The sequence below is a fragment of the Saccharothrix syringae genome (assembly GCF_009498035.1).
Classification (GTDB): Bacteria; Actinomycetota; Actinomycetes; order Mycobacteriales; family Pseudonocardiaceae; genus Actinosynnema; species Actinosynnema syringae.
Genome location: NZ_CP034550.1, coordinates 8,604,737 through 9,062,394 on the forward strand (window position 1 = coordinate 8,604,737; position 457,658 = coordinate 9,062,394).

Below are 457,658 nucleotides of genomic sequence, written 5' to 3' on the forward strand. Positions count from 1 at the left end.
TCGTGATCATCGCCGTGGTCGCGCTGCTCCTGGGCTGGGACCTCCCGCCCGCCACCGGCCTGCTGTGGACCGCCGCGCTGCTCCTGCTCGGCTCCCTGTCCTTCGGCGCCCTCGGCGTCCTGCTCGGCGGCGCCCTGCGCGCCGAGATCGTCCTCGCCCTGGCCAACATCGCCTGGTTCGCGCTCCTGCTCGTCGGCGGCGTCGCCCTCGGCGCCGACACCCTGCCGACCTGGCTGGGCGTGATCGTGGCCGCACTTCCCTCCGCCGCCCTCGCCGAGGGCCTCCACACCACCCTCGTCGACGGCGCCGCACCCGGCCTCGCCCAGGTGTTCGTGCTGCTCATCTGGGGTGCCGCCGCCGCGGCCCTGGCCACCAGGACCACCCGGCTCGGCTGACCCCGCCCGGCACACCCCCGCGAGCGGTACCTACCATCGCAGGCGTGCCCCCCTGGTTCACCACCTTCCTCAGCCGGTTCCAGCGCGCCTTCGCCGTCGCCGTGGTGATCGCCCAGGGCGGCATCGCGGTCACCGGCTCCATCGTCCGCGTCACCGGCTCCGGCCTCGGCTGCCCCACCTGGCCCCAGTGCTTCGAGGGCAGCCTCGTGCCCACCCCGCACCCCGAGGTCGCCTGGCTGCACCAGTGGGTCGAGTTCGGCAACCGCACCCTCACCGGCGTGGTCGGCGTCATCGCCGCCCTCTGCGTGCTCGCCGCCTGGTTCGACCGGCCCCGCCGCCGGCGCGTGCTCGTCCTCGGGCTCGTCCAGTTCGGCGGCGTCGTGCTCCAGGCCGTCATCGGCGGCATCACCGTGCTCACCGGCCTGCTCTGGTGGACCGTGTCCGTGCACTTCCTGGTCTCGATGCTGCTCGTCTGGTTCGCCGTCCTGCTCGTCGCCTCCCTCGGCGAGGGCGACGAACCCGCCCGGCCCCTCGTGCCCCGACCGCTGCTGGCCCTCCAGGTCGTGCAGGCGGTCACCCTCGGCCTGCTGCTGCTGGCCGGCACCTTCGTCACCGCCGCCGGACCGCACGCCGGCGACTCGGACACCCCGCGCCTCGACGCACCCGTGGACACCCTGTCCCAGCTGCACGCCGACCTGCTGTTCCTGTTCCTCGGCATGCTCGTCGCCCTGGGCTTCGCGCTCAAGGGCCACCCGGTCCCCCGCCGCCCCTACCGCGTCCTCGTCGGCGTCGTGCTCGCGCAGGGCACCCTCGGCCTGGTCCAGTACTGGACCGGCGTGCCCGAGGTGCTGGTCTCCCTGCACGTCCTGGGCGCCGGCGCCGTCGTGGTCGCCACCGCCGCCCTGTGGGTGTCCACCCGCGAACGGCCCCGCGCCGCTCACCTCGCCGAGGACGGCCTCCGGTCCCAGACCGCCGGCAGCTCCGTCGCCAGCCACGCGTAGAGGTCGTCCACCGCGCGCAACCGCACCGCCCGCTCCGGGTCGCCGCTCATCAGCCGCATCCCCGCCTCGGTCAGGTCCCGCACGCTCACCAGCGCGTCCAGCTTGGCCCGCACCAGGTCACCCCACCGCTTCTCGTTGATGCGGTACTGCGCCGCCTGCCTGCCGCGCCGGGTCCGCTTGGTCACCAGGCCCTGGTTGACCAGGAACTTCAGGTTCGTGCTGATCGAGCCGCTGCTCGCCTCCAGCTCCTGCGACAGCTCGGCGGCCGTGCGCTCGCTGGGCTGGCACACCAGCAGGTAGCCCAGGATGCGGCCCCCGATCAGCGGGAAGCCCTCCTTCTCGAAGTGCGCCGCGAACCGCTCGATCCACGCGGACAGCCGGGTTTCCCGTCCGACGCTCACCGCCACCCCCTGCGAGATCCGGTCGACCGAGATTCGGTCGACACTGAAACCATCGTAGGTCGGGCGCTGATCTTCCCGCAAAGGGACGCGCGGGAACGCCGGGCCCGAGGTGCCCGAACGTCGAACTCGGGGGTCCGGAAGGGCCGACACGACGGGTCTGGAGGTTCGACTCGCGGTGCCGGAGTGGAGGACACGCGGTGCCTGGGTGGAGGACACGCGGGTTACAGGCGGCGGAGGCCGGCCAGGACGCGTTCCATCAGGCCCAGGTCGGGCTGGTCGGTGGAGGCGGTGTCGTGGACGTCGATCAGGCCGCGCTCGGCCATGTCGCCCAGCAGGACCTTGGCCACGCCCAGCGGCAGGCGCAGCAGGGCCGCGACCTCCGCCACCGAGCGCGGGCGGCCCACCAGGTTGATGACCTCGTGGTACTCGGCCTTCATCGCACCCGGGTAGTCCCAGTCCACCGCGGACACCAGCGTCTCGATCTCCAGCTGGTAGGCCGAGGTGGTGCGGCCACCGGTCCACGAGTAGGCGCGGACGATCGAGGCCGCCTCCTCGCGCGGGTACCCGAAGTCGTCCTCGTCGTCGAACACCGGCCGGTGGGGCTTGGTGTCGGCGGGGTCGGCGGCGTCGGCGGCACGGGGTGCGGGCTCCGGTTCCTCCCGCCGGGCCGGTCTGCGCCGGCGGGAGTCCAGGCTGAACCCGTTCAGCAGCTCCGCGAAAGCCTGCTCCGACGATCCGCCCGGGTCTTGGTCGCGGCTCATAACCACCTCACGCCGACGGGCGGGCCATCATCCGCTTCGCGCCGTGGAGCTGGGCGCGCAGCTCGGGGGTGAGGAGCTGGCCGACCTGGTCGACCACCACGGTCATCTCGTAGGCGACCTGGCCGACGTCGGCGTCCGGCGCGGCGAGCACCGCCAGGCAGGAGCCGTCCCGGATCGACATCAGCAGCATGATGCCGTGCTCCATCTCGATCACCGACCGGAGCACGCCGCCGCCGTCGAAGCAGCGCGACGCCGACTCGGTCAGGCTCGCCACCCCGGCCGCGATCGCGGCCAGCTGGTCCGCGCGGTCGTCGGGCAGGCCGTTGGACGCGGTGAGCAGCAGGCCGTCCACCGAGATGACGACCGCGTGCGCCACCCCCGGCACGCGGTCCGCGAAGTTGCCGACCAACCAGCCGAACTGGTCGACCTGCCTGGTCCTCTGCGAGCTCATCCGTTGTTCTCCTGCCCAGCTCGGTTCTCCCCGGACTCCAGCTCAGCCTGCCGGACACCGGTCTGGTAGCTGGCGAGGAACCCGCGTGTCGCCTGCGGATCCCTCCGGACGGGTGCCACCGCGTCGGGTGCGCCCGGCCGTTCGGACACCAGGTTGGTGCGGGGCCGCCTCTTCGGCAGTCCCGACGGGTTCTCGGTCACGGGCGCCTCCCCGCGCTCGTGGTCTTCCGGCGCGCGGTGGCGCGCCGGCTCGGCGGGTCCGGGCGGCACCGGGGTGCCGCCGAACCAGGTCGACCCGTTGCGCCGGGGCGCGGGGGCCGGTGCCGCGGGTGCCGACCCGTTGGTGGTCGACGTCTCGGTGGTCCGGCCGCGGAACGGCGCCCAGCCGTCCTCCTCCAGCGGCACGGCGGGCGGCAGCGGCGGCACGGACGGCGGCATGAGCAGCGGCTGCGGGCCGGTCGAGGACACGCGCGGGGGCAGCGCCGGCTGCGGACCGGTCGACGACACCCGCGCGGGGGTCTTGGGATCGGTCGGGGGCACCCGCGGGGGCAGTGGTGGCTGGGGGTCGCGCGCCGGCAGCGGCGACTGGGGGTCGCGCGAGGGCAGCGGCGGTTGCGGGCCGGTCGACGGGCCCGGCGAGGTGGGGAGCTGCGAGGCCGGGAGCTGCGAGGCCGGGAGCTGCGTCCCGGCGGCGGGCGACAACCGCGTCCCGTTGGCGGCGGGCGCCCCGTTGACCGCACCGGACGGCTGCGGGCGCCGGTCACCGGCGGCGGACCGGGGCGCGGGCGCGCCGCCGACCGCCCGGACCAGGTCGGCGGGCAGCGCCACCACCGCGCGCAGCCCGTCGCCCTGCTCGCGCAGCACCACCTCGATGCCGTGGCGCCCGGCGAGCCGGCCCACCACGTACAGGCCGAGCTGGCGGGACACCGTCAGCTCGCCGGAGTCCTCCGCAGCGGCCAGCGCGATCCGGCGGTTGGCCTGCGCCAGGTCCTCGTCGGACATGCCGACGCCCTGGTCGAGCACGTCGACCAGCACGCCGCCGCCCGGCCGGGCCCGGCCGCCGACCAGGACCTGGGTGCGCGGCGGCGAGAACGCGGTCGCGTTGTCCAGCAGCTCGGCCACCAGCCGCACCAGGTCGCCGGCCGCGTAGCCGACCACCTCGACCGACGGCGTGGCCTGCACGACGACCCGCTGGTACTGCTCGATCTCGGACGCGGCGGCGCGCAGCACGTCGCCCAGCGGCACCGGGCGGGTGAAGCGGCGGGCCACGTCGCTGCCGGAGAGCACCATCAGGTTCTCGTTGTTGCGGCGCATCCGGGTGGCGAGGTTGTCCAGCTTGAACAGGTTCGCCAGCTGCTCGGGGTTCTCCTCCTGCCGCTCCAGCTCCTCCATCAGCCGGAGCTGCCGCTCGACCAGGCCCTGGCTGCGGCGGGACAGGTTGATGAACGCGTTGCGCATGGCGGCGCGCAGCTCGGCCTGCTCGGCCGCGGAGCTGACCGCCTGCCGGTGCACCGCGTCGAACGCGCGGGCGAGCTGGCCCAGCTCCTCCCGGGTGTCCACGGGCACGGGCTCGACGGTGACGTCGTGCGAGGCGTCCTCGCGCAGCTGCGCGACCAGCGCGGGCAGCCGGTGCTCGGCCACGTCCAGCGCGGAGGTGCGCAGCGCGCGCAGGGAGCGCAGCAGGTAGCTGCCGACCACGAACCCGATGCCGGCCGCCGCGACCAGCGAGGCGAGCAGGATCACCGAGGCCGCGCCCGCCAGGTCGCTGGTGCTGTCCTGCAGGCGGGCGGCGGCGGAGTCGAGCTGGGCCTCCAGGACCCGCAGCACGACGCCGAGCTGCTTGAGGGTGCCCTCGGAGCCGCTGTCCCACTGCTCGACGGGCACCCGGTCGGCGACCGAGCGCGGGTCGTCGCGCACCTGGAGCACCAGCCGGTTGCGGGTGTCCACGTCCGGGCCGGACACCGCGGTCCGGTACTCGCCCTGCTGCTGGGTCGTGGCGACCGCGGAGAAGTCGGCGAGCTTGTCCTGCATGCGGGTCAGCGACTGCGCCAGGAGGGTGCGCTCGACGTCGACCAGCGAGCCGCGGCTGATGCCCACGAGCACGGTGGCGTGCTGCCAGGACACCTGCTCGGCGGCCATGGCCAGGTGGTGCAGCGCGGTGGCGGTGCCGGACAGGGCGGAGTCGCCGAAGTCGCCGACCATGGCCTGGTCGAAGTCCATCAGGGCGCGCAGCACCACGGTGTAGCCGCCGACGGCGCCCTGGAGGTCGACGCTGCCGGTGATCACCCGGTCGCGCAGCTGGGGCAGGCCGTCGAGCTGCACCACGACGTCCCGGAAGCGCGCGGCGGCCACCTCGCCGAGCCTGGCGCGCTCGACCAGGTTCTTCAGGCCGGCCGCGGCGGTGTCGGTGGCGCGCGGGAGGTCGCGGAAGTCCGCGGCGTTCACGCCGGCGCCCTCCTCGCGCCGCGCGGCCATCGCCCGCTCGGCCTGCACGCCCTCGATCACGGGGTCGAGCCCGGCGCGCAGGGTCACCAGTCGTTGCATCGCAGCGTAATTGTCCGCGCTCTTCACGTAACCGCGGATCTGCACCAGGCCCGCGCCCACCGCGACGAGCACCGGCACGGCCAGCACGGCCGCGAGCTTGATCGGCAGGCGCCAATTCCGCCAGTCCGCGACAGCGGTCCACCACTGCCGGCGCGCGTTGTTGTCGCCAGTCACCAGACAAGCCCCGGAAAGTCCGTAGTTGTTTCAAAGTTGAACGACGCCGGCACCTTTATGACGGCGGGCGGCGGGTGTTGCTGCGCGGATAGTAGGTGGTGGACTGCCCCGGGACAATGACCTTGCGGTGGGTCCTCATCCGATCGGCGCAGCGTGACCACCGCTGGTCCATCGAGGGTGGCCCCGGTCACCGGATCGGCGGCCGATCCAATGACCGGAGCGGAGTCACCCGAGGACCCCGGATCGCCCGGTTGCCACGAAGGGCGTTGACTGGCGGCCCGGCGCGGTTACGCTGAGCGCTCGCCGCCCCGTTCCGCGCGATCGGCGCGCGCGGCGTGGCAGATCCCCGTGGAGGATTGATGACGAAGGCGATCCTGCCTCCGACGGATTCGAGACACGCCCGCGGCGGGCGCGGCTTCGCGACTTTCGACGACCCGCCCGCGCCGCTGTTGGTCGACGAGTCCGGCGAACCCGATTTCACCGCGCTGCGCGACAGCGCCGATTTCCGCGAGCTGCGCCGCCGGGCCGCGATCTTCGTCGTACCGGCGACGTGCGGGTTCCTGCTCTGGTACCTGGGGTACGTGGCGTTGTCGGCGTACCTGCCGGAGTTCATGGCCACGCGGGTCTACGGGGTGGTCAACATCGGCCTGCTGTTCGGCCTGCTCCAGTTCGCCACCACCGTCGGGCTGACCCTGGCCTACGCCCGCTACGCGCGGCGGCGGCTGGACCCGCAGGTCGCCGCGGTCCGCTCGCTGGTCGGCGAGGAGCGCGCCTGATGGGCGGGAACACCGCGATCAACCTCGGCGTGTTCGGCGTCTTCGTGCTGATCACGCTGTGGGTCGTGTACCGGGCGGGCAGCCGCAACAGCACGGCCTCGGACTACTACGCCGCGGGCAGCAGCTTCACCGGGGCGCAGAACGGCATCGCGCTGTCGGGCGACTTCCTGTCCGCCGCGTCGTTCCTGGGCATCTCGGGCAGCATCGCGGTCAACGGCTACGACGGCTTCCTGTACTCCATCGGCTGGGTGGTGTCCTGGCTGATGGGCCTGATGATCATCTCGGAGCGGCTGCGCAACACCGGCCGGTTCACCCTCGGCGACGTGCTCGCGTTCCGGATGCGGCAGCGCCCGGTGCGCGCGGCGGCGGCGAACGTGACGCTGGTGATCTCGCTGTTCTACATGATCGCGCAGATGGCGGGCGCGGGCGCGCTGATGGCGCTGCTGCTCGACGTGCACACCAAGGGCGGCCAGGCGGTCGTCATCGCGGTGGTGGGCGTCGTCATGGTGCTCTACGTGCTGCTGGGCGGCATGAAGGGCACCACCTGGGTGCAGATCATCAAGGCCGTGCTGCTGGTGCTGTGCGTGACCCTGATCACGGTGTTCCTGCTCGGCAAGTTCGGCTTCAGCCTGTCGTCGATCCTGGAGACCGCCTCGCGCAACACCCCGCTGGGGCCGGAGGTGCTGGAACCGGGCGCCCGGTACGGCGGCACGCCGATCGCGCGGCTGGACTTCCTGTCCCTGGCACTGGCGCTGGTGCTGGGCACGGCGTCGCTGCCGCACGTGCTGATGCGCTTCTACACGGTGCCCAACGCGCGCGAGGCGCGCCGCTCGGTGGTGTGGGCGACGTGGATGATGGCCACCTTCTACCTGTGCACGCTGGTGATCGGCTTCGGCGCGCTGGCCCTGGTCGGCTCGAAGGAGATCACCTCGGCGCCGGGCGGCGAGAACTCCGCCGCGCCGCTGCTGGCCTACGAGATCGGCGGCGCGGTGCTGCTGGGCGTGGTCAGCGCGGTGGCGTTCGCCACGATCCTGGCGGTGGTGGCGGGCCTGACGCTGACCGCGTCGGCGTCGTTCGCGCACGACGTGTACGCCAACGTGATCAAGCACGGCCAGGCCGACCCGCGCTCGGAGGTCCGGGTCGCCCGGCTGACCGCGGTCGTGGTCGGCCTGCTGGCGATCGCCGGCGGCATCGCGGCCAACGGGCAGAACGTGGCGTTCCTGGTGGCCCTGGCGTTCGCGCTCGCGGCGTCGGCGAACCTGTCCACGATCATCTACACGATGTTCTGGAAGCGCTTCAACACCACCGGCACGCTGTGGGCGATCTACGGCGGCCTGGGCTCGTGCATCCTGCTGCTGGCGTTCTCGCCGGCCGTGTCGGGGGCGAAGAGCTCGATCTTCCCGGACGTGGACTTCGCGTGGTTCCCGCTGAGCAACCCGGGCCTGGTGTCGATCCCGTTCTCGTTCCTGTGCGGGTACCTGGGCACGGTGCTCGGCAAGGAGGAGGCCGACCCGGTCAAGCAGGCCGAGCTGGAGGTCCGCTCGATGACGGGCATCGGCTCGGGCCTGCGGTGACGCGCTCGCGGTGACGCGCTCGCGGTGACGCGCTCGCGGTGACGCGCTCGCGGTGACGCCCGGACCTGCCGGGCGTCACCGGGCGTTCAGCGCTTGGCCAGGGCGGCGCGCACGGCCGAGGCGAACCGCGCCGGCGCGCCGGGGTCGGTCTGCCGGATGCCCAGCGACGGCTCGACCAGTTCCAGCTCCAGCAGCAGCGGCGCGCCGTCCGCGCCCGGCACCAGGTCCACCCGCGCGTAGAGCAGGTCGTGGCGGTGCACGCCGGTCAGCGCCGCGGCGGCGTCCACCGCGTCCTCGGCGACCCGCCGCTGCGCCGCCGAGGGCGCCGCGCCGGACAGCCGCTCCAGCAGGTAGAGCCCGGACTCGTCGTACTCGGCGTCGGGCGTGAGCATGGCGCCCTTGGTGAACGCGTGCGAGTACCGCCCGCCCAGGAACACCAGCGCCGTCTCGCCGGCCGCGTCCACGCCCGCCTGGTAGGGCTGCACGAGCGCGGGCCCGCCCAGGCCGGCCAGGTGCCGCGCGGCCGCGCCGTGGTCGCCCGCCGCGACGCGCAGCGCGCCCCGCGACCCGGCACCGACCGTCGGCTTGACCACGAACTCGCCGTCCGGCCAGTCGGTGAAGCCCGGTCGGGCCAGGGCCGTCGGCACCACCGGCACGCCCGCGCCGGCGAGGTCGAGCAGGTAGGACTTGTCGGCGTTCCAGCGCACCACGCCCGCCGGGTTGACCAGCGCGGGCTGCGCGTCGCACCAGGTCAGGAACTCCGGCAGCCGCTCGGTGTAGTCCCAGGTGGCCCTGAGCACGACCAGGTCCGCCTCGACCGGCGCGCCCCACACCGCCCAGGAGGCGTCCACGCCGACGTCGACCAGCGCGTCGAGCAGCGCGTCGTCGTCACCGTCACCGGTCGGGAGCGCGGCGCAGGAGGCGAAGGCGACCCTCACCGGCCGGCCATCTTGTGGCGGTGGGCGGCGCCGATCCTCACCGCGGCCGTCGTCTCGCGGTCCCACTCGTGCCGTTCGAGGTCCGGCACCGCCTCGACGACCGCCTCGGCGGTCGCCACGTCCGGCAGGAACACGTCGCCCATGGCGCCGTCGTCGCCGACCAGCACCAGGCGCGCACCGGCCCGACCGACGGGCTCCACGACCGCGCGGGACGGCTTGCCGTGGGCGGCCACGAACCCCGAAGCCGTCTTCACCGCACGGGCGATCTTCTTCTCCTGAGCTGCGCCGCTCTTCTCCTCAGCCACGCCGACCAGCGTAGAACCTGCCGGTAACTTCCGCGCACGTGATCGGACTCACCGCCCCGCCGCGGACACCGACCGTGCCGCCGCGGCGGGCGGGGTTCAGCCCACCGGCGCTTCCCCGACACGGCCGCGTGAACCGCCGCCCCGGGCCGTTGACCCGGCCGGCGGGTCCGGGGAGCGTTTTCCCCGGCACCTCGCCGCCGCCCTCCGGAAGGTCCTGAAATGTCCCGCGCCCGTTGTCTCACCGCCGCCGCGGCCACCGCCCTCGTCCTGGCCGCCGCGCCGGCGCCGGCCTCCGCCTCGCGCGCGGCCGGGCCGCCCGCGGCCGTCTCGCTGGGCGACAGCTTCATCTCCGGGGAGGCCGGGCGCTGGCGGGGCAACGGCAACACCGCCGCGGCGGGCAGCCGGTACGGCACCGACCTGGCCGCGGTCGACTGCAACGCCGACGAGACGTCGTGCCGGCAGGACCCGGGGAGGGTCTACGGCGCGTCGTACGACAACGGGTGCAACCGGTCGGTCGGCGCGGAGGTCGAGCACCTGGCGTCGGTCCGGGTGCGGGGCCGGGCGCACCGCATCGCCGAGGCCGACCGGATCAACGTGGCGTGCTCCGGCGCCACCGCCGAGGCCGTCCACTCGCGCTCCTTCAAGGGCGAACCGCGCCAGGTCGACCAGTTGGCCCGGCACGCGCGGAGCAGGGACGTGAAGCTCGTCGTCCTGTCCGTCGGCGGCAACGACCTGGGGTTCGGCTCGATCATCAAGCAGTGCGTGACCGCGTTCACCACCGGCTCCACGCACTGCCACGAGCAGTTGTCGCCCGGCTTCCCCGAGCGGGTGGCCCGGATGGGGACCGCGGTGCGCGAGGCCGTGCGGGCCGTCCGCACCACCATGTCGGACGCCGGGTACGACGACAGTGACTACCGCTTCGTCCTCCAGTCCTACCCCTCGCCGCTGCCCCGCGGCGCCGACAACCGGTACCCCGACACCGACTGGAGCCGGTGGTCGTCGGGCGGGTGCCCGTTCTTCGACGACGACTCCGACTGGGCGCGCGACGAGGTCGTGCCCGCCATCGCCGACGGCCTCCGGCGGGTGGCCGCCGACGAGGGCCTGGACTTCCTGGACCTGCGCGACGCGCTCGACGGCCACGAGGTGTGCGCCGAGGGGGTCGGCCAGGCGACGGCGGACAACGACCTGCGGCACCCGCTGCCCCGGTCGCGCGGCGAGTGGGTGCGCTGGATCGGCCTGCCCGGCGTGGGCCAGGGCCAGGCGCAGGAGTACCTGCACCCCAACGCCTACGGGCAGGAGGTGCTCGGGGGCTGCCTCAACGCCATCGCCGCGGGCGCGGGGCGCGAGCTGCGGTGCACCCCCGACCAGGGGTGACCGCCGGTACCAGGGGTACCGGCGGTCACGCCGTCACGCCGCCCACACCGACTCGTAGGCCCGCACCAGCCACCGGTCGGCACGCCGGTGGTCGGGCTCCGGGGGCAGGTCGGAGGAGCCGATCAGCTCGACCAGCCGGGCCTCCAGCCCCTCGGCCGCGTCCAGCGCCTCCTCCGCCGTGTGCCGGCCCTGGCGCAGGTCGCGGATCCAGGTCAGCCACGGCTCGGGCACCGGCAGCGTGATGCGGCCGGTCTCCAGCAGCTCGACGCCCTGCACGCCCAGGCGCACCATGTGGGCCGCGTACTTCACGTCGAAGCCGTACCGGGCGACCACCCCGGGGCGGTTGACGCGGGCGGCCACCGTGCCGTCCACCATGCGCCGCCGCTGGCTGTGCAGGTAGCCGCGGAAGCGCTCGCCCGCCCGGCGGGACACGACCATGTCCGCGTTGGCCCGCAGGTCGCGCCCCAGGTCGGTGATGGTCACCACCTCGTGCTCGGGCGCGAACAGCGGGATCAGCACGGTCGGGTTGCCCTGCAGCGCCAGCCGCAGCCACTTCCGCAGGGAGTACACCACCAGGTCGAGGTCGCCGGGGCCGGAGGGCGTGTTGACCACGCCGGTGCGCTCCTCGGCGGTGCGGCGGATGTACTGCTCGAACCGGCGCAGGCCGACCACGTACTCGGGCGGCTCGACGCACAGGCCCATCTCGTCGCGGTCGTCGGTGCCCTCGATGGCGGTGCCGTGCACCCCGGAACCCACCTGCGTGCGCAGGATCGTGGTGCGCCGCGCGATCTCGGCGAACTCCTCGCTGTCGTGCTTCACCCGCACCACCCCCTTCCGGGGGAAGAAGCTAAAGCGTCAACGGGCAAGGCCCAACCGGTTTTGCGCAACCCGGCCGGCGCGCCCGCCGACGGGTAGCTTCCCTGCTCGTGACTGCGAAGACGGAGACCGACCGACTGGTCGGCGAGTTCCTGGCCTGGCACTTCGACCGCTCCCCGGGCAGCGCGGCCATGCTCGGCTCGCTCGCCCACGACCACACGCTCGGCGACTTCACCGCCGAGGCGTTCGCCGACCGCGAGCGCGAGGCGGCCGGCTGGCTGGACCGGTTCACCGCCCTGTCGACCGACGACCTCCAGGAGTCGGTGGACCGCGACCTGGTGGTGGCCGTGCTGCGCGGCGAGCGGGCGAAGGCGTCGTGGCCCGCGTGGCGGCGCGACCCGTCGGTCTACACCGGCGCGGTGCTGTTCCCGCTGTTCAGCGCGTTCCTCAACCGCCTGCGGCCGGAGCCGGAGCTGGTGGACGGCGTGGTGAAGCGGCTGGCCGAGGTGCCGTCGGTGCTGGCCGCGTGCCGGGCGAACCTGGACCCGGGGCTGGCCTCGCCGAAGATCGTGCTGCGCGGTGCGGCGCAGGCCAAGACCGGGCGGGCGTTCCTGACCGGCACGCTGCCCGCGGAGGTGGCCGACCCGGCGCTGCGGGCCAGGGTGGCGGAGGCGGCGGAGCCGGCCGCGCGGGCGTTCGACGAGCTGGCCGCGTTCCTCGACGAGTTCGCGGGCCGGGCCGGCGGCGACTGGCGGATGGGCGAGCGGCTGTACTCGGAGCTGCTGCGCGAGCAGGAGGTGCTGGGCTACGGCGCGGCCGAGCTGCACGAGCGCGGCAAGGCCGCCTACGCGGAGCTGGAGGCCGAGATGCGGGAGCTGGCCGGCTCGGCCGACTGGCACTCGGTGATGGCGTCGCTCCAGGACGACTTCCCGCCCACGCCGGAGGCGATGCGGGCCGAGTACGAGGCGGAGACGCTGCGGGCGCGGGCGTTCCTGGTCGAGCACGGCCTGGTGACGCTGGCCGAGGGCGAGGACTGCCGGGTGGTGCCCTCCCCCGCGTTCCAGCGGCCGGTGCTGGCGGTGGCCTCCTACATGCAGCCGCCGCCGCTGACCGACCGGCGGACGGGCCACTTCTTCGTGCCGTTCCCGCCGGACGGGGCGAGCCCCGAGCAGGTCGAGCAGCGGCTGCGCACGAACTCCCGGGCGCAGCTGGCCACCATCGCGGTGCACGAGGCGTACCCCGGCCACCACTGGCACCTGTCGTGGCTGGCCGCGCAGGACCGGCCGGTGCGCAAGGTGTTCCGCACGCCGTACTTCGCCGAGGGCTGGGCGCTGTACGCGGAGAAGCTGCTGCGCGAGCACGGCTACTTCACCGAGCGGGCGCAGGAGCTGGCGCACGTGGAGGCGCGGCTGTTCCGCGCGGCGCGGATGGTCGTGGACACGGCGCTGCACTGCGGCGACATGACCGTCGAGGAGGCCGAGGAGTTCATGACCACCAAGGCGTCGCTGACGCCGGACACGGCCACCGGCGAGGTCAGCCGGTACTGCGCGTGGCCGACGCAGGCGCCGTCGTACCTGACCGGCGCGCTGGAGATCGAGCGCATCCGCGAGGAGCACACGGGGTCGCTGCGCGAGTTCCACGACACCATCGCCGGGTCGGGCGCGCTGCCGCTGGGCCTGGCGCGGCGGGTCGTCCTCGGCGGGTGAGCCCCTTCGGGCACCCCGGGTGCGGAACAGGACGCGGGCGCCCCGGGTTGGCGTAGTTGCCGGCAGCAGGACGCGGAACACGGAGGACGGCAGATGCCGAAGGCAGTGGTGGTGCGCACGACGGGTGGCCCCGAGGCCCTGGAGTTCGGCGACGTCGAGGTGGGGCCGCCCGGCGCCGGGCAGCTGCTGGTGGACGTGGCGGCGGCGGGGGTGAACTTCATCGACTGCTACCACCGGGAGGGCCGCTACCCGGTGCCGCTGCCGTTCACCGTGGGCCTGGAGGGCACGGGCCGGGTCGCCGCGGTCGGCCCGGACGTGGCGGGCTTCGCGGTGGGCGACCGGGTGGCGTGGGCGCAGGCGCCGGGCAGCTACGCCGAGCAGGTCGTGCTCGACGCGGCGAACGCGGTGCCGGTGCCCGACGGGGTGGACGACGACACGGCGGGCGCCCTGCTGCTCCAGGGCCTCACCGCGCACTACCTGGTCGCGTCCACCTACCCGGTCCGACCGGGTGACGCGGTGCTCGTGCACGCCGCCGCGGGCGGGGTCGGGCTGCTGCTGGTGCAGCTGGCCAAGGCCCGCGGCGCGCGGGTGATCGGCACGGTGTCCACCGAGGCCAAGGAGGCGCTGGCGCGCGAGGCGGGCGCCGACGAGGTGATCCGCTACGACCGGGTCGACTTCGCGCCCGAGGTGCGGCGGCTGACCGACGGCGCCGGGGTCGCGGCGGTCTACGACGGCGTGGGCCGGACCACGTTCGACGGCAGCCTGTCCGCCCTGCGGCCGCGCGGGGTGCTCGCGCTGTTCGGCGGTTCCAGCGGCGCGGTGCCGCCGGTCGACCCGCAGCGGCTCAACCAGGCCGGTTCGGTGTTCCTGACCCGGCCGTCGCTGGGCGCGCACGTGGCCACCCGCGAGGAGCTGGAGTGGCGGGCGGGCGAGCTGTTCGCGGCCGTCGCGGACGGGTCGCTGCGGGTGCGCGTCGGCGGGCGCTACCCGCTGGCCGAGGCGCGCCGGGCGCACGAGGACCTGGAGGGCCGCCGCACCACGGGCAAGCTGCTCCTGCTCCCCTGACCCCCGGAGAACCGGCTGAGGGCCCCGGCGCGCGTCGCCGGGGCCCTCGGCGGTCTCAGCTCCCCTGGACCTCGACGGCGTCCACCACGAAGACCAGCGTCTCGCCGGGCTGGATCTCGCCGCGGCCGTTGGGGTAGCCCAGGTCCGGCGGCACGACCAGCAGGCGCCGACCGCCCTGCTTGAGGCCGATCAGGCCCTGGTTCCAGCCCTGGATGACCTGGGCCTGGCCGACGTTGGCCACCTCGAAGGGCTGCCCGCCGTCCCACGAGGACTGCTGGGTGCGGCCGTCGCGGAAGGTGGCCAGCACGTAGTGGATCGAAGCGGTGGAGCCGGGCCTGATCTCCGGGCCGGTGCCCTCGACCAGGTCCTCGACCACCAGGCCGTCCTGCGGCGTGCAGCCGGTGGGCACGGTGATGCTCGGCTCCTGCCCCGGCGCGCCGCTCACCTGGTACTGGGACACCTCGCACGGCGGGCCGCTCGGCTCGGGCAGGGCGGACCCGCTGTCGGCGGACCCGCTGTCGTTCGTGGGCACGGCCTGCTCCTGCGCCGGGACGGTCGCGGAGGGGGTGTTGGTGAGGGTGGACGGGCGGTCACTGGCGGTGCACGCGGTGAGCGCCAGACCGGCGGACAGCAGGGATACGAGGGCCAGGGCCGTACGGCCGACAGTACGCATGGTTGCCGAGCCTAGGACGCGCCCTCTCGCGGCGCGCCGCAGGGCCCACCAGCAGGCCCAACGCCATCACGGGGCGTTGTCATTGATCTCCGATTGAATCCGCAAACGTGCCACGAATTACCGCTATCGCCGTTGCGTACCGGCGCGTACAGTTACTGCGCGCACTTGATCGGATACCGAGAGCATTCGCCCGATCGAGTGTCAGTTGAGGAGGTGACACCGTGTCCGCGGAGCCGAAGGGCGTCCGCAGCAACATGTTGCAGGAATTGTTCTGGACCCGCACGGGGCTGTTGCTGCTGACCCTCGTCGTGATCTCCGGGACCTGCCTGGTCATTTCCGGTTCACTGCCCGCGGGCGGGGTGCGCAACTTCCTCGCCGCCGCGGGCAACGGCACCATGATCTCGGCGGTGGTCGGGTTCTGGCAGACCCTGATCACCAGCTCGGCCGCGCGCCGGGCCCTGGTGGAACCGGTCGTCGAGGAGAGCCGCAGGGCGTTGCGCGACCTCACCGCGGAGTACCGGGCGCTCGACCGCGAGTTCTTCCCCAGCCACGTGTTCGAGCCCACCGCCCGACCCGACCCGGCGTTCAACCAGGTGATGATGCAGGACCTGGAGCGGACCCGGCTGTACGCGTTCCGCGGGTTCGCGGGCCGGTACGCGGCCTGCCGGCTGCTGCTGTCGCAGACCGAGTGCGAGCTGCGGGCCGTCCTGGCGGACCCGAGGGACGAGGACGCGATCAGCGGGCGGGCCCGCTACCTGCTGCGGCACGAGGGCGCCGACGGCGACTACGACACGATCGTGGCGCGGCTGCGCGACCAGGTGCACGTCGGCCTGGTCGGGCTGTTCCTGGCCCGCGGCCGCTGCTCGCGGGTGGACCTGACCATCGTGTCGGACCCGCCGCTGGACCGGTTGGAGCTGTTCGACGACAGCGTGTGGCTGACCCTCTACAGCAACACGAGCGCGGACGTGGTGCGCCTGTACCCGCGCACGCTGAGGTTCACGGAGGGCTCGTTCATCTACGGGATGGAGCGGGCCGAGTTCCTGCGCATCAGCAATTCCAAGGCGGGGCTCCACCTCGTCATCACGCCGGGCACCACCCGGGCCGATTTCCTCGCCCTGTTCGAGAAGATCACCGGGACCCCGCTCACCGAGGACGGGTTCCGGTCGCTCGAAGCGAAGTTCCACGCCTTCCGCAAAGAATTCTCCGCCTCCGCTCAGTTGGGGAGCTGATCAACCGTGCCCACCGAGTCCACCGGGTCCTCCGCGCTCGCGGAGCTGTCCTCGCTCATCTCCGTGGCCGACCCCCCTGTCGTCGACCACTGGGGCCACGTCGAACGGCGCTTCCGGGAGTGGGCGGCCCGGCCCGGGCTGCGGGAGGGGCTGCGCGAGTACCTGCGCTCCCTGTCCCCGCGGGAGCAGATGCGCCTGGTGGCCCGGTCGCGCGAGACCACGACCCACTTCGCGTGGTGCCTGCGCGACGAGCCGGCCGAGCCGTTCACGTTCTGGCTGCACGAGTACAAGCCGCAGCGCGACTGGCGGCTGGGTTATGCCGATTCCGTCCACAACCACCGCTACCACTTCTGCACGATCATCCTACAAGGCTTCTACCTGCACGAACGGTTCACCGCGGAGGTGGCCGAGGACGGCCGGGAGATCCTGTCGACCGAGCTGCTGCGCAGCGCCGAGGCGGTGGAGGGCTGCACGGGCACGATGCTGGCCCACCAGTTCCACCGCATCCCCAAGGCCGCCGACGACACCCTGACGTTCCTGGTCAAGTCCCGCGCGGTGCTCCCGTGGAGCCTCAGCTACGACCCCGACACCCGCACGAGCCACCGCCACGTGCCCGTGGAGGCGAGGCTGGAGGACCTGACGAACACCCTGTAACCGCCGCGAACGATCACGGCCCGCCCGTACCATGGCCCACCCGACGGGAGGGTCCAATGAGTACTGTCACGGCGAGCACAGGCCAGGCCGGCGCGGTGTCGGCGCAGGCGATCTCCGAGGTGGGGCGCGAGGTGTGGCGGCTGTGCCGCGACCTGGCGCCGAAGCTGCAGTTCCACGGCTGGCACCACGTCAGCTTCGTGCGCGACAAGGCGGTCCACTTCGCCCGGCGCAACGGCGCGGACGTGCCGCTGGTCGAGGTGGCCGCCCTGGTGCACGACGTCAACTACATGGTCAGGCGCAACTCGCTGCCCGTGGACGGGCGGGCGCTGCGGCTGGACATCCTGGCCCGCGCGGGCGTGCCGGAGCACGTCGCGCACCGGGTGGACCGGGTGGTAGAGGAGGCCGAGATGCGCACCCGGCACCGCGGCATCTCGCGGGAGGCGCAGGCCCTGTCCGACGCGGACACCCTGTTCAAGGCGCTGCCGGTGACGCCGGTGGTGCTGGCGCCGCGCTACCTGGAGGAGAACGGGATCACGCTGCGGGAGCTGGCGCACAAGATCGTCGGCGAGCAGCGGGCCAAGCACGACGAGGGCTACTACTTCTACGACCCGGAGGCGGCGGCCACCTACTCCAGGTGGGCGACGGCCAACCTGGAGCTGTGGTCGTGCATCGTGGAGTCGCTGGACGACCCGACCGTCACCGAGCTGCTGTCGGCGGTCTCCTGACGACGTCGTGTGCACGGAGCGTGACGGGCCGCCCGCAGCGTCACCCGCAGGTGTGCGCGGGCGGCGCCCGTCACGTCGTCAGAACGGCCAGCCGAGCACCGGCAGGCCGAGCACGGCGTCCACGGCGAGGCCGCAGAACACCAGCATCAGGTACAGGTTCGACATGTGGAAGAACTTCATGGTGTTGGTCGACCCGCCGCGCCGCACGACCCCGTGCAGCCGGTGCGCGAACACCGCGAACCACACGCCCGACGCGGCGGCCACGGCCAGGTAGACCCAGGAGGTCACCGGCGCCAGCAGCAGCGTGCACAGCACCGTGATCCAGGAGTAGATGACGATCTGCCTGGTCACCTGCTGCGCCGTGGCCACCACGGGCAGCATCGGCACGCCCGCCCGCGCGTAGTCCTCCTTGAACTTCATCGCGAGCGCCCAGGTGTGCGGCGGCGTCCAGAAGAAGATCACCCCGAACATCACCAGGGCCTGCCACTCCACCGTGCCGGTCACCGCGGACCAGCCGATGATCACCGGCATGCAGCCGGCGATGCCGCCCCAGATGATGTTCTGCGAGGTCCGGCGCTTGAGCACCAGGGTGTAGACGAAGATGTAGAACAGGATCGTGGCCACCGCGAACACGGCCGACATGAGGTTCGTGGTCAGCCACAGGAAGGCGAAGGCGACCACGCCGAGCACGATGCCGAAGATCAGCGCGTTGCGCGGCGGGATCGAGTCCTTCGCCAGCGGCCGGGCGCTGGTGCGCTTCATCACCGAGTCGATGTCGGCGTCGACGTAGCAGTTGAGCGCGTTGGCCGAGCCCGCGGCCAGGGTGCCGCCCGCCAGGGTGCAGGCGATCAGCCACAGCGGCGGCAGGCCGCGGGCGGCCAGCAGCATCGCCGGGATCGTGGTGATCAGCAGCAGCTCGATCACCCGGGGCTTGGTCAGCGCCACGTACGCCCCGACCACCTGTCGGGGCGACCGCGCCGGGGCCTCGGTGACGGCACTCATCGCAGGGCGCTCCTCGTCGGTCAAGGGGATTGAGCAGATCGTAACCGCGCGTTCCCCGGGGAGCCCGTTCGGGTACTCCCCGAACGCACGAAGCCCGCTGTGCGTACACCCACAGAGCGAGCTGTAGCACAAGCGTCCGTTCGCCGGACTAGGCTGGCCGGCGGACCTTGGTAACCGCGGATCGGACCCGACGGGAACGATTAAGTTCACCGCCAGCCGTCACCCGCCGCCTACGTGAGTTTGGAGCTGGAAGTCAGTGTCCGTCACCGATGACATTGCCCGGTTGACCGAAGCCCACCTGCCCGACGACTGGACCGATCTCGACAGGCGCGCCGTCGACACCGCCCGCGTGCTGGCCGCGGACGCCGTGCAGAAGGTGGGCAACGGCCACCCCGGCACCGCGATGAGCCTCGCGCCGCTGGCCTACACCCTGTTCCAGCGCGTGATGCGGCACGACCCGGCGGACGGCGACTGGCTCGGCCGCGACCGGTTCGTGCTCAGCGCGGGCCACTCCAGCCTGACGCTCTACATCCAGCTGTTCCTCAACGGCTACGGCCTGGAGCTGGACGACCTCAAGTCGCTGCGCACGTGGGGCTCGAGGACCCCGGGCCACCCCGAGCACCGCCACACCCCCGGCGTGGAGATCACCACCGGCCCGCTGGGCCAGGGCCTGGCCTCCGCGGTCGGCATGGCGATGGCCGCCCGCCGCGAGCGCGGCCTGCTCGACCCGGAGACCCCGGTCGGCGACAGCCCGTTCGACCACCACATCTTCGTCATCGCCTCCGACGGCGACATCGAGGAGGGCGTGACCAGCGAGGCGTCCTCGCTCGCGGGCACGCAGAAGCTCGGCAACCTCACGGTGATCTACGACGACAACAAGATCTCCATCGAGGACGACACCACCATCGCGCTGTCCGAGGACACCGCCAAGCGCTACGAGGCGTACGGCTGGCACGTGCAGGTCGTCGAGGGCGGCGAGAACGTCACCGGCATCATCGAGGCGCTCAACAACGCCAAGGACGAGGTCGACCGGCCGTCGTTCATCCTGCTGCGCACGGTCATCGGCTACCCGGCGCCGAACAAGCAGAACACCGGTGCCGCCCACGGCGCCGCGCTGGGCGCCGACGAGGTGGCCGAGGTCAAGCGGATCCTCGGCTTCGACCCGGAGCAGACCTTCGAGGTCGCGCCCGAGGTGCTGGAGCACACCCGCGCGGTGGTCAAGCGCGGCGAGCAGGCCCGCGCCGAGTGGCAGAAGTCGTTCGACGCGTGGGCGCACGCCAACCCGGAGCGCAAGGCGCTGCTGGACCGGCTGCTGGCCGACGAGCGGCCCGAGGGCTGGGTCGACGCGCTGCCGTCCTGGGACCCGGACCCCAAGGGCGTGGCCACCCGCAAGGCGTCCGGCGAGACGCTGAACGCGCTGCGCGACGTGCTGCCGGAGCTGTGGGGCGGCTCGGCCGACCTGGCCGAGTCGAACAACACCACGATGAAGGGCGTCGACTCCTTCGGCCCCGAGTCGATCTCCACCAAGATGTGGTCGGCCAACCCGTACGGCCGCACGCTGCACTTCGGCGTCCGCGAGCACGCCATGGGCTCGATCCTCAACGGCATCGCGCTGCACGGCCCGACCCGCCCGTACGGCGGCACGTTCCTGGTGTTCAGCGACTACATGCGCCCGGCGGTCCGGCTGGCCGCGCTGATGAAGTCGCCGGTCGTCTACGTGTGGACGCACGACTCCATCGGCCTCGGCGAGGACGGCCCGACGCACCAGCCGGTCGAGCACCTGGCCGCGCTGCGCGCGATCCCGGGCCTGGCCGTGGTGCGCCCCGGCGACGCCAACGAGACCGCCGCGGCCTGGAAGGCGGCCGTCGAGCGCCGCAACGGCCCCGTCGGCCTCGCGCTGACCCGGCAGAACCTGCCGGTGCTGGCCGGGACCAAGGAGAAGGCCCTGGAGGGCGTCGCCCGCGGCGGCTACGTGCTGGAGGGCGAGGGAGAGCCGGAGCTGGTCCTCATCGCCACCGGCTCCGAGCTCCAGATCGCGGTCGAGGCCCGGAAGGTCTTCGAGTCCGAGGGCGTTGCCACCCGTGTGGTGTCCATGCCGAGCGTGGAGTGGTTCGACGCGCAGGACGAGGCGTACCGCGAGAGCGTGCTGCCGTCGTCGGTGAAGGCGCGCGTGGTCGTCGAGGCGGGCATCGCCCAGCCGTGGCACCGGTTCGCCGGCGACGCGGGCGAGATCGTCTCCATCGAGCACTTCGGCGCCTCCGCGGACTACCAGACGCTGTTCCGCGAGTTCGGCTTCACGACCGAGAACGTCGTCGCGGCGGCGCGCCGGTCGCTGTCCCGCACCCGCTAAGAGACCTCTTCCAGGGGAGATGACGAGATGAGCAGCAACCCACTGGCCGACCTCAGCGCGGCGGGCGTGTCCATCTGGCTGGACGACCTGTCCCGCGAGCGCCTGAACACGGGCAACCTGGCCAACCTGATCGCCGAGCACAACGTGGTCGGCGTGACCACCAACCCGACGATCTTCGCGGCCGCCCTGGCCAAGGGCTCGGCCTACGACGAGCAGGTCCGCGAGCTGGCCGCCCGCGGCGCGGACGTCGACGCCACCGTGCGCGAGGTCACCACGACCGACGTGCGCAACGCGTGCGACCTGTTCCGCGACGTCTACGACGCCACCGACGGCGTGGACGGCCGGGTGTCCATCGAGGTCGACCCGCGCCTGGCCAACGACACCGAGCGCACCGCGGCCGAGGCGCTCGACCTGTGGAAGACCGTCGACCGGCCCAACCTGATGGTCAAGATCCCCGGCACGGTCGAGGGCCTGCCCGCGATCACCCGGACCCTGGCCGAGGGCGTCAGCGTCAACGTGACGCTGATCTTCTCCGTCGAGCGCTACCGCGACGTGATGGAAGCCTTCATCGCGGGCCTGGAGCAGGCCAAGGCCAACGGCCACGACCTGCGCACCATCCACTCCGTGGCCTCGTTCTTCGTGTCGCGTGTGGACACCGAGATCGACAAGCGGCTCGACGCGCTGGACGACCCGCGCGCCAAGGACCTGCGCGGCAAGGCGGCCATCGCCAACGCCGTGCTGGCCTACGCGGCCTACCAGGAGACCTTCCAGGGTGCCCGCTGGGAGGCGCTGGCCGCCGAGGGCGCCCGCGCGCAGCGTCCACTGTGGGCCTCCACCGGCGTCAAGGACCCGGCCTACTCGGACACGCGCTACGTCGACCGGCTCGTGGTGGGCAACACGGTCAACACGATGCCCGAGAAGACGCTGCACGCGGTCGCCGATCACGGCAAGATCGAAGGCGACACCGTGACCGGGCAGGCCGCCCAGGCGCAGGAGGTCTTCGACGGGCTCGTCGAGGTCGGCATCGACCTGGACGACGTGTTCATCGCGCTGGAGACCGAGGGCGTGGACAAGTTCGAGAAGTCGTGGGCCGAGCTGCTGGACACGGTGACCGGACAGTTGAACCAGGCCAAGGGCTGAGGACAGGACTGACATGAGCCAGGTGATCTCCGTGGAGATCGTCCGCACACCGAACCAGGAGCAGGTCGACACCGTCATCGGTGACCTGGTCCGGGACTCGGCGCCGAGCAAGCTCACCGCCGCCGACCCCACCCTGTGGGGTCCGGCGGCCGAGTCGGAGGCGTCGATCCGCCTGGCGTGGACGACGCTGCACGAGACGTCGCGCCCGCTGGTGGCCGAGATCACCGCGCTGCGCGAGGAGCTGCTCGCCGAGGGCGTGGACCGCGTGGTCCTCGCCGGGATGGGCGGCTCCTCGCTGGCACCCGAGGTGATCACCGGCACGGCGGGCGTGCCGCTGGTCGTGCTCGACACCACCGACCCGGGCCAGGTCGCCGACGCGCTGGCGGGCGACCTGGAGCGCACCGTGCTGGTGGTGTCGTCGAAGTCGGGCGGCACCGTCGAGACCGACAGCCACCGGCGGATCTTCGAGGAGGCGTTCACCGCCGCGGGCGTGGACGCCGCCTCGCGGATCGTCGTGGTGACCGACCCGGGCTCGCCGCTGGAGGCGGCGTCCCGGGAGGCGGGTTACCGAAGGGTGTTCCTGGCCGACCCGCACGTGGGCGGCCGCTACTCGGCGCTGACCGCGTTCGGCCTGGTCCCCGCGGGCCTGGCCGGCGCGGACGTCGGCGCGCTGCTGGACGAGGCGGCCGCGGCGGCCCCGCTGGTCGCCGCGGACTCGCCGGACAACCCGGCCGTGGTGCTGGCCGCCACCTTCGCCGTCGCGCACGCGCACGGCGCGGAGAAGGTGGTGTTCGCGGACACCGGCTCGGGCATCTCCGGGTTCGGCGACTGGGCGGAGCAGCTGATCGCCGAGTCCACCGGCAAGGACGGCACCGGCCTGCTGCCGGTGGTCGTGGAGGGCCCGGGCGCGCCCGGGTTCGTCGACGCCGGCTCGGACGCCACCACCGTGGCGATCGGGCCGGCCACCGGCTCGTCCACGCTGTCCGTGCAGGGCCCGCTCGGGGCGCAGTTCCTGGTGTGGGAGTACGCGACCGCGCTGGTGGGCCGCGTGCTGGAGATCAACCCGTTCGACCAGCCGGACGTGGAGGCGGCCAAGAAGGCGGCCCGGTCGCTGCTGGACTCCCCCGCCGCGTCGTCGGCGTCGCCCGCGTTCACCGACGGCCCGATCGAGGTCTACCCGAGCGAGGGCTGGCTGTCGCCGGACGTCAAGACCGTCGCCGAGGCGATCCGGGCGCTGGTGGCCGCGGCGCCCGCGCACGGCTACCTCTCCGTGCAGGCATACCTGGACCGGGTCGACGACTCCTCGTTCGCCCTGGTCCGGCCCGAGCTGGCGCGGCGCGCCCACCTGCAGACCACCTTCGGGTGGGGGCCGCGGTTCCTGCACTCCACCGGCCAGTACCACAAGGGCGGCCACCAGAACGGCGTGTTCCTGCAGCTCACCGGTGCCTCGGAGACGCAGCTGGACGTGCCCGGCCGCCCGTACGACCTCAGCACGCTGCAGCTGGCGCAGGCGCTGGGCGACGGCCAGGTGCTGGCCGAGCGCGGGCGCCCGGTGCTGCGGCTGCACCTGACCGACCGCGTCGCCGGGCTGGCGCAGCTCGTCGAGGCAATTCAGGAGGATGGTTCGTGACTGCGCCTGCCGCCAAGCGCAATCCACTGCGGGACCCCCGGGACAAGAGGCTCCCGCGCATCGCCGGCCCCTCCGGCCTGGTGATCTTCGGCGTGACGGGTGACCTGTCGCGCAAGAAGCTCATGCCCGCCATCTACGACCTGGCCAACCGCGGCCTGCTGCCGCCGGGCTTCGCGCTCGTCGGCTTCGCCCGCCGCGACTGGGCCGACCAGGACTTCATGCAGGTCGTGCACTCCGCGGTGAAGGAGCACGCCCGCACGCCGTTCCGGCAGGAGGTCTGGGACCAGCTCGCCGAGGGCATCCGGTTCGTCCAGGGCACCTTCGACGACGACCACGCGTTCGACACCCTGGCCACCACCCTGGCCGACCTGGACCGCGAGCGCGGCACGGGCGGCAACCACGCGTTCTACCTGTCGGTGCCGCCCAGCGCGTTCACCACGGTGGTCAACCAGCTCAAGCGCGCGGGCCTGGCCACGCCGCCGGCGGACAGCCCCGGCCAGTGGCGCCGCGTGGTGATCGAGAAGCCGTTCGGCCACGACCTGGCCAGCGCCAAGCAGCTGAACAAGACCGTCAACGACGTCTTCCCCGAGGAGTCGGTGTTCCGCATCGACCACTACCTCGGCAAGGAGACGGTGCAGAACATCCTGGCGCTGCGCTTCGCCAACCAGCTCTACGAGCCCATCTGGAACGCCAACTACGTCGACCACGTGCAGATCACCATGGCCGAGGACATCGGCCTCGGCGGTCGCGCGGGCTACTACGACGGCATCGGCGCGGCCCGGGACGTGATCCAGAACCACCTGCTCCAGCTCCTCGCGCTGACCGCGATGGAGGAGCCGGTGTCGTTCCGGCCGAGCGACCTGCGCGCGGAGAAGGTGAAGGTGCTCTCGGCGACCCGGGCCATCGACCCGTTCGACGAGACCACCGCCCGCGGCCAGTACACCGGCGGCTGGCAGGGCGGGCAGAAGGTGCCCGGCCTGCTGGAGGAGGGCGGGTTCGCCAAGGACTCGACCACCGAGACCTACGCGGCGATCACCTGCGAGGTGAACACCCGCCGCTGGGCGGGCGTGCCGTTCTACCTGCGCACCGGCAAGCGCCTGGGCCGCCGCGTCACCGAGGTGGCCGTGGTGTTCAAGCGGGCGCCGCACCTGCCGTTCGACGACACCGCGACCGAGGAGCTGGGGCAGAACGCCCTGGTCGTGCGGGTGCAGCCGGACGAGGGCGTGACCATGCGGTTCGGCTCGAAGGTGCCGGGCAACTCCATGGAGGTCCGGGACGTCACGATGGACTTCGGCTACGGCCACGCGTTCACCGAGTCCTCCCCCGAGGCGTACGAGCGCCTGCTGCTCGACGTGCTGCTGGGCGAGCCGTCGCTGTTCCCGAAGAACGACGAGGTCGAGCTGTCCTGGGAGATCCTCGACCCGGTGATCCGGCACTGGGCCGCCAAGGGCGAGCCGGAGAAGTACAAGGCGGGCACCTGGGGCCCGGCGTCGGCGGACGCGATGCTGGCCCGCACCGGCAGGAACTGGAGGCGTCCGTGATCATCGACCTGCCCTCGACGACCACGTCGCAGGTCAACAGCAAGCTGGTGCAGATCCGGGAGGAGGGTGGCGCGGTCACCCTCGGCCGGGTGCTGACGCTGGTCATCGTGACCGACGACGGCGCGAAGACCGAGGAGGCCGTGGAGGCGGCCAACGACGCCAGCCGCGAGCACCCCTGCCGGGTGATCGTGGTGGCCCGCGGCGCCCGCAAGGCCGCGCCGCGGCTGGACGCGCAGATCCGGGTCGGCGGCGACGCCGGCGCGTCCGAGGTGATCGTGCTGCGGCTGTACGGGGAGCTGGCCAACGAGGGCGCGTCCTGCGTGGTGCCGCTGCTGCTGCCGGACACCCCGGTGGTGGCGTGGTGGCCGAGCGACGCGCCGGCCGTGCCCGCCGACGACCCGATCGGCCAGCTCGCCCAGCGCCGCATCACCGACGCGGCGGCCGAGAAGAACCCGATCAAGGCGCTGGAGCAGCGGCGCACCGGGTACGCGCCGGGTGACACGGACCTGGCGTGGACGCGGTTGACGCTGTGGCGGGCGATGATCGCGTCGGCGTTCGACCTGCCGCCGTACGAGAAGGTCACCGAGGCCGAGGTGAGCGGGGAGAGCGACTCCCCGTCGACCGACCTGCTGGCGGCGTGGCTGGCCGCGTACCTGAAGGTGCCGGTGAAGCGGTCGAAGGCGGTGCGCGGCGAGGGCATCGTCGACGTGCGGCTGGTGCGCCGGTCCGGTGAGGTGGAGCTGTCGCGGCCGGACGGGAAGGTCGGCACGCTGACCCAGCCCGGTCAGCCGGAGCGGCGGGTGGCGCTGCAGCGGCGCCAGGTGCGGGACTGCCTGGCCGAGGAGCTGCGCAGGCTCGACCCGGACGAGGTGTACGAGACGGCGCTGAAGTCGCTGGGCAAGGTGGTGCGCGGGCGGACCGCGGCCAAGGCGCCCGCGGTGCCGCGCGGCAAGGGCAGGCCGGCGCCGGCGAAGGTGTCGCCGGACCACAAGCCGGTGGAGGCGGGTGCGGACGAGGCCGCGGTCCGGACGACCGCCGACGCGGAGACCGAGGTCTCGACGTCGCAGGACCGGAAGGTCGCGTCGGCCCGGGACGGCAAGGGCTCGGCGGCGCGGGACGGCAAGGCCCCGGCCAAGGCGCCCGCCAAGGCCGCCGACACCGCCGCGCCGACCGCGTCGGTCGCGGCCGCCGCGGGCAAGGGCCCGGCCAAGGCGGCGAAGACCCCGGCCAAGGCCGCCAAGTCCAAGTCCGGCACGGGCTCGGCTTCCGGTTCCGGCTCGGCTTCGGGTTCGGGTTCGGGGAAGGCGTCGGCCAAGTCCAAGGCGAAGGCGGGTTCGTGACCAAGCCCGAGGTGGTGGTGCACCGCGACGGCGACCTGCTGGCCGCCGCCGCGGCTGCCCGCCTGGTGACCGCCCTGGTGGACGCCCAGACCGCGCGCGGCACGGCGCACCTGGTGCTGACCGGCGGCCGGACCGGCATCGCGGTGCTGGAGCAGCTGCGCGCCACCCCGGCGCGGGACGCGGTGGACTGGTCGCGGGTCGAGCTGTACTGGGGTGACGAGCGGTTCCTGCCGTCCGGCCACCCCGAGCGCAACGAGACCCAGGCGCGCGAGGCGCTGCTGGACCACGTGCCCGTGCCCGCCGGGCGGGTGCACGTCGTGGAGCCGTCCGACGGGCGGTTCGGCGACGACCCGGACGCGGCCGCGGCGGCGTACGCCGAGGTGCTGGCGGGCCTGGGCGACGGCGCGGTGCCGTCGTTCGACGTGTGCCTGCTGGGTGTCGGGGAGGAGGGGCACGTCGCCTCGGTGTTCCCCGACTCCCCCGCGGTGCGCGAGCGCGAGCGCCCGGTCGTGGCGGTGCGGGACTGCCCCAAGCCGCCGCCGACCCGGGTGAGCCTGAGCCTGCCCGCGATCCGGGCGTCGCGCCAGGTGTGGCTGATGACCACCGGCGCGGCGAAGGCGGAGGCCGTGGCCGCCGCCCTGACCGGCACCGCCGAGGCCGACCTGCCCGCGGCCGGCGCCGTGGGCACCGAGCGCACCCTCTGGCTGCTCGACGCCGCCGCGGCGGCGAAGGTGCCCTCGGAGTAGTTCCCCACCGACCGGGTGGCCACCTCGGCCACCCGGTCGGTCCTTCTTCCCCGGTGTCCGGAGAACGGACGTTCGCGCTCGCAATTTGTTCGCCGCCCCCGCGTCCCTTTTCCGTGATCAGGCAGTCTCGGAGGGTGGGCGAGCGGGTCGGAGGCGAAGGGGCGGGTCATGCCAAGCGCGATGGCGACGCAGTACGGTGAGGACCGGCGGACAGCTGACTCGGGAGGTCCGACCCTGGCCGGCGACGCTGTGGAGAGGCTTCCCGGCGGTCGGGTCAACGGCGTTCCGACCGGTCGGGTGCCGCGGGCTGCCCGGGGATGGGTCGCGCGGTACCGGCAGTGGGCGTTCGACGTGGCCGCCGTGGCGATCGCGGCGCTCGACGTGTGGCTGCGGGTGGTGCCCGAGGCCGAGACGTACAACCACGTGCTGTCGGTCGTGGCCGTGGTGGCGGTGGCGCTGCGCCGGCGGTTCCCGTTCCTGGTGGTGCTGCTGACCGTGCCGGGGTTCCTGGCCGGGTGGGCGCAGCTGGCGGCGATGATCGCGCTGGGCACGCTGGCGCGGCGGAAGCTGCTGACGGCGCAGACGTACGTCGCGGCCGGGCTGGTGTGGTTCAGCCGGTTCTTCCTGTGGCCGGCGTCGGAGTTCACGGCGCTGACGTGGCAGACCCACGTGCACGACGCGATCTACGGTTGCCTGGTGGCCGGGATGCCCGTGGCGATCGGGTTGCTGGCGCACGCGCGGGAGGAGCTGTCGGCGCGGATCTCGGAGCTGGCGGTGAGCCGGGAGCGGGAGCGGTCGCTGCACGCGCGGGCCGTGCGGGCGGACGAGCGGGCGCGCCTGGCCCGCGAGATGCACGACGTGGTGTCGCACCAGGTGAGCCTGATCGCGATGCAGGCCGGTGCGCTGCGGGTGGCGGTGGAGGACCCGAAGGCCAAGCAGGTGGCGGGCACGATCCGGGCGCTGAGCACGAGGACCCTCGACGAGCTGCGGCAACTGGTGAGCGTGCTGCGCACCACCAACGGCGACGACTCACCCCAGCCGAGGGTGGAGGACCTGCCGCAGCTGATGGCGACGGCGGGGTTCCCGACAACCCTCGTGGTGCACGGCGAGGTGGCGAACCTGCCGGGCCCGGTGTCCGGTGCGGTGTACCGGACGGTGCAGGAGGCGCTGACGAACGTCAGGAAGCACGCGGACGGCGCCCCCACCCGGGTCCTGATCACGTATGACACGAACGTGTTGTACGCGGAGATCCGCAACGAAGCCCCGGCCCACCGGCAGGACAATGGGGGCCTGCCCGGTGGCGGGCACGGGCTGGTGGGGCTGCGCGAACGAGCCACCCTGCTGGACGGCGAGTTCGCGGCGGGGCCCACGGAGGACGGGGGGTACTTGGTGCGGGTGACGTTCCCGGTGACGAGGTCGCTGGACAACTGACCCCTACACGATGGGGTGATGGATGTACGGAAACACCGTTACCGTCCCTCGGTTGGAACATGAGGAAACCCGACCACACCCCTGGCACAGCACCCCGCCCCCTCCCTCAACGAACACCGGACGACGACCACCCCCAGCCGACACGACCCCCACCCCAGCCGACACGACCCCAGCAGCCGACACCCTCAACGACACTCCCCCTCCGCGACACCCACCTCCGCGACACCCACCTCCGCGACACCCACCTCCGCGACACCCACCTGGCGGCAGACCACCGGCCCCAGCACCCAGCCACCTGCTTGACGCAGCCGACGCAAGGACCGCAGCAGCGACTCCGGGTACGCGAGCGTGAACAGCAGCACCTCGCTGCCCGCGCTCACCGCGACCAGCGCCGCACCGCCCACGCCCCAGCAGCTCGCGCCTGGCAGTCCGGACGCCGGCGGGTCTCGGGGGACGCGGGTGGCGTGCCGGGCAGCGCGGGCACGTAGGCCAAGGCGGTCCTGGGTGCCGTGAGGGTGAGGTGGGTCGTGGCCGGGTCGCCTTGGCCCGCCTGGACCGGCTTGCTCAGGTCGGCGGGTAGGAGGGGAGATCGCGGGCCGGGTGGTGGGCGGCACGGCTGGCAGCGGCGCGGCGGTCAGGGTTGCGGCCAGGGCGAACCAGTGGACGGGTTTGGGGTGGGGTTGGGACCTCGGCCGCGGGGACAAGCGTTTGCGCGCCCAGTTTGTGCCGGAAGTGCTGGGGTTCTACCGGGGGGGTGCTGGGGATTCCGCGAGGGTGGCGCGCACCGGTGCGTTCAGGGGGCGCGGTGAGACGGCGGCGTGGGTGCCGGCGAGGTCGGTGGCGACGGTCTCGCGGTAGCGGGCTCGGGGGCCCGTTCGACGCCCCGCCCGTGTGACCCCCGATCCGGTGAACCGCGACCACACCGTGCCACCGTCGAGCTTTTCCGTCACCAGGAAGTGTTCGCCGTGGACCTGCACGTAGTCGTAACCCGGCACGGTGTGCGGACGGTCGAGCCGCGCCAGTAACCGGGCCGTGGGCGGGGCGCTCGCCGATCCGGGCGTCCTCGGCCAACGCGCTGGCCAGGGACTTGACCGCCACCACCCTACCCGGCGGTCGGTGGACCGCCTCCTGCACCAACGCAGCCGAGCCGGCCGCCGACGTCTTACCCGGGCAGTGCGGCGACACCCGGCGCGGTCACGCGCCGCCGCCGGGCACGGGGCGGGCGATGCGCTGGGTCGCCTCGGGGTCGACCGGAGGGTCGAGAGGCGGGTCGGCGGGGTGCGGGGTCAGGCAGCCGAGGGCGAACGCGGCGGCGGCCGCGCCGAGGATGAACAGGACCTCGGTGGCGGGCGAGGGTGCCATGACGCGCAGCGCGGACAGCGAGATGACGGCGACCAGGCCGGTGCCGACGCCGGCGGGCAGGAACCGGGTGGCGCGCCGCCACCGGCTGGCCGGCAGGCGTCGCCGGGCGAGGGCGACGAGCGCCGCCACCCACGCGAGCGCGGTCAGGCCGAGCACCGCCAGGCCGAACACCCCGTACACCGACCACACCGACCCGCGCACGTCAGCGGTCGTCGCCACGCCGGCGATGACGTCGCGGTTGACGTCCAGCACCTCCAGCGCGGTGGGCAACAACCCCGTGGCCTGGCCGCCCAGTTGGCCCAGGTCGAGGACGAAACCGCGGGTGACGCTCTGCCCGGCGGGCACGTCGAACGGCAGGGTGGTGTCGTAGGAGAAGAACGTGAGGGCGAGCGCGGTGCCGGAGACCCTGATCGCCTTGACGTGGTGGACGGTGTCCCCTCCGTTGTGGACGGTCACGTCGATCCTGGGCGCGGCGGCCGGGTCGAGGACGAGGGTGTCCCGGCCGACCGGTGTTCCGTCCACTGTGGCGTGGACGGTGACGTCGCCGCCGTCGGCGTGGGCCGGGGTGATCCCCGAGAGGATCCCGCACAGGAGCAGTGGGACGAGGCTGCTCATAATGCGTCTCACAGGGCACCTCATGGTGGGGAGCGGACTGGTCCGGGAGTTCGGTATGCGATCGGCAGGAACACTAGCTTTACTCGGCGCCCTGGTATACGGCGTCACGGCGCTCGTAGCGACACCGGTATCCGCGCAGCAGCAGCAGCAGCCGTCGGCGACGGCGGCGGTGAGCCCTGCCTCGGGTCCGGTGGGAACGTCGTTCACGGTGAGCTGGGCGAACCTGTACCTGGACCCGGATTGCCAGGACTACTCGGTGCGGCTGGTGTGGGACTCGGGTCAGGTGGTGGGCTCGGGTCGGCACTCGGGCCGGGGGCGTGGTTCGGGCACGGGGACCGTGCCGGCGGGGGCGTCGGCCGGTGCGCACCGGGTGACCGTCCGGCCTTCGTGCGCGGCGACGGGTGCGCCGTCGGCTTCCTTCTCGGTGACCGTGCCGCCGACCACGACGACGACGCCGGCGGTCACCACCACCACGACGACGACCGCTCCCCCGCCGACCACGACCACCACCCAGCCGTCGCGGACGACGACCACGACCACCACGACCACCACGACGACGACCAGTGCGACGACCACGACGGACAGCGCGCCGTCCGGGACCGGGACGACGACGCGGCCGTTCGACGGGGACGGCGCGCTCACCCTGGACCGGGACAACGTGCAGCCGGGTGACCCGCTGACCGCGACCGGCACGGGGTGCACGCCGGGGTCGGAGGTCCGGCTCAGCTCGCTGGGCGAGGACGTGGGCACGGCGCGGGCCGACGGGTCGGGGACCTTCAGCACGCGGGTCGAGTTCCGGACCGTCCAGCCGGGTCGCCACGTGATCCGCGCGGACTGCGGCGTGGTGCTGGTGGGCAGCGTCGACGTGGCGCTGACCAGCTCGACCGGCGGGACCACGTCGACGCTGGTGGTGCTGGTGTTCTTCGTGCTGGCGGGTGCCTTCCTGGTGCGCCGCCAGTTCGCCGGCCTGTTCGCCAGGGGCTGAACGAAAGATGGCCCCGCGGGATAACCCGCGGGGCCACCACCCGGCCTCGGAGGACCGGGTCACGCCATCCCCCGACTAGGGCTCTTCGCGCTGCTTGCGCAGCTTGTTGAGCGCCTCTTCGAGGATCGCCTCGCCGTCCGCGTCGGAGCGGCGCTCCTTCACGTACGCCAGGTGCGTCTTGTACGGCTCGTTGCGCGGCGGAGCAGGCGGTGCCTGCTCGTCGCGCCCCGCCGGGAGACCGCACCGGGGGCAGTCCCAGTTCTCCGGGATCTCCGCCTCGACCGCGAACGACGGCCTGGACTCGTGCCCGTTCGCGCACCAGTACGACACCCGACGTCGGGGCGCGGACTCGCCGCGTTCCGATTCGCCCATCGGGCCTGCGCCGACGCGGGTACCGCGAATCGCGTTACCACCAGCCATCGACCCTCACACCCCCACCACGTGGTTTCCCTGTATCCGTCAGGTCAGAGCTTGAGCAGCAGCCCGATCCCGACGATGGCGATGACCCAGACCGCGCCGACGAACAGCGTCAGCCGGTCGAGGTTCTTCTCCACCACGCTGGAACCGGACAGGCTCGACTGCATACCGCCGCCGAACAGCGAGGACAGACCGCCGCCGCGCCCCCGGTGCAGCAGCACCAGCAGGATGAGCAGCAAACTGGAGACGATCAACAGGATCTGCAGGAACAGGATCATTTCTTCCTCGCTGTCAGGCAGGTGACGCCACAGAGTACCCGGTCAACTGCCGACCGTGGACCACTGCCGCGGGAGTGCGTGTCAACCGATCAGGGTAGAGGGCCGCCGGCGGCGAGCGCGCACAGCTTGGCGAACTCGTCCGCGTCCAGGCTCGCTCCGCCGACGAGGGCACCGTCGACGTCCTTCTGGGCGACCAGCTCGGCGATGCTGCCCGACTTCACCGAACCGCCGTAAAGCACCCGAACGGCCGAGGCGACGTCCTCGCCGTGGAGCTCGGCGAGCTTGGCGCGCAGGGCGGCGCAGACCTCCTGCGCGTCCGCGGCCGAGGCCACCTTGCCGGTGCCGATGGCCCAGACGGGCTCGTAGGCGATGACGACGTCGCGGACCTGCTCGGCGGACAGGCCGGCCAGGCCCGCCACCAGCTGGTCGGTGCAGAACCGCACGTGGTCGCCGGCCTCGCGGACGTCGACCCGCTCGCCCAGGCAGAAGATCGGGGTGATGCCGTGCTTGAGCGCGGCCTTGACCTTCTTGTTGACCAGGGCGTCGTCCTCGTGGTGGTACTCGCGCCGCTCGGAGTGGCCCACGGTGACGTAGGAGCAGCCGAGCTTGGCGAGCATCGGGCCGGACACGTCACCGGTGTAGGCGCCGGAGTCGTGCGGCGAGAGGTCCTGCGCGCCGTACTTGAGCAGCAGCTTGTCGCCGTCGACGAGGGTCTGGATGGACCGGATGTCGACGAACGGCGGCAGCACCGCGACCTCGACCTTGGCGAAGTACTTCTCCGGGAGGGAGAAGGCGATCTTCTGCACCAGGGCGATGGCTTCCAGGTGGTTGAGGTTCATCTTCCAGTTGCCCGCGATGAGGGGCTGGCGCGCGGCCATCAGTCCTCCAGCACCTTCACGCCGGGGAGCTCCTTGCCCTCCAGGAACTCCAGGGAGGCCCCACCACCGGTGGAGATGTGCGAGAAGCCGTCCTCGGGCAGGCCCAGGGCGCGCACGGCCGCGGCGGAGTCGCCGCCGCCGACCACGGTGAACGCGTCGCTCTTGACCAGGGCCTCGGCCACGGCGCGGGTGCCGCCGGAGAACGCCTCGAACTCGAACACGCCCATGGGGCCGTTCCAGAACACGGTCCTGGCGTCGGCCAGCTTGCCGGCGAACAGCTCGCGGGTCTCGGGGCCGATGTCGAGGCCCTCCCGGTCGGCCGGGATGGCGTCGGTGCGCACGACCTCGTAGGACGCGTCGGCGGCGAAGCCGGTGGCCGCGAGCACGTCGACGGGGAGCACGAGCTCGACGCCGCGCTCCTCGGCCTCCTTGAGGAAGCCGGCGACCTGCTCCAGCTGGTCCTCCTGGAGCAGCGAGTTGCCGACCTCGTGGCCCTGGGCCTTGAGGAAGGTGTAGGCCATGCCGCCGCCGACGAGGAGCCGGTCGACCTTGCCGAGCAGGTTCTTGATGACGCCGAGCTTGTCGGAGACCTTGGCGCCGCCGAGGACCACGACGTAGGGGCGCTGGAGGTCTTCGGTGAGCTTGTGCAGCACCTCGACCTCGGCCAGCACGAGGCGGCCGGCGTAGTGGGGCAGCTTCGCGGCCACGTCGTAGACGGATGCCTGCTTGCGGTGCACCACGCCGAAGCCGTCGGAGACGAACGCGTCGGCCTTGGCGGCCAGCTCGTCGGCGAGGGCGGCGCGCTCGGCGTCGTCCTTGCTGGTCTCGCGCGGGTCGAAGCGGATGTTCTCCAGCAGGACCACGGAGCCGTCGCCGGCGGTCTCGGTGCCGATGGCCACGTCCTGGCCGAGCAGCTCGCCGAGGCGGGCCGCGACGGGCGCGAGGGAGAACTTCGGGTCGGGCTCGCCCTTGGGGCGGCCCAGGTGGGCGGCGACCAGGACGCGGGCGCCGGCGTCGACCAGCGCCTTGATGGTGGGCACCGACGCGCGCACGCGGCCGTCGTCGGTGATGCGGTCGCCGTCGAGGGGGACGTTCAGGTCGGCGCGCACCAGCACGCGCCGACCCGACACACCCTCGCTGAGCAGGTCGTCGAGAGTCTTCACAGCGAGTGTCCCGTACCGCTCAGAGCTTGCTGGCGACGAGGTTGACCAGGTCGGCGAGGCGGTTGGAGTAGCCCCACTCGTTGTCGTACCAGCCGACGACCTTGACCTGGTTGCCGATGACCTTGGTCAGCGGCGCGTCGTAGATGCAGGACGCCGGGTCGGTGACGATGTCGGCCGACACGATCGGGTCGGTGTTGTAGCGCAGGTAGCCCTTGAGCGGGCCCTCGGCGGCGGCCTGGTAGGCGGCGTTGACCTCGTCCAGGGTGACGTCGCGGCCGACGGTCACGGTCAGGTCGGTGGCCGAGCCGGTGGGCACGGGCACGCGCAGGGCGTAGCCGTCGAGCTTGCCGTTGAGCTCGGGCAGCACGAGGCCGATGGCCTTGGCGGCGCCGGTGCTGGTGGGCACGATGTTCAGCGCGGCGGCGCGGGCGCGGCGCAGGTCCTTGTGCGGCGCGTCCTGCAGGTTCTGGTCCTGCGTGTAGGCGTGGATGGTGGTCATCAGGCCGCGCTCGATGGTGAAGCTGTCGTGCAGCACCTTGGCCAGCGGGGCCAGGCAGTTCGTGGTGCACGAGGCGTTCGAGATGACGGTCTGCGAGCCGTCGTACTGGCCCTCGTTGGCGCCAAGCACGACGGTCAGGTCCTCGTTCTTGGCCGGGGCCGAGATGATGACCTTCTTCGCGCCGCCCTCGTCGACGTGCTTGCGCGCGACGGTGGCGTCGGTGAAGAACCCGGTCGACTCGACGACGACGTCGACGCCGAGGTCCTTCCACGGCAGCTTGCCCGGGTCGCGCTCGGCCAGGGCCTTGATGACCTTGCCGTCGACCGCGATGCCCTCGTCGGTCACGGTGACCTCGGCGTTGAGCCGGCCGAGGATGGAGTCGTACTTGAGCAGGTGGGCCATCGTCTTGACGTCACCGAGGTCGTTGAAGGCGACGATCTCGATGTCGTGCCCGCTGGCCTGAACGGCGCGCCAGAAGTTGCGGCCGATGCGGCCGAACCCGTTGACACCTACGCGAACCGTCACGGTGAGTCTCCTCGATCTCGACTGGCGAAAGGACACCAGAGGCGTTCAGTCGTGGGCTGGACCAGGCAGCCGTGGTCAGCCTAGCCTCCGCGCTGAGGCCCTGGTCACTCGCATCACCAGCATCTCTTTATCGAGCAAGAAAATCCAGCTCGACGGTCTTGTTACCGCGAAGTAACAGGAGCAACGCCCGATCTCCCTCACGGGGCGCCGCGCCCGCGCCCCGCCGACCGAGGTGCGGTGACCGCCGCACCCTGCGCCGCCCGACCGGGGTGACACACCGTGTCCGACCGGGCAGTACGAGGTGTTCGGCCGTATGACATGCGATGTTCGAACGGATGACAGGCGTGGTTCGAACGCTTCGTGGATCACGGAACGTCAACAAGCGGGCAACAGACACCCAATCGCTCTACAAGAGGACCTCACGATCGGCTTATGCTTCGCCGCTTCCATCCGAACTCCCGTGGTGGTGCGCAGTGGCGTTGGCAACCGGCGAGTCGACCCCCGCGGCGGCGGCGACTCCCGCGAGGCCGGGCGGTTCCACCGCCCGCGGCGACATCCAGGGCCTGCGGGCGCTCGCGGTGGCCCTGGTGGTCTGCTACCACCTGCGCCCCGACTGGCTGACCGGCGGCTTCGTCGGCGTCGACGTCTTCTTCGTCATCTCCGGCTTCCTGATCATCGGCACGCTCACCGGCGAGGCGCGGCGCACCGGCCGGGTCCGGCTGCTCGCCTTCTACGCGCGCCGCGTGCGCCGGCTGCTGCCCGCCGCCACCGTCGTGCTGGTCGCCACCACGGCCGCGGCGCTGGCGCTGTTCCCGCTGTCGCGGCAGTCCGACGTGCTGCGCGAGGTGGTCTTCTCCGCGCTCAACGCGCAGAACTGGCTGCTGGCCGTGCTGTCCAACGACTACGGGCACGCCGGGGTCGGCGCCTCACCGGTGCAGCACTTCTGGTCGCTGGCCGTGGAGGAGCAGTTCTACCTGGTCATCCCGCTGGTGCTGCTGGGCGCCTGCGCCCTGGCGGCGCGCCGCGGCGGCCGGCCCGCGCGGTACGCGGCGGCGGCCGTCGGCCTGATCACGGTCGCCTCGTTCGCGTTCTCGGTGTACTACACGCCGCTCGACCACGGCGCGGCCTACTTCATCACCCCCACCCGCATGTGGGAGCTGGGCATCGGCGGCCTCGCCGCGATGGCCGCGCACCGGCTGCGCCCGGGTCGGGTGCAACGCGCGGCACTGGGCTGGGGCGGCCTGGCCGCGGTGCTGGTCAGCGCGGTCGTGTTCACCACCGACCTGGTCTTCCCCGGCTGGGTCGCGGCCGTGCCCGTGCTCGGCACGGCCGGCATGCTGGTCGCCGGGCTGGAGCGCAACGCCCTGTCGCGGCTGCTGGGCGTGCGGCCGCTGACCTACGTCGGCGACATCTCCTACAGCCTCTACCTGTGGCACTGGCCGGTGGTCGTGCTGCTGCTGGAGGTCTCCGGGCGCACCGCGCTCAACCGCTACGAGGTGCTCGCCGCCGGCGCCGCGAGCCTGGTCCTGGCCGCCCTGTCCACGCGGTTCGTGGAGGCACCGTTCCGCCGCTCGCCCCGCCCCCGGTTCCGGGCCACCTACGCGCTCGGCGCGGGCCTGGTCGCACTGAGCGTGGCCGTGGCGTCGACCGGGTGGGCGGTGGCCGAGGCCGAGCTGGCCGGGCTGCGCGGCCAGTCCGCGCTCGACGCCGACCACCCCGGCGCGCTGGCCCTGGACCCGGTCGACCCGCGGCCCGTCCCGCCGGGCGTGCCGCTGGTGCCCGCGGTGTCGGTGGCCGCCGAGGACGTCCCGTTCCGCGGCCTGACCGGCGACTGCGGCATCCACGACTTCACCGCCCCGCCCGAGGCGTGCACCTACGGCCGCCCCGACGCGCCCCGGACCGTCGTCGTCGTGGGCGACTCGCACGCCGGGCAGTACAGCACCCCGCTGGGCGAGTTCGTCCGCCTCGACGGCGGCGGCCGGTGGCGGGTCAAGGTGATGATCCGCAACGGCTGCCCGTTCAACGCGGTGCCGCCGGCGGAGTCCGGCTGGCCCCTGGAGGACTGCGCCCGGCAGAACGCCGCGCAGCTGGAGGCGCTGCGCGCCATGAAACCGGACCTGGTGGTCACCTCGGCGATGTCGCCCGAGTCCTACCGCGACGACCTCAAGTGGGGCTGGGAGTCCACCGCCCGCATGGTCGAGGGCTACCGGACCATGCTGACCGCGCTGTCCGACGCCCACATCCCCGTCGCGGTGATCCGCGAGCTGCCCAGGCCCGCGCGGCCCGTCGTGGCCTGCCTGGAGCGCAACCCGCGGCAGCCGGGCGCCTGCGACACGCCCCGCGCCGAGGCGCTGCCCCCGACCTCGCCGCTGGTCGAGGCCGCCACCGGGATCGAGGGCGTGTCCGTGGTCGACCTCACCGACTGGATCTGCCGGGCCGACACGTGCCCGGCCGTGGTCGGCAACGTCGTCGTCTACCGCGACAACCACCTGACCGACACCTACGCCAAGTCCCTGGCCGGACCGCTGCTGACCGCCCTCGGCCTGCGCTGAGGCCCGGCGCGGCCCGGACGGGCCCGAAGGCCGCCCCGGTGCCCAGGACCCCGGCGGCCCGGGCCCCGGTGCTCAGACCTCGGCCTCCAGCATGTCCGCGGTCACCGCGGACTCCGTGTCGGGCATGCCCAGCTCGCGGGCCCGCTTGTCGGCCATCGCCAGCAGCCGCCGGATGCGGCCGGCCACCGCGTCCTTGGTCATCTGCGGCTCGGAGAGCTGCCCCAGCTCCTCCAGCGACGCCTGCCGGTGCGCCAGCCGCAGCGCGCCCGCCGCGGCCAGGTGGTCCGGCGCCTCGGGCCCCAGGATCTCCAGCGCCCGCTGCACGCGCGCCGCCGCCGCCACCGCGGCCCGCGCCGAGCGCCGCAGGTTCGCGTCGTCGAAGTTCGCCAGCCGGTTGGCCGTGGCCCGCACCTCGCGGCGCATCCGGCGCTCCTCCCAGGCCAGCACGCTGTCGTGCGCGCCCAGCCTGGTCAGCATCGCGCCGATCGCGTCGCCGTCCCGGATCACCACCCGCTCCGCGCCGCGCACCTCCCGCGACTTCGAGCCGATGCCCATCCGCCGCGCCGCGCCGACCAGCGCCAGCGCCGCCTCCGGCCCGGGGCAGGTCACCTCCATCGACGACGACCGGCCCGGCTCGGTCAGCGAGCCGTGCGCCAGGAACGCGCCGCGCCACGCCGCCTCCGCGTCGCACACCCCGCCGGACACCACGGGCGCGGGCAGGCCGCGCACCGGTCGGCCGCGCGGGTCCAGCAGCCCGGTCTGCCTGGCCAGGCCCTCGCCGTCCTTGACCACGCGCACCACGAACCGGGTGCCCTTGCGCAGGCCGCTGGAGGTGATGGTGAACACGTCGGACTGGTGCCCGTACAGCTCGTGGATCTCGCGGCGCAGCCGCCGGGCCGTCGAACCCAGGTCCAGCTCCGCCTCGACGACCACCCGGCCGCCCACGATGTGCAGGCCGCCCGCGAACCGCAGCAGGGACGCGACCTCCGCCCGGCGGCAGCAGGTCTTGGAGACGGCCAGCCTGCTCAGCTCGTCCTTCACCGCAGACGTCATCGCCACGGTGCCTCGCCTCCCCTGGTCGTGCGATCGTCGGACAGGGTTGTACTCGACGCCCCGCCGGCCCCTTCAGCGGGGCCGTCCAACGCCCGCCGGATGCTCGACGCCAGCGCGACCGGGTCGTGGCGGTCCGCCGTGCCCGCCGCGGCGACCGGCGCGAGGTGCGCCTCGGCCCCCAGAGCTGCGGCGGCGCGCCGCAGGCGGTCCGGCACCGGCACCGCGCCGGTGTCCGCGATCACCGCGTCCACGCGCAGCCGCGGCGCGTGCGCGCACAGCACGTCCAGGTGCAGCTCCGGGGAGAAGCCCTCGGTTTCGCCCGGTTGGGGGACGAGGTTGAGCACCACGACCTTGCGCGCGGAGGTCCGCGTCAGCGCGTCGTGCAGCTCGGGCACCAGCAGGTGCGGCAGCACGCTGGTGAACCACGAACCCGGCCCGAGGAGCACCACGTCCGCGTCCAGCACCGCCTGCACCGCCTCCGGGCAGCCGCGCGGCGGCTCGCCCGACCCGCGCGGCCCGTGCAGGCGGATGCGCTGCACGCGCCCCGGCGTGGTGGCCACCGCGACCTGGCCGCGGATGCGGCGCACCACGTCGGCGTCGTCGTCCAGGCCCGTCACGTCGGCCTCGATCTCCAGCGGCTCGGTGCACATGGGCAGCACGCGCCCGCGCACGCCCAGCAGCCGGCCCGCCTCGGCCAGCACCGCCACCGGGTCGCCCAGCTGCTCCAGCAGGCCCGCCAGCACCAGGTTGCCCACCGCGTGCCCGGCGAGCGCGCCCGTGCCGCCGAACCGGTGCTGGAACAGCTTCGCCCACAGCGCGCTCGACTCGTCCGCGCCGGCCAGCGCCACCATCGCCTTGCGCAGGTCGCCGGGCGGCAGCAGGCCCAGCTCGCGGCGCAGGCGGCCCGAGGAACCGCCGTCGTCGGCGACCGTCACCACGGCCGTCACGTCGTCGGTCACCCGGCGCAGCGCGGTCAGCGTGGTGTGCAGCCCGCGCCCGCCGCCCAGCGCGACAGCTCTGCGGCTCACTCGCGTCCCAGATCCCGGTGGACGACCTTGACCGCCATGCCGTCCTCGTTCGCCAGGCGCGCCGCCAGCTCCTCGGAGATGGCCACGCTGCGGTGCTTGCCGCCGGTGCAGCCCACCGCCAGCGTCAGGTACCGCTTGCCCTCGCGCCGGTAGCCGGCGCCGATGAGCCGCAGCAGCTCGTGGTAGCGGTCCAGGAACTCCTCCGCGCCCTCCTGGGTCAGCACGTAGTTCCGCACGTCGCCGTCCAGGCCGGTCTGCTCGCGCAGCTCCGGGATCCAGAACGGGTTCGGCAGGAACCGCACGTCCATCACCAGGTCGGAGTCCATCGGCAGACCGTACTTGTAGCCGAAGGACAGCACCGTGACGCGGGTCCGCGCGGCCGCCTCGCTGCCGAAGGTGTCCTCGATCTTGTTGCGCAGCTGGTGCACCGACAGGGCCGAGGTGTCCAGCACCAGGTCGGCCTCCTCGCGCAGCGGCGTGAGCAGGACCCGCTCGGCCTCGATGCCGTCGGCCAGCCGGCCGTCGCCCTGCAGCGGGTGGCCGCGGCGGACCGCCTCGAACCGCCGGATCAGCACGTCGTCGGTGGCCTCCAGGAACAGCACCTTCGGCTTGTAGCCGCGCGCGTCCAGGTCCTTGATCACCGCCGCCAGGTCGTCGGTGAACGCGCGGCTGCGCACGTCCATGACCACCGCCACCCTGGTGATGGCGCCCCTGGCCTGCGCGCCCAGCTCCACCATGGTGGCGATCAGCTCGGGCGGCAGGTTGTCCACCACGAACCACCCGAGGTCCTCCAGGCACTTCGCGGCGGTGCTGCGGCCCGCGCCGGACAGGCCGGTCACCACCGCGACTTCGATGCCGGACTTCCCGCCGGCCGGTGCGCTCACTTCGTTTCCCCTTCGGTACCCGCCGCGCTCAACGACGCGTGCACGGCCTCGGCGGTGCGGCGGCCCACGCCCGGCACCACGCTGATCTCCTCGATGCTCGCCTCACGCAGCTTCTTCAGTGAGCCGAAGTGCCTGAGCAGGGCTGCCTTGCGCGTCTGGCCCAGCCCCGGCACGTCGTCCAGCGCCGAGGTCGTCATGCGCTTGGACCGCTTCTGCCGGTGGTAGGCGACGGCGAACCGGTGGGCCTCGTCGCGCACGCGCTGCAGCAGGTACAGGGCCTCGCTGGTGCGGGGCAGGATCACCGGGTCCGCCTCGCCGGGCACCCACACCTCCTCCAGCCGCTTGGCCAGGCCGACCACCGCCACGTCGGTGATGCCCAGCTCGGCCAGCACGTCCGAGGCCGCCTGCGCCTGCGGCGCGCCACCGTCGACGACCAGCAGGTTCGGCGCGTAGGCGAACCTGCGCGGCCGGCCGGTCTCCGGGTCGATGCCGGGGTTCGGGCCGGCGTCGGCGGTCTCCTTCAGGTACGCCTGGAAGCGGCGGCGCACCACCTCGGCGATCGACGCCACGTCACCCTGCTCGGCGGCCTCGCGGACGGCGAAGCGGCGGTACTCGGACTTGCGCGCCAGGCCGTCCTCGAAGACCACCAGCGAGGCCACCACGTCGGTGCCCTGCACGTGGCTGATGTCGGTGCACTCGATGCGCAGCGGCGCGGAGTCCAGCCCCAGGGCCTCCTGCAGCTCCTGCAGCGCCGCGGAACGGGCCGTCAGGTCGCCGGCGCGGCGCAGCTTGTGCTGCTGGAACGCCTCCTTGGCGTTGCGCTCCACGGTCTCCATGAGGGCCCGCTTGTCGCCGCGCTGCGGCACCCGCAGCACCACCCGGCCGCCGCGCAGGTCCGACAGCCACCCCTCCACCGCGGGCGCGTCGTCGGGCAGCTCCGGCACCAGCACCTCGCGCGGCACCGGCGCCGCCTCCACCCCGCCGACCCGCGCCGACTCCGCCTGCTCGCCGTAGAACTGGGTGACGAACTGGTCGATCAGGCCGGGCACGCCGATCTCGTCCACCTTGTCCACCACCCAGCCGCGCTGGCCGCGCACCCGCCCGCCGCGCACGTGGAAGACCTGGACGGACACCTCCAGCTCGTCCTGGGCGAACGCCACCACGTCGGCGTCCGTGCCGTCGCCGAGGACCACGGCCTGCTTCTCCAGGGCCCGCTTGAGCGCGGCCTGGTCGTCGCGCAGGCGGGCGGCCCGCTCGAACTCCAGCGCCTCGGCCGCGGCGTTCATCTCGCGCTCCAGCCTGCGGACCAGCGAGTCGGTGCGGCCCGCCAGGAAGTCGCAGAAGTCGTCCACGATGCCGCGGTGCTCGTCGGCGGTGACGCGGCCCACGCACGGGGCCGAGCACTTGTCGATGTAGCCGAGCAGGCAGGGGCGGCCGATCTGGCCGTGGCGCTTGAACACGCCGGTCGAGCAGGTGCGGGCCGGGAAGACGCGCAGCAGCAGGTCCAGGGTCTCCCGGATGGCCCAGGCGTGGGCGTAGGGGCCGAAGTAGCGCACGCCCTTGCGGCGCGGGCCGCGGTAGACGTGCAGGCGGGGGAACTCCTCGTTCAGCGTCACGGCGAGGACCGGGTAGGACTTGTCGTCGCGGTAGCGGACGTTGAAGCGGGGGTCGAACTCCTTGATCCAGTTGTACTCCAGCTGCAGCGCCTCGACCTCGGTCGTGACGACCGTCCACTCCACGCTCGCGGCGGTGGTGACCATCTGCCGGGTGCGCGGGTGCAGGCCGGCGAGGTCGGCGAAGTAGGAGTTGAGGCGGGAGCGCAGGTTCTTGGCCTTGCCGACGTAGACCACCCGGCCACCGGCGTCGCGGAACTTGTACACGCCGGGGGCTTCGGGGATGGTGCCTGTCGCGGGGCGATAGGTCGACGGATCGGCCACGCGACAAGCCTACGTGCGGGCACCGACAAGCGATCGCGTGGTTCGGTTCACCCGGTTCGGTGGGCGCGCGCCCCGGACCCGCGACGGGTGGTCGCGGGGCCGGGTCGGCGGGGTCGGTGGCCCGGGGTTCGGGGTCCGGCGTCCGGGGTCCGGGTGCGGGGTTCGCGGTGCCGGAGTGGAGGACACGCGGTGCCGGAGTGGAGGACACGCGGGTCTTGGGCGTTGAACTCGCGGGTGCCGGACGTTCGACACGGGAGGCGTGAACGTTCGACTCGCGAGGGCTGGGCGCATGACACGCGGGTCCTGGGCGCATGACACGCGGGGGGTGGGTGCGTGGCAGGCGGGGGTGGGGTGGGTCAGGCCAGGACTACCTGGCCGTTCTCCACCTTGACCGGGACCTCGGTGAGGCCGGTGGTAGCCGGGCCCTTGGCCAGTGAGCCGTCGGCGGCCTTGAACTGGCTGCCGTGGGCCGGGCAGGTCATGGTGCCGTTCTCCGGCGGGGCGACCGTCACGCCCTGGTGGGGGCACGTGGCGTCGTACGCCTTGACCGCGTCGCCGGTGCGGACCAGCACGAGCGGCTTGCTGGTGGCGGGGTTGCCGGCCACCAGGCCGCCGCCGTCGGGCACGTCGGCCAGGGCCGCGATGGGGGGCGCACCGGCCGTGCCGGTCCCCGCGGTGCCACCGGAGGTGCCGGTGGTGCCACCGCCGGACGTGCTCGGCTCGCCGCCGCACGCCGCGAGACCGCCGGGGACCGCGAGCGCGACCAGCAGGCCGCACAGCGCCGAGCGACGGGACAGCCCTGTTTTCTCCGTTGAACTCAAAACCGGTCCTCCGCTACGTGGTGGTGGGTCGTTCGGGTACACACGCAATACGACGGCGCGTGAAGCCGGGTTCAACAACTCCCGCCCAATGGGACCTTCTTCAGGAAAGCAACACATCGCCCCCGGAAACCACGACCGGGACCTCTTCCAGGCCCCGCGGCGACGGGCCGGACAGCACCGCGCCGGAAGCCGGGTCGAAGGTGCTGCGGTGCGTCGGGCAGGTGATCGCGCCGGCGGCGGGAGGGTTCACCGTCGTGCCCTGGTGCGGGCAGGCCGGGTTGAACGCGCGGACGACCGCGTCCGAGGGCCTGACCAGCAGCAACTGGCCGTTGCCCGCCACGTCGACCAGCGCGCCGGAACCGACCGGGACGTCCCCCAGCCCGGCGATCCGGTCACCCGGGCGGGCGGAGCCGACACCCGGCCGGCGGGTGGGCGCGGCGGTGCCGCAGGCGGTCAGGGCGAGCAGGCCGCACAGCAGCGTTCTCCGGTCCACCGGTCCATCTTCGCCGATGGCGAGTGGATCAACGCGGCCGGCCGGATGGAGCAGCGCCGGGTGGCGAGTGCGGTGAGGTGAGTGCGGCGAGGTGGGCGCGGCGAGGCGAGGCAGCGCGGGCGCGGCAGGGCGAGCGGGGCAAGCCGGGGCGGAGCGGGGCAAGCCGGGGCGGAGCGGGGCAAGCCGGGGCGGAGCGGGGCAAGCCGGGGCGGAGCGGGGCAAGCCGGGGCAGGGCGAGGCAGGCGAGGTGGGGCGGCCAGGCGGGGCGAGGCGCGGCGAGGCGAAGCGCGGCGAGGCGAAGCGCGGCGAGGCGGGGGGCATGGCAGCCGGACCGGGCCGTCGGACCGCTCCGCAGTGGCGGTCCGACGGCCCGGTGGCCGGCGCCCCGGGCCGTCCGGTCGTCGGCAGACCCGGGGCGCGTGTCCGGTGACCCGGATCGGAGCGCCCCCCGCAGCGGCGCACCGCACCGGGCAGCCGGAGTTCCGGCGCGTCCCCTCCCCGGCGGTCACCCGGAAGGGTGATCCGGGGGACCACCCGGCCGGCATGTCGGGCCGGTGCCGGGACGGCGGGGAGGGGGCGACCCGGTAGGGGCTACCGGTCCTGCGCCACGGCGGTCCGGGCCAGGGCCAGCACCGCGGTGAACGGCGGGAACCAGTGCCGCGAGTGCGACGGCGGGTTCGCCCACCTCAGCGACCCGTAGCGGGTCATGGTCGGCGGCAGGGCGATGCGCTGCGGCGAGCGGACGAACTGGACCTCCGGCGGCGCCTTCAGGTGCGTCGGCAGCAGCGCCACCAGTTCGGCGAGGAAGATCCAGTGCTCCCGCGGCCCCGGGATCACCGTGACCGGGCCGGCCAGCATGCGGGCCTTGAGGTCGGCCAGCACCCGCGAACCGATGCGGGCGGGCATGGCCAGGGCGGTGGTGGCGGGCCCGAGCGGCAGGAAGACGCCCTGCTCGGTGATGGAGACCTTCCAGCCCAGCAGCCGGTAGCCCGCGATGGCCTCACCCAGTGCCCGCTGGTGCGCGCGGTCGCGGGGCCCTGACCTCGGGCCGTGGTCGGCGGTGGTAGCGGCGGTGATGCTCATCTGTCGTTCCTCCCCGGGTCGGGTGGAGCGGGCGGGTGCGGAGCCACGGGGTCGACCAGGCGCCGCCTCCTCGCAGGGTCGGTCCGCGCGGGGCCCGCCACCACACCGTCGTCGGTTGAGGTCCATGCACCGTACGTATGCCGCTCATCCACCACCCGGCGTCACCGGCCACCCTTCCGGGGACCTACTTCGCCATATGCATGAAATGCATGGACTCCTGATCACATCTCTATACACTGATGACCACGCTCAGTGACGGGGAGCGAACCATGGGACGGAAAGCCAGGAGAGCTGCCACCACCAGGCGCGCATGCCCGTCGTGCGGGGCGTTGATCGCCGCCGACAACCCCGATCAGCTCTGCCAGCGCTGCCGGCGCACCGCGGGCGCCGAGCTCCACGGCCCGCCCCGCGTCCCGGAGGACTTCTGGGACCACGAGGCGATGGCCGCCGCGTTCTCCGACCGGAACATGGGTGCGCTCCTCGCCGCCTACCGGCACCACCCCCAGCACGTCAGTCGCGTCACCCAGGACCGCATGGCGTCCTGGCTGGGGATCTCCCAAGCACAGCTTTCGCGGTACGAGACCGGTGAGAACCCGATCGACCGGATCGACCGCCTGCGCCACTTCGCGCGGGTGCTCGGCGTCCCCGGCGACCGGCTGTGGTTCGACCGCGTCGGAATCCCAAGCCAGGCGGGCCCCGACCGTGGTGCCCCGCCCGATGTGCTCGTCGCGGCGTGGGACGCGTCGAGCATAGCCAGATCGGTCGAGGAGACTGCGAGGAACGACTTGGCGATCAGCAGACGAGCGGCGCTCTCCGGAGCCGCCGCGGTGGCGATGGGTACCTCACTGGTGGAGCCCCTGCAACGGTGGCTCCACCCCTTGCAGCCCCTGTCCCGGTGGTCGTCCGCCGGGGCGATCAGCGAGGAGGAGCTGGCCGCGCTGCAGCACGTCGCCGACGGGCTGCGCGGGTGGGGCGGACGTGGCGGGTACGGGCTGGCGCGCAAGGCGGTGCTCGGGCAGTTGGAGGAACTGGCCGAGCGGCTGACGCGCGCACCCGCGGCCCCGACCACGGAGCGGGCCTTCTTCATCGGCGCGGAGCTGTCCAAGGTCGCGGCGAGCATGTCCTGGGACGCGGGCATGCACGACGCCGCGCAGCGGTACTACGTGCTGGGCGTGCGCATGGCCAAGGCCGGGCGCAACGACCCGTTCGCCGCGCTGTGCCTGGCGGCGATGGCGCGGCAGATGTTCGACTTGGGCCGCTCGGAGGACGGCCTGGAGCTGGTCCAGCTGGCGCAGTACGGCACCAGGCGCACCGCGACGCCCACCCTGCAGGCGTTGCTGCTGACCCGCGAGGCGTGGGCGTACGCGCAGATGGGCCGGGTGCGGGAGTTCCACCGGGCGGTCGGGCAGGCGCAGGACAGCTTCGCCCAGCGGCGGCCCGGCTCCGACCCGTGGTGGCTGGACAGCTTCGACGAGGCGGAGCTGGAGGGCGTGATCGGGGCCCGGATGCGGGACCTGGCCGCGCACGACCCGGCGCAGGCCGAGCAGGCCGAGCGGCACATCCGGCGGGCGCTGAGCCTGCGGGACCCGTCGCGGGTGCGCAACCGGGCGTTCGACGTCATCGGGCTGGCCCGCACGAAGATGGTCGCGGGCGAGCCGGAGGAGGCGTGCGCCCTGATCCAGCAGGTGCTGCCGAAGGCGGCGGGCCTGGCGTCCGGGCGGGTGGTGCGCAAGCTGCAGGACTTCGCCAAGGAGGCCGAGCGGCACCGGGACCTCGCGGTGGTGCGCGACACCCGTGAGGCGATCCGGGGACTGCGGACGGCCTGACGATGCGGGTGGGTGTGACAGGGCACAGCAAACTGGTGCCCGAGTGCGTCGACGCCGTGCGGGCGGCGATCCGCGAGGCGTTGGAGGCCGAGGCGGCGGGCGGGTCATCCCTGGTCGGGGTGACCTGCCTGGCGCCGGGCGCGGACCAGCTCTTCGCGCGGGTGGTGCTCGACCTCGGCGGGCGGGTGGAGGTCGTGCTGCCCGCCACGGACTACCGGGACCGGCTCAAACCGGAGAAGCGGGCCGCCTACGACGAGCTGCTGGCCAGGGCGCACGTGGTCAGCGTGCTGCCCAACGAGCTGTCCGGGCGGCACGCGTACGTGATGGCCAACGAGCGGATGCTCGCCTCGGTGGAGCTGCTGGTCGCGGTGTGGGACGGGCAGCCGCCCGACGGGCGCGGCGGCACCGCGGACGTGGTGGAGACGGCGCGGGCGTCGGGCGTGCCGGTGGTCGTCGTGTGGCCCGAGGGGGCGCGCAGGGGGTGACCGCGCGATAGCGGACACCGGCTGTCCGCGATGGCCGGCAGACTCGGCGTCGTGCTGGAGACCTCCGCCCGACTGCTCAAGCTGTTGTCGCTGCTCCAGGTCCGCCGCGACTGGACCGGGGCGGACCTGGCCGGGCGGCTCGGCGTGGACGTCCGCACCGTCCGCCGCGACGTGGACAAGCTGCGCACCCTCGGCTACCCGGTGAACGCCTCGCCCGGCGTGGCGGGCGGGTACCGGTTGGGCGCGGGCGCCGAGCTGCCGCCGCTGCTGCTCGACGACGACGAGGCGGTGGCCGTGGCGGTCGGGCTGCGCACCGCGGCCAACGGGACCGTGGCGGGCATCGAGGAGACCTCGGTGCGGGCGCTGGCGAAGCTGGAGCAGGTGCTGCCCTCGCGGCTGCGGCGGCGGGTCAACGCGCTCCAGGAGCACACGGTGTCCCTGGCGCCGACCGTGAGCCGGGTGGACTCGGGCACGCTCACCGCGATCGCCGGCGCGTGCCGGGACAACCAGCGGCTGCGGTTCCCCTACGCCGGGCGGGACGGCGCCACGCGCCGGCACGTGGAGCCGCTGGGCCTGGCCCACACCGGGCGGCGCTGGTACCTGGTGGCGTGGGACGTGGACCGGGGCGACTGGCGGACGTTCCGGGTGGACCGGATCGAGGCCGAGCCCACGCCGGGGGCCCGGTTCACGCCCCGCGAGCCACCCGCCGAGGACCTGGCGTCGTACGTGTCGCGGCAGCTGTCCGTGGCGCCCTACGCGCACGAGGCGCGGCTGGTGATGCACGCGCCGTACGAGGTGGTGGCGGCGCGGACCTCGCACACGTCGGTGCACCTGCGGCGGATCGACGACGAGCGCACGCTGCTGACCGTCGGCACGCCGTCGCTGGCGGGGCTGGGGCCGTGGATCGCGATGATCGGGGTGGACTTCGAGGTCGAGGGCCCGGAGGAGCTGAAGGAGCACTTCCGGGCCCTCGGCGAGCGGTTCCTGCGGGCGGCCGGGCCCTGAGCCCTCAGGACCGCGTGCGGGCCAGGCGGTAGGCGGCGGACCCGATCAGCTCCAGCGACACCTGGAGGCGTTCGGGGCTCACGTTCTGCGCGATGGTGTCCTCGGGGGTGTGGTAGAGCGGTTCCAGCTCGTGCGGGCCGCCCTCGCCGCGCCAGCTGAAGTTCGCCGCGGCGATGCCGCGCTCGTGGAACGGCACGTGGTCGCTGCTGCCGCGCGGCACCGGGCCGTGCACCCGTGCGCCGTAGCCGAGGCGGGCCGCGGCGGCGGCGACCTCGGCGGTGGTGGCGTTGGCGCCGCCGTCGACCGACAGCAGCCAGTAGGCGGTGGCCGGGCCGTGGCTGGTGGCGACCATGTCGTTCTGGAAGACGCCCGCGATGCGGCCGGCCTCGGCGTCGGTGAGCTGGCCGACGTAGTGGCGGGAACCGATCAGGCCCTGCTCCTCCGAACCCCACAGGGCGAACCGGAGCGCCCGGTGGGTCGGCAGGTAGCGCAGCACGCGGGCCAGCTCCAGGGCCAGGACGGTGCCGCTGCCGTCGTCGTTGGCGCCGGGCGAGCCGGGGACGGTGTCGTAGTGGGCGGTGATCATGACCACGCCGTGGTCGGGGCCGCCGCGGAAGGTCGCCGGGCGGTCGGCGATGACGTTGTACGAGGTCAGGCCGGTGTGGTGGGTGGTGTTGACGGTGACCGTGACCGGACCGGCGGCGCGCAGCCGCTCCACGTGCACCTGCGCGATGCCCAGCACGGGCACGGCGACGTTCGCGGTCAGGGCGGGCGAGAACGCGCCGGTCTTGCCCGCGGGCGGGGTGGACACCCGGCCGACCAGCACCGCCACCGCGCCCAGCCGGACCGCGTCGAGCACGGCGGTGGAGCCGGTGGGCACGTTCACCAGCAGCGCGACCTTGCCGGTCAGGTCGGCGGGCGGGGTCGCGCCGGTGTCGAGGTCGACCACCTCGCCCGACGCGGAGGCGCCGAGGGCGCCGAAGCGGGAGGCCGCGGCGTGCCAGGTGTCCCGGCCGACCAGCAGGGTGGACAGGTACTTGTCCGGTGCGGCGAACGGCTGGAGCGTCACCTGGTAGCGCAGGTCGCGCAGCACGCCGGCCAGGTAGTCGCGGGCCCGGTGCTCGGACTCCGTGCCGCCGATGCGCAGGCCGATGCGGTCGCTGAGCACGCGCAGGTGCTCCAGCGCCCTGCGCGCCCGCACCCGACCCACCACCGGGTAGTCGCCCAGGCCGAGGTCCGGCGCCCCCGACGCGCCGGGCCGCTGGGCCAGGGCCGCCGGGTTCAGGCCGAGCGTGACCACGCCCGCCGCCGCGGCGGCGCCGGTGAGGAGTGAACGTCTGCGCATGAGCGGCCCCCCGGGGTTCGTCGATCACCCGAACCTAGGCAGGCCCCCCGACCCGGACAAGCCGCCGATGGCGCACACCCGCTCCCCCGATGGAGCCACGCCGACCAGCGGACTCCCCTGCCCCCACCGGCCACACGCGGTGCCGGACCGGAGGACACGCGGTGCCGGAGTGGAGGACACGCGCGGCTTGAACGCATGACACGCGCGGCTTGAGCGCATGACACGCCGCAGTTAAGTGCTCGATCCCGGGCGTGTCATGCGTTCGGCACCGGCGTGTCATGCGGTCGGGACCCGCGTGTCATGCGGTTGGGGGTGGTGAGTTCTACATTCGGAGGGGTCAGGTGGTGGCGGTTCGGTGGAGGTCTCGCAGGGCGCGGACGGCGGTCACGGCGTGGTCGCGGTCCACCGCCTGGATGGCCATGATCGAGACGTACTCGTCGTCGGGGAGTTCCAGGCGGGCCCAGGAGGCGCCGTCGGGGAACGAGACGTGCAGGACCTCCTGCCAGGTGAAGCGGTGGGCGGTGACCACGTTGCGCACCTCGACGCCGGTGGCGTCGGCGCGCACGCGCGGCCGGGTGAGCAGCAGGACGCCCGCCGCCAGCAGGACGCCCAGGCAGATCATCGCCACCTGGTCGGACACGCGGAAGATCACGCCGGTGGGCGTGTTGCCCAGCAGCAGGCCCACCGCGGTGAACGCCACCACCAGGAACACCGCGCAGGCACCGGCCACCAGCCGGATCCTCTTCGGGCGGAACTCGACGGCGGGCGCGGTCACGGCGGCGCTCACGACCCCGCCCGCAGCCCGCGCAGCACCAGCGCCGTGTCCAGCGCCGCCACGCACGCCTCGAAGCCCTTGTCCTCCGCCGAGCCCGGGAACCCGGCGCGGTCGAGCGCCTGCTGCTCGTCGTTGGTGGTGAGCACGCCGTTGCCGACCGGGGTCGACGAGTCCAGCGCCACCCGGGTCAGGCCGGCGGTCACCGCGTCGCACACGTACTCGAAGTGCGGCGTCCCACCCCGGATCACCACGCCCAGCGCCACCACCGCGTCGTGCGTGCGGGCCAGCTCCTGGGCCACCACGGGCAGCTCGACCGCGCCCGCCACGCGCGCCACGGTCGGCGAGTCGACGCCCGCCTCCGCCGCCGCGTCCAGGGCCCGGGCCACCAGGTTGTCGGTGATCTTGGTGTGCCACCGCGTGGCCACCACGGCCAGCTTCAGGCCCGCCGCGTCCGGGACCCGGTCCTCGGGCCGCCCCTCGCCGCTCATTCCGCTCCTTCCGTGGTGGACACCACCGCGCCGCCCTGGGCCAGCGACTCGTACTGCTCCAGCTGGTGCAGCTCGTGGCCCATCCGGTCGCGCTTGGTGCGCAGGTACCGCAGGTTCTCCGGGTTGGGCGAGATGGGCAGCGGCACCCGGTCCAGGACCGTGAGGCCGTAGCCCTCCAGGCCGACCCGCTTGGCCGGGTTGTTGGTCAGCAGCCGCATCGACTTGACGCCCAGGGAGCACAGGATCTGCGCGCCGGTGCCGTAGTCGCGCGCGTCGGCGGGCAGGCCCAGGCCGAGGTTGGCGTCCACGGTGTCCGCGCCGCGGTCCTGCAGCTGGTACGCCTGCAGCTTGTGGATCAGGCCGATGCCGCGGCCCTCGTGCCCGCGCATGTAGAGCACGATGCCGCGGCCCTGCGCCGCGACCGCCTCCAGCGCCGCGTCGAGCTGCGGGCCGCAGTCGCACCGCAGCGAGCCGAACACGTCGCCGGTCAGGCACTCCGAGTGCACGCGCACCAGCACGTCCTCGCCGTCGCCGAGGTCGCCGTAGACCATCGCGATGTGCTCGATGCCGTCGAGCCTGCTGTCGAAGCCGACCGCGGTGAACGTGCCGTGCGCGGTCGGGATGCGGGCCTCCGCGACCCGCTCCACCTGCGTCTCCACCCGCCGCCGGTAGGCGATCAGGTCGGCGATGGTGATCAGCGCGAGGTCGTGGTCGGAGGCGAACACCTCCAGCTCGTCGCGCCGCGCCATGTCGCCCTCGTCCTTCTGCGACACGATCTCGCACAGCACGCCCGCCGGCGAGAGCCCGGCCAGCCGGGCCAGGTCGACCGCGGCCTCGGTGTGCCCGGCGCGGCGCAGCACGCCGCCGTCGCGGGCGCGCAGCGGCACCACGTGACCCGGTCGGGTGAAGTCCTTGGCGTTGGCGTCCGGGTCGGCCAGCAGCCGGATGGTGCGCGCCCGGTCCGCGGCGGAGATGCCGGTGGACACGCCCTCGCGGGCGTCGACGGTCACCGTGTACGCGGTGCCCCGCTGGTCCTGGTTCGTGTGGTACATCGGCGGCAGGTCGAGCCGGTCGCAGTCGGCCTCGGTCAGCGACACGCACACGTACCCGGACGTGTAGCGGACCATGAACGCCAGCAGCTCCGGCGTGGCCTTCTCCGCGGCGAAGATCAGGTCGCCCTCGTTCTCGCGGTCCTCGTCGTCCACCACGACGACGGGTCGGCCCGCGGCGACGTCCGCGATGGCCCGCTCGATGTCGGCGAAGTCCTTCACCGGGCCTCCTCGGAGTCGGGGCGCAGGTGGGGCAGGGCCAGCCGCTCGACGTACTTGGCCAGCACGTCCACCTCCAGGTTGACGTGGTCGCCCGGCGTGCGCCTGCCGAGCGTGGTCAGTTCGAGCGTGGTGGGGATGAGGCTGACGGTGAACGAGCCCTCGTCGACCGACACCACGGTCAGCGACACGCCGTCCACGGTGATCGAGCCCTTCTCCACCACGTACCGCGCCAGCTTCGGCGGCAGGCCGATGTGGACGACCTCCCAGTGCTCGGCCTTCTCGCGCGCCAGCACGGTGCCCGTGCCGTCCACGTGGCCCTGCACGATGTGGCCGCCCAGCCGCTGCCCCACGGCGGCGGCGCGCTCCAGGTTGACCTTGTCGCCCTCGGCGACCTTGGCCAGGCTGGAGCGGGTGAGGGTCTCGCGCATCACGTCCGCGGTGAAGGCGCCGCCCTCGACGTCCACCACGGTGAGGCAGACGCCGTTCACCGCGATGGAATCGCCGTGCTTGGCGTCGCTGGTCACCAGCGGGCCCGCGATGGTGACGCGGGCCGCGTCCGGCAGGTCCGCGACGGCGACGACCTCACCCAACTCCTCGACGATCCCGGTGAACACCGTTCCTCCTCTAGCGGTCCGGGACTGCGGAGACCCGCACGTCCGGTCCGCACATGCTGACCTGCTCCACGACCATCCCCACCGCACCGGCGACCGCCGACACCCCGGTGTCCCGCATGGCGGGAGCACCGGAGCCCGACAACCTCGGCACGAGGTACGCGAGCACCCGGTCGACGCGGCGCGCTGCGGTGAAGGCACCCGCCAGGGTAGGCCCGCCCTCCAGCAGCACGTCGACGACACCGCGCCGGGCCAGCTCGCCCAGCACCACGTCGGGGTCGTGCGTGCGCACGTGCACGGTCTCCGCCTCGTCGTCCAGGACCCGGGCGCCGGCCGGCAGGTCGCCGGTGCCGACGACGACCCGCAGCGGCTGCCGGGCCGGTGCCGGCCCGGGACCGGTGGGGCGCGCGGTCAGCCGGGGGTCGTCGACGCGGACCGTACCGGTGCCGACCACGACCGCGTCCACTTTGGCGCGCAGGTCGTGGGACTCGGCGCGGGACTCGGCGGAGCCGATCCAGCGGCCGGTGCCGTCCGCGGCGGCCACCCGGCCGTCGAGCGTGGCGGCGTACTTCCAGGTCACGTGCGGCCGGCCGGTGCGGGCGAAGTGCAGCCAGGCGCGCAGCGGGCCGCGCTCGACCTCCTCGGCGAGCAGCCCGGACCCGACCTCGACGCCCGCGGCGCGCAGCGCGTCGGCTCCCCCGGCGGCGCCCGGGTTGGGGTCGGCCACCGCGTGCACCACCCGCGCGACGCCCGCGGCCAGCAGGGCCCCGGTGCACGGCGGGGTGCGGCCGTGGTGGTTGCAGGGCTCCAGGGTGACCACGGCGGTGCCGCCGCGGGCGCGGTCCCCGGCCCGGGCGAGGGCGACGACCTCGGCGTGGGCCTGGCCGGGCGGCCGGGTGGCGCCCTCGCCGACCGGTTCGCCGCCGGCGTCCAGGATCACGCAGCCGACCGGCGGGTTGGGGCTCGTGGTGCCCCGCACCCGCTCGCTCACCGCGATGGCCCGCGCCATCGCCTCCGCCGGGGTCACCGGGCGCGGGCGGCCTGCTGGCGCAGCCGCTCCAGGGCCGCGCCGGGGTCGGCGGCGTCGTAGACCGCGGAACCGGCGACGAAGCAGTCGACGCCCGCCTCCGCGGCCCGGGCGATGGTGTCCTCGTTGATGCCGCCGTCGATCTCGACGACCAGCCTGAGGTGGCCGGTGTCGACCAGGCGGCGCGCGGTGCGGACCTTGTCCAGCACCTCGTCCATGAACTCCTGGCCGCCGAACCCGGGCTCGACCGACATGACCAGCAGGGTGTCGTAGTGCTTGAGCACGTCCACGTAGGGCTCCAGCGGCGTGCCCGGCTTGAGCGACAGGCCCGCCTTCGCGCCGGCCGCGCGCAGGTCCTTCGCCAGCGCCACCGGGTCGTGCGCGGCCTCCACGTGCACGGTCACGTTGTGCGCGCCCGCCTCGGCGTACCCGGTGGCCCAGCGGTCCGGGTCGTCGATCATCAGGTGGCAGTCCAGCGGGATGTCGGTGGCCTTGCGCAGCGACTTCACCACGGGCAGGCCGATGGTCAGGTTGGGCACGAAGTGCGCGTCCATCACGTCCACGTGCAGCCAGTCCGCGCCGGCCACGGCGGCGGCCTCGTCGGCCAGGCGCGCGAAGTCCGCGGACAGGATGCTCGGGGCCATCATCGGCTCGTTGACCACGGCTGGGGAGTCTAGGCTTCCGCGCTCGGGCCGCCCCCTCCGGGACTTGTGTTCCAGCCCACTACCCGATCGCGTGGTTTCCCGCTCCGACGTGCCTTTTTCGACTACTCACGCGGGTAGTTCCCTGCCGCTGCGGCGCGGTTTACGTTCTGGTGCGGGGATTGGGCGCACTGGGGAGTGTGGGGATGAATGCCGAATTCCGCCGTCGCGTCGCGCTGGTCACCGGCGCCTGTTCGCAACTCGGCGGCGAGGTGGTGGAGGCGCTGGCCCGGCGCGGCGCGCTGGTGGCGGCCGTGGACGGCGACGGGCCGCGGCTGGCCGACCTGGTCGAGCGGCTGCGCGGCGAGGGGCTGCGCGTGGCCGGGCGGCAGATCGACGTGACGTCGGGCGAGGCCGTCGACGCGCTGGTGGACCAGGTGGAGCGGGAGTTCGGGGCGGTCGACGCGCTGGTCGCGGTGGCGGGCGCGCTGCGGCCCGGGCCCGCGCTGTCGATCAGCGACGAGGACTGGGCGCACAGCTTCCGGGTCAACGTGGACGGGGTGTTCAACGCGTCGCGGGCGGTGGGGGCGCGCATGGTGGCCCGGGGGCGCGGGACGATCGTGATGGTGCCCGCGCACGCGGTGGCGGTGCCCCGGTCGGGGGTGGCGGCTTACGCGGCCTCCCGGGCGGCGGCGGTGGCGTTCACCGAGTGCCTGGCCGTGGAGGTGGCGGCCCGGGGGGTGCACTGCGCGGTGGTGGCGCCCGCGGACGTGCGGCGGGTGGCGGACGAGGTGTGCTTCCTGCTCGGTGACGGTGAGCCGGCGGGCGCCGTGGGGGCTTGAGGTTGTGGGGGCTGTCGGGGCTTGAGGCGTCCGGGCTGTGCAGGGGCCCCCGCCTGGGGGTGCCTGTTCTCGATCCTGCCGGCGGGGGACGACGTTCCGGGGCGGCGCGGGCGCGGTCTGCGGACAACCGCGGTCCCGGCCGCGGGTCAGACGGTCGAGGTCTCCTGCTGGTGCGTGAACCGGGCCAGTTCGACCCGCGAGCTGATGCCGAGCTTCTTGAAGATCCCCCGGAGGTGGTAGTTCACCGTGTGCGGGGACAGGTAGAGCTGCTTGGCCACCTGCCGGTTGGTCAGCCCGGCGCCGACCAAGCGCGCGATGTCGCGCTCCGGCCCGGACAGCCGCTGCCAGCCCGCGCCGTCGCCCGGCTGGGCGTGCCCGGTGCGCCTGCGCAGCCGCGCGGCCTCGCCGTCCGCGCCCATCCGCTCGAAGACCCGCAGCGCCAGCGCGGTGTGGGAGGCGGCGCGGTCGGCGTGCCCGGTCTCGGCCAGCAGCACCGCCAGGTCCTCGTTGGCGTTGGCCTTCGCCCACGGGTGCACGTGCCGCCCCGCCGCCGCCAGCAACCCGTCCACGTCGCGGTCCAGCAGCGCCCGCGCGTGGGCGGCGGCCACCGCCGCGGTCGGGAAGCCCGGGTTGTTCACGGCCAGCTCCTCGGCCGCGGCCACCACGTCGCCGGCCAGCTTGTCGTCGTCCACGGCCAGCGCGAGCCGGACCAGCCAGGCCGCCGCGCCCGGTTCCTCGATCAGCATGCGCCGGGTGGCACCGGGGTCGGCCAGGCGCTCGCGGACCTGCTCAGCCGCGCGGTCGTGACCGCCCTGAGCGTGCCCGAGCAGCAGCTCCACCCAGTCGTACTGGCCGGAGTGCAGCACCGCCTCCCCCGCGGCCAGGTCGGCCCGGTAGCGGCGCACGTGCTCGGCCGCCGCGGTGACCTCGCCCCGGTGCAGCGCCACCGTGGCCAGCACCGTGGAGGCGAGCGGCACCAGCAGCCGCAGGCCGCGGTCGCGGGCCGCGGCCAGGCCCTGCCGGGCCGCGACCTGGGCCTGCGCGAGCCTGCCCGCCTGGGTGAGCACGCGGGCGCGGGCGATCGTGCGGGCGGCGGGCGCGCCGGTGGTCACCGCGTCGTCCACGACGGCGCCGTCGCCGCGCACCAGGCGCTCGGCGTCGTCGAACTCGCCCAGCGCCGACAGCTTCAGCGCGAACGCCACCGACGACTGCGACTGCCACCACGCGGTGGGGCGGTCCAGCTCCCAGCGGGTGGACTCGCGGCCCCAGTACACGCCCTCGGCGAGGTTCCCGGCGCTCCACTCCAGGCACGAGTGCACGGTCGCGGCCATCACCACGTCCGCGTCGCTGACCTCGCGGTCGCGGACGGTCAGCATGGACAGGGCGTGCGCGCCGGCGCGGGCACCGGTGGCGAAGTACAGCGACAGCAGCCGGCCCGCCTCGGCCAGCCGGCGCAGCGGGCCCGGCACGCCCGCCGTGATCCGCACCTGCTCGGTCTCGGCCACCGCGTCGGCCGGGCGGCCGTCGGCCAGCAGGATGCCCGCCAGCACGACGCGCAGCTCCGCGGCGGCGGCCGGGTCCAGGCGGGTGGTCAGGCTGTCCCGGGCCAGCGCGATGGCCGCGCCCAGGCGGCCGTTCGCGGCCAGGGCGCGGACGTCGCGCACGGCCGCCGCGCCCCGGGTGCTCTCCTCGATCTCGGTGGGGTCCGGGGGCGGGGCGGGAGCCGGGGGTTGGGTGAGGGTCGGGAGCTGGGTGTTCGGGGAGCGGGTGGGGGTCGGGAGCTTGGCGGGGTCCAGGAGCCGGGCGGGGCGCGGGGGCTGGACCTGGTCCGCGGGCTGGACCTGGTCCGGGGGCGCCGCAAGCGGCGGGGGCACGCCGGGGGCCGAGGGCACGCCAGGGGCCAGGGGCACGCCGGGGGTCGAGGGCGCTGCGGGGCTCGGAGGCTGGGCGGGGTCGGGGGCCCGGGCCGGGTCGGGGGCCCCGGTGAGGTCCAGGGGTCGGGCGGGGTTCGCGGCCGGCGGCACCGCCGCGTCGTGGCGCAGGGCGCGCAGCACCGGCTCGGGGATCGACGCGACCACCGCACGCCACACCAGTTCCGAGCCGAACTCCAGCCGCTCGCCGGTGGACACCACCAGGCCCGAGGCGATCACCTCGTCCACGGTCAGCAGCAGCGCGGCGGTGGTCTCGCCCATCATCGCGGCCGCCTCGTGCAGCGGGAACGACCGGCCGATCACCGCGGCGACCCTCAGCAGCTGGGTGGCCTTGGCGGGCAGGGCCGCGACCCGGCCGCGCACCAGGTCGACCACCCGGGCCGGCAGCCGGGCGTCGCGCAGCCACGCCTCGTACCGCGCGTTCGGCCGGGCGTGGTGGGCCCGGGAGTCCTGCGGCAGGGGGTCGTGCACGCGGGGGTCGTGCCACTGGGAGGTGTGCAGCAGGGGGTCGTGCAGGAGGGCGTCGTGCAGGAGGGCGTCGTGCAGGAGGGGGTTGCGCAGGCGGGGGTCGCGCGGCCGGGTGTCGGGGCGCGGGGCGTCGGGCCGCGGCGCGTCGGGTGGCGGGGCGTCGCGCAGGCGGGCCACCCCGTCCCGCACGTCCAGCCGGTCCTCCTCGCGCAGGCCGGTGACCAGTTCGGCCACCAGGCGCGGGTCCCCGCCCGCCGCGGCGGCGAAGGCGGCCAGCTCCGGCGCCGGTTCGGCGCCGAGCACGTCCCGGACCACCCGCTCGACCGCGGCGGCGTCGACCGGGCCCAGGGGCAGCACCTCGCCGTGCTCGGGCAGGGCCCGGCGGACCGCGGCGCCCGCCTGGTGGCCGAACAGGGCCAGCAGGACGGTGACCGGGCGCTCGCGCACGTCGGCCAGCAGGGTGAGCAGGGCGGCGGGATCGGCGTGCGCGTGGTCGACGGCGAGCAGCGGGCGGGCGGGGGCGTCGAGTTCCAGGGTGCGGGCGACCTCGGCCGAGTTCGCCAGTTGCTCGCCGGGCACCAGGACGGCGAGGTAGCCGCGGTCGCGGGCCGCGTGGACCGCTTCTCCGAGCAGGAAGGTCTTGCCCGAGCACGGCGGGCCGTCGATGGCCAGCAGGCCACCCGGTGTGGACAGGAAGCGGAGAACCGAAGCCCATTCACGATCCCGGCCGTGCAATTTCGACACAATCAAGACTGCTACGCGTCTCGAGTGGCTGTCAATTCATCGATCAGGCGTGTTACCGCCATTTTCGGTGAATGCGGCGAACGGCCCAACGCGCTCCAGTTCGCGCAGCACGGCAGGGGGATCCGGAACGAGCAGCACACCGGCGGAACGCAACACGTCCAGGTGACCGTCGAACGCGGGGTGCGCCGCGTGCTCGGCCGACACCTGCGGCATGACCACCACCGGGGCGCGGCGGCCCAGGCCCTCGCACAGGATGGTGAGGGCCTGGTTGTCGCCGATGCCCAGGGCCAGCTTCGCGATCGAGTTCGCCGTGGCGGGGGCGAAGGCGTACGCGTCGGGCACCGGGTGCGGTTTCGGCTCGGTGGGCAGGCGCGAGGTCCAGCGCACCGGCAGGTCGGTGGTCGCGGCGAGGGCGGGCAGGTCCGGTTCGAGCCAGCGGGCGACGGTCGGGGTGAGCGTGACGGCCAGCCGCCAGCCGCGTTCCGCCAGGGGGCGCGCGAGCCCGGCGACCAGCCACCGCTCGACCCCGCCCGCGGCGGACGCGACCAGGGCCAGGACCGGTCGGCGGGCCGACGCACCGGCCCCGGGCAGGCCAGCCCCGGGCAGGCCGGTTCCGGGCACGGCCGCCCCAGGTACACCGGCTCCGGTCACGTCCGCCCCCGATCACACCGATCCAGACCACACCCGCCCGAAGCACACCTGCCCGAAGCACGCCCGCTCCGGGTCACCCCGGCCCGGAGCCGCGCCGCGCACGCCCCGGAGCACACCGCCCCGGGTCAGGCGGGCCGCCGCAGCAGGGCGCAGAACATCGCGTCCGTGCCGTGCCGGTGCGGCCACAGCTGCACCTGCGGCCCGTCGCCCAGCTCGGGCACGCCGGGGAAGAACTCGCGGGTGTCCAGCCGCTCCGCCCCGGTCCGCCGGGCCACGTCGGCGACCACGCCCACCGTCTCGGACAGGTGCGGCGAGCACACCACGTACGCCACCACCCCGCCGGGCCGCACCAGCTCCAGCGCGGCGGTCAGCAGCTCCCGCTGCAACCGCGCCAGCGGCGCCACGTCCGACGGCTGCCGCCGCCAGCGGGCCTCCGGTCGGCGCCGCAGCGCGCCCAGCCCGGTGCACGGCGCGTCGACCAGCACCCGGTCGAACGAGCCCGCGGGCAGGCCCGACTCGCGGCCGTCGGCGACGTGCACGGTGATCGGCAGGTCGCCGGCCGCCTTGCGGACCAGCTCCGCGCGGTGCGGCGCCTTCTCCACCGCGTCCAGCCCCGCGCCGGACAGCGCGGCGAGCGCGCCGAGCAGCACGGCCTTGCCGCCGGGACCCGCGCACAGGTCCAGCCAGCGCTCGTCCGACCCCTCCAGCGGCACCCGGGTCAGCGCCAGCGCGCACAGCTGGCTGCCCTCGTCCTGCACGGCCGCCAGCCGCTCCCGCACCGGCTCCAGGTCGCCGGGGTCGCCGCCCGCCTCCAGCCGCACCCCGTACGGCGAGTACGGGGCCGGCTCGCCGCCGGTCATGGCGGCCAGCTCGTCCGCGGTGACCTCGCCGGGCCGGGCGGCCAGGTGCACGGACGGGCGCGCGTCGTCGGCCACCAGCGCGTCCCGCAGCGGCTCGCCGCGGCTGCCCAGGGCCTCGGCGAACGCCTGCGCGATCCACCTCGGGTGGGCGTTGGCCATGGCCAGGTAGCCGATGGGGTCGGTGTCCTCGTCGGGCGCGACCTCCTCGACCCAGCCCTGCTCGTCCTGGCCGGTGACGCGGCGCAGCACGGCGTTGGCGAACCCGGCCGCGCCGGAGCCCAGCTCGGCGCGCACCAGGTCGACGGTCGAGGCGACCGCGGCGTGCGCCGGGACGCGGGTGCGCAGCAGCTGGTAGGCGCCGAGCCGCAGGGCGTCCAGCACCGATCCGTCCACTTCGGACAGCGGGCGGTCGGAGCACGCGGTCAGCACGGCGTCCAGCAGGCCCCGGGCGCGCAGGGTGCCGTAGGCCAGCTCGGTGGCCAGGGCCGCGTCGCGGCCGGTGATGCGCCGCTCCCGCAGCAGGCCGGGCAGCACGAGGTTGGCGTAGGCGTCGCGCTGGCGCACCGCGCGCAGCGTGTCCAGGGCGGCCAGGCGCGCCGGGTCCTCCTGCGGGGGGCGCGCGGGACCGGTGCGGCGGCGCGGCGGGTGGGGCCCGCGGGGTCGCGAGGGCTTTGACGACCGCTGGGTCATGAGATCCGCTCCCTCGCCTCGACGCGGACGCCGCGCGCCCAGTCCGTCGCCGGCATCCGCTTCTTGCCCTGCGCCTGCACCTCGCCCAGCTCGACCGGCTCGGTGGCCGTGCCGACGAGCACGCGCCTGCGCTCGACCCTGATCTCGCCGGGCGCCAGCTCGTGCTCGCCGTCGACCGGCCGCACCGGGCCGAGCTTGAGCCGCTCGCCGCGGAACTCGGCCCACGCGCCCGGGTCCGGGGTGACCGCGCGGGCGACCCGGTCCAGCGCGGCGGCGGGCATGCCGAAGTCCAGCCGCGCGTCGTCCACGGTCACCTTCGGCGCGTAGCTCACGCCCTCCTCGGGCTGCTCGACGGGCCGCAGCGTGCCGTCCGCGATGCCGTCCACAGTGGACAGCAGCAGCTTGGCGCCGGACTCGGCCAGGCGGGCCAGCAGGTCGCCGGCCGTGTCGCGCTCGCGCACCCGCTCGGTGACCACGCCGAACACCGGGCCCGCGTCCAGGGCCTTGACGATGCGGAACGTGGTCGCGCCGGTGATGTCGTCGCCGTGCCGCACGGCCGCCTGCACCGGCGCCGCGCCGCGCCACGCGGGCAGCACGGAGAAGTGCAGGTTCACCCACCCGTGGGTGGGGATGGCCAGGGCGGACTCGGGCAGCAGCGCGCCGTAGGCGACCACCGGGCACAGGTCGGGCCGCAGCTCGCGCAGCCTGGCCTGGAACGCCGGGTCACCCGCCTTGGGCGGGGTCAGCACCTCGACGCCGTGCTCCTCGGCCAGCGCCGCGACCGGCGACCGCTCGACCCGGCGACCGCGGCCGGCGGGCGCGTCGGGCCGGGTGACCACGGCCACCACCTCGTGCCGGTCGGACTCCAGCAGCGCCCGCAGCGACGGCAGGGCCGGCTCGGGCGTACCCGCGAACACCAAGCGCATGTCAGGCTCCCCCGGACGGCACGGCTGGACTCCGGTGGGACGGCGGACTGGCTCGGTCGAACACTCGCACTCCTCGCTCGGTGGCAGGGCGCAAGTCTAGGAGAGTCCGCCCGGGCCGGCTCGCGCCGAGCTAGTTGGCCCCGCCGAACAGCGGGTGCGGCGACTGCTTGACCACCGGCACGGCGCCGTCGAACCACGGCTGCTGCCGGATCTCGCGCATCGCCTGCTTGCGGGTCTGCTCGTCCAGGCGGTCCAGGAACAGCACGCCGTCCAGGTGGTCGGTCTCGTGCTGGATGCACCGCGCCAGCAGGTCGGTGCCCTCCACCTCGACCGGCTCGCCGTGCATGTTCCAGCCGCGCGCGACGACCTGGCGGTGCCGGCGGCAGTCCCAGGACAGGCCGGGGATCGACAGGCAGCCCTCCTGGCCCTCCTGGTACTCCTCGCCGACCACCTCGAAGGTGGGGTTGACCAGGTGCCCGGCGAACCCGTCGCAGTGGTAGGTGAACACCCGCAGGCCCACGCCCAGCTGCGGCGCGGCGAGCCCGGCGCCGCCGGCGTCGGTCATGGTGTCCCACAGGTCCTTGACCAGCTTGCGCAGTTCCGCGTCGAAGTCGGTCACCTCGACGGCGGGGCTGCGCAGCACCGGGTCGCCGAACAGCCGGATCGGTTGGACGGTCACGCGCACTCCTCGGGGCAGGGCCTGTGACCACCCAGTCTACGTAAGGGGGTTCAGTGCCCCGCGTCACCGCCGAGGAGCAGCACGGCCGCCGCGGCGGCGGCGAGGTGGCCGAGGAAGGCGGCGAGGTGGCCCAGGGAGCGGGCCGCCGCGGTGGTGAGCGCTCCGACCGCGGGTGCTTTGGCCGCTGGTGCTTTGGCTTCGGGCGCTTTGGCTTCGGGTGCTTTGGCCGTGGATGTTCTCACCGGGAATGCTTTTGACGCGGATGTTTCGACGTCAGGTGAATCCACGGCGGGCACCTCGGTCCGGGTGGTGGCGATGGCGATCATGTCGTGCTCCTTCCGTCGCACGTCAGAGGACTTCTTCGGAGCGGGCGCCCCCGCTTTCGCCGGGTGCGGCGGGCCTCGGGGGAAGTTCGGGTGCAACGCCCCGGCCGGTTCGGCTACCTACAGACATGATCGGTGCGTCGACGAACCGGCCGGGGGCGCCGCCGTTACCCGGCACCGATGCGGACCTGTGGCGGCGCGGGGACCGGGCCGCCTTCGCCGCGCTGTTCGACCGGCACGCCGAGGCGGTGTGGAACCACGCCTACCGGCTGACCGCCTCGTGGTCGCTGGCCGAGGACCTGACCTCGGCCACGTTCCTGGCCGCGTGGCGGCGGCGGGCCGAGGTGACGCTGGTCCGCGACAGCGCCCTGCCCTGGCTGTACGCGGTGGCGGGGAACCTGGCGCGCACCGAGTTCCGGCGGGCGGGTCGGTTCCGGCGGGCGTTGCAGCGGGCGTCCGACCCCGAGGTGGTGCCCGACCACGCCGAGAGCGTCATCGCGTCCGTGGACGACGACCGCGCGCTGCGGCGGGTCCTGGACGTGGTGGCCCGACTGCCCAGGGCCGAGCGGGAGGCGGTGGAGCTGTGCCTGCTGGGCGAGCTGTCCACCGCCGAGGCCGCGGAGGTGCTGGGGGTCGCCGAGGTGAGCGTGCGTTCGCGGATCTCCCGGGCCAGGGCCCGGCTGCGCGCCGCGGAGGAGGGACGATGACACTGGAACTGCCACCGCGCCGGCCGCTGCCGCCGCAGGTGCGCGACCGGATGCGGCGCCGGGTGCTCGGGGTGGGCGGACGCGCGCGCCACCGGTTGTCCGAGGTGGGCGAGCACCTGGTCCTGCCCCTGGCCGCCGCGGCCGTGGCGGGGGTGCTCGTCGCGGGCGGCCTGTTCGTCGCCCTCCGGTCGTCGCACGCGGGCGACAGCTCGTCCGTGGGGCCGCCGAGCGGGGCGCCCACCTTTCGGTCGGGCGGCAGACTCGCCGCCCGCACCGACAACCGGCCGGAGGACGCCGACCGGTGCGGGTTCGCGGTGGTGGACGTGTGGTCCACCTTCACGCTGAACGGCCGCCGGCTCGTCGTGGCCGGCGGTGACCGGTTCTGCGAGCTCACCTACACGCGGGTGAGCCACAACCGGCCCGGGGTGGAGGCGGTGGAGCTGGGGCAGGGGGTGCTCGCGCTGTGGCGGTCGCCCACGGGCGTGCTGGTGGGGCGGACGCCGGCCGGGGCGGTTCCCCCGGGAGCCGACGCGCCGACGGCCGACCCGCGCGCCGCGGAGCTGTTCGTGCTGGCCCCGGGACCGGCGCGGGTGGCGTTCGACTTCACCGCGAACGGGCAGGCGGTGCGGGTGGAGGCGGACCTGGACCGGCTGCCGGGGGCGGAGTGGTCCGACTCGGTCGAGCACCTGCCGCCGGGGGACGCCGTGGTGGCGCGGTGCCTGGACCGGGCGTTGCAGGACGGCGCGACCTGGGTCGGCGACCCGGGGCGGTGGCTGCCCGGCGCGGACGTCGGGCCGGCCGCCCACCGGGTGCTGCTGCTGCGCGGCGGCGAGGAGGTCGTGTACTGCCAGGTGGCGGACGACCAGGCCGTCGCGGTGCACCCGGCCAACCGGCCCGGGACCGTCCTGCTGCCGTTCTCGTTCAGGTACCGCGTTGACGGGACGGTCCTCGCCCAGCCCGACGGGGGGTACGTCGTGCTGGCGGGGACGGTCGACCAGGCGCGGGTGGGGGCGCTGGAGGTGGCCGACTCGCGGGGGGTGGGCGGTCAGGTGTCGGTGGTGGCGGGCACGTTCGCGGTGTGGATCGGTGGGCAGCCGGTGGTGGGGGGCGCGCCGGACTCGGGGTTCCGGGTGCGGGTGCGCGACCACCGGGGAGAGGTGGTCTACCAGGACCAGCTTGGGTGAGGGGGGCGTTGGCTGGGAGGGCGCTGACTAGGGGGTGCTGGTCGGGGTGCGCTGGGGGTGCGCTGCTGGCCGGGGCGCTGCTGACCGGGGGCGCTGCTGGCTGGGGGCGCTGCTGGCTGGGGGCGCGCTGACCGGGGGAAGCGCTGACTGGGGGAGGCGCTGACTGGGGGCGCGTTCTGACTGGGGGCGCGTTCTGACTGGGGGCGCGTTGGCTGGACCGGGTCCACCTGGATCGGGGGGTCTGGTGGGGCCGGTTCGAACCCGCCCCGCCCGCGAGGTGAGCATCGGCTCCCCTGCGGGCGGGGCGGGTGGTTGAGCGGGTCGTGGGTGGGCAGGTCGTGGATGGGGCGTGGGCGAGGTGGATGGCGGGCGGTGGTGCGGTGCCGGCGCGGTGCGGTGCCGGCCTGGTGTGGTGCCCGTCGGGTCAGCGGGACGGCCAGACGGCGCGGGCCGCGCCTCCTCCTCGCCTGCTGGTCTCGGCCGCGGCGCGCCAGCGGCCGTCGGGGAGGCGTTCGACCGCGGTCACGGCGCCGATGTCGGTGGTCTGGGTGAAGCGGTGGCCCAGGGCTTGCAGGGCCGCTGCCTCCGGGGTGGCCAGGAACGCGGGTTCGGCCTGGGTGCTCGCGGTGTTGCGCTGGGAGGCCCGCGGGGCGGCGATGGCCTGGACGAGGGGCACGTCGCGGTCCAGGCGCTGGGTGAGCACGTGCAGGACCGTGGTGATGATGCTCGCGCCGCCGGGGGAACCGAGGGCCAGGACCGGCTTGCCGTGGTCCAGGACGATGGTCGGCGTCATCGACGAGCGCGGGCGCTTGGCGGGACCGGGGAGGTTCGGGTCGGGGACGCCCGGGGTGACCGGGGTGAACGAGAAGTCCGTCAGCTCGTTGTTGAGCAGGAAGCCGCGGCCGGGGACGACGATGCCGCTGCCGCCCTCCTGCTCGATGGTCAGCGTGTAGGCGACGACGTTGCCCCAGCGGTCGGCGACGGTGATGTGGGTGGTGTCCGTGCCCTCGTACGGGGTGGCGGCGGGTTCGCCCGCGGTCGCGCACGGGGTCGGGTTGCGCGGGTCACCCGGGGCGACGGGGCTGGTCAGGGCCTTGTTCGGGTCGATGAGGCACGCGCGGCTGTCGGCGAAGCGCTGCGACAGCAGCTCGCGGGTCGGCACGTCGTTCTGCGCCGGGTCGCCCACCCAGCGGTTGCGGTCGGCGAAGGACAGGCGGCTCGCCTCCAGGAACCGGTGCAGGTACTGGGTGGGCGTCTCGCCGGCGAGGTCGGTGGTCTCCAGGACGTTGAGCGCCTCGCCGACCGTGGTGCCGCCGGACGAGGGCGGGGCCATGCCGTAGATGTCGAGGCCGCGGTAGCGGACGCGGGTGGGCTCGCGGCGCTCGGCGGTGTAGCCGCGCAGGTCGGCGGCGGTCATCTCGCCGGGGCGGACCACGCGGGTGGCGCCGGCGACGACCGGTGGCTGCCGGACGGCCTTGACCAGGTCCTGGGCGACGGCGCCGCGGTAGAACTCGTCGATGCCCTTCCGGCGCAGCTCGCGGTAGGTGTCGGCAAGGTCGGGGTTGCGGAACGTGCTGCCGATCGCGGGCGGGGTGCCGTCGGGCAGGTACAGCGCGCGGGTCGAGGTGAAGTCGGCGAACCGGGCGGCGTTCTCGGTGACCTGGCGGTTGAAGGTGGCGTCGACGGTGAAGCCGCGCCGGGCGAGGTCCTCGGCCGGCTTGACGACGCGGTCCAGGGAGAAGGTGCCCCACCGCCGCAGCGCCTGCTCCCAGGTCTTCGGCGTGCCCGGGACCCCGACCGACAACCCGCTGGTGACGGCCTCCGCGAACGGGATCGCCGCGCCGTTCTCCACGAACAGGTCCGCGTCGGCCGCGGCGGGCGCGGTCTCCCGACCGTCCACAGTGGAGATCTGATGGGTGCGGGCGTCGTAGTGGACGAAGAACCCGCCGCCGCCGATGCCCGCGGAGAACGGGTCGGTGACCCCCAGCGCGGCGGCGACGGCGACCGCGGCGTCCACCGCGTTCCCGCCTCGGCGCAGGATGTCGACGCCGATCTGCGAGGCGTCGGGGTCGACGCTGGCCACCACCCCGCCGCTGCCGACGGCTTCGGGCACGCGGGGCGCCTCGGCGGTGGCGTTCGCGGTGGCGTTCGCGGTGGCGGGCAGGAGTGGGACGAGGAGGAGGGATGCGAGGGCGCTGGCGACAGTCGACCGGAGCATCGTTCTCTTCTACTCCTAGCCGGGGGAAACCTGAACCTCCCGATCGGACGGTCACTACTGGGCGATCCGCGCGGTCGGGGCTGGCTGAATCGGTACCGAGGGGTGGGGGCGGTCGCGGCGGCGGGGTCGGGGCGGGGCTGGGGGCGAGGTGTCGGCCGGGTGCCGGCGGTGGTGCCTGTGGTTCGGGGGCTGGCCGGTTGGTGGCGGTTGGTGGGTGGCGGTTGGTGGTCGGAGCCGCCGGATTTCTGTTCGGGCGGGAACTTCGGTCTGACAGGACTGGTAGGGAGTTCGGGGGCTGGGCGCTGTGGTCGGGGCGTGTAGGGCCGGGCCGGGCGGGGTCGCGCCGGGCCGGGCCGAGTGGGGCCGGGCGGGCTGGGCTGGGCTGGCTGGGCTGGGCAGGCTGGGCTGGGCAGGCTGGGCAGGCTGGGCAGGCTGGGCTGGGCAGGCTGAGCAGGGCAGGCTGAGCAGGGCAGGCTGAGCAGGGCAGGCAGGCAGAGCAGGGCAGGGCGGAGTGTCAGAGGACTTCGAGCGGGTCGAGTTTTACCCTGACCGCCTCGGGTTCCTTGCGCGCGCTGCGGACCGACTGGACCTCGCTGAGGATCGCGGCCAGGGCGCGGCCTTCCGTCCTGGCCACGCGGACCAGGGCCCGTTCGCGGTCCTCGTCCAGGGGGACCGGGCCCAGGACCTCGCCGCTCGGGGGCAGGTGCAGGTCGTCCAGGACGGTGGCCAGCGCATCGCGCGAGCCGTCCACCGTGGCCATGCGCACGGCCGGGGGGAAGCCCAGTTCCTGCCTGGCCGCCAGCTCCTGCCTGGCGTGCCACACCGGGTCCCAGCGGACCAGGGCCTGGACCGGGGCCAGGGACGAGTCGGCGATCACGACCACCCGGCCCGCCTCCCGCACCAGGGCGGCGGCGGTCATCCAGCGGCGCAGGGCCTCTTCGGAGGCGCGCAGGTCGGCGCGGCCCAGCAGGGCCCAGCCGTCCAGGAGCAGGGCGGCGCCGTAGCCGCCGGCTGCGACCGGTTCGGCGCCGGGGGTGGCCACCACCAACGACCGGCCGCCGGGGACGGTGGACAGCACGTCGTCGCCGCCCGAGGTGCGGACCGGGACGCCGCTGAACGCCCGGCCCAGCTCCTCGGCCGTCCGGCGGGCGCCGATCACCTGGCCGCGCAGCCGGCGCGAGCCGCAGTTCGGGCAGCGGTACGCCGCCTCCGTGGCACCGCACCAGCGGCAGTACGCCGGTCGCGGCGCGCCGTCCTGGGTGCCGCCCGGCAGGGCCAGGGGCCCGGCGCAGCGGCGGCAGCGGGCCGGAGCCCGGCACTGGCCGCACGCCAGCGCGGGCACGTAACCCCGGCGCGGCACCTGGATCAGGACCGGGGTGTCGGCCGACAGCGCGGCGCGCGCCGCGTCGAACGCGATGGACGGCAGCCGCGCCGACCTCGCCGCCGGGTCCTTCACCTCCTGCCAGTCGTTGTCGCCGACGGCCGCCACGCGCGGCGCCACCGAGCGCAGCGTGTCGCGGGCCGCCACCACCTCGTGCGCCCACCCGCTGTCCACCAGCAGCTGGGCCTCGGCGGTCCGCGCGAAACCGCCGACGAGGAACGAGGCACCGGTCAGGTGCGAGCGCTGCACCAGCACGTCGCGCACGTTCGGGTACGGCATCCTGGGCTCGGCGTGCAGGTCGTCGCCGTCGTCCCACACCGCGACCAGGCCCAGGTCGTGCACCGGCGCGAACGACGCCCCGCGCGTGCCGAGCACCACCCGCACCGAGCCCCGCCGCACCGCCAGCCACCGCTTGTACCGCTCGGACGGCCCGAGGTCGGCCGACAGCGTCACCACGCCCGCCTCGCCCACGAGCGCCGCGCACGCCTCGTGCAGCCGGGCCAGGTCGCGGTGGTCCGGCACGACCACCAGCGCGCCCTTGCCGGTGCTCGCGACCGACGCCACCGCCTCGGCCAGCCGCGCCGGCCAGTCCTCGGCGGGCAGCGCCTGCCACACCGCCCGGGCGGCCCGGCCGGAGCGCAGTGCGTCGAGCAGCCGGGGGCCGAGCGGGTACCGCGCCCAGCCCTCGTCCGACGGTGCCACCGGGACCGGCGCCGGTTCCGGTGACGGCTTGGCCTCCACCCGCGCGTGCCGGGGCGGGATCGCCATGCGCAGCACGTCGATCAACGACCCCGCGTACCGGTCGGCCACCGCCCGCGCCAGCTCCGCCACCTCGGGCGACAGCACGGGCTCGGGCGAGACCACCCGGTCCAGGAACGTGAGCTTCCGGCCGTACTCCGACGACTCCGCCCGCTCCAGCAGGTAGCCGTCCACCAACTGCCCCGCGAACCGCACCCGGACCCGGCAGCCGGGCACCGCGTCCGCGTCCTGCTCGGTGGACACCTGGTAGTCGAACGGTCGGTCGAGGTGGGCCAGCGGCACGTCGACGCACACGCGGGCAACCGGCAGCGAGGCGGCGGGGACCCGCTCCCCGCGCCTGGTACCAGCCTTGCCCGCCACGGAGGGAGGTCTACCAGAGACGGCGGTGGACACTCGCGCCCCGGGTGGCTCCGACAGGTCCGTCACGACCGCGTTCGGGCAGTGGTGGTCGGGCGCGGTCGGAGCGGGCTGCCGGGGAAGGGCTGTTCGAGGGGTTGTTCGTGGTCATGGGTCAAGTATCGAACAGGTGTTCGATGGAGGCAAGGTATCTATCGGGTGATCAACTGTCGCGTCCGTTCCACGACCACCACGAATGGCGCGACCACTGCGGATGGCGCGGACGGCGCGAACGGCGCGGCAAGGCAGCCGGGGCGGACAGGGCGGCTGGGCGGGCGGGGTGGCCAGGCAGGCAAGGCAGCCGGGCAGGACGGCCGGGCAGGCAGGCAGGCAGGCGGGCCGGGCAGGCGGGGCGGGGCGGGCAGGGCAGGACGGCTGGGCAGGACGGCCGGGCAGGCAGGCGGTCGGGCGGGGCGGGCAGGCGGGGCGGCCGGGCAGGACGGCCGGGCAGGCGGGGCGGGGCGGGCAGGCGGGGCGGGGCGGGCAGGCGGGGCGGCAGGGCAGGACGGCCGGGCAGGACGGCCGGGCAGGACGGCGGGCGGGCAGGGCAGGCGGGGCGGCCGGGCGGGCCGGGCGGGCCGGGCGGGCCGGGACAGCCAAGGCGGCCGGTGTCGTGTTCACCACAGGGCTGTGGTCGTGCACCGACGACTCCGGTGACATCGAACTCCCCGCGCGCCCCGGCGAACTCGCGCCGGAACCAAATGGGCCCGATCAGCGTGAACCGGTGGGACGCGCCGGACGCTCACGCACCGGCGTTGCCCGGCGACAACCGCACCGGGTCGCCCACCGCGTGGCCGGACGCGGCTGGTGGAGCAGCGGCCGGGCGGGCCATGTGCCACCCCTCGCACCGGCATCCGCTGGTCCGCGGGCGGTTCGGGCCACTGGCGCGGCGAGGCCGGTGGCACTGGGCCCGGCTGGGCGAGCACTGGCGTGCGCAGCCGCCGGTCGAAGTCGAACGCCGGAATCGGATCGCCGCACGCGGTGCGTCGCCACCCGCCGATCTCCGGCGTGGGCACGCCCAGCTGGCGCTTCAGGAAGCGGGTCGTGGAGGGTGAGGTCGAGCACCTGCGAGTCGATGTACCCGCCGGCGGTCCAGGGCGAGACCGCGGTCGTCGGCACACCCGGTCCCGGGGCGGGCGGCGGGGCGTCGCCGGAACTGCCGGCACCCGCCTGGATCGGCATTGGCGCCGGCGACCTGTCCCGCGACGAGGACGCGGCCCGCGAACCGGCCGTGCCGGGCGGGCACCGGGCACGGCCGCACGCTACCCGAGGTGCTCGGCGGCACGACCGAGCAGACCGAGCACGACTGAACACGACCGGAGAAGAACGAGGCCCCGGCACACGGCCGGAGCCTCGCTGAAACCGAATATTCGATCAGGCGCCCGCGGCGGAGCGCAGGTCCACCGCGCGGTCCGTGTTCTCCCACGGCAGCTCGACGTCGGTGCGGCCGAAGTGGCCGTAGGCGGCGGTCGGCGCGTAGATCGGGCGCAGCAGGTCCAGGTCGCGGATGATGGCGGCCGGGCGCAGGTCGAACACCTCGGTGATGGCCTGCTGGATCTTCTGCGGGTCCACCGTCTCGGTGCCGAAGGTCTCCACGAACAGGCCCACCGGCGCGGCCTTGCCGATCGCGTAGGCCACCTGGACCTCGATCCGCGTGGCCAGGCCCGCGGCGACCGCGTTCTTCGCCACCCAGCGCATCGCGTACGCGGCCGACCGGTCCACCTTCGACGGGTCCTTGCCGGAGAACGCGCCACCGCCGTGCCGCGCCATGCCGCCGTAGGTGTCCACGATGATCTTGCGACCGGTCAGGCCGGCGTCGCCCATCGGGCCGCCGATGACGAACCGGCCGGTCGGGTTGACCAGCAGCCGGAAGTCGGAGGTGTCCAGGTTCAGCCCCTCGACCTCGGGGGTCACCACGTGCTCCCGGACGTCCACGCCCAGCAGCTTCTCCAGGTCGATGCCGTCGGCGTGCTGGCTGGACACCACCACGGTGTCCAGGCGCACCGGCTGGTCGCCCGCGTACTCGATGGTCACCTGGGTCTTGCCGTCCGGCCGCAGGTAGGGCACGGTGCCGTCCTTGCGCACCGCGGTCAGCCGCCGCGCCAGGCGGTGGGCCAGGGCGATCGGCAGCGGCATCAGCTCGGGGGTGTCGGTGCACGCGTAGCCGAACATCAGGCCCTGGTCGCCCGCGCCCTGCTTGTCGATGTCGTCGGCGGCGCCCTCGACCCGCTCCTCCAGGGCGCTGTCCACGCCCTGCGCGATGTCGGGGGACTGCGCGCCGATGGCCACGTTCACGCCGCACGAGTGGCCGTCGAAGCCCTTGGCCGACGAGTCGTAGCCGATCTCCAGGATCTTGTCCCGCACGATCGAGGGGATGTCGGCGTACGCCTCGGTGGTCACCTCGCCGGCGACGTGGACCTGGCCGGTGGTGACCAGCGTCTCCACCGCCACGCGCGAGCGCGGGTCCTTGGCCAGCAGCGCGTCCAGGATCGAGTCGCTGATCGCGTCGCAGATCTTGTCGGGGTGCCCCTCGGTCACCGACTCGCTGGTGAACAGCCTGCTGGTGTGCTGGCTCACGACACTCCCTACCTAGTCAAGACCTGCGAACGGGCCGAGTTTACCCAGCGTCGCCGCTGGTCCCCCGGCCTTTCAGCGAGGAGGAAATGGCGTCCCACACAGCGGACGCCAGTTGTGCCTTCGAGCCGTGCGGCACGGGGGTCTCGGTGCCGTCGGCGGAGAGCAGCCAGCCGGAGTTGTCCTCGACCTCGAACGCCTTGCCGTCGCCGACGGCGTTGACCACCAGCCAGTCGCAGCCCTTGCGCTTGAGCTTGGCGCGACCGTACTCCAGCACGTCGGCGCCCTCGTCACCGGTCTCGGCGGCGAAACCGACCACCACCTGGCCGGACCGCCGGGCGGTGACCAGCTCGGCGAGGATGTCGGCGTTGCGGGTGAGCGCGACGGGTTCGGGGTCCCGATCCGTCTTCTTGATCTTGTGCCCGGCGGTGGCCACCGGCCGGAAGTCCGCCACGGCCGCGGCCATCACCACCACGTCCGCCGACGCCGCCACCTCGTGCATGGCGACGCGCAGCTGCTCGGCCGACCCGACCCGCACCAGGTCCACCCCGGCGGGCGTGGCCAGGTCCGCGGTGTGCGCGGCGACGAGCGTCACGCGCGCGCCGCGCTGGGCGGCGACCCGGGCCAGGGCCCAGCCCTGCCTGCCGGACGAGCGGTTGCCCAGGTAGCGCACCGGGTCGAGCGGTTCGCGGGTGCCGCCCGCGGACACGGCGACGTGCAGGCCCTCCAGGTCGCGCGGCAGCGCGTCGGGCGCGGCGAGCAGCAGCCGGGCCAGGTCGACGATCTCGGCGGGCTCGGGCAGCCGGCCCTTGCCGGTGTCGCGGCCGGTCAGCCGCCCGCTGGCGGGCTCGGCCACCACGACGCCGCGCGAGCGCAGCAGCGCCACGTTGGCCCGGGTGGCCGGGTGCTCCCACATCTCGGTGTGCATCGCGGGCACGAGCAGGACCGGGCAGCGCGCGGTCAGCAGCGTGTTGGTGAGCAGGTCGTCGGCCAGGCCGTGGGCGGCCTTGGCGATCAGGTTGGCCGTGGCGGGCGCCACGACGACCAGGTCGGCGGTCTGCCCCAGCTTCACGTGCGGCACCGACGGGACGTCCTCGAACACCCCGGCCCGCACCGGCTGGCCGGACAGCGCCTCGAAGGTGGCCGCGCCGACGAACTTCAACGCCCCGTCGGTGGGCACGACGCGCACGGAGTGGCCGGACTCGGTGAGCCGGCGCAGCACCTCGCACGCCTTGTAGGCGGCGATGCCCCCACCCACCCCGAGGACGACCCGGGGGCGGTCGGGGGCCTCGGCGGCCTCGGTCACTCGCCCTCGGTGTGCTCGAGGAGACCCGCGTGGATCTCCCGGAGCGCGATCGACAGCGGCTTCTCGCGCGGGCCCGGCTCGACCAGCGGGCCGACGTACTCCAGCAGGCCCTCGCCGAGCTGGGCGTAGTAGTCGTTGATCTGGCGCGCCCGCTTGGCCGCGTAGATCACCAGCGCGTACTTCGAGCTGACCTGCTCCAGCAGGTCGTCGATCGGCGGGTTGGTGATGCCCTCCGGGGAACCCGACAGCGGGCCCAGCTCGGTGTGCGTGGTCACTCGTCAACGCTCCTGCGGTTGGTGTGCGTTCGGGGTCGTCCCGCGCCTGCCGCGCACGCGTCAGGGCGTGCCGGGCACAGGGCCGACCACCAAGTTTAGCAAGCTCGTGGCGGCGGACCCGACGTCGTGGTTCACCACGACGTCGTCGAACTCGGGTTCGGCCGCCAGCTCCTCGCGGGCGATCTCCAGCCGGCGGGCCACCACGGCGGGGTCCTCGGTGCCGCGGCCGGTCAGCCTGCCGACCAGGTCGTCCCACGAGGGCGGGGCCAGCATGACCAGCCGGGCCCCGGGCATCGCGGCCCGGACCTGGCGCGCGCCCTGCAGCTCGATCTCCAGCAGGGACGGCTTGCCGGACGCCAGCGCGCGCTCGACCGGCGCCCTGGGCGTGCCGTAGCAGTTGCCCGCGAACTCGGCGTGCTCCAGCAGCTCGCCGTCGTCGACCATGCGGCGGAACTCCGCCGCGTCGACGAAGTGGTAGTGCACCCCGTCGACCTCGCCCGGCCTCGGCCTGCGGGTGGTCACCGAGACGCTGAAGTGGATGTCCGGTCCCCTGCGGCGCAGCTCGGCGAGCACGCTGGACTTGCCGACGCCCGAGGGCCCGGACAGGACGGTGAGGCGGGGGCGGGCGCGCACGCCCTCCCCCGCCCCGGTGCCATCACTCACTCGCCGCTGAACTCGGTGAGCAGCGCCTTGCGCTGCCGCTCACCGAGGCCGCGCAGCCGACGGCTCGGCGCGATCTCCAGGCGCTCCATGATCTGCTGCGCGCGAACCTTGCCGACGCCCGGAAGGGCTTCGAGCAGCGCGGACACCTTCATCTTGCCAAGGACCTCGTCGCTCTCGGCGGCCTTCAGCACGTCCGTCAGGGTCGTGCCGCCACGCTTGAGGCGCTCCTTGAGCTCAGCCCGAGCGCGACGAGCGGCAGCAGCCTTCTCCAGCGCTGCGGCCCGCTGCTCCTCGGTAAGCTGGGGAAGGGCCACGATTTCCTCCGTGGTGTGGGAATTTCAATTCTGGATCGGTGCCGCGACCGTACCGAGCGCAATTGCCTGGGTACAACGTGGGTCCCAGTCAGGTGAATCTTTCAGCGCTGGTGTGGTGCGGCGGGTGGTAGTAGTACCAACACCCTCCAACAGGTCCATCACCGCCACCGGTAACGCCCTGCGCACGCCGTGTGTGGTATGCGCTCGATGGGGGATGGACCCGTCGGTGGACTGGACCGTACCAGGCACCGTTTGCGCAGGTGAGCGGACCACGCGAAGCGTGTCGTGATTTGATCGCGATCACATCTCCAGAGCGCGCCGCACGGCGTCCGCCGCGGACCGCAGGGATGCGGTCCCCGGACCGTGCCGCAGCACGTCCCGGGAGGACGTCGGGAGCACCCCGCGCAGGTCCGCGCCGAACAGCTCGCGCAGGTCCTCGACCGTCCCGCCCTGGGCCCCGAAACCGGGCGCCAGGACGGGTCCGTGCAGGTCAGACAGGTCGAGGTCGAGCCGGCCGACGGTCGCGCCGACGACCAGGCCGACGTCGCCGAGGGGGTCGGCGCCGGCGTTCGCGCGGGCCGCCTCGTCGACGATCGACTGCGCCACCGAGCGCCCGTCGGGACCCGTCGCGCGCTGCACCGAGGATCCCTCGGGATTCGAAGTCAACGCGAGTGCGAATATTCCGCGACCGCTCGCGGCGGCCGCTTCCAGGGCGGGCCGCAGCGAGCCGAACCCGAGGTACGGCGACACGGTGACCGCGTCGCCGGCCAGGGGCGAGCCCTCGGTGAGGTAGGCCGCGGCGTAGGCGGCCATGGTCGAGCCGATGTCGCCGCGCTTGGCGTCCACCAGGACCAGCGTGCCGGTGCCCCGGAGGTCGGAAATGACCCTTTCCAGGACCGCCACGCCTTTCGAACCGTGCGCCTCGAAGAACGCCGACTGCGGTTTCACCACCGCCACCCGGCCCCCGAACGCCTCGACGCAGGTGAGCGCGAAGCGCTCCAGCCCGGAGGCGTCCTGGGGCAGGCCCCAGGACGCCAGCAGGCCGGGGTGGGGGTCGATGCCGACGCACAGCGGCCCGTGCTCGGCCACGGCCGCGGCCAGGCGCTGCCCGAACCTCACCGCTCACCCCGCAGGGCCGCCTGGAGGGCCTGGAGGGGCCGCACGCCGATGTCGCCGCGGATGGCGGCCTCGATGCCGTGCACGGCCGCCGCCGCGCCCTGGATGGTGGTGACGCACGGGATGTCCTTGGCCACCGCCGCGGTGCGGATCTCGTAGCCGTCCACCCTCGGCCCGTTGTTGCCGTACGGGGTGTTGATGATCAGGTCCACGGTGCCGTCGAGGATCGCGTCGACCACGTTCTGCTCGCCCTCGAAGTGCTTGCGGACCACCGTGCACGGGATGCCGTTGCGGCGCAGCACCTCGGCCGTGCCGCTGGTGGCCAGCACCTCGAAGCCCAGGTCGGCGAGCCGCTTGACCGGGAAGATCATGGCCCGCTTGTCCCGGTTGGCCACCGACACGAACACCCGGCCCGAGGTGGGCAGGGAGCCGTAGGAGGCGGTCTGGGACTTGGCGAACGCGGTGCCGAACGACACGTCGATGCCCATGACCTCGCCGGTGGACTTCATCTCCGGCCCGAGCAGCGAGTCCACGCCCTTGCCCTCCGGCGTGCGGAACCGGTGGAACGGCAGCACGGCCTCCTTGACCGCCACGGGGGCGTGCGGGGGCAGCACGGCGCCGTCGCCGGTGGCGGGCAGCAGGCCCTCGGCGCGCAGCTGGGCGATCGTGGTGCCGAGCATGACCCGGGCGGCGGCCTTGGCCAGCGGCACCGCGGTCGCCTTGGACACGAACGGCACGGTCCGCGAGGCCCGCGGGTTGGCCTCCAGCACGTAGAGCACGTCGTCCTTGAGCGCGTACTGGACGTTGATCAGGCCGCGCACCCCGATGCCGCGGGCGATGGCCAGCGTGGAGCGGCGGACGTTCTCCACGTCGGTCTCGCCCAGGGTGATGGGCGGCAGCGCGCACGCCGAGTCGCCGGAGTGCACGCCGGCCTCCTCGATGTGCTCCATCACGCCGCCGACGAAGACCTCCTCGCCGTCGAACAGGGCGTCCACGTCGATCTCGATGGCGTCGTCGAGGAACCGGTCGACCAGCACCGGGTGCTCGGGGCTGACCTCGGTGGCGCGCTGGATGTAGCCGCCCAGCGACTCCTCGTCGTAGACGATCTCCATGCCGCGGCCGCCGAGCACGTACGACGGGCGCACCAGCACCGGGTAGCCGATCTCGTCGGCGATGGCCTTGGCCTGCGCGAACGAGGTGGCGGTGCCGTACTTCGGGGCGGGCAGGCCCGCGTCGGTGAGCACCTGGCCGAACGCGCCGCGGTCCTCGGCGAGGTGGATGGCGTGCGGCGGGGTGCCCACGACCGGCACGCCCGCGTCGGCCAGCCGCCGCGCCAGGCCCAGCGGGGTCTGGCCGCCGAGCTGCACGATCACCCCGGCCACGGTGCCCGAGCGCCGCTCGGAGTGCACGACCTCCAGCACGTCCTCGAAGGTCAGCGGCTCGAAGTAGAGCCGGTCGGAGGTGTCGTAGTCGGTGGAGACGGTCTCCGGGTTGCAGTTGACCATCACCGTCTCGTACCCGGCCTCGCGCAGCGCCATGGCCGCGTGCACGCACGAGTAGTCGAACTCGATGCCCTGGCCGATGCGGTTCGGGCCGGAGCCCAGGATCAGCACCTTCGGCTTGTCGCGCTGCTCGACGACCTCGGTCTCGGCGTCGGGGTCGAGCTCGTAGGCCGAGTAGTGGTACGGGGTCCGCGCGGCGAACTCGGCGGCGCAGGTGTCGACGGTCTTGTAGACCGGCCGCACGCCCAGCCGGTGCCGCAGGGCGCGCACGCCGTCCTCGCCGGCCAGCTCCGGGCGCAGCGCGGCGACCTGCCGGTCGGACAGGCCCGCCCGCTTGGCCTTGCGCAGCAGCCGCGCGTCGAGCACCGGGGCGTCCTCGATCTCCCGGCGCAGGTCGACCAGCCAGGCGACCTGCTCGACGAACCACGGGTCGATGCGCGACGCCTCGTGCACCTGCTCGACGGTCGCGCCGAGCCGCAGGGCGCGCTCCAGGGTGTAGAGGCGGCCGTCGTGGCCGGTGCGCAGCGCCTCCAGGGTGGCTTCCACGGTCTCGTCGGGGTCCGGCGCGGTCCAGAACCCGGCGGCCTTGGTCTCCATCGAGCGCAGCGCCTTGCCCAGCGCCTCGATGAAGCTGCGGCCGATCGACATGGCCTCGCCGACCGACTTCATGGTGGTGGTGAGGGTGCGGTCGGCGCCGGGGAACTTCTCGAAGGCGAACCGCGGCACCTTGACCACGACGTAGTCCAGGGTCGGCTCGAACGACGCCGGGGTCTCGCCGGTGATGTCGTTGCGGATCTCGTCGAGGGTGTAGCCGATGGCGAGCTTGGCGGCGATCTTGGCGATCGGGAAGCCGGTCGCCTTGGACGCCAGCGCCGAGGACCGCGACACGCGCGGGTTCATCTCGATGACGACCATGCGGCCGTCGCGCGGGTTGATGGCGAACTGGATGTTGCAGCCGCCGGTGTCCACGCCGACCTCGCGGATGACCGCGATGCCGACGTCGCGCATGTGCTGGTACTCGCGGTCGGTCAGGGTCATCGCCGGCGCGACGGTCACCGAGTCGCCGGTGTGCACGCCCATCGGGTCGATGTTCTCGATGGAGCAGACCACGACCACGTTGTCGTTGCGGTCGCGCATCAGCTCCAGCTCGTACTCCTTCCAGCCGAGCACGCTCTCCTCGATCAGCACCTCGGTGACCGGGGACTCGGCCAGGCCGGTGGCGGCCAGCCGCTCCAGCTCCTCGGGGGTGTGCGCCATGCCGGAGCCGAGGCCGCCCATGGTGAACGAGGGCCGGATGACCACCGGCAGGCCCAGCTCGGCGACGGTCTCGCGGACCTCGTCCATGGACCTGCACACCGCGCTGCGCGGCACGTCGGCGCCGATCTTGCGCACGATGTCCTTGAACATCTGGCGGTCCTCGCCGCGCTGGATGGCGTCGACGTCGGCGCCGATCAGCTCGACGTCGTACTTCTCCAGCACGCCCCGCTCGTGCAGGGCGATGGCGGTGTTCAGCGCGGTCTGGCCGCCCAGGGTGGCCAGCACGGCGTCGGGCCGCTCGGCCGCGATGACCTTCTCCACGAACTCCGGGGTGATCGGCTCGACGTAGGTGGCGTCGGCGAACTCCGGGTCGGTCATGATCGTCGCGGGGTTGGAGTTGACCAGCGACACCCGCAGGCCCTCGGCGCGCAGCACCCGGCACGCCTGGGTGCCGGAGTAGTCGAACTCGCACGCCTGACCGATGACGATCGGGCCCGAGCCGATGACCAGCACGTGCTTGAGATCAGTCCTCTTCGGCATCAGCGACCCTCGTCCATCATCGTCACGAACTCGTCGAACAGCGGTGCGGCGTCGTGCGGACCGGCCGCCGCTTCGGGGTGGTACTGCACGCTGAAGGCGGGCACGTCGAGCGCGCGCACGCCCTCGACCGTGCCGTCGTTGGGGCAGTAGTGGCTGAGCTGGACGCGGCCGAAGTCGGAGCGGAACTCCTCCCCCGGCTCGCCCTCCAGCGCGAACCCGTGGTTCTGCGCGGTGATGGCGACCCGGCCGGTGGCCACGTCGATGACCGGGATGTTGATGCCCCGGTGGCCGTAGCGCAGCTTGTAGGTGTCCCGGCCCAGGGCGCGGCCGAGGATCTGGTTGCCGAAGCAGATGCCGAACAGCGGGATGCGCCGGTCCAGCACGCCGCGGGTCAGCTCGACCGCGTGCGCCTGGGTGGCCGGGTCGCCCGGGCCGTTGGACAGGAACACGCCGTCGGGGTTGACCGCGGCCACCTCGTCGAGGGTCGAGGTCAGCGGCAGCACGTGCACCTCGATGCCGCGCGCGGCCATCATCCGCGGGGTGTTGGACTTGATGCCCAGGTCCAGGGCGGCCACGGTGAACCGCCGCCCGCCGACCGCCTCGACCACGTACGGCTCGGGCGTGGTCACGTCGCCGGCGAGGTCGGCGCCGGTCATCTGCGGCGCGGTGCGCACGCGCTCCAGCATCTCCTCGGTGGTGCCCAGCTCGTCGCCGGAGAACACGCCGGCGCGCATGGCGCCCCGCTCGCGCAGGTGGCGGGTCAGCATGCGGGTGTCGATGCCGGAGACGCCGACCACGCCCTGCCTGACCAGCTCCTCGTCCAGGCCGCGCCGGGAGCGCCAGTTGGACGGCACCCGCGCCGGGTCGCGCACCACGTAGCCGGCGACCCAGATGCGGCCCGACTCGTCGTCCTCGTCGTTCCAGCCGGTGTTGCCGATCTGCGGGGCGGTCTGCACCACGATCTGGCGGTGGTAGGACGGGTCGGTCAGGGTCTCCTGGTAGCCGGTCATGCCGGTGGAGAACACCACCTCGCCCAGGCTCGCGCCGATCGCGCCGTATGCCTCGCCGCGGAACACCCGGCCGTCTTCCAAAACCAGTGCCGCATCGGTCATCGGTCGCCTCCCAGGGCTCGCACCCACTGCTCGTACACGTCCTTGTCGTCGCCCCGGAACCCGGTGTCGAGCACCCGGTCCCCGAGCTGCCAGCGCACGACCAGCAGGCCGTCCGCGGTCATCACCTTGCCCGCGAGCCCCCGCGCGGTGCGGGCGCCCTCCACCCGCGCCGCCGGGATCCACAGCGGGCTCGCGCCGGTCCGCTCGACCAGCACGCCCTGCTCGGTGAGGCGCAGGGTGGCCTCGGCGCGGTGGCCCACGTCGCCGACCGCGACCCGGTCCTGCCAGTCGTCCCCGACGGTGGTGCCGACGTAGACGCCGGTGGTCTCCAGCACGGTGGCGCCCGGGTCGGCGGGCGGCTGCGGGAACTCGGGCAGGTCGGCCTGGCGCCGCTTGCGGTTCTGCCAGCCGCGCCACATGCCGTAGAGGCAGAGCGCGAACACGGCCAGCACGGCCAGGGTCAGCAGCACGCGGCTCATGCGCACACCTCGCTGACGCTCGGCGTGGCAAGACCCGAGAAGACCGTGTTGAACGATTCGCTCGCAAGCTCGCTCATGCCGGAATCCTTCCCCGCAGGGCGGTCACGCGCCCGCGCAGCACCGTGGCGACCACGGCGCCGGGCAGCTCCATGCCCTCGAACGGGGTGTTGGCCGCGATGCTGGCCAGCTCGGCGCCCCGCACGGTCCACCGGGCGCCCGGGTCGACCAGGACGAGGTTGGCGGGCTCGCCGACCTCGATCGGGCGACCCTGGTCGGGCAGGCCCGCGATCTCGGCGGGCCGCTCGCTGAGCACCCGCGCCACGCCGCGCCAGTCCAGCAGGCCGGTCTCGACCATGGTCTCCACCACGATCGACAGGGCGGTCTGCAGGCCCAGCATGCCGGGCCGGGCGGCGGACCACTCGCAGTCCTTGTCCTGGACGGCGTGCGGCGCGTGGTCGGTGGCCACGCAGTCGATGACGCCCGCGGCCAGCGCCTCGCGCAGCTTCCGCACGTCGTCGGCGGTGCGCAGCGGCGGGTTGACCTTGTTGACCGGGTCGTAGGTGGCCAGCCGCTCGTCGGTGAGCAGCAGGTGGTGCGGGGTGACCTCGGCGGACACCTCGGTGCCGCGCGCCTTGGCCCAGGCCAGCACGTCGGCGGTGCCCGCGGTGGAGACGTGGCAGACGTGCAGCCGGGCGCCGACCTGGCGGGCCAGCAGGCAGTCGCGCGCCACGACCGCCTCCTCCGCGGCCGCCGGCCAGCCCTGGAGGCCCAGCCGGGCCGCCTGCTCGCCCTCGTGGGCCTGCGCGCCGACGGTGAGCCGGGGCTCCTCGGCGTGCTGGGCGACCACCACGTCGAGCGCCTTGCTGTACTCCAGGGCCCGCCGCATGACCAGCGGGTCGTGCACGCAGTGCCCGTCGTCGGAGAACACCCGCACGCCGGCCTTGGCCATGGTGCCCAGCTCGGCGAGCTTCTCGCCCTTGAGCCCGACCGTGACCGCGCCCACCGGGTGCACGTCCACCAGGCCGACCTCGCGGCCGCGGCGGGCCACGTGCTCGACGATGACGGCGTTGTCCGCGACCGGGTCGGTGTTGGCCATGGCGAACACGGCCGTGTAGCCGCCCAGCGCGGCCGCGGCGGAGCCGGTGGCGATGGTCTCGGTGTCCTCGCGGCCGGGTTCGCGCAGGTGGGTGTGCAGGTCGACGAAGCCGGGCAGCAGGACCGCGCCGCCGCCCTCGACCACCTCGGCGCCCTCCTCGGCGACCTCGCCGATCGCGGCGACCACGCCGTCGCGGACCAGCACGTCGACCGGTTCGCCCTCGCCGTAGGGCCGTACTCCCCTGATGATCAAGGGGTTCACGAAGTCTCCTCCTCGTGGGCAAGCAGGTGGTACAGCACGGCCATGCGCACGTGCACGCCGTTGCGCACCTGGTCGGTGATGGCGGCGCGGGGCGAGTCGGCGACCGACGAGGCGATCTCCATCCCGCGCAGCATCGGGCCGGGGTGCAGCACGACGGCGTGGTCGGGGAGCAGCCGGAGCCGGTTCTCGTTCAGCCCGTAGGCGATGGAGTACTCGCGGGCCGACGGGAAGAACCCGCCGTGCATCCGCTCGGCCTGCACCCGCAGCAGCATGACCGCGTCCTGGCTCGGCAGCTCGGCGTCCAGCTCGTGCGAGACGTGCACCGGCCAGTTCTCCACGCCGGCGGGCAGCAGGGTCGGGGGTGCGATCAACGTCACCTCCGCGCCCAGCGCGGTGAGCAGGTGCACGTTCGAGCGGGCCACGCGGCTGTGCAGCACGTCGCCGACGATGGCCACGCGGCGGTCGCGCAGGTCGCCGAGGCGTTCCCGCAGGGTGGCGGCGTCGAGCAGGGCCTGGGTGGGGTGCTCGTGCGTGCCGTCGCCCGCGTTGACCACGGACGTGCCCGCCTCGTGCAGCCAGCCCGCCAGCCGGTGGGCCGCGCCGGAGGCCGGGTGCCGCACGATGACGCAGTCGGCGCCCGCGGCGGCCAGGGTCAGCGCGGTGTCGCGCAGCGACTCGCCCTTGCCGACGCTGGAGCCGGACGAGGAGACGTTCACCACGTCCGCGCTCATCCACTTGCCCGCGATCTCGAAGCTGACCCGCGTCCGGGTGGAGTTCTCGTAGAACACCGTGATGACCGTCCGGCCGCGCAGCGTGGGTAGTTTGCGCACCTCACGGCCTTCGAGGGCCTGCTTGAGCCGGGCCGCGGTGTCCAGGACCGCGGTGGCCAGGCCCGGGTCGATGCCCTCGGTGGACAGCAGGTGCCTCACCGCAGCACCACCCCGTCGCGGTCGTCGAACTCGGTCAGCAGCACGTGGACCTCCTCGGACCGCGCGGTGGGCACGTTCTTGCCCACGTAGTCCGCGCGGATCGGCAGCTCGCGGTGGCCCCGGTCGACCAGCACGGCCAGCTGCACCGCGCGCGGGCGGCCGTGGTCGCGCAGGGCGTCCAGCGCGGCGCGGATGGTGCGGCCGGAGAACAGCACGTCGTCCACCAGGACCACGAGCTTGTCGTCGACGCCGCCGTCGGGCAGCGAGGTGGCCTCCAGCGGCCTGGTGGGGCCCCGCCGCAGGTCATCGCGGTAGAGGGTGATGTCCAGGGTGCCGGTGCCGACCTCGACCCCGCTGAACTCGGCGATCCGGGACCCGAGCCGGTGGGCGAGCGGGACGCCCCGGGTCGGGATCCCCATCAGGACTACTTCCGGTGCGCTCGGTGCACCCAGAGAGGTCTTCTCGATGATCTGATGGGCCATTCGGGCGACGGTGCGCGCGACGTCGCCGGCCGACAGGAGCTCGCGCTCCCCGGCCGGGTCCGTCGCGCCACGTTGACGTGGCGCCACGGCTGGACCTCCTTCCCCGCCTCACCGGACGGGTCCTTAAAGGACGTCGGACACCCGGTTGGGACCGGGCTGACCAGCACGGTATCAGGCTTCGGCGGTCAATCTTCCGGGTGGTGTCCGTGGTCTCGCCCACCTGTCCCAACGAGATCAGCTTGACCTGGTGACCACGGAGAGCAATCATTACTCTGCGTATTGATCTAAGCCTCCCCGCGGCAGTCCCCTACCGGCTGACGGGGCGAATGAACGGAGAACCGCCACATGGGCGACTACGCCAAGGCGCTGGGGGCAAAGCTCCGCGCGATCCGCCAGCAGCAGGGCTTGTCTTTGCACGGCGTCGAGCAGAAGTCCGGCGGTCGCTGGAAGGCCGTGGTCGTGGGCTCTTACGAGCGCGGCGACCGAGCCGTCACCGTGCAGAAGCTGGCCGAACTGGCCGACTTCTACGGGGTGCCGGTGGCCGAACTGCTGCCGGAGGGTCGGGTGCCGTCGGGGGCGGAGCCCGCCACCAAGATCGTCATCAACCTGGAGCGGCTGCAACAGCTCCCGGCGGAGAAGGTGGGGCCGCTCGCGCGGTACGCGGCCACCATCCAGAGCCAGCGCGGCGACTACAACGGCAAGGTGCTGTCGATCCGGACCGAGGACCTGCGGTCCCTCGCCATCATCTACGACATGACGCCCGGTGAGTTGACCGAGCAGCTGATCGACTGGGGTGTGCTCCCCCCCGAGGCCCGTCCGGCCAAGGAGGACTGAGCACGTGAAAGGGGGGCCGCGTCCCGCTCGGGGGTGAGCGGGGGCACGGCCCCCTTCCGGTGTTGCCCGGGTGCGCCCTACAGGACGGCGCGGAGCTGGTCGGCGATGACCGCGATGCGGCCCAGCACGCCGTTGACGAACCGCGGCGAGTCGTCCGTGGACAGGCCCTTGGCCAGCTCGACCGCCTCGTCGATGGCGACCGCGTCCGGCACGTCGGCCGCCCACAGCAGCTCGTAGAGCCCGACCCGCAGCACCGCCCGGTCGACCGCGGGCATGCGCTGCAGCGTCCAGCCCTCGGCGTGCTCGGAGATCAGGTCGTCGATCCGCGCGCGGTGCGCGGTGACGCCCTCCACGAGGCCGACCGTGTAGTCGTTGACCGGGGGAACGTCCGTGGAGCCGACGCGCTCGGCGATCAGGGTCACCGGGTCGACGCCCCGGACGTCCGCCTCGTAGAGGACGTCCACGGCGCGCTTGCGGGCCTTGCTGCGTGCGCCCATCTCAGCCGTTCACGCGGCCGAGGTAGCGGCCGTCGCGGGTGTCGACCTTGATCTTCTCGCCGGTGGTGACGAACAGCGGGACCTGGATCTCCGCGCCGGTCTCCAGCGTGGCGGGCTTGGTGCCGCCGGTCGAGCGGTCGCCCTGCAGGCCCGGGTCGGTGTGCTGGATCACCAGCTCGACCGAGGTCGGCAGCTCGACGTAGAGCGCGGTCCCCTCGTGGAGGGCGACGATCGCCTCCTGGTTCTCCAGCATGTAGTTGGCCGCGTCGCCGACGGTCGCGGCGGGCACGGTGATCTGGTCGTAGGTCTCGCCGTCCATGAAGACGAAGTCGGCACCGTCCTTGTACAGGTACGTCATGCCGCGCTTGTCCACGGTCGCCGTGTCGACCTTGGTGCCCGCGTTGAAGGTCTTGTCCACGACCTTGCCGGTCAGGACGTGCTTCAGCGTGGTGCGCACGAAGGCGCCGCCCTTGCCCGGCTTGACGTGCTGGAACGCGGTGACGGTCCACAGCTGGCCGTCGAGGTTCAGCACCAGGCCGTTCTTCAGGTCGTTGGTCGTGGCCACGGTGGTGGACTCTCCTGTTACGTGAGTTGGCGGGCACCGGCGCTCGGCCGGCGCCGGACGACGTCAGACGACCACGAGCTCTTTCGTGGTCAGGGTGAGGAGCTCCGGGGCGCCTTCGCGCACCACGAGCGTGTCCTCGATGCGAACACCACCCTTCCCGGCCAGGTACACACCGGGCTCGACGGTGACCGCCATACCGGGCAGAAGTGTACCGTCACCGGCCTTCGACAGCGCCGGAGCCTCGTGGATCTGGAGGCCGACGCCGTGGCCGAGGCCGTGCAGGAACTGCTCGCCGTAGCCCGCCGCGTCGATCACGTCCCGCGCCGCCGCGTCCACCGCGGCGAGCCCGGTGCCCGGCGCCAGGGCCGCCCGGCCCGCCGCCTGCGCGGCCGCGACCAGCTCGTACAGGTCGCGCTGCCAGTCCGCGGCGCGGCCGACCACCACGGTGCGGGTCATGTCGGAGTGGTAGCCGTCGACCAGGGCGCCGAAGTCGAGCTTGACCAGGTCGCCGTCGCGGACCACCGCGTCGGTGGGCCGGTGGTGCGGCACCGCCGAGTGCGCGCCCGCCGCCACGATCGACTCGAACGACGGCCCGGCCGCGCCGTGGTCGAGCATCCGGTTCTCCAGCTCGCGCGCGATCTCCCTCTCGGTGCGGCCGGGCCGCAGGCCGCCGTGCTCCAGCAGGCCCGCCAGCGCCCGGTCGGCCGCCGCGCACGCCATCCGCAGCGCCTCGACCTCGGCGTCGTCCTTGACCACCCGCAGCCGCTCGACCAGGCCGGGCGCCCGGACCAGGGCGGCACCGCCCGCCGCGGCCTCCAGCGCGGACAGGCCGTCGACGGTCACGTCGTGGCTCTCGAAGCCGATCCGCCGCAGGCCGCCGGCCCGCTTGAGCAGCGCCGCGTCGCAGGGCCGGTCGACGACCCGCTCCAGGTCGGGCACCTGCCCGGCGGCCTGGGTGAGGTAGCGGCCGTCGGTGCAGAAGGCGGTGCCCTCGTCCGACTCGGCGTGCACCAGCAGCGCGGCGTTCGACCCGGTGAAGCCGGTCAGGTAGCGGACGTTGAGCAGGTTGGTGACCAGCAGCGCGTCCAGCTCCAGTGCCCGGAGCGAGGCGCGGAGTGCGGCGCGACGAGTGGCGTGGTGCATGTGGGCAGCCTAGAGCCACCCGCACCGGTGCACAGCGGCCCACGATCGGCTGAACTTCCGGCACCGCCGCGGGCACATAGGGTGGGCACATGCGCGCGTGGCTGGTCCGGGGTCTCTGGCTGGGGTTGCTCCACGGCGCGGTGCAGACCGGCACCGCGGCGGTGGGCGTGAACAGCCCCGAGGCGGGCACCGCCGTCCGGTACATCGCGTTGGCGCTGGTGGTGGTCGTCGGGCTGCTGTGGGGCGCGCTGGACGCGTGGCGGGGGCTGGCGGGCGCCGGGCTGGTGTGGTTCCTGGCCGGGCTGGTGGCGGGGCCGTCGGCCGGGGTGGTCGGGGTGCTGGGCCGGTCGCTGGTCGACCAGACCGGGCTGGAGGCCCTGGGGCCCGCGCTGACCGGCGGCGCGGCGTTCACCGCGTTGCTGGTCATGGTCAGCGCGGGGCTGGGCGTCGTGCTGGGCGGCCGGTTGCCCCAGCCGGGTGAACGGGGCTAGCGGCGCAGGTCGCCGGCCTTCTTGTAGGAGGCCCAGGTCCGCTGGGTGACGTCGGTGACGGTCGAGGAGTTCAGCTCGGCGACCGCGGCGTCGGGGACCAGCCACAGCCGGTCGTCGGCCAGCAGCAGGCCGACCTGCCCGTCCGGGGCCCGCACGGCCCGCACGCCCGCCGGGACGCGTTCCACGACCTCCAGCCGGTCCACCACGGGCGGGCGGCGGTCCAGCACGGCGGTGGCCAGGCGGGCGGCCACCGAGCGGCGCTCGACGCGCACCACCTCGCCGCCCAGCACCAGGTCGACGGTGTTCTCCGGGGACGGCACGGCGAAGCCGTCCAGGACGCGCGCCGCCTCCTCGGTGGCGCAGCCGGGCACCCCGGCGAGGTCCAGGCCGAAGTGGCCCAGGTCGGTCGGCGCGCCCGACTCGCCGGACACGGTCGCGCGGACCACGTCCACCGGCACCCGGCCGCACGGGTCCTCCGGGGACGCCGGCGCGTGCCCGGTGGGGGTGCGCAGCAGGCCGGGGCCCTCCCGCCACGGGCCGGGCAGGTGCACCCGCGGGTGGGGGTTGGCGGTGAAGTCGCGGTTCCAGAAGGTCAGGGTGGTGCCCTGGTCGGTGGAGTGCGCGACGACGAAGACCTGGAGCGCGTCGACGAACATCCAGTCGGCGCTGAAGGCGTCCACGATCGAGCGGGGCCGCGAGCGGGTGTCGGGTACCGACGTGAAGCCGCCCGGGCCCAGGGCCTGCACGCCGCTCGCGAACGCCGGGTCCTTCGACCTGAGCACGAACTGGCCCGCGCCGTTCCACCCGGCCGCCGCGCCGGTGGTGTCGGTGAACATCAGGTAGAACCAGCCGTCCAGCCACAGCGCCGACGCCTGGCCGGCGCCGTAGGCGTTGTCCCTGATCACCACGTTGGACGGGGCCAGGAGCGGGCCGCCGAGGCGGGTCCAGGTCAGGCCGTCCGGGCTGGTGGCCACGCCCAGGGCGCTGCCGTTGGCGTGGTTGTCGCGCTCGGCGGCGGTGTAGTACATGTAGTACGTCCCGTCGACCTTGATCACCGACGGGTCGCAGGTGTGCATGGCGTCGAAGCCCGCGCCGCTGCCGGAGAGCACGGCCACCGCCGGTGCGCCGCCGGGCGCGGCGAACGGGCCGTCCGGCGAGGCGGCCTCCGCGTAGAGCACGTCGTCGCCCGCGGGCTGGGCCGTGCCGAGCTGGCTGCACCACCACATGCGGACCTTGCCGCCCTCAGCCATCAGCGAGGGCGCGTAGTTGTACGCCGAGTCCCCGCCGCCCACCGCGACCACGCCGGCGCTCCGCCTGCCGCGGTCGGCGGCCAGCGCCACCGGTACCGGGACGGGCGGCTCCGCGGCCTCGACCACCGCGGACGTGCTGGGCGCGGTGCTGCTGCCGGGGGTTTCCGGTGCGGGGTCGGCGACGCTCGGCGCGCAGGCCGCGAGCGAAGCGGCGACCAGCGCGGAACCGAGGAGCCTCGCCGCTCTCCCGACGGGACTGGGCATGCGGGGCTGGTCTCCACTTCTGCGGGACGGGTCGGTGTGCACCGGAAGACGCGCGGCGCCCGGTTCCGGTTCAGTGTAAGGACCGGGTCGCTATTTCGAGTGTCACCCGATCGGAGCCACGAGTTCCACCTCGAAGCCGTCGGCGTTCTCCAGGTAGCCGGCGTAGTGCGCCGCGCCGCCCGCGTGGGGGTACTTGTCGGCGAACAGGGGTGACCAGCCGTGGTCGACGGCCTCCCGCACCAGCCGGTCCACGCCGGCCCGGTCCGCGACGTGGAAGGCCAGGTGGTTCAGGCCGGTGCCCCGCCGGTGGTGCGCGTCCAGCGCGGGCGAGTGCTCGACCACCAGGTAGGTCGGGCCCAGCTTCCAACTGACCCCCCGGGCCCACCGCTGGTGCTCGACCCAGCCCAGCTCGCCGAGCAGCCAACCGATGCTGCGCTCGGCGCGGGCCAGGTCGGGCACCCACAGCTCCACGTGGTGCAGCAGCCCCGCCGTCACAGCAGGACGCTGCCGCCGCTCTTCGCCTCGCCCGCCACCGCCGAGTAGGCCGCCGCCAGCAGGGCGGGGTCGGGGCCCTCCAGGCGGCCCGGCTTGGCCAGGCCGTCGAGCACCACGAACCGCAGCACGCCCGAGCGGTTCTTCTTGTCCGACCTCATGCCCTCCAGCAGCTGGGGCAGGGCGTCCGGGTCGTAGGTGGTGGGCAGGCCCAGGGAGGTCAGGATCGCGCGGTGGCGGTCGGCGGTGGCGTCGTCCAGGCGACCGGCCAGCCGGGCCAGCTCGGCGGCGAAGACCAGGCCGACGCTGACCGCCGCGCCGTGGCGCCAGCGGTAGCGCTCGCGGCGCTCGACGGCGTGCCCGAGGGTGTGGCCGTAGTTGAGGATCTCGCGCAGGTCGGACTCGCGCAGGTCGGCGGACACCACGTCGGCCTTGACCTGGACCTTGCGGCGGACCAGCTCCTCGATCACCGGGCCGGTCGGGTCGAGCGCGGCGGCCGGGTCGGCCTCGACCAGGTCGAGGATGACCGGGTCGGCGATGAAGCCGCCCTTGACCACCTCGGCCATGCCCGCGACCAGCTCGTTGCGCGGCAGCGTCTCCAGCGTGGCCAGGTCGACCAGCACGGCCTCGGGCTCGTAGAACGTGCCGACCAGGTTCTTGCCCGCGTCGGTGTTGATGCCGGTCTTCCCGCCGACCGCGGCGTCGACCATGGCCAGCAGCGTGGTCGGCACGTGGACCAGCCGCACGCCGCGCATCCAGGTGGAGGCGACGAACCCGGCCAGGTCGGTCACGGCGCCGCCGCCCAGGCCGATCACCACGTCCCGGCGGCCCAGCCCGACGTGGCCGAACACGTCCCAGCAGTACCCGGCGACCCGCAGGTCCTTGCCGTCCTCGGCGTCGGGCACCTCCACGCGGTGCGCGTCCACGCCCGCGGCCGCCAGCTCGTCGCGGACCGCCTCGGCGGTCGTGGCCAGCGTCGGGGTGTGGACGATCGCCGCCTTGGCCGTGCCGCGCACGAGTTCGACCAGGTCACCGAGCAGGCCGCGGCCCACCACCACGTCGTACGGTCGTTCCGCGGCCACGCGGATCCGCACCGGCTCGCCCATCACCACTCCCCTTCGTCGCTCACCATTCGACCACGTCCGGTCCCGGCGCGTCGCCGCTCCGGGCCCCGCACCGCGGCGCGGTGCGCGAGGGCCCGGGTGCCCGTCAGCCCCACCGGGCGAGCACGGCGTCGACCACCTGGTCCGGGGTGAGCGCGTCGGTGATCACCTCGATGGTGGCCACCTCCCGGTACAGCGGCAGGCGGGCGTCCAGCAGGGTCTTGAACGTGGCGCGCGGGTTCACACCGGCCAGCAGGGGGCGGGCCGTGGACAGGCCGGTGCGCCGCACCCCCTCCGCCATGCCGACGTTGAGGAAGACCACCGTGTGCCCGGCCAGGCGCCGCCGGGTGGTGGCGGACAGCACCGCACCGCCGCCCAGCGCCAGCACGCCGTCGTGCTCGGCCAGGCCGGTGGCGACGGCTTGCTCCTCCAGCGCCCGGAACGCCGGCTCGCCGTCGGTGGTGAAGATGTCCGAGATGGACTTGCCCGCGGCGGCCACGATGTCCTCGTCGACGTCGCGGAAGGGCAGGTCGGTGCGCTCGGCCAGCAGCCTGCCGACCGTCGTCTTGCCCGCGCCGGGCGGGCCGAGGACGACGAACCTCGGGCTCACCGCCCCTCCCAGCGTGCTTCGAGGGCCGCCAGGTAGCCGGCGACGTTGCGCCTGGTCTCGTCGATCGAGTCGCCGCCGAACTTCTCCAGCGCCGCCTCGGCCAGCACCAGCGCCACCACCGACTCCAGCACCACGCCCGCGCGCGGCACCGCGCACACGTCCGAGCGCTGGTGGATCGCCACGGCCGGCTCGCCGGTGCGGACGTCGATGGTGGACAGTGCGCGCGGGACGGTCGAGATCGGCTTCATGGCCACGCGCACGCGCAGCGGCTCGCCGTTGGTGATGCCGCCCTCCAGGCCGCCCGCCCGGTTGCTGCGCCGGGTGACGCCCTTGGGGCCCTCGCCGCGGTCGATCTCGTCGTGGGCCTGGCTGCCCCAGCGCTGCGCGGTGGTGAAGCCGTCGCCGATCTCCACGCCCTTCATCGCCTGCACGCCCATCAGCGCGCCGGCCAGCCGGGCGTCCAGCCTGCGGTCCCAGTGCACGTGCGAGCCGAGGCCCGGCGGCAGGTTGTAGGCGATGACCTCGATGACGCCGCCGACCGTGTCACCCGCCTCCTTGACCGCCTCGACCTCGGCGACCATGGCGTCGGTGCCGCGCCGGTCGAAGGCGCGGACCGGGCTGGCGTCGACCGCGGCCAGGTCGCCCGGACCGGGCACGGCGGCGTCGTCGGGGGTCCTGGCCTTGCCGATGGACACCACGTGGCTGATCACGTCGACGTCGAAGACCTGCTTGAGGAAGTGGCGGGCGACCGTGCCCAGCGCGGTGCGCGCGGCGGTCTCGCGGGCGCTGGCGCGCTCCAGCACGGGCCGGGCCTCGTCGAAGCCGAACTTCTGCATGCCGGGCAGGTCGGCGTGGCCGGGGCGCGGCCGGGTCAGCGCCTCGTTGCGGCCGGTGGGCTTGAGCTCGCCCGGGTCCACCGGGTCGGCCGACATCACCTTCTGCCACTTGGGCCACTCGGTGTTGCCGATCCGGACCGCGATCGGGCCGCCCTGGGTCAGCCCGTGGCGGACACCGCCCAGGATCTCCACCTCGTCGGCCTCGAAGCCCATGCGGGGGCTCCGCCCGAAGCCGAGGCGACGCCGCTCCAGTTGAGCGGTCAGGTCGGCGGTCGTGACCTCGACGCCCGAGACCATGCCCTCCAGCACGGCGACGAGAGCGGGTCCGTGTGACTCCCCAGCGGTGATCCAGCGCAGCACGCGGGCAATCCTTCCACAGCGGCCACCGGGGCTCGTGCGCAGCTCAGCGACCACGCCGCACCGTTCCGCCGAGTGGGACACCGACGGGTGAGCGGGGGGGGCGGGCGCGGTGCGCCGACCAGGGCGGGACGGGTGCCGGTCGACGTGGGCCCCTCGGCTCACCCGGCCGACGCCACCGCCAACCACGCGGCGGTCAGCAGGCCGGGGCCGTAGGGCACGCCACCCGCGCGCCGCCGGAGCGCCAGGGCCAGGGTGACCGCGCTCGCCACCGCCGCGCCCGCCGGCAGCGCGAGCCACGACACCGACGCCAGCACCGCGCCCACCGGTGCCGCGAGCTTCACGTCTCCCCCGCCCATCGCGGACGGCGCGACCAGCCGCACGACCAGGTGGCCCGCGAAGAACACCGCCCCGCCCGCCAACGCCCGCCGCGGCTCGGCACCGGCCCACCACAGCGCCGCGCCGACCAGCGGCCAGGCGGGCAGCGTCAGGACGTCGGGCAGGCGCCGGTGCCGCAGGTCCACCGCGGACAGCAGCACGCCCAGCCACGCCAGCAACAGCGCCAGGGGCAACCACTCGGGCGGCACCAGGAGCGCGCTCAACCACCACAGCACCGCCACGGGCGCGGCGCACCACAGCGGGCGGACCACCGCTCCCCTCGGCGCGAACCGGAGGAAACGGGCTCCCAGCACACCGGTGCAAAAACCGGACAACACGATGACCATGAACCCAGCGTCGGCCCGCCAGGCCCGGGGATCAACGAAGGGCGCGGGTGAACGGTCCATTCACCCGCTTTCCCCCGGGGACGTCAGCGCTGCCAGGCGAACAGCACGTCACCCGCCGAGACGGGCCCGCCGGCCTGGTCGACCAGCACCTCCGGCGCCGCGTCCAGCGCGATCACCGGGCAGATCGCCGCGAAACCGGCCCGCTCCACCTCCGCCGGGTCCCAGGTCACCACGGCCTGCCCGGCGCGCACCCGGTCGCCCTTGGCCACGTGCAGCGAGAAACCCTCGCCCTTGCGCTTGACCGTGTCGATCCCGAGGTGCACGAGCACCGCCGCACCGTCCTCCGTGGCCACGACGAACGCGTGCGGGTGCAGCGTCACCACGGTCCCGTCCACCGGGGACACCACCGTCGCCTCGCCGTCCCGGGCGGGCTCGACCGCCACGCCCGGGCCCACCATGGCCTCGGCGAAGACCGGGTCGGGCACCTCGGCCAGCGGCACCGCGCGGCCGCTGACCGGGCTCGCCACGCGCAACGTCACAGCAGGTCCTCGATGTCGCTCGCGATCGTGTCGGCCTCCGGGCCGACGACGACCTGCACCACGTTGCCCGCCCGCATCACGCCGTGCGCGCCGAGGCCCTTCAACGCCTTCTCGTCCACCAGCGAGCCGTCCTCCAGCTCGCAGCGCAGGCGAGTGATGCAGGGCTCGATCTCCACGATGTTGTCCGCACCGCCGAGCGCGGCGAGGATGCGCTCCGCCTTGTCGTCCGCCACTTGAAGTCCTCTCTCGACACCTGGGCCCGAGGGTGCCACCGCTCGGGCACGGTCCCGTAACGGCGGTTGACACCCGGTCGGCGCGCGGAGCATCCTCCCCGCACCAACTGGTCTAGACCGGAAAGTACCAATCCCGGTCGGTCGAGGCGAGCCCCGGGGAGGTGTCGTGGAGATAGTCGACGGGCCCAAGCCCAAGCACGCGCAGCTCCGCGACATCCTGCGGCGCATGGCCGAGCAGGAGCTGCCGCCCGGTTCGCCCATCCCCTCCGAGCGCGACCTGGCCCGGCAGTACGGGGTCTCCCGCATCACGGTGCGCGCCGCGGTCGGCCAGCTCGTCGCCGAGGGCCTGCTGACCAGGGCGAAGGGCCGCGGCACGTTCACCGCCCGGCGCCGCATGGACGTCCAGCTCTACCTGGAGTCCTTCACCGGCGACATGCGCCGCCGCGGCCTGGTCCCCGCGACCGAGGTGGTCGGCTGCACCACCGAGGTGCCCCCGCCCCCGGCCGCGACCGCGCTGGGCCTGGCGCCGCACGAACCCGCGTGCCGGCTGGTGCGCCTGCGCCGCGCCGACGGCGTGCCGCTGGCCGTCGAGCGCGGCTGGTACCACCCGCGGGTCGTCCCGGACCTCGACCGGCACGACCTGACCACCTCCCTCTACGCGCTGCTCGCCGAGGCGTACGGCGTGCAGCTCGACCACGCGAGCCAGACGGTGTGGGCCGAGGCGGCCGACGCCGGCACCGCGAAGCTGCTGGGCGTGCGCGCCGGCGCGCCGCTGCTCGTCTTCCGCCGGGTGGCCTCCGCGCAGGGCAGGCCCGTCGAGGACATGACGTCCTGGTACCGGGGCGATCTCTACCAGGTGACCATGCAGTTGGACCGGACCGACCCGGAATCCGGACCGCACCACTCCGCCAAAGGGAGGTAACCCATGAGCGCCAGCGCCCCACAGGCGACCGGCGGTCGGGACATCAAGGGCCTGGCCGGGCTCCAGCGGTTCGGCCGCAGCCTCATGCTGCCGATCGCCGCGCTGCCCGTCGCGGCCCTGCTGCTGAGGCTCGGTCAGAACGACCTGCTCGGCAAGGACGGCCTCGGCTGGAACGAGGTGGCCGGCGTCATCGGCGGCGCGGGCAACGCGCTGTTCGCCAACCTGCCGCTGCTGTTCGCGATCGGCGTGGCCATCGGCTTCGCCCGGCGCGGTGACGGCTCGACGGCGCTGGCCGCGGCGGTCGGCTTCGTGGTGACCACGGCCGTGTTCGAGGCCATGTCCCCGCTCGTGCTCCCGGCGCCCGAGGAGGGCGCCAAGCAGGAGATGATCAACTACTCGGTGCTGACCGGCATCGTGGTGGGCCTGATCACGGCGGTGCTGTGGCAGCGCTACCACCGCATCAAGCTGCCCGCCTACCTGGCGTTCTTCGGCGGCCGGCGGTTCGTGCCGATCCTGGTGGCGGGCGTGATGATCCCCGTCGCGGTGGTCATGGGCCTGATCTACCCGTGGTTCGACAAGGGCCTGACCGCGGTCAGCGAGGGCATCGCCGGGAACGCCGTGATCGGCGCGGGGATCTACGGCACCATCAACCGCCTGCTGGTCCCGCTGGGCCTGCACCACATCCCCAACACGTTCGTGTGGCAGGTGTTCGGCGAGTACGACGGCAAGACCGGCGACCTGAACCGGTTCTTCGCCGGCGACCCCGAGGCCGGCACGTTCATGACCGGCTTCTTCCCGATCTTCATGTTCGCCCTCCCGGCGGCGGCGCTGGCCATCGTGCACACCGCCCGCCCGGCGCAGCGCAAGATCATCGCCGGCATCATGGGCTCGGCGGCCCTGACCGCGTTCATCACCGGCGTCACCGAGCCGCTGGAGTTCGCGTTCATGTTCGTGGCCTGGCCGCTGTACGTGATCCACGCGGTCCTCACCGGCACCTCGCTGGCGATCAGCAACGCGCTGGGCATCCGCGACGGGTTCGGCTTCTCCGCAGGCGCGATCGACTACGTGCTCAACCTCGGCATCGCCGAGAAGCCGCTGATGATCATCGTGCTGGGCCTGGTCTACGCGGTGATCTACTACTTCCTGTTCCGCTTCGTCATCACCAAGTGGAACCTGCGGACCCCCGGCCGCGACGAGGACGAGGACCCCGAGTCCGACCCGAGCGTGGTCGAGGGCACCGAGCGGGAGAACCGGCGGCGCACCGGGCGCCAGGCCGAGGAGGAGAGGACGGAAAGTGCCTGAACGACGCGTCACCGTGGCGAGCAAGGTCGGCCTGCACGCACGGCCGGCCGCGGTGCTGGCCAAGGCGGCCGCCGGCCAGCCGGTCAAGGTCACCATCCGCAAGGACGACGGCCAGCCGGTCGAGGCGGCGAGCGTGCTGGGCCTGATGACGCTCGGCGCGATGCACGGCGACGAGGTCGTGCTGGCGGCGGACGGCGAGGGCGCGGACGCCGCGCTGGAGGCGATCGCGCGGATCATCGCCACCGACCTCGACGAGGGCTGACCAGCCGGTGACGGGGCCCCGCTCGGCCGCGAGCGGGGCCCTTCGTCGTGCATGATGGACCACGTGGGCAGCGCGCTGGACTCCGCGGTCGTCGTGATCACCGGGATCATGGCGGCCGGGAAGTCCACGGTCGCGCAACGCCTCGCCGAACGCCTGCCGCGGGCGGCGCACGTCCGCGGCGACGCGTTCCGCCGGATGATCGTCTCCGGGCGGGCGGACACGCGGCCCGACTCCGGTGCCGAGGCCGAGGCCCAGCTGCTGCTGCGGTACCGCCTGGCCGCCGCCACCGCCGACGGGTACGCCGGTGACGGCTGGACCGCCGTGGTGCAGGACGTCGTGCTCGGCGGGCACCTGCGGACCTTCGTCGACGCCGTGCGCACCCGCCCCCGGTACGTCGTCGTCCTGGCGCCGTCGCCGGAGGTGGTGGCGCGGCGCGAGGCCGCCCGCCCCAAGACCGGGTACGGCGCGTGGACCGTCGCGGACCTGGACCGCGGGCTGCGCGACGGCACCCCGCGCCTGGGCCTGTGGCTGGACACCTCCGACCAGACCCCGGACCAGACCGTCGACGCGATCCTGGCGGGGCTCGACCGGGCCCGGGTGGATTAAACAGGCAAGGGCAGCAGGTCGTCCGTCGCCCTGCGCAGCGCCTGACGCATCTCCTCGCGCGGCGCGGGCAACCCGGTGAACTGCTCCACCTGCCCGAACGCCTGGTGCAGCAGCATGTCCAACCCGGTCGCCAGGGACCGCCCCCGCCGCTCCACCGCCACCGCCACCGGCGTCGGCCACGGGTGGTAGATCACGTCGAGCACGCACGGCGCACCGGCCAGCGCGTCGGCGATCGGCCCGGTCGCGGCCGGCGGCACGGTGCTCACCAGCACGTCGCAGGACGCCGCCAGCCCGGCGAAGTCGGCCTCGTCCCAGGTCACCACGTCCAGCGCCAGCCCCAGCCGGGACGCGCAGCCTTCCGCCTCGGCGGCCCGCGACACCGAGCGCACCACCAGCGACACCGCGCGCACGCCCGCCGAGGCCAGGGCCACCAGCGCCGCGGTGGCCGTGCCGCCCGCCCCGAGCAGCACGGCGCGCGTGCCCGAGGTGAAGCCGCACGCCGCGCGGAGCGCGCCCAGCACGCCGTCCACGTCCGTGCAGTCGGCCCGCCAGCCCCCGTCGACGGGGACCAGCGTGTTCGCCGCGCCCACCAGGGTGGCCCGGGGCGTGGCCGAGGACGCGACGGCCAGCGCGGCGCGCTTGTTCGGCATGGTCACCGACAGGCCCGCCCACGAGGCGTCGAGCCCGGCGACCAGCCCGGGCACGGCCTCGGCCTCGCACTCGACGCGCGTGTAGGTCCAGCCGGCCAGGCCCAGCGCGGCGAACGCGGCGTTGTGCAGCACCGGCGACAGGGAGTGGGCCACCGGCGAGCCGATGACCGCGGCGCGGCGGGTCACCTCGGGGGGCGCCACGTCAGAAGACGCCCCGTCGCTGCGCGTCGGCCACGTCCGCGTCGTGCTCCTCGAACGTGACGTTGAAGCACGACGTGCCGTCCGTCTCGCACTTCACGAAGTACCGCCAGGGCCCGTCCTCGGGGTTGATCGCGGCCTCCACGGCCTTGCGGTCGGGCGACCCGATCGGCGTCGGCGGCAGGCCCTTGGTCTCGGCGTTGTAGGTGTTGTACGGGCCGGACCTCGCGCGGTCCTCGGGGCTGGTGGTGATGATCGGGCGGTCCAGCTTGTAGTTGACCGTGGAGTCGAGTTCGAGCAGCTGCCCGGCGGCGAGCCGGTTGTAGATCACCCGGGCGACCTTGCCGAAGTCCTTGATCACGCCCTCCTTCTCGACCAGGGACGCCACGACCAGCACCTCGTAGGGCCGGAAGCCGGTCTTGCCGGTGCTGCCCGGGATGCCGTAGCCCTGGAGCCGGTTCAGCGAGGTGCCGATCACGCTCTTGAGCAGGCCGATGGCGTCGGCGCCGGGGTCGAGGTGGTACAGGCCGGGCAGGATGAGCCCTTCGAGCCGGTTCTCCTTCGGGGCCGCGCGGACGGCGTCGAGCGCCCACTCCGGGATGCCCAGCGCGACCGGGTCGGCGTTCTCCGCCGCGTTGCGCAGCTCCTCGACGGTCACGCACTTCTTGGCGCCGTCCAGCTCCACGCACGAGGCCGCGGACAGCCGGGACACGATGCCCGGGGTGATCTTGCCGTCCGGCGCGGTGACGTCGTGCAGCACGTAGCCGCCGCGGACCTCCAGCGGCGTGATCCTCGACTTGTCGTCGACCATCCGCGCGACCGCGGCCTTGCCGGACATCTTGGTCTTCATCAGGTAGAAGCCCGGCTGGATGCCGGTGACCCGCTGGTCCTCGGCGCCCGCCTCGGTGAACGCCCGCGGGCTGGCCACGACGTCGTTGTCCTTGAGCGTGGTGGCGATGGCCGAGACCAGGTCGCCGTCCTTGACCTCGACCACCACGTCGGTCTCGCCGGCGCCGCTGTAGTCGTCGTAGGAGCCGATGCCGCTCAGCGTCCGGTACCCGTAGTAGGCGCCGGCGCCGCCGCCCGCGAGGACCAGCGCCACCACGACCCACAGGATCGTGCGCTTGCGCCTGCGCTTGGCCCGGCGGGCCGCCGCGGCGGCCTTGCCGCCGCCGCCACCGCCACCTCCGCGGCGAGGCCGCTCGTCCTGCACGTCGGGATCGCTGAACAACCCGAGGTCGTCGCTCACGATCGGTCCTCCGCTCCGGGGGCCCGCCCCTCGGCGGAACGGGCCACGTGTCGCGCGCGCGCGTCCAGCCAGGACTGCAGGATCTCGACCGCGGCAGCCTGGTCCACGACGGCGCGTTGCTTCCTGCCTCGCACCCCCCGCTCGGCCAGCACGCGGCTCGCCGTGACGGTGGTCAGCCGCTCGTCGGTGAGCCGCACCGGCACCGGGGCGACGCGCTCGGCCAACGCCGCAGCGTACGCGGTCGCCTTCTCGGCCGCCGGCCCGTGCCTGCCGGCCAGCGTGCGGGGCAGGCCGACCACGACCTCGACCACGTCGTGCTCGGCGACGAGGCCGGCCAGCTCGGCGAGGTCCCGGCCCGCCTTCTCGTCCCGCGCCAGGGTGGCGAGGGGGGTCGCGAGGAACGCCCCCGGGTCGCTCATGGCCACGCCCACGCGCACCGCGCCGACGTCGACGCCCAGCCTCCGGCCGAGGCCGGGGTCGTCGACGCCGGGGCGGTCGGCGCCGGTCAAGGGCGCTGCTCGACGGCGCGGTCCACCTCGGCCCGCAGGGCCGCGACGGCCTCGGCCACGCCGGCCGGGTTCGTGCCGCCGCCCTGGGCGAGGTCGGGCTTGCCGCCGCCGCGGCCGCCCACAGCCGGGGCGAAGGCGGGCACCAGCTTGCCGGCGGCCAGGCCCAGGTCGCGGGCGGCGGCCGTGGTGGCCACCACGAAGCTGACCTTGTCGCCGTCGGGGGCGAACAGGCCGACCACGCCGGGCCGGTTGCCCAGCCGGTTGCGCACCTCGCCGGCCAGCGTCCGCACGTCGGCGGCGGCCGTGCCGCCGGGCAGGGCCAGCGCGACCAACGACACCCCGCGCACGTCCAGGGCCTGCTCGGCGAGCGAGCCGGCGGAGGACAGCAGCTGGGCGGCGCGCACCTTCTCCAGCTCCTTCTCGGCCGCGCGCAGCCGCTCCACCAGGGCCTCGACCCGGGCGGGCACCTCGGCGTCGGGCACCTTGAGCAGGGCGGCGACGTTCTGCACCAGGGCCCGCTCCTGGGCCAGGTACTTGAACGCCTCGATGCCGACGTAGGCTTCCAGGCGCCGCACGCCCGAGCCCACGGACGACTCGCCGATCACCGTGATGGGGCCGATCTGGGACGAGTGCTCGACGTGCGTGCCACCGCACAGCTCGCGCGACCACGGCCCGCCGATCTCGACCACGCGCACGGTCTCGTCGTAGGTCTCGCCGAACAGGGCGACCGCGCCCATCTCCTGGGCGCCGCCCATGTCGGTGTAGACCACGCGCACCGGCAGGTCCCGGCGGACGGCGAGGTTGGAGACCTCCTCGATCTCGCTGCGGGTCTCCTCCGACAGGCCGCCGGTCCAGGCGAAGTCCAGGCGCAGGTAGCCGGGCTTGTTGTAGGAACCGCTCTGCAGGGCCGACGGGCCGAGCACCTGGCGCAGGGCGGCGTGCACGACGTGCGTGCCGGAGTGGCCCTGGCGGGCGCCGACGCGCCACTCCGGGTCCACCCGGGCCTCGACCTGCTCGCCCTCGGCGACCTCGCCGGAGACCACGCGCACCTGGTGCACCCACAGCTTGCGGGCGATCTTCTGGACGTCGACGACCTCCAGCTCGGCGTTGGCGGTGACGATGGTGCCCGCGTCGCTCTCCTGGCCGCCGGACTCGGCGTAGAGGGGGGTGCGGTCGAGCACGACCTCGACGATGTCGCCCTCGCGGGCCGAGCGCACCCGCTTGCCGCCGCTGACGATGCCGCGCAGGGTGGCCTCGCTGGCCAGCTCGGTGTAGCCGGTGAACTCGGTGGCGCCCAGCTCCAGCAGCTCCCGGTACACGCTCTGGTCGCCGTGGCCGGTCTTCTTGCCGGCGGCGTCGGCCTTGGCGCGGGCGCGCTGCTCGGCCATGAGCCTGCGGAAGCCGTCCTCGTCCACGGTCAGGCCCGCCTCGGCGGCCATCTCCAGGGTGAGGTCGATCGGGAAGCCGTAGGTGTCGTGCAGCTGGAACGCCTTGTCGCCGGGCAGGGTGGCGCGGCCCTCGGACTTCACGGTGTCGGCGGCGCTCTCGAAGATCCGCGAGCCGGCGTCGAGGGTGCGCAGGAAGGTGTCCTCCTCGGCCTTGAGCACCTGCTCGATCCGGGCGAAGCCGCTGACCAGCTCGGGGTAGGTCGGGCCCATGGTGTCGCGCACCAGGCCGGCGAAGGTCACCAGCACCGGCTCGGTGACGCCCAGCAGGCGCGAGGAGCGCACGATGCGGCGCAGCAGGCGGCGCAGCACGTAGCCGCGGGCCTCGTTGCCGGGGGTGACGCCGTCGCCGACCAGCAGCACGCCGGAGCGGGCGTGGTCGGCGATGACGCGGAACCGCACGTCGTCGACCTCGTCGGCGCCGTACTTGCGCCCCGACAGCTCCTCGGCCTTGGCGATCACGGCGCGCACCAGGTCGGTCTCGTAGACGTTGTCCACGCCCTGGAGCAGCATGGCCACCCGCTCGACGCCCATGCCGGTGTCGATGTTCTTCTGGGGCAGCTCGCCGACGATCGGGTAGTCCTTCTTGGCCCCGCCCTCGCCGCGCACGTTCTGCATGAAGACGAGGTTCCAGATCTCCAGGTACCGGTCCTCGTCGACGACCGGGCCGCCCTCGCGGCCGTACTCCGGGCCGCGGTCGTAGTAGATCTCCGAGCACGGGCCGCACGGGCCGGGCACGCCCATGGACCAGAAGTTGTCCACGACGTCGCGCCGCTGGATGCGCTCGGGCGGCAGGCCGGCGACCTTCTGCCACAGGTCGGCGGCCTCGTCGTCGTCGAGGTAGACGGTCACCCAGATGCGCTCGGGGTCGAACCCGTAGCCGCCCTGGTCCTGCGGCTTGGTGACCAGCTCCCAGGCCAGCCGGATGGCGTCTTCCTTGAAGTAGTCGCCGAAGCTGAAGTTGCCGGCCATCTGGAAGAACGTCAGGTGGCGGGTGGTCTTGCCGACCTCGTCGATGTCCGGGGTGCGCACGCACTTCTGCACGCTGGTGGCGCGCCGGAACGGCGGCGGGGCCTCGCCGAGGAAGTACGGCTTGAACGGCACCATGCCGGCGTTGACGAACAGCAGGTTCGGGTCGTCGAGCAGCAGGGAGGCGCTCGGGACCACGGCGTGGCCGGCGCGCTCGAAGTGCTCGCGGAAGCGCTTGATGATCTCGTGGGTCTGCACGGTCCGTCCTTCGGGAGGTGTGGGTTCGAGGGCGTGGCGAGGCGGACGACCTACCTCAGTCGTCCGCCCTGCGCGCTCGCCGACCCGGCGTGAAGCCCGTCTGCCGCTCCACGGTGTCCTGCAGCTCGCGTTCCCGCTCCGACATGCCGGCGCGGACCTCCGCGCCGAACGAACCGATGGCCCCGGCCAGCTCGCGCAGGCCCTGGCCCACGTTCTCGCCGATGCCGGCGGGCGTGGCGGCGTGCGCGGCCTGGCCCGCCTTGCGGGTGGCGAACACGCCCGCGGCGATGCCGAGCCCGAACCAGAACAACCGCCTCATCGCCTGCCCCTGCGTCGTGCGTGCTTCTTGGGCGCCTCGTTGGCCGCGCGGCGCGCCCGGATGGCCTTGCTCACGCCGTAGGACAGGGCGGCCGCCTTGACCAGCGGGCCGCCGAGGGTGGCGGTGAACAGCGAGGTCAGCGCGGAGACGTTGCCGGTGACCGCGCGGGCGTTGGCGGTGATCCCGTCCACCCGCTCCAGCTGCGCGTTCACGTGCGTGATCGTCGTGTTCGCGCCGGTGAAGAGGGGGTCGCTGTTCTGGTGCGCCTTGCGGATGGCGATGGTCGCCTCGTCCAGCGTGCGGCCCAGCTTGATCAACGGGATCGCCAGCAGCAGCACAAGCAGCACGAACGCGCCGGCGGCGACCAGCGCGGCGATCTGCCCTGGCGACACGGATCCTCCTGGTGACTCGCGAAGGCGTGAGGTGGTGGCCAAGGTTACCGCGCCCGCTCCGGGGCCTCCGAACGAGATCGCGCCCGAGCCGTGCCACCAGGTGGGACGGTCGGGCCAAGAGCCCCCATTTGGCGTCGCCTCCCGGGGCGGGTTTGGCGGCTAGCGTGGAATTCGCGAGTGATCGTCACCCGGAGCTTGACAACCACCACGCGGAGTAGATGAGGTAAGGCTGTCCTTAGTCGATCGTCGGAGGTGTCGTGTTCGCTGCCAACCCCTCCGGACGACCGATCCCGGTGGGCGGGCCGCACGAGGTGCTGGCCGCCGCGGGGCGCGCGTTGGGCGAGGTCCCGGAGCACGGGATCGGCGCGGACGCCGCGCTGGACCGGGTGACCGCGGTGCTGGCCGACTACGGCGTGGACCTGACCAGCCCGCTGGCCGCCGCCCACCTGCAACCCCCGCCGCTGGCCGTGGCCGTCGCGGCGGACGCGCTGGCGGGCGCGAGCAACGCCTCCCTGGACACCTACGACTCCGGTCCGGCCGCCATCGCGGTGGAGCGCTGGGTGGTGGCCGCGCTCGCCCGGATGGCCGGGCTCGGCCCGGACGCCGACGGCGTGTTCACCCCCGGCGGCACGCTGTCCAACCTCACCGCCCTGCTGCTGGCCCGGGACGCGGCGGCGGCGCGGCTGGGCGTCGACGCGCGGGCCGACGGGGTGGCCGCACTACCCGATCCGGTGGTCTTCTGCTCCGAGGCCGCGCACTTCTCGGTGCAGCGGGCCTGCGCGGCGCTGGGCCTGGGCGAGCGCGCGGTGCGGCCGGTGTCGGTGGACGCGCACCGGCGGATGCGGCCCGAGGCGCTGGCCGCGATGCTGCGCGCGATCACGGGCGCGGGCGGCACGCCGGTGGCCGTGGTCGCCACCGCGGGCACCACCGACTTCGGGTCCGTCGACCCCCTGCCGGAGCTGGCCGCGCTCGCCCGCGCCCACGGCGCGTGGCTGCACGTGGACGCCGCCTACGGGTTCGGCGCGGTGTTCTCGGCCCGGCTGCGCGGCCTGGTCGACGGCCTGGCGCTGGCCGACTCGGTGACCGCGGACCTGCACAAGATCGGCTGGCAGCCCGCGGCGGCGAGCGTGCTGCTGGTGCGCTCGGCGGCCTCGTTCGCCCCGCTGGAGCGGTCGGTGGCCTACCTCAACCCCGAGGACGACCGGGCCGCGGGCTACGACGGCACGCTCGGCCGCACGCTGCAGACCACGCGCAGGCCGGACGCGGTGAAGGTGGCCGCGACGCTGCTCGCGCTGGGCCGGGCCGGGCTGGGCGAGCTGGTGGACCGCTGCCACGCCCTGGCCCGCCGCGCCGCCGCGCTGATCGCCGCCGACCCGGCGTTCGAGCTGGTCGGCCCGGTGGTGCTGACCACCGTGGTGTTCCGCTACCGGACCGCCGACGAGGCGCGGTCGGACGAGGTCAACGCCCGGCTGCGGCGCCGGCTGCTGGGCCGCGGCGAGGCGCTGATCGGCCGCACCGAGGTGGACAAGGCCACCTGCCTGAAGTTCACCCTGCTCAACCCCGAGGCCCGGGAGGCGGACCTGGTGGCGCTGCTCGCCCTGGTCCGCGAGGCCGGATCGGCCGCCGAACGACTGGTGGAGGGAGCGGCATGAGACCACCTGACCCGCTGGAGGGCGACCCGCGGTCGACCGCCGAGCACGCCCACCTGGAGGCGCTGCTGCGCTGCTGGGTGCGGGAGCTGGGCGTCCCGGTCGCCGACCGGGTGCGGATCGAGCTGCTGGGCCTGCCGCTGGAGGCCGAGGTCCGCTACCGCTCGCCGACCGGGCGGCACCGGTTCGGCCCGGTGACCCTGGCCGGGAAGCCCGCGGACCCGGTGCTGGCCGTCGCGCTGGCGGGCGCGCAGCTGGGCGGCGACGCGGCCGACCTGGTGGAGCGCACCGCCGAGTCGGTGCGGCGGGTGGCCGGGTTCGTCGCGCACCGCCGGGAGTGGCCGGTGGGGCCCGCGGACCGGTTCCTCGACTCCGAGCAGCGGCTGCTGCTCGGGCACCTGCACCACCCGGCGCCCAAGAGCCGCGACGGGCTGTCCGAGGCCGACAACGCCCGCTACTCCCCCGAGCTGCGCGGCTCGTTCCCGCTGTTCTGGTTCGCCGCGGCCGAGGAGGTCGTCTCGCACGGCGCGGTGGCCGGCCCCGGGGTGCCGGGGCTGATGGCGGAACTGGCCGGGCGCGACCCCGGGCCGGGGCGGGTGCTGGTGCCCGCGCACCCCTGGCAGGCGCACGACCTGCTGCACCGGCCGCGCATCGCGTCGCTGGTCGCGCGCGGGCTGCTGGAGCCGCTGGGCGAGTTCGGGCCCGCGTGGTCGCCGACGTCCAGCCTGCGCACGGTGTACCGGACGGGTGTGCCGGTGATGCTCAAGCTGTCGCTGGGCCTGCGGATCACCAACTCGCGGCGCGAGTCGACCGCCACCGAGCTGCGGCGCGGGTCCGAGGTCCACCTGCTGCTGGAGTCCGGGTACGCGGCCGGCACGGAGAAGGCCCACCCGGAGTTCTCCGTCGTGCGCGACCCGTCCTGGATCGCGGTGGACGAGGGCGGCGACGTGACCGGCCTGGACGTGGCCGTGCGCGAGGTGCCCGAGGGCATCGGCGACTCCCGGTGCCTGGCCGGGCTGGTCGCGCCCCGCCCCGGCATCGGGCGGTCGCTGCTGGGCGAGTTCGTGCTGCGGCTCGACGCCGCCCGGTGGGTCGCCGACTACACCGACCGCGTCCTGGTGCCCATGCTGCGGCTCTACGCCGAGACCGGCATCGGGCTGGAGGCCCACCAGCAGAACACGCTGGTGCGGCTCGACCCGGCCGGGCGCGTGGTCGGCGGGCGCTACCGCGACAACCAGGGCTACTACCTGGCCTCGTCCCACCTGCCGCGGGTGCTGGAGCGGCTGGGCTCGGAGGAGTCGACGCTGGCCGTGGTCGACGACGCGATCGTCGACGACCGGCTGACCTACTACCTGCTGCGCAACCAGGCGCTGGCCGTCATCGGCTGCCTCGGCGTGGAGGGCCTGGCCGACGAGCGGGACCTGCTGGCGGTCATGGCCGACCGGCTGCGGGCCGCGCTGCCCGCGCTGGCCGAGGCGGGCCCGGACGGCGACCGGCTGGCGCGGCGCTGGCTGGAGGCCGACGCGCTGCCGTGCAAGGCGAACCTGCTGACCAGGCTCGGCGGCATCGACGAGGTGCTGGCCCCGCTGGACGCGCAGTCGGTGTACTTCGACGCGCCCAACCCGCTGCGGGAGGGCAGGTGACCCACCTCGACGACCGCCGGGCCGCCGACGACCTGTCCGGCGTGCCCGGGCCGCCGCTGCCGGTGCTGCCCGGCCCCTGGCACGCGCGCGCCGTCGACCCGGAACGCGACCTGTCCCTGGTGCACCGCTGGATGGGGGCGCCGCACGTGGCCGCGTTCTGGCGCCAGGCGTGGCCGCGCGAGCGGTGGGCCGAGGAGCTGCGGACCCAGCTGTCCGGGGTGCACTCGCTGCCGGTGCTGGTCAGCCTGGACGACGACCCGGTGGTGTACCTGGAGGTGTACCGGGCGGCGCGGGACGTGGTCGCGGGCGTCTACCCGGCCCGGCCGCACGACCTGGGCCTGCACGTCGCGGTCGGCGAACTCGCCATGACCGACCGCGGCCTGGTGCGGTCGCTGCTGCCGGTGCTGACCGACGCGCTGTTCGCGGCCGACCCGCGGTGCACGCGGGTGGTGCTGGAGCCGGACGTGCGCAACCGGCGGGCGGTCAGCTCGTTCACCGCGGGCGGGTTCGCGCCGGTCGGCGAGGTGCTGCTGCCGGACAAGGTGGCGCTGCTGATGGTGCGCGCGCGATGACGGTCCACGACGTGGTGGCGATCGGCTGCGGGCCGTTCAACCTGGGGCTGGCGGCCCTGGCGTCGACCGTGCCGGACGTGGACGCGGTGGTGCTGGAGGCGCGGTCGGAGCTGCGCTGGCACAGCGGGGTGATGTTCCCCGACGCGACGCTGCAGGTGTCGTTCCTGGCGGACCTGGTCTCGCTGGTGGAGCCCGCGCACCCGCTGTCGTTCCTGAGCTACCTGCGCGACGCCGACCGGCTGTACCCGTTCTACGTGCGGGAGAGGTTCCACCCGACGCGGCGGGAGTACGAGGACTACCTGCGGTGGGCGGCGTCGCGGCTGCCCGTGCGGTTCTCCTCCCCGGTGGCGGCGGTGGCGTGGGCGGGCGACCGGTTCGCGGTGTCCGGGCCCGGGTTCTCGCTGGCCGCGCGGCACCTGGTGCTCGGGGTCGGGACCGTGCCGCACGTGCCGGGGTCGCTGGCGGGCCTCGGCGACCGGCTGGTGCACAGCTCGGACTACCTGCACCGGGACGTTTCCCACGAACGAGTGACCGTGGTCGGGTCGGGGCAGTCCGGCGCCGAGATCGTGCTGGACCTGCTGCGGCGCAACCTGGCCGACGGGCGGCCGGCCGTGTCGTGGCTGACCCGCACGCCCGTGTTCGCGCCGCTGGACTACACCAAGCTGGTGCTGGAGATGACCACGCCGTCGTACGTGCGGCACTTCCACTCGCTGCCGCAGGACAAGCGGGACGAGCTGCGGGCCGAGCACTGGCGGCACTACCGGGCGATCTCCTCGGAGACGCTGGAGGAGCTGCACGACCTGCTGTACCGGCGGGAGTGGGAGCACGGCCTGGCGCCGGTGGAGCTGCGGCCGGGGGTGGCCGTGGTGTCGTCGGCGGTCTCGGGGTCGGAGGTCGTGCTGACGTGCCGGCACCGGGACACCGGGCGGACGTTCCGGCACGTCGCGGACGTGGTGGTGGCCGCGACCGGGTACCGGCAGGCGCCGACGCCGTTCCTGGAGCCCCTGGAGCCGTTCGTGCGGCGTGACGACCGGGGCCGGTACGTGGTCGCGCTGGACCACTCGATCGCCCTGGACCCCGCGGTCGGCGGGCGGGTGTTCGTGGCCAACGCCGACCTGCACAGCCACGGCGTCGCGGCGCCCGACCTGGGCATCGGGGCGGTGCGCAACGCGACCATCCTCAACGCGGTGACCGGCCGCGAGGTGTACCGGCTGCCCAAGCACACCGCCTACACCAGCTTCACCGCACCGGGAGAGCACCTTGACTGACCTGTGGCGCGAGTGCTCGGCGGCGTTGCTGGCCAAGGCGATCGGCGAGCTGTGCTTCGAGGGGCTGCTGACGCCCTCCGGCTCCTCCGACGGGTACGAGCTGCGGTTCGACGACGCGGTCTACGCGTTCTCGGCGCGGCGCACCGCGTTCGGCGGGTGGGAGGTGCGGCCCGGGTCGGTGCGGCGCGGCGCGCCCGGCATCCTCGGCGACGACGTGGTCGAGGAGTGCGACGACGTGCAGCGGTTCGTGGTGGACGCCTTCCGGTCGCTGGGGGTCGACCCCGCCACCACCGCCGGGTTCCTGGCCGAGGTGACCGCGACGCTGGCCGCGGACGTGGCCCTGGCGGCGACCGCGCGGCCGGCCGCCGAGCTGGTCGGGTTGCCGCGGGCCGAGCTGGACGGGCACCTGACCGGGCACCCGTGGCTGATCGCGAACAAGGGGCGGGTCGGGTTCTCCGCCGACGACCTGGCGCGGCACGCGCCCGAGGCCCGGACCCCGGTGCGGCTGCCGTGGCTGGCGGTGCACCGGGGGCTGGCGGGGTTCCGGGGCACGCCGGAGCTGTCGGAGCTGGCGGTGCGGGAGCACGAGCTGGACCCGGCGACGGTCGAGCGGTTCACCGAGGTGCTGCGGGAGGCGGGCGTCGAGCCGTCGGCGTACGCGTGGCTGCCCGTGCACCCGTGGCAGCTCGACCACGTGGTGCGGACGCTGTGGGCGCCGGAGCTGGCGCTGGGGCGGATCGTCGAGCTGGGCGAGGCACCGGACTGGTACCTGCCGACCCAGTCGGTGCGCAGCATGTCGAACGTCGACAGCCCGGAGCGGTACCAGGTCAAGCTGCCGCTGCGCATCCTCAACACCTCGGTGTACCGGGGCATCCCGCCGCACTGCACGGAACACGCGCCGGTGGTCACGCAGTGGCTGCGCGGGTTGTGGGGTTCGGACAAGCTCGTCGCCGAGTGGGGGACGCAGCTGCTGGGCGAGGTCGCCTCGGTGACCGTCGAGCACCCGCAGCTGGCGCGGGCGGGCGGGGTGCCGTACCAGTGGCTGGAGACGCTGGGGTGCATCTGGCGCGAGCCGGTGGTGCTCGGGGAGGGCGAGCGGTCCTGGTCGCTGGCCGCGCTGCTGCACGTGGACCGCTCCGGCAGGCCGCTGGTGCTGGAGTACGTGGGCGACACCGATCCGGCGGTGTGGTTCGCGGCGCTGCTGCGGGCGCTGTTTCGACCGTTGGTGCACTTTTTGTACACGTACGGGATCACGTTCAACCCGCACGGGGAGAACGTGGTGGTGGTGACGGACGCGCGGAACGTGCCGGTCCGGGTGGCGCTGCTGGACCTGGTCGACGACGTGAACGTGTCGGTGGAGCGGGTCCCGGCGCGCGGGCTGGACCCGGACTCCGATGCGCCGGTGCTGCCGCGCAAGCCTTGGGCGGTGCTGCGGCAGTACGTCGTGGACGCGCTGCTGGTGGGGGTCTTCCGGCCGCTGGCGTCGGTGTACCCGCTGGCGCCCGAGCGGTTCTGGGGGATGGTGCGCGGGGAGGTGGAGTCCTACCGGGCGCGGTTCCCCGCGGTGGCGGGGCGGATGGAGGAGGGGTCGCTGACCTGCGCCGAGTTCCTGCGGTACCCGCTGAACGGCTACCGGATCACGCTGGGGTACCGGGACCTGGCGGCGCGGCCGCCGGTGCCGAAGACGGGGACGGTGCCGAACCCGCTGCACGACGTGGCGCCGGTGCCGCCGCCCGACGGGTGGTGAGGGGTCAGATCGGCAGGTCTTCGACCCGGCCGTCGGGGAACAGGCGGAAGCGGCCCCGGCGGCAGATGGCGTGGAGGGCTTGGAACCCCTGCCTGGACACCCACCGCCCCTGCCCGGCTGATGCACGCCAGACCCACCGCGCGGACCTCGCATCACGGGCGACCCTGCCCAGGTTGCGGAAGACCTCCACCACGACATGCGGTTTGATCAACCGCGTGTCGTGGGCCTCCAGCGCCCCGACCGCGGCGGGGACCGTCGTCGGCGTGATCGCGGCGCTCCAGTCCGGCACCGAGTACAGCACCTCCGCATCGGCGGACGCCATGTCGAGGATCTTCCGGCACAGGGCGTCCTCTCCGAACACGGCTGCGGCCTGGATCACGATGGACAGGTTGTAGGCGCTGGACGACTGGCCGCGCACTTCCTGCTCCAGGAGGTCCAGCAGGTGCGGGAACACCGACTTGTCCCCGACGGAGTGCAAGGCTTGGCAGATCCAGGTCCACAGTTCCCGGGGGCCGAGCAAGCGGCTGTTGCCCAAGTCAGCGACCACCACCACCGGTGGGACGATCGCCCTGCGGATCGCGTCGACCAGGTCCGGGGCGAACCGGGCTTCGCCCCGGAGGGTGAGCGCGGTTGCCAGGGCGATCCGCGTCCGTTCGTCGACGTCGGCTCGTTCGTACAACCGCTCGAAGACCTCCCGCGGCACCACCTCGCGGTCCAGCGACCGCACGCACCACCACTTCGCGCTCCAGTGGACGTCTGCCCGGGTCAGCACATCGGGCGCCGATTCGGCGGAGACCGTCACCACGGGATTGCCCGTCAACAAGGTCATCGCCCCAGCGAGCCGTTCGACCTCGTCGCGGGGCACGGGCACCGCGGACCAGTCGCCGATCGCGGCGATGTCGGTGGCAGCGATGCCCCTCAACCCGACGCTCTCCGCTTCCTGGAAGATCTTCACCAGGGGTGCCACCGAGGTGATCCGGCCCGCGTCGGAAGCCGCTTTGAGCGCTGCCCCTACCACCTCCTCCCCGTGGCGCCCGATGCCTTCCGCGAGCAACCGGTCGACGTCCCGCCTGGCCCGTTCATCGGACGACCCGCAGTACGCGAGTACCACCGCGGCCCGCACCTCCTGCGGCACCCCGAGGTCGAAGAGCAGGTCTCGGGCCGCGGCGGTCGAATCCGAGGTGCCGATGCCGACCAACGCCGCCGCGGCGCGTTCCCGGTGGAACGGGGACGGTGCTTTGACCAGGGCGTTCCGCACCTCGGCGATGATCTCCGCGCGCAACGACGCGTCCTCGATCCGGGGCGTGCCCACCAGGCACTGGGCCGCCAGCACGAGATCGCCCCGGAGCACGTCGTCCTCGCGCCGCCTCCTCCCCCGCCACCCCAGGACCTCCCGCAGCAGCCCGGTGGCGTCCGGCAACAACCCCGCCTGGAGGACCAGCACCTCCTCCCACCACGGGTCGTGGCGGTGGCGGACCACGTGGTCGACGCAGTCACCACCCCGGGCCGCCGCCGACACCGCCGCGAAGTACTCCTGCACGGTCAGGTGCAGGAACCCGTACCAGCCGTGCGCCTGCTCCTTCAGCAGCCCGTACTGGGCGGCGATCTCCGCGAGGATCGCCTCGTTCTCCCCCGCCGGGATGCCGATCGTCGGCAGGTAGTCGGCGATGACGCCCAGCAGCTCCGCCTCGGGGAAGTACCGCTTGCCCATGAGGTGGAACCGCCACGCCACCTCCTGCAGCAGGTCGCGCTTGCGGTCGGTGGTGAACTTGCCGAACCGCCGGATGCCCCGGTGCGCGTCCCACTCGCGCAGCATCACCTCGGCGCACCGGTTGTACAGCTCCGCCCGCCGCTCCGGCAGCTCCAGCTCGCGCTCGAACACGATCGCGATCAGCGACAGCACCAGCGGGTTCGTGGCCAGGGCCTGCATGCGCAGGTTCTCCGACAACGCCTGCTTCAACTGCCTGCCCCGCACGGGCTGGTCCTTGAACCAGTTGTCGACGAACTGGCCGATGTGCTCCCAGGTGAAGTCGACGACCTCCAGCGTGGTGAACGAGCTGAGCGCCGGTCGCCACCCCGCGCGCCGGCACGTCACCGCGATCAGCAGGTTCGGGTGGCGGACCGCGATGCGGTCGACGTCGTCCACGATCCGGTCATACTCGGCCGCGGCGGCCTCGGCGGTGGCACCGCCCAGCACCTCGTCGAGGCCGTCGAGCAGCAGGGCGGCCCCGCCCCTGGTGAACGACTCGTCCAGGAACCGCGCGGCGCCGTCGAAGCGGTAGTCCTCGGCCAGCACGTGCTCGACGTAGCTCATCAGGTCGGCCACGCCGCTGTCGACGAACTTGCGCAGCTCCACGTACACCGGTGGCTCGGCGCCGTGCCGGGCCTCGCGCAGCGCCAGGTGCCGGAGCATGGTCGTCTTGCCCGAACCCGGGTCGCCGAGCACCACGATTCGCTGGTGCCGCCGCAGCGCCTCGTCCGGGTGCACGGTCGAGATCGGTTGTCGCTCGGGCGCCGGCCCGAGCAGGTGGTCCCCGGGGTCGTCCTCGGCGAGCCGCCGCACCTCGCGCTCACGGGCGAACCGCCCCGGCTGCTCCCGCACCGCGAGCTGGACGTAGACCTCCTCCAGGTCCAGCGGACGGCTCATGTCGAGGATCTTCACCGACTTGAGCTGCCTGGCCAGCGTCTTCCGGTACTCCCGGGCCAGTTCGGCGTCGGTCGTGGACTCGCGCCGGGCGGTGCGGACCCGGTCCCGCTCGCTCCGGCGGGCCTGCTCGATCTCGCGGGCGCGTTCGGCCTTCGCCGCCTGCTCCGCCTGCTCGCGCTCCCCTTCCCGGGTCAGCGCGAGCTTCTCCTTCTCCCACGCCAGCACATCGCGCTGGTGCTGGAGCTTCTCCTGTTCCAGCTGCTTGGTGGCCGCCTGTGTCCGCCGCCATTGGTAGAACCCCAGAACTGCGGATAACAGTGCGATGCCGGCGGGAACGGCGATGGGAAGAATTCCGGACACGCGCCACCTCCGGGAAGAACCGGAACGGCAGTTTAGTGAGCGCACCGGGCCGCCAGGTCGACCGCCTCGCCCGGTATCCCCGACCGGACGAGGCGGCCGGAGCCCTAGGCGCGCCCCAGGGTCAGGTAGGCGAACCCCAGGGCGCCGCGGTAGCCCTTGAGCCACCCGTCGCGGTGGTCGTCGACGACGCTCCGCACCTCGGCGGCCCGCGGGTGGTCCGGGTTGGCCAGCAGCCAGCGCTCGCGGGCGGCGCACCAGCGGGACTCGAAGCCGTCCCACTCGTCGAGGCTCGCGGTGGCCAGGTTGAGCAGGCGGTAGCCGAGGGTGTGGGCCAGGTCGACCAGTTCGGCCAGGGTGCCGAAGCCCTCCTCGCCGAAGATGGCGGACGCCACCTCGTTCGGCGGGCGCTCCCAGAAGCCGTCGCCGAGCAGGAGGGTGCCGCCGGGGCGGAGGCGGGCGTGCATGGCCTCCAGGGTGCCCTTGGTGCCGCCCCACGCGTGGGAGGCGCCGATGCTGATCGCCACGTCGGCGGGCTCGGTGGTCCAGGTGGTGGCGTCGGCCCGCTCCAGCGAGACGCGGTCGGTCAGGCCCCTGGCCTCGGCGTTCGCCCGGCCTCGGGTGATGGCGAGCTCGTCGTCGTCCACGCCGACGCCGGTGGTGCCGGGGGCGTGCTCGACCGCCCTGAGCAGCAGCTCGGCCCAGCCGCAGCCGTAGTCGACCACCCGCTGCCCCGGTGCCAGGTGCAGGCTGTTGATCAGGTCGAATGCCTTGGCGTCCGAGAGCGGGCTGTTGAAGTCGAGCAGGGCGTGGCCGTTGGCCGGTGGGGCGTTCACGCGGCCATGCTTACCGCACCGCCCCGCCGGGGGTAACCGATTTTGTCGCCCGCCCGCGGCTCACTCCTGGCCGCGGACCACCCGGCGCAGCCTGGGCAGGCGTTCCGCGACCACGCGCTCCGCGCCCCGGCCGGTCGGCTCGTAGTAGTCGCGGCCGACCAGCTCGTCCGGCGGGTACTGCTGGGTCAGCACGCCCTCGGGCACGTCGTGCGGGTAGCGGTAGCCCTGGGCGTTCCCGAGCTTGGCCGCGCCCGCGTAGTGGCCGTCGCGCAGGTGGGCGGGCACCGTGCCGATCGCGCCCCGGCGCACGTCCGCCATGGCCTCGTTGATGGCGGTGGTCACCGCGTTCGACTTCGGCGCGGTGGCCAGGTGGATGGTGGCCTGGGCGAGGTTCAGCGCGCACTCCGGCAGGCCGATCAGCTGCACCGCCTGCGCCGCCGCCACGCACACCTGCAACGCGGTCGGGTCGGCCATGCCCACGTCCTCGCTGGCGTGGATCACCAGCCGCCGGGCGATGAACCTCGGGTCCTCGCCCGCCTCGATCATCCGGGCCAGGTAGTGCAGCGCGGCGTCCACGTCCGAACCGCGGATGGACTTGATGAACGCGCTGGTCACGTCGTAGTGCTGGTCGCCCTGCCGGTCGTAGCGGACGGCCGCCTTGTCGACGGTGGCCTCCAGGGTCGCCAGGTCCAGCGCTCCCCCTTCACCGACCGCGTCCGCGGCGGCCTCCAGGGCGGTCAGCGCGCGGCGGGCGTCACCGCCGGCCAGCCGCACCAGGTGGTCCTCGGCGTCCGGCTCGACGGTGATCGCGCCGCCGAGGCCACGCTCGTCGGCGACGGCGCGGCGGACCAGGGCGCGCACCGCGTCGTCGGTCAGCGGGCGCAGTTGCAGCACCAGGGACCGGGACAGCAGCGGGGACACCACGGAGAAGAACGGGTTCTCCGTGGTCGCCGCGACCAGCAGCACGATCCGGTCCTCCACCGCGCCCAGCAGCGCGTCCTGCTGGGTCTTGGAGAACCGGTGCACCTCGTCGATGAACAGCACGGTCGACTCGCCGGAGCGGACCAGGCGGCGGCGCGCCTCGTCGATGACCGCGCGCACCTCCTTCACGCCCGCGGACAGCGCGGACAGGGCGGCGAAGCGGCGGCCGGTGGCCTGGGAGACGAGCGTGGCCAGGGTGGTCTTGCCGGTGCCGGGCGGGCCGTAGAGCATGACCGAGGCCGGTGACGAGCCCTCGACCAGCCTGCGCAGCGGCGCGCCCGGCCCGAGCAGGTGGTCCTGCCCGACGACCTCGTCGAGGGTGCGCGGGCGCATCCGCACGGCCAGCGGGGCGTTGGCGGCGATGCGCGCCTGCTTCTCCTCGTCGCTCGCGCCGAACAAGCCCTGGTCGAACAGCCCTTCGTCCACGTGTTCGACTGTAGTCGCCCCGTGCAGCGCCGCTGTCCGAGCGTGCAACGGGAGTTCCGGGGGCGGTGGGCCGGCGGGCAGGGTGGCCGCATGAGCGAGCTGAGCCCGGCGGAGATCGCCCGGTACGCGCACCAGGCAGGGTTCCGCGGGCAGGACCTGACGATCGCGGTGGCGGTCGCGCTGGCCGAGTCCGGCGGGAACCCCCGCGCGCACAACGACACCCCGCCCGACGACTCGTACGGGTTGTGGCAGGTCAACATGCTGGGGTCGCTGGGGCCCGCGCGGCGGCGCGAGTTCGGGCTGGAGTCCGACCGGGAGCTGTTCGACCCGCTGGAGAACGCCAAGGCGGCCAACCGGATCTCCGGCGACGGCCGGTCGTGGGCGCCGTGGACCACCTACACGAGCGGGAGGTACCGGCGGTACCTGGACGAGGCGCGGCGCGGGGTGGAGGCGATGAAGCGCGGCGGTTCCGGTGGTTCGGGCGGCGGCGGTCGTGGTGGTGCCGGTGGCCGGGGCGGTTCCGGTGGCGGGTTCTCGGTCGGCGTCGGGGTGCTGCGCGACTACGCGCGGCGGACGCGGAACAGCGCCGACGACCTCACCGCGCTCGGCCGCGGCCACGTGCGCGACGTGCGGGAGATCGCCGACGACAGCTTCGGGCGGATCGGCAGGCAGTCCGGTTTCGCCGAGGCGCTGGACAACTTCGGTGCCGCCCTGCGCAAGCAGGTGAAGGGGGTCGCGCACAACACCGAGGCGCTGGCCACGTCCGCGTCCCGGTCCGCGCGCGCCTACCAGGAGCAGGACGACGACAACGCCCGCGCCCTCGGCGGACGCGGCGTCAGCGGTGGGGGTGAGGGGTAGTGGACAGCCGTGCGGTGGCCCGGCACTTCGCCGAGGGCATGATCGGGCACCGGAACGCGTTGGCGGGCAAGGCCGAGGACGCGGTGAAGGCGCAGTACGCGCTGCACATGACCGCGACCGGGCTCGACGACCGGCACGAGGACCAGCGCAAGGCCGCCAAGACCGTGCTGGAGCACTGGCGGGGCGACAACGCCGAGGCGTTCGAGAAGCGCGCGAACCGGTTGGGCAGGCAGCTGCGCGTGACCTCCGACGCGGCGCGGGACGCCGAGAAGATCGTCGCCGGGGTGTCCGCCGCGCTCACCACCGGGCACGCGCGGGCCCGGCAGGCCGTCGACGAGTACCTGGACCGGGCGGTACGGCTGCTCGACGCGGGTCAGGCGGTCGGGACGCGGGCGGCGATGCTCAAGGCGGTCGGCGAGGCCGCGGACCTGGCGCCGCGGTACACCGAGGAGACCGCGGCGGCGCTGCGGCGGGTGCGGGACGAGATGGAGGAGGCGGCCCGCAGGCTGCGTTCTCTGGAGAAGGAGGTCGAGCACGACGGCGTGGTCGACGCCCGGCCCGAGCGGACGGCCCGGGGCGGGCGCACGCGTCCCTCCGGCGCCCGGGCCCGCGGTCGGGCGCGCACGATCGTCTCGGCCGCGCGGCGCGAGCTGGGCACCCGCGAGAACCCGCCGGGCAGCAACCGCAACCCGTACGGGCCGACGGCGGCGTGGTGCTCGTCGTTCGCCACGGCCATGTGGCGCAAGGCGGGCGTGGACATCCCGCTGCTGCCGTTCACCGGCGACGTGTTCCGGTGGGGGCAGCGGCACGGCAAGGCGTACACGTCGCTGAGCGCCGTGCGGCCGGGTGACGTGCTGCTGTTCGGGACCGGGCCGAGCAGCCCGGCGACCAGCAGGCACATCGGGATCGTGGAGAAGGTCTCCGGTGGCGTGGTGACGTTGATCGAGGGCAACTCCGGTGACTCGGTGCGGCGCAACACGCACCGGCTCAGCTCGGCCACGTTCTACGGAGGGGTGCACCCGTGATCACGGCACGCGCGCAGGACCCGGACAACGGGGTCTCGGTCGAGGCCGGGCCCGGCGGCGGGTTGCGGGACCTGGTGCTGGACCGGCGGTCGCTGCGGTTGGGGCAGGCCGGGCTGGCGAAGGCGGTGCTGGCGCTGGTCGACGCGGCGACGGCGCGGGCGAATGCGCGCGTCCGGCACGCCGTGGGTGACGTGAGCGCGCTGGGGTTGGGCGTGGAGGAGCGGATGGCCGAGTCGGTCGAGGACACGACTCCCGGGACGTGGCGGGTGTGATGGGGCTCGGTGAGCGGTTGGACGCGATCCGGCGCGGTGCGTCGGGGCGGGGTGTGGCGGTGGTGGTCGACCTGCACGGCAAGCTGGTGGACCTGTCGTTCTCGCGCGAGTCGCTGACCATGCGGCCCGAGGAGCTGGCCGGCGTGGTGCGCGACCTGGTGGACCGCGCCGCGGCGGACGCGGTGACCGAGGGCGTGGCGGCGGTCGGCGAACTCGTCCCCGCCGACCTGCTCACCCCCTCCCCCGCGCCTGACCGCTCCCGAACGTAGAACTCACCCCCTCCGAACGTTCGACACGACCGCCCGGAACGTTCGACTCGCGCACCTCGAACGCATGACACGCCCGACTCGAACGCATGACACGCCGAGTGAGAGCGCTCCCACCCGGCGTGTCATGCGTTCAGACACCGCGTGTCATGCGTTCGGGACGCGCGAGTCGAACGTTCGGGACCGTCGTGTCGAACGTTCCGGGGTGGTGAGTTCTACGTTCGTGCGTGTCTGGGTGGAGGACACGCGTGGGTTAGGTGGTTACTGAAGTGAGGAGGGTTGTGAGGTGGCGGGTTAGCCAGGGGGTGTCGGCCGGGGAGATGCGCAGCCAGTCGGCGTCGTCGGTGGACATGGCGTAGCGGCCAGCGGCGGTGTCGGTCCAGCTGAGGATGCGGGAGCGGCCGGTGGGGCCGGTGGCGGCCAGTTGGCCGGCGGCCTGGCGCGGGGAGTCGACCAGGGTGGTGATGGGCCTGGTGGCGCGGCCGGTGACGCCGGCGCGGGTCAGGACCCGCTCCATGGCGGCGTGGCCGGACTCGGCGTAGGCGTCCACGGCGGCGGAGAAGACCTGCCTGGGCAGGGTGACCGGCTCGCCGGGGCCGGGTGGCGCGTCGCCGATGACCCGGGCGATCGGGGCGACCAGGTCGGTGACGGGCTCCAGGGCCACCTCCCGGTCGTTGAGCACGGCCAGCACGCCGCGCGGGCCTCGGGTCCGCGCCAGCACCCGCCACGGGGTGGGGCGGAACACCAGGGCGTCGACGGACACCGCGCCGTGGGCCAGCAGGCCGAACAGGTCCTCCAGCTCGGTGGCGACCTCGTGGCCGTCGGCCAGGCCCGCCTCGGTGAGCGTGCGCAGCACCTGGCCGCCCAGCTCGTCCCGCTCGTCCTCGGTCTCCCCGTGCGAGGGGACCTCCAGCGGGTAGGGCAGGTCCCCGGTGCCCAGGTCCTCCCACAGCAGGTCGAACTCCAGGTGGGTCAGCACCACCCCGGTCGCCGAACGTCGCGCCATGCCGCCAGAAGGTAGTGCCCGGCCCGAACTCGTGCGGGCTGGTTGGCCCGGTTCGGTGGTTAGGCTGCCGGGCGTGGACGTCGCGGACGGGGTGCTGACGGTGCGGGCCTCCGGCGCCGCCGCCGCCAAAGCCGCGCTCAACGGGGGTGCGCCGGCGCCCGAGGACATCCAGCTGCTGCTGCGCTGCACCGTGCCCAAGGGCGTGCCGGGCACGGGCGCCGCGCTTCGGTTTCCCGATTGCTCGCTGCACGTGCTGCCGGTGGGCGTGGTGATGCTGACCGTGGCCGAGGCGCGGTTGACCATCGGGTTCGGCGAGCTGAAGCCGCTGATGTTCCAGCCGGTGCCGGTGGACGCGGCGCTGCGGTCGGTGTTCTCCGGCGCGGTGGCGCACGTGCTGGCCGCCGCGCACGTGCTGGACCCGCACGGGCTGTCGCACCACCTGCTGGGGTTGGCCGAGCTGGTGCTGCGCAGCGCGTTGCGGGCGGAGCTGGACCGGGTCGGCTCGCCGGCCGCGCGCAGGCGCGAGGCGCTGGAGTACATGCGCGAGCACCTGGCCGACCCGGGCCTGAGCGCGGACCGGGTCGCCGAGGCGCTGTTCATCTCCCGCCGCAGGCTCTACCAGCTGTTCGACGACGGGCAGGGCGTGTCCGAGCGGATCCGGGGGCTGCGCATCGACCGGGCCAGGGCGCTGCTGTCGGACCCGGCGAAGGCGGCCCGCGGGATCGGGGAGATCGCCCGGGACTGCGGTTTCGTCAGCGCCGCCCACTTCTCCCGGACGTTCCGCCAGGTGGTGGGCCTGACGCCGAGCGAGTTCCGCGCCCGCTGACGGGGGCGCGGCCGGTGGCGCGGTCGGGCGCGACGGGGTCGAACTCGACGCCGGAGACGAAGCGGCCCGCCACGCCGGCCACGTCCAGCCAGCCGCGGCCGGTGGGCGAGTGCAGGGTGAACACCGCAATCCGCGGGTGGCCGGGGTCGGTCACCACGACCTGGAGCTGGGCGCCGGGGCCGGTGACCGGGATGCGCTCCACGATCACCACCGGGTAGCCGGTCGCGGTCTCGCCCCTGGTGACCTCGCGGATCGCCGGGCCGTCGAGGTGGAAGCCGAGTTCGGCGGGGTCGGCGGGCCGGTCGACCGGCACCACGCCCGCGACCAGCAGCGCCGGGTCGGCGCCGGGGTGCTCGACCACGGCCAGCAGGCCCGCGCCGTGCCGGTGGGCCAGTTCCGCGGCCTGCGTCGCGGACACCTCCAGCCCGGGGTCGCGGACGCCCTTGAGCCTGCCCAGCACGGCCAGCAGCTCGGCGGCGGCGCGTTCGGGCGTGCCCAGTGCCACCGGGGTCACCCCCGGTACCGGAGCGAGTCTCACCCGAGGCCCGCCCGGAAGGCGGCCGCAGCACCCGCGGTGGCCGCCGGTCGAGGCGGTCCGAGCAGCACGGACGCCAGTTCGGCGGTGATCGCGGAGAACCCGGTCAGGGCGTCGGCGACGGCGGTCGACGGCTCCTCGGCGCGCAGCCGCTCGGCGACCCGGCGGGCCTCCGCGCGGTGGTCGCGCTCCAGCAGCCTGGCCTCGTCGAGCACCTCGTCCAGGTGGCGCCGCAGCTCGTCGTGCCGGGTCACGGCCGCGTCGTGGGCGGCGGCGTCGGCGGCGGTGAAGCGGGCCAGGGCACCGGTGTGGTCGACCTCGTCGGCGGCCTCGGCCAGGGCGCGGCGCAACCGCAGGGCGCGCCGGTCCAGCTCCTCGGCGCGCCGCTGGTTGCCCAGCAGCGTGGTGGCCCAGCCGTCGAGGACCTCGGCCGCCGCCCGCATCGCGCGCCGCACCGCCGTCAGCTCCGACACCACCGCCTCCAACCGGGTCCCGAACCCGTCCGCCGCCGCACCCGTCCACTCCCGCGGCGGCGGGCCGGGGTCGGCGAACCCCGCCGCGCACCGCTCGCTCGCCGCGGCCACCGCGCCCGCGTGCCCGGGGGTGGGGTCGAACCCGAGGCCCCGGTAGTCAGCCACGGCGCCACTCGTCGGCGTCGCGGTAGTCCCCGACCGCCGCGCGCAGGCCGTCCGCGACCTCGTCCAGGCCCGCGCCGCGCAGCGCCCGCGCCCACTCGCCCATGAGGCGGTCGACCGCCTCGGTGACGCCCTCGGGGCCGAGGTCGCCGACGGGGTCGTCGAGGGTCGAGGCCACCGCCCGCACCTCGTCGGCGGTCTCGTCCAGGCGCGCGGCGAAGGCGGTGAGCACGTCCGGGTCGACCTGGTAGCCGCCGCTCATTCCCCGAGCACCGGCGGGTACGCGGGCGGCAGGTCGTCGAGCAGGTCCAGCCCCTGGTCGTAGCGGTTGCGGTGCTCGCCGTCCTCCTCCCGGTTGGTCGGGGCCACCGGCGGGTACACGCCGAAGCCCTGGGGCCCGCCCGCGCCGGCGACCGGGCCGAACCCGCCGCGTGCCGCCGCGCCGCCGGGCACCGCGCCCAGCACGCCCGACGCGCCGCCGGGACCGGGCTGGCCCGAGCCCAGCGGACCGGAACCGAGCGGACCGGAACCGAGCGGACCGGAACCGAGCGGGCCGAAGCCGCCGGGACCGCCACCGGGGACGCCGTGCGCGCCGCCGCCGGTCGGGCCGAAACCGCCGAAACCGCCGGAGGGGCCGAACCCAGGGGTGCCGAAGCCGGGGTTGCCGGCCGCCGCCGCCGTGGTGGTGCCGTCCGGGAGACGCGTACCGGGCGGGGGCACGGGGTCGGGACCGGTCGGGGGCAGGCCCGGCGGGAGGTGGGGGTCGGCCGGGACGCGGGAGTCCGGCGGCGGGTACTGCGGCGGCACGACCTGCGGGGGCGTGGTCGGCCCGGCGTACACCGCCGCGGAGGGCTGCTGGGCGACCACGGGTGCCTCGTCGAACGTCGGCAGCTCCCGCTTCACCTCGCCGCTGGCGTGCTCGTACTCGTCCATGACCCGCACGGCCCGCTCCATGGCCGCCTTCTGCTCCTCCTTGGACGGCATGTGGTCGTCCAGGAGCTGCTTGAGCATGTACGCGCCCTGCGGGCCGTCGAGCGTGGTCACGTCGTAGCCCTCGCGGAACCACCGCTCGGCGTCGGGGTGCACCGGCTCGGGCATGGCCCTGGCCGCCTCCTCCACCGCCGAGGTGTAGGCGTCGAGCCCGGTGCCGACCTGGTAGGCGCGCTGCGAGGCGTCCGCGCCCCACTCGGTGAGCCGCGAGGCGGACTCCGCGGCGGCCACGGCCGAGGGCCCGCGCCAGGACAGCACGAGGGTCTGCACGATCCGGCGCACGTCCGCGGTCGCCTGGTCGACCTCCTCGGCCAGCTTCTTCCACTCGTAGGTGCGGGTGGCCATCCGCCCTGGCTCGGCCGACTTGACCATGTCCCACAGCTGCCGGTGGGTGTAGGCGCGCCAGTTGATCTTGCCGAAGTTCTCCGGCTTCCGGTTGGCCTCGCGCTGCCGCACCCGCCGCTCGTTGCGGCGGCGGGTCCGCGCCGAGTAGTCGTGGAAGTCGGACCAGAAGCCGCCCTTGCGCTCGCTCATGCCCGCCCCAACGCCTGTCCGACCTGCTGGTCCTGGGCCTGCTGGGCGTCGCGCACGCCCTGGAGCGACGCGCGCACCGCCTCCAGCTCGTCCAGGTACGACCGCAGCGCGTGGCGCACGCCGCCGCTCAGGTCGCCGCCGCGCAGCCCGAAGGCCCGCCGCATGTGCAGCGCGACCGGGCCCCGGCCGTCGCCCAGCGGCTGGTCCAGCTCGCGGTCGGCCCGCCCGAGCAGGTCGGTCAGCACGGCGTGCAGCCGGTCGAGGTCGGACACGGCCGCGGTGAACGCGGGCAGGTCCATCTCGATCAGGTCCCCGCCCTCGGCGACGACGCCGGCCGCGCCCGCCCCGGTCGGCCTCCCGACCTCCGGCGGCACGACGTACCCCGCGACCCGCTCGTGTTCGAGCTCTTCGCGCAACTGCTTGGCGTGCTCGACACCGCGCACCCTCACGACCATGGCGCCAATGGTGGGGCCCGGCGCCCGGCGCACCAAGGCGGGGTGCACAGCGGGAGCATCGGCGGTGCACGCTCGGACAAGCGTGTGCGAGGATTGCACCCCGTGCCGTCACCTGCCGTTCACGCGCGCGCCGTGCTGCTCGCCGGTCCCTCCGGTTCGGGGAAGTCCACCCTCGCCGCCCACCTGGGCTGGCCCGTCCTGCGGCTCGACGACTTCTACCGCGAGGGCGACGACCCGCTGCTGCCGCGCGACGAGTCGGGCCGCCCCGACTGGGACGCCGAGGGCTCCTGGAACACCGAGGACGCCCTGGCCGCCGTGGTCGAGCTGGCCACCACGGGCACCGTCGAGGCGCCGGTGTACTCGATCGGCGAGGACCGCCGGGTCGGCTGCCGCACGCTGACCGCGCCGGGCCCGTTCATCGCCGAGGGCCTGTTCGCCGACCGGCTGGTGGCCGGGTGCCGCGAGGCGGGCGTGCTGGCCGACGCGGTGGTGCTGGCGCCGGGCGCGGTGGTGACGTTCGCCCGCCGGTTCGCCCGGGACGTGGCCGAGGCCCGCAAGCCGGTGCCGCTGCTGCTGCGCCGGGGCCTGCGGCTGATGCGGGAGCACCCGGCGGTGGTGCGCCGGTGCGCGGACGCCGGCATGCGGCCGGTGGACCCGCACCGGGCCCGCGCGGAGCTGGCCACGATCGGGGCGGGGCACCCGGCGGCGGTGTAACCCCCTCGTGGCGGGGGTACGGCTGCGGCATGGCTGAGTTCGAGCGTGAGCAGAGGATTCCGGTCGACCCGCAGGCGGTGTTCGACGTCGCGCGGGACGTGAACTCGATGGAGGCGTGGCTGCCGGACGGCCTGCAGGTCGAGTCGAGCGGCCCGGAGCGGGTCACCGGCCGGGTCTCGATCGGCGACGAGATCGACGAGGCGGAGGGCTACCTGGCCGCCGTCCCCGAGCAGCGCCGGCTGGAGTGGGGCGACCTGGAGGGCGCCGGCTACTCGGGCTGGCTCCAGGTCGACGAGGACGGCCCGGGCTCCAGCCGCGTGGTGCTGCACCTCGACGTGCGCGGCGAGCACCCCGGCGCGGTGGGTGGCGAGGCCCACGAACTGACCGACGAGTACCTGGGCCAGGCGCTGGAGAGGCTGGCCGCGCTGGCCGCCGATCGCGTTACGTGACGGTTTTCACCTGATCAACCTGCATAAATGACGCAAAGTCATGTTTAGTGTGGACGGCGTCGTTCGCACGGGCACGTCGAGGCCCCGGATCGTCTTCGAGGGAGCTTCACGGTGTTCCGCGCGTTGCGCGGCCGCAACTACCGCCTGTGGGCGTTCGCCGACCTGATCTCGGTGACCGGCTCGTGGATGCAGTTGATCGGCCTCAACTGGGTGGTGCTCGAACGCACGGGTTCGGCCACCTCCGTCGGGCTCTCGGTGCTGCTCGGCGCCCTGCCCTCGGTCCTGCTCGGCCCGTGGGCGGGGTCGCTGGCCGACCGGCTCCCGGTGCGCCGGGTCATCCTGGTCTGCCAGGTGCTGCACGCCGTGCTGGCCGCCCTGCTGGCGCTGGTGGTGTGGCGGCACGCGCCGATGGCCCTGGTGTTCGCGCTGACCTGCGCCTCCGGCCTGGTGTCGGTGTTCGACGTGCCGGCGCTGGGCCGGTTCGGCGGCCAGGTGGTGGCCCGGGAGGACCTGGGCAACGCCGTGGCGCTGGGCTCGGTGCTCAGCTCCACCGGCCGCATCCTGGGCATGAGCGGCGCGGCCGTGCTGGCCGCCGCGCTCGGCTCGCCCGCGCTGTTCCTGGTCAACTCGGTCAGCTTCCTGGCCGTGGTCGCGGCCGTGCTGGCGGTGCGCCGGGACGAGCTGCACCCGCTGGGGCGCGGCCCGGCCGACCGGGCGGGCGTGGCCGCGGGCCTGCGGTACGTGCTGGGCAGCGGGCGGCTGCTCGTGCTGTTCGCGCTCGGCTTCGCGCTGTCCGGCCTGGGCCGCAACTACCAGGTCACGATGGCCGCGATGAGCCCCGACGCCACCGCGTACGGGCTGCTGTCGACGGTGTTCGCGGTGGGCACCGTGCTGGGCGGGCTCGCCGCAGCCGCGCGCCGCACCCTGACCGTGCGGCTGCTGCTGGTGGTCGCGTGCGGGACGAGCCTGCTCCAGGCGGTCGCCGGGATCGTGCCGGGCGCGCTCGGGTTCGCCCTGGTGCTGCTGCCGATCGCGGCGGGCGCGGTGGTCATCGACACCACGATGAGCACGCGGGTCCAGCTCGACACCGCCGAGGCAATGCGCGGGCGGCTGCTGGCGGTGAACTCCTCGGTCGGCGCGGCGGCGGGCGCCGTGGGCGCGCCCCTGCTGGGCTGGCTGTGCGAGCGCGTGGGCGCGCCGGAGACGCTGGTGCTCGCGGGCACGGTCACCCTGCTGGTGTCGCTCGCCGCGGCCTCGGTGCTGATCGCCCCGCCGGAGCGCCGCACCGCCCTGGCGCACCGGGTGCTGCGCCGGCTGCCCCGCCACCCCTCACCCCCGCCCGGCTACCCGGGGCACCCCGCGGGCCACCCGCCCGGCCCCGTTCGCCCTGGGAGGGCTCCCAGGAAGCGTGCACACGTCCGGGTGTAGCGGGATAAGCCCGAAAGGGTGGTCTGACAGGGCCACTCGGATGCACTGGGTAGCCGAAGATTCACAGACCGATGCGATCACGGCTACAGTCTGTCCGTTTCCTGGGAGCGTTCCCAGACCTCAATGAGGAGGTGGACGACGTGAAGGCCCGACGATGGGTCGCCCTGGCGGCGGCCGGCGTGGCTGGTGTGTTGGTCTCGGTGCTCGTGAACGTGGTCGGCGCGCCCACCGCGTCCGCGCACGGCGCCATGATGAAGCCGGGCAGTCGGACGTTCCTGTGCTGGCAGGACGGCCTGACCCCGACCGGGAACATCCAGCCGGTGAACCCCGCGTGCTCGGCCGCGGTGAGCGCCGGCGGGACCAACTCCCTCTACAACTGGTTCGGCGTGCTGCGCTCCGACGGCGGCGGCCGGACGCGCGGCTTCATCCCGGACGGCAAGCTGTGCAGCGGCGGCAACGCCACCTACTCCGGGTTCGACATCGCCCGGAACGACTACCCCGTGACCCACCTGACCGCGGGCGCCAACTTCCGCTGGTCGTACAACATGTGGGCCGCCCACCCCGGCACGTTCCACCTCTACGTCACCAAGGACAGCTGGAGCCCGACCCGCGCGCTGGCCTGGGACGACCTGGAGAGCACGCCGTTCCACAGCGTCACCAACCCGCCGTCGAGCGGTTCGGTGGGCACCGTGGACGGCCAGTACTACTGGAACGCCAACCTGCCGGCCGGCAAGTCGGGCCGCCACATCATCTACTCGGTGTGGACCCGCTCGGACAGCCAGGAGACCTTCTACAACTGCTCCGACGTCGTGTTCGACGGCGGCAACGGCGAGGTGACCGGCGTCGGTCGCGGCGGCAACACCACCACGACCACCACCTCCACCACGACCAGCACCTCCACCAGCACCACGACGTCCACGACGACGACCACCTCGACGTCGAACCAGCCCGGTGACCCGAACTGCATGGCGATCTACAAGATCACCAGCTCCTGGTCGGGCGGCTTCCAGGGCGAGGTCGAGGTCATGAACCACAGCACCAGCGCCTACAACGGCTGGACCGCGAGGTGGACCTACGCCAACGGCCAGACCGTCAACAGCGTCTGGAACGGCGTGCGGTCCGGCTCCGGGGCGGAAGTCGTGGTCAAGAACGTGGACTGGAACCGCACGGTGGCGCCCGAGAGCTCGGTGAAGTTCGGCTTCACCGCCAGCTACTCCGGCACCAACTCGCTGCCCACGGTGACCTGCACCAGCCCCTGATCCCGGGCTAGTCCAGGCGGAAGCCGAACGGGAGCTCCAGCCGGTGCCGGGCCAGCAGCTCGGCGTCGGCCAGGAGCTCCCGCGTGGGGCGGTCGGCCACGACCACGCCGCCGTCGACCAGCACGCTGCGGGGGCAGAGCTGCAAGGCGTACGGCAGGTCGTGGGTGACCATCAGCGTGGTGCGGTCCAACCGCAGCAGCACCTCGGCCAGCTCTCGGCGGGCCACCGGTTCCAGGTTCGCCGAGGGCTCGTCGAGCACCAGCACCTCGGGGTCGCAGGCCAGCACGCCGGCCAGTGCCACGCGGCGGCGCTGCCCGCCGGACAGGTGCAGCGGCGACCGGTCGGCGAACGCGGTCATGCCGACCGCGGCCAGGGCCTCGTCGACCCGTCGGTCCAGCTCCGCGCCGCGCAGCCCGAAGTTGGTCGGGCCGAACGCCACGTCCTGCCGGACCGTGGGCATGAACAGCTGGTCGTCCGGGTCCTGGAAGACCACGCCGACGCGGCGCCTGATCTCCCGCAGGTTCGCCGCGTCCACCGGCAGGCCGGCCACCTCGACCCGGCCCGAGCCGCCGCCGAGCACCCCGTTGAGGTGCAGCGCGAACGTCGTCTTGCCCGCGCCGTTGGGCCCCAGGACCGCGACCCGCTCGCCCCGCCGGACGGTCAGGTCGATCCCGAACAGGGCCTGGTGGCCGTCCGGGTAGGCGTAGGCCAGCCGCTCCACCACCAGCGCGGGCGCCGACCTCTCGGGCAGCGGCGCCCGCACCTCGTCGCCGGGCGCCCGGCCCGTCCACCCCCGCGACACCATCGCCAGGTGCACCCTCTCGCCTCGTTCGTAGGAGCGGATGAACAGGGCGCCGACACCGCGCGCGGTCGCGCCGAGCTGCCACAGGAACCGCGGGTCGTCGCCGCGGGAGACGCGCGCCACCCGCATCCGCCGCGCCTCGGCCGCGATGACCTCGACGTAGCGGAGCATCAGCGTGGCGATGGTGACCAGCACCGCGGGCACCCGCAGCCGGCGCAGGCCCAGCAGCACGTCGTGCGGCGCGGTGGTCGCGGCCAGGGTCAGCGAGGTCAGCAGGCCGAGCGTGCCCTTGGCCAGGATGTTCCACCCGGCCAGCGCGCCCTCCACCGACACCGGCACGCCCAGCACGTCGACCCGCTCCCCCGCGCCGGTGAACGGCAGGGCGAGGGCCAGCAGCACGAACGGCAGCTCGATGACCGAGCGGGCCGCGAACCAGCCCGGCGGTACGCGCGCCACCGCCCACACCGCGACCAGCGCGAGCAGGTAGAAGCCGAACGCCCAGAACGCCTCGCGCGGCGTGGCCACCACGCACAGCACGGCCACCACCGCGGCGACGATCTTCGCCTGCGGGGCCAGCCGGTGGACCGGCGAGTCGCCCGGCCGGTGCAGGATCACTTGGCGGAGGGGCGCTTGCGCAGCAGCCGGAACAGACCGGCCGCGGCGGCCAGCGTCAGCACCACGCCGATCACGCCCGCCACCCCGGTGAACCGGTCGTCGCCGCCCAGCGCGTAGTCGGCCAGCGGCCAGCCGGCCAGCGGGTGGTCCGCGGCGTGCTCGGCGATGCCGTGCTCGGTGGTGACGTGGTCCAGCCCGTCCGGGTCCGAGCTGGCGAAGTAGGAGGCCACGCCCGCCAGCACCAGGCTGACCAGCGCGAACCAGGCGAAGAAGCGCTTGTTCACGACCGCAGCTCCAGTTCCCGCGGCACGCCGCGCAGCAGGTGGACCAGGTCCGGCCGGGCGGCGGCCACCGCGGTCACGGTCACCGCCGTGATCAGGCCCTCGCCCACGCCGATCAGCACGTGCACGCCCAGCACCGCGGCGGCGACCGTGCCGAGGGCGACACCGCCCTGGCCGCCGATGGCGTACTCCAGCACGAAGCCCGCCGAGGCGAGCACGGTGTTGACCAGGGCCGAGGTGAAGGCGACCGCGGCCAGCGCGCCCTTGTTGCGGGTGGCGAACCGGCGCAGCGCCAGCGCGGTCAGGTAGCCGGCGGCCGTGCCGATCAGGGCCATGTTGGTGATGTTCGCGCCGAGCGCGGTGACCCCGCCGTCGGCGAAGAACAGCGACTGCACGACCAGCACCACCGACACGCACAGGGCGCCGACCCAGGGGCCGACCAGGATCGCGGCCAGCGCGCCGCCCAGCAGGTGGCCGCTGACGCCGGGGAGGACCGGGAAGTTGAGCATCTGGGTGGCGAACACGAAGGCTGCCACCAGGCCGGCCATCGGCGCGGTGCGGTCGTCGAGGTCGCCGCGGGCCTTGGCCAGCGCGAGGCCGACCCCGGCCACGGCGACCGCCACGAACAGCAACGAGGTCGGGGCGTTCAGCAGGCCGTCGCTCATGTGCATGGCTAGCGGTTGGGTCACGAGCCCACGCTAGTTGCCAGGGTTGAGCTGTGGCCAGCGGGCGGCAACAACGAAGGATGTGCGGGAGGTGTGCGAGAGGTGTGCGGGGAGGCGGACGAGGGGGTGACGGGAGGGTTTTGGGCTGTTTGTCGGGTTAACCGGGCCAGGCGGGGCCGGGCGAGGCGGTGCTGGGCTGGGCTGGGTCAGGCTGGGCGGGCTAGGCCAGGCGAGGCCGGCCTGAGCCGGGCGGGGCGGAGCCGGGCCGAGCGGGCGGAGGCGGAGCCGGGCCGAGCGGCGCTGGGCTGGGCGGGCGGCGCTGGCCTGGGCGGGCGGTGCTGGCCTGGGCGGCGCTGGGCTGGGTGGTACTGGCCTGGGCCGGGGTGAAAACGGGCCGGGGCGGTCAGCGCTTGACCGCGGCGAGCACCGTCTCCCGCATCGGCGTGGTGGGCCGCCCGATCAGCCGCGCCAACTCCCCGGTCACGTCGGCGAGCAACCCCTCGGCGATGTCGGTGTCCATCCGCGCCACCGTCCGCGCGACCACCTCGGGCACCCCGCCCCCGACGAGCGTGCGGGCGTACTGGACGGCCTCCATGTCGTGGTAGACGACCTCCGTGCCGGACACCTCGGTCACCAGCGCCGCCAACTCGGCCATGGTCCACGCCACGTCACCGGACAGCTCGTGCACCGCCCCCTCGTGCCCCTCGCCGGTCAGCACGACGGCCGCGGCCTCGGCGTAGTCGGCCCGGGCGGCCGAGGCGACGCGCCCGTCGTGGGCCGCGCCGGGGATCACGCCGGTGGTCAGCGACTCCCGGACCACCGCCTCGTAGTTCTCGTTGTACCAACCGTTGCGCAGGAACGCGAACGGCACGCCCGACGCGCGCACGTACTCCTCGGTGGCCCGGTGCTCGGGCGCGACCACGGCCGTGGACGTGTCGGCGTGCAGCACGCTGGTGTACGCCAGCAGCCGCACCCCGGCGGTCTTGGCGGCGTCCACGGCGGCCCAGTGCTGCGGCACGCGCCTGCCGACCTCGCTGCCCGAGATCAACAGCACCTGCCCCGCACCGTCGAACGCGGGGCCGAGGGTCCCCGGCCGGTCGTAGTCGGCCTCGCGGACCTCGACGCCCCGATCGGCCAGGTCCCGCGCCCGACCCGGGTCGCGGACCGCCGCGACGACCTCCGCCCCGCGCTCCAGCAGGGCGTTGACGACCAGCCGGCCGAGCTTGCCGGTGGCACCGGTGACGACGATCATGGGAGTCCCTAGGGCCGGGGAGACGGGCGCCGGACCACGGTAAGCCGGGCCCGCACCGGCGGCCACTCGGAGCAGCGGGCGCGACCCGTCACCCCTCCGGGCATTGCCACTATGCTCTGCCTGCGATGACTCTCACCGACCGGCTGCCGCCCTCCCCCGACCCCGACCTCCTCTTCGACGCGTTCGCCGAGTGGGCGGCCGACCGGGGGCTGTCGCTGTACCCGGCGCAGCAGGAGGCGCTGATCGAGATCGTCTCCGGCTCGAACGTCATCCTCAGCACGCCCACCGGCTCCGGCAAGTCGCTGGTCGCCACCGGCGCGCACTTCGCCGCCCTGGCCGAGGGCAAGCGCACCTTCTACACCGCGCCCATCAAGGCCCTGGTGTCGGAGAAGTTCTTCGCGCTCATCGACACCTTCGGCGCGGAGAACGTCGGCATGATGACCGGCGACGCGAGCGTCAACGAGACCGCGCCGATCATCTGCTGCACGGCCGAGATCCTGGCCAACATCGCGCTGCGCGACGGCGCGCGGGCCGACGTCGGCCAGGTCGTCATGGACGAGTTCCACTTCTACTCCGAGCCGGACCGGGGCTGGGCCTGGCAGGTGCCCCTGATCGAGCTGCCGCAGGCGCAGTTCCTGCTGATGTCGGCCACCCTGGGCGACGTCACCTTCTTCGAGAAGGACCTCACCCGCCGCACCGGCCGGGCCACCACCACGGTCCGCTCGGCCGAGCGCCCGGTGCCGCTGCACTTCCAGTACGTCACCACGCCGCTGCACGAGACGATCGAGGAGCTGCTGCACGGCCGCGAGGCCCCGATCTACGTGGTGCACTTCACCCAGGCGTCCGCCCTGGAGCGCGCCCAGTCGCTGATGTCGGTCAACGTGGCCACGCGCGCGGAGAAGGACGACATCGCGCGGATGATCGGCCGGTTCCGGTTCACCTCGGGGTTCGGCAAGACGCTGTCCCGGCTGGTGCGGCACGGCATCGGCGTGCACCACGCGGGCATGCTGCCGAAGTACCGGCGCCTGGTGGAGCAGCTCGCGCAGGCCGGCCTGCTGAAGGTGATCTGCGGCACCGACACCCTGGGCGTGGGCATCAACGTGCCCATCCGCACGGTGGTGTTCACCGCCCTGTCCAAGTACGACGGCCAGCGCACCCGCCACCTCAAGGCGCGGGAGTTCCACCAGATCGCGGGCCGGGCGGGCCGCGCCGGCTATGACACCGTGGGCACGGTGGTGGTGCAGGCGCCGGACCACGTGGTGGAGAACGAGAAGGCGCTGGCCAAGGCGGGCGACGACCCGAAGAAGCGGCGCAAGGTGGTGCGCAAGAAGGCGCCCGAGGGCTTCGTGTCCTGGAGCGACCAGACCTTCGAGCGGCTCAAGAACGCCGAGCCGGAACCGCTGACCTCCAGCTTCCAGGTCAGCCACGCCATGCTGCTCAACGTCATCGGCCGCCCCGGCAACGCGTTCGCCGCGATGCGGCACCTGCTGGAGGACAACCACGAGGACCGGCCCGCGCAGCGCAGGCACGTCCTGCGCGCCATCTCCATGTACCGGGGGCTGCTGGCCGCGGGCGTGGTGGAGCGGCAGGGCGACGACATCCGGCTCACCGTGGACCTCCAGGTGAACTTCGCGCTCAACCAGCCGCTGTCGCCGTTCGCGCTGGCCGCGATCGAGCTGCTGGACCGCGAGTCGCCGTCCTACCCGCTCGACGTGCTCTCGGTGGTCGAGTCCACCCTGGACGACCCGCGCCAGGTGCTGTCCGCGCAGGAGCACAAGGCGCGCGGCGAGGCCATCGGCGCGATGAAGTCCGAGGGCATCGAGTACGACGAGCGGATGGCGCTGCTGGAGGAGGTGACGTACCCGAAGCCGCTGGCCGAGCTGCTGGAGGCCGCGTTCACCACCTACCGGCGCGGGCACCCGTGGGTCGCCGACCACCACCTGTCGCCCAAGTCGGTGGTCCGCGACATGTTCGAGCGGTCGATGACCTTCGCCGAGTACGTCTCGTACTACCAGCTGGCCCGCTCCGAGGGCCTGGTGCTGCGGTACCTGGCCGACGCGTACAAGGCGCTGCGGCAGACCGTGCCCGAGGACGCCAAGACCGAGGAGCTGAGCGACCTCCAGGAGTGGCTGGGCGAGCTGGTCCGCCAGGTCGACTCCAGCCTGCTCGACGAGTGGGAGAAGCTGCGCAACCCCGGCGAGGAGGCCGAGGCGGCGCTGGCCGAGGCGCCGCCCGCGGTCACCCGCAACGTGCGCGCGTTCCGCGTGCTGGTGCGCAACGCGCTGTTCCGGCGCGTCGAGCTGGCCGCCCGGCGCAACTACCACGAGCTGGGGCAGCTCGACGGCGACGCGGGCTGGTCCGCCGAGGACTGGCGGGACGCGCTGGAGCCGTACTTCGAGGAGCACGGCGAGATCGGCACCGGCCCGAACGCGCGCGGCCCGGCCATGCTGGTGATCACCGAGGAGCCTGGTCGCTGGGTGGTGCGGCAGATCTTCGACGACCCCGCCGGCGACCACGACTGGGGCTTCACCGCCGAGGTCGACCTGGCCGAGTCCGACGAGACCGGCACGGCCGCGGTCCGGGTCACCGAGGTGGGCCGGCTCTAGTCCGGGGCCATCCGGTGGTACTCCGGCACCGGCCGGGGTACCAGCATGGTCGGGTCGGACGAGGATCGGAGGCGGTTGACCCTGTCGCGGGACGAGTTCGGCGTGCTGGGGTCCCTGGTGGTCCGCCGCGACGGCCGGGCCGTCCAGGTCACCGCCGCCAAGCACCGCATCGTCCTGGCCGCGCTGCTGCTGGGCGCGAACCGGTCGGTGCCCGCGGGCGAGCTGATCCGCCGGGTGTGGGGCGAGGCGCCGCCGGACCGGGCCGGGCGGACGCTGCCGGTGTACGTGATGCGCCTGCGGCGCGCGCTCGGCGAACCCGCGCTGATCCGCACCACCTCCAGCGGCTACCGGATCGACCTGCCGCCCGACGCGCTGGACCTGCACCGGTTCGACGCGCTGGCCGAGCGGGGCGCGGCGCTGGTCCGGGACGGCGACCTCGCGGCGGCGCTGCCGGTGTACGAGCGGGCGCTGGGGTGCTGGCGCGGCGCGCCGCTGGCCGACGTGCCCTCGCCGTCGTTGCAGGAGGTCGAGGCGCCGAACCTGGTCGAGCGGCGGTTGCGGGTGACCGCGGAGCTGGTGGACGTCAAGCTGCTGCTGGGCCGGTGCGACGAGGTGGTGGCCGACCTGCGCAGGCTGACCGCGCAGCACCCGCTGCGCGAGCGGTTCTGGTCGCAGCTGATGGTGGCGCTGTACCGGGCGGACCGGCAGGCCGACGCGCTGGACGCCTACCGGCAGGGCGCCACGGTGCTGGCGCGGGAGCTGGGCGTGGACCCGGGAGACTCGATGCGCGCGGTGCACCGGGCGATCCTCACCGGCGACCCGGCCCTGCACCGGCCGGCGGCGGCCGCGTGGGCGCCGGTGTCGCAGCTGCCCGCGCCGGTGGGCAACTTCGTGGGCCGCGCGGCCGAGCTGGTGCGGGTGACGGACCTGCTCACCCGGTCGGGGGCGACCGTGGTGGTGTGCGGGCCGCCGGGCGTGGGCAAGACGGCGCTGGCCGTGTCGGTGGCGCACGCGGTGCGCGACCGCTACCCCGACGGCCAGCTGTACGTGGACCTGCGCGGGCACTCCACGTCCCCGCCGCTGCCCACCTCGGCGGTGCTGGCGCGGTTCCTGCGGGCCATGGGCGTGCGGGCCGACCACATCCCGGTGGACGAGCGGGAGCTGGTGCGCGGCTACCGGGCCCGGCTGCGCGGGCGGCGGGTGCTGATCACGCTGGACAACGCGGCGTCGGCGGAGCAGGTGCTGCCGCTGCTGCCCACCGCGCCGGGCGCGCCCGGCGGCTCGGGGTGCTCCGTGCTGGTCACCAGCCGCATAGAGCCGCGCGGGACGCTGCGCGCGACGACCGTGCGGCTGGACGTGCTGCGCGCCGAGGAGGCGTGGAAGCTGCTGGCGCGCACGCTCGGGCCGGAGGTGGCGGTGGCGCAGTTCGACGCGCTGGCCGAGCTGGCGCGGCTGTGCGGGTACCTGCCGCTGGCGCTGCGGATCGCGCTGGGCAACCTGGTCGGGTCGCCGCACGTGGACGTCGCCTCCTACGTGGCGGAGCTGCGCGGCGGCGACCGGCTCGCGGCGCTGGCCGTGGACAACGACGACACCGCCGCGGTCCGGCGCGCCTTCGACCTGTCCTACGCGGCGCTCACGCCCGCCGCGGCGCGGCTGTTCCGGCTGGCGGCCGTGCTGCCGGGGCCGGACTTCGGCGCGGCGGGCGCGGCGGCGCTGCTGGAGGTGCCCGAGGGGGCGGCGCGGCGGCTGCTCGACGACCTGGCGTCGGCGCACCTGGTGCAGCGGGTCGGCGCGGACCGGTTCGCCCTGCACGACCTGCTCCAGGACTACGCCGCCGACCGGGCCGCGGCGGCGGGCGAGGACGTCGGCGCGGCGCGGCGGCGCCTGTTCGACTGGTACCTGCGCACCGCGGTCGAGGTCGGGGACGTGCTCTACCCCGAGCTGGGCACGTCCGGGCCGCCGCGGCTGTCGCCGGGGGCCGCGCGGGCGTGGCTGGCGGCCGAGCGGCCCAGCGTGCTGGCCGCGACCGAGCACTGCGCCGCGCACGGCCCGCGCGCGCTGTCGTGGCGGCTGATCAGCGCGGTGAGCGGGTACTTCGGCTCGCACGGCCACCACGTGGAGTTCCTGCACGCCATCGACGCGGCGCTGGGCGCGGCCCGCGCGGAGGGCGACCGGGACGCGGAGGCGTCCATGCTCATCTGGCTGGCCACCGAGCACCGCAACCTGGGCAACCCGCGGGTGGCGCTGCGGCACCTGGCGGCGGCCCGCCCGGCCGGCCTGCTGGCGTGGCTGCACTCGGGCCTGGCGGGCGTGGTCCACATGGAACTGGGCGACCTCGACGCCGCGGCCGCCTCGTTCGACCGGATGGCGACCCTGGTGGACGAGGACTGGGCGCCGCCGCACGTGCGGATCGGGGTGCTGGCCGGGCACGGCGCGGTGCTGCTGATGCGCGGCGACGCGGCGGGCGCGGCGGAGCTGCTGGCCGAGGGCCTGGCCCTGGCCCGCACCGCCGAGGGGACCAACGTGGAGGCGACGTGCGCGAGCGTGCTGGCGCGCTGCCGCACGCTGCTGGGCGACCACGCGGGCGCGGTCGACCTGCTGCGCCACGCCGAAGCCGCCTGGTACCGGACCGGGGTGCGGCACTCGCGGGCCGAGGCGACCGCGCACCTGGCCGTGGCGCTGTGCCTGGGCGGGGAGCACGCCGAGGCGCTGCGGACCGCCCAGCGGGCCCTGGCGCAGGTGCACGAGCTGGGCGGCTGCCCGCGGATCGAGGCGGAGGTGCACAACGCCCTGGGCCTGGTCCTGCGGCACCTGGGCGAACCGGCCCGCGCCGAGGCCGCGCACCTGCGGGCGCTGGAGCTGGCGACGGCCGCCGAGTACCTGTTCGGGGTGGTCCAGGCGCACGCGCACCTGGTGCGGGTGCTGGCCTCGGTCGGGCGGCGGGAGGAGGCCCTGCGGTCCGCGCGGGTGGTCGCGGAGCTGGCCGGGCGCGGCGGCTTCGGCTTCTTCGAGCAGGTGGCCGCGACCGCGCTGGCCGACCTGGCGTGACCGCGGGCGGCGGGAGAAGGCCCTGCGATCCGCGCGAGTGCCCGCGGAGCCGACCTGGCGTGACCGCGGGCGAGCGGGCCGGGTCGGGCACCGGTCCCCCGTGGACCCGTGTCGTCCACCACACCAATCAAGACCACTCCACCAGGTCGTTGACCTCCCACGCCACCGGCGCGAGCATCGGGTTCCGGAACACCGCTGGAGCGCAACTGGGGGACCGCATGACTTCCGATCCGCACGTCGGGCTGGCGCGGATCGCCGAAGGTCCACCCGGGACGTCCGCCGAGCTGGTCTCGGCGCTCACCGAGCTGGCCCGGCTGGCCAACCACTTCTCCGAGGTGGTGCGCGGCCTGCAGGAACCGACCCGGCGGCTCGTCGGCAGCGCGGCGGCGGCCTCGGTGTCGCTGGCCGCGCGGCGGGCCGAGGAGGCGTTCCTGGAGCTGGAGGTCACGCTGGGTGACGCGGCGGCCGCGCGGCGGTCGTTGCCCTTGGCCACCCCCAGGGGCGAGGATGGGCGACCAATGGTCTAATCGCCGACGCCGTCGACCGCACGCATTGGAAGCCGATGACCTCAGGACTCCCCTGTCCCCTCTGCGAGGGCCCGGAGCGCCGCGGGGCGCTGGAGCGGGCACTGCGGGTGCTCGCGGTGGACGACGAGGCGCCCGCCCTGGAGGACCTCGTCTACCTGCTGCGCTCCGACCCGCGCGTCGGCCACGTGGAGGCGGTGACGGACGCGACCAAGGCGTTGCGCACGCTGCACCGCGCCATGGACGCCGGGCAGCCGGTGGACGCGGTGTTCCTGGACATCCGGATGCCCGGCCTGGACGGGCTGGACCTGGCCCGGGTGCTGTCCCGGTTCGCCCAGCCTCCCCCGATCGTGTTCGTGACCGCGCACCAGGAGCCCGCGGTCGAGGCGTTCGAGCTCAAGGCGCTGGACTACCTGCTCAAGCCGGTCCGGGCGGAGCGGCTGGCCGAGTCGGTGCACCGGATCGTGCACGAGGTGCTGGACTCCAAGACCCCCGAACCCGCCGCCGCGGCGCCCGCCGAGAAGGCGCCGGACGTGGGCGACGAGGTCATCCCGGTGGAGCTGGGCGGCATCACCCGGTTCATCCGGCTGGCCGACATCCGCTACGTGGAGGCGCACGGCGACTACGCCCGCCTGCACACCGCCACCGGCAGCGGGCTGGTGCGCGCCGCGCTCAACGGGCTGGAGGAGCGCTGGCGGTCGGCCGGGTTCGTGCGCATCCACCGCAGCCACCTGGTCTCGCTCGGCCACATCGACGAGCTGCGCCTGGAGGACGGCCACCTCAGCGTCAACATCGGCGGCGCGGTGCTGCCGGTCAGCCGGCGGCACGCCCGGCACCTGCGCCAGCTGCTGGTGCGCCGCAACCGGCAACCGTCGTGACCGGGGCGCAGCCGCCGCGCCAGCGCGTGGTGGTCACCGGCCCCCAGCCGCCGCGCCAGCGCGTGGTGGTGACCAGCCCGCGCACCCGCGCGCCGCGCGCGCCCCGCCCGTACCCCGCCTCGCGGGAGATCGACGAGCAGAGCGAGCTGGGCGCGGTCTACATGCGGTCGCTGATCCGCACCCAGCGGCGGCTCGGGCTGCTGCTGTGCGCGGTGGTGTGCGGGAGCGTGGCGGCGCTGCCGCTGGTGTTCACCCTCGTGCCGTCGGTGGGCACCCAGCGGCTGCTGGGCCTGCCGCTGCCGTGGCTGCTGCTGGGCGTGCTGGTGTTCCCGGTGTTCGTGCTGGCGGGCTGGTTCTACGTGCGGCAGGCCGAGCGGGGCGAGCGCGAGTTCGCCGAGCTGGTGGAGAGGTCGTGAGCAGCACCTACGGCGTCATCGCGGTGCTGGCGGTGGCGATCGGCACGGTGCTGGTGGGCACCTACGGGCTGCGGATCTCCCGCACCACCTCGGACTTCTTCGTGGCCTCGCGGACGGTCTCGCCGTGGTGGAACGCCTCGGCCATCGGCGGCGAGTACCTGTCGGCCGCCTCGTTCGTGGGCATCGCGGGCCTGATCTTCGCGCACGGGCCGGACATGCTGTGGTTCCCGGTCGGCTACACCGCGGGCTACCTGGTGCTGCTCGCGCTGGTCGCCGCGCCCCTGCGGCGCAGCGGCGCGTACACGCTGCCGGACTTCGCCGAGGCCCGCTTCGCCTCGCCGACCGTGCGGGCGGTGGCCTCGGTGTTCGCGCTGGGCATCGGGTGGCTGTACCTGCTGCCGCAGCTCCAGGGCGCGGGCCTGACCCTGCACACGGTCACGGGCGCGCCGGACTGGGCGGGCGCGCTGGTGGTGGCGGTCGTGGTCACGCTGAACGTGGCCTCCGGCGGGATGCGCAGCGTCACGTTCGTGCAAGCCTTCCAGTACTGGCTCAAGCTGACCGCCATCGCGGTGCCGGTGGTGTTCCTGGTGGTGGCCTGGCACGCGCACGGCGCGCGGGACCTCGGCGGGCCGCGGCTGCCCGAGTTCACCCAGCGCACGACGGTGACCTTCGACAGCGCCACCTCGTTCCGGGTGCCGCTGGCCACGCCGTACGAGGGCGCGGGCGTGGTGGACGGGCGGCGGGTGGACGGCGCCGGCGAGCTGGCCGAGGGCGACCACACCGCGGCCGCCGGGTCGCGGCTGACCTTCCCGGCGGGCTCGGCCGTGCCGCACGTGAGCACGATCCCGGTCAACACCGACGAGACGTGGGCGCTGCCCATGCGCGGCGGCGAGCGGTTCCCGCTGTACGCGGTGTACTCGCTGATCATCGCCACGTTCCTGGGCACCATGGGCCTGCCGCACGTGATCGTCCGGTTCTACACCAACCCCAACGGGCGCGCGGCGCGGCGGACCACGCTGATCGTGCTGGCGCTGCTGGGCGTGTTCTACCTGGTGCCGCCGATCTACGGGGCGCTGGGCCGGCTCTACACGCCGGAGCTGCTGATGACCGGCGACACCGACGCGGTGGTGCTGGTGCTGCCCAGCCGGGTCGTCGACGGGCTCGGCGGGCAGCTGCTGGGCGCGCTGGTGGCGGGCGGCGCCTTCGCCGCGTTCCTGTCCACCTCGTCGGGGCTGATGGTGTCGCTGGCGGGCGTGCTGAGCCGGGACGTGCTGCGGTTGCGCGGGGTGCGCGGGTTCCGGTGGGCCACGGTGCCCGCCGTGCTGGTGCCGCTGGGCATGACGTGGCTGGTGGGCAAGGTGCCGGTGGCGGACATGGTGGGGCTGGCGTTCGCGGTGGCCGCGTCGTCGCTGTGCCCGCTGCTGGTGCTGGGCATCTGGAGCACCCGGATCAGCACGGTCGGCGCGGTCGCCGGGATGCTCGCGGGCGGGGTGCCCGCGCTGGTCGCGGGCATGGTGACGATCAGCGGCAGCGGCGGCGCGTGGTACGACGTGTTCCTGGCCAGGCCCGCCGCGTGGACCGTGCCGCTGGGGTTCGTCGTGATGTACGCGGTGTCGCTGCTGACGCCGCGCAGGGTGCCGCCGGGGGTGAACCACGTGATGGTGCGCTTGCACGCGCCGGAGAACCTGGGCCTGCGCAGCCAGGACCGCTTGTGACGCCGGTGTGGACGGTGGGCGCGGTGCTGCTGGTGGGTGCCGCCGTGGTGATCACGCTCTGGCGGACCTCCCGCGCCCGCAACGACTTCCTCACCAACGAGCAGCGGATCACCTTCGAGACGCTGCACACCGCGTGGTCGGCGGCGCCGCCGCTGCGCGCCGGGCTGGTGCCGGAGGCGGCGAAGAAGTCGGTCAGGCACCTGCGCACGCTGCTGGGCACGCCCGCGCTGGCACTGACCGACGAGACCGAGGTGGTGGCGTGGGAGGGCGCGGGCGCGCACCACGCGGCCGAGGCGATGGACCTGGCCGCGGAGGTGTTCGCCACCGGCCGCACCAGGGCGTTCGACATCACCTGCTCCACCCCGGACTGCCCGGTGCACACGGCGGTGCTCGCGCCGCTGACCGTGGAGGGGCGGGTGGTGGGCGTGCTGGCCGCGTACAGCCGGGAGGCGTCGGCGGGGCTGGTGCGGGCCACCAACGAGGTCGCGCGGTGGGCGTCGGGGCAGTTGGAGCTGGCCGAGCTGGACCGGTCGCGGACGCGGTTGGTGGAGGCGGAGGTGCGGGCGCTGCGGGCGCAGATCTCGCCGCACTTCATCTACAACTCGCTGTCGGCGATCGCCTCCTACGTGCGCACGGACCCCGAGCGGGCCCGCACGCTGCTGCTGGACTTCGCCGACTTCACCCGGTACTCGTTCCGCCGGGCCGGCGACTTCACCACGCTGTCGGAGGAGCTGAGGTCGATCGACCAGTACCTGGCGCTGGAGCGGGCGCGGTTCGGCGAGCGGTTGCAGGTGACGCTGCAGATCGCGCCGGAGGTGCTGCCGGTGACCGTGCCGTTCCTGTGCCTGCAGCCGCTGGTGGAGAACGCGGTGCGGCACGGCATGGAGGGCAAGGTCGGGCCGGGGCGCATCTCGATCCTGGCGGCGGACGCCGGGGAGGAGGCGCACATCACCATCGAGGACGACGGCATCGGCATGGACCCCGAGGCGCTGCGCCGCACGCTGGCGGGGCAGGTCGACGAGACGGCGGGCATCGGGCTGGGCAACATCGACGAGCGCCTGCGCCGCTGCTACGGCGACGACTACGGGCTGGTGGTGGAGACCGCGCCGGGGTTGGGCACGAAGATCAGCGTGCGGGTGCCGAAGTACTCGGCGGGCGTGCACGCCTGACCTCCGCGCGAGTCGAACCGCCGGCCCCGCCGTGTCGAACCTCCAGGACCCCCGAGTTCGACGTTCGGGGCACGCGGGTTCGACGTTCGGGACCCCGGGTTCGACGTTCGGGGCACGCGCACGGCACCGGTCATCCGTCCGACGTACCCGGGCCGTGCTCCCGGTCCCGCCGGGCGGGGACCGCCTCCACGAAGTGCGCGCCCGGGTTGATCCCGCCGGGCGGGCCGCCGAGCCGGGCCAGCGCGGTCAGCAGGGCCCGCACCCGCGGCTCGGTGAGGTACGGGGTCAGGCCCTCGACCACGAACAGCACGGCCTCGCGCAGGGCGCGGTCCAGCGGGTCCGCCGCCAGGTCGACGGGCACGTAGCGGGGACCTCCGGCGGGGGCGCGGCGGCGCTTGTCCGCCTGCGTCGCGGGGTGGTCGACCTCGAAGAACCGGACGCCGGGCCGGGCGAGCCGCCAGGCGCGGCTGTCGTAACCCGCGACGACGACTTGGCGGACACCGTCGTCAAGCGCGCGCCGCACCGCGTCGTCGTGGCCGAGGGGCCGGGCCGCGACGAGGGTGAAGGCGCTGTTGCGGCCCCAGCGGGCGAACGGGCGCGGCCGCGGGGCCCGGGCCACCAGCGCCCAGCGCGGGCGCGGCATCGCCTCGGCGAGCGGGTCGTCCAGGACACCGGGCCGGCGCGATGTTCTGCGCCGTGGCCGAAGGCGTCGACCGCCGCACTGGACCGGGGCGGCACAGCCGCGCGCCCCACCGCCGGGAGTCGGTGCGTTCCCGGGGCGGCGTCTGCCCCGGCTCAGGCGACGAGCAGGTCCGCGCCCAGTGCCGCCGACCCCGCGGCGGTCAGGCACGCGAGGGCCCACTGGCCCGGCCCGACCGGCGCGACCGGCGCGATCAGGCCCGCGCGCACCAGCGACCGGGCGGCGACCGGGTCGCAGAACGGCAGGTCGTCGACCCGCACGTCGGGTTCGGCGCTACCGGTCAGCTCGACCCGGTTGGCGGCGGTCGCGCGCAGCAGGGCGACCTCGCGTCTGGACAACTCCGGCATCTTCAGCCACCTCCACCAGGAACAACGGCCCCGCGGGCGCCTCCGGTCCACCCGTGGGACGCCCGCGCGGCGGCCGCCGTTCCCCTTTGCTCCGAGCGATCAACCCGCGGCCCTGGCGCCGCGCCGTTCCGCGGCGTCCAGGACCAGCCGCAGCCACTCCGCGTCGTCCAGCGCGCCGTCCACCGCGACGCGCCGCAGCCGCAGCCACAGGCCCGCCTCGGTCCACTCCTGGAACCGCCGGTGCACGGTCGGCACCGTGACGCCGAACGTGGCGGGCAGGTGCCGCCACGCGCAGCCGCTGGTGAGCACGAACACGATCGCGGTGAAGATCGCGCGGTCCGACACCCGGCCCCGGCCACCGCCCTGGCGGCGGACCTTGGCGGGCGGGATGAGCGGTTCCACCGCCGCCCACAGCGACGGCGGCACCAGGCGCACGGCCAGTTGCTCGATCACGTCGGCGTGCGGGGGGCGGGGTGGTGCTTCGGGCGCCCGGCGCACCCACGGCTCCTGCCTCTGGGCGTCGCCGCGCTGGCGGGCGCGCAGCAACGTGGCCAGGGCGGCGTCGTCGGCGCGTCGCGGCGCGACCGCGGGGTGCGCGTGCTGCTGCACCTGTCGGGCGATCTCCGCGCCCACCGTTCGGCCGAACGGCTGCACGGGACGTACTTGGTTGGTCATCGGGTCCTCCGCCCAGGACGTCGTGATACCCATCACGCTAGGAACACCCGGGCCTACTGGTAAGACGACGCGCGACGAACGGGAGCGGTGCAGCGTCACGCGGCCACCCGGACGCCGCTGAACGGCCCGCGACGCGCGACGAGCGGATGAGCGGTCACTCCCCGAGCCGGGCGGGCGGCGATACCCTCGGGGACGTGACCACGCCGCCCCGACTGCTCGCCACCAGCGACCTGCACGTCACCTACCAACAGAACCGGGACTTCGTCGACGCGATCCGGCCGCCCTCGCCCGACGACTGGCTGATCGTCGCGGGCGACGTGGCGGAGAAGTTCGACGACGTGGAGTGGGCGCTGGGCCTGCTGCGCCGCCGGTTCGCGCGGGTGGTCTGGTCGCCGGGCAACCACGAGCTGTGGACGACGAAGGACGACCCGGTGCAGGCCCGCGGCGAGGTGCGCTACAAGCAGCTCGTCGAGCTGTGCCGCAGCCTCGACGTGCTCACCCCCGAGGACGAGTTCGCGGTGTTCGAGGGGCAGGGCGGGCCGGTCGCGGTGGCGCCGCTGTTCACCCTCTACGACTACACGTTCCGGCCCGCGGGCACGACGGACAAGGCCACCGCGCTGGCCGCGGCCCAGGAGGCCGGCGTCGTGTGCACCGACGAGTACTTCCTGCACCCGGACCCGTACCCGAGCCGGGAGGCGTGGTCCGCCGCGCGGGTGGCGGAGAGCGAGCGGCGGCTGTCGGCCGTCGACCCGTCGCTGCGCACGGTGCTCATCAACCACTGGCCGCTCGTGCGGGATCCCACGTTCGTGTTGCGTTATCCCGAATTCGCGCTGTGGTGCGGCACGGAGCGCACCGCGGACTGGCACCTGCGGTTCCGGGCGGCCGTCGCGGTGTACGGCCACCTGCACATCCCGCGCACCATCCGCAAGGACGGCGTGCGGTTCGACGAGGTGTCGCTGGGCTACCCGCGGGAGTGGCAGCCGCGGGGCTGGACCGGCGCGCCGCTGCTGGACGTGCTGCGCGAGGGGGACGCCCGGTGATCACCGACCTGCTGCCGCCGCCGGTCTCGGCGGTCGACTCGTTCGGCGACCCCGACGGGGCGGTGCTGTTCCCCGAGGAGGAGGAGCACGTCGCCAAGGCGGTGGACAAGAGGCGCCGCGAGTTCACCACCGGGCGGCACTGCGCGCGCACCGCGCTGGCCGCGCTCGGCTTCCCGCCCGCGCCGCTGCTGCCCGGCCCCAAGCGCGAACCCCTGTGGCCCGCGGGCGTGGTCGGCAGCATCACGCACTGCCAGGGCTACCGGGCGGCGGCCGTGGGGCTGGTGGGGCAGGTGCGCACGATCGGGATCGACGCCGAGCCGAACGAGCCCACCCCGGACGGGGTGCTGGAGGCCATCGCCGTGCCCGGCGAGCTGGCCCGGATGCCCGCGCTGCGGGCGGCCGGCGACAAGGTCGCGTGGGACCGGCTGCTGTTCAGCGCGAAGGAGACGGTCTACAAGGCGTGGTACCCGCTGGCGCGCCGGTGGCTGGGGTTCGAGGACGCGGAGGTGACCCTCAACCCGGACGACGGCACGTTCAGCGCCCGCATCCTGGTGGAGCCGCCGGTCGTGGACGGGTTCACCCTCGACGGGTTCACCGGCCGGTGGCTGGCGCGGGAGGGGTTTGTGGTGACCGCCATCGCGGTACCCGCGCGCTGACCCACCGCTTGGAGGCACGGCATGGGCGACGAGGTCGCACGGCACGAGTTCACCCGCGAGGACCGCACCCGCTACCGCACGAAGGTGCGCCGCTGCCTCGACGTGTTCGCCCGCATGCTGCGCGAGTCGCGGTTCGAGCTGGACCGGCCCATGACCGGGCTGGAGATCGAGCTGAACCTGGTCGACGACGTCGGCGACCCGGCCATGCGCAACGCCGAGGCGCTGGAGGCCATCTGCGACCCGGACTTCGTCACCGAGCTCGGCCAGTGGAACGTGGAGATCAACGTCGCGCCGCGGCAGCTGACCTCCGGCGGGCTGGCCGAGTTCGAGAAGGTGGTGCGGGACTCCCTCAACGAGGCCGACCGCAAGGCCCGCGGCGCGGACGCGCACATGGTGATGGTCGGCATCCTGCCGACGCTCCAGGCCAGGCACATGGGCGCCGAGGCGCTGTCGGGCAACCCCCGGTACGCGCTGCTCAACGAGCAGGTGCTGGCCGCGCGCGGCGAGGACCTGCACATCGCCGTCGACGGCGTCGAGCGGTTGCAGATGACGGCCGACTCGATCGTGCCCGAGGCGGCGTGCACGTCCACCCAGTTCCACCTCCAGGTGTCGCCGGACGCGTTCGCGTCGTACTGGAACGCGGCGCAGGCGATCGCGGGCGTGCAGGTGGCCGTGGGCGCGAACTCGCCCTTTTTACTGGGCAAGGAGCTGTGGCGGGAGACGCGGATCGCGCTGTTCCAGCAGGCCACGGACACGCGCAGCGACGAGCTGAAGGAGCAGGGCGTCCGGCCGCGGGTGTGGTTCGGGGAGCGGTGGATCACGTCGATCTTCGACCTGTTCGAGGAGAACGTGCGCTACTTCCCGGCGCTGCTGCCGATCTGCGACCCCGAGGACCCGCTGCAGGTGCTGGAGCGCGGCGACACGCCGTCGCTGGCCGAGCTGCGCCTGCACAACGGCACCATCTACCGGTGGAACCGCCCGGTGTACGACGTGGTGCGGGACAAGCCGCACCTGCGGGTGGAGAACCGGACGCTGCCCGCCGGGCCGACCGTGGTGGACACGCTGGCGAACGCGGCGTTCTACTACGGGCTGGTGCGGACGCTGGCCGAGGAGGAGCGGCCGCTGTGGTCGCAGATGTCGTTCAGCGCGGCGGAGGAGAACTTCCTGGCCGGCGCGCGCAACGGCATCGACGCGCAGGTGTACTGGCCGGGCCTGGGCACGGTCCCGGCGGCGGAGCTGGTGCTGCGCAGGCTGCTGCCGATGGCGCACGAGGGCCTGGTCAAGCTGAAGGTGGACCCCCAGGACCGCGACCGCCTGCTGGGCATCGTGGAGCAGCGGTGCCTGACCGGCGTGAACGGCGCGACGTGGCAGGCGCGGGTGTTCCACCGGCACTACGACCACACGGCGCTGGACCGGCCCGAGGCGTTGCGCCGGATGCTGCGCACCTACCGGGACCTGATGCACTCCAACGAGCCGGTGCACACCTGGCCGGTGTCGTAGCGGGCCGCGTCCGGCGGTGGGGCGCTCAGAACCAGCCGCGTTCGTTGACGTTGAACATGAAGTCCCGCCACCGGGCGCGGATGAAGCTGAACCGCGGGCTCGTGCCCCACTCGGCGAGCAGCCTCGCCTCGACGTCGGCCTGGTGCCCGCGGGCGAACTCCAGCAGGGCCTGCGCCGCCGGGTAGTACGACCAGTGCCAGCGCTCCTCCATGTAGCCGGCCGACATGAAGGCCGAGGTGGTGGTGAAGGACTGGACGAACCCGTAGGTCGAGGCGTTGCGCTGGAGCCAGCCGTACTCGTCGGCGAACGCGCCCCCGGTCCGCCACCGGTCCGGGTTCATGTCGGCGTCGAACAGGTCGAAGTCGGTGCCCCAGTGGTGGCGGGAGATGCCGGGCGCGCTGGAGGCTTGGAGGATCTCCTGCTGGCGCTCGTCGTCGGTGAGGACGGTGAGCCAGCAGCGGCGGTGGGCGGGGTTGTCGGGGTCCCAGCGCACGTCGGCGCCGAGGGCGGGCGCGCAGCGGGTCCGCGCGCCGTCGCTGATCCGGTCGAACGGGCGGCCGCCGTGGGCGCGGTCGGCGAAGGTGAACTTGCGGTCCCAGATGGCGCGCTGCTGGGCGAAACCGCGGTGGTCGGAGTGGGCCAGGGAGCCGGCGGGCAGGGTGATGCCGGAGCCGGGTCGCCGGGCGGCCGCGCGGATCGCGGCGAGCATGCAGTCGCGCTGCTCGGTGGCCTCGCGGGTGACCGCGGTCGGCGGCGGGGTGAGGCCGACCACCCAGCTGATGACGTCCCGGTCGGCCATGCGGCCGATCACCGAAGTGCTGATGCGCGCCTTGGCCGCGTCGAGCGCGCCCTGGTCGGCGAAGGTGCGGCAGCTGCGGGGCAGGGTGGGCGGCGGCGCCTCCCGCTCCGTGGCGGCGGGCGTGGTGGCCGTCTGCTCCAGCACGCGCACGACCTCGCCCAGCAGGCGCCGCAACCAGCTCAGGAGGCCGTCGAGCCCTTCGGTTTCCGAGGTCTCCGGTGACGCGGTCCGCGGTGGTGCGGTGTCGCGTTGCACAGGCGTGCAGGTGGCGCCCATCCGAGTGACGGCTTCCTCGCCCATCGCGTCGTTGCGCGCCTGCGGGCCACCCAGTTCGGCCTCGACGTTGGCGTAGCGGCCGTGCGCGAAGCGGGCCGAGAGCGAGCCGTCGTCGCGGGCGTTGGGCGACTGGAGCACGACGTTGCGGCCCTGTGCGACCAGGCCGTCGAAGTCCGCCCTCTTGGTGACCAGGAAGAAGTCGTCCTTGTCCTGGCCGGGCGCGATGTGCGGGTTCCGGTCGGCCGGCACGTCGGTGGTGTCGGTGGCCCGGTTGTCGCGGGCCTCCGAGCCGAGTCGGCCACCGCAGGCGGGCGGGCCGCCGGGACCGGGGCAGTAGGCCAGGATGTCGATGCTGGGGCTCGGGTCGTTGTTGTGGAAGGCGGCGATGGGGGCGCCCTCCCGGCACATGCCTTCGCGCGCTTCCTCCTCCAGGGTGCCGGGGACGCCCATGCAGCGGCGGATCGCCGGCCACAGCTGCTGGTCGCGGAACGCGGTGATCTGGGCGATCGCGTCGGCCTTGACCGGGTCGCGGGCGCAGCGGCCCCTGTTCCAGCGGGGCCACAGGGCGTTCAGGGCGGTGTCGGAGAAGATGCGGTTCGGGTCGGCCTCGCACGTGCCGCCGCCGGTGGTCACGTGGATGTGGCGGGTGGTGTTGGTGAGGTGGACGAGGTTGACGTCGCAGCGGGGCACCAGCGACTGGGCGGCGCGCAGGCCGTTCACCTCGTTGCCGTGCAGGTGGACCATGCAGGTGGCCGGGTTGGGGCGCGGTGTGGAGGGCTCGGCGACCACCCCTTCCCGCACGGCCCGCTGCACCTGCCGCTCCTCGTGGCGCTCGCGCTCCTCGGTGTCGCAGTCGCAGGGTTCGGGCCCGCACCGCTGCACGGTGGCGAGGAGCCGGGTGGTGGCGGCGTTGCCGGCGGCGCGCTGGAGCGCCAGCAGGGGCGGCAGGCGGGTGGGGGCGCGGGGCGGTTCGGCCGTGGCCGTGCGGCGGCGCTGGTCGCCTCGTTGCTGCGGACGCGTCATGGCGATCACCCCGGGGTTGACGGTAGGCCGGGTGACGGGGTGGGAGCCACGTGCGTCGGGGCGGGGTGCGCTGCCCTTTCGGGCAGCCGGGCCGGAACGCCGTTGTGGCGGTTCGGGCTGTCGTACCCGGTGGGAGGCTGAAAGCAGGGGTCCCCTGGGCGACAACCCCTGCGGAGCGACGCGATCGGGCGGCTGATCGCACCGACCGGCTCAGCCCCGCTTGAGCTTCCGCCCGGCGGCCGCGACGACGGTCGTCGTCAGCACCACCACGACGTACACCACCACCTTGGACCACCCGGTGGGGTCCCGGGTCGGGGTCCCTCCCGTCCGGGCGGCGCACAGGCCGGCCTGGGGCTGTCCCGACCTCTCGCACCCCCGGACGCCGAGGGTGGACCAGGGCGAGGGGGCGCACCAGACGACGAGCGCCACCGGCACGGCACGCCCGGGTTTGCACCGGGTTTGCAACCGAAGCCGACCACCAGGTCTTGCAGGGATGCCCAGAAGCGCATCAACCCGCCGGCGGCGCGGTGGTACCGGCGAACGGACTCGTACTGGACGCGCCGCACCTCATTCTTCCTGCGCGGCGGCGGCGAGGCAGGAGGCCAGTTGCGCGTAAGGCTGGGAGGAGTGGCCTGCTCGCTCCACTTCAACCGCGCTTCCGACGACAGCGGCGAGGAGAGGCGGCGGTAGGCGAAGCCTTCCAGGCCGAGCGGGCCGGTCGACGGCCACGAGTGCCGCCCATCGGCCAGCAGGCCGACTTTGGAACGACGTGCGGTGGCGGAGTCGAGCACTACGGCCTGACCGAACTCGGTGCCGCGCATGTCGACTTCCCCGACGACCTCGGCGCCGGCGAGGTCCAGGGCTGCTCCGCGCCGTTCACGACCTGCCTGGGGATCGTGGGGCTTCCCCCGGGTGGAGGACTTGAGCGGAATGCCGGACACCTCGGACTCGAACTGGCGTCGTTGAGGAAGGAGCCCGCCCGCACCGTCCGCCCCTCGTCCCAGGCTTCCGCGGAGCGCGGGTTGTTGCGAGCCGGATCCGGGTCGCCGAGATCCGACTCGTCCCCTCGGGAGAACGCTTCAGAGCAGTCGGCGCTGCGCATCCGTCCAGTCGTCCGCGGAACTGCTTCGCGACTTTTCGCCGGGACTGTTCGACACACCGCCCCCGCGATGATCCACATCGTTCATCGTGGGCGGACACCGCAGCGTCACGACTCGAACTCGACGCGGAACGCCCTGGTCGGCGGCGTACCGGTCGGCGTACCGGTCGGCGGACCGCCTGAACGGCCGCCGACCGGTCGGCCGGTCAACTGGTCGGGAAGTCGTCCGGCGTGCGCATCCGCTCGCGGATCCACTGACCCGCGGGCTTGAGCACACCCGTCCCGGTGAAGGTGCTGCCCGCGCAGGTACCCTCCTTGAACACCGCGCCCGACCGGAAGTCGTCGGAGAAGTTCCAGTTCGTCCAGCCGATCTTGTTGGCCGCCAGGAAGTCCAGGTACTTCTGGCTGTACGCGAAGTCGTTGGCCCCGTCACCGGTGTAGGTCTGGGTGCCGAACTCCGTCACGAAGATCGGCAGCCGGGCCGCCGCGCGGGTCAGGGCGGCGAAGTACTCGTCCTGGTGCGACGCCGCGTAGAAGTGGAACGTGTACATGAAGTTCGTGGCGTTGATCGGGTTGTTGACGATGTCCTGCTCCGACCGCCCGTCCGAGATGCCCAGCGAGCCCCAGCCGTGGGTGCCGACGAACACCACGGCCTCCGGGTCCTGCGCCCGGATCACCGGGATCATCTGCTCGGCGTAGGACTTGATGCCCGCCCACGACACGTTGTTGGGCTCGTTGGCGATGTCGTAGATGACGTTGGTCTTGTCGCGGTGCCGGGCCGCGACCTCGGTGAAGAACGTCCGCGCCAGCGCGATGTTGGCGTTGGGGTCGCCCGGGTCGAGCTGGTGCCAGTCCACCAGGGCGTACAGGCCCCGCCGGGTGGCCTCCTCGATGTAGCCGTGCACCAGGTCGGTGAAGCGGCGCGGGTCGGTCTCGTAGCCGTCCTCCTGCACGTACATCGAGATCCGCAGGACGTCGGCGCCCCAGTCGCCGGCCAGGGCGTCGAGCGACGCGGGCTTGACGCACTGCGCGTACCACTGGATGCCGTGGGTGCTCATGCCGCGCAGCTGGATCGGCTTGCCGTACCGGTTGCACAGCTTGGTGCCGCACACGCGCAGCTGCCCGTTGACCTCCGCCGGGCGGGCGGTCGCCGGGGTGCCGACCGTGACGTCGAGGCGGTCGAGGTTGGGGCCGCCCGCGGTGGTGGTGGCGGTGGCGCGGACCCGGTTCACGCCCGCGACCAGCGGGGCGGTCACCGTGGCGGTCCGCCACGTGCTCCACGCGCCGGTGCCGGGGAACGGCACGCCGCCCGCCCGCACCACGCCGTTGACCGAGACGTCCACCGGGCGGTTCGCGGTGGTGCCGTTGGCGTAGCGGAAGCCCAGGGTCGCCTGGCCGGCCGCGGCCGCGGTGACGGTGAACTCGACGTAGCCGCCGGGGGCGTTGTCGTAGTTGACGAACCCGCTGCCGGTGTAGCCGGCGTGGTTGGACTCGGTCGCGCCGCCGGCGACCACCGCCGCCTCGGCCTGGTGCTCGACGGCGGCCTGGGCGACGGGCCCCGGGGCCGCGAGGCCGGCCTGGGCGACGGGTCCGGCCTGCGCGGCGGGTTGCCAGGGCGTGGACAGGGCGAGGGCCGCGACGACGGCGAGGGGCCATCGGGGACGGGGTGCCAAGGGGTGCCTCCCACGGGTCGGGGGGTGAACGCGAAGGCGGCGGCGAATCAGTTAGGAAAGTTTCCTATCTGTTGGCAGGATCACAGCACCCCCGGAGGTCCCCTGTCAACGGCTCGCCGGACGCCCGGTCTTCCCGGTCGCGGGAGGCCCCGATCAGTAGTTGTCGCCGCCGAAGAAGGTCTCCTCCAACCGGTCGGCCGTGCCCGCGAGCAGCGACAGCGGTTCGGTGAACTCGTGGATGTCCAGGTCCGCCAGCGGCAGCGAGTGGCGCAGCACCACGTGGTCGCCCATGATCGCCGCACCGCAGGCGATGGTGGAGTTGCCGATCTCGGTCAGGAACGCGTGCAGGTCGACGTCGGAGGCCAACCCGACGGGCGAGGCGATCTGGACCCACTCGTGCAACCGGTCGAGCACCTCGCGCACCAGGATGATGACCTGCGTCCGCTCGTCGTCCTCGTCGAACTGCTCGAAGTTGAACAGGATGCGGATCTCGTCCTCGTTCTCCGAGATCACGTCATAGGTGTCGTGCACGTAAGCGGCGAGGTCGCCCCAAGTGGCCATGCGATCACCCTACGGGCGCCACCGCACCCCACACGGCATCAGCCACCAGATCCACTGCGGGCCCCAGGTCGAACCCGTGCCGCAGGTGGCGCCGGGCGCACTCGTGCGCCGGTCCCATCACCACCGGGTCCAACGCCCACAGCGGCACCTCGCGCAGCTCGCCCGCCGCCATCCGGGCCGCGAACCAGCGCGCCACCGGCCGGAACGCCGCGAGCTTCACCGCCGGGTCGGCGGACTCCGGTGCCGCGTAGAGGAAGTGGGCGCGCCCGGGGTGGTCGGCCACCCACTCCAGGTACCGCGCCACCACCGCCCGCACCGCCTTCCGCGCGTCACCGACCTCCAGCGCGGGCACCAGCGCGGCCATGCAGTGCGCGAAGCTCTCCCGGTACAGCACCGCGAGCAGGCCCGCGCGGCTGCCGAAGTGGTGGTAGACGCTGCCGTTCGACACCCCGGAGCGGGCGGTCAGGGCGCCGATGGTGACCGCGTCCAGCCCGCCCTCGGCGACCAGCGCGAGCGCCGCGTCCAGCACGGCCTGCTGACTAGTCGATCTCACTTGGCTAGAGTACCGCTCTAGAGCGCCGCTCCAGAGGAGGTCACCGTGGCCCGATCCATCCCCGACCTGCTGCGCGAGCGGGTGCGCGCCACCCCGGACCGGGAGGCGCTGCGCCACCGCGACGGCGACGCGTGGAAGTCGATGACGTGGGCCGAGGTCGGGGAGGAGGTGCGCAGGCGGGCCCTGGGCTTCCGGCAGCTCGGCGTGCGCGACGAGGTGCCGGTGGCGATCATGGCGGCGACCAGCGCCGACTGGATCCTCACCGACCTGGCCGTGCTCGCGGCGGGCGGCGTGACCACCACGATCTACCCCAGCAGCACGCCGGAGGACGTCGCGCACATCCTCCACGACTCCGGCAGCGCGCTCGTGGTGGCCGACCCGGACCTGGCGCACAAGGTCGACGCGAAGGTCGTCACCCCGGACTGGGCGCCCGACCACCCGGAGGGCGACTACGACGCCATGGTCGACGAGCTGACCCCGGACCGGCTGGCCACGCTCATCTACACCTCCGGCACCACGGGCAGGCCCAAGGGCGTCGAGCTGACCCACGACAACTGGCTGCACACCGCCGAGGCCATCGACGAGCTGGGCATCCTCGGCCCGGAGGAGCTGCACTTCCTGTGGCTGCCGATGTCCCACGCGTTCGGCAAGGTGCTCCAGGTCGGCATGATCGCCACCGGCACGCCCACGGCGGTGGACGGCAACGCCGACCGGATCGCGGCCAACCTCGCCGAGCTGCGCCCGACCGTGGTGGCCGGCGCGCCCCGGATCTTCGAGAAGATCCACCAGCGGGTGGTCGCCTCCATGCGCGAGGCGGGCGGCGTGAAGGCGAAGCTGTTCGAGTGGGCGGTGGGCGTCGCCGAGCACCCCGGGTGGAAGCTGCGCAACGCCGTCGCCGACCGGCTGGTGTTCAGCAAGCTGCGGGCCCGCGTGGGCGGCCGGATCAAGTACTTCGTGTCCGGCTCCGCGCCGCTGTCCCGGCCGGTCGCCGAGTTCTTCGAGCACGCCGGCATCACCATCCTGGAGGGCTACGGCCTCACCGAGTCCAGCGCCGCGTCGTTCGTGAACCGGCCGGGCGCCAACCGGATCGGCACGGTCGGCCGGCCGCTCAAGGGCACCGGGGTCCGCATCGCCGACGACGGCGAGGTGCTGATCGGCGGGCGCGGGATCATGCGCGGCTACCGCAACCTGCCCGAGGAGACCGGGAAGACCCTGGTCGACGGGTGGCTGCACACCGGCGACATCGGCGAGCTGGACGAGGAGGGCCGGCTGCGGCTCACCGACCGCAAGAAGGAGCTGATCAAGACCTCCGGCGGCAAGTACGTGGCGCCGCAGGCGGTGGAGGGCCTGGTCAAGGCCAACAGCCCCTACATCGGCAACGTCCTGGTGCACGGCGACCAGCGCAACTACTGCGTCGCGCTGGTCACCATCGACCGCGACACCGCGCCCGCCGACCTGGACGCGGACGCCGAGGTCGGGCGGGCCGTGGAGGCCGCGAACGCCAAGCTCGCCCGGCACGAGACGGTCAAGAAGTTCGCCGTGCTGCCGGAGGACTTCACCGTCGAGGACGGCACCCTCACGGCGAGCCTGAAGATGCGGCGCAAGGAGATCGAGACCCGTTACAAGGACGTGCTGGACGGGCTCTACGCGGGCTGAGCGCCGGGCACGGGCGCGGTGCCGGGGGCCGGCACGTCGCCGGGGGCGGGCGCGGTGCCAGACGCCGGCCCGGTGCCGGACGCGGGAGCGGACGCGATGCCGGACGCGGTGCCGGCGCCGGGCAGGGGCCGGGGGTCGGGCGCGGGCCGGGCGCCGCGCGCCGGGTGCGAGCACGCGATCGCCCACACCCCGGCCACCAGCACGGCGACCACCTCGGTCAGCACCAGCACCCGCTCGACGTAGCCGAGCGGGAACACCCGCCACCACGACGTGCCCACCACGGCGTTGACCAGGATCGCGTACAGCAGCGGGCTGAACGACAGCGCGGACAGCACGCCGAGCCGGAACGTCCACCGCGCGTGCGCGCCCCACACCGCGTCGCGCACCCACGGGCGGGCCAGCAGCACCATCGCGATCGGCAGGCTGATGAACGCCACCAGGCTGCCGAAGCGGTGGATGCTGCCGCTGACGCTCGGCCCGATCGCCCAGTTGTTCTTCGGGAAGATCACCACCAGGGTCAGGCCCACCGACCACGCGACGAACGCCAGCGCGCCCACCGAGTGCCACCGGGTCATCCCCCGCCCGACCAGCACCGCGAGGATCGCCAGCGACCCGAGCACGAGCAGCACCACGCCCGTGTCGAACACCCAGCGGTACGGCCCGAGGGCGTACTCGCTGATGGTGCGGCGCAGGTGGTGGGCGGACCCGGTCAGCCGGACCAGGTCCAGCCCGCCGACGAGGACGACGGTCAGCACGACCGCGGCGGCACCCGCCAGGGCCAGGTAGCGGGCCGGGGATCGGGTCGGCGCGGGGTCAGCGGTCAGCACAACGGACGAAACGGACGGTGACCGCCCGGTGTTCCGGTGTTCAGGAAACCGACAGCTTCGACAGGTAGTCGGCACGCGCCCGCTCGATCCGCCCGGTCAGCTCCAGCAGCCCGGCGTCGGCGCCCGCGGCCAGCTCCGAGCGGGCCACCGCGGCGGACTCCTCGAAGTGCCTGCGCAGCAGCACCCGGGCCTCGGCGTCGAACTCCGCGCCGGCCAGCCGGTCGGCGGCGACCACCTCGTCCCGGGTGACCATGCCGGGCATGTCGTGGCCCTCGTGCTGGTTCAGGTAGGTCGCGCCGGCCCGCTCCAGCACGCCGTGCAGCTCGGTCAGCTCGCCGCGGTGCCCGACGCCCGCGCGGGTGGCCAGCTCGGCCAGCGCCGGGTCGGTCGCGCGGGCCCGCACCGCGTCCAGCAGCGGCAGGGCGGACTCGGCCTGCGGGATGGCCAGCTGCACGTACGCGGCGTCGGTCGGGTCGAGACCGCCGGCCGAGGTCGTGGTGGGTGGCGGCGCGGTGGTCGTCGGCGGCGGTGCCGGCTCGGCGCCACACGCGCTCAACGCTCCCACCAGGGACAACAGGACGAACAGGCGACGCACGGACCCTCCCGGGGACACGAGCGCGTGAACGGCTAGCCGGACCTGCGGACCACCAGGGTCGGGGCGAACACCACGGAGCTGACCGGGCGGTCCGGTCGCTCGACGCGCTCCACGAGCAACCGGGCCATCTCGGCCGCCATGTCCTCCACGGGCTGCCGCACCGTGGTCAGCGGCGGGTCGCACTCGACCGCGGGGCTGCTGTCGTCGAACCCGACCACCTTCACGTCCTCCGGCACCCGCAGGCCGTGGTTGCGCAGCACCGGCAGCGCGCCCGTGGCCATCAGGTCGGAGGCGACGAACAGGCCGTCGAACCCCTCCCCGGCCCTCCCCTCGGCGGCCACCAGCTCCCGGGCCGCCGCGGCGCCGCCCTCGCGGGAGAAGTCGCCCTCGACGACCAGCGGTTCGGGCAGGCCGTGCCGGGCCACCGCCTCGCGGAAGCCCCGCAGCCGGTCCTGGCCCGCGGGCGCGTCCAGCGGCCCGGTGATCGTGGCCACCCGGCGGCACCCGCGGGCCACCAGGTGGTCGACGGCCAGCCCCGCGCCGGCGGCCTGGTCGACGTCGACGTAGGTGATCGGCATCGGCCGGACCGGGCGCGCGGCCAGCACGACCGGCAGGTTCGACTCGATCAGCAGGCGCGGCAGCGGGTCCGCGCCGTGGGTGTGGATCAGGATGACGCCGTCCAGCCTGCGCTGCCGGACGTCGTCGACCACCTCGCGGTGGCCGCCGGGGTCGGTGGTGGTCAGCACCAGCTGCACGCCCAGCGGTCGGATCACCGGCAGCACGCCGGCGACCACCCGGCCGAAGTACGGGTCGTGCAGCGTGCGCCCCTCGTCCGGCAGGACGAGGCCGATCGCGCCCGCCCGCCGGGTGACGAGCGAACGCGCCGCGCGGTTGGGGGTGTACCCGGTCGTGGAGATCGCCTTCTCCACCACCTGGCGCAGCTCCCGGTCCACCGTGGCGACCCCGTTGACCACCCGGGACACCGTGGCCCGCGACACCCCCGCGACCCGCGCGACCTCCTCCAGCGTGACTGGTCTGCGGTCCACGTCAGCCTTTATACCGGGAGGTGCGATCCCACCGGGGCGGGATCGCACCTCACCGCTACTGGTAGACGCGGACGTAGTCGACCAGCATCCGCTGCGGGAAGGTGGTGCCGGCGTCCGGCGGACCGGGCCAGTCACCGCCCACCGCGTTGTTGAGCAGGATGAAGAAGGGCTTGTCGAACACCCACGGCCCGCGGGTCGCCTCCACCGTCGCCTTGTCGATGGTGAGGACCGTCACGCCGTCGATGCTGAACGTGATGCCCCGGCTGTTCCAGTCGGCCCGGAACAGGTGGAAGGCGTTCGCGTAGTCCTGGCCGATGTCGCGGACCTGGCCGATCCCGCCCCCGCCGAAGTACGCCGGGCCGTGGATCGTCTGGTACGCGGTGTTCGGCTCGCGCCCCAGGTGCTCCATGATGTCGATCTCACCGCTCGCGGGCCACGGCGTGCCCTTGAAGATGTCGGTGCCGAGCATCCAGAACGCGGGCCACAGGCCCTTGGTGCCCGACACCTTGATCGACGCCTCGAAGCGCCCGTAGGTCCACGACGCCTTCCCCTCGGTGATGATGCGCGCCGAGGTGTACTGGCAGGTGCCGCTGCCGCTGACCGGGTCCACCGGGCACGCCGAGCCCGGCGTCACCTCGCGCCTCGCCTCCAGCACCATGTTGCCGTTGCCGTCGGTGAAGGCGTTGCGGTTGTCGGTGTAGTACTGCAGCTCCGCGTTCTGCCCGGTGCCGACCTCCGGACGCCACTTGGCGGGGTCCGGCCGCGTGCCCGCGGGCGCGTTGAACTCGTCGCTCCACACCAGCCGCAGCGGGTTGCCGGGGTCCGGGGCCTGCGGCGGTGGCGGCGTGGGGCTGCCGCCGGTGCCGTAGACCTGGAACTCCCACAGCGAGTACCCGTACGGACCGCTGCGCTTGGTCAGGTTCACCCGGACGTAGCGACCCGTGCCGGTGACGTTCAGGGTCTGCTTGAAACCCGTGCCCGTCGTGGTGCTGTGGATGGTGGTCCACCCGGACGCGTTCGCCGAGGTCTGGATCTCGAACCCGGTGGCGAACGCCGGGTCCCACTGGAGCACGACCTTGCTGACCTGCGCGGTCGCCCCCAGGTCGACGTAGATCCAGCCCGGGTCGACCCAGCCCGTGGTGGCGCTGGTGGCCCACCTGGTGGCCGGGTTGTAGTCGGTCACCTTGGCCGGCGTGCAGCCGGGGCACGCGCCGTCGTCCTGGAACGACGAGGCGAACGCCGGCTTGTTGTACGACAGCAGCTGCTCGCCGCCGCCGGGCTGGCCGCTCGTGCCGGTCCGCACGGCGAACTCCCACAGCGACACGCCGTACTGCGTGGCGCGCGCCGTGGCGTAGAGCCGGACGTAGCGGCCGGTGCCCGTGAAGGTGATGTCCTGCGTGCCGCCCGTGCCGGTGGTCGTGGAGAACACCGTGGTCCAGGCGTTGCCGTCGGCGGAGACCTGGACCTGGTACGCCGTCGCGTAGGCGGCCTCCCAGGTCAGCGTCGCGCCGCACACCTCGCGGGTGGTGCCGAGGTCGACCCGCAGCCACTGCGGGTCGCCGAACGCGCTGGACCAGCGCGTGCCCGGGTTGCCGTCCACCGCCGAGGCGGCGGTGAACGGGCTCCCGGTCTCCACCGACGACGCGGTCACCGGTGCGTTGAGCGCCGCGTTGGCCGTGCCGCACTCGGCCGCCCCGGCCGTGACCGGGACGAGCAGCGGCAGGACCAGCGCTAGCGCGGCGACCAGGCGCTTCACGACGGCCGGCCGTCCGCGCCGCACTTGATGATCGGGTTGATGCAGTCGCGCACCCGGCGGGCCAGCTCGGCCTCCGGCCACGCGTTGAAGAAGTCGCCGTGCATGGTGTAGCCCGGGCCCGAGGCCAGCCGGAAGCCGGCCGGGTTGCCGCTGACCGGGTAGCGCAGCACCTGGCGGAGCTTCGGCACCGGCACCGGGTGGGTCGACGGGCAGGCGCCCCCGACCGGGTAGGACATGTGGGACTTGTGGTCCGCCGAGTCCAGGTCACGGCCGTTCCAGCACTGCGGGAAGTCCAGGTACGACTCCAGCATGGTGCCGGACGGGCAGGTGACGAAGTCCTTCGACGGCGCCACCTGGCCCGCGTGCAGGCACGACCACCGGGCGTTGGAGCTGGGGTCGTTCACGCCGGTGGCCTTGGCGTTGCCGGCGACGATGCGCAGGCCGAGCGGGAACGGCTGGATGCGGGCGGTGATGTCCTCGCGGACGCCCTCGCCGAGGTAGTAGAACGTGGTGCCGGTCGGCTCCACGGGCTGGTTGTTCACGTAGAGGGTCGGGACCCAGTACGAGGACAGGTCGACGCCCGGGTTGCAGTTGCTCGTGCCCGCGAGCAGGGACTGGACGGTGGTGCGGGCGTTGGTGGTCCGGTTGCCGAAGAAGCTGTGCATGTGGGAGGCACCGGGCAGGTTGGGCGCGACGATCGGGTCGTCCGGCAGGCGGTGGCTGTAGGGGCAGTCGGCGAGGAACTCGGCGACCCGCACGACGTTCGCCCCGACCTCCTGGGGGGCGGGCGCGGCGGAGCCGGGGACGGTGACGAGGGCCAGCCCGCAAACGGCTGCCACCCCCGAGGCGAGTGCCGTGACCATACGACGCCATCGGCGAATGGTGGGGATCACGACTCCCCTTTCGTAGACGTTACGAGTGGGTTTCGGAGAGCGCTCTCACAGCGGAACGTAAAACCGCACCCTGTATCAGTCAAGGAAAGAAGCCATTTCCGGTCCAACCGTAACAACTTCCGAGAGAGCGCTCTCTCACCTCCCCACCCCTCCGAACGCAGAACTCGGGGGTCCCGAACGTTCGACACACCAGCTCCGAACGTTCGACTCGCGCACCCTCACCGCATGACACGCAAGCCCCGAGCGCATGACACGCCGGTGGAAGCGCTCCCACCCCGCGCGTGTCATGCAGTCAGGACGCGCGTGTCATGCGCTCAGGACCGGCGTGTCATGCGCTCAGACCGCGCGTGTCATGCGCTCAAGCCGCGCGAGTCGAACGTTCGGGACCGGTGTGTCGAACGTTCAGGGCCCCCGAGTTCTGCGTTCGCGCGCGGTTAGAGGGTGGCGGCGGCGGGGAGGGTGGTGGCGGGGGCGGTGGGCCAGGCGAGGGGGTCGGGGCCCAGCTCGTGGAGTTCGGCCACCTGGAGGGCGCACCAGGGGGAGATGGGGCGGGCGCCGGCCAGGACGGCGGGGGCGAAGTCGGCCCAGGGGACCCACTCGAACGAGTCGACCTCGTCCGGGTTGGGGGTGGGAGCCGGGTCGTCGGGGACGATGCCGCGGAAGACGGGGCACATCTCGTTCTCGACGACGCCGTTCTCCATCACCGCCCGGTAGCGGAACGCGGGCAGCACCAGGTCGAGGGGGGTTTCGGCCAGGCCGAGCTCGTCGTGCAGGCGCCGGGTGACGGCGAGCCGCAGGGGCTCGCCCGGTGCCGGGTGGCCGCAGCACGAGTTGGTCCACACCCCGGGCCACGTCTTCTTGTGCAGCGCGCGCCTGGTCAGCAGCAGCCGCCCCGCCCGGTCGAACAGGTAGGACGAGAACGCCAGGTGCAGCGGGGTGGACGCGTGGTGCACGGAAGCCTTGTCGGCAACGCCGATCCCGGCACCGGACTCGTCCAGGAGCACGACTTGTTCCACGACGCCCACCCTGCCACACCGACGATCAACGCGCGCCGGCGAGCACCCCTGGATCGCGCACCAGCTTGCCGCTGGAGGTCCGGGGCAGCGCGGGCAGCACGCGCACCCGCTCGGGCAGCTTGAACTCGGCCAGCCGGTCCGCGCACCACCCGGCCAGCTCGGCGGGGGTCAGCCCGTCCGACGCGCCCGCGTACGCCCGCACCACCCCGTCGTGCACCACGACCGCCTCGGTGACCAGCGGGTGGGCCAGCAGCGCCGCCTCCACCTCGGTGAGGTCCACGTTGAAGCCGCGCACCACGACCAGCGAGTCCGCCCGCCCGAGCAGCCGCAGGTTGCCGCGCCCGTCGAACTCGCCGCGGTCGCCCGTGCGGAACCACCCGTCGGCGTAGCGCGAGGGCCCGTCCTCGGCCAGGTAGGGCGACTCGTCCAGGGCCACCTCGACCAGCCCGTCGCGCACCCGGATCTCCGTGTCGGGCATCGGCGGGCCGACCGACGGCCGGGACGCGCCGGTGACGTCCATGGTCAGCGCGCCGGTCTCGGTGGTGCCGAAGCACTCGCCGACGCCGAACCCGTAGGCGTCGGCGAACCGCTCGGCCACCTCGGGCCGCATCAGCTCGCCGCCGGAGAACGCCGCGCGCACCGACCGCATCGCCGACGGGTCGGCGGCCGCGGCGAGCCGCTCGAAGTGGAACGGCTGGCCGGTGATGAAGTCGACCTGGTGGCGCTCGACGGCCTTGAGCAGGTCCTCGGCGGCGTGCCGGGCGGGGAACACGATCTCCACGCCGGCGGCCAGCGAGTGCAGCAGCCCACCGACCAGGCCGAAGCTGTAGGCGGGGTTGTTGAGCAGCAGCAGCCGCTCGCCGAACCGCGTCATGCCGTCGGCCGCGCCGAACCGCGCGACCTCGCGGGTGATCGAACCCGTGCTGCGCCCGACGACCTTGGGCCGCCCGGTGGAGCCGGAGGTGAGCTGGACCAGCCGGTGCCCCGTGGCGGCGGGCACGCCGCCCGGCAGCCGCTCGGTCACCAGCTCGTAGCGCTCGCGGAAGGTGTCGCCGGCGCGGGTGGTGGCGCGGACGAGGTGCTGCGGGCGCGTCAGCTCCAGCAGCACCCCCACCTCGACCGGGGTCAGCCGGTGGTCGACCGGGATGACCCTGGCGCCGAGCGACCACAGCGCCAGGACCACCTCGAACTGGGTGAAGCTCGGGGGCACCTGGAGCATCACCGCGGTGCCCTCCCCCACCCCCGCGGCGGCGAACGAGCCGGCCTCGGCGGCGACGGCGGCGCGCAGGGCGCCCCGGGTCGTGGTGTGCTCGTGGGTGAACACCGGCACGTCGTCGCCGTGGCGGCGCAACAGGTCGGTGACGAACTCTCGCATGTGGGCTCAGGACTCCTTGCAGAACTCGCCGATGGGGATGCCCACGTGCCGCTGCTCGGTCGCGATGTAGCCGAGCAGTTCGTCGCCGCGCTGCAGCTCGGTGACGTTGCGGACCTTCCCGCCGGGGCCGAGCACGCGCACGTGCCAGTCGTCCTGCACGGTCAGGCTCACCTCGACGCCCTCGGGCGAGTGCGCGGTGATGGTCAGGATCGGGCGCGATTCGAGCTTGGCCCGGCCGACGGTGAGCTTGCGGGTGCGGCCCTCGGCGTTCACGGCGAGCACCGTGCTGCCCGAGCGCAGCTCGGACAGGTAGTTGGTGCGGTTGTCCGGGCCGAGCACGTAGGAGTGCAGGGCGCCGGCGTTGACCCGGAACGGCCGGGTCGGCATGTAGGGCAGCGGGTGGGTCTCGCTGCAGCAGAGGATGAAGCCGGAGGAGTACGAGCCGACGAGGATGCCCTCGTCCTCCTGGAAGTGGGAGCAGGTGTCCACGCAGACGCGGTCGCCGAGGCCGTTGTGGGCGATGCCGTCGACGGTGAGGGTGGTCAGCCGGAGCGGCGGGGTGGTGGCCTCCAGCAGCCTGGCCAGCTTGAACACGTCGGTGGCGTCGCGGGGCGCCATGAGCACGCCGTCCGAGCCGTGCTCCAGCACGTCGAGCACGATGGCCGCCTCCTCCAGGTCGGCGACGACCGTGACGAGCTTGCCGGGCGCGCCGTCGGCGGCGGCGATGACGATCTCCAGGGGGATCTTCGTCGGGTCCGTGAATTCCACGATCGTGTGACCGAGGCGGACGGCGGCGGCGCAGGCGAGCTTGAGCGTGCGGTCGTCGCGGACCTGCACGAACGCGGCGTCGGTGGGCAGCCGGTCGAGCCGGTCCTGGTCGTCGACGACCACGGCGACCAGGTGCGGGACGTCGGTCGGGGCGTCGGTGACGAGGACCTTGGTGATGGTCGGGGGGAGGGTGTCCAGCAGCGCCGGGTCGTCGGCCACGACGCCCGCGAGGCGGGCGTGCACGGCCGCGTCGACGACGGCCTCGCGTTGTGGTTCGGGGACGGTGCGCAGGTCGATCCAGGCGAACTTCAACGGTGCTCCAGGTGTGTCGGCGCCGGTCGGGTCCGCCCGGGTCGGCGGGGGTGGGTCCGGGCGGCGCGGGCGTGGGGAGGGTCGGGCGTGGAGGGGGTTGGGCGCGGGGTGCGGGGAGGCCGGGCGCGGGGAGTTCGGGGAGGGGTGGTGCGGGGGTTCGGGGAGGGGGTGGCGCCGGACCGGTCGGCGTGCGGGGGCGTCCGGGGGACGGCGCCGGGCCGGTTGGCGGGTTCGCGCTGTTCGGCGCGGGGGCGAGGGGTGTGCCGGCGGGGTGGCACGGCGGCGTGCCGGTGGGGGTTCGTGCGGGTCCGCGCAGGGCGTGCCGGTGGGTTCGCGGGGGTTCAGGACGAGGCCACGACGCCCGTCACGGCGCGGACCAGGTCCGTCCGGTGGTCCTCGTGGATGATCGAGGCCAGTTCCGCGACCAGGGGCATCGGCGAGGGCGAGGTGAACACGCGGCGGCCGACGGCCAGGCCCGCGCAGCCCAGCGCCATCGCGGTGCGGGCGTCGTCGACCACGTTGCCGCCGGTCGCGGGGCCGCCCGCGACCAGCACCGGGATCGGGCAGCTGGCCACCACCTCGGCCATCCGCTCGGTGGGCAGCGCGAGGTTGGTCTTGACGATGTCGGCGCCCAGGTCCACCGCGATGTTGACCACGTGCGCGAGCAGCACGGGGTCGTGCGGGTCGGCGATGCGCGGGCCGCGCGGGTAGACCATGGCGATGAGCGGCACGTTCCAGTCGTCGCACGCCTTGGCGACCGCGCCGAGGTCGGCGAGCTGCCGCCCCTCGGTGTCCGAGCCGATGTTGACGTGCACGCTGACCGCGTCCGCGCCCAGCTTCAACGCCTCCTCGACGTCGCCGACGAGCACCTTGGCGTTGGTGTCGGCCATGTGCGCGGTGCCCGCGCTCAAGTGGACGACCAGCGCGCAACCGCCCAGCGCGGCCGGGTCGATGGTGCGTGCGCGTCCCTTGTGGACGATGATCCCGTCGGCACCGCCGACGACGACGGAGTCCACCAGGTCGTCCCACCGGTCGCGCGGCACCACCGGACCGTCGGAGACGCTGTGGTCGAGCGGGACGAAGAGGTACCTGTCGTCGCGCGGACGGGAAAGCCGTCGCAACCGCAACGCTTTCCTCATGTCGCTCACACCTCCCGATTATTGCGGTGATGGCCATGCAGCAGGGTGGTGGGCCGGCGAGCGCGGCGGGAGGTGTGAACTGGCGATAACTCGTCAGTTATGCACCTGTTGGAGCAACGGCGTTGCGTCATCCTGAACACAGCGTCATCGTCCCGACCACTCGCGCGGTCGGTGTTTGCGGACCGCGATTGCCCTAGGCTGCCTCGGTGCACATGGAGCTCAGGCACCTCCACGTCGTGCTGACCGTCGCGGAAGCCGGAAGCATCAGTCGGGCCGCCTCGTCGCTGAAGATCGCGCAGGCGGGGTTGACCGCTCAGCTGCGCCGCATCGAAGGCGGGTTCGGCGGTCCGCTGTTCCTGCGCCGGACCGACGGCGTCGAGCTGACCGAGCTGGGTCGGCACGTCGTGCTGCGGTCGCGTGACCTGGTGGAACGCTTCGACGACCTGCTCGTCACGGCGCGCAAGCTGGCCGCGGAGCACGCGGGGACGGGCATCCGGCTGGGCGGGGTGGCCGGTTCCCTGACGCCGCTGCTGGTGGAGGTGGTGCGGTCGCTGTTGCCCACGCACCCGCAGACCACGCACATCGAGCGCAGCGCCGACGCGGTGCTGGAGCTGGTGCGCGCGAACAAGTTGGACCTGGCGCTGGTCACCGAGTTCCCGCAGAGCCCCCTGCGGGTTCCCGAAGAGGTCGACTACCGGACGCTGGTGACCGAGCCGATGCTCGTCGGGATCGCGACGGGGCACCGGTTGTCCGGGCGCGGCGAGGTGCGGCTGTCCGAACTGGCCGATGAGGAGTGGGCCGTCCTCGACGAGTGCTACGGCGGTGGGCGGTTGAACCTGCAACTCGCCTGCGAGGCGGCCGGTTTCACGCCGCGCTGCGCGCACTTCGGCGTGGACCCGGCGACGGCCGCCGAGCTGGTGCGGTCCGCGCACACCGTGGCGTGCTTCTTCCCCAGCGGGCAGGACCTGCCCGGTGTGGTGCTGAAACCCATCGTGGGCAACCCCGTTCACCGGCGCGTCATGCTGGTGTGGCAGCGGGACTGCGAGGCGGCGCAGCACGCGGACGACGTGCACGCGGCGCTGCAACGTGCTTATCAGGAGCGGATCTGGGGGCACGGGAGGTCGGCGAAGCTGGCCGCGACCGGGTTGACCGTGGCAGCGAGCTGATGGTGGGTGCGCGGGCTTGGGGGTTTCGCGTGAATAAACGGGCAACCTGCGGTGGTGGGGGCGGGTAGCGGGACGCGGTCCGGTTGGGTTTGTCAGGTGTTGCGGTTGGGCGTTGGGGTTGGGTGTTGTGGTTGGGCGTCGTGGTCGGGTGTTGCGCTCGGGCGTCGCGGTTGGGCGTTGCGTGAATCTCACGCCGTGAGTCCAGGCTGGACCGTCCACCCGCGCCACTCCCGGGTGTCTCGTTTCGGGTCGGGGCGCGCGACGGGAATCGCGTGCCGGCTTTCGGGTTTCGTTAGCCCGAATGCCTCAACACGCTTTCCACCTCGGTGCGGAACGCGTCAACCCCGTCCTCGCCGCGCGGTGCGCCGTGCGCTTGCAGCAAATGGAGCAGTGCGACGCCATTCGCCGACCGACGGGAAAGGGCGCGGAAGGCGAATGCGGCCTCGTAGGCGGCCACCGCCACGGCCAGTGCTGATGTCGCGGTGGCCAGGAAGGCCCACAACGCGCGCCGCTGCCCGTCCGCCACGGCGACCGCGCCCAGCGCGGCGGCCGCGGTGAAGAGGAGGACGGTGCCGGCCGTGGTCCAGCGGCGGGCGGTGGTGTAGCGGGTGCGGGCGCGTTCGAAGGCGGCGAGCCGGTCGCCCACGCGGTGGCGCAGGTAGGCGCGCAGGAACTGCTCGCGGTGGTCGTCGGAGCGGTGGTCGGCATCGGAGCGGTCGTCGGCGGAGCGGTCGTCGGCGGCGGAGCGATGTGGGACGGCGGAGGGCCGAATCCCAGCGGAAGGCCGACTGCCGCCGGAGACAGGCTTCTCCCCGGAGACGGACCGACTCCCGGCGACAGGCCGGTCCCCCGAGTCAGGCCGGCCCTCAGAGACAGGCTGGTCAGAGACAGGCTGGTCGGAGGCGGACTGGTCGGGGGCGGACTGGTCGGGGGCGGACTGGCCAGAGGAGTTTCGCTTGGAAGAACGGCGCTCGCCGGAGGTACGGCGGCCACCGGAGGAGCGCCGGCCTCCGTTCTCTTCAGTCTCTTCGGTCGTCATACCCGGCTCACCGGTTCGTGTCGGTAGCGCGCCACGGCCGCCGCGAGTTCGCGGGCGCGTTCCTCACGCCCGGCGTCACCCTCGGCGGGTGGCGCAGCGAGGTGGTCGAAGTACAGGGCACGCAACCGCTCGGCACGCAGACCGGCGTCGGGGTCCTCGCCGTTGCGGGCGACGACGGTCAGGACCGCCGCCACCGCCCCCGCCGCGGCCACCAGCACACCGGGCCACGCCACGTCCCGCAGCCACACCTGGAGGGCGGCGAACACGGTGGTGGCGAAACCCGCACCGATGGCGAGGACGACCCGGAGCCGGGCGCGTTCGCGGGCCCGGAGGGCGGCGACCTCGCACTCGTGCAGGGCGGGGGCGACCAGTTGGTTGGCCTCGTGGATCGCGTCGGCGAGCAGGGGGTAGTCGAGCACATAACCCGGGTCGACCACGGGATGCGGCTCGGGCGGGCGGAAGCGCAGTCGGGGCCACGCGGTGGGTGGCGGAGCGGTGACGTGCACCTCAGCGCCGGGGCGGGCAGCCAACACCCGACGCAGGACGGCGACCACCTTGTCCGGCCCCTCGTCCACGTGGACCACCGCCACCTGCCCGCTGCGCAGCAGGATGGCCAGATCGTCACCACCGGCGGCGGACACCCGGTCAGGGCCAATGTCAACATTCGACATTCCGCCGGTCACCTCCTCGGCGGGCGGCATGACAGCCGCCGCGTCGGCGGGGACTGCCCGGCTAGACCCAATGTCAACATTTGACATTCCGGAGATCGCCCTGCCGCTACTACTTGCCCCGTCGCCGCTGGCCCCAGCGCTGCCAGTCCCGTCGCCGCCAGCCTCAGCGCCGCTGGCCTCAGCGCCGCTGGCCTCAGCGCCGCTGGCCTCAGCGTTGCTGGCCTCAGCGTTGCTGGCCTCAGCGTTGCTGGCCTCAGCGTTGCTAGCCCCGCCATCGGGAAAGTCACCGTGTGCGATCTCGTCCGCCAACCCGCCCGTACCGGCGAGCACCAGCAACGGCCGGTCGCGGCTCAGGTGGTCGACCAGCGCCCCCCGCGCCACCCCACCCCCACCGACCAGCACCGCCAACGCCGGGCGCTTCCCCGCCACCACCGCGTCGACCACCCGGAACAGCGCCGGCACCTCCTCGCCCCACCCCGACCCCGGCACCAGCACCGCCGTGTCGTGGTTGGCGTTCAACCGCACCTCGTCACCTGCCGGCTCGGCCTCCTCGGCCGCCACCCGCCCGGACGGGGCCACGCCCACCAACCGCGGCCACCGCCCCTCCAGCGACTCGGCGGCCAGCCCGACCAGGTGACCCAACCCCGCGTCGGCACCCGTGGTCACCACGACGGCATCCACCTTGGCCGCCGCGACCAGCACCGCCCGCAGCACGGGCAACACGGTCGCGGCCACGTCGACGCCCAGTCCACCCGGCGGCCCGAGCAGCAGCAGCACCGGACGGCCCCGGGGCAACCCCAGGGCCCGCGCCCGGATGTCGGCGTCGGGGTGGGCCAACCGCCGCACCCGCGGACCAGCACCCGCTGTAGGCATGCCGGGCACCCTAGCGGTGCTTCACGCGAATCTCACCCGTCCGGGTGGGATTTTCGCGCGGGTAGAGTACTTCGCGTGTCGATTGACCCCGCTGATCTGGAGATCGCCCTGAAGGTGCTCGCCCAGGTGGATGAACTGGACACCGAGCACCCCGACGCGGTCGCCGTCCGCCGGGCCACCGCCGGGATCTGGAAGAGCCTCCGCAAGCGCCGCAAGGCCGCCCGCCGCGCGGCCGTGGTGGCCGCCGACCGCTCGGTCATCGAGGCCACCGCGACCGGCTCGCCGTCCCGCATCGACGACGAGACGCGCGGCGTCCTGCTGGCCGAGCCCGACCCCGGCACGAAGGCCGGCACGCTGCTGCGCGCCCGCAGCTGCTACACCTGCAAGCAGGCGTACACCGAGGTGGACGCGTTCTACCACCAGCTCTGCCCGTCCTGCGCGACGTTCAACCGCGCCAAGCGCGACCAGCGCGCGGACCTCACCGGCAAGCGCGCCCTGCTCACCGGCGGCCGGGCCAAGATCGGCATGTACATCGCGCTGCGGCTGCTGCGCGACGGCGCCCACACCACCATCACCACCCGGTTCCCGCGCGACGCGGTGCGCCGGTTCGCCTCCATGCCCGACAGCGCCGACTGGCTGCACCGGCTGCGCGTGGTCGGCATCGACCTGCGCGACCCGGGCCAGGTGGTGCGGCTGGCCGACTCGGTGGCCGCCGCCGGGCCGCTGGACATCCTGATCAACAACGCCGCGCAGACCGTGCGCCGCTCGACCGGTGCCTACGCGCCGCTGGTCGCGGCCGAGTCGACGCCGCTGCCCGAGGGGCCGCTGCCGGAGCTGGTCACGTTCGGCCACACCGTCGAGGCCCACCCCGCGGCGCTCACCGGCGGCCTCCCGGGCACCGGCGGCGTCCCCGCGGTGACGTCGTTGGCGCTGGTCGCCGGGTCGAAGGAGATCGACGCGGGCGGCCTCGTGCCCGACGACGCGCCGGTCAACAGCTGGGTGCAGCGGGTGGAGGAGGTGGACCCGGTGGAGCTGCTGGAGGTGCAGCTGTGCAACAGCACCGCGCCGTTCATCCTGGTCTCCCGCCTGCGCGCGGCCATGGCCGCCTCGCCCGCGCGGCGCAAGTACGTGGTGAACGTCTCGGCGATGGAGGGCCAGTTCAGCCGCGCCTACAAGGGGCCCGGCCACCCGCACACGAACATGGCCAAGGCCGCGCTGAACATGCTCACCCGCACCAGCGCCCGGGAGATGCTGGAGACCGACGGCATCCTGATGACCGCCGTCGACACCGGCTGGATCACCGACGAGCGGCCGCAGCCCACCAAGCTGCGCCTGGCCGCCGAGGGCTTCCACGCCCCGCTGGACCTGGTCGACGGGGCGGCCCGGGTGTACGACCCGATCGTGCGCGGCGAGCGGGGCGAGGACCTGCACGGGTGTTTCCTGAAGGACTACTCGCCCTCCCCCTGGTGACGCTCGTCGCCGTAACGCGCCCCGCCGGCCCGACGACCCCTCCACCACAGTCGCAAGGGCGGTGAGCCGTTCGGGTAGCGCGTCCGGCGAAGACCGCACCGTGTGCGACCGTGCCTCGGTATGGTGAAACCTTCGGTGGGCCGCCGCGAGGGCGACGGGGGTGGGGATGGACGGCGATCGTGCCGCGCCGGGCCGCCGTGCGGTGCGGTCGCGGTGGCGGTCGTGGTGACCGCGCCCCGCCCGCCGGTCAACCCGTTCCGGTTGCCCGGCTGGGAGCACACGCCCATGCGCCCGCTGCGCCCGTTCGACCGCGAGTGGCACCGCGACTACTACGTGCCCGTGGACGGCACGGACCGGGCGTTCCGCGAGTTCCAGCGGGAGATGGGCGACCTGACCGGCCTGCTGGAGGACGGCCGCCTGGTGCTGGTCACCGGCGAGTCGGGCTGCGGCAAGACGGCCCTGGTCAACCGGTGCGCGGACTGGGTGGTGGAGCAGCTCGCGGCGCAGGGGCTGCGCGGCGTCGTGCTGGACATGACCGGCTGCCTGCCCACCGACCGGGAGCTGTCCATCGACGAGCGCGTCACCGAGGTGTGCGACCAGCTCTTCGACCTGCTGGTGGACCACGAGGCGCTGCGCGACGAGGCGGAGGCGCAACTGGCCGCCGCGCGGGACGTGCCGCGCCGCCTGTTCCCCCGGTTGGGCCGGGCGCTGCGCGAGGACACCGCGCTGGTCCTGCTCCTGCCGAGCCCGAACGAACTGGTCGACGAGGTCATCCGCTACGCGCGCGTGCTGCGCAGCGCCAAGGTGCTCTACCTGGCGGAGTCCGCTTTCCTCGGCCCGGACGAGGTGTCGGACCTGGTGCGGCAACTGGAGACGTGGGTACCGCCGGTGACGCTCTGCGTCGGGCCGCTGGATCGCGGTGACGCGCAGCGATTCGCCGTTGACCGGCTCAAACGTCACGCGGAAGTGGGAACTTATCCACGGATGAGTGATGAGGCGATCGAATTGGTGGCGAACCTGTGCCAATCGGTCGCCATGTTGCAGAGATTCTTACACGGGACTTACGAGCAGAAACTTGAATCGGGGCTAAGCTACACCGAAGCGGACCTGGTCTCCGTCGAGGACATCAGGGCGTTCTTCAACACGAAGTCCCGGAACGGACTGGGGATTGGGCCATGAGCGGCAGCAGCGAACACCCGCCCCCGCGGAAGAACCCCTTCTCGCCGATGGCGGTCGCCAGGATCACCGACTTCGACGACACGCCCGAGGCGGTCGACGTGGCCATCACCACCGACGCGACCAGGCAGGCGCTCGCGCACCTCACCGCCTACCTCGACGACCGGCCCGCCGAGGGCTCCGGCGACCGCGCGGGCACCGTGGTGGCCGTGCTCGGCGACTACGGCACCGGCAAGACCCACCTGGCGGTGCGGCTGGTCCGGCACGCCCGGCAGGTGCTGGCCGACCCGACCCACGCGCTCTACCTCGACGCGACCGCGGACAGCTTCATCGAGCTCTACCGCAGGTTCATGCGCAAGCTCGGCCGCGAGGGCGTGCGCGCGCAGATCAGCGAGTACTACGCGGACACGGTCGCGGAGGCGTTGCAGTCCTCGGGCCTGACCAGCGACACGCTGGAGTGGCTGGGCAGCCGGAAGCTGGAGCCGCAGGAGGTCGTGGAGCGGCTGGGCCTGATGGAGAGCGCGCTGCTGCGCAAGGTCCAGGACACGCTGCGCGAGGTCACCAACAACAAGGACTTCGGCACCGCGCTCACCCTGCTGCTGCGCCCCGGGTTCGAGCACTCGGTGTGGTCCTGGCTGCTCGGCGGCTCGCCCGACCAGGTGCTGGTGGACCGCGGCATCACCAGCACGATCGACGACGAGGTGGCCGCGCTGGAGGCCATGGGCGTGTTCGCGCTGCTGTTCGGCGGCAGGCGGCGGCGGTTCGTGCTGGCGGTCGACGAGCTGGACAAGATCTTCTCGGCCGACAGCAGGCCGCACAAGCGCACCATGGCGGCGTTCCAGACGCTGCTGCAGGTGTTCGCCAAGGCCGGGGCCTGCCTGGTGCTGTGCGGGCTGCCGGACTTCACGTCCGTGCTGCCGCCCGCGGTGCGGCAGCGCATACCCCACACCGTGGTGATGTCCGGGTTGAGCCAGGCCGAGGTGCGGGAGTTCGTGGCGCTGGCGCAGGAACCGGTGTTCGGGCAGCGGCAGCTCGCGCCGTTCACCGTCGACACCGCCCGCTACCTGCGCGACCTCGCCCGCGGCAACGCGCGCAACGTGATCCGGCTGTGCCACCGGGTGTTCCGGGCGGCCGACGACGCCGAGCGGGCGGGCGGCGAGTTCGCGGTCACCGAGGACATGGTGCGCCAGGCGGCGCGCGAGCAGTTCGGGTCGCTGAGCTCCGACGACGTCGAGGGCGTGGTGCGGCGGCTGCTCGACGCCAACGGGCTCGACCACCTGCACCGGCACCTGCTGGGCGTGGGCGAGGACTCGCTGGCCGACTTCTGGGTGACCATCCCCGACCGCACCGGCGGGTGCGCCGTGCTGCTGACGCGGTCGCTGCTGGACAACGACGACCTGGCCGCGGTGATGCGGCGGATCACCGCGGTGCGCGAGGCCGACCCCGACGCCGAGCTGGTCCTGGTGGTCAACGGCGTGGTGGCGGACGGGGTGGCGATCCAGCTGCGCGAGCTGCTGGGCCGCGAGCCGCTGGTGTACGTGGAGCGGACCTTCGCCGAGGACTTCAAGGCGCTGATCGGCGCGACCGTCCGGCGGCTGGGCGGCGACGCGGACCCGATGTCGGCGCTGCGGCTGCGGATGGACCAGCTCGCGCGGCAGCAGTCCAGCATCTACGGGTTCATCGAGCAGCTGGCCGAGCACGTGGACGGCGCGCGCACCTCGGCGGACCGGCAGTTCGGCGCCATCCAGCGGCAGCTGGGGGTGCTGTCGGGCGGTGCGCCGGCCCGGGCGGCGGTGGAGCGGCTGCCCGGCGAGGTGGAGCGGCTGTTCCGGGACGCGGTGGACGCGCTGGAGGACCTGACGCAGGTCGACGCGATGTTCGAGGAGGCGTTCGACCACGCCCCGCCGCGCACGCAGGAGGCGGTGCACCGGCGGTTGCAGATGCCGGAGTTCACCCGGGCCGCGGCGCACGCGCTGGTGATGCAGCGGGCCGTGCTGTCGTTCCGGGCGGCGGTGGCGCAGTGGTACCGGGCGGCGGGTGACGCGGACGCGGAGGACCGGCTCCAGGCGCTGTGCGAGATCTACGACGACATCGTCGAGTACCTGCCGCTGTTCGCGCTGGAACCGCTGTTCGGCCTGCCGCCGTGGTCGGCGCGCGCGGGCAACCTGGTGGCCGAGGTCAACCAGCACAACCGGCGGGACCGGGTGCACACCGCGCTGCGCAACCTGAGCCCGCGCGTCCGCCGGGCCGTGGTGCGCTCGGCCGGCGCCTCACCGGACCGCAACGCCTGAGCGGCCCTGCGCCGAATGTGGAACTCGGGGGTCCCGGGGGTTCGACTCGCGGGGTCCGGGGGTTCGACTCGCGCCGGTCAGGGGGTGGGGTTGGTGCTCGGCACTGGTAGCGGGGTGATGGCCGGGTGGCGGGTCGCTGAGGGCGCGGGAGGCCGGGTGGGCGGGGCCGGCGCGGGAACCCGGCGGGGGCGGACGGGTGCCGGGTGGGGGGTGCGGCGGTCGTAGAGGGCGTTGGCGGTGGCGTGGAGGAGGTTGACCGCGACCACGGCGGTGGCGACCACGGCGATGGCGCCGGGGAAGTCCGGTTCCAGGAGCAGGGCCAGGATGATCGCGGTCAGGCCGTTCTGCTGGCCCAGGGCCAGGCGCACGCGGTCGCCCCGCCAGCGCTCGGGGACGGTCAGGGCCAGGGCCACCACGGCTTGGGCCAGGTAGGCGGCCACGCCCAGGGCGACGCCGGTCAGGGCCAGCGGGAGGGTGAACTCGAACGCCAGCACCAGGCCGACGGCGGCGGTCGCGGCGAACATGCCCGCCTCGGCCAGGCGGTCGACCCAGCGGCCGAGGTCGGGGCGGAAGAACAGGCCCAGGATCGCCAGCGCGAGCAGCAGGGAGTGCTGCACGGCCACGAAGCCGATCGCCAGCACCGCCACCACCATCCCGGCCCGCACCGGGTAGCGGATCGCGCGGCGGGCCCGCTCGGCCTCGGCCACCCGGCCGCGCACCAGCGCCCACAGCACGTACGCCACGCCGGCCAGCGCCAGGTTGAGCACGAGGTCGACGGCGAACCCGCCCAGGCCGTCGACCGCGCCGCCGCGCAGCGCGTACGCGGTGAGGTAGGCGGTCAGCAGCACGGTGATCGGGTCGTCGAACGAGGCCCACGCCGCCAGCAGCGCCTTCGCCGAGTCCGACATCCTCGACTTGGCCCGCACCGCCGCCACCGACAGCGGGTCGATCTGGGCCACCGCGACCGCGAACACCAGGTGCTCCGGTTGGCGGAACAGCAGGTACACCGCGCCGAAGATCAGGGCCACCTTCGCGAGCACACCGAGGGTGACCGCGACGAGCACCGTGCGCAACTGGTTGCGGAATTCACCGATCACGATACCGCTCGTGCTCGCGTACAGGCCGAACCCCAACAACGCGGTGATGAAAAACGCATAAATCGGGGATCTGTCGACTTCACGAAGTCCGAACTGCCACGCGGCCAACCAGCCCGCGCCAAGGGCCGCCAGGAGTGCGACCGACCGGAGCACGGGCTTCACACAATCAAGGTAGGCAGAAATCGGGAGGCCATCAAGGACCGAATGGAGTGAGGTCCGCGGCCAAAGCGGACATTCGATCATCCGCGTCGCGCACCCGCGCCTGGTCGATCGTCACACCGACGAGGTATTCCCCGGTACCGATCCGGTAGTAGTAGACCGCGCCCATCTCGACGTCCAGCACGAGCCGCGCCAGCAGGCCGCCCACCACGGGGGCCACCGCCCGGTTCAGCTTGGTCGCCAGCCCGCCCAGCTCGGCCGTGAACCCGTGGTAGAACCGCCGCCGCGCGTCCACGGTGACCTGCTTGAAGAACGGCGCCAGCGCCGGGTCGCCCAGGCAGTCGACCATGGTCAGCACCTCGCCGCCGGCCACGTGCGCCACCAGGTGCAGGTCCCGCGCCCGCACCGCCTCGACACACGCCGTCAGCGGCCCCTCCCCCGCGGTCACGTGCGGCTCGGTCGCGCGCACCGCGGGCAGCGCCTCCGCGTCGTCCGCGGTCTCCCAGCCGCCGGGGTTGAGCGAGCCGAGGCTCAGCTCGGCGCGCAGCCGGGTCGCCAGCCTGGCCACCGCCCGGTCCGCCTCCTCCACCGCCGGGTGCCCGAACAGCGGCCCCACGCCCGCGTGGTCGAGCACCAGGCCGACCACCTGCTGGGTCGGCACCACGGAGTCGCAGAACAGCGCGCCCTCCTCGGTGTGCAGCACGGTGCGGATCAGCCGCCCGGTGCGCACCTCCTGGAGCGCCCGGTCCAGCGCGGTGACCTGGAACGCCAGGTGCCTGCCCAGCCGCTTCAGCTCCTCGCGGCGGGTGCCGCCGGGCAGCGCGCCGGGCTCCGGCGCCGGGTCGCCCAGCACGTCGACGCCGAAGTCGAACACGCCGTTGCTGTAGTGGGCGAGGTAGTGCAGCGCTGGGCTTTTGAGGATCGCCTCCCGGCATGCCTGCCTGGTCGTGTCGAACTCGGGGCCGAGGTGCTCGGCCTCCTCCTCGTAGAGCTCCACGCTGCCTCCTACGGCGGGCTCAGGTGTGCGGTACGTCCAGGTCGCACTCCCGCCAGTCCTGGTCGGTGGGGTGCGCGGCCAGCCGCAGGTCGTGCGCCGCGACGGCGGTGTGCGGGTGGTCGGGTCCCAGGAACTCGACGCAGTCGGTGTGCGCCTCGGCGATCAGCTCGGCGGCCCGGTCCGGCTCGCCCGCCGCGGCCACCACCCGCGCCTCGTCCACGGCCGCCGCCAGCGTCCACGGGTGCGTGTCGCCGAGCCGGCCGCGCAGCGTCGCCACCGCGCTGCCCACGTGGTCGACCGCGCCGGTCGCGTCGCCCGCCGCGCGCAGCGCCAGGCCCAGCCCCAGCTCGCACAGCGCGATGAACGGGTGGTGGTCGTGCAGCCCCACGTGCTGCCGGAAGCCCTCCAGCGCGGAGCCGGCCAGCTCCACGGCCAGCTCCGGGTCGCCGCCCACGCGCCGGTGGTCGGCGGCGAAGCTCAGCATGCAGCCCAGCGTGTAGGGGTGGTTGGGCCCGATCAGCTCGCGGTAGTCGCGCAGGGCCTTGCCGGTGCGGTCCTTGGCGGCCCTGGTGCGCCCGGCCAGGCGCAGCGCGATGGCGTAGTTCCACTGCACGCCGACCTGCACCTGGTTCAGCTCCGGCCGCAGGGCCTGGAGCTGCTGGGAGGCGGTCAGCAGCGACTCCAGCGCCTCCGGGTACCGGCCCAGCTCCCGCTGGTAGAGCCCGATCTGGGCGAGCGTGGTCCAGGTGCGCGCGTCGCCGGTGCCGAACAGCCGCCTGCGCCGCAGGTAGTTGTCCTCCTCCAGGGCGAGCGCGCCCGCCGCGTCACCGGACAGGAACATCGACGACGCCAGGTTGTTCGCCGCCCGGCGGGTGTCGGGGTGGTCGTCGCCGAGCACCGCGCGCAGGCCCTCCCAGGTCGCCTGGTCCTCGGCCAGCGCCTCGGCGAACAGGCCGAGCCCGCGCAGGTCGCCCGCCCGGCCGCGGGCGGTGACCAGCGGCTGGGGGTGGGTCAGCTCCAGCGCGCGCCGCTGCTGGGCCAGCGCCAGGTCGTCCAGCCGCAGCGCCTCGACCGGGTTGCCGAGCACCCGGTGGACGTTGGCCAGCTGCGCGGCCAGCCGGTTGCGCAGCGGGTCGGCGGGGCCGAACCGCTCGGTCCACGAGTCCAGCAGGGCGCGGCCGGGGCCCAGCGCGGCCCGCCGCACGCCCGCGCCGCCGTCGGTGAACAGGAACCGCACCTGGTTGACCAGCCAGCGGCGCACCCGCGGGTCGTCGCTGCCCAGTGCGCCGGACGGGAAGACGTGCTTCTGCAGCTCGGTGAACCGGGCGCGCCGGGTGGGCGAGGTGTCCTCCACCTCGGTCGGCGCGTACGCGGCCAGCGCGGCGAGCACGTCGCCCTGGCGCGCCTCCCGCTCGGCGGGCGACAGCGCCTCGCGCACCGCGCGCTGCACCACCCGGTGCATCCGCAGCGTGTACTGGTCGCCCCAGTCGACCCGGAACAGGCCGTGCCGCGCGCCGTGCCAGAGCACGCGGTCGACCTCGCCCGCGTCCAGCTCCAGCGGCTCGGCGTCCACCCCGCCCGCCGCGACCAGCCGGTCGAGGAACGCGCGCGAGCGCACCAGGCCCAGGTCGGCGCCCTCCGGCGAGAGGAACGCGCACAGCTGCGCGACCAGCACGGCCAGCCGCCCGGTGGCGCTGCCGCGCAACGAGTCCACCGCGACCGCGACGACCCGCGCCACGCCGTCCGGCTCGGTCCGCTCCAGGTGCTCGAACAGGGTGCGGGTGGCCCAGGTCGCGGCGTCCGCGTCGCGCGAGCCCGCGCCCAGCTCCGCCCGCGCGGTCTCGGCCAGCCACGACGCCACCAGGTCCAGCGACAGCGGCAGCCGGCCCGTCGCGTCGGCGACGCGCCGCGCGTCCTCCGGGGTGAGGCCGGGCACCCGGTCGAGCACCAGCCGCGCGCTGTCCTCCGCGCTCATCGGCGCCAGTTCCAGCTCGCCGCCCCCGCCGCCGGCGGCGGAGGTGATCAGCACGTGCCCGGTGGCGCCCGCCGGCAGCAGGTCGGCCAGCAGGTCCAGGTCGTCGGCGTTGTCGTAGACCAGCAGGAACCGGGCGTAGGCGGGGTCGCCGGTGAGCCGGTCCAGGGCGGCCAGCGTGCCGTAGTCGGTGGAACCGGGCTGGCGCAGCCGGGCCGCCAGCTCGGCGAGCGCGCCCAGCACGGCCTGCCGGTCGTGCGCGGGCAGCCACCACACCACCGCGTAGTCCGCGGAGAACCGGTAGGCGTACTCCAGCGCCAGCTCGCTCTTGCCGACCCCGGACACGCCCTCGACGGTCACCGCGGCGCGCTCGTCGCCCGCGGCCAGGAACCGGTCGCGCAGGACCTCCAGGTCCTCGTCGCGGCCCACGAACGCGGGGTGCCGCGGCGGCAGGCCGAACACCTCGGGGTGCGAGCCGGGCACCCGCATGCCGGGCTCGTGCTCGGCGCCGGGCCGGTCGATCAGGCCGAAGTGGCCGAGCAGCCGGGCGCTGAGCGCCTCCGGGGTGTGCTCGTGCACGGACAGCGCGCCGTTGCCGGGCTCGTCCTCGGTCAGCGCCAGGCGCAGCACGGTCAGCGGCCGGTCCGGTAACCGCACCGGGCCCAGGTGGGGCGAGGACAGCACCACCACGCCCGGCGGGTCCTCGGCGGCCGTCCACGACCCCGCGTCGGCCAGCGACCGCACCGCGGCGCCCGCGCGCTCCAACTGGCCGCGCACCCAGTCGAACCACGGGCGGTCGCGCGGCGCGTAGGCGACCACGACCCGGTCCGGCTCGGCGGTCGAGGCCAGCCCGAACACCCGCCGGTAGCGGGCGCGCAGCACCGGGGGCACCGGCGGCACCGCGGTGACCGAGCCGCCGGTCACGGCCGCGGCGAGCCTGCCGTACTGGACCTCCAGGGCGCCGCCGCGCGGCCGGTCCGGGTCCGGTTCCTCCACCAGGATCGCCAACAGCGGGTCGAACGCGTCGTAGGGCCGGTAGGGCAGCTCGACCGCGCCGCCGTCGGGCACCCGCTTGGGCTGCCCGGCGAGCAGTTCGGCGAACGCGGCGTGGATGGCCGAGCGGATGCGCTGGGCGCGGGACTGCTCGTCGGCGTCGTCGAACAGGGTGGCCACCGGTACCAGGTCGATCCGGATCGGCGCGCGCTTGCGCAGCCGGGACGCCAGGTCCGCCGCGTCGGCGATGGCCCGCGGGCGGGGCCGGAAGCACACCACGGCCAGCTCGCACAGCGTCGCCACCAGCGTCAGGGACTCGTCGCCCGCGCCGGTCGGCGCGTCGATGAGCACCTGGTCGTAGTCCGACTCGGCCAGCCGGGCGCGCAGCTCGGCGATCGCGCCCGGGTCGCCGTGCGCGGTCTCCGGCTGCGGCCTGCCCGCCGGGTCGGTCGACATCGGCGAGACCACGTCGACGTACCCGCCCTCGCCTGCGGGCGGGGCGAACCGGTCCACCGCGGGCAGCGGGTCCTCGTCGCGCACCGGGTCCGGGCGGTAGGCCGCCAGCAGGCCGCGGGCCAGGGCGTCGGGCAGGCCGCGGCGGGTCACCAGGAACGGTTCCAGGTACTCGCGCACGCGCGGCACCTCCGAGCCCCAGTCGACCACCAGCACCCGCTGGCCCGCGGTGGCCAGCACCCAGGACAGGTTGGCCACCGCGCTGGTGCGCCCGGTACCGCCGGTCGCCGACAGGAAGGCGGTGACCGAGGTGTGGGGCGGTGCGGTGCGCGGGCTGCTCATGTGCTGCTCCAGGGCGGCAGGGGACTCGGGCATACCGGGAACGCGGGTCGCCCCGCCGGCGATCAGTCGCGGTTCACCCGATCGGCCGCGCTCGTCGCCGGTGCCCGGGAGCCGGGAGGCGGGTGGGGTCCGCCGCGGTGGCGGTGGGTTCCCGAACGCCGCGGGCCGGTCGGTGCCGCCCCGCGCGGCCGGCCGCGCTCACAGCGAGCTCTCGAACGCCGCGAACCGGTCGGGCAGCTCGGCGTTCTCCGCGAGGATCCGGTGCAGCGCGGCGCGCAGCGCGGTGTCCGGCAATTCGGCCAGTCGGGCCAGGTCGATGCCCGTGACGTCCAGGAGCTCGGACTCCAGGACGGGTTCCTCAGCCATCTCCGGCGTACCCCCTCACCGCAATGCTGCGGGTTTGTCCGCTGTCACCCGATTGTCGGTGGGCCGACGGGCGCGGTTCCCATCGTAGTGAAGTGCGGGAGCGGTGCGCGTGAATCCTCCGATCGGCGGCAGTAGTGGGCGGCGGCCTGTGTTTCATTGGCTGCAGGGACCGGACTCGGGGGCGGCCGGAATCGGGGGGTTGATGAAAGCGCTGCCGTTTCGCCAGTTCGTGTTGAAGGTGCACGGTCGGTGCAACCTGGCTTGCGACTACTGCTACGTCTACGAACTGGCCGACCAGCGCTGGCGGACGCGGCCGCGGGCGATGTCGCCGGAAGTCGTCGCGCACACCGCCGAACGGGTGGCCGAGCACGTGCGCGCGCACGGGTTGGCCGAGGTCGAAGTCGTGCTGCACGGCGGGGAACCGCTGCTCGCGGGCCGTGCCGCGATCGCCTCGCTGGTTTCGGTGTTCCGCGCCGCGGTGCCCGCCCGGGTGCGGTTCACCGCGCAGACGAACGGCACCTTGCTGGACCGGGAATTCGCGGAGTTGTTCGACTCGCTGGGTGTTCGGGTCGGGGTGAGCGTGGACGGCCCGCCGGAAGCGCACGACCGGCACCGGGTGCGGCCCGGCGGTGGCGGCAGTTGGGCGGCGGTGCGTTCGGCGTTGACGTTGCTGCGCGGGTTTCCAGGGGTGTACGGCGGCCTGCTGTGCGTGGTGGACGTGCGCAACGACCCGGTTCGCACCTACGAGTCGCTGCTGGAATTCTTCCCGCCCGCGGTGGATTTCCTGTTGCCGCACGGCAACTGGTCGGCACCGCCGCCGGGACGGGGGGCCGGCGCGCCCGGGACGCCTTACGCCGAGTGGCTGATCGCGGTGTTCGACCGCTGGTACGAGCGCCCGGTGACCGGGGTGCGGCTGTTCGAGGAGCTGCTGAACCTGCTGCTGGGCGGGCGTTCCGGGGTGGAGGGGATCGGGCTGAGCCCGTCCGCGCAGGTGGTGGTGGAGACCGACGGGTCGATCGAGGTCTCCGACATCCTGGCGTCCTCCTCGCCCGACGCGGCGGCGACCGGCCTGCACGTGGCGCGCGACCCGTTCGACGCGGCGGCGGAGCTGCCCCCGGTGCGCGCCGCGCGGGCGGGGGTGGCCGGGTTGTCCGGCGCGTGCCGGCGGTGCCCGGTGGTGCGGGTGTGCGGCGGCGGCCTGCGGGCGCACCGGTACCTGGCGGGCGCGGGGTTCGACCGGCCGTCGGTGTACTGCCCCGACCTGGCGCGGTTGATCGGCCACGTGCGGTCCCGGGTGGCCGCGGACCTCGCGGAGCTGGCGTGAGCGCCGCGCCGTTCCGGTTGACGGCGGCCGAGTTCACCGCGCTGGCCCGGGGCGGGGGCGGTCCGGCGGTGCGGGTGCTGCGGGCGGCTCGGCGCAGCCGGACCCTGCTGATGATCCGGTCGATCGCCGCCGCTCCGGCCGCTCGGCCGGCCTACGAGCTGCTGCGCGAGGTGCGGCGGGTGGCGCCGGCGGCGGTGGACCGGGTGCTGGACCACCCGTCGGTGGGTGCCTGGGCGACGCGGGCGGCGCTGGGGCGCGGTCGGCCCGAGGACCTGGCGTTCACGGCGGCCGCGGCGGCGGTGCGGGGTGGGGTGCCGGTGGAGCTGGAGTTCCCGCCGGCCGAGGTGTTCGCGCTGCCGTCGCTGGGGGTCGGGGTGGGGGTCGGGTTGGAGCCGTTGCCGGAGGTGGCGTTCGGTCCGGCGGTGTTCCAGGTGGACGTGTGGGCGGGTGGCGGCGTGCCGGCGGAGCTGCCGGTGGACACCGCGGTCGACCTGCCGCGGCTGCGGGAGCGGGTGGGGGCGGCCTGGGAGCTGCTGGCGCGGCACGACCCGGAGGTCGCGGCGGAGGTGGCCGAGGTGGTGCGGGTGCTGACGCCGATGCCGTCGTCGCCGGCGGGGACGAGCAGCGCGACGCTGGCCGACGCGTACGGGTGCGTGTTCCTCTCGCCCGCGCCGGACGCGGAGACCGTGGCGGTGACGTTGGCGCACGAGGCGCAGCACAGCAAGCTGGCCGCGTTGACGGACCTGTTCGCGCTGGTGGAGCCGGACCGCCGGGCGGTGTTCTACGCGCCGTGGCGGGAGGACCCGCGGCCGGCGGCCGGGTTGCTGCACGGGGTCTACGCGCACCTGGGCGTGGCGCGCTTCTGGCGGGGGCGGCCGGGTGGGGAGGTGGAGTACGCGCGGTGGCGGTCGGCCGCCCTGGAGGTCGCGGAGACGCTGCTGGGGAGCGGTGCGCTGACGGCGGTGGGGGTGCGGTTCGTGGGTGAGGTGGCGGGGGTGCTGCGGGAGTGGTGCGCCGAGCCGCTGCCGGCGGAGGCGTTGGCGGAGGCCGCGGCGGAGGCGGCCTCCCACCGGGCGCGGTGGGAGGCCGCGCACCGCGGGTGACCAGGGCGGGTGTCCGAAAGGCAGGCGGTCCGGGGTAAGTCGGCCCGGGGCAAGTCGGCCCGGGAGGTTCGATCGGGCGCGGTCGATCGGGCGCGGTCGATCGGGCGCGGTCGACCACGTCGGCTCCGGCCGGCGCCTGCGCCCCCTGGGGAACCGCTCACACCCGGGCGACGCGCCGACCCCGGTCCGCGGCACCGCCCCCGCCGCCAGCGATACTGCCCGCCATGCCCAACTCCGCCGGCCGCCTCCTGCACTCCCCCGCGGACCTGGTGGACCTGCTGGAGTGCGAGCACCGCACCCGCCTCACCCTGGCCCTGGCCCACGGCCTCCCCGGCGCCCCCGCACCGGACGAGCCCCGCCGCCCCTCCCCCGAGCACACCGGGGCCCACGAGCGGGCCGTGCTGGCCCGCCTGGCCGAGGGCCGCGAAGTCGTCACCGTCCCCGACACCCCGGACGCCGCCGAGCGCACCGCCGCCGCCCTGGCCGACCGCGTCCCCGTGATCCGGGGCGCCACCTTCCACGCCGACGGCTTCCACGGCCGCGCCGACTTCCTGGTCGCCGCCGACCTCGGCACCGGGCACGGCACCGGGCACGGCTACGAGCCGCACGGCGCGGAGCTCGCCCACCACGCCACCCCGGCCGCCGTGGTGCGGTTGACCGCGTTCGCGCTGGCCCTGGGGGCCGACGCGGGCCCGCACACCCACCTGCACCTGGCCGACGGCACCACCCGCACCTTCCGGGTCGCCGACTTCCTGCCGCTGGTCAGCGACCTGCGCAACCGGTTGCGCGCCCGCGCGTCCCAGCCGCCCGCCCTGCCCGAGCGGCTGTGGGACGACGAGCGCCCGGCCTGCGCGACCTGCCGCTTCGGCCGCCACTGCGCGTCCGGGCGCGAGCGGGACCGGGACCTGTCGCTGGTCGCGGGCATCCGCACCGACCAGCGCCGCAAGCTCCGCGCGGCGGGGCTGGCCACGATCGACGCGCTGGCCCGCGCCACCGCCGCCGACAAGCCGGTCACCATGTCGGCCACGACGTTCCAGGGCCTGCGCGCGCAGGCCGCGCTCCAGGTGGTCCAGGACCGTTCCCGCACGGCGGCGAACCCGACCGGCGAGGTGGCGTTCGAGCTGGTCGCGCCCGAGGCGCTGGCCGCGCTGCCGGTGCCCGACCCCGGCGATTTGTTCCTGGACGTGGCGGGCTACCCGCACGCGCTCGACGGCGAGGGGCTGGAGTTCCTGTTCGGCGCGGTGGACGCCGAGGGCGCGTTCACGCCGTCCTGGGCCCACACCCGGCCCGCGGAGAAGGCCGCGTTCGAGGGGTTCGTCGACCTCGTGGTCGGGCGGCTGGAGGCCAACCCGGGCGCGCACGTCTACCACTACACCCCGCACGAGGTGGAGGCGCTGAAGAGGCTGGCCGCGCTGCACGGCACCCGTGAGGACGCCGTCGACCACCTGCTGCGGTCCGGCGCGCTGGTGGACCTGCACGCGGTGGTGCGCAAGGCGCTGCGGGTGTCGCAGCGCTCGTACTCGATCCGGCACCTGGAACCGCTCTTCGCGCCCGGTCGCACCCCGACCGCGCTGCCCGGCGCCGAGGCGTACGAGGAGTACCTGGCGCTGCGCGAGGTGGACCCGGAGCGCGCCGGGGAGGTCCTGGCCGGCATCGCCGGCGGCGTGGCCGCCGACTGCGCCGCCACCCTGCGGCTGTACCGGTTCCTGCTCGACGTCCGCGCCGAGGCGGGCGTGCAGCCGCACGTGCCCGAGCCGTCGTTCACGCAGGAGATCGAGGACGAGCTGGCCGCGCAGCGCCGGGCCGAGCGGGCGGCGCGGCTGGCCGCCGTGGTCGACCCGCTGCTGGAGGGGCTGCCGGACAACCCCGCGGAGGCCACCGACGACGAGCGCGCGCGGGCGCTGCTGGCCGCCGCCGTCGGCTACCACCGGCGCGAGACCAACCCGGCGTGGTGGGACTTCTTCCGGCGGATGGCCGCGCCGCTGCCCGAGCTGGAGGCGGACAGCGCGTGCGCGGTGCCCGTGTCGGTGCGCGCCGACGACTGGGTGCTGCCGTCCGGGCGGGTGCGCCGGGCCAAGCGCGAGGTGCGCGTGTGGTGCGACCCGGAGCGACCGCACCCGTTCGCCCCGGGCGACCAGGTCCGGCTGCTCTACAAGGGCACGCCCAACCGCAGCCGGGACGCGGTGGTGCTCGCCGAGTCGGCCGAGGACGTCGTGCTCCAGGAGAGCACCGCGCCGGACGAGGTGGACGGCGAGCAGCCGATCGCGGTGCTGCCCGGCAGCCCGGTCCGGCCCACGCCCAAGGACGAGGCGGTCTACGACCTGGCGGCGGCCGTGGTGGACGTGCTGCCCGAGCTGCCGCCGCACCCCGGCGTGGACCTGGTGCGGCGCACGCCGCCGCGGTTGCGCACCGGGGCGCTGCCGCGCTCGGGCGACGTGATCGCCGACGTCATCGCGGCGGTGGACGCGCTGGAGGGCTCGACCCTGGCCGTGCAGGGGCCGCCGGGCGCGGGCAAGACCTACCTGGCCGGGCGGCTGATCGCGCACCTGATCCGCGGCGGTCGCAGCGTCGGCGTGACCTCGACCAGCCACAAGGCCGTGGAGAACGTGCTGTCGGCCGCGCTGGCGGCGGGGCGCGAGCTGGGCGTGCCGATCCCGACCGCGAAGCGGCCCAAGGGCACGCCCGCTCGCGAGTGCGCCTGGGAGCAGCCGCGGGACAACCCGGCGCTGGTGCGGTGGCGCAACGACCAGGGCGCGGGGCACCTGGTGGGCGGCACCGCGTGGACGTTCGCCAACACCGCGCTGCGCGAGCAGCCGTTCGACGTGCTGATCGTGGACGAGGCCGGGCAGTTCGCGCTGGCCGACGCGCTGGCCGTGTCGACGTGCGCGCGCAACCTCGTGCTGCTGGGCGACCCGCAGCAGTTGCCGCAGGTCGTGCAGGGCACGCACCCGGCGGGCGCGGAGGCGTCGGCGCTCGGGCACCTGATCGGCGACGCCGACGTGATCCCGCCGGAGCTGGGCTACTTCCTCGACCAGACGCGGCGGATGCACCCGGCGGTGTGCGAACCGGTGTCGAACCTGTCCTACGCCGGGCTGCTGCACGCCCACCCCAGCGCCGCCGCACGGGGTGTGGCCGGCGTGCCGCCCGGGGTGTACCTGCGGTCGGTGGAGCACTCCGGCAACACCACGTCGTCGGCCGAGGAGGCGGCGGCCGTGGTGGGGGTGGTGCGGTCGCTGATGGGTCGCATGTGGACGGACGGGCCGGGCGCGCGGGCGCTGGACGAGGACGACTTCCTGGTCGTGGCCCCGTACAACGTGCAGGTGCGGCTGGTGCGGCGGCTGCTGGAGAAGCAGGGGTACGAGGGGGTGCGGGTCGGCACGGTGGACCGGTTCCAGGGGCAGGAGGCGCCCGTGGTGATCACCACCATGACGTCGTCGGCGGCCGTCGACCTGCCGCGCGGCCTGGACTTCCTGCTGTCGCGCAACCGGTTGAACGTGGCGCTGTCGCGGGCGCAGGCCGTCGCGGTCGTGGTGTGCTCGCCGAGGCTGGTGGAGGCCGACGTGCGCGACGTCGACCAGCTCCGTTTGGTCTCCGGGATGATCGGCCTGATGGCTGGCGCCGCTTCGTGGGACATCCACGACATCTATGACCAAGACCTATGACACCTTGGGCCCAACTGCTCTTAACGTCGTAACACGCGAGAACCTTCCCACCCTGCACCGAAGGAGATCGTGTGGTCGAGAAGTTCGCGCGCCCGTTGGCGGGCGCGGTGTTGACGACGCTCGCCCTGGTGGCGGCGGTGCTGGTCAGCCCGGCTTCGGCGGCGGGCGCCCCGCCGTCGGCGATGGCCAGGACCGTCTACTACAGCGCCTCCGGCTACTCGGCGGAAGCCGACCAGGCCGCGCAGATCTGGAACTCCCGGGTGCCCAACCTGCGGCTCGTCCGCGGGGGCAGCGCCACGATCCGGATCTACGCGACCACCGGTGGCGGTTCCCGGGCCTATCCCTGCGGGCTCGGGTGCGCCACGATCTACATCGATTCACAGGACGTGGCGGCGGGTCACTCGTCGCTGCGGATCGTGGCGCACGAGGTCGGGCACGGCCTGGGCCTGCCCGACAACTACAACGGCGTCTGCTCGTACCTGATGTCGGGTGGCAGCGCGGGCACGTCCTGCCGCAACGCCTACCCGAACTCGCAGGAGGCCAACCGGGTGAACCAGCTGTTCGCGGGCGCCCTGACCGCCTCGGCGGTCGACTCCGGGGTGTACGCGAGGGGCTGACGCACAACGCGGTGCGGGCGGTCGCCCCCCTCGACCGCCCGCACCGCCGCGCCCTCCACCCCGGCACCGCGCGGGCGCGGTTCGGCGCACGGGTACGGTTCACGTGGTGGAAGTGACCGATCCGGTGCGCGAGGAGGAGTTCCAGGCCGTGGAACCCGGGAACCGCCGGCTGGACGGGTGCGTCCCGACCGCGAGCCCCGGCGAGGAGTCCAGGGGCGGCTTCCACGAGCCGGTGGCCGCCGGAATCGAGCGCTCCCCGGTCGAACCGGGCGCGTGCCGGTGAGGCCCGGCGCGGTGCCGGCGATCGGCCGCTCGACGCACGACCTGCCGGTCCCGGTGGGGCTGCTCCGGCAGGTCGAGGGCCACGCCTCGGCGGTGGACCGCCTCGTGACCGGGTTCGGGCCGGCCGGGGAGGAGTTCCGCGCCGACGGGGCGGTGGAGGCGTGAAGATTCACACCATCGGGTTCACGAAGAAGCCCGCCGAGAAGTTCTTCGGCCTGCTGCGCGCGTCCGGGGCGTCGACCCTGGTCGACGTCCGGCTCAACAACGTCTCGCAGCTGGCGGGGTTCGCCAAGCGGAACGACCTGGAGTACTTCCTCCGCGAGCTGTGCGGCATGGCGTACGTCCACCGGCCGGACCTGGCACCGACGCAGGCCATGCTCGACGAGTACCGGAAGCGGGGCTCCGGCTGGGCGGCGTACGAGGAGCGGTTCCTCGACCTCATGGGGCGGCGCGAGGTCGAGAGCACCGTGCCCCGGGAGCTGGTCGACAACGCGGTCCTGCTCTGCAGCGAGGACAAGCCGCACCACTGCCACCGCCGACTGGTCGCCGAGCACCTCGCGCGGCACTGGGGTGACGTCGAAGTCCGGCACCTCGTCTGAGCCTGCGGTGCGAGGTCGGCACCCTCGCCGTTCTGTCGGCGCTGGCCGGCGGAACGAAAGCAGGGGCCCCGGGCGAGGACCCCTGCCCAGCACGACCTCAGGACGTCTTCGGCAAGCCCGGCGGGTTGATCTCGGACTTCTCCACCGCCTCCCCCGCCAACCCCCACCGCTCCAGCACCTCGGCGTACTTGCCGTTCGCGATCAGGTGGTCGACGGCCTTCGCGACCGGCTCGACGAGCCCGCTCCCCTTCTTCGTGGTCACCGCGATCTTGCCCTGCAGCTCCCCGCCACCGGAGAAGGTGCCGATGACCTCGGTCTTCCCCGACGTGGCCACGTGGTACGCCGAGGTCGGGTTCGGGCCGAAGTACGCGTCGATCCGACCGGACTCCAGGGCCAGGTAGTAGTCGGACGCGTTCTTGTAGTACTTGATGTCCGTCGCCGGCCTGCCCGCCGCCTCGTTGGCCTTGCTCCAGTCGACCAGGATCTTCTCCTGGTTGGTGCCCGAGTCGACCGCGACGACCTTCCCGGCCACGTCCTCGGGCCCGTCCACCCGCCACGAGCCGCCCTTGAGGGCTTCGAACGCGAGCGTGTCCAGGCGGTAGGTGGCGAAGTCGTACTTCTCCTTGCGCTCCTCGGTCACGGTGATGTTCGAGATGCCCAGCGCGTACTGGCCGCTGTCGAGGCCGACGAACAGGTTCTCCCAGGACGACACCTCCAGCTGCGCCTCCAGGCCGAGCACGCCGGCGACGAGCACGGCGATGTCGGTCTCCACGCCGATGGGCGTCTTGTCGTCGGTGGCGTAGAAGCGCAGCGGCGGCGCGGTGCCGGCCGAGCCGCCTACGGTGATGCGGCCCTCGCGGCGGAACCGCTCGGGCACCAGGGCGGCGATGGCGTCGACCTTCTCCGCGGTGACGCGCTGCTGGTCGGGACCGAGGTTGATGACCTTGCCGCCGCTGACGACCTGGTCCTCCGCGTCGGCGCCCGCGCACGCCGTCAGCGCCAGGGCCGCGGCGGCGATGAGGGCGGGAATCCTGAAGTGGGACAAGGGTTTCTCCATCAGAGCACTTTGGACAGGAACGCGCGGGTGCGCGGGTGCCGCGGGTCGTCGAGCACGCGGGCCGGCGGGCCCTGCTCGACCACGGCGCCGCCGTCGAGGAAGACGACGGTGTCGGCGACCTCGCGGGCGAAGCCCACCTCGTGGGTGACCACGACCATCGTGGTGCCGGAGCGCGCCAGGTCCTTGATCACGTCCAGCACCTCCCCCACCAGCTCCGGGTCGAGCGCGGACGTGGGTTCGTCGAACAGCAGCACCTTGGGCTCCAGGGCCAGGGCGCGGGCGATGGCCACGCGCTGCTGCTGGCCCCCGGACAGGTGCCGCGGGTAGGCGTCCTCCTTGTCCGACAGGCCGACCCTGGCCAGCAGCCGGCGCGCCTGGTCACGGGCCCGCGCGACCGGGCGGCGCAGCGCGGACACCGGCGCCTCGACGACGTTCTCCAGCACGGTCAGGTGCGGGAACAGGTTGAAGTTCTGGAACACGAAGCCGATGTGCGTGCGCTGCCGCAGCACCTCGCGCTCCCGCAGCTCGTGGAGCCGGTCGCCGCGGCGGCGGTAGCCGATCAGCTCGCCGTCGACGGTGACCAGGCCCGCGTCGACCTTCTCCAGGTGGTTGATCGTGCGCAGCAGCGTCGACTTGCCCGACCCGGACGGCCCGAGGACCACGACCACCTCGCCCGCCCGGACCTCCAGGTCCACGCCGCGCAGCACCTCGTTGTCGCCGAAGCTCTTGCGGACACCGCGCAGGTGCACCATCACCTCGCCCACTTCCACCCCTCCCGGTGCCGGGTGGCGCCCTTGGCGTAGTGCTTCTCGATGTAGTGCTGCGCGATCGACAGCACGGTGGTCAGCGCGATGTACCAGACGGTGGCGACCATGAGCAGCGCGACGACCCGCGCGTTGCGCCCGTAGATCACCTGCACCTGGTAGAACAGCTCGCCGATGGCCACCACCGAGACCACCGAGGTGCCCTTGAACAGGCTGATCACCTCGTTGGTGGCGTTCGGCAGGATGGAGCGCATGGCCTGCGGCAGGACGATCCGGCGGAACTGGCGGCCCTTCGGGATGCCCAGCGCCGCCGCGGCCTCCAGCTGGCCGTGGTCGACCGAGATGATGCCGGAGCGCACGATCTCCGCCGCGTAGGCCGCCTGGTGCAGGGCCAGGCCGAGCACGGCCGCGCCCATGGGGCTGATCAGGTCCTTCGTGTCGAAGCCGAAGAAGGTCGGGCCGAACGGGACGCCGAAGCGCAGCTCCTGGTAGAGGTAGGAGATGTTGAACCAGAACAGCAGCTGCACGATCAGCGGGATGGACCGGAACGCCCAGGTGTAGGTCCAGCTCACGGCCACCAGGAACCGGCTTCGCGACAGCCGCATCAGGGCCAGCACGATGCCCAGCGCGAAGCCGATGGCGGTGCCGTAGACGGTCAGCTGCAGGGTGACCAGCACGGCCCTGAGCACGGACTCGGCGGTGAAGAACCGGGCGAACGTGGCCCAGTCCCAACCGGGGTTGGTGACCAGGCCGTGGACGAACTGGGCGACGAGCACCAGCACGACGACGATGCCGACCCACCGCCACGGGTGGCGGGCGGGCACGACCTTCAGCACGGGCGGCGGGTCGCCCGGCTCGTCGGGCGCGTGCAGGCGCGGTTGTGCGGACACGCTCATGGTGGGTCCTTCGAGGGGGACGGGACGAGCGGCGGGTGCGGGTGCGGTGGCGCGAAAAGTAGTCACTTCGCCGATTTCCGAACAAGGGCGACCACCTGCTGAAATCCGGGTCCGAGGTGTTGACGCGGGCGCTGTTCACCCGAATTGGGCAGTGCCGGCGGTGAACGCCCGGCGGTCGGTGCCCGTACCCGGGAGTGCGACCCCTGTGCCGCCGCACCCCGCCGTACCACCGGGAGCACCCATGCGCTTCGCCCGATTCGCCGCGATCGTCCTCGGCGCCCTGATCGCGGTCCTGGCGGGCGCGCCGACCGCGTCCGCGCACACGCCGTCGGTCGTGGGCGGCTGCGTCGACGGCCGCGCCGTGCTGACCGTGGAGCTGGAGCGGTACGACGGCAGGCGGGCCAACTCCGTGTCGGTGACCGACGGCGACAGGTCCATTGAGGACGAGAGGTTCCGCGGGGAGTTCCGGCGCGCCTACAGCGAGTCCGGGACCGTGCCGCACGCCTTCGTGGTCACCGTGCTCGCGTGGGACGACCCGCGTGGCGCGAGGGGTTGGTCGTTCAGCCGGGAGGTGACCGTCCACAAGTGCGCGACACCGCCGATACCGCCGGCGCCACCGGCCCCGCCACCGGCCGTGACCACGACGACCGTCGAAGTCCCGGTCGCCACGACTCCGACCGCGGTGGGAACGACCACCGCGACGACCCCGCCGTTGACCTTCCACCTGCCCAGCACGCAGCCGAAACCCGTGGTCCGGGCCGCCGGCCTGAGCGACCTGCCCCGCCCAGGGCCGCGGGTGACCGTCCCCTTGGTGCTGAGCGCGGTGGTGCTGGTGGGCGGGCTCGTCGTGCTGGTCGTCCTCAGGAGACGGCTCCGCCGTTAGATGCGGAAAGTAATCACCGATACTCCGGACGGGTTGTTATCTGTCCCCGTATAAGGTGACCGCGTTTCTCCTAGCCCTTCCCTCAGGAGTCCCCACATGAAGTTCGCCAGAGTTGGCGCCTTCGCCGGCACCCTCGCTGCCACGGCCGCCGCGTCCGTCCTCTTCGCGGCTCCTGCCTCCGCGCACACCCCGCACCTGGAGCCCTCCTGCAAGGACGGCCAGGCCACCCTCGACGTCAACCTGAAGGACTACCAGGTCAAGGAGGGCAAGACCAACCACGTCGTCGTCAAGGTCAACGGCGAGACGCGCACCGACCGGGATTTCGACAGGAACTTCTCCCAGAAGTACTCCGCGCCCGCCGACAAGGACAAGGTCACGTTCGTCGTCGACATCAAGGCGTGGGACGACGTGAACGGCGAGAAGCGCTACACCAGGACCGAGGTCCGCGAGGTGGACCCGTGCCCGGCCAAGCAGCAGCAGCCGCCGGCGCAGCAGCCCCCCGTCGAGCAGCCCCCCGTCGAGCAGCCGCCGGTCGACGAGTCCTCCAGCGCGGCGCCCGCCCCGACCACGACGGTGGCCCCGACCACCTCGTCCGCCGCGGTCGTGCCGATCGCCGCGGAGGAGACCCCGCTGGCCAACACCGGCGCCAGCATCGCGATCCCGCTGGTCATCGGCCTGGTCCTGCTGGGCGGCGGCGCGGCCCTGCTGATCGTGCAGCGCAAGCGGGCGGCCCGCAACTGACCTCGCGACACCGATAGCGGGAGACTGCCCCCGCAGCACGGCGAAGGCCCCGGTCACCCCACCCTCGCGGAGGTGACCGGGGCCTTCCCGTCGGCCTTCCCGTCGGCCCGAACCCCTACGGCAGCACCAGGACCTTGCGCCCCTGCCCCGCCCGGAACCTCTCCAGCGCCCCCGCGTAGTCGCCCAACGGCAACCGGTCGCTGATGAACACCTCCGGGTCGAGCACCCCCGTGGCGAACAGGTCCGCGGCCCGCTCGAACGAGTGCAGCACCGCCATCGACCCGGTGATCGTGATCTCCTGGTTGTAGATCCGGTACGGCTCGACGGTCACCCGCGCCGCGTAGTCGGCCACCCCGAACTGCAGGAACGTGCCTCCCTTGGCGACCCGGCCCAGCCCGTCCTGGATGGCCTTCTCGCTGCCGGTGGCGTCGATGACCACGTCCCACCCGCCGGGGCGGTCCAGCTCGTCCGGGGTGGCCGCGGTGGCCGTGACGCCCAGCAGCTCGGCCGTTGCCAGGCGGTCCGGGTTGAGGTCGACCACCTCGACCGACACCGCGCCGGTGAGCTTGCCCAGCTGGAGCATCATCAGCCCCATCGTGCCCGACCCGTAGATGAGCACCCGGGCACCCATGGCCGACCGCAGCACGTCGTAGCCGCGCACCGCGCACGACAGCGGCTCGATCAGGGCGGCGTCCTCGGTGCGCACGTGCTCGGGCAGCTTCACGCAGTTCGCCACCGGCGCCAGCGCGTACTCCGCCGCGCCGCCGCCGGTGGTCACGCCGATCGCCGCCCACCGCTCGCACAGGTTGCCGCGCCCCAGCCGGCACATGCGGCACTCGTGGCAGTACAGCGACGGGTCGACGGCCACCCGGTCGCCGACCTCCACCTCGGTCACCGCGCTGCCCACCTCGGCGACCACGCCGGCGAACTCGTGGCCCGGCACCACCGGCAGGGTCGGGGCGAACTCGCCCTGGAGGATGTGCAGGTCGGTGCCGCACAGGCCGCACGCGGCGACGTCCACGACGACCTCGCGCGGCCCCGGCGTCGGGTCGGGCACGTCGGCGACCTCGACCGCGCCCACCCCGGTGATGACGGCAGCTTTCACTTCACGGCTCCCAGAGAAAGGCCCTGGACCAGCTTGTCCTGGGCGGCGAACCCGGCGACGAGCACCGGCAGCGACACCACCGTGGCGGCGGCGCACACCTTGGCCAGGAACAACCCCTGGCTGGTGACGAACCCGGTGAGGTAGACCGGCGCGGTGCCGGCGACCACGCCGGTCAGCACGCGGGCGAACAGCAGCTCGTTCCAGCTGAAGATGAAGCAGATCAGCGAGGTCGCGGCGATGCCGGGCAGGGCGACCGGCGCGACCACGCGGCGCAGGATCGTGGGCAGCCCGGCCCCGTCGAGCGCGGCGGCCTCCAGGATCTCCCCCGGCACCTCGGCCAGGAACGACCGCATCAGCCACACCGCGATCGGCAGGTTCATCGACGTGTAGAGCACGACCAGGAACGAGATGTTGTCCAGCAGGCCCGCGTACTGCGCGACCAGGTAGATCGGCAGCAGGCCGGCCACCACCGGCAGCATCTTGGTGGACAGGAAGAAGAACAGCACGTCCGACCACTTCTCGACCTTCTTGACCGACAGCGCGTACGCCGCGGGCACCGCCAGCAGCAGCACGAGCACCGTCGACCCGACCGACGCGCTGAGCGAGTTCAGCAGCGGCGGCCACGGGCCGGAGCCGAAGAACTCGCGGTAGCCGTCGAGCGTCAGCGGCGCGGCGAGCGACGGCGGGTTGGTCGCCGCGTCCGGCTCGCTGTGCAGCGAGGTCAGCACCATCCACGCCACCGGCGCGAAGAACAGCAGCCCGGAGAACCAGGCGAGCACACCCCAGACCCGGCTCACGCGCGCACCCCCGTCCGGCCTTCCTCGCGCAGCAGCGACGACACCACGCGCAGGGCGAACGTGGCGATGACGATGGACCCGAGCACGACCACCACGCCCGCCGCGGACGCCCGGCCGTAGTCGTGGGCCTGGTAGAAGGTCTGGTAGACCGCGTAGGGCAGGTTGGCCGTGCCCAGGCCGCCCGAGGTGATGGTGAACACCGCGTCGAAGTTCTGCACCACGTAGATCGACCCGAGCAGGGCGCCCAGCTCCAGGTACTGCCGCAGGTGCGGCAGCGTCAGGTGGCGGAACACCTGCCACGGCGTGGCGCCGTCGACGCGCGCGGCCTCGACCGCGTCCTGCGGCCGGCTCTGCAGGCCGGCCAGCAGGATCAGCATCATGAACGGCGTCCACTGCCACACCAGCGACGCCTCGACCGCGGTCAGCGGCATCTCGCTGATCCACTCCGGCTGCGGGGCGCCCTCGCCGAACAACCAGGTCAGGGCGCCGTTGAACAGGCCGTACTCCGGGTTGTAGAGCGCGTGCTTCCACAGCAGGGCGGCGGCGACCGGCACCACCAGGAACGGCGCGATGAGCATGGTGCGCACCACCCCGCGGCCGGCGAACCGCCGGTCCAGCAGCAGGGCCAGCCCGAGGCCCAGCAGCAGGCTGACCAGCACCACGACCGCGGTGAGCACGACCGTGGTGCCCACGGCCGAGCGCAGGTCCGGGTCGGTGAACACGGCGACGTAGTTGTCGGCGCCCGCGAACCCGCGGTCGGCCGGGTCCAGCGAGTTCCAGCGCATCAGCGAGATCACCAGGGTGGCCGCGAACGGCAGCTGGGTGACCAGGATCGTGAAGACCAGGGCCGGCAGCAGCGGCGCGCGCCGGGCCCAGCGCGCCGCCGCCGTCACGACGCCCTCCCGATGGGGGTGGGGTTGCCCATCAGTTGCCCCGGTGCTTCGCGGCCACGGCCTCGGCGAGCCGCTGCCCCTCGGCCAGCGCCTCGTCCACGGTGGTCGACCCGGCGATGGCGGCGCTGATCCCCTGCGACACCCGCGTGCCCAGGTCGGTGAACTCGGGGATGCCGACGAACTGGATGCCGGCCGCGGGCCGCGCCTGCACGCCCGGGTCGTCGGGCTTGGCGCCCGCGATCGCCGCCTCGGCCTGCGCGGCGAACGACCCGCTCGCCGCCAGGTACTCCGGCCGCTGGTAGGTGGAGCGGCGCTTGCCGTCGGGGACCCTGGACCAGCCCAGGGACTTGCCGACCAGCTCCTCGTAGCCCTTGCCGGACGCCCAGGAGACGAACTTCCACGCGTTGTCGGCCTTCTTGCTCGCCTTCTGGATGCCGAACGCCCAGGTGTAGAGCCAGGCGGAGCTGTCGGTCCGCACGACCGGCGCCTGGGCGAAGCCGAGCTTGCCCCTGACCGGCGAGTCGGCGGCCTCCAGCAGGCCAGCCGCGACCGTGGCGTCGTACCACATGGCGACCTTGCCCTGGGTCATGTTGTTCAGGCACTCGGCGAACCCGGCCTGCGGCGCGCCCGCCTCGCCGTGCGCGCGGACCAGGTTGACGTAGAACTCGGTGGCCTGCTTGAACTCCGGCGCGTTGACCCGCGCCTGCCAGTCCTCGGTGAACCAGGTGCCGCCGAAGGTGTTGACCACGGTGGTCAGCGGCGCCATCAGCTGGCCCCAGCCGGGCTGGCCGCGCAGGCAGATGCCCTTCATGCCGGGCTGCGCGCCGTCCACCCGGGCGGCGATGTCGGCGACCTGCTGCCAGGTCGGCCTCTCGGGCACGGTGATGCCCTGGGCGTCCAGGACGTCCTTGCGGTACATCAGGAACGACGACTCGCCGTAGAACGGCTGGGCGTAGACCTTGCCGTCGGCGGCGGTGAGGGACCGGCGGATCGGTTCGAGGATGTCGCCCTGGTCGAACGCGGTGTCCTCGGCGACGTGGTCGTCGAGCGGGGTGAGCCAGCCGTTGCGGGCGTAGATCGGCGTCTCGTAGTTGCTGATCGTGGCCACGTCGTACTGGCCGGCCTGGCTGGAGAAGTCCTGGCTGATCTTGTCGCGGACGTCGTTCTCGGGCAGCACGGTGAAGTTGACGGTGATGCCGGTGTCCTTGGTGAAGTTGTCGGCGGCCAGCTTCTGCAGGTCCTGCATCTGCGGGTTGTTGACCATCAGGACGTTGATCGAGTTCTCGCCGGTCCCGCCGCCGCCTCCCGCGCCGGCGCACGCGGTCGTGGCCATGAGCACCGCGGCGAGCAGGCCGCCATACCGGAGTGACTTCATCGTCTGCCTTCCTTCGGGCGTGCGGAACCGGACCCTCGGGCACGCCGGGGTCTGGGGATCGGTTGGGGCTCAGGCCCGGACGACCTTCGGGCCGAGCAGCGAGTAGCGGTGCGCCTCCCCGGCGGGCAGCACCGAGTCGGTGATGACCGCTTCGAGGTCCGCGACGCCCGCGAACCGGTGGAAGCTGGACACGCCGAACTTGGTGTGCACGCCGACGAAGACCCGGCGCCGGGCCGAGGCCAGCGCCTGCGCCTTCACCGCGCCCACCGCCGGGTCGGGCGTGGTGAGGCCGTGCTCGCGCGAGATGCCGTTCGCCCCGATGTAGGCGAGGTCGATCACCATCTCGGCGAGCATCCGGGTGGCCCAGTGGTCCACGGTCGCCAGGGTCCGCCCGCGCACCCGGCCGCCGAGCAGCAGGACCGTGGTCGCGGGCGCCTCGGACAGCGCCGCCGCGGTGGGCAGCGACGCGGTGATCACGGTCAGCGGCCTGCCGGTGGGCAGGTTCTCGGCGACGAGCTGGGGGGTGTAGCCCTCGTCGATGAAGACCGTCTCCGCGTCACCGAGCCGTTCCGCGGCGGCCCGGGCGATCCGCCTCTTCTCCGGCACCATCGAGTGGGACCGGAACTTCAGGCCGGTCTCGTACCCGGCGCTCTCCACCGGGAACGCGCCGCCGTGGGTGCGGCGGACCAGGCCGTGCTCGTCGAGGACCCGCAGGTCGCGCCGGACGGTTTCCTGCGCCACCCGCAGCTCGACCGCGATCTCGGCCACGTCGACCCGGCCGTCGGCCCGGGCCCTGGCCAGGATGTGGCGCTTGCGCTCCTCGGCTCGCATGCCCGCCTCCCGCTGCCCGGTCGGACCACCTGCTGCCCGTTCGGGCCGCGCATAAGGTCTAACACCGGTGTGGGAGCGTGGCCAGCAGCCCGAAGGGATCAGTGGTGCCCGGTTTTCGCCCGGTTTTCGTGACCGGATGCCCGCGGCGTGCCCGGTCCGTGCCCGAACGGAGCCGTGGGGCTGCCCGTTCCCGCACCGCCGGGCCTGCGGGGTTTCCCGGATGGTCGTGGGCCGGGCGCGCCATCGGTCCGGAAACGGCGAAACCGCCTCGTCCCCACGGGTTCGCGGAGCACGAGGCGGTTGTCCGCGGCGGTCAGCGAGCGGTCTGGAGCGCCGGGTAGTCGGTGTAGCCCTTCTCGGTGCCGCCGAAGAAGGTCGACTGGTCCGGGGTGTTGAACGGGCCGCCGGCGGCGAGGCGGGCGGGCAGGTCCGGGTTGGCCAGGAACAAGGCGCCGAACGCCAGGGCGTCCGCCGTGCCGTCCTCCAGCAGCTGGAGTTCGGCCGCGCTCGTCGGACCCTCCGAGGTGTACGGGTTGAGGATCAGGGTGCCGGTGAAGCGCTTGCGCAGCTCCAGGGTCAGCGGGCGCTGGTCCTGCTCGGCGATGTGCAGGTAGGCCAGGCCGAGCGGGTTGATCGCGTCGACCAGCGCCGGGTACAGCTCCTGGTGGTCGTCCTCGGCGATGTCGTTGTACCGGTTGGCCGGGGAGATGCGCAGGCCGACGCGGTTGCCGCCGATCGCGTCGGCGGTCGCGCGGGCGACCTCGACGGCGAAGCGGATCCGGTTGGCCACCGGACCGCCCCACCCGTCGGTGCGCAGGTTGGTGTTGCCGGACAGGAACTGGTGGATCAGGTAGCCGTTGGCGCCGTGCAGCTCGATGCCGTCGAAGCCGGCGGCCACGGCGTTGCGGGCCGCGGCGGCGAAGTCGGCGATGGTGGCCTCGACCTCGGCCCCGGTCAGCTCGACCGGGATCTTGAACTCCTCCAGGCCGGCACCGGTGAACAGCTTGCCCGCCGGGCGCACCGCGGAGGGTGCCACCGGGTGCAGGTCGCCGGGCAGCACGTCCGGGTGCCCGATCCGGCCCGCGTGCATGAGCTGGGCGAAGATCCGACCGCCCGCTGCGTGCACCGCGTCGGTGACCGCCCGCCAGCCCTCGACCTGCTCGTCGGTGTGCAGGCCCGGGGTGTCCGGGTAGCCCTGTCCGACCGCGGAGGGCTGGATGCCCTCGGTGATGATCAGCCCGGCGCTCGCGCGCTGGGCGTAGTACTCCGCCACGGCCTGCGACGGCACGGTGCCGTAGGCCCGGCTGCGGGTCATCGGGGCCATCACGATCCGGTTGGCCAGCTTCGTGCCGGCCAGGTCGAGCGGTTCGAACGCGGTGCTCATCGCGGGTCCTCCCAGTTGGCGTGCTTACCTGCTCGAACAGCTAAGCGGAGTTGATGTATTCCGCACTCCGTGATGTGACACCGGTCACTTCTCGGTGGCGGAGTACCCTGGAGGCATGTCGGACGCCGACAAAAAGCCCACTTCAATACCTGTTCCGGAGACCGCGCACGGCGGTCGGACCAGCCACGCGATCTTCCGGGTGGCCCGGTTGCACCGCATGCTCGCCGGTCAGCTGCTCAGACAGGCAGGTCTGCACCCCGGCCAGGAGATGGTCATGATGCACCTGTGGGACTGCGGCCCGCAGCGGCAGGCCGACCTGTGCGGCGTGCTGGACACCGACTCGGCCACGATGACGCGGACGGTGCAGCGGCTGGAGCGCGCCGGGTTCGTGCGCCGCACCCCCGACCCCCACGACGGGCGGGCCACGATCGTGGAGCCCACGGTGGCGAGCCAGGCGTTGCGCCGCGAGGTCGAGCGCACGTGGCGGGAGTTGGAGGAGGCCACCGTCGAGGGGTTGGACGAGCGGGAGCGGGCCGAGGTGCTGCGGGTGCTCGGGGTGCTGGAGTGCAACCTGGTGAAGCGGACCGGCAGGTCGTCCGGCCCGGGGGCGGGTGCCCCCGGACCGGACGACTGAGCCGTGCCGCCTCACCGGGTGCGGCGGGACCTCGCGCGAGACCTCAGCGGGTGCGGCGGAGCCAGGCGGCGGTGTCCGGCGGCAGGTCCGTCCCGTCCAGGGGGCCGCTGGTCAGCAGCACCCCGTCGTGCGCGGGCAGCGCCACCGGCCCGTCCGACAGGTTGAGCACGCAGGCGAAGTCGTCGCCCCGGCCGAACGCGACCACCCCCGGCCCGAGGTCCAGCCACTCCATCGGCCCGTCGCCCAGGGACGGCTCGGCGCGCCGCAGCGCCAGCACGTTCCGGTAGTGCGCCAGCATCGACCCCGGGTCACCGCTCTGCGCCGCCACCGACAGCGACCGCCAGTGCTCGGGCCGCGGCAGCCACGACGGCCCGTCCTCGCCCCACGGGATCGGCACGCGGCAGCCGTCCCGGCCCCGGTCGGTGTGCCCGGACCGCTCCCAGACCGGGTCCTGCCGCAGCTCGTCGGGCAGGTCGTCGACCTCCTCCAACCCCAGCTCCTCGCCCTGGTAGAGGTAGACGCAGCCGGGCAGCGCGGTGGTGAGCATGATCGCCGCCCTGGCCCGCCTGCGGCCCAGTTCCAGGTCCGTCGGGGTGAGGTGCTGGCGGCGGCCGAAGTCGAACGAGGTGTCCGCCCGGCCCATCCGCGACACGTGGCGGGTCACGTCGTGGTTGGACAGCACCCACGTGGGCGGCGCGCCGACCGGCGCGTGCGCGGCCAGCGTCCCGTCGATCACCCGCCGCAGCTCGGCGGGGTCCCACGGGCAGCACAGGAAGTCGAAGTTGAACGCCGAGTGCAGCTCGTCCGGCCGCAGGTAGAGGGCGAACCGCGCCGGGTCGGGCAGCCACATCTCCCCCACGAACACCCGCTCGTCCGGGTACTCGTCGAGCACCCGCCGCCACGAGCGGTAGATCTCGTGCACGCCGTCCTGATCGGAGTACGGGGTGTCGGCGTCCGGCCTGGTGAAGTCCTTGACCAGGCCGTCGGCCACGTCGATGCGGAAGCCGTCGACGCCCCGGTCCAGCCAGAACCGCAGGATCGACTCGAACTCGGCCCGCACCCGCGGGTTGGTCCAGTTCAGGTCCGGCTGCTCGGGGCTGTAGAGGTGCAGGTACCAGCTCTTCCCGTCGGGCGTGCGGCTCCAGGCGGGGCCGCCGAAGCGGGACTTCCAGTCGTTGGGCGGGAAGTCGCCGTCGTGGAACCAGAACCGGTCGCGCCCCTGCCCGCGCAGCGCCTCCTGGAACCAGGGGTGCCGGTCGGAGCAGTGGTTGGGCACGATGTCGATGATCACCCGCAGGCCCGCGCCGTGGGCCTCGGCGATGAACTTCTCCGCCTCGACCAGCGTGCCGAACACCGGCTCGATGTCGCGGTAGTCGGCGACGTCGTAGCCGCCGTCGGCCATCGGGGAGGGGTACCACGGGCTGAGCCAGATCGCGTCCACCCCCAGCTCGGCGAGGTGGGGGAGCTTCTGGCGCAGACCGGCCAGGTCCCCGATCCCGTCGCCGTTGCCGTCGGCGAAGCTGCGCGGGTACACCTGGTAGATGGCCGCACCGCGCCACCAGTTCATGCGGATTCCTCCTCGGTAGGCCCCGGTCGCCCGGGGCGGTGGGTGGGACGGCGGCGGGTCACCCCTTCACCCCGCCCGCGGTCAGGCCCGCGAGCACGTGCCGCTGGAACACCAGGAACAGCGCCACCACCGGCAGGCTGGACAGCACCAGGCCGGCCAGCAGCAGGTTGACCGGGGTGTCGGGGGCGAAGCGCTGGAGCGCCACGCTGAGCGTCTGCCGCGCCGGGTCGGAGAACACCAGCAGCGGCCAGATGAAGTCCTTCCACGCGGCCACCACCGCGAAGATCGACACCACCGCCAGGATCGGCCTGGACAGCGGCAGCACGACCCGCCACAGCATGGTGAGCTGGTTGGCGCCGTCGATCCGGGCCGCCTCCAGCACCTCCACCGGGAGCTGGTCGAAGAACCGCTTGAGCAGGAACACCGTGAAGGCGTTCGCCGCGCCGAGCAGCCACAGCGACAGCGGGTTGTTGAGCAGGCCCAGGTCGGCGATGGTCATGTAGGTGGGCACCAGCAGCACCGCGGCGGGCACCATCAGGGTCACCAGCATCATGCCGAGGATGCCCCTGCCCAGCACGGGCCGCAGCCGCGACAGCGCGTAGGCCGCGGGCACGTCCACGGCGAGCTGCACCGCCCACGTGCCGACCGCGACCACGAGCGTGTTCCGGAAGTAGGTGCCCAGGTCCATCATGTCCCACGCCTCGGCGTAGGTGCCGGGCGTCCAGGTCTCGGGCAGCACGGTCGGCGGCACGCGCGCCAGCTCGACGGCGGGCTTCATCGCCGAGAGCACCACCCAGACCAGCGGCAGCACGAAGACCGCGGTGAGCACCACCGTGGTGACCACGAGCGCGACGACGTAGCCGGTGCGCGACCGGCCGGGTGCGACGAGCGTCCTCATGCCTCCGCCTTCCGGGTCACCCGCAGGTACAGGGCGGTGAACGCGCCGAGCACCAGCAACAGCAGCAGGCTCAGGGCGCTCGCGGTGCCGAAGTCGTTGTAGTAGAAGGCGTAGCGGTACAGCAGCAGGAGCACGGTGACGGTGGAGTCGTCCGGGCCGCCGCTGGTCATCACGTACGGCTCGGTGAACACCTGCATGGTCGCCACGACCTGGAGCAGCAGCAGGACCAGCAGCACGAACCGGGTCTGCGGCACGGTGACGTGCCACAGCCGGCGCAGCACGCCCGCGCCGTCCAGCTCGGCCGCCTCGTACAGCTCGCCGGGGATGCCCTGGAGGGCGGCCAGGTAGATCAGGGTGGCGGTGCCCAGGTTGGCCCAGGTCGCCACGACGACCAGCGACAGCATGGAGGTGTCCGCGCTGTCCAGCCAGGGCAGGCCCGCCAGCCCGAGCCCGCGCAACGCGGTGTTGAGCAGGCCCGGACCGGGGTCGTACATCCACTTCCAGACCAGCGCGGCCACCACCGGCGGCAGCATCACCGGCAGGTACACGACCAGCCGGAAGTAGGCCGTGAAGTGCCGCAGCTCGTTGAGCACCACGGCCAGCAGGAACGGCACCGCGAAGCCGAAGACCAGTGCCAGCGCGGTGAACAGCGCGGTGTTGCGCCACGCCGTGGCGAACAGGGGGTCGGCGAAGAGGCGTTCGAAGTTCTCCCAGCCGACCCAGGCGGGGGCGTTGACGAAGTCGACCTGCTGGAAGCCCAGCGCGACCCCGCGCGCGAGCGGGTACCAGGAGAACACCGCGAAGCACACCAGCGCGGCGGACAGGAACCCGTACGCGGTCAGGTTCTCCGCGACGCGGCGGCGCATCACTTGACCTGCGCCAGGACGGGGTTCACCTTGGCCTCGGCGTCCGCCAGCAGCTGGGCCACGTCCGCGTCGGGCTTGGTGAGCACGGCCTGCATGACGTTGTCGAGGACGGCGTAGACCTGCTGCGCGTTCGGGGGCTCGACCTTGCCGGTGGGCTTGGTGTCCACGTAGGACTTGAAGTTGCCGACGGGCATGGTCGCCAGGCTCTCCTTGAGCCTGGTCTGCCGGTCGGCGATGTCACCGGTCCAGATGTCGGCCGCCGGGGGCACGGGCAGGCCGATGGGCTGGCCGCGTTCCTTGTAGCGCTGGAGGTTCTTCTCGATGCGGTCGGGGTTGAGGTACTTCCACGAGATCCACTTCAGGCCGGCGCGGATCTTCTCCGGCGACGCCTTGGGGTTGACCATGTAGCCCTCGCCGCCGATGAGCGTGCCCTTGGCGTCGGGGATGGCGGTCAGGCCGTAGTCGGCGTAGTCGCCGTCGAACTGGTTGACCAGGGTGGGGATGTTGTCCGGCGCGGCGAGGTACATGCCGAGCTGGCCGGCGCCCATCATCTGCTGGACGTCCTCGATGACCAAGAGCTGCTTCTCCCCCATGGTCTTGTCGGTCCAGCGCATGGCCTTGAGGTGGTCCAGGACCTCGCGGCCCTTGTCGTTGTTGAAGTCGGCGACCCACTTGTCGCCGTCCCTGCGCGCGATCTGGCCGCCGACGGAGTACATCCAGGCGGTGAAGTGCCAGCCGCCCTGGTTGTCGCGGCTGTACTCGGCGAAGCCGACCTTGTTGTCGCCCAGGGCGGTGATCTTCCGGGCGGCCTCGCGGACCTCGTCCCAGGTCTTCGGCGGTTGGTCGGGGTCCAGGCCGGCCCGGGTGAACAGCTCGCGGTTGTAGACCAGGCCCATCGAGTAGTTGGCGGTCGGGACGCCGTAGACCTTGCCGTCGGCGCTGAACACGTCGCGCAGCTCCCGGCGGATCGCGTCGTAGTGCGGCACGTCCTTGACGTACTCGGTGATGTCGGCCGCCTGGCGCCGGGCGATGATGTTGGCCGGGTCGGTGAAGTAGGCGTAGTAGACGTCTTCGAGCTGGCCGCCCGCGAGCTTCGCGGAGAACGTCTGGGGGTCCATGAACCCCTCGCGCGGCTCGACGTCGATGTCGGGGTTGGCCGCCTCGAACTCCGCGACGTCCTCGTCGAAGATCTTGCGGTCGAACGCCTGCGTCTGCGGGGGCAGGCCGTTGACGACGATCGTCACCTTGCCGTTCGAGGCGGCGTCGTCACCGCCCTGCGAGCACGCGACCGCGGTGAGACCCATGCCGGTTGCCAGCAGCAACCCCGCCGCTCTGCGGAGTCTGAATGAGTTCATGGGGGCGGACCCTCCTCGGGTGTGGTGTGGCGCACACGGTAAATCCACCCAACACATCTCCGCAAGATGTCGACGACCTATTGCAACTTCCCAACACTCTCCCGCAAGCCCACCCCCACCCACTCCACCTCCACTTGCGAGAGCGCTCCCACCCCGCGCGTGTCATGCACTCAGCTCCCGCGTGTCATGCACTCAACCCGCGCGAGTCGAACCTCCAGACCCCTCGTGTCGAACCTCCAGGACCCCCGAGTTCAACATTCGCGCACGCTTGAACCCCGACCCGCAGGTGCCCGAACGTCGAACTCGGGGGTCGCGAAGGTTCGACACGAGGGTCGTGAACGTTCGACTCGCGCGGTCTGAGGGCATGACACGCGCGGGGTGAGGGCATGACTCGCGCGGGGTTGGGAGGGGTTAGCGGGGGGCGGGGGCGGTGGAGGAACGGACTACCAGTTCGGGTTCGAAGAGGAGTTCTTCGTCGGGGACGGCGGTGCCGGCGATCTGGTTGGCCAGGAGTTCGACGGCGGCTCGGCCCATCGCCTCGATCGGCTGGCGCACGGTGGTCAGGGGCGGCTCGGTGCAGGTCATGAAGGCGGAGTCGTCGTAGCCGACGACCGAGACGTCGTGCGGTACGCGCAGGCCCTGGCGGCGGACGGCGCGGACGGCGCCCAGGGCCAGGGGGTCGGAGGCGCACACGACCGCGGTCACGCCTCGGTTGAGCAGGCGCATTGCCGCTGCTTGGCCGCCTTCCAGGGAGAACATGGCGTGCTCCTCGAAGAGGTCGACGCCCGCGGTCGAGGCGCAGGTCTGGAGGGCGGCCAGCTTGCGGCGGGACGGCACGTGGTCGGTCGGGCCCAGGACGGCGCCGATCCGGGTGTGGCCCAGGGCCAGCAGGTGGCCGAACGCCTGCTCGACGGCCACCGCGTCGTCGCACGACACGCGCGGGAACCCCAGGTCCTCGATGGCCGCGTTCACCAGCACGGCGGGCAGCTTGCGGCGGGCCATCTGCCGGTAGTGCTCGTGCGAGGCGTCGGCCTGCGCGTACTGGCCGCCGGCGAACACCACGCCCGACACGTGCTGCTCGAACAGCAGCTCCAGGTAGTCGGCCTCGGTCACGCCGCCCGCGGTCCGGGTGCACAGCACCGGGGTGAACCCGCGCTGGGCCAGTGCGTTGCCCACCACGTCGGCGAAGGCGGGGAAGATCGGGTTCTGCAGCTCGGGCAGCACCAGGCCGACCAGCCGGGCGCGCTCGCCGCGCAGCTGCGTGGGCCGCTCGTACCCCAGCACGTCCAGGGCGGTCAGCACGGCCGACCTCGTGGCGTCGGACACGCCGGGCTTGCCGTTGAGCACGCGGCTGACCGTCGCCTCGCTCACGCCGACCTTCGCGGCCACCTCTGCCAACCGACGTTGCGTCATGTAGCAACTATAGGGCAGCATTTACGCTCGGCTTGCACTGGTTTGCAGCCGTTTGCGAGTTCCACCGCCGCCCGCAGCACGAGCGGGGCGGGCACCACGCGGTCGACCAGCCCGGTGCACAGCGCCCGGTCCGCGCTGATCCGCTCGCCGAACACCACGCGCGTCCCGGTCACCCGCCCCAGCCCGCCGGTGCGGGCCAGCACCCGGTGGTGGCACGACATCGCCAGCTCGGCCGCGTGCCCCACCGCGCTGCCGGCGATGGCGGCGACCACCGGCACCCGGAACCCGGCCACGTCGTCGCGCAGCGCCCGGAACGAACACGAAAGCGCTTCACACTGCTGGCTCGACATGCGCAGCAGGCCCCTGATGTCGGTCCCGCACGCCCAGCACCCCGCCAGCACGACGGCGCGGGCACCGCCCACCCGCCCCAGCGCCGCGCGCAACCCGACGTGGGCGGTGTCCAGCGGTTCGTCGACCCGGATGACCGCGACGCCGCCGGAGAGGTTCGTTGAGACGGCCATCAGGGCCAATCGTGGCCGGGTCACCCCCGGTTGTCATGTTCTGCCCCACCATCGGGTGACCTCGGGGTACAAATTCCCCGTGAAGCGGTGTCTGATGGCGGTGCTCGTGCTCGTGCTGACCGGTTGCGGCACGTCGGTGGCGGGCAAGGCGGTGCCGGGCCCGACGTCCCAGGCGGCCGCGCCGGACGCCGAGGTGCTGCGCTGGGTGAACAACTTCTGCGGCGTGGCCGACTACATGGTCGCCTCGGGCGGCGTGCAGTTCGACCAGGTGGAGACCGACCCCGCCAAGGCCAAGCAGTCGCTCAGCGAGATGCTGGGCCGCACGGTCGACATGCTCAACGTGGTCCTGCACGACCTCGACGAGCTGACCCCCGCCCCGGACCCGGCCGCCGACACCGCGGTCGAGGTCATCCAGGAGCCGCTGGCCCGCGCGCACGAGAAGTTCGCCAAGGCCAAGTCGACCGTGGACGGCGCGCCGGAGCTGACCCTCGACGTCTACTCCGCCGTCCTCCAGGACATGACCGAGGCCGTGTCGGTCATGAACGACGCCGTGGGCAAGATCAACGTCGTCTCGCTGCCCGACGAGTTCACCGCCGCGGCCCGGCAGGCCGAGAACTGCTCCTAGAGCCGAGCCCGCAGAGGCCGGGGAACGCGCCGAACCCGGGGGAACCCGGGGAACGCGCAGAACCCGGAGAGCGCGCCCAACGCCCGCGGACGTCCGCGGTTCCGCGCCCAACGCCCGCAGAGCCGCGCCCGAGCCCGAGCCCGTCGAGAACCACACCCACCCCCCGCGGAGACCGCACATGTGCGGTTATCACCCCGTTGACCGGCAAATCTGGGGGCGCGGCCCCCATGTGCGCCCGGTCGGCGCCGTGCCACCTTGGGTGACGTGTTCTCGTCCGCCGTAGACCAGACCCCCACCACCTGGTGGCTCAGCGGTGTCCGCGAGAACCACCGAGAGCTGGTCGTCCCCCGTGGACGGCCCTCATGGGCCGCGTTCGTGGAACGCGCCGCCACGACCGCGGCCCGTGCAGACTTCCCCGGCGGCGACTGGCAGGACGCCTTCGCGTTCGCGCTGCGCCCGCTGGTCGACGCGGCCGTGCGCCTGGACCCGCGGCTGGACGGCGACTTCGCCCGCGCGCTGGGCCGCCGGCTCGCCCGGGTCGCGGCCCGCACCCTGGTGCTGGAGCTGAACCTGCGGCGCGTCGCGGGCCGGCTGGCCGGGGACACCCCGCAGGCCCGGTTCGCCGACTTCGTCAACCGCCTGGACCTGCGCGCCCTGTTCGCCGAGTACCCGGTGCTCGCCCGGCTGCTCGGGCAGGCGTGCCTGCACGCGGTCGAGGCGCACGTCGAGCTGCTGGACCGGTTCGGGCAGGACCGGCGCGAGGTCGTGCGGACCCTGCTGGACGGCCGCGACCCCGGTCCGCTCGCGCGGGTGGAGACCGGCCTGGGCGACCCGCACGCGGGCGGCCGGTCGGTGGCCGTGCTGACCTTCGCCGACGGGCGCCGCGTCGTCTACAAGCCGCGGCCGGTGGCCCAGCACCTGGCCTTCGCCGACGTGCTGGCCTGGTTCGACGGCCACACCGGCCTGGGCCTGCGGCTGCCGCGCGCGGTGGACCGGCCCGCGCACGGCTGGCTGGAGTTCGTCGACCGCGCGCCGTGCGCGGACCTCGCCGGGGTCGGCCGGTTCTACCACCGGCTCGGCGCCCTGATCGCGCTGCTGTACGCGCTCGACGGCACCGACATGCACTACGAGAACCTGGTCGCGGCGGGCGAGCAGCCGGTGCTGGTGGACGTGGAGACGCTGTTCCACCCCGAGGTCGCCACCCCGGCGGACCCGGCGGCGCAGGCGCTGGCGCGGTCGGTGGACCGCACCGCCGTGCTGCCGCGCGTGCTGCTCGGCGAGCACGGCGCGCTGGACGTGAGCGGCGTCGGCGGCGACCACGGCGACCGCCCGCCCGTCGACGGCGTGGCGTGGCTGCACCCCGGCACGGACCGGATGCGGCTGGTGCGCCAACCCGCGCCCGTGCCGCCTGCCCACAACCGGCCGGTGGTCGACGGCGTGGCCGCCGAGCCCGCGGACCACCGGGGCGCGCTGCTGGCCGGGTTCCGGGTCGGCTACGACGTGCTCTGCGACCACCGCGGCGACCTGTTGGGCGAGCACGGCCTGCTGCGCCGGTTCGCCGACCTGCCCGCGCGGTTCCTGCCGCGGATGACCTCGCTGTACGCGACGCTGCTCGACGAGTCGACGCACCCCGACGCGCTGCGCGGTGCCGACGCCCGCGAGGGCGCGCTGGAGCTGCTGCGGGACGACTCGCGCGACTCGGCGGCGCTGCGGGCGCTGGTGCCGCACGAGGTCACCGACCTGTGGGCGGGCGACGTGCCGCTGTTCACCACCCGGCCGGGCAGCCGGGACGTGTGGACCTCCACCGGCGAGCGGCTGCCCGACCTGCTGCCGGTGTCCGGCCTGGACTCGGTGACCGCCAAGGTCGCCGCCCTGGACGAGGTCGACAAGCACGACCAGCAGTGGCTGGTCACCGCCGCGCTGGCCAGCCGGCCGCGCCCGGTGGAGCACCGCACCGGCCCGGCGCTGCCCGGGCCGCTGGAGGCGGGCGTGCCGGACCCGCAGCGGCTGCTGGTGGCCGCGTGCGGCGTGGCCGACGAGGTGCTGGCGCACGCGGCCACCGCGCCGGGCCGGGTCAACTGGGTCGGCCTCGAACTGGCCGACGACCGGTACTGGGCGGTGGCGCCGATGGGCGCGGGCCTGTCCAACGGCTACACCGGCGTCGCGCTGTTCCTGGCCCAGCTGGGCCGGCTCACCGGCGCCGACCGCTACCTGGCCTTCGCCCGCGACGCGCTCGCGCCGGTACCCGGGCTGCTGGCCGCATTCGCCGAGGACGAGGAGATGGCGGTCGCGGTGGGCAGCGGCGGCTTCCACGGCCTGGGCGGCATCTGCTACGCGCTGGCGCGGCTGGCGAACCTGCTGGAGGACGCGGAGATCACCGGCTGGCTGCGCGCCGCGCTGGAGGTCGCGGCGCGGGTCGAGGCGGTCGGCGAGGACTGCGCCGACCTGGTCGAGGGCCGGGCGGGCGGGCTGGCCGCGGCACTGGCGGTGCGCGCCGAGAGCGGCCTGCCCGCGGCCGCGGCGCTGGCCCGCGCCCACGCCGACCGGCTGCTCACCGCGACCCCCGGCGGCGACGGCTTCGCCCGCGGCCGGGCCGGGGTCGGCTGGGCGCTGCTGCGGTACGCGCGGGCGTCCGGCGACCAGCGGTACGGCGTGGCCGGGCGGGCGAACCTGCGCGCCGACCGGGCGCTGAAGCAGCGGCTGCTGGACGTGGCCGAGGCCGACCACAGCTGGTGCTCCGGCCTGTCCGGCGCGGTGCTCGCGCACGCCGCGCACCCCGGCCAGCCGGTGGACACCCACACCCTGCACCTCGACCGGTGCCTCAACGCCCTGGCCGTGCACGAGCCGCTGCGCGACCTCAGCCCGTGCCACGGCGAGCTGGGCGTGGTCGAGTCGCTGACCGTGCTGGCCGAACGCGGCCACACCCTGGCCGCGGCCATGCAGACCCGGCGTGCTGGACTTGTGCTCGGCGCGCTGGAACAGCACGGGGCGCGCTGCGGGACGCCCGGAGGCGTGCCGTCGGCAGGTCTGCTCACCGGGCTCTCCGGGATCGGGTACGGCCTGCTCCGCCTCGGCTTCCCGGAGCAGGTGCCCTCGGTGCTCCTGCTGGAACCCCGTGCAACCCACCCCACCCCCGAGGAGAACCACCGATGAGCAACGCCGACCACGCCGAGGTCACGACCTGGGACGAGGCCCGGGACGGCGACCACCCCGCCGGCGAGATGGCGCTGTCCCGCAGGACGAGGGCCGGTGCGCGGGCCCGGGCACTGGCCGGCATGACCATGGCCGTCGGCGCCTACGCGGTGGTCACCGCGAGCACCGGCAGCTGGACCGTGAGCGCGCCCGTGATCCAGGGCTAGCGGTCCACCGCGCGCCGGACTGCCCGCCCGCACTGGGGGTGCGGGCAGTTTGGCGTGCGTTGCTTCGTCTTGGTTAAGGTTCGGCCATGCTCACCCGCGTGCCGGTCGTGGTCGGCCGCGACGAAGAACTCCGCGTCCTCGAACGGGTGCTGGCCGACGCCGGTGCCCGGCGCGGTGGCGCGGTGTTCCTGGTCGGGGAGCCGGGCATCGGCAAGACCCGGTTGGCGCGCTTCGCCGCCGGCGTGGCGTTCGACCGCGGGATGCGGGTGCTGCGCGGGCGCGGCAGCACGGTCGGGCCGATCGTGCCGTTCCGCCCGCTGACCGAGGCGCTGATGTCGCTGCTGCGCGCGGGCGACGGCCCCGACCTGCGGGAACTGGGCCCCTACCAGCAGGCGCTGGGCCGGTTGGCGCCCGACTGGGGCGGTGGCGAGGAGCAGCGGCAGGTCCACTCCGTGGTGGTGCTCGCCGAGGCGGTGCTGCGGCTGCTGGCCGCGGTGGGCCGGGCGCAGCCGTGCCTGGTGGTGCTGGAGGACCTGCACGACGCGGACGCCGAGACGCTGGCCGTCGTCGACTACCTGGTGGACAACCTGGACCAGGTGCCCGCCGCGCTGCTGGTGACCACCCGCGCGGACTCCGGGCCGACGCTGGACGTGGTGCGCCTGGCCGCGCAGCGGGGCGCGGGCGTGCTGCTGGAGCTGGACCGGTTGGACGAGGCCGGGGTGCGCCGGATGGTGGCGCTGTGCCTGGAGGTCGCCGACCCGGAGGTGCCCGACGAGGTCGTGGCGCGGCTGTGGGCGGACAGCGCGGGCAACCCGTTCGTGGTCGAGGAGATCCTGCACGGCCTGGTCAACGGCGGGCAGCTGGTGCGGGGCCCCGACGGGTGGCGGGTGCTGGGCGAGCTGCGCATCGACGTGCCCACGGCGCTGGTGCGGGCCATCGCGCACCGCACCGACCGGCTCGGCCCGCAGGGCCGCGAGCTGCTGTCGGCGGCCGCGGTGCTGGGGCACCGGTTCCCGCTGTCGGTGCTGCGCCTGGTGACCGGCCTGGACGACCGGGGCCTGCTGTCCCACCTGCACGCGGGCGTGGCCGCGCAGCTGGTGACGCCGGACGAGCCGGTGCCCGACTGGTACGCGTTCCGGCACCCGCTGACCGCCGAGGCGCTGCTGGCGCAGCTCCCGCCGCCGTACCGGGCGGAGCTGGCGCGGCGGACCGCGGACGCGGTGCAGCGACTGCACCCCGGCCTGCCCGGCGAGTGGTGTGCCCTGGTGGCGTCGCTGCGGCTCGACGCCGGGGAGACCGCCGAGGCGGGCGCGCTGCTGGCCGAGGCCGGGCGGCGGGCGCTGGCCGACGGCGCGGTCGGGTCGGCGGTGCGGCTGCTGGACCACGCGCACCGGCTGCTGGTCAGCGGGGTGGACGTGGCGATCCGCGCCGACGTGCTGGACTCGCTGCTGCCCGCGCTGGCCGAGGCGGGCCGGTTCGAGCGGGCGTTCGCGCTGGTCGACGCGGTGGCCGAGCTGAGCGCCGCCGGGCTGGACCGGGTGCGGCGGGCCGAGCTGCACCGGAAGTTCGCGCAGGTGGCGTGGCACGCGGGCCGGTGGACCGACGGCATGGCGCACGTGGACGCGGCACGCGCCCTGCTCGGCCCGGACGCCGCCGACGAGCACACCGCGCCGCTGGACGCGGTGGCCGCGTCCCTGGTGCTCAACGTGGAGGTGCCGGACCGGATCGAGTCGGCGGAGTTCCTGGCGCGGCGCGCGGCCGACGCGGCCAAGCGGGTGCCGCTGCCCGAGGTGGGCTGCGAGACGTGGCAGCTGCTGGGCGTGCTGGCGCGGGAGCGCGACCTGGGCGAGGCGGCCGAGTGCTTCAGCCGGGCGCGGGAGCTGGCCGAGGAGCACGGGCTCGCCGTGCAGCGGGTGCACGCGCTGGTGCGGCAGGGCGGGCTGGACTGGCTGGCCGAGGGGTCGGCGGCCGGCCTGGCCGAGGCGCGCGAGGAGGCGCTGCGGATCGGCGCGATCGGCGTGGCGCAGAGCGTGGACTCGATCCTCGGGCTGGACGCGGTGCTGCGCGGGCAGTACGAGGAGGCGGCCGGGCGGCTGGCGCGGGTCGTCGCGGACACCCGGCGGATGCACGTCAAGTCGCTGGTGCTGTACGGGCTGATGGCGCAGGCGGTCTCGGCCGCGCACCGGGGGCGGCGGGCCGAGATGGACGCCGCGATCGAGGCGTTCGACGAGGTGGGCGGGGTCGGGTCGCAGGAGCGGCCGCTGTGCTACGGGCTGGCGCGGGCGTTCTGCGCGCTGCTGGAGGAGGACCGGCCGGCGGCGGAGCGGGACCTGGCGCGGGCGATGGCGCACGAGGCCGAGACGCCGACCGTGTACCACCTGGGCGGGCGGCACGGGCTGCGGTTGCTGCTGGACGCGGTGGCCGGGCGGCTGGACCTGGACGGGTACCGGGCGGTGACGCGGGCGGCGGCGGCCGGGATGCGCTGGAACCGGGTGTTCGCCCGGTTCGCGCTGGCCGTGCTGGCGGGTCGCGCCGGGCGGGAGGACGAGGCCGTGGCGGCGGTGCGGGAGGCCCGGGAGGCGGCGGCACCCTACCCGCTGGCCCGGCACCTCGGGCTGCGGCTGGTCGCCGAGGCGGCCGCGGCGGACGGGTGGGGCGAGCCGGTGGCGTGGTTGCGGCCGGCCGAGGAGTTCTTCCACCAGGCCGGCCACTCGGCGGTCGCCGGGGCCTGCCGGGCGCTGCTGCGGCAGGTGGGCGCGTCGGTGCCGCAGCGGCGGAGCGGGTCCGAGCAGGTGCCGCGGGAGCTGCGGGCGCTCGGGGTGACGGTGCGGGAGTTCGAGGTGTTCCGGCTGCTGGCCTCGCGGTTGGGGAACAAGGCGATCGCGACGCGGCTGCACATCTCGCCGCGGACGGTGGAGAAGCACGTGGCGAGCCTGATCACCAAGACGGGGCGGGCGGACCGGGAGGCGTTGAGCTGCTTCGCGGAGGATCTGGGGGGTGGGGAGCGGCCCTGAGGGGGTGGGCGGCGGGGTGATCGCGGGTCGGCGGCGTGCCCGCGGGCCGGTACCCGGCCGGTGCTACGGGGTCGGCGTGCCGATCCGGATGTCGGCGTTCCAGTCGGTGAACCGGTGCTCCACGCGCTGGAACACGGTCTCCTCCTGCGTCCTCAGCACCTGCTCCACCCGCACCGGCAGGTCGCCGGCCCCCACCCACACCGTCGCGATCGCGGTGAACCCGGACTCGTCGGCCGCCAGCAACTGGGCCCGGCGGGTGGTGTCGCGCGTCCGCTCCGCCTGCTGCCGCAGGTTCACCAGCATGGTGTAGCGGCGCGTCGGCGCGCCGTCCAGCTCCTCCTCGGCCTTCTCCACGACCAGCCCGCCCTCCAGCGACCGCACGACCGCGGCCGGGTCGACCTCGTCCGGCAGGCCGGCCACCGTGGTGTCCGCCCGCACCGGGGCCCGGTCGGCCAGGTCGTGCCTGGTCCAGGCACCGCCGGAGGTGCGCGACCAGCCCGCGTCGGCCAGCACGACCACGTCGGTGGTGGCGTCGCTCAACGCCACCAGCCGCCCCTCGCGGGCGCGCAGCAGGTCGCCGTTCAGCTCCACGCGCAGGCCGCCCATGGCGTTCTCCGAGTCGAACCGCACGGAGCGCTGCTCGTCGGCGCGCCCGGCGACGACGGAGACCAGGGCGGCGCTGTCGTCCAGGGCGGGGCCCAGCGTGGGCGCCGGCAGGCCCGTCCGCTGCGCGCACCCCGCCACCAGCGCGGCCAGCGCGAACACGACCAGGGCCCTGCGCATGTACTCCCCCCGGGTGTGGTGTGGCACCGCCATCCTCCCCCACCCGAGCCGGTAATCGGTGGCGAACCGGGAAAGTGGTCGGGTTACCGTCTGACCCATGCCCAGCGTCCTGTCGGTCAACATCGGTTCCCGCGTCCGGTTCGAGCAGGCCGAGGTCGGCCACACCGGCATCGGCAAGCGCCCGGTCACCACGCCGGTCGAGGTCCGCGCGCCCGGACCGCGGGGGGTCGGCGGCAGCGGCCTGGTCGGCGACCACATCTCCGACCTGCGCCACCACGGCGGCGACGACCAGGCCGTCTACGCCTACGCGCGGGAGGACCTGGACGACTGGGCGGTGGAGCTGGGCCGGGACGTGCCGCCCGGGCTGTTCGGGGAGAACCTGACCACGGCGGGGCTGGACGTCTCCGGCGCGCTGGTGGGTGAGCGCTGGCGGGTGGGCAGCGCGTTGCTGCAGGTGACGAGCCCGCGCGTGCCCTGCCGGACGTTCGCGGCGGTGATGGAGCGGGGCGGCTGGGTGAAGGCGTTCACCCGGCGCGCGGTGCCGGGGGCGTACCTGCGGGTGCTGGAGCCGGGGGTGATCACCGCGGGCGACCCGGTCGAGGTCGTCCACCGGCCCGACCACGACGTGACGATCGCCCGCGCGTTCCGCGCCCTGCTGACCGAGCCCGAGCTGCTGCCCGGCCTGCTGGCGGCGGGCGACGACCTGCCCGCGGACGCGCGGCGCCGGGTCGAGCGGCGGCTGGCCGCCCCCGCGTCCGACCCGGCGTAGTCGAGCGGGGCCGGTGGGACCGGTCCCACCGGTCCCACCGGGCCGACCGCGTCAGGCCAGCGCCGTCAGCTTCTCGAACTCCTCCGCCGACAGCTCGATCCGCGCCGCCGCCGTGTTCTCCTCCAGGTGCGCGAGCGAGGACGTGCCGGGGATCGGCAGCACGACCGGCGACCGGTGCAGCAGCCACGCCAGCGCGAGCTGGGCGGGCGTGGCACCGTGCTCCCCGGCGGCCGAGTCGAGCACGCCGCCGGGCCGGGCGAGGTCGCCGGTCGCCACCGGGAACCACGGGATGAACGCGATCCCGTGCTCGGTGGTGTGCTCCAGCACGGCCTCGTGGTGCCGGGTCGCCAGGTTGTAGAGGTTCTGCACGCTCGCGATGGGCGCGACGGCCTGCGCCGCCTTCAACTGCGCCACGTCCACCTCGGACAGGCCGATGTGCCGGATCTTGCCCTCGTCCTGGAGCTTCTTCAGCTCGCCGACCTGGTCCTCCAGCGGCACCTCCGGGTCGACCCGGTGCAGCTGGTAGAGGTCGATGCGCTCGACGCCGAGGCGCACCAGGCTGGTCTCCACGGCCTGCCGCAGGTAGGCGGGCTTGCCCAGCGGGACCCACTCGTCCGGGCCGGTCCGCACCAGGCCGCCCTTGGTGGCGATGACCAGGTCGTCCGCGTACGGGTGCAGCGCCTCCCGGATCAGGTGCTCGTTGACGTGCGGGCCGTAGGAGTCCGCGGTGTCGATGAAGTTGACGCCCAGCTCGACCGCGCGGCGCAGCACCGCGATGGCGTTGTCGCGGTCGGCCGGGTCGCCCCAGATGCCCGGGCCGGTCAACCGCATGGCACCGAAGCCGAGCCGGTTGACGGTCAGGTCGCCACCGAGCGTGATGGTCGAAGACACTTCAGGTGCTCCTCAGTACTTCGTCAGTAAGCGAACTTCTGTGCCAACTCCACGGAGTGCGCGTGTGTTCCCGGCCGCCCGCGGGCGTCCACTTGGCGGACACCGCGACCGCGCTTCGCCTTCCTAGGGTGGGACGCGACCCGGGCGCAGGACACCGAGGAGCCTTCAGTGAGGAAGCGTCTGACCGTCGCAGTCGCCGCAGCCACCGCGCTGCTGGGCCTGCCGGGTACCGCGAGCGCCGCCACGGCGACCGGCGGGACCTCGGTGGGCGTCCACAACGCCTACGCGCAGCAAGCCGCCCCCTACCTGGTCGACGTGCTGGACAAGCGGCCCGGCCTCGTCGAGCTGGACGTGTGGTCCAACTTCCTGTTCAGCCGCGACTTCCAGGTCGGGCACGAGCCGGGCAACGCCAACAACTGCGCCCGCGCCACGACCTACGACCAGTTGCGCACCGGCGCGCGCGACCAGAACCTGGCCACCTGCCTGCGCAACGTCCGGCTGTGGCACGACCGCAACCCCGACCACCCGCTGGTGGTGCTCAAGGTCGAGTTCAAGAACGGCTTCGACGACCGGGGCGGGTACGGGCCCGACGAGTTCGACCGGCTCGTGGCCGAGAACCTGGGCACCGCCAACGTCTTCGGCCCCGCGCAGCTCATCGGCGCGCACCCCGACCTCGACAGCGCGGCCCGCGCGGGCGCGTGGCCGGACCGGTCGGCGCTGACCGGCAAGTTCGCGATCCTGGCCGAGTCCGGCACCTTCGAGCGGGCCAACCCGTTCGACAACTACGACACCGACCTGGAGTACGCGGACCGGCTGATCGCCGCCCGCGCCGCGGGCACCCTGCCCACCGCGACGGCCTTCCCGGCGATCGTCGGCGCCTCGCAGGCCGACCCGCGGGTGGGCGACCGGGGCGGTGCGCGGGCGCCGTGGTTCGTGGCGTTCGACGGCAGCGCCGCGTCCTACGCGGCCTGGCCCGGCGACTCCTACCTGGGCGGCCACTACCTGGTGGTGATGACCGACGCGCACGCCGTGGCGCCCGCGATCGACGCGCGCACCCCGTCGACCGCCGACGCGCGGGCGCGGGTGCGGCTGCTGGCGGGCAAGGGCGCCACCGTCGTCTCCAGCGACTGGGTCGACCCGGCGGTCGTCGGCTACCGGGTGTGACGGGGACGCGGGCCCCGGCCGCGCCGGGGCCCGCACCGCCCTACTGCTTGGCGACCAGCGTGAGCACGTCGTACCTGGCCACCGACTCGCCGCGCTGGTTGACCACGTCCGCGTCCCACCGGACCTCGCCGTAGTCCTGGTCCTCGCGCGGCGTGATCTGCTTGGCCGTCAGCGTCACGGTCAGCTCGTCGCCCGGGAAGGTCGGCGTGAGGAACCGCAGGTTCTCCAGGCCGTAGTTGGCCAGCACCGGGCCCGGCTCGGGCGAGACGAACAGCCCGGCCGCGAAGGACACCACCAGGTAGCCGTGCGCGACCCGGCCGCCGAAGAACGGGTTCGCGGCCGCGGCCTCCTCGTCCATGTGCGCGTAGAACGTGTCTCCGGTGAACTCGGCGAAGTGCTCGACGTCGGCCAGGGTCACCTCGCGCGGCCCGACGGTCACCGAGTCGCCGATCCTCAGCTCCCGCAACGACTTGCGGAACGGGTGCACCTCGGACTCGGCGCGCGGCGCGCCCGCGACCCACCGGCCGGTCACCGCGCCCAGCACGCGGGGGCTCGCCTGCACGGCGGTGCGCTGCATGTGGTGCAGCACGCCGCGCACGCCGCCCAGCTCCTCGCCGCCGCCGGCGCGCCCGGGACCGCCGTGCACCAGCATCGGCAGCGGCGAGCCGTGGCCGGTGGACTCCTGGGCGTCGTCGCGGTCGAGCACCAGCAGGCGGCCGTGCCACGGTGCCACCCCGAGCACGACCTCGCGGGCGAAGTCCGGGTCGTGGGTCACCACGGAGCCGACCAGGCTGCCCGCGCCCCGCGCGGCCAGCTCGACGGCGTGGCCCGCGTCGCGGTAGGGCAGCAGCGTCGACACCGGGCCGAACGCCTCGACCTGGTGCGGCTGCGCGTGGTCGGGGTCGGCCTTGAGCAGCACCGGCGACATGAACGCGCCGCGCTCGGCGTCGGCGTCCACCACGTCCACCCGGTCCGGCGAGCCGTACACGACCTCACCGGCCTCCATCAGCGCCTTCAGCGACCGCCGGACCTCCTCCCGCTGCTCCAGCCCGGCCAGCGCGCCCATCCGCACGGTCTCGTTGGCGGGGTTGCCGACGACCACCTTCGCCAGCCGCGCGGCGGTGGCCCCGGCGACCTCGTCGAGCAGGGCCGCGGGCACCAGGGCGCGCCGGATCGCGGTGCACTTCTGGCCCGCCTTGGCGGTCATCTCGGTGGCGAGCTGCTTGACGAACAGGTCGAACTCGGGCGTGCCCGCGACCGCGTCCGGGCCGAGGACCGAGCAGTTCAGCGAGTCGGCCTCGGCGTTGAAGCGCACGCCGTTGCGGACCACGACCGGGTGCGTGCGCAGGAGCTGGGCCGTCGACGCCGACCCGGTGAAGCCGACCAGGTCCTGCTCGGTGAGGTGGTCGAGCAGGTCGCCCGCGCTGCCCGCGACGAACTGGAGCGACCCCTCGGGCAGCAGGCCGGACCCCAGCATCAGCTCGACCAGCCTCGCGGTCACGTAGGCGGTCTGGGAGGCGGGCTTGACCAGCGAGGGCACCCCGGCGATGAACGCGGGCGCGAACTTCTCCAGCGGCCCCCACACGGGGAAGTTGAAGGCGTTGATCTGCACGGCCACGCCCCGCAGCGGGGTGGCGATGTGCTGGCCGACGAACGTGCCGCCGCGCCCCAGCGGCTCGACCGCGCCGTCGACGTAGACGCGGTCGTTGGGCAGTTCGCGCTTGGCCTTGCTCGCATAGCTGAACAGCACGCCGATCCCGCCGTCGACGTCGATCAGCGAGTCGGTCCTGGTGGCGCCCGTGCGGGCGGACAGCGCGTACAGCTCGTCGCGGTGCTCCCTCAGGTGGGAGGCGAGCGCCTTGAGCAGGGCCCCGCGCTGGTGGAACGTCAGCTCGCGCAGGGCCGGGCCGCCGACGCGCCTGCCGTGGTCCAGCGCCGCCGCCATGTCGATGCCCTGCGACGAGATCCGGGCGACCTCCTCGCCGGTCACCGCGTCGTGCAGGGGTGCCCCCTCGGCGGTGGGTGCGTGCCAGCGACCGGACACGTAGCTGCGCAGCGTGGTCATCGGGTGTCGACCTCCTCGTCGGGCCGGTGGGTGTCCCGGCTTGACCGACAGTAAAGCCCCCTACTTTCATCGTGACTTGATTAAAGGCGATGCAGTAAGTTCTGCCCTGGCCGCCGCCAGAGGTGAAAGGGAGTGTCGATGAGGACACGAGTGGTGGTGAGTGCGGTCGCGCTCGCCTTCAGCGCGCTCGCGGTACCGGCCGCGCAGCAGGCCGTGGTGGCCGCCGCCCCGGCCGCCGGCGTGGGCACGATGGCCGTCACGTGGGCCGACGAGTTCAACGGCCCGGCGGGCTCGCGGGTCGACGGCTCGAAGTGGAACACCGAGACGGGCAACAACAACGGCAACAACCGTGAGCACCAGTGGTACACCGACTCCGCGAGCAACGCCTCGATGGACGGTGCCGGCAACCTGGTGATCACCGCCCGCAAGGAGAACCCCGGCAACTGGAACTGCTGGTACGGCCGCTGCCAGTACACCTCCGCCCGGATCAACACCGCGGGCAAGTTCACCACCACCTACGGCAAGGTGGAGGCGCGGATGAAGATGCCGCGCGGCAAGGGCATCTGGCCCGCGTTCTGGATGCTCGGCCAGGACATCAACTCCGGGAACCCGTGGCCCAACAGCGGCGAGATCGACATCATGGAGTTCCTGGGCCACGACCTGGACACCGTGTACGGCACCATCCACGGCCCCGGCTACTCGGGCGCGGGCGGCATCGGCATGCCCTACAACGGCCCGAACTTCGCCGACGGCTTCCACACCTTCGCGGTCGAGTGGTCGCCCAACAGCATCGCCTGGTCCGTGGACGGCAACGTCTACCAGCGCCGCACGCCCGCCGACCTGGGCGGCAACACCTGGGTGTTCAACAAGCCGTTCTTCGTCATCCTCAACCTCGCGGTCGGCGGCGAGTGGCCGGGCTACCCGGACGCGAGCACGACGTTCCCGCAGCAGTTCGTGATCGACTACGTCCGCGTGTCGACCGTCGACGGCGGCACGCCCACCGGCAACCGCATCACCGGCATCGGCGGCAAGTGCCTGGACGTGGCCGGCGCGAACCCCGCCAACGGCACCCCGGTCCAGCTCTACGACTGCAACGGCACCGCGGCCCAGCAGTGGACCCGCCAGGGCGACACCATCCGCGCGCTGGGCAAGTGCCTGGACGCGGCGTCCGGCGGCACGGCCGACGGCACGCTGGTCCAGCTGTGGGACTGCAACGGCACCGGCGCGCAGCGGTGGGCCGTCAGCGGGGCGAACGACATCGTGAACATCCAGGCGAACAAGTGCCTGGACGCGCAGAACAACAGCTCCGCCAACGGCACCCGGTTGCAGATCTGGACGTGCACCGGTGCCGCGAACCAGAAGTGGAACGTGGCGGCCTGATCGTCACGGCATGATCAGGGCATGTTGAACCTGATCAGAGCCGCAGCGGCCGAGGCCGAGCACGACCGCCGACTCTCCCCGGCGGTCGTGTCGGCCATGGTGGGGGCGGGTGCGACGCGGATGCTCGCGCCCGCCCCCCTCGGCGGCGGGGAGCTGGACCTGCCGTCCTGGGCGGCCGAGGTCGAGGACCTGGCCCGCGCCGACGGCTCGGCCGGGTGGACGGCGATGACCACCAGCGCGACCTCGGCCCTGGCCTGGTACCTGCCGCCGGAGACGGCCGAGGAGGTCTTCGGGCCGCCGCGGTCGGTGGTGGCGGGCACGGCCGCGCCGCTGGGCCGGGCGACCCCGGTCGACGGCGGCCACCGGGTGGACGGCCGCTGGGGCTGGGGCAGCGCGGTGCCGCTGTGCGACTGGGTGGTCGGCGGCGTGGTGACCGGCGCGGGCCCGCGGCTGGCCCTGTTCCCGGCCTCCGACGTGACCGTGCACGACACCTGGCACGCGGCCGGGCTGCGCGCGACCGCCTCGCACGACTGGGAGGTCCGGGACGCGTTCGTGCCGGGGCGCCGGCTGGTGTGGCCGCCCGCGGTGGAGGTGGACGCGCCCCTGCCGCGGTTCCCGTTCTTCACCTTCCTGGCCGTCGGCGTGGCCGCGGTCGCCCTCGGCATCGCCGCCCGCGCGGTGGAGGAGGCCGAGGCGCTGGCGGTGGCCAAGACCCCGCAGCACGCCCCGACCGTGCTGGCCGAGCAGGCGGGCGCGCAGCTGGACCTGGCCGAGGCGCAGGCCCGGCTGTCCGCGGCCCGGGCGTTCCTGCGCACCGAGCTGGCCGAGCGCTGGGCCGCCGCGGTGGCCGGCGCGGCGAGTTCACCGGAGGAGCGGGCACGGCTGCGGCTGGCGTGCTCGCACGCGGCGGTCGAGTCGACCGCGGTGACCCGGCTGGCGTTCGGCATCGGTGGCGGCACGGGCGTGTTCGAGGACTCGCCGCTGCAGCGGTGCCTGCGCGACGCCCACGTGGCCGCGCAGCACGCCATGGTGTCCAAGCGCCTGTTCGAGACCTACAGCAGGGTCCGGCTGGGCGTGCCGACCGACACCACCCGCCTGTAGCCGCGGAATGCCGGGCGCGGCGGGGCCGTTGCACCGCACGTGAAGCTCTCGGTGCTGGACCGCTCGCGCGTGCGGGCCGGGCACACCCACGCCGAGGCCCTGCGCGACACCGTGGCCTTCGCCCGGCAGGTCGAGCAGCTCGGCTACCACCGCTTCTGGGTCGCCGAGCACCACGGCGTGCCCGGCGTGGCCGGTGCCGCGCCCACCGTGCTGGCCGCCGCCGTGGCCGCCGCGACCACGCGCATCCGGGTCGGCACGGGCGGCGTGATGCTGCCCAACCACCAGCCGCTGGTGGTGGCCGAGCAGTTCGGCGTGCTGGAGTCGCTGTTCCCGGGGCGGGTCGACATGGGCCTGGGCCGGTCGGTGGGGTTCATCAAGGCCGTCCGCCGGGCGCTCGGGCACGACGAGTCCGACGCCGCCGAGTTCGGCGCGAAGCTGACCGAGCTGCTCGGCTACTTCACCGGGGACCGGCCGGTGCGCGGCTACCCCGCGCACGGGCTGCGCGTGGCGCCGTTCGTGCTGGCCACGGGGGCCGGCGCCGAGGTGGCCGCCGCCCACGGCCTGCCGCTGGTCATCGGCGGGTTCCGGGGCGAGGAGGCGATGCTGGAGGCCATCGCCGGCTACCGCGCCGGGTTCCGGCCCTCGGTCTGGGCGGCCGAGCCCCACGTGGTGGTGTCCGCGACCGTGGCCGTGGCGGGGACCGCGGACGAGGCGTGGCGCCTGCTGGTGCCGGAGGCGTGGGCGATGGCCCACGCCCGCACCAGGGGCGAGTTCCCGCCGCTGCGCGCGCCGGAGGACGTGCTGGCCACGCCCATGACCGACCGCGAGCGCGCGGCGTTCGAGCAGGCGCTCCGGGGCCACCTGTTCGGCACCCCGCACGAGGTGGGCGAGGCCCTCGACGCCCTGGTGGCGCGCACCGGCGCGGCCGAGGTCCTGGTCACCACCAGCACCCACGACCGGGACGCCCTGCTGACCTCGTACCGCCTGCTCGCCGACCTCTACCGGTGAGGGTTCAGTGGTCGCGCTGCTGCTCGGCCAGGAAGCGCTCCAGCTCGGCGCCGATCTCGTCCGCGCTGGGCAGCGGCTCGTCCGCCGAGACCAGCAGGTTGTCCGAAGCCTCGGTGAAGGCGTCGTACTGCTGCTCCAGGGCCCGGACCACCTGCTCCACCTCGGTCGACTCGGCCACCTGCCGGGCGATCTCGGCGTCGGTCCGCTGGGCCGCCTCGTTGAGCGCGGCGGCCTGCACGACCAGGCCCGTCGACTTGGTGATCGCCTGGAGCAGGCCCAGCGCGGCCGCCGGGTAGGTGCCCTGCGCCAGGTAGTGCGGGACGTAGGCGGCGAAGCCCATCGCGTCGTGCCCGGCCTGGCCCAGCCGCAGCTCGATCAGCGCGGCCAGGTTGCCCGGCACCTGCACCCGGTTGAACGGCGAGGTGCCGGTGACCAGCTCCGGCCGGGTGGCGTGCGAGATCACCGACAGCTTCCGGGTGTGCGGCACGCCCATCGGGATGCCGTGGAAGCTGACCGCCAGCCGCACGCCCCAGCGCTCGACCAGCGCCTGGACGGCCGCCGCCACGCCCTCCCACCTGCGGTCCGGCTCCGGGCCGGTCATCAGCAGGAACGGCGTGCCCACCGCGTCGTGCAGCAGGTGGACCACCAGCTCGGGCGCGGCGTAGTCCTCCCACCGGTCGGTGGCGTAGGTCATCGGCGGCCGCCGGGCCCGGTAGTCGATCAGGGCGTCGATGTCGAACCGGGCGACCACGCGGTGCTCGTGCGCCTCCAGCAGGTGGTTGACCAGCACCGAACCGGCCGCCCCCGCGTCCATGAAGCCGTCGAAGTGGTGCAGCAGCACCGCTCCGGTCAGGTCCGGGACGTCGGAGTCGACCTCGAACAGCTCATCCGGGTCCAGCGCCACCTCGTGCCTCCCCATGTGCTCAAGAACGAGTCCTCTGGCAGCTCAACGCCGGACCGCCTTGATCCATTCCCGGGTGCGGCCGGTTTCCGCGGACCTTGACCTCCAGTCGACTCCAGGTCCTAGCGTTCGGCCCATGGACATGGAGACCACCGCGTGGATGTCGCTCTACCACGTGACGAACGCCCAGGACGACCGCCGGCCGTTCTCCGCGGCGACGCTGCGCCGCATCTGGTCGTTCGCGCGACCGCACCGGGCGCGGCTGGCCCGCTACCTGGCGCTGAGCGTGGTGCTGGCGGTGCTCGCGGTGGTCACGCCGGTGCTCGCCGGGCGGGTCGTGGACGCCATCGTCGGCGGGTCGACCACCGGGCTGGTCCTCGGGCTGGCGGGCGTCATCGCGGGCATCGCGGTCGCCGAGGCGGGGCTGGGCCTGGTGGCGCGGTGGCTGTCGGCGGGCATCGGCGAGGACCTGATCCTGGACCTGCGCACCGCGGTGTTCGACCACGTGCAGCGGATGCCGGTCGCGTTCTTCACCCGCACCCGCACCGGGGCGCTGGTCAGCAGGCTCAACAACGACGTGATCGGGGCGCAGCGGGCGTTCAGCGACACGCTGGCCGGCGTGGCGGGCAACCTGGTCACACTGGTGCTGACGCTGGTGGTGATGATCGGCCTGTCGTGGCAGATCACGCTGCTGGCGCTGGTGCTGCTGCCGGTGTTCGTGGTGCCGGCGCGGCGGATGGGGTCCCGGCTGGCCCGGCTGGAGCGCGAGGCGGCCAACCACAACGCGACCATGGGCACCCAGATGACCGAGCGGTTCTCCGCGCCGGGCGCGACGCTGGTCAAGCTGTTCGGCAGGCCCTCGCGGGAGTCGGCGGAGTTCGCGGTGCGGGCCCGGCGGGTGCGCGACATCGGGGTGCGCACCGCGATGGTGCAGACGGTGTTCCTGACCGCGTTGACGCTGGTCTCGGCGCTGGCGCTGGCCCTGGTGTACGGGCTGGGCGGGTTCTACGCGCTGCGCGGGCAGCTCGACGCGGGCTCGGTGGTGGCGCTGGCGCTGCTGCTGACCAGGCTCTACGCCCCGCTCACGGCGCTGGCCAGCGCGCGGGTCGAGGTGATGAGCGCGCTGGTGAGCTTCGAGCGGGTCTTCGAGGTGCTGGACCTCAAGCCGCTGATCACCGAGAAGCCGGACGCGCGGCCGCTGCCCGACGGCCCGGTGTCGGTCGAGTTCGAGGGCGTCCGGTTCGCCTACCCGTCGGCGGACCGGGTCTCGCTGGCCTCGCTGGAGGAGGTCGCCGCGCTCGACACCCGCGGCGGGGTGGAGGTGCTGCACGACGTGTCGTTCCGGGCCGAACCGGGCCAGGTGGTCGCGCTGGTCGGGTCGTCGGGCGCGGGCAAGTCCACCATCGCCTCGCTGCTCCCCCGGCTCTACGACGTCGACGCGGGCGCGGTGCGCCTGTCCGGTGTGGACGTGCGGGACCTGACCGCCGACGCGATCCGCGACGCGCTGGGCATGGTGACCCAGGACGGTCACCTCTTCCACGAGTCGATCCGGGACAACCTGCTGCTGGCGCGGCCGTCGGCGACCGAGGACGAGCTGTGGGACGTGCTGCGGCGGGCGCGGCTGGTCGACCTGGTGGAGTCGCTGCCCGACGGGCTGGACACCGTGGTCGGCGAGCGCGGCTACCGGCTGTCCGGCGGCGAGCGGCAGCGGCTGACCATCGCCCGGCTGCTGCTGGCCAGGCCGCGCGTGGTGATCCTGGACGAGGCCACGGCGCACCTGGACTCCACGTCGGAGGCCGCGGTGCAGGCCGCGCTGGGCGAGGCGCTGGCCGGGCGGACGGCCGTGGTCATCGCGCACCGGCTGTCCACGATCCGGGCAGCCGACCTGATCCTGGTGGTGGAGGACGGCCGGGTGGTGGAGCGCGGCACGCACGCCGACCTGCTGGCCGCGGGCGGGCGGTACGAGGAGCTGTACCGGACCCAGTTCGCCGAGGAGGAGGCGGTCGCGGCGGCCTCGTGAATTCCGGTGATCCGCGGGCGAACACCGTTCACAATCGGGGCCATGCGAACCATCGGGTTGATCGGCGGCATGAGCTGGGAGTCCTCCGCGGAGTACTACCGGCTGCTCAACGAGGAGACGCGGCGTCGGCTGGGCGGGCACCACTGCGCGCCCAGCCTGCTGCTGACCGTCGACTTCGCCGAGGTCGAGCTGTTGCAGCGCACCGGGCAGTGGGAGCGGGCGGGCGAGCTGCTGGCCGGTGCGGCGCGCCGGCTGGAGGGCGCGGGCGCCGAACTGGTGCTGTTGTGCACCAACACCATGCACAAGGTGGCCGACGCGATCACCGGCGCGGTCGGGGTGCCGTTCGTGCACATCGTGGACGCCACCGCGCGGCGGCTCACCGGGTACCGGAAGGTGGGGCTGCTGGGCACCCGGTTCACCATGGAGCAGGACTTCTACCGCGACCGGATGCGCGCGCACGGCGTGGAACTCGTCGTGCCGGAGGAGCCGGACCGGACGCTGGTGCACGACGTGATCTACGACGAGCTGACCCGCAACCGGGTGGAGCCCGCCTCGCGCGCGGCGTACCGGGGGGTGATGGCGCGGCTGGTGGAGCGCGGCGCGGAGGCGATCATCCTGGGCTGCACGGAGATCACGCTGCTGGTGGACGCCTCGGACAGCACCGTGCCGCTGGTCGACTCGACCCGGCTGCACGTGGAGGCGGGCGTGGACCTGGCGCTGGCGGACGGGTCCACCGCGCCCCGGTGAGGCAGAGTGGACGGCATGGAACTGACGCCGCGCGCCCTGTTCTCCCTGGCGCGGACCACCGTGGAGACCGCCGTGTCCGTGCCCGGCCGGGTGCTGGACCTGCTGGGGGCGGCCGAGTCCGTGGTCCGGCGGGCCGACGCGCTGGTCGCGCGCACCGAGCGGGTGCTGGACGAGACCGAGGACCTGGTCGGGCGGGCGAAGGCGGTGACCGCCGTCGCCGAGGGCGTCACCGCCGACGCCGGCCGCACCGCCCGCGTGGCGCAGGGGCTGGTGGACGACTACGCGCCGCTGGCCCGGCAGGCCCAGCCGCTGGCGCGGCGGTTCGTCGAGGAGCTGTCGCCGCACGAGGTGGACGCCGCGGTCGAGCTGGTGGACCAGCTCCCCGTGCTGACCAAGCACGTGCTGGAGGACGTGCTGCCGATCCTGACCACCCTGGACAAGGTCGGGCCGGAGATCCACCAGCTGCTGGAGGTCACCAAGGACATGCGGCAGGCGATCCAGGGCATCCCCGGCTTCGCGTTCCTGCGCCGGCGCGGCGAGGACCGGGAGGACGACTAGAGCACGCGCCTGATCAGCCCGAGCGGCGCGTGCCGGATCACCGGCGCGAGCACCCGCCACGGCCACCTGGGCACGCAGGCGGTGGGCCGCTCGCGCTCGATCGCGCGCACCATCGCCCGCACGCCCGCGGTCGTGCCGACCAGCAGCGGCGCGTGCTGCTCGGGGTTCATCTCCGACCGGATGTAGCCGGGCAGGACCGCGCTGACCCGGATCGGCGTGCCCAGGGTGTCCGCCCGGATGCCCTCGGCCAGTGACGACACGGCCGCCTTGGTGGCCGCGTAGGTGGTCATGGACTTCGGCATGCCGCGCACGGCGCTGACCGACGAGATCAGCACCAGGTGGCCCCGCTCCCGGCGGTAGAAGACCTCCATCGCGGCCTCGCACTGCGCCAGCGCGGCCACGAAGTTCGTCTCGGCGGTGCGCCTGTTGGCGGCGAACCCGCCCGTGCCCACGGGGCGGCCCTTGCCGATGCCGGCGTTGACCACGACCCGGTCCAGGCCGCCGAACTCCTCGTCGAACGACCGGAACACCTCGAACACCGCGTCGTGGTCGGTCACGTCCAACTGCCGCGTCGAGACCCTGATGCCGGGGTGCGCGGCGGTCAGCTCGTCGCGCAGCGCGTCCAGCCGGTCGGTCCGCCGCGCGCACAGCGCCAGGTCGCGGCCCAGCGCGGCGAACTGGCGGGCCATCTCGGCGCCCAGGCCGGCGCTGGCACCCGTGATCAGGATCTTCTTCCGCACGGCGCACAGCCTAACAACGCGATTTTTTCGCGCGCGCACGAGTGTTTCCCGAACCGTTCTTGTCGGTCCGTGAGCACCGCGAACCGGCACGTCACAATGTTCGGCGCGCGTTTTAGCGGATTTCGCCGGTTTTTCCCGAAAGCCTTGCCCGCTTACCGGAACGCTCGTTAACTTCCGCCGGTCGGCATATTTCCGGCGAATTTCGAGGAAGGAACACCCCCGTGAGGTTGAAGACGACACTGGCCGCGGGCGTGACGGCCGGGCTCGTGGTGGCCGGGCTGCTGACGGCCGTCGGCACCGGCACCGCGGCCCCCGTGCAGGTGGACAAGACCCTGAGCTTCACCTGCCCGTTCCCGCTGATCGGCAACCAGGTGATGTCGACGCGCGTCCGCGCCACCATCGACACGCCCACGACGGTCGGCGGTGAGCTCAAGACCACCGGCTTCTCCGCCACGGTGACCGTGCCGCCGACCGCGACGCAGGGCCTGGCGCTGGTCGGCGCCGCCACGGTGGAGGGCTCCGCCGAGGCGGGCGTGCGGCTGGACAACGCGGGCACCGGGCTGGACATCGCCATCCCCGGCCTGACCGTGCCGAAGACGCCGGTGCCCGCCGAGGGCGCGTTCGACGTGGTGGCCGGCGGGCCCGTGCCCACCGCGGTGATCCCCAAGGCCGGCACGACCACCGTGACGGTCGGCAACTACACCACGACGCTGACCCCGAAGCGGGCCGACGGCAGCGACACCGGGCTGGGCACGTTCACGTCCAACTGCACGCTGAACCCCGGCCAGGACCCGGAGCTGATCCGGTTCGACGTGTCGGGCGGCCCGACCACGACGACGACCACCACCACGACAACGACCACCACGACGACCACCACCCGGCCGACGACCACGACGACCACCCCGCCGGGCGGCATCAAGTACGCCTACACGCTCAACGGCTCGTCGGCGATCAAGAAGCTGGGCGGCTCGGTGGTGCTCGGCCCCGGCGGCCTGAACGCCGACCTGGACCTGGCGACCGGCGCGTTCACCGGTGACCTGGTGCTGCCGCCGACCAGCGGCAAGTTCACCGTGCTCGGCTTCCTGCCGGTGGAGTCCAAGGTCGAGTTCGCGCCCGTGGGCAAGACCACCGGCACGCTCAGCGCGGGCAGCGTGCGGTCGAACTCGAAGGTGACCATCAAGCTGCCGTCGATCACCGTGTTCGGCATCCCGATCAGCAGCGACGCGGCCTGCGGCACCAGCACCCCGGCGAGCATCGACCTGGTCTCCGGGCCGGGCTTCGACCCGCTGACCGGCGGTCGGCTCTCCGGCACCTACACCATCCCGGCGCTCACCGGCTGCGGCCTGTTCAACGACCTGGTCAGCGGCCTGACCGCGGGGCCGGACAACGCGATCGAGCTCACCCTCACCCCGAAGACCGCCTGATCGGGCGATCCGGGACCGGAGACCGCCGCGGTTCGGCGCGGCGGTCTCCGCCTGTGCACGGGGTCAGCAGTTCGAGGTCGCGGGCCGGCCCGCGACCCGGTCGGCGGTGAATGCCTGCGCCGCCGCGTTGCCCGTGTGGACGGAGGTGATGTGGTCGGTGGGGTAGGTCCGCCAGTCCACCTGCACGCCGAGCCGGCAGTAGGTGTCCCGCAGCGCCTTGGCCTGGGCGAAGTCGACCAGGTCGTCGCCGGTGGCGTGGTACTGGTGCACGGGCACCCGGATGGCCTCGCCGCCGAGCCTGTTCTCCTGCACCCGGGCCAGCCACGGCGGCGTGAGCACGGGGCTGGACGTGGTGTAGTCGGCGAGCCGGTGGTCCCGGTAGTCCACCAGCAGCTCGAAGGTGCACGCCTCGCGCTGCATCCGGGCGAACTCGGCCTTGCCGGACTCGGTGAGGTAGTCCTCCAGGTCCAGCTCCGGGTAGGCGTTGTCCAGGCCGATCAGCGAGTAGGCGAGCAGGCCGAAGCCACGGCGGCCGTCCAGCGGCAGGGCGACCTGCACGAGGTCGGCGGGCACGCCGCCGCCGACCACCCCGACCAGGTTCAGCTCCGGCGCGTAGGACGGCTGGAGCTGGCCCGCCCACATCGCCGCGCCGCCGCCCTGCGAGTAGCCGCGGAACACCACCTTCGCGGTCGGCGACAGGCCGAGGCCGGGCAGCCGCTGGGCGGCCCGGACCGCGTCGATCACCGCGTGCCCCTCGGCGCGGCCGGTGACGTAGGTGGTCCTCGGGTCGGGCCGGTAGCCCTCGTAGTCGGTGACGGCCACCGCGTACCCGGCCTTGAGCAGGTCGTTCACCGCGGGCTGCTCGTAGAGGGCGCCGATGCGCAGCATCTCCGAGGGCGCGCACCGGAACGCCGGGCCGTGCGTGCCGACCGCGAACGCCACGACCGGCGCGGTGGCCGGGTCGGTCGTTCTGGGCACCAGGACGGTGCCGACCACCGCGTTGGGCCGGCCGAGCGCGTCGGTCGACCGGTACATCACCTGCCAGGCGTCGGCGGTGGCGCGCACCGCGCCCGCGACCGAGGCGCGGTACCGGATGACGTCGCCGGGCGCGCCGGCGGGCAGCGGGTCCGGCGGCACGTAGAACCGGTCGTCGGCCGCCTCGGTTCCGACCGCTCCCGTCCCTGTTGCCCCTGTTCCCGCCGTCCCCGTTCCCGGCGGCCCGGCGTGCGCCGGCGGGAAACCGGCGGGCGCGGCGGTCAGCACGGCCGCGGCCGTGACCGTGACCGTGACCGCCAAACATGAGAAGATCTTTCGCAAATGACACCTCCCGGTGAAATGTGGCACAGATAATGCACAGTGCATTAACACCGACCACACGTCCAGGCGGCGTGCCTGATTTGTCACCGGCACACAGGTTTCGAAGATCGGAGTTGTGACGGGGCGCAGGATTTTTATCACTCGAAAGAGTGAACGGCGTCAACGCCGCGGAAAGACTATTTGACACCCCGTCGCGGCTGATTTTAGTGTCGATCGGGCGAAGTCCCAAGGCGGTGCTTCGGCATGCGGAGGCGGCAGCATGACGATCTCACTGAACGGGTTGGCGCGACAGCGGGCGTTCCCCGGAGGCCCCAGCCCCCACGCGACGACGGGCGAGTACAGCTCGGCCCTGCAACTGTGGTCCACGATCCCCAACGAGCTGGCGGAGAAGATCGAGCCGCTGTCCGGGATCCTGGTGCGCGACGCGGTGCGCGAGATCCGCCGGGCGGTGCCCGCGTACGCGCAGCCGCTGGAGGGCAAGTTCCGCGAGGTGCTGGTCGGCGCGGTCGAGACGGCCATCGTGAAGTGCTTCGACCAGATCACCAAGCCCGACGCGACGCGGACCGACTGGAAGGACGTGCTGCGCCGCAGCGGGCGCATCGAGTACCTCGAAGGCCGGACCATGGACTCCCTCCAGACCGCGGTGCGGGTCGGCGCGCGGGTGGTGTGGCGGCACCTGAGCAGGCACGGGCGCGAGCTGGGCGTGCCCAACGACGCCCTGTTCACGGTGGCCGACGCGATCTTCGCGTGGGTGGACGAGCTGTGCCGGGCCGCGGTCGAGGGCTACGCAGAGGCGCAGGCCAACGCCAGCGGCGCGCTGGAGCGCAGGCGGCGGCAGCTGCTCAAGCTGGTGCTGGCCGACCAGCCGGCGTCGCCCCGGTCGATCGCGGACCTGGCCGCGACCACGGACTGGCCGCTGCCCGAGCTGGTCACCGTGGTGGCCCTGGAGTACCGGGAGGACCAGCACCAGCTCCCCTCGGTGACGCTGGGTCGCGACGTGCTGGTCGACCTGGAGAGCTCGACGCCGTGCCTGGTGGTGGCCGACCCGCGCGGGCGGGTGCAGCCCGAGCTGCGCGGTCGGCGGGCGGCGGTGGGGCCGACGGTGCCCCTGGCCGAGGCGCGGCAGTCGCTGGCCTGCGCCCGGCGCGCGCTGGGGTTCGTGCGGCGGGGCCTGCTGCCCGCGGCGCCCCTGACCTGGTGCGACGACCACCTGGCCACGCTGGCGCTGCTGTCCGACGAGTTCCTGGTGGGCCGGTTGAGCGAGCGGGCGCTGGCCGCGTTCGCCGGGCTGACGGTCAAGCAGCGGGAGCGGCTGGAGAGCACCCTGCTGGCGTGGCTGGAGACGCGCGGCGGGATCGGCGAGATCGCCTCCCGGCTCGACGTGCACCCGCAGACCGTGCGGTACCGCATGCACCAGCTGGAGGAGTTGCTGGGCGACCGGCTGTCCGACCCCCAGGAGCGCCTGACCCTGGAGATCGCCCTGCGCGCCCGCCGCCTCCTGGACCGGGACCGCGACAAGCGCCCCTGACCCCGCGCGTGTCCTCCACCCCGACACCGCGTGTCCTCCACCCCGACACCGCGTGTCCTCCACTCCGGCAGCGCGAGTCCTCCACTCCGACACCGCGTGTCCTCCGGTCCGACACCACGCCCCCCGTTCGAACCGCCCGGACGGGGGCCGCGCGGGTCAGCAGGTGGACCGGGCCGGGCGGCCGGCGAAGCGGGACTCCAGCCAGAGGAATGCCTCCGGGTAGGCGGCGACGGCACCGCCGACGTGGGTCGGGGCCAGGGAGGTGCTGAACTCCACCGTCGCGCCCCGGGCGCACCACTGCCGGACCATGGCGGCGCCCTGCCCGTAGGGGACGATGTCGTCCAGGGCGCTGTGGACGACCAGCACCGGGGCGCCGGGCGTGCGCACGCCGATCCGCTGCTCCTCCACGCGGGAGGCGTAGGGCTCCTCGGTCAGGTAGGCGGCCAGGGGGCGACCGTCGGCGGTCAGGTCGGTGGAGCGGCGGAACGCGTGGGCGACGACCGCCTCGGCCGTGCACTGCCGCCCGACCTCGGCCAGCAGCCGCCGACCGGCGTCGTTGAGCACGGCCGGGACGTCCAGCTCCGGGTAGGCCGCGTCCAGGCCCAGCAGCGCGTACCCCAGGAAGCCGGCCGCGTAGTGCCCGTCCAGGTTGCGGGCGACCACGCCCAGGTCGGCGGGCACGGCACCCGCGTAGGCGCCCTTGAGGTCCAGCTCCGGCGCGTACTCCCGGTACAGCTCGACGGCCGCCGCCGAGGCGCCGCCGCCCTGCGAGTAGCCGGCGATCGCGACCGGGCCGTCGTCGGGCAGGTCCGCCGCGGGCAGGCGCTGCGCGGCCCGCACCGCGTCGAGCACCGCGTACCCCTCGGCCGCCCGGTTCACGTAGGTGTGCACGCCGGGCGTGCCCAGGCCCTCGTAGTCGGTGACCACCACGCCGTAGCCGCGCGCCAGCAGCCCGGCGATGAACGGCCCCTCGTACTCGCCGCCCATCGCCAACTGCCGGGACGGCGCGCACTCGTCGGCCACGCCCTGCGTGCCGGGCGCGTAGCCGACGAGCGGGCGCGGTCCGGGACCGCGCCACGCCGCGCGGGGCGTGAGCACGGTGCCGCTGACGTCGACCGGCCGGCCGTGCGCGTCGGTGCTGCGGTAGAGGACCAGGTGGGCGGTGGCGGGGGCGCGCAGCAGCCTGAGCGGGTCGAGGAAGAAGTCCGAGGGCGCGGACCGCAGCACGTCACCGGGCGCGGGCTCGGCCCGTGACACCTGGGCACCGGCCTCCGCCGTGCCGGAGAACAGCAGGACCGCGACGAGCGCGGCGGCCCACCCCGGGTGAAATCGCATGGCCGCTCCTCGTCGATCCCGAGCCTTCGTTCCGGCGAATACCGCCGAACTCTGGCGCGGGCCGTTCGAGCAGGTCAAGCGGCCTGCGAATTCTTGTCACCGGCGCGCAAAAAGCGCGGCCGGAAATTGCGTCGGGAGTTCAGGTCAGGGGTTCAGCTCGTGGCCGGGCAACCCCGGGGTGGTGTTCCGCTCCTTCATCTCCGACTCGTACAGGTGCCGGATCCCGCCGGTCAGCCGGTCCCGCACCGCCCGCTCCCACTCCCGGAAGGTGCGGTAGTAGCCGTCGTCGTAGTCCTCGACGAGCTGGAACGTCCACCGGCCGTGGATCACGTTGCGCCCGACCAGCTCGGCCTCCAGGCCGTCGGCCAGCTCGTCGTGCCCGGCCTTGCGCAGCAGCTCCACCGCGCGCTGCGCCTCCGCGTCGGCCTTGCCGGTGAGCTGGTGGAAGGAGAACAGGTGCCCCCTGGCCCGTTCGGTGGTCTCCAGCGCCTCGGTCAACGCGCCCACCGCCTCGACGGTCGCGTCGTCCACACCGTCCGGTCGCCTGTTGTCAGCCCTCTGCATGACCTGGTGTTACCCGGGATCGGGCGGTCCTACCCCCGGTGCCGGTGAGCCGATCGCGCGAACCGGTTCACCCGGGTCGCCGCGCGCGCGTTGGGGCCTTCGGTCCTTTCGGGATCAGGACTTTGGTCCCTGATGCGGGGGCTTCGCCGTGCCGATGGAGAAGGGGCAGACGTTGGAGAGGTGTGGCTGATGCTTCTGGTGAGCTCGCGCAGTGCGGTGACCGTGACGCGGTACCTCGACGCGGTGCTGGAGCACCTGCGCGACGCGGGGGTGGTGGTGGCGAGGGTGGAGGTCGACCTGAGCCCCGGCGAGCCGTTCGAGGCCAGGCTGGTGACCGAGCGGGGTGCGGTGCTGAGGTGGCACGAGGAGCGCGGCTGGCACACGACCGCCGAGCAGTCGGCCGACCCCGTGGAGCCGGACCCCCGCTGAGGCGGACTCCCTGAGGCGGACCCCTGCTGAGCCGGGAGTTGCTGAGGCGGGAGTTGCTGAGGCGAGGGCTACTGGACCGGGGGTCCACCGGGCCGGGGTTTTCCCGAGCCGGGGTTTTCCCGGGCCGTGGTCTTCCCGGGCTGCCTCGGCAGGTGTGGTGCTGCTGTTGGCCGGCTACCTCGCGATCAACCTGCTCCGCACGGGATGGCAGCCGGCGCCGGGCAGTCCTCGCGGTGGCCCGCGCGGCCGATCGGGACCGCGGTGACGGGGTCGTGCACCAGCGCCCTCACCTGCCGCGCCTGGTCGCCTGCGCGACCAGCTCGGTCAGCACCGGCTTGGCCGAGGGGTGGAACGCGCCGGCGCGCACCACGCCCAGCGCCCGCTCCACCCGCACCGCGATCAGCCGCTCCACCCGCTCCCCGGCCCCGGTGGCGCGCACCGCCGCGCGCAGCCGCTCGGCCTGCCCGCGGTCCAGGTCCGGTGCGCCGAGCAGGGCGGTGATCACCTCCCGCTGCTCGGGCGTGGCCTGCTGCCGGGCGAGCGCCATGAGCACCGTGTGCTTGCCCTCGCGCAGGTCGTCCAGGGCGGGCTTGCCGGTGTCCCGCGGGTCGCCGAACACGCCCAGCAGGTCGTCGCGCAACTGGTACGCCTCGCCGACCGGCCGCCCGTACGCGCCGCACGCCCGCATCAGCGCGGCGTCCGCGCCGGCCAGGGCCGCGCCGATGCGCAGCGGCAGCTCGACGGTGTAGCGGGCGGTCTTGAGCCGGATCACCCGCCACGCGGCGCGCACCGGGTCGGCCGTGCCCCGCACCTTGCGCGCCAGGTCGAGGTACTGCCCGGCGATCAGCTCGATGCGCATGGTGTGCAGCAGGTCCCGCACCGCGACCATGCGCGCCGGGTCCACCTCCAGCTCGTCGAGCAGCTCGCCGGACCACCCGAAGCACAGGTCGCCGACGAGGATCGCGGTGTTCACGCCCAGCCGCTCGTCGCCGAACCGCTCGGCCAGCAGCCGGTGCACGGTCGGCCGCCCGCGGCGCAGCGCGGAGCGGTCCATGATGTCGTCGTGCACCAGCGCGGAGCTGTGGAACAGCTCCAGCGCCGCGCCGACGAGCACCGGGGCCGGGTCGGCGGGCGAGCCGCCCGCGGCGAGGAAGCCGGTGTGGCAGAACAGCGGCCGCAACCGCTTGCCGCCCGCCAGGAACTCGCGCAGCACCTCCACCAGCGGCGGCAGGCACGGGTCGGGCGCGGCGCGCGCCTTGTCCTCCAGGAAGCGGTCGAGCACCGCGTCCACCCCCGCGCGGACCCCGTCCAGGTCGGTCCGCACGGCTTCGATGACGGTCATGGTTCCTCCACGGGCGCGATCGTGCCGGGGATCGGCGGGAGCACGCGGTGGGGAACGGACGCTTCCCGGCTCCCTGAAGCTAACACCGCAGCGCGCGGTCGGCCGGGCGCGCGGCGCGCGACCCCGGTCGAGCCCGTCGCCGGAATCCGCCGCCGGCGCTTTCCGCCACCGCGACGCGCCCCACCACGTGGCCAGGAGGTGAGCCGGCACGCTGCGCAGCGTCACATCCCCCCAAAGCCCGGGACCAAGCGCACACGTCCGTGTGGCAGAGTCCGCCCCCTTAGCGTGAAACACGCCGACCCGCTTGAACCGTCCCAGGTCGTCCGGCACCTTCACCTCACCCGCTCCCGTCGGGAACCCCGCTGCCGCACCAGGAGCGCCCCCATGACCGACACCGTCCCCCGCACCCGAACGCCGCCCCACCCGGTCCCCGACCTGCCCGACCTGTCCCCCGACGAGCTGGACGGGCTGGCGCGCGCGGTGCGGGGCCGCCTGGTGGACGTGGTGACCCGCAACGGCGGGCACCTCGGGTCGAACCTGGGCGTGGTCGAGCTGACCCTGGCGCTGCACCGGGTGTTCCGGTCGCCGCGCGACCGCATCGTGTTCGACACCGGCCACCAGTCCTACGTCCACAAGATGCTCACCGGGCGCGCGGGCGCGTTCGACGACCTGCGCCGCGAGGGCGGCCTGTCGGGCTACCCCAGCCGGTCGGAGTCGCCGCACGACCTGGTGGAGAACTCGCACGCGTCCACCGCCCTGTCCTATGCGGACGGTCTGGCGCGCGCGGCGCGGCTGCGCGGCGAGCACGACCGGCACGTGGTGGCGGTGGTCGGCGACGGCGCGCTCACCGGCGGCATGGCCTGGGAGGCGCTGAACAACATCGGCGCCGGCGACCTCCCGGTCGTGGTGGTGCTCAACGACAACGGCCGCTCCTACTCGCCCACCGGGGGCGCCGTGGGCGCGCACCTGGCCGCGCTGCGGGCGGGGCGCGCGTCGAGCGCGTTCGCCGAGCTGGGGCTGCGCTACCTGGGCCCGGTCGACGGGCACGACGTGGCGCGGGTGGAGGAGGCGTTGCGCGCGGCCAAGGCGTTGCGGCGCCCGGTGGTGGTGCACTGCGCGACCCGCAAGGGCAAGGGGCACCCGCCCGCGGAGGACGACCCGATCGACCACATGCACGCGGTGGGCTCGCCCGCGTCGCCCCGCGGCCCGGGGTGGACGTCGGCGTTCGGGCGGCACCTGCCGACCCTGGCCGACCGGCACCCCGACCTGGTGTGCCTGACCGCGGCCATGCTCCACCCGACCGGGCTGACCGCGTTCGCCGAGGCGTTCCCGGACCGGGTGGTCGACACCGGCGTCGCCGAGCAGCACGCGGTGACGTGCGCGGCGGGCCTGGCCATGGGCGGGCTGCGGCCGCTGGTCGCGGTCTGCTCGACGTTCCTCACCCGGGCGGTGGACCAGGTGCTGATGGACGTGGCGCTGCACCGCCTGCCGGTGACGCTGGTGCTGGACCGCGCCGGGGTCACCGGCGAGGACGGCCCCTCGCACCACGGCGTGTGGGACCTGGCGCTGCTGCGCGTGGTGCCCGGCCTGCGGATAGCCGCGCCGCGGGACGGCACGCGGCTGCGGGCCCTGCTGGACGAGGCGGTGGCCGGCGACGGGCCGAGCGCGGTGCGGTTCCCCGAGGGCGCCCTCGGCGCGGACGTGCCCGAGGTCGAGCGGGTCGGCGGGGTGGACGTGCTGCACCGGTCGTGGCGGCGGGACGTGCTGCTGGTGACCGCGGGCGCGCTGGCCGCCGACGGGGTCGCCGCCGCCGTGCGGCTCAACGGGGAGGGCGTCGGTGTGACGGTGTGCGACCCGCGGTGGGTCTCGCCGGTCGACCCGGGGCTGGTGGAGCTGGCCGCCGGGCACCGGGTGGTGGCGTGCGTGGAGGACGGCGTGCGCGGTGGCGGGGTCGGCGAGGGCGTGGCCGCCGCGCTGCGCGCCGCCGGGCTGCGCCAGCGGGTGCTGGTGCTGGGCCTGCCCAACGAGTTCCTGCCGCACGGCGCGCGTGCCGACATCCTGCGGCTGCACGACCTGGACGCGGCCGGGATCGCCCGCTCGGTGACCCGCTGCCTGGCCGGGGGCTTCACATGACGGCGGCGAACACCGGGCCCGCCCACCCCCCGACCGGAACCACCCACCCGGCCGCCCACTCCCCGGCCGCCCACTCCCCGGCCGCCCACTCCCCGGCCGAGGGCGTGGCGTGACGGCGGTCGGGGGTGGGGCGTGACCGCCACCGAGACCTCCGTCCGGCTCCGCCCGTCCTACTGCCCCGTCCCCGAGGCGATCCACCCCCGCGCGGCCGAGCTCGAACGGGACGCGCTGGCCTGGGTCGACCGGCTCGGCCTGGCCGCGGACGAGGAGCAGTTCACGCTGCTGCGCCGCACCAGGAGCGCGGAGTTCTGCGCCCGGTTCGCCCCGCACGGCGACTACGAGGGCCTCCGGCTCGCGGCGCGCTGGGTGTACTGGGGTTTCCTCTTCGACGACCGGCGCTGCGACACCGGGCGGTTCGGCGACGACCCGCACCGGTTCCCGCGCATGGCCGGCGCCGTGCAGCGGGCCATGGACGCCCCGTGGTCCGACCCGGGGGACGACCGGTACGCGCGGGCCGTGCAGGACGTCGTGCGCGGCATGTACGGGCTGCGCACCCCCACGCAGGCGCGGCGCTTCACCGAGGCCCACCGCGCGTGGCTGTTCTCGGTGACCTGGCAGGTCGCCGTCCGCGCCCTGCGGCACCTGCCCGACCTCGACGAGTACACCTCCCTGCGCCTGCAGAGCGCGGGCGGCGGGCCGACGATCGCGCTGCTGGAGATCGCCAACGGCCCCGAGGTGCCCGGCGCGGAGATGGACTCGCCCGCGGTGCGGGCGCTGACCGAGATGGCGATCACGGTGGCGTCGTGGGACAACGACTTCCAGTCCTACCACCGGGAACGCGCCGAGGACCCCGCCTACCCGAACCTGATCACCGTGCTGGCCCGCGACCGCGGGCTGCACGCCGACGTGGCGGCGGAGGAGGCCACCCGGCTGCGGGACCGCGTGCTGACCCGCTTCCTGCGGCTGCGGGAGGCCGTCACCGCCCGGCCGGTCAGCGCGGCCCTGCGGCTCTACCTGGACGGCCTGGGCCACGCCGTCCGCGGCAACCTCGACTGGGGGTTCCGGGTGCCCCGCTACCGCGGCCTGGTGGTGCCGGGCTGGACCGACGAGCCCGCCGACGACGACCCGTCCCCGCTGCCGATGCCCTCCATCGCCTGGTGGTGGGACGACCTGTGAGCCCGAGGGGGCACCGCGCACCGCCCGACCGCCTCCCCGGTGACGCGCACCCCACCGCGGGGCGGGGGCCGGCCTGCCGGAGAATCCCCCTGACGAACGGGGGGGCGGGATGGGACGGGCACCGGTGGCGGTCGTGACGGGTGGCAACCGGGGCATCGGGCGGGAGGTGTGCCGCCAGTTGGCCGAACTCGGCCACGACGTCGTGCTGACCGCCCGCGACCCCGCGCGGGCCGAGGCGGTCGCCGGTGAGCTGGGCGTCGACCACCACCAGCTGGACGTCACCGACGACGGGTCGGTCGCCCGGCTGGCCGACCACCTGGCCGGGCGGTACGGGCGGGTCGACGCGCTGGTGAACAACGCGGCCGTGCACTACGACTCCTGGCAGCGCGCCTCGTCGGCCGACCTGCGGGTGGTGCGCGAGGCCGTGGAGACGAACTTCTACGGACCGTGGCGGACGGTGCTGGCCCTGCTGCCGCTGCTGCGGGCGGCGCGGCACGCGCGCGTGGTGAACGTGTCCAGCGAAGCCGGGTCGCTGGCGTCGATGGGCGGCGGCACGCCCGCCTACGGCACGTCGAAGGCGGCGCTGAACGCGTTGACGCTGATGCTGGCCGCGGAGCTGCCGGGGATGCTGGTCAACGCGGTGTGCCCGGGGTGGGTCGCCACCGACATGGGCGGGCCCGGCGGGCGGCCGGTGGAGCGGGGCGCGGCGAGCGTGGTGTGGGCGGTGACGCTGCCCGACGACGGCCCGACCGGGGGTTTCTTCCGCGACGGCAGGCGGATTCCCTGGTGACCCGTTCGGGTACTCGTGCCGCATGAAGCGGCGCATGGGTGTGGTGGTGGCGGGCCTGGTGCTGTTGGCGGTGGCGGCCCTGGTGTCGGTGTTCGTGGTGCTGCCCAGGTTCGGCACGGACACCATCGACCGCAGCCAACCGGCGTTGTTGCAGTCGTTGCGCGACCTGAGCCAGTACCACGCCGCGGCCGGCGACTTCCAGGTGGTGCTCGACATCGAGCACGACGTCCGCTTCGTGCCGTCCGCGCTGGCCGGCCAGCGGACCCTGTTCGTGGCCGCGGGCACGGTCAACGCCTACGTGGAGTTCGGCGGGCTGGCCGAGGACGCGCTGAAGGTGTCGCAGGAGGCCAAGACCGTGGAGCTGGCGCTGCCGGCGGCCGTGCTGGACAAGCCGAACCTGGTGCAGGAGCGGTGTTACGTGTTCGCCCAGGAGCGGGGGCTGGTCGACCGGCTCGCGTCCCTGGTCGAGACGCAGGACCAGCAGCCGTTCTACGTGGCCGCGGAGCAGAAGATCTCCGACGCGGCGCGCGAGTCCGGGCTGGTCGGGCGGGCCGAGGAGAACACCCGCAAGATGCTGACCGGCATGTTCGGCGCGCTGGGCTACCAGGTGATGTTCACCGGCGCGACCTCCGACTGACGGCGGCCGGGCGGCCGGAGGGCCGCTGAACGGCCGCCGGCCCCGGGCCGCAGGCGCGCGGGAACATCGCGGTGAACGCACACCACCGGAGGTTCGCGCATGCCCGCCAGTCGACGTCGCCTGGTCCTGTCCGCCCTCGCCGCCGTCCTGACCGCACCGACCGCCACCGCCGCACCGGCACCGGCACCGGCCGCGTTACCCGCACCGGTCGAGTTGCGCCCCCTGCCGGGGGACGCGACGACCTTCGCCACCGACGTGAACGAGACCGGCGTGGTGGTCGGCTTCTCGACCACCCGCGGGTCGCTGTCGCCGCGCCGCGCCGTGCGCTGGGACCGGTCCGGCGCGCCCACCGACCTCGGCACGCTCGGCGGCGCGGTCGGCACCGCGAACGCGGTCGACGAGCGGGGCACCGCCGTCGGCCACGCCCAGGACGCCGACGGCACGGTGCGCGCCGCCCTCTGGGACCCCACCGGGCGGGTGCGGGACCTCGGCGCGCTGCCGGGCGCCACCACCAGCCGGGCCGAGGAGATCGGCGGCGACGGCACGGTGGCGGGCGTCTCCGACACCGGGGGCCGCGGTCAGCGGGCGGTGCGCTGGGACCCGGACGGCCGGATCACCGAGCTGCCCACGCCGCCGGGCACGCTGGGCAGCTGGGTCAACGCGGTCAACGACGTCGGCGGCATCGTCGGCGGCGCGTACACCGAGGCGGGGATGGTCGCGCTGCGGTGGGACCGCGACGGCCGGGTCACGGTGCTGGCCGGCCTGGGCGGCGAGGCGCACAACGCGGTGGCCGTCGCGGACGACGGGACCGCCGTCGGGCAGTCGGCGTCCGTCCCGGTGCGCTGGGACCGGGAGGGACGGGTGAGCGCGCTCTCCGCCGAGGCGGGCATCGCCACGGCGGTCAACGCGCACGGGGTCGTGGTCGGCGGGGTCGGCGGGCGGGCCGTGCGCTGGGACCGGTACGGGCGGGCCACCGACCTGGGCGCGCTGCCGGGTGGCGGGGGCAGCCACGCGGTGCACGTCAACGACCGGGGCGTGGTGGTCGGCGCGGCGGCCGACCGGCCGGTGCGGTGGGACCGCGGGCGCGGCCCGGTCGAGCTGCCCGCGCCGGCGGGTGCGGTGGCCGGCAGCGCCGGCCGGGTGACGGCGTCCGGCCTGGTCATCGGGGACTTCACGCTCGTGGGCGGCGGGGCTCGCGCCGTGCTGTGGGGGTAGGGCCGCGAGGGGGCGGACCAGGGCCGGGGCGGGCGTAGACTCCAGTCCCGATGAGGCGCAAGCTCCGGCCACCGCTCCCCCAGCGCCACGGCCTCGACCCCGCCCGCCTGCGGCTGCCCGCCGAGGGCCCCTGGGCGACCATCCGCGACCACCTGGTCGACCGGCTGCCCCGGGTGGCACCGGAACGGATAGACGCCATGCTCGCCGAGGGCCGCGTCCACGGCCTCGACGGCCCGATCGCCCCGGACGCCGCGTTCGCGCCCGGCACCTCGGTGTGGTTCCACCGCGACCTGCCCGACGAGACCCCGGTCCCCTTCGGGATCACCACCGTGCACCGGGACGACGCCATCCTGGTGGTCGACAAACCGCACTTCCTGGCCACCATCCCGCGCGGCAGCCACGTGGTGGAGACCGCCCTGGTCCGGCTGCGGCGCGACCTGGGCCTGCCGCACCTGAGCCCGGCGCACCGGCTCGACCGCGTCACCGCCGGGCTGGTCATGTTCGTGGTCGACCCCGCCCTGCGCGGCCGCTACCAGCTGCTGTTCAAGGACCGCCTGGTGCGCAAGGAGTACGAGGCGATCGCGCCGCACCGCCCGGACCTGGTGCTGCCGCGCCGGGTGACCAGCCGGATCGTGAAGGTCAAGGGCGTGATCACCGCGCAGGAGGTGGAGGGCCCGCCCAACGCCGAGACGCACGTCGAGCTGGTCGAGCACCGCGGCGGGTGGGGCCGGTACCGCCTGCTGCCCGCCACGGGCCGCACGCACCAGCTCCGGCTGCACATGGCGTCGCTGGGCGTGCCCATCCGCAACGACGACTTCTACCCCGTGCTGCGGGACAAGCCGCTGGACGACTTCACCGACCCGCTGCAGCTGCTGGCGAAGGTGCTGGAGTTCACCGACCCGGTGACCGGCGAGCACCGGCGCTTCACCAGCGGGCTGCGGCTGGAGCTCTAGCCCAGGTACCCGAGCATCTGGGCGATCTGGGCCGTGCGCGAGTCGAAGATCCGGTTAGCCAGGTCCTTGGCCTGCGGGTTGAGGCCGCCCTCCCGCTCCAGCTTGGCGATCTCCACCGCGTTGTGCTGGTGGCCGATGAGCAGGTTCAGGAAAGCCTTCTCGAACTCGGCGGGCGCGGTGGCGGCCACCTCGGCGATGGCCTCCGGGCTGGTCGAGTGGTCACCGCCGTGGTGGGCGTGCAGCCCCGGGTCGTCCCCGGCCGACTCGGGCCGGCCCCAGTCGGCGAGCCACTGGGTCATCGAGTCCACTTCGGACAGCTGGGTCACCTCGATGGCGGCCGCCAGGGTCCGGACCTCCTCGCGGACCGGGTGGTCCTTCGCCAGGCGCACGATGTCCAGGCCGGTGCGGTGGTGCGGCACGGCCATCTGCAGGAACATCACGTCGGTCTCGTTGTGCTCGGCGCTCCGCGCCACCGTGGAGGCGGTGGGCGGCGGCGGTGCCTGCGCGGCCGGCGCGCCGGAGCCGCACCCGGCGACCAGCAGCAGGCCCGCCAGCAGGGTCGTGAGGCGTCGCAAGGTCGTCCTCCTCGAAAGCCGAAGGCCCGCCCGCACCGTGCAGGGCGGTGCGGGCGGGCGGTTTCACCGGGTCAGAGCCTCTGCCACAGGGACGCGGTGTTCGGCGGCTCCCAGCCCACGAGGGACGTGTGGGCCTGGATGCAGCGGTAGCTGACACCGCCGTAGGTCACCTGCGAGCCGACCGAGTACGCCGTGTTGGGCGCCCACGTGCCGCCCACCGGGGGCTGCGTGGTGGTCGTGGTCGGGTTGCTGGTGGTGGGCGGCGTGGTGGTGGTCGTGGTGGGCGGGGTGGTGCCGCCGCCACCGACCTGCAGGTCGACGCACGAGTAGAACGCGTTCGCCGTGTCGGCGACGTTCCAGATCGCCAGCAGCTTGATCCGGCCGGTCCGACCGCCCAGGCTGACGTTGTGCGTCACGGTGGCCGCGGGCTGGCGGCCGCCGTCGTTGAACTCGGCGATCTTGCTGCCGCCGATGAAGTACTGCCACGTGCTGGTGGCGTGGCGGGCGGTGAGCGTCCAGTTGAACGTCACGTTGTTGCCCACGCTCGTGGTCGGCCACGGCCGGCTGTCGTCGTTGAGCGGGGCGAACCCGGCGACGCCGGCGTGGCAGTTCTGCTGGCCCTTGGGGCCCTCGACGCTCTGCGGCTCGTAGACGATCGGGCCGCAGTTGGAGATGCGGCCCTGGGCGCACATCGCCTGCCGGCTGGGCGGCGAGGAGATGTAGCCGTGCGCGCTCGCGCTGCCGGCCGAGGCGATGACGATCAGCGGCGCGACGGCGGTGCCCGCGAGCACCGCGGCGAGCTTGCGTTTGACGCTCATGTGCATCCAGCTCCTTCGGAGGAGACGGCAGGGGTCTCCTGTGCAGGGTCCATGTCCGCGGCGGCCGGATCTGCGGTCCGTCATGAGGGGGTGACGTACCGCAACGTGGTCTAGACCATAATTCGAAACGTCATCCGGGTCAAGGCGGTGAACCGGGTGGCTCAACCCCACGTACCCCCCTTTGTGAACGGACACACCGGCAGGAGGTCCACCGCCCTGGCCGCGGCGGTCGTCGTGGCGGCGCTCGCCGCGCCCGCGCCCGCCGTCGCCCAGCCCGCCTCGGACGCGCTGGCCGAGTACGAGCGGCTGTCCCGCGAGGCCGAGCGGCTGCACGAGGAGCACCTGGAGGCGCAGGAGGAACTCGCGGCCAAGCGGGGCGAGCTGGACCGCGCCACCGCCGACCTGACCGAGGCGGCCAGGCTCGGCGAGACCGCCAGGGCCGACGAGGAGGCGTTCCGGGGGCGGGTCGACCTGCTCACCGAGGCCACGTTCCAGGGCGCCCGGCTCGACGGGCTGTCGGCGCTGCTGGTCAGCGGGTCGCAGCAGGACTTCCTGAACCGGATGAGCGCGCTGGGCGTGCTCGCGGCCGACAGCGAGGAGGCGCTGGGCCGCCTGTCCGCGGCCGTCGACTCGGCGGAGCTGGCGCGCACCGGCGCCCGGGACGCGCAGCAGCGCGCCGCCGCCGCCACCGGCGAGGCCGAGCGGCTGGTGGCCGAGCTGGCCGAGCGCGAGTCGGCGGCGCAGCGCCAGGTCTCGGACGCGCGGGCGCACTACCGCTCGCTCAGCGCGGCCGACAAGGCGACGCTCGCGGCGCCCGGCGACACGTCGGCCGTCGCCGTGCCCGCGGGCGCCGCCGGCGCCGCGCTCCGGTTCGCCCTGGACCAGCGCGGCGAGCCCTACGTGTTCGGCTCGAACGGGCCGGACTCCTGGGACTGCTCCAGCCTCACCCAGGCCGCCTACCGGGCGGCCGGCGTGAGCATCCCGCGCACCACCTACACCCAGGCGACGGTGGGCCGGGCCGTGTCACGGGCGGAGGTCCAGCCCGGTGACCTGATCATCTACTACGCCGGCCAGTCGCACGTGGCGATGGCCGTGGACGGGGTGCGCGCGGTGCACGCCTCGACCGAGGGCGTGCCGGTCAAGATCGCCGACATCGACTCGATCGGGCCCATCAGCACCATCCGCCGCGTGGTCGGGTGACCCGGCGGGGAGGGCGGCCTCCCCGCCGGGTTTCCCACGTCAGCAGTACAGGTTGTTGCCCGCGGGCACGCCGAGGACGCCCACGAACCGCTGGTAGGCGTCGACGCGGCTCTGGACCTGCGCCGGGTTGCGCCCGCCGCACTCCAGCGAACCGTTGATGCTGCGGATGGTCTCGCCGAAGCCGTAGCCGTTGACCATCGCGTTGTGCGGGGTCATGGTGCCCGGCCCGCTCTGGGTGTTCCAGTACCAGAGGGCGGTCTTCCAGGCGACCGAGGCGTCGTTCTGCACCAGCCACGGGTTGGTCAGCAGCGGCAGGCCGAGCGCGTCACCGGCCGCCTTGTAGTTGAAGTTCCAGCTGAGCTGGATGGGCCCGCGGCCGTAGTACGCGGCCTGGCCGGCGGGGCAGCCGTAGGGCTGGCTGGTGTCGCAGTAGTGCGGGTAGTTGGCCTGGTTCTGCTCGACGACGTGCACCAGCCCGCCGGTCTCGTGGTTGGCGTTGGCCAGGAACGCCGCGGCCTCCTGCTTGCGGACGGTGTCGCTGCCGGTCTTGGCGAAGCCCGGGTACGCGCCCAGGGCCGCGGTCAGGCCGGCGTAGGTGTAGAAGGGGTTCCGGTTGGGGAACATCTGGTTGAACTGCGCCTCGCTGACCACGAAACCGCTGTTGTTCGGCGGGGTGGTCGTGGTCGTCGTCGGGGTCGAGCCGCAGTTGTAGGGCTCCCAGTACCAGGTGCTGATGGTGGGGTCGTAGCCCGGGTTGTCGTGCTCGGCGATGTAGTACTGGCCGTTGGTGTAGCGGACGATGCTGCCCGCCGGGTACCACTGGCCCTGGACCCAGTTGGGGTGGTTGCAGGTCGGCGGCGGCTCGCTGCCACCGCCGCAGGTGCCCTGGTCGGCCCAGACCGCGGCCGAGCCGGGGGTCTCGTTCTGGGTCCACCACTGGGCGCGCCAGTTGTGGCCGTTGTGCGACGCGGTCATGCCGCCGGTGTAGACGGCGGACGGGCTCCAGGCGGCCGCGCAGGCCGCGGCGGAGGCGGAGTTGGCCACGAAGACGGTCAGTGCCGCCCCGACCACGAAGGCGACCGCGGCCGCCAGTACGCGGAATCTCGACACGTGATCACTCACTTCCGGTGCTCAGCGCCCTCTAACGGAACTGGGCGACAACTCAACCGGAAATGGTCTACACCAGTCAAGGTGTAAGGTGAGCGCTTTCCACGTTTGTCCGCTCTTCTGTCCACCTCCACGCGCCCCGACCGCGGTGCGGTCTAATGGTGACGTGCAGTGGACCCGTTACTGGCGGGCGGTCGACCGCCCGGTCGAGGCGATGCACGCGCACTTCACCTCGCACCGGTACCACCGGCACAGCCACGACGCGTACTCCTTCGGCGTGACCGAGGAGGGCGCGCAGTCGTTCCGCTGCCGGGGCGGGGCGCACACCAGCCCGGCGGGCAGCGTGGTCGCGTTCAACCCGGACGAGGCGCACGACGGCTACCCGGCCACCGAGCAGGGCTTCACCTACCGGATCATCCACATAGGACCGTCACTGGTCGCCGACCTGCTGCCGCGGCTGCCGCTGTTCCGCGACCCGGTGCGCCACGCGCCCGCGCTCGCCGACGCGCTGCGCGACCTGCACACCGCCCTGCGCGTGGGCACCGCGCTGGCCCGGGACGAGCAACTGGTGCGGACCGTGCACGCCATGGCGTCCCACGTGATGCCGCTGGACGTGCGCGTGGCGGACGGCGACCCGTCGGCCGCCTTCGAGCTGGTGGAGGCGCACTACCTGGAGGACGTGCCGGTCGAGGCGTTGACCGGGGCGACCGGCCTGAGCCGGTTCGCGCTGTACCGGGCGTTCCGGTCCCGGTACGGGCTCTCGCCCAGCGACCACCAGCGCCAGCTCCGGCTGCGCCGGGCGCGGGCGCTGCTGTCGTCGGGCGTGGCGCCCGCGGCGGTGGCGGCGGCGACGGGGTTCGCGGACCAGGCCCACCTGACCCGCTGGTTCCGCCGGTGTTACGGGATCACGCCGGCGGTGTACGCGCGGGCCGGGGGTTCTTGAGGGTCCCGGTGCGGACCACAGGACTACTGCGGCGGCGTGCGCACCGCCCTCACGTAGACCACCACCTCCGGCCGCACCACCAGCCGGTGACCGTCGGCGCACCCCGGCCGCAGGGTGCGGGCGACGGTGTCGACGAGCGCGGGATCACCGGTGGCCTCGGTGGCCACCACGTGGTGGTGGCGGTCGTCGACCGGCAGCCCGTCCGGCACCACCGCGCGGACCGCCAGCACCTCCCGGACCCGCGCCGCCACGTCCTCCGGCAGGTCCGCCACCACCCCGGCCAGGCCGCGCACCAACGCCTCCCGGCGCCGGGTCGTCCGGTGCGGCACCTCGGTCGCCGCCGCCCCGAGCAGCGCGGCGGCGACCAGGAGGGCGAGCGCGGGCCCGACCCGCGCCGGTCCGGCGGCGGGCACGGACACCGCCGCCCACCAGCCGTCCGGGGTGGTGGCCGAGCCGATCACCCCGCCGTCCGCGGCCAGCGACGCCACCGCCGCCCGATCGAGGTCGCCGACCACCACGACGACCCGGTGGTCGGCCTCGCGGCCGGGCGGTCGGCCGGGGCGGGCGGGCGGCTCACCGGGTCGGGCGGGCCGAACCACGACCGCGCGGGCCTCCCCGGGCAGCACCCGGTCCACCGCCCCGACCACCCCACCGGCATCGGCACCCCTGGCGGCGGTCAGCACGGCGGCGGCGACAGCCCGCGCGTCGTCGACGGGCACGGGTGGTACCAGCACCGCGCGCAGGGCCAGGAAGGCCCCCAGCGCGGTCGACACGACCAGTGCGCAGGCGATCGCGTTCCTGCGGTCGCTCACGTGGTTCCTCCCCGCGACGGCTACGGGTGTAGTCGGCCATCGAGAGCCCCGACCCGTGAGCCGTACGGGTGAATCGACGCGACGCATCCGGCGCTTGACGCGCCGTGGTCAGGCGGTGCGGAGCAATGGCTTGGGCCATTCGACGGTCGCCCGATCGTCGGTTGATCCCCACACTGTTGCCATGTCGCACATCGACCTGGGCAACGACCTCCCCGGCATCGCCGGGCTCACCGCCTACCGCCCGGAGACCGGGCGACCCATCAGCGAGCTGGTCGAGGTCCTGCTCCGCGGGCCCGGCGGGCTGCCGCGGGGTGAGCGCGAGCTGATCGCCGCCCACGTCTCGGAACTGAACAGCTGCACCTTCTGCGCGTCCTCGCACGCCGCGTTCGCCGCCGCCCAGCTGCCCGCCGACCACGTGCGGTCGCCCAAGCTGGACGCGCTGCTGGCGATCGCCGCCGCCGTCGTGGAGAGCGGTCGGGCGGTGACGCCCGAGCTGGTCGCCAAGGCCCGGGAGAACGGGGCGACCGAGGCGGAGGTCCACGACACCGTGCTGATCGCCGCGGTGTTCTGCATGCTGAACCGGTACGTCGACGGCCTGGGCACGTGGGCGCCCGACGACCCCGCCGCCTACGCCGCCATGGCCGACCGCATCGTCAACCACGGCTACACCGCGCCCCGCTGACCCCCGCCGCCGGTGCGGCCCCGTCGCCGGTGCGGCCCCGTCGGCGGGGCCGCACCGGCCCGTCACGCCGGCACCCGAAAAGTCCGCCGATAGGCGTCCGGCGACACGCCGAGTTCCGCGCGCAGCCGCCGGCGCAGGTTGGCCGGCGTGCCCAACCCCGCCCGCTCCGCCACCCGGTGCACCGGCAGGTCCGTGGTCTCCAGCAGGCGCTGCGCGAGCAGGACCCGCTGCGACCTCAGCCACCGCCCCGGCGTGCTGCCGGTCTCGGCGAGCCACGCCCGCTGGAAGGTGCGCTCGCTCAACCCGGCGTGCCCGGCCAGGTCGGTCACGCCGATGGGCGCGGCCAGCCGCGCCACCGCCCAGTCCGCGGTGGCCGCCAGCCCGGCCCGGCCGGTGCGCGCCGGCAGCGGCGGTTCGACGTACTGGCGCTGCCCGCCCTCGCGGGCCGGCGGCATCACCAGCCGGCGGGCCAGGGCCGCGGCGGTGTCCGCGCCGTGCGCCCGCCGCACCAGGTGCAGGCACAGGTCCAGCCCGCCCACCACGCCCGCCGAGGTGAACACCCCGTCACCGGTGTAGAGCACGTCCCGCAGCACGCGGGCCCGGGGCGCGGCGCGGACCAGGTCGTCGAGCAGCCGCCAGTGGGTGGTGGCCTCGCGGCCGTCGAGCAGGCCGGCCGCCGCCAGGGTGAACGCACCCGAGCACAGCGCCGCCACCTGCCCGGGCAGCGAGCGCAGCGCGCGCACCACCTCCGGCGGCACGGGCGCGGCCGGGTCGGCCCGCCCGGGCACCACCACCAGGTCGCACCCGCGCAGCCCGGACAGCCCGTGCGTCGCCGGGACGCGGCCCAGCGGCGAGACCGGCACCGACGCCCGGTTCGGCGCGCACACCCGCAGCTCGAACGGCCCCACCCCCGAGTCGGCGCGGTCCACGCCCCACACCTCGCCGACGACGGACACGTCGAACAACCGGGTCCCGGGCAACAGCAGCAGGCCGACCACGCGCATGGCGGGAAAGTACCGCGTCGCGCCGGTCCCGCCACTCCCCGCCGGCGCCTCCCGACCAGCAGGCTCAACGCCGTGAACAGCGCACTCATCCTGATCGACGTGCAACGCGGCTTCGACGACCCCTCGTGGGGCAGGCGCGACAACCCCGACGCGGAGGCCAACATCGCCCGCCTCCTCGCGCACTGGCGGGGCCCGCTGGTCCTCGTCCGGCACGACTCCGCCAAGCCCGACTCGCCCCTGCGCCCCGGGCAGGACGGCAACCGGTTCAAGCCCGAACTCGACGGCGCCCGACCGGACCTGGTGTTCGGCAAGCGGGTCAACTCCGCCTTCCACGGCGAGGTCGACCTGCACGCGTGGCTGGGCGGGCGCGGGATCACCGACCTCGTGCTCGCGGGCGTCCAGACGAACATGTGCGTGGAGACGACCGCGCGGGTGGGCGGCAACCTCGGCTACCGCGTGCGGGTCGTGCTCGACGCCACGTTCACCTTCGACCTGGAGGACCTGACCGCCGGGCAGCTGTCCCGGGCCACCGCCGCCAACCTGCGCGGCGGCGGGTTCGCCGAGATCGTCCGGACCGACGACGTGGTACACCCGGACAACTGACGCCCCCGGCGGAAGCGGAACCCCGAAGGACGGGCGGCCCGGCCGGACCCGCGCGCGCCACCGGCCGGCCGCTCCCCCGCACCACCGGCCGGCCGCACCCGCGCACCACCGAGCGGACCGGCCCCGACGCACCCGCCTGACCCGCCCCGACGGCCTCCCCGCACCCCACCGGCGGCGCCGCCGAACGAGCGGCGGAACCCAGCGGAACCGGTTCCGACGAGTTCGCACGCTGCGTGACCTCAAGTTAACCCCAGGTCAAAATCAGTCTTGTGAATGTGGGCGCGGTCACCCTAGAGTTCTGGGAGCGCTCCCAGGGAGCGCTCCCAGAAGCGTCGTCAACCGTCAGAGCAGACGGAGGAGACCCAGTCCATGAGATCGCTTCCCCCTCCCCGGTGGCGCCGTCGGGCCACCGCGGCCCTCGCACTAGTGGCGGTGAGCGGCGCGCTAGCGTCCGGTACGGCCCACGCCGCCGACTACGAGCGGCTGGTCAACGGAACGTTCACCGGCACCCTCGACCCGTGGTGGGCCGGTACCGGCGTCTCCAACCGGCTGGTCAACGGTGAGCTGTGCGCGACCGTGCCGGGCGGCACGGCCAACCCGTGGGACGCGCTGATCGGCCAGAACGGCGTGCCGTTCGAGGCCGGCCAGTCGTACACGATGAAGTTCGACGCCTACGCCGCGACCCCGCAGCCGATCACGGCGAACCTCGGCGAGGCGGTCAGCCCGTACCGCGGCATCGCCTCGCACACCGTGCAGCTGACGACCACCAAGCAGTCGTTCAGCTTCACGTTCACCTCCGCGCTGGACTTCCCCGACGCGGGCAACGGCCAGGCGTCGTTCCAGCTCGGCGGCCAGGCGGCGAGCAACACGGTCTGCGTGGACAACGTCTCCCTGGTCGGCGGCGTGGTGCCGCCCGGCGGCGAGCTGCCGCCGACCAAGAAGGTCCAGGTCGACCAGGTCGGGTACGTGCCGGGCCTGCCCAAGCAGGCCACCCTGGTCTCCAGCGCCACCACCGCGCAGACGTGGACCCTGAAGAACTCCGCCGGCACCACCGTGGCCACCGGGCAGACCACCCCGAAGGGCGTGGACGCCGCCTCCGGCGACCCGGTGCACCTGATCGACTTCTCGTCGTTCAACACGGTCGGCACCGGCTACACGCTGACCGTCGGGACCGACACGAGCTACCCGTTCGACATCGGCACCGACGCGTTCTCCAAGCTGCGGTACGACTCGCTGGCGTACTTCTACCACAACCGCAGCGGCATCGAGATCCAGGCGCAGTACGTGGGCGACGCCTACGCCCGCCCGGCCGGCCACCTCAACGTGGCGCCGAACCAGGGCGACAACAACGTGCCCTGCCTGGCCACCATCACCTGCGGCTACAACCTGGACGTGCGCGGCGGCTGGTACGACGCGGGCGACCACGGCAAGTACGTGGTCAACGGCGGCATCTCGGTGTGGCAGCTGATCAACGCCTACGAGCGCGCCAAGCTGATCGGCGACGCCTCCGTCCTCGGCGACGGCAAGCTGCGCATCCCCGAGAGCGCCAACGGCGTGCCGGACATCCTGGACGAGGCCCGCTGGGAGGTCGAGTTCCTGCTGAAGATGCAGGCGCCCAACGGGATGGTCCACCACAAGATCCACGACCAGAACTGGACCGGCCTGCCCCTGCTGCCGCACGAGGACCCGCAGCTCCGGCGCCTGTCCGACACCAGCACGGCGGCCACGCTGAACATGGCCGCGGTGGCCGCGCAGGCCGCCCGCGTGTGGAAGACGATCGACCCGGCGTTCTCGGCCAAGGCGCAGGCGGCGGCCGTGAAGGCGTACGCGGCGGCCAAGGCGAACCCGAACAAGATCGCCGACCCCAACGACGGCACCGGCGGCGGCTCCTACAGCGACTCGAAGCTGACCGACGAGTTCTACTGGGCCGCGGCGGAGCTGTTCACCACCACCGGCGAGTCCTCCTACCGGTCCGACCTGACCGCGTCCCCGCACTACAAGGGCGCGAGCCTGGACGACCGCGGCTTCGACTGGGGCTCCACCGGCCCGCTGGGCGACATCACGCTGGCCCTGGTGCCCAACGGCCTGCCGGCCGCGGACGTGGCGGCGATCAAGGCCGCGTTCGTCGCGGTCGCGGACAAGCACCTGACCCAGATGGCGTCCCAGGGCTACCCGGCGCCGTACAAGACGACGACCGGCGACTACGACTGGGGCTCGAACGGCCTGGTCGCCAACAACACCTCCGTGCTGGCGCTGGCGCACGACTTCACCGGCCAGGCCAAGTACCGCGAGGGCGTGTTCCAGGCGCTGCACTACTTCCTGGGCCGCAACCCGACGTCGTACTCCTACGTCACCGGCTACGGCGAGCAGCCGGTGAAGAACGTCCACCACCGGCACTGGGCCAACCAGCTCGACCCGGACCTGCCGACCGCGCCCCCCGGCGCGCTGTCCGGCGGCCCGAACAGCGCGCTGCAGGACCCGGTCGCCGCGCGCGTGCTCCAGGGCTGCAAGCCGCAGAAGTGCTTCGTCGACCACATCGAGGCGTACTCGGTCAACGAGGTCACGATCAACTGGAACTCGGCGTTCGCCTGGGTGGCGAACTGGGCGGCGGAGAAGGTCACCACGGCCCCGCCGGTCGACACCACCGCGCCGTCCCAGCCCGGCGCGCCCACGGCGTCCGACATCACCGCCACCGGCGCCAAGCTGACCTGGGCGGCGTCGACGGACGCGGAGAGCGGCATCGCCGGGTACGACGTGGTCTCGATCGAGAACACCACCCAGCGGGTGCTGGCCACGGTCACCACCCCGTCGGCCACGCTGACCGGCCTGACCCCGAACACCGCCTACCACCTGGCGGTGGTGGCGAAGAACGGCGCCGGGCTCAAGTCGCAGTCGGTCGCCACGACCGTGCGCACCAAGACGGCCGACCCGGTCGACTACTGCCGGGTGGTCGCGCGGGTGACGTCGTGGAACGGCGGCATGTCGGCGAACCTCACCATCACCAACACCAGCGGCCAGGCGTGGAACAACTGGAAGCTGGAGTTCACCCTGCCGGGCACCCACAAGATCAGCCAGGGCTGGTCGGCGACCTGGTCGCAGTCCGGCCAGGCGGTGACCGCGACGAACGCGCAGTGGAACGGCAACGTGCCCGCCGGCGGTTCGGTGCAGCTCGGTTTCAACTCCGCGGGGTCGGGCTCGGGCGAGCCGACCGACTACCGGGTGAACGGGCAGCCCTGCACCAGGGGCTGACCCGCTGAAGACCCGCGGTGGGCGCTGCTGCTCCGGCGCCCACCGCGGCCCTCCGCCACCGGCCGCCGGGCCATCCCACGAACCCCCGGCGGCCGGTGGCCCTTTTCCGCCCCGGAAAACCGCTCCCCCGGTCCCCCACCGCTCTGCTCCACTGATCATCGTGACGTCGATGTGGGTGGGCGAGCGGGTGCGGCTGCGCGGGGTCGAACCGGAGGACTGGGAGGCGTTCATGCGCTTCTCCGGGCACAGCGGGGACATGCGCGCGGTGGACCGCGTGTACCCGCCCCGGTCCGCTGCCGGGCACCGCGAGTGGGCCCTGGCGCGGGCCACCGCCGCGACCGGGGGCGACGAGTTCACCCTCGCCGTGGAGGCGGGCGGCGTCGTGGTCGGCAGGGTGAGCACGCACAACGCCGACCAGCGGGCCGGGCGCTTCGGGTACGGCATCGGCATCGGCCACGAGTACCAGCGGCGCGGGTACGCGGCCGAGGCCGTGGGGCTGCTGCTCGACTTCATGTTCGCCGAGCGCCGCTACCACAAGTGCGAGGCGGGCGTGTACGCGTTCAACGGGCCCTCCCTGGCCCTGCACCGCAAGCTCGGCTTCCGGGAGGAGGGCCGGTTGCGCGACCACGAGTTCTCCGCGGGCCGCCACCACGACATGGTCCTGTTCGGCGTCCTGGCCGACGAGTGGCTCAGCCCCCGGCGGTCCTGAGCAGCGCCAGCAGCTCCTCCGGCGCCTCACCCACCACGTCGTGCCCGATGGGCAGCCCCACCGCACGCCACGAGGGGTCGTCGCGCAGCCGCGCCCACGTCGTGGCCAGCGGGCTGTCCGGGAACCGCTCCGCGAACAGGTAGAACCGCTCGGTCACCTTGTCCACGGCACCGGTCAGCGAGGCCCGCTGCAGCATCGTCGCCAGCGGGTGGGGCGTGGCGCGCGGGTCGAAGAACGGCAGCGGCGGGAACGCGAACCCGTCACCCGAGGCGCCCTCCACGTACCACTCGCGCCACCTGCCGTGCGCGATGTCGTAGCCCGACTCGCCGTCGCGCGGCACGAACGCGTCCAGGTACACCAGCGCCTTCACCCGATCGGGCAGGCGGTCGGCCACCACCGTGATCACCATGCCGCCGTAGCTGTGCCCGACCAGCACCACGTCCGACAGGTCCCCGACCAGCGCCAGCACCTCGGCCACGTGGTCCTCCAGGTTCACCCGACCGGTGCTCGGGGTCGGCGCGTGCACCTCGTGCCCCTCGGCGCGCAGCCGGGAGGCGATCGGGTCGTAGTACCAGCCACCGTGGCAAGCCCCTGGGATCAGCACGTAAGTCGTCATGAATCCCACGTTAAGTACCCTTTAGGACTTACCATGTCCGCAATGTCGATGCCCGCGAGGATGCTGCGCCTGCTGTCGCTGATGCAGGCCAGGCGCGACTGGTCCGGCGCCGAGCTGGCGCAGCGGCTGGGCGTGACCGACCGGACCGTGCGGCGCGACGTCGAGCGGCTGCGCGAGCTGGGCTACCCGGTCACCGGCACCACGGGCACCGCGGGCGGCTACCGGCTGGCGTCCGGCCGCGACCTGCCGCCGCTGCTGCTCGACGACGACGAGGCGGTCGCGGTGGCCGTCGGCCTGCGCACGGCCGCGGGCGTCGCCGGCGTGGCGGAGTCGTCCACCCGGGCGCTGGCCAAGCTGCACCGGGTGCTGCCCGCCCGGCTGCGGCACCGGGTGGCCGCGGTCGGCGACGCGATCGCGGTCATGGCGGTGGACGGGCCGGCGGCGGACCCGGCGACCCTGGGCCTGCTCGCGGCGGCCTGCCGGGACCACGAGGTCGTCGCGTTCACCCACCGGGGCGCGGAGCGCCGGGTCGAGCCGCGCGCCCTGGTCACCGCGGGCCGCCGCTGGTACCTGCTGGCCCACGACCCGTCGCGGGGGGACTGGCGCACCTTCCGGGTGGACCGGCTGGGGTCCCCGCGCGCCACGGGCCGCCGCTTCACCCCGCGCCCGCTGCCCGGCGACCCGGCCGAGCACGTGGCCAGGTCGCTGACCACGGCCCCGTACCGCCACACCGCCACGGCCCGCGTCCGGGCGCCCGCCGACGTCGTGCGCGCCCGCCTGCCGTTCGCCCTGCCCGGCCGGGTGGAGCCGGTCGACGGGGACACCTGCCTGCTGCGGCTCGGCGCGGACACCGTCGGCCCGATCGCCGCCGACCTCGCGCACGTCGAGGCCGACTACACCCTGGAGGACGCCTCGCCGGGGCTGCTCGACGCGCTGGCGGGGGTGGCGGCCCGGCTCACCGGTGGGCGGCCTGCCCCACCGGCCGCACCAGGATCTCGTTGACGTCGACCGTCGACGGCTGGCCCACCGCGTACAGCACGGCCCGCGCCACGTCCTCCGGTGCCAGCTTCGGGTCGGCCGCCCGGGACGCCGGGATGGCCTCGGTGGCGGTCAGCCCCGGCTGCACGAGCGTGACCCGCACCCCGGTGCCCACGCACTCGGCGCGGATGGCCTGCGCCAGCCCGGTCACCGCCCACTTGGTGGCCGAGTACAGGCTCCCGGCCCGCACCCCGCGCCCGGCCGCCGACCCGGTCAGCACCAGGTGCCCGCCGCTGCGGACCAGCGCGGGCAGCGCCGCCCGCGCGGTGAACGCGGGCCCGCACACGTTGGTCAGCACCATGTCGGACCACTCGGCGGGCGGCGCGCCGCCGGTGCCCGCGAAGGAGGTGTCCACGCTGGTGCCCGCGTTGGCGAACACCGCGTCCAGCCGGCCCCACTCCCGCTCGACCCGCGCCACCAGCGCCTCGACCTGCTCGTACACCCGCACGTCGCACGGGGCGACCATGGCCCGGTCCGGCCCGCCCAGCGAGGCGGCGAGGTCGGTCAGCGCGGCCGCGTCGCGCGCCGCCAGCACCAGCCGGTAGCCCGCCTCGGCCGCCAGCCGCGCGGTGGCCGCCCCGATGCCGCGACCGGCGCCCGTCACGAGGAACACCCCTGCTTCCACGGGGGCAGGCTACTGCTGTTTGGATCAAGCCACTGCCTCGAAGGCAACACAACGGCCCGCGCCGGCGTCTTAAGTGCGTATCCACTGATTGGGGGCACATGGACATCAACCGCAGGTTCGCACTCGGCCTGGGCTCGGTCGCGGCGGCCTCGGCCGTGGTCGGCACGGCGGGCACGGCGCAGGCCCAGGAGACGGATGCGGAGTGGGACGCGTTGATCCCGACCACGGCGGACCTGGCCAGGCGCAAGATCGCCCGCAAGTACCAGCGGCAGGTCGCGTGGGCGGGCGGCACCTGGTCGGCGCACATCGGCGTGGCCGACCCCGACGGCGTGGTCGAGCCCGCCGTCGAGGCGGAGGCCGACCGGGTCGTCGAGGCGTACAGCGTGAACAAGGTCGCCGTCGCCGTGGCGGTGCTGGACAAGGTCGACCGGGGCCTGATCACCCTGGACCAGCGGGTCGAGGTGACCGACGCGATCGTCATCCGCGACACCGACGGCATCTTCGCCCTCGACGGCGCCTACCCCAGCTCGGTCACCGTCGGCCACGCCCTGGCGGCGCTGCTGACCGTGTCGGACAACACCGCCGTGCGGCTGTGCGGGCTGGTCGTGCCCGCGCTGGAGCTCAACGAGATCCTGCGGGGCAAGGGCTTCGTGCACACGCAGGTCGTCCCGGTGGCCAACCCGAACCGGTTCTTCCTGGGCACCACCACGCCGCGCGAGACGTCCACCCTGCTCACCCGGCTGGCCGCGGGCGAGCTGCTGTCCCCGGCGTCCACGCGGCACCTGCTGACCGTGCTGCGGTCGCTGACCTCGTTCACCGACGGCATCCGGCTCAACCTGTCGTCGCAGGAGCGCCTGAACGTGGCCACCAAGGCGGGCTGGTTCGAGGACGGCCGCAACGAGGCGGGCATCGTCTTCGACGCCAACGGCAAGCCGGTCGTCACCTACGCCCTGTTCGCCTCGGGCCGGTTCCGCGGCGACCAGGCCGTGAACGCGGACAACTACAGCGCCACCCACCCGGCGCTGCGGGCCCGCGCCGAGCTGGGCCGCACCCTGTACGACTCGGTGCTGCGCATCACCAACGACGCGGCCCACGCGTACCGGGCGCAGCCCTATCGCGCCTGGAAGGGCGGCAACTGAAAAATCGACGTATCCACGGCCGCCCGCCGCCCTCCTTCCTCACAAGGGGGAACGGCGGGGGCCCGGCCCGCCCCGCGCGCGTCGCGGGGCCGGCCGGTCGCCAGTCGGGGAGGGGTCGTCCCGCCAGGGGGTTGCGGGCAGCCGGTCGTGGCCGCCGTCCACGACCGGCCCCCACCCCGTGGCGTGCCGCTTCACCAGCTCGGCCACCACGCGGTCCGCGGGCAGCTCCCACACCGCCTCGTTGAACACCTCGACCTCCACGAACCCGGCGTAGCCCGCCGCGCGCACCAGCGAGGTCAGGCCCACCAGGTCGATGTGCCCGTCACCGGGCAGGCCGCGCCCCAGCAGCACGTCGGCGGGCAGCGGCGTGACCCAGTCGCACACCTGGTAGGACAGGATGTCCGCGCCGGCCGCCGCCACCGACGCCGCCAGCGCCGGGTCCCACCAGACGTGCAGGGCGTCCACCACGACGCCGACCGCGGCGTGCGGCGCGGCCAGCTCCAGGGCCTGCGCCAGCGTGGAGACGACCCCGCGGTCGGCGCAGAACACCGGGTGCATGGGCTCCAGCGCGAGCCGGACCCCGGCGTCGGCGGCGTGGGGCGCCAGCACCTCCAGCGCACCGGCCACCCGGTCCCGCGCGCCTGCGAGGTCGCGCCCCTGCACGCCGCCGGGCACCAGCACCAGGCACTGCGCGCCCAGCGCCGCGGCCTCGTCGATCGCCCGCCGGTTGTCGTCCAGGCGCTGGTCGGCACCCGTGAAGAAGCCGCCGCGGCACAGCGACGACACGGTCAGCCCGGCCTGCCGGACCAGCGCGGCGGTGCGCTCCACCCCGTGCTCGTGGACGGGTTCGCGCCACAGCCCGACGCCCTCCACGCCGTGCCGCGCGCACGCGTCGACCACCTCGGGCACGGACGCCCGCTTCACCGTGGCCTGGTTCACCGAGAGCTTCACGTCAGCACGCCCAGCAGGTTCGCCCAGCGCGCGGCCGCCAGGTCCGGGTCGGGCAGCAGGCCGGCCAGGTCGGCCAGCCGCAGCGCCTCGCCGAGGTGCACCACGTCCCGCGCGGACTGGAGGCCGCCGACCATGGCGAACGAGTCCTGGAACCCGGCCAGCCAGGACAGGAACACCACACCGGTCTTGTAGTGGTAGGTGGGCTGTTGGAACAGGTGGCGGGACAGCGCGACGGTCGGTTCCAGCACCTCGTGGTAGCGCGCGAGGTCACCGGCGTCCAGGGCGCCCAGGGCCTCCGCCGCCGCGGGCGCGATGACGTCGAAGATGCCCAGCAGGGCGTCGCTGTGGCCGACGTCGTCGCCCGCGATCAGCTCCGGGTAGTGGAAGTCGTCCCCGGTGTAGCAGCGCACGCCCTCGGGCAGGGCGCGGCGCAGCTCCACCTCGTGCCCCGCGTCCAGCAGGGACACCTTCACCCCGTCCACCCGGTCCGGGTAAGCCTTGACCAGGTCGAGGAAGTGGCCGGTGGCCTCGGGCACGTCGGTCGAGCCCCAGTAGCCGGCCAGCAGCGGGTCGAACGCCGGGCCGAGCCAGTGCAGGATGACGGGTCGGTCGACCTCCTCCAGCAGCGCGGCGTACACCCGCTGGTAGTCCTCGGGCCCGCGGGCCCGGGCGGCGAGCTTGCGGCTGCACATCAGGATCGGCTGCGCGCCCGCCTCGCCGACCACCTCCAACTGCTCGCGGTAGGCGGTCAGCGGGTCGTCGGTGCCGTGGTCGGTGCCGACCCCCGCCGCCAGCCTGCCCCCGGCCACCGCGGCGGTGCGCCGGACCAGCTCCGCGGCCGCGGCCCAGTCCAGCCCCATGCCGCGCTGGGCGGTGTCCATGGCCTCGGCGACGCCGAACCCCAGGTCCCACAGCCGCACCCGGTGGGCCAGCGTGGCGTCCCAGTCCAGCACGGCGGGCGCGCCGGGCCCGTTGCCCGCGAACGGGTCGGCGACCACGTGCGCCGCCGCGAACGCGACCCGCGACGCGAACTTCCCACCTTCCCCCGCGCTCCCCGCGCCCTTCTCCCCCTCCGCCCCCTTCTTCCCTCCCGCGCCCCTCTCCCCCACTCCGCTCTCCCCCACCCGGCTCTCCCCCACCCGGCTCTCCCCCACCCGGCTCTCCCCCGCTCCGCTCCTCCCCACCCCGCGCAGCTCGTGGTCGTGGAACGAGCCGTCGCGGCGGGGCAACCGCACCACCGTCACGCCGGCACCTCGATCCGCCGCCCCGTGCGCGAGGACTCCAGGCCCAGCGCGGCCAGCCGGACGCCCCGCGCACCGGAGCGGAAGTCGTGCCGGAAGGGCGCGTCGGCGACGACGTGCCGCAGGAACTCCTCCCACTGCACCAGGAACCCGTTGTCGAACACCTCGTTGTCGGGCACCTCCTGCCACAGCGCGCGGAAGTCGATCGACGAGGGCACGTCCGGGTCCCACACCGGCTTCGGGGTGATCTCCCGGGGTTGGACCACGCAGTTGCGCAACCCCGCCACGGCGCTGCCGCGGGTGCCGTCCACCTGGAACTCGACCAGCTCGTCGCGGTGCACCCGCACCGCCCAGGAGGAGTTGACCTGCGCCACCACGCCGCCGGCCAGCTCGAAGATCGCGTAGGCCGCGTCGTCGGCGGTGGCGTCGTACCGGGTGCCGCCCTCGTCCCAGCGCTCGGGCACGTGCGTGACGGCGCGGGCGGTGACCGCCTCCACCGGCCCGAACAGGCCCTCCAGCAGGTAGCTCCAGTGGCAGAACATGTCCACGACGATCCCGCCGCCGTCCTGCGCCCGGTAGTTCCAGCTCGGCCGCTGCGCGGGCTGCCAGTCGCCCTCGAAGACCCAGTAGCCGAACTCGCCGCGCACCGAGAGCACGCGGCCGAAGAACCCGCCGTCGACCAGCCGCCGCAGCTTGCGGATGCCGGGCAGGTACAGCTTGTCGGCCACCACGCCGTGCTTGACGCCGGCCGCGTCGGCCAGCCGGGCCAGCTCCTCGACCTCCCCGGGCGAGGCGGCGACCGGCTTCTCGCTGTAGACGTGCTTGCCCGCCGCGATCGCCCTGGACAGGGCCCCGACGTGCGCCGAGGTGACCTGCGCGTCGAAGTAGACCTCGACCCCGGGGTCACCCAGCGCGGCGTCCAGGTCGGTGGTCCAGCGCGCCAGGTCGTGCCGCCGGGCGATCTCCTCCAGCTTGTTCGCGTTGCGCCCCACCAGGATCGGCTCGGGCACCACCAGGTCGTCACCGACCCGCACCCCGCCGCGCTCCCGGATCGCCAACACCGACCGCACCAGGTGCTGCCGGTACCCCATGCGCCCGGTAACCCCGTTCAGCACGACCCCAACAGTCCGCACCGCCACCACACCACCCCACCTATCCGGAAAGCGCTTTCCACAAGCTACGTCCCCCACCCCCCACCGTCAACCAACCCACCCCACCCCCACGCGTGTCCTCCACTCAGACACCGCGTGTCCTCCACTCAGACACCGCGAGTCGAACCTCCAGAACCGTCGTGTCGAACCTCCAGAACTCCCGAATTCCACATTCGGCTCCCCACGACCACGTCCCAACCGGGCCCGAATGTGGAACTCGGGGGTCCCGAGGGTTCGACACGACGGGCCTGAGCGTTCGACTCGCGGTGTCCGAACGGAGGACACGCGGGGTCGGAGTGGAGGACACGCGGGGTTGGGGCGGGGGGTGGGGGGTGGGGATCGTTTAGGCTCGCCAGTTCGGGGACGGTGAGGAGGCGGCGGTGGCGTCGCGGCAGGTCACGCTGCAAGAGGTGGCGAAGAGCGCGGGTGTGTCGCTGGCCACCGCGTCGCGCGTGCTCAACGGCAGCACGCGCCAGGTGAGCGCCGAACTGCGCGAGCGCGTGCTGGGCACGGCGCGGGAGCTGGGCTACCTGCCCAACGCCTCCGCGCAGGCGCTGGCCCGCAACTCCAGCGTGCTGGTGGGGCTCGTGGTGCACGACATCGCCGACCCGTACTTCTCCAGCATCGCGGCGGGCGTGACCCGGGTCGCCGAGGCGGCCGGGCTGGTCGTGGTGCTCGGCACCACCAACCGCGACCCGCGCCGCGAGGTCGAGCTGGTCAACACCCTGCGCGCCCACCGCGCCCGCGCCCTGGTCATCGCCGGCAGCCGCACCACCGACCGCCGGGCCAGCGCCCGCCTGACCGAGGAGATCGGCGCGTTCACCGCCCAGGGCGGCCGGGTGGCGTGCGTCTCGCAGGCGAAGCTGGGCGCGGACACCGTGGTGCCCGCCAACCGGTCCGGGGCACGGGCGCTGGCCCGCCGCCTCACCGAGCTGGGCCACCGCCGGTTCGCCGTGCTCGCGGGCCCCGCCGACCTGCTCGCCGCCCGCGACCGCGTCGCCGGCTTCAAGGCCGGCCTGGCCGACGCGGGCGTGGACCTGCCCCCCGAGAACGTCATCACCTGCGGTTTCACCCGTGACGGCGGTCACGCCGCAGTGGCCGACCTGCTCGCCGCCCGCACCGGCGCGACCTGCGTGTTCGCCGTCAACGACGTGATGGCGATGGGTGCCATGGCGGCGCTGCGCGAGCACGGGCTCGGCGTCCCCGACGACGTCTCGGTGGCCGGTTTCGACGACATCCCCACCCTGCGCGACCTGGTCCCGGCCCTGAGCACGGTGCGCCTGCCGCTGGAGCAGATGGGTGAACGGGCCGCGCGCCTGGTCCTGGACGAGCCCGGTGACGAGCCGCGCACGGTCCGGGTGGCCGGCGAGGTGGTGCTGCGCGCCAGCACGTCCCCACCTGGCGCTACCGGGCTGCGGTAGGCGCCGGCTACTCTCTAAACTGGACACCCGTTCGACCACCCCTCACGAGGAGTGATCCCTTCCGTGCGCGACGCGCAGTCCCCGGGCTGCAGTACCGAGCCGGGTCCGATACCCGGCTGCCAGCCCCGCCCGCCCCGTGACGGGGGCCTCGCATGACCATCGTCCTCAGCCTGCTCGGCCTGGTCGCCGTGGTGGTGCTCACCGTCGGCACGTTCATCGCGGTCGCGGCCGAGTTCTCCCTGACCGCCCTGGAGCGCAGCACCGTCGAGTCGCACGTCGCCGCCGTCGGCGACGCCAAGGCCCGCGCGGTCGACAAGGCCCACCGGTCGCTGTCCTTCCAGCTCTCCGGCTCGCAGCTGGCGATCACCATCACCACGCTCATCACCGGTTTCATCGCCGAACCGGCCATCGCCGAGCTGATCTCGCCCGCGCTGTCGGCCCTCGGCGTGCCGGACTCCGCGGTCGACCCGATCTCGCTGGCCGTCGCCCTGGCGGTGGCCACGTCGCTGTCGATGGTGTTCGGCGAGCTGGTGCCGAAGAACCTGGCCATCGCCAAGCCGCTGGAGACCGCCCGCGCGGTCGCCGGCGTGCAGGCCGGGTTCTCCTCGGTGTTCCGCTGGCTGATCAACGGCCTGAACGGCTCGGCCAACTGGCTGGTGCGCCGGATGGGCGTGGAGCCCGCCGACGAGCTGGCCTCGGCCCGGTCGCCGCAGGAGCTGGGCGCCCTGATCCGGTCGAGCGCCGAGCACGGCACGATCGACGAGGGCACCGCGACCCTGCTGGACCGCTCCCTGCGCTTCGGCGACCGCACCGCGGACGAGCTGATGACCCCGCGCGTGCGGGTGGAGTCGCTGCGCTCGGACGCGACCGTGCTGGACCTGGTCGCCAAGGCGCGGGAGACGGGTTTCTCCCGGTTCCCGGTGCACCAGGGCGACCTGGACGAGGTGCGCGGGATCGTGCACGTCAAGCAGGCGTTCGGGGTGCCGCGCCACCAGCGGGCGACCACGCCGCTGTCGGCGCTGACCAGGCCGGTGCAGACGGTGCCCGCGACCCTGGAGGGCGACGCCCTGCTGGACCGGCTGCGCGCCTCCGGCCTGCAGACCGCGCTGGTCGTCGACGAGTACGGCGGCACGGCCGGCCTGGTGACGCTGGAGGACCTGGTCGAGGAGATCGTCGGCGACGTGCGCGACGAGCACGACCGCCGGGAGACCTCGCCGGTGCGCCCGCTGGGCCGCGACAGCTGGCTGGTGTCCGGCCTGCTGCGCGACGACGAGGTGGCCGAGGCGACCGGGTTCCGGATGCCCGAGGGCGACTACGAGACGGTCGCCGGCCTGGTCATGGCCCGGTTGGGCCGGATACCGGCGGCCGGTGACGAGATCCGGGTCGACGGCTGGCGGATCACCGTGGTGCAGATGGACCGGCACCGGGTGGCCGAGCTGCGGGTGGCCCGGGTGGAGCAGGAGGCCGCGCGATGAGCCCGCCGCGCGTGGTGGAGCCCGAGGTCGCGACGAGCCCGCCGCACGTGGCGGGGACGGGGGTCGCGCGATGAGCCTGCTGTTCGTGTTGCTGCTGGTGGCGGGCAACGCCTTCTTCGTCGGCGCGGAGTTCGCCATCATCACCGCGCGCCGCGACCGGCTGGAGGCGCTGGCCGAGCAGGGCAGCAGCCGGGCCCGGACGGTGATCCGGGCGGGCCGCGAGCTGCCGCTGCTGATCGCGGGCGCGCAGCTGGGCATCACGCTGTGCTCGCTGGGCCTGGGCGCGCTGGGCGAACCGGCCGTGGCGGCGATGCTGGAGGCGCCGTTCCACGGCGTCGGCGTGCCGGACGCGGTGCGGCACGGCGTGGCCTTCGCGCTGGCGCTGGTCGTCGTGGTGGCGCTGCACACGGTGCTGGGCGAGATGGTGCCGAAGAACCTGGCCATCGCCGGCCCGGAGCGCACCGCGCTGCTGCTGGTGCCCGCGCACCTGTGGTTCTGCCGGCTGGTGGCGCCGCTGCTGCGCGCGTTCACCGTGGTGGCGACGGCGGTGCTCAAGCGGGTCGGCGTGACGCCGCGCGAGGAGCTGGAGTCGGCCTACACGCGGGACGAGCTGGCGCTGCTGATCGCGCAGTCGCGGCAGGAGGGCCTGCTGGAGGACTCCGAGCACCGGCGGCTGGCGCAGACGCTGTCGTCGGCGGAGCGCACCGTGGCCGACGTGCTGGTGCCGCTGGACCGGGTCACCTCGGTGTCGGCGCGGCCGACCATGGGCGAGGTGGAGGCCGCCGTGTCGGCCACCGGCTTCTCCCGGTTCCCGGTGCGCGACGAGGACCGGCTGATCGGCTACCTGCACGTCAAGGACGTGCTGGACATCGCGGACGCGGACCCGTCGACGCAGGTGCCGCCCGGTCGGGTGCGCGGCCTGCCGGAGGTGCCGGTGGACGCGCGGCTGGACGAGGCGGTCGGCGTGCTGCGGCGCGCGCAGAGCCACCTGGCGCAGGCCGTGTCGGCCGACGGGGTGACGCAGGGCGTGGTCGCGCTGGAGGACCTGGTCGAGGAGTACGTGGGCACCGTGCGCGACGGCACCCACGTCCGCCGGGAGCCGTGACGAGAGGGGTGGCGCCGGTACCTGGGGGTCACCGGCGCCACCCCCGGTCACGACGCCGAGCGCACCTCGGGCACGTGGACCGGCACGCCTGCCTCCAGCACCGGGTGCTCCAGCGGCGGCACGCTGACCAGTTCCAGGTCGTGCTCCGCCGCCCGGTCGAGGGCCGCCACCACCCACGACTCGAAGTCGGCGTTCGCCGCCGCGGCGGCCCGGCGCCACCGGTCCACCGCCTCGCTGGCCGCGCTGACCCGCGGCAGCACCGCCCGGTAGGACCGGGAGTTCGGGTCCCGGCTCTCGCGCAGCGCCCGGCGCAGCGCGGTGCGCGACCAGCTCTCCCGCTCGGCGCGGTCCAGCCACCGGTCCTGCTCGGCGGGCGGCAGGGCCGCGACCTCCGCGTGGTGCTGGAACGGCAGGCCGGGCCGGCGCCGGGACGGCTCGAACTTCCGCGCGATCCACGCGTAGTTGCGCAGCGTCTGGTAGTCCAGGCCGACCGCCTCGACCGCCCGCCGGTACCGGTCGGTGTACTTGTCCTGCCCGAACACCAGCCAGTCGCCGAGGTACCACGCGGAGGAGCTGGCGATCCGCGAGATCCGCTTGCCGGCCTGCTCCCACGACTCGAAGGTGACGTCACGCGGGAACGCGAGCCCCACCGGCGTGGTGAGGATCCGGTTCTCCACGGGACCGACGGGCCGTCTGCGCTGCAGTGGTGCGTTCACATTGTTCACTGGTTCCCCCCATGTGTCCGCTTTCGGACTCCTGCCTACTCGGGGGCACTCACACACCAATCATCTTCCGCTCACACCTCCGACGTGTGCGTGCACCTGCCCGTGCAGGCGCCCGTGCACGGGCGGGCGTGAACCCGATCGGCCCCTCCGGCGGAGTACCGGTGACCGCCCGCCACCGGGAGAAAGCCGGAAAGGGAACCATGACACCAACCGACGCCGAGGTCATCGCGAGGTCCGGGCAGGAGCCGGGCGCGTTCGCGGTGCTCTTCGACCGGCACGCCGCGCACGTCCGGCGCTACCTGGCCCGCAGGCTGGGCGACCAGGTCGCGGACGACCTGGTCGCCGAGACGTTCCTCGTCGCGTTCGACAAGCGGGGCCGCTACGACCGGGACCGGCCGGACGCCCGGCCGTGGCTCTACGGCATCGCCACGAACCTGGTCGGGCAGCACCGCCGCGCGGAGGCGCGCCGCTTCCAGCACGCCGCCGCCACCCCGCCGGCCGCCGCCGAGCAGGACCACGCCGACCGGGTCGCCGCCGAGGTGACCGCGGGCGCGGTGCGGTCGGCGCTGGTCGGCGCGCTGGGCGGGCTGGCACCGGAGGACCGGGACGTGCTGCTGCTGGTCGCGTGGGAGCAGCTGAGCTACGAGGAGGTCGCGGCGGCGCTGGCCGTCCCGGTCGGCACGGTCCGCTCCCGGCTCCACCGGGCACGGCGCAAGGTCCGGCAGGCGCTGGGCGGGCAGAACCCCACCGAGGTCGAGGAGTTGCTGAGCAATGGATGATCTTCAACTGGTGCGCGGGCTGGGCGACGAGACGCCCCTGCCCGACGCGGCGGCGCTGGCGCCGGCGCGGGCGAAGTTCCTGGCCGGGGTCGCCGAGCGCACCGCGCCGCGACCGCGCCGGGCCCGGTTCGCCCTGGTCGGGGCGTCCGCGGTCGGCCTGGCCGCGGCCGCGGCGGCGGTGGTCGCCCTGGTGCCCGGGACGGAGCCTGCCGGCCCTGGTGGCGGTGGGGTGGCGGTGTCGAGCGCCGCGGAGGACCCGACCGGCGACCCGGTGCGGCTGCTCTCCCACGCCGCGCGCGTGGCCCGCGCCGAACCGGCCGTCGAACCGAGGGCGGACCAGTTCGTCTACACGCGCAGCCGGAACCGGCAGGGCGAGCGGGAGATCTGGCTCTCGGTCGACGGCACCCACGACGGGCTGCTGCGGCAGCAGGGCGACCAGATCCCGTTCCCGGGGTGCCGCGACGGGCGGCGGGCCGTCTACAAGGGGCCGGAGCCGCTGCCCGGGGTGACCGAGCCGTGCGAGCCGAGCCCCGCGTACCGGCCGGACCTGCCGACCGACGTGGACGGCATGCTGGCCTACCTGGGTGCGAACGCCAGTGGTGAGCCGGGCAGCGTCAACTCGCGCGGCAAGGACGTGTTCGCGCTGATCAGCGAGCAGCTGCTGATGCCGGCGTCCCGGGCGGCGCTGTTCGAGGCGGCGGCGCGGACACCCGGGCTGAGCGTGGTGGGGGACGCGCGGGACGCCTCCGGGCGGCCCGGGGTCGGCATCACCTGGCCGACCCCGCCGGGGTCCGATCCGCGGGCGGAGCCGGTGGTGGTCGTGTTCGACCGGACCAGCTACGAGCTGCTGGGCACGAACTCCAGCGCGATCCTGGAGCAGTTCGTGGTGGACGCGGCGGGGCAGGGGCTCTGATCGGCGGGGTGGGACCGGCGGGCCCGGTCCCACCCGACTACGGTTTGCCGGGTGAACCCGCACGAGGACGACGAAGAGGACGACTTCGACCCCGAGGACGAGGACGACTTCGACGAAGAGGACGACGAGGACGACGACCTGTTCGGCGTGACGTCGGACGCCCGCACGATCTGCCACCTGTGCGGCGGGGCCGGTTTCATCGCCAACCCGACCGCGGCGGTCATCGGCGGCGTGCCGCGCACGGTGGACAACGGCCGGGAGTGCCCGCACTGCAACGGCGCGCGCAAGTTCCCGGGCCTGGTGCCGCCGCTCTAGCGGTTCGGACGGGGCTCTGACGGCCGGGGACGCCGCCACGCGCGAAGCCGCCGGCCTGGACGCCGGGCCGCCCCGTCACACCCCCACCACACCCCCCGCCGCCAGGCGCCGCGCCTCCTCCCGCTCCGCCTCGGAGAACGCCCTCGGCGACAGCCCCACCAGGGCGACGACCAGCGCGCCGAGCTGGACCAGCGCGGCAGCCACCCACACCTCCCGCAGCCCGAACCCCGCCGCCACCAGCCCACCGGCCAGCGCGCCCAGCGGCGTCAGCCCCCACGCCAGCGCCCGGTGGCTGGTCAGCACCCGCCCCAGCAGCCCGGCCGGGGTGAAGCGCTGGCGGCTGGACTGCGAGCACACGTTCCACACCATCACCACCGCCGACTCCGCGAACGCCACCGCGGCGACCGCCCACGGCCACGGCGGCAGCACGGCCATCAGCGCCGCGCCCACCACCATGCCGACCTGCGCCCACCGCATCGCCCACGCGTACCCCAGCCGCGCGACCACCCGGCCCGTCACGAACGACGACGCGACCCACCCGGCCGCCATGGACGCCAGCAGCACGCCGTACCCGACCGGGCCCAGGTGCAGCACGTCCTGCGCGTACAGCACGAGCATCGCGTTCATCGCGCTGGCCGCGAACGACCCGAGCGCCACCGCCAGCGTGATCGACCGCAGCAGCCGCGTGCGCACCAGGTACCGCAGGCCCTCGCCGATGTCGCGCAGCGGGTGCCGGTCCGACGGCGGCACCGGCGCCGACCGCAGGCCCCTGACCAGCACGAGCGCCACCAGCGCGGCCACCACGGCCACCCACGCGGGCGCGCCGAGCCCGACGCCGACCAGCAGGCCCATCACCGGCGGCACGCCGAACTGCACGACACCCCGGTCGAGGACGATCATCCTGGTGTTCGCGGCGGGCAGCCGGTCCGGCGGCACCACCTCGGGCACCAGCGCGCCGGACGCGCCGTCGCCGAGCACCTGCGCCGAGGTCACCACGAACGCCACGGCCAGCAGCAGCGGCAGGCCCAGCCCGTCGACCAGGCCCGCGACCCCGACCACCAGCGCCGCGCACAGCTGCACCAGGTAGGCCGCGGCCAGCACCGCGCTGCGCCGCACCCGGTCGATCAGCACCCCCGCGAACAGCGAGAACAGCAGCCACGGCGCCTGGCCGACCACGTTGACCAGCGACACCTGCCGCGGGTCGTCGGTGATCGTGGTCGCCAACCACGGCAGCAGCGTCACCATCAAACCCTCGGCCACCGACCCGGACACCGCGACGGCCTGGAGCCGCACCCACCCCCTGGACATGACCGACACCCTGCCAAGCGCGACCGCCCGCCGGCGACCTTTTAGCGTGGGGTGAACCCCGGCCAGTACCCTGGTGACGTGGGGGAAGTCCTGTCCGAGGCCGAGTGGACCGCGCGCCGCGACGCGCACGCGGCCCGCGTGCGGCGGTGGACCGGCCCGCACCACGAGCGCCGCGCCGCCGGCCGCAAGCACCCGGTGCTCGACTTCCTGTTCTCCTACTACTCCCACCGCCCCTCGCGGCTGGAGCGCTGGCACCCGGGCCCCGGCGTGGTGCTCGAAGGCGACGCGGCACGTGCCTACCTGCGGTGGCCGCTCTACCGGGAGACCGGTGACGGGGTGACCCTGGACGTGGCGGCGTTCGCGCGGGAGCGGGCGAGCACGATCGGGTTCGCCCGGCGGCTGCTCACCGCCACCGCGTCCCGCGCGCCCCGGCTGGGCTGCTTCGGCCTGCACGAGTGGGCGATGGTCTACCGGCAGCGACCCGACGAGGTGCGGCACAACGCGTGGCCGCTGCGGCTGGGCAGCTCCGGCACGGACGCGGTGGTCGAGTCGCAGCGGGTGCAGTGCGGGCACTTCGACGCGTTCCGGTTCTTCACGCCCGAGGCGCGGCCGCGCAACACCCTCCAGCCGACCCGCGAGACCCAGGTGGAGCTGGAGCAGCCGGGCTGCCTGCACGCCAACATGGACCTGTTCAAGTGGTCCTACAAGCTGGACCCGGCGACCCCGTCCGAGCTGGTCGCGGACTGCTTCGAGCTGGCCGTGCGAATCCGCGAGCTGGACATGCGGGCCAGCCCGTACGACCTGTCCGCGCTGGGCTACCGGCCGGTGCGGGTCGAGACGGCCGAGGGCCGGGCCGAGTACGCGCGGGAGCAGGCCGCGTTCGCCGAGGCCGCCGCACCGCTGAGGGCCGGGCTGATCGGGCTGACCGAGGTGCTGTCGCGCGAACCCGTGGCCGGCGGGTGACCACCCGTCACTTCACCGGATCCCCAAGCGCCACCTGTTAGCGTGGCCGCGGTCGGGATTCGCGCTCGTGGTCGACGCTGAGAGGGAAGACGATGTCTCGACACCGCGCGCTGCGGACGAAGGTGCGGCGCGGTATCGCCAAGTGGCCGGTCGCCATCGTCGGCCTGGTGGCCCTGGTGGTCCTCGGGTGGCTCGGCTGGACCTGGATCGGCGGCGTCGCCGAGCGCCGCGCCGCGGCCGAGGCCGGCGCGTGCGACGAGGGCGAGGCCGCCCTGCGGGTGTCCGCGGCGCCCAGCGTGGCCGAGGCGGTCAAGCAGGTCGCCGAGGAGTGGAGCAGGCAGCGGCCCGTCGTCTACGACCACTGCATCCGCGTCGAGGTGCAGTCGATCGACTCCGAGGTCGTGCTGGCCGGCCTCACCCAGGGCTGGGACGAGGAGAAGCTGGGCGCCCGCCCGCACGCGTGGGTCACCGACTCGACGCTGTGGGCGAACCGGCTCGGCGCGCAGGACGCGAGCCTGCTGGGCGCGGCACCCGAGTCCATCGCCTCCAGCCCCGTGCTGCTCGCCCTGCACCAGGACGCGGCGCAGGCGCTCCAGGCCGGTGACGGGTTCCGCTGGACCGACCTGCCGGACCTGACCGGCGCGGCCGACGGCTGGGGCCGGTTCGGCAAGCCCGAGTGGGGGCCGTTCCGGGTGGCCATGCCGGACCCGGCGACCAACGCCGCCACCGCGATGGCCGTGCAGTCCGCGCTGGCCGGGGCGAGCCCGGAGGGCAAGGGCCCGGTGACCACCGCGATGCTGGCGCTGGACCCGGTGAAGACCACGCTGGGCAAGCTGACCGCGGGCAAGCCGGCGCAGGCGCCCGCGGGCACGTGGGAGGCGCTGAACCTGCTGGCGGACACCACCGGCGTGGGCGAGGCCGGGTTCAGCGCGGTGCCCGTGTTCGAGGTCGACCTGTACCGGCACAACACCGGCAAGGACGGCGGCGCGGCGCCGCTGAACCCCCTGTACGGGGTGGCGGCGGGCGGGCCGACGCCGGTCGCGGACTTCCCGTTCGTGCCGCTGGCCGGTGACTGGGTCGGCGAGGCGCAGGTGCGGGCCGCGCAGGCGTTCCGGCAGTTCCTCAAGGAGGACCCGCAGCAGGCCATCCTGGCCCGCGCCGGGCTGCGGGTGGGCTCCACCACCGAGCGGCCCAAGCCGTCGCCGGGCGTGCGGTGGGCGGCGATCACCGACGAGCTGGCGCCCGCCGACGCCAACACCACCCAGCAGATCTCGGCCGCGTGGGCGGCCGCGGGCGACGGCCAGGTGGTGACCGTGCTGGTGGACACGTCCAAGTCGATGGAGGAACCCGGCGGCGACGGGCGCAGCCGGGTGGAGTGGGTCCGGCGGGCGCTGGCCGGGCAGGTCGAGCGGTCGGTGTCGGGTTCGCTGGGGCTGTGGGAGTTCTCCCGGCAGCTCGACGGCGACAAGCCGTACCGGCAGCTCGTGCCGACCGGGCCGGTGGCCGGTCAGCGGCAGGCGCTGCTCGACGGCGTGGCCCGGCTGGAGCCGCGGAGCGCCACGCAGCTCTACACCAGCGTGCTGGCGCTCTACGAGCACGCGCTGGCCAACTACCAGGACGGCAAGCGCAACCGGATCGTGGTGCTGACCGACGGCGCGAACGACGGCGGGCTGACGTTCGGCGAGCTGACGTCGCGGCTGGCGGAGGTCAGGCAGCCGGGCAAGGACGTCCCGATCAGCGTCATCGCCATCGGCCCGGACCCCGAGCGCGAACCGCTGGCCGAGCTGACCCGCGCCACGGGCGGCACCCTGTCGTTCGTCGAGGACGGCCGCGGCATCGACCCCGCCCTGGCCCAACTCCTGTCCGCCTGACCCCTCCGAACGCGGAACTCACCGGCCCCGAACGTTCGACACGCGCGCCCCGGACGTTCGACACGCGCGAGTCGAACCTCCGCGACCGTCGTGTCGAACGTTCGCGACCCCCGAGTTCTACGTTCGCGGGTGTCCGAGTGGAGGGCACGCGGTGTCGGAGTGGAGGACACGCGCGGGGTCAGGGGGTGTAGACGGCGAGGGTGGCGCGGAGGGTGTCGATCACGCGGGCGCGCAGGTCGGCGGGGGCCACGACCTCGACGTCCGGGCCCAGGCGCGCCAGGTCGACCAGGGCGTGGTCGGGCGACTCGACGGGGATCTCGACGGTGGTCCAGGCGCCTTCGGGGGTGACGCCCTCCAGGGCGCGGGAGGCGACCAGGCCCAGCAGGACGCGGGCGCGGCCCAGGCCCTCGGGGGTCAGCCGCACGGTCACGCGCATCGGGTACATGTGCCGCTCGAAACGCGCCGACCAGCCCGCCCAGAAGTCGGCCAGGTCGAAGTCGGGCGGCCGCTCGAACCCCTCGTCCAGCACGGTCGCCTCCAGCACGCGCGAGACGCGGTACGTGCGCAGGTCGTCGGTGCGCGCCACCAGGTACCAGAGGCCCGCCTTGAGCACCAGGCCCAGCGGCTCGGCGGTCCGCGACACCTCGACGTCGCTCCACCGCCGGTACCGCACCCGCACCCGCCGCTGCCGCCACACCGCGTCCGCGACCACCGCCAGGTGCGGCACGTCCTCGGCGCCCCGGAACCAGCCGGGCGCGTCCAGGTGGAACCGCTCGCGCACCCGCCCGGCCCGCGACCGCAGCTCCGGCGGCAGCGCGGCCAGCACCTTCAGCTGGGTCGCCGCCACCACCGCGCCCAGCCCCAGCTCGGCGGCCGGGCCGGGCAGGCCGGCCAGGAACAGCGAGTCGGCCTCCTCCGCGCTCAGCCCGGTCAGCCGCGTCCGGTAGCCGTCCACCAGCCGGTAGCCGCCCGCCGGGCCGCGGTCGGCGTACACCGGCACGCCGGAGGCACCCAGCGCCTCCACGTCCCGGTAGACGGTGCGGACCGACACCTCCAGCTCGTCGGCGAGCTGCCGGGCCGTCATCCGCCCGCGCGACTGCAACAGCAGCAACAACGACAACAACCGGCTGGCGCGCACCGCCCCAGTTCTACCTGACAGGAACTGTCAGCCACAGGGGGCAGCCTGAACCGCATGACGACGCACGCGACCGCCGCGGTCGAGATGAAGAGCTGGACCGAGCACACCTGGGACGGCCGACCGCACGAAGAGGTCACCGGCCCGAAGCAGACGACCGGCACCATGACCACGACCTACACCGGGGACCTGGAGGGCACGGGCGAGCTGCGGTTCCTGATGGCCTACCCGGACGACGAGTCCTGCGACTCGGTCGGGCACGAGGTGGTCACCGGCGTGCTGGCCGGCCGCGAGGGCACGCTGGTCCTCCGGCACGTCGGCGACTACCGCGACGGGGTGGCCCGCGCCGAGGTCACCGTGGTCTCGGCGGGCGGGGGGTTGAGCGGGCTGCGCGGGACCGGCCGGATCACCTGGCGGCACGGCGAACCGGGGCGGTTCGAGCTCGACCACGCGTTCTGAGCCGGTGGGGGAGCGGGTCCGGCCGCTCCCCCACCGATCCGACAGCCGGGCTCAGCCGCCGTAGGCCGAGACGGGCGGGCAGGAGCAGACCAGGTTGCGGTCGCCCTTCGCGCCGTCGATGCGCCGCACCGGCGGCCACGCCTTCACCGCGGTCGCGCCCGCCGGGAACACCGCCACCTCGCGGCTGTACGGGTGCTCCCACTCCCCCGTCACGCAGGCGGCCGTGTGGGGCGCGTTGCGCAGCGGGTTGTCGTCCCTCGGCCACTCGCCCGAGCCGACCCGGTCGATCTCGTGCCGGATCGCGATCATGGCCTCGACGAACCGGTCGATCTCGGCCAGGTCCTCGCTCTCGGTCGGCTCCACCATCAGCGTGCCCGCCACCGGGAACGACATGGTCGGCGCGTGCAGCCCGTAGTCGGCCAACCGCTTGGCCACGTCGTCCACGGTCACGCCGGTCGCCTTGGTGATCGGCCGCAGGTCGAGGATGCACTCGTGGGCCACGAAGCCGCCCTCGCCGGTGTAGAGCACCGGGAAGTGCTCGTCCAGCCGCCGCGCCACGTAGTTCGCCGCGGCCACCGCGGTCAGCGTCGCCCGGCGCAGCCCGTCGCCGCCCATCATCCGCACGTAGGCCCACGAGATCGGCAGGATCGACGCCGAGCCCCACGGCGCGGCGCTGATCGGGCCCACCCCGGTGGCGGGGCCGGCGGCCGGCTGGAGCGGGTGGTTGGGCAGGAACGGCGCCAGGTGCGCGCGCACGCCGATCGGGCCGACGCCCGGGCCGCCGCCGCCGTGCGGGATGCAGAACGTCTTGTGCAGGTTCAGGTGGGACACGTCCGAGCCGAACTTGCCGTACTGCGCCAGGCCGATCAGGGCGTTGAGGTTCGCGCCGTCGACGTACACCTGGCCGCCCGCGTCGTGCACCAGCCCGCACACCTCGCGCACGGTGTCCTCGTACACGCCGTGCGTCGACGGGTAGGTGATCATGATCGCGGCCAGGTCGTCGCGGTGGGCCTGGACCGTCTCGCGCAGGTGGGCGAGGTCGACGTTGCCCTTGTCGTCGCACTTGACCACCACGACGCGCATGCCGGCCATCACGGCGGACGCGGCGTTGGTGCCGTGCGCGCTGGACGGGATCAGGCACACGTCGCGGTCGGCGTTGCCGTTGGCGCGGTGGTAGGCGCGGATGGCCAGCAGGCCCGCGAACTCGCCCTGGCTGCCCGCGTTGGGCTGCAGCGACACCGCGTCGTAGCCGGTGACCTCGGCCAGCCACCGCTCCAGGTCGGCGATCAGCTCCAGGTAGCCGGCGGCGTCCTCGACCGGCGCGAACGGGTGCAGCTCGGCGAACTCCGGCCAGGTGACCGGCTCCATCTCGGCCGTGGCGTTGAGCTTCATCGTGCACGAGCCCAGCGGGATCATGCTGCGGTCCAGCGCCACGTCCTTGTCCGACAGCGACCGCAGGTAGCGCAGCAGCGCGGTCTCCGAGCGGTGGGTGTGGAACACCGGGTGGGTCAGGTAGTCGGAGGTGCGGCGCAGGTCGGCGGGGATGCCGTCGGCGGTGTCGGCGTCCAGGCCGTCCACGTCGGCCACGGTGACGCCGAACGCCTGCCACACCAGCCGCAGGTGCTCGCGCGTGGTGGTCTCGTCGCAGGAGATGGAGACGACGTCGTCGTCCACCCGCCACAGGTTCACGCCCAGCTCGCGCGCCGCGGCCACGACCTCGGCGGCCCGGCCCTCGACGCGGGCGCGCACGGTGTCGAAGAACTCGCCGTGCACCACCTCGACCCCGGCCTCGCACAGGCCGGCGGCCAGCACGGTGGCCATGCGGTGGGCGCGCGTCGCGATGGCCCGCAGGCCCTCGGGACCGTGGTAGACGGCGTACATCGAGGCGATCACGGCCAGCAGGACCTGCGCGGTGCAGATGTTGCTGGTCGCCTTCTCGCGGCGGATGTGCTGCTCGCGCGTCTGGAGCGCCAGCCGGTAGGCGGGGTTGCCGTCGGCGTCCACGGACACGCCGACCAGGCGGCCGGGGAGCTGGCGCTCCAGGCCCTGGCGGACGGCCATGTAACCGGCGTGGGGCCCGCCGAAGCCCATCGGCACGCCGAAGCGCTGGGTGGTGCCGACCACGACGTCCGCGCCGATCTCGCCCGGCGGGCGCAGCAGCGCCAGCGCCAGCAGGTCGGCGGCGACGACGGCCTGCGCGCCGGCCCGGTGGATCTCCTCGATCAGGCCCGCGTGGTCGCGGACCACGCCGGACGCGCCGGGGTAGGACAGCAGCACGCCGAAGAAGTCGCCGCCCAGGCCGAGGCCCTCCAGGCCCTGCGACAGGTCGGCGGTGACGACCTCGATGCCCAGCGGCTCGGCGCGGGTCTCGATGACCGCGAGCGTCTGCGGCAGCGTGTCGGCGTCGACCACGAACTTGTTCGACTTGGCCCGGCCGGCGCGGCGCACGAGCGTCATCGCCTCGGCGGCGGCCGTGGACTCGTCCAGCATGGAGGCGTTGGCCACGGGCAGGCCGGTCAGGTCGCCGACCACGGTCTGGAAGTTCAGCAGGGCTTCGAGCCTGCCCTGGGAGATCTCCGGCTGGTAGGGCGTGTAGGCGGTGTACCAGGCCGGGTTCTCCAGCACGTTGCGGCGGATCACCGGCGGCGTGGTGGTGCCGTAGTAGCCGAGGCCGATCATCTGGGTCATCGGGCGGTTGCGGGCCGCCAGGGCGCGCAGCTCGGCCAGTGCCTCGGTCTCGGTGGCCGGCGCGGGCAGGTCCAGCACCAGGTCGCGCTCGCGGATCGAGTCGGGCACGGCGTGCTGGGCCAGCTCCTCCAGGGAGCCGACGCCGATCACGTCGAGGATGCGCGCCAGCTCCGCGGGCCGCGGGCCCACGTGCCGGTCGGCGAAGGGGGTGCCGTGCTCAAGAGCGGCGAGGGGGATGCGGTCCTGCGTCATAAAGGCGCCTCCTGGGCTACGGGCACACTTCTGCCGTTGCCCTCCCCCTCTGTCTCCTGCCCGAGGTCGGGCGCCTGAGAGCTTCACCCGGCTGACACCGGGTTTGCACCGTCGGCGGGGTCGGAAACCGACCCGCTTTCCAGAGGCGTCTCACCCGCGCGGTCCTTGCGCCTGAGAGGTTCCGGGGAGGATTTGCTCCTTCGGCGCCGAGACTGGCTCGGACTCTCCCGCGCGGGATAAAGCGACTACCCGCGAATCGTACCTGGTAGGACCACCGCCGGTCCCCCCTGCGCGACGTGGATCTCATTGTTCGGGGCGGTCGGCGTTTGAACGGGTTTCGCGGCGGGCACCAGAGGGGTACCGGGCTGTAGCGCGCCCTCGACGCCCCGTGCCCGGAGCGCTTCCCCCCGGGTGCCCCCTTCGCCTGGCCCCCGGCCCTCAGCCGATGGCGCGGGTGCGCCGGCGGCGGGACAGCTCGTCGTCCGGGTTGGGCACGATCTCGGCGCCGTCCGCGCGCTCGGCGGGGAACTCGTGGATGGTGCCGCTGATCTCCCGCATGGCGCCGCTGACCGCGATGCCGAACACCCCCTGGCCGCCCTGGAGCAGGTCGACGACCTCCTCGGGCGAGGTGCACTCGTAGACGGTGGTGCCGTCGCTGAACAGCGTGATGCGGGCCAGGTCCTGCACGCCGCGGCGGCGCAGGTGGTCGACCGCCACCCGGATGTTCTGGAGCGAGACGCCGGTGTCCAGCAGCCGCTTGACGACCTTGAGGACCAGGATGTCCTTGAACGAGTACAGCCGCTGGCTGCCGGAGCCGTGCGCACTCCTTATGGTCGGGCTGACCAGGCCGGTGCGCGCCCAGTAGTCCAGCTGGCGGTAGGTGATGCCCGCGATCTGGCACGCGGCCGGGCCGCGGTACCCGACGAGTTCGTCCGGCAGCGAGGAGTCCGGGAACAGCTCGCCCTGTTCGCCGGAGCCGGACCCGGCCCGGATGATGGGCGCTTCCTCGACCACGCCTGCCTCCCCTCGGTCCGGCCACGACGACCGGCGACCAACGTGAAGCCGCCGCGGTGCCCGAATCACACCGTGGCAATTCACCTGAGCTCGACGGTAAGACCGCCTAGGGGGCAGGTCAACGCGACGCGCTGGGCGTGTCTGACCTCAACGTGAGGTAGAGGTTGAGAGAGTCGACCGACGTACGCCATTCGGGTGACGTTTAGTGATCGTTTAGCCGACCAGTGCTGACGTTGTGTAATCCGGACGTGTGACACCGAGGGGGTGGCACGCGGGGTTGATCCACAACGCACCGCACACGCCTACGAGGGGCTGGGACCACCGGTCGCGCCTCTCGTAGGTGTTACCCGCCCGCGGCGGGTGGAGGTCGGCCGCGCGAGGTTTGGCGGTGGGGGCGGGGGTGCGCTCCCGGTGGGGTCATCCGGTCACGATCGGGTCTTCTCGGGCGGGGCTCCCGGGCGGTCGGGGTGTCGGCGCGGGCAGCCGGGGGGCAGTGCGGAGGCGCGGCGTCGGCACGGGGTGTCGAGGTGTCGAGGTGTCGAGGTGTCGAGGTGTCGCGGTGTCGCGGTGCCGACCGCTTCGGCTGTCGACGGCAGGTCGGCGCAGCCGCCGGGCCCGCCCCGGCCACCAGGCGAGACCAACTCATTTGCAGTTGTCCACAGGCGCCACCCGCGAGGTCCCGAAATGTCATCCCCCGCCGGCAGAATCAAAAACAGGGGTCCCCTGGGCGGGCGGGGTTCCGGCAAAGTCGTGCGTGCCGTTCAGGACCTGAATGTGGGTGGGCACGGCGCTCCGGAGTGATCATGTGAGTGTCTGGGTCGCATGATCCGGGCAGTGTCACGCCGGTGTCCGGTGTCGTCGACCGGTTGGTCTCGGTGCCGGACGGGCAGGTGGCCGGCACGTTCGGCCAGGCCGGCGGCGAGAGCGTGGTGGGCCCTCGCCCGAGAACCCGCCGCACGGCCTCGGCCAGCGTGCTTCAAGCCGGACGACCGGGCTCCAAGCCGAACCGGGGTTGCCCGAAGCGGATCAGCGGGCCCCAAACCCGACCAGCCTGACCAGCGCGTTCCGGGCCAGACCGGGGCGGTCCAAGCCGAACCGGCACCCTCCCGGTCGAGCCGGAGCGTTCCGAACTCGCCCCTCCCAGCCCCGAAGCCCCAGCCCCAGCGGCCTACGTGTCGGCGCCCCGGAAGTCCTCCGGCGAGACGGAGTCCAGGAACTCGCGGAACTTCTCCACCTCGTCCTCCTGCTCGTCCGGGATGATCAACCCGGCCTCGGCCAGCACGGACTCCTCCGCGTGGATCGGCACCCCGATCCGCAGCGCCAGCGCCACGGAGTCGCTGGGCCGCGCGGACACCCGCACGTCACCGTCGAACACGAGCTCGGCGAAGTACGTCCCCTCCTGCAGGTCCGTGATCCGCACCTGCTCCAGCTGCCGCCCGAGGGCACCGATGACGTCCTTGAGCAGGTCGTGCGTCAGCGGTCGGGCGGGCCGGACGCCCTGCTGCTCCAGCGCGATGGCGGTGGCCTCGACGGATCCGATCCAAATCGGCAGGTACCGCTCGCCCTCGGTTTCGCGCAGCAGCAGGATCGGCTGGTTGGCGGGCAGTTCCACCCGCACACCCACGACGCGCATCTCGCTCATCGGGTCTCGCCTCCCTCAGCGCGCTGAAATCCTGGCGTCCCCGCTTCCCAACGAGGATCCCCCACGTACCCATTCGACGCTACCCGCCAAGCGGGCCCTGTGCGCAACCGCCCACCGCTTCCTCATCACGATGCGGACACGTGTTCAGCGCGGCGGAACGCGGCCACCTGCGGCATCGCGCAAACTCACCTTTACCAGGAGTGTGTGCAGCGTTACGGAAAGTGCCAGCAGCTCGCGGGTCACGTCCGCCCTCTGCGCCGCGGCCTGCTCGACCAGGGCGACCTCCCGGTCGGCCGCGGCCCGGAACGGGCGCAGGTGCCGGGCCTGGAGGCCGTGCTCGGACATGGCCCGCACCGTCGTGGCGATCTGCACCGCCTCGTGGTCGTAGAACCCGCCCGCGACGGCCTGGACCAGGCCGTGCTGCTCCAGGTCGGCCAGCTCGGCCGCGTCGATGCCCGCCCGCGCCAGGAGTTCCTCGCGGGTGATCCGGTGGCCGGGGGTGAGGTCGACCGCGCGCACGCCCCGGTCGGCCGCGTCGAGCTGTTCCTTGATGACCTTCAGCGGCAGGTAGCGGTCGCGCTGGGCGGCCAGCACGTACCGCAGGCGCTCGACGTCCGCCGGGGTGAACTGCCGGTACCCCGAGGCCGTGCGCGCCGGGCGGACCAACCCCTCCGACTCCAGGAACCGGATCTTGGAGATGGTGACGTCGGGGAAGTCGGGTCGGAGCTGCGTCAGCACCGCCCCGATGCTCAACCCCCCGCGTGGCCGCCCGGCCGCCGTCACCGGAGCCCCACCGTCAGGCCCCCTGGCCCCCGGCGCCCGGACCGGTCAGGAACACCAGGCGGAACTTGCCGATCTGGACCTCGTCGCCGTTGGCGAGGACCGCCTGGTCGACGGGCTCGCGGTTGACGTAGGTGCCGTTGAGGCTGCCCACGTCGATCACCACGAACTCGCCGCCCTCGCGGCGGAACTCGGCGTGCCGGCGGGACACCGTCACGTCGTCGAGGAAGATGTCGCTGTCGGGGTGCCTGCCGGCGCTGGTCGTGTCGCGGTCCAGCAGGAACCTCGACCCCGCGTTGGGGCCGCGCTTGACCACGAGCAGGGCCGACCCGGCGGGCAGCGCGTCGACGCCGGCGACCGCCGGCTCCTGGGCGGGCGCCTCGGCGCCCTCGACCTCGGCGAGGAAGTCGGCCCGGAAAACGGAGGTCCGCTCCGGGGACTGCTCGGGCGGGACGCCTGGCCCGTCGTTCGTGCTCACCTGAGCTCTCCTCCTGCTGCTGGAACCGTCGAGTTCGTTAGAACCTACCGTGCCCGAACCCTTGTCTGAGGAGCGGCTCCCCCACCGACCGAAGAGCCGCCGGAAGATCGACGTCACCCCTGTGCCACCAGCTCCTGGTACGCGGCGGCGTCCAGCAGGTCGTCGACCGCGGTCGGGTCGTCCAGCCGGAGCTCCACCATCCAGCCCTCGCCGTACGGGTCGCTGTTGACCAGGTCGGGCTGCTGGTCCAGGGAGTCGTTGCGGGTGACGACCTCACCGGCGAGCGGCGCGTAGAGGTCGGACACGCTCTTGGTGGACTCCACCTCGCCCAGCGTCTGACCGGCGCCGACCTGCTCGCCGAGCTCCGGGAGCTGGACGAACACGACCTCGCCGAGCTGCTCCTGGGCGTAGTCGGTGATGCCCACGCGCACGGTGTCGTCGCCCGTGCGCAGCACCCACTCATGTTCCTCGGTGTACTTGAGCTCCTCGGGAATCACCGCGGTGCGCTCCTTCATGACGGTGGATCTTCGGTGCCGGATCTTCCCACGACGCGCTCAGACCGGCGCGACCCCCGGCCGCCGGCGCAGCGCGAGGGTGAGCTGGTAGACGTACAGGGCACCCGACCACAGGTACAAGGCCCCGCCCCACGCCATGAACGCGTAGGCGACCGGGCGGGCGACCTGGGCGGCCGTGGAGCCGCCCTGCGCCAGCAGCAGCACGGGGAACGCGTAGAGCAGGTTGAACGTGGCCGCCTTGCCCAGGTAGTTGACCTCGAACGGGCCGTAGCCGCGGACCCGGAGCACGGGCAGGCAGGCGCCGACCACCAGCTCGCGGCCGACCAGCACCGCGACCAGCCACCACGGGACGATGTCGCGCACCACGAACGCGACCAGCGTGGCCAGGATGTAGAGGCGGTCGGCGGCGGGGTCGAGCAGGGTGCCCAGCTTGCTGGTCTGGTCGAGCCAGCGGGCGATCTTGCCGTCCAGCCAGTCCGACAGGCCCGCGGCGGCCAGCAGGACCACCGCCCAGCCGTCGGCGTGCGGGCCGAGCAGGAGGTACAGGAACAGGGGCACGCCGAGCAGCCGGAGGACGCTGAGCGCGTTCGGGATCGTCAGCAGCCGGTCGGTGGGCTCGGCGTCGTCGTGCGGCACAGGCGGGGACTCTAGTGGCGGGGTGCCCCGCGGGCTCGCGCCGAGTGCCCGGGGCGCGCCCGCGGCCGCCTCCGGTGGAATCACACGAACCGGCGAAAACGCGCACACCGGCGCGCCCTCGGTCCGGCCGGGCCCCGGGAACGCCCCCGGCGCCCGCGGAGCGAGCACGTGCCCGGGCCGTGGGGCGCCCCCACGGGCCCCACCCCCTCGGGGCACCCCGTGGAGCGCCCCCACGAGCCCTCGGAGCGCCCCCCGGCGCCCCGCACCCCCCGAGTACCCCTCAGCTGGCCCTGGTGCGGCTCCAGCCGCGTCGCTGCAACTCGTCACCGCTGAGCGCCTGCGGACGACCCCGGTCGTCGACGCCGACCCAGCGGCCCCGGAAACCTTCGAGCACGTAGGCGTGGCCCTTGCTCCAGACCACGCTGCACGGAGTGGTGGGCAGCGTTCCCGCGCCACTGGAACCGGCGCGCGCCACCCTGCGCTTCGCCGGCTCGGACTCGACTTCCGCACTGGTGTTCATGTCAATCCCCTCCACCACGGGTGTCGCCCGCGGACCTCGCGGCGTTATCCCCACCACGGATTCTGCGCGACCGTGACCGGGCTCACCCCGCGACCGGCCGGGGCTTGCGACAACCGGGTCGGTCCGGTCGACAAGCTGCACGGCGCTTCCGCCCGGCGTGCAGCGCGGCTGAAGCGGGGACCACCGGGATCGAACCGTTCACCGTCCGTCATCCGCCGCACACCGAGATGCGCTCTACACTGGTACTGATCATGCTGCCGCCGGTGCGCTTGTGGTACCCCCACGGGCTCCGTACGGTGGTGGCGCAGCGGTTGAGCCAACAGCCGCACCGGGAACGGCCTGGTCAGCGGACGTGTCCGCCACGCTGCGACGTTGCGCTGCGCGCGCTTCCGCCAGTCCACCGGCCGATCCACCAGCGGTTCCAGCTGAAGAGGAGACCCTCGTGACGGTTCAGGATCCGGACGTCGTGGCGACGAGCGGACCCGAGTCCGCCGCGGCCAGCAGCCCGCGGGCCGGGCAGATCGGGCTCACCGTCCGCAAGGTGGGCGAAGGTGTCACCGTGGTCGCCGCGAGCGGCGAGATCGACATGTTGACCGCACCGCAGTTGCGGGCCGAGGTCCTGCGCCACCTCGACGGGGGCGACACCCTGGTGCTCGACCTGTCCGGGGTGAGCTTCCTGGGCTCGGCGGGCCTCGCCGTGCTCGTGGAGGCGTCGCAGCACGGCAAGCGCCGCGGCACCGCGTTCCGCGTGGTGGCCGTCGAGCGCGCCGTGACCCGCCCGCTGGCCGCGACCGGCCTGGGCGAGGTGTTCAGCGTGTTCGAGTCGGTCGACCTGGCGCTGGGCGCCGACGGGCCGCGTTAACCCGGGAAGGGGTCCTACCCGTGCGGCACCAGGTCGACGACCTGGTCCACGCCCGCCGCGACGAGAGCGCGGCGGGCGTAGCCGTTCACGGGGGCGCGCACGATGACCCGGTTGCCCGCCGCGGCGGCGGCCTCGGCGACCGGGCGCAGGCTCCTGATCAGGCCGTCGCTGCGCTCGCCGAGCGCGCGCAGGTCGACCACGATGGGCACGGCGCCGCCGCGGGCGGCGGTGAGGATGCGGCGGCGGACGGCGGGCGCGGCGTGCGCGGGCACGTCGCCCAGCACGACCACCTCCACCCAGCCGGAGCACTCGGTGACCAGCACCGGCTCGTGCGGCGAGGTGTTGTAGGTGCCGCGGGTGGTGTGCCGGGGGCCGAGCACGAGGGTGACGGTGGTGCCGGACGGCCGGCGGTCGACGAGCACCTCGTCGACGTTCTCCCGCATCAGCAGCAGGCCGCGGCCGCGGGTGGACAGCGAGGGCGGCGGCACGCGCCAGGTGCCGTGGTCGCTGACCACCACGCGCACGCTGCCGTCGGGCCTGGCGTCCGCGGCGATGTGCACCACACCGCCCTCACCAGGGCCGTAGGCGTGCTCCACGGCGTTGCTCGCGGCCTCGTTGACCGCGATGAGCATGTCGTAGCGGTCGTCCTCGGTGAGCCCGGCGCGGGCCAACCAGGTGTCCAGCCGGGCGCGGACCGCCGCGAGCTCCGCGGCGTGCGCCGGGAACTCGACACCCCAGTGGTGGTCCGCGAGTTGATCGGTCAAGTCGCCTCCCCGTTGCACCTGTCAGTCTTCCCTGCCCGCGTGTCCGCTACACGTGTGAGCGACGATCGGTTCGGGTACCGATAGCGTCAGCAGCACAACGAGACAGAACGGACGTCGAGGTGAGCGTGTCGCACACTGAGCCGCAGAGCGGTGAGTCGGAAAGCGCCCTGACCGGGGTCGAGCTGCGCATGGCGGCCGACCCCACGCAGTTGTCGATCGTCCGGGCGGTGGCCGCGGACATCGCCATGCGCCAGGACTTCGACCTGGACTCGATCGAGGACCTGAAGCTGGCCGTCGACGAGGCGTGCTCGACCCTCATCTCGCTGGCGACCCCGGGCGCGGTGCTGAGCGCCCGGTTCGTGGTGGTGGAAGGCTCGGTGCAGGTCTTCACGGAGGTCAGCTCGCAGCGCTCGGCGCCGCCGGACCGGGACAGCTTCGGCTGGCGGGTGCTCAGCGCGCTGGTCGACTCGGTCACGACCTGGGTCGCGCCCCGGGCCGAGGCGTTCGAGGTGCACATCGACCTGGTCAAGCGGTCACTGGGGACGGTGGATGCGTGACGGGGTCCGACGGGGGCACGGCGCGATCCGGCACGCAGGGGGACTACGACCACCTCGCACCGCTGTTCGTCCAGCTCGCCTCGCTTCCCGCCGACGACCCGGCGCGGGAGCGGCTGCGCGACGAGCTGGTGACCGAGCACCTGCCGGTGGCCAAGCACATCGCGCGGCGGTTCGGCCACCGCGGTGAGCCGTACGACGACCTGGTGCAGGTGGCGACGGTCGGCCTGATCAACGCGGTCGACCGGTTCGACCCGGAGCGGGGCAGCGACTTCCTGTCCTTCGCGGTGCCGACGATCATGGGCGAGGTCCGGAAGTACTTCCGCGACTCCAGCTGGTCGGTGCGCATGCCGCGCCGGCTCAAGGAGCTGCACCTGGCCATCAACGCGGGCTCGGCGCGGCTGTCGCAGGAGCTGGGGCGGGCGCCGACGCCGAGCGAGCTGGCCCAGCACCTGGGCCTGAGCCGCGAGGAGGTCCACGAGGGCCTGGCCGCGGGCAACGCCTACCACAGCGCGTCGCTGGACGACCTGCTGGTGGCCGACGACAGCTCCATCTCGCTGGGCAGCACGCTCGGCGAGGAGGACCCGGAGCTGGAGGCGATCGAGCAGCGGGAGGCGCTGCACCCGCTGCTGGAGAAGCTGCCGGAGCGGGAGCGCAAGATCGTGGTGATGCGGTTCTTCGGCAACATGACGCAGACGCAGATCGCCCAGAAGGTGGGCATCTCTCAGATGCACGTCTCCCGGCTGCTGGCCAAGACGCTGCGGCAGCTGCGGGAAGGACTGACCGAGTAGGCGCGGAACGAACGGAGAAGGGCCGCCCGGTGTCGCACCGGGCGGCCCTTCTCGTCGTCCAGGGCCCTGACGCGTCGTCCGAGGGGGTTCGTGGAGCTGACGGGACGCGTCGGGGGCGTGGTCCGGGCTGCGCTGACCGGCACGCGTTCTTCGGGGGTCCGACGGGCGGCCGGTCGGCCGCGTCGTCGGGGGGGTGTCGGCAGCCCTGGCCCGGGTGAGCGGGCCGGTGCGCGGTTCGCCGGTCCGGCCGTCGATCCGGCCGGGCGGCGGCGGCAGGGGGGCCGCCGCGACGGGAGCGGGCTTGGGTGGGAGTCGGCGGTGCGGAGGCTCAGGCGGCGGTGCGGCGACGCGACGCGGCGATGAGGCGACGGCGCTCGTCCTCGCCCATGCCGCCCCAGACGCCGTACGGCTCCTGGACGCTCAGGGCGTGGTCGCGGCACCTCATCAGGACCGGGCAGCGGGCGCACAGCTGCTTCGCCCGTTCCTCGCGGGCGGCGCGCGCGGCGCCCCGCTCGTTGTCCGGGTGGAAGAAGACCGCGCTGTCACGGCCCCGGCACAGCCCGTCCTTCTGCCAGTCCCAGACATCGGTCACGGGCTTGGGCAGGCGCGCGGTGCTGGTCATCGGGTGGACCCCCTTGCGATGTTGCAGGTGCTTGATCACGGCGTACCCGCTGTTGGCGGGCGGGCAAACGTGGTGTGCTCGATCGGATTACTTCGATCCGATCGCGGGAGCCACGGACTCCGACCAGAACCGGAAGAACGACTCCTGCTCCGGCCCGATCTGCTGGACGTAGACCTCGTCGAAACCGGCGTCGGCGTACTCGCCGACCATCTCCACGTACGGCCCGACCTCGGGCCCCACGGGCAGCGACGACCCCACCATCTCCTCGGTGACCAGCGTCGACGCCTGCTCGAAGTGCTCGGGCGTGGGCAGCACCTGGGCCAGCTCGCCGGGCAGCTGCTCGTTGGCCCACAGCCGGTGGGCGGTCTTCGCACCCGCCTCGGCCGAGGCGGCGTGGCAGACCTTGAACCCGGCCTGCGCCGGCTTGGACCCGCCGCCCGCCGAGCGGAACCCGTCGACCAGCGACTTGTCCGGCATGGTCGAGCAGAACCCGTCGCCGATGCGGCCGGCCAGCTCCGCCGCCTTCGGCCCGAACGCCGAGACGTACACCGGCACGGGCTCGGGCGGCAGCGTGTAGAGGCGGGCGTTCTCCACCCGGTAGTGCTCGCCGCGGTGGGTGACCTGCTTGCCGCTCCACAGGGCCCGCATCACCTCGACCGCCTCCTCCAGCATCTCCTGCCGTTCGGGTGCGGACGGCCAGGCGTCACCGAGGATGTGCTCGTTGAGGGCTTCGCCGGATCCCACGCCGAGGGTGAACCCGCCGCGGCACTGGACCGCGGCCGTGGCGGCGGCCTGGGCCACCACCGCCGGGTGGATGCGCACCGTGGGGCAGGTGACCGCGGTGGTGATGGGCAGTGACGTGACCTCCGACAGCGCCCCGATCACCGACCACACGAACGGGCTCTGCCCCTGCTCGGCGTTCCACGGGTGGTAGTGGTCGGAGATCCACAACCGCTCGAAGCCCGCCTCCTCCGCCCAGCGGGCCTGCCGGACGAGTTCACGCGGCCCGAACTCCTCGCACGACAGGAAGTAACCGATGCTGACCATGGGCCCCGGTTACCCCCGCGCACGGCCCTAAACCGCCGGGCCCGCCAACCACCACCACCCGGATGACGTGCGGTGGAGCGCGTTTCAGGCGGTGACCGGCAGCAGCGCCCGGCCGCCCAGGAACAGGGCGCCGACCACGACGGCGGCGAACAGCAGCACCCACACCAGGCCGGGCACGCGAGTGATCCGCGCGAGCTGGTCGGCGTCGGACCGCGGCGCCCGCCCGCGCGCCCGGCTGCGCTGCAGCTCACCCACCGGGCGCACGCCGCCCAGCAGCAGGAACCACGTCACGAACAGCGCGAACGCCGCCTGCCACTCGGCGGTGGCGTACCAGGACACGACGAACAGCACCGCGCCGGTCAGCAGGACCGACAGCACGCCGAAGGCGTTGCGGATCATCACCAGCATCCCGGCCAGCAGCACCGCGGTCGCCCACAGCAGCGGCCGGACCTGCCCGGCGGTCACCAGCGCCGCCGCGCCCAGGCCCAGCAGCGACGGGGTGACGTAGCCGGCGAAGTACATGAGCACCACGGCGACACCGGTGGGCCGGCCGCGCGAGACGGTCACGCCCGAGGTGTCGGGGTTGAGCTTGATGCCCTCCAGCCGGCGGCCGGTGAGCAGGGCGACCAGCGCGTGCCCGGCCTCGTGGGCGATGGTGATCACGTGCCTGCTGTAGCGCCACAGCCCCGGGCTGGCCACGAGCACCAGCGCGGCGACCGCGGGCGCCCACTTCGCGAGAGTCGACATCGCCGTCCAGCATGCCAGGCTTGACCTGGAGCGCGCTCCAGCACCGAAGCTTGATCACCATGAGGCAACACCGCATCGGTTCCCTGGAGGTCAGCGCGCTCTGCCTGGGCACGCTCCCGTTCGGCAAGTGGGTGGACGAGCAGACCTCGTTCGCGATCATGGACCGCTTCGTCGAGGCGGGCGGCACGTTCCTGGACACGGCGAACAACTACGTGTTCTGGGACGGCGGCACGGGGGACGAGAGCGAGCTCACCGTCGGCCGGTGGCTGGCCGCCCGCGGCAACCGCGACGACGTGGTGCTGGCCACCAAGGTGGGTGCCCGGCCGCGCACGCCGGGCACCGGCCTGGAGAACGCCGAGGGCCTGTCCGGGCCGGTGGTGCGGGCCGCGGCCGAGGCGAGCCTGAAGCGGCTGGGCACCGACCGGGTCGACCTGTACTACAGCCACGTCGAGGACCGGTCCGTGCCGCTGGAGGACACTCTGGGCGCGTTCGCCGACCTGGTCGGGCGGGGGGCGGTGCGGGAGGTCGGCGCGAGCAACCACGCCACGTGGCGGCTGGAGCGGGCGCGGGCGGTGGCCCGGGCCAACGGCTGGCCGCTCTACGCGGCGGTGCAGCAGCGGTACAGCTACCTCCAGCCGCGGCCGGGGGTGCGGCTGCCCGAGTCCGGTCACGTGCACATGACCCCGGAGCTGTTCGACTACGCGGCGGCGGAGGGCGACGTGGCGCTGGTGGCGTACTCGACGCTGCTGTCCGGGCGGTACCGCGACAAGCCGCTGGGCGACGAGTACAACCACCCCGGCACGGCGCGGCGGCTGCGGGTGCTGGGCGAGGTCGGGGTGGAGCTGGGCGCGACGGTCAACCAGGTCGTGCTCGCCTGGGTGCTGCGCCGGGGCGTCCTGCCGCTGGTGGGGGTGAGCAGCCTGGCCCAGTTGGAGGAGGTGCTGGCCGCGCTGGACCTGGAGCTGGACGACGACCAGCTGCGGCGCATGGACGAGGCGGTGTGACGAAGCGGGGCCCGGTCCACAGTGGACCGGGCCCCGCGTGGTGGAACGGCGTCAGCGCGTGTGACGGGCCTTGTGCTGCTCCGCGATCGCCGGGTCGATCGGCTGCGTCGGCCGCATGGCCGGGTCGACCGGGCGGTGGGTGACGGTCGGGTCCATCGACTCGATCCGCTCGTCCCCGATCCGCTCGCCGCCGGGGTGCGAACCCGTGCGGTGGGTGTCGACCCGCTGGGTCGGCATCGGCCGGGTCTCCGGCTCGTCCCGGACCGCGCGCGGGTCGCGGATGCTCTCGTCCCGCTCGAAGTGCCGCTCGTCGAGCGTCGCCTCGTCGGGCACGACGACCTTGCGCCGCGCCGGGAGCACCGCGATCAGCAGGCCGGCGGCGGCCAGGCCGAGGTGCAGCCAGTTGTCGTTGGTGTTCAGCGCCAGGGGGTTGCCCAGGCCCTGGACCGGGTTGTTCGCGAACACGCCCGCCAGTGCCAGGCCCCACAGCAGCACCGCGCCGTAGGACAGGAACACGATCCAGCCGTAGAGGCGGGACAGGCCAGAGCTGGTCGCCATCAGCAGGCCGAGCACGCCGAACGCCAGGTGGATCACGTTGTGCAGCGGGTTCACCGCGAACCCGAGCACCATGGCGTGCTGGTCGCCCGCGAAGTCGCCGAAGCCGGTGCGCAGGAAGCCCGCGACACCGAACACGAGGAAGACCAGGCCGAGCAGGCCCGCCAGCACCTGGGCGGGCTGGAGACCCGCGACCTTGACGCGGCCGACGGTCGAGTGGGTCATCACGCCCTCCAAACGAGGACCACGAGCCCGCCTTCCGGGCTCCGGACGTCCACCGACTACCCGTGGGTCGGAGCGGGCAAACGAGGCGTGGTGGGCGGGCAGGCGGGGCGGGGCGCGGCGGGGCCGGGTGGCGGGGCCGAGCGGCGGGCCGAGTGGCGGCAGGGCTGGGGCGGCGGGCCGGGTGGCGGCAGGACCGGCGGCAGGCCGGGGGCCGCAGGGCTGAGCGGCGGGCCGAGCGGCGGCAGGGCCGAGCGGCGGGCCGGGCGGTGGGGCCGGGTGATGTGGCCGGGTAGTGGAGCCGGGTGGCAGGGCCGAGTGGTGGGGCCGGCAGTGGGGCTCGGGGTGGAACCGAGTGCGGCAAGGCGGCGGAACGAGGCAGCGCGAAAGGGCGGGCCCGCGGGCCCGCCCCCGTCCCCGGCTCTCACCGACCGGGGCCGCCGACCGAAGCCGGCACCCCCGTCACCCACCGGGGTCCACGCCTACCCGACCCACCCCGTCGAGGCCGGGCGCACGCGGTGCGGAATTGAATTCTGATCACCGCGACGAATGGGAGCGATCGGATCGCCGAATATCAGCCGCGATCCCCGCCGGGCCGCCCCGCGCCCCAGTGGCGGAATGTGGTTTTTCAGCGCGCGGAACGACGCGTCGCCGACCCGTTCCAGTCCGACTGCGTGCTGTTCACTAAATCCCCCAGACAGGTTGCGACACCGGTACGGTGTTGCCTTCGGTGTTGCCGTGAACTATCGCCCAGGCAACGGCCGCCGTCAAAGGGGTTTCCGAATGCGCTAATTGCGGCCGCCGGCACCCGGCGCCGCCCACACCATCGAGTAGCGCCAGTACAGGTGCCGCCGGAACCGCGCGCCCGGCACCACCCGGTCCGCCACCTCCCTGATCTCCCGCAGCGACAGCGACCACCCCCGCACGGGCGCGGTCTGCGGCGGGTCGTCCCGGACCAGCCGGTGGGCGAGGTTCAGCGGCACCGACACCAGGCTCAGCGCCCGGTCCAGCGCGCCCTCCTCGCGCGCCAGGCCGAGCACCGCCAGCACGCCGCCCGGCGCGACCAGCGACCGCAGCCGGGTCAGCCCCTCCTCCAGCGGCAGGTGGTGGAGCACGGCGATGCACGACACGAAGTCGTACGGGCCGCCGAGGTCGTCGGTCAGCACGTCGGCGCGCCGGAAACCGGGCACCGCCGCCTCCACCTCCCGGTCCACCGCGGTCACCGCGAGGCCCATGGCGGCCAGCTCGCGCGCGAACGCGCCGTGACCGCACCCGACGTCCAGCGCCGTGCGCGCCCCCTCGGGCACCCGGGCCAGCAGGAACGGGTGGTGGTGGGCGTTGTGGTCGAAGTGCTTCACGCCCTGTCGACGCGCGGGCGCCCCACCGGGTTGGCCCGCCGGACTTGATCTCCAGTTAACTCGAACTCCTAGCGTGGCCGCATCCGACGACGAGGGGGATGCCCGCGTGCACGCCATCCGACAGCACGAGTTCGGCCCGGCCGAGAACCTGCGCCACGAGGAGGTGCCCGACCCGGAACCGGGGCCCGACCAGGTGCGGGTCAGCGTGTCCGCGGCGGGGGTGCACCTGCTGGACACGTCGATCCGCCGCGGCGAGGCGGGCGGACCGGTGCCGCTGCCGCGACTGCCCGCGACGCCCGGCCGCGAGGTCGCCGGGGTGGTGACCGCGCTCGGCCCGGGCGTCGACGGGCACTGGCTCGGCAAGCGCGTCGTCGCCCACCTCGGGCAGGCCGGCGGCGGTTACGCCGAACTGGCGGTGGTGGGCGTCGGCTCGCTGCACGAGCTGCCCGACCACGTGTCCGACGACGCGGCCGTGGCCATGATCGGCACCGGCCGGACCGCGGTGGGCGTGCTGCGCATCGCGGAGCCGGCGAAGGACGACGTGGTCCTGGTGACGGCCGCGGCGGGCGGCCTGGGCTCGCTGTTCGTGCAGGCGGTCAAGGCGGCCGGGGCGCGCGTGGTCGGCGCGGCGAGCACGGCCAAGCTCGACCTGGTCCGGGGACTGGGCGCGGACCAGGTGGTGGACTACACCCGGCCGGGGTGGGGCGAGGAGGTCGGCGAGGTGAGCCTCGTGCTCGACGGCGTCGGCGGCGACGCCGGGCGGGCCGCGCTGGAGCTGCTGGGCGTGGGCGGCCGGATCGTGCTGTTCGGGTGGTCCGCCGGCGCGCCGACCCGCATCGAGACCCCGGACCTGTACCGGCGCGGGCTGACCGCGTCGGTCGCGCTCGGGCCGCGGCTGCTGAAGGGGACGAGCCTGCGCGAGTTGGAGGAGCGGTCGCTCGCGCTGCTCGCCGAGCACCGGCTCACCCCGCTGACCACGACGTTCCCGCTGCGCGACGCGGCACGCGCGCACACCGCGCTGGAGACGCGCGCGACCACCGGCAAGGTCGTGCTCAACCCGTGAGGTGACCGCGCGCGAAGGCGGGGCGAGCCACGAGGCGCCCACGCACGTGACGGCGAGTCGAGCACCAAGGCATCGCGGCCCCGCGCGTGCGGGGACCACGACGCGACCGGCCCGGGTGGCCCCCGCACGTGCGCGGGGGCCACCCGTCCGCCGGACGGGCGCGGCGACCGGACCGACCCCCTTACAGGGGCACGGTGACGATCCGCTCGCCGTCGAAGTTCTGCACCTCGATCGCCGCCACCTCCTCCGGCGCGATCAGCGCGGAACCGTCGAGGTTCGTCCCGTCCTTCTCCCCCGCGGGCGAGACCAGCCAGCTGCCGGCCTCCTGCCTGCTCCCGTCCTTGGCCACGACCAGGAGCCGGCACTTCTCGTTCGCGGCGATGCCCGCCACCGAGGCGTTCACCCGCACCCAGCCCGCGGCCGGCCTGACCTGCACGGTCATCCGGGCACCGGTCACCGGGTCGGTGGCCGTGCCCAGCTTCGTGCCCGCGGGCGGCGCGGGTGCCGTGGTCGGCGTGACCTGCGCGAAGTCCTCCGGCGCGGTGGTGCGGCCCACCGCGAAACCGCCGCCGAGCACGACGGCGGCCACCGCCGCGGCGACCAGGCCGAGCCCGACCTGCCGACGGCGCAGCTGTCCACCCCGCTCCGCCCGCACCTGCCGCAGCGTGCGCTGGAGCAGCAGGTCACCGCCGTCCGGCGGCCCGTCGAGCAGCGCCTCGGGCGGCACCTCGCCCATCGCCTCCTCCATCGCCCGCAACTCGGCCAGCTCGGCGCTGCACGTCGGGCAGCCCGCCAAGTGGTCGTCCACGGCGCGCACCTCCTGCTCGTCGAGCGCGCCCAGGACGTAGGCACCGAGCAGCTGCGGATCGTGGTTCGCGGTCATCCGGCCACCCCCTTCAGCGCGACCTGCTGTCCGGCGAACGTCTCCCTGAGGGCACGCAACGCGTAATGCGATCTCGATTTCACCGTTCCCGGGGGTACCCCGAGCGCTTCCGCCGCCTCGGTCACGCTCCGGCCGCGGAAGTAGATCTCCATGAGCACGTCGCGGTGGTCGGACGACAACCGGTCCAGGGCTTCCAGCACGACCATGGAGTCCACCACGGCGTCGGCGTGGTCGCGCTCCACCGGCGGGGTCGCGGGCGTCTCCGCCACCTCCTGCGGTCGGGCCGCCTTGGCCCTGATCCGATCCGTGACGATGTTGCGCGTCACCGTGAGCAGCCAGCCGCGGACCGAGCCCTTGCCGTTGACCAGGGCGTCCGGGTGCCGCCAAGCGCGCACGAGGGTTTCCTGGACGACGTCCTCGGCCGCCGCCCGGTCGCCCGTCAGCCGCGTCGCGTAGGCGAGCAGCGCCCGACCGTGCTCCTCGTAGAGCGACCGGATCAGTGCCTCGTCGGCCGCGGCCTCCCGTTTCCGGGACCACAGAGCCGCCATCCACCCACTCCTCTCGTCAACTCCCGCCACGGACACGGATGTCGGCGGGATGCGGTTCAGCGGGCGGCGGAAAAAGTTCGCGCGGTGCGGCTACGGGCAGGTGCGGCCGGCGTTCAGGCAGGTCACGACCTCGTTCATCAGGGCGTCGGGCATGACGTCGACGAACATGGCGTGGTCGGTGCGCGGGTCGCGCAACTGCTCGGGGAAGCTGTCGATGGCGAACGGGTGCCCGCTCGGCACGTCGTAGGCGACCCGCAGCCGCAGCCGCGGCACCGGGAAGGTACCCAGCCGGCACACCCCGTTCGCGGCCGGGTGCTCCAGGTGCGCGCGGTGGCTCGGGCTGTCGGTGTTGCGGCCGTCCCAGCAGCTCGGGAAGTCGAAGGTGCGCACCACCAGGCTGCCCGCCGCGCACACCGGGTACAGGTCGGTCTGCCGGTCCTCGAACCCGGTGCAGCTCCACTTCGCCCGGCCGCCGCCGGTGGTGAGGGCGGCGGGGTCGCCGGTGATCGTGCGCAGGAAGCGGGGCAGCGGGACGACCTTGCTGACCGGGCTGCCGGTGAAGGTGATCGTGACCTCGGCGGGGACCAGGACCTCGCCGGTGTTGCCGTGCACTCCCCCGCCCTGGGCGTGCGCGTCGTGGCCGGTGCGGTCGGTCACGCGCAGGACCGGCCAGTAGTAGGCGGACAGGTCGCCGGCGGCGCAGGTGGTGCCGGCGGCGGCGAGGGACTGGTCGGTGGAGTAGGCGTCGGTGGTGAGGTTGCCGACGTACTCGTGGGTGTGGTGGGCGCCGAAGGGCCGACCGGGGTTGATGACCATGTTGTCGGCGTTGAGGTGGCGCTCCTCGTTGCGGCCGCAGTCGAGGGTGTAGGAGCCGGTGGAGGCGTCCTGGGTGACCGGCACGTCCTCGGCGGCGGCCGGGACCTCGTCGATCGCCACCGTGCGGCTGTCCGAGCAGCCTGCGGCGAGCAGGAGGACCAGGAGTGCGGGCAGCCACCTCACGGGCACAGCTTATGCGGCCGGGGCGGTGTAGGGGTCGACGGCGACCGGGTGAGACGGCGGGCCCGGGGCGGGGCGGGCACGGGGGCCCGCGAGGGAGGTTTTCCTTGTCCGGGTGGAATTTTCGCGGTGCCCGGGTGGAGGACACGCGGGGGTCAGGGGGCGGTGGCGGTGATCAGGGTGCGGTTGTCGGTGGTGACGACGCTGATGGTGGCGAGGTCGGTCGGGGGCACCACGGCGGCGCCGGTCAGGGTGGTGTCCTCGCGGCCCGGGGCGACCCAGCCGCCGGCCACGTAGCGGCGGCCCCGGGTGTCGGTCACCACGAGCTGGCAGCGGGAACCGGGCGGGATGCCGTCGACCACGGCGCGCAGGCGGACCCAGCCGTCGGCCGGGGTGACGGTGGTGGTCATGTGGATCCCGTCCGCCGAGGAGGCGACCAGGACCCTGGTCGCGGGCACGCTCTGCCTGCCGAGGTGGACGCCCCCGGCCAGGACCGCGGCGGCGAGCGTCGTGCCCACCACCGCGACCACGCCGCCGCGGCGCCGGTGATCCCTGGTCCGCTCGGTGCGGACCTGGCTCAGCGCGCGTTCGAGGATCGGATCGTGCATCTCGTCTCGTTCAGCCGGGGCTCGGGACGTGGGCTCCGAGCGGTGACGGGTTGGGGTGGGTGGCGTGCATCGGCGGTACCTCGTCTCGACGGCGGTCACCCACCTACACGGGTCCGTTCGGCATTCGGTTCAAAGGCGGCGGGGCGCGGGGCCGCGCCCTGGTGGCCCGCGCCCCGTGCCCCGGGGTCGGGTCAGGTCGGTTGGGCCGGACGCGAGTAGCGGGGCAGCCCTGGAAGCCGCGCCCGGGTCGACGCGGAGCCGGCCGGGGTCGACGCCGGACCTGCCGGTCCAGCGGGTGCCGGGTCGGACCGGGGGCCGCTCGCGCCTCGACCGCGAGGGCCGGCCCCTGGCTCGGTCCGGCGGCGGCTCGACCGGCGCGTTCGCCCGGCGGGGGTCCCGCCGTGGTGTCTACTGTGGACTTGAGGGGATGCCGTACACCGAGCGCAGCCACACGCAGGTCAGCGTGTCGACCAGCTCGCGGTCGCGGGCGGTGGGCCGGCGCGAGCGCGAGCGGTTCAGGAAGCTCTGCTCGTTCATCGACACCAGGGCGGCGGCCAGGGAGCGCGCGTCCGGACCGGGCGGCGCGGCGCCGGAGGCGCGTTCCAGCTCGATCTGGGCCGCCGTCTCGTCGACGAACCGCCGCGCCACGCCCGCCCAGAACTCGCGCATCAGCGGGTCGGTGTCACGGGCCCGGACGGCGGCGCGCAGCACCGCGCCGTGCTTGCGCCACAGCGCCAGGCTCGTGCTCAGCGCCCGGCGGACCGCGTCCTCGGGCGGCTCGCCGCCCCGGCGCAGCCAGGTGGACGCCGACTCGTACAGCGCGTCCAGGACCGCGCCGGACAGGGCGTGCAGCACGGCTTCGCGGGAGGCGAAGTGGAAGTAGAAGGTGGACCGCGAGATGCCCGCGCCCGCGGCCAGCTCGTCGACCGCGATGTCGTCCAGGGAGCGGGTTTGCAGCAGTCTTTCGGCGGTGTCCAGGATCGCCTGGGAGGTGAGGTCGCCCTTGCTGGGCCTGCGCCGCGACCCGACCGTGCCGGCACGTGGGGACATGGCGGACATCCTGGGTTCCGGGGGACGGCAGCCGCAAGGTTTCCGCGGACAACGCGGCCAAGTCGAGTTGATCGGGGCAATGGGTTCCGGTGATCGGGGCAGCGGGGTGAGGGGGACGGCGGCAGCGGGGTGAGGGGGACGGTGGCAGCGGGTGTGCTGGGCGGCGGGGCGTCCGGGTGTCGGCGCGCGGGGGCTGCCCGATCCGGGTACACAGGACGGGTGGACCCCCTCTGGGCATTGCGGCAGGTGGCGTTGCGGCTGGAGCGCGCGGGCGAGCCCACCTACCGGGTGCGGGCCTTCCGGCGGGCCGCCGACGTGGTGGAGGCGCTTCCCCTCGGCGAGCTGGAGCGCCGGGTCGAGGCCGGGACGCTGACCGACCTGCCCGGCATCGGCAAGTCCACCGCGGGCGTGATCACCGACGCCCTCGCCGGGCGGGAACCGTCCTACCTGGGCAAGTTCCGCGAACCCGACCCGGTCGGCGGGCGGGTGCTGCGCGCGGCGCTCAAGGGCGACTGCCACACCCACTCGGACTGGTCGGACGGCGGCAGCCCGATCCGCGAGATGGCCGAGGCGGCCCGGGACCTGGGCCACTCCTGGGTCGTGCTGACCGACCACTCCCCCCGGCTCACCGTGGCCAACGGCCTGTCCGCCGACCGGCTGCGCAGGCAGCTGGAGGTGGTCGCGGAGCTGAACGTCGAGCTGGCGCCCTTCACCGTGCTGACCGGCATCGAGGTGGACGTCCTGGACGACGGTGCGCTCGACCAGCGGGAGGACCTGTTGGCGCAGTTGGACGTCGTGGTGGCGAGCGTGCACTCGAAGCTGCGCATGCCCGCGCCCGAGATGACCGCCCGCATGGTCGCCGCCGTGTCCAACCCGCACGTGGACGTCCTCGGCCACTGCACGGGGCGGCTGGTCACCGGCAAGGGGCGGCCGGAGTCGACCTTCGACGCGGTCGAGGTGTTCGCCGCGTGCGTCGAGAACGACACCGCGGTGGAGGTCAACTCGCGGCCGGAGCGCCGGGACCCGCCGGGGCGGTTGCTGCGGTTGGCCGTCGACATGGGGTGCACCTTCGCGATCGACAGCGACGCCCACGCGCCCGGGCAGCTCGACTGGGTCGCCTACGGGTGCGAGCGCGCCGAGGAGTGCGGGGTCACGCCCGACCGGGTGATCAACACGCTGGACGCGGCCGCCTTGCTGTCCCGCGGGAACATCGGCGACTGATCCACCGGCCGGTTCACGCCGCCCCCCTGGCCTGGCCGCCTCGCCTCACCGCCTCGCCCCGCCACCGCCTCGCCTCGCCACCTCACCGCCCCGCCACAGCGCCGCACCGCCACCTCACCGCCCCGCCGCGCCGCACCCCGCCGCACCGCGCCACACCGCCCCGCCCCGCCCCGCCGCGCCGCGCCGCAGCACCCTTCCGACCCCCGCCTCACCGCCCCGCCGCACCGCGCCGCACCGCCGCGCCGCGCCGCGCCGCGCCGCAGCACCCTTCCGACCCCCGCCTCACCGCCCCGCCGCACCGCGCCGCACCGCCGCGCCGCGCCGCGCCGCGCCGCAGCACCCTTCCGACCCCCGCCTCACCGCCCCGCAGCAGCCGGCCGCCGGCTCCGCGAAGCCCGCACCAGGTGGCCGTACCAGGTGATCAGCGGCCCGGTCCGCCCCTCCACCAACCGCTGCCAAGTCCCCCGGCACAGCGCCAGGAACGGCGCCGGGTCCCAGCCACCCGCCAGCGCCGCCAGCGGCCGCTCCTGCACGTTCCCCAACCAGTACCGCCGGTCGAACCCGTACGACACCGGCACCACCGCCCCGTTGGCCTCCACCACCAGCGGCGTGAGCCAGCTCCCCAGCGGCCGCCCGGCGGGCACCGGCGCGGCCATGAACGCCTGCGGCTCGCGCATCAGCACCGTCCTGGGCACGGCGTCCAGCTGCACGGCCAGCCCGTGCTCCTCGGCGATCCGCCCCAGCTCCACCGCCGCGTACGCCAGCTCCACCGCGTCCGGCCGCTCACCCGCCATCAACCGGTTGGCCGCCCCCTCCGGTTCGAGCGGGTGGACCTGGAGCAGCAGCGCGCCGGACCGGGCGGCGGCCACCGCGACCTCGCCGAGCTGGGTGGCGTTGCCCTGGGTCAGGGTGGTGACGACGCCGACCGGGATGCCCGCCTCGGTGAGCCGACGGATGCCGGCCAGCGCCTTGTCGAAGCAGCCCGGCTGGTCGCGGATGCGGTCGTGGGTGGCGCGGTCGCCGTCCAGGGAGACCGCGGCCAGGTCGACCAGGCCGCGGACCACGCCGATCCGCCGCTGGGTGAGCGCCACACCGTTGGTGGTGACGGTCGTTCGCATCCCGGCTTCGCGCGCGGACCGCAGGAGTGCGGGCAGTTCCGGGTAGAGGAACGGTTCACCGCCCGAGACGTGCAGCACGTCGTAGCCGAGCTGGGCGGCCTCCCGGACCACCCCCGCCAGCACCGCGATCGGCACCGACTCGGCCACGTCGGGCCCGGAGCTGGAGTAGCAGTGCCGACAGCGCAGGTTGCACAGCCGGGTCGGGTGCACCTGGAGCACCGCCCGGCCGCCGGTCCGACCCATGCCACCCTCCCGTGCACTCGTCTATCCGTATGGAGCACCGTGGTTGGGCCGCGATACGTCATCGCGTCACGACAGTTCGGCGGATTCCCTCTAACGTGGGAACCTCCGCGCCGTTTGAAACGGCCTGTCAAACGTTGACGACTTCCTTTACGAGGCGAGGCAGCCCCGAGCGCTCACCCATTGGGGGAGGGATCATGCACCGCGAGTTCATGGTTCCCACCGACGCGGCCGACGAGGCGCGCCGTCGGCTGCTGCGCGACCTGCACGACGGGCTCGGGCCCTCGCTGGCGGCGGTCGCGCTGGGGCTGCGCGCGGCCAGGCACCTGGCGCAGCGGGACCCGGCGTCCGCCGGCCTGCTGCTGGCCCGCCTGGAGGAGGAGGTGCACGCCGCGGTCGACGAGGTGCGGCGGCTGGCCTCGGGCGCGTACCCGGCGGTGCTGGCGCGGCTGGGGCTGGTGGGCGCGGTGCGGGAGCACGTGGCGTCGCTGACCGGGCGGCACCCGGTGCGGGTGGCCGTGGAGTGCGACGGCCTGCCGGAGCTGCCGGTGGCGGTGCAGGTGGCGGCCTACCGGATCGTGTGCGAGGCGCTGACCAACGTGGTGCGGCACGCGGGCGCGCGGCACTGCGCGGTGCGGCTGGGCTTCGACGACCGGCTGCGCGTGGAGGTCGTCGACGACGGCGTGGGCGCGTGGTCCCCCGAGAACGACGGGGACGCCGAGCACGACGGGGGCGCCGGGGTCGGCCTGCGCTCGATGTGCGAGCGGGCGCGCGAGGTGGGCGGCACGTGGCGGGTCGAACCCGCCGCGGCGGGAGGGACGCGCGTGGCGGCCGACCTGCCCGTGCCCGGCGGGGTGTGAGGTGGTCCCCGCCGCGCTGCGGGCCCTGGTGGTGGACGACCACCCGCTGTTCCGCTACGGCCTGGCGGCGACGCTGGGCGACGCGGCGGACCTGGAGGTGGTCGGCGAGGCGTCCGGCGGCGCGATGGCGGTCTCGATGGCCGCCGCGCTGCGGCCGGACGTGGTGGTGATGGACCTGAACATGCCCGACCTGGGCGGGGTGGAGGCGACGCGGCGGATCGTGGCGCACGACCCGGAGGCCCGGGTGCTGGTGCTGACCATGTTCGACGACGACGAGTCGGTGTTCGCCGCGATGCGCGCGGGCGCCCTGGGCTACCTGCTCAAGGCGTCCCGGCCGCAGCAGATCGTGCGGGCGGTGCGGGCGGTCGGCGAGGGCGAGGCGATCTTCAGCCCGGCGATCGCGGTGCGGCTGCTGGCCTACTTCGGCAGCGGGCCGCCGGAGCCGGTGGCCGCGTTCCCGGAGCTGACCGGGCGCGAGCGCGAGGTGCTGCGGCTGATGGCCGCCGGCCGGGGCAACGCCACGATCGCCGGCGAGCTGGTGCTCAGCCCGAAGACCGTGCGCAACCACGTGTCGAACATCCTGCGCAAGCTCCACGTGGCCGACCGCGCCCAGGCGGTGTCCCGGGCCAAGCGGGCCGGCCTGGGCGACGGGTCGGGACACATCGGGACACCTGGTCCGTAGTGCCGGTCCGCGCCCGGCGGTGACGATGGGGGTGGCAGTCGGGGCGGACCCGGGGGCGGGCTTCGCGGCCCGTGCGGGCACGGAGGGCGGGAGCACGAGATGAACGGTGAGCGGATCGCGGTGGCCCTGCACGCGGCGGACTCGATCACCAGGGCCGGTGTCACCGCCGCCCTGCGGTCGCGCCCGGAGGTCCGGCTGGTGGACCCGGAGGAGCCGGCGGCGGTGGCGCTGGTGGTGCTGGAGCGGTTGGACGCCGAGGCCCAGCAGCTGCTGCGCAGGCTCCAGGCGCCGGGCGGCGCGGGCATCGTGCTGGTGACCGGCGACACCGCGGACCCGGAGCTGCTGAACGTGGTCAGCAGCGGCGTGTCGGCCGTGGTGCGCCGGGCCGAGGCGACGCCGGACGCGCTGGTGCGGCTGGTGCGGGCCACCGCGGCGGGCCAGGGCGCGCTGCCGCCGGAGCTGCTGGGCCGGCTGCTGGACCGGGTGTCGCGGTTGCAGCGCAACGTGCTGCACCCCAACGGCTGGTCCATGGCCGGCATGTCGGACCGGGAGACCGAGGTGCTGCGGCTGATCGCCGACGGCTTCGAGACCCGTGAGATCGCCGAGAAGCTGTGCTACTCGCAGCGCACGGTCAAGAGCATCCTGCACGACATCACCAACCGGTTCCAGCTGCGCAACCGGGCGCACGCGGTGGCCTTCGCCCTGCGGGAGGGCCTGATCTAGCCCGCTGGGGGCGCGCGGCGCGGTCAGGGCGCGTCGACGGCCCGACCGGAGAACGACACCGACGGGGTGCAGTTCACCGCGCTGTCGGGGTTCTGGCAGCTGACCTGGACCACGACCTTCTCGCCCTTGCGGAACCGCAGCGGCTCGACGTAGTGGCGGTCGAGGTCGCGGAAGTTGGCCAGGCCCACCTCCAGCAGCACGCCCCGGGTGCCGTCGGCGGCCTCGCGCAGCACCCGGACGGTGCCGGTGTCGCCGCGCGGGTTCTGCAGCACGATGTCGGTCACCAGCAGCGCCTTGTCGGCGGGCAGGTCGGCGGTGAAGTCGGCGAACTGGTCGCGGTTCGCGGTCACGTCGGCGTCGGCGGCGACCCGGAAGTCGGTCGGCTCGCCCTGCTCGGCGGCCGGGTCCGGGCGCCGCGAGGTGGGCGGCGAGCCGGGTGACGCGCTCGGGTCCAGGCCCACCTCGCGCATGGCCGCCTCGGAGTTGGTCTTGGCCTGCTCGGCGGCGCCCTGCGCCTGCTGGGCACCCGCCTGGGCCTGCTCGGCGACGGCCTTGACCTCACTCGCCTGCTCGGCGGCGGCGTCGCGGGCGGCGGACTTCACCGCGGGCCGCAGCACGGTGAACCACAGCGCCACCAGCGCCACCGCGAGCGCCAGCAGGGCGGCCAGCGCGGGCAGCAGCCACTTGGGCAGCAGCTGCCGCTGCACGAGGGTCCCGGTGGCGGTCAGCGACGGCCCGCTGCTGGGCACGACCTCCACCCGGAACGGCCGCGGCTGCGAGGGTCCGCGCAGGAAGGTGTCGCGGGGCTTGGCGACCAGCCGCACGAACGCGGCCGTGCCCGGTGTCAGCACCAGGTCGGTGCGGTCGAGCCGGAACTCCAGCTCGCCGTCCGGGTCGGCCGGGTGCAGGCGCACCGCGACCGGGGCGTTGCCGACGTTGTCGATCGCGACCTCGAACTTCCCCCTCGAACCGGCCTCGACCTTGGCGGGCACCAGCTCGGCGGACACCCCGGTGAACTCGCCGACCTCGACGCTGCCCTCCTCGACCACCGAGCCGTAGGGGTCCTCGCGGGAGGTGACGCGGATGCCGAACGGCACCGGCCCCGCGGCCACCTCGGCCGCGCGCGGCGGCGCGAACCGCACGACGACCGAGGCGGACCCCTGGGGCACCAGGTTCACGACCGCGGGCTCGGCGGTGGCCCAGCCCGCGGCGTCGCCGACGACGTCCACGGTGAACTCGTCGACCAGGTCACCGGTGTTGCGCACGACGACCGTGCAGGTGACGTCTTCGCCCGGCGCCACGGCCAGGCCGGTGGTGGACAGCGTCGCGGTTGCACCCATGGTGGTGGATCCTCCGGTGGTCGGCCCGGTCCGGGAACCGGCGCGGGGGTGGGGCGCGGTGCGTCCGCCGCTGCCCCATCGGGCGGGCGCCGGGTCAGTCCCGGCTGGCGAAGTCGGGTGGTTGCAGGGTCCTGGGCACGACCAGGAAGTCGCCGGAGCGCACCGGCCCGAACCGCGGGCCGAGCACCGCCGTCGCCTCCAGCCTGCGCTGGCCGATGAGGTCGTTGTGGAACACCAGGAACTGCGCGTCGAAGGTGCCGTCGGGGCGCACCGCGAACTCGCCGGGCGTCGGGGAGAGGCCCGCGGTCCAGGCGAGCCGGACGGTCGCGCCGGGCGGGAACCCGCGGCCGGTGGCGTGCGGCACGAACCCGGTGGGCCCGGTGCGCGGGTCGACCACCAGCTCCGGCTGCCGCACCAGCACGCGGGTGGTGGCGGTGTTGTCGGCCGGGTCGCTGTCCGGTCCGGTGCCCAGCACCGAGCCGCCCGCGGTGGTGTCGACCGCGGCGCGCGCGGGCAGGGCCACCCGCACCTCGGCCTCCTGACCGGGTTCGAGGGTGCCCAGCGGGCACGTGGTGCAGCCGGCGACCGGCAGGAGCGCCGGCGGCAGCGAGGTGACCACGCGGACGTCGGTCATCGGCCGGGGCGCGCCGTTGCGGACCCGGAAGGACAGCACCAGGTCGTCACCGCCGACGAACGCCTCCGCCGGCAGCACGGCCACGGCCATCGACAGCGAGCCGGGGTTCTCCGGCGGCCGGACCCGCTCGGCGACCTCGACGGCGGCCTCGGCGCGGTTGTCGCCGGGGTTGACGTCGTCGGGCAGGGCCGCCGCCACGACGTGCCGCCCGGCGCCGGCGCCGGTGAGGGTGAGCCGGACCTCGGCGGTGGCGCCGGGTGCCAGGCGGCCCAGCGCGCAGCCGGTCGGGGCGCACGTGCCCGCGGTGGTGGTCACCGCGTCCACGCGCAGCCCGGCGGGCACGGTCAGCGCCAGGTCCGCCGCGCGCGGCGGGGCCAGGCCCCGGTTGGTCACGGTGAACCGCGCGGTGGTGGTGCCGCCGAACGCGACCGCGCCGGGCACGACCGCGCCGGTGACCCGCAGGTCGGGCAGGGGCCGGAACGCGGGCCGCTCCGCGTCCTCGCCGTCGAAGGAGACGAGCGGGGTCGGGTCGCCGCCCCCGGCCGGGATCGCCAGCACGCGAGCCGGGCTCTCGCCGTCGTAGCGCTGGAACGCGATCAGCTCGCCGTCCGGGGACCACGCCGGGTACCCGGGGTCGTCCTCGGCCAGGCCCCGGGCGATGCGCGATCCCAGGTCGAGCACGCACAGCCAGGACGACGAGGAGTAGGCGAGGCGGTTGCCGTCGGGTGACCAGGCGGGCGCGTCGTCGTCCTGCCCGCAGCCCTCGTTGAAGCGGGCGGTCAGGTCGACCTCGCGGCGCACGGCGGTCCCGGCCAGCTCGGCCAGCCAGATCGTCCGGAGGTTCTGCTCGCGCGGTTCGAACGCGGTGATGCCGGTGCTCGCGGTGGCGGTCCGGCCCGCCGAGGTGGCCGTGCACGTCACGGGGGTCAGGCCGACCGGGAACAGCGCGCCGGGCGTGGCGTCGCAGGTCGGGGTGAGCGGTGCGCCGGCGGCGTCGGTCGCGGTGGCGGTGAAGGGCACCGGCACCGGGGCACCGTCCGGGCTGGGCACGGCGTCCGCGCCGACCACGACCGTCGGGCCGGCGGCCTCGGTGACGTCGACGTACTGGTCGTGCGGTTGGGCGGGGTACCTGCCGTCGAAGCGGAACCGCACCCGGCAGCGCGGTGGGTCCGGCGACCGCGAGGACGCCCCCTGGTCCAGCCGCACGGTCTCGGTGAAGGTGACGTCGGTGTCGCCGGGCACGGTCGCCGAGGCCGGGGTGAACGAGATCGAGACGTTCGCCGGGCACTCCGCGACCGGCTCCACGGTCACCGGCACCTCGGCGATGCCCGCCTCCACGGCGGCGGCGACCAGGCCGGGCGGCGCGCCCTCCTCCACCAGGGAGCCGCCGGTCGCGTCCGTGATGGCGGTGGCCTGGCCCCGGGAGTCCAGGTGCTCGCCCGTGCCGGTCTCGACCGGGACGCCGACCACGTGGATGTGCCGGTTCTCGTCGCCCTCGCCGTGCGTGGTGAGGTCCTTGATGACGGTGTCGCGCCGCCAGTAGGGGCCGCACCAGTCCGGTTCGCCGGTGGGTTGCGCCGCGGCCGGCCGGACCGGCGCCCGCAGGCCCGGGCGGGCCGGCGTGGTCGGCGTGGTCGGCGTGGTCGGCGGGTCGGTCCACGGCGGGTCGGGGTCGGGTGACGACGGGTCGGGGGTCGGGTCCGTCGGCGGGCACTCGTGGCTGCTCGCGTCGCCCGCCAGCACCACGATCCGGCTCGTGTCGGGCTGCTCGAACACCCGGTCCGCGCCGCGCGCGACCTCGTGCAGGGCGTTGAACCAGTCCTCGGGCAGGTCCGGGTAGCCGTGCGAGGGGTCCACCACGATCGCGGCCAGCGCCGTGCGCACCGCCGCCCGGTCGCCCAGGTGCTCGACGAGCCGGTAGCGGCGTTCCCCGTCCTCGTAGTCCTGGTAGGTGGCCAGGCCGAACCTCGCGTCGGGCTCCTCGGTCTGGATGCGCCCCATCACGCCGTCCAGGTCGCTGGCCAGCTCGCCGACCGCGTGCTCCATGGACCCGGTGGTGTCGACCAGGAACAGGATCTCCGGCCGGGTGGGCACGGTCGGCGTGCGCACGGTCGCCGAGGTGGTGAAACCGTCCGGTGTGGACCCGTGGACGGTGAACGGCCGGACGCGCGGCGTGGTCGGGTTCTCGCTGCGGCGGGCGAAGGCGATCGAGTCGCCGTCCGGGGACCACGCCGGCTGGCTGTCGTAGGCGCTGACGTGGGCCGGGCGCGGCACGCGGGTGAGCACCGCGCCGTCGGACACCCGCACCACCGAGATGCCGTTGTCGTCGGTGACCGCGATCATCGTGCCGTCCGGCGACCAGGTCGGTTCGCGCTCGCCCTCGCGGTCGCTGAGCGGGCGGGGGTCGGCGCCGTCGGCGTCGGCGATCATCACCCGGCCGGGGTCGTCGGTCGAGGCGTACCAGGCGGTGTAGGCGATCAGCGAGCCGTCCGGCGAGTAGGCCGGGTCGGACTCGTGCAGCGGCCCGGTGTCCGTGGTGGGTCGCGCGTCGCCGCCGACGGCGTCGGTGCTCCAGATGTCGCCGGGCCGGCCGCGGGACACGCCGACCCGGTAGGGCGTGAGCGGGTCCCGGGCCGCGGCCAGGACGGGCTGCGGCCGGCCCGCGGCGGCCGGGAGCAGGCCGGTGAGCAGGCCGGTGAGCAGCAGTGCGACCAGTGCCAGGTGCTTCATCGTCGGTCACCTCACCGCGAAGAACTCGATCTCGGCGAGGGCCACCTCGCTGCCCCGCAGCGACCGGTGGACCTCGACCACGTGCACCTCGACCGAGGTCGCGCCCTCGCTGCCCTCGATCTTCACGCGCTGCTCGTCCGGCGTGTCCGCCAGCTCGACGTCGAACGTCCGGCCGGTCGGGTAGACCAGGTGCAGCTTCTTCGGCCGGTGCGCGGCCTGGAAGTCGTCCGGGTCGCCGGCGCGCACGATCGCCTGCCGCAGGTCGACCTCCTGGCCGAAGTCCAGGACCAGCGCCGGGGGACGCGGCTCGACCGGCGCGAGCCAGAACGTGTTCTTCGCGTTGTCCGCCGCCAGCAGCGCCGGGTGGCCGGCGGACTCGGCGGTGGCGGTGACCGAGGTCGGGTGGACCGGGGTCAGGTCGGTGGCGAACACGCCCTTGACGTCGTGGACCCGGTCCAGGGCCCAGGTGTTGACGGCGGACCGGACGGCCGGCGCGAGCCCGTACAGGCCGACCGCGGCCAGCAGGGCGGTCAGGAAGGACCAGCGCAGCACCTTGCCCACGCCCCGGCGCGCGTTGCCGCGGCGGTGGCGGGTGCCGGCCTTGGCGGGTGCCCGCTCGGGCAGCAGGCGGCGCCACCACTTCTCCGGCACCACGGCGGCTTCGGCGAGGGCGGAGCCGCAGCGGGAGCAGAACTTGCGGGTGGGGGTGTTGGCCTCGCCGCACTGGCCGCAGATCAGGTCGCCGGGTTGGGGTTGGCGGCGCTCGGTCAGGCGGGGGCGGGGCGGGGAGGGGGACTTCTGGTCGCTCGGCTGCATGGCGCCCGGTTGTTGGGGGGCCGGTTGTTGCGGGGCCGGTTGTTGCGGGGCTGTTGATGGATAATCCGGTCCTGGCTGATCAATGGGTGGGAAACCGGGACCGGACTGACCCGCGGGCAGGAACCCCGGACCCGACTGACCCGACTGACCCGCGGGTGGAAACCCAGGACCGGACTGACCCGCGGGCGGGAAGCCGGGACCGGATTGCCCAGTTGATGGATAACCCGGCCCTGCCTGCCCCGCCGGAGGGAATCCCGGACCGGACTGCCCCACCGGGGGAAACCCCGGCCCCGCCTGCCCCACCGGAGGAAACCCGGGACCAGACTGCCCCACCGGAGGAAACCCCGGCCCTGCCTGCCCCACCGGCGGGAACCCGGGACCAGACTGACCGGTTGATGGATAACCAGGTCCCCCCTGACCCGCCGGCGAAAACCCCGGCCCCGCCCCACCGCTTGATGGATAACCCGCCCCCGGCTGCCCCGCCGAAGAAACCCCCGCCCCCGACTGCCCGCCCGACCTGCCCGCCCCCGGCGGCCCGCCCGGCTGCCGCGGCGGTCCCGACCTCCCGCCCCCGGGAGCCCCACCCCGCGGCATCCCGTTCCGCGGCTGGTCACCCGACCCCGGCTGCGGGTCCCACTCCAGGTAAGTCCCGCAGGCACCGCAGAACTCCGCACCCACCGCGCTCCGCTCACCGCACTGCGCGCACACGATCATGCCCCCACCACCTCCAGCTCCACCGCGACGTGCGCGGGCACCGCCGAGGCGATCGCCGCGTGCAGCCGGGTCCGGTCGACCTCCTGCGGCCGCGCCACGCGCACCCGGACGTGCACCCGCGCCGGGTTCTCCACCACCGGCAACCCCGGCCGGTCGGTCGACGTCACCCCGCCGCTGTCGCGCACCTCCACCTGCCCCCCGGTCAGCAGGGACACGTGCTCGGCCAGCCCGCGGCGCGTCCCCCGCCACCGGTGCAGCTCCACCGCTCGCGCCACCAGCACCCGCCGCTGGAGCACCGACCAGCCCTCGCCGACGTCGAGCGCCACCCAGTGCGCCAGCCAGTCCAGGAAGTCCTCGGGCGCCAGCCGCGGGTCCAGGTAGCCGGCGAACCCGTCCAGCACGGTGAACACCGGCTCCAGCACCTCGTCCAGCGCGGCCAGGAACCGCTGGGTGAACAGGTCCTCCAGGTACACGGCGGGCAGCCGGTCGGCCAGCGGGTGCGGGGTCATCTCGCCACCCGCACCTGGTGGCCGTAGGAGAACGCCAGCCCGTTGGCGGGCAGGTCCAGCCGGGCCACCGCGGCGCCGCGCTCGCCGGTCACCGGGTTCGCGCCGAACAGCCTGATGTCCTCGACCAGCTCCACCCCTGGCAGGCGCTGGAGCACCGCGAACACCTCGCCGGACTGCACCGGCCGGCCGAACGGCCACCCGTCGCCGTCCGGGCCGCCGCTGACCGGGTTGAAGTAGTCGTAGAGGGCCTGCACGGCGCGCGTGCGCAGCACGTCCTCGGGCGTGCCGGCCCGCGCGCGCAGCTGCGCCACCACGGTGACGCCCTGGTAGAACGGCGGCTCCACGGACACCCGGGCGCCGACGCACCGGCGTTGCTCCAGGAACCGCTCGATCCGCTCGCGCACGTCCGCGCCCGGTTGCAGCGCGGCGAAGTCCGACTCCTCGTCCGCGGCCACCGACGGCACCACCAGCACCCGCACCGCCGACCCGGCCTCCCCGGCGGGCACGCACCGCACCCGCGCGATCTCCGGCGCGGCCTCGCGGGTCAGCAGCTCGTAGTCCTCGGCGGTCACCGCCCGGTCGCGGGTGCGCAGCAGCAGCGGCCCGCGCAGCGCCGCGTCCGCCACCGACTCGCCCGCCACGCCGCCCGCCGCGGGCCGCCGGTTGGTCACCGAGCTGACGAACGGCACCGGGTCCCGCTGCACCCGCAGCAGCCCGCGCGCCACGTTGCCGCGCAGCCCGCCGCCGGTCCGGTACTCGGGCACGCGGACCGCGGCCGACTTGGCGGGCACCGCGCCGTAGTGGCGCACCCCGCCGCCGGGCTGCCGCACGGCCGGCCCGAACAGCACCTCGCCGCCGACGCGGTCGAGCACCACGTGCCGGTCCTGCGGCCCGGACTCGGCGAACGAGCGCACCTCGTGCCACCGCTCCCAGCCGTCCGGGCAGGCGACCTCCACGACCAGCGCGCCCTCGTCGACCACGACCGGGGTGCGGGCCAGCGGGAACCGCTGCCCCGGCACGCCCTCGGACACGCCCAGCACCTCGCCGCGCACCACGTCGGCGTGCGTGGCCGCGGTGGTGCCGCCGATGGTGGCGGCGGTGACCGCGAGCAGCTTCGGCGGCCGCTGGTAGGTGGGCCGGTCCGGGCCCGGTTCGACGGCGCGGCAGCGCAGCCAGCCCGCGCGCAGCCGGGCCACCACCGACGCGGTGTGCGAGTGCGGCACGTGCAGCACCACGTCACCGGGCTGGTTGAAGCCGCCGGTGCTGTCGCGGTCGACCTCGCACGGGCTCCACCCGGCGCCGTTCCACGCCTCCCAGGCCCACGGCGGGTCGCGCGGGTCCACGCCGCGGCCCTCGGCGTGCGCCTCGACGCGCAGCAGCACCGCGCACCCGGGCACGGCGTCGGACAGGCCGAACAGCACCGCGTCACCGGCGGCGGGCGGGTCGGCGAACACCTCGGGCGCCTTGCCGTCGCGCAATTCGTCGGTGCGGTCGGCGGGCGGCACGTCCGGGTCGGCCACCGCGGTCACCAGGTGCGCCAGCGAGCACGGCACGACGGTCAGCTCCCGGTCCACGGTGAACACCACCGGGTCCTCGACCTCGCTGCGCTCGGTGGCCACCTGCGCGCCGGCGGGCACCACCACGGGCACGTCGCGCGGCGCGGACAGCCAGAACGTCACCTCGCCGCGCGCCGCGGTCGGCGGGAACAGCTTCACCCCGATCAGGTCCAGGAACCGCAGGTAGTGCAGGTCCGGCACGCGGTTGAGCCGGTACAGCAGCTCGTCGACCATGTGCGCGAACGCCTCGATCAGCGTCACGCCGGGGTCGGAGACGTTGTGGTCGGTCCACTCGGGGCAGTGCTGCTGGACGCGGCGCTTGGCCTCGTCCACCAGGTCCTGGAAGCGGCGGTCGTCCAGGTTGGGCGTGGGCAGGGACATCAGGCGCCCTCCTCGTCGGCCTCGTGCGGCGGGATGACGTAGAAGGGGAACACCAGGTTGCGGGGGTCGTTGGTGCCGCGCAGCGCGTACCTGATGTCGATGAGCAGGGTCCCCCGGTCGACCTCGTCGAAGCCGACCGACACGTCGGTGAGGGTGATCCGCGGCTCCCAGCGCTCCAGCGACAGCCGCACCTCGTAGGCGATGCGGCCGGCGGTGGCGGCGTCGGCGGGCGCGAACACCAGGTCGTGGATGGCGCAGCCGAACTCGGGGCGCATGGGGCGCTCGCCGGGCGCGGTGGCCAGGATGAGCCGGATGCTCTCGACGACCTCGCGCCCACCGCCGACCAGCGCCACCGAGCCGGTCGCGTCGGTGTGCACGGGGAAGGCCAGGCCGCGGCCGATGAAGTCCACGTCAGCCCCCGATCAGCACGGTCGGGCAGCCGAGGAGTATCGGCGCGCCGCAGGTCGCCAGGTCGCCCGTGCGGGCCGCGGGCCGGCCGCCGATCAGCACCGTCGGGCAGCCGGGCGGCAGCACCGGCGACGGCGGGTGCGGCGGCAGGCCGGGGAACGAGCAGGTGTGCAGGCCGCCCACGGTCGCGGCGGGCAGGCCGCCGATGAGCACGGTCGGCACGCCCGGCGGCGCCAGCACGCCGGGGTGGCCGGTCGGGTCGCCGACCCTCGCCGCTGGTGGCACGCCGCACCCCCCTAGTTGATCCGGACCAGCGCGCCGCGCACCGTGACCGGTCCGCTCGCGGTCAGCTCGGCCTGCCCCTGGCCGGCGACGGACACCGTCGCGCCCTCGACCTTCACCCCGGCCTGGCCCGCGGCCTTGAGCTGGGCACCGGCCTCGATGGCCACGTCGGCCTGCGCCCTGGCGGTGATCCTCTGGCCCTTGAGCTCCAGGGGCCCGGTGCCGGAGTCGATGGTCACGCCGTCGCGGGCCTTGATCGTCACGGCCTTGCCGCTGGTCACCTCGACCACCTGGTTGCGCTGGTCGAGCTTGACCACGAACTTCCCGTCGCCGCTGGAGATCACGATGCCGTCGTCCTCCACGAACTCCACCTTGTGGTGCTTGCGGGAGACGAAGGCGCGGGCGGTGACCTCGCCGCTGTTGGCGTCCACCGGCTCCTTGGTGAGCCCCGGCGGCGCGTCCTTGCCGTTGTAGAGGCCGCCGAGCACGTAGGGCGCGTCGAAGTCGCCGTGCTCGAAGCCCACCAGCACCTCGTCGCCGACCTCGGGCAGCGCCAGCGCGCCGTAGCCGTTGCCCGCGCTCGCGTGCACGGTCCGCGCCCAGCCGCTGGTGAAGTCCTGCGCCAGCCACGGGAAGGTGACCTTGACCCGCCCGGTCCTGGCCGGGTCGCGCACGTCGCTGACCACGGCGGGCACCAGGCCCCGGTGGTCCGCGGGTCGCGCGCCGCCGTTGGCCAGCCCGTAGAGGGAGCGCTCCTGGCGGCCGGACGCGGTGAACTCGGTGGTGTAGCCGACGTCGGCGGCGAACAGGTGGCGGGTGCCGCTGAGCACGTACTTGCCGGAGAACTGCTCGCCGATGTTGGTCAGCGCCACGGCGGTGCCCGCGCGCAGCTCGGGGTTGCCGCGCGCCACGCCCGCCAGCTCCGTGCACGCGCCGCCGAGCTGCGTGGCCAGGCTCGTGGCGTGGGCGCTCGCCGCGGCCTGCGTGCGGTGCGGCCCGTGGGCCAGGTGGGGCGGGCTGCCGAACTCGCGGGCCAGGTGCACCGGGTCGACGCCGGCGACCTCGGTGCCGACCGCCTCCGCCGGTCTGGTCGCCAGGACGTGCTCCTTGTTCTCCACGTCCCAGCCGCGCACCTGGACCTCGGGCACCTGCTCGGCGGCGGTGACCGAGGCGCGCAGCGACAGCAGGGTGCGGTGCATCTCCAGCACGAGCGGGCTGGTCCGGGCGCGGGCGTTCGCGGCGGGCGCGGACGTCGGCTCCTCGGGCAGCCGGAACTCCAGCTTCCCCTCCACCACCGCGACCTGGGCGCCGACCAGCGCGGCCAGCCGGGCCAGGAACTCCCAGTCGCTCGTGCCCGCCTGGCTGAGCTGGGTGTGCGGGCGGCCGAAGCCCCGCACGTCGTCGACGCGGCCCAGCGGGATCGAGGCGCGCTGGGCGACCTTGCGGACCACGTCGGCGACGGTCATGTTCGGGTAGGCGGCGACCCGCGTGCCGCGGAACAGGCGGTGCGCCAGGTCGTAGCCCCGGACCTCGGTGAACGTGCCGCCCGCGTCGAACTCCACGCCGACCGCGGTGACCTCGCCACTGGTCAGCGGCCGCGGCCCGCCCGGGTCGGAGGTCTGGACCTTGAGGACGACCTTCGCGCCGACCTTGAGGTTCGCCTTGCCGAGCACCACGTGCCCCGGGTCGCGGAAGCGCAGCACGAACAGGTCCGGCAGGTTCCGGCTGTCGTCCACGAACGCGTGAACGAGCAGCCCCTTCACGTCGGCGGGCAGCGGACCGCCGTCCACCTCGACCACGAGGGAGTTGGCGAAGGTGTCACCGGGCATCGCGCACCTCCTCCAGCGCCGGCACCAGCAGCCGCCGGCCGGGCCGCAGCCGCATCGGGTCGTCGATGTCGTTGGCCTCGGCGATCTCCCGCCACAGCTCGGCGTTGCCGTAGGCGCGGTAGGCCAGGGACTGGAGGGAGTCGCCCGCCACCACGACGTGCGAGTCGCGGGCCGCGAGGGCGCCCGAGGTCGGGTTCTGCCCGCCGGGTTCGCCGGAGATCTCCTCCAGGTTGACCGTGCAGGTGGCCCGCACCGGGACGCCGGCGGGGGTGAACAGGGTGTACTTGGCGCTGACGCTCGACACGAACGCGGGAAATCCCGTCATGCCACCCCACTTGAAGACCACCCACGGCGGCGAGCCCTTGCCGTGCTGCCGGCTGTCCTCGGTGGGGACGCAGCAGGCGAACAGCTGCTCGACCTTCTTCACGACGCCGTCGTCCATGCGCTCGGTGGCGTCGAGGAAGACCTCCAGGGTGAGCTTGCACGGGTCGGAGCCCTTGAACTCCGGGGTGCCGCTCTTGGGCACGTTGGGCTGGCGGCTGCGCTCCCACTTGGCGTTCTTGGTCAGCGAGAGTTCCCGGGGGTTGAACTGGAAGGTGATGTCGTGCATGAAGTCGCCGGGCTTGGCCGCGCCACCCGCCTTGGGCGGGCGGTGGACGCTGAGCAGGGCCTTCTGCAGGTTGGTCGGCGCGGCGTAGCTGGTGGCGCGGGCGGTGCCCGCGGAGGTGAAGGTGATCGGGGAGGCCACGGCCGTCACCTCGCCGTGCCGAGGAAACCGTGGTGGGCCAGCTCCAGGGTCTCGGTGGCGACCTTCGGCGAGTCGGCCGAGAGCTGCGGGCCGCTCCACCGCACCGGGACCACGCCCGACAGCGCCCAGCTGGCGACGACGGTGCCGCCCAGGGTGCGCGCCTCGATGACCGCGGTGCGCCGGCTCACCCCGGCGGCCATGCCCGCGATCCAGTCCATGATCTTGGAGCTGTCCTTGGTGACCGGGCGGGAGAGCTTGACGTTGGAGTACTTGATGCGGGTGGGGAGCTGCCACACCATGCCGTTGTTGCCGCCCTCCTCGCGCTGTTCGAGGGTGAACTCCACGCCCAGCCCGTCGCAGCTGTTGAACGAGCCGAGGCTCTGGTCGTCGATGCGGACGACGAAGCACACGGCGACTGCTTCCTCTGCCTGGGTCACGCCTCTCACCTCCACCTGTCGGTCAGCGCACCGCGCCGTTCGCGGTCCAGCCAGAGTTCGGCTTTCAGTCGGCGGACCAGGGGGTCGTAGAGCTTGTTGAGCAGTGCTTCGGGGTCTGGGGGCGTGTTGGGGGCGCCTGTGCTGGTGCTGGTGCTGGTGCTGGTGCTCGCGGTGTCGGTGCTGGTGGCGGTGGTCATGTCGGTTGTGCCAGTCATGTCGCCCGGCGCGGCGGACACCTGCTCCGCAGGAGCACCCGCTAGGGCCTGCCCGACATCCCGTTGCACCACAGCCGCGACGGGTTGCGCCGGCTCGACGCGCGGAACGACGTTCGCGATGGGCATCCCCAGCCCGAACTCGATCCGCCGGGGTGACGGTTCCCCAGCCTGAACACTCCTCTGGGCGGCGACAGAACGAGCGGCGACGGGTTGGGCTGGAACTGGTCGGGCGGGATCAGGTTGGTAGGGAACAGGTTGGTAGGGAACAGGTTGATAGGGAAGCTGTTGGCCGGACACGGCTTGACCGGCCATCGGTTGGGCGGACACCGGTTGGGCGGACACCGCTTGAACAGTGATCGGGACACCCAAGCCACGTCGCGCGTTGCCAACAGATGGCGCAGTTCCAGTAACCGCAGCCCCAACAGTCACAGAACCAACGGCCGCAGACCCGACAGCCGAAGTCTCAGTCGCAGCCGAGACAAGCCCGGGACTTACAGTTCCAGCGGTCACAGGCCCAGCGATCGGCGCTGCCACTTCAGTCCCAATGAGCCGCTGCACTTGAGGCGCAACAGGCGCGACCTGACTCCCACCCAACGTAATGTCGAATGTTGACATTCCAAGGGCCGGAGCACCATCACCCGGAATGTCAACATTCGACAAAACCGTTGGCTCTGGCGCGCTTCCCACTTCCGCCTTCACCGCAGCAGCACCGAGAGGGACGACCGACCTGCTCTGCCGTACTACAGCAACGTCGTTTGCGGATGTGGAGTCGTTTGCAGATGGAGACGGGGATGGAGTGACAGAACCTTCCCACTTCCGCTGGACTGTCCCGGTATCACGCGGGCCAGGTCGCACTGAGGGACCACCCGCCGAGGAACCGACTGCCGAGGAACCAACCAACGGTGCGATCGGTTCTACCGCACCTGACTCCACCGCACCTGACTCCACCGCACCTGACTCCACCGCGCGCGACTCAGCAACATCCGATCCGGCGATACTCGACTCGACGACATCCGGCTCCACCGCAAACGCTTCCGCGACACCCAACTCCGCAGCATCCGCCTCCACGGCGCTCGATCCCACGGCGCTTGCCCCCACAGCAGGCCCCACCGGCTCGGGACTGTTCGCGACTTCAGCCAGTCGAGGCTCCCCAACCGAGAACTTCTGCACCAGGAGCTGTGGGTGAACCGATGGCCGCGCGCCCACCGGTGGCGACGAGCGGACCGGTGGCGACAGGTGAACCGGCGGCTGCGAGTGAACCGGCGGCTGGGCATGGGCCAGCGGCTGCGGAGAAGTGGGCCGCACTGGGGCTTGCGATCGCTGCACCGTCCCGATCTGCGGCTCGCGGAGCCGGTTAGGCAGCGCAGGCGGCAGTTCAGGACCGACGGGCGCCTCCACCGCAACCGGCATCTCCACCACATCTGCCACATCTGCCACATCTGCCGTCTCGCCTTCGGCGGCCGTCCCGACAACAGGTGTCTCGACCGCAGCCGGCTTGTCATCGGCAGGCGCCTCGCCCACCGTCGGGGCCGGAACATCGGCCTGGAGTGGGGTCGCGGCAGAAACAGAAGCAGAAGCGGTAGAAGCAGAAGCCGGAGTCGCAGCGGGAAGCACAGCGGGAAGCACAGCAGGAGCCGGAGCCTCGGCCGCCCCGCCCATCCGCAACAGCCGCGACAACACCCCTCGTCCCCCGCCCTTCGGGGGGCGCACCGAAGGAACCCCGACTAAAGGCGTCCCACCCGAAGCCACCCCGCCGGAAGCCACCTCATTCGAAAGCACCTCGCCCGAAGCCACCCCACCTGAGGGCACCTCGCCCGAAGCCAGGCCACCCGAAAACACCCCACCCGAAGCCACCCCACCCACAGGCGCCCCACCCACGATCCGCCCACCCGAAGCCGCCCCACCCCAAGGCACCTCACCAGCGCGCTGCACCACGCCCTCGACCACCCCGGACGGCTCGTCCACCCCCACCAGGTGCCCCAACACCCCCACCACCCCGGGCGACCGCCAAGAAGCCAACGACCCCGAGAACCGCTCCACCGGGTTCACCAACGGGTGATCACCCACCACCCGCTGCACAGGCGGCAACGACCGCCACTCAGCGCGCCGCACCGGCAGCACGTCCTCCACCCGGCCCCGTCGGAACGGCCACATCACCCCTCACCGCCCCTGGCTGATCCGCGTGTTGATGCGCGCGATCTCGGCCACGTACCGCCGCCGGTCCGCGTGCTCCAGGTCGAGGATCGAGTCCCACGACCAGTGGAAGTGGTAAGCCACGTACGCGACCTCCTCGTGCAGCCGGTCGGCCGCGTACGTCACGATTCCCCCGGGCGACCGCCCGCGACGTCCACGCTGAACCCGTGGCCGCACTCGGGGCAGGCCACCGGCGCCCGCGTGTGCCCCTCGCTGTTGACCCGCCGGTACACGTCCTGCAGGAAGGCCAGGTCCGCCGCGAACAGGTTCTCCACGACCCCGGCGTGCACGTCGGTCACCGTGCCGAGGCGCACGACCACCCGCGCCAGCAGCACGACGGTCAGGTAGGCCGGGTTCTCGCGCACCCGGTCGTCGCGCAGCGGCACCAGCTCGTCCCGCGCGGTGGCCAGGCGCATCACGCCCGCCCGGTGCACCACGCCCGCGTCGTCGACGTACCCGCGCGGCAGCTCGAAGGCGAACTCCGTGCGCATCGGCTCGACCACCGGAGCACCAACCGGGGCACCGACCGGGGCACCGACCCCCGGAGCACCGACCCCCGCCATCACCCTGCGCATCGCGTCACTCGACTTCCATCATCTCGTAGGTGACGACGAGCTTCTCGGTCAGCACGCTGGTGTCGCCCGCCTTCAGCGACCCGATCTCCAGCGACTTGGGCCACGCGTTGGTCAGCTTGTACCGCTTGATCGGCTGCCCCTCGTAGTCGTAGACGATGATCGCCCCGCCCTTGCGCGCGCTGCCCATCTTCCCGAAGTGCGCGTCCTTGACCCACTTCTCGAAGCTGTTGTCCGCGGTCAACCCTCGGGTCAGGGTGACCTCGCCCGCCTTGGGCCGACCGGGCAGCTTCTTGATGACGTACTTGCCGTCGGAGGTGTTCTGCTTGAGCTCGATGACGTCCTGCTCCATCTTCAAGCCGGACACCTCGGAGATCTGCTTGATGGCGACACCGTCCACCTCAAGGCCGAAGGAGTGGCCGACGGACGTGTCGAGATCGGGGAGGGCCATCGCTTACCGCCTCTACTCGTTGACCAGACTGGTGCCGCCGGAGATCTGCGCCAGGCGGAAGATGACGAACTCGGCGGGCTTGACCGGTGCGACGCCCACCTCGCAGACCACCTGGCCGAGGTCGATGGACTCGGCGGGGTTGGTCTCGCGGTCGCACTTGACGTAGAACGCCTCGTCCGGCGTGAGCCCGAACAGCGCGCCCTTGCGCCACTCCGTGACCAGGAAGGCGCTGATGGTGCGGCGGATGCGCGCCCACAGCGCGTCGTCGTTGGGCTCGAACACGACCCACTGGGTGCCGTTGAGGATGGACTCCTCCAGGTAGTTGAACAGCCGCCGCACGTTGAGGTAGCGCCACGCCGGGTCGGACGACAGCGTGCGCGCGCCCCACACCCGGATGCCGCGACCGGGGAACGACCGCACGCAGTTCACGCCGATCGGGTTCAGCAGCTCCTGCTCGGCCTTGGTCAGCTGCGTCTCCAGCGCCACCGCGCCGCGCAGGACCTCGTTGGCGGGCGCCTTGTGCACGCCGCGCGTGCCGTCGGTGCGCGCCCACACGCCGGCCACGTGCCCGCTGGGCGGGATGTGCACGTGCTCGTCGCTGGCCGGGTCGAAGACCTTGACCCACGGGTAGTACAGGGCGGCGTACTTCGAGTCGTAGCCCGCGTCGTTGAGGCGCCAGTCCTTGACCTGCTGCGGGTTCAGCCCCGGCGGCGGGTCGAGCACGGCGACCCGGTTGCCCATCAGCTCGCAGTGGGCGATCATCGCCAGCTGCACGGCCTTGACGGACTCCAGCGTGATCGCGCCGCGCCGGTAGCTCGACATCAGGTCGGGCACGGCCACCATGGTGACCTCCTCGACGGCCTCCAGCCCGCCGAACCCGGTGCGGTCGGCCACGTCGCCCACGTAGTCGTCGGCGGCGACCTCGCGCGGCACGGGCGGTGCGGCGGGCGAGTCCTTGAGCGTCACGCTGCCCTTGTCCGGCTTGGCGAGCCCGCTGGACGCGGCCTCCTCGATGGTGATCAGCTTCGACTTCTCCTGCACCACCGTGACCACGTTCTCCTTGGTGCGCTTGGTGGTCACGTGGTGCGTCTCGACGACCTTGCCGTTCTGCTTGACCAGCAGCGTGAACCGGTCGTCGGGCGCGTTCTCGCCCTGCGCGTCGGCCACCTCCACGGTGATCTCGCCCGCGTCGAGCTGCTTGGCGGCGACGCGGTAGCCGCCGAGCGCGGCCTGGGCGGTCGGCGCCTCGACGGGCTTGCCGTTGCCGCCGGCGCCGGCGCGCTCGCCGCCGATGCGGACGACGTAGCAGTTGGTGCCGCCGTTGAGGAAGTAGCCGTACACCGACTGGGCGAGGTAGCAGTCCTCGACGTAGTCGCCGAACACCTGCGTGTACTGGGCCCAGTTGGTGACCAGGGTCGGTGTGTTGAACGGTCCCCTGGCCGCGAAGCCGACGAAGGCGGCGACGGCGGTGCCCACGCCCTCGATGGGCCGCGCACCAGCCTCCACCTCCTCGACGTACACCCCCGGCGAGAGATAGGTGGGCATCCGTTGCCTCCCCGCGATTAGTGCCGACACGGCTGTGCTGCCGACGATGTTGCTGCGGTGGGGCGAGCTCCGGAACGACCGCGCGGCGGTGCCGGGGTACGCCGCCGGCTGCCCAAAGGTGCAGCGGCGCGTCCGGGGCGGACCTGGTAGGACGGGGTGGTGACCGCTCACCCGGACGTCGTCGGCGTCGGCGCGCTCAACCTCGACCACGTGGTGACCACCGACCTCGACGTCGGCCTGGAACCGGGCGTCGAGCACGCGGTGGACGCCGCCACCGCCCGCGCGGCCGTCGAGGCGGTCGCGCCGGCCGGGCCGCGCACCGCCCTGGGCGGGTCCGCGTTCAACGCCGTGCACGCGATCGCCCGCACCGGCTCCGGCCTGCGGCTGGGCTACGTCGGCGTGGCGGGTCGGGCGCCGGGCTTCGACGTGGTGCGGGAGTTCGAGCGGCTGGGCGTCGACCACCGCTTCGTGTTCGAGGAGGACGACCTGCTGTGCGGGACGTGCGTGTCCCTGGTGCGGGGCGGCGAGCGGACGCTGCTGACCCACGACGGGGCGAACGCGCGGCTCGCCGACCTGGTCGGGCGGCACTTCGACGAGCTGGCCGGGTACCTGGCCGGCGCCCGGGTGGTGCACGTGACGTCGTTGCTCGACGACCGCGCGCCCGGCCGGCTGCCGGCCCTGCTCACCGAGGTCAGGCGGCGGTCACCGGGCACCGTGCTCTCCTTCGACCCCGGTCACGCGTGGTGCGCCGCGCGGCCGCCTGGGGTCGACGGCATCGCGCGGCTGAGCGACTGCCTGCTGCTCAACGAGCGCGAGTTCCGCGCGCTGGGCGACCACCGGCCGGGCGAGCCGGAGCGGGACACCGCGGCACGGCTGTTGGCGCGGTTCGCCGACCCGCGCGCCGCGGTCGTGGTCAAGCGGCCGACGGGCACCGCGGTGTTCCGGCGCGACGGCGACGAGTTCCACCCCGGCGAGCTGCTGGCCGAGCGGGACATCGCGGACCCCACGGGCGCCGGTGACGCGTTCGCCGCCGGCCTGCTGGCGGTGCTGGCCCGCGACCGGTCCGCCGTCGGGCTCGGCGCGTCGCTCGGGATGGCGCTGGCCAGGCACAAGATGCGCCACGCCGGGTACGAGGGGTTCCCGGGGCTGTTCCAGGAGATCTACTCCTCCTCGTCCTCCTCGCGCTGCACCGCGGGCGGCACGTAGGTCTGCGCGACCTCTTCCTCCGGCGCCTCCTCCGGAGCCGGGGCGGGCATTTCGTCCCGCTGCACCGAGACCTCCCGGTGCCCCGCGGCCTCCCGCTGCACGGCGGCCCCGGGCGCCGGCCCGGCCATGACGCGGTCGGCGTTGGCGCTCGCCTCCCGCTCGAAGCGGTCGGACGGGTCGCTGACCTTGATGCCCCCGCCGGCGTCCGTGCCGTCCACCGGGCCGCTGCGCTGCTGCACCACGTGCGTCAGCTCGTGGGCGAGCACGTGCCGCCCCGCGTCGGAGGACGGGTCGTACGCGTCGCGCTGGAACACGATGTCCGACCCCACCGTGTAAGCGTGCGCGCTGACCGACCGGGCCGACTCGTGCGCCGCGCCGTCGGTGTGCACGCGCACGTCGCCGAAGTCCTGGTTGAACCGGGCCTCCATGTCCTCGCGCACGTCCGCGTCCAGCGGCGAGCCGCCGGAGTTCACCACGTCGTGCACCGGCGACTCCTCGGCCAGGGCGCTCGCGCCCGCGTTGCCGACGACCCGCTGGAGCCCCAGCATGCCCGCCGGTCCCAGCACGTCCCGCCTGCCCGCGGCGGCGGCTCGGCCGAGCAGGTCGCCCTCGTCGCGGTCGGGCCGGTCGCCCCTGGGCCGGAACCCGGCCTCGCCGTCGTGGTCGTGCTCGTGGCCGCGCATGTCGCTCCCTCCCGAACCCCTCGCCCCATCGTGAACCCGCGGCCACCGAATGGACCACGACCTCACGGGCAGCGCTCGCTGCCCGAACGGGCGGCTGACGACAGCCGGTGGTCCGCGGCGGCGGGTGGCTCACGGCAGGCCGGTGGTCTGTGGGAGGCCGGCGCGCGGCGGCGGTACAGCGCGCGGCGGCGGTACAGCGCGCGGCGGCCGACTCGGGCGCGTCGCCCTCACCGCCCCACCCCCTCACCGCCCCACCCCCTCCGCCGCCAACCCCAAGTACCGCCCGAACTCGCGCTCCCCGACCAACCGCCCCAGCTTGCGGTACTCGCGGGCCACCGCGCCGACCACCTCGGCCATGCCCACCGGCCGCCCCGACTCGGCGGCCAGGTACGCGGCCGTCACCGCGGCCGACCGGATGTGCCCGCCCGCCAGCTCGAACGACGCGGCCAGGAAGTCCAGGTCCACCTCACCGCGCGGCGCGGACGCCCCCAGGCACCGGTCCCACAGCCTCCGCCTCAACACCGGGTCGGGCAGCGGGAAGTCGACCACCACGTCCAGCCTGCGGGTGAACGCCTCGTCCAGGTTCGCCCGCAGGTTCGTGGCCAGCACCGCGATCCCGTCGAAGGTCTCCACCCGCTGCAGCAGGTAGGCGCTCTCGATGTTGGCGTACCGGTCGTGCGCGTCGCGCACCTCCGACCGCTTGCCGAAGATCGCGTCGGCCTCGTCGAACAGCAGCACGCCGTTCACGCCCGCCGCCTCGGTGAAGATCCGCTCCAGGTTCTTCTCGGTCTCACCCACGTACTTGTCCACCACGGTCGCCAGGTTCACCGTGTAGAGGTCCAACCCCAAAGACGCGGCGATGACCTCGGCGGACATCGTCTTGCCGGTGCCGGAGTCGCCCGCGAACAGGCCCGTGACCCCCCTTCCGCGCCCGCCGCCGGGCCGCATCCGCCACTCGTCGATCACCCGGTCGCGGTGCCGCGCGCGGGACGCCAGCTCCCGCAGCAGGCCCACCACCTGGTCGGGCAGCACCAGGTCGTCCCAGCCGACCGCGGGTTCGACCCGGCGGGCCAGCCGCTGCAACCCGGCCGCGTTCTGGCTGCGCGCGCCCGCCCGCAGGTGCTCGGTGGTCACCACGCCGCCGTCGACCAGGGCCGACACCGACGCGGCCCGCGCGGCGCGGGCGATCTGGCCGGGGCCGAGCACGAAGTGGGCGGTGGCGGCGGCCGGGTCGACGCCGGGCGCCAGCCGGCCGTCCAGGCGGGTCCGCCACACCCTGGCGCGCTCGGCGACCGGCAGCGGCCCGGCCTCGTGCGGCAGCGGCGGTTCGGTGCTCCACCGCGGGTCCCACACCCCCGGCCCGAACACCACCAGCGGCACCGCAGGGTGGGTGAGGTCGGTCAGCGGCGGCTCGTCCTCCACCGGCCCGAGCACCAGCCCCGCGCCGCGCAGCACGGCCTCGCGCAGCACCGCGCCGCCCCGGTCCGGTTCGGCGCGCAGCCGGTCGGCGTCGACGCCCAGCACCGCGAACCCGGCCCGCCGCAACGCGGCGGCGGCCGTCTCCCGCGCGCCGCCGCCCGGGCGTTCCCGCAGGTGGACGAGCCGTATCCCGGCCTGGAAGGCGCGCACGAGCGGGCCCACGTCGGCGGCGGGCACCTCGTCGACGACCCGGGCCACCCCGGTGAGCGCCGCGTCCGGCCGGTCGTCGCCGAGCAGGTGGTTGACCACCCGGTCGGGCACGCGCAGCGACCGCGACAGGAACGGGCGCTCCCGGTCCTCCACCACCAGCAGCCCGGCGGCGGGCAGCGGGGAGGACGGGTCCAGCCGCGCCCGGCCGGCCGCCGACGCCTCGGGCAGCCCGCACAGGCGCAGCGCCAGGCCCGCGGTGGCCCGGCGGCGCGTCACGTCGTCGTTGAGGTAGCCGTAGAACTGCTCGAACCGGCTGTCCACGTCCGGCGCCAGCGCCACCAGCAGCAGCTCCACGTCCAGCCCGGTCAACCCGGCGGTGTCGGCCAGCCTCCCCAGCCGCCCGGCCGCCGGCGACTCCTGGAACGGCACGAACGGCTCCCGGCGGGTGGCCAGCAGGGCGTCGATCGCCTCGTCGGACAGGTAGAGGCCGCGGAACGGGTCGTCGGGGTTGTGGTCGGTGCCCCGGCGGGCCGCGACCGCGTCCCGGATGCGCCGCTCCAGGGCCGCGAGCCGGGTGAACAGGTGGGGCAGGCCGCCGGTGTTCACGGGCGCCTGCGCACCGCGGCCGGCCGGTGCGCGACGTGGTCGCCGCCCACGGCCAGGTGCAGGCCCTCCCGGACCGGGGGACCGGCGGGCAGCACGCGCCCGGCGTCGACGGGCGCCGACACCACCACGTCCAGCGACGGCTTCAGCTCGCCGCCCAGCGCCGACCACACGTCGGCGAACGCGCGGTCCTCCGGCGGCGGCAGGGCCACGGTCATCGGCACGGGCAGCTTCAGCTCGTCCAGGGAGCCGGTGAGCAGCGCGGTCGGCAGCGACTCGTGCCGCAGGAAGCCGACCAGGAGCTCGGAGAGCAGCCGGTGCTCGTCCTCGGAGCGCTGCGTCCACGCCGTGACCAGGTAGGACAGCTTGATGTGCCGGGGCGGCAGGCGGCGGGCGGTGACCTGGCCGTTCTCGTACTCGTTGAGCAGGCCCCGCTGGCGGCGGCGCAGGTCCTCGCGGATGTCGTAGAGGTAGACGTTGACCGTGGGCGCGTTGCGGCGCGCGGCCCAGTCCTTCGTGGGGGCCTCGAACGCGACCTCCACGTCCGTGCCGCGCAACGCGTCGTCGCGCACCAGCCGCCGCAGCGCCTCGTCTACCTCGTGGATCACGCTCCCACGATGGCCGGGCGGGGGTGCCGCGGACCAGCGGCGGTGCGGCGAACCTCCGGGCAGCGCCGGCTGCCCGTGCGGGCAGTCCGCCGCTGCGCCGAACCGGTCAGGAATCGAGAAGCACGCGGCGGCGGGCGGTACCTAGTGTCCTTCCCACGCAACCGCGCCAAACGCTTTCCACCCCTGAGGAGCCTGTGATGAACGGGAAGAAGTGGGTCCGCCCGCTGCACCGCTGGACGTCCATCGCCTTCACGGTGACCGTGGTCGCCTGCTTCGCCTTCCTCGGCCAGGCGGAGTCCCTCCCCTGGCTGTTCTACCTGCCGCTGCCGCCGCTCGCCGTGCTCCTGTTCTCCGGCCTCTACCTGTTCTCGCTGCCCTACCTGGGGAAGCGGCGCGCGCGGGCGTCGTGAAGTTCAGTCGAACGTGACGCGCGCGTTGGGCACGCAGTGGGTCATCTTGAGCCCCCTCACGTCGCGCGGGCCGTTGTCACCGAGGTGTTCCAGGCGCTTGCGGTCCTCGTCGGTGAGGTCCTGGCTCGCCAGCGGCCGCAGTGGGGCGACGTCGGCGGGCCGGATGCCCAGCCCCTCGCCCACGCGCAGCCCGAGGTCGTCCTCGACGAGCAGGAAGTGCCAGACCATCCGCTCCTGGACGGGCCGGTCGCACTGGGCGAGCAGGGTGACGAAGTTGTGCACCAGGTCGTCGCGCTCCCACGGTTCGAGGAGCAGGTAGCGCTGCCCGGCCTGGGTGTAGTCGTTGGCGCGGGGGATGCGCTTGCGGGTGAGCCGGCCCTCGATGACCGGCCCCTGCTCGTCGTGGGTGGGGTACTGGGCCTCCCGCACCCCGTCGACGATCGACGGCTCGTAGTTGACGTGCGGGTTGTCGCCCGACGCGCCGTTGCGGTAGGCCATCTGGCCGTCGCGCTGGTTGGTGCGGACGTCGACGCCCTCCTTCGGCCGGTTGACCGGCAGCTGGAGGTAGTTGGGCCCGACCCGGTAGCGCTGGGTGTCGCTGTAGGAGAAGGTGCGGCCGACGAGCATCTTGTCGTCGGAGAAGTCCAGGCCGTCGACCAGCACGCCGGTGCCGAAGGCGATCTGCTCGTTGTCGGCGAAGAAGTCGCTGACGTTGCGGTCGAGCACCATGCGGCCGACCGGCTTGGCGGGGAACTCGTTCTCCGGCCACACTTTCGTGTCATCCAGCGGGTCGAAGTCCAACTCGGGGTGATCGTCGTCGCTCATGATCTGGACCAGCAGCTCCCACTCGGGGGAATCGCCGCGCTCGATGGAGTCGTAGAGGTCCTTGGTGGCGTGACCGAGTTCGGTGGCCTGGATCCGGGCCGCGTCGTCCTCGGTCATGCTGCGGACACCGGCCTTGGGCATCCAGTGGTACTTGACCAGGTGCGACTCGCCCTCGGCGTTGACCCACTTGTAGGTGTTCACGCCGAAGCCCTGCATGTGCCGGTAGTCGGCGGGGATGCCGCGCGGGCTGAACAGGTTGACCAGCATGTGCATGCACTCGGGCGTCTGCGACATGAAGTCGAAGATCCGGTTGGGTTCCTGCCGGAAGGTCACCGGGTCGGGCTTGAGGGCGTGGATGACGTCGGGGAACTTGACGGCGTCCCGGATGAAGAACACGGCCAGGTTGTTGCCGACCAGGTCCCAGTTGCCGTCCTCGGTGTAGAACTTCACCGCGAAGCCGCGCGGGTCGCGCGCGCACTCCGACGAGTCCCGCCCGCCGATGACGGTGGAGAAGCGGACGGCCACCTCGGTGCGCCCGCCCCTGTCCTGGAACAGCTTGGCGCGGGTGTAGCGGGCGATCGGCTCGTCCCCCCAGGCGCCGTACGCCTCGAAGTGACCGAACGCGACCGCCCCCCGGGCGTGAACCACCCGTTCGGGGATGCGCTCCCGGTCGAAGTGGCTGACCTTCTCCAGGAAGTGGTAGTTCTCCAGGGTGGCCGGCCCCCGCGCGCCGACGGTCCGCTGGTTCTGGTTGTCGTAGATGGGGTGGCCCTGCCGGTCGGTCAGGACCGGCCGGTCGTCACCGGGCTGGGGCCCCTTGCTCGCCACGTCGGTCATGACGGTCGCGTCGTCCTTCCGCGCGTCTTTCCCGGGACTGCTTCGTCCCCTCGGACTACCCCTGGACCGAACGGAGTAACTGACCGGGTCGGGTGGCAATTCTGCGGACCTCCGGCGGGCGACCGCCCGGAGACTGACCGGCGTGCGGAACGAGGCGGGCGCGGTGACCGGCGCCGTGGTCCAGGCGGGCTCGGTGGGGCAGGTGAACCTGGTCGCTTCGAGACCACCGGTCCGCCCGGCGCAGCTGCCACCGGACGTCTCGCACTTCACCGGTCGCACGCGGGAGATGGCGGAGCTGAACACCCTCCTGACCACCCGAACCGAGGCGGTCGTCATCTCGGCCATCGCGGGCACGGGCGGCGTTGGCAAGACGTCGCTCGCGGTCCACTGGGCCCACCGGGTCAGGGACCGCTTCCCCGACGGGCAGCTGTACGTGAACCTCCGGGGCTTCGACCCCGACCCGCCGGTCCCCCCGGCGCAAGCCCTGGACGGCTTCCTGCGCGCCCTCGGCATGTCCGGCGAGACGATCCCCCGGAGCGTCGACGCGATGGCCGCCACCTACCGGTCCCTGCTGGCGGACCGCCGTGTCCTGGTGGTGCTGGACAACGCGGCGACCGTCGACCAGGTCCGCCCCCTGCTGCCGAACACCGCCACCTGCGCGGTCGTGGTCACCAGCCGGAACCGCCTGGCGGGACTGGTGGCCCGCGACGGCGCCCACCGGATCAACCTGGACCAGCTCCCACCGGACGAGGCGGTGTCGCTCTTGCGGGGTGTCATCGGCCCAACAGCCGACACCGACGCGATCCACGAACTCGCCCGCCGGTGCGGCTACCTGCCCCTGGCACTGCGCATAGCCGCCGAGCACGTCGTCAACCACCCGCAGCGCCCGGTGTCCGACCTGGTGGCTGGTCTGGCGGACGAGCAGCGCCGACTGGACCTGCTCGCCGCCGAGGACGACGAGGCCACGGCAGTGCGAACCGTGTTCGAGTGGTCGTACCGCGCGCTCCCGCCCCCGACGGCACGGGTGTTCCGGCTGCTCGGCCTGCACCCGGGTCCCTCGTTCAGCGCTCCGGCGATCGCCGCCCTGGCCGGTCTGAGTGACGCCGAGGTGCGCCGCCACCTGGACAAGCTCACCGGCACGCACATGCTGACCGAACTGCCCGGCAACCGCTTCCAGCTCCACGACCTGCTGCGGGATTACAGTCGCGAACGCGCCGACCTGGATGAGGCGGAAGACGCTCGGATCGCCGCCGTGCCACTCGCGGCTACCTTTGGCTTCCACCGCCTGGCCGCGCAGTTCCCCTTTGTTACAACCGACACCCTCGTACTGAGGGCGCGGTGGCAGGAAATCGTGACCATCAGCGAGGTCGGCTTGCACAGCGCGCACACCGAGCAGGACTCCCCACTGATATTGACTGCACTAAGCCAACTCGCAGACGCCTACTTTTGGGCGGATCGCTTCAGCGAGTCCTTCAAAGTCGCAGGGCAGATGTTGACAGAGGCGCGAGATTTTGGTGAATGCCGAAGGGAGGCACAGGCACTGCACGCCGTAGCGATGGCTCAGGAAAAACTCGGACAAGCGACCGAAGCGGTTGCGCACTACCGTTCCGCCCTGTCGATATACCGGAAGATCGGGGACCTCCGAGGCGAAGGTGTCATGCTCTGCATGTTGGGAAATATCCACAGGCGTCAACAGCGCTTCAATGAAGCAAAAAAGCACATAGACCAGGCCATACACATCTTCAATCGCACCGGAAACACCTGGAGCAAGGCTCTCGCCCTTCGCAAAATAGCCCGGTTACACCTCGACCTGGACCGTCCCGGAAAGGCGATCCAGGCGTTCAGCCGAGCTGTTGCGCTCTCCCGCGCGGAAGGCGACCACTAGAAGACGGCCCGTACCCTCGAAACGCTCGGCGACACCCTGCACGCCACCGGTCGCCCCACCGAAGCCCGCCAGGCGTGGCGCGAAGCCCTGGCCCTCTACGAGGAACTGAACGCCCCGCAAGCCCCAGAACTCCGCGCCCGCCTCAACCCCGATCAGGTGTAACAAGGCTTGTCGAACGTGAACGCCTTGGCCGTCGGCCCGGTGAAGAAGTCCTTCACCAACCCCACCCCGGTGGCCGCCGACTCGTCCGGCTTGTAGATCAACGACTGCCGGAACGTCGACTCGTCCGGCGTCCCGTTGAACTTCCCCGCCCCGACAGGCAGCATCCCCTCGTAGTCCACCGCGTCCAACTGCCGCACCGCGTCGAGCACCCCGGCCCGCGTCAAGTCCTTGTTCGCCGCCGCCTTCTCCAGAGCCGCCTTCAACGGGTAGGCCCACACCCACCCCGACGTGTACCCGTCGTTCGGCGTGACCCCCGGCAGGGCCTCCCGCATCGCCTTGTGCCCCGGCGAATCGGTCCCCCACGACTTCCACGGCGCCGACTGGTAGTACAGCGCCTTGATCGCGGGCGCCGCCGGGCTGGCCAGCAGGCCCTGGTTCCACGTCGGCGAGGTGCCGATGAACTTCCCGGTGAAGCCGCGGGCCGCGGTCTGGCCGATGATCACCGCCGCGTCGGTCGGGCCGACCGTCAGGATCACCACGTCCGGCTTGGCCGACACGATCGCGTCGATCGCACCGCCCTGGTTGTCCTGCCCCGTCTGGGTGACCGCGTTGGAGAACGCCACGCCGCGCCCCTCCGCGGCGCGACGGGCCCCCGCCGCGGCGTCGTCACCGTAATCACCCGGCAGGTGGACGGCCATGACGCTCCTGGCCTTGAGGTCGTCCACCGCGTAGTCGACCGCGTTCATCGACTCCACGCAGTAGTTCGCGCCGGACTCCAGCACGACCTCCTCGAACCCCCACAGCGACGTCCACGACGCCGGCACGCTCACCATCCGCGTGTTCTCCAGGTCGGGCAGGATGGCCGCGGTGGTCGGGGAGCCCAGGGTCTGGGTCAGCGCCAGGACGTCGCCCTTCATCTCCTGGTAGACCTGGTTGTGGATCTGCGGGTTGTACTTGTTGTCGGCGATGTGGGTGGTCATGTCCACGTCGTAGCCGCCGATGCCGCCACCGTCGTTCACGCGCTTCCAGAACGCCTTCTGCGCGTCCACGATCGACGTGGCCAGGGCCTTGAACGGCCCCTCGGTCAGGTCGGAGATCGTGCCGAGGTAGATGCAGCCGCGGTCGGCGTGGCCGGTGTCCGGGCACGGCTCCTGGGTCACGCCGAAGTCGACCTTGATGCCGCCCCTGCCCTCCGCGGGCGCCGCGCCGTCACCACCGCGGCAGGCCGCGGCGGCGAGCGCCACCACCGCCAGGCCCGCGAGCACCGCTCTGTGCGTTGCCATCCCATCCACCCTTCACACGCGAGAGATCAGTACGAGAAAGGCCAGGTGCGCCAGTAGTTGCGGACGCGCACCCAAATCCCGAACAGGCCGCGCGGCTCGACGATCAGGAACACCACGATCAGCAGCCCGTAGAGCACCGCCTCGACCTGGAACACGGTCACCGCGCCGGTCGGCTCGGCGCTGATGAACGGCAGCACCCCGGGCAGCTCCCGGGTGATGCGCGGCAGCAGCGTGATGAACAGGGCGCCCATGACCGCCCCGGAGATCGTGCCCGCGCCCCCGATGAGCACCATGGCGATGTACTGCACCGACAGCAGCAGCCCGAACGAGCCGGGGTCGAAGAACCCGTTGACCACGAACAGCAGCGAGCCCGCCACCCCGGCGTAGAACGAGGACACCGCGAACGCCAGCGCCTTGTACCGGGTCGGGTCGACGCCGATGACCGCCGCGGCGAGGTCCCGGTCCCGCACCGCCGCGAACGCCCGCCCGACCCGCGACCGCACGAGGTTCCGCGCGAGCACGCCGAACAGCACCAGCAGCACGAGCATCAGCAGGTAGAGCTGCTGCGGCGCGGTGAACAGCGCCGACGCCCGGTCCAGCCGCACCCCGAACAGCTCGGGCACCGCCGCGGGCCGCCCGATGCCCGGCCCGCCGGTCAGCGACGTCCACTCGCGGAACACGTGCTCGCCCAGGAACACCAGCCCGAGCGTGACGATCGCCAGGTACAGCCCGCGCAGCCGCACCGCCAGCGGCGCCACCAGCAGCCCGGCCAGCCCGGCGACCAGGCCGGAGGCGAGCAGCCACACCGGCAGCGACGTCACGCCGAACCCGAGCACCCGGCCGTCCGGGTCGCCCGACAGCGCCGCGCCGGTGTAGGCGCCGATGGCCAGGAAGAACGCGTGCCCCAGCGACACCTGCCCCGCGTACCCGGTGACGATGTTGAGCCCGATCGCGCCGATGGCCGCGACGAACCCGGTGGCCAGCAGCACCAGCAGGTCGTCGGTGACCAGGAACGGCACCAGCGCCGCGAACAGCACCAGCGCGCCGGTCCCGACCCGCTTGGGCCGCGTGTTCAGGAAAGCGCTGTCCTGCGCGTAGGACGTGTAAAGCTCCGGACGACCCCTCACAGCCGCTCCACCTCCCTGGCGCCGAACAGGCCGTGCGGTCGCACCAGGAGCACGACCAGCATCAGCGCGTACGGCGCGACCAGCGCGAAGTTCGGTCCGAGCCACGGCGCGACGTCGCCCTGGTAGGTGCCCACCAGCGACTCCACGACGCCGACCGCGAGCCCGCCGACGACCGCGCCGCCCAGCGAGTCCAGGCCGCCGAGGATGACCGCGGGCAGCGCCTTGAGGGCCACCACCCACAGCTGCTGGTCCACGCCCGCGCCGGTGGCCACGAACACCCCGGCCAGCGCCGCCAGGCCGCCCGCGAGCGCCCACGACAGCGCGAACACCGACCCGACCCGGATGCCCTGGGCCAGCGCGACCTCCTGGTCGTGCGCGACCGCCCGCATGGCCAGGCCCGTGCGGGAGAACCGGAAGAACGCGAACAGCCCGACCACCACGACCACCGTCGTCGCGAGCATCACCAGGTACCGCTGCTGCACCTCCACGCCGAGCAGCGACACCGTGGCCAGGCCCCACGGGTCGCCCACCGGCAGCACGTCCAGCCCGATGAACGCGTTGGTCACCACCCGCACCACCACGTCCACGCCGATGGTGATGATCGCGACCACGAACGCGGGCCTGCCGATCATGGGCCGCAGCACGGTCCGCTCCACGCCCAGCGCCAGCGCCGCGATCACCACCGCCGCCACCGGCACGGCCAGGAAGAACCCGACGTCCGGGGCGAGGTGCGCGACCAGCACCGCGCCGGCCAGCATGAACGCGGGCTGCGCGAAGCTGATCACCCGCGTCGACTTGTGGATGATCACGAAGCCCAGCGCGAGCAGGGCGTAGACCGACCCGGTGCCCAGGCCCCGGACCAGCGACTGCAGGAACTCGCTCAAGACCGCCCCCCGGGGTACATGTCCTCCACCAGCGCGCCGTGGGCCTCGGCCAGCGCCGAGCGCTTGACCTTCTGCGTGGCGGTCAGCTCGCCGTCGGCGTGGTCGAGCTCCTTGGGCAGCAAGCGGAACTCCTTCACCTGCTCGACCCGGGCGAACCGCTCGTTGACCTCGCGCACCACCCCGCCCACCAGCTCGCGCACCTTGTCCTTGGCGGTCAGGTCGCGGTAGGTGGTGTAGGTGATGCCGCGCCGCGCGGCCCAGTGGCCGACGGTGTCGGGCTCGATGCCGATCAGCGCCACCAGGTACGGGCGCCGGTCGCCCAGCACCACGGCCTCCTTGACGTACGGGGAGGTCTTCAGCGCGTTCTCGATCTCCGACGGCGCCACGTTCTTGCCGCCCGCGGTGATGATGATGTCCTTCATCCGGTCGGTGATGCGCAGGTGCGTGCCGTCGACCCACTCGCCCACGTCGCCGGTGCGCAGCCACCCGTCGTCGGTGAGCACCCGGCGGGTGGCCTCCTCGTCCCGCCAGTAGCCGGCGAACACGCCCGCGTGGCGGGTCTGGACCTCGCCGTCGTCGGCGATCCGCAGCTCCACGTCGCCGCGGGGCTCGCCGACCGTGCCGAGCCGGACCCGGCCGGGCCGGTTGCCGGTGGCGATGCCGCTGCTCTCGGTCATCCCGTACACCTCGTGCACGGGCACGCCGATGCCCATGAAGAACCGCAGCACCTCCGGCGCGATCGGCGCGGCGCCGGACGCGGCGTAGCGGACGTGCCGCATCCCGACCCGGGTCTTGAGCGCCCGGTAGCAGAACACCCAGCCCAGGGCGTACCGCAGCCGGGTCGAGGGCGTGTGCCGGCCGCCGTTGCGCACCAGCTCCGCGCCGACCCGGTCGGCGACGCGCAGCCAGAACCGCGTGGTCAGGCGCTTGAGCGGGGACGCGTTGGAGGTGCCGACGGTGACGCCCGCCAGCACCTTCTCCCAGGTGCGCGGCACCCCGAACAGGATCGTCGGCTGCACCTCGCGCAGGTTGGCGGGCACGGTCTCGACGGACTCGGCGAAGTGCACCCGCACGCCCGCGGCCGCGTTGAGCCAGGTGGTGAAGACGCGCTCGGCGACGTGGCACAGCGGCAGGTAGGACAGGGTGACGTCGCGCGGCGACGCCCCGTCGGCGCCCTCGCCCGGCCGGATGGCGGAGGTGAGCGCGAACTCGACGTTGGCCGCGGTCAGCACGGCGCCCTTGGGCGGCCCGGTGGTGCCGGAGGTGTAGACCAGGGTCTGCGGGTCCTCCGGCTCGGCCGCGCGCATCCGCCGCTCGACCGCGTCCGGGTCGCCCTCGCGGTGCCGGGCACCCAGCTCCAGGAACTCGTCCCACGACATCAGCCGGGGGTCGGCGTAGCGGTTCCGGATGCCGCGCGGCTCCAGGTAGACGACGTGCTCCAGGTCGGGCAGCGCGTCCACCACGGCCAGCACCTTGTCGACCTGCTCCTGGTCCTCGGCGACGAGCACGCGGGCGCCCGAGTGGGACAGCAGGTAGGCGACCTCGCTCTCCGGGCTCGTCGGGTAGAGGCCGACGGTGATCGCCCGCACGGCCACCGCGCCGACGTCCGCGTACAGCCACTCGCGGCGGTTCTCGGCGTGGACGGCGACCCGGTCGCCGGGGTCGACGCCCAGGGCGAGCAGGGCGTGGCCGACCAGCCGCGCCCGCTCCCAGTAGTCCGACCAGGTGACCTCGCGCCAGATGCCGAGGTGCTTGGCGCGCAGGGCGACGGCGTCCGGGGTGGCCGACGCGCGGTCGCGCACGCGGGTGGCGAGGGTGGTGATCACGCGGCACCTCCCGCGGTGCCGCCGGTCGGGCTGGTCTTCCCGGCCGCTCCGGCCGCGGCGCGATCACCGGCAGCCCGATCACCGGCAGCCCGATCACCGGCCCGCTCCCCACCGGCCGCGTCCCCGCCGGCAGCCCTGCCTTCGCCGGCCGCGTCCCCGCCGGCGCCGTCCCCGCCGGCCGCACCGCCACCCGCCCGGTCGCCCGCGGCCCCGCCCCCGTCGTGCTCCTCCACGCGGTGGGCCTCGCCGAGGTAGGCGCGGACCACGTCCGGGTCCCGCTGCACCTCGGCGGGCGTGCCGGTGCGGATCGGCCGGCCGAAGTCCAGCACCAGCACCCGGTCGGCCAGGTCCATCACCAGCCCCATGTCGTGCTCGACCATGACGATCGCGACGCCCAGCTCCTCCCGGACGTCCAGCACGAACCGCGCCATGTCCTCGGTCTCCTCGGCGTTCATGCCCGCAACCGGCTCGTCCAGCAGCAGCACCCTCGGCTCCATGGCCAGCGCCCGCCCCAGCTCCACCCGCTTCTGCACGCCGTAGGGCAGCAGCCCCACCGGCATCCGCCGCCACGGCGCCAGCTCCAGCAGGTCCACCACCTCCTCCACGGCCGCCCGGTTGGCCAGCTCCTCGCGCCGCGCCCGGCCGACCCAGGCGAACGCCGACAGCGCGCCGTAGCGCATGTGGTTGTGGCGGCCGAGCATCAGGTTCTCCACCACGGTCAGGTGGGCGAACAGCTCGATGTTCTGGAAGGTGCGGGCGATGCCCATCGCGGCGATCCGGTGCGGCCGCACGCCCACCAAGTCGCGCCCCTCGAACCGCACCGAGCCCGTCTGCGGCCGGTAGACGCCGGAGAGCACGTTGAAGATCGACGTCTTGCCCGCGCCGTTGGGCCCGATGATCGCGAACAGCTCGCCCGCGTCGACGTGGAACGAGACCCCGTCCACGGCGGTGACGCCGCTGAAGGACAGCGTCACGTCCCGGAACTCCAGCACCGGGCGCGTCACGACAACCACCGCTTCCGCCTCTTGTAGTGCTTGACGTCGCGGAAGGAGCGCGTGGCGCCCTCGCCGCGCAGGCCCAGGTAGAACTCGCGCACGTCCTCGTCGGCCAGCAGCGCGGCGGCGGGCGAGTCCATCACGACCTTGCCGGTCTCCAGCACGTAGCCGTGGTCGGCGATGGACAGCGCCATGGTCGCGTTCTGCTCGACCAGCAGCACGGTCGTGCCGTCGGCGTTGATCCTCACCACCAGGTCCCGGATCTGCCGGACCACCAGCGGGGCCAGGCCCAGGCTCGGCTCGTCCAGCAGCAGGTAGCGGGGCTCGGACATGAGCGCCCGGCCGATCGACAACATCTGCTGCTCACCGCCGGACAGGTACCCGGCGCTCTGCGCGCGCCGCTCCCGCAGCCGCGGGAACAGCTCGTACATGCGCTCCAGGTTGCGCTTGACCGCGCGCGGCGCGGTGTGGCCGCCGACGCGCAGGTTCTCCTCGACGGTCAGCTCGCCCAGGATGCGCCTGCCCTCCAGCGCCTGCTTCACGCCCAGCGCGGCGATCCGGGCGGGCGGTGCGCGGTGGATCGGCTCGCCGTCCAGCGTCACCCGGCCGCGGGTGACCTTGCCGTCGTGCACGCCGAGCAGGCCGGACAGGGCGCGGAGCAGCGTGGTCTTGCCGGCTCCGTTCGCCCCGAGCAGGGCGACCACGCGCCCCTCGGGGATCTTCAGGCTGACGCCGCGGAGCACGAGCATCACGTCGTCGTAGACCACTTCGAGGTTGTTCGCCTCCAGCACCGGCGCCTCCGTGTGGTTGGGCGGGGGAGGCGGCCAGTATGGCCCCGATCACAGCATTACCTACCGCTGTTCGCAAACCGTGATGAACCCTCCCACGCGCTGTTCGGCTTTCACGATTCTGTTGCTCAGTCCTGTGTGGACCGGTGTAACGGCCCTGGCAGCCGGGTATGCCCTCCGACACCTGGAGCGAGAGGAGCGTTCGCCACTCATGGACGGCCGCGAGGTGGAACTGAGGGTGGCGGCGCGGCCAGCGCACCTGTCGACGGTCCGCGTGGTCGCGAAGGCGGTGGCCCGGTCCACGCCCGACCTCGCGATCGACCTGGTGATCGCCGTGGACGAGGCGTGCACGGCGCTCATCGCGCGCGCCCGGGCCGGTGCCCAGCTGCTGTGCCGGTTCGCCCGTGAAGGTGATTCGGTTCGGTTTCGCGCACAGGTCCGGTCATCGGCCGTCACCGTGCCCGGGCACGACTCGTTGTACTGGCGGGTCGTCAGTTCCGTGACCGACGCGGTGGCCACCTGGGTGGAGGGAGACGGCCACTTGCGGGTCGAACTGAGGTGCCGGGCATGAACGCTGTCGACTACCAGCCGTTGTTCCACGAGATGGCGGCGTCCGACGGGCTCCGGCACCAGGAGCTGCGCGACCGGCTGGTCACCGAGCACCTGCCGATGGCCAGGCACATCGCCGACCGGTTCGCCGAGCGCGGCGAGTCCGTGGAGGACCTGCGGCAGGTGGCCGCGGTCGGGCTGATCAACGCGGTGGACCGGTTCGACCCGTCGCGCGGGATCGACTTCCTGGCGTTCGCCGTGCCCACGATCACCGGCGAGGTGCGGCGGTACCTGCGGGACCAGGGCTGGGCGGTCCGCGTGCCGCGCAGGTTGAAGGAGCTGTGCACCGCGATCGACGGCGCCCGGGTCGAGCTGGCCCGGCGGTCGGGGCGCACGCCCAAGCCGAGCGAGGTCGCGCGGTACCTGGGCGTACCGCTGGACGAGGTGTACGAGGGCCTGCACGCGGCGTCCGCGCACCACCTGCTGTCGCTGGACGAGGAACTGGCCAACTCCGGCGGCCCGGCGGCCGACGACCCGGCGCTGGAGGTCGTGGAGCTGCAGCACGCCCTGGACCCGATGCTGCGCGGCCTGCCCAAGCGCGAGCGGCGGATCGTGGTGCTGCGGTTCTACCAGAACATGACGCAGAGCCAGATCGCCGACACGGTGGGGATCTCGCAGATGCACGTGTCGCGGTTGTTGAGCAGGTCGCTGGCGCGACTGCGCGACCTGCTCGACGATTGAGGTCTGCTTCTGCAGGTCTTCTTCGAGGGGAGTTGGTCGCGGTGGTGGCGAGCCTGTGCTGGCCGCAGCGGTCGGCCCTCGGGTTGGGTGCGGTGCTCGCGGTGTGGGGCGTGGTCGACCTCGTGGTCGGCCGGACGCCGCTGGGGGTGCTGCACCTGGTGACGGGCGCGCTCGTGGCGGCCTCCGCGGCGAGCATGCGCGCATCCCGGCCCATGGGGTCGCTGATGGCCGTGGTCTTCCTGGTGGTGTTCGCGTTCGGCGCCGGCGAGGGCGGCGGGGCGATGGACGCGGGCCTGATCGGCAACGGCGTGCACCTGCTGATCGGTTTCGCGTCGGTGGCGGTCGCCGTGAGCTGCGCGTGGTGCGAACAACGCTCCCGAACGGCCCGACGCCACCCCTGACCGGTGGGCCGGCCCGGCGCGGTTCCGCCCCGGCGGTTCACTCGACGCGGTTCTGCGCCGACGCGGTTCTGCGCCCCAGTGGTTCACCCGCACGGCACCTTCCCACGCCCTCGCTTCCCCCTTCCGGCACTCCCTCCCACCATCAGCTCTCCCAGTCGCCTGACCACCCGATTCAGCGGTTGCCGAACCCCACTTCCGGGTACTTGACGGTTGACCCGAACCGGGAGGACCCATGCACACGGCGAGTCTGCAGAACGTGGTCGGGATCGACGGGCCGTTCGTCTCCGTGTTCCTGGACGTGGGCGACCACGTCGAACTGCGCTGGCGCGCGATGCGGGACCAACTGCAGGCCCAGGCCGCCGACCCGTACCTGGTCGCGTTGGCGCACAACGCGATCACCGGCAGCGTGACCCCACGCGGCATGGCCAGCCGCAGCCTGGTGGTGGGCGGCGGACGCGTGCTGGTGGACCGGTTCGTGCCGGTCCCCCCGACCGGCTACACAGCGCGCTACGGCGTCCTGCCCTACGTCCTGCCACTGGTGGACCTGTCCGAACCCCTGCTACCGCACGTGGTCGTGCAGGTCAGCGAACACGGCGCGGACCTGCGCGGCGTGGACCCCAGCGGCCGCCCGGTGGCCGTGGCGACCGTCGGCGCCCGCCGCCCGGACCGCCGCCTGGACGCGAACGAACTCGCCGACGTAGCCCAGGAGGCGACCGCCCTGGTGGACCGCCTCGGCGCCCCTCTGCTGGTCCTGGCCGGCCCCCTGGCCGGCCGGCGCTCGCTGCGAGTGGCGCTGCCGAGCCGCTACCACCACCTGGTGGTCGAGGTCGAGGGCCCACCGGACCGCGCGGTGCTCCACCTGGCCGGCCGCGCCAACCAGGACGCCCGACGCGCCGTGGTCGAGCGCTTCCGCGACGAGTCCACCCGCCTGACCGGCCGCGCGGTCCACGGCCTGGACGCGGTGTCCCGGGCGCTGGAGCGGGGCGACGTCGACACCCTGCTGCTGACCGACACCCTGGTCGGCGACCGCATGGTGGGCGAGCACCGGGCCGACGAACTCCTGCCGCTGCAGGCGGTCGCCTGCGGGGCGGACATCACGCTGGTCGGCGGGGCGGTCCGGCTGCACGAGGACGTCGGGGCACTGCTCAAGTCCTGATCCAACCTGCCCCGGTGCCAAGGCTCCGGGGCTGCCGGACACCAGGCCCCAGCCAGCCCCAGCTTGCCCAACTCCACCCAGCTTCGGCCCCAGCCCCGCCCGGCCTCGGCTTACCCCGCAGGCTGATCACCATCCCCGGGCGGGGCAACCCCTTGCAGGCATCCCACCCGGCTCCCCACTCCCCCAGCCACCGCCCCGACCAAGCCGAAGCGCACCGAGCCGAAGCCGACCAAGCCCACCCAGCCCGAGCCCACCCAGCCCAAGCCTGCCGAGCCCGGTCCATCCCAAGTCCAGTGGTTCGCGCGGTTCCTCATACTCAACCGAGTCGCGAACCCCCCGTTTACGTACACATCCAGCCGATGATCACCCGATCGTGTCCACGGCCCGCCCCACTACCCCTTCTTCCGCTTCTTCTTCCGCCGCAACAGCGACCACACAGCCTTCTCCACTGTCTCACGATCAGCCGACTTCGGCCTGATCACCACGCCGCCCCGCCACAGCTCCACCACCCGCGGGTCGACGTAGGACTTCCGGGCCACCGCCGGCGTGTTCCCCAGGTGCTCCGACACCTCCCGCATCACCCCCGCCTCCACCCGCTTCGCCGCGGTCTTCGTCCCCGGCACCCCCTCCCGCGCGAACGCCGCCGCCGCGAGCACCGTCGCGTGCCACGTCCGCAGGTCCTTCACCGAGTACTCGCCCCCGACCAGCTCCTTGAACCGCTCGTTGATGTCGTCCGACGAGACCTCGCCCCCGCCCTCGTCGACCAGCAGCCGCTCGCCGCTCCCGGTCCGCCCCCGCAGCAGCGACCGCACCGCCCGCGCCAGCACCGGGTCCTCCACCTCGGTGGTGAACTCGATCCCGCCCTTGGCCGGGTAGCAGAAATCCACCCCGGACCGCCGCACCGCCACGTGCGAGCACAGCAGCGTCGCCACGCCGTGCGTCCCGTTGTCCGTCACGTACGTCTCGCCGCCGACCCGGAACACGCCCTTGTCCAGCACGCTGAGCGCCACCGCCAGCACCTTGCGCCGCGAGCGGCCGCCGGCCTCCAGCTCGCGCTGGACCTCCGCCCGGAACGCCGGCAGCGACGGCGCCAGGTCCAGCACCCGCTCGTGCTTCTCCTCGTCCCGGTCCTGCCGCCACCGCTCGTGGTAGAGGTACTGCCGCCGCCCGGCGGAGTCGGTGCCGACCGCCTGGATGTGCCCGTTGGGGTGTGGGCACACCCACACGTCGCGCCAGGCCGGCGGGATGACGAGCGCCTTGACCCGCTCGACCGACTCCGCGTCGAGGGGCGCGCCGTCGGCGTCGGTGTAGCTGAAACCGCGTCCCCGCGCCCGGCGGTGCCAGCCGGGGCCGTTCGGGTCGCTGCGCCGGAGTCTCACCCCGCGCAGGTTCCCGCGCAAAAGTCGGCCAAACACGATGATTGGATCATGCGCCGATCGGGTATGGGTGCGGGCATGAGGCAGCCGTGGACCGTCGGGGTCGAGCAGGAGTTCCTGCTCGTCGACCCCGAATCGCGCCGTCCCGTCCCGTTGGCCGAGTCGGTCCAGCAGCACGCCGGGGCGGTGCTCGACGTGCAGCGCGAGCTGACGCCGTTCCAGATCGAGGTGGCCACGCCGGTGTGCGAGTCCACCGACGAGCTGTTCGAGCAGGTCCTGCTCGGTCGCACGCACCTGGCCAAGGCCGCGCACGCGGCGGGGTGCCGGCTGATGGCGTCGTCGGTGCCGCCGATCGGCACGGCGGGTCCGCCGCCGGGCACGGACGACCGCCGCTACCGGCTGATGGAGTACTCCCACCGCAAGATGATCGGCGGCTCCGGGGTGTGCGGCATGCACGTCCACGTGGGCGTGCCGGACCGGGACACGGCGGTGCGGATCTCCAACGCGCTGCGGCCGTGGCTGCCGACGCTGCTGGCGCTGAGCGCGAACTCGCCGATCGAGCAGGCCGAGGACACCGGGTACGCGAGCTGGCGCTCGATCGTGTGGTCGCGCTGGCCGATCAGCGGTCCCCCGCCGCACCTGGCGTCGGCCGAGGAGTACGACCGGGTGGTGGCGGCGCTGGAGGCCACCGAGGTGCTGCTGGACAGCGGCATGGTCTACTGGGACGTCCGGCCGTCCGCGAACCACCCGACGGTGGAGGTGCGGGTGACCGACGTACCGCTGACCGCCCGCGAGGCCGTGGTCATCGCCGAGCTGATCAGGGCTTTCGCCCGCACCGCCGCCGAGTCGGACGACGCCGAGCCGGTGGACGAACTGCTGCTGCGCGCCGCCTACTGGCGTGCCTCGCGCGACGGCGTGGACGGGTTGGCCGTGGACCCGCGGAACGGTCACCTGGCGCCGGCGCGCGAACTGGCCCTGGAACTGGCGCGGTGGTGCGCCCCCGCGTTGCGCGACGCGGACGCGCTGGGCACCGTGGAGGGGCACCTGGAGTGGTTGCGCGGGCACGGCAGCGGCGCCGCCAGGCAGCGGCGGGCGTTCGGCGCCTCGCCCGATGCCCGTGAGCTGGTTGACCTGGTGGTGGCCGAGACGGTCGACGACGCCCGTTGAGGACTACCGTGGAGTACGCGCCGCACCCGGCGGCGGTGAACGAGAGGAGAACGGGCGTGCCAGAACCCGCGGCGACGCTCGCTTCCGTGCGGGTCGACCGACCGGCGGACGGCGTGGTGGTGCTGCACGTGTCCGGCGAGTTGGACACCAGCAGCGCGGACGAGCTGGCCAGGCCGCTGAAGGAGCACCTGGTCGAGAACGTGCGAGGGGTGGTCGTCGACCTCGGCGGAGTGCGGTTCCTGGGCTCGGCCGGCCTGGAGGCGCTGGTCGTGGGCAACCAGCGGGCGTCCTCGCTGGGCGTGTCGCTGCTGCTCGTGGCCACGAGCCGGGCGACCCTGCGCCCCATCCAGGCGACCGGGCTGGACTCGGTCTTCACCGTGGTCGAGTCGCTCGACGAGGCACTGGGTCGGTTCTAGCGGAACCGGCGGACGGTCCTGATGGCGCAGCGCACCGCCCCCACCGGGGGCAGTGCGCCCGCCGGGGCCACCACCCAGCGGGACTCCCTGGCCGGGACGCGGCCGGGGCCCCGCCAGTAGCGCACGTCCGGGGGCAGGACGTGCGGCGGTTCCGGGTCGGGCTCCGGCCGGACCAGGAACAGCCACCGCAGCCGCGGGCCGGGGATGGCGAGGATCGGGCCGAGCGGCCCGGCGGAGCGCAGCTGGTGGCTCACCTCCGCGCCCCAGCTGGCGGGCACCTCCACGGCCATCGCGCCCTCGTCCAGCACCAGGCAGTCACCGACGTGCCACTGTTCCATGCCCGTCGATGGTGACGACGCTCCGTGACGAGATCATGTCCGCGCGCCACGCCCGCATTAATTCTGGCCGATGTCCTCGAACCACAGCTCGGGCCTGGCCGCGATGAACTCCGCCATCATCCCCGCGCACCCCGGGTCGTCGAGCAGCGTGATGCGCACGCCGTGCTCGGCCAGCCAGTCGTGACCGCCGTGGAACGTCCGGGCCTCGCCGATCACCACGTGGGGTATCCCGAACTGGCGGACCAGGCCGCTGCAGTACCAGCAGGGTGACAGCGTGGTGACCATGACCGTGTCGCGGTAGCCCGGCCGGCGGCCGGCGTCGCGGAACGCGGCGGTCTCGGCGTGGGTGGAGGCGTCGCCGTCCTGGACCCGGCGGTTGTGCCCGCGCCCCAGCAGCCCGCCGTCGGCGGAGAACAGCGCCGCGCCGATCGGTATGCCGCCCTCGGCCAGGCCCGCGCGGGCTTCCGCCACCGCCACGGCCAGCATCTCGCGTGCGTCCACGCGGCCAACCTACTCCGGCCGCTCCCCCTCGCCCCTCGGCCAAACCCCCGTGCCCACCCGACCCGAACGTGGAACTCAGGGGGTCTGAACGTTCGACACGACGGTCCGGGACGTTCGACTCGCGCGAGTCGAACCTCCGGACCCCGCGTGTCGAACCTTCGGGACCCCCGAGTTCGACGTTCGGGTGTTGAGCGGTCGGCTCGCGGTGTCCGAGTGGAGGACACGCGGTGTCGGGGTGGAGGACACGCGGGGGTCAGGCGCCGTAGCAGAGGAAGCCGGCGGCGGCGGCGAAGGCGGCGTCGCCGGCTTCGCGGTGGGCTTCCTGGGCGCGGGCCAGGGCCACGGCCGGTGGGTCGCCGGCGCCCAGGTGGCGGTGCAGGTCGACCATGAGCGGGGTGGTCACCTCGGCGGGGACGGGGACCACCGGGGCGATCAGGGTGCGGGTGCCCAGGCCCAGGAGGGCGGCGGTGAAGCCCATCAGCTCGTCGCCGGGGCGCACCGCCGACAGGCCCGAGTCGCAGGCGGACAGCACCACCCGGGCGGGTGGGGTGCGGAGTTGTTCCAGGTCGTAGACGGTGAGCGGGCCGTCGGCCAGTTCCAGGGCGGAGAACAGCGGGTTGTCGGCGCGGAACGAGCCGTGCGCGGCGATGTGGGCCAGGGACGCGCCGTCCATGGCCGCGGCCACCGCGTCGACCGTGGCGTCGGCGCCCACCAGCACGGACGCCGCACCGGTCAGGGGGGTGATGGCGGTGATCTCGGCGGGGGCGGCGGGCAGCCTCGGGCCGGCCGCCAGGACCACCCGACCGGAAGCGGGAGGGGAAGGGGGTGGGGAAGAGGGAGGAGTGGGGAGGGCGGAAGGGGAAGGGGCCTGGCGGCCGGGAGAGGCGGGCGGTGGGGAGGTGGGGGTGGGCGGGGAAGCGGGGGCGGGTGCGGTGTGGGCGCGCAGCCAGACGGTGGCGGAGGGGGCGACCACGACGGACCGGCCCCGGAAGCCCGGCAGCGCCGACCACGGCAGGCCGCCGAGCAGGCCGGTGGGTGCCAGGACCAGGGGGCGGGAGTCGAGGCGGCGGCGCAGGGGGGCGAGCAGCCGGGCCTCCAGCAGGCCGGCGGCGTGGTCGGCGCCGGCGCGCACGGCCGTCCGGTCCAGGTGCTCGGGCAGGGTGACCAGGCGGTGCAGGGCGAAGCGCAGCAGCCGGACCTCGCGCAGCGCGCCGTCGAGCGGGCCGAGGTGGTGCAGGGAGGTGCGGCCGCCGGCGACGACCACGGCCAGCAGCGCGCCGTCGTAGTCGATGTACTCCACGAGCGCCGACGAGCCGAGGGCGGCGGCCAGGTCGCGCACGGCGGAGGGCTCGAACACCGCGCCGCCGCCGCTGGCCTGCCTGGTCAGGTCGCGCACCCGCTGCTCGCCGCGCACCCGCCGCTGCCGCAGGGCCGCCACGGGCTTGCCCGCCAGCAGCGCGGCCTCCAGGTCGGCGGTCACCGCGCGCAGCTCGGCCAGCGCGTCGGCCAGGCCGGAGTCCTCCGGCGGCCGGGCGGGCGTCATCCGCAGGGCGCCCGCCCGCCACGCCTCGGCCCACGACAGCACCCGCGCGGCGTGCCCGGACGCCACCGCCGACCGCAGGCCCTCCAGCGCCAGCGCCTTGCCCTGCGCGCCGCTGAGCGCCCGCAGCTCGACCGCGCCCAGCGACACCCGGTACTCGTCGAGCAGCCGCAGGCCCCGCCGCAGCGCGCTCTGCGCGCCCCGCGCGTTGCCCTCCAGGTCGCGCCGCAGCGCCTCGGCGTACCAGCCCTGCACGCGGTGCGCCGCGGGTCCGGCGCCGCGCCGGGCCGCGCCGGCCACGGCCAGCTCCGCCACCGCGCGCCGCCGGTCGCCGAGGTCGCGGGCCACCAGCGCCGCGTCGACCCGCGCCTCCAGGGCGGCCATCCGCCTGCCCAGGGCGTCCAGCCGGGACGCGACCCGGGTCAGCGCGGTCACCAGTGCCCGGTCGCGCCGCCCGCTCAGGTAGGCCGCGCGCAGCTCCAGGTGCCGCGCGCCCACCGCCCACACCTCGCGCTTCTCGCGCCGGAACCCGCGCCGCGCGGCCACCGCCAGCTCCGCGGCCCGGTCCAGGTCGTCCTCCATCAGGGCGATGCGGGCCCGGTAGAACACGGCCTCGGAGCGGGCCAGCACCAGGTCGTCGCCCAGTTCCTCCAGCGCCCGGTCGGCGGCCGCCCGCGCCTCCTCCAGCAGCGGCACCGACACCAGCAGCTCCAGCCGGTTGATCAGCAGCGCCGGGCGCGGCACCTCCAGCCGCCGGTACTCGCGCTCGGCCTCGGCGAACATGGTCAGCGCCCGCGGCACGTCGCCCGCCCGGGACGCGGAGATGCCCGCGTTCCACCGCACGTCGGCCACCGCCAGCTCCAGGCCCAGGTCGCGGTAGAGCGCGGCGGCCCGGTCGAAGTCCTCGTCGGCCGCGCGCAGGCCGCCGGTGTAGGCGCGCAGCAGGCCGCGGTTGTTGCGGGCACGTGCCTCGCCGAGCTTGTCGCCGGTGCGGCGGGCCGCGTCGATGGAGCGGTTGTACTCGCGCTGCGCCTCGTCGTAGCGGCACAGGTAGTGCAGCACCAGGCCGCGCTGCATGCGGGCGATGTCGGCGTCGCCGCCGTCCAGCTCCTCCAGAGCGGCGTTGACCGCGCGCAGCGCCTGCGCGTGCCGCCCGGTGTTGGACAGCACGAACGCCAGGCTGACCCGCGCCAGCGCCGCCAGCCGCGCCGAACCGGCCCGCTCGGCGATCCGCACGGCGGAGCGCAGGTGCCGCAGCGCGCCGTCGAAGTCGTGCAGCTCCCGCAGCGACAGCCCGATCGCGCGCTCGGCGGTCGACGCCTCCCGCGCGTCCCCCGCCGACCGGGCCGCGCGCAACGCGGACCGACCCATCTCGACGGCCGCGCGCGGATCCCGCTGCCGGGCCTCCAGCGCTGCGGCGGCGGTAACCACGGCCACGTGACCACCTTATTACCGGCGTGTCACCAGGGCCTTATTACCCAGGGTGCCGACGCGGTCCGCTGTGGTAGCTTGATCAAGCTCACACCACCCTACCCACCCACTCCTGTGAGGCCGTGGTGTCCCAACCAGTCGATCGTTCGGAGCTCTACCGCCAGGCCTTCGAGCAAGCGATCAGGGAGCACAAGGAGTTCCGCCTCCACCCGGAGCGCGGCCGCGAGTTCGTCTACGTGGCGCGCGAGATCCTGACGATCCCGCAGGACACCGACCGGGTGGCCCGCAAGCTCGCGCAGAACAACATCGGCAACGAGCGCGGCAAGGACTTCGCCGGCATGACCAGGTTGCTGCTGCCGCCGGCCAACGCCGAGGACGTGCCCCGGATCGTGCGGCTGCTGCGCGACCCGGCGCAGTGGCCCGGCGAGCGCACGCCGGTGGTGCAGCCGCACCACGTGGTGTTCGGGCACGGCGGCAACATGCACGGCCACCCCGGCCAGCCGCCGCGCGCGGCCGACCCGATCGCCGACCCGGCCGTGGAGCGGGAGGGGCTCGGCAAGGGCGTGACCGTCGGCATCCTCGACACGGGCATCTCGCGGACCGCCTCGGCCGACCACCCGCGGTGGCTGCGCGACGCGTTCCTGCCCCGGCCGGACGAGGTGGACGCCGCCTACGCCCACGACGACGTGTTCGCCCTGGAGGGCGGGCACGGCACGTTCGTGGCGGGCGTGGTGCGGCAGGCCGCGCCGGGCGCGCGGTTCGACCCGGAGCGGGCGCTCAGCCCGGTGGGCCTGGGCACCGAGGAGGAGTTCGCGCAGGCGCTGTCGTCGTTCGACGAGCCGCGCGTGCAGGTCGTCAACATCTCGCTGGGCTGCTTCACCCTGGACGACGTCGCGCCCGAGCCCGTCCGCCGGGCCGTCGAGCGGCTGCCCGAGGACGTGGTGGTGGTCGCCTCCGCGGGCAACCAGGGCACGGCCCGGCCGAGCTGGCCCGCCGCCCTGCCGCGGGTGACGGCGGTGGCCGCGCTCGCCCAGGAGCGCGACGGCACCCTGTCCCCCGCCTGCTACTCCAACCACGGCCACTGGGTGGACGCGTGCGCGGTCGGCAACCGGACCAGCACGTTCCTCAAGGGCCGGTGGGTGCTGCCCGGCCAGCCGGAGGAGGTCTACGACCGGTTCGCCTACTGGCTGGGCACCTCGTTCGCCGCGCCGCACGTGGCGGGCCGGATCGCCGCGACCATGACCGAGTCCGCGGTGACCGCGGCGCAGGCGCGCGACCAGCTGATCGCCGGGCAGCCGGAGTTCTTCCCCGGTTACGGTGTCTACGTGGAATAGGCGGTATCTGGCGCTCAGGTCGGTGCTCCCTAGTGTGTGGTAGCGACGAACGCGAAGTCCGAGACCCGGCCGGGGTCCGCGCCGGTGCACGCCCGGTCGGGGGTGCGGCACCCCCGGGACCCGAGGAGGGGACGTGACCCCTGCAGCCACGATCGGCGCGCTGGTGGGCGCGGCGGCGGACGGCGACCAGCGCGCGTGGGACGAGATCGTCGCCCGCTTCACGCCGCTGGTGGTGTCGGTGGTCAACCGGCACCGGCTGCGGCCCGCGGACGCCGCGGACGTCAACCAGACGGTGTGGCTGCGCCTGGTCGAGCAGATCGGCAGGCTGCGGGACGCGGACGCGCTGCCGGGGTGGATCGCCACGACCACCCGCAACGAGTGCCTGCGGATGCTGCGGATGCAGCAGCGCGTGCAGCCGTTCGACCCGCAGTCCGAGGAGGAGCCGGCGAGCCCCGTGGACGCGGAGGCCGAGCTGGACGAGGAGCTGGAGACCGCCCAGCGGCTCCAGGCCCTGCGCGACGGGTTCCGGTCGCTGCCCGAGCAGTGCCGCGAGCTGCTGGCCGCGCTGCTGGTGGACCCGCCGCCGAGCTACGCGTCGGTCGGCGAGCGGCTGGACATGCCGGTGGGCAGCATCGGGCCCACCAGGAGCAGGTGCCTGGACAAGCTGCGGCGAACTCCCGCGGTGTTCCGCCTGGTCAAACCGAGGCGGGTGGGCGGAGGAGGTGTGCTCGGTGTTGAGGGGCGATCAGGCGTGGGAAAGCGATGAGGAGCTGCTGCGGGACCTGAAGGCGGCGTTGGCGGAGGAGCGGGACGTGCCCGCGCACGTCCTGGAGGCGGCGCGCGCGGCCTACACGTGGCGCACCGTCGACGCCGAGCTGAGGGCCCTGACCAGCTACGACTCGATCCTGGACGCGGAGCTCGCGGTGCGCGCGCGCAGCACGTCGACCGCGCGGCAGCTCGTGTTCGACGCCGAGGGCGTCTCGGTGCAGGTCGAGGTGACCGCGGCGGGCGTGGCCGGGCAGGTGCTGCCGGCGCGGCCCGGGCGGGTCGAGCTGCTGACCGCGACCGGGCCGGTGGCGGAGGTGGAGCTGGACGAGCTGGGCATGTTCCTGCTCGGGCCGCCGCCCCCGGGACCGGTGCGGTTCCGCTGCGTCGTGGACGGCACCACCGTGGTCACGGACTGGGTTTGCGTGTAGCCCCGTCACGGGCGCCTGCCCGCCCGTGACGGGGCGCTTCCGGCTCGGCGGGGCCGGGCCCGGGCTGAAGTGCGTGCGCGCGGTTTCACCCGCTCCGGCGACGATTTCATCCGCTCTCGATAGAACTTCCACGAACGAGTGATAAGGGTTCGTACCCCGTTCGGCGGATGGAGTTCGCCAGTAGGGTGGTCGGGCCGACGGGGTTGACCGGCGGTCGAGCCATCACCCGGGAGGTGCACCGTGAGCGAGCGCACCGGCTGGTCCCCGGACGGGATCGACATCAGCCTCCCGAGTTCCGCGCGCATCTACGACTACCTCCTCGGCGGCGGCCACAACTTCGCCGCCGACCGCGCCACCGCCGAAGAGCTGGTCCGGGTCCTCCCGGTGCGCGAGATGGCCCGGCTCAACCGCTCCTACCTGCGCCGCGCCGTGCTCGCCCTGGTGGAGGCGGGCATCCGCCAGTTCCTCGACCTCGGCTCGGGCATCCCGACCGTCGGCAACGTGCACGAGGTGGCCCAGGAGGTCGAGCCCTCCTGCCGCGTGGTCTACGTCGACGTCGAACCGGTCGCCGTCACGCACGCCAGGGCCCTGCTGGTGGGCAACCCGCGCGCCACCGCCGTCCAGGCCGACCTGCGCGACCCGGCGGCCGTGCTCGGCCACCCGGAGACCCGGCGGCTGCTGGACCCCGACCGGCCGGTGGGGCTGCTGGCCGTGGGCGTCCTGCAGTTCATCCCCGACTCCGACGACCCGTGGGGCCTGCTGGCCCGCTACCGGGACGCGCTCCCGTCGGGCAGCTACCTGGCCCTGTCCCACTTCACGCCCGACCGGATGCCGCGGGCGATGGCGGCGGGCGCGGACATCTTCCGGCAGACCGCCGAACCCATCACCCCCCGCACCCGCGCCCAGGTGCTGCGGATGGTGGACGGCTTCGACGTCGTCCCGCCCGGCCTGGTGTTCACCCCGCAGTGGAGGCCCGAGTCGCCCGAGGACGTGCCTGCCGACCCGGGCCGCGCGAACCTCTACGCGGTCGTCGGCCGCAAACCCTGAGGCGCACCGCCGACATGACCCAGTCCGGTGACCCCGCCCGCGCCGAGGGCGACGCCCCCGCCGCACCGCGCCCCGACCCGGCCGAGGTCTGGACCAGGGCGCTGAGCGGCACCGCGTACGCGCCGATGGCGCGCGCCCGCATCCGCGAGCACCTGGAGCGGCACCTGGCCCACCTGGCCCGGCTGCTCGCCGGCGAGCCGTTCGACCCGGACCCCGGCGCCGCCGTCGGCGAGTGGCTGGTGGCGGCGCGGTTCACCGGGCCGCACAGCCTCCAGCGCACCGTCGAGGTGCTGGGCCGGCTGCTGGACGGCGACCCGGTCCGCGTCACCGCGCTGCTCGGCGCGGTCGCGGCCGGGTACGTGGACGCGGTGCGCGGGCAGGTCTTCGCCGAGCAGGAGGAGGTGCGGTCCTCGCTGCTGGCCGCGCTGGAGCGGACCCGGCACGACCTGCACGACAGCGAGGCGCGGTTCCGGCAGGTGTTCGCCAGCTCCGCGGTGGGCATCGCGATCTTCGACGCCGACGGCGCGGTGCTGGAGGCCAACCCGGCGCTGGTGGCGATGCTGCGGCCCGGCGGCGACCGCCGCGCGCCGTTCACCGACGAGGACCTGGCGGCGCTGCGCGCGGACCAGCGGCGCACGCTGCTGTCCGAAGAGGACGTCTTCCGCGCCGAGCGCCGGTTCACCGGGCCCGACGGCGATCCGATGTGGACGAACGTGTCCCTCTCCGTGGTGCGCGACACCGACGGGCGGCCCAAGTACCACGTCGCCGTCGTCGAGGACACCACCGAGCAGCGCGTGCTGCGCGAGTACCTGCGCCACCAGGCCCTGCACGACGTGCTGACCGGGCTGCCCAACCGGCAGAGCTTCCTGCCGGAGCTGGAGCGCGTGCTGGGCAGGCAGGGCGCGGCCACCCTGTGCTACCTCGACGTCGACGGCGTGGGCGCGGTCAACGACGGCCTGGGCTACGAGGCGGGCGACGGGCTGCTGAGGGCGGTGGCGCGGCGGCTGACCGCGGTGCTCGCCGGCCGGGGCGCGACCGTGGCGCGGCTGGGCGGCGACGAGTTCGTCGTCCTGCTGGAGGGCGAGCCCGCCATCCCGTCGCTGGCCGCGGGGATCCGGGCCGCGCTGGGCCGGCCGCTGGAGCTGGCGGGCCGCCGGGTCGCGGTGTCGGCGGGCATGGGTTTCGCGCGCACGGCGCGCGGCGCGGACGCGATGGCGCTGCTGCGCCGGGCGCACAGCACGCTGCGCCGCGCCGAGCGCTGCGGCAAGGGCCAGTGGGCCGTCTACGACGAGGCGCTGGACGCCCGCGAGCGGGACCGGCTGGCACTGGCCGCGGCGCTGGCGGACGCGCTCGCCGGCGGTGGCGTCAACATCGACTACCTGCCGGTGGAGCGGGACGGCGAGCGCGTCGCGGCGGCCGCCCGGCTGCGCTGGGAGGACGGCGACCGCGGCCCGGTGTCCCACGAGGACTGCTTGCGCCTGGCCGACGAGGCGGGCCTGGGCGGGCAGCTGTCCGAGTGGGTGCTGGACGAGGCGTGCGCCTTCGCCGCGCAGGAGGGGCTGCCGGTGCTGGTGTCGCTGTCGCCGGACCAGTCGCGCGACCCGGACCTGACCGCGCCGGTGGCCGACGCGCTGCGCACCTCCGGCCTGCCGCCGCAGCGGCTGTGGCTCGGGCTGGCCGCGGGCGGGCTGAGCGCGGACCCGGACGTGGTGGAGGACAACCTGACCACGCTGGCGGACATGGGCGTGCGCCGGCTGCTGCACGGCTTCACCTGCGCCCTGCCGGAGCTGTCCGTGGTGGAGCGGCACGTGCTGCACGGCGTGGCGCCGGTGGAGCCGCCGCGGGAGGCGCTGGCGCACCGGGCCCTGGCCGGCACCCTGCCGCTGGTGCGGGCGACCGGCGCGCTGGTGGTCAGCGACGGCCGGTGGCCGGGCGCGGACCTGGTCGTGCGATCGTGATGATCTCCCGGCTGGTGGCGGTGAACGGGCCGCGGTCCCAGGACCCGTGGCGCTCCAGCACCTCGAAGCCGGTCTCGGCGAGCAGCGCGTCGACCTGCTCGGCGGTGGTGAACCGCAGCGTCGCCCACTCGACCCTCGGCTCCGGCCAGTCCGGGCCGCGGTAGGTCTCGCTCAACCGCACCAGCCCGTCGACCACGCTCTCCACGCGGTGCTCCACGCGCACGGGCTCCCCGTGCTCGCCGACGACGTCCGTGCCGTGCTCGGGGGTCCAGCGCTCCCAGGCCCGCGCGCCGGGGTTGCGGGTCTCGAACGCGTACCGGCCGCCCGGCCGCAGGGCGCGGCGCACGGCGGTGAACTGCCCGCGCACCTCGTCGTCGGTGAGGAACACCTGGAACACGTGCCCGGCCATCACGACCAGGTCGAACTCGCCGTCGAAGGCGACCGCGCCCAGGTGGCCGGCCACCCACTCCACGTCGGCGTACCGGCGGGCCAGGGCCAGCATCGCCGGGTCGGGGTCGAGCCCCACGAGGCGGCCGGGGTGGCCGGCCGCGCGCGCCGCGGCGAGCAGCGCGCCGGTGCCGCAGCCGACGTCGAGCACCGCGTCGGCGGAGAGCACCAGGTCCAGGTAGAAGTCGTCGGACGGACCCCACTCGTTGATGGCGTCGTAGTGGGTCGCGTACGGGTCGCTCGCGTCGTCGGGCACCCGCCCGAGTGTGGCCGGGCACGCCGACGGGCCGCGACCGGTTTTCCGGCCGCGGCCCGCCAGGGGTCGTGCTAGGCGAACGTCGGCTGCCGCATCGCGTGCTGCACCAGCGTGATCAGCGTCTGCTTGGTCGACTGCCGGTTGCGCGCGTCGCAGGGCACGATCGGCACCGACGCGTCGATCGTCAGCGCCTCCCGGATGTCCTCGATGCGGTGGTGCAGCAGCCCGTCGAAGCAGTTCACGCCCACGATGTAGGGCAGCTCGCGGTCCTCGAAGAAGTCGATCGAGGCGAACGCGTCGGACAGCCTGCGGGTGTCGACCAGCACCACGGCGCCGATGGCACCGCGCACCAGGTCGTCCCACATGAACCAGAACCGGTGCTGGCCGGGCGTGCCGAACAGGTACAGGATCAGCTCCTGGTCCAGCGACACGCGCCCGAAGTCCATGGCCACCGTGGTGGTGACCTTGTTCGGGGTGCCCGACAGGTCGTCCACGCCGACGCTGGCCTCGGTCATCACCGCTTCGGTGGTCAGCGGCACGATCTCCGACACCGACCCCACGAACGTCGTCTTGCCGACGCCGAACCCGCCCGCCACGACGATCTTCGTCGACACGACGGCCGGGCTCACCGCGGGCGACCCCGGCCGCCCGGGAACGCCACCGCTCATGTTGCTCCGCTTTCCTTAGTAGGAGGTCAGCCGCGCATCGCGACGTGCAGCTGCGACCGGATCTCCGGGGTGAGCTGCACGCCGACCCGCTCGACCAGCCGCGTCATGGCGTAGCCGATCAGGCCGATGTCGCAGTTCGGCGCGGCCAGCACGGCCAGGCAGGACCCGTCGCTGATGGACATCAGGAACAGGTAGCCGCGCTCCATCTCGACCACGGTCTGCTTGACGTCGCCCGCCTCGAAGCAGCGCGCGGCGCCGAGGTTGAGGCTGACCAGGCCGGAGGCGACGGCCGCCAGCTGCTCGGCGCGGTCGATGGGCAACCGCGACGAGGACGCCAGCAGCAGGCCGTCCGCGGAGACCACGATCGCGTGCGCGACGCCCGCGACCCTGCTGACGAAGTCGTCGACCAGCCAACTGAAGTTGTCCAGTTCTTCGGCTGCGGTGGTCACTTCTGCTCCTTGTTGTCTGCGTTGCCGAACGACAAGCCCTCCCAGGGCAGTCCGCTGTCGTCACCGGACTCGCGGGCCATCTGCACGCCGCGCTGGTAGGTGGCGAAACGCTGCCGCAGGCGGTCCGCCGAGCGGCGCGGCGGCGCGGCCGTGGCGAGGCCCGAGGGCATCGTGCCGGTGGTCGACGGCGAGGCCGGTGCCCCGGCCGCCGGTGCCGACGCCCGGGGGGAGGGCGCGGTGAGCGAACCGGGCACCAGGCGCGCCTTGGGCACGCGCTTGGGCAGGCCCGCGGTCGTGGTGTCGTCCACCGGTGCCTTGAGCAGCTTGTTGGCGGCCGACCAGCCGTCGTCGCCCGAGCCCCAGCCGCCGTTGCCCGAGGACGGGATCGGCGACGGCGCGGGCTCCCGCTTGGGCAGGCCCGCCGCGGTGGAACCGCGCGGCGCGGGCGGCGTGGGCCGGGGCAGCGGTGCCGGTTCCCGGTCCTCGACGAGCTCGGCGCGGTCGGCGAACACGGTCTGCTCCGACGCGGTCGAGCCGGACGCGGCCGGGGCGCCGTCGGCGGGCGCGCCCGCGACCGGGTCCGCCATCAGCTCGACGCGGTCGGCGAACATCGTCTTCTCGGCGGCGGACTCCGGCGGGGCGGTGGCACCCAGGTCACCGCGCACCGGCGCCTCGGCGGCCTCGCCGCCCTGGAACCAGCGGGACAACACGTCCTCGTAGATCGGCAGGCGCTGGGTCGAGGCGTCGTCCTCCTCGACGACCGGCGCGGGCTTCACGGGGGCAGCCGCGGCGGCGGCGGGCGGGTAGGAGTAGTCGATCCGCTCACCGTCCGCGGGCGGCACCGTCTCGGCCACCGTGGCGGTGAACAGGTCGGTCGCCGGCGTCTGCTCGACCTCGAAGAACCCGTTGGGCTCGGCCTCGTGGGTGTGCACGACCGGCGGCACCGCGGCGGGCGGCGCGGGCGGGGCGTAGCCGTTGGGCGTGGCGTCCGGCGTCCACTTGGGCACGCCGGCCAGCACGCCGACCCCGCTGTCCTCCAGCTCCAGGTTGGCCGGGCGCGGCGGCAGCGCGGCCGGGGCGGGGCGCGCGGTCAGCGGCTCGGGACCGCGGTGCAGCAGGTCCACCGGCAGGACGACCTGCGCGGTGACGCCACCCTCTATGTCGTCGTTGTTGCTCAGGGTGACCCGGATGTTGTGGCGCTTGGCCAGCTGGCCGACCACGTAGAGGCCCATCTCGCGGGCCACCGACACGTCGACCTCGGGCGGGTCGGCGAGCTTGGTGTTGGCCTCGACGACGTCCTGCTCCTGCATGCCGACGCCGCGGTCGTGGATGCGGATGGACACCTCGCCGCGCCGGGTCTCTATGGCCCGCACGGTGACCTTGGTGGTGGGCTTGGAGAACGCGGTCGCGTTGTCCAGCAGCTCGGCGATGAGGTGCGCGAGGTCGTTGACCACGCGGCCCTGGATCTTCAGCTCCGGCGCGGGCGCGATCTGGATGCGCGCGTACTTCTCGACCTCCGACACCGCGGCGCCCAGCACCTCGGAGATCGGCACCGGCCGGGTGACGCGGCGGTTGACCGTGGTGCCGGAGAGCACCAGCAGGTTCTCGCTGTTGCGGCGCATCTGGGTGGCCAGGTGGTCCAGCTCGAACAGGCTGGCCAGCTGGTCGGGGTCCTGCTCGTCCTGCTCCAGCCGGTCGATGACGGTGATCTGCCGCTCGACCAGCGCCTGCGAGCGCCGGGACAGGTTGATGAACATGTCGTTGACGTTCGCGCGCAGCGCCACCTGCTCGACCGCGAGGCGGACGGCTTCGCGCTGCACGGCGTCGAACGCGCGCGCCACCTGGCCGACCTCTTCGGTGGTGTGGATCGGCACGGGCACCAGCGCCTCCTCCGCGGCCCGCTCGGGGTCGCGGTGCTGGCGGATGCGCTTGATGGCGTCGGGCAGCCGGTTGCGGGCCACGTCCAGGGCGGTGCGGCGCAGCACGCGCAGCGGCGTCAGCATGGAGCGGGCCACGAAGGCCATGAGGGCGAAGGCGATGACCAGCGCCACGGCCACCAGGGCCGCGTCGCGCCAGGCGGCGGCGCGGGCCTGCTCGGTCAGGTCGACCGCGGCGGCGTCGGCCTGGCGCTCGATGTTCTGCGCGACCGTGCGCAGCAGGGCGGCGGTCTCCTCGCCCAGCGTCAGCACCTGGTCGGGCTCGATGGTGATCCGGCTGCCCTCGGTCTGCTGCACCAGGGACAGCTGCACCAGCCGGTTGCGGCCGTCCACGGCGGGACCCGACACGGTGTCGGCCAGCAGCTGGCGGTTGTCCTGGCTCGCGGTGTTGGCGAAGTCGGTGAGCGCGGCGTCCAACCGGGACTGGGCCGCGCGCAGCGCGTTGGCCTGGCCGGGCGCGAACTCGCCGCGCTCCGCGGTGGACAGCAGGATCGCGTTCTGCTGCGACAGCTGCTCCTTCGCGCTGTAGAGCGCGAGGTTGGCACCCGAGAGCGGGGTGATCGTCTCGTTGCTCAGGCTGCTCGCGGTGGCGCGGTGGACCTGGGAGACCGCGGCGAGGATCTGGCCGTACGCGGTGTGGACGGAGACGTCGGGGTACCGGGTGTTGGTCACCGTGTTGCGCAGGGCGTTGAGGCCGTCCAGCGACTGCAGCGCGCGCTGGAACGAGCCGAGCACCGCGTCGTCGATGCCGGCGGTGGACGCGGCGACGTCCCGCAGCCTGCCGACCTCGACGTCGACCTTGCTCGACCGGGTGACCAGCTCGGCGGCGTTCTCCGCCCGCCCGCCCGCGACGAACCGCACGGCCGCGTCGCGTTCGAGCTGCAGCGCGTCGCCGACCGCGGCGGTCTGCGCGGAGAGCTGGAGCTCCCGCTGGACCTGGCCGAACAGCTCGACGTCGTCGAGCTGGGTGTTCAACCGCAGACCCGCGAGGGTCAACGTGCTCAGCGCGGGCACCAGGAGCACCACGGCGAGCTTGCTGCGCAGGCGCCAGTTCCGCAGGCGCCACCGGGACACGCCCCGGTCTGCGGCGGGCACGGCGCCTGTGCCGGGACCCGAGTCGGGTGGCCGCCCGTTCCCGGCGTCACCCGCGTCGAGTTGAATCCGCTCCGGAGCTTCCCCGGAGGCGTGGTCGTCGTGACCGCGCACCGTCAGCACACTCCCCAGCCCCCCAGCCAGTTAAACGACACTTCCCTGCAAACCCGGGCGATCTTGGTGGAAAAAACCCGGGAGTCATACCGCCGTTCGGACCAGATAGCCGGTACTTTGCCAATCAACCATTGTCGCGCGGACCGGGGCCGGGCCCGCTAAACGATCGCTAACCGGCGTTCACGGCTATTTCACGTCATCGACCCGGACGGGAAACACCCGCGGGGGGAGCCCGGTGCCGGGCTCCCCCCTGGTGGATCAGCCGCCCGACCCGCCGACCAGCATCGGCTTGACGTCGAACTCCTTCTCCAGCAGGCCGTAGGTTCGCATCAGCTCCGCGACCCGCTGCAACCGGGTGGCGTCCAGCGAGGTGGGGTACTCGCCGAAGTGCACCAGGCTCGCGGTTTCCTTGTCCACCTTGGCGTACTCGACCAGCAGCGGCTCCACCGTGGGGCGGTCGGCGGCGTCGCGCTGCCCCTTGGCCATCGCGCGCTGGAACGCCGCGATGGTCTTGGGGTTCTCCTGGGCGAACTTGCCGGTGGTGGCGTAGCCGCCGATCGGGATGCCGTCCGTGGGGCCGGACGCGGCGTCGAGGACGCTGACCTGGCCGCTGGTGCGCTGGGCCCGGCTGATGAACGGCTCGACCATGAACGCGGCGTCGACCGAGCCGTTCTGGACGGCGGCCTCCATGTCGCCGAAGGGGAGTTCCTTGAACTTCACCTTCTCGACGTCCACGTCGTTGGCTTCCAGCGTCGCCTTCGCGGTCAGCTCGGCGATGTTCTTGAACGTGTTGATCGCGATGGTCTTGCCCTCGAGGTCCTTGGGCGCCTTCACCGGCGAGTCGCCCTTGGCGAGGATCAGGAACATGTCGGGCTTGGTCTGGTAGCCGTCGTTGACGAGCTTCAGGCCGCCGACGCCCTTCGCGCCCTCTTTGGACTCGGCGAGGATGAACGACACCCAGTTGCCGAAGCTGATGTCGAGGTCACCGCTGATCAGACCGGGGATGGCCGCGGCGCCACCCTGGATGGGGACGACCTCGATCTCCAGGCCCTCCTGCTTGAAGTAATCCTTCTTGATCGCGATGTGGACCGACGCGACGTCGAGGATGGGCAGGAGGCCGAGCTTGATCTTGGCCTTCTCGACTCCACCCGATCCGGCGGCCGTGTCGGCGGGCTTCTCCTCGGATCCGCCGAGCAGGCCGCAGCCGGAGACCGAGGCGAGCAGCGCGACGGCGGACAGAACGCCGAAGATCCTTCTTGCCGAGAGGCCGACTCTTCGAGTCATGGGGTGCATCTCCTGTTGGAGTGGCGACTGTGCGGGGGCAGGATGCACGGGCGACGGAGGCGTTGTTGAGCCACTCAAAGTGACACGGGTGGCTCGACAAGACCCCAGTCGACCGACACTCGAAGGCTGATCCACTACCTTCGGTGAGCATCTTTGCACAGGCTGTCCAGAGGTTGGGGTACGTGGTGATCGATCTTGACTCCGAATGGGCCGTACAGAGCAACCGGCGTGCCGTGGGCATCGTCGGCGCGGGTCCGGCCGGGTTGACCCTGGGGAACCTGCTCCGCGAAGCCGGAATCCCCTGCGTGGTGCTGGAAAAGGGCACCCGCGAGTACATCGAGAACAGGCCCCGCGCGGGCGTGCTGGAGCACCGCGCGGTGCAGATGCTGGCCGACCACGGGTTGGCCGACCGGTTGCTCCGGGAGGCGGATCGGCACGGGGCCTGCGAGTTCCGGGTCAACGGCGTCGCGCACGAGGTGGACTACTCCACCCTGTACGACGGCCAGACGCACTACATCTACCCGCAGCAGGAGGTCGTGCGGGACCTCGTGCGGCACTACGCCGACGAGCGCGGCGGCGACATCCGCTGGGGCGTCACCGACGTCGAGCTGCACGGCATCGAGACCGCTGAACCCGCCCTGACCTGGAAGAACGCCGACGGGACGGCGGAGCGCCTCGAGTGCTCGTTCATCGCGGGCGCCGACGGGTTCCACGGCGTGACCCGGCGCAGCATCCCGGCGGGCGCGGTCCAGGAGTTCAGCCACCAGCACGGGATCGAGTGGCTGAGCATCCTGGCGGAGGCACCGCCATCCACCCACAAGGTGATTTACGCACTTCACCCGGATGGATTCGCGGGTCACATGCTCCGCAGTTCTACGGTTTCGCGCTACTACCTCCAGGTCCCGGTGGACGACACCGTCGACAACTGGCCCGACGAACGGGTGTGGGCCGAACTGCACAAGCGGTTGGCGCTCAAGGACTCCGACTGGAAGCTGACCGAGGGGCGCATCATCGAGAAGCGCATCCTGGACATGCGCAGCCACGTGGTTGAACCAATGAACCACGGCAGCCTCTACCTCCTCGGCGACGCGGCGCACATCATCACGCCCGTGGGCGCCAAGGGGATGAACCTCGCGCTGCACGACGCGGAGGTGCTGGCCGCGGCCCTGACCGCCTACCACCGAACGGGCGACGACAGCGGGCTCCGTTCGTACTCGCGGGTGTGCCTGCAGCGGGTGTGGCGTGCGCAGGAGTTCTCGCAGTGGATGGTGTTCATGATCCACCGTTCGCCGGAGCCGTTCCTGAGCCGGTTGGGGCAGGCGCGGCTGGAGCACCTCATCGCGTCCGGTTCGTCGGCCGGCTACTTCGCCCAGAACTACGTGGGGCCTTGAAAGAACACCACGCGATTAGCGGTCACACCGGTCGTTGAACCGTTGTGCCGCAAGGGGAGAAGGCCGTCGTCCCGTTCCCCGCCGAATCCGGGTGGCCGGTTCCGCGGGGAACGGGGCGAAGGCGGCGGGACAACCGGCGGGACCGGTGCCCGCCGAACGACCGGCCGTGAATTCGCAATTCCCCCGAGCCTTCCGCATTCGCGCCCGCGCGCAACACCGCCCCGGCGCAATTCCGACGCCGCTCCCGCGTCGAGCCACCGCGCGGAATTCAGGCACCACAAGGCATTCATCCGCCCCACTCCCCCGCGCGACCCCCCATTCGCCCGCAGGGAACCGAAAACGCCCCCGCCGCCACCGGGCACGCCCGCCCGCCCGCGGGAAACGATGTCGAATCGTTGCCAACGACGTTCGTCGAAACCCTTGGGGCACAACCCCTTCCCGCGGGGTTTCACCCGCACGGCGGACCCCGCGCACGAGAACGGGCGACCCCCGGCGCGGCCCCTGAGAGGCCCTGTGCGCCGCGGATCGCCCGTTACCCGAGTCCTACCTCACGCGAAGATCTTTCACGTCGTAGCGCGCTCCTCAGCCTCGACGCGCGAGACCTCCGCCCGCTCCGCCTCGGCCCACTTCGCCGCCTGCGCCTCGTTGGCCCGGCGCCGCGCCGCGACCTCGCCGGCGGCCTTGCCGACGTTGAGCAGCCGCGCCACCTCCGCCCGCAGCGCCACGAACTCGTCGGACTCGCGGGTGGTGATCTGGTCGCGCTGCGCGGGCAGGTCCACCTTCAGGTCGGCCACCACCGACGCCGGCGAGGTGGACAGCACCAGGACCCGGTCGCCCAGGTAGACGCTCTCGTCGATGTCGTGCGTCACCACCAGGACGGTGGTGTCGTGCTCGGTGCGGACCTTCAGCAGCAGGTCCTCCAGCTCGAACCGGGTCTGCGCGTCCACCGACGCGAACGGCTCGTCCATCAGCAGCAGCGCGGGCCGGTAGGCCAGGGCGCGCGCGATCGCCACGCGCTGCTGCATGCCGCCGGAGAGCTGCCACGGGTACTTGCGGTGCGCTTTGGACAGTCCCACCCACTCCAGGGCCTCCACCGCGCGCGCCCGGCGCTCGGCGCGGCCCAGGCTGCGGCGCAGGGGGAACTCGACGTTCTTGACCACCGTCAGCCACGGGAACAGCGAGCGGCTGTAGTCCTGGAACACCACCGCCAGGTCGTCGGGCACGCCCCGGACCTGGTTGCCGTGCAGGCTGATCTCGCCGCGGGAGGGGCGGATCAGGCCCGAGATGGTGCGCAGCAGCGTGGACTTGCCGCAGCCGGACGGGCCGACGACGCAGACCAGCTCGCCTGCGCCGACGGTGAACGAGAGGTCGGCGATGGCGGTGTGCGCGCCGTCCTTCGCCTGGTAGGTGTGGCCGAGGTCGGCCACTTCGAGCATCGCGGTCACGGTTTTTCCTCCACCGTCGCGGGGGTGCGCTCCTGCCTCGGCTGCCACGCGAGGGCCTTGCGCTCGAAGGCGAGGAGCACGGTGTTGAGGGCGTAGCCGAGGACTCCGAGCAGGAGGATCCCGGCCCACATGTCGGGGAAGTCGAACTCCCGCTGTGCCTGCAGGAGCTGCGACCCGATCCCGTTGTCGGTGCCGACCAGTTCGGAGACGACCATGAGCACCAGGGACAGCGACAGGGAAACCCGCAGCCCGGCGAAGATCTTCGGCGCCGCGGAGGGCAGGACCACGCCGAGGACCCACTGGTGCTTGGGGATGCGGAACACCGCCGAGGTCTCGAACTTCGTGGCGTCGACGGAGCGGGCGCCGTCGACGCTGTTGAGCAGGATGGGCCACAGCACGCCGAACACGATCGTGGCGAGCTGCATCTGGGTGCCGATGCTGAACAGCAGCAGGAAGACCGGCACCAGCGTCGGCGGCGGGACCGAGCGCATGAAGGTCAGCAGGGGACCGGCGAACTGCATGGCCGTCGCGGAACGGCCGAGGGCGAGCCCGAGGGAGACACCGATCACGGCGGCGATGCCCCACCCGGCGAGCAGCCGACCGATGCTCGGCAGCATGTGCTCGAACACCGCGTCGGTCAGGAACAGGTCCTCCGCGGGACCGGAGAACCACAGCTCCCACCCCGCGGCCACGATCACCGTGGGCCGCGGGAAGAACGTGTCGTCGGCGTACCAGGTGAGCAGTTCCCAGACCACGACCAGGCCCGCGAACACCGCCCACCGCTGGGCGAACCGGTTCACGACCGACCTCCCGTGACCGTGCTCCAGGCGACCCAGCGGCGCTGCGCGCGCTCCAGCCCCTCGTTGACGAGGTAGCCGATCACGCCCGCGACCACGGTCCCGGCGAGGACCAGGTCCATCCGGCCGGCGCCGCTGCGCGCCTCCATGATGAACTGCCCGAGGCCGCCCGAGCCGCCCGCGAGCAGTTCCACGCTGACCAGCACCACCAGGCTGGTGGTGGCGGCGAGGCGGATGCCCGTGAGCACGAACGGCAACGCGCTGGGCAGCGCCACGGAGAACAGCACGCGCAGCCGGCCGGAGCCGAACACCCGGGCCGTCTCGACGAGCAGGGGGTCCAGCTCGTCGAGCGCGTAGACGGTGTTGAACAGGATCGGCCAGATCGCCGCGTACACCGCGAGCGTGATCTTGGCCTCCGGTCCCACGCCCAGCAGCACGATCGCCAGCGGGATCAGCGCCACCGACGGGATGGGCCGCAGGAACTCCACCACCGCGCGGGTGGCGTGGCGCACCGCCGGCGCGCTGCCCAGCACCAGGCCGAGCGGGACCGCGATGCCCACCGACAGCGTCACCGCGATGAGCAGGGCGAGCACCGTGGCGACGACGTCGCGCAGGAATGCCTCGTCGCCCAACAACTTCACCAGCTCCACCGCTACGACGGACGGCGGCGGCAGGTAGTCCGAGGGAACCAGCCGGGACCGGCCGAACAGCTCCCAGATGACGAGGAACCCGGCCACGCCAAGCATTCCTCGGGTGAGCGCACGCACGCGCAACGCCTCTTCCCAGTTGATCAACCCCAGCCAACCCGGCTCAATCTAGAGAGCAAACAGCCCCACCACAATGAGTGGCGGGAAAACTCCACCATGTGATCTTGCAACACCGACGTGTCATACGCTCCGCCACAAGGCGGTTTCCAGCCCATCAGAGCAACCGATCCACCCACCCGACGCCCAGCACCCCCTCCCCGCACACACCGCGTGTCCTCCACCCCGACACCGCGAGTCGAACGTTCGGAGCGGGCGTGTCGAACCTCCAGCTCCCTCGAGTTCTACGTTCGCGCCCCCGGCGGGGGTTCACCCGGTCGGGGAACACAGGGGTTCGCGGCTCCCGGGGTGATCGCGCGGGCGGGCGGTGCACCGCGAAACGGCCGAGCCGCCGGCGCGTGGCGCGTCCGGCGGCTCGGCGGGTGGGGGCTCGCCCCCGTCGGGTCGGGTGGCTACAGGCCGACGGCCTTGTAGAGCGAGCCGACTTCCTGGCGGTTGAGCACGCGCATCGAGCCGGGCCGCTGGTTGCCCAGGCGCACCTCGCCCACCGCGGTGCGGACCAGGCTGGAGACCGGGTGGCCGACGTGCTCCAGCAGGCGGCGGACGATGTGCTTGCGGCCCTCGTGCAGGACGACCTCGACCAGGGCCTTGCCCGGCACGGCCGAGATCAGCCGGAACGAGTCGACCTTGACCGGGCCGTCGTCCAACTCGACGCCGGCGCGCAGGGTGCGGCCTAGGTCCTTCGGGATGGGGCCGGGCACCTCGGCCAGGTAGGTCTTGGGCACCTCGTAGGACGGGTGCATCAGGCGGTGCGCGAGGTCGCCGTCGTTGGTCAGCAGCAGCAGGCCCTCGGTGTCGGCGTCCAGCCGGCCGACGTGGAAGAGGCGCTCCTTGCGCTGGGAGAGGTAGTCGCCGACGCACGGCCGGTGCTGCTCGTCGTGCATGGTGGACAGCACGCCGCGCGGCTTGTTCAGCACGAGCGTGATCACGTCCTCCTTGACCTGCACGCGGACGCCGTCCACGTGCACGACCGCGGTCTCCGGGTCGATCCGGCGGCCCTGCTCGCGCACGACCTCGCCGTCGACCTGGACGCGGCCCAGCTCGATCAGCTCCTCGGCGACCCGCCGCGAGGCGACACCCGCTTTGGCGAGCACCTTCTGGAGTCGGACCCCTTCGGGTTTGGCCTGGTCAGACATCGTCGATCGCATCCACTTCGGGCAGCAGGGGAGCGATCGGCGGCAGGTCGGCGAGCGACGACAGCCCCAACCGCTCCAGGAACAGTTCGGTCGTGCGGTAGAGGATGCCACCCGTGTCGGAGTCGGTGCCCGTCTCGGCGATCAGGCCGCGCGCGACGAGCGTCCGGATGACGCCGTCGACGTTCACCCCGCGCACCGCCGCGACCCTGGCCCTGGTGACGGGCTGCCGGTAGGCGATGACCGCGAGGGTCTCCAACGCGGCCCGGGTCAGCTTGGCGCGCTGCCCGTCGAGCAGCAGCTTCTCCACGAATGGCGCGAAGCGGTCCCGCGTGTAGAACCGCCAGCCGTCACCGATTCTACGCAGGTCGATGCCGCTGTTCTGCTCGGTGTACCGGGTGGCCAGGCGGTGGAGGGCCCGGGTGACGCGCTTCACGGGCTGCTCGAAGACGCCGGCCAGCTGGTCCTCGGCGATGGGGGTGTCCACGACGAGGAGGACCGATTCGAGGGCGCCTTCGAACTCGGCGTCGTCGGAGAGGTCGGGGAGGCCGCCGGGGTCGACCTCGGGCTCCTGGGGTTCCTGGGGTTCCGGCAGGTCCTGGGGTTGCGGCAGGTCGAGGGCGAGGGTGGGCTCGGGCCGGCGGCCACGGGCTCGGCGGCCGGTGGAGGGGCCGGGCGCGGGCTCGGCTGCCACGGGCTCGGCGGGTGCAGGCCCAGCGGGTGCGGGCTCGGCGGGTGCGGGCTCGACTGGCGCGGACCCGCCGGACTCGGCCGGCGCGGACTCGGCCGGCGCGGACTCAGTGGCCGCGGACCGGCCGGGCTCGGGCTCGGCGGCGGGGTCGGTCCCCGCACCGGTGGGCTCGGGCCGGCCTGGCTCGGTCTGGGTCACCCGTACTCCTCGTCTGCGTCGCGGTCCTCGTCGCGGCCCCGCTCATCATCGCCCGCGGTGCGCCCCCGTCCCGCCTCCTCGCCCTCGGCGTCCCCCACCCAGGTGATGCGCAGCTCACCGAGCGGGTCCGGCTGCTCGAACGCCAGCGCCCTCTCCCGGTACAGCTCCAGCAGCGCCAGGAACCGGGCCACCACCTCCATGGTCTCCGTGCACTCGGCGACCAGCTCGGCGAACGTCGTCGTCCCCAGCTCGGCCAACCGCTCCCGCAGCAGGTCGGCGTGCTCGCGCACGGACACCCGGTGCTGGTGGACGTGCGCGGTGGACACCGTCGGCGGCGGCTTGGGCCGGAACGCGACGGCGGCGATCTCGGCGAACCGCCGGGCGTCCACGCCGAGCATCACCTCGGGCAGCAGCCCCTCGTACCGCTGCTCCAGCGCCACCGAGCGCGGGTAGCGGCGGTACGCGCCCTGCTCCAGCTCCGCGAACAGGGCCGCGACCTGCTTGTACGCCCGGTACTGGAGCAGCCGGGCGAACAGCAGGTCGCGGGCCTCCAGCAGGGCCAGGTCCTCCTCGTCCTCGACGTCGCCGGCGGGCAGCAGGCGGGCGGCCTTGAGGTCGAGCAGGGTCGCGGCGATGACCAGGAACTCGGTGGTCTCGTCCAGGTCCCACTGGTCGCCCATGGCGCGGATGTGGGCGATGAAGTCGTCGGTGACCTGGTGCAGGGCCACCTCGGTCACGTCCAGGGTGTGCTGGGAGATGAGCTGGAGCAGCAGGTCGAACGGGCCCTCGAAGTTGGTCAGCCGGACCTTGAACCGGCCGTCGTCCGGAGGGCTCGGGGCCGCGGGTTCGACAACCGCCGGCTCGACGACCGCAGGCTCGACGACCGCAGGCTCGACGACCGCAGGCTCGACGACCGCGGGTTCCACAGCCACGGGTTCGACGACCGCCGGTTCCGCAGCCGCCGGTTCGGCGGTCGATCCGATCCCCCCGGCCGCGCCCGCCGCGGTCCCGGGTGGTGGTGCCTCACCGCTCACCGCTCGCGCAACCTGCGCACCAGCAGCGAGTCCCCGCCGTGCCCCTCCAGGTCGTCCAGCACGATCGCGATGGCCTCGCGGACCACGCGTCCCCGGTCCACGGCCAGCCCGTGCTCGCCGCGCAGCGCCAGCCGGGCGTGCTCCAGCGCCAGCAGCTCCTCGTCGGACACGTACACGGTGATCTTGGTCGAGTGCTTCTGCCGCCCGGTGCCCCGCCGAGGGGCGGCCGGGGCCTCCCCCGGCGCGGCCGTCGGTTCGGGGGCGGAGCTGGTGAGGCGGAACAGTTCGGACGCGCCCGGCAGTGATGGGCGTCGGGTCACCGGGCGATCACCTCGCGCGCCAGCGCGCGGTACGCCTTCGCACCCGCCGAGCGCGGCGCCCAGCGGGTGATCGGCTCGCCGGCGACGGTGGTCTCCGGGAACCGGACGGTGCGGTTGATCACCGTGTCGAACACGACGTCGCCGAACGCCTCGACCACGCGCGCCATCACCTCGCGGGAGTGCAGCGTGCGCGGGTCGTACATGGTGGCGAGGATGCCGGTGATTTCCAGCTTGGGGTTCAACCGCTCCCTGACCTTCTCGATGGTGTCTATCAACAGGGCGACCCCGCGCAGGCTGAAGAACTCGCACTCCAGCGGGATGAGGACGCCGTCGGCCGCGGCCAGCGCGTTGACCGTGAGCAGGCCGAGCGAGGGCTGGCAGTCGACCAGCACGTAGTCGTACTCCTGGATCACCGGGCGCAGCGTGCGGACCAGCGTGTGCTCCCGGCCGACCTCGGAGACCAGCTGGATCTCCGCGGCGGACAGGTCGATGTTGCTGGGCAGCAGGTCCATGCCCTCGACCGGGGTGTTCATGATCACGTCGTGGATGCCGACGCCGCGCTCCATGATCACGTTGTAGATGGTCTGGTCGAGCTGGTGCGGGTGCACGCCCAGGCCCACCGACAGCGCGCCCTGCGGGTCGAAGTCGACCAGCAGCACCCGCCGGCCGAACTCGGTCAGCGCCGCGCCGAGGTTGATGGTGGACGTGGTCTTGCCGACCCCGCCCTTCTGGTTGCACACCGCCAGGATCTTGGCCGGGCCGTGGTGGGCGGGCACGGGCGGGTCGGGGACGAAGCGCAGCGGCCGACCGGTGGGTCCGATGTCGCCGACGGCCTGCTCGACGGCGTCCTCGTCCAGCGGCGCGGCGTGCGGGGCCAGGCTCAGCTCGACCGAGGCGCGGAGCACACCGGACTGCGGCGGCGGCGGGGGTGGTTCCCACGGCTCGCGCGCGTGCTCCGGTGTCGACATCGCCCTTCCGATCCTAGTCCTCTGCCTGGGCGCAGCCTAGGCACCGGGGAGCGGACCAGCAACGCGCCTCGCCGGAGCGGGACCGAAGAGTTAGCCCGGGGTGGGCCGGGTCACCTCGCCGCGCCTGCCCGGTCGGCGGCCCGCAGGACCACGTCGAGCAGCCCGGGGAACAGCGCGTCGAGGTCGTCGCGGCGCAGCGACACCCACCGCTGGTTGCCGCACGCCCTGGTCCGGGTGATGCCCGCCTCCCGCAGCACGCGCAGGTGCTGGGACAGGGTGGACTTGGCCACGTCGACCAGCAGGGCGCCGCACAGGCGCTCGCCGTCGGCCTCGATCTGCCGCACGACCGCCAGGCGGGTGGGGTCGCTCAGCGCGTGCAGCACCGCCGCCAGCTCGATGGCGGCGGGTTCGGGCTCGTCCAGGTTCTGCACCTCGGTCGGCACCTCCAGCTCGTCTTCCGGCTCGGTCGGGTCCCGGCCCGGTGCGGCGGGGCGGCCGGGACCGCGCGTTCACCCCGATGCGCGAGGATGGGCGGTCGCGTAGACCTCGCGCAAGGTGTTCACGGTTACCAGGGTGTAGACCTGGGTCGTGGTGACGGAGGCGTGCCCCAGCAGTTCCTGCACCACGCGCACGTCCGCGCCGCCCTCCAGCAGGTGGGTGGCGAACGAGTGGCGCAGGGTGTGCGGCGAGACGCCGGAGGCCAGCCCCGCCCGTTCGGCGGCGGTCTTGAGCACCTGCCAGGCGGTCTGCCGGGACAGCCGACCGCCGCGGGCGTTGAGGAACAGGGCGGGGTTGGCGCGCTTGGCCAGCGCCGGTCGGGCGCGCACCAGGTAGGCGTCGAGCGCGTCGAGCGCCGGGCGGCCGACCGGGACCACGCGCTGCTTGCCGCCCTTGCCGTCGAGCAGGACGGTGCGCTCGGCGGTGTCGAGGTCGTCCACGTCCAGGCCGACGACCTCGGAGATGCGCGCCCCGCTGGAGTAGAGCAGTTCGAGCAGGGCGCGGTCGCGCAGGTCGGCGGGGGTCTCGGTGCGGGCGGTGTCGAGCAGCCGGAGCACGTCGCCCACCGGCAGCGCCTTGGGCAGGCGCCTGGGCGGCTGCGGCGGGCGCACGTCGCGGGCCGGGTCGTGGGCGGTGACGCCCTCGCGGTGGGCGAAGCGGTGCAGGCCGCGCACGGCGACCAGGGTGCGGGCGGCGGAGGAGGCGGCCAGGCCCGCCTCGCGCAGGCCGGCCAGGAAGTCCGCGACCAGGGGCTCGGTGACGTGGTCGAGGTCCGTGACGCCCTTGGCCGCCAGGTGCTCGGCGTAGCGGCGCAGGTCGCGGGCGTAGGAGTCGAGGGTGTTGCGGGAGGTGCCGCGCTCCACGGCCAGGTGGTCCAGGTAGGCGGTGGTGGCGTCGCCCGCCGGGGTTCCGGCCAGTGCGCCCGCCGGGGTTCGCGCCGTCACGTGGGGCAGTGTGCCGCCCGGAGCGCGCCCGCGTCGAGCCCCGCGGTCGGCCGGGGGCTCCGGCGACCGGGCCCGCGCCACCGGACCTGCTGGTTCGCCCTCGACCGGCGGGCCGGGCTGTTAGCGTTGACGCGTGTCGGATCCCCACCAGGTGCGCATCGGCGACCAGCAGCGCCAGGACGCGATCAGCGCGCTGAACGAGCACTTCGCGGCCGGTCGCCTCGACATCGGCGAGTACGAGCAGCGCGTCGGCTACGCGTCCGCCGCGCAGACCGCGCGCGACCTGGCGGCGCTGTTCCACGACCTGCCGCACCCCCGGTACCAGCCGGTCACGCCGCCGCCCGCCGAGTACCCGCAGGCCACCGGCTACGCGCCGCCCGCCTACCAGACCGGCGGTTACCAGACCGGCGGCTACCCGACCGGCGGCTACGCGTACGGGCCGGCGACGCAGGGCTATGCCGACCCCCACCAGTACGCCCCCTACGGCGTGGACCCGCTGACCGGGCAGCCGCTGTCGGACAAGTCGCGCATCGCGGCGGGCGTGCTGCAACTGGTGCTGCCGTTCGGCATCGGCCGGTTCTACATCGGTGACACCGGCATCGGCATCGCCCAACTGCTGACCTGCGGCGGGTGCGGCATCTGGTCGTTGATCGACGGCATCGTCCTGCTGGTCAACGGCGGCACCGACAGCCAGGGACGCAAGCTGCGCGACTAGGTCCCGGCGACTACGTTCCGACGGCCAGGTTGCGCACCAGCGCCCACCCAACCGCCACGACCAGCACGGGCACGGCCACCCGCCGCGGCACGGGCGGGTTGGGCCTGCCGCGCCGGGCCGCCCGCGCCCACCGCAGCCACAGCCACGCCAGCAGCGGCAGCCCGGCGACCAGCATCACGGCGTTGAAGTGCCACGCCGCGGCGAGGTCGCCGTGCAGCAGGGCGTGCACCATCCGGGTGGACCCGCACGCCGGGCACTGGATGCCGGTCAGCGCGTAGAGCGGGCACGGCGGCAGCAGCGACCCGGGCCGGTTGGGGTCCACGAACAGCAGCACCCCGCACCCGGCCACCGCCGCCGCGGCCACCGCCAGCGGTCCCCGCACCGCCGTCAACGACCCGCGCACGTCCACGCCCGCCATTATCCAGGGGACCGCGGGCCCCTCCGCGCACGCGCGCCGGGTCCGCGACACCGACCACACCAAGGCACCGACCACACCAACCGGCGGCCCGCGAAGCCCCTCCCGGCGCCCATCCCCCGCCGGCACCAGTCCCGCCGAACGACCGCGCCCCTCCCCCGGTCACCAGGACCGGGGGAGGGGCGCGATCTTCGGATCAGCCCTCCGAGCGCCGGGCGAAGCGGGTCGGCCGGTCGCGGAACGGCGCGTCCGCCGGGCGGCCCTCCGCGCGCCCGGCGACCACGGCCTGCGCCGCCAGCAGCCCGGACACCGCGGGCCCGTTGACCACGTCCCCGGCCAGCGCCATGGCCACCGCCTCGTCCAGCGGGAACGTCCTGGCCTCCAGGTCGGCCTCCTCCTCGCCCTGCTCGTCGCGGTCGACCGCGGACAGGCCACGGGCCAGGAAGACGCGCACCACCTCGTCGGTGAAGCCCGGCGAGACGGCGACGTCCACCAGCGTCACCCACGAGTTCGCGGCCAGCCCGACCTCCTCGGCCAGCTCGCGCCGCGCCGCCTCCAGGGGCGACTCGCCCGCCGCGTCGAGCAGGCCGGCGGGCAGCTCCCACAGCCGCCGCCCGAGGGGGTGGCGGTACTGGTGGATCAGCGTCACGCGACCGTCGTCGTCGAGGGCGACCACGGCCACCGCGCCCAGGTGCTCGACCACCTCGCGCCTGGCCGTGCCGCCGCCGGGCATGGCGACCTCGTCCACGCGCAGCGCGACGACCTTGCCGACGTGCACGTCCCGCGAGGAGACGGTGGTGAACTCGTGCTTCCCGGTCACTGCGCGGCCCCCGCGGTCTCGGGCTCGGGCAGCGGCAGGCGGTCGGCCAGCCGGTAGTCCAGCGCCGCCTTGACGAACGCCGCGAACAGCGGGTGCGGGCGGGTCGGGCGGGACTTCAGCTCGGGGTGCGCCTGCGTGGCCACGAAGAACGGGTGCGCGTCGGCGGGCAGCTCGACGAACTCGACCAGCCGGCCGTCCGGCGAGGTGCCGGAGAACACCAGGCCGGCCGACGCCAGCCGGTCGCGGTAGGCGTTGTTGACCTCGTAGCGGTGCCGGTGCCGCTCGGACACCTCGGTCGCGCCGTAGGCCAGCGCCACCTGCGAGCCGGGGACGAGCTTCGCCGGGTACGCGCCGAGCCGCATCGTGCCGCCCATGTCGCGCTGGCCGGAGACCACGTCCTCCTGGTCGGCCATGGTGCTGATCACCGGCGAACCGGTGTCCTCGAACTCGGCGGAGTTCGCGTCGGCGATGCCCGCCAGGTTGCGCGCCGCCTCGATGACCAGGCACTGCAGGCCCAGGCACAGGCCCAGCAGCGGGATGCCGCGGGTGCGGGCGTGGGTGATCGCGCCGATCTTGCCCTCGATGCCGCGCACGCCGAAGCCGCCCGGGATGAGGATCGCGTCGAGGCCGCTCAGGGCGTGCGCCGCGCCGGACGGGGTCTGGCACTCGTCGGACGGCACCCAGACGATCTCGACCTTGGTGCGGTGGGCGAACCCGCCCGCGCGCAGCGCCTCGGTCACCGACAGGTAGGCGTCGGGCAGGTCGACGTACTTGCCGACCAGGCCGATGCGGACCTTCTCGTTCGGGTTGTGCACGCGGTCGAGCAGGTCGCCCCACACGGTCCAGTCGACGTCGCGGAACGGCAGGTCGAGGCGGCGCACCACGTAGGCGTCCAGGCCCTCGGCGTGCAGGACCTTGGGGATGTCGTAGATCGACGGCGCGTCGACGGCCGCGACCACGGCGTCGGTGTCGACGTCGCACATCAGGCCGATCTTGCGCTTGAGCGCGTCGGGGATCTCCCGGTCGGCCCGGCACACGATGGCGTCGGGCTGGATGCCGATGTTGCGCAGCGCGGCCACCGAGTGCTGGGTGGGCTTGGTCTTCAGCTCGCCGGACGGCGCCAGGTAGGGCACCAGGGAGACGTGCAGGAAGAAGACGTTGTCGCGGCCCACGTCGTGGCGCACCTGCCGGCACGCCTCCAGGAACGGCAGCGACTCGATGTCGCCCACCGTGCCGCCGACCTCGGTGATCACCACGTCCGGCGCGACGCCGTCGGCGCCCGGTTCGGCCATGGCGCGGATGCGGCGCTTGATCTCGTCGGTGATGTGCGGGATCACCTGGACGGTGTCGCCGAGGTACTCGCCGCGCCGCTCCTTGGCGATGACCTCGGAGTAGACCTGGCCGGTGGTGACGTTGGCCTCCCCGGACAGGTCGCGCGCCAGGAACCGCTCGTAGTGGCCGATGTCGAGGTCGGTCTCCGCGCCGTCGTCGGTGACGAACACCTCGCCGTGCTGGAACGGGTTCATCGTGCCCGGGTCGACGTTGAGGTAGGGGTCGAGCTTCTGCATGGTGACCCGGAGACCACGAGCGGTGAGCAGCTGACCGAGGCTGGAGGCGGTGAGGCCCTTGCCGAGGGAGGAGGCGACGCCCCCGGTGACGAAAACGTGCTTGGTCGTGCGTGCCTGCTGCACCAAGGAGGCTCCCCGTGGTCTGGATTTCCGCAGGGCCAACGGCCCTGTCCACGGGCCCTAACGCTAACACGCCGGTAGTCACCCAGCGCGCTGGTGGGTCCGCTACCCATCACTCCAATGGCCTACCACCCCACGACCCTCCGGCGTGTCATGCGCTCAACCCGCGCGAGTCGAACCTCCAGCCCCCGCGTGTCGAACCTCCAGCACCCGCGTGTCGAACCTCCAGCACCCCCGAGTTCTACGTTCACGCGACGCGGTGCGGGCGCGGGAAGCCGGTTCGACCGGCCTGAACGTTCAACTCGGGGGTTCGGAAGGTTCGACACGGGGGTCGTGGAGGTTCGACTCGCGGTGTCTGAGTGGACGACTCGCGGTGCCGGAGTGGAGGACACGCGCGGTGAAGTGCGTGGGTGGGGGCGGCCGACTGCCTCAGCCGACCGACTGCCTCAGCCGACCGCGCCGGGTGCGACGCCCGCCGCGTTCCCCGCCACCCCGTACCGCCCGGCCTGCCCGTCCAACTGCTCCCGCAGCGCCAGCACGGCCACCACCCGCCCGGCGGCCGTGTCGAGGTTGTCGACCGTCGACAGCACCGAGGTGGCCGCCGTGTCGGCCCGGACCACCCCCACGGCACCCGTCCCGTCCGCCGACCCCGTCCCGCCGGCCAGCACCGCCCCGCCCCCGGACCGGTCGAGCTGGGTGGCGAACCGCGCCACCACCGCCGCCCGGTCACCGGCCGAGTCGCCGTCCACCGCCCCACCGGTGAGCACCACCGCCAACTGCGCCGGCCGCACCGCCTGCCCCTGCTTGACGAACCCGGCACCGGCCAGCGCGCCGAGCGCCGCCGCCGCCTCGGCCTCACCCGCCTGCGGCTTCCCGCCCTCGCCGGTCAGCAGCACGGCACCCAGCAGAGCACCCGCCCGCGTCCCGGGGTCCGCCGCGGTGGGCAGCTGGGTCCCGGCGGGCTGCATCCGAGCCACCACGTTGAGCAGCTGGTCGGCCTTGTCGGGGTCGGCGAAAGCCTCGGTCAGCTGCACCTCGCCGGTCACCACCGCACCGGCCGACCGCAGCAGCTCGGCCAGCGCGTCCCGGTCGTCCGGGTCGGCGTCCGCGGTGGTCACCAGCACCACCGTCCGGTCGGTCAGCCGCCCCGCGACCGCCAGCGGCCCGACCGCGCCGGCGAACCGGTCCGCCCCGGCCAGCCGCGCGTCCAGCGCGTTGCGCTCCTCCTGCGACGCCGCCAGCTCGCGCCCCAGCGCGCTGTTGTCGTCGGTCAGCCCCGACAGCAGCCGGCCGCTGATGGCGGTGGACCCGAGCACCACGCCCACGGCCAGCGCCAGGAACACCGCGGCGACCGACACCACGTGGTAGCGCAGCGAGATCACCGGAACAACCCCCTCACCCACGCGACGGCGGCACCGACCGCGTCGACCGCCTGGTCCACGTACACCTGCCCGACCCCGGACACCACCAGCGCGGCCACCATCGCCACCACCGCGGCCAGCACCAGCAGCGCGATCCCGCCGGTCGACACGCGACCCCGGTGCAGCACGGCCACGGCCCGCCCGTCGACGAGCTTGTCGCCGAGCTTGAGCCGGGTCAGGAACGTCGACGGGTTGGACCCCGAGCGGCCCCGGTCCAGGAACTCCCGCAGGCCCGCCCGCACCCCCACGGTCACCACCAGGCTCGCGCCGTGCGCCTCGGCCAGCAGCAGGGCCAGGTCCTCGGCGTTGCCGGACGCGGGGAACGTCACCGCGCCGATGCCCAGGTCCTGGATGCGCTCCAGGCCGGGCGCGTGGCCGTCGGTCTGCGCGGGCACCACCACCTCGGACCCGGCGCGCAGCGCGGCGGTGCCGATGCCGTCGGGGTCGCCGACGATGATGTCCGGCCGGTACCCGGCGGCGTGGAGGGTGTCGGCGCCCGCGTCCACGCCGACCAGCACCGGCCGGTGCTCCTTGACGTACTTGCGCAGCCTGCGCAGCTCCTCGGCGTGCCGGGGCCCGCCGGCCACGACCAGCACCTGCCGGTCGCGCATCGGCACGTACAGGTCGGGCACGCCCACGTCGTCGAGCAGCAGGTCCCGCTCGCGGCGCAGGAACTCGATGGTGTTGGCGGAGAACGCCTCCAGCTGCGCGGCCATGCCCGCCCTGGCCTCGACCACCGCGTCGGCCACGGACTCGGCGGTCTGCTCGACGCCCCGCGCGACCTCCCGGCCCCCGACGAACACCCCGCCCTCGTGCAGGCGCAGCCGGGCACCCTCCTCGACCTCGCGCAGCACGCCGGTGCCGACGTCGTCGACCAGCCGGACACCGGCCTCGACCAGCACCTCCGGCCCGAGGTTGGGGAACCGGCCGGAGATCGACGGCGCGGCGTTGACCACGCCGACCACCCCGGCGGCCACCAGCGCCTCGGCGGTGCGCCGGTCGACGTCGACCAGGTCGAGCACGGCTATGTCGCCGGGGCCGAGCCGCCGCAGCAGGTCGTCCGCGCGCCGGTCGACCCGGGCGACGCCGGTGACACCAGGCAGTTCGGAGTTCGTGCGGCGGAGCAACCCGGGGAGCCTCATGACCCGATGGTGGCCCACCCCGGACGTGCCCCCGGGCCAACACGCCGGGCCCGGCGCACCTCCACAGTGGACGGCTACCCGGTGGGGTGATCCCGCTCGTCCCGGGGCGGGTCTTGGGGTATTCCCAGCTCCGACACCGGCACCGCGATGCCGAGCGGCGGCGTGTCGTCGTCACCGACCCGGTGGACCGAGGGCCCGGTGGGGCGCCCCACCCGCGCCGGCCACTCCGCGCCGACGACCGCGCCGGCCAGGACCAGCAGGACCGCGGCGCCGAGCACGTGGGTGCCCGACCCGACGAACCGCCCCTCCTCGCCCGGGTAACCGCCCCGGAACAGCGCCGACCACGTCTCCACCACCGCCCACGCCACGCCGGCGACCAGCCCCGCGCCCACCACCGCCGCGCCCCGACCGACGGCCGCCGACCTGGGCGCACGCAGCTGCAGCACCGCGCCGACCGCGACCAGCAGGGCCGCGAGGGCCAGCGCGTGGCCGTAGGTGGGCAGGTTCTCGCCGATCGGGCCCCGCCCCTCCGGCTCGCGGACGAGCCCCCACCCGGTGATGCCCAGCCGGACGCGGTCGGGCGCCTCACCCGGCCGGCCCGGGAGCTGCTGCTCCATCCCGTACAGGGTGGACAGCGAACCGAGGGCGATCAGCAGCGCGCCCGCGGCCAGGGCGGTCGTGGCGATCGCGCGGCGCGTCATGGGGCCTCCGGGCGTGGGCGGTCCCCGGGCGGCGCCGGGAAGCCGAGCGGTGGGGTCTCAGTGTCCTCGTCGCCGGAACCGCCGCCAAGGCCGTCGTCGGGGCCGTCGCCGAAACCGCCGTCGACGCGGTGCACCACCGCCCCGGTCGGCCTCGGCGCCCGCGGCGGCCGCTCCTGCACCAGCACCGCGCCCGCCACCGCGACCACGCACGCCGCGCCCAGCACGTAGGAGCCCGACCTCGGCTCGGTGACGATGGTGACCGAGCCGATGCCGTCCGGGTCGGCCCCGCCGAGGTAGGCGTAAATGATCTGGCCGACCACCCAGACCGCGCCGACCAGCAGCGCCGCACCGCCGAGGGCGACGAGCCGCCCCCACCACGCGCGCCCGGCGAACACCGCGCCGACCAGCAGCAGCAGGACCGCGACGGCCATCGGCACGCCGTAGTGCGCGTCGCGGCCGAGCAGCGCGTCCGGCTCGCCGGGCCGCCAGGAGTTCTGGGTCAGCTCCAGCTGCGACGTGCCACCGAAGTCGAACCGCTGGTGGTACAGCGGGAGGAACGTGCCGACCGCCGCCGACACCGCGCCCACCACGAGCGCCACCACACCGACCGCCCTGCCCACGCCCACGGCACTCCCCCTCGACCCCGGCCCCCGGCCGGCCACCGCTACTCCGCCGACCTCGACCCCTCCGGCGCACCGGGCCCCGGGTAGTCGCTCTCCGGCAGCCGGGCCACCTCGACCACCGGGATGCCGAGCGGCGGCGTGTCCTCGTCGTCCCCGCCCACCGGGTGCACGTCGTCACCACCCACCGCGTACACCACGGCACCGCCCACCGGCGCCGGCCGCCGGGCGTGGACCAGCACCACCCCGGCCACCGCGACCAGCACCGCCGCGCTGAGCAGCCACACCCCGCCGCCCGAGGTCTCGCGCAGGTACTCCCCCACCGCGCCCTCCGGCGCGCGCACCGCCGCCGACACCGCCGTCCACACCGCCCACACCGCGCCGAACAGCACGCCGGTGGCGCCCAGCGCGGTGTACCGGGCGACCAGGCTGTGCTCCTCGGGCAGCAGCACCAGGGCCGCGGCCACCACCAGCAGCGCCGCCGACACCACGATCGGCACCCCGTACTGCGCCGTGTGGTCGAACGCCAGCGCGCTCAGCGGACTGGGACCCGGCTCGACGCGGCTCTCCCACGCCGTGGTGACGATCCGCAGACCCCCGCCGTTCCCGCCGGGGTCGAACGCTCCGGTCAGCACGATCAGCGGCAGGAAGGTGCCGACCACGGCCGCGGCGGCGGCGAGCACCAGCAGCACCGCCCCCAGCAGCCGTCGGCTCACCTCTTCTTCGCCTTGCGCCGCACCACGGGCACGCTCTCCTTGTCCGCCTTCGCCGCCGCCAGCAGCTCCTCGGCGTGCGCGCGACCGGTGTCGGTGGAGTCCATGCCGGCCAGCATCCGGGCCAGCTCGACCACCCGCTGCGACTCGTCCAGCCGCCGCACGCCGCTGCGGGTCAGCACGCCGTCCGCGGTCTTGTCGACCACCAGGTGCCGGTCGGCGAACGCCGCCACCTGCGGCAGGTGCGTGACCACGATGACCTGGTGGCTGCGCGCCAACCGGGCCAGCCGCCTGCCGACCTCGACCGCCGCCCGCCCGCCGACACCCGCGTCGACCTCGTCGAACACCAGCGTGGGCACCGGGTCGGAGTGCGACAGCACCACCTCCAGCGCCAGCATCACCCGCGACAGCTCACCGCCGGACGCGCCCTTGTGCACGGGCAGCGCGGGCGCGCCGGGGTGCGCGATGAGCCGCAGCTCCACGTCGTCCACGCCGCTGGCGCCCGCGTGCAGCCGCTGCCCGCCGACCTCCAGCGCCTGCGCGTCGCCCGCCTCGGCCACCCGCGGCCGCACCACGACCTCGACGTTGGCGTGCGGCATGGCCAGGCCGGTCAGCTCCTCCGACACGGCCTTGCCCAGCTCCTCGGCGGCCTCCACGCGCGCCGCGGTCACCCGCTGCGCGTAGCCCGCCAGCTCGGCGGCCAGCTCGTCGCGCCGCGCGGCCAGCGCCGCCAGCGCCTCGTCGGAGGTGTCCAGGCCGGCCAGCCGCGCCGAGGCGTCCTGCGCCCACGCGATCACGCCGTCCACGTCCGCCGCGTACTTGCGGGTCAGCGACTTCAGCTCGGCCTGGCGGGCGAGCACCTGCTCCAGCCGCGTCGGATCGGCCTCCAGGTGCTCCAGGTAGGACACGATCTCCGCGCCCACGTCGGCCAGCAGCGTCTCCGCCTCGACCAGCCGGGGCTCCAGGTCGCGCAGCCGCGGGTCCTCCGACGCCGCCAGCCGCCGCCGCGCCTCGCCGATCAGGCCCAGCGCGCCGGGGTTGTCCGGGTCGCCGTCCGGGGAGCCCGACACCGCGTACTGGGCGCCCGATGCGGACTCGCGCAGCTGGTCGGCGTCGGCGAGCCGGCGCGCCTCGGCGACCAGCTCCTCGTCCTCGCCGGGCTTCGGGTCGACCGCGGTGATCTCGGCCAGGCCGTGCCGCAGCAGGTCGGCCTCGCGGGCCAGCTCGTGGGAGCGCCGGGTGCGCTCGGTCAGCTCGGTGGCCACGCGCAGCCACTCCTCGCGGACCTTCTGGTAGGCGCGCAGCGGCCCGGCGACCTCGTCACCGGCGAACCGGTCGAGCACCGCCCGCTGCTCGGTGGGCCGCAGCAGCCGCAGCTGGTCGTTCTGGCCGTGCACGGCCAGCAGCTGCTCGGCCAGCTCGCCCAGCACGCCGACCGGCACGGACCGCCCGCCCAGGTGGGCGCGGGACCGGCCGTCGGCGCCGACCGTGCGCACGGCGATCACGCTGCCGTCGTCGTCCGGCTCGCCGCCGACCTCCTCGGCGACCTTGGCCGCCGGGCTGCCCGCGGGGGCCTGGAACCGGCCCTCCACCACGGCCCTCTCCGCGCCGTTGCGCACGCGCGAGGCTTCGGCCCGGCCGCCACCGAGCAGGTGGAGGCCCGTGACGACCATCGTCTTGCCCGCGCCGGTCTCGCCCGTCACCACGGTGAAACCGGGGTCGAGCTCAAGGGTGGCCTCGTCGATCACACCGAGGCCCTGGATGCGCATCTCGGCCAGCACGACACAGAACACTACTGGGCGACACCGACGAACCGTGTGCTCGGGGGCCGGGTTGTCCCCTGTTGATCTACCTGGCAGACGGCCCGCGCCACCCCTGCACCGGCAACTCGAACTTCTCCACCAGCCGATCCGTGAACGGACCCTGCCGCAGCCTGACCAACCGCAGCGGGGTGCTGCCCTCCACCACCTCGACCCGCGCGCCCGGCGGCAGGTCGATGGTCCGGCGGCCGTCCGCGGTCAGCACCGCCGGGTAGCTCTCCGGGTCCACCTCCAGCGCCACCACCGACGCGGGCGAGACCACCAGGGGCCGCGCGAACAGGGCGTGCGCGTTGCTCGGCACCACCAGCAGCGCCTGCACGTCCGGCCACACCACCGGCCCGCCCGCGGAGAACGCGTAGGCCGTGGACCCGGTGGGCGTGGCCACCAGCACGCCGTCGCAGCCGAACGCCGACACCGGCCGCCCGTCCACCTCGACCACCACGTCCAGGATGCGCTCGCGGGTGCTCTTCTCCACGCCGGCCTCGTTGAGCGCCCACGTGCTGCCCAGCACCTCGGTGCCGGCGAACGCGGTGACGTCGAGCGTCATCCGCTCCTCGACCTCGTAGTCGCGGTCGAGCACGTGCCGGATCGCCTCGTACAGCGCGTCGGAGTCCGCCTCGGCCAGGAAACCGACCCGACCCAGGTTCACCCCCAGCACCGGCACCCCCGCCGCGCGGGCCAGCTCCGCCGCGCGCAGCAGCGTGCCGTCACCGCCCAGCACGAACACCAGCTCGGCGCCCTCGGCGGCCTTGTCGTCGGCCGGCACGACCTGCGTGAAGCACGACGGGTCCAGGTCGGGCGCCTCGTCCTCCAGCACCCGCAGGTGCACCCCACCCGCCGCGAACCGCGCCGCGACCTCCTGGGCGACCAGCACGTTGCTGCGCCGCCCGGTGTGGACGACCAGCAGGATCTCCCTCGTCACCGGGTTGCAGCTCACCGGGGTCCCCTCACCCTGGGGTCCTCTCACTGGGGTCCTCCCGCCACGGCCGCGCGCACGAGCCCGTCGGCCTCCTCGACCGGCAGCGGCTCGCCCCGGCGCAGCCAGGCGAAGAACTCGACGTTGCCCGACGGCCCGGGCAGCGGGCTGGCGGTCACCCCGTGCAGCCGCAGGCCCAGCGCGGCCGCGGACGCCACCACGTCCAGCACCGCCTCGGCGCGCAGCCCCGGGTCCCGCACCACACCGCCCGAGCCCAGGCGTTCCCTGCCCACCTCGAACTGCGGCTTCACCATCGGCACCAGGTCTCCCCCCTCGTCGAGGCAGGCGACCAACGCCGGCAGCACGAGCCTCAACGAGATGAACGACAGGTCGGCCACGACCAGTTCCACCGGGCCGCCGATGTCTTCGGGGGTCAGCGACCGGACGTTGGTCCGGTCCCGCACCACGACCCGGTCGTCGGTGCGCAACCGCCAGTCCAGCAGCCCCCGCCCCACGTCCGCGGCCACCACCTGCCGGGCACCCGCGCGCAGCAGCACGTCGGTGAACCCGCCGGTGGACGCGCCCGCGTCCAGGCACCGCCTGCCCTCGACCAGCACCCCCGGGAACGCCTCCAGCGCGCCGACGAGCTTGTGCGCGCCCCGCGAGGCGTAGTTGGGGTCGTCGTCGACCCGGACCACCACCGCGGTGTCCAGCTCGACCGCGGTCGCCGGCTTGGTGGCCACGGTGCCCCGGACGGTCACCCGGCCCTCGGCGACGAGCTGACTCGCGTGCTCCCGCGACCTGGCCAGCCCGCGGCGGACCAGTTCGGCGTCGAGCCGAGCCCTGCGCGGCACCGGTTCAGACCCTGTCGATGCTGGACAGCGCGGCGGTCAACGCCGTGTGCACGTCGTCGAACCGGGCCACGTGCTCGACCACGTCGAGCTGCTCCAGCCCGCCCAGACCGGCCAGCGCGTCCTCGATCCCGGCCACCGGGTCACGCGGCGGGCCGGGGAGGGGAACCTCGAAGCTCACGGCTTCAAGGTAGCCGATGCAGGATCGACAGGTCGGGCGCGACGTGGGTCGGCCGCCGGTCCTCCGGCAGCAGCCGCGCCTCCTCCTCGGTGGACACGCCCGTGAGCACCAGCAACGAGTCCATGCCCGCGCTCACCGCACCCGCGATGTCGGTGTCCAGCCGGTCGCCCACCACCAGCGGCCGCTGCGCGCCCACCGACTTCGCCGCCTGCTCCAGCAGCGGCGTCGCCGGCTTGCCCGCCACCAGGGGCTCCACGCCCGTGGCGGTGCGCAGGGCGGCGACCAGGGCGCCGTTGCCGGGCAGCAGGCCCCGCTCGGTGGGCAGGGTCGCGTCGACGTTGCAGGCCACCCACCGCGCGCCCGCCCGGATCGCCACGCACGCCTCGGCCAGCTCCCGCCAGCCCAGCTCCTGCGACAGGCCCTGCACCACGGCACCCGCGCCGTCGGCCGACCGCACCGGCTCGAACCCGCGCGACCGGACCTCCTCGGCCAGCGCGTCGGTGCCCAGCACCACCACGCGCGTGCCCGGCGGCACCAGGTCGAGCAGCATCGCCGCACCCGCCTGGGCGCTCGTGCTGACCTCCTCCAGGGCCGCGTGGAACCCCAGCTCGGTCAGGTGCCCGGCGACGTCCGACGGCGACCGGGAGGCGTTGTTGGTGACGAACCTGACGCCGACCCCGTGCTCCCGGGCGGCGGCCACCGCCTCCACCGCGCCGGGTACGGCCTCCCGGCCCCGGTAGACGGTGCCGTCGAGGTCCAGCAGCAGTGCGTCGTAGCGGTCCAGCAGCACGGGCGCCTCCGGGTCGGGTGGGTCCTGGTCGGGTGGGTCCTGGTCGGGTGGGTCCTGGTCGGGTGGGTCCTGGTCGGGTGGGTCCTGGTCGGGTGGGTCCTGGTCGGGTGGGTCCTGGTCGGGTGGGTCCTGGTCCCCTGCAAGTCTGAGGGCCCGGCACCTCGCGGCGCCGGGCCCCCGGGCGGTGACTTCGGTCGCTCAGTCCTGCGGGCTGAGCTCGAACGCGCGCTCGGCGGCGTCGGTCTCGTTGTCGTCGTCGGCCTGGGCCGCGTTGAGGAACCAGCGCACGGCCTCCTCGGTGCGCCCGGCCGCGGCCAGGTTGTCCGCGTAGGCGTAGAACAGGCGCGCGCTCCACGGGTCCCGGCGCTTCGCGTCCAGGTCGTCACCCTGGAGCGCCACCACGGCCGCGTCGAGCTGCCCCATGTCCCGCCGCGCGCCGGCCGCCACGATCCGCAGCTCCACCGCCTCGTCCGGGGACAGCTGGAGGCCCTGCGCCTCGCGCGCCAGCTCGATGGCCCGCTCCGGGCGCCCCAGCGCCCGCTCGCAGTCGGCCATGATCGCGACGTGCCCGGCACCGTGCGACATGCGACGGGCCGCCCGCAGCTCCGACAGCGCCTCGGACCACTCACCGGCGTGGTACGCGGTCAACCCGGCGGCCTCGCGCACCACCGCGACCCGCGCCGCCTTCGACCGGGCGTACCGGGCGTGCTCCAGGGCCAGCTCGGGCTCACCGTCGATCAGCATGCCCGCCGCGGCCAGATGGCGGCCGACGATCTCGGCCAGGCCCTTGGGCAGGCCACGCAGCTCCTGCTTCACCTCGGGGTCGAGGATGGAGATGTCGGCCTCCGGGGGCAGCTCGGGGGTGCGGGACCGGGTGAACACCCGCTCCTGGCCCTCCCCGGCCTCCCGGGACTCACCGGTGTCCCCGGCCTCTTCGGTGTCGCCGTCCCTGGTGTCGCCGGTCTCGGTGTCGCCGGCCTCGCCGGTCCCGGCGGTGCCGGGGGTCTCGGTCGCCTCGGGGCTCTCGGCCGCTTCCGGGGAGCCGTTCACCTCGGGGACTTCAGCCGCCTCAGACGCCCCAGACACCTCGGAAGGGGCCTCGGACACCTCGGACGCCTCGGTCACCTCCCGGGTCGGCTCCTCGTCCCGCTCCTGCGCCTCGGCGGGCTCGGCGGCGGACTCGTCAGCGTCGACGACCACCGCGGCGGGGACACCGTTGACCCGGCTGTTCACCCACTCCGCGACCTCAGCCGAGGTGTCCTCGACGACCGGCTGGTCATTCTGGTCATTGGTCTGCGCGATCCGCTCCTGGAAGCGGGCCGCCCGATCACGGCTGCGCTCGTCACGCCGGTCATCCCGGCGGTCGTCCCGGCGGTCATCGCGACGGTCGTCCCGGCGGTCATCGCGACGGTCGTCCCGGCGATCGTTGCGCCGGTCATCCCGCCGGTCGTAACGCGGCTTGTCGTCGTAACGCGGCCTGTCGTAGCGGGGACGGTCATCACGGGGACGCTCGTCACGCCGCTGGTAACCACCACGGTCGTCACGCGGCCGGAACTCACGGCGCTCACCGCCGCGGTCGTCCCGGCGCTGGTAACCGCCCCGGTTGTCATCACGCCGCTGGTAACCACCGCGCTCGCCGCCGCGGTCATCCCGACGCTGGTAACCACCACGGTCATCGCGCGGCCGGAACTCACGACGCTCGCCGCCGCGATCGTCGCGCCGCTGGTAACCACCGCGCTCGCCGCCACGGTCATCCCGACCCTGGTAGCCACCGCGGTTGTCGTCACGCCTCTGGTAGCCGCCGCGGTCGTCGCGAGACCTGTCATCGCGGCGCTGGTAACCGCCCCGGTCGTCCCGGCGCTGGTAGCCACCGCGGTCACCGGACCGGTCGTCCCGGCGCTGGTACCCGCCGCGCTCGCCACCGCGCTCGTCGCGCCGCTGGTAACCGCCCCGGTCATCGCGACGCTGGTAGCCACCGCGGTCCTCGCGGGGCCTGTCGTCACGGGGACGGTCGTCGCGGGGCCTGTCATCGCGCGGCCGGAACTCACGGCGCTCGCCGCCGCGGTCGTCCCGGCGCTGGTAACCGCCCCGGTTGTCGTCACGCCTCTGGTAACCACCGCGGTCGTCGTCGCGCCGCTGGTAGCCACCACGGTTGTCATCACGTCGCTGGTAGCCACCACGGTCATCCCGGCGGTCGTCCCGCCGGTCGTCGCGTCGGTCATCGCGACGCGGGCCGTCCTCCCGACGCTGGTAGCCGCCGGACCGCTCACCGCCACGTGGCTGGTAACCACCGGACCGCTCGCCACCACGTGCGTCACGGCCTCCGGCGGAATTGCGGCTCCCCTGGGCACGGCCACCGTCGTCGGATCGGCGCGGGCGGTCTCCCTGGCCACGCTGACGGTCGCCGGGTCGATCCCCGAACCTGGACACTGGCTCCTCCTACTGTGAACACGCCGAAAGGGCCTGCGGTAGGGCACAACCTAATGTGCCCCCACCACAAGCCCTTTCAGGGAAAGAATGTTCGGCGGCGTCCTACTCTCCCACACCCTCACGAGTGCAGTACCATCGGCGCTGGAAGGCTTAACTACCGGGTTCGGAATGGGACCGGGTGTTCCCCAACCGCAATGACCACCGAAACACTATGAAATTACCAACCCGTAGGCACCCGACCACACCCAACCATTCAGTCGAGTGGACCCGGTGGTCCGGTTCGGTTCTTTCAGAACCGCACAGTGGATGCGTAGCGTCTTCATGACAAGTCCTCGGCCTATTAGTACCGGTCAACTCCAGCCGTTACCGACCTTCCATCTCCGGCCTATCAACCCAATGGTCTCTTGGGGGCCTTAACCCACAAAGGGTGGGATACCTCATCTAGGAACGAGCTTCCCGCTTAGATGCTTTCAGCGGTTATCCCTTCCGAACGTAGCCAACCAGCAATGCCCTTGGCAGGACAACTGGCACACCAGAGGTCCGTCCGTCCCGGTCCTCTCGTACTAGGGACAGCCTTCCGCAAGTATCCTACGCGCGCGGCGGATAGGGACCGAACTGTCTCACGACGTTCTAAACCCAGCTCGCGTACCGCTTTAATGGGCGAACAGCCCAACCCTTGGGACCTACTCCAGCCCCAGGATGCGACGAGCCGACATCGAGGTGCCAAACCATGCCGTCGATATGGACTCTTGGGCAAGATCAGCCTGTTATCCCCGGGGTACCTTTTATCCGTTGAGCGACCACGCTTCCACAAGCCATGGCCGGATCACTAGTTCCGACTTTCGTCCCTGCTCGACCCGTCGGTCTCACAGTCAAGCCCCCTTGTGCACTTGCACTCGACACCTGATTGCCAACCAGGCTGAGGGAACCTTTGAGCGCCTCCGTTACCCTTTGGGAGGCAACCGCCCCAGTTAAACTACCCACCAGGCACTGTCCCTGATCCGGATCACGGACCGAGGTTAGACATCCAGTACGACCAGAGTGGTATTTCAACGACGACTCCACAACCACTGGCGTGGCCGCTTCACAGTCTCCCACCTATCCTACACAAGCCGAACCGAACACCAATACCAAGCTATAGTAAAGGTCCCGGGGTCTTTCCGTCCTGCCGCGCGTAACGAGCATCTTTACTCGTAGTGCAATTTCGCCGGGCCTGTGGTTGAGACAGTCGAGAAGTCGTTACGCCATTCGTGCAGGTCGGAACTTACCCGACAAGGAATTTCGCTACCTTAGGATGGTTATAGTTACCACCGCCGTTTACTGGCGCTTAAGTTCTCAGCTTCGCCCCGAAGAGCTAACCGGTCCCCTTAACGTTCCAGCACCGGGCAGGCGTCAGTCCGTATACATCGTCTTGCGACTTCGCACGGACCTGTGTTTTTAGTAAACAGTCGCTTCTCGCTGGTCTCTGCGGCCAACTGGTCCTAGCCCGCAAGGGGCTTCAAACCCTTTGGCCCCCCTTCTCCCGAAGTTACGGGGGCATTTTGCCGAGTTCCTTAACCACAGTTCGCCCGATCGCCTCGGTATTCTCTACCTGACCACCTGTGTCGGTTTGGGGTACGGGCCGCATGAACACTCACTAGAGGCTTTTCTCGGCAGCATGGGATCACCCTACTTCGCCTCAATCGGCTATGCATCACGTCTCAGGATACGTGAGCTGCGGATTTGCCTACAGCTCTCCCTACACGCTTACACCAGTACTACCACTCACTGGCGGAGCTACCCTCCTGCGTCACCCCATCGTTTGACTACTACAAGCTCGGGTCCCGCGCTCCACATGCCGGGAGGTCCGAAGACCCATCCGACAGCTTCGGGCGGTTAGCATCGCAAGCCTCGCCATGGGCGCGTTCACACGGGTACGGGAATATCAACCCGTTGTCCATCGACTACGCCTGTCGGCCTCGCCTTAGGTCCCGACTTACCCTGGGCGGATTAGCCTGGCCCAGGAACCCTTGGTCATCCGGCGGCAGAGTTTCTCACTCTGCTTTCGCTACTCATGCCTGCATTCTCACTCGTCCAGCCTCCACCACTAGGTTCCCCTGCAGCTTCAGCGGCTGAACGACGCTCCCCTACCCATCCCAGCAAAACTGGAATGACACGGCTTCGGCGGTGTGCTTAAGCCCCGCTACATTGTCGGCGCAGGACCACTTGACCAGTGAGCTATTACGCACTCTTTAAAGGGTGGCTGCTTCTAAGCCAACCTCCTGGTTGTCTGGGCGACCCCACATCCTTTCCCACTTAGCACACACTTAGGGGCCTTAGCCGGCGTTCTGGGCTGTTTCCCTCTCGACTACGAAGCTTATCCCCCGCAGTCTCACTGCCGCGCTCTCACGTACCGGCATTCGGAGTTTGGTTGATTTCGGTAAGCTTGTGGGCCCCCTAGACCATCCAGTGCTCTACCTCCGGCACGAAACACACGACGCTGCACCTAAATGCATTTCGGGGAGAACCAGCTATCACGGAGTTTGATTGGCCTTTCACCCCTAACCACAGCTCATCCCCCAGGTTTTCAACCCTGGTGGGTTCGGGCCTCCACGCGGTCTTACCCACGCTTCACCCTGGCCATGGCTAGATCACCCCGCTTCGGGTCTAGACCACGCGACTCAACCGCCCTATTCGGACTCGCTTTCGCTACGGCTACCCCACACGGGTTAACCTCGCCACGCAGCACTAACTCGCAGGCTCATTCTTCAAAAGGCACGCCGTCACCCCTAAAGGCTCCGACGGATTGTAGGCACACGGTTTCAGGTACTATTTCACTCCCCTCCCGGGGTACTTTTCACCTTTCCCTCACGGTACTAGTCCGCTATCGGTCACCAGGGAGTATTCAGGCTTAGCGGGTGGTCCCGCCAGATTCACAGCAAATTCCACGAGCTCGCTGCTACTTGGGAACACCACAAAGAGGAGACAGGTTTTCGCGTACGGGACTCTCACCCTCTACGGTCACGCTTTCCAGACGCATTCCGCTAACCACATCTCTTTATGACTCTTTGCCAGTCCGGCAGAACTGACCAGTGGGTCCCACGACCCCGCGAATGCAACCCCTGCCGGGTATCACACAGACGCGGTTTAGCCTCTTCCGCTTTCGCTCGCCACTACTCACGGAATCACGGTTGTTTTCTCTTCCTGCGGGTACTGAGATGTTTCACTTCCCCGCGTTCCCTCCACGCACCCTATGTGTTCAGGTACGGGTGACCCCACATGACTGAGGCCGGGTTTCCCCATTCGGAAATTCTTGGATCTCAGCTCGGTTGACAGCTCCCCAAGACTTATCGCAGTCTCCTACGTCCTTCATCGGCTCCTGGTGCCAAGGCATCCACCGTATGCCCTTAATAACTTGCCACAAAGATGCTCGCATCCACTGTGCAGTTCTCAAAGAACAACCAGACACCCTGCCACCACAGTCAACGCCTACCAGGTCAACCCCGGCGGTTCGAAGACGGACAAAGCCCTGTCGTTACTCGCTGAAAGAAACACAAAGCGTGTTCCCTCAGGACCCAACAGCGTACCGAACAGAAACCTTGAACCCTCGACGGACCCTTCCACGCTCGCAAGCGAACAGTACTAACTCCGTCAACAACCCGAGGTTCTGCATTAGCCAGCATCCACTAATATGAGCTCCACCCGACGATCATTCGCCGCCAGCGTGGCCTCCACTCCGGACAAGTCCGCAGTGCAGATGCTCCTTAGAAAGGAGGTGATCCAGCCGCACCTTCCGGTACGGCTACCTTGTTACGACTTCGTCCCAATCGCCAGTCCCACCTTCGACCGCTCCCCCCCTTACGGGTTGGGCCACGGGCTTCGGGTGTTACCGACTTTCGTGACGTGACGGGCGGTGTGTACAAGGCCCGGGAACGTATTCACCGCAGCGTTGCTGATCTGCGATTACTAGCGACTCCGACTTCACGGGGTCGAGTTGCAGACCCCGATCCGAACTGAGACCGGCTTTTTGGGATTCGCTCCACCTCACGGCTTAGCAGCCCTCTGTACCGGCCATTGTAGCATGTGTGAAGCCCTGGACATAAGGGGCATGATGACTTGACGTCATCCCCACCTTCCTCCGAGTTGACCCCGGCAGTCTCCCATGAGTCCCCGCCATAACGCGCTGGCAACATGGAACGAGGGTTGCGCTCGTTGCGGGACTTAACCCAACATCTCACGACACGAGCTGACGACAGCCATGCACCACCTGTACACCAGTCCGAAGAGGCCCACATCTCTGCAGGTTTCCGGTGCATGTCAAGCCCAGGTAAGGTTCTTCGCGTTGCATCGAATTAATCCACATGCTCCGCCGCTTGTGCGGGCCCCCGTCAATTCCTTTGAGTTTTAGCCTTGCGGCCGTACTCCCCAGGCGGGGTGCTTAATGCGTTAGCTGCGGCACGGAGGACGTGGAAGCCCCCCACACCTAGCACCCACCGTTTACGGCGTGGACTACCAGGGTATCTAATCCTGTTCGCTCCCCACGCTTTCGCTCCTCAGCGTCAGTATCGGCCCAGAGACCCGCCTTCGCCACCGGTGTTCCTCCTGATATCTGCGCATTTCACCGCTACACCAGGAATTCCAGTCTCCCCTGCCGAACTCAAGTCTGCCCGTATCGACCGCAGGCTCCACGTTAAGCGTGAAGTTTTCACGGCCGACGCAACAAACCGCCTACGAGCTCTTTACGCCCAATAATTCCGGACAACGCTCGCACCCTACGTATTACCGCGGCTGCTGGCACGTAGTTAGCCGGTGCTTCTTCTGCAGGTACCGTCACTCGCGCTTCGTCCCTGCTGAAAGAGGTTTACAACCCGAAGGCCGTCATCCCTCACGCGGCGTCGCTGCATCAGGCTTGCGCCCATTGTGCAATATTCCCCACTGCTGCCTCCCGTAGGAGTCTGGGCCGTGTCTCAGTCCCAGTGTGGCCGGTCACCCTCTCAGGCCGGCTACCCGTCGTCGCCTTGGTAGGCCATCACCCCACCAACAAGCTGATAGGCCGCGGGCCCATCCCGTACCGCCGGAACTTTCCACCCCCCACCATGCGGAAGGAGGTCATATCCGGTATTAGACCTAGTTTCCCAGGCTTATCCCAGAGTACGGGGCAGGTTGCCCACGTGTTACTCACCCGTTCGCCGCTCGTGTACCCCGAAGGGCCTTACCGCTCGACTTGCATGTGTTAAGCACGCCGCCAGCGTTCGTCCTGAGCCAGGATCAAACTCTCCAATAAGGAATGAGTTCGATCGCTCCGAACAACACTGACACAATGTCAGCTGTCCAGTAACAATCTCAAAGGAATCCTCTTGACGAGGATCATAAATTTACTGGCTATTCGGCACGCTGTTGAGTTCTCAAAGAACACGCGCTCATCTTCACGCGCCGCTCGCACGGCTCGATCAGAGGCTTGTGCATTCAGTAAGCTTGTGGTGAAACAAGACGCCCTGGTCGGATCGGCCCTCAGGGCCTCGACTGGGTCTTCCGTTTCTCGGTCACCCACTCTACCACACTGGGTGGGAGCTTGGTTCGTGACCCGCCGCGCTCCGTTCCGGCTTCCCGGCCCGTTCCGCGCTGGCAGAGAGAAAGTTACACGCCCCTGAAGTGCGGGTCAAATCGGGGGCGCAGCACCCCGCCACAGGCTGAAACCGCAGGTCAGCAGCCTGTGTCACGGTCTCCTCCACGCTATCCGACCCACTTCGGGCGCAACAATGTGACCGCCATCACATCACGAGACGGCGACGGCCGCCGGCCCACGCGGGACCGGCGGCCGTCACAGGGGCCTTCCGACGCAGGTCAGAGGCGCACCCGCACCCCCGCGGTGTTGCGCTTGCCGCGCCGCACGACCAGCCACTCGCCGTGCAGCAGGTCGTCCTTGGCCGGTACCCACTCCTCGTCGGTGACCTTGGCGTTGTTCACGTACGCCCCGCCCTCCTTGACGGTGCGCCGCGCCGCGCCCTTGCTGTCCGCCAGCCCGGAGCCGACCAGCAGGTCCACGATCGTGGGTCCGTCGGCCAGGGCGACCTCGCCGGTGGGCACCTCGGCCATGGCGGCGCCGAGCGTCGACGCGTCCAGCTCGCGCAGCTCGCCCCGGCCGAACAGGGCCTGGCTCGCCGCGATCACCTGGCGCGTCTCGTGCTCGCCGTGCACCAGGTCGGTGAACTCCTGGGCCAGCCTCTTCTGCGCGGCCCGCAGGTGCGGCTGTTCGGCGGTCTGCCGCTCCAGCTCGGCAACCTCCTCCCGGGAGAGGAAGGTGAACATGCGCAGGTACCGGACCACGTCGGCGTCGCCCACGTTGACGAAGTACTGGTACCAGGCGTACGGCGAGGTCATCGCCGGGTCGAGCCAGACGTTGCCGCCGCCGGTGGACTTGCCGAACTTGCGGCCCTCGGCGTCGGTGACCAGGGGCGCGGTCAGCGCGTGCACGGCGTGCCCGTCGACCTTCCGCACCAGGTCCACGCCGCCGATGATGTTGCCCCACTGGTCGGAGCCGCCCACCTGGAGCCTGGTGCCGTACTGGCGGTGCAGCCGCAGGTAGTCGTGGGACTGCAGGAGCAGGTAGCTGAACTCGGTGTAGGACATGCCGTCGCCGTCGAGGCGGCGCTTGACCGTCTCGCGGGCGAGCATGACGTTGACCGAGAAGTGCTTGCCGACGTCGCGCAGGAACTCCAGCACCGACAGCCCGCCGGTCCAGTCGAGGTTGTTGACCACGATCGCGCCGGTGGGGCCGTCGTCGAACTCGACGAACCGCTCCAGCTGGCCGCGGATGCGCCCGGCCCACTCGGCCACGGTGTCCACGGAGTTGAGCGCGCGCTCGGCGCTGTCGCGCGGGTCGCCGATCATGCCGGTGGCGCCGCCCGCCAGGACGATCGGCCGGTGCCCGGCGCGCTGGAAGCGGCGCAGCATGAGCAGCGGGACGAGGTTGCCGGCGTGCAGGCTGGGCGCGGTCGGGTCGAACCCGGCATAGAGGGTGAGCGGGCCCGAGTCGAGGTCCTTCCGCAGTGCGTCGAGGTCGGTGGACTGCGCGATCAGGCCGCGCCAGGACAGCTCGTCGAGGATGTGCTCGCTCACGCGCGCCATTCTCCCCCACCAGCGCAAAGCGGTTTGAGCCGGTGCCCGGGTCGGGTAGCCGGGAGCGGGCTCTAGTGAGAGGACCGCTGCGATGGTTCACCCGGATCGCGACCCACGTCCCGCTGATCGCCCGACCGAGGCGTTACCCCGCCCGGGGGTGCCTCGCGCGGAACCGGCGGGGGTCCCGTACCAGCAGGAGGAAGTCGTCGAGCGCCGCGGTGACGGCCGGCTGCGCGCGGTGCGCGTGTCGTGCGCGGTGATCGACGTGGTGTGCTGGCTGTTCGCCGTCGTGCTGGCGATCAACATCTTCCTGGTGATCGCGGGCGCGAACCAGTCCAACGGGTTCGCCCAGCTCATCGCCTCGTGGTCGGCGGGCGTGTCGCTCGGCCTGCGCGACCTGTTCACCCCGGCCAACGCCGGGTTGCGGACGCTGCTCAACGACGGCCTGGCCGCGTTGCTGTGGCTGCTGATCGGGGCGGTGCTGACGAACCTGATCACGCGCCTGGCCCTGCCGGCGGGCGAGCGGCGCGTCTGGTACCGGCGGACGGTGCGCTAGTCGGGTGGTGCCGCCGGTGCGCCGGTGGCACTACCCAACGTCACCGCCGCGTTCACTCACCTGCACCCGGGTATGCCCCGGCTGGTCAATTGTCCTCGTCGCGTTCCCCGGCCAAGTTTGCTTGCGTGGCGAGCGACTTGCAGCGGAAGAAGGCGTCCATCGTGTTCAGCGCGATGGACGTGAACGGCGACGGGTTCCTGGAGCGCGCGGACTTCGAGGCGCTGACCGACCGGTGGGTCGGCCTCCGCGGCGACGCCGGGTCGGAGCGGTTGCGCGAGATCATGATGGGCTGGTGGGAGGCGCTGCACGCCGCGTCCGACGAGGACCGGGACCAGAGGATCACCATGGACGAGGTGCTGGCCGCGGTCGACAACCTGGGGACGATGCTCGACCTGGTGGTGGCGACCGCCGAGTCGATGTTCGAGGCGGTGGACGAGGACGGCGACGGGCGGGTGTCCGCGGCGGAGTACTCGCGCATGATCCACGCGTGGACGGGCGACGACTCGCCCACCGACGCCGGGTTCGCCCGGCTGGACCTGGACGGCGACGGGTGGATCTCCAAGTCGGAGTTCGTCAGCCACTGGGTGGAGTTCTGGGCCGGGGACGACGAGGACGCCCCCGGCACCTACGTCTTCGGCGAGGTCTGACGGGACGCGCGCACCCGTGCCGGCGCCGGCACGGGTGCGCCGCTCCGGTCGGTCGCGCCCCGGCCGGGAGGCGGGGCCGCCAAGACCCGTCGCGCGGTGCTGCCCGGTGCGCCGCTCCGGTCGGTCACGCCCCGCCCGGGAGGGTCGAGCGGGTGCGGCGGGTTCCCCGGCGGTAGGTGCTGACCGCCGGCGAGTCCAGCCAGAAGCGCCACGGCACGTCCACCGCGACCGCCACGCCCACCCGCGGCCCGGTGCGGATGGCGGCGGGGTCGACCGGGGCGCCCGCCAGCAGCCGCACGGACGAGTCCGGCGAGGTCAGGTCCACGCCGTTGTGCCCGCGGTCCAGGCCGAGCACGCCGGTCAGCCGGGCCGGGCCCTTGGCCAGCTCGGCGTCGCTGCGGGCGGCCGGGCGGCGGGCCCGCGCCAGTTCCACGCCGGTGACCACCTCGCCCGCGCGCAGCAGCACGGCGCCGGGCACGCCGTCGGTGAGCGACACGACGTTGGCGCAGAAGTGCATCCCGTAGACGAAGTACACGTAGAGCCGCCCGGCCGGCCCGAACATGACGTCGTTGCGCGGCGTCCGGCCGCGGTAGCAGTGGGACGCCGGGTCGTCGCCGCCCCGGTACGCCTCCACCTCCACCACCCGCACGCCCACCACGCCGTCCGGCCCGTCGGCCTCGACCACGGCGCCGAGCAGGAGCCGCGCGGCGTCGACCGGGTCGACCGCGAGCTCCTGCTCGGTGAGCTGCCTAGGCGTTGCGGGCAACGGAGACCTTGTCCCTCAGCCGCTTGAGCTGCTCGGCGACCCGGTCGGGCGCGGTGCCGCCGTGGGCGTCGCGGGAGGCGATGGAGCCGGCCACGGTGAGCACGTCGCGCACCGCGGGCGTCAGCGCGGGCGAGATGGCCGCGAACTCGTCGTCGGTCAGGTCCTCCAGGCCCGCGCCGCGCGCCTCGGCCACCCGGACGCACTCGCCGGCCGCCTCGTGCGCGACGCGGAACGGCACGCCCCGCCGCACCAGCCACTCGGCGATGTCCGTGGCCAGGGTGAACCCGGCGGGCGCCAGCTCGGCCATGCGCGCGGTGTCGAAGCGCATGGTGGCGATCATGCCGGTCAGCGCGGGCAGCAGCAGCTCCAGCTGCTCGACCGAGTCGAACAGCGGCTCCTTGTCCTCCTGGAGGTCCCGGTTGTAGGCCAGCGGCTGGGCCTTGAGCGTGGCCAGGAGGCCGGTGAGGTTGCCGATCAGCCTGCCGGACTTGCCGCGGGTCAGCTCGGCCACGTCCGGGTTCTTCTTCTGCGGCATGATCGAGCTGCCGGTGGCCCACGCGTCGTCGAGCACGGCGAAGCGGAACTCCGCGGTCGTCCAGATGATCACCTCCTCGGCGATCCTGGACAGGTCCACGCCGATCATGGCCAGCACGAACGCGATCTCGGCGGCGAAGTCGCGGGACGCGGTGCCGTCGATGGAGTTCTCCACCGGCCCGGCGAAGCCCAGCTCCTCGGCCACCGCCGCGGGGTCCAGACCCAGCGACGACCCGGCCAGCGCGCCCGAGCCGTACGGGGACAGCGCGGCGCGCCGGTCCCAGTCGCCCAGCCGCTCGACGTCGCGCAGCAGCGCCTGGCCGTGGGCCAGCAGGTGGTGCGCGAGCAGCACGGGCTGGGCGGACTGGAGGTGCGTGCGGCCGGGCATGACCGCGGTCGGGTGCGCCGCGGCCTGGTCGGCCAGCGCCTCCACCACGTCCAGCACGCCCTCGGCGACCCGGCGGGCCGCGTCGCGCAGCCACATCCGGAACAGCGTGGCCACCTGGTCGTTGCGGGACCGCCCGGCGCGCAGCTTGCCGCCCAGCTCGGGGCCCGCCCGCTCGATCAGGCCGCGCTCCAGCGCGGTGTGCACGTCCTCGTCGGCCGGGGTCGGGGTGAACGCGCCCGAGGCCACGTCGGCGGCCAGGGCGTCCAGCGCCGCGTGCATGCGCCCCAGCTCGTCGGCGGTCAGCAGGCCGGCGCGGTGCAGCACGCGGGCGTGCGCCTTCGACCCCCTGATGTCATAGGGGGCGAGTCGCCAGTCGAAGTGCGTCGACGCGGACAGCCGCGCCATCGCCTCCGCCGGTCCGCCGGCGAACCGCCCACCCCACAAAGAACTCACGTGTCCAGGTTCCTCTTCGCTGCGATAGTGCGAGTGCCGCCCACGTCAGGTGGCGAGGGCGAAGTCGTACCACGACTCCTCGGCGCGCCGGTCCGCGACCACCGCGCGGCCGCCGCGCCGCACCAGCCGGACCTCGCCGGAGACGTGGTGCTGGGTGGTGGTGATGAAGGCGTCCAGGGCCTGCTTGAGCGGCGAGGACCACAGGCCCGCGCGGACCAGCTCGGCCCAGCGCCGGTCGACCTGCCGCTTGAAGGCCGCGAGATCACCCGCGAGGGTGACCTCCTCCAGCGCCCGGTGGGCGGTGACCAGCGCGTCCCCGCCCACCCGGCGGTCGAGTTCCCGCAGGGCCTGCCAGGCGGTGACGGTCTCCCGGTCGACGGCCACCGGCACGCCCCGGTCGAAGGTGACGACCAGTTCGTCGGCGTCCGGCGCGTCCTCGGCCGGCGGGGCGGCCGGCTGCTCGGCGGGCGCGAGGACGGTCAGGTCGGGGGCCAGGGCGGCCACGGCGGCCTCGAAGCGGGCCCGGTCGTCGCCGCCGCGGTCGTGGGCGACGGTGCGCGCGCCGCGGCGCCGGGCGGTGTCGACGAGGTGCCGGGCGACCAGTGGCGCGGCCAGCGCCGAGCGGTCCGCGCCGAGGGCGTTCGCCTGGAGCGCGGGCAGGCAGTAGCCGGCGGCGAACTCCTCGCGCGCGTCGACGGCGACCACCTCCACCGCGCCCGGGACCGGGCGCGCGCGACCGCCCAGGTCCAGCACGACCGCGACCACCTCGGCGCCGGTCTCGGCGGCGAACCGACCGGGGTCGACGGGCCCGCCGGTGCACGCGAGCACTACCGGCTCAGCCATGGTCCTGCCCCGCCTGGCCCTGCCCCGACGCCAGGGCCAGCACGCGCGCGGCCAGGTCCGCCCCGGTGAGCGGTTCCCGGGCCACCGCCAGGATGGTGTCGTCGCCGGCGATGGTGCCGACGATGTCCTGCAGCGCCGCCCGGTCCAGCGCGCTGGCCAGGAACTGGGCCGCGCCGGGCGGGGTGCGCAGGACGGCGAGGTTGCCGGAGTGGTCCACCGACACCAGCAGCTCGCCGAGCAGGCGCACCAGGCGCGTGGTGCCGCCCTGCACGCCGCGCACGGGGCTGCCGTCCTCGGGGATGACGTACACCGGCGCACCGCCGTCGGGACCGCGCAGCTTCACCGCGCCCAGCTCGTCGAGGTCGCGCGACAGCGTGGCCTGGGTGACCTCGATGCCCTCCACCGCGAGCGTCTTGGCCAGCTCGGACTGGCTGCGGATGGCGCGCTGGGAGATCAGCTCGACGATGCGGGCCTGCCGCGCGGTCCTGGTCACCTCGACCGCTCCAGCAACCAGACCAGCAGCGCCTTCTGGGCGTGCAGGCGGTTCTCCGCCTCGTCCCACACGGCGCTGTCCGGGCCGTCGAGCACCTCGTCGGTGATCTCCCAGCCGCGGTGCGCGGGCAGGCAGTGCAGCACCGTGGTCCGCACGCCGGTGGCCGCGACCAGCGCCGCGTTGACCTGGTAGGGCCGGAACGGGCCGACGCGGTCGCGGCCGTCGTTCTCCTGGCCCATCGAGGTCCAGGTGTCGGTGACCAGCACGTCCGCGCCGTCCACGGCCGCGCGCGGGTCGCGGACCAGCTCGACGGTCCCGCCGGTCTCGGCGGCGCGCTTGGCGGCGTCCTCCAGCACCCACGGCTGCGGTGCGAAGTGCTCGGGGGCGGCGATGCGGACGTTCATGCCCGCGGTGACGCCGCCGAGCAGGAGGGAGTGCGCCATGTTGTTCGCGCCGTCGCCCAGGTAGGTGACGGTGAGGCCGGCCAGCGCCCCGTGCCGCAGCCGGATGGTCTGCAGGTCGGCCAGCACCTGGCAGGGGTGGAACTCGTCGGTCAGCGCGTTGATCACCGGGACGCGGGACACCGAGGCCATCGCCTCGATGCGCTTCTGGGCGAACGTCCGCCACACCACCGCGTCGACGTAGCCGGACAGGATGCGGGAGGTGTCCTCGATGGTCTCCTCCCGGCCCAGCTGCATGGACCGGCCGTCGATGATCACCGGGTGGCCGCCGAGCTGGGTGATGCCGATCTCGAACGACAGCCGGGTGCGGGTGGAGTTCTTCTCGAAGATCACCGCCACCGACTTGGGCCCGGCCAGCGGCTTGGCGGTGAGCCGGTCGCCCTTGAAGGTGTCGGCCAGGTCCAGGACCTCGGCCTGCTCCTCGGGCGACAGGTCGTCGTCGCGCAGGAAGTGCCGCACCACGTCAGGACTCCAACCAGTCGGGGAGCCCGGCGACCACGCGCTGGGCGTCGGCCTCGTCGAGCACCAGGGGCGGGGCCAGCCGGATCACGTCGGGCTGGATGGGGTTGATCAAGAAACCGGCCTGCTGCGCGGCCGCCGCGGCCTTCGCCGAGACCGCCTCGCGCAGCGTGATGCCGAGCAGCAGGCCGGCGCCCCGCACACCGGAGATGAGCGGGTGGTCCAAGCGCTCGACGCCCGCGGCGATCTCCTTGCCGACCGCGGCGGTGTGCTCCAGCAGGCCGTCCGCGGCGATGGTGTCGAGCACGGCGAGCGCAGCGGCGCAGCACACCGGGTTGCCGCCGAAGGTGGTGCCGTGGTGGCCGGGCTCGAACAGGTCCTTGGCCGGGCCGAAGGCGATGCACGCGCCCAGCGGCAGGCCGCCGCCCAGGCCCTTGGCCAGGGTGATCACGTCCGGCGCGACGCCGACCTGGTGGAACGCGAACCAGGTGCCCAGCCGGCCGACGCCGGTCTGCACCTCGTCGAGCACCAGCAGGGCGCCGTGGTCGGCGGTGATCCGGCGCGCGGCCTCCAGGTAGCCCTCCGGGGGCACGACCACGCCGTTCTCGCCCTGGATGGGCTCCACGACGAACGCGGCGGTCTCGTCGTCGATCGCCGCTTCCAGCGCGGCCACGTCGCCGTACGGGACGTGCACGACGCCGGGCACCAGCGGCTCGAACGGGATCCGCTTGGCGGGCTGGCCGGTCAGCGCCAGCGCGCCCATGGTGCGGCCGTGGAAGCCGCCCTCGGTGGCGACGACCTTCGTGCGGCCGGTGCGGCGGCTGATCTTGAGCGCGGCCTCGTTGGCCTCGGCGCCGGAGTTGCAGAACAGCACCCGGCCGTCGCCGTCCACGCCGGCCAGGTCCAGCAGCCGCTCGGCCAGCGCGAGCGCCGGCTCGTTGATGTAGAGGTTGGAGGTGTGGGCGAGCTTGCCGATCTGCTCGGTCACCGCGGCCACCACGGCCGGGTGGGCGTGGCCCAGGGCGTTGACCGCTATCCCGGTGACCAGGTCGAGGTAGCGGTTTCCGTCGGCGTCCCAGACGTGCGCGCCCTCGCCGCGGACGAGCTTGAGGCCGGGCGTGCCGTAGTTGTTCATCATCGCGGCCTGCCACCGCTGCGCGTCGCTCATGCCCCTGCCCCAGTCCGGTCGGCGGGCTCGCCCGCGGTGACCATCGTTCCGACACCTTCGGAGGTGAAGACCTCCAGCAACACCGAGTGGGCCAGCCGCCCGTCGATCACGTGCGCCTCGGGGACGCCGCCGCGCACCGCGCGCAGGCATGCCTCCATCTTGGGCACCATGCCGCTGTCCAGCTCCGGCAGCAGCTTCTCCAGCTGCTCGGCGCCGATCCGGCGCAGCAGCGAGCCGCGGTCCGGCCAGTCCGCGTACAGGCCCTCCACGTCGGTGAGGACCACCAGCTTCTCCGCGCCCAGCGCCACGGCCACCGCGCCCGCCGCGGTGTCGGCGTTGACGTTGTGCACCACGCCGTCCACGTCGGGCGCGACGGTGGAGATCACCGGGATGCGGCCCGCGCGGACGATGTCGAGCACCGCGTCCGGGTTGACGCCCACGATGTCGCCGACCAGGCCGATGTCGACCGGTTCGCCGTCCACCACGGCCGGGCGGCGGGCGGCGGTGAGCAGGTTGGCGTCCTCGCCGGACAGGCCGACCGCGAGCGGGCCGTGCTCGTTGACCAGGCCGACCAGCTCGCGCTGCACCTGGCCGACCAGGACCATGCGCACCACGTCCATCGCCTCGGGCGTGGTGACGCGCAGGCCGCCGCGGAACTCGGTCTCGATGCCCAGCCGCTTGAGCATGGCCGCGATCTGCGGCCCGCCGCCGTGCACCACGACCGGGTGCAGGCCGGCGAGCTTGAGGAACACCACGTCCTGCGCGAACGCGCGCTTGAGCGCGTCGTCCACCATGGCGTTGCCGCCGTACTTGACGACCACGACCTTGTCCCGGAAGCGCTGCAGCCACGGCAGCGCCTCGATCAGGATCTCCGCTTTGGCACCGGGGGTCGTCATGAGCTGTACGCGCTGTTCTCTTCGACGTAGGCGTGCGACAGGTCGGTGGTGAGCACGGTGGCCGCGCCGTCGCCGAGGTTGAGGTCGACCACGATGTCCACGTCGCGGCCGGACAGGTCGGCCGCGGACCGGTCGGCGGCCTTGTGGCCGTCGGCGAACAGGGTGACGCCGTTGATGGCGATGCCGAGCCGGTGCTGGTCGACGGTCGCCGGCGCGCGGCCCACGGCCATGGCGATGCGGCCCCAGTTCGGGTCGGAGCCGAACAGCGCGGTCTTGACCAGGTTGTCCTCGGCGACGGTCTTGGCGACCACGACCGCCTCGGCCTCGCTGAGCGCGCCGTTGACGGTGATCGAGACCTCCTTGGTGACGCCCTCGGCGTCGCCCTGGAGCTGCTTGACCAGGTCCTGCGCCACCGCGTGGAGCACGGACTCGAACTCCTCGGGCGCCGGTGCGACGCCCGAGGCGCCGGAGGCCAGCACCAGCACGGTGTCGTTGGTGGACGTGCCGCCGTCGACGTCGAGCCGGTCGTAGGTGCGGGCGGTGACCCGGCGCAGGGCCGCGTCCAGCGCGTCGCCGTCGACCACCGCGTCGGTGGTGATGACGCTGAGCATGGTGGCCATGTTCGGCGAGAGCATGCCCGCGCCCTTGACGAACCCGCCGACCGACCAGCCGCCCGGGTGTTCCTGCCACACCTGCTTGGGCCGGGTGTCGGTGGTCATCACGGCGGTGGCGGCGTCCAGGCCCGCCCGGTCGGTGCCGGCCAGCTCCTGGGCGGCCTTGTCCACGCCGGCCAGGACGTTGTCCATGGGCAGGCGCTCGCCGATCAGGCCGGTGGAGCACACCGCCACCTCGATCGCGCCGACGCCCAGCACCTCGGCGACCCTCTCCGCGGTGGCGTGGGTGTCCTGGAAGCCCTCGGGGCCGGTGCAGGCGTTCGCGCCGCCGGAGTTGAGCACCACGGCGCGCAGCCTGCGCTCCTTGAGCACCTGCTGGGACCACAGCACGGGCGCGGCCTTGACCTGGTTGGTGGTGAACACGCCCGCGGCGGCCTGACCCGGGCCCTCGTTGACGACCAGCGCCAGGTCCGGCGCGCCGGAGTCCTTGATGCCGGCGGCGATCCCGGCGGCCTTGAAGCCCTTGGGGCCGGTTACGCCCTTGTTGCGGTTCACGGTGCGACTCCCACGGAGGACAGGCCGGTGGTCTCCGGCAGGCCGAGTGCCAGGTTCATGCACTGCACCGCGGCGCCCGCGGTGCCCTTCGCCAGGTTGTCGATCGCCGCGACCGCGACCAGCCGGTCCAGGTCGCGGTCGACGGTGACCTGGAGCTGGACGGCGTTCGAGCCGAGCACCGCGCCCGTGGTCGGCCAGTGGCCCACCGGCAGCAGGTGCACGAACGGCTCGTCGGCGTAGGCCCGCTCGTAGGCGGCGCGGACCTGCTCGTCGGAGGTGGTCCCGGAGGCGAGCGGGGCCGAGCAGGTGGCCAGGATGCCGCGCGGCAGCGGCGCCAGCACGGGCGTGAAGGAGACCTTGACGCCGCGACCGGCCACCGCGGTCAGGTTCTGGGTGATCTCCGGGGTGTGGCGGTGGGCGCCGCCGACGCCGTAGGCGCTCAGCGAGCCCATCACCTCGGAGCCGAGCAGGTGGGGCTTGAGGGACTTGCCCGCGCCGGAGGTGCCGGAGACGGCGACCACGGTGACCTCGGGCTCCACCAGGCCCATCGCCGGGGCCAGGGCCAGCGAGGAGACGGTCGGGTAGCAGCCGGGGACGGCGACGCGGCGGGCGCCGCGCAGCGCGTCGCGCCCGCCGGGCAGCTCGGGCAGGCCGTAGGGCCAGCTGCCCGCGTGGGTGCCGCCGTACCAGCGCTCCCACGCCTTGGCGTCGGTGAGCCGGTGGTCGGCGCCGCAGTCGATGACGAGGGTGTCCTCGCCGAGCCGCGCGGCGATCTCGGCGGAGTGGCCGTGCGGGAGGGCGAGGAAGACGACGTCGTGCCCCGCCAGCTCCTCGGCCGTGGTCTCGGTCAGCACCCGGTCGGCCAGGGGCAGCAGGTGGGGTTGGTGGGCGAGCAGGCTGGTGCCCGCGTTGCCGCCGGCGGTCAGCGCGCCGATCTCCACCTCGGGGTGGCCGAGCAGCAGTCGGAGGACTTCGCCCCCGGCGTAGCCACTGGCGCCGGCGACCGCGATCCGCAACGTCATACGGATAAGTATGCACGTCGGTGCATCATCACTCAAATAGTTATTCGCTATCGCCGTAGCTCACCACGCGACCCGCAGCGCCTCCAACCCGTAGACGACCTGCTGGGTGCGGAAGTGCAGCTCCTGGGGAAGGACGTGCAAACCGGGGAACCTGGCCAGCAGCGCGGGGAACGCCAGCCGCATCTCCATCCGCGCCAGGGGCGCGCCCAGGCAGTGGTGCACCCCGTGGCCGAACGCGACGTGGCCGACCGGCTCGCGCGACAGGTCCAGCTCGTCCGGGTCGGCCACCAGGTCGGGGTCGCGGTTGGCGGCGGGCAGCGAGCAGACCACGAGGTCGCCCGCGCGCATGACACGACCGCCCAGCTCGACGTCGGTCAGGCACACCCGAGGCACGCCGGTGTGCACCACGGTCAGCCAGCGCAGCAGCTCCTCGACCGCGGCGTCGGGCTCCTCGCACATGCGCTCGCGGCGCGCGGGGTCCTCCAGCAGGGCGAGCACGCCAAGGCCGAGCATGTTCGCCGTGGTCTCGTGGCCCGCGAGCAGCAGCAGGTCGCCCAGGCCGACCAGCTCGTCGTCGCGCAGGTCCGACGCGACCAGCACGCCCAGCAGGTCGTCGCCGGGCTCGACCCGGGCGCGGGCCACCAGCTCGGTCAGGTAGGCGCGCGACTCCAGGGCGATGGCGACCCGCTGCTCACCGGACAGCCCCACGTCGAAGAACGTGGCGGCCCGGCGCTGGAAGTCGTCCCGGTCCGCGTAGGGCACGCCCAGCAGCTCGCAGATCACCAGCGACGGGATCGGCAGCGCGAACCCGGCCACCACGTCCGCCGGCGGGCCGCCGCGCTCCAGCTCGTCGAGCCGGTCGGCCACGATCCGGTGAATCCTCGGCTGCAGCAGGCGCATCCGGCGGCCGGTGAACTCGCCGGCCACCAGCCTGCGCAGGCGCGTGTGCTCGGGCGGGTCGAACCCCAGCAGGTTGCCCGGCCGCACCAGGGCCAGCTCCTCCTCGGACAGCGCGGGCGCGCCGGGCACGAGGTGGGGCGCGGAGTTGCCGAACCGCCGCGGGTCGCCCAGCACCTCGCGCACGTCGGCGATCCGGGTGACCAGCCACACCCGGTCGCCCTGCGGCAGGTCCACCAGCCGGGCGCCGCCGTCCCGCACCTCGGCCAGCTCCGGCGCCGGGTCGAAGCCGATCCGGCGCATGTGCAGGGGCGGTGTCGGCATGGCGACCTCCCGATGGGGTGTCTGAAAAAACGTAGTAACCCGTGGGAGTGACGCGGCAGCCTTCACCGGGGTGAGGTGGTCGACACGCAGCGTGACGAGAGCACCGGTGGCGCGCCCCGGCGGCCCGGGGCGTTCCCGCCACCCCGGCGGGCCGCCGTCAGTAGAGTCGGCACCGGATCGGCAGCGCAGGTCCAAGCGCAGGACCGAGAACCGCGGGATCGACAGCGGAGGACCCGATGAAGAAGAACATCACCTGCCCGTGCGGCGAGCGCATCGTCGGCCAGGACGAGGACGACCTCGTGGCGAAGACGCAGCAGCACCTGAAGGAGAACCACCCCGGCCACGACTACTCGCGCGACGAGATCCTGTTCATGGCCTACTGAAGCGCCCGCCCGGGCGCCCCCGACCCGGTCGGGGGCGCCGGGTCCGCCTCAGCGGCCGAAGCGCTCCAGCGCGCGGATCTTGTTCGTCGCGTCCAGCGCGGCCACCTTGTACGCCTCGGACAGCGTCGGGTAGTTGAACACCGTGTCCACCAGGTAGTCCACCGTGCCGCCGCAGGCCATCACCGCCTGCCCGACGTGCACCAGGTCGGTCGCCCCGGTGCCGAACAGGTGCACGCCCAGCAGCTTGCGGTCCACCGTCGACACCAGCAGCTTGAGCATCCCGTAGGCGTCGCCCACGATCGAGCCGCGCGCCAGCTCCCGGTACCGCGCCAGCCCCACCTCGTAGGGCACCGCCGACGAGGTCAGCTCGGCCTCGGTGGCACCGCAGTAGGAGATCTCCGGGATGGTGTAGATGCCGATCGGCTGGAGCGCCGACAGCTCGCGCGCCGCCTCGCCGAACGCGTGGTACGCCGCGAGCCTGCCCTGGTCCATCGACGTGGCCGCCAGCGCCGGGAAGCCGATCACGTCGCCCACCGCGTAGATGTGCCCCACCGCGGTGCGGTAGTGCTCGTCCACCTGGAGCCGCCCGCGCGGGTCGGCCTCCAGGCCCGCGTTGGCCAGCTCCAGCGCCTCGGTGTTGCCCTGCCGGCCCGCCGAGTACATCACCGCGGCCGCCGGGATGCGCTTGCCGCTCGCCAGCGTGGTCACCGTGCCCTTGTCGGAGACGTCGACGTTGACCACCTTCTCGCCGAACCGGAAGGTCACCGCCAGGTCGCGCAGGTGGAACTTCAGCGACTCCACGATCTCCGGGTCGCAGAAGTCGAGCATCCGCTCCCGCTGCTCCACCACGGTCACCCTGGTGCCCAGCGCGGCGAACATCGAGGCGTACTCGATGCCGATCACCCCCGCGCCGACCACCACCAGCGACGACGGGATCTCGTCGAGCGAGAGCACCTCGTCGGAGTCGAGCACCCGCGCCTCGTCGAAGTCCACCTGGTCCGGCCGCGCGGGCCGGGTGCCGACCGCGATGACGATCTTCTCGGCGGTCACCGCGTGGTGCTCGCCCCGCTGCGCGCCGTCGACGGCGACGGTGTGCGGGTCGACGAACCGGGCCGTGCCGGTGAGCAGGTCCACCTGGTTGCGGTGCAGCTGCGCGCGCACGACCTCGACCTCGCGGCCGATCACGTGCCGGGTGCGGGCCAGCAGGTCGGAGATGGTGATGTCCTGCTTGACGCGGTAGCTGGCGCCGTACAGCTCGCGCTGGCTCATGCCCGTCAGGTACATGACGGCTTCCCGCAGCGTCTTCGACGGGATGGTGCCGGTGTTCAGGCACACGCCGCCGACCATGTCCGTCCGGTCCACGATCGCGACCCGCTTGCCGAGCTTCGCGCCCGCGATGGCCGCCTTCTGCCCGCCCGGGCCGGACCCGATCACGACCAGGTCGTAGTCGTACTCGCTCATGCCGGGAAGCCTCGCACAGCCGGCGGCACCGCGGGTGCCCACCGCGAGCGGCCGGCGCGGCGTCACCCGAACAACGACCTCGCCCCGCCCGCCGGCTTCCGGGCGGTCAGCAGGGGCTGGAAGAACCCCGTCTCCCCCGGCTCGTGCCAGGCGACGTCCACCAGCCCGACCCCGGCGGCGAACCCGGCGAGCCGGTCGCGGCCCAGCGCCCAGTAGGTCGTGCGGTCGACCCGCGTCTCCCACGCCCCGCCCCGCTCGGCGACCCGGAACAGCTCCAGGTCGTAGTGCTCGCCGTCGTCGTGCCAGTGCCACAGCTGGAACGTCACCACCCGGCCCGCCGGCGTGTCCGAGCCGTGCGGCGGGGTGCCCGGCGGCCGGGTCGCGCGGATCTCGTCGTACGGGCGCGTGCTCACCACCAGCAGCCCGCCGGGCACCAGCACGCGGTGCATCTCGGCCAGCGCGGCGCGCACGTCCGCGGCGGTGAGCAGGTGCGGCAGCGCGTTGTCGGCGCAGACGACGACCTCGACGGACGCCGCGGGCAGCGGCAGCGCGCGCATGTCGGCCGCCGCGACCGGCAGCCGCAGGTCGCGGGCCCGCGCCTCGCGCCGCGCGCGGGCGGCCGCGGTCGGGCTGAGGTCGGTGGCCACCACGCGGTGGCCCAGCGCGGCCAGGCCCACGGCCTGCGTGCCGATGCCGCACGCGCAGTCCAGCACCGACCGCGCGCCCGGCCCCAGGGCGCGCCCGACCAGCGCGTCCAGGGCGTCGGCCTGGCGGTGCGCCGAGGCGTGCCAGTCCGCGTAGAGCAGGTGGTAGTCGACCGCGAGCCGGTCGTAGAAGCCCCGCGCCGTCACCGCGTCAGCCCCGGGCGGCGCGACCCGAGTAGGTCAGCGGGAACACCGAGTCCTTGCACGCGGCGGGCACGTCGTGGGCGATCTGCACGACCATCCGCACGTCCACCGCGCCGGCGGGCGGGATCACCACCGGCTCGGCCATCGGCGCCACGGTCAGCACCCCGGTCGGGCAGTCCGGCACCCGGTTGTGCGCCTCGTCCAGCGGCTGCCCCGGCACGGCCTGGAGGGTGAGCACCACGATGTCCACGGCGTTGGGGTTGGACAGCCGCACCAGCCGCACGCCCTCGCTGCCCGGCGTCAGCTCCACCGGCGCGCCGGAGATGTCGCTGATCTCGAACGGCTGGAGGTCGGCCACGCCCGCCTCGGCGTTGCTCACGGAGTAGGCCATCGCCGGCAGCTCGGGCTCGGGCCAGGTCAGGTGCATCGCGGCGACGACGGCGGCACCGACAGCGAGGATCGTCGAGGCGACGGCGATCTCCATCCGCGGACCCAAGCTGCGCATGAGGCAACCTCACTAGGATTGCTCTTCCAGGCGGTGGGTTCGCCGCTAGCTCCCCGTCGGACCGGCGACCAGACTCGCCCGGCGGTTCATCGCTTCGCCCCTCGGCCCAGCGGGCCGCGAAGCCAATCTTGGAGAACGTTCAACCTCTGCGCAAGGACCAGGCCGGCCCGGAAAAACAGGTCCTTGGACCCCTTGACATCCCACTCTGCGTAGCCTGACCTGCGCGTTCCCCGCGCTCCGGTGACCGGGACATCACCCGGGCGGAGCAGTCCCGGACCCGCAGCGGTGCGGGTCCGGGTCACCCGGGTCAGCCTCTGAGCACGGCGCCGAAGCGCTCGGCCGCGGCGGCCACGGCCGCGTCGCGGGCCGCCGTCGCCTCCTCCACGGTCAGCGTGCGGTCCGGCGCGCGGAAGCGCAGCGAGTACGCCAGCGACCGCTTGCCCTCGCCCACCTGGTCACCGGTGTAGACGTCGAACAGCCGGATGTCCTCCAGCAGCTCGCCGCCACCGGCGCGCAGCACCCGCTCCACCCGCGCGGCGGGCACGTCCGCGCCCACCACCACGGCCACGTCCAGCAGCACCGGCGGGTACGCCGACACGACCGGCGCGGGCCGGTGGTCGGTCAGCGGCAGCGCGTCCAGGTCCAGCTCCAGCGCCGCGGTCCGCTTGGGCAGGCCCAGCGCCTCGACCACCTTCGGGTGCAGCTCGCCCGCGTGGCCCACCGGCCAGTCGCCGACCCGCAGCTCCGCGCACCGGCCGGGGTGCCACGGCGCCAGGTCGGACGCGACGGCGGTCAGCTCCACGCCGTACGCCCGGCCGACCAGCCGCGCGGCCTCCACCGCGTCGGCCCAGTCCGCGGGCCGGCCCTTGCCCCACCAGCCCGGCTGCTCGCGGTGGCCCGTCAGCACGGCCGCCACGTGCACCGGCTGCTGCGGCAGCGCCGCCTCCAGCGAGGCCAGCTCCTCGGCCGACGGCCGCGCGCCGATCCCCAGGTCGGGCACCGGCACCGGCTGGGCGCGCGGCAGCGTCACCTGCGCGACGGTGTAGACCGCGAGGTCCCGGTGGCCGCGGGCCAGGTTGCGCTGCACGGTCTCCAGCAGCCCCGGCACCAGCGTGGTGGCCAGCGCGTGCTTGTCCGCCTCCAGCGGGTTGAGCACGCTCACGGTGTTGCGCCGCACGTCGCCCTCGGGCAGGCCCAGCGCGTCGAACACCGCGGGCGCCACGAACGGGAACGGCTTGACCTCGACGAACCCGTGCTCGGCCAGCGCGCGCGAGACGGTGCGGCGGCGGCGCTGCCGCTCGGTCAGGCCGCGGCCGGCGGGCGCGGGCGGCAGGATCGACGGGATCGTGTCGTAGCCCTCCAGCCGCAGCACCTCCTCGACCAGGTCCGCGGGCTGGGTGAGGTCCGCGCGCCAGGTCGGCGGCACCGCGGTGACCAGGGTCGAGCCGTCGTCACCGGTGCCGACCTCCACCTGGCAGCCGATCTGGCCCAGCCGCCGGGCGGTCACGCCGCGCGCGTAGTTCACCCCGGCGACCCGGTCGGGCAGGTTGATCGGCATGGTGACCGGCCGCGGCTGCGCGGGCGTGCCCACGTCCGTGCGGCCGGGCCGGATGGTGCCGTCGGCGAACATGTCCAGCAGCCGGGCCGCGCGCTCCAGCGCCACCGGCGCCAGCGCCGGGTCGACGGTGCGCTCGAACCGCTTCGCCGCCTCGCTGGGCAGCTTGTGGCGGCGCACCGTGCGGGCGATGGACGCCGGGTCCCAGTTGGCCGCCTCCAGCAGGATGTCCGAGCTGGTGTCGCGGACCTCGGTGCTCGCGCCGCCCATGACGCCGGCCAGCGAGATCACGCCGCTGTCGTCGGCGATCACCACGTCGTCCGGGTCGAGCGCGCGGACCTGGTCGTCCAGCGTGGTCAGCTTCTCGCCGGCCGCCGCGCGCCGCACCACCAGGCCGCCGCGCACGGACGCGCCGTCGAAGGCGTGCAGCGGCTGGCCCAGCTCCAGCATCACGTAGTTGGTGACGTCCACCGGCAGCGAGATCGACCGGATGCCCGCCAGCATCAGGCGGCGGCGCATCCACCACGGGGTGGGCGCGGTCGGGTCGACCCCGGTCACCCGGCGGGCCACGAACCGCGAGCACGCGGTCGGGTCCTCGATGGCGACCGGCAGCTCCTCGACCTCGGTCTCCGGCACCTCGGCCAGGCCCGGGTCGCGGAAGGGCACGTCGAACGCGCAGGCCAGCTCGCGGGCCAGGCCGCGCACGGAGAACGCGTAGCCGCGGTCCGGCGTCGGGGCGACCTCGATCACCGTGTCGCCCAGGCCCAGCAGCTCGACCGCGTCGTCACCGGGCTGCGCGGTGCCGCTGGGCAGCACCATGATCCCGGCGTGGTCGTCGCTCAGGCCCACCTCGCGGGCCGAGCAGATCATGCCGTTGCTGACCCGGCCGTAGGTCTTGCGGGCGGCGATGGCGAAGCCGCCGGGCAGCACCGCGCCGGGCAGCGCCACCACGACGGTGTCGCCCTCGCGGAAGTTCCGCGCGCCGCAGACGATGCCGCTGACCTCGCCGGGGCCGACCTCCACCTGGCAGTAGCGGATCGGCTTCTTGAACTCGGTCAGCTCCTCGATCTCCACCACGCGGCCCGCGACCAGCGGACCGGTGACGCCGTTGAGCCGGTGGACGTCCTCGACCTCGATGCCGATCCGCACGAACGCCTCGGCCAGCTGCTCGGGCGTCGGGGTCTCGGCGAACTCCAGGTTCTCGACCAGCCAGGTAACCGGGATACGCACCGGTCATGCCTCCGTTCCGAAGGGCTGGGTGAAGCGGACATCGCCCTCGACCATGTCCCGCATGTCGGGCAGGCCGTTGCGGAACTGCAGGGTGCGCTCCAGGCCCATGCCGAACGCGAAACCGGAGTGGGTGTCCGGGTCGATGCCGCAGTTGCGCAGCACGTTCGGGTTGACCATGCCGCAGCCGCCCCACTCGACCCAGCCCGCGCCGCCCTTCTTCTCCGGGAACCACACGTCCACCTCGGCGGACGGCTCGGTGAAGGGGAAGAAGCTCGGGCGCAGGCGGGTGCGCGAGTCCTCGCCGAACATGGCGCGGGCGAACGCGTCGAGCGTGCCCTTCAGGTGCGCCATGGTCAGGCCCTTGTCCACGGCCAGGCCCTCGACCTGGTGGAAGACCGGGGTGTGGGTGGCGTCCAGCTCGTCGGTGCGGAAGGTCCGGCCGGGGCAGACGACGTAGACGGGCAGCTCGCGGTCGAGCAGCGAGCGCGCCTGCACCGGGCTGGTGTGCGTGCGCAGGACCAGGCCGGAGTCGGCGGGCGCCACGTAGAAGGTGTCCTGCATGGTCCGCGCCGGGTGGTCCTTGCCGAAGTTCAGCGCGTCGAAGTTGAACCACTCGGCCTCGACCTCGGGGCCCTCGGCGACCTCCCAGCCCATGGCGACGAACACGTCGGAGATGCGCTCGGCCAGCGTGGTCATGGGGTGGCGCGCACCGCGCGGGACGACGTCCCGCGGCAGCGTGACGTCGACCGCCTCCTCGCGCAGGACCCGCTCGTCGCGCTCGGCCTGCAGCCGCGCGCGGCGCTCCTCGAACGCCTGCCTGACCGCCTGCTGGGCCTGGTTGACCCGCTTGCCCGCCTCGGCCTTGGCGGCGGGCGGCAGCGCGCCGATCTCCCGGCGCGCCAGCAGCACCGGCGAGCGGTCGCCCAGGTGGCTCGGCTTGACGGCGGCCAGCTCGTCGAGGTCGGCCGCCTTGGCGAACGCCCCCCGAGCCTGCTCGACCGCCGCGTCCAGCGCTTCCGGGGAGAGCGCCGCGACCTGCTTCGGGTCGTACGGGTCGTTGGCTCCGGACATGGTTGGTGGACAGCTCCCGTCAGGGACAACAAGTGGACAGCGGGTCGATCCTAGGTGATCGGGCCACACCCCCCGCGACCGGCGCCGCACGCCGTGGCGCCCGGGGACCCGCGGGGCGGGTGACCCGGACGTTTCCCCGATGTGGTGAAACCCGCGCGGTGCGCCGGGGCAACGGGGGTCGTGGCGAGCGCCGGGCGGCCGGGTGTACCGGCTCGTGCCGTTGTCGGCGCCGCGGCGGTCGGGTGGGGGCGATCCGGTGGACCCGGGCGGGCGGAGCCCCCGGGGGCGCGGTGGCCCGGTGGAGCCCGAGGGCTCCCCCACCGGGGCGGCCCGGCCCCCGGTCACCGCCCCCGCCCCGCCGGCCCGCCGTTGCGCCCCGACCACGGATCGCGGCCGGGGCGCGCCGAAAATCGTCGGTGGGCCGTGGCACCCTGTCGGGCGTGCGGGGAACCGGCGGGCAGAACAGCCGAAAACCGGGTCACAAGCCGCCGAAACGTACCTAGAATCGTCGTCCCACGTGACCTGACCCGAGGTGGCTCCACTCCATGGCACACACCTTCGGTGTCGACCTGCGCGGGATCATCGACCTGCTCAGCCACCACCTCTACAGCAGCCCCCGCGTCTACACCCGGGAACTGCTGCAGAACGCGGTGGACGCCATCACCGCCCGCCGCGCGCTCCAGCCGGACGCGCCGGGCGAGGTGGTGATCGAGCCGATCGAGTCCGCCGGCGGCACCCTCCGCATCTCCGACACCGGTGTCGGCCTCACCGAGCACGAGGTGCACGACCTGCTGTCCACGCTCGGCCGCACCTCCAAGCGCGACGACCTGGGCTTCGCCCGCCAGGGCTTCCTGGGCCAGTTCGGCGTCGGCCTGCTGTCGGCGTTCCTGGTCGCCGAGCGCATCCGGCTGACCAGCCGGTCCGCCCGCGGCGGCCCCGCCGTGCGCTGGACCGCGGACGCGGCGGGCAACTACGACGTGGAGGTCGACGACTCGGCGCGCGCCGGGGTCGGCACCACCATCGAGCTGGTGCCGCACCGCGACTCCGAGCACTGGCTGGAGAAGGACGTCGTGCGGGCCCTGGTGGCCGAGTACGGCGAGCTGCTGCCGGTGACGGTCAGGGTCGACGACGAGGTGGTCACCCGCGGCGAGCTGCCGTGGGCCCGGGACGCGCTGGCCTACGGCGAGCGCGTGCTGGGCGTGGCGCCGTTCGACGCGATCCCGGTCGACGTGCCGGCCGTGGGCCTGCGCGGCGTGGCCTACGTGCTGCCCGGCGGCGTGCACCCCGGCGCGCGGCAGTCGCACCGCGTCTACCTCAAGCGGATGCTGGTCGGCGACGCCATCGAGGGCCTGCTGCCGGAGTGGGCGTACTTCATCCGCTGCGTGGTCGACTCGACCTCGCTGCGGCCCACGGCCAGCCGCGAGTCGCTCTACCAGGACGAGACGCTGCTGGCCGTGCGCGACGAGCTGGGTCGCCAGGTCCGCGACTGGCTGGTCCGGCTCGACGCCACCGACCCGGGGCGAACCCGGGCCCTGCTCGACGCGCACCACCTGGGCATCAAGTCCCTGGCCAGGGTGGACGACGAGATGCTGCGGCTGGTCGAGCGCTGGCTGCCGTTCGAGACCACCGACGGGCCGCAGTCGCTGCGCCAGTTCCGCCGCAGGCACGGCACCATCGGCTACGTGCCGGACGTGGACGAGTTCCGGCAGCTCGCGCCGGTCGCGCACGCGCAGGGCATGGGCCTGCTCGACGCGGGCTACGCCTACGACGTGGAGATCCTGGAGCGGCTGGTCGCGCTCGACGGCCCGACCGCCGCCCGCCGGGTGGCGCCGACCGAGGTGCTGGCCGCGCTCGGCGACCCGGAACCGGAGCTGGAGCGCGACCTGCGGGCGCGCCTGGACCAGGCGCGGGAGGTGCTGGAGCGGCACGACTGCGAGGCCGTGCTGCGCGACTTCGACCCCGGCTCGCTGCCCGCGCTGCTGGTCACCAACGTGGAGGCCGAGCGCAGGCGCGACGCCCAGCAGGCCGGCGAGCAGGCCGACCCGCTGTGGGCGGAGCTGCTGGGCAGCCTGGTCGAGTCCTCGTCCGACGCCGCGCAGCGGCTCGTGCTCAACTGCCGCAACCCGCTGGTGCGCCGGATGGCCCAGCTGACCGACCCGGCGCTGGTCGAGCTGACCACCGAGTCGCTGTACGTGCACGCCCTGCTCCAGTCGCGGCGACCGATGCGCCCGAAGGACACCGCGGCGCTGAACCGCTCGTTCCTGGAGCTGCTGGACCGAGCGGTCGGGGAGGACGCGTGAACCCGGAGAACGACGCCACGAAGGACGCCGCCGAGCGCCGGTTCGTCGAGGCGTATCATATGCCCGAGGGCATGCCCAGGCACGAGGCGCTGGAGCGCGCGGCGCGGGCCGCGGACGCCGTCGACCACCTGCCGCTGGGCGTGAGCTGCCGGATCGCGCTGATCCGCTCGGCCTACGACCTGGGCCGCTACGACCTGATGCTCGCGCCGTTCGCGTGGTGCGGCACGGCCGAGCAGCGCGACCCGACCGCGTTCGACGACTGGGAGCTGCACAGCTTCGACTGGGCGCACAAGTGGATCGTGTCCGGCCTGCTGGCCGACCCCCGGTTCACCCTGGCCCAGATCGGCTCGTTCGTCGACCAGCTCGCGTCGCGCTACCAGCGGCTCGGGTACTCGATGCAGCCGGTGCACGGCGCCCGCGCCGAGCTGGCCGCGCACGTCGGCGACGACGAGGCGTACCGGGAGCACTTCGCGCGCTACCTGGCCACCGACCGGGGGCCGATGAGCGACTGCGAGGCGTGCGTGGTGGAGGAGCAGGCCGGGCACCTGATCCGGCAGGGCCGCCACGCCGAGGCCGTCGCGCACGCCGAGCACCAGTTGGCGCGCGACACCGGCTGCGCGACCCAGCCGCAGGGCATCCTGACCACGCTGACGCCCGCGTTCGTGGCGCTGGGCGAGCTGGACCGGGCCCGGGACGCGCACGTGGTCGCGCACCGGCTGGTCCGCGACGACCTCGTCGGCGGCTACCTGGACGACCACCTGGTGTTCTGCGCGACCTCCGGCAACGTGGCGCGGGGCGTGGAGCTGCTGCGCGCCCACCTGCACCGGGTGCACCACTCGACCAGCCCGTCCCGGGCCATGGACTTCGCCGCGGGCGCGGCGCTGCTGCTGAGCCGGGTGGACGGCGCCGAGGAGTTCACCGTGCCGCGGGACGGGATCACCACCCCGGTGCGCGCGGCCGAGCTGCGCGCGCAGCTGGAGGAGCTGGCGCTGGGGATCGCGGAGCGGTTCGACCGGCGCAACGGCACCGACGCGGTGAGCAGACGGGTCCGGCAGACCCTGGCCACCCCGGACACCGCGCCGGTGCCGCTGGTCGTGCCGGTCGCCGCGCCCGCGCCGCCCGAGTCCGCCGAGGAGGAACCCCCGGTGGAGGTCGCCGACCCGGTGGAGCTGGCGCGGCGGATGTGCGACGCGTTCGACCGCGGCGAGTTCACCACCGGCATGCGGCTGCTGCGGTCGCTGCCGCCGGACCTCGACCCGCTGCTGCCCGAGTCGCTGGCCGCGCTGGTCGCGGCGCGCCGGGCCATCGTCGCCGGGCACTCGCGCCCCCAGGACGAGGTGCTGGCCGAGCTGGGCGCGGCGGTCGACCGGCTGGTCGCGTGCGGCGAGCACGACCTGGCCAACCGGTACCGGGCGCGGGGCGCCTCGCTCCTCGGCGAGGAGGAGGGCGTCGCGGCGGCCCGCGCGTGCCTGGCCGAGGCGGACGCCGCCGGCACCCCGTACACCAGGGTGCTGACCAGGCTGCTGCTGGCCGACCTGCTGGCCGAGGGCGACGACGGCGAGTCCGACGAGCCGCGCGTGCTGGCCGCCGAGGCGCTGGGGCTCGCGGAGGGGGGCGCGCCGGAGCTGGTGGCGCGGGCGCGGTGCGACCTGGCCCAGCACCTGGCCACCACCGGTCGGCTCGACGAGGCGCAGGACGAGGTGACCGACGTGCTGGTCGGCGACCCGTCCGCGTCCGTGCGGTTCGACGCGCTGCGGCTGCTGCTGAAGATCCAGACCGTGCGGGGCGACGAGGCGGCGGTGGCCACGGGCGCGGAGTTCGTCGGCTCGTTCAGCTCGCCGCGCGGGCCGTGGACGGCCGAGGCGCACCGGCAGCGGGTGGCCTCGATCGAGCGGCTGGGCCTGGAGGCCGAGCACCTGGCGGAGCTGCGCGACGCGGTGGCCGCGGGCCGCGAGGTAGGCGTGCCGGACGACGTGGCCAAGGCGTGCTACGCGCTGGCGGGCGGCTACCTGAAGGCCGGTCGGTTCGTGGAGGCCGCGGAGGTGCTGGAGGAAGCGGTCCGCGTGATCGGCACCGACGAGGTCGACCCGGACGCGGTCGTGCCCGTCCACTACCGGCTGGGCCAGGTGTGCGCGCGGCTGGACGAGACCGAGTCGGCGCGGCGCCACCTGGAGACCGCGCTGGGCCTGGTGCCGCCGGACGAGCCGTGGCGGCGGGCGATGGTGCTGGACGTGCTGGCGGGCGTCCTGCGGCGGCTGGACCGCCCGCGGGAGGCGGCCTCGGCCTACCAGGGCGCGGCGGCCGGGTGGCAGGAGGTCTCGGAGTTCGCCGAGGCGGCGGGTTCCCTGGTCGAGGCGGCGGCCGCGCTGCCCGACGAGGAGGCGGCCGGGTGCGCCGCCGTGCTCGCCTCGGCCGAGGCGCTGCTGCCGCGGGTCGAGGACGTCGAGCAGCGCACCCACCTGACCGCGCGGATCGCCGCGATCCGGGCGTTCCTGCACGGCCAGTCCGGCGACCTCACCGCGGCGGTCGAGCAGAACGGCGTCGCCGAGGAGTTGGCCGCCCAGCTCGGCGACGACACCTGGCGGACGTTCCTGGTCACGCGCGGCGCGCGCTTCCTCCTCCAGGCGGGCGACCCGGCCAACGCCGAGGCCGAGGCCCGCCGCGCGGGCACCCTGATCACCGACGACACCCCGCTCCAGCTCCTCGGCGACACCGCCAACGTCCTGGAAGAGGCCCTGCGCACCCAGTCCAAACCCACCACCGGCGACCCACTCCTGCGAGCCCTGCAGTCCCGCCTGGACTCCTGACCCGCACCCACGCCCGGGCCACGCGGCCCACCCACGTGCCCCGGGCGTGTCCTCCACTCAGACACCGCGAGTCGAACGTTCAGGACCCTCGTGTCGAACGTTCGGGACCCCTGAGTTCCACGTTCGGGCCCAGCGGGACGACCCGGGCGTTCAGGCGCGTTGGGCGCGGGCCGAGGCGTAGAGGCAGACGGCGGCCGCCGTGGCGAGGTTCAGGCTCTCGGCGCTGCCGTAGATCGGGACCTTGAGGGCGGCGTCGAGGCTGTCGACGACCTCGTCGGGCAGCCCGTGCGCCTCGCTGCCGAACACCCACGCCGTGGGCGCGGCCAGGTCACCGCGCAGGTCGGCGGTCACCAGGTCCTCCGGCGCGTACCCGTCGGCGGCGACCAGGCGCAGGCCCGCGCCCCGCAGGGCGGCGAACACCCCGTCCGCGTCCCGCGCCCGCGCGATCGGCAGGTGGAACACGCTGCCCGTGGACGCGCGCACGCACTTGCCGTTGTGGGGGTCGACCGCGTCGCCGGCGAAGACCACCGCGTCGGCACCGGCCGCGTCCGCGACGCGCACCACCGTGCCCGCGTTGCCGGGGTCCGCCACGCCGTGCAGCACCGCCACCAGCCGCGGCCCGCCCGCCAGCGCCACGTCCAGCGGCACGTCCACCGACGAGCACACCGCGACCACGCCCTGCGGCGTCACCGTCTCCGACAGCACGGCGGCGGCCTTGTCGGTCACCCCGCTCACCCGCACCCCGGCGGCCGCGGCCTCCCGCACCAGCTCGGGGTTGCGGGCCCCGGCCGTGGCCGTGACGAACAGCTCGTGCACCCGGCCGCGCCCGGCGGCGGCCCAGGCCAGCGCCTCGCGCACCGCCTGCGCGCCCTCGGCGAGGAAGCGCTCCGCGCGGTCGCGACCGGAACGCCTGGTCAACCGCCGAGCGGCAACGACCCGGGGAGTCCGTTCGGTGAACGGAGCATCCCCGGGTCGTGGTGCGCGTTCGTCCGCGCTCAGACCTTGTCCTCGACCGGCGCGTTGACGTCGCTGGGCAGGGCGGCCTTGGCGGCCTCCACCAGCGCGGTGAACGCACCCGCGTCGTTGACGGCCAGCTCAGCCAGGATCTTGCGGTCCACCTCGATGCCCGCGAGGCGCAGGCCCTGGATGAAGCGGTTGTAGGTCATGCCGTTGGCACGCACGCCCGCGTTGATGCGCTGGATCCACAGCTTGCGGAAGTCACCCTTGCGGGCGCGGCGGTCCCGGTAGGCGTAGTTGAGCGAGTGGAGCACCTGCTCCTTGGCCTTGCGGTACAGCCTCGAACGCTGGCCGCGGTAGCCGCTGGCGAGCTCAAGGGTGGTACGGCGCTTCTTCTGGGCGTTCACTGCCCTTTTGACGCGTGCCACGGGTCCATCCTGTCGATCTCGTGGGGCCGGTCAGGCCCCGGGTGTTCATGGGGACGCGGGTCTCAGATACCCAGCAGCTTCTTGATGCGCGACGCGTCGTTCTTGGCGACTTCGGTCGTGCCGGAGAGACGGCGGGTGAGCTTGCTGGACTTCTTCTCCAGCAGGTGGCGCTTGCCGGCCTTCTCGCGGACCAGCTTGCCGCTGCCGGTGACCTTCACGCGCTTGGAGGTCCCGCTGTGGCTCTTGTTCTTGGGCATTAGTCGTCCTTGGTCTCGTGCAGCCACCGGGGGTAAGGGCGGCCGTGCCTGCTCCCGGGCCCAGGGGCCCGGGAGGTCACCGGCCCGAGGGCCGGGAGATCACTGTTCGACGACGTCGTCCGCCTGGGTCTCCTGCTTGACCGGGCGGGTCTTCGTCGTCTTGTGCGGGGCCAGCACCATGATCATGTTGCGGCCGTCCTGCTTCGGGTTGGACTCGACGAACCCCAGCTCCGCGACGTCCTCCGCGAGCTTCTGCAGCAGTCGGTAACCCAACTCCGGCCGGGACTGCTCACGGCCGCGGAACATGATGGTCACCTTGACCTTGTTCCCGTGCGACAGGAAGCGGGCCACGTGGCCCTTCTTCGTCTGGTAGTCGTGCGGGTCGATCTTCGGGCGGAGCTTCTGCTCCTTGATGACCGTCAGCTGCTGGTTGCGACGCGACTCACGGGCCTTCTGCGCGCTCTCGTACTTGTACTTGCCGTAGTCCATGAGCTTGCAGACCGGCGGCCGAGCCTGCGCGGCGACCTCGACGAGGTCGAGATCCGATTCCTGGGCGAGTCGGAGCGCGTCCTCGATGCGAACGATCCCGACCTGCTCGCCGTTCGGCCCGACCAGTCGAACCTCGGGCACGCGGATGCGGTCGTTGATGCGCGGCTCGGTGCTCGCGGGAGCACCTCGGTTCGAGGGACTTGTCATTCACGTCCTTTGTGACTCGTTGTGCGCCAAAGACAAGAGGCCCCACACCTGCCCGGTGTGAGGCCCGCTTCCGACCGATCGCACAACGAAGGGCGCAGTCCACCCCTCGCAGGACCGGACCCGGCCACCTGCTCGAAGCGGCAGACTCGGGTGGGAGCGGGGCTCCACTTGCCGTCCCCACACGGGTGGGGACTGGTCGCTCGAAAAATCATAGCAGACGGTCTTGTCAACCCCCGAACCGGCGAGCCCACCGGCGGGGTTGCGAGAATGGTCCCGTGACCGACCTGCCTCCGAACAACGTCCGCGAGCTGTCCGATGTTCCCAGCGTCGAGGTGATCAGCAAGGCGGCGATCATGCTGCTGTCCTCGGCCGCCGAACGGCTCGGCCTGGCCGACGAGGACCCGGCGTCGAGCCCGCACCGGGACCTCGACGAAGCCCGCCGCCTGATCACCGCCCTGGCCGGCCTGGTCACCGCGTCCGTCGAGTACCTGGGGCCGCACGCGGCGCCGCTGCGCGAGGGGCTGCAGTCGGTGCAGCGGGCCTTCCGCGAGGCTTCCGCCTACCCCGACGAGCCGGGCCAGGGCCCGGGCGAGAAGTACACCGGCCCCGTCTACTGACCCGCCGACCCGCGAGTCGAACCCCCGGACCTCGCGAGTCGAACCTCCAGGACCCCCGAGTTCCACGTTCGCGCACCGCCTGCCGGTCGCGAACGTGGAACTCGGGGGTCCTGTGCGTTCGACACGGGGGTGCCGGAGGTTCGACACGGCGGTGCCGAGCGTTCGACTCACGGTGTCGGAGTGGAGGGCTCGCGGTGCCTGAGTGGAGGACACGCGGTGTTCCAGTGGAGGACACGCGGGGGGTGGGTGGGTACTGGGGGTGGGTGGCCGAAGGGGGTGGGGGTGGTGGCCGAAGGGGGGTGGGCGAGAAGGGTGGGACGGCGCGGGAGGGGGAAATAGGGTCTGGAGTCGTTCGCGCGAACCCCTGTCCTTCCGACCCTGCTGGAAGAGAGCGGATCCATGGTTGAGTTTCGCGCGTCCTGGGCTCGGTTAGCGGGTGCCGGCGCGGCTGCGGTGGTGGCCGCGGCGCTGGTGGCGGCACCCGCGCAGGCTGCCGAAGGCGTGGTTCGGGACGCCGGTGCGCCCGACGCGGTGGCCGGTAGTTACATCGTGGTGTTGAAAGACGCCGTAGGTGTGCAGTCTTTCACCGAGAAGATTGATGCTGAGGTCACGCACCGCTACAGCGCGGCGGTCAACGGGTTCGCCGCGCGGATGGACGCGGGAGCGGCCCGGAAGCTGGCCGCGGACCCGGCGGTCGCGTACGTGGCGCAGGACCGGCGGGTGCGCCTGCTCGCGGACCAGCCGAACCCGCCGTCGTGGGGCCTGGACCGCGTCGACCAGCGCGACCTGCCGCTGAACCGCAACTACAGCTACGGCACCACGGCGGGCAACGTGCACGCCTACATCATCGACACCGGCATCCGGACCACCCACGCCGACCTGGGCGGCCGGGCCACCTTCGACGCCAACACCACCGGTGACGGCAACAACACCGACTGCAACGGCCACGGCACGCACGTCGCCGGCACCGTCGGCGGGTCCGCGCACGGCGTGGCCAAGGGCGTCCGCCTGCACGCCGTCAAGGTCCTGACCTGCGGCGGCTCCGGCACGATCGCGGGTGTCGTGGCGGGCGTGGACTGGGTGACCGCCAACGCGCAGAAGCCCGCCGTGGCCAACATGAGCCTCGGCGGCGGCGCCAACGACACCCTGGACGCGGCCGTGCGCCGCTCGATCCTGTCGGGCGTGACCTACGCCGTCGCCTCCGGCAACTCCAACGCCGACGCGTGCTCGTTCTCCCCCGCCCGGGTGGCCGAGGCCATCACGGTCAACGCCACCGACCAGGCCGACAACCGGGCGTCGTTCTCCAACTGGGGCGGCTGCACGGACCTGTTCGCGCCGGGCGTCGGCATCACCTCGGCCTGGAACACGGGCGACACCGCCACCAACACCATCAGCGGCACGTCCATGGCCAGCCCGCACGCCGCCGGTGCCGCCGCGCTGGTGCTGGCGAACAACCCCGGCGCCACCCCGCAGGTGGTCCGGGACACCCTGGTGGGCGCCGCCACCCCGAACAAGGTGGTCAACCCGGGCGCCGGCTCGCCGAACCTGCTGCTGTTCACGGGCACCGCGCCGCAGCCCCAGCCGGGCCGCGACACGCTCGTCCGCGGCGAGACGCTGCAGATCGGCCAGACCAAGGTCTCCCAGGACGGCCGCTACACGCTGGTCATGCAGGGCGACGGCAACCTGGTCCTCTACGCGGCGGGCGGCCAGGCGCTGTGGCACACCAGCACCTACGGCACGGGCGCGACCTACGCGGTGCTCCAGTACGACGGCAACTTCGTGGTCTACACCGCGGCGGGCGTGGCGAGGTGGCACACCGGCACCCACGGCACCGCGGCCGACCGGCTGATCGTGCAGAACGACTCGAACCTGGTCCTCTACGGGCCGACCGGGCAGGTGTTCTGGCACCGGCTGCAGTGAGGCCGGACCCCCGGTCCGGCGGGCGCCCATCCGGTGCGCACCCGCGGGCGGACCGGTAACCGTTGAGATCACGTCCCGCGGCGCCGGGGCCCGCCAAGCGAGCCCCGGCGTCGTGCTTGACAGAACCCGCCCGCCGTTCAGCGCAAGCGCGGCGCGTGTCCGGTCGATTGCCTTCAGTATCGATTCAGTCCTAGCGTGGCTCGACGTTCGCGCGAACTCCTTCGTCATCCGACACCGCCATGGAGGAGTGCCAGCCATGCCACGCACCGCCCTGGGCACGGCGTTGACCGCCCTCGCCCTCGTCGCAGCCGCGACACCAGCACACGCGTCGGGGACCGCGCCGACGAGTCCGCCCGACGCCACCCAGATGAGCAGCACGATCCAGGACGCCACCCAGATGGGCGACCCCGGGGCGACCCAGATGGTCGTCGTGCCCGACGGGTCCCGCGGCTGACCACCGCCGGGAGCCGGTCAGGGTCGGACGCCGCCCGCCCGGAGCAGGCGGCCCGCCAGGGCTTCGACGACCTCGGGGTCCTGGCGCCGCCAGCCCTCGGTCGGGTCCTCCGGGAAGACCGCGAGGTCGCGCAGCGACAGCCCGTTCAACGCGCGCAGGGCCAGCAGGTCGACCCGCCCCTGGTCGCGCAGCCGCCGCAGCGCCCCCGCCCGCCGGGCGAACCGCAGGCGCAGCGGCAGCCAGGTGACGAGCAGGAACGCCACCGGCACGGCGATCAGCGCGACGGTGAGCCACAGCGCCGTGGTCTCCACCGCCTCGACCTGGGTGGTGCCCGCGTCGGACAGCGTGGTGCCCGCGTCGCGGCCCTTGTCCAGCGCGGCACCCAGCCGCCCGCCGACCAGCGGCACGTCGCGCGCGTTGCCGGCGGCGTCGCCGAAGGTGTCGCTCAGGCCCCGGCCCGCGGCCACCAGCCGGTCGCCGGGTGCGCGCAGCCCGCGGACCGCGTCGCCCGCCGCCAGGGCCACCACCACCCAGGCCCACACCCACGCGACGGCCACGAGGTCGGCCACCACCTGCCGCGCCAGCCTGGCCGGTTGGTCCGCGTACCACTTCATGCGCAAGGTCTACCAGCCCGCCCACCGGACGCCGCGGGGCGACCGTTCGGCGCACGGGGTGCGCCCGGGTCGAGACGTTGCCCGAGAGTGCTGTTGGCAATACCACAGGGTGGTCGTGGTACTGCCGGCCATTAATGTCGTGGTGTGGGGACGACGTTCGGTGACTTGCTGCGTGCGCACAGGTTGCGGGTGAAGCTGACCCAGGAGGAGCTGGCGGAGGGGTCCGGGGTCAGCGTCCGGGCGATCAGCGACATGGAACGCGGACGCGCGAAGGGGCCGCAACGACGCACGGTCGAGGCGTTGGCGGGCGTGCTGGCCCTGTCCCCGGCGGAAACCCGCGAGCTGCTGGACGCGGCCAAGGAGGGCCGGGTGCGGCGGCCGGTGGACGTGGCGCCCTCGGCGCTGCCGCCCGACGTGCCGGACCTGACCGGGCGCGAGCAGGAGCTGGCCGACCTCGTCTCCGTGGCCGAGCAGGCGCGCACCACGTCGCTGGTGGTGGTGCACGGCCCGCCGGGTGCGGGGAAGACGACGCTGGCGGTGCGGGCCGCCTACCGGCTCGCGCCGCGGTTCGCGGACGGCTGCTTCTTCTTCAACCTGCGCGGGATGGACGTGCGGCCGCTGCACCCGTCCGAGGTGGTGCACCGGATGCTGCTCGCGCTGGGCGTGGCCGACAAGCAGGTCCCGGCCAGCGAGGCCGAGCGCTCGGACCTGTACCGGGCGCTGATGCGGGAGCGGTCCACGCTGCTGGTGCTCGACAACGCCTCCGACGAGGCCCAGGTGCGCCCGCTGCTGGCGACCGGGCGCGGCTCGGTGGTGCTGGTGACGTCCCGGCAGGTGCTCGGCGGCCTGGAGGCGGGTCGGCGGCTCGGCCTGGACGTGCTGGACCCGGTGGCCGCGTTCGACCTGCTCGGCGCGATCGCGGGCCGGGCGCGCGTCGGCGCGGAACCGGTGGCCGCCGCCCGGGTGGCGAAGCTGTGCGGTCACCTGCCGCTGGCGCTGCGCATCGCGGGCAACCGGCTCGCCAGCCGTCCGAAGTGGACGATCGGGCACCTGGCCGGCCAGCTCGTGGACGAGCGCCGCAGGCTGTCCGCGCTGACGGCGGGCGACCTGCGGGTGCGCACCGCGTTCGAGATGTCCTACCGGCAGCTCAGCGACAAGGCCGCGGTGCTGTTCCGCAGGCTGTCGCTGGTGCCGGGGGCGGACTTCGGGCCGGACGTGGCCGCGGTGCTGGCCGACGTGGACCGGTTCGCCGCCGAGGACACGCTGGAGGAGCTGGTCGACATGAGCCTGCTCGACACCGCCGAGGTGCCCGGCCGGTACGCCTTCCACGACCTGATCCGGGTGTTCGCGGGCGAGCGGCTGGTCGACGAGGAGCCCGCGCCGGTGGTCGGGCAGGTCCGGGAGCGGGTGGTGGACTGGCTGCTGGACACGGCGGTCGGGGCGGCCGGGTTCTTCGGGCCGGACGCGCGGAGCACGCCGGTGGGCGCGGTGCGCAACCAGGAGGACGCCGACGCGTGGCTCACCGCGGAGACCGCGAACTGGTTGGGCGCGCTGCGGTGGGCGGGGTCCGCGGGGCGGCACGACCGGGTGCTGCGGGTGGCCACGGCCATGCACTGGTACTCCGACCAGCGGGGGCGCGGCGAGACGTGGGAGGAGGTGTTCACCGCCGGGGTGGCCGCGGCGCGTGCGCTGGGCAGCGTGCGGGACGAGGCCGTGCAGCTGAACTTCCTGACGTGGACGCTGGCCGTGCTGCTGCGGCGGTACGACGACGCGCTGGGGCTGCACGACGAGGCGTGGCGCGCGGCGGTGGCGGCGGGGGACCTGCGGGAGCAGGGGTGGGCGATGCACTACCGGACGGTGTCGGAGCTGCGGTCCGGGCGGTTGGAGGAGGCGCGGGTCGACGCGCGGCGGGCGCAGGAGCTGTTCCGGCGGGCGGGGTACGCGTTAGGCGAGCACATCTCGCTGTCGGCCCTGGGGTTGGTGCTGCACGAGTTGCGGCGGTACGAGGACGCGGTGCTCGTGCACCGGGAGCTGCTGGGGCGGGTGCGGTCGGGCGAGCTGGACCTGGCCCCGGTGATGGCGGCCGAGATGTCCGCGACGCTGCTGTTGCGGCAGGCGGACAGCCTGGTGCGGTTGGAGCGGTGGCCCGAGGTCCTGGCCACGGCCGACGACGCGCTGAACAGGCTGCGCGGCGCGGCCGCGCCACCCAGCCTGTGCGGCGCGCACCACCTGCGCGGGCTCGCGCTGCACCGGTTGGGAGATCCGGCGGCGGCGCGGCCCGAGCTGGTGCGGGCGGCGGAACTGGCCGAGTCCCACCACGACCGGCGGTTGCCCGCGGTGCTCGACGCGTTGGCGGACGTGCACGACGCGCTCGGCGACCCGGTCGCCGCGGGCGGTGTGCGCGACCGGGCTGCCGAGGCGCGGTCATCCGATCGGTGATGCGTTCCTCGCCATCGCCGGGGTCCTTCCATGCCGTGCTCACGGGGGGTGGCCACAGTCAACCCGGTTCGGGGTGGTGGCACCACGCAGAACAACCAGCAGAAGTACGCGGGAGTGGCCATTCGAGACGGTCGCGGGACGCTGGAGCCGGTTGACGGCCGGGCTGCTTGACGGCCGGACTGGTTGACGGCCGAGACGGTTGACGGCCGAGACGGTTGACGGCCGGGCCGGTGGAGCTGGTCGACGGCCGAGGCGGTGACGCAGGGCCTGGCTGCACGGGACCGAGGCCAACCACGCCAATGTCAACAATCGACATCCATGCCCCGCGAACCGCTTGACCTGCCGGGCAATGTCAACAATCAACATTCGCGTTCCGCAGGATCAACCCGGCGGGGCGCAATGTCAACAATCGACATTCGCGTCTTGCGAGACCGAACTGGGCAACGCGGCAATGTCAACAATCGACTTTCGCAAGATCGGCTTGTGGCGGGCGGACCTCGCGAGGGCGGACCTGAAAGGGACAAGGTCGGGTGGGGCGGACCTGGGCTAGGTCGGACAGAGCCGGGCCGAACGGGGCGGGGCTGGCTCGGGCAGGGCGGAGCCGGGCAGGGCAGGGCGAGGCGGGGCCAGGCGGGGCCGGGCGGGGCCGGGCCGGGCCGGGCTGGACAGAGCCGGGCTGGGCGGGGCCGGGCAGAGCCAAGCCGAGCCGGGCTGGGCAGGGCTGGGCGGGGCGGGGCGGGGCGGGGCGGGGCCGGGCTGGGCTGGGCTGGGCCGGGCTGGGCTGGGCCGGGCCGGGCGGATCGGAAACGGGCGGGGCGAAACCAAGCGGGGCGGGGCGAAACCAAGCGGGGCGGGCGAACCAAGCGGGGCGGGGCGAAACCAAGCGGGGCGGGCGTCGAGCAAGCGAAACTGCCGCCCGACGCGCCGCCCCGCTGACGCCTACACCTACCGCCTACCGCCTACCCCACCACCGCGAGCGCGTCGATCTCCACCAGCAACCCCTCGGGCAACCCCACGTACACCGTCGTCCGCGCCGGGAACGGCTGCTCGGTCACGAACTCCCCGTAAGCCTCGTTCATCTCGGCGAAGTGGCCCGTGTCGGTCAGGTAGACGCGCAGCATCACCACGTCCGCCAGCGACGCGCCACCGGCCTCCAGCACCGCCACCACGTTGCGCAGCGCCTGCCGGGTCTGCTCGGCCACGGTGGACCCGACGACCGCACCGGTCGCGGGGTCGAACGCGACCTGCCCCGCCACCTGCAGGATCCCACCCTTGCGAACGCCCTGCGAGAAGGCCGCCACCGGGGTGGGCGCCGCGTCGGTGCGGATCTCGGTCTTCGGGTTCTCCGTCTTGGACATGCGTTTCCTCTCTCAGTCGCGCGGCGACCAGCCGCACTCGACAGACGCCGCCCGCGCGGTCGCGAGCAGGTCGGGCAGGTGGCCCATCAGGCCCTCGAAGTCCAGCAGCACCTTGGGCACGGACATCGACACGGCGGCCACGACCTCGCCACGCGCACCGCGCACCGGGGCCGCGATGCAGTGGATGAAGTCCTCGTGCTCGGCGTTGTCCACCGCGTACCCGGCCGCCCGCACGCGCTCCAGCTCGGCCAGGTACGCCTCGGGCGCGGTGATGGTGTTGGCGGTCAGCGGCACGTAGTCGATGGCGCGGGCGACCTCGCGGCGGCGCGGTTCGGGCAGGTCCGCGAGCAGCACCTTGGCCACGGCGGTGCAGTGCAGCGGCGCGCGCCGCCCGATGCGGGAGTACATGCGCATCGGGTGGGTGCTGTCGTACTTGTCGATGTAGATGACCTCGCCGCCCTCATAGGACGCCAGGTGCACCGTGTACCCGGTGCGGTTGTTCAGCTCGCGCAGCGCGGCCTCGGCGCTGCGGCGCACGTCCCGCTCCTCCAGCGCCCGGTGCGCCAGGTCGAACAGCGCCGTGCCCAGCCGGTAGTGGTGCACGCCCTCGCGCTGCACGAACCGGTGCGCCTCCAGCGTGCGCAGCAGCCGCAGGACCGTGGACTTGTGGACCTCGATCACGCCGGACAGCTCGTCCAGCGTCTTCGGCCCGGTCGCCAGCTCACCCACCAGGGTCAGCGCCCGGTCCAGGCTCTGGCTCATCGACGTCTCCTCAGGTGTGCGGCGGCCCAGGTGGCCGGGTCCGCGTCCAGCAGCGGCGCGGTCACCTCGGGCGGCAGTGGTTCGCCGACATCCTCCCTGGTGAGCAGGGCGGCGGCCGCCTGGAGGTGCCCGGCGCGCAGCCGGCGCGCCGGCGCGCAGCCCGCCAGGTGCGCGGCCAGGTACCCGGCGGCGAACGCGTCACCGGCGCCGACCGGCTCGACCACCTCCACGCGCAGCCCCTCCTGGAACGTCGAAACACCGCCCTCCACCACGGTCGCGCCGCGCGCGCCCTGCTTGACCACCAGCGTCGTCGGGTTCGGCAGCAGCGCGCGCAGGCCGTCCGGGTCGCCGGTCCCCCACACGGCCTCGGCCTCGTCGGACCCGACCAGCACCACGTCGGCGGCGTCGGCCAGCTCGCGCAGCACCGCCGGGTCCCGGTCGCGCCACAGCGCGGGCCGCCAGTTGAGGTCGAACGAGACCGGCACCCGCCGCGGCCGCGCCAGCACCGCGCGCAGCAGGGCCAGGCAGCTGTCGGACAGCGCCGCGGTGATGCCGGTGACGTGCACCAGCGCCACGTCGTCGGTCACCAGCCCGGCCGACACCTCGGGGCCCATCGCCGAGGCCGCCGAGCCGCGCCGGTAGTAGCGCACGGGGCTGCCCGCCGCGTTGGCCTCCTTGACGTACAGGCCGGTCGGGCGGTCGGGGTCGACCCGCACGCCGCCCACGTCCACGCCGGCGCCGCCGACCGCGTCGAGCACCGCGCCGCCGAAGGCGTCGTCGCCGACCGCGCCGACCCACCGGCTGCGCACGCCGAGCCGGGCGAGGTGGACGGCCACGTTGGACTCGGCGCCGCCGATCGCCCGCAGCCACGTGCGCACCCCGCGCACCGGGCCGGGCGCGGCGGGCACCAGCACCGCCATGGTCTCGCCCAGGCACACCACGCACCCCGGTAGCTCGAACCGCATCCGCGCTCCTCCTGACGGTGACGTTCGCTGGGCGGCGCAGCTCCTCGGCGGGGGCTGCTCGATTGACGGGGCGGCGAGCGAATGTTACACACTTCGACATCACATCGCGCAATAGCCGTTGCGACATGTGCAACGTGAGGAGCGAGCACGTGGACCTCGACGCAGTGGCCGCCATCCGCCGCGAACGGGTGGACTGGCGGTTCAAGGGCCTGCCCGCCGACGTGTTCGGCGAGACGGTGGAGGAGGTGGCCGCCCGCCGCCTCGACCTGTTCGCCGACGGGTTCGTCGGGCCGCTGGTGGTGCTGGACGCCGCGGCCCTGGAGCACAACCTGGCCACCATGGCGCGGTGGTGCGCCGAGCGCGGCGTGCTGCTCGCACCGCACGGCAAGACGACCATGGCCCCCCAGCTGTTCGCGCGCCAGTTGGCGCACGGCGCGTGGGGCATCACCGCGGCCAACACCAGCCAGCTGCGCGTCTACCGGGCGTTCGGGGTGCCGCGGGTGCTGCTGGCCAACCAGCTCGTGGACCCGGCCGGGCTGCGGTGGCTGGCGGGCGAGCTGGCCGCCGATCCCTCGTTCGAGTTCACCTGCTGGGTGGACTCCACCGCGGGCGTCGCGCGGATGACCGAGGCCCTGGGCTCCCCCGCCCGGCCGGTGGACGTGCTGGTCGAGCTGGGCGCGCCCGGCGGCCGGACCGGTGCCCGCGACCTGGCCACCGCGGTGGAGGTGGCGCGGGCCGCGCACGCCAGCCCCGCGCTGCGGCTGGTCGGCGTCGGCGGCTACGAGGGCGCGCTCGCGCACGACGCGTCGGACGGGGCGCGGTCCACCGTGGACGGCTACCTGGACGGCCTGCGCGCGCTGGCCCTGGAGATCCACCGGCTGTTCGAGGTGGACGAGCCGATCGTGACCGCGGGCGGCAGCGCGTACTTCGACCAGGTGGCCGCGAAGATCACCGGTTCGTGGCCGTTCCCGGTGCGGCCGGTGCTGCGCAGCGGCGCGTACGTCACCCACGACGACGGCTTCTACCGGGCGATCTCGCCGCTGGGCCGCACGCCCGGCGCGGAGCCGTTCCGCAGCGCGCTGCGGGCCTGGGCGCAGGTCACCTCGCGCCCGCAGGACGACCTGGCGCTGCTGACCCTGGGCAAGCGCGACGCCTCGTTCGACGAGGGCCTGCCCGAGCCGCAGGTGGTGCGCGGCCGCGACGGCGCCGTGCGGCCGTTCGACGCCGAGGTCACCGCGCTGAACGACCAGCACGCGTTCGTGCGGCTGCCCGCGGGTTCCGACGTCGAGGTGGGCGACTGGGTGGGCCTGGGCCTGTCCCACCCGTGCACGGTGTTCGACAAGTGGCAGCTGCTCCCGGTGGTCGAGGGCACCACCGTGGTCGACCTGGTGCGCACCTACTTCTAGGGAGGGTGGCCGTGGACATCGTCTTCAGGGGTGCGCGGGTGGTGGACGGCACCGGCGCGCCCGCCTACCGGGCGGACGTGGGCGTGCTCGACGGGCGGATCGCGGAAATCGGCGACCGGCTCGACGGGCGGCGGGTGGTCGACGCCGACGGCCGCGTGCTCGCGCCGGGGTTCATCGACATGCACTCGCACTCCGACCTCCAGGTGCTGGCCAACCCCGAGCACCTGGCCAAGGTCACCCAGGGCGTGACCACGGAGGTGCTGGGCCAGGACGGGCTGTCCTACGCGCCCGTGGACGACGACGTGCTGGCCGCGCTGCGCGCCCAGCTCGCCGGGTGGAACGACGACCCGGCCGGGTTCGACTGGGACTGGCGCTCGGTCGGCGAGTACCTGGACCGGCTGGACCGGGGCATCGCGGTCAACGCCGCCTACCTCGTGCCCCAGGGCACGCTGCGGATGCTGTGCGTGGGCTACGAGGACCGGCCCGCCACGCCCGCCGAGCTGGACCGGATGCGCGAGGTGCTGGCGCGGTCGCTGCGCGAGGGCGCGCTGGGCATGTCCTCGGGCCTGACCTACACCCCCGGCATGTACGCCGACACCGCCGAGCTGACCGAGCTGTGCCGCGTGGTCGGCGAGCTGGGCGGGTTCTACAGCCCGCACCACCGCAGCTACGGCGCCGGCGCGCTGGAGGCGTACGCGGAGATGGTGCGCGTGTCGCGGGACTCCGGCTGCCCGCTGCACCTGGCCCACGCCACGATGAACTTCGAGGTCAACCGGGGCCGGGCGGGCGAGCTGCTGGCGCTGCTGGACGAGGCGATCGCGGCGGGCGCGGACATCACCCTGGACACCTACCCGTACCTGCCCGGCGCGACCTACCTGTCCGCGCTGCTGCCCAGCTGGGCCGGCGAGGGCGGGCCGGACGCCACGCTCGCCCGGCTGTCCGATGTGGACACCCGCGAGCGCATCCGGGTGGAGATCGAGGAAACCGGCTCCGACGGGTGCCACGGCGTGCCGGTGGACTGGTCGACCATCGAGGTCAACGGCGTGCGGCGGGCCGAGAACGCGCACCTGGTCGGGCTGTCCGTGGCCGAGGCCGCCCGCCGGGCCGGGCGCCCGCCCGCCGAGCTGTACTTCGACGTGTTGGTCTCCGAGCGGCTGGGTACCTCGTGCCTCATGCACGTGGGCCACGAGGACAACGTCCGGGCGATCATGCGCCACCCCGCGCACACCGGCGGCAGCGACGGGCTGCTGGTCGGCGACCGGCCCCACCCCCGCGCCTGGGGCACCTTCCCCCGCTACCTCGGCCGGTACGCGCGCGAGCTGGGCGTGCTGGGCCTGGAGGAGTGCGTGCACCACCTGACCGGGCGGGCCGCGCGCCGGCTGCGGCTGGCCGACCGCGGCCTGGTGCGCGAGGGGTACGCCGCCGACCTGGTGCTGTTCGACCCGGACACCGTCGCCGACACCGCGACCTTCGACGAGCCCCGGCAGGCCGCCGCGGGCATCACCCACGTCGTCGTCAACGGGGTGCCCGTGGTCGACGAGGGCGGGCGCACCGACGCCCTGCCCGGCAAGTCCCTGCGAAACCCCGGGAGCCGCGCATGATCGACTGGTTGCAGGAGTCCACGGGAGGTCTGCTGACGCTGTCCGCGCTCAGCATCGCCCTCCTGCTGGCGATGATCATCAGGTGGAAGGTCGAGCCCTTCATCGCCCTGATCATCGTCGGCCTGCTGGTGGCGCTGGCCGCGGGCGTCCCGGTGGAGACCCTGGTCGGGTCGGCGCAGAAGGCGTCGGAATCGCTGCTGGAGAAGGGTTTCGGCGGCATCCTCGGGCACGTCGCGGCCATCATCGGCCTCGGCACGCTGCTCGGCGCGGTGCTGGAGGCATCCGGCGGCGCGGAGGTGCTGACCCGGTCGCTGCTGCGGGCGTTCGGCGAGAAGCGCGCCCCGCTGGCGATGGGCCTGGCCGGCCTGATCTTCGGCGTGCCGGTGTTCTTCGACATCGGCATCTTCGTCCTCGCGCCGCTGGTGTACGTGGCCGCCAAGCGCAGCGGCCGGTCGATCGTGCTGTACGCGATGCCGCTGCTGGCCGGCCTGTCGGTGATGCACGCCTTCATGCCGCCGCACCCCGGACCGGTCGCCGCGGCGGGCCTGCTCGGCGTCGAGCTGGGCTGGATCATCCTCATGGCGCTGGCCGTGGCGATCCCGGCGTGGCTGGTCGGCGGCGTGCTGTTCTCGGCGTGGGCGGGCAAGCGCCTGCACGTGCCGGTGCCCGAGGAGATGCTGGCCGCCGCCGAGAAGCTGCGCGGCGACGAGCAGAAGGGCGAGCCGCCGCTGGGCCTCGTGCTCGGCATCATCGCGGTGCCGCTGGTGCTGATCCTGGCGGGCACGTTCGGCAGCATCCTGCTGGCCAAGGGCTCCGTGCCCTACGGCGTGTTCACCTTCCTCGGCACGCCCGCGGTGGCGCTGACCATCGCCGTGCTGCTGGCGTTCTGGCTGCTCGGCTTCCGCCGGGGCATGTCGCGCGAGCAGGTCACCGAGCTGTCCGCCGCGTCGCTGCGCCCGGTGGCGATGATCCTGCTGGTGGTCGGCGCGGGCGGGTTCTTCGGCGCGGTGCTCGCCGCGACCGGCGTGGGCAAGGTGCTCGCCACGTCGCTGTCCGACCTGGGGCTGCCGGTGATCGCGCTGTCCTACGTGATCAGCTGCGGGCTGCGGATCGCCCAGGGCTCGGCCACCGTGGCGATCGTGACCACGACCGGCATCGTGGCGCCCGTGGTGGCCGACCTGGGCTACTCGCAGCCGCAGCTCGCGCTGGTGGTCATGGCGATCGCGGCGGGCTCGATCATCGCCTCCCACGTCAACGACGGCGGGTTCTGGATCGTGTCCCGGTACTTCGGGCTGTCGGTGAAGGAGACGCTGCAGACGTGGACCGTGCTGGAGACGATCCTGTCGGTGGTGGGCTTCGCGATGGCGATGCTGCTGAGCCTGGTGGTGTGAGGGCGGTTTCAGGCCCGGCTCCCGTCGGTCCGGGCGGCGAACCACACGCCGTCGAGGCCCTGGCCCCCGGCGTCGCCGCACAGCCGGTCGCCGGCGAACAGGTACAGCGGTCGCCCGGCGACGGTGACCTGGAGCCGCCCGTCCGCGCGGGTGGTGGTGCCGACCAGCGACCGGTCCACGCCCTGGACGCCGAAGTCCGGCGAGCCCACCAGCAGCGGCGGCCAGCGGAGGGCGCAGGCGTCCTCGCAGGTCGACGTGGGCGGGTCGGTGGTGTCCCGCTCGGAGCGGTACAGGGTCATGCCGGTCCGGTCGGTCAGCACGGTGCCGAGCGCGCCGACCGAGGCGGTGGCCAGGGCGAGGTCCGCGGTGGGCGGGAGGGCCTTGCGGCCGTTCGGCGCGGCGGCGAACCACGTGCCGTCCGCGCCCTGGCCGCCCGCCCGGCCGGGGGCGGTGTCCGCGGCGAAGTGGTAGACCGGCCAGCCGGCCACGGTGACCTGCCTGGTGCCGTCCGGGCGGTCGAGCGTGCCGAGCAGGGCCTGGTCGACGCCCTGCGAGCGCACGTCCACCGAGTCGGCCAGGGCGGGCGGCCACCGGCGCGCGCAGTCGCCGTCGCAGGTGGAGGTGGGCGGGTCGTTGGTGTCGCGGTCGGAGCGGTAGAGGGTCAGGCCGTCGCCGTCGGCCAGGACGGTGCCCAGGTCCGGCACCACGGCGGTGGTCAGCTCCGGGGCACCCGGGACGATCTCCCCGCCGGCCGCGGCGGCGACCCGGTCGGGGCCGGCGGGCACGGCCGCCCCGGGTCGTCCCGGTTGGCCGCACGCGCCGAGCAGGGCGCCGAGCAGGGCGGTGGTCGCCAGGGCGACCGCACGGGTGCGCGTCATGGTGTGGACCTCCCGCGGGTTCGGGTGCGCCCACGACACGTGCGGGGGTGGGGAGGGGTTCAGAAGGATCTCCGGACCCGCGCGGGTCACCCGATCGGCCGGCCCTCGCGGGCGCCGGCGCGGAAACCGGCCAGGTAGGTGCGCAGGCCGCGCCGGCCGCTGCGCATCATCAGTTCGTGGTTGGCCTTCAGCAGGGGGCGGCTGATCAGGGCCAACGCGCGCAGCAGCGGCTTGCGCACCACCACTTCCTGCTCGTAGACCAGCCGCGTGCCCCGGCCCTCGGGCTCCAGGCGCCAGCTCGCCGTGCCGTCCAGGTCGCCGACCAGGTCGGCGCGCAGCAGGCCCGTGCGGGGGTCCTTGGTGTTGTGGTGGGTCTGGAACACCAGGTCGTAGGGCAGCACGGACCGGCACCGCAGCTCGGCCGCGTCCTCGGCCACCTGGCGGGCCTCGCGGACCTCGCGCCACCAGTGCGGGTAGGCGGCCAGGTCGGCCAGGACGTCGAAGGTCTGCTCCGGCGGGCTGTCGACCGACCAGACGCTGCGGAAGCGGTAGTGGTTCAGCGGCATGTCGACCATGCTCACGCATCCCGGGTGGTGGCGCCGGCCACCACCCGGGGAAACGCGTCAACGGACGGGCGCGACCGGACGACCGGGCTCGGACAACCGGGCCGGTCGGACGGGCTCAGCCGCAACGCTCGCCCACGCCGCACCCGGTCACGCGGCGCCCGACCGAGCCGCGCCCGACCAAGCCGCGTCAAGCCGAGCCACGTCCGACCAACTACAGCTCACCCGACCGCGGCCACCGAGGGGAGCGCCTCGCGCAGGAACGCGCCCGTGTGGCTCTCCTCGTTCGCGGCCACCTGCTCCGGCGTGCCCTCGGCCACCACGGTCCCGCCGCCCGAACCGCCCTCCGGCCCCATGTCCACCAGCCAGTCCGACGTCTTGATCACGTCGAGGTTGTGCTCGATCACGATCACCGTGTTGCCCTTGTCGACCAACCCGTTGATCACGCCGAGCAGCTTGCGGATGTCCTCGAAGTGCAGGCCGGTGGTCGGCTCGTCGAGGATGTAGACCGTCTTGCCGGTCGACCGCTTCTGCAGCTCCGAGGCGAGCTTCACGCGCTGCGCCTCACCACCGGACAGCGTGGTCGCCGGCTGGCCGAGCCGCACGTACCCGAGGCCGACGTCCACCAGCGTGCGCAGGTGCCGGTGGATGGCGTTGATCGGCTCGAAGAACTCCGCCGCCTCCTCGATGGGCATGTCGAGGACCTCGGCGATCGTCTTGCCCTTGTAGTGCACTTCCAGCGTCTCGCGGTTGTACCGGGCGCCCTTGCACACCTCGCACGGCACGTAGACGTCCGGCAGGAAGTTCATCTCGATGGTGATCGTGCCGTCGCCCGCGCACGCCTCGCAGCGCCCGCCCTTGACGTTGAACGAGAACCGGCCCGGCAGGTAGCCGCGCACCTTGGCCTCGGTGGTCGCCGCGAACAGCTTGCGGATGTGGTCGAACACACCGGTGTAGGTGGCCGGGTTGGAGCGCGGCGTGCGGCCGATCGGCGACTGGTCGACCTGCACCAGCTTGTCGACGTGCTCCAGGCCCTTGACCCGGGTGTGCCTGCCGGGCACCTGGCGCGCGCCGTTGAGCTTGTTCGCCAGCACGGTGGCCAGGATGTCGTTGACCAGCGTCGACTTGCCCGAGCCGGACACGCCGGTGACCGAGACCAGGCAGCCGAGCGGGAACGACACGTCGATGCCGCGCAGGTTGTGCTCGCGCGCGCCCACCACGGTCAGCTGCCGCTTCTTGTCCACCGGGCGCCGCCGGGCGGGCATCGGGATCTCCTTGCGCCCGGACAGGTAGGCGCCGGTGATCGACTTCTTGTTCTTGAGCAGCGCCTCGTAGGTGCCGCTGTGCACGACGTGGCCGCCGTGCTCGCCCGCGCCGGGGCCGATGTCGACCACCCAGTCGGAGGTGCGGATGGTGTCCTCGTCGTGCTCGACCACGATCAGCGTGTTGCCCAGGTCGCGCAGGCGCGTCAGGGTCTCGATCAGCCGGTGGTTGTCGCGCTGGTGCAGGCCGATCGACGGCTCGTCCAGCACGTACAGCACGCCCACCAGGCCGGAGCCGATCTGGGTGGCCAGCCGGATGCGCTGCGCCTCACCGCCGGACAGGGTGCCCGACGCGCGGTCCAGCGACAGGTAGTTCAGGCCCACGTCGAGCAGGAAGCGCAGGCGGGCCTGGATCTCCTTGAGCACCGCGCCCGCGATCATCGCCTCGCGCCTGCCCAGCTTCAGCCCGTCGAGGAAGTCCGAGCACTCGGCCACCGACATGGCGCAGACCTCGGCGATCGACTTGTCGCCCTTGGTCGCGTGGTGCAGCGTGACGGCCAGGATCTCCGGCTTCAGGCGCGTGCCCTGGCACACCGGGCACGGCACCTCCCGCATGTAGCCCTCGTACTTCTCGCGCATGTACTCGGACTCGGTCTGCTCCTGGCGGCGCTCCAGGAACGGGATGACGCCCTCGTAGTTGGCGTAGTACGAGCGCTCGCGGCCGTAGCGGTTCTTGTAGCGGACGTTCACCTGCTCGTCGACGCCGTGCAGGATCGCCTTCTGCACCTTGGCGGGCAGCTGCCGCCAGGGCGTGTCCATGCGGTAGCCGATGGCCAGGCCCAGCGACTCCAGCAGGCGGGTGAAGTACTCGGCGGTCTGCCCGGACGCCCACGGCGCGATCGCGCCCTCGGCCAGCGACAGCTCGTCGTCCGGCACGACCAGCTCCGGGTCGACCTCCTTGCGCACGCCGATGCCGGTGCACGAGGGGCACGCGCCGTAGGGCGAGTTGAAGGAGAACGACCGGGGCTCCAGGTCCTCGATCGCCAGCGGGTGGCCGTTCGGGCAGGCCAGGTTCTCGGAGAAGCCGCGCACCCGGCCCGGGTCGGTCTCCGGCACGTCGACGAACTCCAGCTCGACCAGGCCGTCGGCCAGGCGCAGCGCGGTCTCCACCGAGTCGGTGAGGCGCTGCTTCGCGCCGGCCTTGACGCTGAGCCGGTCGATGACGACCGCGATGTGGTGCTTCTCCTGCTTCTTGAGCTTGGGCACCTCGCCCAGCGCGTACACGGTGCCGTCGACCTTGGCGCGCGAGTAGCCCTGCGACTGGAGGCTGGAGAACAGGTCGAGGTACTCGCCCTTGCGGCCGCGGATGACCGGGGCCAGCACCTGGAACTTCGTGCCCGCCTCCATGGCGAGCACCTGGTCGACGATCTGCTGCGGGGTCTGCTTGCTGATCGCCTCGCCGCACTTGGGGCAGTGCGGCTTGCCCGCGCGCGCGTAGAGCAGGCGCAGGTAGTCGTAGACCTCGGTGATGGTGCCCACGGTCGAGCGCGGGTTGCGGCTGGTCGACTTCTGGTCGATGGAGACCGCGGGCGACAGGCCCTCGATGAAGTCGACGTCGGGCTTGTCCATCTGGCCGAGGAACTGCCGGGCGTAGGCCGACAGCGACTCGACGTAGCGGCGCTGGCCCTCGGCGAAGATCGTGTCGAAGGCGAGGCTGGACTTGCCCGAGCCGGACAGCCCGGTGAACACGATGAGGCTGTCCCTCGGCAGGTCGAGGTCCACCCCCCGCAGGTTGTGCTCGCGTGCCCCGCGAACGACGAGCCGGTCGGCCACAGCGATTCCCTTCGGTTCTTGACCATCCCCCGAACAGGCGTTCGAAAAAGCGTATCGGAACACCGTCGCGGGCCTGTCGGGGAGGGTGCGCACCATGCTAGGTGCGACCACCGACAAAAACCTGACGAGCGGGTACCCGCGATCGTGCGCCAACGGCCCTACCGAGCGGTACTCGACGCCCCTACGCTGGGGCGATAGGCCGTTCGGCCGCATATACGCGGGATGAGGTGCCCATGAGCTTCACTGATGCCGCACAGGCCCGATCCGCCCAGACGAGCGTACCCGCGCCGCGCGGGCACTCGCCCTCGGTCCGGGAAGCCCTCGCCGGGCTCGCCGGGGTGGAGCGGGCCACCGAGGCGTTGTACGAGGTGGTGGCCGGTATCGACCAGACCTCGATGCGGGGTCCGAGCCTGCTGCCCGGCTGGAGCCGGGGGCACGTGGTGACGCACCTCGCGCGCAACGCCGACGCCCTGGTCAACCTGCTGAGGTGGGCGAAGACCGGGGTCGAGCACCCCATGTACCTGAGCAAGGCCGACCGGGACGCCGACATCGAGGAGGGCGCGGGCAGGCTGCCGCAACTGCTGCGCGCCGACCTGGACGCGGCGTGCCAGCGGTTCACCGCGTACGCGCGCGAGCTGCCGCCCACCGCGTGGGAGGCGGAGGTGGACCACCCGCGGCTGGGCGTGCTGCCGGCGCACCGGGTGCCGTGGATGCGGCTGCGCGAGGTGTGGTGCCACCTGGTCGACCTCGACCGCGGCGTCGGGTTCGGCGACCTGCCGCCGGAGCTGGTGGAGGAGCTGGTGGACGACGCGGTCGCCCTGTACGCGGACCGGCCGGGCGTGCCCGCGGTCCGCGTGGAGGCGGTGCTGCCGGACGGGCGTCAGCGCGGCTGGGCGCTCACCGGGGCCGGCGAGGCGTCGCCGGTGGTGAGCGGCGCGGCCGCCGACGTGCTGGGGTGGCTGACCGGCCGCCACAGCGGGGCCCGGCTGGACGGTGCGGCGCCGACGCTGCCGAAGTGGCTCTGAGCGGTGAGCAGCAGGCCGACCACGGCGGTGCGGCGGTTCGCGGTGAGGGCGCGGTGGGCGGGCCGTTCGACGAACCTGGTCAGCAGCCAGCCCAGCAGCACGGCGGTGCCGGTGAACGCCGCCAGCTCGGCCAGCGGGCCGAAGGTCGAGACCGACGCCATGACCACGTAGCCGATCTCCTGGTGCACGAGGTAGACGCCGTAGGAGATGCCGGCCAGCCACCTGATGGGGCGCCGCAGCGCGCGCACCGGGGCGACGTCCCAGTCCGGGCCGCCCGCGGCGGCGCACACGCCGACCAGCAGCACGCCCAGCGCGGTGGTCGAGGCCAGGTCCGCGCTGTGCACGGCCTGGGCCAGCAGGGAGGAGGTGAGCAGGGCGAACAGGTGGCGGTCGCCGAGCCGTGAGCGGGACCACAGCCAGATGGCGATGCCAATGGCGAACAGCTGGGCGCGGTGCACGCCCAGGCCGTCGTAGAGGGTGCGGACCAGGCCGGGTTCGGCGGTCCAGGAGCGCAGCAGCAGGGGGCCGGCGACGAGGGTCCACAGCAGCGCCTTGACCGCCGGGCCGCGCACCCGGGAGGCCAGCAGGGCGCCCGCGGCGAAGCCCGTGACCTGCACCGGGAGCGTCCAGTAGGAGAAGTCGACCAGGCGGACCTCGGGGAACCAGTTCTGCAGCATCAGCGCGTTGAACAGCAGGTCGCGCGGCTCCAGGTGGCTCCAGCCGGGCGGGGCGGCGTACCGGAGCACGGCGTAGGTGCAGGTCGCGGCGACGACGTAGGCGGGGATCAGGCGGGCGAGGCGGTGGCGCAGGAAGCGCGCGGGTGCGCCCTTGGCCAGGGAGGCGCAGGCGAAGAAGGCGGAGATGACGACGAGCGCGCTCGCGCCGAACTCCAGGTCGAAGACGAACAGCGGTGCGCTCAGCTCGGGGTGGACCGAGGGGCCGGCGTGGGTCGCGTGCTGGAGGACCACGCAGAGCACGGCCAGGATGCGCAGGACGTCCCAGTTGATGCGACGTTGGGTAGGCACGAGGTGGAGAACCCTATTCGGTGGAGCGGCGGAGGGCGTTGCCACCCTAGGAGGTCGACCTGTGCGGAACCTGAAGGGTGCCCCGTCGGCTACCGTCGGCCACTGTGGACGTACTAGAGGACTACACCGGGCACGTGTCGCCGGGCGGCCCGGCGACCCGACGCACCCTCGACGCGCTGACCATCACGAAGGTCTCGGTGGGGCCGATGGACAACAACGCGTACCTGCTGGTGTGCCGCGCGACCAACGAGGGGCTGCTCGTCGACGCGGCCGCCGACCCCGGGCGCCTGTCCGACGTGATCGGGCACTCGGTCGACCGGCCCAGGCTCAAGACGGTGGTCACCACGCACCAGCACGCCGACCACTGGGGTGCGCTGGGGGCGGTGGCCGGGGCGAACGGGTCGAACACCGTCGCGCACGAGCTGGACGCGGGCGTGCTGCCGATCCCGCCGGACGTGCTGGTGGAGCACGGGGACGTGGTGCGGGTGGGCGAGGTGCCGCTGGAGGTGGTCCACCTGCGCGGCCACACGCCGGGTTCGATCGCCCTGCTGTACCGCGACCCGGGCGGGCACCCGCACCTGTTCACCGGTGACTCGCTGTTCCCGGGCGGGGTGGGGCGGACCACGTCGCCGGAGGACTTCACCTCGTTGATCGACGACGTGTCGTCGCGGGTGTTCGACGTGCTGCCGGACGACACGTGGTTCTACCCCGGTCACGGGGACGATTCCACCCTGGGGAGTGAAAGACCTCACCTGGACGAGTGGCGTTCGCGCGGTTGGTGATCGCGGTGTGAGGTCGGGCAGTCGACACGGATCGCCCGACCTCACGCAGTACCCGAACCAGGCGGGCAGCCGTGCGGACGAGAGGAGGTACCGCATGTCGGGAGGCGTCAGCGGGGGTGGGCGCCGGCCGCCCCTCCGGCCCGGTCGGCGAGGATCGCGCGAGCCGCGGCGGTGACGTCCCGGTTCGGGTGGTGTTCGGAGATGGCGGACAGCATGTCGTACCGGTCGGGGTGATCGGCGTCGGCCAGCGCTCGGACGAAGCCGATCTGGTCGTCGAGCGGGTGCCCGGTCAGCTCTTCGACCAGCAAGCCGTGTTCGTGCCTGGCGGCGAGGTTTTCCGCCAGCGCGAGGACCACCTCGTGCTTCCGCGCGGCGCTCGGCGCCAACTCGCCGTGGCGGACCAGCCACTCGGTGGCCACGGCCCCCGGCACTCCTCCGGTGGCGCGCAAGCGGCGGGCCTGTTCGACGCCCGGCTCCCCCGTGCGGCTCAGCCCCGACCAGGCCAGCAGGCGGACCGACGGCGACGGCCCGGCCGCGCAGCACTCCGCCAACTCGGCCGCCGCCCGAGCGGCCTCCCTGCTCCCGACCCAGCTCGTCAACGCCGACTCGACCAGCTCGGGGGCCGCGTGCCGCAATGCCCCGCACACCTGGTCCAGCGGCCGATCGGCCAGCTCCTCGACCGTCGGGGCGTCGAAGCCCTCCGCCGACAGCGTTTCCCGCACACCCCACAACCCCAGCGGGGTCAACCCCACGAGCCTCGGGTCGGGGTCCTCCTCACCGGTCAGCTCGGCGATCCCGTCCAGTTCCCACGACTCCGCGGCCACCGCTCCCCCCACCGCCCCCAGCGTCTCCAGCGCCGCGAGCACGCGGTCGAGGTCCCTGCGCCACATCAGCTCGCGGAAGTCCACCGGGAGCCCCCCGACGCCGAAGTCGAACAGCTCGGAGAGCAGGTCCCGGACGTCCTGGACCAGCAACTCCACCGGCAACGGGGTCCCGCCCGCGGTGTAGAGGCCCAGCATCAGTTCGGGCACCACCTCGGGCAGGGCCTCCCCGAGCGGTGAAGGGGCCTCGTAGTGGCTCGTGGGCGCGCACAGCACGTGTCCCACCCCCGGGAAGGCCGCGTACGCCCTCCGCCACAGGTCCAACGGCCGGTCGAGCAGTCCGACCGCGCTCTTGACCGGCACCAACCGGCCCTTGACCACGCGGAGCACGCGGACCGCCCTGGCCCACTCGATCAACAACGACACCTCCGGCAGGTCCGCGCTGCTCCGGGCCCGCTCCAGGAAGGGCTCGTCAACACCCAGCAGTCCGGCCAGCTCACGGGCGTCGGCGACGCGCAGGCGCTTGGTCGCCGTCAACGCGCGCCCCGCACCCACCCACGTCACCAGCACGCGCAGCCGGGTCACCAGGGCGGAACCACCCGCCATGGCGGCCAGGTCGTGGTCGGGGGGCAGGACCACCGGCGGCAGGTGACGCTCCACGCCCTCGCCGGAGCCGGGGTCGGGATCGGCGAGGTCGATGACACCGTCGAACGCATCGCGGCGCATGATCTCGGCCAGCACGTCCTGGTCGTAGTCGACCTCACCGGCCCGCGCCGCCGCCACGAAGCGACGAACACCCCCGCCGTCCCGCGGGTCGACGCCGTGCTCGATCATGCGCGTCGCCCAGAACTTCGCCGGTCCGTAGTTGCGCTCGTCGGCCATCCTCGCGAGGAAGACGGGGGCGACCCGGTCGATCGCGGCGTGCAGCGCGGCCGGGTCGCCCGGCCGGTCGACCGGCGCGGCGGCCAGGAAGTCGACCCAGCGGTGCAGCGTCGACAACACCCCGGGCCACTCGGGCCGGTTCATCGTCACCTTGCGCGGGAACCACTCGGCCAGCAACTCCCGGAGGTCCTCGGCCTCCCACCGGGCGGGATCGCCACCCCGCGAAACCCGCCACTCCAACGCCGCCTCCACCACGAAGGGGTCGGCGTCGCCCGCGGCGGCCCAGCTCTCGAACCCGGCCACCAGGTCGTCGGCGGCCGCTTCACGTGCGCGACGGTCATCGCTCGTGCTCATGCGACCACTATCGCGGACCGCCGGGGACCGGCTGGACGCCGACCCAAGGGCACACACCGTGACCGGCGCCCGGTGGGTCGTCCCCGGCTGCACCCTGTCGGCGGTCGGGGCGGACGTCCTGCTGCGCCGCCGGTGGGCGCCCTCAGCCGACGACCCGGCGCAGCCGCAGCGTCGCGGGCACGGCGGCGGCCGAGGTGAGGGTCAGCGCCGCCCACAGCACCGGGTTGCCGAGCGACAGCAGGGCGGTGAGCAGGGCCGGGCCGGTGACCGCCGGGACCGCCCAGGACAGCTGGAACAACGCACTCGCCCGCCCCTCGGCGCCCGGCGGCGCGGCTGCCGCCGCGGCGGCCGTGGACAGCGGCGCGAAGAGCGCTTCGGCGAACGCGAACGTGACGCTGACCGCGAGGACCACCGCGACCGCGGCGCCCACCGGCAGCGCCGCGACCGGGACCAGGGCGGCGAACGAGCAGGCGAACGCGGTCGCCGCGACGACCAGGCCGGTGCCGCGGGACCAGCGCGCGGCCAGGCGCGTCACGGGTTTCTGCACCAGGACCACGACCGCGGTGCCGATGCCCAACGCCGCCCCTGGCACCCAGTGCGGTCCCTCCAGGACGTCGAGCACGAGGATCGGCAGCATGGCGTACTTGCTCGCGCTGGCCAGCGTGAACAGCACGTGCACGGCGCAGAAGGCGGTGTAGGGGCGGTCGCGCAGCACGGTCGTCCAACCGCCGTGCCGCGCGGCCGGCCGGACGCGCGGCACCCGGACGCCGGCGACCAGCAGCGCGGCCACGCCGAAGCTGCCCGCGTTGAGGTGGGCCAGCAGGTGGTAGGTCGACGGGTCGCCGAGGTCGGGGACCAGCGCGGTGGCGCCGGCGCCGAGGCCCGCGCCGAGGAAGCGGGCGATCGCCTGCGTGCCCAGCAGGTCCTCGGTGCCCCGGCCGGTGGTCAGCGCGGCGGCGACGGGGGCGTTGGCCGTCCAGAAGAGGCGGTCGCCCGCGCTGATCGCGGTGGCCACCAGCGCCACCTGCCACGCGGAGGAGGTCGACGGGTAGCAGGCGAAGGCCACCAGGCGGACGAGGTTGCCCGCCACCAGGACGGCGACCGGGCCGAACCGGTCCACCGGGGAACCCGACAGCGGGCCGGCGGCCAGGCCGAGCAACGCGCCGGTGCTGAGCGCGCCCCCGGCCTCGACCAGGCCCATGCCCTGGCCGTGGACCAGGAACAGGAGCGTGAAGGGCATCCACAGGCCGCTGCCGAGGGCGTCGATCACCGTGGCCGCCATGAAGCGCCGTGCGTTCGCGGGGGTCGGCACCGTGGCCACGGTATGGCCCCGCCGCGTGCGGCGCCTGGTGAACTGCGACGACTTCGGCATGAGCCACGAGGTCGATGCCGCCGTTCGGTCGACCGCGGGATCACCCGCTCGTGCAGCCTGGTGGTGTCATGACCCGTGGCCGCTGCGCCGGCGGCCGGTTCGTGGCGGTCGCCCCGCCTCGGTCGCCGCGAGGTGGGCCCGCGCCGGTATGTTCCGTCGCGTGGAGCAGGTGGTGGAGATCTACACCGACGGCGCGTGCAGCGGGAACCCGGGCCCCGGCGGGTGGGGCGCCGTGCTGCGGTACGGGGCGCACGAGCGCGACCTGTTCGGCGGGGAGTCCTCGGCCACCACCAACAACCGGATGGAGCTGATGGCCCCCATCCGGGCCCTGGAAACGCTCAAGCGGCCCTCGGTCGTGCGGATCTACACCGACAGCACGTACGTGCGCAACGGCGTGCTGTCCTGGATGGCCAAGTGGAAGGCCAACGGGTGGCTGACCTCCGGGCGGCAGCCGGTCAAGAACGTCGACCTGTGGCGGCGGCTCGACGCCGCCGCGGCGCCGCACCGGGTCGAGTGGCACTGGGTGAAGGGCCACGCGGGGCACCCGGAGAACGAGCGCGCGGACCGGCTGGCGGTCCGCGGCGTCCGGGCGGCGGTGGAGTCGGACCTGCGGGCGGACGTCGTCCACGACGGGCGGTAGGCGGGTCGCCCGCCCGCAGGTCCGCGGTTCCCCCCTCCGTCCGCGCCGCTAGATCAGCGGGCAGACGTCGTACATGACGCGGAACAGGCGGGACGACTCCGGTGACTGCTCCGGCGGCAGGTCGAAGTACGCCTCGGCCGCCTCGGCGCACCGGGTGAGCAGGTCGTGCTCGCCGCTCAGGGCGGATTCGCGGGAACGGTGGTCGGCCAGGGCCTGGTCGACCTGCTCCTGCTGCTCCGCCACGCCGGTCAGGGCGAGTTCCCGCTGGGCGCGGGAGACGACGTGCTCGTCGCGCTCGCCCGCCGCGCTCGTGTAGAGCGCGGTGAGCAGGCCGGTGGTGGCGGCGAAGAGCGCGGCCAGGGCGGTCAGGGCGATCAGCGGGGCCCGGTTCGGGCGCGCGACTGGCAACAAAGGGTCCACAGAGGACGGTTCCGGGGACCGGACGGGTGCGGCTTCGGGCTGGTTGCCGCTCAACGGCTCCGGCTCGGCCGCGTTCCCCACCGGCTCCGGCAGCCCGGGGTGCGCTCCGTTCAACGACGGCCGGGTCACGTCAGGACTGGTCACGAGTGCCTCCCGCTCAGCAGTTGTCCGACGCGCGGTCCACGGCGGGCCCCAGCGCGGCGTCGTCGCCGTCACGCGCCGCGATGATCGAGTCCCGGGCCGGTTCGGCGCACCCGCGCAGCTCGGTGTTGCGCGCCTCCAGGTCGGAGATCCGGCCCAGCACCTCGTCGACCTGCCCGCGGGTGTCGGCCAGCCGCTCCTGCGCCCCGGTCAGCTCCCGGTCGGCCTCCTCCAGGTGCGCGACCTGCCGGTCCCGGTCGTCCACCACCTCGGCGTACCGGACTCCCATCAGCACCGACGCGCCGACCAGCAGCACGACGAGCACGCCCAGCACCACGACGGCGGCCCGCGGCCGGGTCGGTGCGGGTGCCTGGTAGGTCATGTGCCCTCCCTCTCGACGACACCGCGAAAGGTAGGGCGGCCACCGGACCCGCCGGCACCCCGCTCCGCCGCCGCACCACCCGTGACCTGCGGGAACGACCTCCCCGTTCCGGGCCGGACCGGGGACGGGGGGCTACAGCCAGCCGTTGTCCCGGGCGATCAGGAACGCCTCCGGGCGGGACGCCGCGCCGAGCTTGGCCACCGCCGCCGACAGGTGGTTGCGCACGGTCCCGGCGGACAGGTGCGCCCGGCGCGCGATCCCCGCCACCGGCGTGCCGTACTCGGCCAGCCGCAGCACCTCCAGCTCGCGCGGGGTCAGCGGGCACGGCGGCGTGGTCAGCGCGTCGGCCGCGAGCGCCGGGTCCACGTACCGCCCGCCGGCGTGCACGCGGCGGATCACGTCGGCCAGGGTGCCGCCCGGCGAGCCCTTCGGCAGGAACGCCCGGGCACCGGCCAGCAGGGCCCGCCGGAGGTGCGGCGGCTTGCCCCGGCCGGTCAGCACGACCACGGCGCACGCCGGCAGCGCGGCCGCCAGCTCGGCGGTCACCTCGAACCCGTCGAGCCGGGGCATCTGGAGGTCCACCACGGCCACGTCCGGCCGGTGCGCCAGCGCCTCGTCCACCGCCGCCCGGCCGTCCGCGGCGTGGGCCACCACCTCGATGTCGGGTTCGAGCCCGAGCAGCGCGGCGACCGCGACGCGGATCAGCTCCTCGTCGTCGGCCAGCAGCACGCGTATCACGTCCGCACGGTCGCCACCAGCGTGAACACCCCGTCCTCCTCCCCCGCGCGCAGCGTGCCGCCGACCCGCGCCAACCGCTCGGCCAGCCCGTCGAGCCCCGTGCCGCGACCGCGACCGCGACCGGCCGACGCGCCGTCGTTGGCCACGGTCAGCCGGACGCCCGACGGCTCCAGCGCGACCTCGATCGTGCACCACCGGGCCCGGCTGTGCCGCAGCACGTTCGTCCCCGCCTCCCGCAGCGCCCACGACAGCTCGTGCGCCACCGCGGGCAGCGACGGCGGGACCGCCACCGTGCACCGCACCCCGGACGAGGTCAACACCCGCGCGATCGCCGCCGCCTGCTCGCCCAACTCCACCGACCGGTAGCCGTCCACGGCCTCGCGCAGGTCGGCCAGCGCCGCCGCGGCCAGCTCCCGCACCCCGCCGGCCTCCGCACCGGCCCGCGCCGCGTCCGACGGTGCCAGCCGCTCGGCCAGCTCCGCCTTGAGCGCGATCACGGTCAGCCGGTGCCCGAGCACGTCGTGCAGGTCCCGCGCGAACCGCAGCCGCTCCTCGATCACGGCCAGCCGCGCCCGCGCCTCGCGCCCCTCCTGCGCCTGCACCATCAGGTCCCACAACCACACCGGCAGCACGTGCACCAGCGCCAGCCCGATGCCCACGCCACCGGCGACCAGCGCCGCCGCCAGGGGCGCCGACGACACCAGCGCCGCGACCACGACGACCCCCAGCGCGGGCACCCACCAGCGCCGCGCCAGCACGGGCGCCGTGCCGACCAGCGCCGCACCCAGCCACGCCCACGTCTCCCACCGCCCGGCCGCGACCGGCGCCACCAGCGGCGGGGACAGCGCGGTCGCCACCGCCAGCGCCACCAGCCGCGGCCCGCGCCGCACCGGCGACACCGCCGCGTGCAGCACCGCGGCGTGGGCCGCGGCGAACAGCAGCACGCCCAGGCCACCGAGCCACACCCACCGCGGCCGCGGCTCCAGCAGCAGCCCGATCCCCGGCCCCACCAGGCTCGTCGACCACGCCACGCCCAGCGACACCAGGGTGAGCACCCGGGCCCGCCGCACCGCGCTCACCATGCGAGCGACACCCCCACGAACGAGTCCACCACCACGCAGCCCAGGGCGTACCAGCGCGGCACGACCAGGTCGGCGCGGAAGTGCGCCAGGTCCCACGCCGCGTGCGCCAGCCAGCCCGCCGCCACCGCGCACCGGCCGACCCCGGGGTCCACCGCCAGCGCCACCGCGGCCACCCCGCCGAACAGCACCACCCCCGCGACCTGCGCGGCGAGCACCGCGGGCCGCCGCGCGAAGCCGCGGGCCAGCGCGAACACCAGGTAGGCCAGCGCGCACGCGGGCAGGCCCCACGTGCCGAAACCGGTCCAGTCGCCGTCGTCGTCCGCGACGATCGCGAACCCCAGCGCGGCGGACACCACCAGGGAGAGCAACGAAGAACGCGTCATGCCCCCACGCTGCGGCCCGCGGCGCGCAATCCCCACCCCCGCGGTGTCACGGGAAACCCGTGCGGAACGCACGGGTCGCCCATGACACCGTCAGAACGCCGACGCGAGCCGCCGCATCCCCTCCGCGATCTCGGCGGGCGTGGCGGTGGTGAAGGACAGGCGCAGGGTCGAGTGGTCCGGTGTGGTGGCGTAGAACGACGCGCCCGGCACGAACGCCACGTCCCGCGCCAGCGCCTCGCGCAGCAGCACCGCCGTGTCCACCTCGCCCGGCAGGGTCAGCCACACGAACATGCCGCCGTCCGGGTCGGTCCACGTCGTGCCCGCCGGGACGGTGTCCGGCAGGGCCGCGAGCATCGCGTCACGGCGCTCGCGGTAGGTCGCGCACAGGCGGGCGACGTGCGCGTCCAGGTCGTGCGCCGCCAGGTACACCGCGGCGGCGGCCTGGTCGACCGCGGAGGTGTGCAGGTCCGCCGCCTGCTTGACCACGACCAGCGTGCGCAGGATCGGCTCCGGCGCGCGCAGCCAGCCCAGGCGCAGGCCGGGGGCGCCGACCTTGGAGAAGCTGCCCAGGTGCAGCACCCGCTCGCCGAACGACGCCAGGGCGGGCACCGGCTCGCCCCGGTAGCGCAGCTCGCCGTACGGGTCGTCCTCGACGACCCACAGGCCGTGCCGCTCGGCGAGCGCCGCGATGGCCCGCCGGCGGGTCTCGTCGAGGGTGCGGCCGGTGGGGTTGGCGAAGGTGGGCACCAGGTACAGCAGTTCGGGGCGCTCGCGCTCGACCACCTCGGCGAGGGCGTCGGGGTCCATGCCGCGCTCGTCGCCGGCGACGGGCACGACCCGCGCGCCCGCGAGCCGGAAGCACTGGAGGGCCGCCAGGTAGGTGGGTTCCTCGACCGCGACCACCGCGCCGGGCTCCAGCAGGGCGGTGGCGATCAGGGTCAGCGCCTGCTGGGAGCCGGTGGTGACGAGCAGGTCGCCCGTCGCGGTGGGCAGGCCGCGGGCGGTGAGCCGGGCGGCGACCAGGGCGCGCAGGTCCGGGTCGCCCTCGGTGGGCGCGTACTGGAGGGAGCGCCGGGACACCGCCCGGCCGAACGCCTCGCGCAGGCCCTCGACGTCGAAGAGCTCGGGGGCGGGCAGGCCGCCGGCGAAGGAGATGACCTCGGGGCGGGCGGTCAGGGCGAGCAGGTCGCGGACCGGTGAGCTGGAGAACGTGCGCGGCACGGGGACTCCTCGGAGAAGACGTGGTCGAACGGGGGTGAACGCGGTGGTGCCACGCCGGGACGGCCGCTCCGAGGGGTCAGGGGCGCCACCACCACCTTACCTTGGGCGCGTGGACCTGGAATCGCACCGCGTGGAGCTGACCGGCTACTGCTACCGCATGCTGGGCGGGCCGTTCGAGGCCGAGGACGCCGTGCAGGAGACGTTCGTGCGGGCGTGGCGCGGCACCTACGACCCGGCGCGCGGGTCGCTGCGGGCGTGGTTGTACGCGATTGCCACGAACGTGTGCCTCGACCTGCTGCGCACCGCCCGGCGGCGGGCCGTGGCGATGGACCTGGCCTCGCCCGCGGCCCCGGGCACGCCGCTGGGCGAGCCGCTGCCCGCGTCGGCGTGGGTGCTGCCCGTGCCGGACGAGCGCGTGCTGCCCGCCGACCAGGTCGCCGCGGACCGGGAGGGCGTGCGGCTGGCGTTCGTGGCCGCGTTGCAGCACCTGCCGCCGCGGCAGCGGGCGGTGCTGATCCTGCGGGACGTGCTGTGCTGGCGGGCCGCGGAGGTCGCCCGATTGCTGGGGACCACGGTCGCGTCGGTGAACAGCGCGCTGCAACGGGCCCGCGCCACCATCGCCGACCGCAGGCCGGAGCCGCTGCGGCCGGTGGACCCCGGCCTGCTGGAGCGGTACGCGACGGCGTTCGAGCGGCACGACGTGCCGGCGCTCGTCGCGCTGCTGCACGAGGACGCCACGACGGCCATGCCGCCGTTCGCGTGGTGGCTGCGGGGGCGGGCGGACATCGCGGCCGTGCTGTCCTTCGGCGGCAGCGGCTGCGAGACCGCGCGGCTGGTGCCGGCGCGGGCCAGCGGCGTGCCCGCGTTCGGCCAGTACCGGCCGGACGGGGAGGGCGCGTACCGGCCGTTCGCGCTGGTGGTCGTGGAGTTCTCGGGCGGGTGCCAGCTGGGCGCGACCACGTTCCTGGGCGACGAGCTGTTCGGGTTGTTCGGCCTGCCGATGAGTTTGCCCGCCGCCGCCCGTAGCAGCGGGTGGGACCACGATCGATCGGGAGGGCTTCGGTGTACGACATCGTGAACGGCGTGCGCACCTGGCACGAGGTGCGCGGCGAGGGCGAGCCGGTGGTGCTGCTGCACGGCGGGTTCGCCGACTCGCGGGACTTCGGGCCGAACCTGGCCCGGCTGGCGGACCGGTTCCGCGTGCACACCGCGGACCGGCGGGGGCACGGCCGCACCCCGGACGTGCCGGGCCCGGTGGGGCTGGACGTGCTGGCGGGCGACCTGGCCGCGTTCCTGGAGCAGGTCGTCGGCGGGCCGGCGCACCTGGTCGGCTACAGCGCGGGCGGCGTGGTGGCGCTGGGCCTGGCCCAGCGGCGGCCGGACCTGGTGCGCAGGCTGGCGGTGCTCAACACCGCGTTCGCCAAGGAGGGCTGGATCTTCCTGCCGGAGGTCGGCGGCGAGCTGCCCGCCGAGCTGGCCGACCGGTACGCCGAGGTGTCGCCGGACGGGCGCGACCACCTGCCGGTGGTGGTGGAGAAGTACGCGCGGGCCGCGCACTCCGACGAGGCGGTGGACCTCGCCGCGATCACGGCGCCGACGCTGGTGCTGGGCAGCGACGACGACATCGTCCACCTGGAGCACACCCTCGCGCTGTACCGGGGCATCGCGGACGCGCAGCTGTGCGTGCTGCCCGGGTCCTCGCACCTGGTGCTGTTCGAGCGGCCGGAGCTGTGCGCGTCCCTGGTGGCCGAGTTCCTGACCACCACGCCGGAGCCGCTGATGCCCGTGCGGCGCGCCGGTTGACAGCGAATATGCCGTAGCGGCTATATTGCCGACATGGCATCTACCTTCGCCGTGCTCGCCGACCCGCAGCGGCGTCGCATCCTCGACGTGCTGCGGGCCGGCGAGCGGCCGGTCAACGACCTGGTCGACGGGCTCTCGGTGAGCCAGCCGACCGTGTCCAAGCACCTGAAGGTGCTGCGCGAGGCGGGCCTGGTCGAGGTCCGCCGGGACGCGCAGCGGCGCCTGTACCGGCTGCGCCCCGAGCCGCTGGCCGAGGTCGACGCCTGGCTGGCGCCCTACCGGCGCATGTGGGAGCGGAGCCTGGACGCGTTGGAACGCCGACTGGACGAGGTGGACTGAGATGGGCGCCGAACTGCGCCGGATCGACGGCAGGCCCGTGCTGCGCTTCGAGCGGGTGCTCGCCCACCCGCCCGCCAAGGTGTGGCGGGTGGTGACCGAACCGCCGGAGCTGGCGCACTGGTTCCCGGCGGCGGTCGAGATCGAGGGGCGGGAGATGCGGTTCTCCTTCCCCGACGAGGTCCTGACCGACGTCATCGACCCGACGTCCACCGGGGAGGTCCTGGAGCTGGACCCGCCCAGGGTGTTCGCGTTCCGGTGGAGCACCGACGTGCTGCGGTTCGAGCTGCTGCCCCACGAGCGCGGCTGCCTGCTGGTGTTCACGGCCGTGCTGGGCGCCGAGCGCGGTGCGGCGCGCGACGCCGTCGGGTGGGACACCTGCCTGGCCGCGCTGGAGGCCCGGTTGGACGACCGGCCGTTCAGCGGTGGTGGGGAGGTGTTGGGGGCGATCGAGCGGTACACGCGCGAGTTCGGGCTGGACACCGGGCGGTTCGAGGACGGGGTGGTGCGGTTCGTGCGCGACCTGGTCTGGCGCCCGCTCGACGAGGTGTGGGCGGTGTTGACCGGGGGCGAAGGCGGGCGCGAGGCCGGGATCGGGACTGCGGCCGGGGCCGGGGCCGGGACTGCGGCTGAAGCCAGGGCCGGGGCTGAAGGCGCTGCCGCGGGCGAGACCGGAACCGGCGTGCCCGTGCGCGCCACCAACCCGCACGTCCCCGCCGGCCCGCTGGTCGAGCGCACCCCGCCGCGCGTCCTGGTGTTCGACTCGCCGACCGGGCGCGTCCGCTGGGAGTTCCGCGCCGACCCCGAGCGGGGCACCTCGGTCGAGCTGACGCACGCGCTCACCGACCCGGCGTTCGCCCCTCAAGCCCTCGCCGCCTGGCACGCGCACCTGGAGCTGTTCTTCGCGGCCACCTTCGGGGAGGTCCGCTGCCCCTGGCCGGAGCGGCGCGTCGCCGAACTGGTCGAGCACTACGGCAGCTGAGCGTCCACCGCGGCGAGGTGGTCGCGGCCGTACGGCCCGTTCTCCAACCCCTCCACGAGCACCGGCGGCAGGTCGGCGTCGATCTCCGCCGACCACGACGCGGCGGCCAGGGCCACGGTCGCGACCGTGTCCACGTCCCCGGTGAACGCCACGCAGGCCCGCAGCACCGCGCTCTGCGAACCGCCCGCGGCCAGCGCGGTCAGCGCCGCCCGCACGCTCATCACGCCCTTGGCGCCGACCGGGCCCGACCACGGCCGGGCCCACACCGGTGAGCCCAACCGGTCCGCGATCCACGCCCCGACGCCGGCCACCGGTCCCAGCCCGAACCGGCAGTAGTGCACGGCGAGCGCCGCCGCGCGGGCCGCGGCCACGCCGTCCGGCGTGTCGTGGGTGACGCGCGCCTGCACGTCGGTGTGGTGCAGCACGTCCGCGGGCGTCGGCAGCAGGCCGAGCGGCGCGGCCCTCATGGCCGCGCCGCTCTTGTCGCTGTCCGGGCGGATGCGGGCCAGGAACTCCTCCCCCGAGCGCACCCCCTCCAGGAACGCCTGGAAACCCCGCGCGTACCCCTGCCGGGGATCGCGGTGGAACGCGGTCACGAACGCCTCGGCCACCGCCTCGCGCGTCCACGGCCGGCCCGACACCAGCAGTTCGGCGAGCGCCAGGGTCATCTGCGCGTCGTCGGTGTACCGGCCGGGCCCCAGGCGCGGGTGCACCGGGTTGCGCACGTACCCGGCGAGGGTGTTGTGCCTGGTCACGTAGGCCGGGTCGGCGTACTCGAAACCCGCGCCGTAGGCGTCGGCGACAGCCAGTTCGACGAGCATGGTGCCCACGTTATAACTGATTCGATATACCCCTTTTCACCCGGTCGAGTGGTACGAATTCCGTGACCAAAGACACCCTGTGCGCGAGAAATCGCGTGTCTTCGGAAACGAGGAACCTTGCGAATCACCAGGTTGATCCCTGCGCTCGCAGCCGCCCTGCTGTCCGTGCTCGCCATGGCCCCGAACGCCTCGGCGGCGCCGGCCGCCGAGGGCGGTGCCACGCCGTACATCATCGGCGGCGGCTACGCGAGCAACGCCCCGTGGGCGGCGCGGCTGTTCTCCAACGGCAGGCAGACGTGCAGCGCCACGATCATCGCGCCGACGTGGATCCTGACCGCGAAGCACTGCGTCAGCGGCGGCGGGCTGTCGTTCCGCATCGGCAGCCTCGACCAGACCTCCGGCGGCACGGTGGCCAACGGCGCGCAGACCTACACGCACTCGTCCGACCTCGCGCTGGTCCGGCTCGACCGCTCCGTCTCCGGGACCTACGCCCGGCTCGGCGCGGCCGGCTCGGTCACGGTCGGCCAGAGCGTGCAGGTCTACGGCTGGGGCGCCACGTCCCAGTGCGGCTCCGAGATCAACTGCCAGTCGCAGTACCTGAAGGTCGCCAACGTGACGGTCACCGGCGGGTGCACCGACGCCTACGGCGGCTCAGCGATCTGCGCCCAGCGCGGCAACGGCATCACCGCGGGCGGCGACTCGGGCGGCCCGATGATGGCGGGTGGCGCCCAGGTCGGCGTCGCCTCCACCAGCGACCGGCAGACCACCACCGCGTACACCAACGTGACGCGGTACCGCTCCTGGATCCAGTCGATCGCCGGCGTCTGACGCCCGGCGGTTCCCCGACCCGGCCCGCTCGCGCCCGCCCCGGACGCGCGAGCGGGCCGTCTCATCGTCCTTTGTGGACCGAGCGGTCGTAGCGCTCGCGGGCGGCGCGCACCTCGTCCGCGTGCTCCGCGATCCACCGGCCCAGCGGCAGCACCAGTTCCAGCATGGCGCGGCCGAGGTCGGTCGGCGCGTAGGTCACGCCCGCGGCGCGGCCGGGCCGCACCTCGCGGCTGACCAGGCCGTCGCGTTCGAGCTGCCGCAGCGTGCGGGTGAGGATGCGGCGGCTCAGGTCGTGGACCGCGCGGTCGAGCTCGTTGAAGCCGTGGGGGCGGTCGGCGAGCAGGACCAGCACCAGCAGGCTCCACTTGTCGCCCACCCTGCCCAGCACGTCGCCGACGAGGCAGGCGGCGCGGTCGTCCGCCGTGACCGGCACCGGGACCAGTGACATGGATGTGCCTTCTTTTGCGTCGTCGTGGCGCGTTGCAGGCTCCAGGTTATGGCGAACGCGGTGATCACGGGCGGCACCAACGGGATCGGGAGGGCGCTGGCGGAGCGGCTGGCGCGCGAGGGGCACGACGTGGTGGTGGTCGGCCGGTCGGCGACCGCCCCGGCGGGCGCGGGGCTCGTGCGGGGCGACCTGTCGACGGTGGCGGGCACGGTGGCGGTGGCCGAGGAGCTGGCCGGGCGGTTCGAGGTGGTCGACCACCTGGTGCTGGGCGCGGGGTGGTTCAACCGGCGGCGGGTGGTGACCGCGGAGGGGCTGGAGCGCACGTTCGCGCTGTACGTGGTGAGCCGGTTCCTGCTGGTGGAGCGGCTGTTGCCGCGGTTGGAGAAGTCGGGCGCGCCGGTGGTGGTGAGCGTGTGCGGGGTGGGGGGCCTGCACGGGGCCGGCATCCAGTGGGACGACCTGGCGCTCACCCGGCGCTACAGCGGGTTCCGCGCGGCCATGCAGGGCGCGCGGGCGGCGGACCTGCTCGGCGCGGGGTTCGCCGACCGGCACCCCGGCAGCCCGGTGCGGTACGTGCTGCACAACCCGATGCTGGTGGACTCGGGCCTGGGGCGGCAGGTCGGTGGGCTCGGCGGGAGGCTCACCGACCTGGGCGCGCGGCTGTTCGGGCGGTCGGTGGACGAGGCGGCCGGGCAGGTGCGCCGGTTCCTGGTCGAGCCGCCTGCCGCGCCGCTCACCGGGTCGAGGGCCGGGAAACCGCTCGACCTGGCGGGGCCCGACTTCGACCGGGACGCCGCCGCGCGGCTCTACCGGGTGCTGGACGGGCTCACCGGCGCCTGACCAGCAGGAGCGTCGTCCCGCCCGCCAGGACCAGCAGGGCGCCCAACGGGGGCAGCGCGGTCAGGGGGGTGCCGGTGTGGGCCAGGTCGGCGGGTTCGGGCTCGGGTCGGGGGGCCGGCCCGGGTTCGGGGGCCGGCCCGGTGGTGGGGATCTCCGAGGTGGGGATCTCCGAGGTGGGGCTCGGGGTCGACGGGGTGGGGGCCGTCGGGGTCGTGGTGGGCGCGGCGGTCGTGGTGGTGGTGGTGGTGGTCGTCGTGGTGCGGCACGAGGGCAGGTCGCCGGTGAACGGGTAGGCGTGGAACTCCTGGCCGCTGTTGGCCGGTCCACCGTGGACCAGTGAGCCGGTGGTGAAGAACCGGCCCGCGGTGCCGGGCAGGGTCACCACCGTGGTGCTGTCCGGGTTGCCGACCAGCACGCTGCCCTGGAACTGGCCGCTGCCGCCCAGGGTGACCGCCGCGGCGTCGGGGAAGTTCCACAGCAGCCGCTCGCGCAGCGCGTTGAACGGACCGCCGTCGGTCAGCTCGCCGCTGTAGGTGGCGATCGACCGGGCGTCGCCCACCAGGTTCACCAGCACGGTCGCGCCGTCCGGCACGCCCTGGAACGCGATGCCCTGCGCCCCGCCGCCCGAGGTGAGGTCGAAGTCCACGGTGAACACCTGCAACGCGGAGGTGCCGTCACCGGTGAACAGGGTCCGGTACCCCTGGTTGACCGCGGTGCCGGTGGCGGCGGCGCGGGCGTAGCACCGGGACGCCCCGGTCAGCTCGGCGGCCACCCCGGCGTAGGGCGCGAACGCCCGCGGGTCCGGCCGGTCGGTGCCGGTGACCTGGCCGGTCAGCGGTCCCGCGTGGTGCACCACGCCGCCGTCGGCGAGCAGGCGCTGTCCCGTCGCGACGGTCACCGCGCCCCCGGTGACCAGGAAGTCCGAGCCCCCGGGCGGTGGCACGCGCGAGCCGGCGCCGACCACGCCGACGTTGTAGACCGCCGAACCGGTCTCCTTGGCCTGGTCGAACGTCCCGCCGACCACCACCCTGCCCTCGGCCTCGGCCGCGCCGCCGCGCACCCGGAAGTCGCGGCCGACGAAGATGGTGACGGCCTCGTCACGACCGGCGAAGTCGCCGTTGCCGACCGGCGGGAACGGGTCGGGGCAGGCGGGGCCCAGGCACGGGCCGAGCCCGCCGGGCAGCGGGTCGGCCGTCCCGGTGCCGACGAACGCGGCGGCGGCGACCAGCGCGGCCGCGGCGGCGAGGCCGAGCGGGTGGGTGCGCGACATGCGCCGATGCTGTGGCCGTCGGTGGCCGCGCGCCCGCCGGGAGCGGCGGAACCGCCCGAGGGGGTGACCCGCGCCGCCGCTGCTCCACGCGGTGGGATTCCCGCTCCCACCACCGCCAGGGGCGATCTTGTCGGGATAATCGACCCCATGGGGGAGCACGAGGAGCACCGGGCCGCGACGCACAACTCGATGTCCGGCGAGGTCTCCGGGCACTCGGTGCAGGCCGGGTCCGTCCGCAACCTCTACATCGGCACCCCGCCCCGGCGCAGGGCGCTCCGCGCGGCCCTCTGGATCACGGTGCTCGCGCTCGCCGCGGCCGCCGCCGTGACGCTCGTCGTGCTGGACCCCTTCTCCACCACCCCGTCGGGCACGTCAACCGGCACGGCGGGCAGCTCCGGCGCGCCGACCACCGAGCCCACCCCGCCGGCCACCTCCACCCCCGCGGCCGACGCGGTCCGCTGGACGGGCACGGTCAACCTGACCTACCTCGACCTCGACGCCAAGCCCGCCGGGGTGTTGTCGAGCAACACCGGTGCCAGCGCGTGGGTCAACTACGACCACGTCCGGGAGGAGGCGACGCTGTACGGGTCGGGCGGCGGGTTCCTCACCACCGACCCCACCGTCGCCCGGTGGGACGGCCCGGGCGAACCGGGCCCGGACGAGTGCCGGGAGCTGATCGCCACCCAGGGCGTCGAAACCCTGCCCGTCACCGAGGAGAGCCGGTTCTGCGCCTCGACCGCGAAGGGCAGGGTCGCCTTCCTGGACGTGCTGGCGTTCGACCCCGACAGCGACGCCTACAAGGCCCGGGTGAAGATCTGGGACGCGGGGTCGCGCTGAGCCCCGCGCGACGGCCCGCCGTGCCATGCTGGCGCGGTGCGACCCGAGGAACTGGCCCACCTGCGCCGGGCGCGCGACCTGATGGACCGCGAGTACGCCAAGCCGCTGGACGTCCCCGCGATGGCGCGCGCCGCGCTCATGTCGCCCTCCCACTTCACCCGCCAGTTCAAGCTGGCCTACGGCGAAACCCCCTACAACCACCTGATGACCAGGCGGATCGAACGGGCCAAGGCCCTGCTGCGCCGCGGCGACCTCACCGTCACCGAGGTGTGCGTGGCGGTCGGCTGCACCTCGCTCGGCTCCTTCAGCACCCGCTTCACCGAACTGGTCGGCGAGACGCCCAGCGCCTACCGGGCCCGGTCGCACCGGGAGCTGGCCCCGGTGCCCGCCTGCTACGCCAAGACCGCCACCAGACCGAGCAGATTTCGAGAAGCCGCGGTGTGACCGACCGGCCTAGGTTCGCCGCATGAACCTCACCCTCTCCCACACCTTCGTGCTCGTCCGCGACCAGGACGAGGCGCTGGCCTTCTACCGCGACGTGCTCGGCCTGGAGGTCCGCACCGACGCGCGGCTGGAGGACTACCGCTGGGTCAGCGTCGGCCCGGTCGACCAGCCGGAGCTGGAGATCGTGCTGGAGAACCCCGGCACGGGCCGTCCCGGGGACGACGCGACCACCCTCGAGGAGCTGCTGGCCAAGGGCTCGCTCAGCGCGCTGATCTTCCGGGTCGACGACTGCGACGCCACCTTCGAGAAGCTGCGCGCCGCGGGCGCCGAGGTCATGCAGGAGCCCGTGGACCAGCCGTACGGGGTGCGGGACTGCGCGTTCCGCGACCCGTCGGGCAACCACCTGCGCTTCTCCGGGCCGCTGCCCGGCTGACGCGCCGGGCCGGGTCGTGACACGATCGAGGCGTGCCGACCAGCCCGCGTGACCGCGACGAGCAGGGCCGGGCCCGCAACGCGCGACCGCGCGACGGGCTCGGCCGCCCGCTGCCCCACGGCGCGCCGGGGGTGGAGCGCCAACCCGAGGGCGTGCCGCGCACCCCGGCGGAGGCGCTGGCCGAGGCCCAGCGGCTGCTCGACGTCGGGCGCCCGTTCCACGCCCACGAGGTGCTGGAGGACGCGTGGAAGGCCGCGCCCGGGCCGGAGCGCGAGCTGTGGCGAGGGCTGGCGCAGCTGGCCGTGGGCCTGACGCACGCCGCGCGCGGCAACCCGGCCGGGGCGTCGGCCCTGCTCGGCCGCGGGGCGCGCAACATCGCACCGTTCCGCGACGACCCGCCGCACGGGGTGGACGTGGCCGGGCTCGTCGCCTGGGCCGCCTCGGGGGTCGGCGTGCCGCGGTTGACCGGGGGGTAGGGCGGGCCGTCGTGACGCGGTCCCGGAGTGGCCGTTCGGGGTGACCACCCGGTCCGGCGAGGTGGCGCGGCTGCCACCCGGGCCGGGGCGGTGGCGCGGCGACCACCCGGGCCAGGGCGGTGGCGCGGCTGCCGCCCGGTCCGGCGAGGTGGCGCGGCGACCACCCGGGGCCGGGAATTGGGCCGAATGCCCGCTTCGGCGAGGTCGCGGCCGGGTAATTCCGGGGCAACGACTAATCCCGGGAGGCTCCAGTGCTTGCGATCATCGCCGCGGTCATCTTCGGGTTGGCCCTCCTGCTGGACCTGGCCAACGCCTCGCTCGGCGTGCTGGACGGCGGCACGCTGGTGGTGGCGGGCCTGCTCTGCCTAGCCCTGCACATGGCCGGCGTGGGTGCCGGCGCGCGGTCGTTCGGCTTCCGCCGCCGCCGCGTCTGACCCCACCGGGCACTCCCGCGACGGGGGCACTCCACCGGGTGCCCCCGTCGCGCCGCCTAACCCGCCTCGCGCGGCGGCACCGACAGCAGGCAGGCGACGCACGGCATGCCCTCGGGTTCGGGCAGCAGCTCCGCCGTGCCGACCTCGATCCGCTCGCCGCACAGCGCCACCAGGGCGGACAGCGTGCCGTCCGGCATCGGCACGAGGTGGCAGCTGCGCTCGCGCTCGCCCCCCGCGTCGTCGCGCCTGCGCACGAGCAGCACGGGGTCCCGCGCGCGCTGGGACGCGTTCACGGCGCCACCGGTCCGGCGGGTGGGGTCGTGCGGTCCGCGTTGATCACGTCCGGCTTGGTCACGCCGCACATCGTGGGCGGCGCGACCGGGCGCACCCCAGGGTCGATGCCGAATCGGAGCCGCGGTATGCGGAAAACGCATACCGCCCTCAGCGCACTCCCCGCGCGAGTTCGGCGACCTCCGGCGCGCCCTCCCACGGGCCCAGCCGGCCCAGCTCCTGGAGCACCTGCGCGGAGCGGGTGGCGCGGGCGGCGTCCAGGGCGTCGTAGGCCAGCGACACGGCCTGCTCGGCCTCGCCCGCCATGGCGTGCGCGTGGGCGAGCTTGGCCAGGTGCACGCCCTGCTCCCACAGGCACATCCGCCGCCACAGCCGCTGCTGCACCTCCTCGTAGACGCGGATGGCGCGGCCCGGTTCGCCCAGCTCCAGCCAGCAGGCCGCGCGCTCGACCTCGATGTGGTCGGCGGTGAAGCAGTAGCCGATCCGGTACTCGTCCCCGGTGGGCGCCTCGCCCCGCGCGTACTCGGCGGCGGCGCGGTCGAGGCGGTCCATGCACGCCTGGTCGCCCGCCAGGGCCAGGCCGCGGGCCTCCTGGCCCAGCGCGATGGCCCGCACCACGGGGCTCAGGTCCGGTTCGCGGGACGCGGCGCGGGCCAGGCCGAGCACGCGGTCCACGTCGCCGTCGGCCTCGGCCAGCCGGGACATCCGCACGTAGGCGTAGGCGACCACGTCCCGGTCGTCGGCGGCCTGCCCCTGCTCCAGGGCCCGCACCGTCCACCGCCGCGCGCCGCGCGGGTCGTCGCTCTCCTCGTGCAGCCAGCCGAAGAACTCCGCGTAGGTGGCGGCGATGCCCAGCAGCTCGCGGCGCTGCTCGCCGCGCGCCGAGCGGCGCAGCGCGTCGACGAACTCGTACATGGCGCGGACGGTCGGCATCAGCGGGCTGGACCCGCGCCGGTCGTGCGCCTCGTTGAGGACGCGGCGCAGCACCATCAGCCTGCTCATCGCGTCGGGGTTCACCGGACCGCCGGGGCCGCTGTCGAACACGGCCGCCCGGGTCAGCGCCATCAGGGCGTCGACGTCCACGCCGACCAGCCCGTCGACGCCGTCGGGGAAGCCGGGCACCGACCGCCGCAGGCGCCGCGCCTCCACCGGCACGGTCTCCTCGGCCAGGCCGAGCAGGTGGGCCGGGATGCCGAGCAGGCGTTGCAGCGGGCGCAGCACGCGCACGTCGTAGGCGATGTTGCTGCCCGACTCCAGCCGGGAGATGGCCGACTGGGAGAACCCGGCGAGCGCGCCCAGCTCGTCCTGGCGCAGGCCGTGCGCGCGGCGGGCCACCGCGACCACGGCACCCGGTGACTGGTTGCGGACCGCCTCGCGGACCTCGCGGCCTTCCCACAGCGACGGCGGCAGCGGCGGCAGCGGTCCGGTGGTGAACACCGAGGCGGGACGCCGGGCGGGCGGGTCGTTGCGGTCGTCTGGCATGTCAACCCCCTCCCCACGGCGGCTCCCGAATCCTGGCACCACCCCCGGAGCGGGAACACCGCCGTTGTGGGGTCTGGGGCCCCTCGGCCCGCGCGGTTCCCCGGCCGGCACCCCGGCGCGGCTATGCTCCCGGCCGTGATCAGGGTGCTGCGGGACTTCTCGACCGGTGTGGGCTTGTTCGGCCAGGGGTTCTCGCTGGTGTTCCGGTCCCCGAAGCTGCTGCTCGTCGGCGCGGTGCCGGCGCTGATCACCACGGCGCTGCTGGTCGGCGGCCTGGTGGGGCTCGCGGTGTGGATCGACGAGATCGCCCGCTGGATCACCCCGTTCGCCGACGACTGGTCACCGACCGCGCGGTCGGTGACCCGGTTCGCCGCCGGGTTCGGCGTCATCGGCGCGTTCGTCGCGGTCGGGCTGCTGCTGTTCACCGCCATCACGCTGATCATCGGCGGCCCGTTCTACGAGCACATCGCGGAGACCGTCGAGGACGAGCACCTGGGCGGCGTGCCCGAGGCGGAGCGCGTGTCGTGGCTGCGGTCGGCCGCGGTGGGCGCGCGGGACGCGGTGCTGCTGGTCGGGCTCGCCGTGCTGTGCGCGATCCCGCTGTTCGCGGCCGGGTTCATCCCGGTGGTCGGGCAGACCGTGGTCCCGGTGGTCGCGGTGTGCGTGAACGCCTCGCTGCTGGGCATCGAGCTGACCGCCATCCCGTTCACCCGCCGCGGCCTGGACCTGAAGGTGCGCAGGCGGGTGCTGCGCGGCAGGCGGGCGGTCACGCTCGGCTTCGCCGTGCCCGCCTACCTGCTGTGCCTGGTCCCGCTGGCCGCGCTGGTGGTGCTGCCGGCGGCGATGGCGGGCGGCACCGTGCTGGCCCACCGCCTGCTGCACGACCCTCAGTCGAACGGCACCCAGGCCCGCTGAGCCAGGTCGGCGAGCGCGCCGACCCGCACGCCCGCCGCGGACACCGTCCACAGCTCGTCGCCGACGACCAGCGCCCGCCGCGGGCCCGGGTCGTAGCCGGCGCCGTCGTGCCGGACCGTGCCCAGCTCGGTGAACCCGGTGGCGCCGAGCCGCAGCACCAGCGCACCGGAGGAACCGCCGGCCCGGTCTGGGGTCACGACCGGCACCACCACCAGGTCCTGCCAGAACAAGAAGGCGTGCGGGTCGAACTCGACCTCGGAGCCGGCCCCCGGCAGGTGGTAACCGGCGACCTTGGTGGGCGCGGCCGGGTTCGACACGTCGAACAGCGAGACCTGCGTGCCGGTGACCCGCCCCTGCCCGGTGGCCTCCTGGCCGACGCCGATGAGCCGCCCGTCGCCCGCCGGGTGCAGGTACGCCGAGTAGCCGGTGACCTTCAGCTCGCCGACGGCGCGCGGCGCGGTCGGGTCGGACAGGTCGAGGGTGTAGAGCGGGTCGGTCTGCCGGAACGTCACCACGTAGCCCACCGGGCCCGCGAACCGGACGCCGTGGATGCGCTCGCCCACGCCCAGGCCGTCGAGCCCGCCCACCCGCACCAGCCGGGTGCCGTCGCGCCGGAGCACGGTCACCACGCCCTGCGTGGCGGGCGCGTCCTCCGGGGCGCCGGCCGCGTCGGCGGTCGTGGTGGCCACCCGCAGGTGGCCGTCGTGCTCGGACAGCGCGTACTGGTTGAGCAGCGCCCCGGGCACCTCGCCGGACGCCACGTGCGCGGGCGGGCCGGGCCGGGAGACGTCGAACTGGTGGATCGCGGTGGTCGGCTGCCCGGCGCGGGGCGCGCGGGTCCGCGGCAGCAGCCGGTGGTCGTCGGCGACGTAGAGGGAGGTGCCGGTGCCGTAGACGGTGTCGCCGTCGGCCAGGATCGTGACCGCGTCGCCGGTGCCCAGCTCGCCCGGGAAGTCGAAGGTGAGCACCGACAGCATGGACGTGGCCGGGCGACCCACCGGGTGGCTGATCCGGTCGCAGGCCACCAGCGGGCCCTCGGTGCGGGCGCCGTCGGCGCCGGTCAGCTCGTAGCGCGGCAGCCACTCCCCGATCGGCGCGCGGGCCACCAGCTCCCGGTTCTCGGCCAGCGCCCGCGCCGGTCCCCCGTCCTCCTGCGGGTACGCCCAGGGCAGCCGGGGCGCGGAGTGCACGACCACGCGCACCACGTCGCCGACCTGCCGGGCGTCGACGAACCGGCCGGTGACGGTCAGCGTGCCGAGCACGCGGGGTTCGCCGGCGAGGTCGACCAGGGTGATCGACGAGCCCTGCCCGGACGGCGCGTCGGGGCGGGAGTCGGCCACGGCCCCGGAGCCCACCACGAGCGCCCGGTCGCCGTGCAGCAGCAGCTGGGAGGCTTGGCCCTCGGGCACGTCGAGGGTGGCGGTGAGCCGCCCGCCGGCCGCGTCGAGCACGCGCAGCCTGCCGTCGACCACCGTGACGACCCGCCGGCCGTCGGTCTTGACCAGGTCCGGCTCGTCCACGCCCGCCTCGTGCGCGTTGGTGCGCGAGTGCTCGGCCCCGTCCTCCTCGCGGGCGGGGGCGCCCGGCGGCACGGCGCCGGCGCGGCTGTCGGCCTGCACCCGCCCGTCGGCCTTGGCGGCGAAGCCCCAGCCGCCCAGGCCGTAGGGGCCGACGTACGGCCCGACCGCGCGGCGCAGGTCGGCCAGCGCCGCGTCGCACGTGTCGAACGCCACCAGGTCGACCGGCACCGCCGCCGGCGGCGGCAGGTCCGGCCCGGCCTGCTCCGCGGCGGGCCCGGCGGAGGCCGCGCTCACCCCCACCACCAGGGCGGCACCGCCGAGCAGCGCCGCCCGCGCACCCCACGACCTTCGCGTCATGCCGACAGGACGTGACGGGGTGGCGGAACGGTTGCGCGCCGGCGCCCGGGCCGCGCGGCCCGGGCGCGGCCGACGTGGTTGAGTAGGTCGCGACCGCCTCCGGCCGGGGGCGGCGCGAACACGCAGGGAGAACGACAATGGCACCGAGCAAGCCCGTGGTCGAGCCGTACGAGGGCCCGGCGCCCGCCGACCTGGTGATCGAGGACATCACCGTCGGCGACGGCCCCGAGGCGGCGCCCGGTCAGCTCGTGCACGTGCACTACGTCGGCGTGGCGCACTCGACCGGTGAGCAGTTCGACGCCTCCTGGGACCGCGGCGAGCAGTTCACCTTCCCGCTGGGGGCGGGTCGGGTCATCACCGGGTGGGACCGCGGCGTGCAGGGCATGAAGGTGGGCGGCCGGCGCAAGCTCGTCATCCCGGCCCACCTGGGCTACGGCGACCGCGGCGCGGGCGGCGTGATCAAGCCCGGCGAGACGCTGATCTTCGTGGTGGACCTGCTCGGGGTGAACTAGGTCACCGGCCCGGTTGCGCCGTCCGGAGCATTTGCGCCGGATGCGGAACCGGGCCGTTCACCGGTGCGTCATCCTGGCAGGAAACGACCTAGGGGGAAGTCGCCGTGCCCGAGGACATCGGCGCGTCCGAGCGGATGCTCGGCCAGTGGCAGCAGAGCATCGAGCAGAAGGCCCAGCGCTACCAGGCGATGGCCGGCCGCGTGCAGGGCATGTCCATCACGGAGTCCTCGCGCGACGGCTCGGTGCGGCTCACCATCGGGTCGAACGGCATCCTGACGAACCTGGAGATCGCCGAGTCCGCGCGGGACAAGCGGATGGCCGAGGTGTCGGCCGAGGTGATGCGGACGCTGCAACGCGCGCAGTCGCGCATCCCGGAGCTGTTGCAGCAGGTGATGGCCGAGACCATCGGCACCGGCGACGAGACGGCCAACGTGCTGCTCCAGGAGGCCAGGCGCAACTTCCCGGACCCGCCCGCCGACGACGCGCCGCCGCCCCCGGTCCACCGCGAGCTGCGGTTCGGCATCGAGGACGAGGAGGCGCCGCCGCCGCGCAGGCCCGGTCCCCCGTTCGCGGCGCCACCGGGCACGCCACCGTCCGCGCCGCGCCGGCCGAGGCACGCGCAGGACGACGACGACTTCGGCAGCGATTCCTACCTCTCGTGACCGGTTCCCAAGGGGGATGACATGGCGGGCTTCGAGATCGTCGCGGAGACGCTGGAGGCGCACGGCAAGCGGCTGGCCGACCTCGGCGGCCGCCTCCAGGGGGCGGTGGACGCGGCGCGGACGGTCAGCATGCCGACCGACGCGTACGGGATCATCTGCCAGCCGTTCCGGATGATGCTCGACCCGGTCGAGCAGTGGGGGATGGACGCGCTGCAGGGCGCGGTGGAGGCCATGGAGGCGGCCGAGAAGGCCGTCAAGAACACCGTGGACCAGTACCGCGAGATGGAGGACGCCGTCCGGGACAGCTTCAAGTCCGGCGACTGACGGGCGGTGCCGGTCCGGGCCTGCCCTGGTGTGGCCCCGGTGTGGCCCCGCTCCGGCCCTGCCCGCCCCGCCCCGCCCCGCCCCGCGCTTTGCCCGCCGCTTTGCCCCTGCGCCCGCTCCGCCCCGCCCCGCCCCGCGCTTTGCCCGCCGCTTTGCCCCTGCGCCCGCTCCGCCCCGCCCCGCCCCGCGCTTTGCCCGCCGCTTTGCCCCTGCGCCCGCTCCGCCCCCCCCGCGTCCTCTTCGGACGGCGGCCCGCCTCGCGGTCCGGCGCCCACCGGACGCGGCCACCCGGCGGATCCTCGCCCGACCGGCCCACGGGCGCGTGTCGCGGCCGTTAAGATCGGTGCGCCGCGTCAGGGGGGAGCCGAGAGGGTGTTCTTCGCATGAGCCAGCCAGCCACACCGCTGTCCGAAGAGGAGCAGACCCGGCTCGTCAAGCAGATCGGCCGCGCCATGCTCCCCGCCCTGCCGCAGGGCTGGCACCGGGTGCGCGCCGAGTACCGCGCGGCCGGGCGGCACATCGAGGTGGACCTGGCGTTCACCGGCCCGGACGGCCAGTGGCGGCCCGTGCGCCCGCCGATGGAGGTGGTGCAGCTGTTCGGCCGGCTGCGCGCCGGCATGCACCAGCCGGACCGGGGCACGTGGCTGAGCGCGGTCTACGAGATCGAGGCGCCGGCGGCGTTCTCGGTCGACTTCAACGCCGACGACGAGCCGCGCTGGCGCAACGCGCCGCCGGTGATCGGCTTCCAGGACGAGCTGCGCACCTTCCCCCGGCACGACGAGCGCATCCCGGACTGGCTGCGGCAGCGGGTCGGCCTGCCGCCGCTGCCCCGGCCGTCCGCGCCGGGCGAGCTGCGCACCGCGCACGTCTACGACGGCCGCGACGAGGCCGGGCGCCCGGTGGTGAACCGGCAGGCGATCGACCCGCAGCTCGGCGAGGCGCTGCTGACCTACCTGGAGGCCGCGCCCGTGGTGCTGGCCGCGCGGAACCTCGACGTGGACGAGTTCGTCGGCGGGCAGGACGTGCCGCTGAACTTCCGCACCGACGGCACCTGGATCTGGGCCGGCGCGGTGCCGCACTACCTGCGCAAGCACGGCCTCCCGCCGGAGCCGGCGCTGGTCGAGCACATCGTCTCGCGCGGGTTCCGGCTGGGCGAGGTGGACGAGGCGACCCGCGACCGCGCGGTCGCGCTGATCACCGGCGGCGCCTGACCAGCACCACCAGCGCGGCCAGGCCCGCCCACACGTAGGCGTTGCCGACGACCTGCTGCCACCAGCTCCAGCCCAGCTCCAGGTCCTTCTCGCGGGGGAACCACCACATGGGCCCGAGCAGGAACAGCAGCGCGAGCAGCCCGGCCCACGGTTTCGCGCGGTGCGCGAGGTAGACCAGGCCGGGCACCACCCACACCCAGTGGTGCGACCAGGACACCGGCGAGACCAGCAGCCCGCCCACGGCGACGGCGAGCAGCGCGGCGACCCGGTCGTCGCCGGCGCGCGCCACGGCCAGCCACACCAGCACCACCACGCCCAGGCTGAGCAGGCCCCACACCGCGGTCTCGGCGAACCCGGTCAGGCCGAGCCGGTGCACCACGCCGCGCAGCGACTGGTTGCCCGCGTAGGCGAGGCCGCCGACGCGGGCCGGGTCGAGCAGCGCCTCCAGCCAGTACTGCCGGGTGTCGGTGGGCGCGACCGCGAGGCCGACCAGGCCGAAGCCGGTGAACGAGGCGATCGCGGTGACCACGGGCCCGACCTGCCGCCGGGCCAGGAAGAACAGCACGAAGATCGCGGGCGTCAGCTTGACGGCGGCGGCGAAGCCGATGAGCAGGCCGCGCGGCCACCTCGTCCTCGGCAACAGGCAGTCGAGCGCGACCAGGCCCATGAGGACCAGGTTGATCTGGCCGAAGTCCAGGGTCTCCCGGACCGGTTCGAGCAGCAGCGACGCCGCGGCCGCGCCGAGCCCGACCAGCACGGCCCGCTGACCGGCGCCGTGGACCTCGCGGGCGGTGGCCAGGCACACCGCGGTGAGCAGCGCCAGCCCCAGGCCGGTCCACACCAGCACGGCCGCCGTCCACGGCACCACCGCCAGCGCGCTGAACAGGAACGCGGCCACGGGCGGGTAGGTGAACGGGAGCGCGGGGCCCTCCAGCGGCTTGGGGAAGCCCTCGGCGTACAGGCGCACGCCCTCCAGCCACGCCCGCCCGCCGACGCGGTAGACCCGCAGGTCGATCAGGCCGAAGTCGCGCGCGGCGCGGAACAGCACCACGACGAGCGCGGCGACCATCACCGCGATCCACACGCCCACGACCCGCTTGTCCGTGCGAACGGGTACCGCCACCTGAACACCCCCGATGTCCTCGTCCGCGGCATCGTAGCCGGCGGGGAGGTGAGTTCCAGGTCACCGTGGTCCACCTCGGTTTTTCACGTAGAGTTGCAAGTTGTGTGCGGAGCGTTCACGGACTCGTACATTCGAGTTATCTGTGCGCACACAAGCGCACGTGCGGGATACCCTGTGCGCATGAATCTCGCTCTGGAGTCGGCCTTGGCGAAGGCGGGTCTGCAGGTCACCCCCGACGACTTCCTCTCCCTCGTCGTCGACGCGGCCAGGCGGCTCGCACCCCCGCACCCCGACCCGGCGAGCTACTTCCCGCCCGACCAGCGCGACGCGCTGGCGGACGTCGGCCTCGACCTGAGCCCGCACCGCGTCGCCGACGACCAGGCGCGCGCGCGGACCGTGGTCGTGCACGCCGTGCTGCGGGACTCGGCGCTGACCGTGGCCGAGGCGGCCCGCCAGCTCGGCGTGGACACCAGCCGCGTCCGGCACCGGCTCGGCGTGGGCCGGCTGGTCGGCTGGAAGGACCGGGGCAGCTGGCGGCTGCCCGCGTGGCAGTTCGCGGGCGCGGGCGTGCTGCCCGGCCTGGAGGTCGTGCTGGCCGCCGTGCCCGAGGACCAGCCGCCGCTGGTGGTGGCGGGGTTCATGACCGGCG

425 protein-coding genes, 3 rRNA genes, 5 pseudogenes and 1 riboswitch (2 of these 434 running past the window's edge) are annotated in these 457,658 nt (G+C 73.8%); of the genes and pseudogenes, 167 read left to right on the plus strand and 266 right to left on the minus strand.

What is annotated here, in order from left to right; all coding sequences use genetic code 11:
• Together EKG83_RS35645 and EKG83_RS35650 are read left to right on the plus strand one after the other, a co-directional pair.
• On the plus strand, window positions 1-395 hold the 3' portion of the coding sequence (locus tag EKG83_RS35645) for an ABC transporter permease (protein ID WP_084716696.1). Its footprint begins 325 nt before the window's first position; only the last 395 of its 720 coding nucleotides appear in the window; the start codon falls outside the window, past its left edge; the stop codon is at window positions 393-395.
• A gap of 44 nt (window positions 396-439) precedes the next feature.
• Window positions 440-1,396, plus strand: coding sequence for a COX15/CtaA family protein (locus EKG83_RS35650; protein ID WP_063741379.1), 957 nt, complete (start codon window positions 440-442; stop codon window positions 1,394-1,396).
• Here the strand turns inward: EKG83_RS35650 and EKG83_RS35655 are convergent.
• The 4 genes from EKG83_RS35655 to EKG83_RS35670 form a co-directional block, all read right to left on the minus strand.
• A complete protein-coding gene (locus EKG83_RS35655) occupies window positions 1,333-1,797 on the minus strand; it encodes a GbsR/MarR family transcriptional regulator (protein WP_033432538.1) in 465 nt (154 codons plus the stop codon). The genes EKG83_RS35650 and EKG83_RS35655 overlap by 64 nt on opposite strands.
• 221 nt (window positions 1,798-2,018) lie before the next feature.
• Window positions 2,019-2,558 carry a DUF742 domain-containing protein gene (locus tag EKG83_RS35660; RefSeq protein ID WP_051766267.1) on the minus strand — a complete coding sequence of 180 codons (540 nt, stop codon included), beginning with the start codon at window positions 2,556-2,558 and terminating at the stop codon, window positions 2,019-2,021.
• A 7-nt stretch (window positions 2,559-2,565) separates the two neighbouring features.
• Window positions 2,566-3,009: a roadblock/LC7 domain-containing protein gene (locus tag EKG83_RS35665; RefSeq protein ID WP_033432484.1), complete on the minus strand. Its 444-nt coding sequence runs from the start codon at window positions 3,007-3,009 to the stop codon at window positions 2,566-2,568.
• Window positions 3,006-5,726, minus strand: coding sequence for a sensor histidine kinase (locus tag EKG83_RS35670; RefSeq protein WP_033432485.1), 2,721 nt, complete (start codon window positions 5,724-5,726; stop codon window positions 3,006-3,008). The genes EKG83_RS35665 and EKG83_RS35670 overlap by 4 nt, the downstream gene beginning before the upstream one ends.
• 359 nt (window positions 5,727-6,085) lie before the next feature.
• On the opposite strand from EKG83_RS35670, the gene EKG83_RS35675 reads away from it, so the two are divergent.
• Together EKG83_RS35675 and EKG83_RS35680 are read left to right on the plus strand one after the other, a co-directional pair.
• A complete protein-coding gene (locus tag EKG83_RS35675; protein WP_033432486.1) occupies window positions 6,086-6,502 on the plus strand; it encodes a DUF485 domain-containing protein in 417 nt (138 codons plus the stop codon).
• Window positions 6,502-8,076, plus strand: coding sequence for a solute symporter family protein (locus EKG83_RS35680; protein WP_033432487.1), 1,575 nt, complete (start codon window positions 6,502-6,504; stop codon window positions 8,074-8,076). Before EKG83_RS35675 ends, EKG83_RS35680 begins: the two co-directional genes overlap by 1 nt.
• An 86-nt stretch (window positions 8,077-8,162) precedes the next feature.
• Here EKG83_RS35680 and EKG83_RS35685 read toward each other — a convergent pair whose 3' ends face one another.
• Both EKG83_RS35685 and EKG83_RS35690 read right to left on the minus strand, forming a co-directional pair.
• Window positions 8,163-9,014, minus strand: a complete 852-nt coding sequence (locus EKG83_RS35685; protein WP_033432488.1) for an ATP-grasp domain-containing protein — start codon at window positions 9,012-9,014, stop codon at window positions 8,163-8,165.
• On the minus strand, window positions 9,011-9,319 hold the full coding sequence (locus EKG83_RS35690) for a hypothetical protein (RefSeq protein ID WP_033432489.1): 309 nt from the start codon (window positions 9,317-9,319) through the stop codon (window positions 9,011-9,013). Before EKG83_RS35690 ends, EKG83_RS35685 begins: the two co-directional genes overlap by 4 nt.
• Window positions 9,320-9,538: 219 nt before the next feature.
• Here EKG83_RS35690 and EKG83_RS35695 point away from each other — a divergent pair, with 219 nt between their 5' ends.
• The gene (locus tag EKG83_RS35695) at window positions 9,539-10,693 is read left to right on the plus strand and encodes a GDSL-type esterase/lipase family protein (RefSeq protein WP_051766268.1); all 1,155 of its coding nucleotides are present in this window, start codon (window positions 9,539-9,541) and stop codon (window positions 10,691-10,693) included.
• A gap of 33 nt (window positions 10,694-10,726) precedes the next feature.
• Here EKG83_RS35695 and EKG83_RS35700 read toward each other — a convergent pair whose 3' ends face one another.
• On the minus strand, window positions 10,727-11,512 hold the full coding sequence (locus EKG83_RS35700; RefSeq protein ID WP_033432541.1) for a nucleotidyltransferase domain-containing protein: 786 nt from the start codon (window positions 11,510-11,512) through the stop codon (window positions 10,727-10,729).
• A gap of 107 nt (window positions 11,513-11,619) precedes the next feature.
• On the opposite strand from EKG83_RS35700, the gene EKG83_RS35705 reads away from it, so the two are divergent.
• Complete coding sequence (locus EKG83_RS35705) at window positions 11,620-13,215, plus strand: DUF885 domain-containing protein (protein ID WP_228122339.1); 1,596 nt, start codon at window positions 11,620-11,622, stop codon at window positions 13,213-13,215.
• A gap of 93 nt (window positions 13,216-13,308) precedes the next feature.
• Window positions 13,309-14,280 (plus strand): quinone oxidoreductase family protein, encoded by a 972-nt coding sequence (locus tag EKG83_RS35710; RefSeq protein ID WP_033432491.1) that lies wholly within the window; start codon window positions 13,309-13,311, stop codon window positions 14,278-14,280.
• Between the two features lie 55 nt (window positions 14,281-14,335).
• On the opposite strand, the gene EKG83_RS35715 is transcribed toward EKG83_RS35710, so the two are convergent.
• Entirely contained in the window at window positions 14,336-14,953 is a 618-nt protein-coding gene (locus tag EKG83_RS35715; protein ID WP_033432492.1) for an FKBP-type peptidyl-prolyl cis-trans isomerase, read from the minus strand.
• A gap of 221 nt (window positions 14,954-15,174) precedes the next feature.
• On the opposite strand from EKG83_RS35715, the gene EKG83_RS35720 reads away from it, so the two are divergent.
• From EKG83_RS35720 to EKG83_RS35730, 3 genes are read left to right on the plus strand one after another with little or no spacing between them, the layout of a single operon-like run.
• Complete coding sequence (locus EKG83_RS35720; protein ID WP_033432493.1) at window positions 15,175-16,182, plus strand: hypothetical protein; 1,008 nt, start codon at window positions 15,175-15,177, stop codon at window positions 16,180-16,182.
• 6 nt (window positions 16,183-16,188) lie between these two features.
• Complete coding sequence (locus EKG83_RS35725; protein ID WP_033432494.1) at window positions 16,189-16,836, plus strand: hypothetical protein; 648 nt, start codon at window positions 16,189-16,191, stop codon at window positions 16,834-16,836.
• Window positions 16,837-16,892: 56 nt separating this feature from the next.
• Complete coding sequence (locus tag EKG83_RS35730) at window positions 16,893-17,561, plus strand: HD domain-containing protein (protein WP_153278665.1); 669 nt, start codon at window positions 16,893-16,895, stop codon at window positions 17,559-17,561.
• Window positions 17,562-17,639: 78 nt separating this feature from the next.
• Here the strand turns inward: EKG83_RS35730 and EKG83_RS35735 are convergent, their stop codons facing one another.
• Window positions 17,640-18,563: a heme o synthase gene (locus EKG83_RS35735; protein ID WP_033432496.1), complete on the minus strand. Its 924-nt coding sequence runs from the start codon at window positions 18,561-18,563 to the stop codon at window positions 17,640-17,642.
• Between the two features lie 256 nt (window positions 18,564-18,819).
• On the opposite strand from EKG83_RS35735, the gene tkt reads away from it, so the two are divergent.
• From tkt to EKG83_RS35770, 7 genes and pseudogenes are all read left to right on the plus strand, one after another.
• On the plus strand, window positions 18,820-20,913 hold the full coding sequence (gene tkt / locus EKG83_RS35740; RefSeq protein ID WP_033432497.1) for a transketolase: 2,094 nt from the start codon (window positions 18,820-18,822) through the stop codon (window positions 20,911-20,913).
• A 27-nt stretch (window positions 20,914-20,940) separates the two neighbouring features.
• Entirely contained in the window at window positions 20,941-22,053 is a 1,113-nt protein-coding gene (gene tal, locus EKG83_RS35745; protein WP_033432498.1) for a transaldolase, read from the plus strand.
• Between the two features lie 13 nt (window positions 22,054-22,066).
• Window positions 22,067-23,683 (plus strand): glucose-6-phosphate isomerase, encoded by a 1,617-nt coding sequence (locus tag EKG83_RS35750; RefSeq protein ID WP_033432499.1) that lies wholly within the window; start codon window positions 22,067-22,069, stop codon window positions 23,681-23,683.
• Window positions 23,680-25,224 (plus strand): glucose-6-phosphate dehydrogenase, encoded by a 1,545-nt coding sequence (gene zwf / locus EKG83_RS35755; protein ID WP_033432500.1) that lies wholly within the window; start codon window positions 23,680-23,682, stop codon window positions 25,222-25,224. The genes EKG83_RS35750 and zwf overlap by 4 nt, the downstream gene beginning before the upstream one ends.
• Window positions 25,221-26,195 (plus strand): annotated as a pseudogene (gene opcA, locus EKG83_RS35760) (glucose-6-phosphate dehydrogenase assembly protein OpcA); the annotation flags it as partial. The gene zwf and the pseudogene opcA, both read left to right, overlap by 4 nt.
• Before the next feature lie 365 nt (window positions 26,196-26,560).
• Window positions 26,561-27,310, plus strand: a complete 750-nt coding sequence (gene pgl, locus EKG83_RS35765; RefSeq protein WP_033432501.1) for a 6-phosphogluconolactonase — start codon at window positions 26,561-26,563, stop codon at window positions 27,308-27,310.
• Window positions 27,311-27,607: 297 nt separating this feature from the next.
• Window positions 27,608-28,741 carry a sensor histidine kinase gene (locus tag EKG83_RS35770; RefSeq protein WP_051766277.1) on the plus strand — a complete coding sequence of 378 codons (1,134 nt, stop codon included), beginning with the start codon at window positions 27,608-27,610 and terminating at the stop codon, window positions 28,739-28,741.
• A 185-nt stretch (window positions 28,742-28,926) separates the two neighbouring features.
• Here the strand turns inward: EKG83_RS35770 and EKG83_RS35775 are convergent, their stop codons facing one another.
• The 3 genes from EKG83_RS35775 to EKG83_RS35785 form a co-directional block, all read right to left on the minus strand.
• Window positions 28,927-29,145, minus strand: a complete 219-nt coding sequence (locus EKG83_RS35775) for a hypothetical protein (protein WP_033432503.1) — start codon at window positions 29,143-29,145, stop codon at window positions 28,927-28,929.
• A gap of 790 nt (window positions 29,146-29,935) precedes the next feature.
• Entirely contained in the window at window positions 29,936-30,718 is a 783-nt protein-coding gene (locus EKG83_RS35780; RefSeq protein WP_228122340.1) for a hypothetical protein, read from the minus strand.
• A 279-nt stretch (window positions 30,719-30,997) separates the two neighbouring features.
• The gene (locus EKG83_RS35785; RefSeq protein ID WP_033432505.1) at window positions 30,998-31,360 is read right to left on the minus strand and encodes a hypothetical protein; all 363 of its coding nucleotides are present in this window, start codon (window positions 31,358-31,360) and stop codon (window positions 30,998-31,000) included.
• A gap of 16 nt (window positions 31,361-31,376) precedes the next feature.
• On the opposite strand from EKG83_RS35785, the gene EKG83_RS35790 reads away from it, so the two are divergent.
• The gene (locus EKG83_RS35790; RefSeq protein WP_153278666.1) at window positions 31,377-31,703 is read left to right on the plus strand and encodes a hypothetical protein; all 327 of its coding nucleotides are present in this window, start codon (window positions 31,377-31,379) and stop codon (window positions 31,701-31,703) included.
• Window positions 31,704-31,778: 75 nt separating this feature from the next.
• Here EKG83_RS35790 and EKG83_RS35795 read toward each other — a convergent pair whose 3' ends face one another.
• The 5 genes from EKG83_RS35795 to gap all read right to left on the minus strand — a co-directional run bounded on the left by EKG83_RS35795 (window position 31,779) and on the right by gap (window position 35,463).
• A complete protein-coding gene (locus EKG83_RS35795) occupies window positions 31,779-32,123 on the minus strand; it encodes an RNA polymerase-binding protein RbpA (protein WP_033432506.1) in 345 nt (114 codons plus the stop codon).
• Window positions 32,124-32,167: 44 nt separating this feature from the next.
• Window positions 32,168-32,398: a preprotein translocase subunit SecG gene (gene secG, locus EKG83_RS35800; protein ID WP_033432507.1), complete on the minus strand. Its 231-nt coding sequence runs from the start codon at window positions 32,396-32,398 to the stop codon at window positions 32,168-32,170.
• 89 nt (window positions 32,399-32,487) lie between these two features.
• A complete protein-coding gene (gene tpiA, locus EKG83_RS35805; protein ID WP_033432508.1) occupies window positions 32,488-33,276 on the minus strand; it encodes a triose-phosphate isomerase in 789 nt (262 codons plus the stop codon).
• Window positions 33,276-34,439 (minus strand): phosphoglycerate kinase, encoded by a 1,164-nt coding sequence (locus tag EKG83_RS35810; RefSeq protein WP_033432509.1) that lies wholly within the window; start codon window positions 34,437-34,439, stop codon window positions 33,276-33,278. The genes tpiA and EKG83_RS35810 overlap by 1 nt, the downstream gene beginning before the upstream one ends.
• A 19-nt stretch (window positions 34,440-34,458) precedes the next feature.
• Window positions 34,459-35,463 (minus strand): type I glyceraldehyde-3-phosphate dehydrogenase, encoded by a 1,005-nt coding sequence (gene gap, locus EKG83_RS35815; RefSeq protein ID WP_033432510.1) that lies wholly within the window; start codon window positions 35,461-35,463, stop codon window positions 34,459-34,461.
• Window positions 35,464-35,936: 473 nt separating this feature from the next.
• On the opposite strand from gap, the gene EKG83_RS35820 reads away from it, so the two are divergent.
• Complete coding sequence (locus tag EKG83_RS35820; protein ID WP_051766270.1) at window positions 35,937-38,015, plus strand: acyltransferase family protein; 2,079 nt, start codon at window positions 35,937-35,939, stop codon at window positions 38,013-38,015.
• A 72-nt stretch (window positions 38,016-38,087) separates the two neighbouring features.
• Here the strand turns inward: EKG83_RS35820 and whiA are convergent, their stop codons facing one another.
• The 7 genes from whiA to EKG83_RS35855 all read right to left on the minus strand — a co-directional run bounded on the left by whiA (window position 38,088) and on the right by EKG83_RS35855 (window position 45,314).
• Window positions 38,088-39,074 (minus strand): DNA-binding protein WhiA, encoded by a 987-nt coding sequence (whiA, locus tag EKG83_RS35825; protein WP_033432511.1) that lies wholly within the window; start codon window positions 39,072-39,074, stop codon window positions 38,088-38,090.
• Window positions 39,065-40,096: a gluconeogenesis factor YvcK family protein gene (locus EKG83_RS35830; protein ID WP_033432512.1), complete on the minus strand. Its 1,032-nt coding sequence runs from the start codon at window positions 40,094-40,096 to the stop codon at window positions 39,065-39,067. The genes whiA and EKG83_RS35830 overlap by 10 nt, the downstream gene beginning before the upstream one ends.
• Complete coding sequence (gene rapZ / locus EKG83_RS35835) at window positions 40,093-40,950, minus strand: RNase adapter RapZ (RefSeq protein WP_051766279.1); 858 nt, start codon at window positions 40,948-40,950, stop codon at window positions 40,093-40,095. Before rapZ ends, EKG83_RS35830 begins: the two co-directional genes overlap by 4 nt.
• Before the next feature lie 26 nt (window positions 40,951-40,976).
• Window positions 40,977-42,917, minus strand: a complete 1,941-nt coding sequence (gene uvrC, locus EKG83_RS35840) for an excinuclease ABC subunit UvrC (protein WP_084716691.1) — start codon at window positions 42,915-42,917, stop codon at window positions 40,977-40,979.
• Between the two features lie 356 nt (window positions 42,918-43,273).
• Window positions 43,274-43,738 carry a Rieske (2Fe-2S) protein gene (locus tag EKG83_RS35845; protein WP_033432515.1) on the minus strand — a complete coding sequence of 155 codons (465 nt, stop codon included), beginning with the start codon at window positions 43,736-43,738 and terminating at the stop codon, window positions 43,274-43,276.
• A 100-nt stretch (window positions 43,739-43,838) separates the two neighbouring features.
• Window positions 43,839-44,231 (minus strand): Rieske (2Fe-2S) protein, encoded by a 393-nt coding sequence (locus tag EKG83_RS35850; protein ID WP_033432516.1) that lies wholly within the window; start codon window positions 44,229-44,231, stop codon window positions 43,839-43,841.
• 591 nt (window positions 44,232-44,822) lie between these two features.
• The gene (locus tag EKG83_RS35855; RefSeq protein WP_033432517.1) at window positions 44,823-45,314 is read right to left on the minus strand and encodes a hypothetical protein; all 492 of its coding nucleotides are present in this window, start codon (window positions 45,312-45,314) and stop codon (window positions 44,823-44,825) included.
• Window positions 45,315-45,583: 269 nt separating this feature from the next.
• Between EKG83_RS35855 and EKG83_RS35860 the strand changes: the two genes are divergently transcribed.
• From EKG83_RS35860 to EKG83_RS35870, 3 genes are read left to right on the plus strand one after another with little or no spacing between them, the layout of a single operon-like run.
• A complete protein-coding gene (locus tag EKG83_RS35860; RefSeq protein ID WP_033432518.1) occupies window positions 45,584-47,140 on the plus strand; it encodes a helix-turn-helix domain-containing protein in 1,557 nt (518 codons plus the stop codon).
• A gap of 2 nt (window positions 47,141-47,142) precedes the next feature.
• The gene (locus tag EKG83_RS35865) at window positions 47,143-47,625 is read left to right on the plus strand and encodes a hypothetical protein (RefSeq protein ID WP_033432519.1); all 483 of its coding nucleotides are present in this window, start codon (window positions 47,143-47,145) and stop codon (window positions 47,623-47,625) included.
• 51 nt (window positions 47,626-47,676) lie between these two features.
• A complete protein-coding gene (locus tag EKG83_RS35870) occupies window positions 47,677-48,630 on the plus strand; it encodes a helix-turn-helix transcriptional regulator (protein WP_170191878.1) in 954 nt (317 codons plus the stop codon).
• Between the two features lie 4 nt (window positions 48,631-48,634).
• On the opposite strand, the gene EKG83_RS35875 is transcribed toward EKG83_RS35870, so the two are convergent.
• From EKG83_RS35875 to rpe, 7 genes are all read right to left on the minus strand, one after another.
• Complete coding sequence (locus EKG83_RS35875; protein ID WP_033432521.1) at window positions 48,635-49,975, minus strand: M28 family peptidase; 1,341 nt, start codon at window positions 49,973-49,975, stop codon at window positions 48,635-48,637.
• Between the two features lie 337 nt (window positions 49,976-50,312).
• Window positions 50,313-50,762 (minus strand): PH domain-containing protein, encoded by a 450-nt coding sequence (locus EKG83_RS35880; protein WP_051766271.1) that lies wholly within the window; start codon window positions 50,760-50,762, stop codon window positions 50,313-50,315.
• Complete coding sequence (ribH, locus tag EKG83_RS35885) at window positions 50,759-51,238, minus strand: 6,7-dimethyl-8-ribityllumazine synthase (RefSeq protein WP_033432522.1); 480 nt, start codon at window positions 51,236-51,238, stop codon at window positions 50,759-50,761. The genes EKG83_RS35880 and ribH overlap by 4 nt, the downstream gene beginning before the upstream one ends.
• Window positions 51,235-52,509 (minus strand): bifunctional 3,4-dihydroxy-2-butanone-4-phosphate synthase/GTP cyclohydrolase II, encoded by a 1,275-nt coding sequence (locus EKG83_RS35890; protein ID WP_033432523.1) that lies wholly within the window; start codon window positions 52,507-52,509, stop codon window positions 51,235-51,237. Before EKG83_RS35890 ends, ribH begins: the two co-directional genes overlap by 4 nt.
• Entirely contained in the window at window positions 52,506-53,123 is a 618-nt protein-coding gene (locus tag EKG83_RS35895; RefSeq protein ID WP_033432524.1) for a riboflavin synthase, read from the minus strand. The genes EKG83_RS35890 and EKG83_RS35895 overlap by 4 nt, the downstream gene beginning before the upstream one ends.
• Before the next feature lie 10 nt (window positions 53,124-53,133).
• On the minus strand, window positions 53,134-54,129 hold the full coding sequence (gene ribD, locus EKG83_RS35900; protein WP_051766280.1) for a bifunctional diaminohydroxyphosphoribosylaminopyrimidine deaminase/5-amino-6-(5-phosphoribosylamino)uracil reductase RibD: 996 nt from the start codon (window positions 54,127-54,129) through the stop codon (window positions 53,134-53,136).
• Between the two features lie 14 nt (window positions 54,130-54,143).
• Window positions 54,144-54,794 (minus strand): ribulose-phosphate 3-epimerase, encoded by a 651-nt coding sequence (gene rpe / locus EKG83_RS35905; RefSeq protein WP_033432547.1) that lies wholly within the window; start codon window positions 54,792-54,794, stop codon window positions 54,144-54,146.
• 200 nt (window positions 54,795-54,994) lie between these two features.
• Here rpe and EKG83_RS35910 point away from each other — a divergent pair, with 200 nt between their 5' ends.
• Window positions 54,995-55,630, plus strand: a complete 636-nt coding sequence (locus EKG83_RS35910; protein ID WP_051766272.1) for an SDR family NAD(P)-dependent oxidoreductase — start codon at window positions 54,995-54,997, stop codon at window positions 55,628-55,630.
• A 146-nt stretch (window positions 55,631-55,776) separates the two neighbouring features.
• On the opposite strand, the gene EKG83_RS49290 is transcribed toward EKG83_RS35910, so the two are convergent.
• From EKG83_RS49290 to EKG83_RS35940, 6 genes are all read right to left on the minus strand, one after another.
• Window positions 55,777-58,773: a helix-turn-helix transcriptional regulator gene (locus tag EKG83_RS49290; protein WP_153278667.1), complete on the minus strand. Its 2,997-nt coding sequence runs from the start codon at window positions 58,771-58,773 to the stop codon at window positions 55,777-55,779.
• A gap of 36 nt (window positions 58,774-58,809) precedes the next feature.
• Window positions 58,810-59,394 carry a flavoprotein gene (locus EKG83_RS35920; RefSeq protein WP_228122342.1) on the minus strand — a complete coding sequence of 195 codons (585 nt, stop codon included), beginning with the start codon at window positions 59,392-59,394 and terminating at the stop codon, window positions 58,810-58,812.
• A gap of 155 nt (window positions 59,395-59,549) precedes the next feature.
• Window positions 59,550-60,974, minus strand: a complete 1,425-nt coding sequence (locus EKG83_RS35925) for an RsmB/NOP family class I SAM-dependent RNA methyltransferase (RefSeq protein ID WP_084716693.1) — start codon at window positions 60,972-60,974, stop codon at window positions 59,550-59,552.
• Window positions 60,971-61,900 carry a methionyl-tRNA formyltransferase gene (gene fmt / locus EKG83_RS35930; protein ID WP_033432527.1) on the minus strand — a complete coding sequence of 310 codons (930 nt, stop codon included), beginning with the start codon at window positions 61,898-61,900 and terminating at the stop codon, window positions 60,971-60,973. The genes EKG83_RS35925 and fmt overlap by 4 nt, the downstream gene beginning before the upstream one ends.
• A gap of 130 nt (window positions 61,901-62,030) precedes the next feature.
• Window positions 62,031-62,579, minus strand: coding sequence for a peptide deformylase (gene def / locus EKG83_RS35935; protein ID WP_033432528.1), 549 nt, complete (start codon window positions 62,577-62,579; stop codon window positions 62,031-62,033).
• Between the two features lie 50 nt (window positions 62,580-62,629).
• Entirely contained in the window at window positions 62,630-62,905 is a 276-nt protein-coding gene (locus tag EKG83_RS35940; RefSeq protein ID WP_153278668.1) for a hypothetical protein, read from the minus strand.
• A gap of 125 nt (window positions 62,906-63,030) precedes the next feature.
• On the opposite strand from EKG83_RS35940, the gene EKG83_RS35945 reads away from it, so the two are divergent.
• Window positions 63,031-63,609 (plus strand): RNA polymerase sigma factor, encoded by a 579-nt coding sequence (locus EKG83_RS35945; protein WP_051766273.1) that lies wholly within the window; start codon window positions 63,031-63,033, stop codon window positions 63,607-63,609.
• Complete coding sequence (locus EKG83_RS35950) at window positions 63,606-64,793, plus strand: hypothetical protein (protein ID WP_033432529.1); 1,188 nt, start codon at window positions 63,606-63,608, stop codon at window positions 64,791-64,793. Before EKG83_RS35945 ends, EKG83_RS35950 begins: the two co-directional genes overlap by 4 nt.
• A gap of 424 nt (window positions 64,794-65,217) precedes the next feature.
• Here EKG83_RS35950 and ggt read toward each other — a convergent pair whose 3' ends face one another.
• From ggt to pyrR, 14 genes are all read right to left on the minus strand, one after another.
• A complete protein-coding gene (ggt, locus tag EKG83_RS35955; protein WP_033432530.1) occupies window positions 65,218-67,011 on the minus strand; it encodes a gamma-glutamyltransferase in 1,794 nt (597 codons plus the stop codon).
• A gap of 514 nt (window positions 67,012-67,525) precedes the next feature.
• Window positions 67,526-69,511 carry a primosomal protein N' gene (locus EKG83_RS35960; RefSeq protein ID WP_153278669.1) on the minus strand — a complete coding sequence of 662 codons (1,986 nt, stop codon included), beginning with the start codon at window positions 69,509-69,511 and terminating at the stop codon, window positions 67,526-67,528.
• A gap of 1,410 nt (window positions 69,512-70,921) precedes the next feature.
• Window positions 70,922-72,124, minus strand: a complete 1,203-nt coding sequence (gene metK / locus EKG83_RS35965) for a methionine adenosyltransferase (protein WP_033427829.1) — start codon at window positions 72,122-72,124, stop codon at window positions 70,922-70,924.
• Window positions 72,125-72,164: 40 nt separating this feature from the next.
• Complete coding sequence (gene coaBC, locus EKG83_RS35970) at window positions 72,165-73,427, minus strand: bifunctional phosphopantothenoylcysteine decarboxylase/phosphopantothenate--cysteine ligase CoaBC (RefSeq protein ID WP_033427830.1); 1,263 nt, start codon at window positions 73,425-73,427, stop codon at window positions 72,165-72,167.
• A complete protein-coding gene (rpoZ, locus tag EKG83_RS35975) occupies window positions 73,424-73,702 on the minus strand; it encodes a DNA-directed RNA polymerase subunit omega (RefSeq protein WP_015103666.1) in 279 nt (92 codons plus the stop codon). The genes coaBC and rpoZ overlap by 4 nt, the downstream gene beginning before the upstream one ends.
• A gap of 60 nt (window positions 73,703-73,762) precedes the next feature.
• Window positions 73,763-74,365: a guanylate kinase gene (gmk, locus tag EKG83_RS35980; RefSeq protein ID WP_033427831.1), complete on the minus strand. Its 603-nt coding sequence runs from the start codon at window positions 74,363-74,365 to the stop codon at window positions 73,763-73,765.
• Window positions 74,362-74,679 (minus strand): integration host factor, actinobacterial type, encoded by a 318-nt coding sequence (gene mihF / locus EKG83_RS35985; protein WP_033427832.1) that lies wholly within the window; start codon window positions 74,677-74,679, stop codon window positions 74,362-74,364. The genes gmk and mihF overlap by 4 nt, the downstream gene beginning before the upstream one ends.
• Window positions 74,680-74,979: 300 nt before the next feature.
• On the minus strand, window positions 74,980-75,798 hold the full coding sequence (gene pyrF, locus EKG83_RS35990; protein ID WP_033427833.1) for an orotidine-5'-phosphate decarboxylase: 819 nt from the start codon (window positions 75,796-75,798) through the stop codon (window positions 74,980-74,982).
• Complete coding sequence (gene carB, locus EKG83_RS35995) at window positions 75,795-79,094, minus strand: carbamoyl-phosphate synthase large subunit (RefSeq protein WP_033427834.1); 3,300 nt, start codon at window positions 79,092-79,094, stop codon at window positions 75,795-75,797. Before carB ends, pyrF begins: the two co-directional genes overlap by 4 nt.
• Window positions 79,094-80,206 (minus strand): glutamine-hydrolyzing carbamoyl-phosphate synthase small subunit, encoded by a 1,113-nt coding sequence (gene carA / locus EKG83_RS36000; protein WP_033427835.1) that lies wholly within the window; start codon window positions 80,204-80,206, stop codon window positions 79,094-79,096. Before carA ends, carB begins: the two co-directional genes overlap by 1 nt.
• Window positions 80,203-80,685, minus strand: a complete 483-nt coding sequence (locus tag EKG83_RS36005; protein WP_033427836.1) for a PH-like domain-containing protein — start codon at window positions 80,683-80,685, stop codon at window positions 80,203-80,205. The genes carA and EKG83_RS36005 overlap by 4 nt, the downstream gene beginning before the upstream one ends.
• 73 nt (window positions 80,686-80,758) lie before the next feature.
• A complete protein-coding gene (locus EKG83_RS36010) occupies window positions 80,759-82,042 on the minus strand; it encodes a dihydroorotase (RefSeq protein WP_033427837.1) in 1,284 nt (427 codons plus the stop codon).
• Window positions 82,039-82,971: an aspartate carbamoyltransferase catalytic subunit gene (locus tag EKG83_RS36015; RefSeq protein ID WP_033427838.1), complete on the minus strand. Its 933-nt coding sequence runs from the start codon at window positions 82,969-82,971 to the stop codon at window positions 82,039-82,041. Before EKG83_RS36015 ends, EKG83_RS36010 begins: the two co-directional genes overlap by 4 nt.
• Complete coding sequence (gene pyrR, locus EKG83_RS36020) at window positions 82,968-83,540, minus strand: bifunctional pyr operon transcriptional regulator/uracil phosphoribosyltransferase PyrR (protein ID WP_033427839.1); 573 nt, start codon at window positions 83,538-83,540, stop codon at window positions 82,968-82,970. The genes EKG83_RS36015 and pyrR overlap by 4 nt, the downstream gene beginning before the upstream one ends.
• 258 nt (window positions 83,541-83,798) lie before the next feature.
• Here pyrR and bldD point away from each other — a divergent pair, with 258 nt between their 5' ends.
• Complete coding sequence (bldD, locus tag EKG83_RS36025) at window positions 83,799-84,287, plus strand: transcriptional regulator BldD (protein WP_015103676.1); 489 nt, start codon at window positions 83,799-83,801, stop codon at window positions 84,285-84,287.
• A 77-nt stretch (window positions 84,288-84,364) separates the two neighbouring features.
• Here the strand turns inward: bldD and nusB are convergent, their stop codons facing one another.
• The 3 genes from nusB to EKG83_RS36040 form a co-directional block, all read right to left on the minus strand.
• A complete protein-coding gene (gene nusB, locus EKG83_RS36030; RefSeq protein ID WP_033427840.1) occupies window positions 84,365-84,784 on the minus strand; it encodes a transcription antitermination factor NusB in 420 nt (139 codons plus the stop codon).
• Window position 84,785: 1 nt separating this feature from the next.
• The gene (efp, locus tag EKG83_RS36035; protein WP_033427841.1) at window positions 84,786-85,349 is read right to left on the minus strand and encodes an elongation factor P; all 564 of its coding nucleotides are present in this window, start codon (window positions 85,347-85,349) and stop codon (window positions 84,786-84,788) included.
• A 63-nt stretch (window positions 85,350-85,412) separates the two neighbouring features.
• The gene (locus EKG83_RS36040) at window positions 85,413-86,492 is read right to left on the minus strand and encodes a M24 family metallopeptidase (protein ID WP_033427842.1); all 1,080 of its coding nucleotides are present in this window, start codon (window positions 86,490-86,492) and stop codon (window positions 85,413-85,415) included.
• 89 nt (window positions 86,493-86,581) lie between these two features.
• On the opposite strand from EKG83_RS36040, the gene EKG83_RS36045 reads away from it, so the two are divergent.
• Window positions 86,582-86,983, plus strand: a complete 402-nt coding sequence (locus EKG83_RS36045; RefSeq protein ID WP_153278670.1) for a B-4DMT family transporter — start codon at window positions 86,582-86,584, stop codon at window positions 86,981-86,983.
• Here the strand turns inward: EKG83_RS36045 and EKG83_RS36050 are convergent.
• From EKG83_RS36050 to EKG83_RS36085, 8 genes are all read right to left on the minus strand, one after another.
• Window positions 86,980-88,497: a glycoside hydrolase family protein gene (locus EKG83_RS36050; protein ID WP_033427843.1), complete on the minus strand. Its 1,518-nt coding sequence runs from the start codon at window positions 88,495-88,497 to the stop codon at window positions 86,980-86,982. The genes EKG83_RS36045 and EKG83_RS36050 overlap by 4 nt on opposite strands.
• Before the next feature lie 102 nt (window positions 88,498-88,599).
• Window positions 88,600-88,992, minus strand: a complete 393-nt coding sequence (locus EKG83_RS36055) for a VOC family protein (RefSeq protein WP_033427844.1) — start codon at window positions 88,990-88,992, stop codon at window positions 88,600-88,602.
• The gene (gene aroB, locus EKG83_RS36060; RefSeq protein ID WP_033428037.1) at window positions 88,989-90,095 is read right to left on the minus strand and encodes a 3-dehydroquinate synthase; all 1,107 of its coding nucleotides are present in this window, start codon (window positions 90,093-90,095) and stop codon (window positions 88,989-88,991) included. The genes EKG83_RS36055 and aroB overlap by 4 nt, the downstream gene beginning before the upstream one ends.
• Before the next feature lie 103 nt (window positions 90,096-90,198).
• A complete protein-coding gene (locus EKG83_RS36065) occupies window positions 90,199-90,702 on the minus strand; it encodes a shikimate kinase (RefSeq protein ID WP_033427845.1) in 504 nt (167 codons plus the stop codon).
• A complete protein-coding gene (gene aroC / locus EKG83_RS36070) occupies window positions 90,699-91,898 on the minus strand; it encodes a chorismate synthase (protein ID WP_033427846.1) in 1,200 nt (399 codons plus the stop codon). Before aroC ends, EKG83_RS36065 begins: the two co-directional genes overlap by 4 nt.
• Window positions 91,899-92,056: 158 nt before the next feature.
• Window positions 92,057-92,620 (minus strand): prepilin peptidase, encoded by a 564-nt coding sequence (locus tag EKG83_RS36075; protein ID WP_084715962.1) that lies wholly within the window; start codon window positions 92,618-92,620, stop codon window positions 92,057-92,059.
• A gap of 83 nt (window positions 92,621-92,703) precedes the next feature.
• Entirely contained in the window at window positions 92,704-93,159 is a 456-nt protein-coding gene (locus tag EKG83_RS36080) for a PTS sugar transporter subunit IIA (protein ID WP_033427847.1), read from the minus strand.
• A complete protein-coding gene (locus EKG83_RS36085) occupies window positions 93,156-93,392 on the minus strand; it encodes a glucose PTS transporter subunit EIIB (RefSeq protein WP_033427848.1) in 237 nt (78 codons plus the stop codon). The genes EKG83_RS36080 and EKG83_RS36085 overlap by 4 nt, the downstream gene beginning before the upstream one ends.
• Window positions 93,393-93,618: 226 nt before the next feature.
• Between EKG83_RS36085 and EKG83_RS36090 the strand changes: the two genes are divergently transcribed.
• From EKG83_RS36090 to EKG83_RS36105, 4 genes are read left to right on the plus strand one after another with little or no spacing between them, the layout of a single operon-like run.
• Window positions 93,619-94,314 (plus strand): GntR family transcriptional regulator, encoded by a 696-nt coding sequence (locus EKG83_RS36090; RefSeq protein WP_084715998.1) that lies wholly within the window; start codon window positions 93,619-93,621, stop codon window positions 94,312-94,314.
• 3 nt (window positions 94,315-94,317) lie between these two features.
• On the plus strand, window positions 94,318-95,616 hold the full coding sequence (locus EKG83_RS36095) for a PTS transporter subunit EIIC (protein ID WP_033427850.1): 1,299 nt from the start codon (window positions 94,318-94,320) through the stop codon (window positions 95,614-95,616).
• Complete coding sequence (locus tag EKG83_RS36100; RefSeq protein WP_033427851.1) at window positions 95,609-95,878, plus strand: HPr family phosphocarrier protein; 270 nt, start codon at window positions 95,609-95,611, stop codon at window positions 95,876-95,878. Before EKG83_RS36095 ends, EKG83_RS36100 begins: the two co-directional genes overlap by 8 nt.
• 54 nt (window positions 95,879-95,932) lie before the next feature.
• Window positions 95,933-96,484, plus strand: a complete 552-nt coding sequence (locus EKG83_RS36105; protein WP_033427852.1) for an AAA family ATPase — start codon at window positions 95,933-95,935, stop codon at window positions 96,482-96,484.
• Here EKG83_RS36105 and EKG83_RS36110 read toward each other — a convergent pair.
• The 6 genes from EKG83_RS36110 to EKG83_RS36135 are packed head-to-tail and all read right to left on the minus strand — an operon-like array spanning window position 96,481 to window position 102,473.
• Complete coding sequence (locus tag EKG83_RS36110) at window positions 96,481-97,335, minus strand: shikimate dehydrogenase (RefSeq protein ID WP_084715964.1); 855 nt, start codon at window positions 97,333-97,335, stop codon at window positions 96,481-96,483. The two genes, EKG83_RS36105 and EKG83_RS36110, sit on opposite strands and share 4 nt — an antisense overlap.
• Window position 97,336: 1 nt before the next feature.
• A complete protein-coding gene (mltG, locus tag EKG83_RS36115; protein ID WP_033427853.1) occupies window positions 97,337-98,581 on the minus strand; it encodes an endolytic transglycosylase MltG in 1,245 nt (414 codons plus the stop codon).
• Window positions 98,578-99,090 carry a Holliday junction resolvase RuvX gene (ruvX, locus tag EKG83_RS36120; protein WP_033427854.1) on the minus strand — a complete coding sequence of 171 codons (513 nt, stop codon included), beginning with the start codon at window positions 99,088-99,090 and terminating at the stop codon, window positions 98,578-98,580. Before ruvX ends, mltG begins: the two co-directional genes overlap by 4 nt.
• Window positions 99,087-101,762: an alanine--tRNA ligase gene (gene alaS / locus EKG83_RS36125; RefSeq protein ID WP_033427855.1), complete on the minus strand. Its 2,676-nt coding sequence runs from the start codon at window positions 101,760-101,762 to the stop codon at window positions 99,087-99,089. The genes ruvX and alaS overlap by 4 nt, the downstream gene beginning before the upstream one ends.
• A gap of 55 nt (window positions 101,763-101,817) precedes the next feature.
• A complete protein-coding gene (locus tag EKG83_RS36130) occupies window positions 101,818-102,081 on the minus strand; it encodes a hypothetical protein (protein ID WP_033427856.1) in 264 nt (87 codons plus the stop codon).
• The gene (locus EKG83_RS36135; protein ID WP_033427857.1) at window positions 102,078-102,473 is read right to left on the minus strand and encodes a DUF948 domain-containing protein; all 396 of its coding nucleotides are present in this window, start codon (window positions 102,471-102,473) and stop codon (window positions 102,078-102,080) included. The genes EKG83_RS36130 and EKG83_RS36135 overlap by 4 nt, the downstream gene beginning before the upstream one ends.
• Before the next feature lie 257 nt (window positions 102,474-102,730).
• Between EKG83_RS36135 and EKG83_RS36140 the strand changes: the two genes are divergently transcribed.
• The 5 genes from EKG83_RS36140 to EKG83_RS36160 are packed head-to-tail and all read left to right on the plus strand — an operon-like array spanning window position 102,731 to window position 109,352.
• Window positions 102,731-104,125: a pyridoxal phosphate-dependent decarboxylase family protein gene (locus EKG83_RS36140; protein ID WP_228122344.1), complete on the plus strand. Its 1,395-nt coding sequence runs from the start codon at window positions 102,731-102,733 to the stop codon at window positions 104,123-104,125.
• Window positions 104,122-105,765, plus strand: coding sequence for an IucA/IucC family protein (locus tag EKG83_RS36145; protein WP_033427858.1), 1,644 nt, complete (start codon window positions 104,122-104,124; stop codon window positions 105,763-105,765). Before EKG83_RS36140 ends, EKG83_RS36145 begins: the two co-directional genes overlap by 4 nt.
• Window positions 105,762-106,337 carry a GNAT family N-acetyltransferase gene (locus EKG83_RS36150; RefSeq protein WP_033427859.1) on the plus strand — a complete coding sequence of 192 codons (576 nt, stop codon included), beginning with the start codon at window positions 105,762-105,764 and terminating at the stop codon, window positions 106,335-106,337. Before EKG83_RS36145 ends, EKG83_RS36150 begins: the two co-directional genes overlap by 4 nt.
• Window positions 106,334-107,605 (plus strand): lysine N(6)-hydroxylase/L-ornithine N(5)-oxygenase family protein, encoded by a 1,272-nt coding sequence (locus EKG83_RS36155; RefSeq protein WP_033427860.1) that lies wholly within the window; start codon window positions 106,334-106,336, stop codon window positions 107,603-107,605. The genes EKG83_RS36150 and EKG83_RS36155 overlap by 4 nt, the downstream gene beginning before the upstream one ends.
• Complete coding sequence (locus EKG83_RS36160; protein ID WP_084715967.1) at window positions 107,598-109,352, plus strand: IucA/IucC family protein; 1,755 nt, start codon at window positions 107,598-107,600, stop codon at window positions 109,350-109,352. The genes EKG83_RS36155 and EKG83_RS36160 overlap by 8 nt, the downstream gene beginning before the upstream one ends.
• 4 nt (window positions 109,353-109,356) lie before the next feature.
• Here EKG83_RS36160 and EKG83_RS36165 read toward each other — a convergent pair whose 3' ends face one another.
• The 3 genes from EKG83_RS36165 to EKG83_RS36175 all read right to left on the minus strand — a co-directional run bounded on the left by EKG83_RS36165 (window position 109,357) and on the right by EKG83_RS36175 (window position 114,572).
• Window positions 109,357-112,359, minus strand: a complete 3,003-nt coding sequence (locus tag EKG83_RS36165) for an NACHT domain-containing protein (protein WP_153278671.1) — start codon at window positions 112,357-112,359, stop codon at window positions 109,357-109,359.
• Between the two features lie 104 nt (window positions 112,360-112,463).
• The gene (locus EKG83_RS36170) at window positions 112,464-113,192 is read right to left on the minus strand and encodes an SAM-dependent methyltransferase (protein WP_051764458.1); all 729 of its coding nucleotides are present in this window, start codon (window positions 113,190-113,192) and stop codon (window positions 112,464-112,466) included.
• 60 nt (window positions 113,193-113,252) lie between these two features.
• Complete coding sequence (locus EKG83_RS36175) at window positions 113,253-114,572, minus strand: replication-associated recombination protein A (protein ID WP_456153899.1); 1,320 nt, start codon at window positions 114,570-114,572, stop codon at window positions 113,253-113,255.
• A 117-nt stretch (window positions 114,573-114,689) separates the two neighbouring features.
• Between EKG83_RS36175 and EKG83_RS36180 the strand changes: the two genes are divergently transcribed.
• The 4 genes from EKG83_RS36180 to EKG83_RS36195 are packed head-to-tail and all read left to right on the plus strand — an operon-like array spanning window position 114,690 to window position 117,023.
• On the plus strand, window positions 114,690-115,457 hold the full coding sequence (locus tag EKG83_RS36180) for a type VII secretion target (protein WP_033427863.1): 768 nt from the start codon (window positions 114,690-114,692) through the stop codon (window positions 115,455-115,457).
• Entirely contained in the window at window positions 115,457-116,482 is a 1,026-nt protein-coding gene (locus tag EKG83_RS36185) for a CHAP domain-containing protein (RefSeq protein ID WP_033427864.1), read from the plus strand. The genes EKG83_RS36180 and EKG83_RS36185 overlap by 1 nt, the downstream gene beginning before the upstream one ends.
• Complete coding sequence (locus tag EKG83_RS36190; protein WP_051764460.1) at window positions 116,479-116,754, plus strand: hypothetical protein; 276 nt, start codon at window positions 116,479-116,481, stop codon at window positions 116,752-116,754. Before EKG83_RS36185 ends, EKG83_RS36190 begins: the two co-directional genes overlap by 4 nt.
• Complete coding sequence (locus EKG83_RS36195; RefSeq protein WP_170191749.1) at window positions 116,754-117,023, plus strand: hypothetical protein; 270 nt, start codon at window positions 116,754-116,756, stop codon at window positions 117,021-117,023. The genes EKG83_RS36190 and EKG83_RS36195 overlap by 1 nt, the downstream gene beginning before the upstream one ends.
• Window positions 117,024-117,273: 250 nt before the next feature.
• On the opposite strand, the gene EKG83_RS36200 is transcribed toward EKG83_RS36195, so the two are convergent.
• Entirely contained in the window at window positions 117,274-118,026 is a 753-nt protein-coding gene (locus EKG83_RS36200) for an ESX secretion-associated protein EspG (protein WP_033427866.1), read from the minus strand.
• A 73-nt stretch (window positions 118,027-118,099) separates the two neighbouring features.
• On the opposite strand from EKG83_RS36200, the gene EKG83_RS36205 reads away from it, so the two are divergent.
• A complete protein-coding gene (locus tag EKG83_RS36205; protein WP_228122345.1) occupies window positions 118,100-118,852 on the plus strand; it encodes a helix-turn-helix transcriptional regulator in 753 nt (250 codons plus the stop codon).
• Here EKG83_RS36205 and EKG83_RS36210 read toward each other — a convergent pair.
• The 5 genes from EKG83_RS36210 to EKG83_RS36230 are packed head-to-tail and all read right to left on the minus strand — an operon-like array spanning window position 118,779 to window position 122,001.
• Window positions 118,779-119,366 carry a hypothetical protein gene (locus EKG83_RS36210; RefSeq protein ID WP_228122346.1) on the minus strand — a complete coding sequence of 196 codons (588 nt, stop codon included), beginning with the start codon at window positions 119,364-119,366 and terminating at the stop codon, window positions 118,779-118,781. The genes EKG83_RS36205 and EKG83_RS36210 overlap by 74 nt on opposite strands.
• Before the next feature lie 20 nt (window positions 119,367-119,386).
• Window positions 119,387-120,025: a hypothetical protein gene (locus tag EKG83_RS36215; protein WP_033427869.1), complete on the minus strand. Its 639-nt coding sequence runs from the start codon at window positions 120,023-120,025 to the stop codon at window positions 119,387-119,389.
• Window positions 120,018-120,284, minus strand: a complete 267-nt coding sequence (locus EKG83_RS36220) for a WXG100 family type VII secretion target (RefSeq protein WP_033427870.1) — start codon at window positions 120,282-120,284, stop codon at window positions 120,018-120,020. The genes EKG83_RS36215 and EKG83_RS36220 overlap by 8 nt, the downstream gene beginning before the upstream one ends.
• Window positions 120,281-121,546 (minus strand): PPE domain-containing protein, encoded by a 1,266-nt coding sequence (locus EKG83_RS49295; RefSeq protein WP_051764462.1) that lies wholly within the window; start codon window positions 121,544-121,546, stop codon window positions 120,281-120,283. Before EKG83_RS49295 ends, EKG83_RS36220 begins: the two co-directional genes overlap by 4 nt.
• Entirely contained in the window at window positions 121,543-122,001 is a 459-nt protein-coding gene (locus tag EKG83_RS36230; RefSeq protein ID WP_153278673.1) for a hypothetical protein, read from the minus strand. Before EKG83_RS36230 ends, EKG83_RS49295 begins: the two co-directional genes overlap by 4 nt.
• Before the next feature lie 102 nt (window positions 122,002-122,103).
• Here EKG83_RS36230 and EKG83_RS36235 point away from each other — a divergent pair, with 102 nt between their 5' ends.
• From EKG83_RS36235 to EKG83_RS36250, 4 genes are all read left to right on the plus strand, one after another.
• Window positions 122,104-122,715: a uridine kinase family protein gene (locus EKG83_RS36235; RefSeq protein WP_033427871.1), complete on the plus strand. Its 612-nt coding sequence runs from the start codon at window positions 122,104-122,106 to the stop codon at window positions 122,713-122,715.
• A 29-nt stretch (window positions 122,716-122,744) separates the two neighbouring features.
• The gene (locus tag EKG83_RS36240; protein WP_033427872.1) at window positions 122,745-123,164 is read left to right on the plus strand and encodes an SRPBCC family protein; all 420 of its coding nucleotides are present in this window, start codon (window positions 122,745-122,747) and stop codon (window positions 123,162-123,164) included.
• Window positions 123,165-123,275: 111 nt separating this feature from the next.
• Entirely contained in the window at window positions 123,276-124,592 is a 1,317-nt protein-coding gene (locus EKG83_RS36245) for an MFS transporter (protein WP_063741238.1), read from the plus strand.
• 140 nt (window positions 124,593-124,732) lie between these two features.
• A complete protein-coding gene (locus EKG83_RS36250; RefSeq protein ID WP_051764531.1) occupies window positions 124,733-125,851 on the plus strand; it encodes a lytic polysaccharide monooxygenase auxiliary activity family 9 protein in 1,119 nt (372 codons plus the stop codon).
• Window positions 125,852-125,858: 7 nt separating this feature from the next.
• Here the strand turns inward: EKG83_RS36250 and EKG83_RS48665 are convergent, their stop codons facing one another.
• From EKG83_RS48665 to EKG83_RS36265, 5 genes and pseudogenes are all read right to left on the minus strand, one after another.
• Window positions 125,859-126,656 carry an energy-coupling factor ABC transporter ATP-binding protein gene (locus tag EKG83_RS48665; protein ID WP_084715999.1) on the minus strand — a complete coding sequence of 266 codons (798 nt, stop codon included), beginning with the start codon at window positions 126,654-126,656 and terminating at the stop codon, window positions 125,859-125,861.
• Between the two features lie 36 nt (window positions 126,657-126,692).
• Window positions 126,693-127,268: pseudogene (locus EKG83_RS48670) on the minus strand (energy-coupling factor transporter transmembrane component T family protein); the annotation flags it as partial.
• The gene (locus EKG83_RS47245; protein ID WP_033427873.1) at window positions 127,265-127,552 is read right to left on the minus strand and encodes a PDGLE domain-containing protein; all 288 of its coding nucleotides are present in this window, start codon (window positions 127,550-127,552) and stop codon (window positions 127,265-127,267) included. The pseudogene EKG83_RS48670 and the gene EKG83_RS47245, both read right to left, overlap by 4 nt.
• The gene (locus tag EKG83_RS36260) at window positions 127,549-128,238 is read right to left on the minus strand and encodes an energy-coupling factor ABC transporter permease (protein WP_084715976.1); all 690 of its coding nucleotides are present in this window, start codon (window positions 128,236-128,238) and stop codon (window positions 127,549-127,551) included. Before EKG83_RS36260 ends, EKG83_RS47245 begins: the two co-directional genes overlap by 4 nt.
• A gap of 379 nt (window positions 128,239-128,617) precedes the next feature.
• Window positions 128,618-129,466: an SDR family oxidoreductase gene (locus tag EKG83_RS36265; RefSeq protein WP_033427875.1), complete on the minus strand. Its 849-nt coding sequence runs from the start codon at window positions 129,464-129,466 to the stop codon at window positions 128,618-128,620.
• Window positions 129,467-129,591: 125 nt separating this feature from the next.
• Here EKG83_RS36265 and EKG83_RS36270 point away from each other — a divergent pair, with 125 nt between their 5' ends.
• The 7 genes from EKG83_RS36270 (at window position 129,592) to EKG83_RS36300 (ending at window position 139,822) form a co-directional block, all read left to right on the plus strand.
• Window positions 129,592-132,072 carry a DEAD/DEAH box helicase gene (locus EKG83_RS36270; RefSeq protein ID WP_033427876.1) on the plus strand — a complete coding sequence of 827 codons (2,481 nt, stop codon included), beginning with the start codon at window positions 129,592-129,594 and terminating at the stop codon, window positions 132,070-132,072.
• A gap of 75 nt (window positions 132,073-132,147) precedes the next feature.
• Window positions 132,148-135,120 (plus strand): AfsR/SARP family transcriptional regulator, encoded by a 2,973-nt coding sequence (locus EKG83_RS36275; RefSeq protein ID WP_033427877.1) that lies wholly within the window; start codon window positions 132,148-132,150, stop codon window positions 135,118-135,120.
• Between the two features lie 218 nt (window positions 135,121-135,338).
• Window positions 135,339-135,647, plus strand: a complete 309-nt coding sequence (locus tag EKG83_RS36280) for a hypothetical protein (RefSeq protein ID WP_033427878.1) — start codon at window positions 135,339-135,341, stop codon at window positions 135,645-135,647.
• 35 nt (window positions 135,648-135,682) lie between these two features.
• On the plus strand, window positions 135,683-136,522 hold the full coding sequence (locus EKG83_RS36285; RefSeq protein ID WP_194282962.1) for a LytR/AlgR family response regulator transcription factor: 840 nt from the start codon (window positions 135,683-135,685) through the stop codon (window positions 136,520-136,522).
• Window positions 136,519-136,938 (plus strand): DUF485 domain-containing protein, encoded by a 420-nt coding sequence (locus EKG83_RS36290; RefSeq protein ID WP_228122347.1) that lies wholly within the window; start codon window positions 136,519-136,521, stop codon window positions 136,936-136,938. The genes EKG83_RS36285 and EKG83_RS36290 overlap by 4 nt, the downstream gene beginning before the upstream one ends.
• Window positions 136,935-138,653, plus strand: a complete 1,719-nt coding sequence (locus tag EKG83_RS36295; RefSeq protein WP_033427879.1) for a sodium/solute symporter — start codon at window positions 136,935-136,937, stop codon at window positions 138,651-138,653. The genes EKG83_RS36290 and EKG83_RS36295 overlap by 4 nt, the downstream gene beginning before the upstream one ends.
• Complete coding sequence (locus tag EKG83_RS36300; RefSeq protein WP_033427880.1) at window positions 138,650-139,822, plus strand: histidine kinase; 1,173 nt, start codon at window positions 138,650-138,652, stop codon at window positions 139,820-139,822. The genes EKG83_RS36295 and EKG83_RS36300 overlap by 4 nt, the downstream gene beginning before the upstream one ends.
• Window positions 139,823-139,952: 130 nt before the next feature.
• On the opposite strand, the gene EKG83_RS36305 is transcribed toward EKG83_RS36300, so the two are convergent.
• From EKG83_RS36305 to EKG83_RS48675, 3 genes and pseudogenes are all read right to left on the minus strand, one after another.
• Entirely contained in the window at window positions 139,953-140,684 is a 732-nt protein-coding gene (locus EKG83_RS36305; RefSeq protein ID WP_322746616.1) for a class I SAM-dependent methyltransferase, read from the minus strand.
• Window positions 140,618-140,869: a hypothetical protein gene (locus EKG83_RS36310; protein ID WP_033427881.1), complete on the minus strand. Its 252-nt coding sequence runs from the start codon at window positions 140,867-140,869 to the stop codon at window positions 140,618-140,620. Before EKG83_RS36310 ends, EKG83_RS36305 begins: the two co-directional genes overlap by 67 nt.
• A gap of 111 nt (window positions 140,870-140,980) precedes the next feature.
• A pseudogene (locus tag EKG83_RS48675) lies at window positions 140,981-141,322 on the minus strand (transposase); the annotation flags it as partial.
• A 416-nt stretch (window positions 141,323-141,738) separates the two neighbouring features.
• On the opposite strand from EKG83_RS48675, the gene EKG83_RS36320 reads away from it, so the two are divergent.
• Genes EKG83_RS36320 through EKG83_RS36330 form a run of 3 tightly spaced genes read left to right on the plus strand, consistent with a single transcriptional unit; the run spans window position 141,739 to window position 144,740 of the window.
• The gene (locus tag EKG83_RS36320; protein ID WP_033427882.1) at window positions 141,739-142,584 is read left to right on the plus strand and encodes a metallophosphoesterase family protein; all 846 of its coding nucleotides are present in this window, start codon (window positions 141,739-141,741) and stop codon (window positions 142,582-142,584) included.
• On the plus strand, window positions 142,581-143,240 hold the full coding sequence (locus EKG83_RS36325; RefSeq protein WP_033427883.1) for a 4'-phosphopantetheinyl transferase family protein: 660 nt from the start codon (window positions 142,581-142,583) through the stop codon (window positions 143,238-143,240). Before EKG83_RS36320 ends, EKG83_RS36325 begins: the two co-directional genes overlap by 4 nt.
• A gap of 21 nt (window positions 143,241-143,261) precedes the next feature.
• Entirely contained in the window at window positions 143,262-144,740 is a 1,479-nt protein-coding gene (locus tag EKG83_RS36330) for a glutamate--cysteine ligase family protein (RefSeq protein ID WP_033427884.1), read from the plus strand.
• 25 nt (window positions 144,741-144,765) lie between these two features.
• On the opposite strand, the gene EKG83_RS36335 is transcribed toward EKG83_RS36330, so the two are convergent.
• From EKG83_RS36335 to EKG83_RS36355, 5 genes are all read right to left on the minus strand, one after another.
• Window positions 144,766-146,838 carry a D-alanyl-D-alanine carboxypeptidase family protein gene (locus EKG83_RS36335; RefSeq protein ID WP_051764469.1) on the minus strand — a complete coding sequence of 691 codons (2,073 nt, stop codon included), beginning with the start codon at window positions 146,836-146,838 and terminating at the stop codon, window positions 144,766-144,768.
• Window positions 146,839-147,048: 210 nt separating this feature from the next.
• Complete coding sequence (locus tag EKG83_RS36340) at window positions 147,049-147,267, minus strand: hypothetical protein (protein WP_153278676.1); 219 nt, start codon at window positions 147,265-147,267, stop codon at window positions 147,049-147,051.
• Between the two features lie 876 nt (window positions 147,268-148,143).
• Window positions 148,144-149,610 (minus strand): cellulase family glycosylhydrolase, encoded by a 1,467-nt coding sequence (locus EKG83_RS36345; protein WP_033427886.1) that lies wholly within the window; start codon window positions 149,608-149,610, stop codon window positions 148,144-148,146.
• A gap of 153 nt (window positions 149,611-149,763) precedes the next feature.
• Window positions 149,764-150,171, minus strand: coding sequence for a type III secretion system chaperone family protein (locus EKG83_RS36350; protein ID WP_033427887.1), 408 nt, complete (start codon window positions 150,169-150,171; stop codon window positions 149,764-149,766).
• 4 nt (window positions 150,172-150,175) lie between these two features.
• Window positions 150,176-150,724: a TetR/AcrR family transcriptional regulator gene (locus EKG83_RS36355; protein WP_170191751.1), complete on the minus strand. Its 549-nt coding sequence runs from the start codon at window positions 150,722-150,724 to the stop codon at window positions 150,176-150,178.
• A gap of 45 nt (window positions 150,725-150,769) precedes the next feature.
• Between EKG83_RS36355 and EKG83_RS36360 the strand changes: the two genes are divergently transcribed.
• Window positions 150,770-152,380, plus strand: coding sequence for an AMP-dependent synthetase/ligase (locus EKG83_RS36360; RefSeq protein WP_033427889.1), 1,611 nt, complete (start codon window positions 150,770-150,772; stop codon window positions 152,378-152,380).
• On the opposite strand, the gene EKG83_RS36365 is transcribed toward EKG83_RS36360, so the two are convergent.
• The 9 genes from EKG83_RS36365 to EKG83_RS36405 form a co-directional block, all read right to left on the minus strand.
• Window positions 152,368-153,207, minus strand: a complete 840-nt coding sequence (locus EKG83_RS36365) for a DUF998 domain-containing protein (RefSeq protein WP_063741239.1) — start codon at window positions 153,205-153,207, stop codon at window positions 152,368-152,370. The genes EKG83_RS36360 and EKG83_RS36365 overlap by 13 nt on opposite strands.
• Before the next feature lie 40 nt (window positions 153,208-153,247).
• The gene (locus EKG83_RS36370) at window positions 153,248-153,802 is read right to left on the minus strand and encodes a DUF305 domain-containing protein (RefSeq protein ID WP_033427890.1); all 555 of its coding nucleotides are present in this window, start codon (window positions 153,800-153,802) and stop codon (window positions 153,248-153,250) included.
• Window positions 153,803-153,834: 32 nt separating this feature from the next.
• Window positions 153,835-154,848: a LacI family DNA-binding transcriptional regulator gene (locus EKG83_RS36375; protein WP_211268987.1), complete on the minus strand. Its 1,014-nt coding sequence runs from the start codon at window positions 154,846-154,848 to the stop codon at window positions 153,835-153,837.
• 55 nt (window positions 154,849-154,903) lie between these two features.
• Window positions 154,904-156,604, minus strand: a complete 1,701-nt coding sequence (locus EKG83_RS36380) for a discoidin domain-containing protein (RefSeq protein ID WP_153278677.1) — start codon at window positions 156,602-156,604, stop codon at window positions 154,904-154,906.
• Window positions 156,601-157,443, minus strand: coding sequence for a DUF1996 domain-containing protein (locus tag EKG83_RS36385; RefSeq protein ID WP_211268988.1), 843 nt, complete (start codon window positions 157,441-157,443; stop codon window positions 156,601-156,603). The genes EKG83_RS36380 and EKG83_RS36385 overlap by 4 nt, the downstream gene beginning before the upstream one ends.
• A gap of 488 nt (window positions 157,444-157,931) precedes the next feature.
• Window positions 157,932-158,513, minus strand: coding sequence for an isopentenyl-diphosphate Delta-isomerase (idi, locus tag EKG83_RS36390; RefSeq protein WP_033428056.1), 582 nt, complete (start codon window positions 158,511-158,513; stop codon window positions 157,932-157,934).
• Window positions 158,514-158,538: 25 nt separating this feature from the next.
• Window positions 158,539-159,888, minus strand: a complete 1,350-nt coding sequence (locus EKG83_RS36395; protein ID WP_033427893.1) for a class I adenylate-forming enzyme family protein — start codon at window positions 159,886-159,888, stop codon at window positions 158,539-158,541.
• Window positions 159,889-159,894: 6 nt separating this feature from the next.
• On the minus strand, window positions 159,895-160,968 hold the full coding sequence (locus EKG83_RS36400) for a 3-dehydroquinate synthase II family protein (protein WP_033427894.1): 1,074 nt from the start codon (window positions 160,966-160,968) through the stop codon (window positions 159,895-159,897).
• 341 nt (window positions 160,969-161,309) lie between these two features.
• Entirely contained in the window at window positions 161,310-162,107 is a 798-nt protein-coding gene (locus tag EKG83_RS36405; protein WP_033427895.1) for a 2-amino-3,7-dideoxy-D-threo-hept-6-ulosonate synthase, read from the minus strand.
• A 212-nt stretch (window positions 162,108-162,319) separates the two neighbouring features.
• Between EKG83_RS36405 and EKG83_RS36410 the strand changes: the two genes are divergently transcribed.
• The gene (locus EKG83_RS36410) at window positions 162,320-163,273 is read left to right on the plus strand and encodes a LysR family transcriptional regulator (protein WP_033427896.1); all 954 of its coding nucleotides are present in this window, start codon (window positions 162,320-162,322) and stop codon (window positions 163,271-163,273) included.
• Window positions 163,274-163,565: 292 nt separating this feature from the next.
• Here the strand turns inward: EKG83_RS36410 and EKG83_RS36415 are convergent, their stop codons facing one another.
• Together EKG83_RS36415 and EKG83_RS48680 are read right to left on the minus strand one after the other, a co-directional pair.
• Window positions 163,566-164,312, minus strand: a complete 747-nt coding sequence (locus tag EKG83_RS36415) for a hypothetical protein (RefSeq protein WP_033427897.1) — start codon at window positions 164,310-164,312, stop codon at window positions 163,566-163,568.
• Window positions 164,309-165,760 carry a hypothetical protein gene (locus EKG83_RS48680; protein ID WP_265590302.1) on the minus strand — a complete coding sequence of 484 codons (1,452 nt, stop codon included), beginning with the start codon at window positions 165,758-165,760 and terminating at the stop codon, window positions 164,309-164,311. Before EKG83_RS48680 ends, EKG83_RS36415 begins: the two co-directional genes overlap by 4 nt.
• A 171-nt stretch (window positions 165,761-165,931) precedes the next feature.
• Here EKG83_RS48680 and EKG83_RS36430 point away from each other — a divergent pair, with 171 nt between their 5' ends.
• The 3 genes from EKG83_RS36430 to EKG83_RS36440 all read left to right on the plus strand — a co-directional run bounded on the left by EKG83_RS36430 (window position 165,932) and on the right by EKG83_RS36440 (window position 170,793).
• Window positions 165,932-167,326 carry an SDR family oxidoreductase gene (locus EKG83_RS36430; RefSeq protein ID WP_033427898.1) on the plus strand — a complete coding sequence of 465 codons (1,395 nt, stop codon included), beginning with the start codon at window positions 165,932-165,934 and terminating at the stop codon, window positions 167,324-167,326.
• A 213-nt stretch (window positions 167,327-167,539) separates the two neighbouring features.
• A complete protein-coding gene (locus tag EKG83_RS36435) occupies window positions 167,540-168,505 on the plus strand; it encodes an ATP-binding protein (RefSeq protein WP_033427899.1) in 966 nt (321 codons plus the stop codon).
• Window positions 168,502-170,793, plus strand: coding sequence for a hypothetical protein (locus EKG83_RS36440; RefSeq protein ID WP_051764472.1), 2,292 nt, complete (start codon window positions 168,502-168,504; stop codon window positions 170,791-170,793). Before EKG83_RS36435 ends, EKG83_RS36440 begins: the two co-directional genes overlap by 4 nt.
• Before the next feature lie 77 nt (window positions 170,794-170,870).
• Here EKG83_RS36440 and EKG83_RS49300 read toward each other — a convergent pair whose 3' ends face one another.
• The 4 genes from EKG83_RS49300 to fxsA form a co-directional block, all read right to left on the minus strand.
• Entirely contained in the window at window positions 170,871-171,890 is a 1,020-nt protein-coding gene (locus tag EKG83_RS49300; protein ID WP_051764474.1) for a hypothetical protein, read from the minus strand.
• Window positions 171,891-172,083: 193 nt separating this feature from the next.
• Complete coding sequence (locus EKG83_RS36450) at window positions 172,084-173,046, minus strand: hypothetical protein (protein WP_033427900.1); 963 nt, start codon at window positions 173,044-173,046, stop codon at window positions 172,084-172,086.
• Between the two features lie 19 nt (window positions 173,047-173,065).
• Window positions 173,066-176,839: an FxSxx-COOH system tetratricopeptide repeat protein gene (gene fxsT / locus EKG83_RS36455; protein ID WP_153278679.1), complete on the minus strand. Its 3,774-nt coding sequence runs from the start codon at window positions 176,837-176,839 to the stop codon at window positions 173,066-173,068.
• A gap of 165 nt (window positions 176,840-177,004) precedes the next feature.
• Window positions 177,005-177,172 (minus strand): FxSxx-COOH cyclophane-containing RiPP peptide, encoded by a 168-nt coding sequence (fxsA, locus tag EKG83_RS36460; protein ID WP_063741241.1) that lies wholly within the window; start codon window positions 177,170-177,172, stop codon window positions 177,005-177,007.
• A 229-nt stretch (window positions 177,173-177,401) separates the two neighbouring features.
• Here fxsA and EKG83_RS36465 point away from each other — a divergent pair, with 229 nt between their 5' ends.
• The 7 genes from EKG83_RS36465 (at window position 177,402) to EKG83_RS36495 (ending at window position 184,759) form a co-directional block, all read left to right on the plus strand.
• The gene (locus EKG83_RS36465) at window positions 177,402-178,496 is read left to right on the plus strand and encodes an FxsB family cyclophane-forming radical SAM/SPASM peptide maturase (protein ID WP_248782337.1); all 1,095 of its coding nucleotides are present in this window, start codon (window positions 177,402-177,404) and stop codon (window positions 178,494-178,496) included.
• Window positions 178,493-179,599 (plus strand): HEXXH motif domain-containing protein, encoded by a 1,107-nt coding sequence (locus EKG83_RS36470; protein ID WP_033427902.1) that lies wholly within the window; start codon window positions 178,493-178,495, stop codon window positions 179,597-179,599. The genes EKG83_RS36465 and EKG83_RS36470 overlap by 4 nt, the downstream gene beginning before the upstream one ends.
• Before the next feature lie 224 nt (window positions 179,600-179,823).
• Entirely contained in the window at window positions 179,824-183,261 is a 3,438-nt protein-coding gene (locus EKG83_RS36475) for a TM0106 family RecB-like putative nuclease (RefSeq protein ID WP_153278680.1), read from the plus strand.
• 71 nt (window positions 183,262-183,332) lie between these two features.
• Window positions 183,333-183,878 carry a snapalysin family zinc-dependent metalloprotease gene (locus EKG83_RS36480; RefSeq protein ID WP_033427903.1) on the plus strand — a complete coding sequence of 182 codons (546 nt, stop codon included), beginning with the start codon at window positions 183,333-183,335 and terminating at the stop codon, window positions 183,876-183,878.
• Between the two features lie 106 nt (window positions 183,879-183,984).
• Window positions 183,985-184,161 (plus strand): hypothetical protein, encoded by a 177-nt coding sequence (locus tag EKG83_RS36485; protein ID WP_153278681.1) that lies wholly within the window; start codon window positions 183,985-183,987, stop codon window positions 184,159-184,161.
• Window positions 184,152-184,325 carry a hypothetical protein gene (locus EKG83_RS36490; RefSeq protein ID WP_153278682.1) on the plus strand — a complete coding sequence of 58 codons (174 nt, stop codon included), beginning with the start codon at window positions 184,152-184,154 and terminating at the stop codon, window positions 184,323-184,325. The genes EKG83_RS36485 and EKG83_RS36490 overlap by 10 nt, the downstream gene beginning before the upstream one ends.
• Complete coding sequence (locus EKG83_RS36495; protein ID WP_033427904.1) at window positions 184,322-184,759, plus strand: DUF488 domain-containing protein; 438 nt, start codon at window positions 184,322-184,324, stop codon at window positions 184,757-184,759. Before EKG83_RS36490 ends, EKG83_RS36495 begins: the two co-directional genes overlap by 4 nt.
• Window positions 184,760-184,856: 97 nt before the next feature.
• On the opposite strand, the gene EKG83_RS36500 is transcribed toward EKG83_RS36495, so the two are convergent.
• The 3 genes from EKG83_RS36500 to EKG83_RS36510 are packed head-to-tail and all read right to left on the minus strand — an operon-like array spanning window position 184,857 to window position 187,476.
• Window positions 184,857-185,816, minus strand: a complete 960-nt coding sequence (locus EKG83_RS36500; RefSeq protein ID WP_033427905.1) for an ABC transporter substrate-binding protein — start codon at window positions 185,814-185,816, stop codon at window positions 184,857-184,859.
• Entirely contained in the window at window positions 185,816-186,568 is a 753-nt protein-coding gene (locus EKG83_RS36505; RefSeq protein WP_153279003.1) for an amino acid ABC transporter ATP-binding protein, read from the minus strand. Before EKG83_RS36505 ends, EKG83_RS36500 begins: the two co-directional genes overlap by 1 nt.
• Entirely contained in the window at window positions 186,568-187,476 is a 909-nt protein-coding gene (locus tag EKG83_RS36510) for an amino acid ABC transporter permease (RefSeq protein WP_033427907.1), read from the minus strand. The genes EKG83_RS36505 and EKG83_RS36510 overlap by 1 nt, the downstream gene beginning before the upstream one ends.
• Before the next feature lie 241 nt (window positions 187,477-187,717).
• Here EKG83_RS36510 and EKG83_RS36515 point away from each other — a divergent pair, with 241 nt between their 5' ends.
• Both EKG83_RS36515 and EKG83_RS36520 read left to right on the plus strand, forming a co-directional pair.
• Entirely contained in the window at window positions 187,718-188,359 is a 642-nt protein-coding gene (locus EKG83_RS36515) for a hypothetical protein (RefSeq protein ID WP_033427908.1), read from the plus strand.
• A 96-nt stretch (window positions 188,360-188,455) separates the two neighbouring features.
• Entirely contained in the window at window positions 188,456-189,100 is a 645-nt protein-coding gene (locus tag EKG83_RS36520; protein ID WP_033427909.1) for an LPXTG cell wall anchor domain-containing protein, read from the plus strand.
• Between the two features lie 115 nt (window positions 189,101-189,215).
• Here EKG83_RS36520 and EKG83_RS36525 read toward each other — a convergent pair whose 3' ends face one another.
• The 6 genes from EKG83_RS36525 to EKG83_RS36550 form a co-directional block, all read right to left on the minus strand.
• Window positions 189,216-190,205 (minus strand): zinc-dependent alcohol dehydrogenase family protein, encoded by a 990-nt coding sequence (locus EKG83_RS36525; RefSeq protein ID WP_033427910.1) that lies wholly within the window; start codon window positions 190,203-190,205, stop codon window positions 189,216-189,218.
• Window positions 190,202-191,002, minus strand: coding sequence for a carbohydrate ABC transporter permease (locus EKG83_RS36530; RefSeq protein WP_033427911.1), 801 nt, complete (start codon window positions 191,000-191,002; stop codon window positions 190,202-190,204). The genes EKG83_RS36525 and EKG83_RS36530 overlap by 4 nt, the downstream gene beginning before the upstream one ends.
• Window positions 190,999-191,895 carry a carbohydrate ABC transporter permease gene (locus EKG83_RS36535; RefSeq protein WP_033427912.1) on the minus strand — a complete coding sequence of 299 codons (897 nt, stop codon included), beginning with the start codon at window positions 191,893-191,895 and terminating at the stop codon, window positions 190,999-191,001. Before EKG83_RS36535 ends, EKG83_RS36530 begins: the two co-directional genes overlap by 4 nt.
• A 31-nt stretch (window positions 191,896-191,926) precedes the next feature.
• Complete coding sequence (locus tag EKG83_RS36540) at window positions 191,927-193,270, minus strand: ABC transporter substrate-binding protein (RefSeq protein WP_033427913.1); 1,344 nt, start codon at window positions 193,268-193,270, stop codon at window positions 191,927-191,929.
• A 69-nt stretch (window positions 193,271-193,339) separates the two neighbouring features.
• A complete protein-coding gene (locus EKG83_RS36545; RefSeq protein WP_033427914.1) occupies window positions 193,340-194,101 on the minus strand; it encodes a DeoR/GlpR family DNA-binding transcription regulator in 762 nt (253 codons plus the stop codon).
• Window positions 194,102-194,414: 313 nt separating this feature from the next.
• Complete coding sequence (locus tag EKG83_RS36550) at window positions 194,415-195,485, minus strand: alkene reductase (RefSeq protein ID WP_033427915.1); 1,071 nt, start codon at window positions 195,483-195,485, stop codon at window positions 194,415-194,417.
• 115 nt (window positions 195,486-195,600) lie between these two features.
• Between EKG83_RS36550 and EKG83_RS36555 the strand changes: the two genes are divergently transcribed.
• Window positions 195,601-196,119, plus strand: coding sequence for a MarR family winged helix-turn-helix transcriptional regulator (locus EKG83_RS36555; protein ID WP_033427916.1), 519 nt, complete (start codon window positions 195,601-195,603; stop codon window positions 196,117-196,119).
• 43 nt (window positions 196,120-196,162) lie between these two features.
• Here the strand turns inward: EKG83_RS36555 and EKG83_RS36560 are convergent, their stop codons facing one another.
• From EKG83_RS36560 to EKG83_RS36585, 6 genes are all read right to left on the minus strand, one after another.
• Window positions 196,163-197,686, minus strand: a complete 1,524-nt coding sequence (locus tag EKG83_RS36560; protein ID WP_033427917.1) for a glycoside hydrolase family 13 protein — start codon at window positions 197,684-197,686, stop codon at window positions 196,163-196,165.
• A gap of 58 nt (window positions 197,687-197,744) precedes the next feature.
• Complete coding sequence (locus EKG83_RS36565) at window positions 197,745-198,584, minus strand: carbohydrate ABC transporter permease (RefSeq protein WP_033427918.1); 840 nt, start codon at window positions 198,582-198,584, stop codon at window positions 197,745-197,747.
• Window positions 198,581-199,450 carry a carbohydrate ABC transporter permease gene (locus EKG83_RS36570; RefSeq protein ID WP_033427919.1) on the minus strand — a complete coding sequence of 290 codons (870 nt, stop codon included), beginning with the start codon at window positions 199,448-199,450 and terminating at the stop codon, window positions 198,581-198,583. The genes EKG83_RS36565 and EKG83_RS36570 overlap by 4 nt, the downstream gene beginning before the upstream one ends.
• Complete coding sequence (locus tag EKG83_RS36575; RefSeq protein ID WP_033427920.1) at window positions 199,450-200,805, minus strand: ABC transporter substrate-binding protein; 1,356 nt, start codon at window positions 200,803-200,805, stop codon at window positions 199,450-199,452. The genes EKG83_RS36570 and EKG83_RS36575 overlap by 1 nt, the downstream gene beginning before the upstream one ends.
• 411 nt (window positions 200,806-201,216) lie before the next feature.
• Window positions 201,217-202,218, minus strand: coding sequence for a LacI family DNA-binding transcriptional regulator (locus EKG83_RS36580; protein ID WP_033427921.1), 1,002 nt, complete (start codon window positions 202,216-202,218; stop codon window positions 201,217-201,219).
• The gene (locus EKG83_RS36585; RefSeq protein WP_153278683.1) at window positions 202,215-202,739 is read right to left on the minus strand and encodes an enoyl-CoA hydratase/isomerase family protein; all 525 of its coding nucleotides are present in this window, start codon (window positions 202,737-202,739) and stop codon (window positions 202,215-202,217) included. Before EKG83_RS36585 ends, EKG83_RS36580 begins: the two co-directional genes overlap by 4 nt.
• Before the next feature lie 79 nt (window positions 202,740-202,818).
• On the opposite strand from EKG83_RS36585, the gene EKG83_RS36590 reads away from it, so the two are divergent.
• The 4 genes from EKG83_RS36590 to EKG83_RS36605 all read left to right on the plus strand — a co-directional run bounded on the left by EKG83_RS36590 (window position 202,819) and on the right by EKG83_RS36605 (window position 209,737).
• Complete coding sequence (locus EKG83_RS36590) at window positions 202,819-203,364, plus strand: hypothetical protein (RefSeq protein WP_153278684.1); 546 nt, start codon at window positions 202,819-202,821, stop codon at window positions 203,362-203,364.
• A gap of 264 nt (window positions 203,365-203,628) precedes the next feature.
• The gene (locus tag EKG83_RS36595) at window positions 203,629-206,517 is read left to right on the plus strand and encodes a type 2 lanthipeptide synthetase LanM family protein (RefSeq protein ID WP_051764477.1); all 2,889 of its coding nucleotides are present in this window, start codon (window positions 203,629-203,631) and stop codon (window positions 206,515-206,517) included.
• Window positions 206,514-206,723, plus strand: coding sequence for a hypothetical protein (locus tag EKG83_RS36600; protein WP_033427924.1), 210 nt, complete (start codon window positions 206,514-206,516; stop codon window positions 206,721-206,723). The genes EKG83_RS36595 and EKG83_RS36600 overlap by 4 nt, the downstream gene beginning before the upstream one ends.
• Before the next feature lie 86 nt (window positions 206,724-206,809).
• Window positions 206,810-209,737, plus strand: coding sequence for a helix-turn-helix transcriptional regulator (locus EKG83_RS36605; protein ID WP_084715982.1), 2,928 nt, complete (start codon window positions 206,810-206,812; stop codon window positions 209,735-209,737).
• A gap of 63 nt (window positions 209,738-209,800) precedes the next feature.
• Here the strand turns inward: EKG83_RS36605 and EKG83_RS36610 are convergent, their stop codons facing one another.
• Complete coding sequence (locus EKG83_RS36610; protein WP_153278685.1) at window positions 209,801-210,547, minus strand: hypothetical protein; 747 nt, start codon at window positions 210,545-210,547, stop codon at window positions 209,801-209,803.
• Window positions 210,548-210,617: 70 nt separating this feature from the next.
• Here EKG83_RS36610 and EKG83_RS36615 point away from each other — a divergent pair, with 70 nt between their 5' ends.
• Window positions 210,618-211,289 carry an MOSC domain-containing protein gene (locus tag EKG83_RS36615; protein ID WP_033427926.1) on the plus strand — a complete coding sequence of 224 codons (672 nt, stop codon included), beginning with the start codon at window positions 210,618-210,620 and terminating at the stop codon, window positions 211,287-211,289.
• 51 nt (window positions 211,290-211,340) lie between these two features.
• Here EKG83_RS36615 and EKG83_RS36620 read toward each other — a convergent pair whose 3' ends face one another.
• A complete protein-coding gene (locus EKG83_RS36620; protein WP_033427927.1) occupies window positions 211,341-212,180 on the minus strand; it encodes an aldo/keto reductase in 840 nt (279 codons plus the stop codon).
• A gap of 168 nt (window positions 212,181-212,348) precedes the next feature.
• Between EKG83_RS36620 and EKG83_RS36625 the strand changes: the two genes are divergently transcribed.
• The gene (locus EKG83_RS36625; RefSeq protein WP_033427928.1) at window positions 212,349-213,344 is read left to right on the plus strand and encodes a PI-PLC domain-containing protein; all 996 of its coding nucleotides are present in this window, start codon (window positions 212,349-212,351) and stop codon (window positions 213,342-213,344) included.
• A gap of 40 nt (window positions 213,345-213,384) precedes the next feature.
• On the opposite strand, the gene paaZ is transcribed toward EKG83_RS36625, so the two are convergent.
• Complete coding sequence (gene paaZ / locus EKG83_RS36630) at window positions 213,385-215,409, minus strand: phenylacetic acid degradation bifunctional protein PaaZ (protein ID WP_033427929.1); 2,025 nt, start codon at window positions 215,407-215,409, stop codon at window positions 213,385-213,387.
• A 138-nt stretch (window positions 215,410-215,547) separates the two neighbouring features.
• Between paaZ and EKG83_RS36635 the strand changes: the two genes are divergently transcribed.
• From EKG83_RS36635 to EKG83_RS36645, 3 genes are read left to right on the plus strand one after another with little or no spacing between them, the layout of a single operon-like run.
• Window positions 215,548-216,789 (plus strand): glycoside hydrolase family 16 protein, encoded by a 1,242-nt coding sequence (locus EKG83_RS36635; protein WP_033428065.1) that lies wholly within the window; start codon window positions 215,548-215,550, stop codon window positions 216,787-216,789.
• Window positions 216,790-216,810: 21 nt separating this feature from the next.
• Window positions 216,811-217,890 carry an acyl-CoA dehydrogenase family protein gene (locus EKG83_RS49305; protein WP_051764480.1) on the plus strand — a complete coding sequence of 360 codons (1,080 nt, stop codon included), beginning with the start codon at window positions 216,811-216,813 and terminating at the stop codon, window positions 217,888-217,890.
• Between the two features lie 39 nt (window positions 217,891-217,929).
• Complete coding sequence (locus tag EKG83_RS36645) at window positions 217,930-218,898, plus strand: MsnO8 family LLM class oxidoreductase (protein WP_033427930.1); 969 nt, start codon at window positions 217,930-217,932, stop codon at window positions 218,896-218,898.
• 4 nt (window positions 218,899-218,902) lie between these two features.
• Here the strand turns inward: EKG83_RS36645 and EKG83_RS36650 are convergent, their stop codons facing one another.
• Window positions 218,903-219,802 (minus strand): proteasome assembly chaperone family protein, encoded by a 900-nt coding sequence (locus EKG83_RS36650; protein ID WP_033428067.1) that lies wholly within the window; start codon window positions 219,800-219,802, stop codon window positions 218,903-218,905.
• A 157-nt stretch (window positions 219,803-219,959) separates the two neighbouring features.
• On the opposite strand from EKG83_RS36650, the gene EKG83_RS36655 reads away from it, so the two are divergent.
• The 3 genes from EKG83_RS36655 to EKG83_RS36665 are packed head-to-tail and all read left to right on the plus strand — an operon-like array spanning window position 219,960 to window position 223,124.
• Window positions 219,960-221,819 carry an ABC transporter ATP-binding protein gene (locus tag EKG83_RS36655; protein ID WP_228122973.1) on the plus strand — a complete coding sequence of 620 codons (1,860 nt, stop codon included), beginning with the start codon at window positions 219,960-219,962 and terminating at the stop codon, window positions 221,817-221,819.
• Between the two features lie 42 nt (window positions 221,820-221,861).
• Window positions 221,862-222,566, plus strand: coding sequence for an aspartate/glutamate racemase family protein (locus tag EKG83_RS36660; protein WP_033427932.1), 705 nt, complete (start codon window positions 221,862-221,864; stop codon window positions 222,564-222,566).
• Window positions 222,567-222,581: 15 nt separating this feature from the next.
• Window positions 222,582-223,124 (plus strand): hypothetical protein, encoded by a 543-nt coding sequence (locus tag EKG83_RS36665; RefSeq protein ID WP_033427933.1) that lies wholly within the window; start codon window positions 222,582-222,584, stop codon window positions 223,122-223,124.
• Here the strand turns inward: EKG83_RS36665 and EKG83_RS36670 are convergent.
• The gene (locus EKG83_RS36670) at window positions 223,121-223,864 is read right to left on the minus strand and encodes an SDR family oxidoreductase (protein ID WP_084715983.1); all 744 of its coding nucleotides are present in this window, start codon (window positions 223,862-223,864) and stop codon (window positions 223,121-223,123) included. The genes EKG83_RS36665 and EKG83_RS36670 overlap by 4 nt on opposite strands.
• Window positions 223,865-224,085: 221 nt before the next feature.
• On the opposite strand from EKG83_RS36670, the gene EKG83_RS47250 reads away from it, so the two are divergent.
• Window positions 224,086-225,288 (plus strand): DUF6801 domain-containing protein, encoded by a 1,203-nt coding sequence (locus tag EKG83_RS47250; RefSeq protein ID WP_033427934.1) that lies wholly within the window; start codon window positions 224,086-224,088, stop codon window positions 225,286-225,288.
• 63 nt (window positions 225,289-225,351) lie between these two features.
• On the opposite strand, the gene EKG83_RS36690 is transcribed toward EKG83_RS47250, so the two are convergent.
• Window positions 225,352-226,650 (minus strand): lipase family protein, encoded by a 1,299-nt coding sequence (locus EKG83_RS36690; RefSeq protein WP_084715984.1) that lies wholly within the window; start codon window positions 226,648-226,650, stop codon window positions 225,352-225,354.
• A gap of 214 nt (window positions 226,651-226,864) precedes the next feature.
• Between EKG83_RS36690 and EKG83_RS36695 the strand changes: the two genes are divergently transcribed.
• On the plus strand, window positions 226,865-228,133 hold the full coding sequence (locus tag EKG83_RS36695) for a PucR family transcriptional regulator (RefSeq protein ID WP_084715985.1): 1,269 nt from the start codon (window positions 226,865-226,867) through the stop codon (window positions 228,131-228,133).
• Window positions 228,134-228,289: 156 nt separating this feature from the next.
• Here the strand turns inward: EKG83_RS36695 and EKG83_RS36700 are convergent, their stop codons facing one another.
• On the minus strand, window positions 228,290-229,468 hold the full coding sequence (locus EKG83_RS36700; protein WP_033427935.1) for a lipase family protein: 1,179 nt from the start codon (window positions 229,466-229,468) through the stop codon (window positions 228,290-228,292).
• Window positions 229,469-229,612: 144 nt separating this feature from the next.
• Window positions 229,613-230,032 carry a hypothetical protein gene (locus EKG83_RS36705; protein WP_033427936.1) on the minus strand — a complete coding sequence of 140 codons (420 nt, stop codon included), beginning with the start codon at window positions 230,030-230,032 and terminating at the stop codon, window positions 229,613-229,615.
• A 189-nt stretch (window positions 230,033-230,221) separates the two neighbouring features.
• Here EKG83_RS36705 and EKG83_RS36710 point away from each other — a divergent pair, with 189 nt between their 5' ends.
• Window positions 230,222-230,461, plus strand: a complete 240-nt coding sequence (locus EKG83_RS36710) for a hypothetical protein (protein ID WP_153278689.1) — start codon at window positions 230,222-230,224, stop codon at window positions 230,459-230,461.
• Window positions 230,462-230,747: 286 nt separating this feature from the next.
• On the opposite strand, the gene EKG83_RS36715 is transcribed toward EKG83_RS36710, so the two are convergent.
• Window positions 230,748-231,803, minus strand: a complete 1,056-nt coding sequence (locus EKG83_RS36715) for a polyprenyl synthetase family protein (protein ID WP_033427938.1) — start codon at window positions 231,801-231,803, stop codon at window positions 230,748-230,750.
• Between the two features lie 384 nt (window positions 231,804-232,187).
• On the opposite strand from EKG83_RS36715, the gene EKG83_RS36720 reads away from it, so the two are divergent.
• The 6 genes from EKG83_RS36720 (at window position 232,188) to EKG83_RS36745 (ending at window position 238,707) form a co-directional block, all read left to right on the plus strand.
• Window positions 232,188-233,936 (plus strand): 1-deoxy-D-xylulose-5-phosphate synthase, encoded by a 1,749-nt coding sequence (locus tag EKG83_RS36720; protein ID WP_033427939.1) that lies wholly within the window; start codon window positions 232,188-232,190, stop codon window positions 233,934-233,936.
• Window positions 233,937-234,068: 132 nt separating this feature from the next.
• Window positions 234,069-235,112, plus strand: a complete 1,044-nt coding sequence (locus EKG83_RS36725) for a terpene synthase family protein (protein ID WP_033427940.1) — start codon at window positions 234,069-234,071, stop codon at window positions 235,110-235,112.
• Between the two features lie 133 nt (window positions 235,113-235,245).
• Window positions 235,246-235,902 carry an SDR family NAD(P)-dependent oxidoreductase gene (locus EKG83_RS36730; RefSeq protein ID WP_248782338.1) on the plus strand — a complete coding sequence of 219 codons (657 nt, stop codon included), beginning with the start codon at window positions 235,246-235,248 and terminating at the stop codon, window positions 235,900-235,902.
• Window positions 235,903-235,924: 22 nt separating this feature from the next.
• Window positions 235,925-236,539, plus strand: coding sequence for a DUF4230 domain-containing protein (locus EKG83_RS36735; RefSeq protein ID WP_033427942.1), 615 nt, complete (start codon window positions 235,925-235,927; stop codon window positions 236,537-236,539).
• 99 nt (window positions 236,540-236,638) lie between these two features.
• Window positions 236,639-237,754, plus strand: coding sequence for a hypothetical protein (locus tag EKG83_RS36740; protein WP_033427943.1), 1,116 nt, complete (start codon window positions 236,639-236,641; stop codon window positions 237,752-237,754).
• Between the two features lie 50 nt (window positions 237,755-237,804).
• Window positions 237,805-238,707: a pseudouridine synthase gene (locus EKG83_RS36745; protein WP_033427944.1), complete on the plus strand. Its 903-nt coding sequence runs from the start codon at window positions 237,805-237,807 to the stop codon at window positions 238,705-238,707.
• Here the strand turns inward: EKG83_RS36745 and EKG83_RS36750 are convergent.
• Entirely contained in the window at window positions 238,704-239,282 is a 579-nt protein-coding gene (locus EKG83_RS36750) for a DUF305 domain-containing protein (RefSeq protein ID WP_228122350.1), read from the minus strand. The genes EKG83_RS36745 and EKG83_RS36750 overlap by 4 nt on opposite strands.
• A gap of 71 nt (window positions 239,283-239,353) precedes the next feature.
• Complete coding sequence (locus EKG83_RS36755) at window positions 239,354-240,100, minus strand: lytic polysaccharide monooxygenase (protein WP_033428072.1); 747 nt, start codon at window positions 240,098-240,100, stop codon at window positions 239,354-239,356.
• 183 nt (window positions 240,101-240,283) lie between these two features.
• On the opposite strand from EKG83_RS36755, the gene EKG83_RS36760 reads away from it, so the two are divergent.
• On the plus strand, window positions 240,284-241,300 hold the full coding sequence (locus tag EKG83_RS36760; RefSeq protein ID WP_033427945.1) for a C40 family peptidase: 1,017 nt from the start codon (window positions 240,284-240,286) through the stop codon (window positions 241,298-241,300).
• A gap of 39 nt (window positions 241,301-241,339) precedes the next feature.
• On the opposite strand, the gene EKG83_RS36765 is transcribed toward EKG83_RS36760, so the two are convergent.
• Entirely contained in the window at window positions 241,340-242,410 is a 1,071-nt protein-coding gene (locus tag EKG83_RS36765) for a glycoside hydrolase family 19 protein (RefSeq protein WP_033427946.1), read from the minus strand.
• Window positions 242,411-242,573: 163 nt separating this feature from the next.
• On the opposite strand from EKG83_RS36765, the gene EKG83_RS36770 reads away from it, so the two are divergent.
• Window positions 242,574-243,350 carry an AraC family transcriptional regulator gene (locus tag EKG83_RS36770; RefSeq protein ID WP_228122351.1) on the plus strand — a complete coding sequence of 259 codons (777 nt, stop codon included), beginning with the start codon at window positions 242,574-242,576 and terminating at the stop codon, window positions 243,348-243,350.
• A 23-nt stretch (window positions 243,351-243,373) separates the two neighbouring features.
• Here the strand turns inward: EKG83_RS36770 and EKG83_RS36775 are convergent, their stop codons facing one another.
• Window positions 243,374-244,162, minus strand: coding sequence for a hypothetical protein (locus tag EKG83_RS36775; protein WP_033427948.1), 789 nt, complete (start codon window positions 244,160-244,162; stop codon window positions 243,374-243,376).
• Between the two features lie 181 nt (window positions 244,163-244,343).
• Here EKG83_RS36775 and EKG83_RS36780 point away from each other — a divergent pair, with 181 nt between their 5' ends.
• Entirely contained in the window at window positions 244,344-244,844 is a 501-nt protein-coding gene (locus EKG83_RS36780; protein WP_033427949.1) for a carboxymuconolactone decarboxylase family protein, read from the plus strand.
• A 62-nt stretch (window positions 244,845-244,906) separates the two neighbouring features.
• Here EKG83_RS36780 and EKG83_RS36785 read toward each other — a convergent pair whose 3' ends face one another.
• A complete protein-coding gene (locus EKG83_RS36785; RefSeq protein WP_033427950.1) occupies window positions 244,907-245,848 on the minus strand; it encodes a GlxA family transcriptional regulator in 942 nt (313 codons plus the stop codon).
• A gap of 72 nt (window positions 245,849-245,920) precedes the next feature.
• Here EKG83_RS36785 and EKG83_RS36790 point away from each other — a divergent pair, with 72 nt between their 5' ends.
• From EKG83_RS36790 to EKG83_RS36800, 3 genes are all read left to right on the plus strand, one after another.
• Complete coding sequence (locus EKG83_RS36790) at window positions 245,921-246,451, plus strand: cysteine hydrolase family protein (protein ID WP_033427951.1); 531 nt, start codon at window positions 245,921-245,923, stop codon at window positions 246,449-246,451.
• A gap of 432 nt (window positions 246,452-246,883) precedes the next feature.
• On the plus strand, window positions 246,884-249,700 hold the full coding sequence (locus EKG83_RS36795; RefSeq protein WP_228122352.1) for a glycoside hydrolase family 9 protein: 2,817 nt from the start codon (window positions 246,884-246,886) through the stop codon (window positions 249,698-249,700).
• Between the two features lie 169 nt (window positions 249,701-249,869).
• Window positions 249,870-250,409, plus strand: coding sequence for a GNAT family N-acetyltransferase (locus EKG83_RS36800; RefSeq protein ID WP_228122974.1), 540 nt, complete (start codon window positions 249,870-249,872; stop codon window positions 250,407-250,409).
• Here the strand turns inward: EKG83_RS36800 and EKG83_RS36805 are convergent.
• Window positions 250,390-251,025, minus strand: coding sequence for an alpha/beta fold hydrolase (locus tag EKG83_RS36805; protein WP_033427954.1), 636 nt, complete (start codon window positions 251,023-251,025; stop codon window positions 250,390-250,392). The two genes, EKG83_RS36800 and EKG83_RS36805, sit on opposite strands and share 20 nt — an antisense overlap.
• 33 nt (window positions 251,026-251,058) lie before the next feature.
• Between EKG83_RS36805 and EKG83_RS36810 the strand changes: the two genes are divergently transcribed.
• A complete protein-coding gene (locus tag EKG83_RS36810; protein WP_063741242.1) occupies window positions 251,059-252,027 on the plus strand; it encodes a helix-turn-helix transcriptional regulator in 969 nt (322 codons plus the stop codon).
• Here EKG83_RS36810 and EKG83_RS36815 read toward each other — a convergent pair.
• The gene (locus EKG83_RS36815; RefSeq protein WP_033427956.1) at window positions 251,981-252,688 is read right to left on the minus strand and encodes an SDR family oxidoreductase; all 708 of its coding nucleotides are present in this window, start codon (window positions 252,686-252,688) and stop codon (window positions 251,981-251,983) included. The two genes, EKG83_RS36810 and EKG83_RS36815, sit on opposite strands and share 47 nt — an antisense overlap.
• Window positions 252,689-252,786: 98 nt before the next feature.
• Between EKG83_RS36815 and EKG83_RS36820 the strand changes: the two genes are divergently transcribed.
• Window positions 252,787-253,827, plus strand: coding sequence for a serine hydrolase (locus tag EKG83_RS36820; RefSeq protein WP_153278690.1), 1,041 nt, complete (start codon window positions 252,787-252,789; stop codon window positions 253,825-253,827).
• A 39-nt stretch (window positions 253,828-253,866) separates the two neighbouring features.
• Here the strand turns inward: EKG83_RS36820 and EKG83_RS36825 are convergent, their stop codons facing one another.
• The 3 genes from EKG83_RS36825 to EKG83_RS36835 all read right to left on the minus strand — a co-directional run bounded on the left by EKG83_RS36825 (window position 253,867) and on the right by EKG83_RS36835 (window position 257,110).
• Window positions 253,867-254,778 (minus strand): sugar phosphate isomerase/epimerase family protein, encoded by a 912-nt coding sequence (locus EKG83_RS36825; RefSeq protein WP_063741243.1) that lies wholly within the window; start codon window positions 254,776-254,778, stop codon window positions 253,867-253,869.
• Window positions 254,775-255,776 carry a DUF993 family protein gene (locus EKG83_RS36830; protein WP_407690802.1) on the minus strand — a complete coding sequence of 334 codons (1,002 nt, stop codon included), beginning with the start codon at window positions 255,774-255,776 and terminating at the stop codon, window positions 254,775-254,777. The genes EKG83_RS36825 and EKG83_RS36830 overlap by 4 nt, the downstream gene beginning before the upstream one ends.
• Window positions 255,777-256,018: 242 nt before the next feature.
• Window positions 256,019-257,110, minus strand: coding sequence for a Gfo/Idh/MocA family protein (locus EKG83_RS36835; protein WP_051764499.1), 1,092 nt, complete (start codon window positions 257,108-257,110; stop codon window positions 256,019-256,021).
• 440 nt (window positions 257,111-257,550) lie between these two features.
• Here EKG83_RS36835 and EKG83_RS36840 point away from each other — a divergent pair, with 440 nt between their 5' ends.
• From EKG83_RS36840 to EKG83_RS36850, 3 genes are all read left to right on the plus strand, one after another.
• Window positions 257,551-258,591 carry a LacI family DNA-binding transcriptional regulator gene (locus EKG83_RS36840; protein ID WP_033427957.1) on the plus strand — a complete coding sequence of 347 codons (1,041 nt, stop codon included), beginning with the start codon at window positions 257,551-257,553 and terminating at the stop codon, window positions 258,589-258,591.
• 152 nt (window positions 258,592-258,743) lie between these two features.
• Window positions 258,744-260,066, plus strand: a complete 1,323-nt coding sequence (locus EKG83_RS36845) for a hemolysin family protein (RefSeq protein ID WP_033427958.1) — start codon at window positions 258,744-258,746, stop codon at window positions 260,064-260,066.
• A 70-nt stretch (window positions 260,067-260,136) separates the two neighbouring features.
• Complete coding sequence (locus tag EKG83_RS36850; RefSeq protein WP_033427959.1) at window positions 260,137-261,171, plus strand: hemolysin family protein; 1,035 nt, start codon at window positions 260,137-260,139, stop codon at window positions 261,169-261,171.
• 47 nt (window positions 261,172-261,218) lie between these two features.
• On the opposite strand, the gene EKG83_RS36855 is transcribed toward EKG83_RS36850, so the two are convergent.
• The gene (locus EKG83_RS36855) at window positions 261,219-261,848 is read right to left on the minus strand and encodes an LmbU family transcriptional regulator (RefSeq protein WP_063741244.1); all 630 of its coding nucleotides are present in this window, start codon (window positions 261,846-261,848) and stop codon (window positions 261,219-261,221) included.
• Between the two features lie 248 nt (window positions 261,849-262,096).
• Between EKG83_RS36855 and EKG83_RS36860 the strand changes: the two genes are divergently transcribed.
• The 3 genes from EKG83_RS36860 to EKG83_RS36870 are packed head-to-tail and all read left to right on the plus strand — an operon-like array spanning window position 262,097 to window position 263,903.
• Window positions 262,097-262,675 carry an RNA polymerase sigma factor gene (locus EKG83_RS36860; RefSeq protein WP_033427960.1) on the plus strand — a complete coding sequence of 193 codons (579 nt, stop codon included), beginning with the start codon at window positions 262,097-262,099 and terminating at the stop codon, window positions 262,673-262,675.
• Window positions 262,668-263,588, plus strand: a complete 921-nt coding sequence (locus tag EKG83_RS36865; protein WP_033427961.1) for a CU044_5270 family protein — start codon at window positions 262,668-262,670, stop codon at window positions 263,586-263,588. The genes EKG83_RS36860 and EKG83_RS36865 overlap by 8 nt, the downstream gene beginning before the upstream one ends.
• Window positions 263,589-263,639: 51 nt before the next feature.
• Window positions 263,640-263,903, plus strand: coding sequence for a hypothetical protein (locus tag EKG83_RS36870; RefSeq protein ID WP_033427962.1), 264 nt, complete (start codon window positions 263,640-263,642; stop codon window positions 263,901-263,903).
• Between the two features lie 75 nt (window positions 263,904-263,978).
• On the opposite strand, the gene EKG83_RS36875 is transcribed toward EKG83_RS36870, so the two are convergent.
• A complete protein-coding gene (locus tag EKG83_RS36875) occupies window positions 263,979-265,211 on the minus strand; it encodes an MFS transporter (protein ID WP_033428078.1) in 1,233 nt (410 codons plus the stop codon).
• Window positions 265,212-265,289: 78 nt separating this feature from the next.
• Between EKG83_RS36875 and EKG83_RS36880 the strand changes: the two genes are divergently transcribed.
• Together EKG83_RS36880 and EKG83_RS36885 are read left to right on the plus strand one after the other, a co-directional pair.
• Complete coding sequence (locus EKG83_RS36880; RefSeq protein ID WP_051764503.1) at window positions 265,290-266,174, plus strand: hypothetical protein; 885 nt, start codon at window positions 265,290-265,292, stop codon at window positions 266,172-266,174.
• Between the two features lie 92 nt (window positions 266,175-266,266).
• Window positions 266,267-268,045, plus strand: a complete 1,779-nt coding sequence (locus EKG83_RS36885; protein WP_033427963.1) for a substrate-binding domain-containing protein — start codon at window positions 266,267-266,269, stop codon at window positions 268,043-268,045.
• 178 nt (window positions 268,046-268,223) lie between these two features.
• Here the strand turns inward: EKG83_RS36885 and EKG83_RS36890 are convergent, their stop codons facing one another.
• On the minus strand, window positions 268,224-269,183 hold the full coding sequence (locus EKG83_RS36890) for a helix-turn-helix transcriptional regulator (RefSeq protein ID WP_033427964.1): 960 nt from the start codon (window positions 269,181-269,183) through the stop codon (window positions 268,224-268,226).
• A 54-nt stretch (window positions 269,184-269,237) separates the two neighbouring features.
• On the opposite strand from EKG83_RS36890, the gene EKG83_RS36895 reads away from it, so the two are divergent.
• Entirely contained in the window at window positions 269,238-269,639 is a 402-nt protein-coding gene (locus tag EKG83_RS36895; protein WP_051764505.1) for a DUF3224 domain-containing protein, read from the plus strand.
• Between the two features lie 51 nt (window positions 269,640-269,690).
• Here EKG83_RS36895 and gcvP read toward each other — a convergent pair whose 3' ends face one another.
• The 8 genes from gcvP to EKG83_RS36935 form a co-directional block, all read right to left on the minus strand.
• The gene (gene gcvP, locus EKG83_RS36900) at window positions 269,691-272,579 is read right to left on the minus strand and encodes an aminomethyl-transferring glycine dehydrogenase (RefSeq protein ID WP_033427965.1); all 2,889 of its coding nucleotides are present in this window, start codon (window positions 272,577-272,579) and stop codon (window positions 269,691-269,693) included.
• A 149-nt stretch (window positions 272,580-272,728) separates the two neighbouring features.
• A riboswitch (glycine riboswitch) is annotated at window positions 272,729-272,819 on the minus strand.
• 198 nt (window positions 272,820-273,017) lie between these two features.
• Window positions 273,018-273,593, minus strand: a complete 576-nt coding sequence (locus tag EKG83_RS36905) for a MerR family transcriptional regulator (RefSeq protein WP_033427966.1) — start codon at window positions 273,591-273,593, stop codon at window positions 273,018-273,020.
• A 1,168-nt stretch (window positions 273,594-274,761) separates the two neighbouring features.
• On the minus strand, window positions 274,762-275,235 hold the full coding sequence (locus EKG83_RS36910; RefSeq protein ID WP_033427967.1) for a bifunctional nuclease family protein: 474 nt from the start codon (window positions 275,233-275,235) through the stop codon (window positions 274,762-274,764).
• A gap of 144 nt (window positions 275,236-275,379) precedes the next feature.
• The gene (ftsR, locus tag EKG83_RS36915; RefSeq protein ID WP_033427968.1) at window positions 275,380-276,018 is read right to left on the minus strand and encodes a transcriptional regulator FtsR; all 639 of its coding nucleotides are present in this window, start codon (window positions 276,016-276,018) and stop codon (window positions 275,380-275,382) included.
• A 13-nt stretch (window positions 276,019-276,031) separates the two neighbouring features.
• Complete coding sequence (gene garA / locus EKG83_RS36920; protein ID WP_033427969.1) at window positions 276,032-276,493, minus strand: glycogen accumulation regulator GarA; 462 nt, start codon at window positions 276,491-276,493, stop codon at window positions 276,032-276,034.
• Between the two features lie 113 nt (window positions 276,494-276,606).
• Window positions 276,607-277,008, minus strand: a complete 402-nt coding sequence (gene gcvH, locus EKG83_RS36925; RefSeq protein ID WP_033427970.1) for a glycine cleavage system protein GcvH — start codon at window positions 277,006-277,008, stop codon at window positions 276,607-276,609.
• Window positions 277,009-277,047: 39 nt separating this feature from the next.
• Window positions 277,048-277,644, minus strand: coding sequence for a CDP-alcohol phosphatidyltransferase family protein (locus tag EKG83_RS36930; protein ID WP_033427971.1), 597 nt, complete (start codon window positions 277,642-277,644; stop codon window positions 277,048-277,050).
• 280 nt (window positions 277,645-277,924) lie between these two features.
• The gene (locus tag EKG83_RS36935) at window positions 277,925-278,164 is read right to left on the minus strand and encodes a hypothetical protein (RefSeq protein WP_033428081.1); all 240 of its coding nucleotides are present in this window, start codon (window positions 278,162-278,164) and stop codon (window positions 277,925-277,927) included.
• Between the two features lie 442 nt (window positions 278,165-278,606).
• Between EKG83_RS36935 and EKG83_RS36940 the strand changes: the two genes are divergently transcribed.
• A complete protein-coding gene (locus tag EKG83_RS36940; RefSeq protein WP_033427972.1) occupies window positions 278,607-279,026 on the plus strand; it encodes an STAS domain-containing protein in 420 nt (139 codons plus the stop codon).
• 14 nt (window positions 279,027-279,040) lie between these two features.
• Here the strand turns inward: EKG83_RS36940 and EKG83_RS36945 are convergent, their stop codons facing one another.
• Window positions 279,041-279,790 (minus strand): ATP-binding protein, encoded by a 750-nt coding sequence (locus tag EKG83_RS36945; protein WP_051764507.1) that lies wholly within the window; start codon window positions 279,788-279,790, stop codon window positions 279,041-279,043.
• Between the two features lie 125 nt (window positions 279,791-279,915).
• On the opposite strand from EKG83_RS36945, the gene EKG83_RS36950 reads away from it, so the two are divergent.
• Together EKG83_RS36950 and EKG83_RS36955 are read left to right on the plus strand one after the other, a co-directional pair.
• A complete protein-coding gene (locus tag EKG83_RS36950; protein WP_033428083.1) occupies window positions 279,916-280,347 on the plus strand; it encodes an ATP-binding protein in 432 nt (143 codons plus the stop codon).
• A complete protein-coding gene (locus EKG83_RS36955; protein ID WP_033427973.1) occupies window positions 280,344-281,135 on the plus strand; it encodes a SigB/SigF/SigG family RNA polymerase sigma factor in 792 nt (263 codons plus the stop codon). The genes EKG83_RS36950 and EKG83_RS36955 overlap by 4 nt, the downstream gene beginning before the upstream one ends.
• Window positions 281,136-281,463: 328 nt before the next feature.
• Here EKG83_RS36955 and EKG83_RS36960 read toward each other — a convergent pair whose 3' ends face one another.
• The 3 genes from EKG83_RS36960 to EKG83_RS36970 form a co-directional block, all read right to left on the minus strand.
• Window positions 281,464-281,757 (minus strand): WhiB family transcriptional regulator, encoded by a 294-nt coding sequence (locus EKG83_RS36960; protein ID WP_033428084.1) that lies wholly within the window; start codon window positions 281,755-281,757, stop codon window positions 281,464-281,466.
• Window positions 281,758-281,844: 87 nt separating this feature from the next.
• A complete protein-coding gene (locus EKG83_RS36965) occupies window positions 281,845-282,804 on the minus strand; it encodes a TIGR03557 family F420-dependent LLM class oxidoreductase (RefSeq protein WP_033427974.1) in 960 nt (319 codons plus the stop codon).
• A gap of 84 nt (window positions 282,805-282,888) precedes the next feature.
• Complete coding sequence (locus tag EKG83_RS36970; protein WP_051764511.1) at window positions 282,889-283,551, minus strand: M50 family metallopeptidase; 663 nt, start codon at window positions 283,549-283,551, stop codon at window positions 282,889-282,891.
• A 59-nt stretch (window positions 283,552-283,610) separates the two neighbouring features.
• Here EKG83_RS36970 and EKG83_RS36975 point away from each other — a divergent pair, with 59 nt between their 5' ends.
• Window positions 283,611-284,555 (plus strand): aldo/keto reductase, encoded by a 945-nt coding sequence (locus tag EKG83_RS36975; RefSeq protein ID WP_033427976.1) that lies wholly within the window; start codon window positions 283,611-283,613, stop codon window positions 284,553-284,555.
• Window positions 284,556-284,606: 51 nt separating this feature from the next.
• Here EKG83_RS36975 and EKG83_RS36980 read toward each other — a convergent pair whose 3' ends face one another.
• The gene (locus EKG83_RS36980) at window positions 284,607-285,335 is read right to left on the minus strand and encodes a DUF4383 domain-containing protein (RefSeq protein WP_033428085.1); all 729 of its coding nucleotides are present in this window, start codon (window positions 285,333-285,335) and stop codon (window positions 284,607-284,609) included.
• 785 nt (window positions 285,336-286,120) lie between these two features.
• Window positions 286,121-286,690 (minus strand): class I SAM-dependent methyltransferase, encoded by a 570-nt coding sequence (locus EKG83_RS36985; RefSeq protein WP_033427977.1) that lies wholly within the window; start codon window positions 286,688-286,690, stop codon window positions 286,121-286,123.
• A 106-nt stretch (window positions 286,691-286,796) separates the two neighbouring features.
• Between EKG83_RS36985 and EKG83_RS36990 the strand changes: the two genes are divergently transcribed.
• Window positions 286,797-287,753, plus strand: coding sequence for a zinc-binding dehydrogenase (locus EKG83_RS36990; protein WP_033427978.1), 957 nt, complete (start codon window positions 286,797-286,799; stop codon window positions 287,751-287,753).
• Window positions 287,754-287,934: 181 nt separating this feature from the next.
• Here EKG83_RS36990 and EKG83_RS36995 read toward each other — a convergent pair whose 3' ends face one another.
• The 5 genes from EKG83_RS36995 to EKG83_RS37015 form a co-directional block, all read right to left on the minus strand.
• Window positions 287,935-288,636: an anti-sigma factor family protein gene (locus tag EKG83_RS36995; RefSeq protein ID WP_033427979.1), complete on the minus strand. Its 702-nt coding sequence runs from the start codon at window positions 288,634-288,636 to the stop codon at window positions 287,935-287,937.
• The gene (locus EKG83_RS37000; RefSeq protein ID WP_033427980.1) at window positions 288,633-289,184 is read right to left on the minus strand and encodes a sigma-70 family RNA polymerase sigma factor; all 552 of its coding nucleotides are present in this window, start codon (window positions 289,182-289,184) and stop codon (window positions 288,633-288,635) included. Before EKG83_RS37000 ends, EKG83_RS36995 begins: the two co-directional genes overlap by 4 nt.
• A gap of 90 nt (window positions 289,185-289,274) precedes the next feature.
• The gene (locus EKG83_RS37005) at window positions 289,275-290,183 is read right to left on the minus strand and encodes a DUF1996 domain-containing protein (protein ID WP_033427981.1); all 909 of its coding nucleotides are present in this window, start codon (window positions 290,181-290,183) and stop codon (window positions 289,275-289,277) included.
• A gap of 152 nt (window positions 290,184-290,335) precedes the next feature.
• Window positions 290,336-290,788, minus strand: coding sequence for a hypothetical protein (locus tag EKG83_RS37010; RefSeq protein WP_051764513.1), 453 nt, complete (start codon window positions 290,786-290,788; stop codon window positions 290,336-290,338).
• Window positions 290,789-291,196: 408 nt separating this feature from the next.
• Window positions 291,197-291,838 (minus strand): TetR/AcrR family transcriptional regulator, encoded by a 642-nt coding sequence (locus EKG83_RS37015; protein ID WP_033427982.1) that lies wholly within the window; start codon window positions 291,836-291,838, stop codon window positions 291,197-291,199.
• A gap of 219 nt (window positions 291,839-292,057) precedes the next feature.
• On the opposite strand from EKG83_RS37015, the gene EKG83_RS37020 reads away from it, so the two are divergent.
• The gene (locus EKG83_RS37020; RefSeq protein ID WP_033427983.1) at window positions 292,058-293,059 is read left to right on the plus strand and encodes a PHP domain-containing protein; all 1,002 of its coding nucleotides are present in this window, start codon (window positions 292,058-292,060) and stop codon (window positions 293,057-293,059) included.
• Window positions 293,060-293,415: 356 nt separating this feature from the next.
• Here EKG83_RS37020 and EKG83_RS37025 read toward each other — a convergent pair whose 3' ends face one another.
• Entirely contained in the window at window positions 293,416-294,420 is a 1,005-nt protein-coding gene (locus tag EKG83_RS37025) for a radical SAM protein (protein ID WP_033427984.1), read from the minus strand.
• A 194-nt stretch (window positions 294,421-294,614) separates the two neighbouring features.
• Between EKG83_RS37025 and EKG83_RS37030 the strand changes: the two genes are divergently transcribed.
• From EKG83_RS37030 to EKG83_RS37040, 3 genes are all read left to right on the plus strand, one after another.
• A complete protein-coding gene (locus tag EKG83_RS37030) occupies window positions 294,615-295,277 on the plus strand; it encodes a sensor histidine kinase (protein ID WP_033427985.1) in 663 nt (220 codons plus the stop codon).
• A 1-nt stretch (window position 295,278) separates the two neighbouring features.
• Window positions 295,279-295,959, plus strand: a complete 681-nt coding sequence (locus EKG83_RS37035) for a response regulator (protein ID WP_033427986.1) — start codon at window positions 295,279-295,281, stop codon at window positions 295,957-295,959.
• Window positions 295,960-296,058: 99 nt separating this feature from the next.
• Window positions 296,059-296,682, plus strand: coding sequence for a helix-turn-helix transcriptional regulator (locus EKG83_RS37040; protein ID WP_033427987.1), 624 nt, complete (start codon window positions 296,059-296,061; stop codon window positions 296,680-296,682).
• A 23-nt stretch (window positions 296,683-296,705) separates the two neighbouring features.
• On the opposite strand, the gene EKG83_RS37045 is transcribed toward EKG83_RS37040, so the two are convergent.
• The 15 genes from EKG83_RS37045 to EKG83_RS37115 form a co-directional block, all read right to left on the minus strand.
• The gene (locus tag EKG83_RS37045; protein ID WP_033427988.1) at window positions 296,706-298,022 is read right to left on the minus strand and encodes a COG1470 family protein; all 1,317 of its coding nucleotides are present in this window, start codon (window positions 298,020-298,022) and stop codon (window positions 296,706-296,708) included.
• 94 nt (window positions 298,023-298,116) lie between these two features.
• Entirely contained in the window at window positions 298,117-301,386 is a 3,270-nt protein-coding gene (locus tag EKG83_RS37050; RefSeq protein ID WP_037330342.1) for a DUF11 domain-containing protein, read from the minus strand.
• A gap of 6 nt (window positions 301,387-301,392) precedes the next feature.
• On the minus strand, window positions 301,393-302,202 hold the full coding sequence (locus EKG83_RS37055) for an NADase-type glycan-binding domain-containing protein (RefSeq protein WP_051764515.1): 810 nt from the start codon (window positions 302,200-302,202) through the stop codon (window positions 301,393-301,395).
• 710 nt (window positions 302,203-302,912) lie between these two features.
• Complete coding sequence (locus EKG83_RS37060) at window positions 302,913-303,425, minus strand: phage tail protein (protein WP_033427989.1); 513 nt, start codon at window positions 303,423-303,425, stop codon at window positions 302,913-302,915.
• Window positions 303,422-305,362 carry a putative baseplate assembly protein gene (locus EKG83_RS37065; protein ID WP_033427990.1) on the minus strand — a complete coding sequence of 647 codons (1,941 nt, stop codon included), beginning with the start codon at window positions 305,360-305,362 and terminating at the stop codon, window positions 303,422-303,424. The genes EKG83_RS37060 and EKG83_RS37065 overlap by 4 nt, the downstream gene beginning before the upstream one ends.
• Window positions 305,362-305,772 carry a GPW/gp25 family protein gene (locus EKG83_RS37070; protein ID WP_033427991.1) on the minus strand — a complete coding sequence of 137 codons (411 nt, stop codon included), beginning with the start codon at window positions 305,770-305,772 and terminating at the stop codon, window positions 305,362-305,364. Before EKG83_RS37070 ends, EKG83_RS37065 begins: the two co-directional genes overlap by 1 nt.
• Before the next feature lies 1 nt (window position 305,773).
• A complete protein-coding gene (locus EKG83_RS37075; RefSeq protein WP_033427992.1) occupies window positions 305,774-306,055 on the minus strand; it encodes a PAAR domain-containing protein in 282 nt (93 codons plus the stop codon).
• Between the two features lie 11 nt (window positions 306,056-306,066).
• The gene (locus tag EKG83_RS37080) at window positions 306,067-307,881 is read right to left on the minus strand and encodes a VgrG-related protein (RefSeq protein ID WP_033427993.1); all 1,815 of its coding nucleotides are present in this window, start codon (window positions 307,879-307,881) and stop codon (window positions 306,067-306,069) included.
• The gene (locus tag EKG83_RS37085) at window positions 307,871-308,629 is read right to left on the minus strand and encodes a CIS tube protein (RefSeq protein ID WP_033428089.1); all 759 of its coding nucleotides are present in this window, start codon (window positions 308,627-308,629) and stop codon (window positions 307,871-307,873) included. The genes EKG83_RS37080 and EKG83_RS37085 overlap by 11 nt, the downstream gene beginning before the upstream one ends.
• A gap of 5 nt (window positions 308,630-308,634) precedes the next feature.
• A complete protein-coding gene (locus tag EKG83_RS37090) occupies window positions 308,635-309,066 on the minus strand; it encodes a phage tail protein (protein ID WP_033427994.1) in 432 nt (143 codons plus the stop codon).
• A 5-nt stretch (window positions 309,067-309,071) separates the two neighbouring features.
• The gene (locus tag EKG83_RS37095; protein ID WP_153278691.1) at window positions 309,072-309,407 is read right to left on the minus strand and encodes a hypothetical protein; all 336 of its coding nucleotides are present in this window, start codon (window positions 309,405-309,407) and stop codon (window positions 309,072-309,074) included.
• 2,034 nt (window positions 309,408-311,441) lie between these two features.
• Window positions 311,442-311,600, minus strand: a complete 159-nt coding sequence (locus tag EKG83_RS37100; RefSeq protein WP_153278692.1) for a DUF6760 family protein — start codon at window positions 311,598-311,600, stop codon at window positions 311,442-311,444.
• Window positions 311,597-312,049 (minus strand): hypothetical protein, encoded by a 453-nt coding sequence (locus tag EKG83_RS37105; RefSeq protein ID WP_033427996.1) that lies wholly within the window; start codon window positions 312,047-312,049, stop codon window positions 311,597-311,599. Before EKG83_RS37105 ends, EKG83_RS37100 begins: the two co-directional genes overlap by 4 nt.
• Before the next feature lie 4 nt (window positions 312,050-312,053).
• Window positions 312,054-312,497, minus strand: coding sequence for a phage tail protein (locus tag EKG83_RS37110; protein WP_033427997.1), 444 nt, complete (start codon window positions 312,495-312,497; stop codon window positions 312,054-312,056).
• Window positions 312,498-312,509: 12 nt separating this feature from the next.
• Complete coding sequence (locus EKG83_RS37115; RefSeq protein WP_033427998.1) at window positions 312,510-314,042, minus strand: phage tail sheath family protein; 1,533 nt, start codon at window positions 314,040-314,042, stop codon at window positions 312,510-312,512.
• Window positions 314,043-314,201: 159 nt separating this feature from the next.
• Here EKG83_RS37115 and EKG83_RS37120 point away from each other — a divergent pair, with 159 nt between their 5' ends.
• On the plus strand, window positions 314,202-315,248 hold the full coding sequence (locus EKG83_RS37120) for a carbohydrate kinase family protein (protein ID WP_170191754.1): 1,047 nt from the start codon (window positions 314,202-314,204) through the stop codon (window positions 315,246-315,248).
• On the opposite strand, the gene EKG83_RS37125 is transcribed toward EKG83_RS37120, so the two are convergent.
• From EKG83_RS37125 to EKG83_RS37135, 3 genes are all read right to left on the minus strand, one after another.
• The gene (locus tag EKG83_RS37125; protein ID WP_033427999.1) at window positions 315,203-315,931 is read right to left on the minus strand and encodes an eCIS core domain-containing protein; all 729 of its coding nucleotides are present in this window, start codon (window positions 315,929-315,931) and stop codon (window positions 315,203-315,205) included. The genes EKG83_RS37120 and EKG83_RS37125 overlap by 46 nt on opposite strands.
• A gap of 243 nt (window positions 315,932-316,174) precedes the next feature.
• Complete coding sequence (locus tag EKG83_RS37130) at window positions 316,175-318,166, minus strand: ATP-binding protein (RefSeq protein ID WP_033428000.1); 1,992 nt, start codon at window positions 318,164-318,166, stop codon at window positions 316,175-316,177.
• Complete coding sequence (locus EKG83_RS37135) at window positions 318,163-318,771, minus strand: DUF4255 domain-containing protein (protein ID WP_033428001.1); 609 nt, start codon at window positions 318,769-318,771, stop codon at window positions 318,163-318,165. Before EKG83_RS37135 ends, EKG83_RS37130 begins: the two co-directional genes overlap by 4 nt.
• A gap of 197 nt (window positions 318,772-318,968) precedes the next feature.
• Between EKG83_RS37135 and EKG83_RS37140 the strand changes: the two genes are divergently transcribed.
• On the plus strand, window positions 318,969-319,181 hold the full coding sequence (locus tag EKG83_RS37140) for a hypothetical protein (protein ID WP_033428002.1): 213 nt from the start codon (window positions 318,969-318,971) through the stop codon (window positions 319,179-319,181).
• Between the two features lie 3 nt (window positions 319,182-319,184).
• On the opposite strand, the gene EKG83_RS37145 is transcribed toward EKG83_RS37140, so the two are convergent.
• Entirely contained in the window at window positions 319,185-320,843 is a 1,659-nt protein-coding gene (locus EKG83_RS37145) for a catalase (protein WP_033428003.1), read from the minus strand.
• A gap of 142 nt (window positions 320,844-320,985) precedes the next feature.
• On the opposite strand from EKG83_RS37145, the gene EKG83_RS37150 reads away from it, so the two are divergent.
• Entirely contained in the window at window positions 320,986-322,728 is a 1,743-nt protein-coding gene (locus EKG83_RS37150) for an ATP-binding protein (protein WP_051764518.1), read from the plus strand.
• A 15-nt stretch (window positions 322,729-322,743) separates the two neighbouring features.
• A pseudogene (locus EKG83_RS49890) lies at window positions 322,744-322,890 on the plus strand (hypothetical protein); the annotation flags it as partial.
• On the opposite strand, the gene EKG83_RS37160 reads toward EKG83_RS49890, so the two are convergent.
• From EKG83_RS37160 to EKG83_RS37185, 6 genes are read right to left on the minus strand one after another with little or no spacing between them, the layout of a single operon-like run.
• Complete coding sequence (locus EKG83_RS37160; protein ID WP_033428004.1) at window positions 322,881-324,173, minus strand: ABC transporter substrate-binding protein; 1,293 nt, start codon at window positions 324,171-324,173, stop codon at window positions 322,881-322,883. The pseudogene EKG83_RS49890 and the gene EKG83_RS37160 sit on opposite strands and share 10 nt — an antisense overlap.
• A 26-nt stretch (window positions 324,174-324,199) precedes the next feature.
• A complete protein-coding gene (locus EKG83_RS37165; protein WP_033428005.1) occupies window positions 324,200-325,300 on the minus strand; it encodes a branched-chain amino acid ABC transporter permease in 1,101 nt (366 codons plus the stop codon).
• Entirely contained in the window at window positions 325,297-326,184 is an 888-nt protein-coding gene (locus EKG83_RS37170; RefSeq protein ID WP_033428006.1) for a branched-chain amino acid ABC transporter permease, read from the minus strand. Before EKG83_RS37170 ends, EKG83_RS37165 begins: the two co-directional genes overlap by 4 nt.
• Window positions 326,181-328,010: an AMP-dependent synthetase/ligase gene (locus EKG83_RS37175; protein ID WP_051764519.1), complete on the minus strand. Its 1,830-nt coding sequence runs from the start codon at window positions 328,008-328,010 to the stop codon at window positions 326,181-326,183. Before EKG83_RS37175 ends, EKG83_RS37170 begins: the two co-directional genes overlap by 4 nt.
• A complete protein-coding gene (locus EKG83_RS37180) occupies window positions 328,007-329,014 on the minus strand; it encodes an ABC transporter ATP-binding protein (RefSeq protein WP_322746617.1) in 1,008 nt (335 codons plus the stop codon). Before EKG83_RS37180 ends, EKG83_RS37175 begins: the two co-directional genes overlap by 4 nt.
• The gene (locus tag EKG83_RS37185) at window positions 329,011-329,796 is read right to left on the minus strand and encodes an ABC transporter ATP-binding protein (protein ID WP_033428007.1); all 786 of its coding nucleotides are present in this window, start codon (window positions 329,794-329,796) and stop codon (window positions 329,011-329,013) included. Before EKG83_RS37185 ends, EKG83_RS37180 begins: the two co-directional genes overlap by 4 nt.
• A 208-nt stretch (window positions 329,797-330,004) precedes the next feature.
• Here EKG83_RS37185 and EKG83_RS37190 point away from each other — a divergent pair, with 208 nt between their 5' ends.
• The 4 genes from EKG83_RS37190 to EKG83_RS37205 all read left to right on the plus strand — a co-directional run bounded on the left by EKG83_RS37190 (window position 330,005) and on the right by EKG83_RS37205 (window position 332,640).
• The gene (locus EKG83_RS37190) at window positions 330,005-330,364 is read left to right on the plus strand and encodes an ATP-binding protein (protein WP_033428008.1); all 360 of its coding nucleotides are present in this window, start codon (window positions 330,005-330,007) and stop codon (window positions 330,362-330,364) included.
• Window positions 330,361-331,083 carry a SigB/SigF/SigG family RNA polymerase sigma factor gene (locus EKG83_RS37195; RefSeq protein WP_033428094.1) on the plus strand — a complete coding sequence of 241 codons (723 nt, stop codon included), beginning with the start codon at window positions 330,361-330,363 and terminating at the stop codon, window positions 331,081-331,083. The genes EKG83_RS37190 and EKG83_RS37195 overlap by 4 nt, the downstream gene beginning before the upstream one ends.
• A 41-nt stretch (window positions 331,084-331,124) precedes the next feature.
• Window positions 331,125-331,484, plus strand: a complete 360-nt coding sequence (locus EKG83_RS37200; protein ID WP_153278693.1) for a hypothetical protein — start codon at window positions 331,125-331,127, stop codon at window positions 331,482-331,484.
• Between the two features lie 232 nt (window positions 331,485-331,716).
• A complete protein-coding gene (locus EKG83_RS37205; protein ID WP_033428010.1) occupies window positions 331,717-332,640 on the plus strand; it encodes a hypothetical protein in 924 nt (307 codons plus the stop codon).
• 392 nt (window positions 332,641-333,032) lie between these two features.
• Here EKG83_RS37205 and EKG83_RS37210 read toward each other — a convergent pair whose 3' ends face one another.
• Window positions 333,033-334,019, minus strand: a complete 987-nt coding sequence (locus tag EKG83_RS37210; protein ID WP_033428095.1) for a DNA topoisomerase IB — start codon at window positions 334,017-334,019, stop codon at window positions 333,033-333,035.
• Window positions 334,020-334,094: 75 nt separating this feature from the next.
• Between EKG83_RS37210 and EKG83_RS37215 the strand changes: the two genes are divergently transcribed.
• Together EKG83_RS37215 and EKG83_RS37220 are read left to right on the plus strand one after the other, a co-directional pair.
• A complete protein-coding gene (locus EKG83_RS37215) occupies window positions 334,095-335,183 on the plus strand; it encodes a carboxylate-amine ligase (RefSeq protein ID WP_033428011.1) in 1,089 nt (362 codons plus the stop codon).
• A gap of 56 nt (window positions 335,184-335,239) precedes the next feature.
• Window positions 335,240-335,599: an STAS domain-containing protein gene (locus tag EKG83_RS37220; RefSeq protein ID WP_170191755.1), complete on the plus strand. Its 360-nt coding sequence runs from the start codon at window positions 335,240-335,242 to the stop codon at window positions 335,597-335,599.
• Here the strand turns inward: EKG83_RS37220 and EKG83_RS37225 are convergent.
• The 3 genes from EKG83_RS37225 to EKG83_RS37235 all read right to left on the minus strand — a co-directional run bounded on the left by EKG83_RS37225 (window position 335,596) and on the right by EKG83_RS37235 (window position 339,415).
• Window positions 335,596-335,937, minus strand: coding sequence for a hypothetical protein (locus tag EKG83_RS37225; protein ID WP_033428012.1), 342 nt, complete (start codon window positions 335,935-335,937; stop codon window positions 335,596-335,598). The two genes, EKG83_RS37220 and EKG83_RS37225, sit on opposite strands and share 4 nt — an antisense overlap.
• A gap of 57 nt (window positions 335,938-335,994) precedes the next feature.
• Entirely contained in the window at window positions 335,995-336,423 is a 429-nt protein-coding gene (locus EKG83_RS37230; RefSeq protein ID WP_033428097.1) for a nucleoside deaminase, read from the minus strand.
• Between the two features lie 268 nt (window positions 336,424-336,691).
• Window positions 336,692-339,415: a CHAT domain-containing protein gene (locus EKG83_RS37235; protein WP_051764522.1), complete on the minus strand. Its 2,724-nt coding sequence runs from the start codon at window positions 339,413-339,415 to the stop codon at window positions 336,692-336,694.
• 119 nt (window positions 339,416-339,534) lie between these two features.
• On the opposite strand from EKG83_RS37235, the gene EKG83_RS37240 reads away from it, so the two are divergent.
• The 5 genes from EKG83_RS37240 (at window position 339,535) to EKG83_RS37260 (ending at window position 344,944) form a co-directional block, all read left to right on the plus strand.
• A complete protein-coding gene (locus EKG83_RS37240; RefSeq protein ID WP_033428099.1) occupies window positions 339,535-340,743 on the plus strand; it encodes a S8 family peptidase in 1,209 nt (402 codons plus the stop codon).
• Between the two features lie 133 nt (window positions 340,744-340,876).
• Window positions 340,877-341,509 (plus strand): RNA polymerase sigma factor, encoded by a 633-nt coding sequence (locus EKG83_RS37245; protein ID WP_033428013.1) that lies wholly within the window; start codon window positions 340,877-340,879, stop codon window positions 341,507-341,509.
• Window positions 341,475-341,939, plus strand: a complete 465-nt coding sequence (locus EKG83_RS37250; RefSeq protein ID WP_033428100.1) for a hypothetical protein — start codon at window positions 341,475-341,477, stop codon at window positions 341,937-341,939. The genes EKG83_RS37245 and EKG83_RS37250 overlap by 35 nt, the downstream gene beginning before the upstream one ends.
• Before the next feature lie 240 nt (window positions 341,940-342,179).
• The gene (locus tag EKG83_RS37255) at window positions 342,180-342,986 is read left to right on the plus strand and encodes an SAM-dependent methyltransferase (protein WP_033428014.1); all 807 of its coding nucleotides are present in this window, start codon (window positions 342,180-342,182) and stop codon (window positions 342,984-342,986) included.
• Window positions 342,987-343,000: 14 nt separating this feature from the next.
• On the plus strand, window positions 343,001-344,944 hold the full coding sequence (locus EKG83_RS37260; RefSeq protein ID WP_033428015.1) for a diguanylate cyclase domain-containing protein: 1,944 nt from the start codon (window positions 343,001-343,003) through the stop codon (window positions 344,942-344,944).
• On the opposite strand, the gene EKG83_RS37265 is transcribed toward EKG83_RS37260, so the two are convergent.
• The 5 genes from EKG83_RS37265 to EKG83_RS37285 all read right to left on the minus strand — a co-directional run bounded on the left by EKG83_RS37265 (window position 344,898) and on the right by EKG83_RS37285 (window position 351,191).
• Window positions 344,898-345,647, minus strand: coding sequence for a class I SAM-dependent methyltransferase (locus EKG83_RS37265; RefSeq protein WP_033428016.1), 750 nt, complete (start codon window positions 345,645-345,647; stop codon window positions 344,898-344,900). The two genes, EKG83_RS37260 and EKG83_RS37265, sit on opposite strands and share 47 nt — an antisense overlap.
• A gap of 71 nt (window positions 345,648-345,718) precedes the next feature.
• Window positions 345,719-346,315, minus strand: coding sequence for a GTP-binding protein (locus EKG83_RS37270; RefSeq protein ID WP_033428017.1), 597 nt, complete (start codon window positions 346,313-346,315; stop codon window positions 345,719-345,721).
• A 26-nt stretch (window positions 346,316-346,341) separates the two neighbouring features.
• Complete coding sequence (locus EKG83_RS37275) at window positions 346,342-346,764, minus strand: roadblock/LC7 domain-containing protein (RefSeq protein ID WP_033428018.1); 423 nt, start codon at window positions 346,762-346,764, stop codon at window positions 346,342-346,344.
• Entirely contained in the window at window positions 346,761-349,796 is a 3,036-nt protein-coding gene (locus EKG83_RS37280) for a sensor histidine kinase (protein WP_228122354.1), read from the minus strand. The genes EKG83_RS37275 and EKG83_RS37280 overlap by 4 nt, the downstream gene beginning before the upstream one ends.
• A gap of 369 nt (window positions 349,797-350,165) precedes the next feature.
• Window positions 350,166-351,191: an ABC transporter substrate-binding protein gene (locus EKG83_RS37285; RefSeq protein ID WP_033428019.1), complete on the minus strand. Its 1,026-nt coding sequence runs from the start codon at window positions 351,189-351,191 to the stop codon at window positions 350,166-350,168.
• A gap of 143 nt (window positions 351,192-351,334) precedes the next feature.
• Between EKG83_RS37285 and EKG83_RS37290 the strand changes: the two genes are divergently transcribed.
• Window positions 351,335-352,582, plus strand: coding sequence for a 4-hydroxybenzoate 3-monooxygenase (locus tag EKG83_RS37290; RefSeq protein WP_228122355.1), 1,248 nt, complete (start codon window positions 351,335-351,337; stop codon window positions 352,580-352,582).
• A gap of 563 nt (window positions 352,583-353,145) precedes the next feature.
• On the opposite strand, the gene EKG83_RS37295 is transcribed toward EKG83_RS37290, so the two are convergent.
• From EKG83_RS37295 to xerD, 10 genes are all read right to left on the minus strand, one after another.
• Window positions 353,146-354,027 carry an ABC transporter ATP-binding protein gene (locus tag EKG83_RS37295; protein WP_153278694.1) on the minus strand — a complete coding sequence of 294 codons (882 nt, stop codon included), beginning with the start codon at window positions 354,025-354,027 and terminating at the stop codon, window positions 353,146-353,148.
• The gene (locus EKG83_RS37300; RefSeq protein ID WP_033428021.1) at window positions 354,024-354,827 is read right to left on the minus strand and encodes an ABC transporter permease; all 804 of its coding nucleotides are present in this window, start codon (window positions 354,825-354,827) and stop codon (window positions 354,024-354,026) included. The genes EKG83_RS37295 and EKG83_RS37300 overlap by 4 nt, the downstream gene beginning before the upstream one ends.
• Window positions 354,824-355,591 carry an ABC transporter permease gene (locus EKG83_RS37305; protein ID WP_033428103.1) on the minus strand — a complete coding sequence of 256 codons (768 nt, stop codon included), beginning with the start codon at window positions 355,589-355,591 and terminating at the stop codon, window positions 354,824-354,826. Before EKG83_RS37305 ends, EKG83_RS37300 begins: the two co-directional genes overlap by 4 nt.
• A 449-nt stretch (window positions 355,592-356,040) precedes the next feature.
• On the minus strand, window positions 356,041-356,784 hold the full coding sequence (locus tag EKG83_RS37310) for a pseudouridine synthase (RefSeq protein WP_033428022.1): 744 nt from the start codon (window positions 356,782-356,784) through the stop codon (window positions 356,041-356,043).
• A complete protein-coding gene (scpB, locus tag EKG83_RS37315) occupies window positions 356,777-357,670 on the minus strand; it encodes an SMC-Scp complex subunit ScpB (RefSeq protein WP_228122356.1) in 894 nt (297 codons plus the stop codon). Before scpB ends, EKG83_RS37310 begins: the two co-directional genes overlap by 8 nt.
• The gene (locus EKG83_RS37320) at window positions 357,667-358,470 is read right to left on the minus strand and encodes a segregation and condensation protein A (protein WP_228122976.1); all 804 of its coding nucleotides are present in this window, start codon (window positions 358,468-358,470) and stop codon (window positions 357,667-357,669) included. Before EKG83_RS37320 ends, scpB begins: the two co-directional genes overlap by 4 nt.
• Before the next feature lie 230 nt (window positions 358,471-358,700).
• Complete coding sequence (locus EKG83_RS37325; RefSeq protein ID WP_033428023.1) at window positions 358,701-359,024, minus strand: hypothetical protein; 324 nt, start codon at window positions 359,022-359,024, stop codon at window positions 358,701-358,703.
• Complete coding sequence (locus EKG83_RS37330; RefSeq protein ID WP_211268989.1) at window positions 359,021-359,992, minus strand: ParA family protein; 972 nt, start codon at window positions 359,990-359,992, stop codon at window positions 359,021-359,023. The genes EKG83_RS37325 and EKG83_RS37330 overlap by 4 nt, the downstream gene beginning before the upstream one ends.
• Before the next feature lie 110 nt (window positions 359,993-360,102).
• Window positions 360,103-360,435 (minus strand): ArsR/SmtB family transcription factor, encoded by a 333-nt coding sequence (locus tag EKG83_RS37335; protein WP_228122357.1) that lies wholly within the window; start codon window positions 360,433-360,435, stop codon window positions 360,103-360,105.
• 66 nt (window positions 360,436-360,501) lie between these two features.
• The gene (xerD, locus tag EKG83_RS37340) at window positions 360,502-361,434 is read right to left on the minus strand and encodes a site-specific tyrosine recombinase XerD (protein ID WP_407690740.1); all 933 of its coding nucleotides are present in this window, start codon (window positions 361,432-361,434) and stop codon (window positions 360,502-360,504) included.
• 133 nt (window positions 361,435-361,567) lie between these two features.
• On the opposite strand from xerD, the gene EKG83_RS37345 reads away from it, so the two are divergent.
• On the plus strand, window positions 361,568-362,149 hold the full coding sequence (locus EKG83_RS37345) for a DUF1707 domain-containing protein (protein WP_033428024.1): 582 nt from the start codon (window positions 361,568-361,570) through the stop codon (window positions 362,147-362,149).
• Window positions 362,150-362,159: 10 nt separating this feature from the next.
• On the opposite strand, the gene EKG83_RS37350 is transcribed toward EKG83_RS37345, so the two are convergent.
• The 14 genes from EKG83_RS37350 to EKG83_RS47260 all read right to left on the minus strand — a co-directional run bounded on the left by EKG83_RS37350 (window position 362,160) and on the right by EKG83_RS47260 (window position 375,043).
• On the minus strand, window positions 362,160-362,567 hold the full coding sequence (locus tag EKG83_RS37350; protein ID WP_051764526.1) for a DUF2752 domain-containing protein: 408 nt from the start codon (window positions 362,565-362,567) through the stop codon (window positions 362,160-362,162).
• 193 nt (window positions 362,568-362,760) lie between these two features.
• Window positions 362,761-363,384, minus strand: a complete 624-nt coding sequence (locus tag EKG83_RS37355) for an NUDIX domain-containing protein (RefSeq protein ID WP_033428025.1) — start codon at window positions 363,382-363,384, stop codon at window positions 362,761-362,763.
• Window positions 363,381-365,075, minus strand: a complete 1,695-nt coding sequence (locus tag EKG83_RS37360) for a CTP synthase (protein WP_051764547.1) — start codon at window positions 365,073-365,075, stop codon at window positions 363,381-363,383. The genes EKG83_RS37355 and EKG83_RS37360 overlap by 4 nt, the downstream gene beginning before the upstream one ends.
• 443 nt (window positions 365,076-365,518) lie before the next feature.
• Entirely contained in the window at window positions 365,519-366,454 is a 936-nt protein-coding gene (locus EKG83_RS37365; RefSeq protein ID WP_033428027.1) for a copper transporter, read from the minus strand.
• A complete protein-coding gene (steA, locus tag EKG83_RS37370; RefSeq protein WP_033428028.1) occupies window positions 366,451-367,635 on the minus strand; it encodes a putative cytokinetic ring protein SteA in 1,185 nt (394 codons plus the stop codon). Before steA ends, EKG83_RS37365 begins: the two co-directional genes overlap by 4 nt.
• A 74-nt stretch (window positions 367,636-367,709) precedes the next feature.
• Window positions 367,710-368,336: a hypothetical protein gene (locus tag EKG83_RS37375; RefSeq protein ID WP_033428029.1), complete on the minus strand. Its 627-nt coding sequence runs from the start codon at window positions 368,334-368,336 to the stop codon at window positions 367,710-367,712.
• Entirely contained in the window at window positions 368,333-368,956 is a 624-nt protein-coding gene (locus EKG83_RS37380; protein WP_153278695.1) for a hypothetical protein, read from the minus strand. The genes EKG83_RS37375 and EKG83_RS37380 overlap by 4 nt, the downstream gene beginning before the upstream one ends.
• Window positions 368,957-369,000: 44 nt before the next feature.
• Entirely contained in the window at window positions 369,001-369,672 is a 672-nt protein-coding gene (locus EKG83_RS37385) for a hypothetical protein (protein ID WP_033428031.1), read from the minus strand.
• Window positions 369,669-371,450, minus strand: a complete 1,782-nt coding sequence (gene recN / locus EKG83_RS37390; protein ID WP_033428032.1) for a DNA repair protein RecN — start codon at window positions 371,448-371,450, stop codon at window positions 369,669-369,671. Before recN ends, EKG83_RS37385 begins: the two co-directional genes overlap by 4 nt.
• 67 nt (window positions 371,451-371,517) lie before the next feature.
• On the minus strand, window positions 371,518-372,411 hold the full coding sequence (locus EKG83_RS37395; protein WP_033428110.1) for an NAD kinase: 894 nt from the start codon (window positions 372,409-372,411) through the stop codon (window positions 371,518-371,520).
• A gap of 41 nt (window positions 372,412-372,452) precedes the next feature.
• The gene (locus EKG83_RS37400; RefSeq protein ID WP_033428033.1) at window positions 372,453-373,259 is read right to left on the minus strand and encodes a TlyA family RNA methyltransferase; all 807 of its coding nucleotides are present in this window, start codon (window positions 373,257-373,259) and stop codon (window positions 372,453-372,455) included.
• A 4-nt stretch (window positions 373,260-373,263) separates the two neighbouring features.
• Entirely contained in the window at window positions 373,264-373,437 is a 174-nt protein-coding gene (locus tag EKG83_RS47255; RefSeq protein WP_194282963.1) for a hypothetical protein, read from the minus strand.
• 4 nt (window positions 373,438-373,441) lie between these two features.
• Complete coding sequence (locus EKG83_RS37405; protein WP_033428034.1) at window positions 373,442-374,227, minus strand: HAD-IIA family hydrolase; 786 nt, start codon at window positions 374,225-374,227, stop codon at window positions 373,442-373,444.
• Between the two features lie 198 nt (window positions 374,228-374,425).
• The gene (locus EKG83_RS47260) at window positions 374,426-375,043 is read right to left on the minus strand and encodes a tetratricopeptide repeat protein (protein WP_228122359.1); all 618 of its coding nucleotides are present in this window, start codon (window positions 375,041-375,043) and stop codon (window positions 374,426-374,428) included.
• Between EKG83_RS47260 and EKG83_RS47265 the strand changes: the two genes are divergently transcribed.
• Window positions 374,987-376,675: a hypothetical protein gene (locus EKG83_RS47265; RefSeq protein ID WP_194282964.1), complete on the plus strand. Its 1,689-nt coding sequence runs from the start codon at window positions 374,987-374,989 to the stop codon at window positions 376,673-376,675. The genes EKG83_RS47260 and EKG83_RS47265 overlap by 57 nt on opposite strands.
• 71 nt (window positions 376,676-376,746) lie before the next feature.
• Here the strand turns inward: EKG83_RS47265 and rrf are convergent.
• The 4 genes from rrf to tyrS form a co-directional block, all read right to left on the minus strand.
• Window positions 376,747-376,863 (minus strand): 5S ribosomal RNA (rrf, locus tag EKG83_RS37415).
• A gap of 114 nt (window positions 376,864-376,977) precedes the next feature.
• Window positions 376,978-380,057, minus strand: a 23S ribosomal RNA gene (locus tag EKG83_RS37420).
• A gap of 347 nt (window positions 380,058-380,404) precedes the next feature.
• Window positions 380,405-381,920: ribosomal RNA gene (locus tag EKG83_RS37425) — 16S ribosomal RNA — on the minus strand.
• Together the 16S, 23S and 5S rRNA genes form the textbook arrangement of a ribosomal RNA operon.
• Window positions 381,921-382,480: 560 nt before the next feature.
• Window positions 382,481-383,755 (minus strand): tyrosine--tRNA ligase, encoded by a 1,275-nt coding sequence (gene tyrS / locus EKG83_RS37430; RefSeq protein ID WP_033435726.1) that lies wholly within the window; start codon window positions 383,753-383,755, stop codon window positions 382,481-382,483.
• A 157-nt stretch (window positions 383,756-383,912) separates the two neighbouring features.
• Between tyrS and EKG83_RS37435 the strand changes: the two genes are divergently transcribed.
• A complete protein-coding gene (locus EKG83_RS37435; protein ID WP_033435704.1) occupies window positions 383,913-384,311 on the plus strand; it encodes a hypothetical protein in 399 nt (132 codons plus the stop codon).
• Window positions 384,312-384,436: 125 nt separating this feature from the next.
• Complete coding sequence (locus tag EKG83_RS37440; protein WP_153278696.1) at window positions 384,437-384,958, plus strand: EF-hand domain-containing protein; 522 nt, start codon at window positions 384,437-384,439, stop codon at window positions 384,956-384,958.
• Window positions 384,959-385,082: 124 nt separating this feature from the next.
• Here EKG83_RS37440 and EKG83_RS37445 read toward each other — a convergent pair whose 3' ends face one another.
• The 10 genes from EKG83_RS37445 to EKG83_RS37490 are packed head-to-tail and all read right to left on the minus strand — an operon-like array spanning window position 385,083 to window position 394,831.
• Window positions 385,083-385,724 carry a DNA-3-methyladenine glycosylase gene (locus EKG83_RS37445; RefSeq protein WP_033435706.1) on the minus strand — a complete coding sequence of 214 codons (642 nt, stop codon included), beginning with the start codon at window positions 385,722-385,724 and terminating at the stop codon, window positions 385,083-385,085.
• Window positions 385,708-387,099, minus strand: coding sequence for an argininosuccinate lyase (argH, locus tag EKG83_RS37450; protein ID WP_033435707.1), 1,392 nt, complete (start codon window positions 387,097-387,099; stop codon window positions 385,708-385,710). Before argH ends, EKG83_RS37445 begins: the two co-directional genes overlap by 17 nt.
• 45 nt (window positions 387,100-387,144) lie before the next feature.
• Window positions 387,145-387,942, minus strand: coding sequence for an argininosuccinate synthase domain-containing protein (locus EKG83_RS37455; protein WP_033435727.1), 798 nt, complete (start codon window positions 387,940-387,942; stop codon window positions 387,145-387,147).
• Complete coding sequence (locus EKG83_RS37460; RefSeq protein ID WP_033435708.1) at window positions 387,935-388,435, minus strand: arginine repressor; 501 nt, start codon at window positions 388,433-388,435, stop codon at window positions 387,935-387,937. Before EKG83_RS37460 ends, EKG83_RS37455 begins: the two co-directional genes overlap by 8 nt.
• Complete coding sequence (argF, locus tag EKG83_RS37465; RefSeq protein ID WP_033435709.1) at window positions 388,432-389,358, minus strand: ornithine carbamoyltransferase; 927 nt, start codon at window positions 389,356-389,358, stop codon at window positions 388,432-388,434. Before argF ends, EKG83_RS37460 begins: the two co-directional genes overlap by 4 nt.
• Window position 389,359: 1 nt before the next feature.
• Entirely contained in the window at window positions 389,360-390,523 is a 1,164-nt protein-coding gene (locus tag EKG83_RS37470) for an acetylornithine transaminase (protein ID WP_033435710.1), read from the minus strand.
• Window positions 390,520-391,419, minus strand: a complete 900-nt coding sequence (gene argB, locus EKG83_RS37475) for an acetylglutamate kinase (RefSeq protein WP_033435711.1) — start codon at window positions 391,417-391,419, stop codon at window positions 390,520-390,522. The genes EKG83_RS37470 and argB overlap by 4 nt, the downstream gene beginning before the upstream one ends.
• Entirely contained in the window at window positions 391,416-392,588 is a 1,173-nt protein-coding gene (gene argJ / locus EKG83_RS37480) for a bifunctional glutamate N-acetyltransferase/amino-acid acetyltransferase ArgJ (RefSeq protein ID WP_033435712.1), read from the minus strand. The genes argB and argJ overlap by 4 nt, the downstream gene beginning before the upstream one ends.
• Window positions 392,585-393,610: an N-acetyl-gamma-glutamyl-phosphate reductase gene (gene argC, locus EKG83_RS37485; RefSeq protein ID WP_033435713.1), complete on the minus strand. Its 1,026-nt coding sequence runs from the start codon at window positions 393,608-393,610 to the stop codon at window positions 392,585-392,587. Before argC ends, argJ begins: the two co-directional genes overlap by 4 nt.
• Window positions 393,611-393,670: 60 nt before the next feature.
• A complete protein-coding gene (locus EKG83_RS37490) occupies window positions 393,671-394,831 on the minus strand; it encodes a cytochrome P450 (protein WP_033435714.1) in 1,161 nt (386 codons plus the stop codon).
• 236 nt (window positions 394,832-395,067) lie between these two features.
• Between EKG83_RS37490 and EKG83_RS37495 the strand changes: the two genes are divergently transcribed.
• Window positions 395,068-395,214 carry a DUF1059 domain-containing protein gene (locus EKG83_RS37495; RefSeq protein WP_063741572.1) on the plus strand — a complete coding sequence of 49 codons (147 nt, stop codon included), beginning with the start codon at window positions 395,068-395,070 and terminating at the stop codon, window positions 395,212-395,214.
• A gap of 48 nt (window positions 395,215-395,262) precedes the next feature.
• On the opposite strand, the gene sthA is transcribed toward EKG83_RS37495, so the two are convergent.
• The 5 genes from sthA to pheS form a co-directional block, all read right to left on the minus strand.
• Window positions 395,263-396,675 (minus strand): Si-specific NAD(P)(+) transhydrogenase, encoded by a 1,413-nt coding sequence (gene sthA / locus EKG83_RS37500; protein WP_033435728.1) that lies wholly within the window; start codon window positions 396,673-396,675, stop codon window positions 395,263-395,265.
• 62 nt (window positions 396,676-396,737) lie between these two features.
• Window positions 396,738-397,526, minus strand: a complete 789-nt coding sequence (locus tag EKG83_RS37505) for a class I SAM-dependent methyltransferase (RefSeq protein WP_033435715.1) — start codon at window positions 397,524-397,526, stop codon at window positions 396,738-396,740.
• 4 nt (window positions 397,527-397,530) lie between these two features.
• Window positions 397,531-398,028 carry a hypothetical protein gene (locus EKG83_RS37510; protein ID WP_033435716.1) on the minus strand — a complete coding sequence of 166 codons (498 nt, stop codon included), beginning with the start codon at window positions 398,026-398,028 and terminating at the stop codon, window positions 397,531-397,533.
• Window positions 398,029-398,335: 307 nt separating this feature from the next.
• Complete coding sequence (gene pheT, locus EKG83_RS37515) at window positions 398,336-400,813, minus strand: phenylalanine--tRNA ligase subunit beta (protein ID WP_033435717.1); 2,478 nt, start codon at window positions 400,811-400,813, stop codon at window positions 398,336-398,338.
• A gap of 3 nt (window positions 400,814-400,816) precedes the next feature.
• On the minus strand, window positions 400,817-401,884 hold the full coding sequence (gene pheS / locus EKG83_RS37520; protein WP_033435718.1) for a phenylalanine--tRNA ligase subunit alpha: 1,068 nt from the start codon (window positions 401,882-401,884) through the stop codon (window positions 400,817-400,819).
• A 545-nt stretch (window positions 401,885-402,429) separates the two neighbouring features.
• On the opposite strand from pheS, the gene EKG83_RS37525 reads away from it, so the two are divergent.
• Complete coding sequence (locus EKG83_RS37525) at window positions 402,430-404,184, plus strand: HSP90 family protein (RefSeq protein WP_033435719.1); 1,755 nt, start codon at window positions 402,430-402,432, stop codon at window positions 404,182-404,184.
• Between the two features lie 71 nt (window positions 404,185-404,255).
• Window positions 404,256-406,991 carry a tetratricopeptide repeat protein gene (locus EKG83_RS37530; protein ID WP_228122360.1) on the plus strand — a complete coding sequence of 912 codons (2,736 nt, stop codon included), beginning with the start codon at window positions 404,256-404,258 and terminating at the stop codon, window positions 406,989-406,991.
• 150 nt (window positions 406,992-407,141) lie between these two features.
• On the opposite strand, the gene EKG83_RS37535 is transcribed toward EKG83_RS37530, so the two are convergent.
• From EKG83_RS37535 to infC, 4 genes are all read right to left on the minus strand, one after another.
• The gene (locus tag EKG83_RS37535; RefSeq protein WP_033435721.1) at window positions 407,142-407,990 is read right to left on the minus strand and encodes a TrmH family RNA methyltransferase; all 849 of its coding nucleotides are present in this window, start codon (window positions 407,988-407,990) and stop codon (window positions 407,142-407,144) included.
• Window positions 407,987-408,376: a 50S ribosomal protein L20 gene (gene rplT / locus EKG83_RS37540; RefSeq protein WP_033435722.1), complete on the minus strand. Its 390-nt coding sequence runs from the start codon at window positions 408,374-408,376 to the stop codon at window positions 407,987-407,989. The genes EKG83_RS37535 and rplT overlap by 4 nt, the downstream gene beginning before the upstream one ends.
• A 62-nt stretch (window positions 408,377-408,438) precedes the next feature.
• Window positions 408,439-408,633, minus strand: a complete 195-nt coding sequence (gene rpmI / locus EKG83_RS37545; RefSeq protein WP_033435723.1) for a 50S ribosomal protein L35 — start codon at window positions 408,631-408,633, stop codon at window positions 408,439-408,441.
• Between the two features lie 99 nt (window positions 408,634-408,732).
• Window positions 408,733-409,329 (minus strand): translation initiation factor IF-3, encoded by a 597-nt coding sequence (infC, locus tag EKG83_RS37550; RefSeq protein ID WP_084717175.1) that lies wholly within the window; start codon window positions 409,327-409,329, stop codon window positions 408,733-408,735.
• A gap of 275 nt (window positions 409,330-409,604) precedes the next feature.
• Here infC and EKG83_RS37555 point away from each other — a divergent pair, with 275 nt between their 5' ends.
• From EKG83_RS37555 to EKG83_RS37565, 3 genes are all read left to right on the plus strand, one after another.
• The gene (locus EKG83_RS37555; protein WP_033435725.1) at window positions 409,605-409,946 is read left to right on the plus strand and encodes a DUF1844 domain-containing protein; all 342 of its coding nucleotides are present in this window, start codon (window positions 409,605-409,607) and stop codon (window positions 409,944-409,946) included.
• 573 nt (window positions 409,947-410,519) lie between these two features.
• Window positions 410,520-411,866: a S8 family serine peptidase gene (locus EKG83_RS37560; protein ID WP_051767100.1), complete on the plus strand. Its 1,347-nt coding sequence runs from the start codon at window positions 410,520-410,522 to the stop codon at window positions 411,864-411,866.
• A 256-nt stretch (window positions 411,867-412,122) separates the two neighbouring features.
• Window positions 412,123-412,320 (plus strand): hypothetical protein, encoded by a 198-nt coding sequence (locus tag EKG83_RS37565; protein ID WP_033436024.1) that lies wholly within the window; start codon window positions 412,123-412,125, stop codon window positions 412,318-412,320.
• 17 nt (window positions 412,321-412,337) lie between these two features.
• Here the strand turns inward: EKG83_RS37565 and EKG83_RS37570 are convergent, their stop codons facing one another.
• Window positions 412,338-412,934 (minus strand): hypothetical protein, encoded by a 597-nt coding sequence (locus tag EKG83_RS37570; RefSeq protein ID WP_033436023.1) that lies wholly within the window; start codon window positions 412,932-412,934, stop codon window positions 412,338-412,340.
• A gap of 144 nt (window positions 412,935-413,078) precedes the next feature.
• On the opposite strand from EKG83_RS37570, the gene EKG83_RS37575 reads away from it, so the two are divergent.
• Window positions 413,079-415,373 carry an ATP-binding protein gene (locus EKG83_RS37575; RefSeq protein WP_033436022.1) on the plus strand — a complete coding sequence of 765 codons (2,295 nt, stop codon included), beginning with the start codon at window positions 413,079-413,081 and terminating at the stop codon, window positions 415,371-415,373.
• A gap of 959 nt (window positions 415,374-416,332) precedes the next feature.
• Here EKG83_RS37575 and EKG83_RS37580 read toward each other — a convergent pair.
• The 3 genes from EKG83_RS37580 to EKG83_RS37590 are packed head-to-tail and all read right to left on the minus strand — an operon-like array spanning window position 416,333 to window position 418,458.
• Entirely contained in the window at window positions 416,333-416,731 is a 399-nt protein-coding gene (locus EKG83_RS37580) for a RidA family protein (protein ID WP_033435276.1), read from the minus strand.
• Between the two features lie 12 nt (window positions 416,732-416,743).
• Window positions 416,744-417,493, minus strand: coding sequence for an IclR family transcriptional regulator (locus EKG83_RS37585; RefSeq protein WP_033435277.1), 750 nt, complete (start codon window positions 417,491-417,493; stop codon window positions 416,744-416,746).
• Window positions 417,490-418,458: a sugar kinase gene (locus tag EKG83_RS37590; protein WP_153278698.1), complete on the minus strand. Its 969-nt coding sequence runs from the start codon at window positions 418,456-418,458 to the stop codon at window positions 417,490-417,492. Before EKG83_RS37590 ends, EKG83_RS37585 begins: the two co-directional genes overlap by 4 nt.
• Window positions 418,459-418,583: 125 nt before the next feature.
• Here EKG83_RS37590 and EKG83_RS37595 point away from each other — a divergent pair, with 125 nt between their 5' ends.
• Genes EKG83_RS37595 through EKG83_RS37605 form a run of 3 tightly spaced genes read left to right on the plus strand, consistent with a single transcriptional unit; the run spans window position 418,584 to window position 422,856 of the window.
• Window positions 418,584-419,864 carry an amino acid deaminase gene (locus EKG83_RS37595; protein ID WP_033435278.1) on the plus strand — a complete coding sequence of 427 codons (1,281 nt, stop codon included), beginning with the start codon at window positions 418,584-418,586 and terminating at the stop codon, window positions 419,862-419,864.
• 11 nt (window positions 419,865-419,875) lie between these two features.
• Complete coding sequence (locus EKG83_RS37600) at window positions 419,876-421,465, plus strand: N-acyl-D-amino-acid deacylase family protein (protein ID WP_033435308.1); 1,590 nt, start codon at window positions 419,876-419,878, stop codon at window positions 421,463-421,465.
• On the plus strand, window positions 421,462-422,856 hold the full coding sequence (locus EKG83_RS37605) for a GntP family permease (RefSeq protein ID WP_033435279.1): 1,395 nt from the start codon (window positions 421,462-421,464) through the stop codon (window positions 422,854-422,856). The genes EKG83_RS37600 and EKG83_RS37605 overlap by 4 nt, the downstream gene beginning before the upstream one ends.
• Window positions 422,857-422,864: 8 nt before the next feature.
• On the opposite strand, the gene EKG83_RS37610 is transcribed toward EKG83_RS37605, so the two are convergent.
• The 3 genes from EKG83_RS37610 to uvrA all read right to left on the minus strand — a co-directional run bounded on the left by EKG83_RS37610 (window position 422,865) and on the right by uvrA (window position 427,392).
• A complete protein-coding gene (locus EKG83_RS37610; RefSeq protein WP_153278699.1) occupies window positions 422,865-423,734 on the minus strand; it encodes a hypothetical protein in 870 nt (289 codons plus the stop codon).
• Window positions 423,735-423,820: 86 nt separating this feature from the next.
• Window positions 423,821-424,309, minus strand: a complete 489-nt coding sequence (locus EKG83_RS37615) for an SRPBCC family protein (protein WP_211269293.1) — start codon at window positions 424,307-424,309, stop codon at window positions 423,821-423,823.
• Between the two features lie 209 nt (window positions 424,310-424,518).
• Window positions 424,519-427,392 (minus strand): excinuclease ABC subunit UvrA, encoded by a 2,874-nt coding sequence (gene uvrA, locus EKG83_RS37620; RefSeq protein WP_033435280.1) that lies wholly within the window; start codon window positions 427,390-427,392, stop codon window positions 424,519-424,521.
• A gap of 233 nt (window positions 427,393-427,625) precedes the next feature.
• Here uvrA and EKG83_RS37625 point away from each other — a divergent pair.
• Window positions 427,626-428,303, plus strand: a pseudogene (locus EKG83_RS37625) (maleylpyruvate isomerase N-terminal domain-containing protein); the annotation flags it as partial.
• Here the strand turns inward: EKG83_RS37625 and EKG83_RS48695 are convergent.
• Window positions 428,273-429,442, minus strand: coding sequence for an acyltransferase family protein (locus tag EKG83_RS48695; RefSeq protein WP_033435281.1), 1,170 nt, complete (start codon window positions 429,440-429,442; stop codon window positions 428,273-428,275). The pseudogene EKG83_RS37625 and the gene EKG83_RS48695 sit on opposite strands and share 31 nt — an antisense overlap.
• Window positions 429,443-429,546: 104 nt before the next feature.
• On the opposite strand from EKG83_RS48695, the gene EKG83_RS37635 reads away from it, so the two are divergent.
• Window positions 429,547-430,224 carry an MBL fold metallo-hydrolase gene (locus tag EKG83_RS37635; RefSeq protein ID WP_033435282.1) on the plus strand — a complete coding sequence of 226 codons (678 nt, stop codon included), beginning with the start codon at window positions 429,547-429,549 and terminating at the stop codon, window positions 430,222-430,224.
• 107 nt (window positions 430,225-430,331) lie between these two features.
• Here EKG83_RS37635 and EKG83_RS37640 read toward each other — a convergent pair whose 3' ends face one another.
• Together EKG83_RS37640 and EKG83_RS37645 are read right to left on the minus strand one after the other, a co-directional pair.
• Complete coding sequence (locus tag EKG83_RS37640) at window positions 430,332-432,281, minus strand: hypothetical protein (RefSeq protein WP_153278700.1); 1,950 nt, start codon at window positions 432,279-432,281, stop codon at window positions 430,332-430,334.
• A gap of 142 nt (window positions 432,282-432,423) precedes the next feature.
• Entirely contained in the window at window positions 432,424-433,593 is a 1,170-nt protein-coding gene (locus tag EKG83_RS37645) for an MFS transporter (RefSeq protein WP_228122361.1), read from the minus strand.
• 220 nt (window positions 433,594-433,813) lie between these two features.
• Here EKG83_RS37645 and rnhA point away from each other — a divergent pair, with 220 nt between their 5' ends.
• A complete protein-coding gene (gene rnhA / locus EKG83_RS37650; protein WP_407690741.1) occupies window positions 433,814-434,293 on the plus strand; it encodes a ribonuclease HI in 480 nt (159 codons plus the stop codon).
• Between the two features lie 48 nt (window positions 434,294-434,341).
• Here the strand turns inward: rnhA and EKG83_RS37655 are convergent, their stop codons facing one another.
• The 6 genes from EKG83_RS37655 to EKG83_RS37680 all read right to left on the minus strand — a co-directional run bounded on the left by EKG83_RS37655 (window position 434,342) and on the right by EKG83_RS37680 (window position 438,660).
• Window positions 434,342-434,701: a hypothetical protein gene (locus tag EKG83_RS37655; RefSeq protein WP_033435285.1), complete on the minus strand. Its 360-nt coding sequence runs from the start codon at window positions 434,699-434,701 to the stop codon at window positions 434,342-434,344.
• Between the two features lie 169 nt (window positions 434,702-434,870).
• Window positions 434,871-435,236 carry a hypothetical protein gene (locus tag EKG83_RS37660; protein ID WP_033435286.1) on the minus strand — a complete coding sequence of 122 codons (366 nt, stop codon included), beginning with the start codon at window positions 435,234-435,236 and terminating at the stop codon, window positions 434,871-434,873.
• A gap of 132 nt (window positions 435,237-435,368) precedes the next feature.
• Window positions 435,369-435,974, minus strand: a complete 606-nt coding sequence (locus tag EKG83_RS37665; protein WP_033435287.1) for a response regulator transcription factor — start codon at window positions 435,972-435,974, stop codon at window positions 435,369-435,371.
• The gene (locus EKG83_RS37670) at window positions 435,971-437,056 is read right to left on the minus strand and encodes a sensor histidine kinase (RefSeq protein WP_033435288.1); all 1,086 of its coding nucleotides are present in this window, start codon (window positions 437,054-437,056) and stop codon (window positions 435,971-435,973) included. Before EKG83_RS37670 ends, EKG83_RS37665 begins: the two co-directional genes overlap by 4 nt.
• Window positions 437,050-437,439, minus strand: coding sequence for a hypothetical protein (locus EKG83_RS37675; RefSeq protein WP_153278701.1), 390 nt, complete (start codon window positions 437,437-437,439; stop codon window positions 437,050-437,052). The genes EKG83_RS37670 and EKG83_RS37675 overlap by 7 nt, the downstream gene beginning before the upstream one ends.
• A 90-nt stretch (window positions 437,440-437,529) precedes the next feature.
• Window positions 437,530-438,660: an aminotransferase-like domain-containing protein gene (locus EKG83_RS37680; protein ID WP_033435289.1), complete on the minus strand. Its 1,131-nt coding sequence runs from the start codon at window positions 438,658-438,660 to the stop codon at window positions 437,530-437,532.
• A 109-nt stretch (window positions 438,661-438,769) separates the two neighbouring features.
• On the opposite strand from EKG83_RS37680, the gene EKG83_RS37685 reads away from it, so the two are divergent.
• Genes EKG83_RS37685 through EKG83_RS37700 form a run of 4 tightly spaced genes read left to right on the plus strand, consistent with a single transcriptional unit; the run spans window position 438,770 to window position 441,781 of the window.
• Window positions 438,770-439,738, plus strand: a complete 969-nt coding sequence (locus tag EKG83_RS37685; RefSeq protein ID WP_051766929.1) for a sigma-70 family RNA polymerase sigma factor — start codon at window positions 438,770-438,772, stop codon at window positions 439,736-439,738.
• Window positions 439,723-440,463 (plus strand): alpha/beta fold hydrolase, encoded by a 741-nt coding sequence (locus EKG83_RS37690; RefSeq protein ID WP_033435290.1) that lies wholly within the window; start codon window positions 439,723-439,725, stop codon window positions 440,461-440,463. Before EKG83_RS37685 ends, EKG83_RS37690 begins: the two co-directional genes overlap by 16 nt.
• A 33-nt stretch (window positions 440,464-440,496) precedes the next feature.
• On the plus strand, window positions 440,497-440,802 hold the full coding sequence (locus EKG83_RS37695; protein ID WP_033435291.1) for an ArsR/SmtB family transcription factor: 306 nt from the start codon (window positions 440,497-440,499) through the stop codon (window positions 440,800-440,802).
• A gap of 1 nt (window position 440,803) precedes the next feature.
• The gene (locus tag EKG83_RS37700) at window positions 440,804-441,781 is read left to right on the plus strand and encodes an SRPBCC family protein (protein ID WP_033435292.1); all 978 of its coding nucleotides are present in this window, start codon (window positions 440,804-440,806) and stop codon (window positions 441,779-441,781) included.
• Here EKG83_RS37700 and EKG83_RS37705 read toward each other — a convergent pair.
• Complete coding sequence (locus EKG83_RS37705) at window positions 441,769-442,602, minus strand: ADP-ribosylglycohydrolase family protein (RefSeq protein WP_033435314.1); 834 nt, start codon at window positions 442,600-442,602, stop codon at window positions 441,769-441,771. The two genes, EKG83_RS37700 and EKG83_RS37705, sit on opposite strands and share 13 nt — an antisense overlap.
• 174 nt (window positions 442,603-442,776) lie before the next feature.
• Here EKG83_RS37705 and EKG83_RS37710 point away from each other — a divergent pair, with 174 nt between their 5' ends.
• A complete protein-coding gene (locus tag EKG83_RS37710) occupies window positions 442,777-443,430 on the plus strand; it encodes a S1 family peptidase (protein ID WP_211269294.1) in 654 nt (217 codons plus the stop codon).
• A 61-nt stretch (window positions 443,431-443,491) separates the two neighbouring features.
• Here the strand turns inward: EKG83_RS37710 and EKG83_RS37715 are convergent, their stop codons facing one another.
• A complete protein-coding gene (locus EKG83_RS37715) occupies window positions 443,492-443,878 on the minus strand; it encodes a winged helix-turn-helix transcriptional regulator (RefSeq protein ID WP_033435294.1) in 387 nt (128 codons plus the stop codon).
• 48 nt (window positions 443,879-443,926) lie between these two features.
• Between EKG83_RS37715 and EKG83_RS37720 the strand changes: the two genes are divergently transcribed.
• On the plus strand, window positions 443,927-444,718 hold the full coding sequence (locus EKG83_RS37720) for an SDR family NAD(P)-dependent oxidoreductase (protein WP_033435295.1): 792 nt from the start codon (window positions 443,927-443,929) through the stop codon (window positions 444,716-444,718).
• Here EKG83_RS37720 and EKG83_RS37725 read toward each other — a convergent pair.
• A complete protein-coding gene (locus EKG83_RS37725; RefSeq protein WP_033435296.1) occupies window positions 444,705-445,988 on the minus strand; it encodes a choice-of-anchor A family protein in 1,284 nt (427 codons plus the stop codon). The genes EKG83_RS37720 and EKG83_RS37725 overlap by 14 nt on opposite strands.
• 147 nt (window positions 445,989-446,135) lie before the next feature.
• On the opposite strand from EKG83_RS37725, the gene EKG83_RS37730 reads away from it, so the two are divergent.
• From EKG83_RS37730 to EKG83_RS37750, 5 genes are all read left to right on the plus strand, one after another.
• Window positions 446,136-446,825 carry a hypothetical protein gene (locus EKG83_RS37730; RefSeq protein WP_033435297.1) on the plus strand — a complete coding sequence of 230 codons (690 nt, stop codon included), beginning with the start codon at window positions 446,136-446,138 and terminating at the stop codon, window positions 446,823-446,825.
• Between the two features lie 81 nt (window positions 446,826-446,906).
• Window positions 446,907-447,269: a helix-turn-helix transcriptional regulator gene (locus EKG83_RS37735; protein ID WP_051766934.1), complete on the plus strand. Its 363-nt coding sequence runs from the start codon at window positions 446,907-446,909 to the stop codon at window positions 447,267-447,269.
• A gap of 22 nt (window positions 447,270-447,291) precedes the next feature.
• Window positions 447,292-447,702: a VOC family protein gene (locus tag EKG83_RS37740; protein ID WP_033435299.1), complete on the plus strand. Its 411-nt coding sequence runs from the start codon at window positions 447,292-447,294 to the stop codon at window positions 447,700-447,702.
• Between the two features lie 32 nt (window positions 447,703-447,734).
• On the plus strand, window positions 447,735-448,178 hold the full coding sequence (locus EKG83_RS37745) for a DUF309 domain-containing protein (RefSeq protein ID WP_033435300.1): 444 nt from the start codon (window positions 447,735-447,737) through the stop codon (window positions 448,176-448,178).
• A gap of 251 nt (window positions 448,179-448,429) precedes the next feature.
• On the plus strand, window positions 448,430-448,612 hold the full coding sequence (locus tag EKG83_RS37750; RefSeq protein WP_033435301.1) for a hypothetical protein: 183 nt from the start codon (window positions 448,430-448,432) through the stop codon (window positions 448,610-448,612).
• A gap of 56 nt (window positions 448,613-448,668) precedes the next feature.
• On the opposite strand, the gene EKG83_RS37755 is transcribed toward EKG83_RS37750, so the two are convergent.
• Together EKG83_RS37755 and EKG83_RS37760 are read right to left on the minus strand one after the other, a co-directional pair.
• Window positions 448,669-448,905, minus strand: coding sequence for a hypothetical protein (locus tag EKG83_RS37755; RefSeq protein WP_033435302.1), 237 nt, complete (start codon window positions 448,903-448,905; stop codon window positions 448,669-448,671).
• Window positions 448,906-449,053: 148 nt separating this feature from the next.
• Window positions 449,054-450,385: a helix-turn-helix domain-containing protein gene (locus tag EKG83_RS37760; RefSeq protein WP_033435303.1), complete on the minus strand. Its 1,332-nt coding sequence runs from the start codon at window positions 450,383-450,385 to the stop codon at window positions 449,054-449,056.
• A 135-nt stretch (window positions 450,386-450,520) separates the two neighbouring features.
• Here EKG83_RS37760 and EKG83_RS37765 point away from each other — a divergent pair, with 135 nt between their 5' ends.
• Entirely contained in the window at window positions 450,521-451,300 is a 780-nt protein-coding gene (locus EKG83_RS37765; protein ID WP_322746618.1) for an EI24 domain-containing protein, read from the plus strand.
• On the opposite strand, the gene EKG83_RS37770 is transcribed toward EKG83_RS37765, so the two are convergent.
• Window positions 451,273-453,177: a beta-propeller domain-containing protein gene (locus tag EKG83_RS37770; RefSeq protein ID WP_051766930.1), complete on the minus strand. Its 1,905-nt coding sequence runs from the start codon at window positions 453,175-453,177 to the stop codon at window positions 451,273-451,275. The two genes, EKG83_RS37765 and EKG83_RS37770, sit on opposite strands and share 28 nt — an antisense overlap.
• A gap of 137 nt (window positions 453,178-453,314) precedes the next feature.
• Between EKG83_RS37770 and EKG83_RS37775 the strand changes: the two genes are divergently transcribed.
• From EKG83_RS37775 to EKG83_RS37790, 4 genes are all read left to right on the plus strand, one after another.
• Window positions 453,315-453,689, plus strand: a complete 375-nt coding sequence (locus EKG83_RS37775) for an FKBP-type peptidyl-prolyl cis-trans isomerase (protein WP_033435304.1) — start codon at window positions 453,315-453,317, stop codon at window positions 453,687-453,689.
• A 104-nt stretch (window positions 453,690-453,793) separates the two neighbouring features.
• Window positions 453,794-454,351: a YbaB/EbfC family nucleoid-associated protein gene (locus EKG83_RS37780; RefSeq protein ID WP_033435305.1), complete on the plus strand. Its 558-nt coding sequence runs from the start codon at window positions 453,794-453,796 to the stop codon at window positions 454,349-454,351.
• 21 nt (window positions 454,352-454,372) lie between these two features.
• Window positions 454,373-454,675 (plus strand): type VII secretion target, encoded by a 303-nt coding sequence (locus EKG83_RS37785; protein WP_033435306.1) that lies wholly within the window; start codon window positions 454,373-454,375, stop codon window positions 454,673-454,675.
• 383 nt (window positions 454,676-455,058) lie between these two features.
• Window positions 455,059-455,886: a hypothetical protein gene (locus EKG83_RS37790; RefSeq protein WP_033430556.1), complete on the plus strand. Its 828-nt coding sequence runs from the start codon at window positions 455,059-455,061 to the stop codon at window positions 455,884-455,886.
• Here the strand turns inward: EKG83_RS37790 and EKG83_RS37795 are convergent.
• Window positions 455,870-457,009, minus strand: a complete 1,140-nt coding sequence (locus EKG83_RS37795; protein ID WP_051765518.1) for a glycosyltransferase 87 family protein — start codon at window positions 457,007-457,009, stop codon at window positions 455,870-455,872. The genes EKG83_RS37790 and EKG83_RS37795 overlap by 17 nt on opposite strands.
• A 180-nt stretch (window positions 457,010-457,189) precedes the next feature.
• Here EKG83_RS37795 and EKG83_RS37800 point away from each other — a divergent pair, with 180 nt between their 5' ends.
• Window positions 457,190-457,658, plus strand: partial view of a hypothetical protein gene (locus EKG83_RS37800; protein ID WP_033430557.1) — the 5' portion only. 116 nt of this gene lie beyond the right edge of the window; the window shows 469 of its 585 coding nt (coding positions 1-469); it begins with the start codon at window positions 457,190-457,192; its stop codon lies off the right edge, out of view.

Excerpts from the sequence above, each read along its gene's own strand:
- EKG83_RS36410 (WP_033427896.1), top strand. The coding sequence starts at position 162,320 with ATGGAGCTCAGGCACCTCCACGTCGTGCTGACCGTCGCGGAAGCCGGA.
- fxsA (WP_063741241.1), bottom strand. The coding sequence starts at position 177,172 with ATGGCTGAGGAACCCGTCCTGGAGTCCGAGCTCCTGGACGTCACGGGC.
- EKG83_RS36510 (WP_033427907.1), bottom strand. The coding sequence starts at position 187,476 with ATGAGCGTGTCCGCACAACCGCGCCTGCACGCGCCCGACGAGCCGGGC.
- gcvP (WP_033427965.1), bottom strand. The coding sequence starts at position 272,579 with ATGACGCAGGACCGCATCCCCCTCGCCGCTCTTGAGCACGGCACCCCC.
- EKG83_RS37025 (WP_033427984.1), bottom strand. The coding sequence starts at position 294,420 with ATGGGTCGGACCGGCGGCCGGGCGGTGCTCCAGGTGCACCCGACCCGG.
- EKG83_RS36850 (WP_033427959.1), top strand. The coding sequence starts at position 260,137 with ATGAGCCTGCTGTTCGTGTTGCTGCTGGTGGCGGGCAACGCCTTCTTC.
- EKG83_RS37530 (WP_228122360.1), top strand. The coding sequence starts at position 404,256 with ATGCCCAGGCACGAGGCGCTGGAGCGCGCGGCGCGGGCCGCGGACGCC.
- EKG83_RS37375 (WP_033428029.1), bottom strand. The coding sequence starts at position 368,336 with ATGACGCGCCGCGCGATCGCCACGACCGCCCTGGCCGCGGGCGCGCTG.
- EKG83_RS36895 (WP_051764505.1), top strand. The coding sequence starts at position 269,238 with ATGACGACGCACGCGACCGCCGCGGTCGAGATGAAGAGCTGGACCGAG.
- EKG83_RS36045 (WP_153278670.1), top strand. The coding sequence starts at position 86,582 with ATGCGCGCGTGGCTGGTCCGGGGTCTCTGGCTGGGGTTGCTCCACGGC.
- EKG83_RS37160 (WP_033428004.1), bottom strand. The coding sequence starts at position 324,173 with ATGGCAACGCACAGAGCGGTGCTCGCGGGCCTGGCGGTGGTGGCGCTC.
- EKG83_RS37770 (WP_051766930.1), bottom strand. The coding sequence starts at position 453,177 with ATGACGCGAAGGTCGTGGGGTGCGCGGGCGGCGCTGCTCGGCGGTGCC.
- EKG83_RS37570 (WP_033436023.1), bottom strand. The coding sequence starts at position 412,934 with ATGAAGTGGTACGCGGACCAACCGGCCAGGCTGGCGCGGCAGGTGGTG.
- EKG83_RS36965 (WP_033427974.1), bottom strand. The coding sequence starts at position 282,804 with ATGGTCAGCATCGGTTACTTCCTGTCGTGCGAGGAGTTCGGGCCGCGT.
- EKG83_RS36695 (WP_084715985.1), top strand. The coding sequence starts at position 226,865 with ATGACGATCTCACTGAACGGGTTGGCGCGACAGCGGGCGTTCCCCGGA.
- paaZ (WP_033427929.1), bottom strand. The coding sequence starts at position 215,409 with ATGACCACGCTGCGCAGCTACGTGTCCGGTCGCTGGCACGCACCCACC.
- EKG83_RS36265 (WP_033427875.1), bottom strand. The coding sequence starts at position 129,466 with ATGATCGTCGTCACCGGTGCCACCGGCAAGCTCGGCCGGCTGGTCGTC.
- EKG83_RS37700 (WP_033435292.1), top strand. The coding sequence starts at position 440,804 with ATGGGCGCCGAACTGCGCCGGATCGACGGCAGGCCCGTGCTGCGCTTC.
- EKG83_RS37720 (WP_033435295.1), top strand. The coding sequence starts at position 443,927 with ATGGCGAACGCGGTGATCACGGGCGGCACCAACGGGATCGGGAGGGCG.
- EKG83_RS35865 (WP_033432519.1), top strand. The coding sequence starts at position 47,143 with ATGCGGGTGGGTGTGACAGGGCACAGCAAACTGGTGCCCGAGTGCGTC.
- EKG83_RS37565 (WP_033436024.1), top strand. The coding sequence starts at position 412,123 with ATGCCACGCACCGCCCTGGGCACGGCGTTGACCGCCCTCGCCCTCGTC.
- EKG83_RS36285 (WP_194282962.1), top strand. The coding sequence starts at position 135,683 with ATGACCTCAGGACTCCCCTGTCCCCTCTGCGAGGGCCCGGAGCGCCGC.
- EKG83_RS48665 (WP_084715999.1), bottom strand. The coding sequence starts at position 126,656 with ATGGTGTCGCGGGGGTGGACGGGCCGGGCGCCCGGCGACGAGGTGCGG.
- EKG83_RS37350 (WP_051764526.1), bottom strand. The coding sequence starts at position 362,567 with ATGGCGGGCGTGGACGTGCGCGGGTCGTTGACGGCGGTGCGGGGACCG.
- EKG83_RS36690 (WP_084715984.1), bottom strand. The coding sequence starts at position 226,650 with ATGCACTGTGCATTATCTGTGCCACATTTCACCGGGAGGTGTCATTTG.
- EKG83_RS37045 (WP_033427988.1), bottom strand. The coding sequence starts at position 298,022 with ATGGGTGCAACCGCGACGCTGTCCACCACCGGCCTGGCCGTGGCGCCG.
- EKG83_RS37735 (WP_051766934.1), top strand. The coding sequence starts at position 446,907 with ATGGACCGCGAGTACGCCAAGCCGCTGGACGTCCCCGCGATGGCGCGC.
- EKG83_RS37330 (WP_211268989.1), bottom strand. The coding sequence starts at position 359,992 with ATGTCGACACCGGAGCACGCGCGCGAGCCGTGGGAACCACCCCCGCCG.
- EKG83_RS37455 (WP_033435727.1), bottom strand. The coding sequence starts at position 387,942 with ATGGCTGAGCCGGTAGTGCTCGCGTGCACCGGCGGGCCCGTCGACCCC.
- EKG83_RS36155 (WP_033427860.1), top strand. The coding sequence starts at position 106,334 with ATGACGGTCCACGACGTGGTGGCGATCGGCTGCGGGCCGTTCAACCTG.
- EKG83_RS35855 (WP_033432517.1), bottom strand. The coding sequence starts at position 45,314 with ATGAGCATCACCGCCGCTACCACCGCCGACCACGGCCCGAGGTCAGGG.
- EKG83_RS36970 (WP_051764511.1), bottom strand. The coding sequence starts at position 283,551 with ATGTCGACTCTCGCGAAGTGGGCGCCCGCGGTCGCCGCGCTGGTGCTC.
- EKG83_RS36995 (WP_033427979.1), bottom strand. The coding sequence starts at position 288,636 with ATGACCGCGAACCACGATCCGCAGCTGCTCGGTGCCTACGTCCTGGGC.
- EKG83_RS36660 (WP_033427932.1), top strand. The coding sequence starts at position 221,862 with ATGCGAACCATCGGGTTGATCGGCGGCATGAGCTGGGAGTCCTCCGCG.
- EKG83_RS37040 (WP_033427987.1), top strand. The coding sequence starts at position 296,059 with ATGAACGGTGAGCGGATCGCGGTGGCCCTGCACGCGGCGGACTCGATC.
- EKG83_RS36350 (WP_033427887.1), bottom strand. The coding sequence starts at position 150,171 with ATGGCCACTTGGGGCGACCTCGCCGCTTACGTGCACGACACCTATGAC.
- EKG83_RS36545 (WP_033427914.1), bottom strand. The coding sequence starts at position 194,101 with ATGCGAGCCGAGGAGCGCAAGCGCCACATCCTGGCCAGGGCCCGGGCC.
- EKG83_RS37195 (WP_033428094.1), top strand. The coding sequence starts at position 330,361 with ATGAACGCTGTCGACTACCAGCCGTTGTTCCACGAGATGGCGGCGTCC.
- EKG83_RS37490 (WP_033435714.1), bottom strand. The coding sequence starts at position 394,831 with ATGCCGACACCGCCCCTGCACATGCGCCGGATCGGCTTCGACCCGGCG.
- EKG83_RS36200 (WP_033427866.1), bottom strand. The coding sequence starts at position 118,026 with ATGGCGCGACGTTCGGCGACCGGGGTGGTGCTGACCCACCTGGAGTTC.
- EKG83_RS36910 (WP_033427967.1), bottom strand. The coding sequence starts at position 275,235 with ATGAGCGAGATGCGCGTCGTGGGTGTGCGGGTGGAACTGCCCGCCAAC.
- EKG83_RS37740 (WP_033435299.1), top strand. The coding sequence starts at position 447,292 with ATGAACCTCACCCTCTCCCACACCTTCGTGCTCGTCCGCGACCAGGAC.
- fxsT (WP_153278679.1), bottom strand. The coding sequence starts at position 176,839 with ATGCCCGAGTCCCCTGCCGCCCTGGAGCAGCACATGAGCAGCCCGCGC.
- EKG83_RS37065 (WP_033427990.1), bottom strand. The coding sequence starts at position 305,362 with ATGTCCCTGCCCACGCCCAACCTGGACGACCGCCGCTTCCAGGACCTG.
- EKG83_RS36740 (WP_033427943.1), top strand. The coding sequence starts at position 236,639 with ATGCCCGCCAGTCGACGTCGCCTGGTCCTGTCCGCCCTCGCCGCCGTC.
- EKG83_RS37695 (WP_033435291.1), top strand. The coding sequence starts at position 440,497 with ATGGCATCTACCTTCGCCGTGCTCGCCGACCCGCAGCGGCGTCGCATC.
- EKG83_RS36565 (WP_033427918.1), bottom strand. The coding sequence starts at position 198,584 with ATGAGGACGCTCGTCGCACCCGGCCGGTCGCGCACCGGCTACGTCGTC.
- EKG83_RS37055 (WP_051764515.1), bottom strand. The coding sequence starts at position 302,202 with ATGCAGCCGAGCGACCAGAAGTCCCCCTCCCCGCCCCGCCCCCGCCTG.
- rpmI (WP_033435723.1), bottom strand. The coding sequence starts at position 408,633 with ATGCCCAAGAACAAGAGCCACAGCGGGACCTCCAAGCGCGTGAAGGTC.
- EKG83_RS36395 (WP_033427893.1), bottom strand. The coding sequence starts at position 159,888 with ATGCGAGAGTTCGTCACCGACCTGTTGCGCCGCCACGGCGACGACGTG.
- EKG83_RS36505 (WP_153279003.1), bottom strand. The coding sequence starts at position 186,568 with ATGGTGCACCTGCGCGGTGTCCGCAAGAGCTTCGGCGACAACGAGGTG.
- ggt (WP_033432530.1), bottom strand. The coding sequence starts at position 67,011 with ATGCTCCGGTCGACTGTCGCCAGCGCCCTCGCATCCCTCCTCCTCGTC.
- EKG83_RS37060 (WP_033427989.1), bottom strand. The coding sequence starts at position 303,425 with ATGACCCCGCACCCGCTGGCCGACCGGCTGCCCGCCGTGTACCTGGAG.
- EKG83_RS35910 (WP_051766272.1), top strand. The coding sequence starts at position 54,995 with ATGAATGCCGAATTCCGCCGTCGCGTCGCGCTGGTCACCGGCGCCTGT.
- EKG83_RS36090 (WP_084715998.1), top strand. The coding sequence starts at position 93,619 with ATGGCCGAGCAGGAGCTGCCGCCCGGTTCGCCCATCCCCTCCGAGCGC.
- EKG83_RS36475 (WP_153278680.1), top strand. The coding sequence starts at position 179,824 with ATGCCCAACTCCGCCGGCCGCCTCCTGCACTCCCCCGCGGACCTGGTG.
- argC (WP_033435713.1), bottom strand. The coding sequence starts at position 393,610 with ATGACGTTGCGGATCGCGGTCGCCGGCGCCAGTGGCTACGCCGGGGGC.
- rpe (WP_033432547.1), bottom strand. The coding sequence starts at position 54,794 with ATGATGGCCCCGAGCATCCTGTCCGCGGACTTCGCGCGCCTGGCCGAC.
- EKG83_RS36980 (WP_033428085.1), bottom strand. The coding sequence starts at position 285,335 with ATGACCCACTCGACCGTCGGCCGCGTCAAGGTCGCGGGTCTCCAGCCC.
- EKG83_RS36540 (WP_033427913.1), bottom strand. The coding sequence starts at position 193,270 with ATGAAGTCACTCCGGTATGGCGGCCTGCTCGCCGCGGTGCTCATGGCC.
- EKG83_RS36580 (WP_033427921.1), bottom strand. The coding sequence starts at position 202,218 with ATGACGCAACGTCGGTTGGCAGAGGTGGCCGCGAAGGTCGGCGTGAGC.
- EKG83_RS35945 (WP_051766273.1), top strand. The coding sequence starts at position 63,031 with ATGATCGGTGCGTCGACGAACCGGCCGGGGGCGCCGCCGTTACCCGGC.
- aroB (WP_033428037.1), bottom strand. The coding sequence starts at position 90,095 with ATGGGCGAGCCGGTGCGGATCCGCGTGGCCGCGGAACGACCGTACGAC.
- EKG83_RS36145 (WP_033427858.1), top strand. The coding sequence starts at position 104,122 with ATGAGACCACCTGACCCGCTGGAGGGCGACCCGCGGTCGACCGCCGAG.
- EKG83_RS36810 (WP_063741242.1), top strand. The coding sequence starts at position 251,059 with ATGTCCGCAATGTCGATGCCCGCGAGGATGCTGCGCCTGCTGTCGCTG.
- EKG83_RS36780 (WP_033427949.1), top strand. The coding sequence starts at position 244,344 with ATGTCGCACATCGACCTGGGCAACGACCTCCCCGGCATCGCCGGGCTC.
- EKG83_RS36735 (WP_033427942.1), top strand. The coding sequence starts at position 235,925 with ATGAAGCGGCGCATGGGTGTGGTGGTGGCGGGCCTGGTGCTGTTGGCG.
- pheS (WP_033435718.1), bottom strand. The coding sequence starts at position 401,884 with ATGTCCGGAGCCAACGACCCGTACGACCCGAAGCAGGTCGCGGCGCTC.
- EKG83_RS37775 (WP_033435304.1), top strand. The coding sequence starts at position 453,315 with ATGGCACCGAGCAAGCCCGTGGTCGAGCCGTACGAGGGCCCGGCGCCC.
- ribH (WP_033432522.1), bottom strand. The coding sequence starts at position 51,238 with ATGAGCGGCGAGGGGCGGCCCGAGGACCGGGTCCCGGACGCGGCGGGC.
- EKG83_RS36220 (WP_033427870.1), bottom strand. The coding sequence starts at position 120,284 with ATGAGCGGCGGCTACCAGGTCGACCCGGACGTGCTCACCGCCTTCGCC.
- EKG83_RS37080 (WP_033427993.1), bottom strand. The coding sequence starts at position 307,881 with ATGCCCGGTGACACCTTCGCCAACTCCCTCGTGGTCGAGGTGGACGGC.
- EKG83_RS36805 (WP_033427954.1), bottom strand. The coding sequence starts at position 251,025 with ATGACGACTTACGTGCTGATCCCAGGGGCTTGCCACGGTGGCTGGTAC.
- EKG83_RS36860 (WP_033427960.1), top strand. The coding sequence starts at position 262,097 with ATGACACCAACCGACGCCGAGGTCATCGCGAGGTCCGGGCAGGAGCCG.
- ribD (WP_051766280.1), bottom strand. The coding sequence starts at position 54,129 with ATGGCGCGGGCCATCGCGGTGAGCGAGCGGGTGCGGGGCACCACGAGC.
- EKG83_RS37230 (WP_033428097.1), bottom strand. The coding sequence starts at position 336,423 with ATGCTGGCCGTGGCGGTGGCGGAAGCCCGCGCGGGCCTGGCCGAGGGC.
- EKG83_RS36585 (WP_153278683.1), bottom strand. The coding sequence starts at position 202,739 with ATGGCCGTCTCAACGAACCTCTCCGGCGGCGTCGCGGTCATCCGGGTC.
- EKG83_RS36560 (WP_033427917.1), bottom strand. The coding sequence starts at position 197,686 with ATGAACTGGTGGCGCGGTGCGGCCATCTACCAGGTGTACCCGCGCAGC.
- EKG83_RS35710 (WP_033432491.1), top strand. The coding sequence starts at position 13,309 with ATGCCGAAGGCAGTGGTGGTGCGCACGACGGGTGGCCCCGAGGCCCTG.
- EKG83_RS36885 (WP_033427963.1), top strand. The coding sequence starts at position 266,267 with ATGTCTCGACACCGCGCGCTGCGGACGAAGGTGCGGCGCGGTATCGCC.
- EKG83_RS35780 (WP_228122340.1), bottom strand. The coding sequence starts at position 30,718 with ATGAGCAGCCTCGTCCCACTGCTCCTGTGCGGGATCCTCTCGGGGATC.
- EKG83_RS36105 (WP_033427852.1), top strand. The coding sequence starts at position 95,933 with ATGGACCACGTGGGCAGCGCGCTGGACTCCGCGGTCGTCGTGATCACC.
- nusB (WP_033427840.1), bottom strand. The coding sequence starts at position 84,784 with ATGGGCGCACGCAGCAAGGCCCGCAAGCGCGCCGTGGACGTCCTCTAC.
- EKG83_RS49295 (WP_051764462.1), bottom strand. The coding sequence starts at position 121,546 with ATGAGCGAGCGCAAGGGCGGCTTCTGGTCCGACTTCCACGACTACTCG.
- EKG83_RS37730 (WP_033435297.1), top strand. The coding sequence starts at position 446,136 with ATGGGGGAGCACGAGGAGCACCGGGCCGCGACGCACAACTCGATGTCC.
- EKG83_RS36865 (WP_033427961.1), top strand. The coding sequence starts at position 262,668 with ATGGATGATCTTCAACTGGTGCGCGGGCTGGGCGACGAGACGCCCCTG.
- EKG83_RS35795 (WP_033432506.1), bottom strand. The coding sequence starts at position 32,123 with ATGGCTGGTGGTAACGCGATTCGCGGTACCCGCGTCGGCGCAGGCCCG.
- EKG83_RS36715 (WP_033427938.1), bottom strand. The coding sequence starts at position 231,803 with ATGACCGTCATCGAAGCCGTGCGGACCGACCTGGACGGGGTCCGCGCG.
- EKG83_RS36570 (WP_033427919.1), bottom strand. The coding sequence starts at position 199,450 with ATGCGCCGCCGCGTCGCGGAGAACCTGACCGCGTACGGGTTCCTGTCC.
- EKG83_RS37760 (WP_033435303.1), bottom strand. The coding sequence starts at position 450,385 with ATGCCAGACGACCGCAACGACCCGCCCGCCCGGCGTCCCGCCTCGGTG.
- gcvH (WP_033427970.1), bottom strand. The coding sequence starts at position 277,008 with ATGAAGGAGCGCACCGCGGTGATTCCCGAGGAGCTCAAGTACACCGAG.
- EKG83_RS37660 (WP_033435286.1), bottom strand. The coding sequence starts at position 435,236 with ATGACCTACCAGGCACCCGCACCGACCCGGCCGCGGGCCGCCGTCGTG.
- EKG83_RS37470 (WP_033435710.1), bottom strand. The coding sequence starts at position 390,523 with ATGAGCGACGCGCAGCGGTGGCAGGCCGCGATGATGAACAACTACGGC.
- bldD (WP_015103676.1), top strand. The coding sequence starts at position 83,799 with ATGGGCGACTACGCCAAGGCGCTGGGGGCAAAGCTCCGCGCGATCCGC.
- EKG83_RS36040 (WP_033427842.1), bottom strand. The coding sequence starts at position 86,492 with ATGCACCACGCCACTCGTCGCGCCGCACTCCGCGCCTCGCTCCGGGCA.
- EKG83_RS36845 (WP_033427958.1), top strand. The coding sequence starts at position 258,744 with ATGACCATCGTCCTCAGCCTGCTCGGCCTGGTCGCCGTGGTGGTGCTC.
- EKG83_RS35665 (WP_033432484.1), bottom strand. The coding sequence starts at position 3,009 with ATGAGCTCGCAGAGGACCAGGCAGGTCGACCAGTTCGGCTGGTTGGTC.
- tal (WP_033432498.1), top strand. The coding sequence starts at position 20,941 with ATGAGCAGCAACCCACTGGCCGACCTCAGCGCGGCGGGCGTGTCCATC.
- EKG83_RS37495 (WP_063741572.1), top strand. The coding sequence starts at position 395,068 with ATGAAGAAGAACATCACCTGCCCGTGCGGCGAGCGCATCGTCGGCCAG.
- EKG83_RS36180 (WP_033427863.1), top strand. The coding sequence starts at position 114,690 with ATGAGCGAGCTGAGCCCGGCGGAGATCGCCCGGTACGCGCACCAGGCA.
- sthA (WP_033435728.1), bottom strand. The coding sequence starts at position 396,675 with ATGAGCGAGTACGACTACGACCTGGTCGTGATCGGGTCCGGCCCGGGC.
- EKG83_RS37715 (WP_033435294.1), bottom strand. The coding sequence starts at position 443,878 with ATGTCACTGGTCCCGGTGCCGGTCACGGCGGACGACCGCGCCGCCTGC.
- EKG83_RS36600 (WP_033427924.1), top strand. The coding sequence starts at position 206,514 with ATGAGCAACGCCGACCACGCCGAGGTCACGACCTGGGACGAGGCCCGG.
- EKG83_RS36330 (WP_033427884.1), top strand. The coding sequence starts at position 143,262 with ATGGGCGACGAGGTCGCACGGCACGAGTTCACCCGCGAGGACCGCACC.
- EKG83_RS37670 (WP_033435288.1), bottom strand. The coding sequence starts at position 437,056 with ATGGTGAGCGCGGTGCGGCGGGCCCGGGTGCTCACCCTGGTGTCGCTG.
- EKG83_RS35695 (WP_051766268.1), top strand. The coding sequence starts at position 9,539 with ATGTCCCGCGCCCGTTGTCTCACCGCCGCCGCGGCCACCGCCCTCGTC.
- EKG83_RS36605 (WP_084715982.1), top strand. The coding sequence starts at position 206,810 with ATGCTCACCCGCGTGCCGGTCGTGGTCGGCCGCGACGAAGAACTCCGC.
- EKG83_RS37215 (WP_033428011.1), top strand. The coding sequence starts at position 334,095 with ATGAGGCAGCCGTGGACCGTCGGGGTCGAGCAGGAGTTCCTGCTCGTC.
- EKG83_RS36655 (WP_228122973.1), top strand. The coding sequence starts at position 219,960 with ATGTCGCTCTACCACGTGACGAACGCCCAGGACGACCGCCGGCCGTTC.
- EKG83_RS37140 (WP_033428002.1), top strand. The coding sequence starts at position 318,969 with ATGAACGGGAAGAAGTGGGTCCGCCCGCTGCACCGCTGGACGTCCATC.
- EKG83_RS37015 (WP_033427982.1), bottom strand. The coding sequence starts at position 291,838 with ATGTCCCCACGTGCCGGCACGGTCGGGTCGCGGCGCAGGCCCAGCAAG.
- EKG83_RS36935 (WP_033428081.1), bottom strand. The coding sequence starts at position 278,164 with ATGAACACCAGTGCGGAAGTCGAGTCCGAGCCGGCGAAGCGCAGGGTG.
- EKG83_RS36550 (WP_033427915.1), bottom strand. The coding sequence starts at position 195,485 with ATGAGCACCGCGTTCGAACCGCTCGACCTGGCCGGCACGAAGCTGGCC.
- EKG83_RS36415 (WP_033427897.1), bottom strand. The coding sequence starts at position 164,312 with ATGACGACCGAAGAGACTGAAGAGAACGGAGGCCGGCGCTCCTCCGGT.
- EKG83_RS36875 (WP_033428078.1), bottom strand. The coding sequence starts at position 265,211 with ATGTCCAGGGGGTGGGTGCGGCTCCAGGCCGTCGCGGTGTCCGGGTCG.
- EKG83_RS37225 (WP_033428012.1), bottom strand. The coding sequence starts at position 335,937 with ATGGAACAGTGGCACGTCGGTGACTGCCTGGTGCTGGACGAGGGCGCG.
- EKG83_RS37510 (WP_033435716.1), bottom strand. The coding sequence starts at position 398,028 with ATGCGCAGCTTGGGTCCGCGGATGGAGATCGCCGTCGCCTCGACGATC.
- EKG83_RS35940 (WP_153278668.1), bottom strand. The coding sequence starts at position 62,905 with ATGATCGCCATCGCCACCACCCGGACCGAGGTGCCCGCCGTGGATTCA.
- EKG83_RS47265 (WP_194282964.1), top strand. The coding sequence starts at position 374,987 with ATGGCGGCCGACGATCTCGGCCAGGCCCTTGGGCAGGCCACGCAGCTC.
- EKG83_RS36820 (WP_153278690.1), top strand. The coding sequence starts at position 252,787 with ATGGACATCAACCGCAGGTTCGCACTCGGCCTGGGCTCGGTCGCGGCG.
- EKG83_RS36335 (WP_051764469.1), bottom strand. The coding sequence starts at position 146,838 with ATGACGCGTCCGCAGCAACGAGGCGACCAGCGCCGCCGCACGGCCACG.
- EKG83_RS37105 (WP_033427996.1), bottom strand. The coding sequence starts at position 312,049 with ATGCGCAGGGTGATGGCGGGGGTCGGTGCTCCGGGGGTCGGTGCCCCG.
- tpiA (WP_033432508.1), bottom strand. The coding sequence starts at position 33,276 with ATGGCCGCGCGCCAGCCCCTCATCGCGGGCAACTGGAAGATGAACCTC.
- EKG83_RS37790 (WP_033430556.1), top strand. The coding sequence starts at position 455,059 with ATGAGCCAGCCAGCCACACCGCTGTCCGAAGAGGAGCAGACCCGGCTC.
- EKG83_RS36615 (WP_033427926.1), top strand. The coding sequence starts at position 210,618 with ATGCCCAGCGTCCTGTCGGTCAACATCGGTTCCCGCGTCCGGTTCGAG.
- EKG83_RS35680 (WP_033432487.1), top strand. The coding sequence starts at position 6,502 with ATGGGCGGGAACACCGCGATCAACCTCGGCGTGTTCGGCGTCTTCGTG.
- EKG83_RS35675 (WP_033432486.1), top strand. The coding sequence starts at position 6,086 with ATGACGAAGGCGATCCTGCCTCCGACGGATTCGAGACACGCCCGCGGC.
- EKG83_RS37580 (WP_033435276.1), bottom strand. The coding sequence starts at position 416,731 with ATGTCCAAGACGGAGAACCCGAAGACCGAGATCCGCACCGACGCGGCG.
- EKG83_RS35750 (WP_033432499.1), top strand. The coding sequence starts at position 22,067 with ATGAGCCAGGTGATCTCCGTGGAGATCGTCCGCACACCGAACCAGGAG.
- EKG83_RS36975 (WP_033427976.1), top strand. The coding sequence starts at position 283,611 with ATGAGGCAACACCGCATCGGTTCCCTGGAGGTCAGCGCGCTCTGCCTG.
- steA (WP_033428028.1), bottom strand. The coding sequence starts at position 367,635 with ATGAGGCTCCCCGGGTTGCTCCGCCGCACGAACTCCGAACTGCCTGGT.
- EKG83_RS35730 (WP_153278665.1), top strand. The coding sequence starts at position 16,893 with ATGAGTACTGTCACGGCGAGCACAGGCCAGGCCGGCGCGGTGTCGGCG.
- EKG83_RS36700 (WP_033427935.1), bottom strand. The coding sequence starts at position 229,468 with ATGCGATTTCACCCGGGGTGGGCCGCCGCGCTCGTCGCGGTCCTGCTG.
- EKG83_RS35860 (WP_033432518.1), top strand. The coding sequence starts at position 45,584 with ATGGGACGGAAAGCCAGGAGAGCTGCCACCACCAGGCGCGCATGCCCG.
- EKG83_RS37610 (WP_153278699.1), bottom strand. The coding sequence starts at position 423,734 with ATGACGCGCACCCGTGCGGTCGCCCTGGCGACCACCGCCCTGCTCGGC.
- EKG83_RS37710 (WP_211269294.1), top strand. The coding sequence starts at position 442,777 with ATGGCCCCGAACGCCTCGGCGGCGCCGGCCGCCGAGGGCGGTGCCACG.
- EKG83_RS36755 (WP_033428072.1), bottom strand. The coding sequence starts at position 240,100 with ATGAGCGTCAAACGCAAGCTCGCCGCGGTGCTCGCGGGCACCGCCGTC.
- EKG83_RS36310 (WP_033427881.1), bottom strand. The coding sequence starts at position 140,869 with ATGCCGGAGTTGTCCAGACGCGAGGTCGCCCTGCTGCGCGCGACCGCC.
- EKG83_RS35715 (WP_033432492.1), bottom strand. The coding sequence starts at position 14,953 with ATGCGTACTGTCGGCCGTACGGCCCTGGCCCTCGTATCCCTGCTGTCC.
- fmt (WP_033432527.1), bottom strand. The coding sequence starts at position 61,900 with ATGCGCTTGGTGTTCGCGGGTACGCCCGAGCCGGCCCTGCCGTCGCTG.
- EKG83_RS37115 (WP_033427998.1), bottom strand. The coding sequence starts at position 314,042 with ATGCCCACCTATCTCTCGCCGGGGGTGTACGTCGAGGAGGTGGAGGCT.
- EKG83_RS37095 (WP_153278691.1), bottom strand. The coding sequence starts at position 309,407 with ATGCCCATCGCGAACGTCGTTCCGCGCGTCGAGCCGGCGCAACCCGTC.
- EKG83_RS36230 (WP_153278673.1), bottom strand. The coding sequence starts at position 122,001 with ATGGTCGTGAGGGTGCGCGGTGTCGAGCACGCCAAGCAGTTGCGCGAA.
- EKG83_RS37310 (WP_033428022.1), bottom strand. The coding sequence starts at position 356,784 with ATGTCTGACCAGGCCAAACCCGAAGGGGTCCGACTCCAGAAGGTGCTC.
- EKG83_RS36095 (WP_033427850.1), top strand. The coding sequence starts at position 94,318 with ATGAGCGCCAGCGCCCCACAGGCGACCGGCGGTCGGGACATCAAGGGC.
- EKG83_RS37030 (WP_033427985.1), top strand. The coding sequence starts at position 294,615 with ATGCACCGCGAGTTCATGGTTCCCACCGACGCGGCCGACGAGGCGCGC.
- EKG83_RS36800 (WP_228122974.1), top strand. The coding sequence starts at position 249,870 with ATGTGGGTGGGCGAGCGGGTGCGGCTGCGCGGGGTCGAACCGGAGGAC.
- EKG83_RS37640 (WP_153278700.1), bottom strand. The coding sequence starts at position 432,281 with ATGAGCACGAGCGATGACCGTCGCGCACGTGAAGCGGCCGCCGACGAC.
- EKG83_RS36785 (WP_033427950.1), bottom strand. The coding sequence starts at position 245,848 with ATGCGCGTGGTCGGCCTGCTGCTGTTGCCCGGGACCCGGTTGTTCGAC.
- EKG83_RS36195 (WP_170191749.1), top strand. The coding sequence starts at position 116,754 with ATGGGGCTCGGTGAGCGGTTGGACGCGATCCGGCGCGGTGCGTCGGGG.
- EKG83_RS36520 (WP_033427909.1), top strand. The coding sequence starts at position 188,456 with ATGAAGTTCGCCAGAGTTGGCGCCTTCGCCGGCACCCTCGCTGCCACG.
- EKG83_RS36835 (WP_051764499.1), bottom strand. The coding sequence starts at position 257,110 with ATGGGGTACCGGCAGCACCTGGTGCGGTCGGTGTTGGCGATCCGGGAG.
- EKG83_RS36745 (WP_033427944.1), top strand. The coding sequence starts at position 237,805 with ATGAGGCGCAAGCTCCGGCCACCGCTCCCCCAGCGCCACGGCCTCGAC.
- infC (WP_084717175.1), bottom strand. The coding sequence starts at position 409,329 with ATGACAAGTCCCTCGAACCGAGGTGCTCCCGCGAGCACCGAGCCGCGC.
- argB (WP_033435711.1), bottom strand. The coding sequence starts at position 391,419 with ATGACGACCCCCGGTGCCAAAGCGGAGATCCTGATCGAGGCGCTGCCG.
- EKG83_RS37260 (WP_033428015.1), top strand. The coding sequence starts at position 343,001 with ATGACCCAGTCCGGTGACCCCGCCCGCGCCGAGGGCGACGCCCCCGCC.
- EKG83_RS36240 (WP_033427872.1), top strand. The coding sequence starts at position 122,745 with ATGGCTGAGTTCGAGCGTGAGCAGAGGATTCCGGTCGACCCGCAGGCG.
- EKG83_RS37110 (WP_033427997.1), bottom strand. The coding sequence starts at position 312,497 with ATGGCCCTCCCCGATCTCGACACGTCCGTCGGCCACTCCTTCGGCCTT.
- EKG83_RS37590 (WP_153278698.1), bottom strand. The coding sequence starts at position 418,458 with ATGCGGTTCGAGCTACCGGGGTGCGTGGTGTGCCTGGGCGAGACCATG.
- EKG83_RS37010 (WP_051764513.1), bottom strand. The coding sequence starts at position 290,788 with ATGCACGATCCGATCCTCGAACGCGCGCTGAGCCAGGTCCGCACCGAG.
- EKG83_RS36705 (WP_033427936.1), bottom strand. The coding sequence starts at position 230,032 with ATGCAGAGGGCTGACAACAGGCGACCGGACGGTGTGGACGACGCGACC.
- EKG83_RS36665 (WP_033427933.1), top strand. The coding sequence starts at position 222,582 with ATGGAACTGACGCCGCGCGCCCTGTTCTCCCTGGCGCGGACCACCGTG.
- EKG83_RS36280 (WP_033427878.1), top strand. The coding sequence starts at position 135,339 with ATGACTTCCGATCCGCACGTCGGGCTGGCGCGGATCGCCGAAGGTCCA.
- EKG83_RS37705 (WP_033435314.1), bottom strand. The coding sequence starts at position 442,602 with ATGCTCGTCGAACTGGCTGTCGCCGACGCCTACGGCGCGGGTTTCGAG.
- EKG83_RS36720 (WP_033427939.1), top strand. The coding sequence starts at position 232,188 with ATGACCGACACCGTCCCCCGCACCCGAACGCCGCCCCACCCGGTCCCC.
- EKG83_RS36575 (WP_033427920.1), bottom strand. The coding sequence starts at position 200,805 with ATGAACTCATTCAGACTCCGCAGAGCGGCGGGGTTGCTGCTGGCAACC.
- EKG83_RS37205 (WP_033428010.1), top strand. The coding sequence starts at position 331,717 with ATGCACACGGCGAGTCTGCAGAACGTGGTCGGGATCGACGGGCCGTTC.
- EKG83_RS36270 (WP_033427876.1), top strand. The coding sequence starts at position 129,592 with ATGACTCTCACCGACCGGCTGCCGCCCTCCCCCGACCCCGACCTCCTC.
- EKG83_RS36050 (WP_033427843.1), bottom strand. The coding sequence starts at position 88,497 with ATGCCCAGTCCCGTCGGGAGAGCGGCGAGGCTCCTCGGTTCCGCGCTG.
- EKG83_RS36710 (WP_153278689.1), top strand. The coding sequence starts at position 230,222 with ATGCTTCTGGTGAGCTCGCGCAGTGCGGTGACCGTGACGCGGTACCTC.
- EKG83_RS36075 (WP_084715962.1), bottom strand. The coding sequence starts at position 92,620 with ATGGTCATCGTGTTGTCCGGTTTTTGCACCGGTGTGCTGGGAGCCCGT.
- EKG83_RS36635 (WP_033428065.1), top strand. The coding sequence starts at position 215,548 with ATGAGGACACGAGTGGTGGTGAGTGCGGTCGCGCTCGCCTTCAGCGCG.
- EKG83_RS37000 (WP_033427980.1), bottom strand. The coding sequence starts at position 289,184 with ATGGCGGCTCTGTGGTCCCGGAAACGGGAGGCCGCGGCCGACGAGGCA.
- EKG83_RS37050 (WP_037330342.1), bottom strand. The coding sequence starts at position 301,386 with ATGAAGCACCTGGCACTGGTCGCACTGCTGCTCACCGGCCTGCTCACC.
- EKG83_RS37725 (WP_033435296.1), bottom strand. The coding sequence starts at position 445,988 with ATGTCGCGCACCCACCCGCTCGGCCTCGCCGCCGCGGCCGCGCTGGTC.
- EKG83_RS37145 (WP_033428003.1), bottom strand. The coding sequence starts at position 320,843 with ATGACCGACGTGGCGAGCAAGGGGCCCCAGCCCGGTGACGACCGGCCG.
- EKG83_RS37605 (WP_033435279.1), top strand. The coding sequence starts at position 421,462 with ATGATCGACTGGTTGCAGGAGTCCACGGGAGGTCTGCTGACGCTGTCC.
- EKG83_RS37675 (WP_153278701.1), bottom strand. The coding sequence starts at position 437,439 with ATGACGCGTTCTTCGTTGCTCTCCCTGGTGGTGTCCGCCGCGCTGGGG.
- EKG83_RS36500 (WP_033427905.1), bottom strand. The coding sequence starts at position 185,816 with ATGGAGAAACCCTTGTCCCACTTCAGGATTCCCGCCCTCATCGCCGCC.
- EKG83_RS35660 (WP_051766267.1), bottom strand. The coding sequence starts at position 2,558 with ATGAGCCGCGACCAAGACCCGGGCGGATCGTCGGAGCAGGCTTTCGCG.
- EKG83_RS37595 (WP_033435278.1), top strand. The coding sequence starts at position 418,584 with ATGTGCAACGTGAGGAGCGAGCACGTGGACCTCGACGCAGTGGCCGCC.
- EKG83_RS37585 (WP_033435277.1), bottom strand. The coding sequence starts at position 417,493 with ATGAGCCAGAGCCTGGACCGGGCGCTGACCCTGGTGGGTGAGCTGGCG.
- EKG83_RS49305 (WP_051764480.1), top strand. The coding sequence starts at position 216,811 with ATGTTGAACCTGATCAGAGCCGCAGCGGCCGAGGCCGAGCACGACCGC.
- EKG83_RS35875 (WP_033432521.1), bottom strand. The coding sequence starts at position 49,975 with ATGCGCAGACGTTCACTCCTCACCGGCGCCGCCGCGGCGGCGGGCGTG.
- EKG83_RS37190 (WP_033428008.1), top strand. The coding sequence starts at position 330,005 with ATGGACGGCCGCGAGGTGGAACTGAGGGTGGCGGCGCGGCCAGCGCAC.
- EKG83_RS37785 (WP_033435306.1), top strand. The coding sequence starts at position 454,373 with ATGGCGGGCTTCGAGATCGTCGCGGAGACGCTGGAGGCGCACGGCAAG.
- EKG83_RS36405 (WP_033427895.1), bottom strand. The coding sequence starts at position 162,107 with ATGAGGAAAGCGTTGCGGTTGCGACGGCTTTCCCGTCCGCGCGACGAC.
- carA (WP_033427835.1), bottom strand. The coding sequence starts at position 80,206 with ATGACCGATGCGGCACTGGTTTTGGAAGACGGCCGGGTGTTCCGCGGC.
- EKG83_RS35950 (WP_033432529.1), top strand. The coding sequence starts at position 63,606 with ATGACACTGGAACTGCCACCGCGCCGGCCGCTGCCGCCGCAGGTGCGC.
- EKG83_RS36005 (WP_033427836.1), bottom strand. The coding sequence starts at position 80,685 with ATGAGCCGCGTGCTGCTGACCCTGGCCGTGCTGGCCGTGTTCGCGCTC.
- EKG83_RS35735 (WP_033432496.1), bottom strand. The coding sequence starts at position 18,563 with ATGAGTGCCGTCACCGAGGCCCCGGCGCGGTCGCCCCGACAGGTGGTC.
- EKG83_RS37125 (WP_033427999.1), bottom strand. The coding sequence starts at position 315,931 with ATGCGCGGCCACGAGCACGACCACGACGGCGAGGCCGGGTTCCGGCCC.
- EKG83_RS37270 (WP_033428017.1), bottom strand. The coding sequence starts at position 346,315 with ATGAGCGGTGGCGTTCCCGGGCGGCCGGGGTCGCCCGCGGTGAGCCCG.
- EKG83_RS36960 (WP_033428084.1), bottom strand. The coding sequence starts at position 281,757 with ATGACCAGCACCGCGCGCCTGCCCAAGCCCGTGACCGATGTCTGGGAC.
- secG (WP_033432507.1), bottom strand. The coding sequence starts at position 32,398 with ATGATCCTGTTCCTGCAGATCCTGTTGATCGTCTCCAGTTTGCTGCTC.
- EKG83_RS36515 (WP_033427908.1), top strand. The coding sequence starts at position 187,718 with ATGCGCTTCGCCCGATTCGCCGCGATCGTCCTCGGCGCCCTGATCGCG.
- EKG83_RS37285 (WP_033428019.1), bottom strand. The coding sequence starts at position 351,191 with ATGACTCGAAGAGTCGGCCTCTCGGCAAGAAGGATCTTCGGCGTTCTG.
- EKG83_RS36440 (WP_051764472.1), top strand. The coding sequence starts at position 168,502 with ATGAGCGGCAGCAGCGAACACCCGCCCCCGCGGAAGAACCCCTTCTCG.
- EKG83_RS36130 (WP_033427856.1), bottom strand. The coding sequence starts at position 102,081 with ATGAGGCGGTTGTTCTGGTTCGGGCTCGGCATCGCCGCGGGCGTGTTC.
- EKG83_RS35925 (WP_084716693.1), bottom strand. The coding sequence starts at position 60,974 with ATGACCCAGCGGTCGTCAAAGCCCTCGCGACCCCGCGGGCCCCACCCG.
- EKG83_RS37525 (WP_033435719.1), top strand. The coding sequence starts at position 402,430 with ATGGCACACACCTTCGGTGTCGACCTGCGCGGGATCATCGACCTGCTC.
- EKG83_RS37615 (WP_211269293.1), bottom strand. The coding sequence starts at position 424,309 with ATGGTCGACATGCCGCTGAACCACTACCGCTTCCGCAGCGTCTGGTCG.
- carB (WP_033427834.1), bottom strand. The coding sequence starts at position 79,094 with ATGCCGAAGAGGACTGATCTCAAGCACGTGCTGGTCATCGGCTCGGGC.
- EKG83_RS36555 (WP_033427916.1), top strand. The coding sequence starts at position 195,601 with ATGTCGGACGCCGACAAAAAGCCCACTTCAATACCTGTTCCGGAGACC.